This is a genomic window from Bradyrhizobium sp. BLXBL-01 (assembly GCF_051853025.1).
Classification (GTDB): domain Bacteria; phylum Pseudomonadota; class Alphaproteobacteria; order Rhizobiales; family Xanthobacteraceae; genus Bradyrhizobium.
This window is the reverse complement of the sequence record NZ_CP182471.1, coordinates 4,358,001-4,801,177: the sequence shown is the minus strand read 5'-3', so window position 1 is coordinate 4,801,177 and position 443,177 is coordinate 4,358,001. Positions and strand designations below refer to the sequence as shown.

The window sequence follows — 443,177 nt, the reverse complement described above, 5'->3', positions numbered from 1 at the left end:
CCGGCGTAGACATTCACGCGGCGGTTTGCCTCACCTGACATTCGCATATCCAAGTCGGATCGCGGCACGCTCCATCGTCCTTGGGCTGGACAACCCAAGGAGATCCGCAAAATGCCCTATGTCGATGGTTTCATTCTCGCCGTGCCGAAGGACAACATCGAGGCCTACAAGGCGCTGGCGACGACCGCCTGCGCGATCTGGATGGAGCACGGCGCGCTCGACTATGTCGAATGTATCGGTCACGACGTTCCCTATGGCGAGCTCACCTCGTTTCCGCGCGCGGTGATGGCGAAGGAGGACGAGATCGTGGTGTTCGCCTGGATCGTTTATCGGGACCGGGAGAGCCGCGATGCCGTCAACAAGAAGGTGATGGCGGATCCGCGGCTGAAAATGGAAGGCATGCCCTTTGACGGCAAGCGCATGATCTATGGCGGCTTCACGACGCTGCTGCGGGCGGGCGACATCGCGACGTGAGGTGCGCCCGCTACTTGATCTTGTCGTAGGCGGCCGCGAAATCGCCGAGCGGCATCGGGATCGCGATCGTCTCCTTGGCCATGTTCTGGAACGAGACCTTCAGCTGCTTGCCCGAGCGAAAGGCGGCGAGCAGGTCCGGTGCCATCGGCGTCGAGGCGTAGCAGCCGCGGTTCTCGCAGGTCTGGATCTGGAGGTCGAACATCTTGCCTTCGTCGACCTGGAGCTTGGCCCCGACGGGAAGGTTGAGGCCGAGCGGCAATTGCAATAGCGCGATCGGCGTGCGGGTGTCGGGCGCAATGCGGATGTTGATCAGGACGACGGTCTGGCCGGTCTTGGTCAGCACCGCGTTCTGCTCCATCGCACATTCGAGCGCCGCGTCACGACTTGCGCTGGTGCAGCGGACGATCCAACCGGGCTGTCCGGAAGACCCGTCAGCCTGCGCCTGCGTCGGGGCGGGCGCGGGCTGCGCGGCCGGGGCGGGCGCGGCGTTCTTCTTGGCGCCCTGCTGGGCATGTGCGACGCCGGCGGACAACAGGACCACAGCGGCAAGGGCGACAAGTCTGGATTGCATAGGCATGGGAAACCGCATTTGCGAACAGGGGTCTCGCTGTAGCGTCGCGGCAGGCGCGGCGCAAGCTTACTCGGCGGCTTCCTTGACGCTGCCGTGCTCGGGCGCCTCCTGGCCCTCGTCGCCCGAGCGGCCCCAGGTCGAGAACCAGTTGTTGAGCTTGTCGAGATAGAGATAGACGACCGGCGTGGTGAACAGCGTCAGTGCCTGGCTGACGATCAGGCCGCCGACCATGGCGTAGCCGAGCGGCTGGCGGATTTCGGCGCCGGTGCCGTGGCCGAGCATGAGGGGCACGCCGCCGAGCAGGGCCGCCATCGTCGTCATCATGATCGGGCGGAAGCGCAGCAGCGCGGCCTGGCGGATCGATTCCTCCGGCGTCTTGTGCTCGTCGCGCTCGGCGGCAATCGCGAAGTCGACCATCATGATGCCGTTCTTCTTCACGATGCCGATCAGGAGGATGATGCCGATCAGCGCGATCAGGCTGAAGTCGAAGCCGGCCGCCATCAGGATCGCGAGCGCGCCGACGCCGGCCGAAGGCAGCGTCGACAGGATCGTGATCGGATGGATGTAGCTCTCGTAGAGAATGCCGAGGATCAGATAGACCACGACAAGGGCTGCGAGGATCAGAAGCGGCACTGTGCCGAGCGACTGCTGGAAGGCCTGCGCGGTGCCCTGGAAGCTCGAATTCAGCGTCGCCGGCGCGCCGAGCTCGGCCATCGCCCGCTGCACCGCCTCGGTGGCCTGGCCGAGCGCAATGCCTTGCCCGAGATTGAAGCTGATCGTAATCGACGGGAACTGGCCCTGATGGCTGATCGAGAGCGGGCGGACCGGATCAGTGGTCCAGCTCGCGAAGGTCGACAGCGGCACCTGGTCGCCGGTCAGCGGCGATCTCAGATACAATTTGTTCAGCGTCTCGAGATCGCCCTGCATTTCCGGCAGGACTTCCAGGATTACCTTGTAGGTATTGAGCTGCGTGAAATATTGCGTGACCTGCCGCTGTCCGAACGCATCATACAGCGTGTCGTCGATCAGCTGGGGTTGGATGCCGTAGCGGGCAGCGGTGTCGCGGTTGATCTTGAGCTGGACCGTCGTGCCCTGCGTCTGCTGGTCGGTCGCGACGTCGCGCAGCTCCGGCAGCGTCTGCATCTTGGCGAGGATCTTCGGCGCCCATTCGTTGAGCTCGGCGAGATCGGCGTCCTGCAGGGTGAACTCGAACTGCGTGCGCGTCGGCCGGCCGCCGAGCCGGACGTCCTGGGCCGCCTGCATATAGAGGCGCGCGCCCGGCACTTTCTCGAGCTTAGGTCGCAGCCGCGCGATGATCTGCTGAGCGGACGCCTCCCGCTCGTTGCGCGGCTTGAGCGTGATGAACATGTTGCCGTTGTTGCCGGCACGGCCGCTGCCGCCGATGTTCATGGCGATCGTGGCGACGTCGGGGTCGTCCATCACGATCTTGCCGAGCTCGACCTGGCGGCGCTGCATCTCCTTGAACGAAATGTCCTGCGAGGCTTCAGACGTGGCCGTGATCAGGCCGACGTCCTGCTGCGGGAAGAAGCCCTTGGGGATCAGCACGAACAGGTAGACCGACAGGCCGAGCGTGACGAAGAAAATCGCGAGCGTGGTGCGCCGCCAGGCCAGGGCGTGGTCGAGCACGTATTCGTAGCCGCGCAGCATGCCGTCGAAGGCGCGCTCGCTCCACTGATAGAGCTTGCCGTGGGTGACCTCGCCATGGGCGCGCAGGAAGCGCGAGGCCATCATCGGCGTCAGCGTCAGCGACACGAACATCGAGACGAAGATCGTCATCGCCAGCACGACGGCGAATTCGCGGAACAGGCGCCCGATGATGCCGCCCATCAACAGCAGGGGGATCAGCACCGCGACCAGCGAGATGCTGATGGAGACGATGGTGAAGCCGATTTCCTTGGAGCCTTTGAAGGCGGCCTCCATCGGCGAGTCGCCTTCCTCGATGTAGCGCGTGATGTTCTCGAGCATCACGATCGCGTCGTCGACGACGAAGCCGACCGCGATGGTGAGCGCCATCAGCGACAGATTGTCGAGCGAATAGCCGGCCACCCACATCAAGGCGCAGGCACCCAGCAGCGCCAATGGCACCGTGACCGTCGGTATGACCGTCGCCCAGAAGCTTCGCAGGAACATGAAGATGACCATGACCACGAGGGCGATGGTCAGCAGCAGCGTGAACTGGACGTCCTCGACCGCGGCGCGGATGGTGGTGGTTCGGTCGCTGATGAGCTCGATCTTGATCGCGGGCGGGATCGCCGCCACGAGGCGGGGCAGGGTTGCCTTGATCCGGTCCACGGTCTCGATGACGTTGGCGCCCGGCTGCTTGAAGATCACCAGGAACACGCCGCGCTTGCCGTTCGCCCAGGCCGCCTGCTTGGCGTCTTCGGCGGCGCTGACCGCCTGGCCGATGTCGCGAATCCGCAGCGGAGCGCCGTTGCGATAGGCGATGATGACGTCGTTCCAGTCCTTCGCGTGCGTGAGCTGGTCGTTGGCGTAGATCGTATAGGCGCGCTTCTCGCCGTCGATATTGCCCTTGGGGCTGTCGACCGTGGTGATCGCGATCTGGCTGCGGATGTCCTCCATCGACAGGCCCTTGGCGACCAGCTTTGCGGGATCGACCTGGATGCGGATGGAAGGTTTCTGCTGCCCGCCGATGAAGACCTGGGCGACCCCTGAGAGCTGGCTGATCTGCTGGGCGAGCTGGGCGTCGACCGAGTCGCTGACGGTCGTCAGCGGTAGCGTCTCCGATGTCGCCGACAGCAGCAGGATCGGCGCGTCGGCGGGGTTTACCTTGCGGTAGGTCGGGGGCGACGGCAGGTTTTTCGGCAACTGGCCGCTGGCCGCGTTGATGGCGCCCTGTACGTCGTTGGCGGCGCCGTCAATGTTGCGGTTGAGATCGAACTGGATGGTGATCGACGCCGTGCCCAGATAGCTCGTCGAGGTCATCTGCGCGATGCCCGGGATCTGGGCGAATTGCCGCTCGAGCGGCTGTGCCACGGACGAAGCCATCGTCTCAGGGCTGCCGCCGGGCAGGTTGGCGGTGATCTGGATGGTCGGAAAGTCCACCTGCGGCAGCGGCGCGACCGGAAGCAGGGGATAGGCGACCAGGCCGACGAAGAGAATGCCGGCCATCAGCAGCGAGGTGCCGATGGGATATCGGATGAACGGTGCCGAAATCCCGCCCTCGGTCATTGCTGTCGTACCTTGTTCTGGGCCGGATCCGAGCTTGCCACCGCAGTCGACACCAGGCTTCCGGGCTGGACCTTGAACTGACCGCCGACGATCACCTGTTGGCCGGGGCTCAAGCCTTCCTCGATGACCGAACGCCCGTCGATGCCATAGCTGACCTTGACCTTGTGCACCTCGGCCTTGTTGTCCTGATTGACCGTGTAGGCGTAGAGCCCGTTGGTGGAGTGCTGGACCGCGTCATCCGGAACGACGGTCGCATCCTTCAGCGTTCGCACCAGGAGCCGCGTCGAGACCGATTGGCCCGGCCACAGCGTGTTTTCCTTGTTGTCGAACACCGCCTTGAGCCGGATCGTGCCGCTGCTCGTGTCGACCTGGTTGTTGATCACAGCGAGCTTGCCCTCGGCCAGCGTCTTCTTGCCGTCGGTGGTGAGGGCGATCACCTTGAGCGCGCCGGCCTTCTGGCCCTCGCTGATATAGGGGAGCTGGTCTTCCGGCGCGGTGAAGATCACCGCGATCGGCTCGACCTGCGAGATCGTGACGATGGCGGTCTGCGAGGAGGCGTTGACGATGTTGCCGATGTCGACCTGACGCAGGCCGGCAACGCCGGTGATCGGTGCCTTGATCTGGGTGTAATCGAGCTGGGTCTGGGCGTTGGAGATCGCGGCATCATCGGCGGCGATCTGCGCGGTGAGCTGAGCCACGGTGGTGCGCTGGGTGTCGACGCGCTGGGCGGTGGCAAATTCGCCGAGCTTCGTGGCGCGCTGGAGCTCGAGATTGGCGTTGGCGAGACTGGCCTCGTCCTGCGCCTTCTTGGCCTTGGCCTGGTCAAGCGTGGCTTGATAGGGGCGGGGATCGATCGAGACCAGGAGATCGCCCTGCTTGACGATCTGGCCTTCCCTGAATTCGAGCTTGTCGATCTGGCCATCCACGCGGGTTCGGACCTGGACCGTGTTGAAGCCCTGAACCGTGCCGAGACCGGTCAAATAGACCGGAAAGTCGGTCTTCTGGACCGGTGCAACGCTGACGGGGACGGCGGAGGGGCGAGGCGGGCCTTTTTGAGCGGTTTGTGCGGTCTGGACTTTTCCAGCCTCGGACGAGCCGAATTTCTGCCAACTATAATAGCCCGCGGAGGCCACGGCCGCGATGATCAGAAGCCAAAGGATCGGCCGGGACTTTTTCATGTCGTCTCGTATCGGCTCGCATGCCCTCGGCTACGAATATCGGGGCAATCGTACGGTTCCATATGATGTATAATACACGCCAACTTCCAGTGTAAACAGCACTATCAGTTGAGAATCCTAAACAATTGGAAAGCTTTGCACCGTGTAGGCAGCTCGCTGGCGCGCCGGTGTGCAGGGCTGCATTTTCGCGCCGCGAGCGTTCGGCGTGCCATTCTTGCGCAGCACGCGCAGCGGTGTGCTCAGGGCCGATCGGCTTCGCGCCGGGCCGTGGTTCGGATCAACCGCAAGAACGGTTCTAAGTTGCGTCGTGGCCGTTTCGGTTGTCAGGGATTTCGGCATCGTCCATATCGGCGCCGCATCAACGGAGCGAAGCATGGACGAGCTGAACGGCAAGCTGATCGCGTGCCAGATTCTGATCACGGGATTGATCGCGCGTGTCGCCAACGAGCAGCGCGATCCCTTGCGCTTCCTCACCGACTTTCGCGACGAGATCAAAGCCGTCGTCAGCGGCGTCAACATCGCCGGCATGGACAGCACCGATCGCGTGCGCGCCGTTGCGCAGAAGACTGTCGACGAATTGTTCTCGCTGATGAAGCCGCCGAGCAGCGACTGAGAGCGATGCGCGATCGCCGCTGTTTAGAACGAGTCCAGTCTCGTCTTAGAACGATTTCAAACTGCAGTTTAGAATCGTTTTGATCTGGACCAATTCAAAGGTTCTCGCGAACGGCTCGCATTGACCCGCTATTTTGCGGCCGATACCAACAGCCCATCGCTCGTTCGAAGTGAATGAGCGAACAGGAAGATGGGGCGTTTGGTAATGGGGCAGGTGGTCGCACCGAAGTCGTTGCGTTCGGTCGTAGCGTTCGATCCGATGGATGAGAGGTCCGCGGGCGTTTCCGGCAAAAAAGTTTCAGCGGTCGCGAGCTTGATCGCGGTGGCGTCGGTGTCGAGCGGCGCGCAGGCGCAGCAGTCGAATCTGCCGCCGGTGACGGTCGATGCTCCGGTCGAGCGTCCGCGTCCGACGGCCTCGAAGCCTTCGCCCGAGCAGGTCCGTGCCCGCAACGCGCTTCGCCGTGCCGCGCAGCGCCAGCCGGTGCAGCAGGCGGCGCCCGCCACGCCGTCCGGCGCTCCCGACAGCAATCCGTACGCGGATCCGGCTGCGCCGTACAAGGTCGATCACGTCCAGGCTTCGGGCAAGTTTCCCGAGAAGATGCTGAACACGCCGAAGACCATTACCGTGCTCAGCAAGGAGGTGCTCGAGGACAAGAACGCCACGACGCTGAAGGAGATCGGGCGCTCGACCGCAGGCGTGACGCTCGGCACGGGCGAGGGCGGCAACGCGTTCGGCGACCGTTTCTTCATCCGCGGCTTCGACGCGCGCAACGACGTCTTCATCGACGGCATCCGCGATCCCGCCGTTTCCATCCGCGAGAACTTCTTCACCGAGCAGATCGAGATTCTGCGCGGACCGGCATCCTCCTATGCCGGCCGCGGCACTGCCGGCGGCGCCATCAACATCGTCACCAAGCAGGCCGGCGACGTCAACTTCAAGCGCATCGACAGCGAGTTTGGCACCGACATGACCAAGCGCGTCACGCTCGACGTCAACCAGGTCATTGATCCCACCTTCTCGGTGCGCGCCGGCGGCCTGTTCCAGGACGCCAACGTCGCCGGGCGCAACTACGTGACCGACAATCGCTGGGGCAGCTTCATCTCGACCAAGTACACCCCGACCAACGACATCAAGATCACGACGAACTACGTCCATACCGACCTCAGCGGCTATCCCGATTTCGGCGTGCCCTATTACAAGCAGGGCAACGTGCCGGTGACGTCGGCGGGCATTCCGCGTGGCAATTGGTACGGCTTCCTCAACCGCGACTTCCAGACCGCGCGGCAGGATTTCGGCACCGGTACCATCGAGTACAAGGTCAACGAGGCGATCACGCTGACCAGCAAGGTGCGCGGCGAGCACTCGCTGCTCAACTACATCGGCACGCTGCCGCAGAACCCGAATACGACAAGCCCCAACCCGCTGCTCTGGACCACGACGGCGAGCGCGCAGAGCCGTTACCAGAACGTCGACGTATGGGCCAACCAGAACGAGGCCACGTTCAAGCTCGACACCGGCGGGGTCAAGCACACGGCGGTGTTCGGCGTCGAATATTCGAACGAGAACATCTCGATCGATCGTTATGCCGGTCTCGCGTCCGAACTGGCCGGTTCGCCCTTCACCAGCACGGGCGCGGTGACGGGTGTCAATCTCTACTCCCCGCAATACACCAACATTCCCTTCGGCATTCCGTCACTCGTCGGCAATCCGACCCGCTACGGCGTCAACACCAGCAGCGTGTATGTTATGGACACCGCGAACTGGCAGGACACGATCATCGTCAACGGCGGTGTGCGCTACGACGGCTACAGCCAGAGCGCATCCAACAATTCGAGCTATGTGAAGCAGAACGCCGATCTGGTGAACTACAATGTCGGTGTGGTCTACAAGCCGATGTCGATCGGCAGCGTCTATGCAGCCTATGCGACTTCGGCCAATCCGTTCGGGTCGGAGCTGGACGCGACCGGCACCGACTACGGCGGTGTTCCTCCCAACTCGACCTTGTTGCTCGGGCCCGAGCGCAACAAGGCGATCGAGGTCGGCACCAAATGGGAGCTTGCGGATCGCCACCTGCTGGTGACCGGCGCGCTGTTCCAGACCACCAAGGACAACGCGCGCGAGACTGTCAACAACCTGCTCACATCGGGTGCAGCCTACAGGATCCAAGGCATCGACATCGAAGCGGAGGGCAGGATCACCGACCGCTGGAGCATCTTCGGCGGCCTGGTGCTGATGCAGTCGAAGGTCACGCAGAGCGGCGTTGCTTCGAATCTCGGGCTGCAACTCGCCAACATCGCGCACCAGTCGTTCAGCATGCTCACCAAGTACAAGTTCGACGGCGGTTGGGAGCTTGGCGGCCAGGCAGTGTATCGCTCCAAGGTCTATGGCGGCACGTTCGCGGCCAACACCAACGAGCTGCCGAGCTATTGGCGTTTCGACGCGTTCGTCGAGAAGAAGATCGACCAGAACTGGAGCATGAAGTTCTACGCGCAGAACCTGACCAACAAGCTCTATTACGACTCGTTCTATCGCAGCAACGTGCCGTTCGTTGCGGTCGCGCCGGGACGGGCGTTCTACGTCGTGACCACAGCGAAGTTCTGATCATGTTGACGTGCTTGCCTGGCGTTCTCAGCAAGGATGATGTGGCGGATTTCCGCCGCATCATGGACGCCAGCGAATGGGAGGACGGCCGCTCCACCGCCGGCGCGCAATCGGCGATGGTCAAGCGCAACGAACAGCTGCCACCGGACGGCGAGGTCGCGCGAAAACTCGGCAACCGCATCATCTCGGCGCTGACGTCCAATCCGCGCTTCATTGCGGCGGCGATCCCGCTGCAGATCTTCCCGCCGCTGTTCAACCGCTATGCGGCCGACAGCGGCCACCATTTCGGCCTGCACGTCGACAATGCGATCCGCGGCGACCGCCTGACCGGCCTTCGCATCCGCACGGACCTGTCGGTCACGCTGTTCCTCGCCGAGCCGGAGGATTACGACGGTGGCGAACTTGTGATCGAGGACACCTACGGCTCCCATGAAGTCAAGTTGCCAGCCGGGGACTGCGTGCTCTATCCCTCGACCAGCCTCCACCTCGTCACGCCGGTGACCAGGGGAACGCGGGTTGCGTCTTTCTTCTGGCTTCAGAGCATGATACGGGACGATCAAGCCCGGAGCATGATCTTTGACCTCGACACCGCGATACAGGCGCTGGTGGAACGGCTCGGGCGTGACGATCCCGAAACGGTCAAATTGACGGGTATCTATCACAACCTCATTCGCTACTGGGCCGAAGTATGAAGACCATGTCCTTCCAAGCAAGCCTTGCCGCAGCCTTGATGCTGGCGGCCGCCTGGTTCGCGTCCCCCGTTTCTGCCCAGACACAAAGCCCGCCGGCAACGGCCCAATCGGCGGCTCAGCCGTCCACGGCCGGAACCGTTCCGCCGGCAGCCGCGCCGGCTGCGCCTGCGGCCTCGACGGCTCCCGCCGTTGCCGGCGCCGCCCCCGTGGCCGGCAATCCCGCGAGTGCGAAGCCCGAGGCGGCGGCCATCGCGCCGGCCATGAAGGAATTGTCGCCCTGGGTGATGTTCATGTCGGCGGACGTCATCGTGAAGGCGGTGATGATCGGGCTCGCCTTCGCCTCGCTGATGACCTGGACCGTCTTCATCGCCAAGTCGATCGAGCTGTCGGTCGCCTCCGGCAAGCTGCGTTCGGCGTTGAAGAAGATCGCGGAGGCGCGCTCGCTCGCTGAAGCGCAGATGGCGCTCGGCACCAAGGAGGGCATCCTGCCGTCGTTCCTGGCGGCGGCGCTGCGCGAGGCGCGGATGTCGGCCGGCCTGTCCAGCGATACCGGCATCAAGGAGCGCGCCGCCTCCAGCTTTGCCGAGATCGTGCGGGCGGAGCAGCGGCGCATCCGGATCGGCATGGGCGTGCTCGCCACGATCGGCTCGACCTCGCCCTTCGTCGGCCTGTTCGGCACGGTCTGGGGCATCATGAACAGCTTCATCGGCATTTCGAAGTCGCAGACCACGAACCTTGCCGTGGTCGCGCCCGGTATCGCCGAGGCGCTGCTCGCCACCGCGATCGGCCTCGTGGCCGCCATTCCCGCCGTCATCATCTACAACCACTTCTCGCGCGTGACGAAGGGCTATCTCGAGCTCGTCAGCCGCGCCTCGGGCGCGGCAGGGCGGCTGCTCTCGCGCGATCTCGACCGCAGCCACGGCAGCGTGCATTCGCGCGCGGCGGAGTAGACCATGGCCGTTTCGCTCGCAGACAACGACGACGACGACGATTTCTCGGAAACGCATGACATCAACGTCACGCCGTTCATCGACGTCATCCTGGTGCTGCTGATCATCTTCATGGTCGCCGCGCCGCTGTCCACCGTCGACCTGCCGATCGATCTGCCGACGTCGAGTGCGACGCCGCAGAAGAAGCCGGACAAGCCGACCTATCTCAGCATCAAGCCCGACCTGACGCTCGCGATCGGAGAGAACGCTGTTCACCGGGCCGAGTTGATCGGGACCCTCGACGGCCTTTCCGACATGAGCAAGGACAAGTATGTTTTCCTGCGCGCCGATCGCTCGGTGCCATATGGCGAGTTGATGGGTGTGATGGAGCTGTTGCGCTCGGGCGGCTATACGCGGGTGAAGCTGGTCGCGCTGGAAGGCGCGCCGGGGGCGCCTGCGGCAGGCGTCGCTCAGCCTTAAGGGCCAGCCATGTCGGACGAACCGAGACCATCCCGAAAGCTCTGGATCGTGGCGGCGGTCGCCGCGCTCGCGCTCCATCTCGGTGGTGCTGCGCTCGCGCTGGCGCATTTGCGCGCCGACGACGACGGCGATGGCCTTGGTGCGGCCGGTGCGGAGTTCGCGGTCGAGATGGCTTCGCCCAAGGTGCCCGATACCGATCTGCCGCCTGGGCCTGACAGCGAAGCGATGCAGGAGCAGCAGGCGCTTCCCGAGCAGAAGGCCGAGACCAAGGAGACGGAGCTTCCGAAGGACCAGTCGCAGGAGGTCGAGGATCCTGATCGCGTCGTGACCGAGAACAACACGAAGAAGCCAACGGAAGACGATCCCAAGATTCAGGCGGTCGAAACGCCCGCGGCCGAGGCATCGCCGAAGTCGGTAGCAAGTGCGCGGCAGACGCTCGACGAGGACGCGCGCGAAGCCGAGAAGGCCCTGGCGCCGGTCCTGGGGCTTGGCAAGGACATCCTGAAGATCACGGCCGACTGGAACCGCAAGATCAGCGCGCATCTCGCGGCTCACAAGGTTAATCCGGAGGGCAAGCAGCCCAATAACCAGAAGGTCAAGGTGAGCTTTGCGATCAACCGAAAAGGCAACGTGCTGTCGGTCGAAGTCGCGGAATCGTCGGGAGATGCAGCCTACGATGCTGCGGCGCTGTCAATTGTCCGCAAGTCCGATCCGATCCCGCAGCCGCCTGCCGGACTGACCGACGACCGGTTCGAACGGACCGTGGACATCATCTTCACGCCGCCGGATGCGAAGAAGAAAAAGACGGCTCAGCGCCAGTAGAGCCGGATCCCGACATAGACCACGACCAGGCATGCGAAGATCAGCGCCACGGGGAGGGGCCGTTTCTGGGCCCCGCTGGCCGCGCCTGCCGCGAAGAAGCCAGCGCTCTTCGGCTTCGGCGCCGGGCGCCGGAAGGCGGTAACATTGTCCGCTGCCGGCTTGGCCTGGCGGGGACGGACGTCGGGCGGGGTTCCAGCACCGCCCATCTCGACGTAATAGGCCTTGTAGATCGCACCGATGGTGGCCTCGGTCGCTTCGCCCTCGCTCATCTGCGCCAGCAGGTTTTGATAGCTCGCCAGGAACTCCTGGGCCTCCGGAGGCAGCGCGGACGCCCCGTTGAGCTTGGCCATCATCTTCCAGGTGGCGAAATCGGCGCGGGCGCGGGTGTCGGCGCGTCGCGCGATCAGCATATCGGCAGCTTTGACCAAGTCGGCCTCTGGCCCTTCGGCATGGGTTCGGATCTCAGGTTCAACTACGCGTTGCCGGTCAGGAAGAGAACAGCCTTAATCACATAACCGGTCAACGTTCCCAGTATTGCTGAAATAACATCAAGATTTAGACCGAACTGCGAGCCCGCGAGCGGCAGCAGGATCAAGAGCCCGATCAGGATCAGCATACCGAACGGCTCGAGCCGGGCCAACGGCAAGGCGAGGGCCCGCGGCAGCAGGCCGACTGCAACGCGGCCGCCGTCGAGCGGCGGGATCGGCATCATGTTGAAGACCGCCAGGATCGCGTTGATGATGAGCGCATTCTTGAGATTGTCGGCAACCCACTTTGCCGAGCTTGCGGGCACCAGGGGCAGGGCATGGAAGGCGACGGCCGCGGCGAGCGCCAGCAGGATGTTTGTGACGGGCCCGGCCAGCGCCACCCAGACCATGTCGAGCCTGGGGTTGTTCAGCTTGCGGAAGTTCACCGGTACCGGCTTGGCATAGCCGAACAGGAACGGCGAATGCGCGAACAGCAGCATCGCCGGCAGGATCAGGGTGCCGAACGGGTCGATATGCCTCAGCGGGTTGAAGCTGACGCGGCCGAGCTGCGAGGCCGTGTTGTCCCCGAGCCGGTCCGCGACGAAGGCGTGCGCAGCCTCGTGGAAGGTGATGGCGAACACCAGGGGCAGCACCCAGACGGAGAGGTCATAAATGTTCAAAGCGCGTCCGCTCCGTCAGTCTTGTTCTTAGCCGAAATAGTGCGCCGGCGATGATCTGCCAAGAGCGCCGGACGCGAGTTGCGGAGCAGAAGAAAGGCGCAAACGGTGGTCGGGCAATGCCTCGACGCCGCGTTCACGTCTTCCTGCGGTAGAGAATGAAGCTGGCTGATTCTTCGGTGCGTTCAAACTCTGACGATAGGATTTGCTCCGTTATCGTCTTGAGCCAGTCATACTCGTATGTTGCGCCGCGCTCCAAAATGAAGTGATCGGACCCGGCAAAGCTGCGAGTGACATGTTCGGGGCTGAACGTATCCCGGAACGGAAGAAAGTAGCTCTTGGGCGCTCTGCCGGCGGTTGCGAGAACGAGCCAATCACGGTCTGACAGCAACAACAGGCGACCGTGGGGCGGCACGGCCTTGTTGATCAAGTCGATGTCGCTGCGATCGAGGTGCAAGTTGACCTTTCCCGCTCCGCGTCCCAACTTCAGGCTGGCGATGCTCGGATACTGCAGATAGGACGGCAGCCCGATCGTCACGTTCTGTTGACGATCCCTCGCATTGAAGAGCACGGCGAACGAGAGCAGGGCCGTTGCCGCCAGCGAAACGGCAGGGATGGTTTGCGACGTCTGGCGGCCGAGGACTGCGCGGAATGCCGCCCGGCACCACCACGCGCCAATGGCAAGAAAGGCAAAGGCGTTTTGCTGCCACACCGCGTCAAGCGACCGATTCATCCATTTGGCCATGAAGACCAGCGCAACGATCGAGAGGACGAGAAGATAGGCCCGTTCGATCGAGCGAGATCCTGCCCACGTTGCGGCAACGCTGATAGCCGTGCCGATAGCCATCGCCGGAAAGATCAACTGATAGAATGTCCCGAAGCCGGGCTCCCAGTTCATCGGCACGCCGACCCAGTTCGAGACGCTGTGCAGGGCGATCGGCGCAAGCAGGACGCGCAGGAAGTCCATCGTGAGAACGGCGGGACCGTAGGCCGCGCCGAACAACGCGAGCAACATTGCGGCAGACAGCCCGGTGAATGCCGCGACCTCCCAGGGCCAGCGTCTTTCGAGGATCCGCGCCGACAACACCGCGCACCCCACGACCCAGGTATAGATCCCGGTCTCGGTGTTCCAGAATATCGAGATCGCGCAGACGGCGGATAGCGCCGCCACCGACCAACCCGAAGGCTGGACCATGATGTGCGCGAGGATGCCCGTGGCGATGAACACGAACATGTACCTGATGGCCAGAGCGGATGGTCCGGAGAATCCTTCGGCCTCGCCGAACTGGCAGAGTGCAAGAAATACGGCCGTCAGCACGAAGGGCAGCGCCCTGCTCTGGAAGAAGTCGCGCAGCACCCAATAGGCCGACAGGTGATAGATTGCGATGCAGGCGGCAACGAAACCGACGTAACGCAAATATAGAACGTTTGGGTCGGGGGGCAGGAGCATTCCGAACAAATGGGACGGTCCGTATCCATAGAAGGACAGGAAGTCCCGGCCCGGCACCAGGCCATCGCTAAATTGATAGAGGGCCGGGCCGACGAGGAACGATACGGCATGAGGATTGGTTGCAGCCTGGCCGGCCAACCGTTGTACGCTCAAGGGCAGTGTCAGGGCCAGCAGTGCCGCGATCAGCGCAGCGTCGATCCGCTCAAATTCAAAAAAGGTGATCGGCCTGAGTTCTGGCGCACCCTCGATGCTTCCGTGGGGCCGGATTTGCTTCACGAAGGGTACGAAGATCGCGAGGACCGCGACGGCCAACGCCACAATGTGAAGTTCTTGCTGGAACGCGTCCCGGAGGAATGTCTCCAGGGACAGGACCATCGTCAGCATCGAAACGTAAAACAGAACGAGCGACCGCCCTTCGAACGGTCTCCGGAGCCTGAGTGCAGCGAAGGCCAAGACAGCGCCGAACACGTAGAACAGCAGATAGAAGATCTTCTCGGCACGCTTGATTGCCGCATCGCCCGTGACATGTGCCTCGATGACGGGAAAGTCCTGCGCGAGATTTACGCCCAGGCGCAACTTGGTGGCGTTCAAGATGAGATAGGCAACGATACCGGCCGCAACAGCGCCGATGCATGCCCCCCACATCGCCAAACTCTGAAACCGCCAAAGTCCAAGTTCTGATTCTGTTATCGGCTTAATGAGACGCAACAGCATTCCCCGCAGGCTATCCGGAAGGAACGTAAGGCAAACGAAATCTGCTGGCTAGCCGCGGAAGACGGAAAACCGGTCATCCCTAGATCGAGGCTTCACGCGACGACGCAACAGATCTGTCCTAGCAGCCGGCGCTTCTCGGAGTAGCTGGGGCATTGGCAGGATAGAGATTGCGATGACGAGGGGGTCTGCAGGTTCGGCCCCGAGCGCCTGACCTCACGCCGGAATCGTCGTCTCGTATTGAGTCAAGCCGTCGTCGAGCTTCACCCAGGCGAGCTTCTCGCTGACCCAGATGTGCTCGGTCGGGGCGAAGGCATTGCGATCGTCGAAAGTGGCCAGCGCCACGCCCGCCAGCGTGCCGTTGCGGCGCCAGGCAAACAGCCGCGTGCCGCACTGCTTGCAGAACACGCGGTCGATGCTTGCGGACGAGGCGTAGCGTGCGGTCTCGCCCTCGACGCTGAGCGCACGCTGGTCGAACTGCGCGCGCGCGAAGTAGGGCGAGCCCATCGCCTTCTGGCAGATGCGGCAATGGCAGATGCGGACGTTGAGCGGCTCGCCCTCCGCCTTGAACCGCACCGCGCCGCACAGGCATCCACCTTCCCGGATCATGATGTCCTCAATAGGTTGCGCGCCCGCCCGAGATGTCGAACACAGCGCCGGTCGAGAAGGCGCAATCCTCGGATGCGAGCCAGGCCACCATCGCGGCGAGTTCTTCCACGAGGACGAAGCGTGCCTTCGGGATCTTTGACAGCATGAAGTCGATATGCTGCTGCGTCATCTGGTCGAAGATCGCGGTCTTCGCCGCGGCCGGTGTCACCGCGTTGACGAGGATGTCGTGGGCGGCGAGCTCCTTGCCGAGCGACTTCGTCAGCGCGATCAGGCCGGCCTTGGAGGCCGAATAATGCGCGGCGTTCGGATTGCCTTCCTTGCCGGCGATCGAGGCGATGTTCACGATCCGCCCGTATTTCTGCTTGAGCATTTCGGGCACGATCGCCTTGCTGACGATGAAGGGGCCGTCGAGGTTGATGCGCAGCACCTTGCGCCATTCATCGAGGTCGGTCTCCCAGACCGGCTTATTGACCCCGGCGATGCCGGCATTGTTGACGAGGATGTCGATCTTGCCAAAGGCCTTGAGCGTCGCATCGCGTGCCTGCTCGACGGCGGCCGTGTCGGTGACGTCGACCTTGAAGACTTTTGTCTCGCCGCCGATCCCCTTTGCGGTCTTCTCCGCCAGCGCGGCGTCGAAGTCCCAGATCGCGACTTTGGCGCCGGAGGCGACGAAGCGCTCGGCAATGGCGCGGCCAAAGCCCTGCGCTCCGCCGGTGACGATGGCGATGCGGCCGTTGAGATCGATCTTGTTCATGCCGGCGGCCTTCTCGCGTCAGAGCATGTAGCCGCCGTCGACGACGAGGTCGACGCCGGTGGTGAAGGCGCTCTCGTCGCTGCCGAGATAGATCGCCATCGCCGCGATCTCCTCGGCGGTGCCGAGCCGGCCCATCTTCTGGCGGGAGATGAACATCTCCTTGCCCTGCGGTCCTTGCGCGGCGGCGCGGTCGAGCATCGAGGGCGTCTCGACGGTGCCGGGGCAGATCGAGTTGCAACGGATGCCCTTGGTGATGAAGTCGAGCGCGACCGCGCGGGACAGCAGCGACACTGCCGCCTTCGACGAGCTGTAGACGTAGCGGTTCGCCGGCGGCCGCAAGGCCGCGCAGGACGAGATGTTGACGATGCTGCCGCCGCCGCCCGCGATCATGTCGGGCAGGAAGGCCTTGATGGTCCGGTGCATCGACTTGACGTTTAGGTCGAACGAGAAATCGAAATCCTCCTCCGAGCAGTCCAGGATGGTGCCGTGATGCACGAAGCCGGCGGCGTTGAGCAGGATGTCGATCTTGCCGATGCGCTTGGCAAAGGCGTTGACGTCGGCGGTGTTGCGGACGTCGAGTTTTGCGACTTCGGCGATGCCTTCCTTGGTTAGGCTAGCGATGCCGGCCTCGTTGATGTCGGTGGCGATGACGGTTGCGCCTTCACGCGCGAATGCGATGGCGCAGGCGCGCCCGATGCCAGCGGCTGCAGCCGTGACGACGGCGCGCTTTCCTTTGAGGCGGTCTGCCATGTTGTTGTTCTCCTCACCAAGATCTGTTTGTTAGTTCGTCATTGCGAGGAGCTCTTGCGACGAAGCAATCCAGGGGCTCTCCGCGGAGGCAGACTGGATGCTTCGCTTCGCTCGCAATGACGGTGTGGCTGTCAGTGATTGTCCCGCGCCACACCGAACGTGCCGGCGACGTTCTGATAACGCGTCGCGAGCTCCATGCAGGCGCCGGTCGATTGCTGGCCGACGGTGTTGCGGTAGATCTCCTGCCACGGCGTCTGGTTCGGCGGATGCTTGAAGCCGCCGCTGGCCTTGAGCTCGGCGTGGCGCTTCTTCAGCTCCTCATCCGAGATCAGGATGTTGGCGCTGCCCTTGTTGAGGTCGATGCGCACCTTGTCGCCGGTCTTGAGGACGGCAAGCCCGCCATTGGCGGCGGCTTCCGGCGAGGCGTTGAGTATCGAGGGCGAGCCCGAGGTGCCGGACTGGCGGCCATCGCCGATGCAGGGCAGGGACAGGATGCCGCGTTTGATCAGCGCCGCCGGCGGCTGCATGTTCACGACCTCGGCGCCACCGGGGTAGCCGATCGGGCCGGTGCCGCGGATGAACAGCACGCAGCGCTCGTCGATGTCGAGCGAGGGATCGTCGATCCGCTCGTGGTAATCTTCCGGGCCTTCGAACACGATGGCGCGGCCCTCGAAAGCATTGAGGTCCTTCGGATTGCTGAGGTAGCGGTCGCGGAATTCCTTGGAGATCACGCTGGTCTTCATGATCGCGGAGTCGAACAGATTGCCCTTCAGCACCAGGAAGCCGGCGTCCTTCACCAGCGGCTTGTCGTAAGCCCAGATCACGTCGTTGTCGGGTGCGGGCGCGTTCTTGCAGTTCTCGCCGATGCCGCGGCCGTTGACAGTGATCGCGTCCTCATGGATGCGCTTGTGCTTCATCAGTTCGCGCACCACGGCAGGCACGCCGCCGGCGCGGTGGAATTCCTCGCCGAGATAGAAGCCGGCCGGCTGCATGTTGACCAGGAGCGGCACGTCGTGGCCGAACTTCTGCCAGTCGTCGATCGACAGCTCGACGCCGATATGGCGGGCGAGGGCGTTGATGTGGATCGGCGCGTTGGTCGAGCCGCCGATCGCCGAATTGATCACGATGCAATTCTCGAACGCCTTGCGGGTCAGGATGTCCGAGGGCTTCAGGTCCTCCCAGACCATCTCGACGATGCGTTTTCCGGTCTCGTAGGCGATCTGGCCGCGCTCGCGATAGGGGGCCGGGATCGCCGCGCAGCCCGGCAGCGAGAAGCCGAGCGCTTCGGCAAGCCCATTCATGGTCGAGGCCGTGCCCATGGTGTTGCAATGGCCGACCGAGGGCGCCGAGGAGGCCACGATCTCCATGAATTCTTCATAGTCGATCTCGCCGGCGGCGAGCCGCTCGCGCGATTTCCAGACGATGGTGCCGGAGCCGGTGCGCTCGCCATTGTGCCAGCCGTTCAGCATCGGGCCGCCCGACAGCACGATCGCGGGCAGGTTGACCGTCGCCGCCGCCATCATGCAGGCCGGCGTGGTCTTGTCGCAGCCGGTGGTCAGCACCACGCCGTCGAGTGGATAGCCGTAGAGGATCTCGACCAGGCCGAGATAAGCGAGGTTGCGGTCGAGCGCCGCAGTCGGGCGCTTGCCGGTCTCCTGGATCGGATGGGTGGGGAATTCCATCGCAATGCCGCCGGCCTCGCGGATGCCTTCGCGAACGCGGTGCGCGAGCTCGAGATGATGGCGGTTGCAGGGAGACAGGTCGTTGCCGGTCTGGGCGATGCCGATGATCGGCTTGCCGGATTGCAGCTCGGCGCGGGTGAGGCCGAAGTTCAAATAGCGCTCCATATAGAGCGCGGTCATGCCCGGATTGTGCGGGTTGTTGAACCATTCCTGCGAGCGAAGATGGCGGCGGGTACCGTTACTGCCGGCGGCGTGCCCGTTGGTTGGCTTCTTTGTCATTGGTTTCTCCTGCACTGCAAACGCACTGGCGTCCGTCTCATGGTGGCCGCATGTGCGGTGCCCAACGGCGCGCGCGATGGATCTGCCTTCCCGCTGGCGGGTCGTTTCCTCACGATTCCGATACTAGTCGTGGCTGCTTGGTAACGCTACCATTATGTTCGCCGCAGCCCCGCCTGATACGGGTGGCCTGCTGTCCGAACGCCGGGCCGACGAGCTTTGCCGCTCGATCACCTTGAAGCCGAGATCGAGCACCGGCTGCTCCGGGCGCCGGCCCTCGATCGCGTTGATCAGCATGGTGGCGGCCGTCTTCCCCATCTCGTAGCGATTGGTGCGGACGCTGGTGAGGGTGGGGACGGCGGAGGCCATGAACTCGAGGTCGTTGAAGCCGACGATGGCGATCTGCCCGGGCACTGCGATCTCCCGGCGCCGGCATTCGAACAGCACGCCGAGCGCGAGGTCGTCATTGGCGCAGAACACCGCGTCGATGTCGGGCTCGCGCGCCAGCAGATCGGTGAACAGGGCGCCGCCGAGCGTCACCGAGGTCGGTGTCGCCGTCGTGACCACCAGGCGCTGGTCGAACAATCCGGCGTCCTTCATGGCCGAGACATATCCGTCCAGCCGCCGCTGCACCCTGGGATCCATCCGCGCGCCGACGAAGCCGACCTTGCGGTGACCTTGCTCGAACAGGTGGGCGATCGCCGCGCGGGCCGCATCATAGTGTGAAAAGCCGATCATCATGTCGACGGGGTTCGGGCCGATCTCCATGATCTGCACGATCGGGCAGTCCGCGGCTTGAAGCATCGCGCGGGACTCCGTCGTCTGATCGATGCCGGTGACGATCAGCCCGGCCGGCTTCTGCGCCAGGAACAGACGCAGCAACTTCTCTTCCTGGAGAATGCTGTAGCGCGTGTTGGACAATTGGATCGAGTAGCGGCTGCCTTCGGAGGAGTCGTAGATGCCGCGCAGCACGTCCGAGAACACGTTATTGGTGAGCGATGGGATCAAGACACCGATGACCTCGGTGCGTTGCGAGGCGAGGGCGCGTGCGGCAAGATTGGGCACATAGCCGAGCTCCTTGGCGGCGCTCTCGACCCGTGTCCGCTTGGCGACCGACAGGGCCTCCGGATTGCGGAAAAAGCGCGACGCGGTAATCGGGCTGACGCCGGCGAGCTCGGCCACTTCGGCCAGCCGGATTTTGCCTGACTTGGTGCGTTTTCGACCCATTTGCTGCTCTTAACACAGTCAGTCCCGCAAACAAAGGAACGTTGACAGCGCTACCAGCAACGACTAACCAAAGACAAATTGCCAAAACCGCACAAACTACCGACAATGTCGCCCGCTAAGCTCGGGCTTCGTTCGGTGAAGTCCGAAAAACAAGACGGTCGCGGCGCGAGAGGCGCCGTGGACTTTCGAGGAGGGAGCTAGATGTCGTCTGTGCAAATCCGCGACGTGCGGAAATCGTTCGGCAATTTTGAAGTCCTGCACGGCGTCACGATCCCGATCGAGGACGGTCAGTTCGTCGTCCTGGTCGGCCCCTCCGGCTGCGGCAAGTCGACGCTTCTGCGCATGCTCGCAGGCCTCGAGAACATCACCTCCGGCACGATCTCGATCGGCGACCGCGTCGTCAACAATGTCCAGCCCAAGGAGCGGGACATTGCGATGGTCTTCCAGAACTACGCGCTCTATCCGCACATGACGGTCGCCGACAACATGGGCTTCTCGCTCAAGCTGCGGAATGCCGGCTCGGACGAGATCAACAAGCGCGTCAAGCGCGCCGCCGAGATCCTCGCACTGTCGCCGCTGCTCGACCGCTACCCGCGCCAGCTCTCCGGCGGCCAGCGCCAGCGCGTCGCCATGGGCCGCGCCATCGTGCGCGATCCGCAGGTCTTCCTGTTCGACGAGCCGTTGTCGAACCTGGACGCCAAGCTGCGCGTCGCCATGCGCACCGAAATCAAGGAGCTGCATCAGCGCCTGAAGACGACGACCGTCTATGTCACCCACGACCAGATCGAGGCCATGACCATGGCCGACAAGATCGTCGTCATGCATGACGGCATCGTCGAGCAGATGGGCACGCCGCTCGAGCTCTACGACAAGCCCGACAACCAGTTCGTCGCCGGCTTCATCGGCTCGCCCGCGATGAACTTCCTGAAAGGCCATGTGCGCGTCAACGGCGTTGCGACCTTCGAAGGGCCGAACGGCGTCAAGCTCCCGCTCAAGAGCGCGCCGGCCGGCTCCGACGGTCGTCCTGCGGTCTACGGCGTGCGGCCGGAGCACTTCACCATCGCCGATGACGGTGCCGAAGCCGAGATCATCGTCGTCGAGCCGACCGGCTCGGAAACGCAGGTGTTCGCCAAGGTCGGCGGCGAGCAGGTCGTCGCGGTCTTCCGCGAGCGTCACCAGTTCAATCCGGGCGACAAGGTGCGGCTGAAGCCCGATCCGTCGCTGGTCCATCTGTTCGACGATGCGACGGGCAAGCGCATGAACGCCTAGCGCATCAGACCACAAGGCATAAGACAACAAAAAGCATCACAGGGAGGACAACATGCAAGACTTTACCCGCCGGTCTCTGCTCCAAGGCGGCACCGCTCTGGCCGCAACCGGCATGCTGACGGGGCCGGCACTGTTCGACTTCGCCAGGGCCTGGGCGCAGAGCGCGCCCTGGAAGGCCGAGCCCGGCGCTAAGCTGACCGTGATGCGCTGGAAGCGCTTCGTGCCGGCGGAGGACGACGCGTTCAACGCGATGGTGGCGGCATTCAAGGCCGCGACCGGCACCGAGATGAACGTATTCAGCGAGTCCTTCGAGGACGTGCAGCCGAAGGCATCCGTTGCAGCCAACACGGGCTCCGGCCTCGACGTCGCCTGGGGTCTGCACACATTGCCGCAGCTGTTCCCGACCAAAGTCCTGAAAATGAACGATGTCGCCGACTATCTCGGCAAGAAATATGGCGGCTGGACGGACGCTGCAGCAAAGACCTGCAAGCTTGGCGAAGACTGGCTGGGCATCCCTGTCGCGACCAACGGCGGCTATATGACCTACCGGAAGTCGGCGACGGACAAAGCGGGCTTCAAGGAGTTCCCGAAAGATTTCCCAAGCTTCCTGGAGATGTGCAAAGCGCTCAAGGCGAACAACACTCCGGCCGGCTTTGCCCTCGGACATGCGAGCGGCGATGCCAACGGCTGGCTGCACTGGATCCTCTGGGGCCACAATGCGTGGACTGTCAATGAGAAGGATCAGGTCAGCATCAATTCGCCCGAGACCGCAAAGGCGCTAGAGTATTGCAAAGCGCTTTACGAGACTTTCATCCCAGGCACGCCTTCCTGGAACGACTCATCCAATAATAAGGCGTACCTGGCCGGTGAACTCTATTGCACCCTCAACGGCATTTCGATCTATGTTGCCGCCAAGACCGATCCTACCAAGAAGGAACTGGCGGAAGATACCTATCACGCGCTGCACCCGGTCGGACCGATCGGCAAGCCGACCGAGCTGCAGCTTACGCTGCCGATCCTCGCCTTCAACTTCACCAAATATCCGAACGCGGCGAAGGCCTTCGTCGCCTTCATGCTGGAGAAGGAGAACTACGAGAAGTGGCTGGATGGCGCGCAAGGCTATCTGCAGCAGACCTTGAACGCCTATGAATCGGCGTCGGTCTGGACGGCCGATCCCAAGAACGCCGTGTACTCGCAGGCCTCCAAGCGCACGCTGCCGGCGTCCGGCATCGGCACCGTCGGCGAGAAGGCGGCGACCGCGATCGCCGATTTCATCGTCGTCGACATGTTCGCCAATTACTGCACCGGCGCCAAGGATGCGAAGGGCGCGATGGCCGAAGCCGAGCGCCAGCTGAAGCGCATCTATCGCTGAACGGTCACGGGGCGGGCGGCTCTTGGGCCGCCCGCTCGTCAACATTTCGATCAGGGATATCGGGCATGGCTGATGTCGCAATTCCCCGGGCCAAGCCTCAGTTGAGCGAGGACAGCGCCTGGGTCCAGCTCAAACACAATCGCAACTGGCTCGGCTTCTGGTTCATGGTGCCGGCCATGGCCTTCCTGATCTTCTTCCTGGCCTATCCGCTCGGGCTCGGCATCTGGCTGTCCTTCACGGACACGCGTATCGGCAGGGTCGGGCACTTCGTGGCCACCGAGAACTATGAGTGGTTGTGGGACGATTCCATCTTCTGGCTGTCGGTGTTCAACACGCTGCTCTACACCTTCGTCGCCAGCGCCCTCAAATTCGCGATCGGCCTCTACCTCGCGCTGCTGCTGAACGAGAACATGCCGTTCAAGGCGATGCTGCGCGCGATGGTGCTGATTCCGTTCATCGTGCCGACGGTGCTCTCGGCGCTGGCGTTCTGGTGGATCTTCGACTCGCAATTCTCCATCATCTCCTGGTCGCTGAAGCATCTCGGCTTAATCAACCAGAACATCAACTTCCTCGGCGACACGACCTGGGCACGCATTTGCGTGATCTTCGCCAATATCTGGCGCGGCGTGCCCTTCGTGGCGATCACGCTGCTCGCGGGACTGCAGACCGTCTCGCCCTCGCTCTATGAAGCGGCGACGCTCGACGGCGCCACGCGCTGGCAGAATTTCCGCTTCATCACCTATCCGCTGCTGACGCCGATCATCGCTGTGGTGATGACCTTCTCCGTGCTCTTCACCTTCACCGATTTCCAGCTGATCTGGGCGATGACGCGTGGCGGCCCGGTCAACGCCACTCACCTGATGGCGACCCTGTCCTATCAGCGCGCGATCATCGCCGGGCAGCTCGGCGAGGGCGCCGCGATCTCCAGCGCGATGATTCCGTTCCTGCTCGCCGCCATCATGGTCTCGTGGTTCGGATTGCAGCGCCGGAAGTGGCAGCAGGGAGAGAGCAATGACTGACCTGCCCACCAGATCCATCGATCTCAAGAATGTGCTGTCGGGCTCGGCGCCTACGGCCGATCACAGCGAGGGCATGAGCTATCTGCAGTCGGTGCCGCGCAGGCTCGTGACGCTGTATCTGCCGCTCACGATCATCGTCGTCGTTCTGCTGTTCCCGTTCTACTGGATGGCGCTGACCTCGGTGAAGCCCGACGAGCAGCTGCTCGATCTCGACAAGTACAACCCGTTCTGGACCTGGAGCCCGACGTTCAAGCATTTCTACAAGCTGCTGTTCGAGAGCTATTATCCGCACTGGCTCTGGAACACGATGTACGTCGCGGTTTGCGCCACGATCCTGTCGATCATCGCATCGGTGCTCGCGGCCTACGCCATCGTGCGCTTGCGTTACAAGGGCGCCAATCTCGTCGGCGGGCTGATCTTCCTCGCCTATCTGGTGCCGCCGTCGATCCTGTTCATTCCGCTCGCCACCGTCGTTTTCCAGTACGGTCTGTTCGATTCGCCGCTGGCGCTGATCCTGACCTATCCGACCATCCTGATCCCGTTCTCGACCTGGCTGCTGATGGGCTATTTCAAGACCATCCCGTTCGAGCTCGAGGAATGCGCGCTGATCGACGGGGCGAGCCGCTGGCAGATCCTGATCAAGATCGTGCTGCCGCTCGCAATTCCCGGCCTGATCTCGGCCTTCATCTTCTGCTTCACGCTGTGCTGGAACGAGTTCATCTACGCCCTGACGTTCCTGCAATCGACCAGCAACAAGACCGTGCCGGTCGCGATCGTGAACGAGTTCGTGGACGGTGACATCTACCGCTGGGGCTCGCTGATGGCGGGCGCGCTGGCCGGCTCGCTGCCGCTCGTGATCCTTTACGCCTTCTTCGTGGAGCATTATGTGTCGGCGATGACCGGCGCCGTGAAGGAATGATCGCGGGGCCTGCCGGGGGCGCGCCAATGGTTTCAAGAGCGGCGCGCTCCGGCCAATAAGAAGGAGTTGAGCTCTTGCACATTCTGGTTCTCGGCGCCGCCGGCATGGTCGGCCGCAAACTCTGTGATCGGCTGCTGCGCGACGGCCGGCTCGGCAAGAGCGACATCACGAAATTGACCATGCACGACGTGGTCGAGCCGAAGAAGCCGGAGAAGGCCGGTTTCCCGGTCGAGACCGTGTCGGGCGATTTCGCCGTCCCGGGCGCCGCCGAGAAGCTGATCGCAGGCCGCCCCGACGTGATCTTCCATCTCGCCGCGATCGTCTCCGGCGAGGCCGAGCTCGATTTCGACAAGGGCTATCGCATCAATCTCGACGGCACGCGGATGCTGCTCGATGCGATCCGCCTAGCGGGCGGCGGCTACAAGCCGCGCGTGGTGTTCACGTCTTCGATCGCGGTGTTCGGCGCGCCGTTTCCCGATGCGATCGGCGACGAGTTCTTCCATACCCCGCTGCTCAGCTACGGCACCCAGAAGGCGATCGGAGAGTTGCTGCTCGCCGACTATTCCCGCCGCGGCTTCCTCGACGGCATCGGCATCCGCCTGCCGACCATCTGCATCCGGCCCGGCCTGCCCAACAAGGCGGCATCGGGCTTCTTCTCCAACATCCTGCGCGAGCCGCTGGCCGGCAAGGAAGCGGTCCTTCCCGTATCCGAGGACGTCCGCCACTGGCACGCCACGCCGCGCTCGGCCGTCGGCTTCCTGCTCCACGCCGGCACCATGGATCTCGCCACCGTCGGCCCGCGCCGCAACCTGACCATGCCCGGCCTGTCGGCGACGGTCGGCGAGCAGATCGCCGCCTTGAAGCGGGTTGCGGGCGAGAAAGTCGCCGCGCGCATCAGGCGAGAGCCCGATCCCTTCATCGTCGGCATCGTCGGCGGCTGGCCGCGCAATTTCGACGCCAGGCGGTCGCGCGAGCTCGGCTTCACCACCGCCGAGAAGACGTTCGACGATATCATCCGCATTCACATCGAAGACGAGCTCGGCGGCAATTTCGTCGCCTGATCTCCGACTGAGCGGGTCCTGATGATGGCGAGCGTTGCTTGCATCGGTGAATGCATGGTCGAGCTCCGGCAGGCCCAAGGCGGCGCGTCTGCCGGGCAGGGCGGCGGTCTCTACTCACGCGGCTTCGGCGGCGACACCCTCAACACGGCCGTGTATCTGGCCCGGCTGGACGTCAAGGTCGACTATCTCACCGCGCTTGGCGACGATGCCCTGAGCGATGAGATGGTCGCGGCCTGGAATGCGGAAGGCGTCGGCACGCGGCGTGTCGTGCGGCTCGCGGGCAAGCTGCCCGGCCTCTATATGATCCAGACGGATGGCAGGGGCGAGCGCCAGTTCTTCCACTGGCGCGACAGCGCGGCGGCGCGGCAGCTGATGAGCCTGCCGGAGACCGACGAGCTGCTCAACTCGCTGATGAGCTACGACATCGTCTATCTCTCCGCCATCACGCTCTCGATCTACGACGCGGCCGGGCGCGATCGCCTGTTCGGCGCGATCAAGCGCGCGCGCCTGCTCGGCACCCGCTTCGTGTTCGACACCAATTTCCGCGCGCGCGGCTGGCCGGACCGCGATATCGCGCGGGAGGTGTTTGCGACCGCCTTCGCGGCCGCCGACATCGTGCTGACCTCGACCGAGGACCTGCTCGCGCTGCACCCCGGAGAAAGTCAGGACCAGCTGATGGCGCGCATCCCGACCCCGGAGCTGGTGTTCCGTCTGCCCGAGCCGGTGAGCCTGTTGCGCTACCCCGGCGGCGCCAGCGAGGTCCGCGCCGAGCCGATGACCAAGCCCGTGGTCGATACCACCGCCGCCGGCGACAGCTTCGCCGCCGCCTATATCGCGGCCCGGCTCGCCGGCGCCGAGCCGGTCGAGGCGGCCGAGGCCGGACATCGCCTCGCCAGCCTCGTGATCTGCTATCCCGGCGCCATCATTCCGGGCTATGCCATGCCGCCGAAGAAGCGGCACCGGCCGGCGGCCTCCCGCCAGGCCAGCAAGTAAACAGCGACCAAATGAGTCGAGAGCTATGACCACGGCTGCCCAACAGAACCATCTCGTCGCGCTGTTCAAGGCTGCGACAGTCATTCCCGTCCTCACCATCGAGCGCATCCAGGACGCCGTGCCGCTGGCGCGCGCGCTGGTTGCCGGCGGTGTCCGCACGCTGGAGGTGACCTTGCGCACGCCCGTTGCGATCGAGGCGGCGCGCGCGGTGATGAACGAGGTCCCTGAGGCGGTCGTCGGCATCGGCACCATTCTCAATCCGGCCGACTTCAGCCGGGTCGAGAAGCTCGGCGTCGCATTCGGCATCAGCCCGGGCCTGACCCCCGATCTGCTCAAGGCCGCGACCGACAGCTCCTTGCCGTTCGCGCCGGGCATTGCAACGGCGTCCGAGCTGATGATGGCGCTGTCCTACGGTTTCGACGTCGCGAAGTTCTTCCCGGCGGAGCAGGCCGGCGGCATCAAGGGCCTGCGCTCCCTCGGTGGGCCGTTCCCGAACGTGCGGTTTTGCCCGACCGGCGGGGTGGGCGAGGCCAATGCCGCGACCTGGCTGGCCGAATCCAATGTCGTTGCGGTCGGCGGGTCCTGGCTGTGCCCGACAGGGGAGATCCGGGCCGGGAACTGGGCCGGCATAACTGCCATCTGCGAGCGGACCCTCAAGGCGCTGAAAGCCGCGTGAAGTCTTGTCATCCCTGGGCTAAGACTTAGCTCAGGACAAGACCTGCAGGGAGAGACGACCATGACCGCCAGCATCGTCGGATGGGCGCATACGCCGTTCGGCAAGTTCGACACTGAAACCGTCGAAAGCCTCGTCACCCGCGTCGCCAATGAGGCGCTCGCCGATGCCGGCATTTCGGCCTCCGACGTCGACGAGATCGTGCTCGGCCACTTCAACGCCGGCTTCTCGCCCCAGGATTTCACCGCCTCGCTGGTGCTGCAGGCCGACCCCAAGCTGCGCTTCAAGCCGGCGACCCGCGTCGAGAACGCCTGCGCCACGGGATCTGCCGCCGTGCACCAGGGCCTGCGCGCGATTGCCGCAGGGGCTGCCAAGATCGTGTTGGTCGTCGGCGTCGAGCAGATGACGCGCACGCCGGGCCCGGAGATCGGCAAGAACCTGCTCAAGGCGTCCTACCTGCCCGAAGACGGCGACACGGTCGGCGGCTTCGCCGGCGTGTTCGGCAAGATCGCCAGCTCCTATTTCCAGAAATATGGCGACCAGTCCGATGCGCTGGCGCTGATCGCGGCCAAGAACCACAAGAACGGCGTCGCCAATCCCTTCGCCCAGATGCGCAAGGACTTTGGCTTCGACTTCTGCCGCGCCGAGAGCGAGAAGAACCCTTACGTCGCCGGCCCCCTGAAGCGCACCGACTGCTCGCTGGTCTCCGACGGAGCCGCCGCCCTGGTGCTGGCCGATGCCGAGACAGCCAAGGGCATGACCAAGTCGATCGGCTTCCGCGCCACCGCGCATGCCCAGGACTTCCTGCCGATGTCCAAGCGCGACATCCTGCAGTTCGAGGGCTGCACGGTCGCCTGGCAGCGCGCGCTGGAGAAGGCCGGTGTCACGCTGTCCGATCTCTCTTTCGTCGAGACCCATGACTGCTTCACGGTTGCCGAGCTGATCGAGTACGAAGCCATGGGCCTGACGCCGAAGGGGCAGGGTGCCCGTGCCATCAAGGAAGGCTGGACGCTGAAGGACGGCAAGCTGCCGGTCAATCCGTCCGGCGGCCTGAAGGCCAAGGGCCATCCGATCGGCGCCACCGGCGTCTCCATGCATGTGATGACCGCGATGCAGCTCGCAGGCCAGGCGCCCGAGGGCATGCAGCTCAAGAACGCCAAGCTCGGCGGCATCTTCAACATGGGCGGGGCGGCCGTCGCCAACTACGTTTCGGTGCTCGAGCCGCTCAAGTAGGCTCTCGTAGGGTGGGCAAGGGCGCGAAAGCGCCATGCCCACCTTTTTCCTTGCGCTAGATCATGGTGGGCACGCTGCGCTTTGCCCACCCTACGGCTCCTGATTGAAAGACGAGACGCGCATCATGAGCAATGCCTACGAAGACTCTCTCTCCCTCGAAGCACTCAACGATCGTATCGCGATCCTCGAGGACAATATCCGCCAGCTCATCGAGCAGGCCGCTGCCGCTTCCGGCGAGCAGAACGAGTCGCGCATCGCCGACCGCATCAACCAGCAGAACGACGAGCTCGAGCGGCTCCTGAAGATCCGGGAATCCCGTCAGAAGAAATAGCGGCCGATGTCGCTCCGCGGCGCATGCCGCCATACGCCGGCCGCCCTTGCGCGCGCGACGCCACTGCCGTTAGCTGGACCGAAATCGCCGGGCATTTGAGCCCCGCGCAATCGGGAGCGAACGATGGGGCCGCTGAAGGGCGTCAAGGTCATCGACATGACCACCGTGCTGATGGGGCCTTATGCGACCCAGATGCTCGGTGATTACGGTGCCGACGTCATCAAGGTGGAGTCGCTGGATGGCGACGTCACCCGCCTGATCGGCCCGATGCGTCACGCCGGCATGGGTCCGGTGTTCCTCAACACCAACCGCAGCAAGCGCTCGATCTGCCTCGATCTGAAGAAGCCTGCGGGGCGCGAAGCCGTGCTGCGGCTTCTGAAGGACGCCGACGTCTTGGTCTACAACGTCCGCCCGCAGGCCATGGCGCGGCTGCAGCTCGGCTACGACGTCGTCTCCGCCATCAACCCGCGCCTCGTCTATGCCGGCGTGTTCGGCTTCGGCCAGGACGGCCCTTATGCTGCAAAACCCGCTTACGACGACCTGATCCAGGGCGCCACCGCGTTGCCGGCGCTGATGGCGCAGACCGGGGACGGCGTGCCGCGCTATGTGCCGAACGCGCTTGTGGACCGCATCGTTGGCATCACCGCGGTCGGCGCGATCTGCGCCAGCCTCGTGCACCGCGACCGCACCGGCCGCGGCCAGCGCGTCGACATTCCGATGTTCGAGACCATGGCCGGCTTCGTCATGGGCGATCACATGGGCGGGCTGACCTATGAGCCGCCGCTCGACAAGGGCGGCTATGCCCGCCATCTCTCGCGCGACCGCAGGCCGTACAAGACCTCTGACGGCTATCTCAGCGTCATCGTCTACAACGACAAGCAATGGGAGAATTTCTTCAAGGCCACAGGACGCGACGACCTGCGCGCCGATCCCAAATTTGCAACCTTTGCCGGCCGCGCCGCCAATATCGACATCGTCTATGCCGAGCTCGCCCGCATCTTCGAGACGCGTGCCACGGCGGAGTGGATCGATCTGCTGACGAAGGCCGACGTGCCCGTCATGCCGATGCACGATCTCGCCTCTATCCTGCACGACGAGCATCTGGAGGCCACCGGCTTCTTCCCGGTGGTCACTCATCCGACCGAAGGCCCGATCCGCAGCATGAAGGTGACGGCGACCTGGTCGGAGACAGAGGCAGAGCCGGTACGCCTGGCGCCGCGGCTCAACGAGCACGGCGCCGAGATCTTGCGCGAGATCGGATACTCGGCCGACGAGATCGCCGCCATGGTGCGCGACGGCGTTACGCGCGGAGCGCCGGAGTAGGGGGAAGGTATGGCGCGCAATCTCTCATCCGTCATTCCGGGGCGCGACGAAGTCGCGAGCTCTGGTGCGCAGTTGCGCACCTGAGAATCCATAACCACGATCGGGAGTATGGATTCTCAGGTGCGCAACTGGGCACCAGAGCTCGCGCCAAGGGGCGCGCCCCGGAATGACAGAGGAGAAAGCCCGCCATGAGCTTCATCACCGGCGTCGGCCTCACATCTTTCGGTAAGCACGAGGGCTCCTCCTCGCTGGACCTGATGAGCAAGGCCGCCCAACTTGCGCTCGACGATGCCGGCCTCAAGCGTACCGACATCGACGGCATCCTCTGCGGCTATTCCACCGTCTCTCCGCACATCATGCTCGCCACCGTCTTCGCCGAGCATTTTGGCATCCGCCCGTCCTACGCCCACGCCGTGCAGGTCGGTGGCGCCACCGGCCTCGCCATGACCATGCTCGCCCATCATCTCGTGGAAGCAGGCGTCGCAAAACACGTGCTCGTCGTCGCCGGCGAGAACCGGCTCACCGGGCAGAGCCGCGATGCCTCGATCCAGGCGCTGGCGCAGGTTGGTCATCCCGACTACGAGGTGCCGCTGGGACCGACCATCCCGGCCTATTACGGCCTGGTCGCCACGCGCTACATGCACGAATACGGCGTGACCGAAGAAGACCTCGCGGAGTTCGCGGTGCTGATGCGCGGGCACGCCTGCAGCCATCCCGGCGCGCAATTCCACGATCCCATCACGGTCGCCGACGTCATGGCCTCGAAACCGGTGGCGCTGCCGCTCAAGCTGCTCGATTGCTGCCCGGTCTCCGACGGCGGCGCGGCCTTCGTCGTCAGCCGCGAGCGGACGGGGGAAGCGGGCGTGCACATCCGCGGCTGCGCCCAGGCGCACACGCATCAGCATGTCACGGCAGCGCCCGTCCTCAGCGAGCTCGGCGCCGAGATCTCCATCGCCCGCGCGAAGCAGGCCACGGGTCTGGCGATTTCCGACGTGCGCTATGCCGCGATCTACGACAGCTTTACGATCACGCTCGCGATGCTGCTGGAAGACCTCGGGCTCGCCGGCCGCGGCGAGGCGGCCGCGCGCGTGCGCGCCGGCCATTTCGGCCGCGACGGCGCGATGCCGCTGAACACCCATGGCGGCCTGCTCAGTTACGGCCATTGTGGCGTCGGCGGCGCCATGGCGCACCTGGTCGAGGCGCATTTGCAGATGACGGGGCGGGCGGCGACCCGCCAGGTGCGCGATGCCTCGATCGCGCTGCTGCATGGCGACGGCGGCGTGCTGTCGTCTCACGTGAGCATGTTCCTGGAGCGGGTGCGATGAGCGAGCGTCTGGCGGACTGGACCACGGGCGAAGAGGCCATCACCTACCAGACCTGTAGCTCATGCGGGCATGTACAGTATTTCCACCGCGCCTTCTGCGCGGCTTGTGGCGAATCGGACCCGCGCGAGGCGCGCGCCAGCGGCAAGGGCAGGGTGTACGCGACCTCGCTGGTCTGCCGCGCGGCAACGCCGGAAATGCGCGCGCACGTGCCTTACAATATCCTGTTGGTCGATTGCGCCGAGGGTTTTCGCATGATGGCCCATGGCGAGAACGACCTCGCCATCGGCGATTCGGTCGTTGCGTGCTTCAAGCCCTTTGCCGGCAGGCTGGTGCCGTTCTTCGCCAAACAAAAATAGTGGGATTCGTCATTCGAGGGCGGTCATACGACCGAGCCTGGAACGGGTATTCTGGGCTTGGCTTGCTAGGGCCGCGCGTTGCGCGGTCCCGGGAGAGCCACCCCGGAATGACGAAAACTCTTAAAACGCGAACTAACGCCCGTAGAACAAGATGCTGGCGATGACGAGCATCGCCGTCACCGCCAGCATATGCGCGAGCGCTCCCGAGGCCGCCCCCTTGGTGGCTTCCTTCATGCCGTTTTCTCCCTAGACTTGGGCGTGACTCATCGTTGCGCGGTTAGCGCACACGACGGCCAATTGTTTTTACTCGGAACACCCCTTGCGAGTATCCGCCGCGATTTGTCCCCACGCGGCGAATATCGACTGTGTCAGGGTCGATCAGCAATGCGGCGGCAATTTGACTCGATGATGTTGCTCCTGCGTCCACCCGCGAATAGAGTCTGCGGAAACCTGCGCCGGTGGCGACAAGAAGCATCAAAAGATCAGGGAAAACTTCAGGAAAATCATGGCCCGCATTCAGTACAGCGACCCGTCCAAGGCATCCGACCGCACCCGCGAAATCCTCGACAAGAACCGTCATGCCAACATCTTCCGGATGATGGCGCATTCGCCGAGCTACTTTGAGCAATATTGCCGCCTCGGCGGCGCCATCCGCCACAAGGGCGAGCTCGATCCGATCGTGCGCGAGCTTGCGATCACCCGCACCGGCATCCTGTGCGAGGCACCCTATGAGATCGTCGCGCACAAGCGCATCGGCAAGAATGTCGGCGTCACCGACGAGCAGAACGAGGCGCTCGAGAACTGGCAGGCAGCATCCTGCTTCAACGAGGTGCAGCGCGCCGCGCTCGCCTTCACCGACGAGATCGTGAATCTGAAGAAACCGACGGATGCGACCTTCAGGGCGATCGCATCGAAGCTGACGCCAGCCGCGCTGGTCGAGCTCCAGCTCTCGGTCGGCTTCTACATCATGACGTCAAAGTTCCTGGAGACCTTCGAGATCGATCTTCAGCCCGTCACCGAAGTGGTGGGCTGAATCGACGCAAGCGGCGGGGAATGCCGATGACGATCGATGAATATGCGGCCTGGGCCGCAACCATTGCCAAAGTCGAAGAGCATCCGTCCAACGAGCGGCTGTCCTACCTCGGCCTCGGCCTTGCCGGTGAGGCGGGCGAAGTCGCCGAGCACATCAAGAAGCTCTTGCGTGACGATTGGCTCGACAAGGCGGGTCTCGTCGAAGAGCTCGGCGATGTCGTCTACTATTGGGCCTGCCTGTGCGCCGCCACCGGCCAGCAGCCATCGGCGCTGCTCGATGCCAGTGCCGCCAAGATCAAGCGACGTATCAGCGAAGCCGCGAGCCGGTAAGCGTGAGCTGGGAACTCCGGCGTCATGGCCGGGCTTGTCCCGGCCATCCACGTCTTGCCAAGCGGTACGAAGAACGTGGATGCCCGGGACAAGCCCGGGCATGACGACTTCTTGGGGAGCAACGTCGGCGTTCATTACGTCGAGGTCAGAATATCCACCTTGGCGTTGGCGACGATCAGGCGGTCGGCCAGGAGCTGGGCCAGGTTGCGCATGATACATTCGCTGGCGCGGGGGTGCTGCTTGCGGAAGCGCTCGAAATCCTTCAGCGGCACCTCGCATGCCGTCGCGGCCATGTCGGCGAACACGTCGGCGGAGCGGGTCTGCTCCAGCAGCGCCATCTCGCCGAACGCCATGCCGGCGGTGAGCGTCGCCAGCCTGACGCCGTCGGGCAGCGTGACATGCACGGCGCCGCTGCGCAGGAAGTAAAGGGCGTCGGCGGGTTCGCCGGCCGTGAGAATCTTCGCGCCGGATTGATAGGTCCTGATGGTGCAGAGCGAGGCGAGATCGGTCAGCTCTTCCTCGCTCAGCCCGCTCAACAGGGGCTGCTCGGCAAGCTCGGTGGTCTCGTGAAAATCGATCGAGCCGCCGTAGCGATAGACGATCTGGTCTTCGGCCCATTCGATCGCCGTGTCGAGCAAATAGAAGTCGCGGACGTTCTTCAGTTCGGCGGTCCATTCCCGCAAGCTGTTCCATTCCTTGGAGGCGCGCCGGACGCCTGACAGCACGACGGTCACGTTCAGTGCGGCAAGCTCCTCGAACGCTTCGGCCACCAGCCGTGCGCCGGCGCGTGTAGTTGAGGTCACGCGGTGAAGATCGAAGATCACGAATTGCGGCCGCGGTCGTCCGGCAAGCCGGCGCGAGACGTAATCGACCGCCGACAGCGACAGCGTGCCGACCAGCTCGATGATCCGGACCTCCTGCTCGTGGGCCGCCAGGATCTCGCGCTCCTGCGGGCGGCGCACGCGGCGAGAGGGGCTCCTGCCGATATCGTAGTCCGCGATGACGGCGTTGCGCGCGTCGTCGCTGCGGTTGAGCATGTGCAGGTCGTAATGCGAGGACAGCGCCTCGCAGACCTTGATGCCGCGCACGCTGTTGCCGTGCTTGTCGAGCTTTGGTGAATAGCTGCCGAGGCCGAGGCGGGCAGGGAGCGCAGCCAGGATGCCGCCGCCGACGCCGCTCTTGGCGGGGATGCCGATGCGGTAGATCCATTCGCCGGCATAGTCGTACATGCCCGAGGACGTCATCACGGAAAGGGTACGCGAGATCGCGTAAGCGCTCAGCACCTGCTCGCCGGTGACGGGATTGATGCCGCGATTGGCGAGCGTCGCCGCCATCACCGCGATGTCGCGCGCGGTCACCAGCACGGCGCATTGGCGGAAATAGACGTCGAGCACGCCCGCGACATTGTCCGAGATCACCGCGTTGGTCTTGAGCAGATAGCCGATGGCGCGGTTACGGTCGCCGGTCTGGCTTTCGGAAGCATAGACCGCTTCGTCGACAGAGAGATCGCGTCCCGCAAAACGGCTGAGCGCAAGGCGGATCTGCTCGAAAGCGTCGGTACCCTTGCTGTCGTAGATCAGCCCGGTGCAGGCGATCGCGCCGGCATTGACCATCGGATTGAACGGATGGTTCTCGGAATTCAGCCGGATCGAGTTGAAGGGATCGCCGGAGGGCTCGACGCCGATCGCGCCTTCGACCTTGCCGGCGCCGAGCAGGTCCAGCGCCAGCGCGAACACGAAGGGCTTCGACATCGACTGGATGGTGAAGGGCACCCGGCTGTCGCCGACTTCATAGACATGGCCGTCCAGCGTCGCCAGGCTGATGCCGAAATAGGCAGGATCGGCCTTGCTCAGTTGGGGGATGTAGTCGGCCACATGGCCTGACGTTTCAGCCGAAAATTCATTGAGGCATGTGTTCAGAAACCGCAGCAAAGGCGGTTTCGAGCGGGTCCAGGCGGAGGCTAGAGGCGATGTCATCGCCCCTCTTGTGCAACGCAATCAAGGTGCGCGCAACCCGTCCGGCACCATGGCCTGCCGGCGAACTAGCAGCAGGGCGACCAAAACCGTGGGCACGAGGATGGCAAGGCCGAGCAGCGTCACTTGCATCTGCGACAACGGCATGATGCCGCCGCCGGGGGTGGCGACCACGAAGCCGCCGATCACCAGCAGCACGCGGATCGGCCATTCCAGCATCCCGGCGCGGCGCAAGTCGCCGACGAAGGACTGGTAGCCTTGGATGCCGCCGCAGATGAAGAGGATGCCGAAACAGGCAAGTCCCGTGAGTCCAAGCGCCTCCAGATAAGGATTGCTGCCCTGGAGCAGCAGCGCCGGGTTGAGCACGAAGAAGAACGGGATGAAGTAGATGATGCTGCCCACCCACATGCTCTCCCAGCCCGTCTTCATCGCCGGCGCACCGGCGATGCCGGCCGCGGCGAAAGAGGCGATCGCCACCGGCGGGGTGATCGAGGACAGCATGCCCCAGTAGAAGATGAACATGTGCACCGCCATCTTGTTCAGCCCGAGCTTCTCCAGTGCGGGCGCGACCAGGATGGCGAGGAAGATGTAGCAGGAGGTCGTGGTCAGCCCGAGCCCGAGGATCAGGCTGGTGATTGCGCACATGATCAGCAGCAGGAAGGCATCGCCGCCCGCGATGCTGAGCAAATCGTTGGCAAGGCTCGAGATCACACCGGTCAGCGAGAAGGCGCCGATCAACAGGCCGCAGCCGGCGAGGATCGCGATCAGCTCGACGAACGTCTTGCCGTTGAGCTCGAGGAATTGCAACCAGCGCGCGCCGCCCCAATTCTTGCCGGGGAAGAATTCGTTCAGCGCCGCCAGCAGGCACATGCCCCACAGCGCAGCGTTGAGCACGCCATACCAGAACATTGCGGCCGTCGCCGCGATCGAGCCGGCGAGGACGAGCGTGTTTCCGAGCTTCCAGCGCGCCGGACCCGACCATTGGTGCAGGATCACCAGCAGCACGGAGGCATAGAACGGCGCATGGCTCTCGCGCTTGAAGTAGAGCAGCATCACCACGAGCACGACGATCACGAAGAGATAGTACCAGCCCTCCTTGAACGCATCCCAGAACCGCGGCAGCTCGGCGCGCGGCAGGCCCTTCAGCTTGTGGCGGGCGGCATAGGCGTCGACCTGCGCGAACAGGCCGACATAATAGAGGATCGAGGGAATGGTCGCGGCGAGCGCGACGTCGGCATAGCCTGTGTTCATGAACTGCGCCATGACGAAAGCCGTGGCGCCCAGCACCGGTGGCGCCAGCACCGCGCCGGTCGAGGCACAGGCCTCGATCGCGCCGGAATAGGACGGCGTGAAGCCGGTCTTCTTCATCGCGGGGATCGTCATCGTGCCGGCGGTCAGCACGTTGGAGACGATGCTGCCGCCGACGGTGCCGAGCAGGCCGGATGCGAACACACAGACCTTTGCCGCGCCGCCGCGGAAGGTGCCGCACATCGCGAACGCGATATTGATGAAGAATTTTCCGGCGCCCGTCATCATCAGCGCGGTGCCGAACACCAAAAAGCCGATCACGGTGTCGGCGAAGGCCTGAATGGGAATGCCGAGCAGGCTCTCGCCGGAGAGCATGTGATAGGAGGTCGTCTGCTGCAGCGTCGATTGCGTGCCGCGGAACGGCCCGAGCCAGCTCGAATCCGCAAACAGCGGATAGAGCGTGAAGGGCAGCACGCTGAGCAGCAGGCTCCAGCCGCCGGTGCGCCGCAGCGCCTCCATCAGCACGAACCACATCACGAGCCCGGCCGCGATGACGTTGGTGGGCGCGCCGTCGAACTCCCAGCCGAGCTGCGCCGCCTTGCGGATATTGAGCATCAGCCAGATCGCCGAGCCGAAGGTCGCCGCGAACAGCGCAAGGTCATGCCAGGGGATGCGGTCGAGCGGCGCCTTGTCCGACCCCGGAAAGATCAGGAAGGTGAACGGCAGCATCAACGCGATCAACAGATAGAAATATTCGGTGTTGAGCTGGGTGTAGTCGATGAAGAACCGCAGCGAGAATTGCTGGTTCACACACAACAGAATGGTGGCCGCCGTGGCCGCCATCAGCACCCAGCGCCACGCGCCCTTCAGGGTGCGCACGCGCGTGACCTCCGCCTCCTGCAAGTCAGCGGCGGCGCCGAGATGCGGATCTGCGAATTCGACGCGCCTGGCTTCGTCCTGGGGGCCACTGGAGATTGAAGCAGACATGATCGATCCCGGACGTGGGCTGCAAAGTCGCGACTAGGCGAACGATTGTTGGTTGAAGCGGTCGCGCCGCAGGCTCCTCAACCTCTCCCGCGTGCGGGAGAGGTTGGCGCGCAGCGCCGGGTGAGGGCTTTCTCCTCTGGAGGAATCCCACCGTGGAGACACCCTTTCCCCAACCCTCTCTCGCACGCGGGAGAAGGAGCGCACTTCTCGCGGGGCAGCGATCAAGCCCGACAGCATCTCGCTCTATTCCTCGAACCCATTCGGCATGCCGGCTTTCGCCAGCGCCGCGGCGCGGGCCTTCATCCAGCCGTCGAGGAACGCCTTGTCGTCCGACGGCGGATTGGACTTGCCGTATTCGGTCCAGGCTGCGCCGAGCACTTCCTGGCGCTTGATCAGCTGGTTGTTGTGCGCCTCCTGCGCATCGCTCCATTGTCCGGCTTCCTTCAGCGCTTTCACCGCACCGGGATGCACCGGCACCACCCAGTTCTTGGTCTGGCGGTCGGCCGCGAGCCCGCCGGCGCCGGGCGCGGAATCCTTGTAGGCGTCGTAGTTGACGATCATCGCCTTGGTGATGGCGTAGACCTGGTCGGCCGATTGCGAGGCATAGGCGACGAAGATCGGGTAGGGATAATTGCCAAGCTCGACCGGCTTCTCCGGCGAGATGCCGGCGCCGCAGGTGGCAAGCTGCGGGAAGAAGAACGAGCCGACCTTCTGCATCCGCGCCCAGCCTTCCTTGTCCTTGGCGGGCAGCGGCGGCCAGATCAGCCCGCGCGGCGAGGTCTCGGCCTCCTTGGCCGGACCGGTGATGGTGGTGCCGAAGGCGGCATCGACGTCGTTGTTGATCAGGCCCTTCCACATCGCCCCGTAGCTCGCGAACTCGACGGCCTTGACGTCGTTCTTGGTCAGCCCGGCGAAGGCGAGCACCGCGAGCGAGTTCTGGTTCAGCGCAGGCGAGCCGACCACGAAGCCGACGCGCTTGCCCTTGAGGTCCTTCAGCTCCTTCACGCCGGTGTCGGCGGCGACCGCGAGCGAGCCGCAATTGCAGTCGACGGACGAGAGCAGGATCTGCAGCGGCTGCGGCCCCCATTCCTTCGAGCCGAACTCGAACACGCCTTCCTGCGCGAAATAGGTGCCCGATCCCATCGCCGCGGAAGCCGCGCGCTTGGCGCGCAGCGGCGCGAGGCGAGCAACGTCGTTGCCTGCGGGCAGCACACGCACGTCGGTGCCGTATTTGTCCTTCATCATCTTGCCGACGCCGACCGCGATGTTGAAGCCGGCGGTGCCGGTGTCATAGGCGGTGAACGTCAATGTCGCCGGCAGCTTGGTGTCTTCGGCAAACGAATAGCGTGTAGACGCAAAAGAAATGCCCGCCACCAAGGCAGGTGCGAGCACGAGCAGCCCACGAAGCATGTTTCCCTCCAATGATCCTCGCTTTGGCGCGAGGATTTTCGTTCTTTGTTTGAAACAACGTTTTGTTTGAAACCGATCATGTCACCGCGATCAAGCGATGGCAACGCCGCACCGCGCACGCAGGAATGCGACTGACAGATTGTCGCGGAAACGAACGGACAACGTGTTTAACTCGCGACGATCGCGATCGCCTGTCCCTCGGCAACGACGTCGTCGACCTTGACCAGAAGCGATGTGATCGTTCCGTTCGCGGGCGAGGGCACCGGGATCTCCATCTTCATCGCTTCGACCACCACAACGTCATCGCCATCCGCGACGGTTCCTCCAACTTGCACGGGAGTTGCGCAGATGCGTCCCGCGACCTCCGTGACGATCTTAATTTCTGGCATGCCATCGCCTTTTTGTTGTCGTCGCAAAATGCCTGAGGTAGCGTCGTCTGCAAGTGGAATTTAATTCCGCAGAGCGGAACATAACGGTAGGGATCATGGGACGACGTTCGGAGCGGTTGAGCAGGCAAGGTGCGCTCGCTGGTGAAGCCGGTGAGGGTGATGTGATCCAGGTGGTGTCGCGCGCGTTCGACGTGTTGCGATGCTTCGAGGGCCACGAGGCGCGACTCGGCAATCTCGAGATTTCAAATCGCTGCGGTCTGCCGCGCTCGACGGTATCGCGGCTCACGCACACGCTGACCCGCATGGGTCAGCTCGTGTATCTCCCGCGCGATCAGAAGTATCGCATCGGCCCGAGCGCGGTGGCGATGAGCGCATCGATGATGAAGGGCGCGCAGCTGCGCAGCATGATTCGCCAGCGGCTGCAGGAAGTCGCCGAGCAGTTGCCGGGCACGGTCGGATTCGTCGTCCCCGACCGCTTCCATCTCGTCTATCTCCAATTCGCGCGTTCGCCGACCGCGCTCGGCTTGCACGAGGGTACCGGCAGCCGCATCTCGATGGCCTCGACCGCCGCAGGCGCGGCCTACACCGCGGCCCTGGCGCCGGAAGTCGGCGATGCCTTCGTCGCAGACATGGAGCGCGAAGCCCCCGAGGCTGCCAAGATTCTCAAGCCCCGCATCGAGGCCAACCGGCAGATGCTGCGCGAGCGCGGCTATGTCGTGGCCTGCGGCCTCTGGAGCCCGCACATCAACGGCCTCGCGGTGCCGATCTGGTCGCCGCAATACCAGACCTTCGTCGTCATCACGATCGGCCTTCTGTCGGCGATGTATGACGAGCAGCGTCTGCACGACGAAGTCGCGCCGCTGATGCTCCAGCTTGGCCGCTCGCTCGGCAGCCTGATGGAAGGGGCGGAAGGCGACGCCTTCAACAACCGTATCTCGCGTAAGCCGGTCGCCATGGCCGTGCACAACAATAACAAGCCGATCCATTCGGAGGGAGTGAATGAACTGGAAGCCGGAACTCGACGAGCTCGCCCGGCGCGAAGCCTTCGCGCGGGAGATGGGCGGCGTTGACAAGGTCAAGCGACAGCATGACCAGGGCCGGCTGACTGTTCGGGAGCGTATCGACAAGCTGATCGACAAAGGCAGCTTTCACGAGATCGGTGCCGTCTCCGGCATCGGCGAGTACGATTCCAGCGGCGATCTGAAGAAGCTCACGCCGGCCAATTGCGTGTTCGGCCGCGCGCGCGTCGACGGCCGCACGTTGGTCGTGGTCGGTGACGATTTCACCGTGCGCGGCGGCTCGGCGGATGCGTCGATCTCGGCCAAGCCGCTCATGGCGGAGGAGATGGCGCACGATTTCCGCCTGCCCATCGTCCGCATCATCGAGGGCTCCGGCGGCGGCGGCTCGGTCAAGACCATCGAGACCAAGGGCGCGGCCAATCTGCCTGGCGGCATTGGCGGCACGCGCTGGTATCGCTTCACGACGGAGAACCTCTCGCGCGTGCCGGTGGTCGCGCTCGGCCTCGGCTCGGTGGCGGGCTTGGGGGCCGCGCGTCTTGCCGCCAGCCACTATTCCATCATGACCCGGAAGTCCGCGATGTTCGTCGCAGGCCCGCCGGTGGTGAAGGCGCTGGGGCAGGATCTTACCAAGGAGGAGCTCGGCGGCGCCGACATCCAGACCCGCGCCGGCGCGGTCGATCACGCCGTCGACACGGAAGAAGAAGCGTTCGCCTGCGCGCGGCGCTTTCTTTCCTACCTGCCGTCTTCCGTCTACGAGCTGCCGCCGACCTTGCCCTGCACCGACAACCCCGAGCGTGGCAACGAAGCGCTGATGAACGCGGTGCCGCGCAATCGCAAGCAGGTCTACAAGATGCGGCCCATCATCGAGTCCGTCGTCGACAAGGGCTCGTTCTTCGAGGTCGCGAAGAATTTCGGCAAGCCAATCATCGTCGGTCTCGCGCGGCTCGAGGGCCGGGCGGTGCTGCTGCTCGCCAGCGACAGCTTTCACTATGGCGGCTCCTGGACCGCGGATGCCTGCCAGAAGGTGGTGCGCTGGGTCGACTTCGCCGAGACCTTCCACCTGCCGGTGGTCTATCTCATGGACTGCCCGGGCTTCATGATCGGTCTCGATGCCGAGAAGGCGGCCACCATCCGCCACGGCGTGCGCGCCATGGCGGCGGTGAACCAGACCACCGTGCCCTGGTGCACCGTGATCCTGCGCAACGCCTTCGGTGTCGCCGGTGTCGTGCATCAGCCGGCCGACCGCTTCTCGATCCGCTACGCCTGGCCGTCGGCCTATTGGGGCTCGCTCCCGCTCGAAGGCGGCATCGAAGCCGCCTACCGCGCCGACATCGACGCCGCCGAGGACAAGTCGGCCAAGCTGAAGGAGATCGAGGAGCGCCTCAACAAGCTCCGCTCGCCGTTCCGCTCGGCCGAAAAATTCTGGGTCGAGGAGATCATTGATCCCAGGAAGACGCGCTCGCTGTTGTGCGAGTTCGCCCGCCTCGCCGAGCCGCTACGCAAAGTGGGGCCGCCGGAGAACATGACGATCCGGCCGTAGCATTGATCCGAATTGGTTGCGTGCCGCGAGCTTGACGCGCCGATCGAGCATTCGTGCGCTGCGAGTTAATCATCTCCAGCGCTACGTGTAGGCTATGAAATCTTGCAGTTGTTGCGCGCAAGCGCAACCACTTTCAGCCGCTGTTTAGGCCCATTTCAGCCAAACTGTTATTGGTTTCTCGTTGCCCGGGGCAGGGTCTCTCATTTGGAGTCCTGCAATGTTCAAGCGAGTATTTTCTGCGTGCGTCTTCGTTGCCTTGGGTTCTGTCGCTTCGGAAGCGCGCCCTTACCGAACTCATCAAGCTCCTGAATGCAACGTCACCATGCCCTGCGACTTCTCGTTTTCGCAGACGCGACGCGAGCGGGCTTCCAGGCCCTCACTAGCTTCCAGATCTTCGCCGGTTTCCAGCCCCACGCTGCAAGCGTACCGCTCCGCACAACTGACAGTGACTGATGCTGGGGGCACGACCACGCCGGCGACGGTCTCCGGTGCTCACGGCGCTCGCGTCGTCGGCGGCCGTCCGGCCGGTTGCCCTTCCTCGTTCTGCGGCTGCGGCGCGGCTCTGCGCGTGTTCGGCCGCATCGTGCCGGAATTGAATCTTGCGTCCAACTGGCTCCGCTTTCCCAGGACATCACCCGCACCGGGAATGGTTGCTGCGCGACGAGGACACGTTTTCGTCCTTGAGCAGCACCTCGGAGGCGACGTCTGGATGGCCTATGACGCCAACTCGGGCGGGCGCACGACGCGAATCCACGCGCGCTCATTGCGAGGGTATACGGTTGTCAATCCGCGCGGCGGCTCGGTGGCTTGAGGACAGCGGATAGCATTCCAGGAATCGCGGGCGGGTCGCAACATCTTTGCGACCCGCCAACGCTGAACAAATTGTTGGCGCCGGGCTCGCAGTCGATCACAGCCGGAGCACCTTGCCGGGATTCATGATGTTCTCAGGATCGAGCGCGCGTTTGATGGTGCGCATGATGTCGAGCTCGGTCTTGGAGCGGTAGTGGCTGAGCTCGTCGAGCTTGTCGATCCCGATGCCGTGCTCCGCCGAGATCGAGCCGCCCATGGAGGTGACGAGATCGTTCACGGCCCGCGTGATGGCGGCCGTGTATTGGTTCAGCGTCTGCTGGTCCATGCCCTTCGGCCCCATGAACGAAAAGTGCAAATTGCCGTCGCCGATGTGCCCGAGCGGATAGGGCCGGATGGTCGGGAGAATGTCGAGCACGGCCCTGAGGCCCTTGTCGATGAACTCCGGAATCCTGGAGATCGCAACCGACACGTCGAAACTGATCCCCGGTCCTTCGGCGCGGGAGGCCTCCGCCATGGCTTCTCGGATGCGCCACATGTTGCGCGATTGAGCGAATGTGTGCGCGATCGTCGCATCCAGCACGCGGCCGGCTTCGAGTTGATCGGCGAGAAACTGCTCCATCTTGCCGGACATGCCCTCGGTTCCGTCCTGGCGCGGGCGCGCCGACGACCATTCCAGCAGCAGATACCAGGGCGTGTCCGCCTTCAGCGGATCCTGCGTGCCGGGAATGTGGCGCAGGGAAAGGTCAATGGCGGCCCGGCTGAGCAGCTCGCAGGAGCCGACATTGTCCTCGGATGCCGCGTGCGCCTCGGACAGGATTTCCAGCGCCGCGCGGGGATCGCGGACCGCCAGCCACGCCGTGCAGACGTCCTTGGGCGCCGGCCACAGCTTGAGCACGGCCTTGGTGATGACGCCCAGCGTTCCCTCGGCGCCCATGAACAGGTGCTTGAGGTCGTAGCCGGTGTTGTCCTTCTTGAGCGCGCGCAATCCGTCCCAGACCTCGCCGCTCGGCAGAACGACCTCGAGCCCCAGCACGAGATTGCGGGCATTGCCGTAGCGCAGCACCTGCACGCCGCCGGCGTTGGTGGAGAGATTGCCGCCGATCATGCAGGAGCCCTGAGCACCGAGGCTGAGCGGCAGGAAGCGGTCGTGCTGGCTTGCGGTCTCCTGAAGCGTCTGCAACACGCAACCGGCCTCGACCGTCATCGAATAGCCGACGGGATCGACCTCCAGCACGCGGTTCATGCGGCCGAGCGACAGCACGATGCCGGTGTGCGCAGGCCAGGGCGTCGCCCCGCCCATCAGGCCGGTGTTGCCGCCCTGCGGCACGATCGCGACGCCGTGCTCATGGCAGAGCCGGACCACTTTCGAGACCTCCTCGGTGCTCCCGGGACGAACGACGGCGTCGGCGCTGCCGACCAGCAATCCCCGCCAATCCGTCACGAACGGGTGCTTGCCGTGCTCGTCCTCGATCAGGCCCTTCTCGCCGACGATCGCGCGCACCGCATCGCGCATCTCGGCGGTCAAGGGGGCGGTTGGGATGGCGGGTGGGGACGACGGGAAGGCAGCCGGCATTTGTTTCCTCTGGCGCATCTTGGTGTGCACTGCGCACGGTGACGTGCAGAGGGCATTGTCCACGTTTGGCGCGAGGAGTCTAACGGGAATGTGGCCGAGCGCGTCTTGCGGATGGTGACGCCGCCGGGTCCGGCGTCACCATCACGATCGGGTCGTCAGCCGGCTTCAGGCCGTCGCCGGCTGCAGTTTCGGCTGCCGCGACAGCGCCAGCACGATCAAAGCCGCGAACACGCAGAGCGCACCGGCGATGAAGAAGGCGGGCAGGTAGCTCTGGTAGACCGTGCGCGAGAAGCCTGCGCCGAACGCCGCGGTGCCGGCGCCGAGCTGATGGCCGGCGAAGATCCAGCCGAACACCAGATTGGCGCGCTCGGGCCCGAACTTTTGCGCAGTGAGCCGCACCGTCGGCGGCACCGTTGCGATCCAGTCGAGACCATAGAACATTGCGAAGACCGAGAGGCCGTAGAACGAGAAATCGCTGAACGGCAGGAAGATCAGCGAGAGCCCGCGCAGGCCGTAGTACCAGAACAGGAGCCAGCGGTTGTCGTAACGGTCCGACAGCCAGCCCGACATGATCGTGCCGAAGAAATCGAAGATGCCCATCGCGGCGAGCAGGCTCGCCGCCTGCACCTGCGGGATGCCGAAATCGAGGCACATCGGGATCAGGTGCACTTGCACGAGGCCGTTGGTGGAGGCGCCGCAGACGAAGAAGGTCGCGAACAGGATCCAGAACGCCGTCGATGTCGAGGCGTCGCGCAACGTGCCGAGCGCAACGCCCGTAATCGAGCCGTGGCTGACCGGCGGCGCGGGCAGCGGCTCGGTGCCTTCGTCGCCGAACGGCCGCAGCCCGACGTCGCTGGGGCGGTCGCGCATCGCGAGCAGCACCGCCAGGGCGGAAACGCCGAGCATGATGCAGACGAAGCCGAGCGCGAGCCGCCAGCCGAAACGTTCGGTGAGGCTTGCGAGCAGCGGCAGGAACACGAGCTGGCCGGTCGCGACGCTCGCGGTCATGATGCCGACGACGAGGCCGCGCCTTGCCGCGAACCAGCGCGTGGCGATGGTCGCGCCGAGCACCAAGGCCGTCATGCCGGTGCCGATCCCGATCACCACGCCCCAGAGAGCAATGAGCTGCCAGACCTCGGTCATGCCGAGCGAGAGCACGAGCGCCGAGACCACGATCAGCTGGGCGGCCAGCGTGACGTTGCGCAGGCCATAGCGGTTGAGCAGGGCGGCCGCGAACGGCGCCATCAGCCCGAACAGGATGAAGCGGATCGACAACGCGGAGGAAATCTCCGCCGTGCTCCAGCCGAACTCCTTCTGCAGGGGCACGATGAACACGCCGGGCGCGCCCACCGTGCCGGCGCTGATCAGCGCGGCGAGAAATGTCACGCCGACCATCACCCAACCGTAATGGATGTTGCGGCGGGACAGTGCTGCCGCGAGCCAGTTCGAGATCATTGGGCCTCAATTTGGTTGGCGGGCCCCAGAGAGACCCGCATCATCGTTGCAATCTGGCACAGACAAGGAAAGTCTAAAATGCCAGACTTCCCTCAATTTCGGACATTGGCGGTCAGCGGGCCGAGCGTTCCACCGCAATGGCGGTCGCTTCGCCGCCGCCGATGCACAGTGCCGCAATGCCGCGCTTGAGGTTGTTGGCCTCGAGCGCATGCAGCAGCGTCACGATCAGCCGCGCCCCTGTGGCGCCGATCGGGTGGCCCAGCGCGCAGGCGCCGCCGTTGATGTTGAGCTTCTCGCGGGGAATGCCGAGATCGCGCTGCGCCGCCATCGCCACCACGGCGAAGGCCTCGTTGATCTCGAACAGGTCGACATCGGACGCAGCCCAGCCGACCTTGTCGAGCAGCTTGCGAATCGCCGGGATCGGCGCCGTGGTGAACCATTGCGGCTCCTGGCTGTGGGTGGCGTGGCCCTTGATTTCGGCGAGAACGGGCAGGCCGCCCCGATCGGCAAGCGAGCGCTTGGTCAGAACCAGCGCGGCGGCGCCGTCGGCATTGGCGGAGGAGGCGGCCGGCGTGATCGTGCCGTTGGCGCGGAATGCCGGTTTCAATCCGGGGATCTTGGCGGGGTCGACCTTCAGCGGATGCTCGTCGTTGGCGATCACGCGCGGTCCGGCCTTTTCGGTCAGCGTGATCGGCGCGATCTCGGCCTTGAATGCGCCGCCCTCGACGGCCTTGCGGGCGCGGCTCAGCGTCTCCATCGCATAGGCGTCCTGGTCCTTGCGAGTGAACTGGTAAGCCTCCGCCGTGGCCTCGCCGAAATCGCCCATGGACCGGCCGGTCTCGTAGGCGTCCTCCAGGCCGTCCATCATCATGTGGTCGATGATGCGGTCATGGCCGACGCGATAGCCGCCGCGCGCCTTGGCCAGCAGGTAGGGCGCATTGCTCATGCTCTCCATGCCGCCGGAGACGACGATGTCGGCCGAGCCGGCGCGGATGATGTCGTGCGCCAGCATCGTCGCTTTCATGCCGGAACCGCAGACCTTGTTGACGGTGGTGGCACCGGTGGCGTCCGGTAGTCCGGCGCTCCGTGCCGCCTGCCGCGCCGGCGCCTGGCCCTGACCGGCCGGCAGCACGCAGCCCATGAAGACCTCGTCGACCTTCTCGGGCGCAAGCCTGACGCGTTCCAGCGCCGCACCGATCACGTGTGAGCCGAGCTTGTGCGCGGGGAGCGGCGACAATTCGCCCATGAAGCGGCCGAGCGGGGTACGTGCGGCGGAGACGATGACGACGGGATCGGCGGCTTCGGCCATGATGGAGCTCCCTGGCAATATAGGTAAGATGACGGTCATCATATGATGCGGCGCAAAAATTGCAACCGCGGCAGGGATGAGAAAATGTCGTGGGCGGATGAGATTTGATCGTTCGATCGGGGAGGTACCAATCGACCGTACACTGTCATCACCCGCGAAGGCGGGTGATCCAGTATTCCAGAGACGACGCGGTTAGAACCGAGAAGGCGCGGCGTACTGGATGCCCCGCCTTCGCGGGGCATGACACCGGTATCGAAGCGTTTACCGCTTCCGGTTCACAAACGCGCCCATCAACCGCGTTGGCTCATCCGTCAGGAACGACTCGCCGAACACTTTCACGCTCAAATTCACCGACTCGGTCAGCGGCAGCTCTTCCCACTGCCGCAGCAGCGCCTTCTGCGACCGCAGCGCCTCGGGGCCGCATTCGAGCAAGGCCTTCACCAGGTGCTCGATCTCCGCATCCAGCCCGCCCTCCGGCGCGACCTTGTCGATCAGCCCCCAGGCGAGCGCAGTGGCTGCATCTATGTTCTCCGCCGTCATCACCAGCCAGCGCGCGCGGGCCCAGCCGATCAGGCGCGGCAACAGCGCGGCGTGAATCACCGAGGGGATGCCGACGCGCACCTCGGGCATGCCGAAATGGGCGTCGTGCGCGGCGATGCGGAAGTCGCAGGCCGCTGCCACTTCGAGCCCGCCGCCCAGGCACCACCCCGGCATGCGTGCGATGACCGGAGCCGGGAACTGGCGCACCGCCTCGCAGAGATCGCGCAGGCGGCTGATGAAGGCTTCCGCGGATCTCTGGTCGAGCCCGGCCATCTCCTTGATGTCGGCCCCCCCGATCAGGCTCTTCTCGCTCTGGCCGCGCAGCACCACGACGCGGATGCTGCGGTCGGAGCTTAGCTGCTGCAGGCCCTCGCGCACGGCGTCGGTCACCGGCGAGCCGAGAATGTTGAGCGGGCCGGCGTTGCAGATGGCGACGTGAACGACGCCGCGCGCATCGCGCGTCACGCCGCAGTGGTTGTTGAGCATTTCCATCGTGGAGTCTCGAGGTTTCGTGGACATGCGCAAGGTGCGCCGGTCGGGATCACTTCCGGGCCGAAACCCCCGGCTTGTCAAGCGGGCAGGGCAGCGGAGTTGCCAGCGTGAAGTCCGTGGCATAGTATGATGAATATCATCTAAAGAGGCTGTCATGACCGGTAATGATCGACTCGACCTGTTTTCGCCGGAGCAGCGGCGCGAACGCGTGGTGGACTGGCAGGTGCCTGCGCCGGTCGCCACGGTGGCCATGGGTCTGTCGGGCATGGAAGCCATGCTGGGCATCCGTGACGGCCGGCTGCCGCCGCCGCCCTTCGCAAAGCTGATCGGGTTTATCATGGCCGTGGTCGAGCCGGGCCGGATCGTCATGGAACTGGAGCCGCGGGAGGATCTGGAAAACACCATCGGTCTTCTGCATGGTGCGACCGCCGCGGCGCTGCTCGATACGGCCATGGGATGTGCCATCTCGACCCGACTCGAGGCCGGACAAAGCTCGGTGACCCTCGATCTGAAGCTGACCTATCTGCGCCCGCTGTCGGTTCGCTCGGGGCTGATCTCGGCCGAGGGCAAGATCATCAAGCTCGGGCGCCAGACCAGCTATACCGAAGGCTTCGTCCGGGACGGCAAGGGGGCCCTCGCGGTGCACGCAACTGCAACGTTCTCCATGATCGGAAGCAACTTAACATGAATTAATGCACCCATTTCGTCATTTGCATGTTATGAGATGATCTCCGACATCCAATGAGCTCCGCATGCGCTATTCCCGGGAACACAAGCAGGAAACCCACGACCGCATCGTGAAGAAGGCCTCGGTGCGGCTGCGGGAGAAGGGTGCCCATGGCATCGGCGTCGCCGACCTCATGAAGGAGGCGGGCCTGACCCACGGCGGCTTTTACGCGCATTTCGACTCCCGTGAGGCGCTGGTGATCGAAGCCTTTGCCTACGCCATGGACCGTTCGATGGAACACTGGCGCAAGCTCACCGGCGAGGCCTCGCCGGAGAAGCGGCTGGCGCTGATCGCCGAGGCCTATCTCTCGGCGCTGCACCGCGACAATCCCGGCCACGGCTGTTCGATCCCTTCGCTCGGCGCCGAGATCGCTCGTGAGAGCCCGAAGACCAGAAAGGCCTTCGCCGGCAAGCTCGACGAGATGATCGAGCTGATGACCGACTACATTCCGAACGCGCCGCGCAAGGCAGCCCGCAAGCAGGCGATCGCGACGCTGGCGACGATGGCCGGTACCATGCTGCTGGCGCGCATTGCCGGCTCGAGCGAATTGTCCGACGAGGTGCTGAAGGCGGGTCGGGACCACGCGCTCGAGGGAGCGAAGCGTGAGCCGAAGGGGGCGGCGGCGAAGAAGGCGAAGCAGAACTAGGCGAGGTGCCGTAGGGTGGGTTAGCCATGCGATTGCGCGAAGCGCATTCGCTTGGCGTAACCCACCACTGTGTCTGTCCGCGGAGACAGAAGAGGTGGGTCACGCCTTCGGCTAAACCCACCCTACGGCAGCGGTGCTACCGCCCTGCAAACAACGCCCGCTCGCGCTCGACAATCTCCGAAATGTAATCCGCCACGGCCCTGATCCGCGCCAGGTCCTTGCTGTCGGCGTGCATCAGCATCCAGAATGTCCGCGTGATCGAAATCTCCTCCGGCAGCACGGCCACCAACTGCGGATAATCGCTCGCCATGAAGTGGGGCAGGACGGCGATGCCGAAGCCTGAGAGCGTGGCGTTGAGCTGCGCGATCAGATTGGCGCTGCGAAAGCGCGCCGAGATCCGCGGCGACACCTGCGGCAGATAATCGAGCTCCGGCGTGAACAAGAGTTCCTCGATATAGCCGACGAAGCGGTGCTGCGTCAGGTCCTGCCGCGAGGCGATTTTTGGGAAGCGGTCGAGATAGGCGGGGGCCGCATAGAGTCCAAGGCGATAGTCGAGCAGCTTGCGCCCGACGATGCGACCTTCCTTCGGCATGGTCAGGCTGATGGCGATATCGGCCTCGCGCTTGGAGAGGCTGAACAGCCGCGCGGTTGCCACAAGTTGCAGATCCAGATCGGGATAGCGGTCCGCGAACGGCGCCAGCCGCGGCGCCAGGAAGGCGGTGCCGAACCCGTCGGGTGCGCCGATCCGCACCGTTCCGGTCAGCCGCGCGACCGAGCCACCGACCTGCTCCTGGTTGGCGACGATGGTGGATTCCATGGCTTCGGCGCTGTCGGCGACGCGTTGGCCGGCCTCGGTGAGGAGGTAGCCGGTCTTGCGCCGGTCAAACAGCTTGGCCGAGAGGTGCTTCTCCAGCCGGTCGACGCGGCGGATCACCGTGGCATGGTCGACCCCCAGCTGTTTTGCCGCAGCCGACACCGAGCCGCCCCGCACGATGGCCAGCACGAAGCGAAAGTCGTCCCAGTCGATGGTACCTTGATCCAGCATTTTCGCACATCTATGGTGCATTATCTCAGACTTGAATCCCAATAAATGCAGGTCGATAGGATTTGTCAAAGCGTTCAAGCTCGACCTCAAGGAGATCATTCCATGCGTTCAGTCGGACATTTCATCGGTGGCAAGGAAGTTAAGGGCACCTCGGGTCGCACTGCCGACGTCTTCGAGCCGATGACCGGCGACGTACAGGCCAAGGTCGCGCTGGCGTCCAAGGCCGAGGTTCGCGCCGCCGTCGAGAACGCGCGCGCCGCGCAGCCGGAATGGGCCGCGACCAACCCGCAGCGCCGCGCCCGCGTCATGTCGAAGTTCGTCGAGCTGGTGCAGCGCGACTACGACAAGCTCGCCGAGCTGCTGGCGCGTGAGCATGGCAAGACCGTGCCGGACGCCAAGGGCGACATTCAGCGCGGCCTCGAAGTCGCGGAATTCGCCTGCGGCATTCCGCATCTGATGAAGGGCGAATACACCGAAGGCGCCGGTCCCGGCATCGACATCTATTCGATGCGCCAGCCGCTCGGCGTCGTTGCCGGCATCACGCCGTTCAACTTCCCGGCGATGATCCCGATGTGGAAGTTCGCCCCCGCCATTGCGTGCGGCAACGCCTTCATCCTCAAGCCGTCCGAGCGCGACCCCGGCGTGCCGATGCTGCTGGCTGAACTCATGATGGAAGCGGGCCTGCCGGCCGGCATCCTCAACGTCGTCAATGGTGACAAGGAAGCGGTCGACGCCATCCTCGACGATCCCGATATCAAGGCCGTCGGCTTCGTCGGCTCGACCCCGATCGCGCAATACATCTATGAGCGCGCAGCCCAGACCGGCAAGCGCTGCCAGTGCTTCGGCGGCGCCAAGAACCACGCCATCGTCATGCCCGACGCCGACATGGATCAGGCCGTCGACGCGCTGATCGGCGCCGGCTACGGCTCGGCCGGCGAGCGCTGCATGGCCGTCTCCGTCGCCGTCCCCGTCGGCAAGTCCACCGCCGACCGGCTGATGGAAAAGTTGATCCCGCGCGTCGAGTCCTTGAAGATCGGCACCTCGATCGATCCGTCGGCCGATTACGGCCCACTCGTCACGCGCGAGGCGGTCGAGAAGGTCAAGAGCTATATCGACATCGGCATCAAGGAAGGCGCGACGCTGGCGGTCGACGGCCGCGGCTTCAAGATGCAGGGCTACGAGAACGGCTTCTATCTCGGCGGTTCGCTGTTCGACAACGTCACCAAGGACATGCGGATCTACAAGGAAGAGATCTTCGGCCCGGTGCTCTCGGTCGTGCGCGCGCATGACTACAAGGAAGCGCTGGCGCTGCCGTCCGACCACGACTACGGCAACGGCGTTGCCATCTTCACCCGCGACGGCGATGCCGCGCGCGACTTCGCGGCCAAGGTCAATGTCGGCATGGTCGGCATCAACGTGCCGATCCCGGTGCCGATCGCCTATTACACCTTCGGCGGCTGGAAGAAGTCGGGCTTCGGTGATCTCAACCAGCACGGTCCGGATTCGGTCCGCTTCTACACCAAGACCAAGACGGTGACCTCGCGCTGGCCGTCCGGCGTCAAGGAGGGTGCGGAGTTCTCGATCCCGCTGATGAAGTAAGGCTGTAGCCCAGCCCGTCATTGCGAGCGCAGCGAAGCAATCCAGAATCTTTCCGCAGAGACAGTCTGGATTGCTTCGTCGCTCTGCTCCTCGCAATGACGAGGAAGGTGAGGAGCCCAGCATGCAATTCGCTCTGAACGAGGATCAGGTCGTCCTTCGCGACATGGCGCTGGCGTTTGCGGCGGAGAAGATCGCGCCGCATGCGCTGCGCTGGGACGAGGAAAAGCATTTCCCCGTCGACGTGATGCGCGAGGCGGCTACGCTCGGCATGGGCGGCATCTACATCCGCGAGGATGTCGGCGGCTCCGCCATGACGCGGTTCGATGCGGCGCTGATCTTCGAGGCGCTGGCGACGGGCTGCCCGACCACCTCGGCCTTCATCTCCATCCACAACATGGCGAGCTGGATGATCGATGCCTTCGGCAGCGACGCCCAGCGCCATCAATGGCTGCCGAAGCTCTGCACCATGGAGCTGATCGCAAGCTACTGCCTGACCGAGCCGGGCGCCGGCTCGGACGCGGCAGCGCTGCGCACCCGCGCGGTACGCGAGGGCGATCATTACGTCCTCAACGGCCAGAAGCAGTTCATCTCCGGCGCCGGCCGTACCGACGTTCTGGTCGCGATGGTCAGGACCGGCGGCGATGGTCCCGGCGGCATCTCGACCCTCGTCATCGACGGCAAGACACCCGGCGTCTCCTTCGGCGCCAATGAGCGCAAGATGGGCTGGAACGCGCAGCCGACCCGCGCGGTGATATTCGAGAACGCCCGCGTACCTGTGGCCAATCGCCTGAGCGAGGAGGGCACAGGCTTCAAGATCGCGATGGCCGGCCTTGACGGCGGCCGTCTCAACATTACGGCGTGCTCGCTCGGCGGCGCGCAAGCGGCGCTCGACAAGGCGCGCGCCTACATGAAGGAGCGCAAGGCGTTCGGAAAACGGCTCGACGAATTCCAGGCATTGCAATTCCGTCTTGCCGACATGGCGATCGAGCTCGAGGCCGCGCGCACCTTCCTGTGGCGTGCTGCGGCGGCGCTCGATCGCAAGGACCCCGATGCCACCATGCTCTGCGCCATGGCGAAACGCTTCGGCACCGATGTCGGGTTCGAGGTCGCCAACCATGCGCTGCAGCTTCACGGCGGCTACGGTTACCTCAGCGAATACGGCATCGAGAAGATCGTGCGCGACTTACGCGTGCACCAGATCCTCGAAGGCACCAATGAAATCATGCGGCTCATCGTGGCGCGCAAATTGATCGAGGGCGCGCGATGACGGCAGCGGAAGAGGGCGATCTCGTCGCCCGCGTTGAGGGCGCCGCCGGCATCATCAGGCTCAACCGCCCCAAGGCGATCAACGCCGTCACGCTGGAGATGTTTCGCGACATCGACAAGGCGCTCGACCGCTTCGAGGCTGATCCTGCCGTTGCCGTGATCCTGCTTGAAGGCGCCGGCGAGCGCGGCCTCTGCGCCGGCGGCGACATCCGCACGCTCTGGGAAAGCTCCAAGGCTGGTGGCGATCTCGGCAAGATCCTGTGGCGGGAGGAGTACATCCTCAATGCCCGAATCAAGAAGTTTCCAAAACCCTATGTCGCCTTCATGGACGGCATTGTCATGGGCGGCGGCGTCGGGCTTTCCGCGCATGCCAGCCACCGCGTCGTCACCGATCGCACCAAGCTCGCGATGCCCGAAGTCGGCCTCGGCTTCTTCCCCGATGTCGGCGGCACCTATCTGCTGTCGCATGCGCCGGGCGAGATCGGCACCTATTTCGGGCTGACCGGCCAGACCATGAACGGGCCAGACGCGATCCATGCGAAGTTTGCCGATTGGGTCGTGCCGGTGGCGAGATTGCCGGAGCTGCGCGAGGCGCTGACCAAGCTGCGCCTTGGTGCGACCGCTGACGATGTCGGCAAGCTCATCAGCGGCTTTGCGACGGGCGAGACTGCGGGGCCGGTCGCCGCCAGGGAGCCGATCATCGATGCGTTGTTCGGCTTCGACCGCATGGAGGACATTTTCGCTGCGCTGAAGCGCGATGGTTCCGAGTTCGCGCTGGCCACGCTGAAGACGCTGAGCGAAAAATCGCCGCGCGGCATGGTGGTGACGCTCAAACTGCTGCGGCTTGCGCGCGGATCGAGCCTGGAAGAGTGCCTGGTGCGCGAATACCGCGCCGCACTGGAAGTATTTCGGAGCGATGATTTTCGCGAAGGCGTGCGCGCCGCCGTGATCGACAAGGATCGCAACCCGACCTGGTCGCCGCGAGCAATCGAGGATGTGAGGCCGGAGATGCTGGCGCCCTATCTCGCCGAAATCGGCGCCGACGAATTGAAGTTCAATTAACAACGCGACAGCGGAGGAAACGACAATGGCCACGATCGCATTCATCGGTCTCGGCAACATGGGCGGCCCGATGGCGGCCAACCTCGTCAAGGCCGGCCACAAGGTGGTGGCGTTCGACCTGGTCGAAGCCTCGCGCAATCAGGCCAGGGCCGATGGCGCCAGCATTGCCGACAGCGCGCCCGCCGCGGTGAAGGGCGCCGATGTCGTGGTCACCATGCTCCCCGCAGGCAAGCACGTGCTCGGCGTCTGGAACGAGGTCGTGCCTGTCATGATCAAGGGGACGCTGATCATCGACAGCTCCACCATCGACGTCGAGAGCGCGCGGGCCGCGCATGCGCTCGCCGCCAAGCACGGCGTGCTCTCGGTCGATGCGCCGGTCTCCGGCGGCACCGGCGGCGCCAAGGGCGCAACGCTCACCTTCATGTGCGGCGGCGAGGAGAAGGCATTTGCCGCGGCAAAGCCCGTGCTCGAGAACATGGGCAAGAAGATCGTGCATTGCGGCGGGGCCGGTGCGGGCCAGGCCGCGAAAATCTGCAACAACATGATCCTCGGCATTTCCATGATCGCGGTGAGCGAGGCCTTTGCGCTCGGTGAGAAGCTCGGGCTCTCGCATCAGGCGCTGTTCGACGTCGCCTCGACCTCGTCCGGCCAGTGCTGGTCGCTGACGACCTATTGCCCGGTGCCCGGCCCGGTGCCGACCTCGCCGGCCAACAACGATTACAAGCCGGGCTTTGCCTCGGCGCTGATGGTGAAGGACCTCACCCTGGCGCAGGATGCGGCGAAAGCTGCGGGCGCGGCCACGCCGCTCGGCAAGCATGCGCAGGAGATCTATCAGTCTTTCGACGCAGCCGGCCAGGGCGGGGTGGATTTTTCCGGAATTATCAAGCACGTTAGGAGTTTGGCCGGGAAAGCTTGATGACCACATTCCAGGAAGCACGCGCGTTCCTTCTGCAACACCGCACGGATTACGAGGCGGCGGTTAAAGGTTTCCGCTGGCCCGATCCGGTTCCTTTCAACTGGGCGCTCGACTGGTTCGACGCTGAGCTCGCGGCCAATGCGGACAGCAAGGATCGGCCTGCGCTCTGGATCGTCGACGCCGCCCAGGACAAGCAGACGAAGCTGTCTTTCGCGGCGCTGTCGCGTCGCTCCAACCAGGTCGCGAACTTCCTTCGCGCGCAGGGTTTGAAGCGCGGCGATCATCTCCTGCTGCTGCTCGGCAATGTGGTACCGCTGTGGGAGACGATGCTCGCCGCGATGAAGCTCGGCGTGGTCGTCATTCCCGCCACGACGCTGCTGACCGCCGACGAGCTGCGCGACCGGCTCGATCGCGGCAAGGCGAGGGCGGTGATCGCGGCGCAGGACCAGGTCGCAAAATTCGCGAGCTTGGGCGCCGAGAATGTTGTCCGCATCGTCGTCGGCGCGGCCTCCGACGGTTGGCTTGCATTTGACGAGGCGGCCAAGGCTTCCGAAAGTTTTGCGCCTGATGGTCCGACCCATGCCGACGACCCGATGCTGCTCTATTTCACCTCGGGCACGACAGCAAAACCAAAGCTCGTCCGGCACAGCCAGCGCAGCTATCCCGTCGGCCATCTCTCGACGATGTACTGGATCGGGCTGAAGCCCGGCGACGTCCATCTCAACATCTCTTCGCCCGGCTGGGCCAAGCATGCCTGGAGCTGCTTCTTCGCGCCGTGGAATGCCGGTGCGACCGTGTTCGTGGTCAACCAGCCGCGCTTCGACGCCAAAGCGCTGCTCGCCACCATCGGCCGCTGCGGCGTCACCACGCTGTGCGCGCCGCCGACGGTGTGGCGGCTGTTCATCCAGGAGAACCTGGCTTCCTTCAAGGTGGCTCTTCGCGAAGTCTGCGGCGCCGGCGAGCCGCTCAACCCTGAAGTGATCGACCAGGTGCAGGCCGCTTGGGGCCTCACCATCCGCGACGGCTACGGCCAGACCGAGACCACGGCGCTCGCCGGCAACTCGCCGGGGCAGCCCATCAAGATCGGCTCGATGGGCCGGCCGCTGCCGGGCTATCGCGTGCAGATCAGCGATGCCGACGGCAATCCCGCAAGGGAGGGCGAGGTGACGTTGGTGCTGGACGCTGACCGCCCCGCGGGCCTGATGCAGGGCTATCAGGGTGACGACGGCAAATTGTCGGGGGCCGAAGGCGCGCTCTATCGCAGCGGCGACGTGGTGTTTGCGGATGAGGACGGCTATCTCACCTTCGTCGGCCGCTCCGACGACGTGTTCAAATCCTCGGACTACCGCATCAGCCCGTTCGAGCTGGAGAGCGTGCTGCTCGAGCACGAACTCGTCGCGGAAGCTGCGGTGGTGCCGAGCCCGGACCCGATCCGGCTTGCGATCCCCAAGGCCTTCGTGCTGCTGACCTCGGGCGCGGAGCGGACGCCGGAAACCGCGCTCTCCATCTTCAAGCACCTGCACGCGCGTCTGGCGCCGTTCAAGCGCATCCGCCGCCTCGAAATCGTCACCGAGCTCCCGAAGACGATCTCTGGAAAGATCCGCCGCGTCCAGCTACGACGGCTCGAACGCGACGATGATCGGAGCGATCCCTTGCGCGGCCGGGAATTCCGTGAGGAGGATTTTCCGGAGCTGGCGAAGACACGGAGTGAGACCTAAGTGAACGAAGTCTGGAAGAAGCCGCCTGTAACGCTCGAAGCCTATCAGGCCATGGTCGGCAAGGAGATCGGCGTGTCGTCATGGCATCTGATCGATCAGCCCCGCATCGACACCTATGCCGACGTGATCGAGGATCGCCAGTTCATCCACGTCGATCCGGAACGCGCGAAGAAGGAGACCGCCTTCGGCACCACCATCGCGCACGGCTTTCTCACGATGTCGCTGCTGTCGATCATGTCCTACGAGGTAATGCCTGTCATCGCCGGCACCACGATGGGCGTGAATTACGGCTTCGACAAGCTGCGCTTCATCTCGCCGGTGCGGTCAGGCAAGCGCGTGCGCGGCCGCTTCGTGCTGGCGGAAGCCAAGCTCCGCAAGCCGAACGAATTGCAGTCCCGCACCAACGTCACGGTGGAGATCGAGGGCGAGGACAAGCCGGCACTGGTCGCCGAGTGGCTCGGCCTGATCTATTTCGAATAGGCCCGTGCCGCCGTTGCCGGCCTTGACCCGGCAACCCATCGCTGCTCAAAAGCTGCATAATTCACGCTCGGTGCACCCTCTCCCCCTGCGGGAGAGGGTGGCTTCGCGGAACGCGAAGCCGGGTGAGGGGTATCTCTCCACGAACTCGGCTGCCGAGAGATACCCCTCATCCGGCGCGCGTTGCGCGCCACCTTCTCCCGCAAGGGGAGAAGGAAGAAAGGAAACGCACTCATGGCAATCAGGTTCGACGGACGCGTCGCCATCGTCACCGGCGCGGGCAATGGTCTCGGACGCGCGCATGCGCTGGGGCTGGCGAGCCGCGGCGCCAAGGTCGTCGTCAACGATTTCGGCGCCGCGCGCGACGGCACCGGCGGCTCGCTGTCGCCGGCCGAAGCGGTGGTCGAGGAGATCCGCAAAGCCGGCGGCACCGCGATGGCCGACGGCGCCGACGTCTCCAATTTCGAGCAGGTCACCGCCATGGTCGAGCGCGCCACCAAGGAGTGGGGCAGCGTCGATCTTCTGTGCGCCAATGCCGGCATCCTGCGCGACAAGTCGTTCGGCAAGATGGAGGTCGCCGATTTCCAGAAGGTGCTCGACGTGCATCTCGTCGGCACCTTCTATTGCTGCAAGGCGGCCTGGGCCGGCATGCGTGACCGCAATTACGGTCGCATCGTGCTGACGACGTCATCCTCCGGCCTCTACGGCAATTTCGGCCAGGCCAATTACGGCGCCGCCAAAACCGGCATGGTTGGCCTTATGAACGTGCTCGCCGAGGAAGGTCGCAAGAACGACATCCGCGTCAACATCGTCTCGCCGACGGCGGCGACCCGCATGACCGAAGAGCTGCTGCCGCCGCAGGCGCTGCAGCTGATGAAGCCGAACGCGATCACGCCCGCGGTCGAGTACATGCTGAGCGAGGATGCCCCGACCCGCACCATCATGGGCGCCGGTGCCGGCTCGTTTGCGGTGATCAAGATTTTGGAGAGCGAAGGCATCAACCTGCCGGAGAGCGAGTGGACGCCCGATGCGATTGCCGCGCATTTCGCCGAGATCAGCGACATGTCGAAGGCCAGAGCGCTGCAGGGCGCGTTCGAGCAGACGCAGAAATACGTCGCGCAGGCCGCGGCGCGGGCGGGGATCAAGCTCTGACGGCCGTCGCCGTCATCGGCGCAGGTCCCGCCGGCCTGATGGCGGCGGAGGTGCTGGCGTCAGGAGGCGCGCGCGTCACGGTCTACGACGCGATGCCGTCTGCGGGGCGCAAGTTCCTGATGGCGGGCCGCGGTGGGCTCAATCTCACCCACAGCGAACCGCTGCCGCAGTTCACGGCGCGCTACCGCGAGGCCGCACCGAAGCTGCAAGCGGCGATCGACGCGTTTTCACCCGATGCGCTCCGGGCCTGGTGCGGAGCGCTGGGCGAGCCGACCTTCGTCGGCAGCAGCGGACGCGTGTTTCCCAAGGCCTTCAAGGCTTCGCCCTTGCTGCGCGCCTGGCTGCGGCGGCTCGATGGCGGCGGTGTCGGCTTTGCTTTTCGCCATCGCTGGATCGGCTGGGACGGCGAGGGACGGCTGATCTTTCAGACGCCGAAAGGTGTCTCCGCCATCGAAGCGAACGCCACGCTGCTCGCCCTTGGCGGCGCAAGCTGGCCGCGGCTCGGATCGGATGGAAGCTGGGTCGACATCCTCGCCGCAAGAGGCGTTGCCGTCTCGAAGTTGCGGCCCGCCAATTCCGGCTTCACGGTCGCCTGGTCCGAAGTGTTCCGCGACCGTTTCGAGGGCCAGCCGCTCAAGGGCGTGGCGCTGACGATCGGCGCACACACGGTGCGCGGAGAAGCCATGATCACCCGCAGCGGAATCGAAGGCGGCGCGATCTATGCGCTCTCGTCAGAGCTGCGCGAGGCGGTGCTGAGTCTCGGGCAGGCGACGCTGATGATCGCGTTGCGGCCCGACCTCGACGCCGCGGCGCTGACCACGCGGCTGTCGGGCGTGCGCGGCAAGCAATCGCTGGCGAACTTCCTGCGCAAGGCCGCGCAATTGTCGCCGGCCGGCATCGGCCTGATGCAGGAAGCGGCCATCGCCTCTGGCCGGCCGCTGGCCGCGTTCTCGCCGGCCGAGCTGGCGCAGCTGGTCAACGCCATTGCGCTTCAGCTCACCGGCGTGGCTCCGATCGATCGGGCGATCTCGACGGCGGGCGGGATCACCTTCGACGAGCTCGACGCACACTTCATGCTGCGTAAGCTGCCCGGAGTGTTCGCCGCCGGCGAGATGCTCGATTGGGAAGCACCGACCGGCGGGTATCTGCTGCAGGCTTCGTTTGCGACCGGGGCCGCAGCGGGCAGGGGTGTGCTGGAGTGGCTCAGTCGCTAACCGCCGTCATTGCGAGCGCAGCGAAGCAATCCAGAATCCCTCCTCGGGCGTAGTCTGGATTGCTTCGTCGCAAGAGCTCCTCGCAATGACGGCCGTGGGAACGGCGCGAACCCTACCGCAGCTTCCCCCGCGCCGCGACCGGCAGCGTGCCGATGATCTCCTCGCCGCGGACCATTACGACCTCGTCCATCATGTTGACGACGACGCAGACGTGGTTCGGTACGATGCGGACGACGTCGCCGACATTCGGCCTTGTGTTGCTGCGGGAGAGATCGAGGAAGCCGTGCTCCTCGGCGAACTTGGCGATCTTCGCCTCGGGATGCTCCAGGATCAGGCCGTGACCGTCGAGCCCGCCGGTATCCGTGGTCAGCGTCTTCGAGCCGGCGTCCAAAATACCGCGCTCGGGCGCGGCGCGGCTCACCACCGTCGAATAGATGTGCAGCGCGCAATCGTCCCACGTGGCCGAGCCGGCCGCGACCTGCATGCGGTCGTTATAGATGTAGGTGCCGAAGCGATGCTCGGTGCCGCCTTTGAGCTTGCCAATGTTGACGAGGTTCGGCGTGCCGCCGGTCGAGACGATTTTTGCATCGAGCCCGTGCGCGCGCACGCCGGCCAGCGCCTCGTCGTAGAATTTCTGCGCGTCAGCCCAGCCGGTCTCGGTCGGGTAGAGCATGAAGCCGGCAAACTCCAATCCCTTGGACGCGGCGATCTCGCGCGCCAGCGCGATCGCCTCCGCGGGCGTCTCGACGCCCGCGCGCTTGCGCCCCGTGTCGCATTCGACCACGACCGAGAGCGGACGGCCCGAGGCCGCGGCGGCCTTCGGCAAGCCCGCGACGACTGTCGAGTTATCGGCCGCCACCGTCATCTTGGTCTTGGCATTTAGCGCGCCGAGCCGCGCCATCTTCTCTTCGCCCAAGAGATTGTAGCTGATCAGGATGTCGTCGATGCCGGCATTGGCCATGATCTCGGCCTCGCCGATCTTCTGGCAGGTGATGCCTTTCGCTCCAGCCGCGACCTGCATCTTGGCGATGGTCGGGTTCTTGTGCGTCTTGATGTGCGGACGATTGGCGATGCCGGCATCGTCGCAGGCTTTCTGGATCCGCGCGATATTGCGCTCGACCCTGTCCATGTCGATGACGGCGCAGGGCGTGCCGTATTCGCGGGCGATTTTGGCGGCGAGAGTTGTTGTCATAAGTTATGCCTGTTCAATCTCTTCACGGAGCATTTCGAGTTCGAGCCAGCGCTCTTCAGCGGCCGACAGTTCTTCATGCGCCTTGGCGATGGCGGCCGAGGTGTCGTCGAATTTTTTGCGATCCTTCGCATAGAGATTGGGATCGTCCAGCACGCGCTGCAATTTTGCAATATCGGCGTGCAACGTTTCCATCTTCTTCGGCAGCGTTTCCAGCGCGTGCTTCTCGTTGAAGCTCAGCTTCCGCTTGGGCGCCGACGCGGCCGGAGCAGCGGCGCGCTCCTCTTTCTTCTCCACTGGCGCTTGCGCCTTCGCCGTCTCGCGTTTGAGGTCTGCGCCGCGCTGCGCCAGCATGTCGCTGTAGCCGCCGGCATATTCGATCCATTTGCCGTTACCCTCGGGCGCGATCACGGAGGTGACGACGCGGTCGAGGAAGTCGCGGTCGTGGCTGATCAGGATGACAGTGCCCTCGTAGTCGCCCAGCATCTCCTCGAGCACGTCGAGCGTTTCGAGATCGAGATCGTTGGTCGGCTCGTCCAGCACCAAGAGGTTTGACGGCTTTGCCAGCGCGCGCGCCAGCATCAGGCGGCCACGCTCGCCGCCGGAGAGTACTTCCACGGGCGTGCCACGCTGCTCCTGGCCGAACAGGAAGTCCTTCATGTAGCCGACGACGTGCTTCGGCTTGCCGCCGACCATGATCTGATCGCCGCGGCCGCCGGTGAGGGCTTCTGCCAGCGTCGATTTGGGATCGAGGCTTTCGCGGTGCTGATCGAGCGTGGCCGTTTCCAGATTGGCACCCAGCCGTACGATGCCGGAATCGGGTTGCCCGCCGCCCGTGAGCAGATTGACCAGGGTGGTCTTGCCGGCGCCGTTCGGCCCGATGATGCCGAGCCGGTCGCCGCGCTGGATCCGGGTCGAGAAATTTTCGACGATCTTGCGCTCGCCGTAAGCTTTGGAGATGCCCTTGGCTTCGATCACCAGCTTGCCGGACTGCTCGGCCTCGCTAGCTGCGAGATTGGCGTTTCCAGCGGTGCCGCGGTAGTTGCGGCGCTGGGCTCGCAACGCATGCAGATTGGCAAGGCGTTTGACGTTGCGCTTGCGGCGGCCGGAGACGCCGTGGCGCAGCCAGTGCTCCTCGTCGACGATCTTGCGGTCGAGCTTGTGCTGGTCGCGTTCTTCCTCCGCCAGTACCTCGTCGCGCCAGCTCTCGAACGAGGCAAAGCCGCGGTCGATCTGCTTGATCTTGCCGCGGTCGAGCCAGGCGGTGGAGCGCGACAGATTGGTGAGGAAGCGGCGGTCATGGCTGATGATGACGAGCGCACTGCGGCGGCTGTCGAGCTCCTGTTCCAGCCATTCGATGGTGGCGAGATCGAGATGGTTGGTCGGCTCGTCCAGCAGCAGAATGTCGGGCGAGGGCGCCAGCACAAAGGCGAGCGCCGCGCGGCGCGCCTCGCCGCCGGAGAGGTTGTGCGGGTTCTCCTCGCCGGTGAGGCCGAGCTGCTCCAGGAGATAACGCGCCTGGTGCTGGTCGTCGCCGGGCGCGAGCCCGGATTCGACATAGGCGAGCGTGGTCTTGTGCGCGCCGAAGTCAGGCTCCTGCGGCAGGTAGCGCACCGTTGCGCCCGGCTGCACGAAGCGCGTGCCGGAGTCGGGCTCGACCAGGCCGGCCGCGATCTTCAGCAGCGTCGACTTGCCGGAGCCGTTGCGGCCGATCAGGCAGACCCGTTCGGATGGCGCGACATTGAGCTCGACCCCTGACAGCAGCGGCGTGCCGCCGAAGGTCAGCCGGATGTCTTTGAGTTGGATCAGCGGCGGCGCCATCGTCAGCCCTGACTCGTTGCGGCCGCATCAGTGCGACGCCGCGCGATCCGCCGCAGCGTCTGGTCGAGCGCGGACAGGAAGGCCGAGCGGTCGCGCGGCGCGAACGAGCGCGGGCCGCCGGTGACTTCGCCGGCCGAGCGCAGATCCGTCATCAGATTGCGCACCGCCAGCGTCATCCCGATCGACTCTTCGGTGAACGGCTTTCCGTTTGGTGCGATTACGTCGGCGCCCGCCTTCACACAGCGGCTCGCCAGCGGGATGTCCGAGGTCACGACCACATCGCCAGGCCTGGCGCGCTCGGCGATCCAGTCGTCGGCCGCATCCATGCCGCTACCTGCGGCAATGCGCTCGATCAGGGGATCCTGCGGCACGCGGATGAAATTGCCCGCGACCACGCTCACGGGCACGCCATGCCGGATCGCGACGCGGTAGATCTCGTCCTTCACAGGGCAGGCGTCGGCGTCGACATAGATGCGGGTGGGGGTGTCGGTCATTCCGCGCGTGGTACCCCATTCGGGCCGCAAAGGCGAGGGGATTGACCCTGGTTCCTCAGGCCCTACCATCGCTCCTGAAACAATAAGAATATGGGAAAGCCAAGCCATGCCGAACCGGCTCGAAACCTACCGCGTCGAGGCCTACAACACCGCCAAGCAATCCGAAAACAAGATGCACGACGACAATAACGCGCGCCGCTTCGGCTTTTCCGGCGGGCTGGTCCCGGGCGTCGACGTCTTCGCTTACATGATGCACGTGCCGATCGCGCGCTGGGGCCGCGATTTCCTTTCCCGTGGGCTGGTCGAGGCGCGCTTCATCAAGCCGGTCTATGACGGCGAGACTGCCGACGTCGACGCGACCGAGCACAACGGCCTGCTGACCATCGAGGTGTTCAGCCGCACCGAGCTGTGCGCCACGGGGACGGCGTCGCTGCCGGCGGAGGCGCCCGCGGTGTCGCTGAGCGACTATGTTGAAGTCCCCGCTGTCGCCGAGCGCAAGCCGGTCAGTCCTGCGACGTTCGAGCTGGGCAAGTGGCTGGGCACGACGCCGCGCCGCTGGGCCGGGCAGGACGCGGCCGACTATCTCACGGATGTCAGGGAGAAGGATCCGATCTTCGCGCGCGAGAGCCTCGGCCATCCCGGCCTGATCCAGCGGGTCATGAACCGCGTCCTCGTCGACAACACCATTCTGGGCCCCTGGATCCACGTCGGCAGCCGCATGCAGCTGCTGTCCGCCGCGCGCGCCGGTGAAGAGATCACGGCGCGGGCCAAGGTCACCGCGAACTACGAGAAGAAGGGCCACCGCTTCGTCGAGCTCGACGCGCTGGTCGTCGCCAACGGCACGATGCCGCTCGCCCACTGCCTGCACACCGCAATCTACCAGCCGCGCGAGCAGGCGGCGGCGTAGCGGAGGCAAGCCTGTCACCACAAACGCGGTGTCATGCCCCGGCTTGACCGGGGCATCCAGTACGCCGCGGCCCATCCGTGAATCACGATTGCCTCGGAGTACTGGATCGCCCGATCAAGTCGGGCGATGACAGCTGTGCGTGTGGACGCGGCGAATGACCTTCCGCGATAGAGCCTCTTACGCCGCCTTGGCCTTCGCCTCCTGGATCGCGCGCCACACCCGCTCCGGGGTCAGCGGCATGTCGATGTGCTTGATGCCGTAATCCGACAGCGCATCGAGCACCGCGTTCACCACCGTCGAGAGACTGCCGGCGCAGCCTGCTTCGCCGCAGCCCTTGCTGCCGAGCGGATTGGTGGTGGCGGGCACCGGATGATCGCCGACCGTCATGTTGGGGACGTCCTCGGCACGCGGCAGGGCGTAGTCCATCAGCGAGCCCGTGATCGGCTGGCCGCTCTCGTCGTAGCGGATGTGCTCCATCAGCGCCTGGCCGATGCCCTGGACCACGCCGCCATGGAGCTGGCCCGCGACCAGCATCGGGTTGATCACCGTGCCGAAATCGTTGACCGCGCTGTAGCGCACGATCTGCACCACGCCGGTGTCCGGGTCGATCTCGACCTCGGCGACGTGGCAGCCGTTCGGGAACGCCGAGGCGACCGGTTCGCTGGTGTGATCGACGTCGAGCGTATCAGGCACGCCCTCCGGCACCTTGCCGTCGTGCAGCTTCTTCGCGAGCTCCATGATGTCGATGCTGCGATCGGTGCCGGCGATCGTAAAGCTGCCGTCGGCGAACTCGATATCGGCCTCGGACGCTTCCAGCATATGCGCGGCGGCGCGCTTGCCCTTCTCGATGACGAGCTTTGCGGCCCCCACGATGGCTTGGCCGGTCGCAGTGATCGAGCGCGAGCCGCCGGTGCCGTTGCCGGTGTGGACGATGTCGCTGTCGCCCTGCACGAGCTTCACGCTCTCGAAGGGGACGCCGAGCTGCTCGGACAGCACCTGCGCGAACGGCGTGGCATGGCCCTGGCCGTAATCGAGCGTGCCGGTGATGAGCTGCACGGTGCCGTCAGCATCGAACACGATCTTGCCGAGCTCGGGGCTCGGCGGCGCCGTGACCTCGAGATAGGAGCCGACCGCGATGCCGCGCAGCTTGCCGGCCTTCTTGCTCTCCTTCTTGCGCTTGGCGAAGTTCTCGTGGTCGGAGATTTCGAGCGCCTTGTTGAACACGGCCTGGAAGTCGCCGCTGTCATAGGTGACGCCGGAGGAGGCCGCGAACGGGATCTGGTTCGGCTTGATGAAGTTGCGCTTGCGCAAGGTCAGCCGGTTGATGCCCATCTCGTCGGCGGCGCGGTCGATCAACCGCTCCATGTAATAGTTCGCCTCGGGCCGGCCGGCACCGCGATAGGCGCCCATCAGCGTGGTGTTGGTGAGCACCGTCTTGATGTCGACCGCCATCAACGGCGTGCGATAGACGCTGGAGAAGTTCTTGCCGGTGTTGAGCGAAAGCGGGCCCGGCGCGACGCCGGTGATGTAGGCGCCGAGATTGCCGTAGCCGGACAGCTTTGCCGCGAGGAAGTGGCCCTCTGCATCGAGCGCGAGCTCGGCATGGATCTTCTGCGCGCGGCCATGGCTGTCGGAGAGGAAGCTGGTGGAGCGCTCGTCCAGCCACTTCACCGGCCGCCCCAGTGCCTTCGCCGCGTACAGGATGCACATGTACTCGGGATAGTTGATGTTCTTCATGCCGAAGGAGCCGCCGACATTGGCGGTGAGAATGCGCACCTTCTCGTTCGGCACCTTCAGGTTCTTGGCGAGGTTGGCGCGGTTGCCGGCAACGCCCTGGGTCGGCACCTGAAGCGTGTAACGCTCGGTCTTCTTGTCGTAGGAGGCAAGCCCCACGCGCGGCTCCATCGAGACCACGGCGACGCGGGTGTTCTCGATGTCGAGCCTGGTCACATGAGCGGCGCTGGCGAAGGCCGCGTTGACCTTGTCCATGTCGCCATAGTGGTAGTCGAGCGCGACGTTGTTCGGGATGTGGTCATAGAGCTGCGGCGCGCCGGGCTTGGCGGCTTCCTCGGGATCCGTCACCGCCGGCAGCGGCTCGATGTCGAGCTCGACCGCCTCGGCCGCGTCGCGCGCCTGGGCCAGCGTCTCCGCCACCACGAAGGCGACGGGGTCGCCGACGAAGCGGACCTTGTCGGTCGCCAGCGGCTGGCGGTTGGTCTGGAGCAGGGGCGAGCCGTCACGGCTCTTCAGCGGCAGGCCGCAGGTGAAGGGGCCATAGCCGGCGGCATCGAGGTCCTTGCCGGTCCACACCCCCAGCACGCCCGGCATCGCCTTGGCGGCATCGAGGCCAATGCCACGGATCATGCCATGGGCATGGGTGGAACGGACGACCACGGCATAGGCCTGGCCGGGCAGGTTGAAATCGTCGGTGTAGCGGCCCTTGCCGCGCACCAGGGTGTCGTCCTCCTTGCGGCGGACCGGTTGCCCGACGCCATATTTTTGCAGTGCAATAGCGTTCTCGAGCGTGGACGATTTGGTGTGTTCTTGCATGGAATTGACCTGAAAAGCCGGCATTTGCGCATTTTCGCGGCAGCGGAGCACCGGACTCCCTTGAGATAACCCACCACCCCCGTTCACGACAACGCACGATTGGGCATGGTCCCATGTGATGCGTTGTTGCGCAGGCCTGCCGCGCTGCTAATGTTTCAGGCGAATAATCAATTCCAGACCGGCCCGACCGGCCGCGGAAAGACAGTTTGTATGAATGACCACACGCGGCTCCGCGACGGCCATGTTAGCCAACATGGGCCGCACGGTGAGCTGAATGGGTCGATGGCGGCGGTGGCGTTGGCCACCGATCCGGCCGTCGGCGCGCAAGCGCCGGGAACCGGCGTCTATGCGGCGCTGGACCTCGGCACCAACAATTGCAGGCTGCTGATCGCCTGTCCGACCCAGGACGGCTTTCGCGTGGTCGATTCCTTCTCGCGCATCATCCGGCTCGGGGAGGGCGTCTCGGCGACAGGTTGCATCAGCGACGCCGCGATCGAGCGTGCCATCGCCGCGCTCAGCATCTGCCGGGACAAGATCAACTTACGGAAGGCGCGGCGGCTGCGGCTGATCGCGACCGAAGCCTGCCGCGCGGCTTCGAACGCGGAAGGTTTTCGCAGCCGCGTTGCGGCCGAGACCGGCATCGAGCTCGAGGTGATCGACCGCGAGACCGAGGCCACGCTCGCCGTGCTCGGCTGCTCGCCGCTGGTCGACCCCAGGGGGCGCGGCGCGATCCTGTTCGACATCGGCGGCGGCTCGACCGAGCTGGTGCGGATCGAGCGCGACCCGGAAAACCCGGAGCCGCGCATAAAAGCCTGGATGTCGATCCCCTATGGCGTGGTCACGCTCGCCGAGCAGTTCGGCGGACGCGACGTCACGCCGGAGATCTACGCCGCGATGGAGCAGGAGGTCGCAAGCCACGTCGCGCCGTTTGCGGAAGAGCACGGCCGCGATCTCGCCGACATGCATCTGCTCGGCACGTCGGGCACGGTGACGACGCTGGCCGGGATCCATCTCAATCTGGCGCGCTATGACCGACGCCGCATCGATAGCATCTGGATGAACGATGCCGATATCACCGCGACCATCAACAAGCTGCTCGGCATGAGCTACGAGGAGCGCGCGAACAACAGCTGCATCAGCGTCGAGCGTGCCGATCTCGTGCTCGCCGGCTGTGCCATTCTCGATGCTATCCGCCGCGCCTTTCCGCTGCCGCGCCTGCGCGTCGCCGACCGGGGCCTGCGCGAAGGCATGCTGGTCGAGATGATGCGCGAGGACGGTGCGCTCAGGAGCTGGTGAGTATGGCCAAGGACACGACCGGCCGCTTGCACGTCCAGGTCAAGACCGGCGGCAAGCGCAAATTGTCGTCGAAGCTGTGGCTGGAGCGGCAGCTCAACGATCCCTATGTCGCGAAAGCCAAGGCTGCGGGCTATCGCTCGCGTGCCGCGTTCAAGCTCTTGGAGATGGACGACAAGTTCCGGCTCTTGAAGCCGGGCATGGCCGTGGTCGATCTCGGCGCGGCACCCGGTGGCTGGAGCCAGATCGCGGCCAAGCGCGTCGGCTCGACGGAAGGCAAGGGCAAGGTCGTCGCCATCGATCTGTTGGAGATGCCGGAGATTCCCGGCGTCGATTTCGCGCAGCTCGACTTCATGGACAACGACGCGCCCGAGAAGCTCACCGCGATGCTCGGCGGCAAGGCCGACGTTGTGATGTCCGACATGGCCGCCAACACCACCGGCCACCGCAAGACCGACCAGCTGCGCATCGTCGGCCTGGTCGAGACCGCCGCGGCGTTTGCCTGCGACGTGCTCAAACCCGGCGGCGCGTTTCTGGCCAAGACGTTCCAGAGCGGCGCCGATGCCGATCTGCTCGCCCAGCTCAAGCGCGACTTTGCCACCGTGCGTCACGTCAAGCCCGCCGCGAGCCGGCAGGATTCCTCGGAGCGCTACGTGCTCGCGACGGGATTTCGGGGCGGGGGAACGGCGTAGCCTCGCACCCCGTCATTGCGAGGAGCTCTTGCGACGAAGCAATCCAGGCTGTCTCCGCAGAGGCATTCTGGATTGCTTCGCTGCGCTCGCAATGACGAAAGACTACCCCAGCCGCTGATCCCGCACGTCCTGCGTATCCTCGGACGCTGCCTTGACCGCCGCCTTCTCCGCACCCTTGCCCGCGCCCTTGCGGCTCGCGATCTCCACCGCCTTGCGGCCGGAAATTTCGTGGCCGGCATCCGCGGGCATCTGCCAGAAGAACCAGCTCGAGGCCGCCGAGGTCAGCGCCACCACCACGAAGGCGGGCGCGAACACCGTGGCGTCGATCTCGCTGATATGGTGGAACCACATCGTCGTTTCCACGCAGGCCGCGCCGACGGCGACGCCGGCGGAGACCGCGAGCTGCTGGTTGACGCTGACGAGGGTGGTGGCGCGGCTCATTTGCGCGGTCTCGACGTCGGCATAGGCGACCGTGTTGATCGCGGTGAACTCCAGCGAGCGGAAGAAGCCGCCGACCACCAGGATGACCATGATGATGAGCAGCGGCGTCGTCACCGTGAACAGCGCGCAGACGGCGAGAAAGAACGCGCTGATGATCGCGTTCACCGTCATCAGGTTGCGGAAGCCGAAGGTGCGGATGATGCGCGCGGCCAGCGTCTTCATGCCCATGGCCCCGAGCGAGGAAGCAAAGGTGACGAGGCCGGAATGGAACGGCGACAGGCCGAAGCCGATCTGCATCAGGAGCGGCAGCAGGAACGGCAGCGCGCCGATGCCAAGCCGGAACAGGAAGCCGCCGAACACGGCTGCGCGCAGTGTCGGCAGCCTCAGGAGCGAGAAGTCCAGCACCGGCGATCCGGTCCGCCGCGCGTGGATGACGTAGAGGGTCATCGAGATCGCACCGCCCACGACCAGCGCGGCCACCGTGCTCCATGGCAGCAGGTTGAGCCCGGCGACTGAAAGGCCAAAGGCGATCCCGGCAAGGCCGATGCCGGCGAGCACCATGCCGTAGAGATCGAACGGCTCCTGCGCCTCGCTCTTGATGGGATCGATGAAGCGCAGCGCCATGAAGATGCCGAGCAGGCCGATCGGGATGTTGATCAGGAAGATCCAGTGCCAGGACGCGTACGTCGTGATGAAGCCGCCGAGCGGCGGGCCGATCACGGGGCCGATCAGGGCAGGGACCGTCACCCAGGCCATGGCGTTGACCAGCGCGCTCTTGTCGACCGAGCGCAGCAGCACGAGGCGTCCGACCGGCGTCATCATCGCACCGCCCATGCCTTGCAGGATGCGCGCGAATACGAAATCGGTGACCGAGGTCGAGAGCGCGCAGCCGACCGAGCCGACCATGAACACGCCGACCGCGATCGCGAATACCATCCGCGCGCCGAACCGGTCGGCGGTCCAGCCGCTCGCCGGGATGAACACCGCGAGCGACAGCAGGTAAGATGTGATCGCGAGCTTCAGCGTCAGCGGGCTGGTGCCGATGTCCGCCGCGATCGCCGGCAGCGAGGTGGCGATCACGGTCGAATCCATGTTCTCCATGAACAGAGCCGTGGCCACGATCAGCGGAATGACGCGTTGCTTGTCGACCATGAAATTCATGAAAGCTGAAGGAGGGGCGGAGTTGCGGCTTATCACCGCTGCCGGGCGGGGACCATTGCGGATCCACGCATGGCACCTAAGTCCCGCGTAACAACGGTGTGACCCTCTCTGTCATTCCGGGGCGCGCCCCTTGGCGCGAGCCCGGAATCTATTGGGCCACAGCGTTGCTGCGCGATGGATTCCGGGTTCGCGACTTCGTCGCGCCCCGGAATGACGCCGGAGGGGACGGCGGACGGAGCCGACCCCGCTGAATCGGCCCAAAAAAGCCTGTGCATGGCTGGCCAGCGGCCCGAATTGCTTTGATTCGTCACGCGACCGTGCTATCGACCCGCGTCAACCCCACCGATGGGCTCCGATTCTCAAGGCGTTGCCGCAAGGGACGCCGAGGGCGGCGCTCATCCATGAGCATTTGCGGCAAGGCCGCAGGAAGGAGTTGGCAGATGGCCACGGTGCAACTTCAGGGCATCCGCGAAGCCTTTACGTTTGACGACGTGCTGTTGAAGCCGGGCCTGTCGGACGTCATGCCGGGCGAGGTCGACATCCGCTCCCGCGTCACCCGCGCCATCCCGCTCAACATCCCGATCATGGCCTCGGCCATGGACACCGTCACCGAGGCCCGCATGGCGATCGCCATGGCGCAGGCCGGCGGCCTCGGCGTCATCCACCGCAATTTCGATCCCGAAGGGCAGGCCGCCCAGGTGCGGCAGGTCAAGCGCTACGAGTCCGGCATGGTGGTGAACCCGCTCACCATCAGCCCCGACGCCACGCTCGACGATGCGCTCAAGCTGATGAGCGATCACGGCATCTCCGGCATTCCCGTCGTCACCGGCGCCGGCAAGAACACGCCCGGCAAGCTGGTCGGTATCCTCACCAACCGCGACGTGCGCTTTGCCACCGACCGCCGGCAAAAAGTCTCCGAGCTGATGACGCATGAAGGGCTCGTCACGGTCCGTGAGAATGTCAGCCAGGACGAGGCGCGGCGGATGCTGCACCAGCACCGCATCGAGAAGCTGCTGGTGGTCGACGATCAATATCGCTGCGTCGGTCTCATCACCGTGAAGGACATGGAGAAGGCGGTCGCCCATCCGCTCGCCTGCAAGGATGGGCAGGGCCGCCTTCGCGTCGCTGCCGCCACCACGGTCGGCGACACCGGCTTCGAGCGCACCGAGCGGCTGATCGATGCCGGCGTCGACCTCGTCGTCGTCGACACCGCGCACGGTCATTCCCGTCACGTGCTGCAGGCGGTGAACCGCATCAAGCGCCTGTCCAATTCGGTGCAGGTCGTCGCCGGCAACGTCGCCACCACGGAAGGCGCGCAGGCGCTGATCGACGCGGGCGCGGATTGCATCAAGGTCGGCATCGGCCCGGGCTCGATCTGCACCACGCGCATCGTCGCCGGCGTCGGCGTGCCCCAGCTCACCGCGATCATGGATGCGGTCGACGCGGCGAAGAAGGCCGACGTCCCCGTCATCGCCGACGGCGGCATCAAATATTCCGGCGACCTTGCGAAAGCACTCGCGGCCGGCGCCGACATCGCCATGGTCGGCTCGCTGCTGGCCGGCACCGACGAGACGCCCGGCGAAGTGTTCCTGTGGCAGGGCCGCTCCTACAAGGCCTATCGCGGCATGGGCTCGGTCGGCGCGATGGCGCGGGGATCGGCCGACCGCTACTTCCAGCAGGACATCAAGGATACGCTCAAGCTCGTGCCTGAAGGCATCGAGGGCCAGGTGCCCTACAAGGGCCCGGTCGGCAACGTCATGCACCAGCTCGCCGGCGGCTTGCGCGCCGCGATGGGCTATGTCGGCGCGCGCGACATGAAGGAGCTGCACGACAAGGCCCAGTTCGTCCGCATCACCGGCGCGGGCCTGCGCGAAAGCCACGTCCACGACGTCACCATCACGCGCGAGAGCCCGAATTATCCGGGCGGGGGTTAGTCACTCGCTCGTGCCAAATGACGGTGTCATGCCCCGCGAAGGCGGGGCATCCAGTACGCCGCGGCCCTTCCACTCAATCACAACCGCCTTGGAGTACTGGATCGTCCGCCTTCGCGGACGATGACAGCGAGTGTGTGGTTGGCACCTGCCACAAGCTCGTCATTGCGAGCCAACGGGTCCGCGCGAAGCGCGGCCCGATGACAGGCTCCGCGAAGCAATCCAGTCCTTTTGTGTTGACGCGGCTGGATTGCTTCGCTTCGCTTGCAATGACAGAAAAGTGGAGGAAGCCATGGCCCAAGCCAAACGCATCGTTCTCGCCGCGCGTCCCGTCGGCGAACCCAAGCCGTCTGATTTTCACCTGGAGGAATTCGCCGTGCCGACGCCAGGGCAGGGAGAAGTCCTGCTGCGCACGATCTGGCTGTCGCTCGATCCCTATATGCGCGGGCGCATGAGCGAGGGGCCGTCCTACGCAGCTCCGGTGCCGGTCGGCGGCGTGATGGAAGGCGAGGCGGTCAGCGAGGTCGCGGCTTCCAACAATCCCGATTTCACGGTCGGCGAGATCGTGCGGGCCCGCACCGGCTGGCAGTCGCACGCGATCTCGAACGGCAAGGGCCTGATCAAGGTCGATCCCAAGCTCGGTCCGATCTCGACCTCGATCGGCGTGCTCGGCATGCCCGGCATGACCGCCTATACGGGCCTGCTCGACATCGGCAAGCCGCAGCCGGGCGAGACCGTCGTCGTTGCTGGTGCGTCCGGCGCGGTCGGCTCGGCGGTGGGGCAGATCGCGAAGCTCAAGGGCGCCCGTGCGGTCGGCATCGCTGGCGGCAAGGACAAGTGCGACTACGTGGTGAAGGAGCTCGGCTTCGATGCCTGCATCGATCACCGCGACCCCGATCTCGCCGCCAGGCTGAAGGACGCCTGCCCTGGGGGTATCGACGTCTATTTCGAAAATGTCGGCGGTGCCGTGTTCGAGGCGGTGTTCCCGCTGCTCAATCCGTTCGCGCGCGTTCCGGTCTGCGGCCTGATCGCCCATTACAACGACACCGAGGCCAAGCCGCCGAAATGGGCCGCGTCCCTGATGCGCGCAACCCTCACCAAGCGGCTGACCTTCCGCGGCTTCATCGTGTCAGACTTCGCCGCCCGCCATGGCGACTTCCTGCGCGACATGTCCGCCTGGGTTCGCGACGGCAAGGTCAAGTACAAGGAGTTCGTCACCGAGGGCCTGGAGAGTGCCCCCGGCGCCTTCATGGGCCTGCTGAAGGGGGCCAATTTCGGCAAGCAGCTGGTCCGGGTCGGGCCGGACAAGGCCTAGCGCGACAGGGAATGGGACTCACGTGGCCCCGCGGCCACACCCCGCGTGGGGATAGTTAAGAAAGAGTCACCAAATGGTCACACCTGCCCGCAAAAGCCGCAGGTGTGACCGCCTGTTCATTGACGGCCGGAGGAAGGCATTGAATCATCGCGCATATTTTAGGTGCTGCGATGTTAGAGATTGGTATTTTCTGCGTAATCCTCCTGGCCGCCGGCTATTGGGCGACCATGTTCATCATGGGCCGTCGCGACGACGTCATCCATGGCAAGTTCGTTCACGCCGAGGATGAGGGCGATTTCATGCCGGCCGCAAGGCCTGCTCCACCGCCATTCCCGAAGCGCCCGGTGAAAGCTGCGCAGCCCGCCTCTGTTCAGCCGGTCGGCACCGCGGCCAAGCCGGTGAACAGCGCCGCGCTGCAATCGCTGCTCGCTGCCATCCAGCAGGATCTCAAGAGCGTCGCGTAAGCCGCAACGCTCAGACGCTGCCGCGCTCGACCAGGAACAGATCGACCGCGAGCCGCTGCTCGGCGCGCGGCGTGCCTGAGAGCCGCGCCAAAAGCAGTTCGCCCGCGAGACGTCCCACGGCCGCCGCATCGAACGAGATGGTCGTGAGGCCGGGCGTGATCTGATCGGCGACGTCGTTGTCACCAAAGCCGAGCACGGCCAGATCGCGCGGCACCGACAGGCCGCGGGCGCGAGCCTCGATCAGCGCACCGGTCGCGAGCAGGTCGTTGGCGCAGAACACGGTGTCGACGTCGCCGCTGCGCTCGAGCAGGGCGGTGAAGGCGGCACGGCCGTCGACCAGCCCCGTCACCTCTCCAACGAGGATTTCGTGAACGATCGTGAGGCCGAGCTGTGCGGCGGCGGCGCGAAAGCCGTCGCGGCGGAGCGCGCCACGGCCGCTGCTGCGGCCGATGAAGGCGACGCGGCGATGTCCTGCCTGCGCCAGCCGGCGCGCCGCCATGGCGCCGGCATCCGCATTGGGCAGGCCGACCAGCATGTCGATGGGATCGCGCGGAAACGCCCAGGTCTCGATCACGGGAATGCCGAGCTCGGCCAGCGCCGTGCGGTTCTCCTCGAGCTCGATGACGCCGGTGAACATCACCGCCGCGGGGCGGATGCCGCGTAGCGACTGGACCATCGCGACCTCCTTGGCATAGGAGTAGGAGGTCTGGCCGACCAGCACCTCAAAACCCTCCGGCTCGAGCGTCGCGGCAAAGCTGCGCACCGCAAGGCCGAACTGCTGGCTGAGGATGTTGGAGACGAAGGCGACGACCACGTTCGAGCGGCCCGAGCGCAGCGCGCGGGCATGCGGGTTGGAAGCATAGCCCGTCGCCTCGATCACCTCGAGGATTCGCTCGCGGGTCTTGCGATTGACTTTCTCGGGGTGGCGCAGCACCCGCGACACCGTGATCGGCGCGACGCCGGCGCGCTCGGCGACTTCCTCGATGCGCGGCGGCCGTCCGGTCGCATTGCTGCGGCCGGGCGGCGCCGGAATGCGCACGACGTCGTCATAGCTCGGCTTGGCCGGATCGGTCATCGAATCCCTGAAGAGACGTCAGGTTAGAGCATCATGAGATCAGATCGTACTGCAACCGCATTGGCACTGCGCTCCCTCCCCCGCTTGCGGGGGAGGGTTGGGGAGAGGGTGTCTCCACGTCGGGATCGTCCAAGGTTACGGACGAAATCCCCAAGAGGAGAAAGCTCTCACCCGGATCGCTTTCGCGATCCGACCTCTCCCGCAAGCGGGAGAGGTGCAATGAGCATGCGGCCGAAGCTCACCGTCCCAAAACTTCCTCACACTTCAAGGCGCGGCCGACCTGCACCAGGCAGTCGCCGCTCTGGCTGTCGGTGTGCAGGCGCTGCGAGATCACGATGCCGTCGGCGGGGAAGCGCAGCACCTCTTCGGCAAGCTCGGGGCGCTCGAAGTCGTGATACCAGCCAGCGATGTCGCCCGCCTTCACGCGCGCACCGACGGTGACAGCGGGCTCGAACCAGCCACGGCGCGTCGCGAACACGGCCTGGGCATGGCTCTGCAGGGCCAGCAGTTCGGTCGCGCGCTCGACCGGCGCATGCGGCCCGAGCACGGGCGCCTGGACGAGGCCGAGCGCGAGCAGCAGCCGGTCGACCGCGCGCGCGGTGAACGCCATGGTCTGCGGCGTGACAGTGCCGCCGCCGCCGAATTCACCGGAGAGCCCGATCGCGCCGGCGCGCGCGGCCGCCGCCATCGAGGTCGGCGCCGTGGCGCCGTTCTCGGCGACAAAGGCGAAGGGCATCCCGAGCCCTTTCATCAGGCGCAGCGCGTGGCCGAACATTTCTGGCGGTCCCTGCCGCTCGATCAGCGCGCAGGGCACGTGCGCCATCGACGTGCCGCCGGAGTGGATGTCGAAGACGACGTCGTGGCGCGGAAACAGCTCGTGCTCGAGGAAATGCGCCAGGCGGAAGGTCGGCGTGCCCGCGGCATCGCCCGGGAAGGCGCGGTTGAGATTGCCCTCGTCGAGCGGCGAGCGGCGCCGTGCCGCCATCACGGCGGGCCAATTGGCGAAGGGCAGGATGGTGATCTCGCCCTTGATGGCGCGCGCATCGAGCCGGCGATACAGCCGCGTCAGCGTGATCTCGCCCTCATATTCGTCGCCGTGATTGCCGGCCATCAGGAGCAGCTTCGGTCCGGCGCCGTTCTTGATCCGGAAGATCGGGATCTTGAGCTGATAGTAAGGGGAGCGATCGATCGAGAAGGGAATGCCGAGATGGCCGGACCATTTCTGGTCCTTCTCGAAATCGATCTCGTGAAACAGTCCGGTATGCATGGCTTGCCTCGAGGCCGCGTCGCGCCGACGCCGGCCGAAGTTTGAAGAAGAGCGGCTTCGTTACAGCAACGCCACCGCGGTCATCTCGACGCGCAGATCGGGATCGGCGAGACGGGCTTCGACGCAGGCGCGCGCCGGCGGATTGGCCGGATCGATCCAGGAATCATAAACCGAGTTCATGGTGTCGAAGTCGGTGATATGCGGCAGGAAGACGTTGACCGCGATCAGCTTGGAGCGGTCGGAGCCGGCCTCCTTGAGCAGCGCGTCGATCTTGGCGAGCACCTGCTCCGTCTGCGACACGATGCCGGCCTTGCGGTCATCCGCAACCTGGCCTGCGATGTGCACCATGCCGCCGGCGGCGACGGCCTGGCTCATGCGCGATCCCACGACGTAACGTTTGATCATCTCAATTCTCCTCGTAAAGGTGGGCTCTCACATAATGCGAGAGCCCGTCCAAAACTCACAGCGTCGGCAACGACTGCTCTTCCTTGAACCATTTCAGCTGAAGTGCGCCGAGCTTGCCGTTGAGCTTGTTGAAGAAGATGTCGGTGTTGATCCAGTTGAGCAGGTTCTGCTCGCCCTGGCGGACGCCGACATGGGCCGGCGACTGGCGGATCAGGAATTTCAGCTCGACCTCCTTGGTCGGGTTCTGGTCCTGCACCTTCAGTGCGATGGCGCTGTTCTCCGCGAACGTGTCGGCCTGTCCGGCGAGATAGGCCGCAATCGCAGCCGGAGTGTCCTCGAAGCGCACCAGCTTCACCTTCGGCGCGTTGTCGGTGAGCCAGACGTCGAGCGTCGTACCTTTGGCGACGGCTACCGTGCGGCCCTCCAGATTGTCGGGCTTCTTGCCGGTGGCGGAGGGGAGCGACTTGGCGCCATAAACGCCGAGATTCACCACCGCATAGGGCTGCGAGAACATCACCTGCTGGGCGCGCTCCGGCGTGGCGCCGAGACCGGCGATCAAAATGTCGAGCTTGTCCGAGAGCAGGCTCGGGATGCGCGCGGCACCCGTCACCGGCACCAGTTCGAGCTTCACGCCCATGTCGGCGGCGATCAGTTTTGCAAGATCGGCATCGAGGCCGGCGATCTCGCCCTTGTCGTCCTTGAAGCCCCACGGCGCGGCATCAGTGAGAATGCCGACGCGAATCTTGCCGGCGCCGAGCACGTCCTGGAGCTTGTCGGCCTTGGCAAGGCCGGGTGCGGCGAGGACGGCGAGGGCCGCCGCTGCAATGGTGAAGAGGGACTTCAACTTTCTCATGACTCTCTCCTTGAAGGGGACGGTTTTCACTTGGCAGATGCGATGAAGCTTGCGAGCTCGGGTGTCTCAGGACTGGCGAACAGTTTTGCCGGTGGGCCCTGTTCCCAGACGCGGCCCTGATGCATGAAGACGATGCGGTCGGCGACGTTGCGGGCAAAGCCCATCTCGTGGGTGACCAGGATCATGGTCATGCCCTGTTCCGCCATCGCTTCCATGACCTTCAGGACTTCGCCGACGAGCTCGGGGTCGAGCGCCGAGGTCACTTCGTCGAACAGCATGAGGTGGGGCGCCATGGCGAGACAGCGGGCGATGGCGACGCGCTGCTGCTGGCCGCCGGAGAGTTGCTCGGGCCAGGCGTCGATCTTGTCGGCGAGCCCGACGCGGGTCAGCACGTCCTCGGCCAAGGCCCGCGCTTTCGTCCTCTCGATGCGGCCGGTGAGCAGCGGAGCGAGCGTGATGTTGCGCTCGACCTTCAGATGCGGAAACAAATTGAAGGCTTGGAACACGATGCCGACGCGCTGACGGAATTTCTTCAGGTCTGGCATTTTGGCGTGAACCTTCTGGCCCTCGACCCGGATCTCGCCGGAATCGACGCTCTCCAGCGCGTTGATGCAGCGGAGCAGCGTCGACTTGCCCGAGCCGGAGCGGCCGATGATGGTGACGATCTCGCCTTCCTCGACCTCGAGCGAGACGCCCTTGAGCACCTCGACCTTGCCGAATGTCTTGCGCACGTCGCGGATTTCAACGAGAGCCATCGAGGCGGGCCTCCAGGGAGCGGGACCAGAGCGTGAGCGGCAGGCACAGCGCGAAATAGATCGCGGCGACCGGGGCGTAGGTGAGCAGCGGCTGGAACGTCGCCGCGCTCACCACCTGTCCGGCGCGGGCGAGCTCGACGAAGCCGAGGATCGAGGCGAGCGAGGTGCCCTTGATGAGCTGCACCAGGAAGCCGACGGTCGGCGGCAGCGACAGCCGCAGCGCCTGCGGCGCGATGATGTGGCGGAATTGCTGCCAGGCGGAGAGGCCGAGACAGGCGCCGGCCTCCCATTGCGCCTGCTTTACGGCCTCCAGGCCACCGCGCCAGATCTCGCCGAGGAAGGCGGCGGTGTAGAGCGTGTAGGCGACGGTCACGGCGATGAGCGCCGGCACCTGGATGCCGAGGAAGACCGGCATGCCGAAATAGAAGAAGAACAACAGTCCGAGCAGCGGCACGCTCTGGATCACCTGGATGCACGCCGCCATCGCCCAGCGCAGCCCTGCGAACCGGCTGATGCGGCCGAGCGCAAGCCCGAGCGCCAGTGGCGCACCGAAGAGAAGCGCGAGCACGACGAGGGTGACGGTCCAGCGCAGCGCCGCGAACAGCGAGACGAAATCGATGAGGGAGAAGGATCGCATCGCTTCGCCCCTCAGCGCCGCCGCGGCCAGCGGAAGGCCGCCAGGCCGATCACGGCGAACAGCGCCTTGAACGCCATCGCCATCGCGAAATAGGCCGCGCAGATCACGGCATAGACCTCGAAGCTGCGATAGGTACGGCTCTCGATGAAGCCGGCGACGTGGAACAGCTCATCCGTGGCGACCTGCGAAGCGAGCGAGGTGCCGAGCAGCAAAAGCACGAACTGGCTGGTCACGGCGGGATAAGCATTGCGCAGCGCCGGCGGCAGGATGATGTGGCGAAACACCTGCCAGCCCGACAACCCCAAGCACTGGCCGGCCTCGACCTGGCTGCGCGGAATGGAATCGAGACCGGCGCGGATGATCTCGACGGAATAAGCGCCGAAATAGAGTGACAGCGCGACGGCCGCGGCCTCGAAGGCGGGCAGCTTCAGGCCGAAGTTCGGCAGCACGAAGAACACGATGAAGATCTGGATCAGCGACGGCGTGTTGCGGAACAGCTCGATGTAACCGCGCACCAGCCAGCGCAGCGACGTGATCCGCCCCTTCAGCGCGACCGCGCCGGCGATGCCGATCACGAGCCCGGCGAGCGCCGAGATCACCGTCAGCTCCAGCGTGACGATGGCGCCGTCGATGAGCTGGTTCTGATAGCGCCAGAGCGGCAGGAAGTTCATCGCGCCGCTCTCAGCCGAACTGGGTGGGGAGGGCGCGCGCCACGACGCCGTCGGCATCGAGGCCGAAGATCACGCGCCAGCGGTCGAGGCAGGTGCAGGGATGCGAGATGCCGAAGGCGATGATGTCGCCGACCGCAAGCGCAGCTTCGGATGCGACCGAGAGGAACGCGTGCTGGTCGTTGAGGCGGGTCACCGCGAGCGCCGCGGCAAGGCCTTGCTGCTCGACTCCGTCCCGGAACACGCGCAACGGCACGGGCAGTCCCTGGTCGAAGGAGGCATCGCGCATGCCGAAGCCGGCGATCGCAAGTCCGTCTTCGGGCCGCGACAGCACCTCGGCCCAGAGCGTCAGCGTGGGCCGAAAGCTCTCCACGGCCGAGTGGTGCAGGCCTTCGATGAGGAGGCCGCCGCGCCGGTCGACTTCCGCGAAAGCGCGCGCATAGATGCCGTGATCGGCGAAGAACAGTGCGCCCGAGCGCAGGATCACACTGGCGTTGCCGTCGGCCTGAGCCGCGGGCGCAAGCGTCCGCGCGACGACATCGAAATAGGCCGAGCCGCCGGCACTCAGGATCAACGGCCGCTTCGGGGCGGCCGCGCGCACCAACGCAAATGTCTCGATGGTGCGCTCCAGCAGCACCGCGATGGCGCGCATCGTCTCGTCGGTATCGGACGTTGCAGCGGCGCCTTCGTAAGTGGCGACGCCGCCGAGCACGAGCCGGTCGGCGGCGAGCACGGCTGCGATCGTTGCCTCGACCGCGGCGCGGTCGCGCGCGCCGGTGCGGCCGGCGCCGAGTTCGACCAGCACCGATAATTCACTGCGTCCCGCGATCCGCGCGGCCCCGGCGAGAGCTGCCACCGCAGCCGGTGAATCCGCAAAAGCGTGAAATTCGACGTCGGGATAGGCGCTGAGCAGCGTGCCAAGGCGGCGGCCGGCGGCAAGCCCGCCGATCTCGTTGGCCAGCAGCAGGCGTCGCTCGCCGCTCGCGAGCAGCACGGCGGCCTGCTGGACGTTGGCAACCGTCGTGCCCCAGGCGCCGGCGGCGCGCAGCGAGCGGGCGAGCTCCGGCGACATCGGCGTCTTGGCGTGGGGCGCGACGGCAACGCCTGAACTCGCGCACCATTTCAGGAAGAGATCGCGGTTGGCCGCGAAGGCGGCTTCATCCAGGGTGAGGACGGGCAGGGCGAGATCGCCGTGCGCAGGCGACCAGCCCTGGTTGCCGATGTCCGCAGTGGCAACGCCATCGACCATGGGAATGCCCCGCACGGTCGCCGAAAGGCGTTGGTTCTCCCACCGGGACAAGAACTGCATCATCGCTCCCTCAGCGGCCCTCGACCGCTGCCAGGAAACGATACGGCCATATGACAACGTTGTCATTAGAGGATTTTAGCCAATCTGAGGCCAAATTCGATGCAATGAGGTATCAAGGTAAGGTACGCTGCCCCTGGAGTAGGCTAATGCTCGCCGCCCATCTGGATGAGCAGCTCCTCGATGTCGACATCGACCTGGCCGGCGGCCCTAACGTGACGGACCTCCAGACTGTCGGGCTGGAAGCGGTATTCGACGAGGCCGACTTCCTTGATCGCGATCCGGTCCTGGCGCTGATCGTTGATGACGAAACCCGCTGAAGGCGCCCAGACGTGGCGTGTATGGCGAAAGGTGAAGTCGCGGCGCTGGTGCACGTGGCCGCTGGCGACAAGACGCAGGTCGACATTGCCGAACAACTCGATCAGCCGCGCCCGCGCTGGCTGCGGCACGTAGCGGATCGACGTCTCCGGCGTCTCGGCATCGTCGGGCAGGTTGAGAAACAGCGGCTTGTGCAGGAACAGCGCGACCGGCCTGCCGTTCGTGCGCGAGATTTCCTGAGACAGCCAGTCGAACTGCTCGGCCTCGAAGGCGAGGCCCGAATTCATCACCAGCGAATTGAGGCCGATGAAGCGCCAGCCCGCGGCTTCGAACGACCAATGGTCTTCGCCGATGATGTCGCAGAACTGCCGGCGCTGCGTCTCGCTGACCGGCGGCTTCGGCGCCGGCCCGATCGCGGTCGGATTGTCGCCGATGTCGTGATTGCCGGGGAGATAGCGGCAGGTGACGGGCAGCGCGTCGTGCAGGCCTTTGGCGAATTCGACGTCGTCGCGGCTCGTCGGCCCGTCGAACGAGACGTCGCCGGTGTTGACGACGAGATCCGGCCTGCCGGCGTCGATGTGCTCGCTGATGCGATGGAAGTTGGCGATCAGGCCGGGGAAGCGCCGGCCGAGATGGGTGTCGGAAATCTGCGTGAGACGAAATTCGGACATGCGATCATCTTACCGGTCGCCGCGCGTAGGAACGATGACAGGCCGGGCATGGATCGCACCGAACAAAGTTTAAAGCACGCGGTAGCGGATGGTGTAGCCGTCCTGCGGGGCGACGGCACCGGCGAGCGGGGAGGCGATGCGGTCGGCGAGGTGCCAGGGGCCGAACTCGACGGAACGATGCGGCTCGGCCGGCAGGCGGAGGCGGAACTCGAAGATGCCCTTGCCGGACAAGTTCACGACCAGAACACGATCGGCCGTGCGGTGGTTGAGCACCACTGCGCCGCGCAGCACCGCCCGGCCGTCCGCGAGATCGCGCACGCCGTCGACCAGCGCCAGCGTCTGATTGCGATCGGTGTGCAGCTCGATCTGGCTGTCGCTCACCGCCGTCAGCATCTCCCGGGGCATGCGGATCTCGAACTCGACGGCAGGCTTGGAGGGATTGAGGCCGAGATAGGCAAGCGCAGCGTGGCGCATGTCGTAGGCGGCGAAGGCGAACAGGGCGACCGCGGCCAAGGCAGCCAGCCCATGCCGGGCGACGTCGCGCCAGGTCCGATAACTCAGGCGGAAGTAGACCGTCATGGCCAGTGCGACCGCGAGCGCTGCCGCCATCCCTGATAGGGCCGACATCAGGATGCCGAGCTGGCCATCGGCGGATTCGGTGAAGAAGCTGGACAAGGAATTCATGGCGCTATCTCGCCTGGGGGCCCACGGGCCCGAAATCGCTTTAACAATCTGTGGTTGGTCGCAAGAGCGGGAACGCCGGTTCAACTCGCTGATTGTCAGCGTGAGAAGCCGCGGCTAATGACGTCTGCGGCGTTCCGCCTCCCGGGAAAGTTCCGATGTCCGTTCAAATGGTCTTGCTGCCGGTCTTCGTGCAGGTCGCTCTCACCTTCGCGCTGCTGATCGGCATGGTCCTGGCGCGCCGCAAGGCCCTGGTCGCCGGCGAGACCAAGATCCGCGACATTGCCCTGGGCGAGCCGAACTGGCCGAAGGGCGCCACACAAATCGCCAATTGCTACCGCAACCAGTTCGAGCTGCCGGTGCTGTTCTACGTCCTGATCGCGCTTGCATTGCCCTTGCGCCGGGCCGACATCTTCATCGTGCTGCTGTCCTGGGTGTTCGTGGTGACGCGCTTTGCCCATGCCGGCGTGTTCGTCTCCTCCAACGATCTCGGCCGCCGCTCCACGGTCTGGCTCGCCGGCGTGCTGGTGTTGCTCGCGATGTGGATCTACTTCGCGCTGAAGCTCTTGTTGCTGATCTGAGCCTGACGCGCCGGATCCCATCTGAAAGATTTGAAATGACCCCCGCTGCCCGGCTGTCCGCAGCCATCGAAGTCATCGACACCATCGAAAGGGACCGCGTGCCCGCGGCGAAGGCGCTGAAGGAGTGGGGCACCGCGCACCGCTTCGCCGGCTCGGGCGACCGCGCCGCCATCGCCGGCCTCGTCTGGGACGTGCTGCGCCGCTACGCCTCGAGCGCCTGGCTGATGGATTCCGATACCGCGCGGGCCCGGCTGATCGGCATGCTCCGCCTCGAGCGCAACATGGACATGGCAACCATGGGCGCCTTGTTCGACGGCAGCCGCTTTGCGCCGGCGCCGCTGACCGAGGCCGAGCAGGCCGCACTCGCCTCGCGGTCCCTCGCGGACGCACCTGCCGCGATCGCCGGCGACTACCCGGAATGGCTCGACCCGTACCTTGCCAAGGTGTTCGGGGAGACCCGCCCGGCGGAAGCCGCGGCGATGGCGAGCCGGGCGCCGCTGGACTTGCGCGTCAACACGCTAAAATCCAATCGCGACAAGGTGCTGAAGGCGCTTTCTCATCTTCATGCAAAACCAACGCCCTGGTCCGCAACCGGCCTGCGCATCGAGCTTTCCGCCGATGCGCGCAACCCCGGCATCCAGGCGGAAGAGGATTTCATCAAGGGCGCCATTGAAGTGCAGGATGAGGGATCGCAGCTTGCGGCCCAGCTCACCGCGGCAAAACCCGGCGAGCAGGTGATCGATCTCTGCGCCGGCGCCGGCGGCAAGACGCTGGCGCTCGCCGCCCTGATGCAGGGCAAGGGCCGGCTGATCGCGACCGACCGCGACAAGCGCCAGCTCGCCCCGATCCATGAGCGACTGTCACGCGCCGGCGTCCACAATGCCGATGTCCGCACGCCCAAGGGCGAGGCCGATCCGCTTGCCGACATCCGCAGCACCGCCGACCTCGTCGTGATCGACGCGCCCTGCACGGGAACCGGCACCTGGCGCCGCAACCCCGACGCCAAATGGCGCATGCGCCCCGGCGCGCTCGAGATCCGCCTGCGCGACCAGGCCGAGGTGCTGGAGCGTGCGGTTCCGCTGGTCAAGCCGGGTGGCCGCATCGCCTACATCACCTGCTCGGTGCTGGCGGAAGAGAACGGCGAGCAGGTGAGGGCCTTCATCGGCCGTCATGGCGAGTTCACGGTCGTCCCGCCCGAGCAGACCGCGAGCGTGCTCTGGGACAAGGCGGACGCTTTTGGCGAGGCCGCGCTGCAGTCCGCCGAGGGCTGGCTGATGACGCCGCGGCGCACCGGGACGGATGGTTTTTTCGTTTCGGTGCTGAGGAAATCGGGCTGATCTCTCTCCGCCGTCATTCCGGGGCGCCCGCAGGGCGAGCCCGGAATCCATCGGGCGGCAGGGTGTGCGGCACAATGGATTCCGGGCTCTCGCTTCGCGAGCCCCGGAATGACCGGGGCAAGCAAAAGCCCCGCAGACCGAACCCGGTCGCGGGGCTTTCGAGTTCCAACGTTCTGCCGGTACGTCCGCGGTCAGAACGGTGCGCCGGCGTTAGCCGACGCGGAGATTGTCAGCCGACGACTTGCCGCTGCGGCGGTCGGCGACGATGTCGAACGAGACCTTCTGACCCTCGTTGAGGGAGGAGAGGCCGGCGCGCTCGACGGCGCTGATGTGAACGAACACGTCCTTCTGGCCGTCATCCGGCTGGATGAAACCATAACCCTTTTGGGTGTTGAACCACTTCACGGTGCCCATAGCCATGGGAATTTCCTTGTTTAGTTAGAGAGGTACGCACGCAGACCGGTACGCAGCATTGCGCCCATGGTCCCTGATGAGTCGATGTTTGGAGAATTCATCTGAAGCGTGCGCGCCCGTCAGCAACGAAGCGAAGCGGCCCAGTCGTTCGGCCAAGTATCGATGATCACAATATAGCGAGAATTTGGGGCCACTTCAAGGCACCACCCGCGGCTCGGCACCTCGCGTGACTTTGCTATTTTGCGGTGCAAATTAACCACGCGCTCGCGTCTCAGTCGACGATGAAAAGCGTCGCCCCCACGGCCGTCGAGGACCGGTGCGCGGAGTCGCCGAAATCCGACACCTGGTAGCTCATGCCCGTGGTGAGCTTGAATTTGCGCCCGTCGCGCAGCTCGCTATCGAGCTCGCCCTTCAGCACGTAGAGCACGTGGCCGCGATCGCACCAATGATCGGCCAGATAGCCCGGCGAGTACTCCACCATCCGAACCCGGAGATCGCCGATGTTGAGCGTGCGCCACTTGGCCTCTCCGCTCTCGCCGGGATGCGTGGTCGGCTCGACCTTGCTCCAGTCGGTGACGGTGAAGGGGGAGGTGGGAAGTTTCATGGGGAATCCTGTCTCTGAGCCGGCGGGCGCAGTGTTAGCGCACAGGCGTGCCGCAGTCTCCGTCATTGCGAGCGAAGCGAAGCAATCCAGTGATGCATCCGCGGCGGCAGTCTGGATTGCTTCGTCGCACCAGCGCAAAATTGCTTTGCAATTTTGTCGCGGGCTCCTCGCAATGACGGGGGATAGTCAATGCGCCAAATGGTTCGCCGAGCCCTGCACGATCAGCCCCGCCTCATTCACCCGCAGATATTCGCAGATTTTCTTGCCCCGCTCGTTCTCGTAGAACACCACGAGGCTGTCAGGGCTGACGAACAGATCGATCAGCGAGAAATGCAGGTTGGGCACCAGGGGAAGCGCCTTGCCCCAATAGGCGCGAAGGGCATCCTTGCCGCGCACCGTGCCGCTGGGGTCGAACCCCAGCATGGGAATGCGGTCCGAGGTCATCACGGCTGCCTCGTCGTAGAGCATGAGCACGCGCTCGAGATCGCGCGCATTCCAGGCCTCGACCCAGGTCCGGCCGAGCGCGGCAAGCGTTGATGGCTGATGGTGCTGTGACATGGCATTCTCCCTGATCGGCCCCTTTCTGAATGGGGTGCAATAGGTCAATAATACTTACCTATATCCTTTTGTCCATGCCCAAAGAAGCATGTGGGCGCACTGCTGCCGTGGTTGCGGCCCGCGCGCCGCCAGCGTATTGGCTGGCCATGACAGCAGCACAGAACGACCGCTCCGCGTCGACGCCCTCGGTGGCCTCGGCGCACGACAAGATTCTCATCGTCGACTTCGGCAGCCAGGTGACGCAGCTGATCGCGCGTCGCGTGCGCGAGGACGGCGTCTATTGCGAGATCGTCCCGTTCAACAAGGCCGAAGAGGCCTTCGAGGAGATGAAGCCGAAAGCGGTGATCCTCTCCGGCGGCCCCGAGTCGGTGCATGAAGCCGGCTCGCCCCGCGCCCCGCAGCTGATCTTCGCCTCCGGCGTGCCGGTGATGGGCATCTGCTACGGCCAGATGACCATGGCGGCCCAGCTCGGCGGTGAGGTCGAGGGCGGCCATCACCGCGAGTTCGGCCGCGCCGATGTCGAGGTCAAGGCCGACAGCCAGCTGTTCGCGGACGTCTGGTCGTCAGGCAGCAAGAACCAGGTGTGGATGAGCCATGGCGACCGCATCACCAAGATGCCGCCGGGCTTCTCCGTCGCCGGCACCTCGCCGAACGCGCCGTTCGCGATCATCCAGGACGAGAAACGCAAATATTACGGCCTGATGTTCCACCCAGAAGTGGTGCACACGCCCGACGGCGCAAAGCTCATCCGCAACTTCGTGCGCAAGATCGCCGGCCTCACCGGGGACTGGACCATGCGCGCCTTCCGCGAGGAGGAGATCGCAAAAATCCGCGCGCAGGTCGGCAAGGGCAGGGTGATCTGCGGCCTCTCCGGCGGCGTCGATTCGGCCGTGGCGGCCGTGCTGATCCACGAAGCCATCGGCGACCAGCTCACCTGCGTCTTCGTCGATCACGGATTGATGCGCCTCAACGAGGCCGAGCAGGTCGTCGACCTGTTCCGCCACCACTACAACATCCCGCTCGTGCACGTGGATGCCTCCAAGCAATTCCTCGGCGAGCTCAAAGGCGTCACCGACCCCGAAACCAAGCGCAAGACCATCGGCCGCCTCTTCATCGAGGTGTTTGAAGCTGAAGCCAAGAAGATCGGCGGCGCCGACTTCCTCGCGCAGGGCACGCTCTATCCTGACGTGATCGAGAGCGTCTCCTTCACCGGCGGCCCCTCGGTGACGATCAAGTCGCACCACAATGTCGGCGGCCTGCCCGAGCGCATGAACATGAAGCTCGTCGAGCCCTTGCGCGAGCTGTTCAAGGACGAGGTGCGCAAGCTCGGCCGTGAGCTCGGCCTGCCCGAAATCTTCGTCGGCCGCCACCCGTTCCCGGGCCCGGGCCTCGCCATCCGCTGCCCCGGCGAGATCACCAAGGACAAGCTCGACATCCTGCGGAAGGCGGACGCGGTCTACATCGACCAGATCCGCAAGCACGGCCTCTACGACGAGATCTGGCAGGCCTTCGCCGTGCTGCTCCCGGTGAAGACGGTCGGCGTCATGGGCGACGGCCGCACGTATGACTATGTGGTTGGCCTCCGCGCCGTCACCTCAACCGACGGCATGACCGCGGACTTCTACCAATTCGACATGAAGTTCTTGGGCGAGACCGCCACGCGCATCATCAACGAGGTGAAGGGCGTGAACCGGGTGGTGTACGACGTGACGAGCAAGCCGCCGGGGACGATTGAGTGGGAGTAGGGTGTCGCTTATCTGAGACATTGACTAGCCTTGCGCGTCGAGGGCGACTTCTATTAAAGCGCAGTTGGTAGGATGGGTAGAGCGCAGCGAAACCCATCGCGTTTGCAAAACGAACTTGATGGGTATCGCTTCGCTCCACCCCTCCTACGATCTACTTGTTTAATATCTTCGCTTCGTCAGGGATCGTTCACTGAGGCAACGAAGCGGGCGCCGGGCTGGAAAGCACTCTGAGGCGGGTACGGCCAAGCCGTCTTGAAAATCGGGCAGTTTACCTATATGACTACTGTAGTCATATAGGTGTCCCATGCGCGAAATTCAGCTTCGTGATGCGAAGGCCAACCTGTCCGCAGTCGTCGATGAGGCGGTCGACGGCAAGCCTGCGGTGATCACGCGTCACGGCAAGAAGCAGGCAGTGGTCTTGGGCTACGAGGAGTGGCAACGGCTGTCGAAGGTCCCAAGCTTCGGGCGGCTCCTGATGGCGGCCCCCACGAGTGCGGGCGATTTGCCGGCCCGGAATCGATCTAAGCTGCGCAAGACCGATTTTTGAGACGTGTACCTCGTTGACACAAACATTATATCTGCGGTGTCGCCGAACCGGCCAGTACCTGCGGCGCTGGTCGAATGGATGGATGCGCAATCCGGCATCCTCTATTTGTCGGTGGTGACGATTGCAGAAGTCGAGGATGGAATAGCAAAGCTGCGGCGCGAAAAGGCTACACGCAAGAGTAAGGACTTGGCGCAATGGCTTGACGCCGTGCTGCACCTCTACGGCGATCGTATCCTGCCGTTCGACATGCCGACCGCGCGGCTCGCGGGGCAGCTGTCGGATCGGGCTCGCGGGCTGGGGCATGCGCCTGGATTTGCCGACATCATCATTGCTGCGACGGCGCGCCAGCACGCGCTGATGATCCTGTCCCGCAACGTCAGGCATTTCGAGCCACTCGGCGTGCCCGTACTCGACCCCTTCACTAAATTGCCGCTCTCCTGATTGTTGCGCAGGTGATGCGCGCTTGCGTCGGGTGTGCGCTGTGGTGGTCCATGATACGACATCTGCATCACCTTTCCGGAGCCAAGCTTGATGTCGATTGCGCCCGCCGCCACTCAGCCTGCCACCACCACCGACCCCGAGCCCCTCGGCTGGATGCGCGGCTTCCCGCCTTCGCCCGACCGCACCATCGCCTTCCATGACGGCTCGTTCCGTAGCTTCCCAGAACTGCGCTGGGCCTGGAGCAACATCCGCCAGCTGGTGCCGACGGTGAATGTCTGGCGCGGGGCAGGGCCTAAATCGGTGCTGCCGCGCGCGGATCACGACATCGGCCCGGTCGCCTCGACCACGATGGACGGGCGGCCCATGACGTTCGACAAGATGCTGGAGGAGACCTACACCGACGGCATCGCGGTGCTGCATCGGGGCAGGCTGATCTATGAGCGCTATTTCGGCGCGTTGAAGCCGCACAAGCCGCATATCGCGATGTCAGTGACGAAGTCGTTCACCGGCGTGCTCGCAGGGATTCTGGCCGCCGAGGGCAGGATCGATCCGCAGGCGCCGGTGACGGACTATGTGCCGGAGCTGAAGCCAAGCGCGTTCGGCGATGCGCGCGTGCGCGAGGTCATGGATATGACCACGGGGCTGCTCTACACCGAGGTCTATACCGACAAGAATTCGGACGTGTGGGGCCTGCGGCGCGCCAACGGCATGGCGCCGATCCCTCAGGGCTATGACGGCCCGACCACCATCTTCGATTTCCTCGTCGCGCAGAAGAAGCAGGGCGAGCACGGCAAGGCCTTTGCCTACAAGACCGTCAACACCGACGTGCTCGCGTGGATCATCAGGCGCGCCAGCGGCATGACGCTGTCCGATCTCTTGTCCGAGCGGATCTGGCAGCCGATGGGTGCGGAGGAGGACGCGCATTATCACGTCGACCGCATCGGCACCGAAAGCGGCGGCGGCGGCCTCTCCACGACGTTGCGCGATCTCGCCCGCTTCGGCGAGACCATGCGCAATCACGGCCGCTTCAACGGCCGCCAGATCGTGCCGTCGTCCGTGGTCGAGGACATCGCGCGCGGCGGCGATCCCGAAAAATTCAAGCCCGCCGGCTACACCACGCTGCCGGGCGCGTCCTACCGCAATCAATGGTGGGTCACGCACAATGAGCACGGCGCCTACATGGCGCGCGGCGTCCACGGCCAGGGTATCTACATCGATCCCAAGGCCGAGATGGTGATCGCCCGCTACGCCTCGCACCCGATGGCGGGCAACGCCGCCAACGATCCCGTGACGCTGCCGGCGTACAAGGCGCTGGCCAAGGCGCTGATGGTCGGTGCGTAGGGTGGATTAGCCTGCGGCTGCGCAAAGCGCAGTCCGCTGGCGTAATCCACCATCTCTCGCCGCGCCGTGTTGCCAGATGGCGGATTACGCCTTCGGCTAATCCGCCCTACGAGCTGGCGAAGGCGCTGATGGCGGGCGGGTAGGGCATCGCGAGCTCGCGCCTCACTCGCGCGCCTCCTGCCAATGCGGATAGGTGACATAGGCGGTGAGGGCGCCTTGCTCGTGCGAGCGGATCGTGACCGTCTCGCCCTTCGGCATGTAGACGATCTCGCCGGGACCGGCGGTGACGGTGCTGCCGTCGCTGGTGACCGAGAGCTTTCCTTCCAGGACGAGCATGACGTCGTCGACTGCAAGCGTCTCGTTCAGGCTCTGGTTCGGCGCGTAGCGGCCGAAGCCGATGGTGATCGGTCCGCCGTGACGCTGGTCGATCACATTGCCGGCGAAGATATCGCCGTCCTGTCCCGGCGAGCGTTCGAGCGAAGCATCGGCGATGGCGAATTTGCGAACTTTCATGAGTTCCTTCCGTTTGGGCGGGGCTTGGTGGGAACAGGGCACCGATAGACGCCTGGGCAGGTGTTTGGTTCGCGTCGGCGCGCGAGGCGGTTTGACGCAGCAGCGTCGCTGAATATAAGGATTGACTTATATTAGTGGTGGTCGATATTCATGACCTCACACGAAAGCGACAGGGAGAAGCGCCAATGGAATTCGACGTCGCCAGGGTCCTCGGGCTCGTCACACGTTCGGTGAGGAATTTCGCCAAGGATGGGAAACCGGCGAGCGTCGTGACCCTCACGCGGCTCTACGACACCGGCGTCGACGATCTCTGGGACGCCGTGACCAGCAGGGAGCGGATCCCGCGCTGGTTTGCGCCGGTCGAGGGCGACCTCCGGCTCGGGGGACGCTACCAGGTCAAGGGCAATGCGGGCGGCACCATCACGGCCTGTACGCCGCCGACCCATTTCGCCGCAACCTGGGAATTCGGCGGCTCGATGAGCTGGATCGACGTCAGCCTGACAGCCGAGCGAAGCCAGGCGCGCTTGACGCTTGAGCACACAGCGATCATCGAGGATCATTGGAATCAGTTCGGCCCGGGTGCGGTCGGTATCGGTTGGGACCTCGCGCTTGCGGGACTGGAGCGACATCTTGCGACCGGGGCATCGGTCGATCATGAGACGGCGGAGGCCTGGATGGTCTCGCCCGAGGGCAAGGACTTCATGACGACGAGCGGCGAACATTGGCGTGCGGCGCATGTCGCAAGCGGGGTCGATCCAGCCACGGCGAAGGAGCGCTCGGACCGAACCATCGCGTTCTACCGCGGCGAGATGCCGCCCGACATCGTTCATCCCGGCACCGGAAGCTGATGCACGCCTTCGAAGTCCTCGCCGATCCCGTGCGCCGCCGCATCCTCGAGCTGCTGGCGCCCGGTGAGTTGGCATCCGGCGAGGTCGTCGAAATCATCGGGGCCGAGTTCGGCATCACCCAGGCGGCCGTCTCGCAGCACCTCAAGGTGCTGCGCGAGAGCGGCTTTGCGAGCGTCCGGGCCGAGGCGCAAAGGCGGCTCTATTCGGTCGACGCGGCCGGGCTGCAAGCGGTCGATGCCTGGGTCGGCCAGTTCAGGAATTTCTGGGAGCCGAAGCTGGACGCGCTGGCAACCGAGATCGCGCGCGGCAAACGCGAACGCCGCAACGCGCCGATCACCAAGCGCGGCGGGAAGAGGGCGTGAGGAGAGAGAACGCGTAGGGTGGATTAGCAGACCGCTGCGCAGAGCGCGGCGGGCGGCGTAATCCACCATCTCCCTCGTTGCGTCATGTTCAGATTGGTGGATTACGCTTCGCTAATCCACCCTACGAATTCCGCGCCATCTTCTCGAACCGCTTGACCAGCCGCTCCCGCTTCAGCCGCGACAATCGCTGGATCCAGAACACGCCGTCGAGCTGGTCGATCTCGTGCTGGTGGCACACCGCGCGCAAGCCATCCGATTCCTCGGTGTGCATGTTGCCGTCGAGATCAGAATAGCTGATCCGGACCCGCGCATGGCGCTGCACCTCGTCGTTGACCCCTGGCATCGAGACGCTGCCTTCGCGATGCATGATCATCTCGGACGAGGCCCATGTGATCTCCGGATTGACGTAGGTCTGCGGGCCGTCCTTCGCGTCGAGCTCCAGCACCACGACGCGCAGGGGCACGCCGATATGCGGCGCAGTGATGCCGATGCCGGGCGCGGCGCGCATCGTGTCGAGCAGATCCTGCGCGAGCTCGCGCAAGGCATCGTCGAACACAGTGACGGGGCGGGCCGGCAGCGCAAGCCGGCGGTCGGGATAGCGCACGATCGGGCGAATGGTCATGCAGGCTCCTACCACTCGCTCACGGATCATTGAAGCATGTCTGCTTGACTGTCTACCTACTGGAAGGTAGCTAAGCGCCATGAGCACCGTTTCCTCGACTGCCGACGACATTCTTGCCTGCGCCCGCACGCTGATCATCGCCGGCGGCTACAACGGCTTCAGTTACGCCGACATCGCCGATGTCGTCGGCATCCGCAAGCCGAGCATCCACCACCATTTCGCCAGCAAGGTCGACCTGGTCCGCACCCTCGTGGCGCGCTATCGCGAGGAGGCCCAGGCGGGACTGTCGGCGCTCGAACGCAATGTCGCCGACCCCCCCGAGCAGCTCAAAAGCTACGTCGCCTATTGGGAGGCGTGCATCAAGGACGCGACGGCTCCGTTCTGCGTCTGCGCGCTCCTTGCCAGCGAACTTCCGATCCTGCCCGAGGAGGTGGCGCTCGAAGTCCGCGCGCATTTCCGCACCCTCTCGTCCTGGCTGGCTGCGGTGATGGAGCGCGGCAAGCGGCAAGGCCGGCTCCATCTCTCCGGCACGGCGCGGGTCGAGGCGGAGGGATTCATGGCAACCGTTCACGGCGCGATGCTGTCGGCGCGGGCCTATGGCGATCCAAAAATCTTCGCGACCATCACCCGGCCGCTGCTGGAGCGGCTTTCCACCAGGCACTGACGTGATCGGCACAGGCCGGGGCGGTTCGAACCCTTCTGGCGGCCAGTCGGCCCTGGCGGGCGGTTTCTTCATCTTCCAGGCCACAATGCCGGCGGTGCCGTCGATTGCGAATGTCGCAGGCTATGCTGCGGTCGGCGCGATCTATTTCCTGGTCTCGGCGGTCTGGCTCACCGTCGGCAGCTGGCGCCGCAGTGCGGCCGTGTGAGCTGCCATCTCACTTACGGATAAGGCGTGCCGTCCTTGTGCAGGAAGCGGCCGTCGGATGCCGGGCTCATCATGTCGATGTCGGAGCAGGTGATGAGGTCGGCTTGCGAGCGCGAACCGACCTCGAGATAGACCGCCGTCACGTTCGATCTGTTGATCATGTGATGGCCGTTGCCGCTGGCCTTGGGGAAGGCGGCGCAATCGCCGGCGCGCAGCACGGTTTCGCCGCCATCCTCGATCAGCGTCACTTCGCCTTCGAGAATGTAGACGAACTCGTCCTCGTGCGAATGCCAATGCCGCTGGCTCGACCAGCCGCCCGGCGGCAGACGCATCAGGTTGACGCCGAAATCCGACAGGCCGCCGGCATCGCCGAGCCGTTTGCGAATGCGCTCGGCGCAAGGCGCGTTGAAGGGCGCCGGATAGCCGGAGCCCTTGCGGGCCGGCACTTTGGCGACGTCGATCTTTGGCATGAGGGGACTCCAATCGTCGGTTACCGAGGTCGGCGCATTCGCGAGCATCTTGCGATGTGTTACATAAGGGCGTATGTAAGTCAGCATCATGGCCCATATCAGCATCCGCGATCTACAGAAGATTTCAGGTGAAGCCATTGGTGCATTGCCCGGCCCGACGGCAGTGAAATCGGGGGAGCGAACGGTCGGGCTGCTCATACCGCTCAAGGCGACCGATCCGGAGCGCTTGGCTGCCGTGCTGGCGCGCGCGGAGCGGCTGGCCAAAGGGCGCGACGCGGCGGCGGACGATGCCGCGCTGGCCGAGTTCGGCGAGGTCGATCCGGTCGATTGGTCGATTGCTGCGGTGAAAGCCCTGACGCGCAAGCGGAAGACGTGAGACCACCGTCGGCAACAATCGTCATCGATGCGGCCATTCTGGTCGCCGCTGTTCGCGGTCGAAGTTCCGGGGCGCTTTTGGCCGCCGCGGAGAAGGTGGTCTTCGTGACGACGGACCGTGTCGTCCAGGAGGCACGCCGGCGCATCGCGCTCGGCATGCAGCGCCCCGAACTGCTCGATGTGCTCGATGAGCTCGCCGAGCTGTTGACGATCGTTCCCGTTGCGTCGCTGGAGCCGATCATCGCCCGGTGCGAGGAGACCCTTCGCGATGCCGTGCCGAGCCGCAATGGATCGGTGCGCGATGCCCACGTGCTCGCGCTCGCGTGGAGCGTCGATGGCGATGTTTGGACCACCGATCGCGACTTCGCAGGAATCGGCGTGGCAACGTGGTCGACGCCCAATCTCGTGCGTGGTCTTGGCGAGATCTGAGCATTGAACCGCACAGGATGGTGGCCCAGCGATGCTCTCGAATGGGGGGATGATGCCGTTATGCCGGTGTTTTGCCCGACGGGTCAACCCGCGCCTCGATCTTGCAAATGGCCGTCCTCGTAAGTCATTGATCCCGCTGGCGCCGGCTACTGTGCATGGGGTTGTTTTTCGAGTTTTGTTGGCAGGTCACGAAAGCGTGCGGCAAATGCGACGTCGCCCTGTCGGCCGGCGCAGTTCCCATTCGTCTTCCACGCGAGACAGAGCTGACGGGAGACTGAAATGACTGCTTCCAACTATCGCTGGGTGATCGTCGCCGCCGGCGGCGTGCTTGGCTGCGTTGCGATCGGCGGCATGTTTTCGCTGCCGGTGTTCCTGCAGCCGATCACCAAGGACACCGGCTGGTCGGTGACCGGCATCTCCAGCGCGATGACGATCGGCTTTCTGGCGATGGCCTTCACCAGCATGGCCTGGGGCACGCTGACGGACCGGTTCGGGCCGCTGCCGGTGGTGCTGACCGGATCGACCGTGCTGGCGCTCAGCCTGTTCGCGGCGAGCCTCGCCACCTCGCTGATCGTGTTCCAGATCGTGTTCGGCCTGTTGGTCGGCGCCGCCTGCGCGGCGATCTTCGCGCCGATGATGGCGACCGTCACCGGCTGGTTCGATACCAATCGCGGCCTTGCGGTGTCGCTGGTCTCGGCCGGCATGGGCATGGCGCCGATGACGATGTCGCCGCTGGCGGCCTGGCTCGTCTCCGGCCACGACTGGCGCACCTCGATGCAGATCATTGCGCTCGTGGTCGGCGCCATCATGATCCCGGTCTCGTTCCTGGTGCGCCGTCCGCCGGCGCTCGCGCAAGGCCCGGCGGCGCCCGTCGGCGAAGCCGCCGCCGGACAAAACGAGATGTCGATGGGTGAGGCGCTGCGTTCGCCGCAATTCCTGATCCTGCTCGCCACCAACTTCTTCTGCTGCGCGACGCATTCCGGCCCGATCATCCACACCGTCAGCTATGCCGTGAGCTGCGGCATCCCGCTGGTCGCGGCGGTGACGATCTACAGCATCGAGGGGTTTGCCGGCCTCGGCGGGCGCATCGCCTTCGGCCTGATGGGCGACCGCTTCGGCGCCAAGCGCGTGCTGGTCTCGGGCCTGCTGCTGCAGGCCTTCGGTGCGCTCGCCTATGTCTTCGCGCAACAGCTCACGACGTTCTATGCGGTCGGCGCCATCTTCGGCTTCATCTATGCCGGCACCATGCCGCTCTACGCCGTGCTCATCCGCGAGAACTTCCCGCTCAAGATGATGGGCACGGTGATCGGGGGCACGGCGATGGCCGGCAGCCTCGGCATGGCGACCGGCCCGCTCGCCGGTGGCCTGATCTACGATGCCTTCTCCAGCTATGCCTGGCTCTACATCGCCTCCTGGGCGATGGGCCTAGGGGCCTTCCTGATGGCGATGACGTTCCGCCCGTTCGCAAAGCCGCAAGGCGAGGTGGCGCCGGCGGCGGCATGAATTCGCGATCGAGGCGCGGCGTCAGAGCTGCGCCTCGATCGCGGCCTTGTCGATGACCGACCAGACCCGCCGGATCTTTCCGTCGCGAAATTCGTAGAACACGTTTTCGCAGAACGACACGCGCCGCCCGTTGACGGCAAGACCGAGGAATGTCCCGACTGGTGTGCAGTCAAACTTCAATCGGGCGGCGATGCGGGGAGGATCGGAGATCAGCATCTCGATGTGGAACTGCAGGTCGGGTATCTGCCGAACATCCCGTTCCAGCATCGCGCGATAGCCCTCAAGCCCAAGGGGCCGCGCGTTGTGAGCGACCTCATCATGCACGAATTGTCCGAGTGCCGGCCAATCCCGCCGATTGAGGCAGGTGATGTAGGCGCGGTAGATGTCGGCGAGGTCGTCTCTCGTCATATCGAAGCTCCCACTTCGACCTAACGCGCGAGGATCGCGAACCGGTCCGGTATCAGAGCCGTTTCTCGAAGAACAGGTCCGGGTAAGGATCGTCATTGAAGCGGGGAATCTCGCGCCAGCCGCTGGTGCGGTAGAGCTGGGCGGCCTCGGGCAGCGCGCTGTTGGTGTCGAGCCGCAGCAGCGTGATGGCGAGCTCGCGTGCTGCGGCCTCGGTCGCGTCCATCAGGCGCCGGCCGAGCCGCAGCCCGCGCGCGGCCGGGGCGACCCAGAGCCGCTTGATCTCGGCGTAGCCGTGATCGGTTCCCTTCAAGCCCACGCAGCCGATCGGCAGCGTGTCCGACATCGCGACGATGAAGGTGCCGCGCGGTCGGCGCATGTCCTTGGCGTCGGGATCGCGCGACAGCGAGACGTCAAAGCCTTGTTTGAAGCGGCGGCCGAGTTCGGCATAGTACTCGCCGAGGCAATAGCGTGCCGGTTCGGACCGAGGGTCGATCTCATCCAGCGAAACGCGCTCTCGCGTCAATGCGGATGCGATCAGGTCCATCGCCGCGAGCAAGGCCTCGGCTTGCGAATTCTGAGCGAGGAAGCCTTCGGCCTGCGCGTTCGAGAGCGCCTCGTAGGCTGCGAACTCGCGCCGGCCCGTGCGCGTCAGCCGCGCCACGCGGCGGCGGGCGTCGTCCGCATGCGCGGTGGTCTCGACCAATCCTTCGTCCTCGAGGCTGCGGAGCAGCCGGCTCATCAGCCCGGAATCGAGCCCGAGATAGTCGCGGATCTCGGCGACGTCCGAACGCCCGTGCCCGATCGCATTGAGCACGCGCGCCGCGCCGAGCGGCCGACCGCGCCCGAGAAACGACGTATCGAGTGCTCCGACGGCCGAGGTGACGGCGCGGTTGAAGCGGCGAACGCGGGAGACGGGGTCGAGCATGATGTCTGACTTTAGTCAGATATCATGCGCAGGTCAATCGGGGGAGCGCCGGCGTCACTTCGCCGGCGTCAGCAGCGGCCTGTCCTTGGCGACGATATAGGTGGCAAGTTCGCTGGCGGTCTCACCGCCGACGTTCTTCGCCGCATGCACCGTGCCGGCAGGGATGAACAGCACGTCGCCGGCTCTCAGCGTGACCGGCGGCTTGCCCTCGACGTCGTATTCGATGGCGCCCGCAAGCACGTAGATGATCTCTTCGCCCGGATGGGTGTGCCGGCCGAACGCCACGCCCGGAGCAAGGTCGACGCGTACTTGCACGGCCTCGCGCCCGGGCGTGCTGAGATCGTGGCGCTGGAGGTCGGTGCGCGTCACGCCGGCCTGCGCCGCCGCGGCTGGCAGTGTGAACAGGTTTGCCGCGAGCAGCACCGCGCTCGTGAGCACGCGGAGGGTTCGCAGATGACGATGGCTCATGGTCGGCTCCTTGTGGTCACGAGATTGTCCGCGCCGCGCGGGCCCGGCCGATGCCGGCCGGTCCGCGTCGTGGCGCTTCAGACGAGGGTGGTGGTCACCTCGATGTTGCCGTGCACCGCCTTGGAGTAGGGGCAGATGCCGTGTGCGGCCTCGATCAGTTCCTGCGCCACCGCGCGATCGACGCCGGGAACGCTGACGTCGAGACGGGCACGCAGGAAGAAGGCGTCGCCGGCGTTGTTCAGGTCGATCGCGGTGTCGACCGACGGCTCGCTCGGCAGCTTGACCTTGCGCTGGGCAGCGGCGAGCCCGAGCGCGCCGAGATAGCAGGCCGACCAGGCGGCGGCGAACAGGTTTTCGGCCGCCGGGTGCGGCTGGGCCAGCTTGACGTTCAGGAATCCGTCACTGGAGTGCGCGGTGCCGTCGGCGCCCGAGGTGACGTGGGTCTTGCCGGTGAAGAGAGCCTTTGCAGCGGAGGTCATGGTCGTATCCTTCGGTTGAATTATTAATCGTATCCGATCTAATCGGATGCGCATGGAAATATACTCGCCGCACCCACCGGTCAAGCTCTTCCGATTTCATCGGATACGATTTATATTGGTCGGCAGATCACGAATTGCGGAGGTTCCCGTGGCCCGTTCCCCCAAATCAGCCGGCAAAGACCGGAAATTGTCGAATTTCCTCTGCTTTGCGATCTATTCGGCCAATCTCGCTTTCGGCCGGGCCTATAAGCCCCTGCTGGACAAGGTCGGCCTGACCTATACCCAGTACATCGCCCTGGTGGCGCTGTCGGACGAGGATGAGCAGACCGTCAGCACACTGGGCGAGAAGCTGTTCCTGGAATCCAACACACTGACTCCGATCCTGAAGAAGCTCGAGCAGATGGGGCTGATCAAGCGCCACCGCGATCCTGCCGACGAGCGGCAGGTGCGCCTGAGCCTGACGCCCGCGGGGCGCAAGCTGATCGAGCAGGATCTCGGCGGGGCGCTGATTGAGGCGACAGGTCTTGGCGACGATTTTCCGGTGGTGCAGAAGACGGTGAGCAGATTGCGCGACAATCTGCTGCGTGCGACCAAGGCCGATGACTAGCACATCGAGACAGGACAGATCGGGAGTCCCCGCCGCGGCACGCCCGTCGCCGAGGCCGGGCCCCATTACGGGAGGACATCGTGAGCAACGCGAGTGAAGCGGCGGACCGGTTGATCGCAGCCCGAAGCAAAGGCGGATCGGTCGGCTGGCGTGACATCCTTCCTTCGGATCGTGCGGGCGCCTACGCCATCCAGGATGCCACGCTTGCCCGGCTCGGTCCGCTCGGCGGCTGGAAGGTCGGGGCGTCGGGCCCGGATGCCGAGCCCGTCTGCGCGCCGCTGCCGGCATCCGGCCTGCTTGCCTCCGGCGCGCGGCTCGGTCCTGAATTCCGCCTGCGGGGTGTCGAGGTGGAGGTTGCGCTCCGGGTCGGGCGCGCGCTCACCGCTGAAGACGCCGCATTGCCCGATCGCGAGCTGGCACGCGCGCTCGACGCCGTCTATCCCGCCATCGAGGTGGTCGAGACGCGCCTCGAGGATTGGACGAACAGCGTGGCCCTGGCCCAGCTCGCGGATTTGCAGAGCCACGGCGCGTTGCTGATCGGAGCAGCCTCGACAGTCAGCCCTGCTGCCATCGATCTGAGGGCGGTCGAGGCGGATCTCTCGATCGGTGAAGACATTAGGCGTCGAACCACTGGCAGCAATCCGGCAGGAGACGTCTGGCGTCTGCTGCGCTGGCTCGTCCGTCATTGTGCGGACCGGGGTCTGCCTCTCTTGCCGGGCCAGATCGTCACGACCGGTTCGTGCACCGGCATGGTCTTCGCAGAAGCGGGGACCAGCGCCCGTGCACGCCTTGCGAGTTTCGGCGAAGTTACTGTCGATTTCTGAGCAACGAGGCTTGCTTCGCTTCGGCGAGCCGCGACGCGCTTTCCGCATCACGCTCAGCTTTGGGGGCGGATCAACTTGATGTCCTGATCGGCTGCCCACGCGGCGACGTCCTCGCGCTTCAGCGCGGTCGCCATCAGATCCGGAAACTGATCCGGCGTGCAGGCGAAGACGGGGATGCCGAGACTTGCGACCTTTGCCGACAACGCAGGATCATAGGAGGGATGCCCTGTGTCGGTCAGTGCCAGCAGCACGATCACATTGACTCCGCGCGTTGCGAGCCGCGCCAGCCGGTCGACCAGCTCATTTGCATTGCCGCCCTCATAGAGGTCGGTGATCAGGACCAGATGCGCTTTCGACGGCCGTTCGATGCGCTTCTCGCAATAGGCGACGGCGCGGTTGATGTCGGTGCCACCGCCTAGCTGGACGCCGAACAGCACCTCGACGGGATCGGCGAGCTCCTCCGTCAGGTCGACGATCGCCGTGTCGAAACAGACGAGCTTGGTCGCGACCACCGGAAGGGAAGCCATCACCGCCGCGAAGATCGAGGCATAGACGACGGAGGTTGCCATCGACCCCGATTGGTCGACGCACAGGATGACCTCTTCGAGATCGACGATGCGGCGCTGCTGGCGCAGGAAACCGATCAGCCGTTCGGGCACGATCGTGCGATGCTCCGCCTGATAGTGGCGCAGATTGGCCTTGATGGTGCGCGGCCAGTCGATGTCGGCAAAACGCGGGCGGTTGGTGCGCAGCGAGCGGTTCAGGGCGCCGCGGATCGCATCAGCCGTGCGCCGCTCCAGCCGCTCCATCAGCTCGGCCACCACCTTGGCGATCACAGTGCGGGCGGTGTCCTTGGTCTTCTCAGGCATCACGCCGCGCAGCGCGACCAGATCGGCGATGAGGCTGACATCGGCCTCGACGGTCGCGAGGAATTCGGGCTCGACCAGCATCTGGCGCAGGCCCTTGCGCTCGAAGGCATCCTTTTGGATCACCTGGACCACCGGTGCGGGGAAGAACTCCCTGATGTCCCCGAGCCATTTTGCGACGCGCGGTGCCGAGCCGCCGAGCCCGCCGCGGCCTTTCTTCGGGGCTTCGTCGCCGTCGCCGTAGAGCGCCGTCAACGCCTCGGACATGCGGCGATCGCTGGCGGACAGAGCAGGGCCTTTCTCGGCGCCTTCGGGGTCGACGCCGAGGGCGAGCGTCCAGCGGCGGCTGCGTTCATCGGCCTCGCTCATCGCGCCGCTCCCGCCTTGACAAGTTCGAGTACGCGGACCTGATGCGCCGGCCAGATCTCGTTTGCGCCGGCGATCAGCCGATAGCCTTTGGCGGCACCAGTGCTTCGCGCGAAGAGCGCGTCCATCAGCCGCCGGCGCTCGGTTCGGTCCAGGCCCGAGAAGACGCGGCGGAACAAGGGCAGGCTGGCGGTGAAGGCCTCCTCGTCCAGCATCATCAACCAGGCATCGACCGCGCCCCGTAGCGCCGCATCGTGGATCAGCCGTTGGCCGGCGCCCTCGAAGAAGCCTTCGAAGAATCCCGCCGCTTCCGCGACCGGCGTTCCGGGCGAGAGCATTCGGGTCAGCAGGTCCGCGGCATGATCGGCTGTCAGCAGCTCGGCCTCGTAGAGCAGCCGCGCGGCGGTGCCGGCGATCAGGCGGGTCGCGTGATCGTCATTCATCAGTGCCCGCAGCGCATCGCGCCAGCCGGCCACGATGTCGGCCTCGATCTGGGCGAGCTGGATCGCGGCGTCGGCCGCAAGGAGCGCGCCGCGCAGCTTGGCTGCCGCCGGCGCATCGAGATTGCGCGCAGCATAGGGCAAGGCAAGTGCCGCCTGCACCACGATACGCGGCATCAGCGCCGTCAGATGCTCGACCGTGCCGGTGCGCGCCTCGCCATAGCGCAGGATATCGGCCATCGGGGGAAGTGCGGCAAGGAGCGACGGGCCGTCGCTCGTCAGCGCCGCCTTCGTCTCCAGCGCGGCGATGCCGAACTCGGTGGCGCGCGCCAGGTCGGCGATCATGGCATTGCGCACCAGGCTCGCCAGCGGGCCAAGCTCGGCTTCCTTGCCCATCGCTTCCATCAGGCGCCCGCCCGCGGCTTCCGCGATGGTCGAACCGTAGAGCAGATTTTCCACCAGCCTGACCGCGAATTCCGGCTCCCAGCGCAATTGCCAGTTCTCGCGGAACGTCCCGCGGCTGCGCCCCACATCCGTCAGCCGTCCCCAGGGCACGTCGAGCGCGTTCAGCCGGTGCAGCAGCGTGGAACGCATCAAGCCGCTTTCGCTGCGCAGATCGATTGTGAGCGCCCGCTCCAGCGCCTCCGGCTTGAGGCGCGTCGCTTTCTGCTGACGCTGGAGATCTTCGAGCAGCGGCGCGAGCGGTGTCGATGCTGGGATTGCACCGACGCCCGCGCCGATCAGGAGTTCGGCCGAAATGTCGTCCCACATGGCGCGCTCGCCGTTGCAGAGGCAGGCGATCGCCGCCTCGCGCAGCTCTGCAAAGCCCGGCGCGGGCCGGTCGCGCAGCGCCGCGAGTGCCGTTCCTAGCCGCTGCGCCTCGATCACCGAGGCGGTGGATACGAAATGGCCGCGATCGCGCAGCACGCGCGTCACCTTGGCAAGCCACTCGGCAGCGCGATCGCGGTCGCGCGTGTCCCAGACATGTGCGCACCATCCCGGCGCCACGACGCCCGCGCCATAGCCGCTGGCGCGCGCCAGCCGCGGCGCGGTCCATGGCGCCCAGGTCGCCTTGACCTTGGTCCTGGGCCGGCCCTTGAGCAATTCGCGATCCGCAGCAAGGCTGCGGCGCTCGGCTAGCGCCGGCACGTGCCAGGCGCCGCAGACGACCGCAACGGCGCCGTCGCATTCTTTGGCCGCCTTCGCGATCTCGATCCGCATATGGGCTTCGCGCGCGGCCTCGCGCGCCGACAGTGATTTTTCGTCCGCGCGTAGCGCGGTCATCGCATCGGCAACGGCCGTGAAGATCCGGCCCGTTGCGGGATTCTCCTCGATGACGTCGGACCACCAGGATTCGCCATCGTCATAGCCTGCGGCAGTTGCGAGCGCGCCGATCGGATCGTGGCTGACCGGGTCGGCCTCGGCCCTTGCTGCGATCTCCTCCGCGATATCGCCATCGCTGGCACCCAGCCGGTCCGATGCCGGCAGGTCGATGAAGCGCAAGGTCGCGCCGTGACGCACCGCCCAGCGTGCGGCCTGGTATTCCGGCGAATAATCGGCAAAGGGAAAGAAGCTGGCATTCGCCGGATTGTCCTCGGCATAGGTGAGGAGGGCCACCGGCGTTACCATGTCGGGATCGGCGAGCATCGGCAGCAGCTCGGATGCATCCGCCGGGCCTTCGATCAGCACCGCCACCGGTTTCAGCGCGTCGAGCGCTTCCACCAGCCGCCGCGCAGAGCCGGGGCCGTGATGCCGGATGCCGAAGAGAGAGACCTGGCCCGCCATCGCTCGCGCCGCTCCGTCAGATCAAGTCGGTCAGCGACGCGTAATAGCCTTCGAAGCCGCGTCGCTTCTTCAGCACGGTCTCGAGATATTCGCCGAGCACGGCCGTGTCCTGCACCGGGTCCTTGACCACCGCGCCGATCATGTTGCTGGCGAGCGTTTCGGGCGTCAGCTTGCCGTCATTGAAGAAGGTCGCCTGGCTGATCCCGCCGATCATCACCGCGATCGCCTCGGCCGTCGACAAGCCGCCCGAGGGCGACTTCAGCGCGACCTTGCCGTCCTCGGTCGAACCCGAGCGCAGCTCGCGGAAGATCGAGACCACCCGCGCCACCTCGTCGGCGACGTTCTTCGGCGCCGGCAGGTCGAGAGTCTGCGCCATCTCGCCGACGCGCTTGACGATGATCGCCACTTCCTCCTCGGCGCTGTCTGGCAAGGGCAGCACGACGACGTTGAAGCGGCGCTTGAGCGCCGAGGACAGTTCATTGACGCCCTTGTCGCGGTTGTTCGCGGTCGCGATGATGTTGAAGCCGCGCTGGGCGTACACGGCGGTGTTGAGCTCGGGGATTGGCATCATCTTTTCCGACAGCACGGTGATCAGCGTGTCCTGCACGTCGCTGCCCATTCGCGTCAGCTCTTCGAAACGGCAAAGCTTGCCGCTCTCCATCGCGCGCATCAGCGGAGTAGGCACCAGGGCTTCGCGGCGCGGACCGTGTGCGAGCAATTGAGCGTAGTTCCAGCCGTAGCGGATCTGGTTCTCGTCGGTGCCAGCCGTGCACTGGATCACCAGGGTGGAGTCGCCGGTGATGCCCGCGGCGAGGTGCTCGGAGACCCATGACTTCGCCGTGCCCGGTACGCCCAGCAGCAACAGCGCGCGATCGGTCGCGAGCGTCGCAACGGCGGTCTCGATCAGACGCCGGTCTCCGACATACTTGGGCGTGATCACAGTGCCATCAACCGCCTTGCCGCCCATCAGATAGGTTACGACCTGCCGCGGTGCGAGTGCCCAGCCCGGTGGGCGATGCTGATCGCCCGTCGCAAGCGCCTTCAGCTCCGCCGCATAGCTCTCCTCGGCGGGCAGGCGCAGTTTCTCGCTCATGGTTTTGCTCCCTTGTCGTCCAACGCGGCGTTGAGCCGCAGCATGTCGAGGCGCGGGTCGCCTTGCAGCAGGCCTGCACCGGCTAGACCATTCAGCGCGCCTCGCGCGCCCTCGCGTGAGGCAATCAGGCCGAGCGCATGAAATTCCTCAGCGTCGTCGGAGGGCCTCGCATCGTCCCGCTGGAGCGCCGCAAGCAGCGTCTTGCCCGCAGGTGCGGACAGTGGATCTCGGAGCCGCGCAGCCGTTCCCGCGATCAGTTGCGCCAGCTCGAAACGGATGCCGCGCGCGTTCAAGGCCGCCTCGGCGTGCCTTGCGCGCTCGGCGGGCGCAAGCCGGGCAGCCAGCGATATGATGAGGCCAGTCGCATCGTGTTCGCTGACGGCGTCGGCCGCTTGCGAGACTTGCGCATCGGCTCCCGTGGCCACGATCAGATCGACCAGCGCCGCATCGGCGGTCTGGTCTGTGTTCCAGTCCCAGGCCGCGATCAGCTCCTGCGGTGCAAGGCCCAGCGCGTCGGCGAACGATGTCAGGTCGGCGCCATCGAACAGCGCCTTTCGGCGCAGCGATTGTGCCGCCGTCTTGAGTGGCTCGGCCTGGACCACGCGCGAGCGGCGCAACAGGCCCTTGGTCTTTACCGCGAAGAATCCGGCGAGCTCCGCCGTGTCCTCGCCCGCAGCAGGGCCGCGGCCAAGGCGTGCGAGCAGCGAGGTCGCAAGCGCCTTGACCTTGGGGCCACGATCGTTCGCTGCGACGCCTTCGAGAAAGGCGAGATCCTCATCGGACAGCCGTTCCGACAGCAAAGACAACAGGCGCCAGCGCGTGTCGGCCGTCTCACCGGCAAGCTTTGCCTCCAGCACTGCGCGCGCCGCAGAGGGATCGCGCCTCCTGAGCTCGGCCAAGGCGACCTTGCGCGCTGCCGGCCAGAAATCGTCCCAATTCTCGGCGCTGAGTCGGTCGTCCGTCTGCCGCCGTGTGGCGCTATCGGACGCTGCAATCGCCGCCCAGTCGCGCCACCCGGCATAGAGATCGGGCGCATCGTCATCATCGGCTTGGGGCATCCAGTCGGCAGGATGCATCGTCCAGCCGCGCGCCGCGAGGAAGTGGACGAGGTCGGTCTTGACCTTGCCCTGCTTCTTCGTGGTCAGGATCCGGCGCACCAGCGGACGCAAGGTCTCGGGCACAGTCGGCAATGCAAGCGCGGGAATGTCGGGCAGAATGCGAAGCGATGAGGAGGGCTCCATCGTCAACGCGGTGCCGAGAAACTGACCCGAAAGTGCAAGCAGCCGCAACTCGGCCTCGACCGCATCGTCGCCGAGCTCGGCACGCCAGAACGAGGCTGCTGGCGCGGCTGGTGATCCCATGGTCCAGCGCGTGAGCACCGCACCCATCGCGTCGTAGATCGTCTCGGCCTTGATGACATCACTCATCACTGCCGATCCGTCCCCAGGAGGTCTGTGCGGCCAGGATCGTGAGCCGGTTGCCCGACCAGATCGCGGCTGTGCGCATCAGCTCTGTTCCGACCAGCAGGCCCTCCGTGTTGCCGGCGACGGGCAGCGTGGCGGTGCCGTCGGCGGCGCGCCACCAGGCACCCCCTGTCTCGTCGCGCGCGATCCGCCCCTGCGGCAGCAGCAGCGGCATTTCGATCACCCACGGCTCTGCGAGCAGGGGGCGTGTCAAGGCGTCGCCGAGCGCGGTGTCTGCAGCCGGCCATTCCAAGGCAGGTGTCTCTTCGCTCGCATCGCGCCGCACGAGCAGGGCGCGCAGCGGCTGCTGCGACGGATAGAAGACGAGCTCAGCCTGGAATCGGTCGCCGGGTGTGAAGACCGAGCCGCGTCGTCCGGCACTCGCCGGGAAGAAGTCGAGCAGTATCGCAAAGCGCGGACCGTTCGGAGCCAGATTGAGCAGCCAGGTCGTTTGCGACACCAATCCGTCGCGGCGCGTCTGCACCTGCTCGGCCAGGACCTCCCAGCGCGCATCGACCCGCAGCGCTTGCGGATCGCTCAGCACGGTCTCGCGCGTTTCCGATGCGGCGACGGCGCGCCTGATCTCGGCATCGCGCGGCGCGGCACGGAAGGCGCGCGCGAGCAGGACCAGCTTGCCGAGCTCGACCACGGCGGCACGTGGCCGGTCGCCTGCGGCAAGTGCGAGCAGGCGGGACGGCAGTTCGTCGATCCGGCCGGCGAGCACCGCGGCCTTGCCGTCGACCAGCCGTGCCGCGATCCGCCGGCATCGCGAGGTGGCATCGTCGATGAAGCCCGACAATCCCAGCCGCAATTGATCGCCGATCCATTGCTCGAGCGCATCCAGCGCGTCGAGAATGGCCCGCTCGGTCTCCTCGCTGCGTCTGGCGGCTTGGGCCTCGCGCCGCGCTATATCCTTTGGATCCTCGGCCACTTCGGGCTCGGCCGCGCGCGCGGCGCGCAAATCCTTGTCGCCGGCGGGCGGCGCATTGCTCCCGGGCTTTGCCGCGGACGTGCCGCGCCGGCGGCCCAGCCAATCGCTGACCCAGGCCGGTGTTTCCGCGGGCACGAACGGCACGATCGCTTCTGCATTCAGCCACAACAGGCCGAGCACGTGCTTGCAGGGGAATTTGCGCGAAGGGCAGGTGCACTTGTTGCCGAGATCGCGCAAGTCGGCCATCACGCGGTACGGATTGGCGCCGGAGCCCGCGCATTCGCCCCAGATCAGCGCGCCATCCTGGCTTGCGCCGACGCCGGACCATTTGGCGGGCTTGGCGAGGCCAGCCGCCGCCTTGAGCGAGGATTGATCGGTAGCGAGTTGCTCGACCGCTTTCAGATCAATCGCCACGCCGCTGTCCGAAATCGAATCCAGGAGCGGCAGTATATCGGTACAGGATGAAAGCTCAATGTCGCCGCGAGCGATCCAGGTGCTGCACGCGGGGATGGTCGTGTCGCTCCTCCGCCAAGTCGAGCTCAAGCTCATGGCAGACCTTCCGCGAGAGCTTTGCCGCGATCAGCGCATGCGCCTGCATGAGTTAGGTCGTGAGCTCGGCGTCCGGCAGGGTGCTGTTGCTCGCATGGCAACAGCGAAGTTGATGTGCTGCCGCTCTTTGTGAGTTGTGCCGGAGCCGCGGACCGCTACCATGCGCCGGCTCTACTGGAACTCGAGAGCCAAGCACAACGAGCGGAGGCGACATGAGCGGCCAGCAACGCAAAGCGAAGGGATCGGACCTGTTCGTCGCGGCACTGGAGAATGAAGGTGTCGACCGCATCTTCGGCATTCCCGGCGAAGAGAATCTCGATCTGGTCGAATCGCTGCGCGCCTCCAGGATCGAGCTGGTCCTGACCCGCCACGAGCAGGCCGCTGCCTTCATGGCCGCCACGCATGGGCGGCTGACCGGCAAGCCCGGCGTTTGTCTGTCGACGCTCGGCCCCGGTGCACTCAACCTGTCCACGGGCGCCGCCTATGCGCATCTCGGTGCCATGCCGATGATCCTGATCACCGGCCAGAAGCCGATCATGAGCAGCCGGCAGGCGCGCTTCCAGATCGTGGACGTGGTCGCGACCATGAAGCCGCTCACGAAACTGTCGCGGCAGATCGTCAGCGCCTCGAGCATCCCGACCGTGGTGCGCGATGCGTTCCGCGCGGCGATGGAGGAGCGTCCGGGTCCGGTGCATCTCGAGCTGCCCGAGGACATCGCCGGCGACGAGGTGCCCGATGTCCCGGTGATCCCCGTTCACCCGATTGAAATCCCGGTCGCCCATCGCGCCGCGCTCGACCGCGCCGCCGAGATGATCATGGCCGCAAGGCGCCCGCTGGTGATGATGGGCGCTGCGACCAGCCGGCCGCGGTCGACGCATGGCATCGCAAGCTTCGTGCGGCGGACCGGCATTCCGTTCTTCACCACGCAGATGGGGAAGGGGACCGTGCCCGGCGGCACCAATCTCTACATGGGCACTGCGGCGCTGTCGGAACGCGATTACGTTCACGACGCGATCGATGCCGCCGACTTGATTGTCGCGATCGGTCACGACCCGGTCGAGAAGCCGCCTTTCATCATGGGGCCTTCAGGGCCAAAGGTGATTCACGTCAGCTACACGCCGGCGAGCGTCGAGCAGGTCTATTTCCCCGATGCCGAGGTCGTCGGCGACGTCGGCCCGAGCCTGGAACTGCTGGCGGACCGGCTCGAAGGCAAGCTGCCGCAGGCCGCGGCGCTGCTCCCGCTGCGCGAAGAGATCCTGAAGCACATCGCCGACCGCGCCACCGAGGCGCGCTGGCCGTCGACGCCGCAGCGCATCGTGCACGACATCCGCCAGGTGATTCCCGAGAACGGCATCGTCGCGCTCGACAACGGCATGTACAAGATCTGGTTCGCGCGCAATTATCGCACCCGCGTCGCCAACACGCTGCTGCTCGACAATGCACTGGCGACCATGGGCGCCGGCCTGCCGTCGGCGATGATGGCCGCGATGCTCTATCCCGACCGCCGCGTGCTTGCGGTTGCCGGCGACGGCGGCTTCATGATGAACAGCCAGGAGATGGAGACGGCGGTCCGCCTCAAGCTCAACCTGGTCGTGCTGGTGCTGGAGGACAACGCCTACGGCATGATCCGCTGGAAGCAGGCGGTGGATCACTTTCCCGATTACGGCATGACTTTTGGCAATCCCGACTTCGTCCTCTATGCGAAGGCCTATGGCGCCAAGGGTCATCGCATCGAGACGATCGACAGCTTCGGCCCGACGCTCGACGCCGCCTTCAGGGAAGGCGGCGTGCATCTGGTCTCGATCCCGGTCGACTATTCGGAGAACGTGCGGGTGCTCGTCGACGAGCTGCGGGCGCATGAGAAGGCGAAGGGGTGATTGATGAGGACAAAACTGTTTCCACATCGTCATTGCGAGCGCAGCGAAGCAATCCAGACTGTCTCCGCGGAAAGATTCTGGATTGCTTCGCTGCGCTCGCAATGACGGGCGCTATCGGCGGTATCTCCAGCCAACTGAGATCCGCACTTGTACTGCGGATACCGATCCCCGACACTCAATCATTCACCAACCACAGGACTATGAAATGACCCGCATTCGTTGTGTCACCGAGATGGGCATGGGCGTCGACGTCCACGGCCGGGACGCCACCAAGGCGGCGAAGCGGGCGGTGTCGGACGCCATCAGGCATTCCAGCCTCGGCTTCTTCCGGATGATCGGCAAGACCGCGAACGACATGTTCGTGGACGTCACGATCGGGGTTCCAAATCCCGAAGCCGTCGACAAGGAGGCTGTCGCCAAGGAGCTGCCTTACGGCACGGTGACCGTGACCGCGGTCAAGGGCGGGCTGGAGATTCCATCGGCCACGGAAGTGGCCAACGACCCCATCCTCATTGCCAACGCCGCCGTCATCGTCAGCTTCGACGGGGACTAGACCGATGTCGGCGAGCAATGAGGCGCTGCTGGATCGCCCGATCTGGAGCGCGTTGACGACGAGCCACAAGCATCTGGCGGAGGGCGGCCCGCAGGCTCTGCGCTATCCCGTGGACATGACGCCGTTTGCCGATATGCCAGACATGTCCGCCGCAAGCTTTGCGGCGCTCGGCGAACTCATGTCGGGCTCGCAAGTCGCGGTGCTGTTCACGCCCGAGCCGGTCGAAATTCCCGCCGGCTTCAAGGTGCTGCTCGCCGAGACCGGCGAGCAGATGATCGGCTCGCCCGCCGACACGTCGCTGCGTGATGCGGAGATCGTCCGCCTGGGCGCGGCCGACGTTCCCGCCATGATGGCGCTGACCGAGCTGACCAAGCCCGGGCCGTTCGCGGCGCGGACACACGAGCTCGGCACCTTCCTCGGCATCCGCGCGCACGGCGAGCTGGTCGCCATGACCGGGGAGCGGATGAAGCCGGGCAATTTCACCGAGATGACGGCGGTCTGCGTGCATCCCGATCATCGCGGTCGCGGCTACGCGCAGGCATTGCTCGCCGCCGTCGCGCGCCAGATCGAGGCGCGCGGGGAAATTCCGTTCCTGCACGTGTTCTCGAACAATACGTCGGCCATTGCGCTGTACCAGCGGCAGGGCATGCGGATTCGGCGGCGCCTGCGCGTCACCGTGCTGATGAAGCAGGTTTGAGCTGCGCGGTGGGCTTCATATCCCGGCAAGTCGCGCTATATCGATTCCAACCACAATTGGGGGGAGCACATGGACGCCAGAACGCCTGATTTTTCCGCCGTACGGACGGCGATGCAACGCTACGTCGATCAGGAGATCATCCCGGGCGTATCCTGGGCCGTGCTGCGCGGCCGCGAGGTGGTCGATCAGCAATGCGTCGGTTTTGCCGACCGCGAGGCCAACACTGCGCTGCGGCCCGACCACATCTTCCGCGCGTTCTCCAACACCAAGATCTTCGTCACCTGCGCGATCATGCTGCTGGTGGAGCAAGGCCGCATCGGGCTCGATGACCCAGTCGAAAAATTCCTGCCGCAGCTCGGCAATCGCAAGGTGCTGAAGCAGGGCGCTTCGAGCCTCGCCGATGTCGAGCCGGCAAAGAGCCCGATCACGATCCGCCAGCTCCTGACCCACACCTCGGGTCTCAGCTACGGCATCTTCGATCCCGGCACGGTGCTGTTCAAAGGCTACAACGAGGCGCGGGTGCTCAATCCGCTGACGCCGCTCAGCGACATGATCGACAAGCTCGCCGACCTGCCGCTGTCTTATCACCCCGGCACGGCCTGGGAATATTCGGTGGCGACCGACGTGCTCGGCCGGATCGTCGAGGTTGTCTCCGGCCAGCCGCTCGATGCCTTCCTGAAGGCCCGCATCTTCGATTCCCTCGGCATGACCGACACGGGCTTTTATGTCCCCGAGGCCCGGCGGGGCAGGCTGGTCGCGCTCTACAACGGCGCCGATGTGCTCGATCCCATGAAGCCCGGCCTGACGCGCGCGGACAATCTGCCGTTTCCGCAAGCCTATCGACGGCCGTTCCCGCGGCTCTCGGGCGGCGGTGGTCTGGTCTCGACCCTGCCGGACATGCTCGCGCTGGTCCGAGCATTGTTGCCCGGGTCTGACGCGCTGCTCAAGCCGGGGACGCTGCGGCAGATGATGACCAACCAGCTTCCGGCAGGGCAAACCATCCGCTTCGCCAATCTCGGCCCGATCCCCGGCAAGGGCTTCGGCCTCGGCGGCGCCGTCACCTTCGCGCCGACGCCGTTCGATCCGCCGAGCTCGACCGGCGAATTTCAATGGGGCGGCTTGGCCGGCACCCATTGGTGGATCTGCCCGGAGGCCAATACGGCCGGCGTGCTGATGGCCCAGCGCTACATGGGCTTCTGGAATCCGTTCTTCTTCGAATTCAAGCGCCTGGCCTATCAGGCTGTCGGAAGCTGATCGCAAAGAATCTTCCGTCAGCGCGAATCCTTTTTGGTCGTCGCGTCCTCTTGATGGTCGAGGCAATCGGTCTCGGCCCATGTCGGAGGATGTGATGGGATTCTATCGAAAGAACATCGGCGGACTGCATCAGGCGGTGCGGGTCGTCCTGGGTATCGCGGTCGCGGTTGCGGCGTTCGTTTATCTTGCCGGTGCGGCGGCATGGCTGGTCGCGCTCGGTGGCGCCGGCTTCGCGCTGACCGGTCTCGTCGGTTATTGCCCGATGTGCGCGATGGCGGGCATCGGCAAGGGAGGGATGTCGTGAGTGCGGCGGCGATCTCGCCAAGTCTGTTCGAGGCCGCACGGCTCGGCGATATCAGGGCGATCGCGCGCCTGCTCGAGACGGCACAGCCGGACATCCGCCGCTACGCGCGCGCGACCTGCCGCAGCTCGGCGGACGCCGAGGATGCGACGCAGGAGGCGTTGTGGATTCTGTTCCGTCACGTCGGCACGATTCGTTCGCTGCTGGCATTGTCGGCCTGGTTGTTCAGCGTTGTCCGGCGCGAATGCCTGCGGCTTGCGCGTCGGGCCGGCCTTATGCCGGCTGTCGATGAGGGCGAGGCGGAGGCCGCACTGCTGTTGCGCCCTGAGGCCGACCTGCGGCTCGACGTCGCCGCGGCGTTCGAGGCGCTGCCGCCGCACTATCGGGATGTCGCGCTGATGCGCGACGTCAAGGAGATGACGATCGATGAGATTGCCGCCGCGCTGGGCGCGACCAGGCAGACCGTGAAGGCGCGGCTGCATCGCGCCCGCGCGTTGATGCGCGAATATCTGACGAGATGAGAGACGATCGAATTCAGAAAAATATGAAGTGACGTGGGCGGGAGACATCGCCTCCCGCCCAGGGTTTCGCTTCATTCCTTCCACGGATCGAACTCGCCTTCGCCGGCCATGGCGACGGCGAACGGCCGCAGCGTGTGCAGCACCCGCACGGTGCCGGCATGCTGCGCGAGCACGTCCGGCAGGCGGCGATAGGCCATCGGGCTCTCGTCGAGGTCGGCACCAATCAAGGTGACGCCGCGCTCGTTCAGCCAACGGTCCATCTCCTCGCGCGAGAAGCGCCGCTTCGCCTCACGTCGTCCGAACAGGCGGCCGGCGCCGTGCACGGTCGAGTAGAGCGAAGCCTTGGCTTCCGGGCTGTCGACGCCTTCGAGGATGACGGCGTCGTCGCCCATGGAGCCGCCGACGAATCCCTTCTGGCCGGGAAACGCCGGGGTCGCGCCCTTGCGCACCACCCACAAGTCCTTGCCGCCGTGGGTCTCACGCCAGGCGTAATTTTGGTGATTGTGCACGCTCTCGGTGACGTTGCCGCCGATGATCCGGCGGACGCGCTCGACGACCCACTCGCGGCCCGCATAGGCGTAACGCCCGGCGAGATGCATCGCCGCGATATAGCGGCGGCCGAGCTCGCTGTCCTCGTCGACCACGGCGGGCGGGACGTTCATGCCGTCCTTGCCGCCGGCGGCCTTGAGGTAGCGCGTCGCGGAGGTGTGCCCGAGACCGCGGCTGCCGAAATGGACGCCGATCCAGACGAAGCCTTCTTCGTCGCGCATGAGGTCGACATAGTGGTTGCCCGATCCGACCGTGCCGAGCTGCTTCACCGCCTTCTGACGGTAGTCCTCCATGTCGCTTTCGCGCCAGGCATCGCCGTCGTCGAACAGGTCGTGCTCGGCCCGTTCCGCGTTGGCACGTCCGACGCCGAACGAGATCACCTTGGCGACGTCGCGGATGATCGTGGGAGCGATCTCCGCAATGTCGTCGAAGCGGGTGTCGAGCCGGGCCGCCATGTTGCCGCAGCCGATGTCGAAGCCGACGCCGGAGATGCTGATCTGCTTCTCGTAGGCGATGACCCCGCCGACTGGCTGGGCGTAGCCGAGATGGCCGTCGGCGCAGATCACGCCGGAGACGACGTTGCCGATCGCCATGCAGTTGCGCATCTGCGCGATCGTCGCATCCTCGTGCGGGCCGAACACCTTCAGGGGCGCGTTCTGGAAGCGGGCGTCCTGCGTCCGGAACTCGGCGATCGAGCTCGCGGTCGCATTGGCCTCGCGGGCAAGATGCTCCTTGCGCGCGGCGTCCTTGTACAGGCACCAGGCCGGCTGGCCGCGTCCTTCGCCGACGCGCGAGTCGGGATCGACACCGGCGGCGAGGCAGAGCTCGCGGGCGCGTTCCATGTAGGGATCGGGTCGTCGCATGGTCCTAGGTCCTTGTCATTCCGCGCGCGCCATAACGGGGCGGGCGGATCATTTCAGAGATTTGCTGGCCCCGGGCGCGGCTCGCGTCCGGGGCCATTGTCGTTGCGCTCAGTTCAACGCCGTCTCCGACGCCGCGATCCACGCGACCACGGCCTCAGAGAAGCCGTTGACGCGGGTCCAGGCGCCGTGGCCGACACCGTGCAGATACGAGGCCACGTTCACCATCGTGCCGCGCGCTTTGGGCTCGGGCACCTGGTCATGGCTCTGCTCGTCGGTGAAGACGATCAGGCGATCGCCCTTGCGGTCGATCTCCGCCACCGCCTTGCCGAGCCAGGTTCCGCTATGCGGCTGCGAGTCGATGATCGCATCTCGAAGCGCGAAGCCGCGGCGGGGAGGGACCTTCACCACCCTGTCGGAGAAGGTGAAGATCTCGACCTCGTCGCAGATCTCGCGCGCGAGGATGGCAAGGCCACACGCCGCCTCCGCGCGCGTCATTTCCGACTGAGCGGAGAGCGTCGCGAACATCGAGCCCGACACGTCGATCAGGAGCCGGGTACGGCCCGGAAGCCGCACATGGTCCTTGACCGACTTGAGCATCGCTGCCTCGAGCTCGGGCTCGAAGTCCGGCGCATAGCGTGCCGCCGTGATGAAGCGATAGGGAAGGATACGATCCGTCCGCATCGCCTCGATCGCGCCTGCGATGGTCTCGCGCGGGACCTGCGCAGTCTGCATCAGGCGCAGATTGCGCAGCAGCGCCAGGCCGCCGAGCTTGCGCTCGGCGATCAGCCGCTCGAAGGTCTCGCGCTTGTCCTTGCCGGCCGAGAGCGAAACCTCCCAGGTGTCGGGGGAGGCGAGCTCGCCGTCGACGAGCTGCTTCCACACCTTTGCCTGTTCGGCATCCCTGGGCTTGGCGTGCACGAGAAACAAGACGTCCCTGATCCGCACCGCACCGTCGCGGTCCCACTTGGCGAGCTGGTAGGCGTCGAACTTGGTCAGCGCCCGGGCAAGACCCTTCTTCACCTGCGCCGACACCGGCTGCCGCTTGCGCTGCTGCATTGGCCCCAGCGCATCCGCCCAGTAGATCGCGAGCAGCTCCGTCATCTCGTCGGGACGCTGGATCACCTGAGCGAGCGTGTCCGCGACGAGGCCGCGGTGCTTCTCGTTCCGCGCCATCTCGCGGATGACGAGCAGCGGTGCGTGCCGCAGCTTCATCACCTCGCGGGCCTCGATCGCAAGCTGCGCGACGCGCTCCGGCGCGACCTTGGGCACGAGGGCCTTGATGCGGTCGGCGATCGCAACGCCGTCCTCATAGAACTGGTCCTCCCACAGGAGGCAGTTCATCAGTGCCCGCTTCAGCTCCATCTCGGGCGTGAAGCGCCTTGCACGCGCGCCCTCCCGCGTGAAGGCGCGAACGATCTTGTTGAGCCTGACCATGACGGCCTCCTCTTGGGTTGACGGGGACATGAAACGGTGCCGGGGAACAGGCGAGGCTGTCCTGCCCACGAGGGGCTCCACATGCTCTACCGCTGAGCTACGGACTTTCGTCCGGAAGGAGTCGAACCTTCGACAGTGTGATCACGAAGTAACAGCACTCTTCACCACCGGCGGTGGCTAAGGACACGATCCGGGAACAGGCGATTGCTGTACCCAGCGAGCCGAAGCTCGCCGGAAAGCGCTCTATCCTCTGAGCTACCGGTGCATGGGACACCGGGCGGGATTCGAACCCGCGACCTCTCGCGTTGCAGGCGAAGTAACAGAAATCTTCACCACGGACCGTGATGGGGTTGGCGGGGAACGATCGATGCTGTTGCTGCCCTTGCGGGCGATCCGCCTTTCGGCGCGCAGGGTTCGAACCTGCTCGGCGCTTTCGCGCCTTCACCACGAAGTAACAGACATCTTCACCACCGCCAGGCCGACGCCTTCGCATCGGCCGTTGATGGGTACGCTGGGGAACGGGGCGATATCGCCTTGTTGGGATGGCAACCAAGTGTCCTCCACCTGTGACAATAGCGCAGAGCGCGTAAGTCAGAGGCGAAGTTCGAGCCCGCTCTTCCATCGTGTGAAGTATTCGATATCCTCACCACCAGCGTCGGTTGAGCCGCGACCACTCGCGGCAAACCGAGTTACAAAAATTCGATCGCGGCGCTGTCGACGCGCCGCACTTTGCGAACCCTGAAGGGTTCGCTCTGCCATCGGTGTCCGGCTCATCGCCTCGTTCCCTCCGGCAGGCCCCGCGCACTTGGACACGCGCCTTCTCAGCGCGAGCCCGGGATCCGGGTCTCCCGTTCCGGCCATCGCCGGTTGTTCGGTTGGGCCGCGCGGCGGGCAACAAAAAACCCTCCGGAGCGGCAGGCTCGGGAGGGTCCGTGAGAAGCGGACTGTCGATCTTGCGGTCAGGCAAGATCGCTCCCATGAGCCGGGCATGCGCAATCGAATAGCTTGTGGCTATTCGGCGTGCGGACAATTCTTTCGTAGCGGTACGACATCGCTCGGTTCATGGTGTCTGTCGCAAAACGGAAGTGCTTGCGAGGGCGCGGGACATACGCCCGCAACTTGCGGATGTCAAGCGAGGCGGGGCGCGGAAATTGAATTGACGGACGCATGACTCGCCAGAACTATTTGGGGCTCGACGGATTTCGTTTCGGCTGGGTCGCAGCGTGGATCGACGAGCGCGGCGATCACGGCTTCGATTATTCGACTAGCCTGACGCGTCTGCTCGCATTGCCGCACGCCCGCGCGATGATCGACATGCCGATCGGACTGGACGTGAGCGGCTATCGTGCCTGCGATTTGCGCGCACGGGAGCTGATCGGCCCTGCCGTGTTTCTGGGCGCGCGCCGCGACCTCTGGACCTTTCCGGACCTGGCGGCGGCCAATCGCCATTACTGGAAGCACGAAGGCGAGGGCAGGGGCGTGTCGGCGCAGCTCTGGAATATCAGGGACAAGATCAGGGAAGTCGATGAGGCCATGACGCCGGCGCGGCAGGCGACGATCGGCGAAGCGCATCCGGAATTGATCTTCTGGAATCTGGCAGGGCGCGTGCGGCTCGAACCGAAGACCTCGCCGCGGGGGCGAGAGCAGCGTATCGCGTTGCTGGGAGACCGCGGCTTCACTGAGGTCGAGAGATGGCTCACGCTTCGCCACGGCACCGGGATCGGTCGCGACGACCTCATCGACGCCTGTGCCTGCGCCGTCGCAGCGCGCGACAGCGCGCAATCCGTTGGCGACGGCAGGACCGATCCGCGCGGATTGCGGATGGAGATCAACTTCTGACGGCGATCAGCCCTCGACTTCGCCTTCGAGCTGACCGCGGCTGTCGGGGTCTGGATATGAGCCGCCCTCGTCGTCCAGTCTCGTTGCTCGCGATTCGTACTCGTCGGCCATCGTCCGCAACCGTTGCGCGGCTTTGCTGTGCTCGAGATCGTTCGCGACGCGGCGACAGCGTTCAGCGTGGTCGAGCAGGGCGCGTTTCTCGATGTTCATCGAGCGACAACGCGCGAGGGGGCCATTGGTCCCTACGCAAGCCGCCGGAACAGCACGATCGCTTCGCAGCGAGATCGGGAAAAAATAGCAATATTTAGTGCCGCCTGGAACGTGACGCCTGAGCCGACGTTCTACGCCAGAGGCTGTCGAGGGACATAATACCATGTACGACGTGTGCCAATTGGCGACCGCGATGCTCGCGATCGCCTTTACGGCCCTGCTGTTGATCACGGGTCAACGGTTCATCGAATCTCGGCTGCAGCGTGAAGCAAAGCCCCCGATCGTAGCGATGGCGACGCTGCCGCCCTAAGCACAGCCGGAAGTCACTTGCGCACTGCGGTATCTTGCCTAGATTGAGCACGCCTCAGTCCATGCAAAGGTCCCGATGTCCGATCTGTCCGTCTTCCCCATCACCAAGCGTTGGCCAGCCAAGCATCCCGAACGACTCCAGCTCTATTCGTTGCCGACGCCGAACGGCGTCAAGGTCTCGATCATGCTGGAGGAGATCGGGCTTCCTTACGAAGTCCACCTCGTCGATTTCGGCAAGGACGATCAGAAGACGGCCGAATTCCTCTCGCTCAATCCGAACGGCAAGATCCCGGCGATCCTCGATCCGAACGGCCCCGGCGGCAGGCCGCTGCCGCTGTTCGAATCCGGGGCGATCCTGCAATACCTCGCCGAAAAGACCGGAAAGCTGCTGCCGCAGGATGCCGCGCGGCGTTACCAGACGCTTCAGTGGCTGCACTTCCAGATGGGCGGCGTCGGGCCGATGTTCGGCCAGGTCGGCTTCTTCCACAAATTCGCCGGCAAGGATTACGAGGACAAACGGCCCCGCGACCGCTACGTCGCCGAAGCCAAGCGCCTGCTCGGCGTGATGGATGTGCATCTCGCCGGCCGGCAATGGTTCATGGACGATGACTACACCATCGCCGACATCTCCATGCTCGGCTGGGTGCGCAATCTCATCGGCTTTTATGGCGCCGGCGATCTCGTCGAGTTCACCCAGTTCAGGGCGGTCGGTGACTGGCTCGAGCGCGGGCTTGCGCGTCCGGCGGTGCAACGCGGATTGAACATTCCGCAGCGGCCGTAGGCCATCCCTAGAACAGCCGCCCGCCGTTCGGCACCGGCTTGCTCGGCTGCACCAGCACGACCTTGCCGTTGGCATCGGGGAAGCCGAGCGTCAGCACCTCGGAGACGACCGGGCCGATCTGGCGCGGCGGGAAATTGACGACGGCCGCGACCTGTTGCCCCACGAGGGTTTCGAGCGGGTGGTTTTCAGTGATCTGGGCCGAGCTCTTGCGCACGCCGATGGCGGGGCCGAAATCGATCCACAGCCGCCACGCCGGCTTGCGCGCTTCCGGAAACGGTTTTGCGTCGACGATGGTGCCGACACGGACGTCGACCGCGAGAAAAGTGTCGAAATCGATGGTCGGTGCGGCGGCTGCGGCGGGATCGTGGGTGACGTGCATGGTGATGTCCGTTTAAAGAGTTGGCGCGTGCCGCAATATTGTCGCGCGACGCGGAGTTTCGTACAACGCCACGCACATCACCGATACGCCATGCGCGAGGACTGTCTTGCCCACCATCATCTACGGCATCAAGAACTGCGACACCATGAAGAAGGCCCGCGCCTGGCTCGATGCCCATGGCGTGGCGTACGCGTTTCACGACTACAAGGCCGCGGGTGTGGAGAAGGACAGGCTCGAGCAGTGGACCGACAAGGTCGGTTGGGAGACCCTGCTCAATCGCGCCGGGACGACCTTCAAGAAGCTCCCCGATTCCGACAAGGAAGCCCTCACCGAGAAGAAGGCGCTGGCATTGATGCTAGCGCAACCATCGATGATCAAGCGGCCGGTGCTCGAAATCGGCAGCAAGCTGCTGGTCGGCTTCAAGCCGGATATCTATGCCAAGGAGGTCGGTGGCAAGGCGCGCTGACGGCTAGTTCAGCTCGATGATCTCGTTGGAAATAGCGGGGCCCGGCTGGTCCGCGAACTCGACCGTCTCGGCGGGTGCGATGCGGCCGGGGGCGCGATGAAACAGCTCGCGGTCGATCACGGCCCGCAGCTTCGGGCGCGGCAGCGCGTCATTTCCGCGCATCAGATTCTTGATCTCGAAGCCGCCGTCCTCGCAGAAGGTCTTCACTGACGCGATGACGTGGCTGACTCTGCCGTCGGTCAGGAACGGCAGCAGCAGCCGCTCATACGCGACGATGCGGCCATAGGTGTCGTCGACCTCGGCAACGCTGTAGACCGGAAGGCCGCGCGCGACGCATTCGAGATAGACCGGCACCACGTAGGGTGCGAGCCGAGGTCCGACATAGTCATCGAGCGAAACGCCCTTGCCGGTATGCCCATAGGCACGCGAGATGCGCGTGCCTTCGCTCTGGATGACGAGACGCGGCGTCGGCGTCGAAAGCTCCACCGTATAGTAGATCAGATCCGACAGCTCCTCCTCGAGCCGTGCGGGCTGATACTCCCAGATCGCCGGAACGATCTGCTGACGCGCATAAAGTCGCAGCCACGTGTTCAGGAGATCGCGCTGCCGGATCGACTTGACGACGGAGGGAGCCGCGCTTGCAAAATCCAAAGCAATATTCTCCGCACGTGAAAACCCGCGCATGATCGGGCTTGCGGGGAAATTATTGATGAAGGCTGGCGCGGGAGACGAAAGACCGTTAACGACGGCTTGATGGCCGGTGCCTTGCGAACCGGGAAGGCCGGGCAGGCACGACATCGACCTCTGCGACTAAGGGAGCATTTGTATCCCAGCCGAAGGCCTGACCTGCTCAGCTTTCCGCCTTGCCTAACCCCCGTCACCTCCGGCATATTCCGCGCCCGGAGGCGGCGCCCCGGTGGGCTGCAAGTCCTCCGGACAGCCGAAGCAACAAGGACAGCCACGCGCCGCGCGGGCAGGGGGAAAACTGTTTGGCCGATGAGTTCATTCTCGAAACGGAAGGCTTGACCAAGGAGTTCGCGGGCTTCTTCGCCGTCCGCGACGTTGCGCTCAAGGTTCGCCGTGGGAGCATTCATGCGTTGATCGGCCCGAACGGGGCCGGCAAGACGACCTGCTTCAATCTCTTGACCAAGTTCCTCAAGCCGTCGGCCGGGAAAATCCTGTACAAGGGGCAGGACATCACCGCGATGGCGCCGGCGGATGTGGCCCGCATGGGGCTGGTCCGTTCGTTCCAGATTTCGGCGGTGTTTCCCCATCTCACCGCGCTGGAGAACGTCCGCGTCGCGCTGCAGCGCCAGCATGGCTCCTCGTTCGACTTCTGGCGCTCCAAGTCGGTGCTCAACCGCTTCAATGATCGCGCGCGCGAGCTTTTGAGCGACGTCGGCCTCAGCGAGTTTGCCAATACGCCCGCGGTCGAGATGCCCTATGGGCGCAAGCGGGCGCTCGAGATCGCAACCACGCTCGCGCTCGACCCGGAAATGATGCTGCTCGACGAGCCGATGGCCGGCATGGGCCACGAGGACATCGACAAGATCGCGGCGCTGATCAAGCGCATCTCCGCGAAATACACCATCCTGATGGTCGAGCATAACTTGAGCGTCGTGGCCAACCTCTCCGACATCATCACCGTGCTGACGCGCGGGCAGGTGCTCGCGCAGGGCCATTACTCCGAGCTCACCAAGGACGAGCGCGTCAAGGAAGCTTACTTGGGAGCCGGTCATGCCTGACACTGCGATCGCCGAGGCTCCGGCCAAGGCTGCGACCGGCGGGAACATCCTGCAAGTCCGCAACCTCGAAGCCTGGTACGGCGAGTCCCACATCCTGCACGGGATCAACTTCGACGTGAATGCGGGCGAGGTCGTCACCCTGCTCGGGCGTAACGGCGCCGGCAAGACCACGACGCTGAAGTCGATCATGGGCATCATCGGCAAGCGTGCCGGTTCGGTGAAGTTCAACAACCAGGAGATCATCCGCGCGACCTCCGACAGGATCGCGCGCATGGGCATCGCCTTCTGCCCGGAAGAGCGGGGCATATTCTCCAGTCTCGACGTCCGCGAGAACTTGATGCTGCCGCCGGTGATCCGTGAAGGCGGATTGTCGCTCGAGCAGATCTTCGAGTTGTTCCCGAACCTGAAGGAGCGGCTGAACAGCCAGGGCACCAAGCTCTCGGGCGGCGAGCAGCAGATGCTCGCGATCGCGCGCATCCTGCGCACCGGCGCGAGCTTCCTGATGCTGGACGAGCCGACCGAGGGCCTCGCGCCCGTCATCATCCAGCAGATCGGCCACACCATTGCGCGGCTCAAGAAGGAGGGCTTCACGATCCTTCTGGTCGAGCAGAATTTCCGCTTCGCCTCCACCGTCGCCGACCGCTATTACGTGGTCGAGCACGGCAAGATCATTGACGGATTTTCCAATTCCGAGCTTGCCGCCAACATGGACAAGCTCCACACCTATCTCGGTGTGTAGCCGAGCAGGGCGGACGATCGAGAGTAACTATCAAAGGAATATTGGGAGGCTGATTATGAAGCACGGCATTTCGGCAATGTTGCTCGGGACGGCCCTGGCGCTCGGCGCGGCAGGTGGCGCAGTCGCGCAGGACAAGAACATCAAGATCGGCGTGCTGACCGACAATTCGGGACTCTATGCCGATCTCGGTGGCTCTGGCTCGACCGTCGCCGCACAGATGGCGATCGAGGATTCCGGGCTCGCTGCCAAGGGCTGGAAGCTCGACCTGATCTCCGCCGACCATCAGAACAAGCCCGACATCGGCTCCACGATTGCCCGGCAATGGATCGACGTCGAGAAGGTCGACATCTTCATGGATGTGCTGAACTCCGGCGTTGCGCTGGCGGTGAACAACATCGTCAAAGAGAAGAATTCCATCCTGATCAACACAGGTGCGGCGACGTCGGATCTCACCAACGCGCAATGCTCGCCGAACACGGTCCACTGGGTCTATGATACCTATATGCTGGCCAACAGCACCGGGCAGGCGCTGGTGAAGGCGGGCGGCGACACCTGGTATTTCCTCACCGCGGACTACGCCTTTGGCCATGCCCTCGAGCGCGACACCGCCGCGGTCGTGGTGAAGTCGGGCGGCAAGGTGATCGGCAATGTCAAGCATCCGCTGAATACTGCCGACTTCTCGTCGTTCCTGCTTCAGGCGCAGGCCTCCAAAGCCAAGATCATCGGCATGGCGAATGCCGGCGGCGACACCACCAACACCATCAAGCAGGCAGCGGAGTTCGGCATCGTCTCCGGCGGCCAGAAGCTTGCGGGCCTGCTGCTCTTCATCACCGACGTGCACTCGCTCGGTCTGAAGGTGGCGCAGGGCCTGAACTTCACCGAGACCTTCTATTGGGACATGAACGACGGTACGCGCGCGTTCTCCAAGCGCTTCTCCGAGCGCATGAAGAACAAGGCGATGCCCTCGATGGTGCAGGCCGGCGTCTACTCGGGTCTGCTGCATTATTTCAAGGCGCTGGAGGCGATGGGCGGCAACCCGCATGACGGGGCCAAGGTGGTCGCCAAGATGAAGGAGATGCCGACGGAGGATCCGCTGTTCGGCAAGGGAACGATCCGTGCGGACGGCCGCAAGCTACATCCCGCCTATCTGTTCGAGGTCAAAAAGCCCGAGGAATCCAAGGCGCCCTGGGACTATTACAAGCTGATCGGCACGACCCCCGGCGACCAGGCCTTCCGGCCGCTGTCGGAAAGCGCCTGTCCTCTGGTGAAGAAGTAACGGTGAACGATGCAGGCCGGTGCGCAACGGCGCCGGCCTGTTGTTGAGGAATAAAAGGGACCGGGTGCGGGATCGATGCAGGCTCTTTACGCTCAGCTACTGGTGGGACTGATCAACGGCTCGTTCTACGCGCTGCTCAGCCTCGGGCTTGCCGTCATCTTCGGCATGCTCAACATCATCAATTTCGCCCACGGTGCGCTCTACATGATGGGCGCCTTCGTCGCCTATTTCCTGTTGAACCTCGGCGGCATCAATTATTGGTGGGCGCTGTTGCTGGCGCCGATCATCGTCGGCATCTTCGGCATGATCCTGGAACGGACCATGCTGCAATGGCTGACCGGGCTCGATCATCTCTACGGCCTGCTCCTGACCTTCGGCATCGCGCTGATCGTGCAGGGCGTGTTCCAGAACTATTTCGGCTCCTCGGGTCTGCCTTACGCCATTCCCGACCAGCTCAGGGGCGGCATGAATCTCGGCTTCATGTTCCTGCCGATCTACCGCGGCTGGGTCGTCGTGTTCTCGCTGGCGGTGTGCCTCGCGACCTGGTTCCTGATCGAGAAGACGCAGCTCGGCGCTTACTTGCGCGCCGCCACCGAAAATCCGACGCTGGTGCGCGCCTTTGGCATCAACGTGCCGCGCATGATCACGCTCACCTACGGTCTCGGCGTCGGTCTTGCCGCGCTCGCCGGCGTGCTCTCGGCACCGATCAACCAGGTGCGGCCGCTGATGGGCGCCGACCTCATCATCGTCGTGTTCGCGGTGGTCGTGATCGGCGGCATGGGTTCGATCATGGGCTCCATCATCACCGGCTTCGCGCTCGGTGTGATCGAGGGCCTGACCAAGTATTTCTACCCCGAGGCCTCCAACACCGTCGTGTTCGTGCTGATGGTGCTGGTGCTCCTGGTGAAGCCAACGGGATTGACGGGAAGGGCGGCCTGAGATGACAACCCTGACGGACGACACGCTGCCGACGACCCCGCGCGCGATGCGCGACGAGATGACCGTGTTCGTGGCGATGGCGCTGCTGCTGGCAGCGGTGCCGTTCACGGGCCTCTACCCGTTCTTCGTGATGCAGGCGCTGTGCTTTGCGCTGCTCGCCTGCGCGTTCAACCTGCTGGTCGGCTATGGCGGCCTGCTGTCGTTCGGCCACGCCATGTTCTTGGGGACAGCCGGCTATTGCAGCGCGCATGCGCTGAAAGTGTGGGCGCTGCCGCCGGAGCTCGGCATTCTCGTCGGCGTGGCCGCGGCGTTCGTGCTCTCGATCATCACGGGCTACATCTCAATCCGCCGCCAGGGCATCTATTTCTCGATGATCACGCTGGCGCTGTCGCAGCTGTTGTACTTCATCTATCTCCAGGCCCCGTTCACCCATGGTGAGGACGGCATCCAGGGCATCCCGCAAGGACGCATGTTCGGCCTGCTCGATCTCTCCAAGCCGACGGTGCTGTACTATGTCGTGCTGGTTGGCTTCCTCGCCGGCTTCCTCCTGATCTTCCGCATCATCAACTCGCCGTTCGGCGAGGTGCTGAAGTCGATCCGCGAGAACGAGCAGCGCGCGATCTCGCTCGGCTACCGCACCGACCAGTACAAGTTCCTGGCCTTCGTCCTGTCGGGGACGCTCGCCGGCTTCGCCGGCGCGCTGAAGGTGTTCGTGGCGCAGAACGCCTCGCTCACCGACGTGCACTGGTCGATGTCGGGCGAGGTCGTGCTGATGACCCTGGTCGGGGGGCTCGGCACCATTTTCGGCCCCGTGGTCGGCGCCTTCGTGATCATCGCCATGCAGCAATATCTGGCGGGTTTCGGCCAGTGGGTGACAGTGATCCAGGGCGCGATCTTCGTGGTCTGCGTGCTCACCTTCCGCCGCGGCGTCATCGGCGAAATCGCGCATTACTTCCGGCGGTCGCTCTAAGTGGCTGATATTACATCAATTTCATTGGTGCAGGAAAGCGGTGGATGATCCGGCTCCGCGGGCGTGAGATGACGCGCGCGGATCGAAAATGGTCTATGACAGTTTTATGACAGCCCCTCGCGGGCCTGACCATTTTCAACCGGTAGCCTATCCCCATGATGCGATGGTTTCGTGCGTTCCTGCCCAAGGAAGAACGGTTCTTCGACCTGTTCGACCGACATGCCCAGACCGTGATCCAGGGCGCAATCGCCCTGCAGGGCATGCTCAATGGGGGTGAGGAGACGCCGGTCTATTGCCAGCGCGTCAACCAGTTCGAGAACGACGCGGATAACATCACCCGCGAGGTGCTGATGGCGGTGCGCCGCACCTTCATCACCCCGTTCGACCGCGGCGACATCAAGAACCTGATCACCTCTCTGGACGATGCCATCGACCAAATGCAGCAGACAGCCAAGGCCGTGATGCTGTTCGAGGTGCGCGCCTTCGAGCCGCCGATGCGCGAGATCGGCGGACTCCTGATCGAATGCGCCAATCTGGTGGGACGCGCGCTGCCTTTGATGCAGTCGATCGGCCCGAACGTCGCGATGCTGACCGCGATCACGGAAGAGCTCGGCAAGCTGGAGGGGCGGGTCGACGATCTCCACGATATCGGGCTGAAGGAGCTGTTCCTCAAGCATCGCGACGGCAATGCGATGGATTTCATCGTCGGGGTCGAGATCTACGACCATCTCGAGAAGGTGGCGGACCGCTTCGATGACGTTGCGAACGAAATCAACAGCATCGTCATCGAGCAGGTATAGGGCCTCGCCGTGGATGCCGCGTTGGGTCTTCCCGTCCTGGTCGGCTTGATCGCCGTCGCGCTGCTGTTCGACTTCCTGAACGGCCTGCACGACGCCGCCAATTCGATCGCGACCATCGTCTCGACCCGCGTTCTGCGGCCGCAATTCGCGGTGTTCTGGGCCGCCTTCTTCAATTTCATCGCCTTCCTGGTGTTCGGGCTGCACGTCGCCCAGACCATCGGCACCGGCATCATCGATCCCGCGGTCGTCGACGCCCAGGTGATCTTCGCGGCGCTCGTCGGCGCCATCGTCTGGAATCTCGTGACCTGGGCGCTCGGCATTCCGTCCTCGTCCTCGCACGCACTGATCGGCGGGCTGGTCGGCGGCGGCACGGCCAAGGCCGGCATCTCGGCCGCGGTGTGGAGCGGCCTGTCCAAGACCGTGCTTGCGATCGTGCTGTCGCCGCTGGTCGGCTTCCTGCTCGCGATGTTGCTGGTGGCGATCGTGTCCTGGGCCTCGGTGCGCTCGACGCCGTTCGCGGTCGACCGCGCCTTCCGCATCCTGCAATTCGCCTCCGCCTCGCTCTATTCGCTCGGCCATGGCGGCAACGACGCGCAGAAGACCATGGGCATCATCGCGGTGCTGCTCTATTCGCAGGGCCATCTCGGCAGCGACTTCTCGGTGCCGTTCTGGGTGGTGCTGTCCTGCCAGGCGGCGATGGCGCTGGGCACGCTGATGGGCGGCTGGCGCATCGTCCGCACCATGGGCCTGCGCATCACCAAGCTGACGCCGATGCAGGGCTTTTGCGCCGAGACCGGGGGCGCGGCGACGCTGTTCATGGCGACCTATCTCGGGGTTCCCGTCTCGACCACCCACACCATCACAGGCGCCATCGTCGGCGTCGGCGCCGCCCGCCGCGTCTCGGCGGTGCGCTGGAACGTCGCCAGCTCGATCGTCTACGCCTGGGTGATCACGATCCCGGCCTCGGCCATCGTGGCCGCGCTGACCTGGTGGGTGGTCCAGCTCGTCAGGTAACGAGCTTCAGTCCGATGATGCCGGCGACGATCAGGCCGATGCTGGCGAGGCGGAAGGCCGTGGCCGGCTCGCCGAACAGGACAATGCCGAGCGTCGCCGTGCCGACCGCGCCGATGCCGGTCCAGACCGCATAGGCGGTTCCGACGGGCAACGATTTGAGCGCAATTCCGAGCAGGATGACGCTGCCGGCCATGGCCGCCAGCGTGACCGCGGACGGAACAAGCTTGCTGAAACCTTCGGTGTATTTCAGGCCGATCGCCCAGGTGATCTCGAGAAGACCGGCGACGAACAGGATGCTCCAGGCCATGACGACCCTCCATCAAGGCAGGGTCGTCCCCGCGGCTGAGGTGCTGATGGGCGGGGAAGGCCGTCCTCCCCCAAGACTGATATACCCAAGCGTCGATATGGGGCTGGCCGGAAGTCCCCGCAATCACCAAATGAGGCTTGATCAGGCCCGTTTTCCCTGCCACACGCTCCCGCCATGTCCGACATCGCCACCACCACAGCCGAATCGCCGGCCCGTTCCCCGCTTGCCGCTGAGGTGGCGCGGCGGCGGACCTTTGCGATCATCTCCCACCCCGACGCCGGCAAGACCACGCTGACCGAGAAGCTGCTGCTGTTCGGCGGCGCCATCAACCTCGCCGGCCAGGTCAAGGCCAAGGGCGAGCGGCGCAACACGCGTTCGGACTGGATGAAGATCGAGCGCGAGCGCGGCATCTCGGTCGTGACCTCGGTGATGACCTTCGAGTTCGAGGGCCTCGTGTTCAACCTGCTGGACACGCCGGGCCACGAGGACTTTTCGGAAGACACCTATCGCACGCTGACGGCGGTCGATTCCGCCGTGATGGTGATCGACGCCGCCAAGGGCATCGAGGCGCGCACCCGAAAACTGTTCGAGGTGTGCCGGCTGCGCGACATCCCGATCATCACCTTCATCAACAAGATGGACCGCGAGAGCCGCGACGTGTTCGAGCTGCTCGACGAGATCGAGAAGACGCTGGCGCTCGACACCACGCCGATGACCTGGCCGGTCGGCCGTGGCCGCGACTTCCTCGGCACCTATGACGTCGTCAATGGCGGCGTGCGCCTGCTCGAAGGCGGCGGCGCCAAGACCGGCGCGGCGCAGCAGATCGCGATCGAGGAATTGGCCAAGCTCAACGCCAATCTCGACGTCTCCGCCGTGAAGGACGAGCTCGAGCTCGTCACCGCGGCGTCGAAGCCGTTCGAGCTGGAAGCGTTCCGCGAGGGCCATCTGACGCCGGTCTATTTCGGCAGTGCGCTGCGCAATTTCGGCGTCGGCGACCTCCTGGAAGGCCTCGGCAAGTTCGCGCCCGAGCCGCGCGCGCAGGACAGCGACCAGCGCAAGGTCGAGGCCACCGATCCCCGCATGAGCGCCTTCGTGTTCAAGATCCAGGCCAACATGGATCCCAACCACCGCGACCGCATCGCGTTTGCGCGCCTCTGCTCGGGCAAGCTCAGCCGCGGCATGAAGGCGAAGCTGGTGCGCACCGGCAAGAGCATGCCGCTGTCGAGCCCGCAATTCTTCTTCGCGCAGGATCGCTCGGTCGCGGACGAGGCCTTCGCCGGCGACGTCGTCGGCATTCCCAACCACGGCACGCTGCGCATCGGCGACACGCTGACGGAAGGCGAGGAATTCAACTTCGTCGGCGTGCCGAGCTTTGCGCCGGAAATCGTCCGCCGCGTCCGTCTCACCGACGCGATGAAGGCGAAGAAGCTGAAGGAAGCGCTGCAGCAGATGTCGGAAGAGGGCGTGGTGCAGGTGTTCCGCCCCCGCGATGGCGCCCCGGCGCTGGTCGGCGTGGTCGGCGCGCTGCAGCTCGACGTGCTCAAGGCGCGGCTCGAGGCGGAATATTCGCTGCCGGTCGAGTTCGAGGTCAGCGAGTTCCAGCTGGCGCGCTGGGTCTCTTCGGAGGACCGCAAGAAGCTCGACACCTTCATCGCCGCCAACACCTCGAGCATCGCCGACGACGTCGACGGCGATCCCGTCTATCTCGCCCGCAACGAGTTCTATCTCGGCTACACCCGGGAGCGGGCCGAGGGCATCGAGTTCAGCAATGTCAAGGACGTCAAGAAGAAGGGGTAGGGCGGCGCGCCCTCCACTGGGCGGCCACATACCCGCTGCGCAAGCACACCCTCCGCTGTCACGCAAGCACACCTTCCGCTGTCATGCCCCGGCTTGACCAGGGCATCCAGTACGCCGCGGCCTGTCGATTCAGCCACTACCGTCTCGGAGTACTGGGTCGCCCGGTCAAGCCGGGCGACGACAGCGTGCCTGAACGCGAGCATGTGAACGCGCGCGGACTTGACGCGTTCATGGACAGCGCCACTTTTCTCGTGACCTTGCGAGCTCACTCCATGTGGCGCGGCATTCTCGTTCTGACCCTGCTGACGATCTCAACGATCGTCGTCGACGCACGGCCGCGCCAGATCAATCCGATCCCGTTCGCGCACGAGCCTTGCAGCGTGCTCGACGGCGAGCCCTGCACGCCGTCCTATTGCAGCCCGCTCGAACCCGGGCCATGCATTCCCGAGATCGATTACCCTTACGGCCAGAACCTCCAACTCACCGTCGAAAGCGTGCCGGCGGAAGCTGATCGCGCCAAATATCAAAAGCCCGATCACGACCTCGATACGATCGGCGACCTCTTCGCCGCGCTGCGCAGCTGCTGGTCGCCGCCATCGGACCGTGCGCGCACGGGCATGCAGATGTCGGTGCGTTTCAGCTTCAACAAGGCCGGCGGCCTGATCGGCCCGCCGCGCCTCACATACGCGACTGCGGGTGTGCCGGCGGATATCCGAACCACCTATCTCAACGCGATCAATTCATCGCTGAAGGCCTGCCTGCCGCTGAAGTTCACGAGCGGTCTTGGCGGGGCGTTGGCCGGGCGACCCATCGCCATCCGTTATGTCGACAATCGGGAGCTCGGCAAGTAGCGCGCGAGTTGCGACCATCGGCCAATCGATGATACCTCAGAGGCGGGGGCTGCTTTGCGGGGAGGATGTCGTGGGTCTGTTGGTCATGATCCTGGGGCTGGTGCTGTTTTTTGCATCCCATGTTTTCACAACCAAACGAGAGGCACGCGCGCAGGCGATCGCGAGGCTGGGCGAGGGGACCTACAAGCTGCTCTATTCGGCGGTCTCGCTGGCTGGGCTGGCGCTGATCATCTGGGGCTATGCCCACTACCGCAGCTCCGGCTGGATCGACGTCTGGTATCCGCCGAAGGCGATGAAGCACATCACGCTGGCCTTGATGCTGCCTGCAGTCATCCTCGTGGTGGCGTCCTACATGCGTGGCCGCATCTACGCGACGCTGAAGCATCCAATGCTGGCCGGCATCAAGCTGTGGGCCGCGGCGCATCTTTTGGCCAATGGCGATCTCGGCTCCATCATCCTGTTCGGCTCGTTCCTGGGCTGGGCGGTCTATGACCGCATCTCGCTTAAAGCTCGCACCGACGCCGGCGGCCCGCCGATTCCGGTCGGCGGCGTCACCAACGATCTGATCGCGGTCGCGGTCGGCGTGGTCGCCTATCTGGCCCTGGCCTTCGCGTTCCATCCGGTCGTGATCGGTGTGCCCGTGATCGGGGTTTAGCGCATGATCCGGAAAAGTGTGCAGCGGTTTTCCGATAAGATCATGCGCAAGAATTATGTCAGCCGGTCAGCACAAGACGAAACCCGGATGTCCATGCGCGGAAGATAAGAAGATAACAAGAGCAACAAGCCGAGGGCATCCCGATGGACTGGTCGCAATCTCAGATCCCGCCGATGCGGCTCGTGGCGCGCTTTGGCGATCGAGTAGTGCCGTCGTTTTGCGATCGGCCATCGAGCCTCTGGGCGATGATCGCGGACGCCTGCGCCCGCAATGCCGAGGGCGAAGCGTTGATCTGCGGCAATGTCCGCCTGAGCTGGGGCCACGCGGTGGAGCAGGCCGCGCGGATCGCTGCGGGATTTCGCAAGCTTGGATTGCAGCGCGGCGATCGTGTTGCGATCCTGCTCGGCAATCGCATCGAATTTCCGCTGCTGCTGTTTGCCGCCGCGCATGAGGGGCTGGTCACCGTGCTGCTCAGCACGCGCCAGCAGAAGCCGGAGATCGCCTATGTGCTCGCCGATTGCGGTGCCAAGATCCTGATCCACGAAGCCGCGCTCGCCGAGCGGCTGCCCGATGCGCATGATGTGCCCGATGTGATCCATCGCATCGCCGTCGCCGATGATCCGGCTCTGTCGCGTTTCGCAGGGCTCGCCGACAACCCGCCGGCCGTGGCACCGATCGAGGTGGGCGAGGAGGACACCGCGATGATCCTCTACACCTCCGGCACCACGGGCAAGCCGAAGGGCGCGATGCTGGCCCATTGCAACATCGTCCATTCCTCCATGGTGTTCGTGTCCTGCCTGCAATTGACGGAGGCCGATCGCTCGATCGCAGCGGTGCCGCTCGGCCATGTCACGGGCGTCGTCGCCAACATCACCACCATGATCCGCTGCGGCGGGACGCTGATCATCATGCCCGAGTTCAAGGCCGCCGATTACCTCAAGCTCGCCGCGCGCGAGCGCGTGACCTACACGGTGATGGTGCCGGCGATGTACAATCTCTGCCTGCTCCAGCCCGATTTCGACGGCTACGATCTGTCGAGCTGGCGCATCGGCGGCTTCGGCGGCGCACCGATGCCGGTCGCCACCATCAAGAAGCTCAAGTCGAACATTCCCGGCCTGAAGCTGATGAACTGCTACGGCGCGACCGAGACGACCTCGCCCTCGACGATCATGCCGGGCGAGCTGACCGAGAGCCACATCGACAGCGTCGGCCTGCCGTGCCCCGGCGCGCGCATCGTGGTGATGGGCCCGGACGGACGCGAGCTGCCTCCCGGCGAGATCGGCGAGCTCTGGATCCAGAGCGCCTCCGTCATCAAGGGCTACTGGAATAATCCGAAGGCCACCGCCGAAAGCTTCACGGGCGGATTCTGGCATTCGGGCGACCTCGGCTCGGTCGATGCGGAAGGGTTCGTTCGCGTGTTCGACCGGCAGAAGGACATGATCAATCGCGGCGGCCTGAAGATCTATTCGGCCGAGGTCGAATCCGTGCTGGCCGGCCATCCCGCCGTGGTCGAGAGTGCGATCGTCGCCAAGGCCTGCCCGGTGCTGGGCGAGCGCGTCCACGCCGTGGTGGTGACGCGACAGCCGGTGGCCGATACGGACCTGCGCGCCTGGTGCGCCGAGCGCCTGTCCGACTACAAGGTTCCCGAAACCATCGCGATCACGGCAGACCCGCTGCCGCGCAACGCCAACGGCAAGGTGCTGAAGCGGCAGCTGCGGGAGCTGCTGGGAGCTTGAGCCGGGCAGCGGCATCCGGGCTGTCCCGGGTGGTTAACGCCTTGATCGGGCTCGCTTTGCCTTGCCACCGCCATATCGTTAGGCTACCTCGCCGCCACGCGGGGACGGGATTCCTGACGCGAACGCCTTGGCGCGCGCACCCGGACGGGCATGGGATTAGCATAAGTGTCTGAATTCTTTAACGAAGTCGACGAGGAAGTACGTCGCGAACAGCTCAAAAAGCTGTGGGACAGGTATTCGATCTACTTCATCGCCCTGATGGTGCTGGTCGTGGCCGCCGTCGGCGGTTGGCGCGCCTATCAATATTTCGAGGCCAGGAAGGCCGCCGAGGCCGGCGCCGTCTTCGAGAAGGCCGTCGAGCTGTCCGAGCAGGGCAAGCACGAGGACGCCGAGAAGGCGTTCACCGAGCTCGCTGCCAAGGCACCGTCCGGCTATCGCACCCTGGCGCGGCTGCGCGCTGCGGCCGAGGCCGCGAGCCGCGATCCCAAGGCGGGCGCGAAGATGTATGACGACATTGCCGCCGACCGCAGCATTGGCGGTGAGTGGCAGGATCTGGCCAAGATCCGCTCCGCCGGCCTCGTGCTCGACAGCGCCAGCTACGCCGACATGCAGCAGCGGCTGGAAGCTTCCGCCGCGCCCAAATCGACCTTCCGCCACAGCGCCCGCGAGATGCTGGCGCTGTCGGCCTGGCGCAACAACGACATGACCGCAGCCCGCAAATGGCTCGAGGCGATTGACGGAGACGGCGAAACGCCGCCCGGCCTGCGCTCGCGCGCCGAGGCGCTCCAGGCTTTGTTGCCACCCGTCGCCAAAAGCTGACGACGGTTCTCTGACGTAACGAGACACCAAGATGCGCCGCACGCCCCGCTTGATCGCAGCCGCCGTCCTGATCGCCTTCACCGGCGCCCTGGGCGGCTGCTCCAGCTTCGATCCGAGCGACCTGCTCGACTTCCTCGATACCAAGAAGAAGCTGCCGGGCGACCGCAAGCCGGTCTTCCCCGAAGGCGTGCCGGGGCTCGAGCAGGGCGTGCCGAGGGATCTGTACAAGGGCGCGCAGCAGCAGCAACCCGACCCGAACGCACCTGCCGTGGCGGCATTGCCCGCGGAGCCGGAGCCGGCCAAGCCGGCGAAGGGGGCCAAGGCAAAGCATACCAAGCAGCCCGCCGCGGCGGCCGCGCCAGCCGCAGCACCCGCCGGCGAGGTCGATGGCGAGGCCCAGCCGGAGGCCGCGCCAGCGACGTCCGCTCCGCCGCCCAAGCACAAGATCGTCCGCAGGCGCACCACCGCGCCGGATCAGCCGGCGCAGCCGACGCAACCCGCCCCGGCCACGCAGCAGCAATCGCAGAGCGCCTTCCCGGCGCCGCTGCCGAGCGGCAGCTTCTCGCGCTGATATTTTCCCGTTGCATTGACAGGCGCAGCCCCGGCAGCGCACGAATGACCGATGTCCTTCACGATCGCCATCATCGGCCGGCCCAATGTCGGCAAATCGACGCTGTTCAACCGCCTGGTTGGGCAGAAGCTCGCGCTCGTCGATGATCTGCCCGGCGTCACCCGCGACCGCCGCGAAGGCGAGGCCAGGCTCGGCGACCTCCGCTTCACCATCATCGATACCGCCGGCCTCGACGAGGGCGCCAAGGGCTCGCTGACCGCGCGCATGCAGGAGCAGACCGAGACCGCGATCGCGCAGGCGGACGCGCTGTTCTTCGTCGTCGACGCCCGCATCGGCCTGACGCCGACCGATCGCGCCTTCGCCGATTTCGCCCGCAAGGCCAACAAGCCGGTGCTGCTCGTCGCCAACAAGAGCGAGGGCAAGCACGGTGATGCCGGTGCGATGGAAGCGTTCGCGCTCGGCCTCGGCGATCCCATCCAGATCTCGGCCGAGCACGGCGAGGGCATGGGCGAGCTCTACGATGCGCTCGCCGGGCTGATGCCGGAGCCCGTCGAGGAAGACGAGGATGAGGACGACGCGCCGCTCACCGAGGAAGAGGCGGCGACGCGCCCGATCCGGGTCGCCATCGTCGGCCGGCCCAATGCCGGCAAGTCGACGCTGATCAACCATCTGCTCGGCGAGGAGCGCCTGCTGACCAGCCCGGAGGCCGGCACGACGCGCGACTCCATCGCCGTCGAGATCAACTGGAAGGGCCGCGACTTTCGCGTGTTCGACACCGCGGGCCTGCGCCGGCGCTCGCGCATCGAGGAGAAGCTCGAAAAGCTTTCGGTTGCGGACGCACTGCGCGCGGTGCGCTTTGCCGAAGTCGTCGTGCTGATGATGGATTCGCAGAACCGCTTCGAGGAGCAGGACCTGCGCATCGCCGACCTGATCGAGCGCGAGGGACGGGCGGTCGTGCTGGCCGTCAACAAATGGGATCTGATGGAGACCAAGGGCGGCGGCGCGATCTCGGGTCTGCGCCGCGATGCCGATCATTGGCTGCCGCAGCTCAAGGGCGTGCCCATCGTCGCCGTCTCGGGCTTGATGGGCGAGGGCATCGACCGCCTGATGCAGGCGATCCAGGACGCCTATGCGATCTGGAACCGGCGCGTGCCGACCTCAGCACTCAATCGCTGGTTCGAGCAGGCGATCCAGGCCAACCCGCCGCCCGCGGTCTCCGGCCGCAGGCTGAAGCTGAACTACATCACCCAGACCAAGGCGCGCCCGCCGAGCTTCGTGCTGTTCTGCTCGCGCGCGGACGCCGTGCCGCAATCCTACTTGCGCTATCTCACCAATTCGATGCGCGAGACCTTCGAGCTGCCGGGCACGCCGGTGCGCATCACGCTGCGCGAGAAGGTCAATCCCTTCGCGCACAAGCGCAAGCGGCCGTCGTGAGCGACGGCGCGGGCGAAGTGGTGGTGCACGGCGCAGCGCCGGCCAGGGGCGGCGCCGTCGCCTTCATCTTCGTCACCATCCTCCTCGACATGCTCGCGCTCGGCGTGATCATGCCGATCCTGCCGAAGCTGATCGAAAGTTTCGTCGACAACGACACCGCACATGCCGCGCGCATATTCGGCGTGTTCGGCACCGCCTGGGCCTTGATGCAGTTCGTGTTCTCGCCGGTGCTCGGGGCGCTGTCGGATCGTTTCGGACGGCGGCCGGTGGTGCTGCTGTCGAATTTCGGGCTCGCGGCCGATTACGTCTTGATGGCGCTGGCGCCGTCGCTTGCGTGGCTGTTCGTCGGCCGCGTCATCTCCGGCATCACCTCGGCGAGCATCTCGACCGCCTTCGCCTATATCGCCGACATCACGCCGCCGGAACGGCGTGCGGCGGTCTTCGGCCGGATTGGGGCGGCCTTCGGCGCCGGCTTCATCTTAGGGCCGGCGCTCGGCGGCCTGCTCGGCGATATCGATCCGCGCCTGCCGTTCTGGGCCTCGGCGGCCCTGAGCTTCGCCAACGCGCTCTATGGCCTGTTCGTGCTGCCGGAGTCGCTTGCGCCCGACAAGCGCGCGCCGTTCCACTGGCGCAGCGCCAATCCGCTCGGGGCGCTGCAGCTGCTGCGCTCCAACGCGGCGCTGGCCGCCTTGTCGATCGTCAACTTCATCGCGCAGGTCGCCCACGTCGTGCTGCCTTCGACCTTCGTGCTCTATGCGACCTATCGCTACGGCTGGGATTCCAAGACGGTGGGCTTGACGCTCGCCATGGTCGGCATCTGCGCCATGGTGGTGCAGGGGTTTGCGATCGGCCCCATCGTGCGCGCGCTCGGCGAGCGGAACGCGCTGCTGCTCGGCCTCTGCTGTGGCGCGGTCGGCTTCGTGGTCCTCGGCGCTGCGCCGACCGGACCGCTGTCATGGCTCGGGATTCCCGTTCTGGCGCTGTGGGGCATCTCCGGTGCCGCCTCGCAAGCGCTGATGACGCGGCTCGTCGCGCCGGAGCAGCAGGGCCAGCTGCAGGGCGCGACCGCGAGCGTGCAGAGCGTGTCGCAGCTCGTCGGCCCGTTCCTGTTCACGCTGACGTTTTCCTACTTCATCGGCGCCAGCGCGCCGCTGCATCTGCCCGGCGCGCCGTTCCTGCTCGCAGCGGTGCTGATGGTGGTGTGCGTTGCGATCGCGGTGCGCTCGCTGGGCGTTACGAAGACGGTCTCGTAGGGTGGGCAAAGGCGCGTAAGCGCCGTGCCCACGATCTGTTCATGCTACGAAACAGTGGTGGGCACGCTTCGCTGTGCCCACCCCACGGCAGTGTCGCATGTCGCGCGAGATCCCGGGTCTGGTGCTGCGGGCCGCGCTTCGCGGTCCCGTGCGCACCATCCCGGGATGACCGCTACACGGTCACTTCTTCACCAGCGGGCAGTCGCTGTCCTTGAGCGGCTTGGCCGCATCCTCCGGCGCGATGGTGGCGACCAGCTTGTAATAGTCCCACGGTCCCTTCGACTCCTCGGGCTTCTTCACCTCGAACAGATAGGCGGGGATGAGGCGGCGTCCGTCCTGGCGCAGCGGGCCCTTGCCGAACAGCGGATCGTCGGTCGGCAGCTCCTTCATCTTGGCGACGACCTTGGCGCCGTCATGCGGATTGCTGCCGAGCGCTTCCATTGCCTTCAGGTAATGCAGGATCTCGGCGTAGAGCCCCGCAACCGTCATCGACGGCATCGAGCCCTTGGGCGAGACCTTCTGGAAGCGCTTCGACCATTCGCGGGTCTGGTCGTTGAGGTCCCAGTAGAAGGACTCAGTGAAGGTCAGGCCCTGCGCGGTCTTCAGGCCGAGCGAGTGCACGTCGTTGATGAACAGCAGCAGCGCGGCGAGCTTCTGGCCGCCTTGGACGATGCCGAATTCGGCGGCCTGCTTGATCGCGTTGGTGGTGTCGCCGCCCGCGTTGGCAAGGCCGATGATCTTGGCCTTGGAGGACTGCGCCTGCAGCAGGAAGGAGGAGAAGTCCGCCGTGTTCAGCGGGTGCTTGACGCCGCCGAGCACCTTGCCGCCGGTCGCCGTGACGACCGCGCCGGTGTCACGCTCCAGCGCATGGCCGAACGCGTAATCCGCGGTGAGGAAGAACCAGCTGTCGCCGCCCGCCTTGGTCAGCGCCTTGCCGGTGCCGTTGGCGAGCATGTAGGTGTCGTAGGTGAAGGACACGGTGTTGGGCGTGCAGGCCTTGCCGGTGAGGTCCGCGGTGGCCGCACCTGAATTGAGCAGCACCGCGTTCTTTTCCTTGACGAGATTGCTCACCGCGAGCGCCACGCCGGAGCTCGGCGTGTCGGCGATGGCGTCGACCTTGTCGGCGTCGATCCATTGCCGGGCGATGTTGACGCCGATGTCGGGCTTGTTCTGGTGATCGCCGGAGAGCACCTCGATGGTCCAGCCCTTCGCCTTCAGGCCGGAATCCTCGACCGCCATCTTCACTGCCGCGACCGAGTTCGGGCCGCCGATGTCGGCATAGAGGCTCGACATGTCGTTGAGCACGCCGATCTTGATGGTCTTGTCCTGCGCGAAGGCGGATGTGGCAAAGCCGAAAGCGGCACAGGCCAGAAGGGCCGCGGTGCGGCGTGCGGGCATCGTCATAAAAGGCTTCCTCCATTGTCAAATATGCGAACGGCTCTCTTTGGGAGCCTTGTTCCAAGTGATCGCTCTACCGTGTCCCACGGCCGACGGCAATGCACCTAAAGCCGGATGACGCTGCGTCCTAGCGTCATCCTTCGGTTAACTTTTGGGCAAAATGCGTTGAGACGCTATTTCAGCGCGTGCGATGTCAGCGTGAATTTCTGATTGCGCTTTCCGGCACCGACTTCGGCGGTATGGCCATGCCCCGGGCATGGCGTCCGAAGGCAATCAGGCCGGAGCGCGGAAGCTCATCAGGGTGCGGGTCTTGTAGTCGTAGAACTTGCCGGTCTCGGTCCAGTCGGGCGCGCACAGCGGCACGATGAATTCGGCAACCTGCTCGGGCGTGTCGAGCGTCGCCGGATCCTCGCCGGGCATCAGCGTTGCGCGCATGCGGGTGCGCACCGGGCCGGGATTGAACAGATTGACACGCAGCTTCGTGTTTGCGGTTTCCTGTGCCCAGGCGCGTGCCAGCGTCTCCAGTGCGGCCTTGGACGCCGCGTAGGGGCTGACGTAAGCGGTGGCCTTGTTGGCGGCACCCGAGGTGATGAACACGGCGCGGCCGGCATCGGACTGCTTCAGCAGCGGCTCCATGCAGCGGATCAGCTGGAAATTCGCGGAGACGTTCACCGCCATCACCTCGTTGAAGGTCTTCAGCTCGATATGGCCGATCGGCGAGGAAGGGCCGAGCACGCCGGCATTGCCGACGAGGATGTCGAGCTTGCCGTAGCGATCGTGCAGGCCGGCGCCGAGACGCGCGATGCCGTCGGAATCGGTGAGGTTGAGCGGCACCAGGGTGGCACTGCCACCCTCTTTCCGGATCTCGTCGTCGAGCTCTTCGAGCCCGCCTTGCGTACGCGCGGTGGCAACGATATGCGCCCCGGCTTTGGCCAGTGCGATAGCGGTGGCATAGCCGATGCCGCGCGAGGCGCCGGTGACGAGAGCGATACGGTCAGCGAAGGGCTTTGTCATGGCGGGGTTTTACAGCCGTGGACGGCCGGGACAAGCCCCCGCATGGTCGTCATTCCGGGGCGATGCGAAGCATCGAACCTGGAATCCAGAGGTTTGAGGCAACATGTCGAGATCCTCAGGTGCGCAATTGCGCACCATAGTTCGGTCCTTACGGACTGCCCCGCGATGACGCGTTCGCCGTCAGCTCGCCTCCGCCAGCAGCGACAGCTGCCGCGGCTGCGGCTCGGTCTGGGTCTGGTCGGTAAGATGGGTCGGATAGACGCCGGTGAAGCAGTGATCCGCGAACTTTGGATTGGCGGGATCGCGGCCGGGCTCGCCCATGGCGCGGTACATGCCGTCGATCGACAGGAAGGCGAGTGAGTCCGCACCGATGAGCTCGCGCATCTCCTCCAGCGAATGCGTCGCTGCCAGCAGGCCGCCGCGGTCGGGCAGGTCGATGCCGTAATAGTCAGGGTAGAGGATCGGTGGCGAGGCGAGACGGAAATGCACCTCCTTGGCGCCGGCATCGCGCATCATGCGCACGATCTTCTTCGAGGTGGTGCCGCGCACCAGGGAGTCGTCGATCAGGATGATGCGCTTGCCTTCGATCGCGGCGCGGTTGGCCGAGTGCTTCATGCGCACGCCGGATTCGCGGATCGCCTGCGTCGGCTGGATGAAGGTGCGGCCGACATAATGGTTGCGGATGATGCCGAGCTCGAACGGCACGCCCGAATGCTGGCTGTAGCCGACCGCCGCGGGCACGCCGGAATCCGGCACCGGCACAACGACGTCGACAGGCACATGGCTCTCGCGTGCGAGCTGCGCGCCGAAATTCTTGCGCACCTCGTAGACCGAGCGGCCGTGGACGATGGAATCCGGCCGCGAGAAGTAGATGTATTCGAAGATGCAGGGGCGCGGCGCCATCGGCGGGAACGGCTTGTGGATGTCCTGGCCGTTCTCGTCGAACACGATGACCTCGCCGGGCTCGATGTCGCGCACGAAGCGGGCGCCGATGATGTCGAGCGCGCAGGTCTCAGACGTCAGGATCGGGCAGCCGTCGAGCTCGCCGAGCACCAGCGGGCGGATGCCGCGTGGATCGCGCGCGCCGACCAGCTTCTTGTTGGTCAGCGAGACCAGTGCATAGGCGCCTTCGATCTCGCGCAGCGCGTCGATATAGCGCTCGATGAAGCGGCTGCGCCTCGAGCGCGCCACCAGATGCAGGATCACCTCGGTGTCGGAGGTCGACTGCATCATCGCGCCGTTCTTGACGAGTTCGCGGCGCAGCGTCAGGCCGTTGGAGAGGTTGCCGTTGTGGGCGACCGCAAGGCCACCGGCATTGAGCTCGGCGAACAGCGGCTGCACGTTGCGCAGGATGGTGGCGCCGGTCGTGGCGTAGCGGACATGGCCGACCGCGACACTGCCGGGCAGGCGGTCGATCACCTCGCGGCGGGAGAAGGTGTCGCCGACGAGGCCGAGGCGGCGTTCTGAATGAAAGCGGCTGCCGTCGTAGGAGACGATGCCGGCGGCCTCCTGGCCGCGGTGCTGCAGGGCGTGAAGGCCCAGCGCGGTGATGGCCGCCGCATCAGGGTGACCGTAGATGCCGAAGACGCCGCATTCCTCGCGCAGCGTATCGCCTTCCAGATCGTCCTGAAGCTCGAGTGCGGCCGGGCCTGGACCGGCGTTTCGATCGAGATCAAGCAGGGCGTCCTGGTCAGGGTGTCGCATCTCGTTCTCGCCTCTCTCTAGGGCTCTTTCAACGCGCCGCAGGTTTCTCGATCAGCTTTTTCATGCCGTCACGAGCCGATTTACTGTACCCGTCGCCACTGCCCGAAGGCTGCTGCTCGGATTCAGCTTGATCATCATCTGGTTTGTTTTTCTTGAATCTCTTCAAGATGGTGTTCTCGGGGTCGTCAGGCAAGAGGGCCATCAGCCAATCGCCGGTTCCCTGGAGCACGACGCGGGACTTGGCCCCGGTGACCCAGTCCGGCCGCTGCTTGTCCGGCACCAGCCAGGTGAAGAACAGGAAGGCAACCACCACGATCAAAAGCCCGCGAGCCAGCCCAAACAGGAAGCCGAGGGTGCGATCCAGCGCGCCGATCCGCGAATCCAGGATCATGTCGGAGATCCGGACCGTGATGACGGAGACCACGACCAGGGTGCCGACGAACACGCCCGCGACCACGACCACGCTCGCGACCGTGTCGTTGTTGAAATAGCTCTTGGCGGTCGGCAGCAGCTTCGAGAAGGAATACAGCGTCACGATCGCCGCCGCACCCCAGGCCGCGATCGACAGGATTTCGCGCATGAAGCCGCGGACCATGGCGAGCAGGCCCGAGATCAGCATCACACCGAGCAGGATCAGGTCGAGGAGTGTTACTGGCATCGGCTGGTCTGGTCCGCTCGTACTTCAAAGGTGCTCTAGCGAATCGGTGTTTGGCCGCTGCCCTAAAAGAAGGGCAGACGGCGTTCCCGGCAAGGCCGCAACCACGCAATCCCATGCTGCTTTTGTGACGGCTGTATAGCGGCGAGGGCCTCCGGCGTCACCTCCACCTAACCCTCTCCGCGGCGGAATCTTGCCGGTGTGGCATTTTTCTCTGGCTGCGCGCTGGATTCGCCCCGGCGGGAGCCCCGGGCTGCGATCTCGGCGACCAGTGTCGTCAGGCTGTTCACCGTGTTCAGGGACAGGCCGGCGTCGCCGCCCGCATCGCCCCGTGCCGATTCGGGCAGCACCGCGCGCTGAAAGCCGAGCTTTGCCGCCTCCTTCAGCCGGGCCGGGGTCTGCGCCACCGGGCGCACCACGCCCGACAGCGAGATTTCGCCGAAATAGACGGCATCGGTGGGTAACTGCGCATTAACCAGCGACGACACCAGGGCCGCGGCGGCGGCGAGATCGGCCGCGGGCTCGTGGATGCGCAGGCCGCCGGCAACGTTAAGATAGACGTCGTGGCCGGACAGCTTGACCCCGCAATGGGCCTCCAGCACGGCCAGCACCATCGAGAGCCGGCTCGGATCCCAGCCGACCACGGCCCGGCGCGGGGTGCCGAGCGAGGTTGGGGCCACCAGTGCCTGCAATTCGACCAGAACGGGCCTCGTGCCCTCGATGCCGGCGAAGACCGCCGTGCCGGGCGTGCCGAGATCGCGCTCGGACAGGAACAGCTCCGACGGGTTGGTGACCTCGCGCAGGCCAAGGCCGGTCATCTCGAACACGCCGATCTCGTCGGTCGGACCGAAGCGGTTCTTCACCGCGCGCAGGATGCGGAATTGCTGCGAGCCTTCGCCCTCGAACGACATCACCGCATCGACCATATGCTCGACCACGCGGGGGCCAGCGATCTGGCCGTCCTTGGTGACATGGCCGACCAGGATGATGGCGGCTCCGGTCTTCTTGGCGAAGCGGATCAGCGCCTGCGCCGAAGCGCGCACCTGCGTCACCGTGCCGGGCGCCGATTCCACCGTGTCGGTCCACATGGTCTGGATCGAGTCGATCACGATCAGCCGGGGCACTGCGCCCTCCGACAGCGTCGAGACGATGTCCTCGACCGAGGTCTCGGCCGCGAGCTGCACCGGCGCGTCCGACAGCCCGAGCCGCTCGGCACGCAGGCGCACCTGGGCGACTGCCTCTTCGCCGGAGATGTAGACGACGCGGTGGCCGGCACGCGCCAGGAGACTGGTCGCCTGCGTCAGCAGCGTCGACTTGCCGATGCCGGGATCGCCGCCGACCAGCAGCACCGAGCCGCGCACGAAGCCGCCGCCGGTGACACGGTCGAGCTCGGTCATCCCCGAGGACAGGCGCGGCGCGTCCGGGCTCTTGCCGGCAAGGCTCTCCAGCGCAAACGTTCGGCCCTTGCGTTTGGAGCGGATCGACACCGGCACGCTGCCGCTGGTGTCTTCTTCCGCGAGCGTATTCCACTCGCCGCAGGACTCGCACTTGCCCTGCCAGCGGTTATAGGCCGCGCCGCAGTTCTGGCAGACGAAGGACAGCGTGGATTTGGCCATGGGGACAGCGAGTCGCGGGTTCCGGATGTGCTGATAGCACGGAATGGCGGGCCGATCGCCGGAGCTTCGAATATCTCAATTTGGCACCGGAGATATACCCTTCGTTAGCTCTGTGCCGCCGTGCCCGGCTGGATTTTGCCAATTCTTAGCGGACGGGGGTCCAATCTCGGAACCAACGGGGGCGGCGAAGATGACGAGATTTCTGCGAATATTGCTCGCGGCGGGCGTGGCCTGCGGCGTTTTCGGGTCCGCTGGCCGCAGCCTTGCCAAGCCCCTCAACATCGTCTTCGTCAATCCCGGCAAGTCCGGCGAGGTCTATTGGGACATGGTCGCGCAGACCATGCAGGCCGCCGGCCGCAAGCTCGACGCGCATGTCGAGGTGCTGACCAGCGAGCGGAACTACCGCACCATGCAGGAGCTCGGCTTCGGCGTGGTGGCCCGTGCCGACAAGCCGGACTTCCTCATCCTGTCGAACGAGGAATCCGCCGCCGTTCCCATCCTGGAGGCCGCCGAAGCCGCGGGCGTCAAGACGCTGCTGCTTTCGAACACGCTGATCGGCGAGGACGCGGTGCGTCTTGGACCGCCGAGGCAAAAGCTCAAGACCTGGCTCGGCGACATCACGACCGATCTTCAGACCGCGGGCGCGCGGATGGCCGACGCGCTGATCACGGCCGCGCGTGCCGAGAAATGGCAGAGCGCGGACGGCAAGATCCACATTCTCGGCATCGGAGGCGACGAGACCACGCCCGCCTCGATCGCCCGCAACGCCGGTCTCAAGCTCGCGGTGGATACTGCGTCCGACGTCGTGGTGGACCGCATGTTGTTCGCCAACTGGACGCAGTCCGAGGCCGAGCGGGTTACGGCAAACTATCTGAGCTGGGCCGCACGCAAGGAAATCCGGCCTGCCGGGATCTGGGCTGGAAACGATCCGATGGCGCTCGGCGCGCTACGTGCGGCAATCGCCGCGGGCCTCGTGCCCGGCCAGAACATCCAGGTGGTCGGCCTCAACTGGTCGGAGGATGCGATGCGCGAGATCAAGGCCGGCCGCATGCTCCTGACCGATGGCGGGCATTTCCTGCTCGGCGGCTGGTCCGTCGTTCTGCTGCGCGATTATGCCGACGGCTGCGATTTCGCCGCCGTTTCGCCCCGCGTCGAGGTCAAGACGTCGGCAATCACCCGCGACAATCTCGCGTCTGTCGGCGACCTCATCAGGACCCGGGCGTTCGACCGGATCGACTTCACGCGGTTCCGGGTGCAGGCCGGGCGCTGCGGCCAATATGACTTCTCCGTCGGTGCGCTCATCTCGTCGCTGCCGCTTGCCGAAGGCGTTGCGGATTGATGCGCAAGGATGAGGCGATGACCGATTCGGATCGCAACCAGCAGGAAGAGCCACCGCGCTTGCGCTCGGTCGTCCACGCGATGATTTGGGCCACCGTGCCCGTTCTGCTGCTGGTGCAATTGCTCGCCTCCGCCGGCGTCGAGGCATCGAGCTTCTGGTCGCAGCTCAGGCAGCTCGACGCCCGCATCGCCCGCGTCGCCGAGAGCCGCGCCGAGCTGATCGCCGAGCCGCTCTGGAAGATGCGCTACGACCAGGTCACGGGCGTGCTCAACGAGATCATGCACGACGAGACCATCGCGGCGGCGGCCGTCTATGACGATACAGGCGCCGCGATAGCCCGTGTGGTCGCGCGCTCGGAAGGCCAGTCGGTTGCTGAGGTCTCGCACTCGATCCGCTACAGCAACGGCAATATGGCCGTTCAGGCCGGCCGCATCGCCATCGCCTATTCGCGTACGGCGCTCTACGCGGATGCGGGCAGCCGCCTGATGCTGCTGCTCGTCGTCGGGCTGCTCGCAACCTTCGCGACCCTGATCGCCATGCGGATCTCCGCCAACATCTTCATCGGCAGGCCGCTCGCGGCCATGATGTCGGCGATCCAGCGCAGCAAGCAGGACGGCCGCGCCTATCCGGCTGATGTCACGTCCTCGAACGAATTCGGCCAGCTCGCGCGCGCCTTCAACGCCATGCAGCACACGACGTCAGGCGCGCTGGACCGGCTCGGGCACATGGCGACGCACGATCCGCTGACCGGGCTGCCGAACCGGCGCTCCCTGACCGAGCGCCTCGCCGTGACGAGCCAGAATGGAGGCGCGGCGGATACGCTGGTCGCGTTCTGCTTCATCGATCTCGACGACTTCAAGGGCATCAACGATACCTTCGGACACGAGGCCGGCGATGCGTTCCTGGTCCAGATCTCGCAGCGCCTTCGTCGCGCGGTCGAAGCCGAGGACTGGGTTGCCCGGCTCGGCGGCGACGAGTTCGTCGTCATTCGTCCCGAGGTGAGCGACGAACAGGCCGCGCACGCATTCGCTCAACGCGTGCTCGATGCCATTTCCGAGCCGATCCGCCTCCACGACAAGCAAGTGGTGCCGCGCGCCAGCATCGGACTTGCCGTGCGCCACGCCGACGATCCGGAGCTGTCGCATCTGCCGACGCTCGCCGACATCGCGCTCTATCATGCCAAGAGCAAGGCGCCCGGCACGGTCGCCGTGCTGGACGAAGCGCTCCAGCGCGATTATCGCCGCCGCAGGGATCTCGAGCTCGCCATTCCCACCGGCTTTGCCGAAGGCCAGTTCGAGGTCTGGTACCAGAGCCAGGTCGATCTCGGCAGCCATGAGGTGGTCGGCCTGGAAGCGCTGATCCGCTGGCGCCATCCCGAGCACGGCGTGATCGGCCCCGGCGAATTCTTGCCGCTGATCGAGCGCAGCGGCAACAATGCGCGGCTGACCCGGTACGTGCTGACCGATGCCTGCCAGGCCTTGCAGCAATTGGCGGCTGCGGGCAGGCCGCAGATCCGGATCGCGATCAATCTGCCGCCGTCCGAGCTTGCCGACCATTCGCTCGCCGCCGAGCTGCGCGCGACCTGCGCGCGCTTCGGTGTCGCGGCATCGATGCTCGAGCTCGAGATCACCGAGGGATCGCTGATCAACAACATCGCCAGCGCCTCCGAAACGCTGCATCGCCTGCGGCGCCTGGGCGCCACGATCGCGCTCGACGATTTCGGCACCGGCTACTCTTCGCTCGCCCATCTGCGCCGGTTTCCGCTCGACAAGGTGAAGATCGACAAGGCATTCATCAGCGAAATTCCCGGCAGCGCGGAGGACAAGGCGATCGTCGGCGTCATCGCATCGCTCGCCGCCACGTTGGGGCTGACATTGGTCGCCGAAGGCATCGAGCGCGCCGAGCAGGCCGCGGCCATGCGCGAGATGGGCGTGCGGCTCGGACAGGGATTCCTCTACCAGCGGCCGCAGCCGCTCGAGGCCGTGCTGCAATGGCTCGATGGCCAGCCGGCGGCGGCGAGCCGCGTCATGGCTGACAGCCCATCGATCACCCCGGAATTCGCCGCCTGAGCCGTGGCCGGGTTACGGCTGCGCTGCGCTCCAGAGCATCGAGAGCCCGGCCGCGATCATGATCGCGTCCATCACCAGGCGGAACACGTCCGGCTTCAGGTGCAGCACGAAGCGCTTGGCGATGAAGGCGCCCGACATCAGCGAGGAGCCCGCGATCAGGCCCTTGATGAAGACCTCGCCGGTCAGCGCGCCGAAACGCTCGAAGGTCACCGACTTCGCGAAATAGAGGCCGAGCGAGGAGGCCGCCTCCGTGGCGAGAAAGGCGCCCTTGGACAGGCCGTAGAACAGGAACAGCGGCACGCTGAGCGGCCCGGTCGAGACCACGATGCCGGTGAGATAGCCGATCACCGCGCCGCCGATCGCAAGATGCCAGAGATTGGCCTTGAGGTCGTGCCGCGCCAGCCAGTGCCGCACCGGCACCATCGCGATCAGGAAGAGGCCGATGGCGAGATCGACGGCATGCGCGGGCAGTGCCAGCAACGTCCGCGCGCCGAGCGCCGCCGCCGGAATGCCCGTGACCGAATAGGCCGCACAGGCCCGCCAATCGACCTCGCGCCACCACGCCAGGATCCGGGAGAAGTTCGCCATCACAGAGGCCACCGCCATGATCGGCACGGCCTCCTTCGGCCCGTAGGCATAGACCAGCACCGGCATCAGCATGATCGACGAGCCGGTGCCGACGATGCCTGAGATGGTGCCGGCGGCGAGACCGACGGTGAGGACGAAGAGAAAGGCCAAGAGGAGCGCTCCGGGAATCGGAGCAGTGTAGCCGGAGGGACCGGAGAGGGCGAACATTGTCTCGAGTGCTGCCTCGTTCTCCTCGTTCCTGAATTGCGCGCGCCATCTTTCGGGGACGGCAACGTTCTGCTGCTCCGGCAGAAACAGCGCGATTGGGGCGGACCTTGCGGCACCCGTTCCGAGTTGGCATCATTCGTGCGAACCGCGATCATGGTGCCGTGACCATAACGTCTCTCCGAAGCAAGGTCCGCCGCCTTTACGAGGGCGCAACGCCGGACGGCGTGCGCTTCCGCTATGCGCTGCTCGTCTTCGATATCGTGACGGTGCTGTTCATCATTGCAACCTCGTTCCTGCAGCCCAGTGGCATCGTCGAGACGCTCGATGTTCTGTTCGGCGCCATACTGCTTCTCGACTTCTCGGCTCGGCTCCTGGTCGATCGGCATCCGCTTCGGAAGTTCACCCAGCTCGCGACCTGGGCAGACATGGTCGCGATCGTGTCCTTCCTGGCGCCGCTTGCCGGCGAAGCGGGCGGCTTTCTCCGGATCCTGCGGACGTTGGGGCTGCTTCGCGACTACCAGATGCTGGTGAGGCTCCGCCTCGATTCTCCATTCTTTCGTCGCAATGAAGACGTCATCTTCGCCGTCACGAATCTGGCGGTCTTCATCTTCGTCATGACCGGCGTCGTCTACGAGACCCAGAAGTTTCGGAACGATGAGATCCGGAACTATGCCGATGCCCTGTATTTCACCGTCACGGCACTGACGACGACCGGCTTCGGCGACATTACCCTGCCGGGCACGGTCGGCCGCTTGATCACCGTCGTGATCATGATTTTCGGCGTCACGCTGTTCTTCAATCTCGCCCGCGCACTGCTCAGTCCGCACAAGGTGCGATTTCCGTGCCCGACTTGCGGACTCCAGAGGCATGATGCCGACGCCGTCCATTGTAAGGCCTGCGGCAATGTTCTCAATATTCCCGATGAGGGGGCCACCTGAAGAGCCTCTCACGCCGGCGCGGTGCGCTGTGTGACCGGACTGAGGTCTCCTACTATGCATGGGGTTGTTTTCACCTTTTTGTTTTGACCGTGCCGCTGCTGACAGCATGTTGGCAGCAGCGGCCGGCTACGACCGCGCTCCTGACAAAACGGGAGCGGATCATGCCGATCGAGGCAAGCTGTCATTGCGGTGAGACAGTGTTCGAGGTGACGGAGGCGCCTTCGAGCGTGACGCGCTGCACCTGCACGCTCTGCGCCAAGCGCGGCGCGCTGTGGGCCTATTACAAGCCTGCGCAATTCCGATTGCTGTCGCCGCCGGAGAACGTGGCGACCTATCTCTGGGGCAGCCGCACCGTCAAACACCATTTTTGCGCGACGTGCGGCTGCGGCACCTATTCGGAGTCGCCGGACTGGTCGACCGGCAAGCCCGATTTCGACAATCCCAAGGTTGCCGTCAACGCGCGCCTGTTCGACGATTTCGATCTGGAGGCCGTGCCGGTGAACGTAATCGACGGCAGGAATTTGTGGTGAGGGTCACCGCAACACCACCCACGCCGGCGCGTGGTCGCTCGCGCCATCCTCGCCGCGGATCTTCTTGTCGACGCCGGCTTTGGCGAGACGCGGGGCGAGGGCCGGGCTGAGCAGGAGATGGTCGAGCCGCAGGCCCGCATCGCGCGGCCAGCGGTTCCGCATGTAGTCCCAGAACGTGTAGATGCGCTTGTCAGGATGCAATTCGCGGATCGCGTCGTACCACCCTTGCTCGACCAGCGCGGCAAAGGCCGCGCGGCTCTTCGGCTGGATCAGCGCATCCTTGTCCCATGAGCGCGTCGGATAGATGTCGATCTCCGTGGGCGCGACGTTGTAGTCGCCGGCGAGCACCACTGGCAGGTCCTGCTTGATGAAGGTCTTGGCGTGGCGCCGCAGCCGCGCGAACCAGTCGAGCTTGTAGTCGAATTTCGGCCCCGGCTGCGGATTGCCGTTGGGCAGGTAGATGCTGGTGACGATGACGCCGCGCACGGCGGCCTCGATGTAGCGCGCTTCGAGATCGGCGGGCTTTCCCGGCAACCGGTCGCGCGTCAGCACAGGCTCGGCGTTGCGGGCGAGGATGGCAACGCCGTTCCATGTCTTTTGTCCACGCCACACCGCGCCATAGCCGGCCTTTTCGATGGCGGCCGCCGGAAATTCGCCATCACTTGCCTTCAACTCCTGAAGCGCGACGACATCGGGCTTCGCCGCGCGCAGCCATGCCAACAGATTGGGCAGGCGGCGGTTGATGTTGTTGATGTTGAATGTCGCGATCTTCATGTAGAGCTACCGGCTCCTGCCTTCCGTCCTCGGAGATACAATGTTCAAATTGAGCTTTGCCGCTACTGCCTTCGTCGTCGCGTTCTCCGGGGCCACGGCACAGTCAGCCGAAACGCGCGGCGCGTGCAAGGCGGACTATGACAAATTCTGCGCCGGCATCGCGCCGGGCGGCGGCATCGTCGCCTGTCTCAACGCCAAGCGCGACCAGCTCAGCGCCACCTGCAAGACAGCGCTGGACAGCAGAAAGAAGAAGTAGCCCTCGTGTCCCGGACGCGCGGAGCGCGAGCCGGGATCCAGAAGGCGACACGGCACACTGTCGAGAGATGGGCCCCGGCTCTGCAGCGGAGCGCTGAAGGAGCGCTGCACTGCGTCCGGGGCACGAGAGCGTCGCTTAACTTGGCAGCGGCGGCAACGCCGGCGGCTGCTCGATTGGCGGGGCGGGCGGCTGCCCGGCGTTCGACGCGGGCTCCGGCTTCGTCAGCGGCTCCTCGACATTGCCGCCCTTGTAGACGCGGGCATAGCGGTGGCCGAGGCTGGTCAGCACCTCATAGCCGATCGTGCCGAAATGGTGCGCGAGCTCGTCGACGGTGATGCCTTCGCCGAGCAGCGTCACCATGTGGCCGCGCCGCACCGCGTTCGGCGCCAGATCGGTGATGTCGATCGCGATCAGGTCCATGGAGATGCGGCCCGCGATAGGGCAGCGCTTGCCGGCCACGATGACATCGGCGCCGCGGGTGCCGTCATTGGAGCTCGCAGCACGGAAATAGCCGTCGGCGTAACCGACCGCGATGATCGCGAGTTTCGTCGGACGCCGCGCGGTCCAGGTGCCGCCATAGCCGACGGTCTCGCCGCGATCGATGGTGCGGATCTGCACGATGCGCGCCTTGAGGTCGACCACCTGCTGCATGGGATTGTCGGCCTCCGGCGTCGGATTGACGCCGTAGAGCGCAGCTCCCGGCCGCACCAGGTCGAACTGGAACGGCGCGCCGAGGAAGATGCCGGAGGAGTTGGCGAGCGCCGCCGGCACGCCTGTGAACTCACTGGCGATGCTGCGGAAGGCCGCGAGCTGTCTGGCATTGATCGGGCTGTTGAGCTGCTCGGCCGAGACCAGATGGCTCATCACCAGCGTGATGCCGTGATCGCCGGCATTGATGCGGGGGATGATGGCCTGCGCTTCCGACAGCGTCAGCCCGAGCCGGTTCATGCCGGTGTCGATGTGAATAGCAGCGCCCCCGTTCCAGCCGGTGCGGCGGCAGAACACGTCCCATTCGGCGAGCTCGTTGAGATCGCCGATCACCGGACGGCAATTGATCTTGGCGTAGTGCTCGCCGGTGTTCTGGAAGTAGCCGCCGAGCACGTAGATCGTGGGCTCGGGAACGGCGGCGCGCACCTTGCGCGCTTCCTCGATGGTGGCGACGAAGAAGGTCTTGCAGCCGGCTTTGCTGAGGGCTCGCGACACCTGCTCGGCGCCGCAGCCATAGGCATCGGCCTTGATCACCGCCGAACATTCGGCCGGCACCGCCGTCTTCTCGAGCTTGCGCCAATTGGCGATGATCGCGTCGAGATCGACGGTCAGCACGCCGCCATAGGCCGCGAGCACGGCGGCCTGGTTGGCCTCCGCGGAGAGTGGGCCGGATTGCGGGATCGATTTCGGGGCGGACGCCATTGTCATGGCGCCGTTTTACGCAAGAGGTAGGTCCGGTTCAAGGAACTCAGTAGTCGTTGTCGCTGCGAGCCGGCAGCTGACTGTCGGGTGCCAGGTCGCCGAACCGCGTGACCGAGGCTTCGAACGCCAAATCGACGGTGCCGGTCGGGCCGTGGCGCTGCTTGCCGATGATGACCTCGGCCTTTCCGTGCGCAAGACTCATGTCGAGCTGCCACTTCTCGTGTTCAGGCGTGCCTGGGCGGGGTTCCTTCATGGCGAGGTAATATTCCTCGCGGTAAACGAACAGCACAACGTCGGCGTCCTGCTCGATTGATCCGGATTCACGCAAGTCTGAGAGCTGCGGCCGTTTGTCGTCGCGGGACTCGACTTGGCGCGATAGCTGGGACAGCGCGATCACGGGAACGTTGAGCTCCTTGGCGAGCGCCTTAAGGCTGGTCGTGATCTCCGTGATTTCCTGCACGCGGCTGTCGCTGGCGCGCTTGCTCGAACCCGAGAGCAGCTGGATGTAGTCGATCACCAGGAGATCGAGACCCTTCTGGCGCTTCAGCCGGCGCGCGCGCGCCATCAGCTGCGCGATCGACAGGCCGCCGGTGGCGTCGACATAGAACGGCAGCGATTGCAGCTCGATCGAGACCTCCCGGATCTTCTCGAAATCGGCTTCCGAGATGCCGCCGCGGCGGATGTGGGAGGAGGGAACACCGGTGCGCTCGGCCACGATACGCGTGGCGAGCTGGTCGGCCGACATTTCGCAGGAGAAAAAGCCGATCACGCCGCCATTGGCGGCCTTCGTGGTGCCGTCGGCCTGGAGTTCCGGAACGTAGGCTCGGGCGACATTGTAGGCGATGTTGGTCGCGAGCGAGGTCTTGCCCATGCCGGGACGGCCCGCGACGATGATGAGGTCGGAGTGCTGCAGGCCGCCCATCTTGGTGTCGAGGTCGCGCATGCCCGTCGAGATGCCGGACAGTTTTCCGTCGCGCTGGAACGCCTTGGCCGCGAGATCGACCGCGACCGCCAGCGCCTGCGAGAACTTCTGGAAGCCGCCGTCATAGCGGCCGGATTCGGCTAGTTCGTACAGCTTTCGCTCGGCGTCCTCGATCTGTGCCCGCGGCTGGAAGTCGACCGGCGCGTCATAGGCGACGTTGACCATGTCCTCGCCGATGCCGATCAGGTCGCGGCGCAAGGACAGATCGTAGATGGTGCGGCCATAATCCTGGGCGTTGATGATGGTGGTCGCTTCGGCCGCAAGCCGCGCCAGATATTGGCCGATGGTCATGCCGCCGACGTCGGTATCGGCCGGCAGGAACGTCTTCAGCGTGACCGGGGTGGCGATCTTGCCCATCCGGATCAGGCTGCTGGCGGTCTCGAAGATGGTCTGGTGCAGCGGCTCGAAGAAGTGCTTCGCCTCCAGGAAGTCGGAGACGCGGTAGAAGGCGTCGTTGTTGACCAGGATCGCGCCCAGAAGGCTCTGTTCCGCCTCGATATTGTGCGGCGCGCTCCGATAGGCGGGAGTTCCGGCATCGGGCGCGAGTTTGAGAACGTTCGAATCAGTCAGTGCCATGGTCGGACGTGCTTAGCAATTTTCTTGGGCGGATGCGGGGCCGGGATAAAGCGCCGCCTCGGTGCAAAGCGGAAGCGAAAGCTGACCGCTATCAACCGCTCAGTTAAAATGGTGGATGATTAGCAGCCGCAGCATGCGCCGCGCTTGACTGGATTTTGGCGGAGCTCGCTCGTCCGAAAGGGGCCGCGGTCGCGCCTTGGAAAAATCCTGAAACCCATGAACCCTGTCGGCTGGCGCGCAGACCTATGGGGAGGCGCGCGAAATGACGCAGCGCAGCCGCATTCGGCTCGGCTTTAGACCAGCAGGAGGTAGACCAGCGCAACCAGGGCCGCCCCGACGCCGGTGACGATCAGGGCGTAATCGGTGCGGAGGTCGTCCTGCACGTCGAATGAGGTTTGGGTCTCTTTGCTCATGGCGACGGTCTAAGCCAGGCCCGACCAGACTTATGTGAAACAGATCACATCTCCCCGGATTCTTTCGGGGTCATGCCGGAACAGGCGGAGGGGCAGGGGATTATCTCTTTTCCCGCCGACAGGGATACGAGGCGAGCGATGCAGCCAGAACGGCAGCACCAGAACTGGCGAAGCGAGGCAGGCAGCCGGCTTTGGCTGTCCGGGTTGGTCGCCGCCATGAAGCATGCGGAGCGGCCCGAGGTGCGTCGCCAGCCGGTCGCCCCCGAAATCCTGCTGGAATTGCGGGCGCAATTGGCGTTAACGGCGTCTTTCCGGACATCCGGGACTTCGACGCTTCGTCACTAGGATCCGGACCTATTCGCCAGCCAGCTTGAGCCTTGGCGTGGCCGCGCCCTCCCGCGCCCGCAGCCGGGCTTCCTCCCGCGGGACGTAGTCGCGGGTCATCGGCACCACGCCCTGGCGACGGGTGATCTGGATCTGGAAGTTCATCATGGCTTGCTTGCGGAACGTCATCTCGCAGGCCGCCAGGTAGAATTCCCACATCAGGGCGAAGCGCTCGTCGTAGAGCTGCACGGCTTCCTCGCGCCGCGCCATGAAGCGCTCGCGCCAAGCCCTCAGCGTCTCGGCATAGTGCAGGCGCAGAATCTCGATGTCGCAGACAAGGAGGCCCGCACGCTCGATCGCCGGCAGCACCTCCGACAGCGCGGGGATGTAGCCGCCGGGGAAGATGTATTTGGCGATCCAGGGATTGGTCGAATCCGGGCCCTGCGAACGGCCGATCGAATGCAGCAGCATGACGCCGTCTTCCTTCAGCAGCTCGGCGCAGCGCTGGAAGTAGGCGTCGTAAAACCTTGCCCCGACATGCTCGAACATACCGACGGAGACGATGCGGTCGAACGTACCGTCGACGTCGCGATAATCCTGGAGCAGGAATCTGGCCGAGCCCGCCACGCCCTTTTCGGCGGCGCGCGCATTGGCGACCTGCAGCTGTTCGGTCGACAGCGTCACGCCGGTGACGTCGGCGCCTGCAATCTCGGCGAAATAGAGCCCGAGGCCGCCCCAGCCGGAGCCGATGTCGAGCACGCGCTGGCCGTCCCTGACGAGAAGCTTCGCGGCGATGTGCCTTTTTTTGGCAAGCTGCGCGTCGTCCAGCGACATCTCGGGCGTCTCGAAATAGGCACAGCTATATTGCTTGTCGGCGTCGAGAAAGAGCGAATAGAGCCGGCCGTCGAGATCGTAGTGATGCGCGACGTTTTGACGGGAGCGGGGGCGGGGATTGAACTGCTTGAGGTGCCGCGTCAGGTAACGCAGGTGCCACCACGGCTTTGCCCACTGCGGCAATAGGTCGGGTTGATCGAGCAGGATCGCGAGGGCATCAGCTATGCTGCCACGCTCGACCACGAACTCGCCGTTCATGTAGGCCTCGCCAAGCCCCAGCTCGGGATTAATGAGGACCCTCCGCTCGGCGTCCGCGGTGACGAAGCGGACCGCGACCGGCTCGCCGGAGCCGTCGCCGACGGTGAACTTCGATCCGCTGGCGCCGGTCACCGTCAGCGAGCCGCGGCGGATGAATTGAGACAGGAATCGACGCAACAGACGGTCCATCGGCACTCCTCTCGAGCGAACCCGAAAGATGCGACTAACCCGGCCTTCATATCTGACGCCCAGGCGCCGCAGCGGTTCCTATGCGTTTGCATCTAAATCTAGCGAGCCGGTTCCGGCCGCGCTATTGCACTGTATTCAAAGTAGATATTCGAAAACCGCTTAACCACATCCTTGCGCGTGGACCTGCTTCCATTCGCGGCTCAATCGGTTAAAAGGTGACCGCCGCCGCACCGGATGCCGGCTGCTTCGCAGTAAAATTCAACGGAGATCATGGGAATGTCGAGCCGAGCGCTCAGCCTCGCGACGGTGATGCTTCTGATTGGCTTCGGTGCGGCCGATTCCGTCCTTGCGCAGGCGACGAACCTCGAGGCCGGCAAGTCCCCGTCCCAGCTGTTCGCGCAAACCTGCAATGCCTGCCACAAGAGCCCGCGTGGACTGCTGAAGTCCGTGTCGCCCGGCTCGCTGCCCGGTTTCCTGCGCCAGCACTACACCACGAGCTCGGACATGGCGGGCGTCCTCTCCGCCTATCTGGTCTCCAATGGGGCCACCGACACCCGCTACCAGGCCAAGGACGGCAAGAAGGACGGCGCTTCGCCGGAGCAGCAGGGCCGACGCCCGCGCGCGCAGGAGGCCGCCAGGCCCGAGGGCGAGGGCGCCACTCCGGCCGCCGAGGGCACGCGCCAGAAGCGTGCCGCACGGCCGGCCGATGACGGCGCGAAGCCCGAGGGACAGGCTGCGCCCGAGGGACGCAAGGGCAAGCGCCGCGCCAAGCCCGGGACCGAGGAAGCCCCGAAGGTCGATGCGGCCGCACCGGCGGTTGACGACAAGAAGAGCGAGCCGAAGCCGGAGGCCGTCAAGCCTGACAGTGCCAAGGCCGAGCCAGACAGCGGCAAGGCATCGGAGAAGCCGGTCGAGGCCAAGCCTGATACTGCGAAGGTCGAGCCGCGCGGCGACGCTCCGGCCTCGCGACCCGACCCCGTCCCGCAGGTGACGCCGGCTGCACCTGCCGCCGCGAAGCCTGCCGAGCCGGCGGCGCCAAAGCCGGCCGAAGAGGCTGCTTCCAGGCCGGCCGCCCCCGCAGCCAGCTCCGAGCCGGCGGCCAGGCCGCAGCCGGCCCCGCCCGCGGCGCCGGCCGAGTCCTCCGGTCCGCCGGCACCGCCGATCTCGCGGTAAGTCCTTTACAGTCCTTAGACAGACGAGCGGAGGCCGCCTTCATGGCGGCCTCCGCTCCGTATTGACCAGTTCTAGAGCGTTGCTCTAGAGTAATACTCCAGGAGGCGCGATGGCAGCGAGCGTGCGAGACGATCTGTTGGCGGCCGGGCTGATGGTGTTCGACCGCGTCGGCTTCGAGGCCGCGACGGTGGCCGCGATCCGCAGCCGGGCGCGCGCTTCCAATGGCAGCTTCTTCCACGTCTTCGGCTCGAAGAAGGAGCTCGCCGGTGCGTTGTTTCTGGAAGTTCTGCGGCAATATCATTCTGCGGTGCTGGCCGCGCTCGATCCCGTGCCCGATGCCGAGCACGGCATCGATCGCCTGATCCGGGCGCATCTCGACTGGGTCGTCACCAGCCGGCGCGAGGCGCGCTACCTCTTCGAGATCTCGCGCAGCGAATGGGGCGAGGACGTGCGCGACGCCCAGCGGGCGCAGAATGCGCGGCTTGCCGAAGGCATCGAGCGCTGGCGCGCGCCGCTGGTCGCAAGCGGCGAGCTTCTGCCGATGACGCCGGCAATGTTCATAAGCCAGCTGATCGGTCCGGCGCAGATCTTCTGCCGCGCCTTCCTGTCGGGGCGCGACCGCACCGATCCGCGCATCGAGGCGGACACGCTGATCGCCTGCGCCAAGCGCGCGCTGAGGCCGTTCGATCGCATCAACAAGCAATAAGGGGAGACCGCATGCGGGCCGAAGCTGATCCGGAATTTGCGCCGATTGCCGAGCGCATCCACGCCAATGTCGGCCGACAGGGTTTCATGAACCTGGTCGGCGCCGAGCTCTCCGAATTGTCGCGCGGCACCTGCACCATCGCCGTGCAGCGACGGCCGGAGCTCTTGCAGCAGCACGGCTTCTTCCACGGCGGCGTCACCGCCTTCCTGGTCGACAACGCCACGACGATTGCGGCCGCCACCTCGCGCGGCCAGCCGGCGCTGACGGCGGAATACAAGCTCAATCTGTTGTCACCCGCGGTCGGCGAGAAGCTGATCTGCCGTGCCAGGGTCATCAAGCCCGGCCGCCAGGTCGCGGTGGTCGCGGCTGACGTGTTCTGCGTCAGCGACGGCGTCGAGAAGCATACGGCCACCGCGCTGGCATCGATCGCGATGCTGAGCGAGGACGTCGCTGCAAAAACGAAAAGCCCGGCCGCGTGACGCGACCGGGCTGATCCATATCTCGAGCTTCCGGGTCTGGTCCTTCGGACCATCCCGGAATGACGAGATCGGAGTTACTTCTCTTCCGCGGCCGGGGCCGGCGCGACGTCGTCGTGCTGGGCTTCCGGATCGAAGAACTCGCCGGCGGCGGCGATCGCTTCGGCGGCCGCATCGCGATCCTCGTTGCGGGTCGAGATGTCCTCGCCGCGGTTAATGCGCTCGGCCTCGTCCTGGCTGCGCGCGACCGTCACGGTGATCTCGACCTCGACCTCGGGATGAACGGCAACGGTGATCGAGTGCTTGCCGATGGTCTTGATCGGCGCGTCGAGCTGGATCTGCGGACGGGCGAGCGAAACGCCGTCGGCTTCGAACGCGATCACGATGTCACGCACGTTGACCGAGCCGAACAGCTGGCCGGCTTCCGACGCCTGACGGATCACGATGATGTTCTTGCCCTCGATCTTCTCGGCGACCTTGGACGCCTCGGCCTTCGAGGCGAGGTTGCGCGCTTCGAGCTCGGCCTTCATGCCGTCATACTTGGCCCGGTTGTCGGCGGTGGCGCGCAGCGCCTTGCCGCGCTTGAGCAGGAAATTGCGAGCATAGCCGTCGCGAACTTTCACGACTTCGCCCATCTGGCCGAGCTTGTTGACGCGTTCCAGCAAAATGACTTCCATATTCGTTCTCCTTTTGAAGTGCTCTGTAGGGTTTCAGTTTCGGGGTTGAACTCAGGGGGTAGGCAGTGGTGGCGGCTGCCGGCTGCGCAGGAAGCGCTCGCGGAAGCCGAACACGGCGTCCGCAAGGCCGAGGATCACCATCGCGATCACGGGCCACCCGAACACGACGACGGCGGCGTAGGTCGAGCCGAGCCAGAACGTGCGGCCGTTCAGCGCGAGCGTCAGCGTATGCAGCACGGCGAAACCCGCCAGCGCATAGCTCATCATCAGCGCAGCGGTGGCGATCTGCGCCACGATGGCCAGCAGCCCACCGGTGAAGCAGAAGGCAAGCGAGATGCACAGCACAACCAGCGTCATCTGCGGCAGCTCGGTGGCCTTGAGATCCGGCCAGGGACGGCGCAGCCGGCCCGATGTCGCGGTCACCTTGGCGCTGAGCCAGAGGTTGAGAGTTAGCGTCATCGTCGCAGCGATGGTGGCGGCGGCCGGTGCGATGCGCACCAAGGCGTCGACGAACTGACTGGCTTCACCCGAAGTTTGCGGGTCGGTGGCGCGCAGGAGGCGCATCAGGCCACGGCGCAACGTGCCGGTGATGGTCTCCGCGTCGGTCCCAAGCGTGAGCAGAGCGGCCATCGTGGTCAGCGTGGCGAAGCCTGCAATCCAGAGCAGGATGCGGCCGACCGGGTACCACTCGATGTCCGGCTCCGCGGCGGGCGCCGTGCCGGTCGCAGGCGCTGTGCTTCCCACCTGACGCCCGAGCAGGACCAGATGGCCGAGCCACCACGCCGGCAACGCGACGGTGACGGCGAAGGCGATGCAGTAGGGCAGGCCGAACAGGGCGCCAAGGCCGATCGCGGCAGCGATGCCGCCGAGGCTCGCGCAAAGCGGGCCCCAGCCGATCGCGGCGACCATCAGAGGGAGCGGAGCGAGATAGAACAGGACGAGCGAGATCAGCGCGCCCGAAATGATCGAGGCGAACATCAGGGCCGACGCAGCGCCGGCGATCAGGGCTATCAGTCCAAAGGCCATCATCAGCTGTCCCGCTCCCTTCGAGCGGTTAGAGGCATCGTTTGCCCCAACCATCGGCGACCGGACGACCCGGAAGCCTTATGAGTTCGAAGTCGCGACCGGCGGCTGAGCGGCCGCCGGTCGAATTGGTCGTGTCAGCGAATGACGTAGGGCAAGAGGCCCAGGAAGCGCGCGCGCTTGATGGCGCGGGCGAGCTCACGCTGCTTCTTCGCGGACACCGCGGTGATGCGGCTCGGCACGATCTTGCCGCGCTCGGAGACGTAACGCATCAAGAGCTTGGAGTCCTTGTAGTCGATCTTCGGAGCATTGGCGCCCGTGAACGGGCAGCTCTTGCGACGACGGAAAAACGGGCGGCGTGCACCAGCTTCAGCCATGATTCTTACTCCCCATCCGTGGTTTCAGCTTCGTCACGCGGGCGGCGCGGCCCGCGATCGCCGCGGAAACCGCCCTCGCGGTCGCCACGGAAGCCGCCTTCGCGCTCACCGCGGAAGCCACCGCCACGGTCGTCACGCTCGCGGTCGCGATCGGCCTTGCGCATCATCGCGGACGGGCCTTCCTCGAGCTCCTCGACGCGGACGCTGAGATAGCGGATCACGTCCTCGCTGATGCGCTCCTGGCGCTCGATCTCGGCGATCGCCGCGGACGGCGCGTCGATGTTGAGCAGCACGAAGTGCGCCTTGCGGTTCTTGTTCATGCGGTAGGTGAGGGACCGCACGCCCCAATTCTCGGTCTTGGTGATCTTGCCGCCGAGACCCTCGACGATACCGGTCATCTGCGCAGTCAGCTCTTCGACCTGCTGCGGGCTCGCGTCCTGACGCGCGAGAAAAACATGCTCGTAAAGAGGCATGGTCGTCCTTTCCTCATGTTGGCGCATCGCCCGGCGTCAAACCCTTAAGAGGCCTTCGGAAAGGACTCTGGGATCAAGCTCAGAAGGCGGAAACACGGGACGACGGGCCGACTGGCCCTGCCACACCAAAATCACGAATGATTTGCTGAGACCGTCCGTTCAGCTCCCGGCCGGGGTCTGCGGATGGGCGCCTTATACGGATTTTGGCCGGCTTTGCAAGGTTGGAGGGGCCATTTCGAGCCGTGTTCTTCCTTCCCAGACCGGCAGGACCCCCATCCTCCAATACCAAGATTCGCTTGATCTATTTGTTTGTATGACATACAAATAAGCCAGCGGAGAGGATCCCATGGCGGAAACGTCGGCCGATGCGCCGCTCGAGGCGGCAGGCGCCCCCAAGCACGCCGCGCGCGCGACGCGCTCGGCCGGCCGCAAGATGCGGTCGCTGCTTCTGGATGCTGCGAGCCCGCTGTTTCGGGAGCGCGGGCTGTCCGGCACGGCGATCACCGACATTGCGGCCGCCGCGGACGCATTTCCGAGCCAGATCACCTATTACTTCCGCACCAAGGAGGCGCTGTTCGTCGAATGCGCCTGCCGCGATCTCCTGTACCTGGCGCGGGCCACCGAGCAGGCGGCGCTGAAGGCGAAGACGCCCCGGGAATACACCCGCGCACTGGCCGAGACCGTGACGGCGAGCGATTCGGTCGCCTTCTTTGCCGAAGCGCTGACGCTGACGCGGCGGCGCCAGGATCTCGCGCCATTGGTCGAGCGGACCATCGAGCGCCTGCACAGCGAGGGTGCGCGCGCTTATGCGGGACAGGTCGAGCGGCACGGCTGGCGCTCGCTGCGCGCGCCCGACGAAAGCTCGCGGCGCTTCTGGGCCGTCGCCATCGGCGTCATTCTCGAAGGCTATGCGATGGGCCGTTCGCCCGAGGCGCTCTGCGCCGAGATGCTGCGCGTGCTGGGCGAGCAGGCGAAATCCACTGAAGACACCGGGCGCCTGCGTCTCGTCGAGGCGCGTGAAGCATCCGACAATTCGAACGGAGAGGGCTAGGCCATGACCGCGCTTCGCATGCGTGCCCGCGATTTCCTGACCGATGATCAATTGGCCGAGGTGCGTCAGCGCGCGACGTGGAAAGGCGCTGCGCTGATCGCGCACGCCTGGGCCCTGATCATTGGAGCCATCGCGCTGGTGGCGTGGTGGCCCAATCCGCTCACCTATATCTTTGCCGTCGCCATCATCGGCTCACGCCAGCTCGGCCTTGCGATCCTGATGCATGACGGTGCGCATGGCTGCCTGTCCGCCGACGAGAAAACCAATCTGGCGCTGAGCCAGTGGTTCTGCGCCTATCCGCTGTTTGCGGAGACACGCAGCTACCGGCGCTACCACTTGCAGCACCACGCGCGCACGCAGCAGGAGGATGATCCCGATCTCGTGCTGTCGGCGCCGTTTCCGATCACGGGGCTGAGCTACCGCCGCAAGTTCATCCGCGACATCACCGGGCAGACCGGCTATCAGCAGCGCAAGGCGCAGCTGCTCAACGCGCTCGGGCCAAGGGACTGGTCATGGCGGCAGCGTGCGGCGCATTTCTGGGAGATGCTCGGCCCGCAATGTGTGGTCAACGGGATCATGTTGGCCGCGCTCGCGGCGGCCGGCGTGTGGTGGGCCTATCCGCTGCTCTGGCTGGTGCCGCTATTGACCTGGATGATGGTCATCACCCGCATCCGCAACATCGCTGAGCACGCCGTCGTCCCCGATAGCAGCGACCCCTTGCGCAACACGCGCACGACGCATGCCAATTGTCTCGAGCGCCTGTTCATCGCGCCGTATTATGTGAACTATCACCTCGAGCATCATCTCTTGTTCTACGTGCCTTGCTATAATTTACCGAAGGTACACCGCCTGCTGAGTGCCAGCCGCTACGCCGGCCGCATGGAGGTGCAGCCGAACTACGCTTCGGTGCTGCGGCTCGCCACCGCAAAGCCGAATCGCGAGGATCGGCCGGGGCAACTCGTCAACAGTGCGCGCCGCGCGCGGGCCGGGGCGGACGTCGATGCCAACCAGACCGCCGGCGGGTTTTGAGGGAGTTCATTCCCCGGCGAATGCTGCTCCAGGTTCCCGTCTCGGCTTGACAGTGCGACCCCGGACGGTGTCTACGGCCCCCTTTGGAGCATGATCCGGAACCATGGCCCAAGGAACCATGGCCAAGGAACCACGGACCAAGGCCGCGCGTAATCGGCTGCCGGTTCTCGAAAGGGATCATGCCTGACAAGCAGGGAGCGCCCATGACGGCTGCATTCACATTTCCTGGGCAGGGTTCCCAGGCGGTCGGCATGGGCAAAGCCCTGGCCGAGGCCTTTCCGGTGGCGCGCGCCGTGTTCGACGAGGTCGATGCCGCGCTCGGCGAGAAGCTGACGGCCATCATCTGGGAAGGTCCGGCCGAAACCCTCCAGCTCACCGAGAACGCCCAGCCGGCGCTGATGGCGGTATCTGTCGCGACTTTGCGCGTGCTCGAGGCTGAGGCTGGTTTTTCCGTGGGACGAGACGCGGCCTTCGTCGCCGGCCACTCGCTCGGTGAATATTCGGCGCTGGCAGCGGCCGGCAGCCTGACGGTGTCGGATACTGCGCGTCTGCTTCGCACCCGCGGTCTCGCAATGCAAAAGGCGGTCCCGGTCGGCGCCGGCGCGATGGCCGCGCTGCTCGGTCTCGACTACGAGGCCGCCATGGAGGTCGCCGGCGAGGCGGCGCAGGGGCAGGTCTGCCAGGCCGCCAACGACAATGGCGGCGGCCAGGTCGTCGTCTCCGGCGACAAGGCCGCGGTCGATCGCGCCGTCGAGATCGCCAAGGCCAAGGGCGCCAAGCGTGCGATGCTGCTGCCGGTGTCCGCCCCGTTCCATTGCAAGCTGATGCAGCCGGCTGCGGATGCCATGGCGGAGGCGCTCTCGAAGGTCACGATCAAGGCGCCGGCGGCACCGCTGGTCTCGAACGTGCTGGCGAGCGCCATCACCGATCCCGACGAGATCCGCCGCCGCCTGGTCGAGCAGGTCACCGGCACGGTGCGCTGGCGCGAGTCGGTGGCCTATATGGCCGGGCAGGGCGTCACCCGCTTCTTCGAGATCGGTGCCGGCAAGGTGCTGACCGGTCTCGTCAAGCGCATCGCGGACGGCGCGGTCGGCATTGCGGTCGGCGGCCCGAACGACATTGCCGCCGCCAAGGATGCATTGGCCGCTGCGAAGCAGGCTTAAGGGAGTCATCAATGTTCGATCTGACTGGCCGAAAGGCGCTCGTCACCGGCGCGACCGGCGGCATCGGCGGCGCGATCGCGCAGGCGTTGCACGCGCAGGGCGCCACCGTCGCCATATCAGGGACGCGCAAGGAGGTGCTGGACGAGCTGGCCGGCAAGCTCGGCGAGCGCGCCCATGTGCTGCCCTGCAATCTCTCCAAGGCCGATGAGGTCGAGGCGCTGGTGCCGGCTGCGGAAGCGGCGATGGGCCAGGTCGACATTCTCGTCGCCAATGCCGGCATCACGCGCGACAATCTCTTCGTGCAGCTTCGCGACGAGGACTGGGACGAGGTCATCAACGTCAATCTGACCGCGACCTTCCGCCTGGCGCGCGCCGCGACCAAGCTGATGATGCGCAAGCGCTTCGGCCGCATCGTCGCCATCACCTCGGTGGTCGGCGTCACCGGCAATCCCGGGCAGGGCAATTATACGGCGTCGAAGGCCGGCCTGATCGGCATGATCAAGACGTTGGGGGCCGAATACGCCAAGCGCGGCGTGACCGCGAACTGCATCGCGCCCGGCTTCATCAAGACGCCGATGACCGATGCGCTCAACGACAAGCAGCGCGAAACGATTCTGACCAAGGTTCCGGCCGCCCGCCTGGGAACGCCCGAGGACATCGCGGCGGCCGCCGTCTATCTGAGCTCGAACGAAGCAGCCTATGTCACCGGGCAGACCATCCACGTCAACGGCGGCATGGCCATGATCTGATGTCTCGTGCCGCAGCGCCCGTCAGGGCGGTGCGGCATGCGGCAAACGGCCGTTTCCGGAGCGAAATGAGGCTTGTAGTCAAGGCAATTGAAGTATGATAACCGGACCTTCAACGGATGGGCAAAGAACGCCATTGCAGGTTTTTGAAACCCTGTATATTGGCGATGCGGAGCCTTTGGCCGTCGTTCGCCGGGGCCTCCATCGGTTAGGATGGGCCAAATCAAGTTCGTAAGCGAAGGCAGTCAAACGACCACGACGGCTCGTATCGTCCCGGGGGGTCGGGTCTACAGGGAACAACACGAGGTTAAGCAATGAGTGACATTGGCGAGCGGGTTAAGAAGATCGTGGTCGAACACCTTGGTGTTGAACCCGAGAAGGTTGTCGACAACGCGAGCTTCATCGACGACCTCGGCGCCGACAGTCTGGATACCGTCGAGCTGGTGATGGCGTTCGAAGAGGAATTCGGTTGCGAGATTCCGGACGACGCTGCGGAAACGATTCTCACCGTCGGCGACGCCACGAAGTTTCTCGAGAAGAACGCGAAGAGCTAAGGCTCTTCATTTCGCGGGGACAAGCATTGAAACCGGACGGGCCGCTTCGCAGCGGCCAGCCGGTTTCTTGTTATTGGCCGTGAATCTTTCGATGCGGAGTTTTCGGATATGAGGCGGGTTGTCGTCACGGGTCTCGGCATGGTCTCGCCACTCGGCTGTGGCGTCGAGCCGACCTGGAAGCGCATCCTCAACGGCGAAAGCGGTGCGCGCAGGATCGAGAGCTTCGATGTCTCCGATCTGCAGACCAAGATCGCCTGCACGGTCGTGCGCGGCGACGGGTCGAACGACAGCTTCAATCCGGACAAATGGATGGAGCCGAAGGACCAGCGCAAGGTCGACGACTTCATCATCTTCGGCATGGCCGCGGCCGGTCAGGCGCTCGACGACGCCAACTGGCATCCCGAGACCGAAGAGGACAAGTGTGCGACCGGCACCATGATCGGCTCCGGCATCGGCGGCCTCAACGGCATTGCCGACACCGCGATCCTGCTGAAGGAGCGCGGACCGCGCCGGGTGTCGCCGTTCTTCATTCCGGGCCGCCTGATCAATCTCGCCTCCGGCTACGTCTCGATCGCGCACGGGCTCAAGGGACCGAACCATTCGGTGGTCACCGCCTGCTCGACCGGCGCGCATGCGGTCGGCGATGCCGCCCGCCTGATCGCGCTCGGCGATGCCGACGTGATGGTCGCGGGCGGCGCCGAGTCGCCGATCAGCCGCATCGGCATTGCCGGCTTCAACGCCGCGCGCGCGCTTTCGACCGGTTTCAATGAGACGCCCGAGAAGGCCTCGCGTCCCTACGACAAGGACCGTGACGGCTTCGTGATGGGCGAGGGCGCCGGCGTCCTCGTGCTGGAAGAGCTGGAGCACGCCAGGCGCCGCGGCGCGAAGATCTATGCCGAGGTGATCGGCTACGGTCTTTCCGGCGATGCCTATCACATCACGTCGCCGTCGCCCGATGGCGATGGCGGCTTCCGCAGCATGTCGGCCGCGCTCAAGCGCGCCGGGCTGACGCCGTCCGATCTCGACTATATCAACGCGCACGGGACCTCGACGCCGCTCGGCGACGAGATCGAGCTCGGCGCGGTCGAGCGTCTGCTCGGCAACGCCGCCTCCAAGGTCGCGATGTCCTCGACCAAGTCGTCGACCGGCCATCTGCTCGGTGCGGCCGGTGCCATCGAAGCGATCTTCGCGATTCTGGCGATTCGCGATAATGTCGTGCCGCCGACGATCAATCTCGACGCTCCGTCGGTCGAGACTGCAATCGATCTCGTGCCGCATAAGGCAAAGCAGCGTGAGGTCAACGTCGCGTTGTCGAACTCTTTTGGTTTTGGCGGTACCAATGCGTCGGTGATCGTCCGGCGCCTTGTTAGTTAGTTTGTGTTTGAGACGAATCCACCGTTTTGCCGTATTCGGCGATAGTCATGGACGTGGGCGCGTGCGTTTTTGGCAGGGCAAGCGATTGTCGGGCCGCGATTGAACCGGCAGGATTCAGGTTGTTTCGATGAGTGAAAGGCCGCCCATTTCACCCCGGAGTCCGCGGGCCGCGCTCGAGCCCGAGCAACTTCCGCCGCCGCCCAAGCGGTCGGACCGTGCGCGCAATCCGTTCGTCATCGTCGGCAACGCCATCATCACCCTTCTGCTGATCGCCATGCTCGGCGCCGGCGGCGTCTATTATTACGGCCGCCAGGTGCTCGAGGCGCCCGGACCGCTGAAGGAGGACAAGATCGTCAACATCCCGCAGCGTGCGGGCAAGCGCGACATCGCCGAGACGCTGAACCGGGAAGGCGTGACAGACGTCAATCCCTGGGTGTTCATCGCCAGCGTCGCCGCGTTGAAGGCGAGCTCGGACCTCAAGCCAGGTGAGTATTCGTTCCAGAAGAACGCCTCGCTGCGCGACGTCATCGGCACCATCGTCGAGGGCAAGGTGGTGCAGCACGCGGTCACGATACCGGAAGGGTTGACCTCCGAGCAGATCGTGGCGCGGCTGTCCGACAACGACATCTTCACCGGCAGCGTGCGCGAGCTGCCGCGCGAAGGCACGCTGCTTCCGGAGACCTACAAATTCCCGCGCGGCACGCCGCGCGAGCAGGTGGTCCAGCGCATGCAGCAGGCGCACAAGCGCGTGCTGACGGAGATCTGGGAACGCCGCAATCCCGACATTCCGGTCAAGACGCCGGAGCAGCTCGTCACGCTGGCGTCCATCATCGAGAAGGAAACCGGCAAGCCCGACGAGCGCAGCCGCGTCGCTGCGGTGTTCGTCAACCGGCTGAAGCAGCGGATCAAGCTGCAGTCCGATCCGACCATCATCTACGGCCTCGTCGGCGGCAAGGGCACGCTGGGCCGGCCGATCAAGCGCAGCGAGATCACACAGCCCTCGCCCTACAACACCTATGTGATCGAGGGCCTGCCGCCGGGCCCGATCGCCAACCCCGGCCGCGCCTCGCTGGAAGCCGCCGCCAATCCGGCCCGCACCCGCGACCTGTTCTTCGTCGCCGACGGCACCGGCGGGCATGCCTTCACCGAGACCTACGACGCGCACCAGAAGAACGTCGCCAAGCTGCGCGCGATGGAGAAGCAGATCCAGAACGACACGGTCGAGCCGGCCGAGGACGCGCAGCCGCCGGCGGCTGCCGGGTCCGGCGCTGCCGACGCGCCGACCGCGACCACGCCGGCGCGGCCCAATCAGCAGAAGAAGCCGCCGGCGGCACGCCCGGCTGGCCCAGCCAATCCCGCACCGGCCCGACAGGGCGCAGTGCAGGGCTCGCCGCCGGTGGTCCAGCGCTAAAGCCCGCGCGCAGACCAGCTGCCGGGCATTGCTGATTCCACTTTCCGGCAAAATAGTCTTAAGATTCGCGTGGCTTGATGGCCTCGCGAATCCCGTGTTCCTGGAGAATCTGAACTGATGGCGCTGTCGTCCATGACCGGCTTTGCGAGATGCCACGGCGCGAGCGGGCCGTATACGTTCGAATGGGAGTTGAAGTCGGTCAACGCCAAGGGCTTCGACTTGCGCGTGCGGCTGCCGCAGGGCTTTGACGAGCTCGAGGCCCATGCCAAGAAGCGCGCCGGCGAGCTGCTCTCGCGCGGCACCGTCTACGCCAATCTCAACGTCAAGCGCACCAACGCCGCCGCCACGGTGCGCGTCAACGAGGACGTGCTCAACGCCGTGCTGAAGGCCGCCGCGCTGATCTCGGGGAAGGTCGACGCGGTGGCGCCGAGCATCGATGGCCTGCTCGCCATCAAGGGCGTCGTCGAGGTCGCCGAGCCCGAGGGCGACGAGGAGGAGGACAAGGCCGCGCGCGCCGCGGCCGCCGAGGCCTTCGACAAGGCGCTCGACGAGCTCGTCGCGATGCGCAAGCGCGAGGGTACCTCGCTCGGCCAGATCCTGACCCAGCGCGTCGACGAGATCGAGCAGCTGGCGAGAAGAGCGGAAGCTGCGCCCGGCCGCAAGCCGGAGGCGATCAAGGCGAAGCTGGCTGAACAGATTGCAGCGCTGCTCGACACCTCCGACCGTTTCGATTCCGACCGCCTGATGCAGGAGGCGATCCTGATCGCGACCAAGGCCGACATCCGCGAGGAGCTCGACCGCATCGCCTCGCACATCGCGCAGGCGCGCGAGCTGATCGGCAAGGGCGGCCCGATCGGCCGCAAGCTCGACTTCCTGGCGCAGGAGTTTCACCGCGAGGTCAACACCTGCTGCTCGAAGTCGAACGACATCGAGCTGACCAATACGGGCCTCGCCATGAAGAACGTGGTCGAGCAGTTCCGCGAGCAGGTCCAGAATCTGGAGTGATCGATGACGACGGGCGGTCACGGAACTGACGGTGTCGAACGGCGCGGGTTGATGTTCGTGCTGTCCTCGCCATCAGGCGCGGGCAAGACGACGCTGTCGCGGATGTTGCTTGAGCGGGAGCCCGGCCTGAAGATGTCAGTGTCGGCGACTACCCGCCAGAAGCGCCCTGGAGAGGTCGAGGGGCGCGATTATTTTTTCGTCGACAAGGGCGAGTTCGAGAGGATGGTGGAGCAGGGTGAACTGCTCGAATGGGCCACCGTGTTCGATAATCTCTACGGGACGCCGCGCGCTCCGGTGGAGGCGGCACTGTCGGCCGGGCAGGACGTGCTTTTCGACATCGACTGGCAGGGCACGCAGCAACTGCACCAGAAAGCCAGCGTCGATGTCGTTCGCGTCTTCATCCTGCCGCCGTCGGCGGCCGATCTCGAGAAGCGCCTGCACTCGCGCGCGCAGGATTCCGACGAGGTGATCCGCAAGCGGATGAGCCGCGCCAGCCACGAGATGAGTCACTGGGCCGAGTACGACTACATCGTGATCAACCACGCGGTCGACGAGGCCTTCGCCGAGGTGCAGTCGATCCTGAAGGCCGAGCGCCTCAAGCGCGAGCGGCGGATCGGCCTCGTAGGCTTCGTTCGAAGTTTGCAAGGTCAGCTTCAAGGTTAGGCCGCGACAGGCGCGGCCCTTGCTTGGCCAGCTGTTCCAGCATCGTCGTGATGCCGTCGACGTCGACGGCATCGGCGTCACGACCTGCCGACGCGTCATCGTGAGCCTTGCCGATCTCGCCAGCGGCGAGCTTGGGCGCTGCGGCGACGGGCCGGAATATCTTCTCGACCGTCTCGTTCCCGACCTTGTTGCTTCTGGTCTCGACGGGTTCTGCGGCCGGAGCGGCGGCACGTTGTCTGCGCGCGTCGATCAGCTCGATCTCGCGGCCGATCGCGGCAAGCTTCGTCGCTTGTCTTGTCGGTTGCGGACGTGCCGCATCGAAGTCGATCGGGCGCGGCGGCTGGGCGGCGGCCGGCTGTGAATCGCGCCAGGGCGCGCGGCTTCCCTCCTGGTTCTGCGCCTGCCAATCGTCCCAACGCCCGTGACGGTCCGCCGACCGGAGCCGGACGCGCGCGCCGGCGAAGCGGTAGATGAGGCTGGCCAGGATTCCAGCGAGCGCGAGCGCGCCGCCGATCACGAGCAGCAGCATCTGCAGCGAGCCGGTCGGCTTCTCAGTCGTGCTGTTGTCTGCCGCAGCGAGCGCCACGGGCGAGGAGGATTTCGACGCCTTTGCGCCCGGCTGCGCGGCTGCCGCGACAGCGGTCGGTGCCGGCGACGACGCGGGGGGAGCGGATGCAGTGGAGACATCGGGCCAGGGTGCGGCGCCAGCGGGTTGCTGCGCGTTGCCGTCAGAGGCCTGGTCCGCGGATTGTTGCACCGGCGCGGCAGCGGCGGCTTGCATCGGAACGTTCGCCGTCTTGGCAGCAGCAGTTCCGCGCGGCGTCTGATATTCCGCGCGCGCGTCCTGCACCGGGTTCTGCTGCGGCGCCGGCGCGTCCGCGGTCGGTGGATCGCTCACGGCCGGGGCGGCCTGCGCGGTCCTCGCGCTCTCCTTCTCACCGGCGGCGCGCAGATACCAGCATTTCCGCTTCGTCGTGCGATCCAGGCGATAGTACCAGTGCTGGCCCTGCGGCGCGGCATCCTTCGGCGAAGCCAGGCAGTCGGGGGCCGCGTTGGCGGTGCTCGATGGTGCAGGCGCGTTCTGCGACACGGCGGCTAGTGGCGCGCCGGCAAGGATGCTGCCAACCAGCGCGGATACGAACTTTGCGGTGCGGTTGCCCATCCTGGTCTCCCGGTTACGCATGACGCAACTCTTAACCACCCCTTTGTCATCAAAGACTTGGGTGGCAATGAGCCGCAAATCCGGAGAGGATGTGGCTTGAATCGGGCCTGCGCGGCGTTCGTTCCGCCGCCGGATGAGGCTCTTCAACACCAGGATCAGAGTTCCACGCCGCGACCTCAGCCGGTTGACATGATAATTAGTTTCTACTAATCATTAGTCACAGCTTATTATAGCTCGAACAGGCACGGCATCGGGCGGCGAGTTTCTATGGCTAAAGACAGCGCACAACTGGCTGCTCTCGGCGATCCGACCCGCAGGCGGATATTCGAGCTTGTCGGTGCACGGCCACGCACCGTCGCTGAGATCACGCGACAGCTGACAGTGTCCCAGTCGGCCGTCTCACAACATCTCAAGGTGCTGCGCGAATCTCGCTTGGTTCGTGCGGAGCCGAAGGGCGCCAGCAACGTCTATCACGTCGATCCAGCGGGGCTCGGCCAGATGCGCGCGTGGCTCGACCGGTTCTGGAGCGACACGCTGGCAGCCTACAAATTAGCCGTCGAAAAACCATCGGAGGGATCCAAATGAACACACGTGTATCGGCTGCGCCCGTAAAACATTCCATCGTCGTCGAGGCGCCGATCGAGCGCGCGTTCAAGGTCTTCACCGAAGACTTCGGCAGCTTCAAGCCGCGCGAGCACACTCTACTCGCCGTTCCCATTGCGGAAACTGTATTCGAGCCTCGCGTGGGCGGAAGCATCTATGATCGGGGGATCGACGGCAGCGAATGCCGCTGGGCACGCGTGTTGGCGTTTGAACCACCCAACCGAGTCCTCTTGAGCTGGGACATCAGCCCGCGCTGGCAAATCGAAACAGATCTCGCCAAGACGAGTGAATGGGAGGTCCGGTTCATTGCGGAGACACCAAGCCGGACCCGCTTGGAGCTGGAGCACCGTCACCTCGATCGGCATGGCGAGGGCTGGGAAGGCGTCCGCAGCGGCGTTGACAGTGATCAGGGTTGGCCGCTCTATCTGCGGCAGTTTGCCGAGCTGATTGCCGGCAAGGGTTGACGCGCCTTTCCAACGCCGCGTCATGATGAGCTGGAGAGGCCCTATCGAGCCTTGCCCCCGATTGGGCCTGGAAACTTCTCACCTCCGCAGCCGTTATGTCGCGGCTGAGGAGACGTCATGCCGGTCAAGGATCAGATCAAGAATTTCGCCAAGAAGCTGGTGGAGGAGCAGCCCGATGCGGCGACCCTGCGGGCGCTGGTGCGGGCCCGCAAGCCGACCGCCATGCACTTTCGCGATGACGGCATCGTGCCGAACAATCCGCGCTTCCCGGCGCTGCTCTATCGCCGGGCGGTGAAGCTGAACGGCCGGCGCTTTCCGCCCGAGGTCGTCATCGACACGCTGTTCGACACGAACGGCTGGGGCCGGTCGTGGCGCGACACCGTGTACGACTTCGCCCACTATCATTCGCAGATCCATGAAGTGATGGGGGTGGCGCGCGGTGCGGCGCGGATCGAGTGCGGCGGGATCAAGGGCCGCATCCTGAATGTGAAAGCCGGCGACGTTCTGGTGCTGCCCGCGGGCACCGGCCACCGGCTGATCGAGTCCAGCCGGGACTTTCTGGTCGTCGGAGCCTACCCGCAGGACGGCACCTATGACGAGTGCACCGACACGCGCCAGCGTCCTGACGCGGTCAAGCGCATCGCCAAGGTCCGCAAGCCGAAGACGGATCCCGTGCTGGGGAGCGACGGGCCGCTGCTCGCCGCGTGGCGGAGCGCTCAGCTCAGATAGTCCGGCGTGAAATCCGCCAGTCTGCGCAACTCGTCGGGCTGCAGCAGCTCGATCTCGCTGCCTTCCCAGGCGATGAACCCGCGATGCCTCAGCTCCTGGATGGTGCGATTGACGTGGACGATCGACAGTCCGCAGGCGTCCGCGACGTGCCGTTGCGTCATCGGCATCTGGAAACCGTTCCCTTTGACGAGGCCGACGACCGCCAGCCTTGCGGCCAGCTCGCAGATGAGGTGCGCGACCTTGGGCAACGCCGCCTGCGCGCCGAGGCGGGCGATCCATTGCCGGGAGATCGCCGCGTCGACCAGCGTCTCGCGCCAGAAGGCGCGGGTCAGGTGGATCGAGCTGTCGAGCAGCTGGCGGAGCTGGCTGTGGGCGACGGTGCCGACGATGGTCGGGCCGAGCCCCACGAGGTCCGCGTCCGTCGGCGAGACCAGCAGCGTGTGCAGGCACGGCATGTCGCCGGGAACATGGAAGGCGAGGGTCTGGCTGCGATCGCCGACGATGCGCGACTGGTACAGGAAGCCGCTGACGACGAAGACGCAGCGGGTCGCGGCCTCGCCCTGGCGCAGCACGATCTCGCCATCCGAGACCTGGCGCAGCGTGGACGGCAAGCCCGCGATCTGTCGGCGCTCGTCCTCGGACAGGCCTTCGATCGCTTGCAGACGGGCGATGAACTTCGGATGCGGCATGGGCCTCGCGTGCCGCTTCAGCCGTCCCGCGGCCCCGGCGCCTCGGCCAAGCGACGCGACAGTTTCGCAAGTGTCCCGTCGGAAACCGGCGCGGATCGGAACTCGAGGATGGCGCGGGCGAGCTCCTGATCCGACATCGGCCGGACCGGCTCCTTCAGCCTTCCCTTCAGCAAGGCATCGTTGATGCTGTCCAGATGCTCGCCCGCCTCGGATGCGAACAGGCGGCGGATGCGCTCCAGCAGAGTGGTACTTTTCATGAGAAGGCCGGCTCGTCCGAAATCGGGGGGATTGGTGTGGCTGCGATCGGGGCGTCGCAAGCCGGTTAGCAACCTGTGCTTCCGATCTGCGTTCTAGTCCGCTGAACGCAAGCCGGACGTATCATTTGATAGAACCGGCGCGATTATTGGCGGCCCCATGGAAAAAGCTCACGACGTGCTGATACGGAACCTCGGCGAGCACACCGCGCTCGCAGATGAGGATATGGCCGAGATTCGCGCGCTGACCTTGTTGCTGCGCGATTTCGCGCCCAACGAGGATTTCATCCGCCAAGGCGACGAACCCGAGCATTCCGCTTTGGTCGTCTCCGGCATGGTCGCCCGCTACCACCTGCTCGGCAGCGGGCGGCGGCAATATCTGGCGTTCCATCTCACCGGCGATCTCCCGGACGCGCAGGGGCTGTTCATCGACCAGATGGATCACGGGCTCAGTGCGCTCGGGCCGGCGTCGGTCGCGTTCATCCCGCACCGCGAATTGTTCATCGCGTTCCGGCGGCGGCCGACCTTCAGCCTCGCCGTCTGGCGCGAGACTCTGCGCGATGCCGCGATCTTTCGCGAGGCCATCACCAACAACAGCGCCCGGCCGATGCAGGCGCGCATGGCGCACCTGTTTTGCGAGCTGTTCTACCGCGCCCGCGCAGCGCAGCTGGTGCGCGGCAATCGTTGCCGCGTGCCGATCAGCCTCGCGCAACTCGGCGAGACGCTCGGCATGGCGATCGCGACGGTGAACCGGACCCTCGGCGATCTCAGGCGCAGCGGAGCGATGGATCTTCGTGACGGCGAACTGGTCGTGCTGAAATGGCGCGAGCTGCAGCGGCTCGGCGATTTCAGTCCGGCCTATCTGCATCTGAAGCGGCAGTCGCCGCCGCTTGGGTGAGTCGGAGGCGTCAACCCTCCGCGGTTGCCGCTCCACCACGCACCTCGTCAAAATGCTTCTTCACCCAATCGTTGCAGCAGCAGGCCCTTGCTTCGAGCGCTGCTGCATCGAGGATCAGGATGGCGCCGCGGCGGGTCGCGAGGATGCGCCGCGCCTTGAACATCTGGATGACGCGGCTGGCATAGCTGCGGGAGACGCCCAGCATGCCGGCGAGCTGCTCGTGCGTGAGGGGAAGCTCGGCTCCGCCGATATGTTCATGCGCGGAGATGATCCACTTGGCGGCACGCTGCTCGATCGAATGCGCGGCGTTGCAGGCCGCGGTCTGCAGCAGCTGCGCGAACTGGCAGTCGGCATAGCGCGCGAAGGCCTCCTGGAGTGTCGCCGACCTCTGCTGCGCCTGCTCGAGCGCGCGCAGCGGCAGCCGCACCAGGGTGCCGCCGAGCTTCACGATCATGCGCGAATAGGCGAGCGAAGGGCTGCGGCCGGCGGCGATGCCCACCGCGCCCTCGCGCCCGACCAGCAGGCTTTCCACCTCGCGATCGTCCTCGACCGGTACGGCGAACGACACCAGCGCGGGCCCGCATGGAAAATGGACCGCGGCGACATCGTCGCCGGCGTGATGCAGGACGTGGCTCGCCTCGAGTTCGACCGGCTGGAGGTGAGGCGCGAGCAGCTCGAAATCCGGATCATTGAGCTGCCGGAGCAGATCGTTCTGGGGCCGACCGGTCACATCGTGTTCTCTTGGGCGGGCCGGGAATCGGCGCCAGCGGCAAACCTACGTTTCCGCGGCGGAACCGACGGTTCCAAAGTGCACACAACGGGCGGTCGGACGTTGAAAACTACAGCACGACGTCGTGTGCTTCAGCTGGCTGGACGGCAGCGAGGATCGTCAGCCGCAGCGGACTTCGCGATCCCCCGCCAGTCGGCCTTGTGCCGCAGCCGCGCGGTAAGCGTCGATCGCCTTGTTGGCGAGCATCAATTGCCGGCGCTCACCGGTTCGAAGCTGGGCCTCGATGGCGTCGAGCAGGAAGTTCGCGCTCGCGTCCGGCGGCCCGAGCTCGCCGCTCTTCTCCAGGCAGCTCCAGGCGATGAAGAACGCGCTTTCGACGGTGCAACGGATCGACATGCGCAGCCAACGCGGCGCGGCCGCAGGCGTTCCGTGCGACGGGCGAGACTTGCGTCGGACCCGCCGCGCTGTTGTCAGTTCTTCAGCACGATGCGGCCGACGACCTTGCCGGCGCGCAATTCGTCGATCCATTTCTGCACGTCGCCCATCGGCTCCTCGCGCATCGGCGTCGGCTTGATCTTGCCGGCGCGGGCGAGCGCCATCAGCTCGTGGGCTTCGGCGAGCGTGCCGACCATGAAACCTTCGATGGTCATGCGCTTGTACACCCATTGCACCATCGGCAGCGTGAACTGGCCGCCCATCAGGCCGGACACCACGATCTTGCCGCCACGCGCGGCAACCGCGACGGCAAAGGCCATCGACTTCTCGTTGCCGGCGAAATCGACGATCTCGTCGAAGCCGCCCTCGGTCTCCTTCAGGATGCGCTTGATGACGTCGGGCTCGGCCGGATCGTAGGCCACCGCGGCACCGTTCTTGAGTGCGGTCTCGCGCGCGGCCGGCGAGAGTTCGGCGACCGTGATCGGCTGCTTGAACATCGCCTGCGCGAACGACAGGCCCATCATGCCGACGCCGCCGAGGCCGATCAGCAGCAAATTGCGTTGGCGTGGCCGGTCGACCAGGCGCTTGAGCGCGCCATAGGCGGTGACGCCGGAGCACATCAAGGTCGCGGCCTGGTTGACGGGCAGGGGATCGTAGTCGAGCAGGTACTTTGCGTCGGGGACCAGAACGTGGGTGGCGAAGCCGCCGTCGATGGAGACGCCGAGGAAGCGCTGCTTGACGCAGAGGTTCTCGTCGCCATTGGCGCAATCGCGGCACTGACCGCAGCCGATCCACGGAAACACCGCCTTCTTGGCGCCGACGAGGCTGGAGGGAACATCGGGGCCGACCTCGTCCACGACGCCGGCGATCTCGTGGCCGAGCGTGAAGGGCAGCGTCATGCCGCGCGTGGTGTCGAGCTTCCTGCCGCCGCCGAGATCGGCATAGCCGTCCTGGATGTGGAGATCGGAGTGGCAGAGGCCGCAGCGCTCGATGCGGACCAGAACCTCGGCGCCTTTCGGCTTCGGCGTGTCGACGATGGTCTCGCACAAGGGCGCATCGAACTTGACCAGGGACTGCCGACGCATCAACGCCATTTTCTTTCCTCCGGAATTCTTGGTTACTCGGCTTCGCTGCGTATATCCGCCAATTCACGGGCCATGGCAACAAAGCCGGAGATGGGAATGGTCTCGGCGCGCCGCGTCGCATCGACGCCGGCGGCTTGTGCTAGCCGCGCCGGATCGACACCGAGCGATTTGAGGCTTTGCCGCAGCATCTTCCGGCGCTGGCCGAACGCGGCGGCGGCGACCTGCTCGAGCAGCCTGCGATCACACGGCAGCGGCTCCGGCCGCGGCTTGAGGCGCACGACGGAGGACGTGACCTTCGGCGGCGGCACGAAGGCCGACGGCGCAATGTCGAACAGGATCTTGGTCTCGCAGCGCCAATTGGCGAGCACGCCGAGCCGGCCATAGGCCTCCTCGTCCTCGCGCGCGACGATGCGCTCGCCGACCTCGCGCTGGAACATCAGCACCATCATCTCGTACCAGGGCGGCCAGGGCTCGGTAATGAGCCAGTTGATCAGAAGCTGTGTCGCGATGTTGTAGGGCAGGTTGGCGACGATTTTTGCTCTTTCACCATTGAGCAGCGGGCGCGGATCGAAGGTCATGGCATCGCCATGCACGATCTCGAGCCTGTCAGGATAGCGCGCGGCAATATCCTGCAAGGCCGGGATCGCGCGCTCGTCGTGCTCGATGGCGATGACGCGTCTCGCGCCGAGCGCGAGCAGCGCGCGCGTCAGGCCGCCGGGACCAGGGCCGATCTCGACGATCGTGGAATCTTCCAGCGGTGCCGCCGCGCGCGCGATGCGGGCGGTGAGATTGAGGTCGAGCAGAAAATTCTGGCCGAGCGATTTGCGCGCCGACAGTGCGTGCTGGCGAATGACCTCGCGCAGCGGCGGGAGGTCGTCGATCGCGCTCATCAGCTTTGCGACGCCGCCATGCGGCTCGCAAGCTTGAGCGCGGCGATCAGGCTCGCCGGATTGGCCTTGCCGGTGCCGGCGATGTCGAAGGCGGTGCCGTGATCGGGCGAGGTGCGGATGAAGGGTAGTCCGAGCGTGACGTTGACGGCGTCGTCGAAGGCGACGGTCTTGATCGGGATCAGCGCCTGGTCGTGATACATGCAGACCGCGCAATCATAGGTTCGTCGCGCCGCCTCGTGGAACATGGTGTCGGCGGGCAGCGGACCCCTGGCCTCGATGCCGTCGTTGCGCAGCACTTTCAGCGCCGGGGCGATGACGGTCTGCTCCTCGTGGCCGAGCGACCCGTCCTCGCCGGCATGGGGATTGAGGCCGGAGATCGCGATGCGCGGCGTTGCGATGCCGAAGCGGGATTTCACCTCGGCGGCGACGATGCGGACGGTCGAGACGATCAGCTCGCTGGTGAGCTCTCCCAGCGCATCGCGCAGCGAGACGTGGATGGTCACCGGCACGACGGCGAGCTGCGGCGACCACAGCATCATCACCGGCTGCGGCACGCGGCCGCTCTCCGCGGCGAGCTCGGCGAGGAATTCGGTGTGGCCGGGATGACGGAAGCCGGCGCGGTAGAGCACGCTCTTGGCGATCGGGTTGGTGACGACGGCGCCGGCACGGCCTGCGCGCACGTCGATGACCGCCTGCCGGATCGAAGCGAGTGCGGCCGGCGCGCTGGATGAATCGGGCTTGCCGGGCTCGGCTGTGGCGCGCTCGCCGGTCGCGACCACGGGCAGGGCATCCTTGAAGGCGGACGTCGCCTCTCCGGGGCTCACCGCGGCAATCCTGATGTCGGTGCCGAGCGCCTTGGCGCGGCGCGCGATCAGCGCCTCGTCGCCGAGCAGATAGAAGGCGGGCAGGTTGAGCTCGGCCCGGCTGCGCCAGGCTGCGATCGTGATGTCGGGACCGATGCCGGCGGGCTCTCCCAGGGTGAGGGCAAGGGGCTTGGCTGCGGACCTGGTGGAGGGCTCTGGGTGGGGCTTGGCCATCAGCGGTTGCGATATTCGATCATCGCCGCCTTGCGGAGCTCGTCGAGATAGGCCTTCTGCGTCTTCTCGTACTTCTCCTGATACATCTTCTCGCGGACCTCACGCTTCTTCGGCGTGTCGATCATGGTCGGCTTGCGCGAGCACAGCACCACCATCTCGATGCCGTTCTTGGTCATCTCGGGCGCGGTCAGATGGCCGATCGCGGTGTCGTCGAGCACCTTGCGCAGCGGCTCGGGCAGCTCGGCGGTGGTCTTGGTGACGGCGTCGCGGATGGTGGCGTTCGGGGTCGAGCGGAACAGCGAATTGGCCTCCTCGCAGCTCCCGACGCGGGCGCGATAGGACTCGGCTTCTTTCTTCCGGGTTTCCAGGAACGCCGCCGACGAGCCGCGCGGCACGATCAGCACGATCGGCTGCATCTTGTACTCGATGCCCTCGACCTGCAGCTTATCGCCGGTCTGCGCCTGCACGGCCTGCGCGACGTCGCGCTCGCCGACCAGCAGCTTCTCCTTGAAGCGGCCGCGCACGAGGCTGCCCCAGACCATCTCGGCCCTCATGCGGCTCTTCAGCGTCTCCGAGCGGACACCCTTGGTTTCGAGCGTCTTGGTGAGCTGGTCCGGTGTGATGCGCATGCGCTGCGCCATGCCGTCATAGGACTGGTTGATGTCGGACACGCCGGGATCTACGCCGTACTTCTTGCCTTCCTTGATCTTCACCTTGTCGTCTATCAGCTCGTTGATGACCTCCTGCCGGCTCGGGGTCTTCTGCGTCGTCAGCTGGTCGAGCTTGGTGCGCTGCTCGATGTCGAAATCGGTGATGGGATCGCCGTTGACCATCACGACGATGTTTTGCGCGCGCGACGGTGAGGGCAGGGCGGCCAACATCAGTCCGGCACCGATGGCGAGAAGGAGGCGGAAGATAGGCAATGGCGTCGTCATGATGTCGCTCGCATGTCGACCGCGTTGAGATAGGGCAAACGCGGCCGACACTTTAAACTGTTCACTGGAGGCCGGCGGAACTGCTGCTCGTCGACGAGTTCGCCAGCGTGCGCAGGCCGATTTGGAACATGAACGCGTGGCTCAGCGTGGGCGGTGCGGTGCCCGCGGAATAGCTATACGAAGTTACGTAATTCGCCGCCAGCACGAAGCAATCGTCGACATAGCCGGCACCGAGCACATATTGGTTGATCTTGTTGGCCTCGAGGTCCCAGCGCGCCGAGCCCGACACCACCCAGTTGGTCGCGACCTTCAGCGAGCCCGTCGTCAGGATGCCCTCGCGGCGGGTCAGATAGCCCAATTCCGGCTGGGCTGCGTAATTGCCGTACAGCACGCTGACCGACCAGCGATTGAAGTTGGCGCGGCCTTCCGCCTCGAAGCGCTGCACGTTCCAGGTCTGCTCGTCCATGCGGGAGCGGACGCTGAACGTGTAGGTGCTGTTCGGCGAGTAGCTGGCGCTGGTGACGTAATCGGACCGCGGCTTGTCGAGGCCGGAGTTCAGGCCGGTGTTGATGGCATCCTGGACCGCGAAGGAGTTCAGGCCGAACAGGTGGTAGGACTGGCCGAACAGCACCTTGACGGCGCCGCCCCTGTCGAACTGCGTGGTGGACTGCACGCCGACATTGGCGCGCCCGCCGCCCTCGACACGGTCGTAGCCGGAGAACTTGTCGACGTTGAACAGGTTCGCGGCGTCGAACACCAGGCTCTGGGCGTCCTCGTTCGGTAGCCTGCCGGCATAGGTCTCGTTCGGGCGGATGATGATCTGCGCGATCGGCTCGAGCGTGGTCGAGCCCCAGGGCTGAACGTTGATGAACGGATAGCGGTACTCGAGGCCCACGGTCGGCATCAGGCGGAACGCCTCGGTGTCGCCGACGGGCAGGTAGTTCGACACGCCGGGCTGGTTGGAGACCGAGGATTTGATCGCGTCGGCGCGCAGGCTCGCGAACGGCGTCCAGATCTGGCCGAACGGGTCGGTGAAGGACTTGCGCCACTGCGCTTCCGCCGAGAGGCGGGTGTAGGTGCCGGGGAAGCCGCGCAACAGGCACTGCGCGGGCATCCGCGCCAGCGGATCGGCCGATGCCGTGGTGCACAGGCCGTTGGTGTTGGCGAGCGTCGTGATCGGGTCGAACACCGCATCGTCGCGCGACAGGTTCACGAAATTGGTCTTGTAGCTGAACTCGCCGCCGAAGACGGGATAGTTGAGCACGTTGGAGTAGTCGATCACCGGGTAGACGATCGGCACCTGGCTCTGGTTGCCCGAATAGCTCAGCCAGTACATCGTGCGCGCATCGAAGAAGCTGCGGTTGCCGACGCCGGTCAGATAGAGCTGCGACAGCGCTTCCGTCGGCAGCAACAGGAACGAGCCGAGCGGATCGCGGTATTGATAGAGCCGATAGTCCGAGAAGAAATAATAGTCGGACATCAGGACGCCGTCCCAGCCCCAGACCCATTTGTCGTTCAGCGCGAACTGACCCTTGGTGTCGATGGCGCCGCGGAACTCGCGGTCGCCGGGCTGCCCGGCGAATGCTCCGGGATCGAGCTGGTAGATGCCGTAGGCGCGGATCTGGTAGGCGCCGTCGATCAGGCGCTGGCGGAATTCGCCCTGCAGCAGCGCGCCTTGCCGCGACAAGAAGCGCGGGGTGATGGTTGCGTCCATGTCGGGCGCGATCGCCCAGTAATAGGGAACCTCGACGCCATAGCCCGTGTTCGTCGTGCCGGAAATATAACCCGGCATCAGGAAGCCGGATTTACGCTTCACGGTGGGGTCGGGGGTCGAGAAATAGGGCATGTAGGCGAGCGGCACGCCGAAGAATTCGAGCTGCGCCGTCTCGAAATACAGCATCTTCTCCTGCTGATCGTGGATGATGCGGGCACCCTTGACCTGCCACAGCGGCGGCTTCTTCGGATCCTCCTTACACGGCGCGCAGGCCGTGTAGACGCCGTTCTCGAACACCGTGTAATTGCCGCTGGAGCGGTCGGCGCGGCTCGCGGCCATACGGGTTTGATCGGCCGTGTCCACGCGCAGCGAATCGACGAAACCGTCGCGGTAATCGTCGGAGAGATCCATGATCTCGGCATAGGTGATCTTGCCGTCGGCATCCGTCATGCGGATGTTGCCTTCGGCATGCAGCCGCTTGGTCTTCTGGTCGTAGATGACCCGGTCGGCCTCGACGCTCGTGCCGTTGTAGAACAGCTGCACGTTACCGACGGCGGAGACGCGCGAATTGTTGTAGTCGTAGTCGACCTCGGTGGCCTGAACCAGCATCTGGTTGTCGTTGGGGGCCCTCGGCGGCTTCGGACGCGGCGGCAGCGGATTGTAGGTGAAGCTCTGGGCCTTAGCCGGCGCCACGGCAGCGTCGATCAAGCCGCCCAGCGAGGCAGCCGCGACGACGGCAAGCAGGAGCCTGCGGACGGACAAGCCGCACCCGTTCGCGCGCACCAATGTGCGCCGCGTCAAACGAGACACGAGCCCTCGGCGGACGGCAGTCACTATCCGTCCTCCTGATAGAGCAAGGCCAAAAAGCCGGTGAGGCCGCCCACCACAACGGGCAACCACGCCGCAGCGATCGGATGCATCAACTCAGCCTTGCTCAAGTCCTCAGTTACTTTCGACAGAACGTAGAGCAGAAAGCCTGCGCCCACGCCACTCAAAACCATCTTCTGCACGCCGCCCATCCGGAAGAAGCGCAACGACACGGAGGCCGCGAGCATCACCATGGCTGCGAGCAAAAACGGCTGTGCCAGAAGCTTCTGATACTGGAGTCGGTATCCGGCTGTCGCGAAGCCCGAGCTCTCGGAGGAGCGGATGTAGCTCGGTAGTTGCCAAAAGGACACAGTCTCGGGGGTGGAAAAGCTGTTGCGGACCTGCGCCTCGGTCAGCGTAGTCGGTATCTCAAGAACGGGCTGGTCGATCGGCGGTCCGTCCAGCGAGAAGCGGCGGACGCTCTTGAACAGCCAGCGGCCCGACTCCAGCGTCGCCTCGCGCGCCTCGACCCGCTCCTTGAAGTGCTGGTCCTGGTCGAACCGGAACAGCGTCAGCCCGGTGAGCCGGATGCCCTGCTGCTCGCTGCGCGCCGCATTGATGATGGTCTGGCCGTCGTTGGTGAGCTGGTTGAGCCAGAAGCCGGAGGCGTCCTGAATGCCGCCGCCGGGCGCCGAGCCGAACAGCTCGGCCTCCATGCGCTTGGACCGCTCGCGCAAATTGGCCGACATCGGATTGTAGGCGACGGTGGCGATCACCCCGATCAGCAGCGCACTGCCGAGCGCCGGCGAGATGAACTGCCAGGCGGAAATGCCCGCCGCGCGCGCCACCACGAGCTCGAGCCGGCGGGAGAGGGCGAGATAGCAGGTCATGGCGCCGATCAGCATGCAGAACGGCGTCAGCTTCTCTAGCAGTTGTGGCACCCGGAACAGCGAGGTCTCGGCCACCATGATCGCGGAGGCGGAGGCGAGCCCTGAGGTCTTGCGTACCATCTCGATGTAATCGACCAGCACCAGCAGCAGGAAAATGCCGCCGAAGACGCCGAGCGCGGCGACCACGAAGCGGCCGGCGAAATAGCGCCCGAGTGTGTTGGTGAGCATGCTCATGCGGTGGCCGGACGTCCGAACAGCCGCGCGATCCGTGCGTTCGACCTGTTGATAGCCTCCATCAGGCCGGGAGGCGCTTCGACCACGACGCCGCCGATGATCATCCACAGCCCAGCGCCGATCGCGCCGAAGACCATCGCATATTGGACCAGCACCGGGCTCGGCGACTTCACCGCCATCACCGAGCAGGCAAAGCCGGCCATGCGCAGGCCGAACACCGCGACGATCGACGAGGCGATCGAGAAGTTGCGGCTCTGGCGGGTGGTGCGCGGCGCTCCGAGGAAGGCAAAGGTCAGCACCGCAAAGGCGAAGGGATAGACCGGCGCGAGCAGGCTGTCGTGCAGGGCCGCGCGGAACTGCCCGGGAATCTCCTTGTAGACGGGATCGGTCTCGGATGGCCAGAGCAGCTCCCAGAGATAGCGCTCGCGGATGCCGAGGGTGACGTCGCGGCCCTTCGAGAATTTCGACATGTCGAAGCCGTAGCGGCCGAAGGCCACCAGCGCCGGATCGCGCTTGCCCGCCTCGAAGCGCTGGAGATTGCCGGTCTCCAGCACCAGGAACGAGCCGGTCTCGTTCTTCACGACCTCGCCGCGCTCGGCGACGATCGAGACGCGCTCGTTCCGATCGCGCCGGTCGTCGATGAAGATGCCGGCAAGGATGCCGCCCGGCTGGCGTTCGCGAATCCGGATCGTGAGGTTCTCGTCGAGCCGGGCGAAGCGGCCGGGCTGCAGGATGTTGGTGAGCACGTCGGCGGTGATCTCGGCATCCCACTGCTTGATCCGCCGCATGCCGTCCGGGGCGAGATAGGCCGCGATGAAGGCGACCAGCAGGGCCACCACGCAGGTGGCGTAGAAGAACGGATAGAACAGCCGGAACGGCGAGAAGCCGGCGGCATTCATCACGATGATCTCGGAATCGGTCGCGAGCTTGTTCAGCGTGTGCGAGATCGCGATCATCAGCGCGATCGGCGAGATGATCAGGACCAGGGCCGGGATCACGAGGCTGGTGATGCCGAGGAAGGTGAGAATGGTCTGACCCTGGCTCGTCATCAGGTCGATGCCGCGCAACGCCTGCGTAATCCAGATCACGCCGGTGAGGCTGACCAGGACCAGCGCAAACGACGCCAGCGTCGTGCGGAAGATATACCTATCGATCGACCCCATGCGCTACCGCACGAACCCACCCAAGTCCCCAATGTCGACCAGAATTCCGGCGGTCCAACCAATCCCCGTCAGGGGATCCCCAAGGTCGGCCGACAGCTCTTCCGGCGGTTCATTCTCTCACTACCATCCCTTTGATCCGTCAACAAAATGGCTGCCCCGTGGCACCCTCATTATATGGTTAATATTTCGGGCGTTGTGGCCCCGCGGCCACGGCGGCGCTTGGCATCGGGCTGGCCGCTGGCCCATAGTGGGGGAAGCCTCAGTGAATCGCCGTTCAGCTCCGGCTTGTGCTCGGACCCCCGAACGACGAAAAACCCCATGTTTTGGAGGAGTTATCCATGTCCGATGCCATCAAGGTCGGCTTTGTCCCGTTGTCTGCCGCCCCCCGTGGCATCCTGGTCGTGTTTTGCGACGACGGCCTGAAGCTCGGCCCGGCGACGGCCAAGGCGCTGGGTGGCGCTGCCGACATCGTGAAGCGCGCGGCGGCCGCGGCCGCCTTCAAGGGCAAAAGCGGGGCCGCGTTGGACATTCTGGCACCGGAGGGGGTGAAGGCGACCCGGCTGATCGTGATCGGCGCCGGCAAGGCGACCGGCCTCAAGGCGAATGATTTCCTCAAGTTCGGCGGGGTGGCCGCCAGCAAGCTGCCCGTCGGCACCAGCGCCATGACCGTCCTCGCGGAACTGCCGGGTGGCGCCATGACGAGCGAGCAGGCGGTTGCGATCGCCTCGGGCCTGCGCTTACGCGCCTACAAGTTCGATCGCTACAAGACCAGGAAGAAGGACGGCGAGGAGGGCGGCGCGCGCGCCGACGTTTCGCTTGCGGTCGGCGATGCCGGTGCGGCGAAAAAGGCGTTCGCTGCGGCCGGCCACGTCGTCGACGGCGTGATCATCGCTCGCGACCTCGTCAACGAGCCGCCGAACGTGCTTTTCCCGGAGGAATTCGCCCGCAGAGCCGGTCAGCTGCGCAAGCTCGGGGTCAAGGTCGAGGTGCTCGACGTCAAGGCGATGCAGAAGCTCGGCATGGGCGCGCTGCTCGGCGTCGGCCAGGGCTCGGCGCGGCCGAGCCGCACCGTGGTCATGCGCTGGGACGGAGCCAAGAAGGGCGAGGCCCCGGTCGCCTTCGTCGGCAAGGGCGTCTGCTTCGACACCGGCGGCATCTCGATCAAGCCGGCCGGCAGCATGGAGGACATGAAGGGCGACATGGGCGGGGCGGCCTGCGTCGTCGGCCTGATGCATGCGCTCGCGGCGCGCAAGGCGAAGGTCAACGCGGTCGGCGCCATCGGCCTGGTCGAGAACATGCCCGACGGCAACGCGCAGCGGCCGGGCGACATCGTCACCTCGATGTCCGGCCAGACCATCGAGATCATCAACACCGATGCGGAGGGCCGCCTCGTGCTCGCCGACGTGCTCTGGTACGTCGCCAAGAAGGTGAAGCCTAAATTCATGGTGGATCTGGCGACGCTCACCGGCGCGATCATGGTGGCGCTCGGCACCGAGCATGCCGGCATGTTCTCCAACAACGACGAACTGGCCGACCGGCTGCTCACGGCCGGCATCGAGAGCGGGGAGAAGGTCTGGCGCATGCCGCTCGGCCCCGAATACGACAAGCTGATCGATTCCCAGTTTGCCGACATGAAGAACACCGGCGGCCGCCATGGCGGCTCGATAACCGCCGCGCAATTTCTGCAGCGCTTCGTCGACGGTGTGCCCTGGGCCCATCTCGACATCGCCGGCACCGCGATGGGCGCTCCGAAGACCGACATCAACCAGAGCTGGGGAAGCGGCTACGGCGTCCGCCTGCTCGACCGCCTGGTCGCCGACCATTACGAGCGCAAATGATCCGACATGACTGAAGTGCTGTTCTACCATCTGCAAAACATGACGGTGGAGAATGTGTTGCCGCCGTTGCTCGAGAAGTCGCTCGAGCGCGGCTGGCGCGTCGTGGTGCAGTCGACCTCGGAGGAGCGCGCCGACGCGCTCGACTCGCATTTGTGGACCTATCGCGACGATGCATTCCTGCCGCACGCGACATGGCGGGTGAACGATGTTGCCGACCAGCCGATCGTGCTGGCGATCGAGGGCGGCAATCCCAATGGGGCCAATGTCCGCTTCCTGGTCGACAACGCCGCGCTGCCGGAGGACGCACAGGGCTACGAGCGCATGGTCCTGCTGTTCAACGGCGACGATCCCGACGCGCTTGCGCTCGCTCGCACGGCCTGGACGGATTGCAAGGCGCGGGGATTTGATGTCACCTATTGGCAGGCCGACGACCGGGGCCGGTGGCAGAAACGCAATTAGCCGCAATTAATGATAATTTGCACTTTTCGGGCGATGCTGGCTTCGGCCACCTTCGTGCCGCAAAGGGATGTTGGGACAAACGCTTAGGGCTGGTCCTTCACGCGGGGAATTAGTTTATCGTGCGACATCAAAAGCTTCCCGGCTCGCTCATGATTGCGCTCGTTGCCGTAGCACCGCTGGTCGCGGGCTGCTCGGGCGGCACCGACCTGCTGTCGAAGGACGCCGAATGGTTCCAGAAGCCCGGCCGTCTCTTCATCAAGAACATCTCGATCGAATCGCCGCCGCTGACCCCGGACAAGCCGGTCGGAGCTGAGGATCTCGTCAGCGCCGACGGCGCCTGTCCCGGCATGGCGCCGCCGCCCGGACCCGCCGATGCCAATGCCTCGACGACCGCGCCGATGGGCGGCACGGTCGCGCTCGGCCACACCGAATGCGACGTGGTGCGCGGCATCGGCGCGCCCTCGAGCATCAATCTCTCCAACGATGCCGCCGGCCGCCGCGTCGCCGTGGTCACGTGGACGACTGGTCCGCGCGCGGGCGTCTACACGTTCACCGCTGGACGTCTGTCCTCGATCGAAGGCAATCCGGACCCGCAGCCGATGCCGAGGGCGGCCAAGCCGAAGAAGAAGCACGCGTAGTCGGGGATCGCCTGCGCCGCAGTGAAACGGAAGAGTCTCCGATCCAGGAGGTGAGCGGGGCGGACCCGATGCAAAGCCGGCTTGGCGGCGCGCTCAGAGGATCGGCTTGGTGTTGAAGCGATCGGGCTGGCGAGCGCGGAAACGGCCCTTCATCTTGAAGCCGTCGCGCATGTTGAGGCCGAGAAGGGCGATGTTCATCGCGCCGGCAAACAATTCGAGAGTCTGCACCGCGTAGAACGTGGTGTCGAACTCCGCGGCCTTCGCCTTGGAGGCAAGAAACAACGCGGCGGGAATCAGAACCAGGATGCCGTTGCCGGCGATGAACGGCATGCGCTTGATCTTCGCACCGATCAGGCCGGCGCGCCGCTGCTGTGCCAAGACGAATCCCGAACCTCCCGTCGCCGCGAGCATCGGAATGAGCAACAGGAAGCCCCACGGTATGGCGGTCTTCACCATGGCGATGGTCTGGTGTGACGCAAATAGCTCGGTGAGAGCCGTGGAAAGCCAGAAGGTCGCAATGGTCGTCAGTGCGACCGCTCCCGCGATTGGGTGGATGATCCTGGTCATCGGGTCTGCCGTTCTCGAAGCGGGCTACGCGACGCAAATGCCGGGCACCGCGACCTTCTCGAACAGGTGCGGGGAGGCGACGGCGGATGCGGGGTAGGCCGAGATCTTCGACCTGAACTCGGGGTGCGTGAACGCAGCCCGGAAGTCGGCGGTCGTCTGCCAAACCGCATAGTTCAGATACGTGGGGCTTTCGCCAATTGCTCGGTGAAGCTGGGTGGAGATGAAGCCCGGCTGCCGCTTCATGAAGGCGGCATCGTCTTGCCAGATTTGGAGAAAGCTTTGTTCATCGGCCTTGTCGAGCGTGAACAGATTCACCAGCACCACGGGGCCGGTGTCGATGCCGAGCTGGCGCTCGATGGGACAGTCAGGATCCAGTGGGCGTAGGCGCGCCATGACGAACTCCGTCGAGATGGTTTTATGATGTCAATGTGGTACTATGGATAATCTAGTAATTTGACATCATGATGTCAATAACTGTCTATGGTGACGGATGCGAAAATTCCAACGAACGCCGGCCGGCGATGCCCTGACCGACCTCATGCTTGACTTGTTCCGGCTGAACAGCCTGCTTTTGACCGCTGGCGACCGCTTGGTGGCCCGGCTCGGGCTCACCAGCGCCCGCTGGCAGATTCTCGGCGCCATCGTGCAGGCGGAGCGGCCCCAGCCGGTGGCCTGGCTCGCCCGCGATCTGGGCGGCAATCGTCAAAACGTGCAGCGGATCGTCAACGACCTCCATGCGGAAGGCCTCGTTGCTTTCGAGGCCAATCCGCACCACCGCCGAGCGCAGCTCGTCGTCCTGACCGACAAGGGGCGCCGTGCTTTCGATGCCGCCATGGCCCTGCAGATGCCGTGGGTCAACAGCCTTTCCGAAGGGCTGTCGGTCAAGGATCTGCAAACGGTTCATCGCGTCGTCGCGGCACTACGGGCGAAGCTCGAGAGCGAAGCCGAGGCGCAGACGTAGCGCTGGGCAAGCGCCAAGGTCACGCGCGGTCACACCGAAATGCGATGTGATCGGCATCGGTGTGCCCTCGACCGCTGCAATGTTCCTGCTGACGTCGCTATGGCCGCGCGCGCCTGAATGCGCTTTGATGGCGCAAACAACAATCCGGAGGAAACTATGCGGTACATTGCCCTCGTATCGGCGCTGCTTCTGCCGCTCAGTGCGGCATTCGCCCAGGACTATCCGACCAGGCCCATCACCATGCTGGTGCCATTCGCCGCGGGCGGGCCGACCGACACCATCGCCCGGCTGACCGCGGCGGGCATGGCGAAATCCCTGGGACAGCAGGTCATCGTCGAGAACGCGACCGGCGCCGGCGGCACCATCGGCACGACCCGGGCCGCGCGCGCCCAGCCGGACGGCTACACGCTGCTGATCCATCACGTCGGCATCTCGACCGCCGCGACGCTCTACCGCAATCTCAGCTACGACACCAAGACGGCCTTTGCGCCGATCGGGCTCGTCACCAACGCGCCGATGACCATCATCGCGCGCCCCGACTTCCCGGCCGATACGCTCAAGGACCTGGTCGCCTACGCCCAGCAGCAGGGCGACAAGCTGACCTATGCCAATGCCGGCTTGGGTGCGGCCTCGCATCTCTGCGGCATGCTGTTCATGACCGCGATCCAGAAGCAGCTCACCACGGTGCCTTACAAGGGTAACGGCCCGATCATGAACGATCTGCTCGGCAAGCAGATCGATCTCACCTGCGATCAGGCGACCAACACCACGGGGCCGATCACGGCCAAGCAGGTCAAGGCCTACGCGATCACCACCAAGGAACGGCTGAAGAGCCTGCCGGATCTGCCGACCGCCGACGAGGCCGGCCTCAAGGGTTTCGAGCTTGGTGTCTGGCACGGCATCTATGCGCCCAAGGGCACGCCGCCGGCGATCGTTCAGAAGCTGACCGCGGCGCTGCAGACCGCGCTTAAGGATCCCGCGCTGATCGCCCGGTTCAACGACATCAACACCGAGCCGGTGCCGCAGGACAAGGCGACGCCGGAGGCGTTAGGTGCGATGCTGACGAGTGAGATCGACCGCTGGGCCCCGATCATCAAGGCGGCCGGGCAATACGCCGATTGAGCTTTTGCGACCCGCGAGGCTTGCCGGGCCGAGCGGGTAAAAAGCAGCTTGTTCAAAGGCTAGTTCGCCGGTGCCATAATGCCGGTACTGTGCATGGGGTTGTTTTGCACGTTTGGTTGGCGCGCGGTGGAGGCGCTAACCCGCCGCCTCGTCGAATTGCGCGCTCGCCTCCAGCCATTGCTCCTCGGCGCGCGCCAGCGCGTCGGCCGCGTTCGCGCGCGCCTTCGACAGCTGCGCGGCCTGCTTGGGATCACGCGTGAAGATGTCGGGCAGGGCCAGCGCCGTGTCGATCTTGGCGATGATCTCGCTGACGCGCGCGATCTCGGCCTCGGCTTCGGCGATGCGCTTCTTCAGCGAGCCGCGATTGTCCACTCTTGGACGCAGCGGCTTCTCAGGCGGCGCGCTGCGCTCGCGCGGGGCTTCGGCGTTGCGCGTCGACAGCACCAGGCGGCGATATTCGTCGAGGTCGCCGTCGTAATTGGTGACGGTGCGATCGGCGACGATCCAGAGCCGATCGGCGCAGGCCTCGATCAGATAGCGGTCGTGCGAGACCATGATCACCGCGCCGGGAAACTCGTTGATCGCTTCCGCAAGCGCCCCGCGGCTGTCGATGTCGAGATGGTTGGTCGGCTCGTCCAGGATGATCATGTTGGGGCCAAAGAAGGTCGCAAGGCCCAGGAGGAGGCGCGCCTTCTCGCCGCCTGACAATTTGCCAGCCTTGGTGTCGGCGGCCTTGCCGGAGAAGCCGATCGCGCCGGCGCGGGCGCGCACCTTGGCCTCGGGCGCATCACCCATCAGCTTGCGGACGTGGTCGTAGGCGGAAGCGTCTTCATTGAGCTCATCGAGCTGATGCTGCGCGAAATAGGCGATCGACAGCTTGTCGGCGCGCGTCACCTTGCCCGAGAACGGCGCAAGACGTCCGGCGAGCAGTTTCACCAGCGTCGACTTGCCGTTGCCGTTGGCGCCCAGCAGCGCGATGCGGTCGTCATTGTCGATGCGCAAGGTGACGCGGCCCAGCACCGGGCTCGCCGGGTCGTAGCCGACCGAGGCGTTGTCGACGGCAATGATCGGCGGCGACAAGATCTTCTCCGGCGCCGGGAAGCTGATCTCCCGCACGTCCTCGGTGACCAGCGCCGTGATCGGCTTCAGCCGCTCCAGCATTTTCACGCGAGACTGTGCCTGCCGGGCTTTCGATGCCTTGGCCTTGAAGCGGTCGACAAAGGCCTGCAGGCGGGCGCGCTCGGCCTCCTGGCGCTTGACCGCCTTGGCATCGAGCAGCTCGCGCGCGGCGCGCTGCTCCTCGAACGAGGAATAAGACCCCTTGTAGAGCGTGAGCTTGCCGCGCTCCAGATGCAGGATCTGGTCGACCGAGCTTTCCAGGAGGTCGCGGTCGTGGCTGATCACGATCACCGTGCGCGGATAATGCGCGAGGTGATCCTCCAGCCACAGCGTGCCTTCGAGGTCGAGATAGTTGGTGGGCTCGTCGAGCAGCAGAAGGTCAGGCGCCGCGAACAGCGTTGCGGCGAGCGCGACGCGCATGCGCCAGCCGCCGGAGAATTCGGCACAGGGGCGGAGCTGATCGGCGGCGGAGAAGCCGAGGCCGGAGAGAATCGCGGCCGCGCGGCTCGGCGCCGAGTGGGCGTCGATGTCGACGAGGCGGGTCTGGATCTCGGCGATGCGGTGCGGATCGGTCGCGTGCTCGGCCTCGGTGAGCAGCGCGTCGCGTTCGAGGTCGGCCTTGAGCACGACCGAGATCAGGCTTTCGGGGCCGTTCGGCGCTTCCTGCGCCAAGCTGCCGATGCGCCAGCGCGGCGGCAGGGTCACCGAGCCGTGCTCGGCCGCAAGTTCGCCGCGGATCACCTTGAACAACGTCGACTTGCCGGTGCCGTTGCGTCCGACCAGGCCGACGCGCGATCCGGGCGTGATCTGCACGGAACTCTGGTCGATCAAAAGGCGTCCGGCGAGGCGGATGGAGAGGTCGTTGATGGCGAGCATGCGGCCTTGTCACCGCAAGGCGCGTCGAACGCAACCCGTTTTTCCGTCAGTGCGTCTCGCGTTCACGCCGCCGCAGCTCGTTCAGGAGCTGCTCGAGATGGGTCGGCAGGCGCGGCTCGGGCCGGAGGCTCTGCTGCAGCCGTTCGCCCACGGCATCGCAAATCGAGCGGCTGGTGCGCCGGTCGATCTGTTCGCTGTCACTGGCAAAAGGCCCAGCCATCGCAAGGTTCCGTGTTCTCGAAGTAAAGACACGGTACCAAGTCATTGCCGGCGAAATGGTTTCGCCGGCTGCAGGGAATGCCGGACATTCTCGTAAAAATTGTATGAGCTGCGCCTTGTCCGCTCAAGGCAAAGCCCCGGCGAGGGGGGCGCCGGGGCTTCTCTTGGCAGGTACCTTGGGGGGCTTAGGTACCCTTCGAAAGGTGCTGACGGGTTCAGTAGCAGCGGTTGATCAGCCGCCAGCGGGGTCCCCAGGGGGTCGGGACCAGCCGGCGCACATAGCAGCCCCCATAACCGTAGGAGACGGGAGCATAGTAGCGCGGACCGCCCCAGCGGTAGCCGCCGTGCCAGCCGCCACCGCCATGCCAGCCCGGGCCGCCGCCATGCCAATGAGCGGAGGCCGAGGTCGGCGCCAGCGCGGCACCGAGCGCAACCGCGGCGACAGCGGCAAGCGAAAGTTTCCTCAACATGGTGATCTCCTCAAAACTGCCCGGCGCGGGGGAATCCGCGTCGATGGAAAGGCCTCCGAAACGGTCCGCCTGACGATCAGGCTTCGGTTTCGATGGAGCCACCTTACGCTGGCGAAGCTGAACCGGACCCTCACGGCGGTTTCAGATTGGGTTCATCTGGGTGAAATTGTTGTCATCCAAGCCGAAATCGGACGCCGGCCGCCTGCGGCGAAGCGCCTGTGAGGCCGTTTCGGCGGTCGCTTGCCGTCCGGCAAAGGCGCCGATATAAGCCCCGCAACTCGACAACCACCCGCCTTCTTCCCCAAGGACAATATTATGGCCATCGAACGCACGTTCTCGATCATCAAGCCCGACGCGACCGAGCGTAACCTGACCGGCGCGGTCAATGCCGTGATCGAGAAGGCAGGCCTGCGCATCGTGGCGCAGAAGCGCATCCGCATGACCAAGGAGCAGGCCGAGACCTTCTACGCCGTCCACAAGGCGCGCCCCTTCTTCGGCGAGCTCGTGGCGTTCATGACCTCCGGCCCGGTCGTGGTTCAGGTCCTGGAAGGCGAAGGCGCGATCGCCAAGTACCGCGAGGTGATGGGCGCGACCGATCCGTCCAAGGCCGCCGAGGGCACCGTGCGCAAGCTCTACGCCAAGTCGATCGGCGAGAACTCGGTGCACGGTTCGGATGCGCCGGAGACCGCCGCGATCGAGATCGCGCAGTTCTTCTCGGGCAACGAGATCGTCGGCTGATCCAGCCGGCAGGTTAGAAACAACGGGCGAAAGGACTCATTGTGGACTGGCTCTGGCAGATCTTCGATCCCGCTACGATCGGGGCATTCTTCACCCAGTTCCGCAACGAGATGGCTGCGCCGACCTTCTGGATCGCGGTCGGCAAGATCATCTGGATCAACATCCTGCTCTCCGGCGACAATGCGCTGGTGATCGCGCTCGCGTGCCGCGGCCTCTCGCCGCGGCATCGGCTGTGGGGCATGATCTTCGGTGCCGGCGCAGCGGTGATGCTGCGGATCATCTTCACCGGTATCGTCGCCACACTGATGGAGTTGCCGTATCTCAAGCTGGTCGGCGGCCTTGCGCTGATCGTGATCGCGGCCAAGCTCCTGGTGCCGGAACACGATGACGATGACGACGTCGACGCTGCCGCGCATCTGTGGCAGGCGATCCAGATCGTCGTGGTCGCCGACATCGTCATGAGTCTCGACAACGTCATTGCGGTCGCCGCCGCGGCCAATGGCAGCGTGCCTCTGCTGATCCTCGGCCTTGCCATCAGCGTGCCGCTGATCGTGGCCGGCGCGGCGCTGATCATGGCGCTGCTGGAAAAGCTGCCGGTCCTGGTCTGGGCTGGCGCGGCATTGCTCGGCTGGATCTCGGGCGAGGTGATCGCGACCGATCCCGGCGTCGCGCCGCGACTGCACGCGCTGTTCGAGGGCCCGTTCGGCGCCTCGCTCGACGCCATGCTGGGGGTATTCCGCATCCCGCCGCAATTCGGCCATGGCGGGGCCGGCCCCGAATTTCTCTGCGCCGCACTCGGCGTCCTCGTCGTGCTGGTGGTCGGCACCATCTGGCGCCGGCGCAGGCTGACCGCCGTCGCGCTGGCATCCTCCGAGCAGCACGCCAAGGCTTCGGCGGAATAGAGTTTTCCGAGGATTGCTGTTCAGCTCTCCCGCAGGGAGAGGCGAGCACTCGCCGCCATTGTCAGCGCCGCACGATCGATCCCGAGCGGCCGATCAGGCGGGCGAGCTGACGGAAGCGGCTGCCGACGCGATCGGCGACGAGGTCGCCGAGCCGGTGCTCGAACACCAGCATCAATTTGCGGCCCTGGCTGCGGAAATGCGTGGCGGGCAGCACGCCGGGACGTGCAGCCGAGATCAGATGCGCGACGCGGAATGCAGCGCCCAGGAGGCGCGCGCGTTCGAGTTGCGCCGGCGTCAGCAGCTCCTGCATGGTGGCCGGCGGCTGGTTCTCCTCGCTGAGGCCGGCATAGCGATAGAACACCGACAGGCCGACGAAGGCGCGTTCGGTGTGGGTGATCGCGCCGAAATTGCCGTTGACGACGAGGCTGAGCGTCTGTTCGCCGCGATGATCGGGATGCACGCGCCAGCCGATGTCGGAGAGCAGGCAAGCGGTGTGGCGGAGGCGACGGTCCTCTTCCGTCTCGCGCAGCTTGACGACGCGCACCAGGCGGTCGGTCCAGGCGATCAGCTCCCGCGCGTGTTTGGCTGAACGCGACAGCAGCTGGTTCAGCTCCTCGGCCGCGCAGATCAGCCCGTCCTTGGTCCGTTCGGTCTCCGACAGCTTCTCGTGCAGCAGACCCTCGCGCACGCCGAAGGTCGAGAACACGATCGTCTTGGGTTTTGCGACTCGGATGATGTGCTCGAGCACCAGCGCCGCATAGGTGAGGAGAGGGCGCCGCGCATCGGCGACGATCTCGATGTCGGCAAGCATGTTGGCGGCGGCGAGGCGCCGCAGGCGGCGCGAGAAGTCGAGCGCTTCAGCAGCCGGGATGGAATAGCCGTGCATCACCTGGAGCGGATAGCCGCTCTGGATGATGTGGATGCGCGCGAGCGCGCGCCAGGTGCCGCCGACGGCGTAGAAGGTGCGGCCGCGGCCTGCAGTCAGCTGCGGCACCTCGTCGATCTCCTCGCGCACGATGCGATCGGCACGCTTGAGCGATTTGTGCGCGAGATCCTGGAGCGCGAGACCGCCGAGCGGCAACGTCACGCCGCTGCGCACCGCGTTCCTGCGCACGTCGATCAGCTCGAGCGAGCCGCCGCCGAGGTCGCCGACGATGCCGTCGGGGAGGTGGATGCCGGAGATCACGCCGAGCGCCGAGAGCCGCGCCTCCCGCGGGCCCGACAAGATCTCGATCTTCACCGCGCAGATGCGCTCGGCCTTGGCGATGAAATCGGGACCGTTGGAGGCGTCGCGGCACGCCGCGGTCGCGATCGCGAACACGCGTCCGACCTGCATCACCCGGCACAGCGCGCGAAACCGTTTCAGCGAGGTCAGCGCCTTGTCGACGGCGTCGGGCGCAAGCAGGCCCGTGCTCTGCACCTCGCGTCCGAGGCCGCACAGCGTCTTCTCGTTGAAGATCGGGATGAGGCTGCGCGCCAGCGCCTCGTAGACGACGAGGCGGACCGAGTTGGAGCCGATGTCGATAACCGCGACGCTCGAGCCGCGCTTGCGCGGCCGCTTCACGTCGCAAATCCCCGATCAGGATTGATGGCGTTCGTTCCGGCGCGTGAGACGACGCGGCGAGGATTCCTTGAGCGACTTTCCACGGCCAGACAGACTCGGATTCGTCATGAAGTAGTTGTGGACGTTGAAAGGCTCCTCGCCCTTCGCGGTCTTCATACGCGTTGAAGACCCATCCGGCAACAACTGCCAGCTCTGCTCATTGTCCTTCAGGTTCGCGACCATGATCTGTTCGAGAACCTGCTGATGCACCGTCGGATTTTGCAGCGGACACAGCACCTCGACGCGGCGGTCGAGGTTTCGCGGCATCATGTCGGCAGAGGAGATATACACAGCCGCTTTCGCGCTCGGCAGGCCCTGGCCCATGCCGAAGCAGTAGATTCGGCCATGTTCCAGGAAGCGGCCGATGATCGACTTGACGCGGATGTTCTCCGACAGGCCGGGAATGCCGGGCCTGAGGCAGCAGATGCCGCGCACCACGAGCTCGACCTGGACGCCGGCCTGGGACGCCTCGTAGAGCGCATCGATGATGTCGGGGTCGACCAGCGCATTCATCTTCATCCAGACCGCGCCCGGACGGCCGTGCCGCGCATGCGCGGTCTCGCCCTGGATGTGCTCGATGATGCGCTTGCGCAAGGTCAGCGGCGACACGGCCATCTTTTCCAGATCGCTCGGCGCGGCATAGCCGGTGATGAAATTGAACACGCGCGCGGCATCGCGGCCGATGGTCGGGTCCGAGGTGAAGTAGGAAAGGTCGGTGTAGATGCGCGCGGTGACCGGGTGATAGTTGCCGGTGCCGGTGTGGACGTAGGTCGTCAGGCTGCCGCCCTCGCGGCGCACCACCATCGAGAGCTTTGCGTGCGTCTTCAGTTCGAGGAAGCCGTAGACGACCTGCACGCCGGCGCGTTCGAGATCGCGCGCCCAGCGGATGTTGGCTTCCTCGTCGAACCGCGCTTTCAGCTCGATCAGTGCAGTGACGGATTTGCCGGCTTCGGCCGCTTCGGCGAGCGCGCGCACGATCGGTGAGTTGTTGGAGGTGCGGTAGAGGGTCTGCTTGATCGCGACGACATCAGGGTCGCGCGTGGCCTGCTGCAGGAACTGCACGACGACGTCGAACGACTCGTAGGGATGATGGACGATCAGGTCCTTCTGCCGGATCGCGGCAAAGATGTCGCCGCCATGCTCGCGCACGCGTTCGGGATGGCGCGGCACGTAAGGGGTGAATTCGAGGTCGGGCCGGTCGAGCCGGGTCAGCTGCGAGAGCTCGTTCATCGCCTGCACGCCGTCGACCAGGAACACCTCGTCGTCGGCGGCCGAGAGCGCGTGCTGCACGAAGCTGCGCAGCTCCTCCGGCATCTTGGCGTCGATCTCGAGCCGGATCACCGATCCGCGGCGGCGGCGCTTCAGCGCGGTCTCGAACAGGCGGACGAGGTCTTCGGCCTCTTCCTCGATTTCGAGCTCGGAGTCGCGAATGATCCGGAAGGCGCCATGGCCGTGCAGATTGTAGCCGGGGAACAGGCGGTTGATGAACAGGGCAGTGGCCTGTTCCAGCGAGATCAGGCGCACCGTGCCCTCCGCCGGCAGGCGGATGAAGCGGTCGATCTTGCCGGGCATGCGGATCAGCGCGTTCATCTGCTTGCCGTCGGCGGCGCGCGTGAGGTGCAGCGCGATGGTGAAGCCGAGGCTCGGAATGAACGGGAAGGGGTGGGCCGGATCGATCGCCAGCGGCGTCAGCAGCGGGAACACGTTGTTGAGGAAGTAGTCCTCGATCCAGGTCCGTTCCGCCTTGGTGACGTCCTTGCCGTCAACCAGCACGATGCCGACATCGGCCAGCGTGCCGCGCAGGTCGCGCCAGATCGCCTGCTGGTCGGAGGCGAGCTGGGAGACGGTGCGGTTGATCAGCGCGAGCTGCTCGGACGGCGTCAGGCCGTCGGGGCTGCGTTCGGCAATGCCCTCGCGCACCTGGGCCTTGATGCCGGCAACGCGGACCATGAAGAACTCGTCGAGGTTATTCGCGGAAATCGACAGGAATCGCACCCGCTCCAGCACGGGGTGGCTGGGGTTGACCGATTCCTCCAGGACGCGGCGGTTGAAATGCAGCCAGGACAGCTCGCGGTTGATGAACCGCTCGGGGCTGGACGCGATTGCCGGGAGGCCCTCGGTTTCTGGGGCTTTCTCTTTGGTTTCAAGAGCTTGCGCAGAGTCCATTAGAAGTCGGTCCATCCAGTTCACCCAATTGCGACTTAAGCGCAAAATCGGCGGGAGCATGTGTTAGAGCGATGACGTTTCGATGACATTGATGTTCCGCCGCCGCCCCGCGTCAAGCCGGCTTCAGGGAGGCCTGCGAGCCGGTCAGGCGTCCCGGAGCAGCTCGGCGGCCAGCGCCCGGGTGACGGGACGGCCGAGCCGCAGGGCTTCGCTGTCGAGCAGCTCGATGGCACGGCGGGCGGCGGCCGAGGACCGTTCCAGGCGGGTGGCGAGATAGCCGACCACGCTCTCGTCCACATTGAGCTGGCGGTCGGCGCAGAACTTGACGATGAGGCCGCGGAACAGCTGGTCGTCGGGCGGCAGCAGCGTGACCACCGGAACGGCGCGCAGGCGCGAGCGCAGGTCGCGCAGCTCGATCTGAAGCGCGGCCGGTGCCTCGCGCCCGGTGAAGAGGACGTAGGCGCCGTCCTCGCGGGCGAGATTCATCAGGTGAAACAGGGCGCGCTCGTCGAAGTCCCCAGCCTTGAGATCCTCGACCACCAGCGCGCCGGTGGCGAGCGCGCCGGGCACGGCCGCCGCGGTCAGCGCATTGGCGGTGGTCGAACGGGCGCCAGCGTCCTCGGCCCAGATCGCGGCGAGATGGCTCTTGCCGCTGCCCTCCGGGCCCGCCAGCCACATGATCCGGTTCGGCCATTCCGGCCAGCTGTCGATCAGGCCGAGACCGGCCGCGTTGGCGGGGCCTTCGAGGAAGTTGTCCCGGCTGAGGCTCTCCGCATGCGGAAGTGCAAACGCCAATTGTCGGGGATGAACGCGGCCTGCCACGCTTGCTTTGCTCCATGCCGGCGCGCCGGCCGGTTCGAAGAGAATTCGATTCGATCGAGCGGAGATGGCCTTTACGAGGCCGCTTCCACTTTCATTTGGCCTCGATCGTGCTCATGTGCCGCAGCCACTCGACGAGATAGAGCGACACGGAGGAGAGCGTGAGGACCGTGACGAGACTCATCAGGATGATATCATAGGGCGCGGGCTTGAAGCCGAAGGCAAGCGCCGCCAGCACCAGGGCTGCGAACGCCACTTGCGCGACCGTGTTGAGCTTGGACACTTTCGACGGCTTCATCTCGACCGGCCGGTCGAACAGCCAGGACACGATCACGGCGGCGACGATCATGATGTCGCGCGAGACCACCAGGATCACGATCCAGCGCGGGATCGCGCCCCAGATGCCGAGCGCCATGTAGATCGAGACCAGCAGCGCCTTGTCGGCGAGCGGATCGAGCAGGGCGCCCAGCTCGCTCGTCATGTTGAAGCGCTTGGCCAAGAACCCGTCCACGGCATCGCTGATGCCGGCGATGAGGAAGACGGCGAACGCGACCTCCATTTGGCTCGATACGATGGCCCAGACGATGATCGGGACCAGCATGATGCGGCCCAGGGTAATGATGTTTGGAATACTCACGCAGCGCTTCCCGGCACCGGTTCTGACCTCAAATCCGGCCCGTTGCAGGCTGAACCGGTTGATATGTCTACATAGTATAGCGGGGAGCGCCATGCGAGCCATTGCGCGTCCCCGGAATTCGACGTAACCAGCCGCAAACCCACTGGAAATCGGGCATGACCGACCGCAAAAACGGCCTCACTTACGCCGATTCAGGCGTCGATATCGACGCGGGCAACCGCCTGGTCGACCTGATCAAGCCGATGGTGCGCGCCACCGCACGGCCGGGCGCCGATGCCGAGATCGGCGGCTTCGGCGGCCTGTTCGACCTCAAGGCGGCCGGCTTCAAGGATCCGGTCCTCGTGGCCGCGACCGACGGTGTCGGCACCAAGGTCAAGATCGCGATCGAGACCGGGCTGCATGGCGGCATCGGCATCGACCTCGTCGCCATGAGCGTCAACGACCTCGTGGTGCAGGGCGCCGAGCCGCTGTTTTTCCTGGACTATTTCGCCTGCGGCAAGCTCGACCCCGAGGCCACTGCGGCGATCGTCGCAGGCGTTGCAGAAGGATGCCGCGAATCCGGCTGCGCGCTGATCGGCGGGGAAACCGCCGAGATGCCCGGCCTCTACAAGGACGGCGACTACGACCTCGGCGGCTTTGCCGTCGGCGCCGCCGAGCGCGGTACGTTGTTGCCGCGAAAGGACATCGCCGCGGGCGATGCCGTGATCGGTCTCGCTTCGTCCGGCGTGCATTCCAACGGCTTCTCGCTGGTCCGCAAGATCGTCGAGCAGTCGGGCCTCAGCTTCGAGGCGCAGGCGCCGTTCGCGCCGGTGATGACGCTCGGCGGCGCGCTGCTGACGCCGACCAGGCTGTACGTCAAATCCTGCCTGCGCGCGATCCGGGAGACCGGCGCGGTGAAGGGGCTCGCCCACATCACCGGCGGCGGCTTCACCGACAACATCCCGCGCGTGCTGCCCAAGCACCTCGGCGTCGGCATCGATCTGGCACGCCTGCCGGTGCTGCCGGTGTTCAAATGGCTGGCCGCGCAGGCCGGCATCGCCGAGCTGGAAATGCTGCGCACCTTCAATTGCGGCATCGGCATGATCGCGATCGTCGAGCCCGACAAGGTCGACAAGGTGATCGAGGTCTTCACCGACGCCGGCGAGACCGTGGCGCAGCTCGGCACCGTGATTCCGGCCGAGGGCGAGCACCGCGTCGTCTATAACGGCCATCTCGACATGGCGCTGTGATGAAGCGCCGCGTCGCCATCCTGATTTCCGGGCGCGGCTCCAACATGGCCGCCTTGATCAGGGCAGCCGCTGCCGCCGATTTTCCGGCGGAGATATCGCTCGTCATCTCCAACAAGGCCGATGCGCTCGGCCTCGAACGTGCCCGGGCGGGCGGCGTGACCACGGAGGTGATCGAGAGCAAGCCGTTCGGCAAGGACCGCGCCGGCTTCGAGAAGGCGCTGCAGGCGGCGCTCGACAAGCACGGCATCGAGCTGATTTGTCTGGGCGGCTTCATGCGCCTGTTCACGGCCGAGTTCACCAAGGCCTGGTACGGGCGGATGCTCAACATCCATCCCTCGCTGCTGCCGTCGTTCCCCGGCCTCGACCCGCACGGCCAGGCCCTGCGCGCGGGCGTCAAGCTGTCCGGCGCGACGGTGCACTTCGTCATCCCCGAGACCGATGCCGGCCCGATCGTGATGCAGGGCGCGGTTCCCGTCAGCGACCACGACACTGCGGAAACGCTGTCCGAACGCATCCTCGAAGTCGAGCACCGCATCTATCCCGAGGCGCTGCGGCTGCTCGCGACCGGCAAGGTCCGGATCGAGGGCGATGTCTGCAAGACGGCGGGAAGCGCGGCGTCGGAGAATTTCTTGGTTGCGCCGGTGGTGTGCTGAAGAGCCGCCCCGTCCCGTCATTGCGAGGAGCTCTTGCGACGAAGCAATCCAGAATCGCTCCGCGGAAAGATTCTGGATTGCTTCGCTTCGCTCGCAATGACGGAATATGTGGCGCGTGCGAGCCGAACCATGAACCTACGCGCAACGGGCGAGCCCCAAACAAGATCCCCCGGCAGAGCCGGGGGCAACGTCATGATCGCTCGCTTGCCGCGAGAGACATCAGGAAACCTTGAGGTTTTCCGCGGACGACTTGCCGCGGTTCTCCACGAGGTCGAATTCAACCACCTGGTTCTCGTTGAGGGTGGAGAGTCCGGCACGCTCGACCGCGGAGATGTGGACGAACACGTCCTTGTCGCCGCCGTTCGGCTTGATGAACCCATAGCCCTTGGTCGGGTTGAACCATTTGACGGTGCCCTTTTGCGGCATCGCTCGTCTCCTCCACTAGATATAAAAAAGACGCGGCCGCTTTTCGCGTACCACGCCACAAACGGTCTTCCGGAAGTCTGTTCGAGTCTTGAGGCGCAATGTCGCGAAACGCACAGCCACGCGGCCAATTCCGATTGTGACCGATATTGCAACATGAAAATCGTCGCCTAGCAAGCCGCGCGAGGATTTCAAGACCAGGCCAGCTGCCTTCAAGCGCAATTTGCGACCTGTGGCAGCAGAACCACAATCAGTGCAATAGCCTTGGCCGTCATGCGCCGACCGGTTGACCCCTCGTGGCAGTTCGGCACAAATCGCCGCTAGCGCCGCAGACCGTGTTGCATTTTTGCGCGCCGCCACTTCGCTACGGGATTCATGGTCATGCGCTGCGCCGCGCAGCTCTCCGGGACACGGCAGACGATCGGGCTGGACCGCGTCCGCCGGATCGCCGCTGCGCTTGCGATGGCGTTTGCGCTGGTCGTGACCATGGCGGCGGTGAGCCCGAGCTTTGCGCAAAGCCCGACGCCGACACCCACCCCGACGCCCACGCCGTCGCCGACGCCGATTCCGTCGCCGACCTCGACCAATCAGGATCAGTCAGCCGGCAACAGCGCGCTCAATCTCGGCTCGGGCTTCCTGGAACGGCTCGGCAACCAGGCATCCGGCGGCGTCAACCGGGCGTTCCGCACCAATCCGGGCGGCGGCGGTGCCTCGGCGGGCACGGAAGATCCCCGCTACCGCACCTGGTTCGAGGGCTACGGCCTCTCGGTCCGGACCGATGCGCAAGGCGATTTCGTCGGCGACAAGCGCAAGACCTTTGGCGGCGTCGCCGGTTTCGGCGCGCGGCTCGCACCCGGCGTCAACATCGGATTCTCGGTCGACCACAGCCACACCGACATCGACGTGCCGCTGGCACTGCAATCCGCAACGCTCGAACTGACCCAGCTCGGCTTCAGCGGCTCGGTCGACAAGGGCCCGTGGACCTGGGCCTTTGCGGTGGTGCACGGCTTCGGCAAGGTCCATTCCAGCCGCGACACCGGCCTTGGCCTTGCGACCGCGGGCTATCGCGCCGCCGTCGACGGCGCGCTGACCGAGATCAGCTATTACTGGACCAAGGACCAGATGCGCATCGTGCCGAAGGGCGCGCTGGAATATGTGCGCGCCACCAGCGCCGCGTTCAGTGAGTCCGGCGGGCTCGACCCGCTCAACGTCGGCGCGACGGCGCTCTCGCGCGCGCGCATCATGATCGGGGCGGAGATCGGCCGCTACTTCATTATCGACCAGAAGATCCTGGACCTCTCGGCCTACGGCAAGTTCGTCGACAATTTCCACCAGGACCTGGGATCCATCCAGGTCAGCCTGGGCGCCCAGAACATCATCGTTCCCGGCATCGGCGAGAGCCGTTACGGCGCGGATGCCGGTGCCTCGGCTTCGCTCAGCCTGACCAACGTGGCTCGGCTCTACGTCAATTACGACGGCAAGTTCCGCAACGAGCTCACCTCGCACCAGGGCACAATCGGCTTCGAATACAAATGGTGAGCTGACGCTCGCCTGCGTTCAGGTCGGCGCCGTCGCCACATATCCGGTCAAGCCAAAGCCCTCGCGCGCCGCCGTCATCATCGGCACCAGCGCGTTCGGATGGATGAACTCGTCGCGGAAGCAGGGATAGGTCCTGGGATCGAAAATCTTCTTCAGCCAGTCGACCACGATCTTGTGGCGCTCGGAGGTGCGAAACTCCTTGTGATAGGTGAGCCAGAGATCGGCGTGGTGGCTGACGCCGAGGTCGACGGCAACGAGCGGCGCGCCGAGCGCAGTCGACACCGTCGGCAGGAAGCCGATGCCGGCGCCGCGCTCCACCGCATAGAGCACGCCCACCGACGAATTGGTCTTGATCCCGACGATGCCCTCGAGCGACTTCAGCCCGAGCACGCGGGCATAGGCGCCGTCGTCGACCTGCGGCGCGCTCTGCTTGATGATGCGGTGGTTGTTCAATTCGGCGAGCGTTGCCGGCACGCCGTAGAGGCTTTCATATTCCTTGGAGACGAAGGGATAGATGTGGAGACGGCCGAGCTTGGCGACGATCAGATCCGGATTGGTCGGCGGCTCGAGCTGGATTGCGATGTCGGATTCGAGCCGCGCGACGTCGGCCTGCTCCATTGCGCAGCGCAGATCGACGGTGATCTTGCGGTAGGTCTTCTGGAAATCGATCAGCCGCGGCAGGATCCAGAAATTGCCGGGGCCTTCCGTCACGGCGACGCGCACGGTGCCCGAGGTGTCGTTCGATGTCCGGGCGGCGCGGCGGAAGACGTTGAAGGCGTGACGCTCCATATGCGTGACGTCGGCGATCATCGCGTTGCCTTCATCGCTGAGCGTAAGCCCGCTCTGGTCGCGCAGGAACAGCTTGCAGCCGATGCTCTCCTCGAGCCGGTCGACGCGGCGCATCAGCGTTGTGGAGGTGAGGCCGAGCTCTTCGGCGGCATTCCGAAAACTTTTATATTTTGCGCACGCTAAAAACAGCTTCAAATCATCCCAGGACGTGCCCAGGGCTTCTTCACGGTGCTGCATCATCGCAGCACCCCGGTGCAATAACTGCTGCATACTCCTGATCCCCAACCGCTAAGCTCGTCGTCATAGCGGGGCATGAAAGCCTTGAACGATAGAGGCGTGATATGAGTATGGAAAGGGGCTCGTTTGCCGCAAGACACGATTTCGATGCCCTGCCTCTGAGCTCGGACATCGACGTCCGCTGTGCGCAATTTTCCGAAATTGGGGCGCTTTCGGAGATGGCGCACCGGCTGGTGCCGGGCGTGCAGATCGGGACGGCGGAGCTTGCCAAATATTACCTTTTCGATCCCCAGAGCATCCTGACATTCAGCCGCAAAGGCAAGCTCGTCGGCGGCATGGCGTTCCTGTTCCTCAATGATCGCGGACACGACGCGCTGCTGCTCGACGAGATTTGCCTCACTGCGCCCGAGACGCGCTATCTCGCATCGGCGGACGACGACGTCGCCGCCATCTACATCTGGGCGATCGCGGCGACGGGCCGCGGCATCGCCGGTCTCGGCAAGGCCGCGGCGCATCTGCGGCAGATAAGGTTTCGCAGTGCGGACTGCTATGCGCAGCCGTCAACGGTGGCTGGACGCGACATCATGAAGGCGACAGGCTTTGCACCTGTTCCGAGCTTTCAACCCGACCTTTGGTGCTACGAGCGGCCCTGGCATCGACGGCCGCTGCGCATGCCGGGTGCGATCATCCAATCAAGGAGCTTTGCAGATGCACGGTACTAGGATTCCTGTCGCCACGCCCTGTTCCCGCGCCATCACCATCCGCCTCGCGCGCGACCCAAGCGATCTCATGCTGGTGACCGCCATCCGCTCGGCGGTCTATCTCGCCGAGCAGGATTGTCCGTTCGAGGAGGAGTTCGACGGCAACGACATGGTCGCCGCGCATTTCATCGGCTTCGTCGGCAACGAGCCTGCGGGCTGCCTGCGGGTGCGCTTCTTCGGCGATTTCGCCAAGGTGGAGCGGCTTGCGGTGCGTCACCAATATCGGCGCTCCCGCGTCTCCTTCAAGCTGGTGCAGGCCAGCGTCGATTATGTGAAGCGCAAGGGCTTTCGCAAGATCTACGGCCAGGCGCAGGACCGGCTGGTCGATTTCTGGGCCCATTTCGGCGCCAAGCCGCTCGGTCACAACCGCAAGATCACCTTCTCGGATTTCTCCTACACGGAGATGCTGCTGGAGGTCGAGCCGGGCCCGGACGCCATCACGCTCGACAGCGATCCCTATGTGATCATCCGTCCCGAGGGCGATTGGGACCGGCCTGGCGTGCTCGATGCGTCGGCCGGGCGGGCAGTGACCTCACCGCTGCGGGACCTCGCTCTCGCCGACCGCTGAAATAGGTGCAGCTGCGCGCAACACGATGCTGGTTTCCATGCACGATGATCCGCCGATCCTGGTCTGTGCGGATCTTCAGGTCGAGTACCTGACCCCCGGCCGCCGCCACGTCATCCGTGACGGCGATGCGACGATGGCGCGCTGCCTGGAACTTCTGACGCTGTGGCGCAGCAATCTGTGGCCGGTGATGCATCTGAAGCGCATCGCGCAGGCGGCCTGGTTCAATCCGTCATCCAGGCTGACCGATTGGATCGCAGAGGCCAGGCCACGGCCGGGCGAGATGACGTTCGAGCACCCGCTGCCGTCCGCCTACAGCTCGTCGCGGTTTGTCGGCCACATGTCCGCTATCGGCGCCATGCGCTGCATTCTGGTCGGCTTTTCCCTGGACGAGACCATCCTGGCCACCGCCGTCGAGGGGTTTCACCGCAGCCATCGCTACCATGTGATCGATGACGCCGTGGCTTGCCGGCAGCCGGGCACGGACGATGCCGCCGCCTACCGGCATGCGGTGGTGAATGTCATCGCGAATTTTGCTACAATCCAGTCCAGCGCCGAACTGATCAGAACCAGCGGCGCCGTCGCGGTGTAGGCGTCCGCGGCCGGTCGATGGGGTTGAGAATTGTCGCGGGGAGACGAGCTCAAGGAGCTGGTGAGCGATCTGTCGCATGCCGCCGAGAAGGCGCGCAGGCTGGGGCTGCCCACGACGGTCTACTTGCTCTCGATGGCGCTGGTGGAGGTGAGGGAAGCCGTTGCCGCCAGCGACGAAGGGGACGACGGCGGCGCGGCGTGAAAGCTGCCCGGCCCGGCTTCTGCGATCCGTGGTGCCGTCATGTGCGGCTTTGTGCATCCCTGCTGAGCGCTTGCCGCCGACGAATTGGCGTTGCAAGTTTCGCGTCGTGGCAATAGCCACGTACTTAAGACAAGCACTTGCCATCGAGTGATGACGCCGGCCGAGCCGGCGGCGTGACGCTTTCAAGGATCTTCGCAAATGTCCATGCTGCCCAATTCGCAAGAGGCCCGGGATGTAGCCTATCAGCTCCATCCCTACACCAATGCGCGCACCCATCAGCAGGCCGGTCCCCTGGTGATCGAGCGCGGCGAGGGGCCCTATGTCTTCGACGCGTCGGGCAAGCGCTATTTCGAAGCGATGGCGGGCCTGTGGAGCGTCGGGCTCGGCTTCAACGAGAAGCGGCTGGTCGAGGCGGCGTACAAGCAGATGCAGGCGCTGCCGTTCTACCACACCTTCTCCGCTAAATCGCACGGTCCCTCGATCGACCTCGCCGAGAAGCTGGTCGCGCTCGCGCCTGTACCGATGAGCAAGGTGTTCTTCACCAATTCCGGCTCGGAAGCGAACGACACGGTGTTGAAGCTGATCGCCTATCGCTCCAATGCGCTTGGCCAGCCCCAGCGCAAGAAGGTGATCAGCCGCCTGCGTGCCTATCACGGCGTCACCATCGCATCCGCCAGCCTGACGGGCCTGCCGAACAACCACCGCTCCTTCGACCTGCCGCTGCCGAACATCCTGCATACGGGCTCGCCGCATTTTTATAAGGACGGTGCCCCCGGCGAGAGCGAGGAAGCCTTCGCCACGCGCCGGGCCGAGGAGCTCGACGCGCTGATCCAGAAGGAGGGGCCGGATACGATCGCGGCCTTCTTCGGCGAGCCGGTGATGGGGGCGGGCGGCGTCGTCGTGCCGCCGGCGACCTACTGGGACAAGATCCAGAAGGTGCTGAAGAAGTACGACATTCTCCTGGTCGCCGACGAGGTAATCTGCGGCTTCGGCCGTACCGGCAAGATGTTCGGCTGCGAGACTTACGGCATCGAGCCGGACGCGATGGTGGTCTCCAAGCAGATCACCTCGAGCTATTTCCCGCTGTCGGCGATCATCCTGAACGACCGCATGTTCGAGCCGATCGCGGACGAGAGCAACAAGATCGGCGTGCTCGGCCACGGCTTCACCGCCGGCGGCCATCCGGTCGGCTCGGCGATTGCGCTGGAAAACCTCAAGATCATCGAGGAGCGCGGCCTTGTCGCGCACGCGGCCGAGCTCGGCGCCTATATGCAGGGCCGCTTGCGTGAGCTTACGAGCCACCCGCTGGTCGGCGAGGTCCGCGGCGTCGGCATGATCGCCGCGCTTGAGCTCGTGCTCGACAAGGGGCGCAAGACCGCCGCCAGCACGCCGGGCGCCGTCGGCGGCATCGCCAGCCGCATGCTCCAGGAGCGCGGCGTGATCTCGCGCAACATGCTCGATGCCATCGCCATCTGCCCGCCGCTGATCACGACCAAGGCTCAGATCGATGAGCTGGTCACCGCGATCTCAGGCGTGCTGAACGACATGAAGAGCGAAGTGGCGAAGCTGACGCCGGCGTAGGGGCTCTCTCCCCGTCATTGCGAGGAGCCCTTGCGACGAAGCAATCCAGACTGCCACTGCGGAAAGATTCTGGATTGCTTCGCTGCGCTCGCAATGACGCTGTGGAAACAGCGGCCGCCTACGCCCGCTGCACCCCGATCACGCGGCCCTTCTCGATCGCCAGCGCCAGCTCGCCGCGCTTGAGCTTCAAGGCGGCGTCGCCGAACAGCTCGCGGCGCCAGCCGCGCAAGGCGGGGACGTCGGCCTCATCGTCCGCCGCGATCTCTTCGAGATCGTCGACGGTCGCGATCACCTTGCTTGCGACTGCGTGGCGTTCGGCGGTCATCCGCAAGAGCACCTTCAAAAGCTCGACGATGGCCGCGCCGTTGGAATTGTTGCGCGGTTTCTCCAGCTTGGGCAGCTTCGTGAAGTCCCGCGCGAGCCCACGCTCGACCGCGGCGATGATGTCCGCGCCCCATTTGGACTTCTCGAACCCCTTCGGCACCGAGCGCAGATGCGCGAGCTTCTCCAGCGTGGTCGGCGCGTGGGTCGCGATGTCGGTGACGGCTTCGTCGCGCAGCACGCGGCCGCGCGGCACGTCGCGGCTCTGCGCCTCCTGCTCGCGCCACGCCGCGACCTCCATCAGCACCGCGAGGTCCTTGGGCTTGCGGACCCGCGTCTTCAGCCGTTCCCAGGCGCGCTCGGGGTGGAAGTCATAGGTGCGGGGCGAGGTCAGGACCTCCATCTCGATGGAGACCCATTCGCTGCGGCGGCGTTTCTTCAGGTCGGCGTCGAGCGCGGCGAAGACGTCGCGCAAATGGGTGACGTCGGACACCGCGTAATGCATCTGCTCCTTGGTCAGCGGCCGGCGCGACCAGTCGGTGAAGCGGTGGGTCTTGTCCGGGCGGTGGCCGGTGACCTTCTCGACCAGCGCGTCATAGGCGATGCTGTCGCCGTAGCCGAGCACCATCGCAGCGACCTGGGTGTCGAACACCGGGTGCGGGATGATGCCCGCCTGGTGCCAGATGATCTCGATGTCCTGGCGGGCGGCGTGAAACACCTTCAGCACGCCCTCGTTGCCCATCAGCTCGAAGAACGGCTTGAGATCGATCCCCTCGGCCAGGGCGTCGATAACCACGGCTTCCTCGGCGCTGGCCATCTGCACCACGCACAGCAGCGGGTAATAAGTGGTCTCGCGCAGGAACTCGGTATCGACTGTGATGACGGAGTGCTTGGCCAGCCGGCTGCAGGCAGCCGCGAGGTCAGCGGTGGTGGTAATCAAATCCATGAACGGCCCATGACACTGAATACAGCCGTTCTGCCGAAAGTGCTGTGATGTCAAGGGGCTCTAAGCGAATTCGAGCCTTGCATCGGGCCGGAATCGTCCCTTTCCGACCAAATTCCTATTCGTAACGGACCCGCTGCGAGGGTTTTCGCGCGCAGGGCAGCGCCACCACGATCACGCACATGGCGACCAGCGCCAGTCCCAGGAACTCGAAAACCAACAGATCCACGGCGAAATCTCCAGAAACATGGATAGATTTGTCGGGGCTGCGTTGAGGGTCTGTTAATTCTCGTGGTTACCGGCGGCAGGCCGGGCCGGATGGTGGATGGAGGGTTAATGGCGGCGCGCCGCAGCCATGGTCATGCCATCAGCTTCGGCAGGCCGGCCGCGAGCATGTCCACGGCCGCGCGCACCTTCGGCGGCAGCCGGGGCGAGCGCGGCCAGAGCGCGTGGCACTCGTAGAGGAATTGCGGCTGACTGCTGAAGAGACTGACGAGCGCACCAGTATCGAGGCGCTCGCGGACCAGCCAATAGGGTAGCCACGCGAGGCCCATGCCTTGCGCCGCGGCATCGGCAATCGCCTCCAGATCGTCGAACCTCAGCCGGCCCGATGGCATGATCTCGCGCGGAATGCCGCCCTCCTGCGCAAACAGCCACGGCCGGACACGCCCCGAGCCGCGATAGATGATCGCTTGATGGTTGGCGAGATCGTCGAGCGATTTCGGCTTGCCGCTCGTGCGCAAATACGACCGCGCACCACACACCACCATGCGCTGGCTTGCGATGCGCCGCGCGATCAGACCGGACTGGTCGTCGAGATCGCCGGTCCGGATTGCCAGATCGTAGCCGGCCTCGACAATGTCGGCGATCGGATCGCCGAACGAGAGGTCGAGCTCGAGATGCGAATGTTTCCGCGCCAGCCTCATCAACAAGGGCGCGATGCAGTGCCGTCCCAGCAGGGCCGGCATGGTCACACGCAGTCGGCCGCGCGGCTCGGACAACTGGTCGGCAACGACGCTATCTGCGGCTTCGGCCTCGCTCAGCACCGCGCGGCAGCGTTCGTAATAGGCCTGGCCGGCGTCGGTCAGGCTCTGGCGCCGCGTGGTGCGGTTGAGGAGCCGTGCACCGAGGCGTTCTTCGAGGAAACGGACGTGCTTGCCCACCATCGGCCCCGACATCTCCAGGGCGTCGGCCGCGGCCGCGAAAGAGCCGAGGTCGACGGCCCTGACGAACACGGCCATGCTGGTCAGGCGGTCCATGATTGAAAACTCCTGGTTTCGACTGTTCAGTTGTTTGAGCGATTTATTCCTTTCGCGCGGACCGGCATAGCTCCATTCGGTTCAACTGTTTTGGAGTGCATCCATGGCCCGCGCCGTTCGCTTTCATCACCATGGTGGTCCCGACGTGTTGCGCATCGAGACCGTCGATGTCCCGCCGCCGGCATCGGGCGAGGTGCAGATTAGGGTCAGGGCACTCGGCCTAAACCGCGCCGAGGCCCTGTTGCGAAGGGGGACCTATATCGAGCGCGCGACTTTTCCGTCGGGGCTGGGCCTGGAGGCGACAGGCATCGTCGAAGCGGTCGGGGATGATGTGACCAGCTTTGTGCCAGGAGATGTCGTGAGCATCGTGCCGCCTCTGTCGATGGTGCGATGGCCGGCCTATGCCGAGCTCGCGACGTTTCCGGCCGAACTCGTCGTGAAACATCCGCCGGCGCTCGGCTTCGAAACGGCGGCTGCCGTGTGGATGCAGTATCTGACGGCCTACGGCGCTTTGGTTGAAATCGCCCGACTTGGCCGAGGCGACGTCGTTGCCATCACCGCGGCATCCAGCAGCGTCGGAATCGCGGCCATTCAGATTGCGAACCGGGTCGGCGCGACGGCGGTCGCGCTGACACGGACCTCGGCCAAGAGTGGGCCTTTGCGCGATGCCGGCGCTGCCCATGTCGTCGCCTCGGACGAAGACGATATTCGGGCGCGGCTGGAGGCGATCGCCGGATCAAACGGGGTCCGCGTCGTCTTCGACGCCGTCGGCGGTCCCGCGTTCGAGCCGCTGACCGCGGCCATGTCGCCGGGCGGAATCCTGATCGAATACGGCGGATTGAGTCCCGAGCCGACGCCGTTTCCGCTTCTCAACGTGTTGACCAAGAGCCTGGTGTTGCGCGGCTACCTCGTACACGAGATCATCCGCGATCCCGTGCGCCTTGCGCAGGCAAAGGCGTTCATTCTCGACGGGCTGTCCGATCGCACGTTGCAGCCGGTCATCGCCAGGACGTTCCGGTTCGAGGACATCGTCGAAGCGCATCGCTTCCTGGAGTCGAACGATCAGTTCGGCAAGATCGTGGTGACGATCTGATGAGGGGACCGTAGGGTGGATTAGCCGAAGGCGTAATCCACCGCTGTCCATATCCGCAGACGCGGAAGAGGTGGGTTACGCTGCGCGAACTGCGCTTCGCGCTTTCGCGCAGCTAACCCACCCTACGACGATCAGGGCAGCTTCAGCGACGTCTCCGCGTTGTACGGCTTCAGCGTCTCGTCGGCGGCCTTCTGGGCGGCGGCGAGGGCTTCCTTCGGCTGCTTCTTGCCGTTGAGGACCAGCATCACTTCATCCTCGAGGGTTTTGCGGACCGGGACGGTCTTGTAGGTCGCAAACCACGGCTTTGCGACGTCGAGCTGCTCGACGGCGGTCTTGGCGTCCGGGTTCTTGCCCAGGAATTCGACCATCTCGGGCGTCTTGTAGGCGGCCATGTTCGGCGCGAAATAGCCGGTGGCGCGGCTCCACCAGCCGCTCTTCTCCGGCGAGGTCATCCACTTGATCAGCGTCCAGGCGGCCTTCTGCTTGTCGGCCTCGAGGCCGGCCGGCATGATCAGTGAGGCGCCGCCGATCGGCACCGCGTTGCGGACGTTGCGCGGAATGAAGGCGACCTTGTAGGCGAACTTGGCGTTGTCGCGCACGTAGGTGAGCGAGCCCGTCGACAGCATCATCATCGCGGCATTGCCCGAGATGAAGGAGGTGCTGACGGCAGGGCCGGGCGTGGCGCCGGGCGTATGCACCTTGTGCTTATAGATCAGGTCGTTCCACCAGGAGAGCGCGCCCAGCATCGAGGGCGTGTCGTAATAGACCTCGCCGCCGAACTCCTCGTTGTAGTAGCGCCCGCCATTGCTCATGGTGAGCGTTTCCATCATCCAGCCGCAATAGTCGTAGGCGCAGGGGATCGCGATGCCCCATTGGGTCACCTTGTCGCCCTCGCGCTTGGTCAGCTTCTTGGCCCAGTCGGTGAGCTCGGCCCAGGTCTGCGGCAGCTTGCTCGGATCAAGGCCGGCTTCCTTGGCCTTGTCGGCGTTGATGTAGAGCAGCGGCGTCGAATTGTGGAAGGGCACGCCGTAGACCGAGCGGTTGATCACCGCGTTGCCCTGCAGCGCCGGGAAGAACTGGCCGAGGAACTGCTCCTTGGTGATGCCGTCCGCCTTGATCAGCGCATCGAGGTTGGTGAGCTCGTTCTCGATCTGCATGTCGAGCAGGAAGTTCGCCGACATGATCACGGCTGCCGGCGGCTTGCCGGCCTTGATCGCGGCGCGCGTCTTGATCAGCGTGTCGTCGTAGGAGCCGGTGTAGACCGCGGTCGCCTTGACGTCGGGATGGGTCTCGTTGAACTCCTTGATCAAGGTGCCCATGTCGCGGGCGAGCTTGCCGTCGACGGGGACGGGGAAGAACAGGTCGACCTCGGTCGGACCTTCGCCGGCGAGAGCCGGAAAGGCGAGGGCGCCTGCCATTGAGCCGGCCATGGCGAGGCCAAGCACGATCCTGCGGGAGAACAGCATCGGAAAATCTCCTATTTGATGCCTGAGGTGACGAAAGAGCTGATGAAGCGTTTCTGGAAGATCAGGAAGGCGACGAGCAGCGGCGCGATCACCATCAGCGTGCCCGCGGCGATGGTGCCCCAGGCCTGCGTGCCTTCGGCGGTCTTGGTGAAGACGGAGAGGCCGACCGTGAGCGGCCGCTTGTCCGGCGAATTGATCACCATCAGCGGCCACAGGAAGTCGTTCCAGTGGCTGGTCACGGAGATGATGGCGAAGGCCGAGAAGCTCGGCATCGACAGCGGCACGTAGATGTGGCGGATGCGCTGGAACAGGCCGGCACCGTCGATCAGGGCGGCGTCTTCCAGCTCGGTCGGAATGGCTTCGAACGCCTGGCGCATCAGGAAAGTGCCGAAGGCCGAGGCGAAGAACGGCATCATCACGCCGGTGAGCGTGTCATAGAGCCCGAGCTGCGCCACCAGCGACAGGTTCGGCACGATCAGCAGCACCGGCACCAGCATCAGCTGCATCAGGAACAAATAGAAGATCAGCGTCTTGCCGGCGAATTCCAGGCGCGCGAAGGCAAAGCCGGCCAGCGTGATCGTGACGAACTGCACCAAGAGGATGCCGGTGCAGATGATCGTGGTGTTGATCGTGTAGCGCGGGAAATCGCCGATCTCCCAGGCATCCCTGATATTGTCGAGCGTCGGCTTCAGGCTCGGCATCAGCTCGGCCATCGTGTTGATGCCGTCGGAGGCCGGGCGCAGCGTCGCAACGCCCATCCACAGGAACGGGATGAGCCAGACCATCGCGAGCAGCACTGTCAGCGCAAAGCCGAGCTTGGGCGTGATCTCGCCGCGGGTGGCGAGCGGAGCGTCCTTCCACAGCGTATCGATCAGCTTCATGGCCCGCCCTCGCGGTTGGCCATCGTGCGGAAGGACAGCGCGGTGAGGCCCATCAGCGCGGCGAGCGTCAGCAGCGTCGCCGCCGAGGCCTTGCCGATGTCGTAATGCTCGACCGCCTGCTGGTAGATGTAGAACAGCACGAGGTTGGTCGCGTTGGACGGCCCGCCCTGGGTCATAACGAAGACGTGGTCGACCTGCGTCACCGCGTTCAGCGTGGCGATGACGGTGACGAACAGGAAGGTGGGCTTGAGCTCCGGCAGGATGATGTGGCGCAGGCGCATGTAAGGCCCGGCGCCATCGAGATGCGCCGCCTCCATCACATCCTCGGGCACGGCCTGGAGGCCGGCGAGGAAGAACAGCATGTAATAGCCGGCATTCTTCCAGATCGTGATGACCATGATGGCGTAGAGCGCGATGTCGGGGTCGCCGAGCCAGTTCGGCAGCACCGGAAGCAGCCGGCCGATGTAATAATCGAGCAGGCCGACATTCGGCAGGAAGATGAACAGGAACAGCGCGGAGGCTGCGACCATCGGGATCAGCACCGGCAGGAACAGCGCGGCGCGCAGCGCGCTGTTCACGGCGTGGGTGCGTGACAGCGCCAGCGCGAACAACAGCGCAAGTCCGATGCTCGGCACCGCCGTGCCGACGGCGTAGATCAAATTGTTGACGACGGCGCCGGTGAAGGCGGGGTCGGCGAGCACGGCGCTGATATTGTCGAGGCCGACGAAACGCACCGGAGCCTTGGGCGTGGCGCGCTGATAGAGCGCGTCGATGAGGACGCGTCCCATCGCGCCATAGGTGAACAGCGCGAGGAAGACCAGCGAGGGCAACAGCAGCAGATAGGCCGGCAGCGAGGTCTTGAAGCGCTCCATGAACCGCTTCAGGACGTTGAGACGCGGTGCCGCCGACGTCGCGACCGGGAGAGCCGCGGGTTCAGCGAGGCTCATCTCATCGCGCCGGGAAATTGAGTGCATAGTCGCGGCCGTCCACTCCTGCCGGTGGTTCGAAGGGGAAGCGCAGACTTTCGTCGAGGAAATCGTGGCTGTGCACGACGAGGTTCTCGTCGTCGATCAGCACGACGCCATAGGCCGGCGGCTCGTGGCTGGCGAGATGCTCGCTGGCCGCAACGTCGAGCTCGAACCAGACCTGGTGGTTGGTGCCGCGCAACGTCGAGAACGGGATCTTGCCGTAGCTGCCGAAGATCGGCCGGTGCACATGGCCGAAGAACAGGTGGCGGATGCGCGCGCGATAGGGCGCTATCACCTCGGCGAATTCGGCGCTCTGCTTCAGCGCGATTTCGTCCATGGCGTGGACGCCGACCGGGAAGGGCGGATGGTGCATGAACACGACGAATTCTTGCTCGGCGGGGGCGGCCGCGAGCGTATTCGCCAGCCAGCCGAGGCGCTTTGCGCACATCTCGCCGGCATGGCTGGTCTCGTCCAGCGTGTCCAGGAAGACGAACAGGCCATGTTCGGTGGTGCGCGTGCCCTGCACGAAGCCGTTGGCATCGCGCGGCGCGGCCTTCAGCGCGTCGAGGCAGATGACGCGCTTGTCGTGATTGCCGACCATCGCGATGTAGGGAATCTTCAGCGCCGCCATCGCCTCGGCGAAGTTGGCGTAGGACTGAGCCTCGCCCCAATGGGTGAGGTCGCCGGTCACGACGGCGAACGCAGCGTCGGACTGGTGCTTGTTGATGTCGGCAATCGCCGCATCCAGCCGGGCGCGCGGATCGAGCCCGTAGAGCGTCAAGCCGGGGTTCGCGAGGTGCGTGTCGGTGAGGTGGATGAACTTGAAGGGCATGGCGCGCCTGAGTCGGGACGGTTGGAGGATCGGCGCCTCCGGCAAGACGGCGCTGTCAGCCCGTTAGAGCGCGTGTGTTTCAGTTTGATGACAGCGGTTCCCGTGTCCACAAGCGCCCGTGTCGTAGGGTGGATTGGCCGAAGGCGTAATCCACCACTGTGAGCCAACCTCAAGTTGTGCTATCGATGGTTGATGCCTGACTATCGCCGCGCATTCATCCCCGGAGGACGCTGGTTCTTCACCGTGAACTTGCTGGATCGGCGGAAATCTCTTTTGACCGAGGAGATCGAGAGCTTGCGGGACGCAGTCGCCGCAACCCGCCGGAGCTATCCTTTCGAGATCGATGCTTTCGTGGTCCTGCCGGATCATCTCCACGCGATCTGGAAGCTGCCGCCGGGCGATGCCAATTTTTCTGTGCGTTGGCGATTGATCAAGGCACGGTTCGTCAAAGCACTCCCGGCGACCGAGCGTCGGAGCGCAGTCCGTGCCGCGCGCAACGAACGCGGTATCTGGCAACGCCGGTTCTGGGAGCATGTCATTCGCGATGAGGCCGACTTCGCTCGCCATGTCGAGTATTGCTACTACAATCCCGTCAAGCACGGGCACGTGTCGAAGGTTTGCGACTGGCCGTACTCGTCGTTTCATCGCGACGTGCGGGCGGGATTGTTTCCGGAGGATTGGGGCGGGGACGTCAGGATCGCAGGCGAGTTCGGTGAGAGGGCATGATCAGCGTCAGTCTGTAGGGTGGTTTAGTGAAGCGTAATCCACCTCTTCACTTTCTGCTCGGTGGGAATGTGGTGGATTACGCCTTCGGCTAATCCACCCTACGCACCGAGTTTGTCGCTACGTCCCGCAGAACGTCTGCAGCACCCGCTGGTCCGGCAGCGGCGGATCGGCGTAGGCCGCATACTCTGGCTGATCCTCGTAGGGTCTCGCCAGCACCTTCACCAACTCCTCGAACGGCGCGTAATCGTCGTCGTTCACGGCGGCCTGGATCACGGCCTCGACGCGGTGGTTGCGCGGGATGAACATGGGATTGACCGCGTGCATGGCCGCTTGCCGCTCGGCGGCGCCTTGCTGTTCTAGCGCGATGCGCGCGCGCCAGCGGCCGGCCCATTCGTCGAAGGCTCCGGGCTCCATGAACTGCGCGCGCACGTCCGCAGCCTCATCACCGGCGGCATCACCCAGCTTGCGGAAGGTGAGGGTGAAGTCGGCCTGGTTCTTGGCCATGGCATCCAGCAGGTCCTGGATCAGCGCTTCGTCGCCGTCACGCTCGGTGAACAGGCCGACCTTTTTGCGCAGGCCGGCCTGATAGGCGGCGCTGAACTGATCGGAGAACGCGCCGAGAATATCCTGCGCCTCGGCGACCGCCTTCTCCTGCTCGTCCGAAAACAGCGGCAGCAGGCATTCGGCGAGCCGGGTCAGATTCCACAGGCCGATGCGCGGCTGGTTGGCATAGGCGTAGCGGCCCATCTCGTCGATCGAGGAAAAGACCTGCGCCGGGTTGTAGGCGTCCATGAAAGCGCAAGGGCCGTAGTCGATGGTCTCGCCCGAGATCGAGCTGTTGTCGGTGTTCATCACGCCATGGATGAAGCCGACCAGCAGCCAGCGCGCGATGAGCTCGGCCTGGCGCGCGACGACTGCGGCGAGCAGGTCGTGATAGGGCCGCTCCGCATGCAGCAGGTCCGGGTAGTGTCGCGCGATGACGTGATCGGCGAGCCGGCGGATCGCCTCGGTGTCGCGGCGGACGGCGAAGAACTGGAAAGTGCCGACGCGGATGTGGCTGGCGGCGACGCGGGTCAGCACAGCGCCGGGCAGCGCGGTCTCGCGGATGACGTGCTCGCCGGTGACCACCGCGGCAAGTGAGCGCGTGGTGGGGATGCCCAGCGCATACATGGCTTCGCTGACGATGTATTCGCGTAACACCGGCCCGAGCGCCGCCCGGCCATCGCCGCGGCGGGAGAACGGGGTGGGGCCCGAGCCCTTGAGCTGGATGTCGCGGCGGACGCCGTCCTTGTCGATGACCTCGCCGAGCAGGATGGCGCGGCCGTCGCCGAGCTGCGGCACGAAATGCCCGAACTGGTGCCCGGCATAGGCCATGGCAATGGGATCCGCTCCGGCGGGAACCGTCTTTCCGGCCAGGATCTCGGCACCATCAGGGGTCTCCAGCAGATCGGGATCAAGACCGAGCTGGACCGCCAGCGGCCGGTTCAGCTTGATCAGCCGGGGCGCGGCAACGGGGGTCGGCGCGACCCGGGCGAAGAAGCTGTCCGGCAGCGCCGAATAGGAGTTCTGGAAGGGGAAATGGACGGTCATGGGCTCAAGATAGGGCTGGAACGGGCATCGGCAAAGGCTCCGGGCCCGATTAGCCAAAAATGGGCACCTTCAGCTCAAAACGGGCCGTTCCCTTGGTTGCCGCCCCCGGCCTCGTCGGCTAAACCCTGCGCCTTCAACTAGGTCATTTTGGCCTAGTTCGATTCGGCTTCCTTCAGACATCGATTTTGGGACGACCATGCATCGCTACCGGTCACATACATGCGGCGCGCTCCGCGAGAGCAACATCGGCGAGACCATCCGCCTCTCGGGCTGGGTCCATCGCGTCCGCGACCATGGCGGCGTGCTGTTCATCGATTTGCGCGACCATTACGGCCTGACCCAGTGCGTGGCCGATCCGGACTCGCCGGCGTTCTCGCTGGCGGAAAAGCTGCGCTCGGAATTCGTGGTCAAGATGGACGGCAAGGTCCGCCGCCGCCCCGAAGGCACCGACAATGACGATCTGCCGACCGGCAAGGTCGAGGTCTACATCAGCGAGATCGAGGTGCTGGGCCCGGCCGGCGACCTGCCGCTGCCGGTGTTCGGCGACCAGGAATATCCCGAAGACATCCGCCTGAAGTATCGCTTCCTCGATCTGCGCCGCGAGAAGCTGCACCAGAACATCATGACGCGCGTCGAGATCATCAAGTCGATGCGCCGGCGCATGGAGGGGCAGGGCTTCTTCGAGTTCAACACCCCGATCCTGACCGCGTCCTCGCCGGAGGGCGCGCGCGACTTCCTCGTCCCGTCGCGCATCCATCCCGGCAAGTTCTACGCGCTGCCGCAAGCGCCGCAGCAGTACAAGCAGCTCTTGATGATGAGCGGCTTCGACCGCTACTTCCAGATCGCCCCCTGCTTCCGCGACGAGGACCCGCGCGCCGACCGTCTGCCCGGCGAGTTCTACCAACTCGACGTCGAGATGAGCTTTGTCACGCAGGAAGACGTCTTTGCGGCGATGGAGCCGGTGATCACGGGCGTCTTTGAAGAGTTTGCCAAGGGCAAGCCCGTCACCAAGGGCTGGCGCCGCATTCCGTTCGCCGAGGCGCTGCGCAAATACGGCAGCGACAAGCCGGACCTGCGCAACCCGATCGAGATGCAGGACGTCTCCGAGCATTTCCGCGGCTCCGGCTTCAAGGTCTTCGCGCGCATGCTCGAAGACCCCAGGAACCAGGTCTGGGCGATCCCGGCACCGGGCGGCGGCAGCCGCGCCTTCTGCGACCGCATGAACTCGTGGGCGCAAGGCGAGGGCCAGCCCGGCCTCGGCTACATCATGTGGCGCGAAGGCGGCGAGGGCGCCGGCCCGCTCGCGAACAATATCGGGCCCGAGCGCACCGCCGCGATCCGCGCGCAGCTCGGCGTCAAGGAAGGCGATGCCGCCTTCTTCGTCGCCGGCGATCCCGACAAGTTCTGGAAGTTCTCAGGGCTTGCCCGCAACAAGGTCGGCGAGGAATTGAACCTCACCGACAAGGAGCGGTTCGAGCTTGCCTGGATCGTCGACTTCCCGATGTACGAGTACAATGAGGACGACAAGAAGGTCGACTTCTCGCACAACCCGTTCTCGATGCCGCAGGGCGGCCTGGAGGCGCTGAAGTCGCAGGATCCGCTGACCATCAAGGCGTTCCAGTACGACATCACCTGCAATGGCTACGAGATCGCCTCGGGCGGAATCCGCAACCATGTGCCCGAAGCCATGGTGAAGGCGTTCGAGATCGCAGGTTACGGCGAGCAGGAAGTGGTCGAGCGTTTCGGCGGCATGTACCGCGCCTTCCAGTACGGCGCGCCGCCACATGGCGGCATGGCCGCGGGCGTCGACCGCATCGTGATGCTGCTCTGCGGCACCACCAATCTGCGCGAGATCTCGCTGTTCCCGATGAACCAGCAGGCCATGGACCTCTTGATGGGCGCACCGTCGGAAGCGACGACGAAGCAGCTCCGCGAGCTGCACATCCGGGTGAACCTGCCGCAGAAGTGAAGCTCTTACCTCTCCCTGCTTGTCCCGCCGAAGCTTCAGCGAAGGCGGATGCAGGGAGAGGCCACGCCCTCTCCACATCGTCATTGCGAGCGCAGCGAAGCAATCCAGAATCTTTCCGCGGAGGGACTCTGGATTGCTTCGCTGCGCTCGCAATGACGGGGAGAGAGCTGCGCTTCTCTCCTACAGCCCCGTCGAGGCCTCGATCCTGAACTGCGCCAGCGCGATGATCGGTTCGTGGTCGAGGACATCGACCAGCTGAAGCACCGGTAGCGTGCCGAGCGGTGTCAGCCTGATGCTCAGTGTTTGCCCCGAGGTCTCGACGAAACCGGCGAGTGCATCGACCGCGACCTTGGCATCGAGATTGGAGGCCGCGATCTTCTCGCCCTGGGCCCGGATCATCGCGACGATGGCGCTGCGCGCGGCGTCGCGGCTGACATTCTGCATGCGCGCGAACTGGGCCACGACCAGATCGACCACGCCGCGGTCGCGCAAGGAGAGCTCGATGGCGCCGGTCTCGACCTGCGCCAACTGCTCCATAGCCTCGGACGGGTCCGTCGTGGTGAAGAGGTCGCGCGGCACCTTGGCAAGGGCCACGCTCAGCTGCGCCCTGGCGAGGTTGCCGAGATCGAGCGTGGCGGGGGCGAGCGCGAACGCGCCCGACGATTCCGTCCAGGCTGCGCCGAGATCGAGGTCGATCGCGAGCTTGTCCACGCCTGCCACGATCAGCGGCTGCAGCGCCGGATTGGCGGGATCGGTCGGCGTGACCATTTTCACGACCAGGCTGGCCCTGCTCGGGATCGATCCGACCAGCTGGCCCCAGTTCATGCTGATCGTGTCGATGGTGATGGGCTGTCGTGCGTTGTTATGGGGCGCCACCACGCCCTTGATCTCGGCGCCTTCGAGCACCCGGAACAGGCCCAGCATCTGATCGGGCGAGGGCGGCTGACCGTGCTTGCTGAGGCCGGCCGCCCAGCGCATCAGGTTTGCCGCGCTGAACGATTTCAGCGCGAAGCGCTCCATCTTGAACTGCCCTTGCGGAGACGGCGTGTCGACGCCTTCGACTGCGAATTCGCCGTCGTTATATCTGACCGCCTTGATCCTGGCCGTTCCCTGTGGAAGGCCCACCGACGTCGCGCCGATTTCGATCCGACCAATGCGAAGACCCTCATAGAATCCGGCGAGCTTCTCCATCATCTCGCGCGATTGCGCGGCGGTCGCGACGACCGACCGGTCCGTCGGCACGAGCGCAACGATCTCGGCCGGCCGAAATTTGGAGGGCTGCACCGCGATGTCCTCGAAACTGATCCCGTCGATCTCCATCCGCAGGCCCTGGGTCGATTTGAGCACATAGCGGCCGGCCGAAATCTGCCGGTAGATGCGGTGATGGCTGTCGTCGCCGGCTTTCTGCGGGTCGAGCGCGGCGGCGACCGCGGTCGCGTCGAAATCGTTGATGATGATGCTGGAGAGGTCGCCGGTCAGCTTGTCCTGCTTGCCCGGCTGCGGCACGTCGATAAGACGGCGCGATCGGCCTTCATCGCCTCGACCTTGCCGCGCTTGAGAGTCTGGACCGCCAGCCCGGAATAGGTGATTTCGCCGCTTCCAGCGGCGCTGCCGCTCGCGTCGAAGGTCATCGTCAGCGTCGGAGCCGTGACGGACGATGCCGTGATGCTCGAATATTGTTCGAGCACATAGCGATAAATGTCGATCAGGGAGCCGTCCGTTGGCGGATTGCCGCCGCGAATGGGGCCGGCATAGTCCCGCAGAGTGAGCTGCGGGATCTTGTAGGATGCCTTCAGCTTCGCGGCGCCGACCTGGTCCAGGGCGACTTCGAAACCGCCGACCTCGATGATGTCGGCCGAGAAGCTGGTATCGTCGATCAGGCGAACGCCGGTACCCTTGATGCCAGTAATCTTGATCTGCGCTTGCGGCTGGCCGGCGGGAGTGATGGCGATGTCCTCGATCGTCAGCGTCCGGGTCGCGAGCTCGAAGGTGATCTTGCCATGGCTGGCCTTGCCGCCGCCCGAGCGGATCTGCTCGAACGCCGCCTCGACCTCGCTGGTTGCCCGATGTTGGACATAGAGGTTGAAGCCAAACCATCCGCCCGCGCCGAGCACGGCTGCCACGATCAGGCCGATCAGGATTCGCTTCATTCCCAGCTCCAGTTGCTCATTTTGCACCGCGCAACCTGCCATATTCAGAAAAAGTCGCGCGGTCCAGGGAAAGCTATGCTTTTCAAATATTTGACGGCGCGCCCTGTTGATGGGGGCGCAATCGGATGTTGCCACCGAGGCGCCCGGCGTGCTTCATCGCCCTTCCATGACCCGGAAATACGGTTCGCTTGGACAGCAGCCCCGGATCATGCATTTTGAGGCCGGTAACGCGAGGCGAGACACCGCATGTCGTCCTATTCTGATGATCTCCACCAGGCGGCGCTCGCCTACCATCGTCTGCCGCGCCCTGGAAAGCTTGAGATCCAGGCAAGCAAGCCGCTTGCCAATCAGCGCGACCTCGCGCTGGCCTATTCGCCGGGCGTCGCCGCGGCCTGCACCGAGATCGCCAAGAACCCGGCTGAAGCCGCGACGCTGACCACCCGCGCCAACCTTGTTGCCGTGGTTTCCAACGGCACCGCGGTGCTCGGCCTCGGCAATATCGGCCCGCTGGCCTCCAAGCCGGTGATGGAAGGCAAGGCGGTCCTGTTCAAGAAATTCGCCGGCATCGACGTGTTCGACATCGAGATCGCCGCCGACACCATCGACCGCGTGGTCGAGACCGTGGCCGCGCTCGAACCGACCTTCGGCGGCATCAATCTGGAGGACATCCGCGGACCGGAATGCTTCGAGATCGAAGCGCGCCTGAAGGAGCGCATGAAGATCCCGGTCTTCCACGACGACCAGCACGGCACGGCCATCATCGTCGCCGCCGCCATCACCAACGGTCTCCGCCTGAACGGCAAGAAGCTGTCCGACGTCAAGATCGTGGCCTCGGGGGCAGGGGCGGCCGCGATCGCGACGTTGAACCTGCTGGTCTCGATGGGCGCGCAGCGCAAGAACATCTGGGTCTGCGACATCGACGGCCTCGTGCATGAAGGGCGCAACACCTCGATGGACCGCTGGAAGGCGGTCTATGCGCAGAAGACAGACAAGCGCACGCTCGCCGACGTCATCGGCGGCGCCGACATCTTCATCGGGCTCTCGGCACCCGGCGTGCTCAAGCCGGAGATGGCCAAGGCGATGGGCGACAAGCCGCTGATCATGGCGCTCGCCAATCCGACACCGGAGATCATGCCGGAAGAGGCGCGCAAGGCGCGGCCCGACGCCATGATCTGCACCGGACGCTCGGACTACCCGAACCAGGTCAACAACGTCCTCTGCTTTCCTTTCATCTTCCGCGGGGCGCTCGACGTCGGCGCCACCGCGATCAACGAGGAGATGAAGCACGCCGCCGTCGAGGCCATCGCGCAGCTCGCGCGCGAGGCGCCGTCGGATGCCGTCGCGCAGGGCTTCGACACCGGCGAGACGCAGGGCTTCGGTCCGGGCTCGCTGATTCCGAGCCCGTTTGACCCGCGCCTGATCCTGCGCATCGCGCCGGCCGTGGCGAAGGCGGCGATGGAATCGGGTGTCGCGACGCGGCCCATCACCAATTTCGACGAGTACAGGGCGCTGCTCGAGCGCTTCGCCTTCCGCTCCGGCCTCGTCATGAAGCCGATGTTCGCCAAGGCCAAGACCCAGCCGGTGCGCGTGATCTATGCCGAAGGCGAGGACGAGCGCGTGCTGCGCGCCACGCAAGTCGTGCTGGAGGAGAAGCTGGCGCGGCCGATCCTGGTCGGCCGTCCTTCGGTCGTGGAGGCGCGCCTCAAGCGCTTCGGCCTCTCGATCAGAGCGGGCAAGGATTTCGACCTGGTCAATCCCGAGGACGATCCGCGCTACCGGTCCTACGTGCAATCCTATGTCGAGGTCGCCGGCCGCCGTGGCGTGACGCCGGATGCGGCGCGCACGGTGGTCCGCACCAACAATACGGTCATCGCGGCGCTTGCGGTGACGCGCGGCGAGGCGGACGCGATGCTCTGCGGCGTCGAGGGCCGCTATATGAGCCATCTGCGCCACGTCCGCGAGATCGTCGGCTTCTCGCCGGGGATCAGCGACTACGCGGCGCTGGCGCTGCTGATCACCAGTAAGGGCGCCTTCTTCATCGCCGACACGCAGGTTCGCCCCAACCCGAGCGCAGAGGAGCTCGCCGAGATCGCCTCGCTCGCCGCGGTCCACGTGCAGCGCTTCACCATCAAGCCCAAGATCGCCTTCGTCTCGCATTCGGATTTCGGCAGCTACGACACCGAATCCTCGCGCAAGATGCGGCGGGCGACGCAGCTCTTGAGAGGGAAGCATCCGGAGATCGAAGCCGACGGCGAGATGCAGGGCGACACCGCGCTCTCCGCCACTGCGCGACGAATGGTGCTGCCGCACTCCAAGCTCGAGGGTGAGGCCAACATCCTGATCATGCCGACCCTGGATACCGCCAACGTCGCCTATCAGATGATCAAGTCGCTGGCGGACGCGCTGCCCGTCGGCCCGATCCTGGTCGGCCCGGCGCGCCCCGCGCACATCCTCACCCCCTCGGTAACGGCGCGCGGCATCCTCAACATGACCGCAGTTGCCGTGGTGGAAGCGCAGGAACGCGCCTCGCGGCAGCAGCCCACGTTGTTCACGTAAGGGCCGGGCTCTCACGGCGCTGGAGGTGCAATCCCTTCTCCCCTTGCGGGAGAAGGTGGCGTAGGCGGCCTTCGGCCGCCGTTCTCAAGAACGCCGAAGCGAAGCTTCGGCTATGGCGCCGGATGAGGGGTTGTTTCCGCGAGTCCGGATCTCGCGAGTTTCCCCATGCTGATAGATACCCCTCATCCGTCTCGCCGCTTCGCGGCGAGCCACCTTCTCCCGCAAGGGGAGAAGGGAAGAAACCGCCACCTTTGAATTCCTTTCAGCTCGCCATTTCCCCGTTTGAAAAGCCCAAACGGACTCTTCATAATCGACTTAAGCGTTCCGTGCGGTAGCGCTTTGCCAAGAGGCCGATCATGCCAGCGTTCGTGACTTTCGGGCGAATCCTGTTCGCCGTGCTGTTCATCTACACGGGCGCGACCAAGCTCTTTGCCATGCAGGCGACCGCCGACGTCATCGCCGCCAAGCTCGTTGTGCCCGACATCATCGCGCCTTACGCCAAGCAGATCGAGACGGCGACCGCCATGACGACGCCGCAGCTTTTGGCGATCGCGATCGGCGGGCTCGAGATCATCGCAGGGCTGATGATCGCGCTGAATTTCGGCGCGCGTTTCTTCGCCATGCTGCTGATCGTCTACGTCGCCGTCGCGACCGTCCTGTTCTACGATTTCTGGAACATGGCGGCTCCCGACAACGCCAAGATGCTGGTCGACGCGCTCAAGAACCTGTCGATCATCGGCGCGCTCTGCATGATCATCGGCTACGGCCGCACCACGCGTCCGGCCGAAGCGGCCTACGGCGACGTCTAGCGGTCAAATCCGCTCTCGGCGGCGCGCGGCGCGGGTGTGGCGCTGCAGGCGGTCTCGATATGGTGGGGGGGGGCGGCGGCTCGGCTGATTCCGCACAAGAAAGCAGCAAGGTACGCAATGGTATTCTAATGCCGGTACTGTGCATGGGGTTGTTTTGCCAGTTTGAATCGGAGCCTTCGGTGTGAGCGACGTCGGGTAATCCCGAGAGGCTAACCCGGCCGCCACGGAGTCACGGTCACCTCATGCGCCGCGTCGAGAAGGTACGGCGCGCCCGGCTTCATCCCGTGCGCAGCCAGTACGTCATGCGGCGTCCGCTGGGGCACGCCGACGAAGCAACCTTCGCCGCCGGGCAGCCGCACATGCGGCGCCTCCGATAGCCAGAACGTGTCGTAGCGCTCCATGAACATGTCGAACACGACCGGGCCGCCGATGATGGCGACCATGCCGGAGGCGACGTCGGCGAAGGCGCAGGCCTGTTCGAAGCTCGCATGCGCCGGATTCCACAGCGTCGCGTTCGGCATCTCCGGATCGACGGTGAGGTCCCTGATCTTGCGGGTCAGGATCAGCCGCTTGCGCTTGGCCGAATTCGGCTGCTGCTCGTGCGAGTTGCGGCCGTGCACGATCAGCGCGGCGCGATCCAGCGCCTGCTCGAAGAACAGCTTGTCGCCTTCGAACTTCAGGCTGTCGGGCATGACGCGACCGGCGTCGGCAAGCATGCCGTCCGCCGAGACGATGACGTAGCCTTCGAAGCGGAAAGACAATGGCCTTCTATTCGGAAACGGTCGTCACCACGGAATTGACCGGCCGCTGGCTCACCGTCGGCAGCTTGATGTCCTTGAGCAGCTCCTGGTCGTATTCCGGCAGCGTCGAGACCGGGAACTTGGCGCGCATCGCCACCACCTTGTAACCGCCGGCCTTCAGCCGCTTGAGCAGCTCGGGCAGCGCCTCCGCGGTGTGCTTCTGGAAATCGTGCATCAGCACGATGCCCTTGCCCCTGGTCTCGAGCTTCTTCATCACGGTTTCGACCACCTTCTCGGGCTTGGAGGCCTTGAAGTCGAACGAGTCGATGTCACAGGAGAAGATGCCGACATTGCGGTTGCCGAGATAGGTGACCATCTCCGGCGGATGCTGCAGCGCCGGGAAGCGGAAGAACGGCGCAGGCGAGATGCCGCCGAGCGCCCACTTCACCGCCGCAAAGCCCTTCTCGATCTCGTCCTTGCGCTGCGCGTCGTTGAGCTTCTTGTTGTTGAGGTTGGCGTGCGACCAGGTGTGGGCGCCGACGGTGTGACCGGCCGCGTAGACCTGCTTCAGGATCTCCGGCTCATAGGTCGCGTGCTTGCCGATAGTGAAGAAGATTCCGGTGGTGCATTCGTCCGCGAGTGCCTTCAGCACGGCGGGCGTGTTCTTCGGCCAGGGGCCGTCGTCGAAGGTCAGCACCACCTCCTTGTCGCGCAGGAAGTCGAGCTCCTTGAAATGCTCGAAGCCGAAGCCGGGACCACCCGTGGTGTCGATCTCGACGGTGCGGGCGACGCCGAGCGCGCCCGGTGTGTTGCAGGCCGCGCGGGCCGGCTGCGGCGCCTGTTTCGGCGGGGGCGGATTGACGAAGCCCGCTGGCGCCGCAGCCGCTGCTGCGGGCGCTGGAGCTGCAGGGGAAGTTGCAGCTGGTGTTGCCGCCGGCGCGGCTTGCGCTGCGGCTGCGGGCTTCGCGGCCGGCGTCTGCGACAATGCGGCGCCGGTCATCGCCACCGACATCGCACCTGCTAAAATCAGTCCTGCCGCCACACGCATGGTGTTGTCCTCGAGATTGATCCCGTTGTTCCGCCGCGGCTTTTCGCCTGCGGCCAAAACCGTCCTGCCCCAAACTCATCCTAGCCTAGATGGTGGGCCATCGCCATTGCAACGGCTGTTTGATGTCCCACCGCAATTGTGCCCAACCGGATGGCGTGCACCTGCGTCACGTGTCGGCCAGGGTTCTGGCAATGGCAGTCTTGATCCGCGTGTCGGCCGGCTCGACGGCGGATGGAAACACCTCGGCGATATAGCCGTCACGGCCAATCAGATACTTGTGGAAGTTCCAGCGCGGAACTTCCTTTGGTCGAGCCTCGGCGGCCCATTTGTAAAAGGGATGCGCCCTCGCACCGACCACTGCCGCCTTGGCCGTGATCGGGAAGGTAACGCCATATTGGTGGTGCGCGGTCTGCGTGATCTCGCTGGTACCGCCGGGCTCCTGGCCACCGAAATCGTTGGAGGGCACGCCGATCACGGTCAGCCCCCGCCCGCGAAACTCGTTCCAGATCTCCTGCAAACCGGCATATTGCGGTGTGTAGCCACAGAGCGAGGCCGTGTTCACCACCAGCAGCGGTTTGCCGGTGAACGCTGCGAGGCGGATGTCGTCGCCTGACAAAGCGGGGAAGGAGAACGCGTAGGCCGAGACCCGGCTCATCCCGCCATCAGCGAGGGCGCGCGTGACAGGCGCGAATGCGCCTGCAAGCGTGACGCTCAGCACGGTCCTGCGATTCATCATGACGGCGTCCCCCGAGACGATCCGAGGGCAGATTACTCCGCCACTGCGACCTCACGCGTCAACACCGCGTTATCGAGCGCTGCGTGCGGGCTAGTACAGGCGGACGATGAAGTCGGTGCCTTCGCCGGTCTCGCCCTGGTTGATGCCCTGGTCGGAAACGATGATTGAGCCGCCTGACGTCAGCATCTCGTTGATCTTCGCCATCGTCTCGGTGGGGACCGAGATGCGGTCGAGGGCTTCAGCCGGGCTGTCCGGCGTCACCGCCGGTTTTGCGGCAACGGGGATCACGGCTGCGCCGCGCTGGCGGCGCGCTAAGCGGCTGTCGTCCTCGCGCGCCGCGGAACGGGCGGAGACGGGCAGTGACACCACCGACCAGCGCAGCGCGTTGGCATCGGCCTTGTCGAGTTCGGCGGTGAACACATGCGTGCCGAGCGGCCGGTCGCTCGCGGCAATCGTGACGGGCACCTCGAACAGCGGCGCAAAATTCTGCCGCACATAGAGCTTGGAATCCTTGCGGCTGATGAAGACGGCAATCTGGCCGGCCCGCTTGGGCGCGTCCGTCTTCGCCGCCGCCGCAGGATCGGCAACGCGGCCCTCGTCCTTCTTCGCATCGGGTGCGGCGGCGAGCGCCGGTGCATTGGCCTGATTGGGCGTCTTCGCGGAGTCCACCGCCTCGGTCTTGGCCGGCTCGGTCTTGACGGTCTCGACCTTGTCGGCGGACTTGTCGTTGCTCGCCGGCTTGGCCGCTTCTTCCGATTGGGGCTTGGCCGCTTCGGATGCTTCGGCCGTCTTGACCTCGGCGGCCGGTGCGGCGGCTTGCTCGTGCGCAGCCGCATTGCCGGTGGTCACGTCCGACAACACGGCGTGGCCGACGGAGGTGCGCAGCTCGAGCACGCTCTCGGCGCTGGCCGTCTTGGTCTCGACCGGCTCGGCTTCGGCCGTGCCTTTATCGGCCTTGTCGGCGACATTGGTCTGCGGCGCGAGGCTCGCGGCGGGCTGCGGCGGCACGCGCATGGAGGCGAGCAGGGGATGGGAGAAGCTTTGCGGCGACATCTGGCCGGGCGCCACGATCACGCGCGCGCCCATCCTGGTCCAGTTCCACATCTTCATCGCGAACGCCATGGGCATGCGGATGCAGCCATGCGAGGCCGGATAGCCCGGCAGCACGCCGGCATGCATCGCGACGCCGGACCAGGTGATCCGCTGCATGTACGGCATCGGCGCGCCGCTATAGATGTTGGAATGATGGAATTTGTGCTTCTGGATGACGCTGAACACGCCCATCGGCGTCGAGTGGCCCTTCATGCCCGTCGACACCGGTGATTCCGCGAACACGCCGGTCTTGTCGTAGACCGTCACCTTCTGCCGCTCGATCGAGACGACGATGACGAGCGGGCCTTGCGGCTTGGTGCCGGCTTCCTTCTCGACGACTTCCTTCTTGCTTGCGGCGCCGCGCTTTTGCGGCTTCTGGCGCGGTATTTCGGGAAGTCGCTCCTGCCGGGCGTAGTAGGACCCGTCGGAATAGTCGGTCCAATAATAAAATGCTGCGTCTGCCTGGCTGGTCGCGCCGATCGCGCCCGCCGCCGTCAAAATGGCGACCTGCCACAGCCGTACCGGCTTGGCAGAAGAACCCGACCCGTTCACGCTGTTCATCCTCGAATCCATAATCCAAATCAGACGTTAGTCTTCGCAAAGGGGATACGCGTTCACCAGCAGCGCGGTTCTGCCATCAGCTACTTTTGTTCAAGGCGTAGCAAAAAAGCCTCACGGAGCGGTAAACGGCGGCCGCGTCCCCCCTCCGCCGCCTTCCTGACCGCCGTTTGCGTTCCTACATTGCGGGGACTTGTTACCGGAGACCTTCATGTCATCTCGTTTCCCCGGTCTTTCCAGCATCCGCTTGAAAGCCCTCGCTTTATTCCTCCTGGCTTTGATCGCGCCAACGGCGTCGGCATCCGCGGCCGATGAGCCCGATCTGATCTTCCGCCGCTCCACCGTGTTCAAATGGGTGAGCCCGAATGACAAGCTCGCGACCTATGGTCTCGACGATCCTGAGGTCGAGGGCGTCGCCTGTCATTTCACGGTGCCGGAGAAGGGCGGCTTCAAGGGCTGGCTCGGGCTCGCCGAGGAGGTCTCGGACATCTCGCTGGCCTGTCGCCAAGTCGGTCCGATCAAGTTCAAGCACAAGATGGAGCAGGGCGACGACATGTTCCGCCAGCGCCGGTCGCTGTTCTTCAAGAAGATGCAGATCGTGCGCGGCTGCGACACCAAACGCAACGTGCTGGTCTACATGGTCTATTCGGACAAGCTGATCGAAGGCTCCCCCAAGAACTCGACCTCGACCGTGCCGATCATGCCTTGGGGACCGGCGGACGCAAACGTCCAGAAGTGCGGCGAGTTCTTCACGCAGTGACGCGCGTCGTTCACTCCCGTGACGCGGTCGCGTTCACCCGGTGGCGATCGCGCGGCGCAGCAAGCCGCGACCCGGTCAGCCGCACAAATGTCTGCGGCGCCGCCTCGAAGCCCCGGCTCGATTGCAGCGCCATTGCGCCGGCGCTGCCGCGAATGATTGGTTGATCTCCGCGATCCGTCGGTGGATTTTCATCGCGCGGCGTTGCGCGATTTCCCGCCATCATGGCCATCCCTCACGTGAATGCGCCCGATGATCCGGGCGTCTCGGTTTCGATGGCTTGGGTCGTCGTTGAACCAACCCCGGTTCAAGAGGATCCAGCCTTCTTTTGCCCGTCCTTTCACCAGAAAAACGTAAAATGCGTGTGAAGCGCGCGGTGCGGCGGCATGACGACAGCTGCGCGGGGCGCATATCCGTACCGGCACCGGAACTTAGCGGGCGACTTTGACCTGCCGTGAGACCTGTCTGAAATAACTGGCATTTTCCGAGATTTGTTTCGTCGCCGCGCCCGGGACGAAACAATTCTCACGAAGACGAAACCATTTTCAGCTTTTCGCGCATCACGCGCGAAACCGCCCATGGTTATCAGGCTCATAACGACGACGGCGCACCGCCGGCCACCGAATTGGAACACACATCATGCGCGCGCTCAGCTTCATCCTTGCTTTCGGTCTCGTTCTCGCCGGCCCCTCATTGGCGGGTGCGCCCGATGGCAATCTCCCCGGTGTCGGCACCTTCCAGTACAGCGGCTCGCCCGTTGCGGTTCCGGCCGCTCAGCCGATCATGATCGCTGCGCGCTTCTGACTGCACACAACAACAGCCGGCATAGCCCATCATGTTGCTTCGTCTCTGCGCCGCAGCGTTCGTGTCCCTTCTGACGATCAGCTCCGTTCAGGCGCAGGTCCGCTCACCTTCCAGGCTACCCGATCCGCGCGGCGAATTCGTTCGCCAGTGCGCGCCGCGCATGCTCGGCCGCTGGGAGCATCCGGAGGAGGTCTGTGGCTGCCTGCACGATCACGCCGCCGCGGCCGTCGAGGATCGCGATCTGCGCGAAGCGCTGCTGCGGGGCATCAGCGAGACCGGCGTGCCCACCATCGAGACCGATTGGGTGCCGGCCTCCAAGCAGAGCGAGATCGGCCCGACCTTCACCAAGATCGCCAAACCGACGCTACAGTGCATGTTCGATCCGGCGAAATAGCTTTCCGGATCCTCACTTCGTTTTCGGTCCGTGCCGCGGCACGCAGGAGCTCGTGCGCGAGACTCCCTTATCGGACATCTTCGCGCCGCGGACTTCCCTGACCTGGCCGGCGGGGCAGGTTCCGTCATCCACGAGCACACGCTGGCCGAGCTTGAGATCGCCGATGTCCTGCTCGCGTCCGATGGTGGCGGCGCTTGCGGTCGAGGCAAGCGCGATGGCGATCAGCAACGAAAGGCAGGTCGCGTGGCGCAGGGGCATGATGTGAGGTCCCGGATCAATGCCGCAATCTAGGGAGCGGCGGGCGATTCTGATAGTGAAGCTTCGTCACGCGCGGCGAGCCGATTTTCCCCTTGCGCCCAATGCCGCGCGCGATTCCCTTGCGAGATGTTCGGCGGAGGCCACGAGCTGTGGCATGGGATGTCCGGAAAATCCCAGCACGAAGCCGGGGAGGGGACGCCCGCGCGAATAGGTGTCGGCCAATAGCCAGCCTTCGGCGCCGGCCGCCTGCTTGGCATGCGCAGCCACCGCCGGATCGACGGCAGGATCGAACCGGGCGACAAGATGCAGGCCCTGTGAGGGCACCGGCACCGAAAGCGCGCCGTCGGATGCGACTTCCAGCGTCTCGGCGAGCACGTCGCGCGCCTCGCGATACAGTTTTCGCACGCGTTTCAGGTTCGCGGCGAAGGCGCCGGAATTGAGCATGTCCGCCACCGCGCCCTCCATCAGTGTGCCGGGAAATCGGTCAAGCGCCGCGCGCGCTGCCGTCACGTCTGCGATCAGACGTTCGGGCAGGGCGCAATAGCCGATGCGCAGGCCCGGAAACAGCGTCTTGGCAAATGTGCCGAGATAGATCACGCGCTGGAGGCGATCGATGCCGGCGAGCGACATCAGCGGCGCGCCGTCATAGCGGAACTCGCTGTCGTAATCGTCCTCGAGCACGAATGCGCTGGCCTGCTTCGCCCAGTCCAGAAGCTCGAGCCGCCGCGGCATCGACATCTGCACGCCAAGCGGAAACTGGTGCGATGGCGTGACGTAGGCCGCGCGTGCGGACGGCGCCGCGATCCGGCCTTTGGCGACGCGCATCCCGTGCTCGTCCACGGGGACAGGCACGGTGCGATAGCCGCAATGGGCGATGGTTTTTCGGGCGGCGGGATAGCCCGGGTCCTCGCACCAGACCTGGTCGCTGGATTTCAGGATCGCGCTCAGCACGATGCGCAGCGCGTGGAGCGTGCCAGAGGTCAACATGATCTGGTCGGGATCGCAACGCAATCCGCGCGCGGACAACAGATGGTCGGCGATCGCCACACGCAGCTCGCGGCTGCCGCGAGGGTCGCCATAATGCAGGTGCTCCGATCCGAATGCGCGCATGCGGCGGCCGACGAAAGCGCGAAAGCGCTGCACGGCGCGTTCGTCGATATGGGTACAGCCGAGCGCAAACGCGCCCTGCTTTGGCGCTTCGAGAACCACCTTCGGCTTGTTGGGCTCGGCCGCGCGCTTGGGGATACGGGCCGCGACGAACGTTCCGGAGCCGACCGTTGCGTCGGCAAAGCCGTCGGCGATCAGGCGCTCATAGGCGGTGACGACGGCGTTGCGGCGGAAGCCGGTCTGCCTGGCCAGCGTCCGCGACGGCGGCAGCGGCTCGCCCGGCTTGACCAGACCGGAGACGATCATCTCGCACAGCGCCTGATAGAGCCGGTGCGCGGCGGATGCGCCGGCCGTGACGTGAGGGCCGGCGAGGTCGAGCGGAAGCTCGGGCTTGGCTCGGGAGGATGAATTGGTCGGAATTTTTTGCATGGAATTGGAACTATCGCAGACCAAATGCGCCGCTACAACTGCTCCGGATTTTCTTCCATCCGAGCAGGAGCGGCCGTGAGCCAGACCGAGACCTCGACTTCCTATCCGACATCGGCACGCAACCAGGTGAAGCGCCGGCACGACCGCGGCTTCTATGATCACGACACGGTTCATCGCATCCTGGATTCCTCGATGCTGTGCCACGTCTCCTACGCGATCGACGGCCAGCCCTATTGCACGCCGACTTTCTTCTGGCGGCAGGGCACCAAGCTCTACTGGCACGGATCGAGCGCCAGCCGCATGCTGCGCAACCAGAGCAGGGGCGAGCGCGTCTGCCTGACGGTCGCCCATCTCGACAGCCTCGTGCTGGCGCGCTGCGGCTTCAACCATTCCGCCGACTACCGCGCCGTCATGGCGTTCGGCACGGCCTATCTCGTCACCGACCCCGATGAGAAGGAGCGGGCGGTGATCGCGATGGTCGATCGCTTCTTCCCGGATCGCACCGCCGGCCTGCGACAGAGCACCACACAGGAAATCAAGGCAACGTCGTTCATCGCAATGGAAATCGAGGAAGCTTCGGCCAAGATCCGGAGCAAGGGTGTCGCCGACGACGATGAGGACTATGCGTTGCCGATCTATGCGGAGCGCATTCCGGTCCGCACCGTGCTCGGCGCCCCGGAACCGTGTCCGCGCCTGCTCGATGGTGTGAGCCGGCCTGCGACGCTGAACGGCTATTCCGAAGGCCGGCTGCTCGAAGATGCATTGCGGGATGCATATTTTCTGGAGTACCCGAACGGCTGAAATCGGCTAGTTTGCGCGCTCCTTGGGACCATTGGAATGTCTGGAGTCGCCCGAATGAATGCCGAAACGCAGCAGAGGATTCTTGACGCCGTCGACAACGGCTTCGAAGCTCAGCTTGCAACTACAAGCGATTTCGTCGCGATCCCTTCGACCCGCGGGGCGGAGGGACCCTGCCAGGACATGATCGGCGATCTCCTGCGCGAACGCGGCTACGAGGTCGACGACTGGCATATCGATGTCGAGGATTTGAAAGATCTGCGCGGCTTCGGCCCGATCGAGCACGACTTTTCGAAGGCGCGATCCGTGGTGGGCACTTACCGCCCGCGAACCAATGGCGGCAAGTCGCTGATCCTGCAAGGGCACTGCGACGTGGTGCCGGCGGGTCCGCTCGAATTGTGGGATACGCCGCCATTCTCGCCGGTCATCAAGGACGGCAAGATGTTCGGCCGCGGTGCCTGCGACATGAAGTCCGGGACGATCGGTGCGCTCTATGCGCTGGACGCGATCAAGGCGGCTGGCTTCAGGCCGACGGCGCGGATCCATTTTCAATCGGTGATCGAGGAGGAGAGCACCGGCGTCGGCGCACTGTCCACCCTGCAGCGCGGCTATCGCGCGGACGCCTGCTTCATTCCGGAGCCGACCGGCGGCAAGATGGTGCGATCGCAGGTTGGCGTGATCTGGTTTCGCCTCCGCGTGAAGGGACACCCGACCCACGTTGCCTTCGCAGGCTCCGGCGCGAATGCCATCATGGCGGCGTATCACCTGATCCAGGCGCTGCAGAAGCTCGAGATCGCATGGAACGAGCGCGCCAAGGCCGACCGTCACTTCAAGACGATCGACCATCCCGTCAACTTCAACGCCGGCGTCATCAAGGGCGGCGACTGGGCCTCCAGCGTGCCGGCCTGGTGCGATGTCGACTGCCGGATTGCGGTGTTGCCGGGCTGGTCGATCGCCGATCACCAGAAGGAGATCATGGCCTGCGTCGCCGCCGCTTCGCGCAACCACCGCTTTCTCGCCAACAATCCGCCGCAGGTCGAGTGGTCCGGCTTCCTCTCGGAAGGCTATGAGCTGACCAACGCTAGGGAGCCTGAGGCTGCGTTCGGCAAGGCCTTCAACGGGGTCTATGGCGGCACGCCAGAGGATCTCGTCTTCACGGCACTGACCGACACGCGCTTCTACGGCCTCAACCACGGCATCCCGAGCCTCTGCTTTGGCGCCAGCGGAGGCGAGATGCACGGCTTCAACGAGTTCGTCGATCTGGATTCATTGAAGAAGGCGACCAAGGCGATGGCGCTGTTCATCGCGGAATGGTGCGGGCTGGAGAAGGCGTAGGCCTCTCCGCCGTCATTGCGAGCGCAGCGAAGCAATCCAGCATCTCTCGGCGGCGGCAGCCTGGATTGCTTCGTCGCTGCGCTCCTCGCAATGACGGAACGGCGGTTAGGTCCTCATCCTGAGGAGCTTGCGGAGCAAGCGTCTCGAAGGGTGAAGGCACGGCCGGTGGCCTCGCCCTTCGAGACGCCGCTTCGCGGCTCCTCAGGTGAGGAGAAACATCTTGCCGCCCTGTGCCCGAAACACGGGCTTCGCCAACTCCTTTAAGCTTAAAAGAAAGACTAGGATAGCGGGCGTCCCGGTGGCAGACTGGCGTCCGGTTCGTCGGACGAGTCCTCGGGAGCAACGATGCGCGATTGGGATGACGCTTACGCCAATTCGGCCCATATCCCGGGCTCGGACAAGATGCAGGCGCTGTGGGCGGAGCGGGCGGCGGCCTACCGCGCCGGGCTGAAGGAATTTCGTCCCGACATCGCCTACGGCGCCGGCGAGCGCCAGAAGCTCGACCTGATCCTGCCTGACGGCGACAGCAAGGGCCTCGTCGTCTTCGTCCATGGCGGCTACTGGATGCGCTTCGACAAGTCGGCCTGGACCGACCTCGCCGAAGGTGCGCGCCATCATGGCTGGACGGTGGCGCTGCCGAGCTACACGCTGGCGCCGGCTGCACGCATCTCCGATATCACCGCGGAAATCACCGCCGCGATCGCCAAAGCCGCATCGCTGGTCTCAGGGCCGATCCGGCTCGCCGGCCATTCCGCCGGCGGCCATCTCGTCACGCGCATGCTGTGCGACGACAGCCGGCTCGAGTCTGCTGTCTTCAACCGTATCGCCGGCACGCTCTCGATCAGCGGTCTGCATGATCTGCGTCCGCTGCTCAAGACGAAGATGAACGACACGCTGCGCATGACCATGGAGGAGGCGAGCCTCGAAAGCGCGGCGCTGCATCTGCCGCGGGGGCATTCGCCCGTAACGGCCTGGGTAGGCGGCAGCGAGCGTCCCGAATTCATCCGCCAGTCCGATCTGATGGCCAATATCTGGACCGGCTTCGACGTGCCGACGCACCTCGTCATCGATCCCGGTCTCAACCATTTTACCGTGATTGACGGGCTGAAGGAGCCGTCCTCGCCGATCACTGCCCGCCTGATCGGCCTCGACTGAGCAAAGCCGGGAAGATCGATCGAAAGGACCCGCCATGACGTCCCGCGATTACGATCCTGCAAGCGAAGGCGCCGAGACCGATTTCGCCCGGCGCATGTCCTATGGCGACTACCTTGCGCTGGATGCGATTCTTGGCGCGCAGCACCCGCTGTCGGAGGCGCATGACGAGATGCTGTTCATCATCCAGCATCAGACCACGGAGTTGTGGATGCGGCTCGCCATCCACGAGCTCAGCGCTGCGCGCCGCGCGATCGCCAAAGACGAGGTTGCCCCCGCGATGAAGATGCTGGCGCGGATGTCGCGCATCTTCGAGCAGCTCAACAACGCCTGGGACGTACTCCGGACCATGACGCCCAGCGAGTATACCCGCTTCCGCTCGCAGCTCGGTCAATCCTCGGGGTTCCAGTCACGCCAGTACCGGCTGATCGAATTCCTGCTCGGCAACCGCAACCACGCCATGCTGAAGCCGCACGCGCACGATGCCGAGACGGTCAAGCTGCTCGAAGCCGAGCTCGCGACGCCAAGCCTCTATGACGAGGTGCTGCGGCTCGCCGACCGCAACGGGCTCAAGATGCCTGCGGCGGTGCTGGCGCGCGACGTTCGCGAGACGCACAGCTTCAACGAAGGCGTGCTGCAGGCCTGGCGTATCGTCTACGAGGCGCCGGAGACGCACTGGATGCTCTACGAGCTGGCCGAGAAGCTGGTCGATTTCGAGGACTATTTCCGGCGCTGGCGCTTCAACCACGTCACCACGGTCGAGCGGGTCATCGGCTTCAAGCGCGGCACCGGCGGCACCGGCGGCGTGAGCTATCTGAAGCGCATGCTCGAGGTCGAGCTGTTTCCCGAGCTCTGGCGCGTGCGTACAATTCTGTAGGGATGTCCATGACCAGGCTTCGCGTCTACGACGACACCAAAGCGTTGTTCCATCTGCCTGACGGCCTGATCTATCTCGACGGCAATTCGCTCGGTGCGCTGCCGCTGGGCGTTGCCGAGCGCGTCAACCGCGTGATCACCGAGGAGTGGGGCAACGAGCTGATCCGCGCCTGGAACACCGCAGGCTGGTATGTCCAGCCGCGCCATGTCGGCGATCGCATCGCGCGGTTGATCGGTGCGGAGGCCGGCTCGGTGATGGTCGGAGACACGCTGTCCCTGAAGGTCTATCAGGCTCTCGCCGCCGCGCTCGACATGACCCCGTCCCGCAAGATCGTCCTGTCGGACACCGGCAACTTCCCGACCGACCTCTACATGGCCGAGGGCCTGATCGCGACGCTTGGGCGCGGCCATCAATTGCGTCTGGTGGCACCTGAGGAGATCGAGGGTGCGTTGTCCGACGAGATCGCCGTTCTGTACATCACCGAGGTCGACTACCGCACCGGCCGTCGCCACGACATGGCAAAGCTCACCGCGAGAGCGCACGCGCTTGGCATCGTCACCCTCTGGGATCTCGCCCATTCCGCCGGCGCGCTGCCGGTCGATCTCGCCGGGAGCGGCGCCGATTTCGCCGCGGGGTGTACCTACAAATATCTCAACGCGGGCCCCGGTGCGCCGGCCTTCCTCTATGTCGCGCCGCGTCATGCCGACAGCGCGCGCGCCGCTCTGTCGGGCTGGATGGGCCACGCAAAACCGTTTGCGTTCGAGCTTGCCTATGCGGCCGCGGGCGGCGTCGAACGCATGCGCGTCGGCACCCCTCCGGTGCTCGCCATGGCGGCGTTGGAGGCCTCGCTCGATATCTGGGACAAAGTCGATATCGCGGAGGTTCGTGCGCGTTCGCTGGCGCTGGGTGATCTCCTGATCAGTGAAGTCGAGCGCCATTGTCCGCAGCTCAAGCTCGTCACCCCGCGCGATCATGAGCGCCGCGGCTCGCAAGTCTCGTTCGCCTTCGACGGCGGCTACGCCGCGATGCAGGCCCTGATCGCCCGTGGTGTCATCGGCGATTTCCGCGCGCCTGACATCATGCGGTTCGGCCTGACGCCGCTCTATGTCGGAGAGAATGAGATCATCCGGGCGGCGGAGATCATCGAAGAGGTGATTTCAGGGGAAGTGTGGCGACGGCCGGAGTACCAGGTGGTGAACGCGGTGACGTGAGGCGGTCTCGTGCCCCGGACGCAGCGCAGCAACGCTTCGCGTTGCTGCGCGTCCGGGACACGAGAGTATGGCATTGCGTGAGGACGTCAGCACCGCCATTACCTCGGACGTCATTGCTTCGCCGCGCGGGGCAATTCACGCTGAACCAACAACCAATTGGGAGCAGTTCCGATGACGCCGCTCGAGAAACTTAAAGCGATGAAGATGCCGTTCGCCGAGCTCAAGGGCGTCGAGTTTGTCGAGGCGGAGAAGGACCGCGTAGTGGCGCGGATGACCGTCCGGGCCGATCTCTGCACGCTGCACCACACCATCCACGGCGGGGCCGTGATGGCGCTGGCCGATTCCGTCGGCGCGGCGGCGACCGTGATCAATCTGCCCGAGGACGCCAAGGGGACGACCACGCTGGAGAGCAAAACTAATTTCATCGGCGGGGCAAAGGAGGGGGCCACAATCATCGCTACTGCCACCCCGGTGCACCGGGGCCGGCGGACCCAGGTCTGGACCACCCGGCTGGAAACCGAGGACGGCAAGCTGGTTGCGGTGGTGACCCAGACGCAGCTGGTGCTGTGACTACAGCATTTTGATTCTATTAACGAATTAGTCGCGTTGGTGCCCGAATCTTGGGCAGGTTCCCGTCTTGAAAATCATGGTGCGATGCACAATATTGGGGGCCTAGGGATTCGAACGCCTCCTCGAGGGACACCAAGAGGAGTTTCTGACGTGGTACTTGAAGACACCGTCCGTACCGTTCCCGGCTATGTACGGACCTTGATCCAGCAGGAAGAATTGCCGCTCCTGCGCGATCACCTGCTGAGGCTCGATGCCGCCAGCCGGCACGACCGTTTCAACGGCTTTCTCGACGACAGCTTCATCGAGCGCTACGCCGCCCGCTGCGCCGAGGACGGCACCGTGATCGTTGCCTATATGGTCGACGGCGTGGTGCGCGGTGCGGCTGAGCTGCATCCCCCGGAGGACGATTCCTTGCCGGAGGTCGCTTTCAGCGTGGAAGCCTCCGCGCGCCGCCAGGGCGTCGGCACCGTGCTGTTCCGCCGCCTGATCGCGGAGGCGCGCTGGAAGGGCTACAAGCGGCTGCGCATCACGACGGGTGCCGAGAATCACGCGATGCGGGCGCTCGCCAGGAAGTTCGGGGCCCATCTGGCTTTCCGCCACGGCGAATCGACCGGCACGATCGACCTCGCCAAGACGCCCGAGGCCGAGCTTGCCGATCTGGCGGCCTCGCCGTTCACGGCCGGACGCGCTCTTCTCAGCTTCAACAGCACGTGCTGGAAGCTGATCTCGAGCATGTACGGCAATCGGGCTGCATAGCCCGGAAATTGCGCACAGGAATCACAAAGCGGACCGGCCAGGCCGGTCCGCTTTCGTGTTCCGTGCGATGAGATGAAATGGATGCTCAGCTGCGTGTGGCGGCGCCGAAGCGGCGGACAACGCGGCGTTCGACCACCACGGAGCGCTGCGCGCCCTGTTCGCCGGCGATCACGCGCGTCGCCGTGATGCGGCTGTTGGCGCGGGCCTGCTTCTTCACCTCGGCCTGGACGACGTCGAGCGGCATCCCCATCAAGGCTGCGGCGATCTCGGCCTGCTGCGCCTGGTCGTCGGTGATGCCGATCGCAGCGAAGATCGCCTCGTCGAGGGTCGGAGGATCGTGGCGCACGCGCCGTGTGCCATATTTGGTATTCCAGTCTGCGCTCATAACGGCCTCATTTCGATGCCGGATACCTAGTGCCGCCAATGTTGCATTGCAATATGGAATCGGTGTGGCATCTCAGCTATGCACCGGTCTGGTGTCACAGCGGTGACGCAGCACCTGCGCCGACCTCCACCCGTTGCTGGGGCCAACGCTTCAGGGCGGCGTGTCCGGCTTCGGTGAGCCGGTAGATTCCCCGCTCAGCGCGTTCGAACCAGCCATACACATTGTTAAGCAAGATCTTGCCGGCATCGGGGCAGCGTTCGCGCAGCGCGCGCACCTGTTTCGGCCCCTCGGCAAGCGCCGCCGCGCAGGCCAGCGCCTGCTGGCGATAGGCCGTCATGATCGGTGCGCGGGTGCTGCCGCCAAGCACGGGATCGCCCTGGCGGCGCTGATGCTCGGCAACCAGACGCGAGCGCACCTTCGGCTCGCGGCGCGGCGCCGCGGTCGGCGGCTTCACTAGCACTTCGACCTGGCCGCGATCGGTCACGCCAAGCATGCCGAAGCCGAGGCGGCGGCAGAGATTGCGATAGCGCGCATCGCTCTCGCGCCCCTTGCCGCGCGCGGACATCTTCGCTGCGATCCAGACCTCGTCGCCGGCCGGCGCGCGATCGACCGCCTGCAGGATCAGCTCGAGATTGAAGGCAAGCTTGAGCTCGCCGATCACCACGACGGGTGGATCGCCGGCGCTGAGGCCGACGAGATCGCAGCCGCCGATCTCGCCCTTGACCGTGAAGCCGAGCTCTTCGAGGAAGCGTTTGACGGGGAGGTAAAGCGCGGTTTCCAAGGGACGTCCGATCGGAGAATCAGTTGCAGACAGTCTAGAGCCTTCTCGGCCCCTATTGAATCGGAGCCGATGTCTCTAACTGTCGGATCGGAACGCGATTAGACCCGGCCGCCGACCGGGACCAGCGCGCCGGTGACGCCGCTGGCGGCATCGCTGGCGAGGAACAGGATAACTTCGGCGAGTTCCTGTGGCGTCACCCATTTGGAAAAGTCCGCCTTCGGCATGTCGGCGCGGTTGGCCGCGGTATCGATGATCGAGGGCAGGACGGCATTGACGGTAACCTTGCCCTTCCACTCGTTGGCGAGCGCCTCGGTCAGGCGATGCACGCCGGCTTTCGACGCAGCATAGGGGCCCATGCCGCTGCCGGCCTGCAGTGCGCCCATGGCGCCGATATTGACGATGCGGCCGGCCGGGGACTTGGCAAGGTGCGGCAGCGCCGCGCGCGAGGCGTTGAGCGCCGTCAGGACGTTCAGCGCGTGCATGCGCTGCCACGTCGCGATGTCGCCGTCGCCGACGGTCTCGAAGGCGAAGCCGCCGGCGATGTTGATCAGCGCGTCGAGCCGGCCGAAATGCTTCGCCGCCGCATCGACGGCATTCTTCGCTTGCCCCGCGTCGGACAGGTCGACACCGCCCATCACGATGCGTTGGGGCGTCTCTGATAATTGCGAGGGCGCATGATCGATCCCGGCAATCCGCGCGCCGCGGGACCGTGCCATCTCCGCGACGACTCTGCCGAGTGCGCCGAGCGCGCCAGTCACGACAACTACTTTCCCCTGCACGATTGCTCTCCATCGTTATCCTTCACTGACTATTGCGCGGGGTGGATTGCGCTTGCAATGGCGGCAACATCAAGACTGGGCTACAAATGCAACTTTAGATCGTTGAGGAGGTCATTGCATGTCTGACAATTTGCCAACCGTCGAATTTCCCGCTGCGATCGTCGACCTGACATATCCGCTGATGCGGCTCCGACAGGCGTTGGGAGACAAGGGACCAGTGCGCATCGTCGCCATGGGCTCGTCGTCAACAGCCGGACGAGCCGACGTCGTCCCGTATCCCTATAGGCTGGAGATGTATTTGCGGCAGTATTTCAAGGATGTGGTGCCGCGGCCGGACATCCGGATTGACGTCCTGAACCGGGGCAAGGGCGGCGAAGAGGCAACCGAAGAGCTTGGACGCTTCGATGTCGATATTTTTCGTGATGATCCGGCATTGGTCATCTGGCAGGTCGGAACCAACGCGGTCTTTCATAACGACAAGTATGACTTGGATATCGTTGCTGGGGACATCAGGAAGGGTCTGGCGCAATTACGCGCTCGCGGCTTCGAGGTTCTGGTGATCGATCCGCAATACGTGACGAAGATGCTTTGGGATGACCGCGCCGAGCTCGCTGACAAGATGGTCCGGCTGATCCGCGAAGCTGCCAATGAGGCAAGTGTGAATTTGTTTCGGCGTTGGTCGCTGATGCGGCACTGGCACGTGCAGAACAATGTCTCGTTCGATCAATTGATCGACACGAGTGATCCCGACAAGCTGCACCAGAACGATTGGAGCACCCAACAACTTTCCTTGGCGCTCAAGAATGCCATCATCAAAGCCCTCGGGCCGATGGCCTGAGGCTACCGCCGCGGGTCACGCCTGCAGATAACGCTCCTTCAGTGCGGTGCGCTCAGCCGTGCCGAGCTTGAGCCCGTCGCGCAAATAGGTTTCGAGATCGCCATATTCGCTGCCGACCGCTTCGAAAGCGGCCGCCAGGTAAGAGGCCTCGACGCTGCCGATCGCGTCGAGGACATCGGCGGGCAGATCGGAGGCGTTCGACGGGTCGCGCTTGTAGTGCCGGTTGGTCAAGAGGTAGTCCTCCGCAATGACATCGTCCGCCACGCCCAGCGCGTGCAGGATCAGCGCGCTGGCAAAACCGGTGCGGTCCTTGCCGGCGGTGCAGTGGATCACGAGCGGCGCGCGGTCTTCCAGCAGATGGCCGAACAGCGCGCGGTAGCTGTGGGTGTTGTGGCGGACATAGTTGCGGTAGGACTCGCGCATGAGCTCGAGCGCCACGGCCGCGATCAGCGTGCCCTTCGCGAGCTCGGCGCGCAGCGCGGCCACGACGGTCGGCTCGATCGGCAGCGAATGCACCGTGATCTCGTTCACGACGCAGATGCCGGCCGCGCGCTCCTCGACACCGCGGAAATCGAAGGCGCTGCGCACGCCGAGCGCGCGGACGATCTCGACGTCGGCCGCGGTGAGCTGGCCGAGATGGTTGGAGCGGAAAATGTGCCGCCAGCGCGTGGTGCGGCCATCGGCGGTCGGGTAGCCACCGAGGTCGCGGAAATTGCTGGCACCCTGGAGGGCGAGATGACGGGCAGGGGAGTCCTTGAGGGAGGAGTCTTGCATGGGATCAGCTTGGGTTATGGTTCCACCGGATGCACGTTCGGCATCTTGCGGTCTATTACAGGGGGCGATCATGGGCCGGCACAAGGCCATTGTTTTGACGGTCAGCATGCTGGCGGGCGGAATGCTCGGTGGGCGGCAGGCCGATGCGCAGACCTTCCAAACCTATCGCTGCGCCGATGGTACGCAGTTCATCGTCGGGTTTTATGACGGCGACAAGCGCGCCTTTCTCCAAATCGACGGCGAGCCGGTCGCGCTCGCCAAGCGGCTGGCGGTTTCGGGGGCGCGCTATTCGGGGGCGGGAGTTGCGCTGAGGATTCCCAAGACCGGCCCCGCTACGGTCAAGCATCTGAAACGGCCGGTTACCGCCTGCGCGGTGGTCGAAAAGTCCGGGATCTAGCCCGGGGGCGCCTGGAATCGAAAAGGGCCGAAACGCCGTTGTTTCGACCCTTGTTCAAACTGTCGCCGGCCGCTTGCGAGAGCCTGGCACTGTCGGACCAGCAGCTGGCATCAGCGTTCCCATTTGGGCTTGGCTTCGTCCACCGCGTCCTGGTGGTACCAGCTATCGCTGCAGATCGAGACGTTCGCTGGCAGCGAAGCCTGATCGGCGGGAAAGCGGGTCTCGCCATAGCGGCGTCCCGCGAGGGCCGCACGGCCGCCGACGGGGAATTGATAGATCTTTGCAGATCCGTGACTCAGACCATTGTTCATCATTGCGATTCTCCTTGGTCGAAGCGCCTTGGCCTCCATGGTGCGCCCGACTCGTTCGATTGTGGTTACTGGAATCCCCATATCGGCCCCTCGTCCCGGATTGGAAAGTGCTGAAAAGGAAATCAGTTTCCGCCCAATTTGTAGGCAGGCAGCCTTCTGCATCCTCCAAGGCACGCTGCCGCTGACCAACGCGTGGGCCATTCCGAAGGTTGCTGGGGAGGGGTGGGGGAGTTTGCGAAAGTTACCGGACGTTGATGCGCGTTTCATCGGCAGCGCGCGGGGCGGTGTCAGCTGCTTCTGAATCGGGCGTTTTCCGCGGGATTTTTGCAGTGCAGCTTCACGTCAAGGTGCGCGGCTATGACGCACGGTGCCGTGGAGGCCTCGCCCGCGGCGAGGAGGAGCCGGAAGCAGTGGAAAACAGCCCGTTCTGCGGCCTTTTGGCACGCTAAATGCTTGGGAAGGGCCGGCCGATGATGGCCGGGTACAAAACGTGCGGGGGCCGCCAGGCCCCCAACCTTTCGCATCATCTACAGAGAGGCTCAATGACCAAGTACAAGCTCGAGTACATCTGGCTCGACGGATATACGCCGACTCCGAATTTGCGCGGCAAAACTCAGATCAAGGAATTCGCGTCGTTCCCGACGCTCGAGCAGCTTCCGCTCTGGGGCTTCGACGGCTCCTCGACCCAGCAGGCCGAAGGCCACAGCTCCGATTGCGTGCTGAAGCCGGTCGCCGTGTTCCCGGACGGTGCGCGCACCAACGGCGTGCTGGTGATGTGCGAAGTCATGATGCCCGATGGCAAGACCCCGCACGCCTCCAACAAGCGCGCCACCATCCTCGACGACGCCGGCGCCTGGTTCGGCTTCGAGCAGGAATACTTCTTCTACAAGGACGGCCGTCCGCTCGGCTTCCCGACATCGGGCTATCCCGCGCCGCAGGGCCCGTACTACACCGGCGTCGGCTTCTCGAATGTGGGCGACGTCGCCCGCAAGATCGTCGAAGAGCATCTCGACCTCTGCTTGGCCGCCGGCATCAACCATGAAGGCATCAACGCGGAAGTCGCCAAGGGCCAGTGGGAATTCCAGATCTTCGGCAAGGGCTCCAAGACCGCTGCCGACCAGATGTGGATGGCCCGCTACCTGATGCTGCGCCTGACCGAGAAGTACGGCATCGACATCGAATTCCACTGCAAGCCGCTCGGCGATACCGACTGGAACGGCTCGGGCATGCACGCCAACTTCTCGACCGCCTATATGCGCGAAGTCGGCGGCAAGGAGTATTTCGAGGCGCTGATGGCCGCCTTCGAGAAGAACCTGATGGACCACATCGCCGTTTACGGCCCGGACAACGACAAGCGTCTGACCGGCAAGCACGAGACCGCGCCGTGGAACAAGTTCAGCTACGGCGTTGCCGATCGTGGCGCTTCGATCCGCGTTCCGCACTCCTTCGTCAACAACGGCTACAAGGGCTATCTGGAAGACCGCCGTCCGAACTCGCAAGGCGACCCCTACCAGATCGCTTCGCAGATCCTGAAGACGATCTCGTCCGTGCCGACCGACAAGAAGGCCGCGGCCTAAGATCCTCCCGGCCCGGGCTGGGGGGCTGGCCCGGGTTGGCATTCAATCCGCCGGAGCGACAAGCTCCGGCGGATTTTTGCATTGTGATGACAGCTGTTCCTCTGCGTGTCGGCCCCGGCGCCGCGAAACTTGTCCATCGCCGCCGAAAGCGGGATAGAGTGCGTCCGGATGCGCGCAGAGCCGGGGACACGGCTGGTGTTTGAAGGCTTCTACAAGGTGAAATTTCAGCTCGGCGATTCCATCGGCCGCAGCGTAATGCATGCCGGCAATGGCAAGATGCTCGGCGGCAATTCGGCTTTCGCCCATATCGGCAGCTACGAGAAGACCGACAGCGGCGTCGACGTCGTCATCAAGACCGTCCGCCACAATCCCGATCCGAGCTACCGCGCCATGGCCGGCACCGACGATGCGACCCTGATCGCGAAGGGCTGGGCCGACGGCGATCTCTATCGCTTCAAGGGCGAGCTCAAGGAGCTGCCGGGCGTGCCGTTCCAGTCGCTGATGACGCCGATCACCGAGGAGGAGGTGCCGATCGCGGGCGGCGTCGGCGAAGCCGGCATCAGCGACGGTCTTTACTCCATCCACCTGCGCATGCTCGACGGCCTCGACGGCGGGCTCACCGGGGTGATGCTGCTCAACCAGGGCCGCATCCTCGGCGGCGATGCGGCTTTCTACTATCTCGGCAGCTACACCGCCGCGAAGGGCCGCTGGAAGGGCCAGATCCTCAACCAGGAGCACACGCCGGCCAAGGACGATCCGATCTTCGGCGGCCACGAGGTCGGCATCGGCTTCTCCGGCAGCTACGACGCGGAGCAGGCGGTGCTGGAGGCAGCGGCGCTGGCCGGCAAGCGATCCTTGCGCCTGACCGCTGCGCTCAAGCTGATGCATCGCGCCTGATTGCGTCGGGAGCTATCAATGGAAAATGTCCGCATGCTCTCGACGCTCGGCCTGATGGGCGCGATGCGGAGCCTGTCCACCGCCTTCGAGGCCATCAGCGGCATCCATGTCGATGCCGATTTCGCGCCGACGCTGGCGCTGCTCAAGCGGTTGCGCGCGGGCGAGGCCGCCGACCTCGTCATCCTCACCCGCGAAGGCCTCGACGAGATGATCGGCGAAGGCCAAGTGGTCGCCGCGAGCGCAGCGGATCTGGCGCGCTCCTTCGTCGGCATCGCCGTGCGGGCAGGGCAAGCGCACCCCGACGTCGCCAGCGAAGCCGCGCTACGCCAGGCGCTGCTCGCCGCGCGGTCCGTCGCCTATTCGCGGCTCGGCGCAAGCGGCGTGTACTTCGCCCAGCTGATCGAGCGGATGGGCATCGCGGCAGAGATCAACGCCAAGGCCAGCATCGTCGAGCAGGGATTTACCGCCGAGCGGCTCGTGACCCGTGAGGCTGACCTTGCCGTGCAGCAGATCAGCGAGCTGAAGCAGGTCGGCGGCATCGAGGTGGTCGGCCCGATCCCGCGCGAGCTGCAGACGCCGGCCGTGTTCTCCGCCGGCCGCATGGCGAATGCGAAACATGCCGGCGCCGCGGACCGCTTGCTGCGCTATCTGGCATCGCCCGAGGTCGCCCCCGTCCTGCGCCAGTCCGGACTGGAGCCTTGAATTTGCCGAGCCACAGACGCAACGTGACGATCATGCGGATTTTCCTCCTTGCCATGCTGCTGGCATTCGCCGCGCCCCAGACGGCGCAGGCGCAATCGGCCGATCTCGTGTTGTGCGACCGCCTCGCCGCCGATCCCAGCGATCCCGACAAGCCGGCCGACGTGAAGGGCGTCGCGGAGATCGCGTCCGCCGACATCGCAACCGCGGTCAAGTTCTGCAGGCAGGCGGCCAACGCCTCGCGCCGCGCGATGTTCGCGCTGGGGCGCGCCTATGCGGCCAACCGGCAGACAGCGGAGGCGATCGCGGCCTGGCGCAAGGCGGCCGACAAGGGATCCAGTGCGGCCATGGTCGAGCTCGGCGTGCTCTACGGCACCGGCGCCGGTGTCGCCAAGGACGAGGCGCAGGCGCGAAAGCTGTTCGAGAAGGCGGCGCAGGCCGGCAACCCGCGCGGCGTCAGCAACCTTGCCGCGCTCGGCAGTGCAGGCGGCGCCGCGCCGGCCGACCCCGCCCAGGCCCGCGCGCTGCTCGGCAAGGCCGCCGAGACCAATGCGGAGGCGCAGTACCAGCTCGGCCTGATGCTGTCTGAAGGCGATGGCGGGGCAAAGGACGACGTCGCGGCGCGCGCGCTGTTCGAGAAGGCGGCGGCGCAAAACCATCCCGGCGCGCTGGAGCGGATGGGGGCCTTCGCGCAGGAAGGCCGCGGCGGTCCGAAGGACAAGGACGCCGCCAAGGCCTATTACGAGCGCGCCGCCGCGCTCGGCGACGAGGACGCCAAGAAGGCGCTGGAGCGCATTCGCTGTCCCTATGCGATCAAGGACAAGCAGGGCAAGCTCGTCACCACGCTGTGCTTCTGATTGATCGCGCTCCCTTCAAGAGCGGCCAGTCGCGATGGGCGCGCATCGGGCAGGTGAACATCGGCCCTCATCCGGGCCGCTAAAAACAAAACCCGAAAACAACCCCATGCACAGTAGGGCCCCCGCTGAAATCACAGCGAAATTCGCGCTTGCGGATTTTACGAAGTTCGTTTGACCCGTCGGGCAAAACAGGGGTATAGTGGTATCATGGACACCGACGTTTTCGAGCAGGGCCCCTGCGAGGAAAGGCCGGATGGAATCGGTGCGGCAGCGGTGCTAGGTAGCCCTCGATTCCATATTGATTTTGCGGGCGAATTGCATTGCTGGACGGGCTCTACAAGGTTGAATACGGCGTCAACGATGCGTTCGGCTGCAGCATCATGTGCTTGCATGACGGCAAGATGCTGGGCGGCAATTCTGGCTTTGCGCATCTCGGCACCTATGTCGAGCGCGACGGCGAGATCATCGCCCAGGTCATCACCGAGCGGCACAACCTGGACCCCAGCTACAAGCCGCTGATGGGTGCCGACGTCGCCTCGATCCGGGCGCGCGGCCGGCTCTACGGCAACCAGATCCGTCTCGAGGGCGGCGCGGACACCATGCCTGGTGCCAGGTTCTGGGCCAATCTCACGCGCCTCGACGACGAGGGCTTGCCGCCGAGCGGTGCGGTCGGACCGGGCGGCATCGCCAACGGGCTCTATGGCATGAAGCTGAGCGCGCTCGACGGCGTCGATGCCGGATTGTCCGGCGTGATGCTGCTGATCGACGGACGCATCCTCGGGGGCGATGCGTTCTTCTACTATCTCGGCTCCTATTCCTCGGCGGACGGCCGCTGGAAGGGCGAGATGCTGAACCAGGAGCACACGCCGGCGAAAGGCGAGAACCCCGTGTTCGGCGGCCTCGAGGTCGGCATCGGATTCTCCGGGACCTGCACGGAAGACAGCGGCGAGCTCGAAGGCATCGCGCTCGCGGGAAAGCGAAGCTTGCGACTTGCGGCGTCGCTCAAGCTGATGCGAAGGGCGTAGGGCGCACACTCATTGGCATCGGATGTCCGCTTCGTGAGCTGCATGCCTCGGGTTGGCTAGGTCCGGGTAGACCCATTCCTTCCGCCCGTATCGCAGCAAGCTGTCGGTATGCCTTGCCTGGCGTCCCAGATCAGCTGCTAGATCAGCTTTCAGAACGGCGTCGTTCTCAACGGCAGCAAGCCGATCGAAGGCAACTGCTCTTTCAAGGTAGTAGAATCAGGGCTCCAGCGCAGTGGCAATTCCTTGCTCGACTGGCGATTAACCTGCATCAGCAACTCTTCAAGAATGGAAGGAAAGCAGCAGTTCGCAAGGAACGGCTCGGAATAAGCCTTGTTGCCCGACATCGATGACACATGTCCCTCCCTCGACTAACCCGGCCAGCACTGCTGACCGGGTTTTTCCTGCATGGAGAGACCACCGACCCCTGCGGCTCTGCTGTCGCGCGGACTTTCTCGGTTAAGGGCGCGCTTGGTATCACCATCCCGCCGTCCGTCCTTGTGAGCGCCGAAGCCATCAACTGACGTCTCCCCTTCGCTGGTGGCTGACCTCCGCTCTGCTCGTCGCATTGTCCGCTTCCGAGGTGAGCAGTGGCGTCATGCACACCGCGAGGCATCCTTTGTCGTCGCCTCTCTGTCCAGCACGTCGTTTTTCGGGCTGCTCGTTGGTTTAATTCTCGCCCCAAAAGCACTTCACGGGAAGAATTAATTATCCTAGATTTAATACACGTTAATTATTGGAAATATTAAATACGGTAAATCACGAGCATACCCGAGGAACTTTTGGCCAGGGCGTTGCGCATGCAAGTGCCCTAGGGCCCAAACTCGTTCTATCCGTACGGAGCTGGCTGGCATGGATCGAGAATACCTTGACGCGTTGTCCATGGATGAATTGTGGGCGCTGCACACGCAGGTCGATCAGATCCTCGCGGCGAGACTCGTTGCAGAAAAGCGCGAGCTCGAACGGCGGCTCGATCAGCTCGGCCAAGGAGCAAACTCGAACGAGCCGGCGAAGAACTCCCCGGCGAAGCACTAGGACGCGAAGCCGGTTTTTAGCGGGACTCGGGGTTTGTTATATTTAGTGATTGAACTCGATTAACTTTATTTAATTTACTCAGATTGGCGGACGTGTTTAATTGCAAGAGTCATGAGGAGGCGCGATGTCCTCATACGAACACGACGACCGGCGCGAGTTTTTGAAGACCTGCGGAAAATTCGCCGCCGTAACTCCTCCTGCCGTGACCATGCTGATGTCGACATCAACTCGGCCGCGGCGTCTAGCGGGGAGGGCGCGGGGTCCCACGAACACCATCATCACAAACACGGTGAGATTAGCTGAGGGTCGCTCCGGGGCGCGGCTTGCCGCTCCATCTCTTCTCGCGACGAAATCAGTGGGGAACGTGCTCAGGGTCGAACCCTAGGTACGTCGCCACGCGGAGGACCCGGCCATGGGTGGTCTCCACCATATCCAGACTTCCTCGTCGGCCCCGCGGGCCGATCTCTTCAAATCGGCCAAGGTGCCTGCGGGCAATCCTTGGGCGGATGCTGCTGCCGCTGCTGCTCTTCTTCGTCACCGTTTCGAAGCGCTCGCTTCTCAGCTCGCCGAACTGGAAGCGCTTCGCGTACGAGTGCTTGAGGCTGAGCAGAAGCACGACCCGAAATTGATCTGATGAAAGGCTGGGCCGGGCATCAGTAAGCGCCGTTTAGCGCATAATGAACTCGGCCACTTTCAGCTTCTGGCGACCTATTGGCCTCTGAAGAGTGTTGCCGCGCCAAAGAGTAGGGCGCATTGGAGGCAGATATGCTCAGGTCGGTGATCAAGTCTACGGTCATAGCAACGTTGTTGATCACCCTGATTGGCCCGCCGGTCATCACCCAGGCCTTTGGCCACGGGAGCGGTGGTGGTGGTGGCGGCGGTGGTGCCGGGGGCGCCGGCGGTGGTGCTGGTGGCGCTGGAGCTGGCGGTGGTGCCGGTGGGGCTGGTGGCGCTGGTGGTGCTGGAGCTGGTGGCAGTGGTGGCGGTGGCGCTGGTGGTGCTGGAGCTGGGGGCAGTGGTGCCGGCGGCGCTGGGGGTGCTGGAGCTGGTGGCAGTGGTGCCGGCGGCGCTGGTGGTGCTGGAGCTGGCGGCGGTGGTGCCGGCGGCGCTGGTGGTGCTGGAGCTGGCGGCGGTAGTGCCGGTGGTGCTGGTGGCAGTTATGGCGGGGGCCATCATGATGCTGGTGCATCCAGCTTGCCCTATTCCAGCCGGCTCGGCACGAACATGCAGCTGATTCAAAGGAGCAAGGCCCGGTCTGGTGGTGGCTGGATTCGTGAGGATACTTTTTATCCGTTCCGCGGACCCGCGCCCCGGCTGCGGTGGGATATGTGGAGGCACGCGGCGCCCGTGTCTGACCTCCACAGGCTTCACAAGGCTCAGCGAACAAGGGTCGGGCCGCACGACATGCGGAAGATTCTGTCGGGCCAGAAATCTGTGCAATCGTTCGGGACGCGAACCTCATTGGACGCGCGTCGCGGGGAGGGCGATGCGACGGCTGCCCGCCGACCGGTAAATCGTTCACGAGTCGAAGTACAGGTAGCGCCGCCATCCTTGATCGAGCGTAAGGAAGAGCAAACGACTGGCGCGGCGCCGGTAGATGCGTCGGCGGATGTGGTCAAGATCACCCCGCCAGCCGCGATCGAGCGCGAAAGCGAGCAAACGATCGGCGCGGCATTCGTAGATGCCTCGGCGGATGTCGCTCAAGTCAACCCGCCCTCCGTTATTGAACAGTACGACGCGTCGACAACGCTGTCACTCGACGCCCTGGTAGCGATGATGATGGCACTCGTCGCACTTGGTATCCCATTGCTCCTTCACCATAAGGATGCCCGACGCGTGTTGGCCTATGCTGCGACGCGTCGCTCCGCAGCACGGCTCGACGATGCTCGCCCCGTCTACTTACTGTGTCCACCGCGGATCGAAGCCGATCCCGATCTTGAATCTAATTGGGAAGCGTCCGTGAGAAACGTTCTCAACACAATAAAAGAGGCTGAGGTCGAGATGGCTTCCTCACGACAGCTCCGAAAACCCGTTTTGGGAGACCTACCCGTCGCCTAAACAGGTGCGTCGATGCCGGATTGTCCGGCGTGATGCTGCTGATCGACGGGCGCATCCTGGGAGGCGATGCGTTTTTCCACTACCTCGGCTCCTATTCCTCGGCGGATGGCCGCTGGAAGGGCGAGATGCTGAACCTGGAGCACACGCCGGCGAAAGGCGAGAACCCCGTGTTCGGCGGCCTCGAGGTCGGCATCGGAGTCTCCAGGAGCTGCACGGAAGACAGCGGCGAGCTCGAAGGCATCGCGCTCGCAGGGAAGCGAAGCTTGCGGCTGGCAGCCTCGCTCAAGCTGATGCGACGGGCGTAGGGCAAGTGCTCACGAACGTCGGATGCCGGCGTCGTGAGGTGAAGCAGGCCTGATGGGTCGCCCTGGCCAATGTCAGCAAGCGGTCCGATGCCAAGTTCGGCCTAATTGAGAGATCGACTGAGCTTAGGAGAGAAGGATGCTATTGAAAGCGAAAGTGGCCGCCCGCCTTCCAGCCAAGGATCTGGATCGGGCTCGGGCGTTCTATTCCGAAAAACTCGGCCTTGAACCGATCGAACAGCGCGAAGGCGGATTGCGCTATGTCTGCGCAAATGGCGAGTTTGCGATATTCGTCTCAGCTGGCACGCAATCCGGCACGCATACGCAAATGGGCTGGGAAGTCGAGGATATCGAAGCAACAGTGCGCGAGCTTCGCGTGCGGGGAGTCAAATTCGAGGAATATGATCTGCCTGGTCTGAAGACGGTCGAGGGGATTGCCCAAATAACCGGGAACTACCCCAGCAAGGGCACCGGTGAGCGAGGTGCGTGGTTCCGCGACAGCGAAGGCAATCTTCTTGGGATCGGTCAGCCAATACGTTCCTGACGGGCGGCTGGGGCGTCGCTGGCGCTCGAGGCGATCGGCAACGCGAGCGCTGCCTTCAACTTAACCAGTGTTTCTGACCGCCTCAGCCAGAACGGCGTAAAGCTGCTGCCTGCTGAATTCCTTTGTCTGCTTCCTCTCTGCTGTATTCGATGACACCTTCTGCGCGATTGGACGGGCGCAGGCTGCCGACGACGGCCTCAGCTTCGGGGCCGGCCTTATCTGGGGCCGTGCTGTGGGCGGCTTGTGACCGCGCTTCAGGCCCAGACGATTCAGCATACCGCAAACCGCGTTACGACTGCAGCCGAGATGGCGCGCAATCTGCGCCGCGCTCTGTCCTGCGGACCAGAGCCTTTTCAGAAGCGCTATGTCTTTCGCATCCCATCCCATGAAACATATTATAACACCGACTGCCGGACCCGGGCCAGTCTAGTCTTCTTCCGGCTCGCGCACGACCGCCGGTCCATCATCATCGTCTTCGTCCTCGTCGTCCTCGTCTTCATCGTCTTCATCGGGATCCCGGGGCGGCATCACGATGTGCATCAGCGTGAATAGTGTCCAGCCGATCGCTCTGGTGGAAACTGCTTCGGAGGTGAGTTGCTTCATGCCTTTGTGCTCCTCGACAAATACGTGCGCTCGCAAATTCTTGGGCGGCTCATGCAGGTGGCAGGGGCGCGATGCAGATCAGGTTGATTGCACCATCAGCGGGCGTCAGGCTAACCGGCAGCGTTTTCGGCTACTTGATGCCCGAGGACCCATTGGGCTCTATGTTCACCAAAACCTCGCCGGCAGAGATTTCGGGAACTCCAAGATCGAGGTCGGGTAGACTGGCTTGAACAAATGCCAGTATCTTGGCGTTCGCTGCGTTGGCGCTTTCGCGGTCGTCAAATATCATGACGGCGATGCCGACACCGTCGCCCGCATCCAGCACATGGTAAGATCTGAATCCCGGCGATTGCCTCAGGATCTCACCAACGCCGCTCTTTGCGCGACGAGCGGCGTCCGCTACCGAACGAACCTTGCTGTACTTGCGAATGACCATGTACATGGGGCACCACGTGCCATACGCCCAATCGCATCAAAGCATTTCGGTCGCGCTCGGACTAGTGCCAACTTCCGCGATGGACCTCGCGTCCGGCCGGGCGGACCGCGCAACGCGCCTTGCCAATGAGCCATCCTCGGTGCTGAGGCTCAGGAGCCCTCGAACTTGAACGATACGTTGAGCTTGGCGCGATAGGCCTCGACCTTTCCCTTGTCATCCAGTTGCATATCGAGCTTGATGACCTCTGCAACGCGAAGATCCCGGAGAGATTTAGCAGCTTGCTCGACCGCATTGGCGGCCGCCTTCTCCCATGAGTCGGTGCTGGTACCGATCAGTTCAATGACCTTGTAGATGCTATCGGGCATGTTCGTCCTCCTAATCGGCAGGAGCAGGAAGTGTAGCATCAGGAAATCGACGCTGATACGCCCAAGGGATGCTGCGGAAAAGGTCCGACTGTCTGTCACTTTCCTGTTCGACCCAAGGAAGAACTCGGATTGTCCTGTCGGGGATTGCGTTCGCATTTCAGCTCGAAGGATGGGGTGAGCCCTTGCGAAACCCATCATGCTTCGTCGCATATGGTGGGAGCGATGGGTTTCGCCGGCGCTCCACCATCCTACGCGCCGGCCAGACCGGCAGTCAGCGGAGACCGCCGTTCATCCGCAAGGATCGCACGAAATCGATCACTGCCAGCGCCATGACGCTGACAACAATGATGATGAGCGGGATGGCCTTGATCCAGGCCACCAGGATTCCAAGAAACGCCAGGACCAGCGCAAGGCCGATGATCCCGGTGATCACATTGGTCATCGCATCTTCCTTTTCGCCGCACCGGGAGCCGATTTCGCCCCGGCGCTCGGGACTTTGCACCGAGTGCCACTAGCCCTGACAAGCCAGTGCGCCGTGCGCAAGAGGCGGGCATCGTTTCCGCGGCGGCCGACAAGCTGAACGCCCAGCGGAAGGCCGGTTTCGGAGCTCATCAACGGCAGGCTGATGGCGGGCACGCCGAGATAGGTCCAGAGCGTGCAGAAAATCGGGTTGCCGGTCGTCTCAATTCCGGGCGCCGCGCCGGGGGCTGCGGGCGTCAGGATGGCGTCGTATTCGTCAAAGATATGGTCCAGCGCCTGATTGAGCGGCGCAATCCCGGACAGTGCGTTGCAATAATCCGCCGCGAGATGCGTGCGACCGCGCTCGATCGCCTGGCGCAGCCGGGTGCTCAGTCTGTCGCCGCCCCGTTCGTAGTCGCGCCGCAGATTGTGCGCCATGTCGACTTCCATGATGATGCCATGCATATCGACGGCCTTGGCGAAGCGAGGGCCAAGCTCGACTTCGCTCGACGCGTCACCCAAAATCTCGATGAGCTCGGCAAAGGCATCCCGCGTCACCGGCTCGGCCTGATCCCAGACCGGAGAGTGAACGAAGGCAAATCGCGGCGGTAACGGCGGCTCGCTCGCCGCTACGGCGGTGAATGGCGGACACGCAACGGGCCGGGTGTCCGGATCCTCCTGGTCGAAGCCGACCAGGACCTCGGCGAGCAGGGCCACGTCCTCGACGCTGCGCCCAAACACGCCGACATGATCGAGCGTGCGCGACAATTCGAGCGCGCCGCTGCGCGGAATCAGGCCATGCGTGGGCTTGAAGCCGACCACGCCACAGAAGGCGGCAGGACGGATCACGGAGCCGTTGGTCTGCGAGCCGATGGCACCTGATGCCATCAGCGCCGCAACGGCCGCGGCGGAGCCCGAGGACGATCCGCCGGGCGTGTGAGCCGTATTGTGCGGATTTCGCGTCTTGCCGGGATTGTAGTACGCGTATTCGGTGGTCACCGTCTTGCCGAGGATCACGGCTCCTGCCGCCCGCAGACGCGCCACGGCCGCCGCATCGCGACGCGGCGTGCGTCCGGCCCACAGGTCCGATCCGAATTCCGTCGGCATGTCGCCAGTGTCGAAGATATCCTTGATGCCCAAGGGCACGCCATGCAGCGGGCCTACGGCCTTGCCGTGCTTGCGATGATCGTCGGCTGCTTCGGCCTGCCGCATCGCGTGGTCGCGATCGAGGAACGCCCACGCATGGATGTCGTGATCAACCTCATCGATGCGCTTGAGGCAGTCGCCGACAAGTTCCACCGAGCTGAACCGGCCGTCGCGGATGCCGGCCGCAGCTTCGGTGAGACGCAGTGCGCAGAGACTCATCTCGCCTCGTCCTCAATTCTGCGAAAGCTCGTTCTCATAGCCGGGACCAGTAGTTCGGCAGCCAAAGCGCCATGCCCGGAAAGATATACATGAGCACCATGAACGCCACGACGATCCAGATGTAGGGCATCACGCCCGAGAAGATCTGGTTGATCGTCACATGCGATGGCGCGACACCCTTCAGGTAGAACGGTGCCATTGCCACCGGCGGCGACAGGAACGAAGTCTGCAGGTTCAACGCGACCATGACGCCGAAGAACAGCGGATCGATGCCGAACTGCTTCAGGAGCGGCAGGAAGATCGGCAAGAAGATGATGATGATCTCCGTCCATTCCAGTGGCCAGCCAAGCAAGAAGATGATCAGCTGGGCCACCAGCATGAACTGCCACGCCGAAAGGCCGAGGCCGACGACAAATTGCTCGATATAGGCCTGCCCTCCCAGCAACGCGAATGCCGAGGAGAAGATCGCCGAGCCGACGAACAGCCAGCAGACCATTGCCGTGGTGCGGGCGGTGAGGAAAACCGACTCCCGCAGTTTATCCATGGTAAACGCATTGTTCGGAAGCAGCGCGCACATGACGAGGATCGTCAGGGCCGCGGCGGCGATAGGGACTGCGTTCAAGCGCGGCAGGCCGAAGTAGCGAACGCCGATCAGCCAGACGACAACGGCCGTCATGATCACGGCGTAGCTGCGCAGGATGAGCAGGTTGTGGCGCTTGGAATAGTCCGCGCCATAGCCGATCGCGAGCAGCAGCGCGCCGAAGGCGCCGATCGCCGCCGATTCGGTAGGAGTGGCCAGTCCTGCAAAGATCACCGCGAGCACGACGAAAGTCAGGATCGTCAGCGGCATGAACGATACCAGCACTTCGTAAAGCACGGTGCCAAGCGGCGCGCTACGCTCCTCCTTCGGCAATTTCGGCGCGAGCTCCGGTTTCCACGTCGCAAGTGCCATGATGTAGACGAGGTAGGCGGCGGTCAGGCCGAAGCCGGGAATGAAGGCGGCAAGATAGAGCTTGATGGGAGAAATGCCTGCGGTTGCGGCATACAGGATCAGCATCACGCTCGGCGGAATCAGGATGCCCAGGGTGCCGCCGGCGCAGATGACGCCCGACGCCAGCTTGTTGTCATAGCCTGCGCGCAGCATTGCCGGCATCGCCAGCAGGCCCATCAACACGACCACCGCACCGACGATTCCGGAGGCAATGCCCCATAGGGCGCATACCACCATGGTCGCAAGGGCAAGCGAGCCGGGCAGACCGCCGATCGCAAGCTGGAGGGCGCGGAACATGCGATCGAGAATATTCGCCCGGTCAATGATGTAGCCCATGAAGGTAAAGACCGGGACCGAGATCAGGACGTCGTTCGACGAAACCTCGAAGGCCTTCTGCACCAGCAGCGTAAATACGCGATTGGACGTGAGCTCCTGGCCTGGCACGTAGTAGGCGTAGAAACCGAAGCTGACGCCCATCGCCATCAGCGTAAAGGCGATCGGGAATCCGAGCACGATCAGAAAGATGAAGATGATCAGCATCGAAATGCCGAGTTGGGGATCGGTCATGCCGAGCCCCCTGTGCGGACGGACGGAGCCTGCCGGTCATGCTCGGCCAGATATTGCTGTTGGTGCAGGATGACCGTTTCCATTTCCTCGACGTCATGCAGTCGCTGAGGCCATTGGCCGTCGCGGATACAAAGGATGCATCGGATGATCTCGGCGACGCCCTGGATCAGGAGCAGCGTGCCGGCGAGGGGGATCAGTGCCTTGAGCGGAAAGACCGGGATGCCAGCCGGACTGAAGACGCTCACTTCGCGAAAGCGTACCGACATCGAGGCGTAGTTGAAGCCAGCATAGACCAGAGCGAGAACGCCCGGAAGAAAGAACAGGACGAAAAGAACGAGATCGATCGTCGCCTGGGTGCGTGGCGCCCAAGTCCTGTAGATGAAATCGCAGCGCACGTGATTGTTGCGCGCCAGCGCATAGGCACCCGACATCAGGAAGAGACCGCCATAGGTGATGTAGCTGAAATCGAAAGCCCATGTGGTGGGTGCGTTCAAGGCATAGCGGACGAAGACCTCGTAGGTTACCGACATGCTGAGAATGAGGATCAGCCAGGCGAATGCCTTGCCGACCCAGGTGCTGAGTTCGTCGATGAAGAAGAGGAAATTTCTCATGCGAGCTTGGCCCGCGGCGAGTAGCACATCCGGATGTCCCCCAACCAATTTGGTGCCCGGGCGGCGCTTGCACAGCGCCACCCGTCATCATGCAGCGTCAGTGCTGCGCCGCCGAGGTCGTCACGCCTTGAGGACCCCCGGGAAGTGATGCTCGAAGGCGCCGCGGTAGTCCGTCGCGTTGTTCATGTTGTAGTAGACCACGCGGCGCACCCATTCCTTCTGCGAGTCCATGACCTTCTTCATGAACGGATCCGAGCCGAGCTGGGCGATCAGACCGTCCCACGCCTTGATCTGGGCGTCGAACACCGACTTCGGCGTCCGCTGGACGTTGACCTTGTCTTTGTTGATCAGCTCCTGCAGGTCCTTCGAATAGTAATCCATGGCTTTCCATTCGTTCGCGGAGGACACGGCTTCGGCGGCGTATTGCAGGATCGCCTGCTGTTCCTTCGGCAGCGCGTTGAATTTCGTCCGGTTGAACATGATCTCGAAATATTCGGTCGCCTGATGATGGCTGCCCATCATGTAGTTCTTGGCGACATCCTGCGCGCCGAAGCGCCGGTCCGAGGTCGGATTGTTGAACTCGAACCCGTCGATCACGCCGCGCTCCATCGCGGGCACGATCTCGCCACCGGGCAGCTGCGCGACGGATGCACCCATCGCCTGGAAGAGGTCGGCGGCCAGGCCCACCGTGCGATACTTCAAACCCTTGAGGTCATCGGCGCTGGTGATGGGCTTCTTGAACCAGCCGAGCGGCTGGGTCGGCATCGGCATGGCGAAGAAGCTCTTGATGTTGACGTTCATGATCTTGGTCTGGAGCTCCTCGAACAGCTCCTTACCTCCGCCGTTGTGGATCCAGCCGAGGCCTTCGTTGGCGTTGAAGCCGAACACCGGGCCGGTACCGAACAGCGAGGCGGCCTTGTGCTTGCCGTACCAGTAGACAGTGACCGTGTGTGCAGCGTCGAGCTGGCCGCCATGAACGCCATCGAAGACCTGGAACGGGTGCACGACCGAACCGCCGACGAGATAGTCGATGCGCAGCCGACCTCCGGCCATCTCGTTGACGCGCTTCACATAATCCTCGGCCATCTCGTTGAAGACATCGGCCTTGCCCCACGAGCCCTGCATCTTCAGGGCCACCGTTTGCGCCCGACTGACTTGCGGCATGGCAATGGTGGCGGCGCCGGCCGCGCCGGCCGTCAGCAAGAATTTGCGACGAGTGGTTCTGGTCTTCTCAGCCTTTGAGCTCATGGACGTCCCTCCCTGGCGGCCTGGTTGTTCGAACGCGCTTCAGTGCGCTTGTCGTTGTTAACCGCTGGAGGTATGCCGCATTCCAGCGACTTTGATCACAGTTTGGACGCATGGCCGGCGTCCGACAAGCGCACCGGTGTCGCACAATTGGTCTTAGGCGACTCCATTTGATCTGTTGGCAGCCGATATCCTCGCGCTTGTCGCAGCGCAGCAAAGATGCAGCCGGACGTCCGCCATTGGCGCGACCGGCGAAAGGCGAGAACCCCCGCGTTCGGCGGCCTCGAGGTCGGCATCGGATTTTCAGGAACCTGCAATGAAGACAGCGGCGAGCTCGACGGCATCGCGCTCGCGGGGAAGCGAGGCTTGCGCCTGACAGCCTCGCTCACGGCAAATCAGGTCCAGCACGCGCTGGGCACGCTGGGCGCATTAAAGGCCGAAAGTCGATAGGCGACTTTCGGAGGCGCAAGGCTGAAGAAGCAGTACTTCTTTGCGCTAGCCGTTTTTCAGCGCACGAGACCGCGGCGCTAAATTCGTCTGCCGCCTTTGAGCGAAGACCGCTCGATCAAGAAGTCGTCTAGTTTCCGGCCGCATCGAAGCTGCGGTTGCAGCCAGCGAGGTGGCCTACCGCGACCCGACCACGTTTCTGCGGGGTTGTTCGGATTACGATATTTGGGCCGGACCGGCGGGTAGGGACGACGCTTACGATCGAACCGTATGGCCTCGTTGGCGAGTCCAATCTTGTGGAGCCGTTCCTCCAATCGTGCTTTTTGCACCAGGATTTTCTCAGTAAGGCTGGCCGTAACCTGCTGGTGAACTATCCAGAGCTCGTCAAGCGAGAGCGAGTTGAATTGCGCGGCATTCATGGCACAGATCCGGTTCTGGTGAGAAGGCCAGTCACACAAGCCGTAAAATGAAGGGACAGACAACCCGACATTTAAAAATTAGCCGTACAATCCACATTAAAGTGCGAGGTAGCAGGGAGAAAGGCGCGACGGCGGTTATATCGTGGCGGAACATTTAATTGGGTGAGGACAAGGACGCGGGCGACGCTCGGCGCTCGCGGGTGGCTCGATTTCGTCGCTTTTGCAGCCTGCTAGAGCTGGACCGACCTATTAATTTGGATAGCCGAGGGCAAAATTAATCATCGCATCGCCCAATTTAAGCCGCATGAGAGCCCATCTTGCCGCGAAGGCTTGTGCCGGATGGGGGCAACACCGGGAGTTTTCGATGTCCGGTCATTTGCGATTCTGCTTCGCCAGTTTGGTTCTTGTTGGAGCTGTTTCGGCGGCACCTGCGTCCGCCAATCCCATCACCGACCTGTTCAATACTGGTCCTCGCGAGCCCGCTGCAACGTCGCCGGTGCAACCAGAATGCTTGCTGCGGCCCGGCAACTCGTCTGGCCCACGCCAGCGCTGGGTGTATCGGCGGGACGGCCATCGCAAGTGCTGGTTCCTGGCCGAGGGCATCGCAGTCGTGCGAAAGTCGGTTCGTGATCGCGCGGCGAAAGGCGGCGCCAGTCCCGACAGGAATGAGGCTGGGCGGCACAGGCAAGGCCCGGCGATTGATGCGCGCGCGGAGTTACTGAGGTCGGCACCGGCCGAGGGGACTTCGGCGACGCCGCCGGCGCTCGAACTCAAAGTAGCTGATGCCGCTTCGGAGCTCAGTACGCGCGCCGCCCCGACGTGGGCGGCTTCCATCGCGGAGCTCGCTGCGCCCGAACATTCAGTGCCTGGCCAAGCCGATGTAAAGCAGCCTCTCGCGGCAGGGCCCATCGCTGACGCAGGGCCTTCGTCGGATCCGCCGGCTATCGCGATCAGCGTGGTCGAGGAGGAGCGGAGCTCGGCGCTGCCCTGGTTAGGCGTGCTGCTGATGGCGCTGGGGGGCCTGTCAATCTTAAGCTCGAGCCGCATACTTCGGGACGCGGTGCGATTGCGCCCACCGAGAGTGCGATACGCCGGGCACGTTACCTGACGCGCCGCCACGAGATCCATGAATTCAGGAGTTCGAAGTCGAACGGGAATCCGTACGACCGCTCTATCCTGAATAGACGGCGGATCTCGCCGCCGAGTTAGCTTGCGGCCCTTGCTCCGCGACCTAGTCCGACACGCCGCCTTCTGAGTGTTCTGGCCTCTACGCGTCGGAGCTTGCTTCGAAGCTTTTCAACCTCTCTAAGCTCCGCCACGAGTGCGTGGAGTCGCTCGCTCAAAACAGCACAAGTATAAACTTGACGCATACTGGACATGGCACGCCTCGAGGCAGTTCATAAAAAGAGAAAAGACAAAATTCAGTGGCCGAAGTTCAGTGAGTCAGAGCAGTGGCCGCCAAATGTTCCCAATACTCCGCCTCTGCGAGCAGCTTCCAGCTTCTCTCGGGATAGCGCGCGGCACTCTGTCGGCAAAGCAACGCCATTGCGCGAAACCGGCGGGCAACTTCCATTCCAACCTCCCATTATATTTGTTTTCAACATATTGTTTAATGTTGTGCTGGAGTCATCATCATTATCGGTCATAATCAAAATTATCGTTTAAGGGCAGTCAACTAGGGTTCTTCAGGCGAATTAACGGGCATTTGTTTCGGTTCGGAGTTCAGATCGGTTTCGAATGCGACGTGCTGCGTTCGCGTTGCGAGTTGAAGCGCCTCGCCACGCGATTGTGCGCTCTTCAAGAGCCTGTGGCGCAACAACACAATTGTGTTGATCAGACTATCGGTCGGGCCTGCGCGAGTTCTCAGACAGCGGCGCGGCGAGGAGAGTGGGACCTCAGGTCGGGCACCGGAACAAAGTACTCCAAATTAGCCGACCCTCGTCAGCTCAATGCCACGCCGCCAGAGCGGCCCTGGCCAGAAGCCTCTCGAAAATCCCTAGTCCGAAGGTTTGCGGAAGCGTTCCACTGCTCCATGGCCTGAAACCATTTGGACAGCGAAATCGGAGACTTTGACACGCGCGAGCCGTTTGACTTGGACCTGCGAGGGATCCAATCGCAAGCCCAACCTCACGAACGCATGGCGTCGATCGCATGGGCGATTAGGACCGCTGCACTGACGCCGATGAGAACGACGAGCAAAAGAGTGAATAACACGTTCGCCTCCAATGTCTGGAATTGAACGCGCTCATTCGTGCACAGTCAAAATCAACCGGCCGAGATTATTAATTTCGGCTTTGGGCTGAGGATTCACGGTAACGCTTGCGTCCGTTGTCGGCCCTATCGATGGAATGCCATGAACAGAAGAACCCCGACAACGCACGCCGCGAGTGAGAGCAAGTAAATACCCACGGCAATCCCCGACTCATCACAAATCAGCATTTAGATTGGAACTCGCATCATTGCGCGGGTCAAGTGCGAGCGGCTCAACAAATTATTTAATCAATTAAATAATGCCGAAGTCAGCCGGATGTGATTTAATTGCAGGGCCCGACGTCGCGCGAGAAAGCGCATTTTAGGTTGGCTTCTTCATTCGGAGTCTCGCCATGATCGAACGTCGTGCAATGAAGCGGATAGCGATCAACCGGGCGGCGCGGCTGTCATTCGGTGAAATCATTGGGACTCATCCCTGCATGGTGCGGGACATCAGCGCCTTGGGAGCCTGCATCTCCACGCCGTACTACATATTCGCAAACGAATTTGCGCTGTCGTTCGACAGTCACTCCGGGATATTCGTCTGTCGCGTTGTGTGGAGGAAGGAGACGCTTTGCGGGGTCCGCTTTCTTCTGCGACACTGCTCGCCGAACTTAGAGAATGATTCCAGCATCACTGCACTCGCAGCGCGACTTGGCCCCCGGATGGTGTGCGGCAATGGGCCCGTTTCCGCTCACCTTTAGCGTTGCGCTGCACAGCACGCCTCTTTCGGACTTGAGAAGGCTTAGTCTCGATCAATCGTCGCAAGGCGCCGCTCGTGACCACGGCGGATATTCGGCTCCGAAAAAAACCGGCCAGCAGTGCTGACCGGGTAAGTCAACTTGGGAGGAGAGCAAGGATCGCCATCGATCTCCGACAATGAGGCGTATTCCTCGTCGTTCCTGTACGGTTGCGGGGTTTCCACCGCCCGTGAAGACTCCCTCATGCAGGTTAAGCTCTCCTCGGCCCCAGTCGGAAGACACACTTCTGCGACTCTGTATCGCCGATTTCGACCCGAAGCAGACGAAGGCGTGGAAAGGTACCCGAGGGCCGAGCCCATCGAGGGGGGCCTTCGAATTGACGGGAGCGCAAGGACGTTCGTGGTGAGCTCTTAGCCAGTGTTTCTGACCGCCTCAGCCAGAATGGAGTAGAGCTGCTGCCTGAAGCGACGGCACCGCGCAAGCATCGGCAGTCGCGCTCAAACATTGGGTGCCGGTAGCGGACACCATTGGGTTATTTGGAAGCCGAAGACCTCGTTTCGTGCTCGACGTCACTTTCGATTTCCAGCCACGGCTAGTCCAGGGAAGCGGCTGTTCGACGCTGTAAATGCGTTTGACGGCGATAAGAAGAGGGGCTGCTGTTCATAGAGTAACATCCGCCTGCATGTCGCCTCGTGGTCCATGCCTGACCTCCGCCGGATCGACGAAATGACTAGGCCCCGGTGCGAGCGCTCGCTTAGTCGATGCTTGTCGAAGAAGGTTCATCTGAGGATAGAAAAATTTCGCAGCTCCTCAACGCGGGCGTGTGGTCATAGGATTGGATCACCCGGGCGACGAGGCCCGAGCTCCAACGGCATCCTTTTTGGTTTCGGACGCGGCGCCGGTCGCCGATCCGCGCGTCAAGGTTTGCCTTTACCAACAAAAGCACAGAGGGGGGACCATCATGCCTGCGTTGTCACGCCGCGATTTCCTGGCACTCTCGACATCAGCCGCAGCCGTAGGGCTCGCCGCGCCCGCGCGCGGGACGATGGGGCCGAACGACAAGTACGACCTAGTGATCCGCGGCGGCGAGGTGCTCGACCCGAGCCAGTCGCTGCGCACCAGGCGCGATATCGGCATCCGCTGGGGCGTGATCGAGGCCGTCCAGGAGACGATCCCCGCCGAGCGCGCGTTGAAGAGCATCGACGCCTCGGGCAAGCTCGTGATGCCCGGCCTGATCGATCTGCATTGTCACGTCTATCCCTACGGCTCGGCCATCGGCATTCCCGCCGACGAGCTGGTCCAGTTCCAGGGCACGACGACCGTCGTGTCGGCGGGCGATGCCGGCGTCAACAATCTGGCGGCGTTGCGCCGTTTCATCGTGGCCCAGACGCGGGCTCGGATGTACGCCTTCGTCCACATCGCCAATAACGGCCTGTCCGCTTTTCCCGTCGCCGAACTCTACAACATCGACACCGCGCAGACCGAAGCCTGCGCCATGGCGCTGGCCGAGAATTCGGACTTCCTCCTCGGGGTCAAAGTGCGCATGTCGGAAAACGTGATCTTTAAGCACGGGCTCGAGCCGCTCAAGCGCGGCATCCAGGCCTGCGAGATGTGCGGCTGGCCGGCGAAGATGATGGTGCATATCGGCGGCGTCGAGTCCAAGGAGCTGATGTCGCAGATCCTCGACCTGATGCGCCCGGGCGACGTGCTGACGCATGCCTATTCGGGTGCCCCGAACATGTCGAGCGTCTTCACGAATATCGTCCAGGACGGCAAGCTGCTGCCTGCGGCCCTGGCAGCCAAGCAGCGTGGCGTGCTGTTCGACGTCGGACATGGCGGCGGCAGCTTCGATTTCACCGTGGCGGAAGTGGCGATCCCCGGCGGATGCGCTCCTGATACCATCTCGTCCGATATCCACGTCTTCTCCGGCAATTCGCCGGGCATTCCCTTCCTGCCCAACGTGATGAGCAAGTTCATGCTGCTTGGCTTCACGCTGGAGCAGGTCGTCGCAATGGCGACGACGGCGCCGGCGAAGATCATCAATCGCGCGCCGAAGATCGGAACGCTGCAGGTCGGTGCGCCCGCCGACGTCGCGATCATGGAGCTGGTGGAGGGACCGGTCAGCTTCGTCGACACGCGCAACAACAGGAGGGAAGGGAAAGCCCAGCTCAAGCCGATCCAGACCGTCATCAACGGCGTGCCCTTCGGGCGGCCTTATCAGGCGCCGTTCTCGGTGAGATAGAGTCGGCGCCGGTCTCGAGCCGCTTCGGGAAATGTCTGCACGTCGAGAACGGCAAGCCGCCGCTCAGCGCGGCGCACTGTTCGCCGTCGGGCACGGCGGCGGCAGTGTCGATTTCGCCGGGGCGGAACTGCTGAGGCGGCCTTGAGCGATAGCCGACTTTGGCGTTGAGCCGATTTGTTCCGGGTGCTATGTTCGAGCGACATCATTGCCCTTAGGGCTGATGGGACGGGCGGGTTATCAGGCTTACGGACTGCCGCCTGCCAATTTGGAAACTGCAATATTCTGGCCATAGGCCCCGCCTCCGGACGCATTTCAAAGTCGGCCGGAGAATGTTGATTGACGTCATTTTCCTCCGTTCTTCCCATTGACTCGGAGGCGGGCTTTTTTGTCCAACTAGAAAAAGCCATCGCCATGTCTACTTTCAGAAGCCGAGCCCGGTGCGCGGCAGGTAGTGGCCGTTCAAGCGCAAGGCGAGTTTGCAGCTACTTTTTGGCGTGCATACTCCAAGCCGCCTGCGTCGTTCCTTTCGCGAGTACCGCGTCCGCGCAATGCGCAGCCCGCGATGTCTTGCAGAACCGGCTGAAGCCCAAGACGCACTCGGCCCCAGCGTCCGAACAGCCTATCAGGTCCGCTCGTGACGTTGCGACCTGGAAGACGATCACGATAGGTACCTTCGCCAACTCACTTACCTTGCGCAACGAGCTCGCTAGCAAGGGCTGCAGTGTCGGTGGTCAGGCTGCAGAAATCCTTGCTCGGCCGGCGTTCACCGTTAGCTCTCAGAAGACAAATGTCGAGCTCGTCCATTTATCACCTGCGCAGCTTGGGTTTACCTTCGACACCGTGACCCTGGCTAACGTATACGCACGCGCCCAGCAGGTCGGCCTTAAGCTTGCTGCGGCCGAAGTCGGCCCGCAATTGCGCATCCAATATTTCGACCAACCTGTCGGCGAATTTCTCATCATCGGAATGGAGCCGATCAAGACATGGAGCGGCGAGCCGATTATTCTGAATGTGGCAAATGGCGGCGCCGGATTGATCCTAATCGGCCAGGATGGTCGAGCCGAAGCGGATATACCCGTGACCTCTCGTTTCATTTTCGTCCGATCCCATCAACCGGCAGCTAGCAGCGAAGTCGTCGGATCAGTCGCAGCATTTTTGCCGCCGTGAACGGATTGAGGCCGCCTTAGTGTCGAATGACGGCTTATGATCCGTTGGCGAGTTTCGATGCTCCTAAAAATGGCCAGCTTGTTAGGCATCATGGGATCTCTGCCTCCTAGAGCCCAGGCGTCACCCCGAAGCGGCCAAGCCCAGGCAGCTTGAGCGCCGGGCGTCGGATATCGAGACCGAGCACGGCGCCGAAGAAATTGATCTCCAAGCCTTCGACCCAGCCGACGGAAAAGCCAACATATCCGGCAAGCGAAGCATAGATACCCGTGCCGGACGCCGTCAGGCCGACCCACTTACCCGTGTACGGGAAGTCCTTGCCGATCGCGGTCGGCGGCAGCACGGCTCGGAGCTCGGGGACGGCATCGAGGGCCGCCTGCACGAAGGTGTTCGAGTTGGGACCGGGCCAGACGCTATAATCTCCATAGTACCGAAACTGGTAGTTTTCGATCACGTATCGGATTTTGGGGATCAGCACCTCGGCGCGCTCTCCGTTGACGGCCACAATGGTTTCTGGCGCAGCGCCAAACCACCGCCCGTCCGGAGCGAAGCCGTTGGTGCGGATCGGTTCGCCCCACGCCGTGTAGTCATAGCGGGTGTAGGTCGGGGCATTTTTCTCCTTGACGACGATCCAGGTGTGAACCGCGAAGATGCTGCGCCACCGCACCGTTCGCGCCCCGAACACCCGTATGACGGCTTCGGGATGATCGGCAGCGGGAAGCAGAAGACCTGCGCTCGACCGATCGGCGGTTTGCCAATTCTGGCGGCCATCGCCCAGCCAGAAATATCTCACCGCCGACGCGGCCAGCGGTGCCAAGACAAGGAACAGAAAGATCAGCAAGGGCTTCTTCAAGGGAGTGATGCGGCAGACGTTTGACAAACCATATAGTTCGCATGAATGCCGCCGCCAGAGCCGAAGGCGCTGAGATCAGGTGGTTGTTCCGCAACCGCAGCAGGATTGGAGCACGCGCATGGACATGAAGGAAGCTGCGGCGATGACGGAAGCCTCCGGCTTGGCAGCCAATCAGGACGGCTTGGAGCAGACCTCACGCCCGCGGTCAGGTTCCGGAGAGCAAAGAGGACCGGCCAAGCCGCAGCCCGGATCGCCTTCGCTGGATTCCGCCAGCCGATGGGCTGACCGGTTGCGCGAGGTCACGATGAAAGCGCCTCTACGGTCGCTGTTTGTCGCCTTCCTGGCCGGAGTGTGGATCGCTCGCCGGCGGTAGGAGCTGTGAGCTTGCGCATTTCGTGACAAGGAGACTGCGGCGATTTATGACTTGCTGGTAAGCGGCGAGATGATCGCGAGGATGGCGGCGCTGGGAGGGCCGCCTTCCAGAATGCCGGAGACTCCGGTCAAGGGACCGCTCACGGATTGCCCGAGAGCGGCCTTTTCGTAAGGCGGATCAAGCAGCCTTTTCTTTGAGTTCAAAATCCATGGTCCAAGTCGAATTTCCTGGCTGCTTGCGGAATATCCAGATGGTCAATGTCGAACCCGGTGGGATGACGATACTGTCACCTTCGTGCACCGTGAACTGCCGAATGTTGCTTTCGGTCGCCCAAATCGAATGAGAGTAAACGTCCTTGTCGCTGGACTTGGTGCAGACCAGAACTCCACCGTTCAAAACGGCGCGGGTGACAGTCTGGCTTACGGACGAGTCCATGTGGATGGTAGTCATCGCGGCAATCTCCAAATGATGAAAAAACGCCAGATGCTCCCTTAGGTTGTCGTGGCATGTCAAGTGTGACCGGCCCAAGTCCGCTCCTCTCAGGGAGCTGGACGCCAACCCGGAAAATTGATGGACCACCCCTTGCTGCACAGCATCAGGATGTTCGGGTTTTCCGCTCCGTTGCCGGATCCGATATAGATCTTGTGCAGGGGGCTCCCAGATCCAGATCACTCTCGGCGCATAGTCGTCTGGACGGTCTTTTTCGTAAAGCACGTCCAATCGCTTAGCTGCAAAGACCGCAACTAGAGAAAGACGATGTTCATGCCATCTCGATCATCGCAATGATCATTGGCGTAGAGCTTCGCTGTCGTCGTTATTATGCTCAGCTCGTAGGGTGGGTAGAGCGCGGGGCTGCTCGTCGTAACTCCGTTGTCATCGAGTTGGCGATCGTGATGCACGGGTGCATCGCCGGCCCTGCATCATGAGCCGCAACTCATATCCGCAGGGCCGACAGACGTGCTGCGAGGAAGTCCATCGTGGCGCGGATGCGCCGCGGCAACGCGCCGGCGCTCGAAGGTCTCGGCTGCGATGGATACTCAATCGCTGATCGGCTATGTGTTGCCAAATGGGTGGAGGAAGACGGAATGCGAGCCGAGGCGTGGACTGACATCGTTCAAGCGAATGCGTCGAGCTACGGGGGCATCGTCGTAGGCATTGATCCATATCTGCCAGATGTTCCCGCGGCTTTCGAGAGCGAGGGCGGGCGCCTCGATTGGCTGCCCCGATACCTTGATTTCGTCCTGGACCGGACCATTGGTCGGGTCGGCTTCGTGAAATTCCAATCTGCCTACTTCGAGGCATATGGCCTTGCAGGGCTCAATGCCTTGTCGTTGGCAATGAAGCGGGCTCGGAGTGCGGGTATGGGCGTGATTCTTGATGCGAAGCGCGGTGATATCGGATCGACCGCCGCGGCGTATGGGCGAGCCTACCTCACGCCTGGGACTGCTGGTGGCAGCGGCGACTTTGAGGCGGATTGCCTAACCGTTAATCCGATGATGGGACCAGACACTTTGGAGCCATTCCTCGATTGTGTTCGCAGGTATGGCAAGGGCTTGTTCATCTTATGCCGTACCTCGAATCCCGGTGCAGGCTGGTTACAAGACCGGATGACGGGAAACCGTTTTATTTCCGATCGGCTCGCTGACTTGATCGCGACTGTCGGCAAGGATTGCAATCAGGGGGCGCGCCTCAATCCGGTTGGGGCCGTGATAGGCGCGACAGTTCCACAAGAAGGAAAGCGGCTTCGTAGCCTGCTGCCGAACGCCATCATTCTAGCTCCAGGGCTCGGGCCGCAGGGAGGAGATGTGACAGCATTGAATGCATTGCGGGGCTCTCATCCGGGAGATCTTCTAGTACCGGTCTCTCGTGGTCTGCTTCGGGTGGACGATCGGTCTATTGCGCTGGACGAATACGAACAACTCATCAAAGAACGTCTTGAGCTGTTCAAGGCCGTGATCGCGGCTCCATCGAAGCTTAGTGCAACGGGTTGAAGCCCACGGGAGGAGGTCCGCACGCGGTTCCTCACGCCGGCAGCGCACGCCCCACCTGCCATCCAGGCCTCCACCAGCGCGCCGGCCGGCTCTTGCCCATAGCGAGTGGGTGGCCGAAGCCGGTCGCCGATCCGTACCCCGCCGGGCTTCCCCTCACGCCCCGCATGCCCTATGACGCTGCAACGCAAAAATCCCCCCAAAGACACTCATGATCCGCCTCGACAACGTCAGCAAGCAAGCCGGCCACCAAATCCTGTTCATCGAAGCCTCCGCGGCCCTCAACAAGGGCGAGAAGATCGGTCTCGTCGGACCGAACGGCGCCGGCAAGAGCACGCTGTTCCGGATGATCGCCGGCGAGGAACTGCCCGACGAGGGGCAGGTCTCGACCGATCGCGGCATCACCATCGGCTATTTCAACCAGGACGTCGGCGAGATGTCCGGCCGCAGCGCGGTGGCCGAGGTGATGAACGGAGCTGGTCCCGTCAGCGAGGTCGCGGCCGAGCTGCGCGCGCTCGAGGCCGATATGGCCGACCCCGACAAGGCCGACCAGATGGACGAGATCATCGCCCGCTATGGCGAGGTGCAGCACCGGTTCGAGGAGCTGGACGGCTATGCGCTCGACGGCCGCGCGCGCGAGGCGCTCTCCGGCCTCGGCTTCAGCCAGGAGATGATGGACGGGGACGTCGGCAAACTCTCCGGCGGCTGGAAGATGCGCGTGGCGCTGGCGCGCATTCTCCTGATGCGGCCCGACGTCATGCTGCTCGACGAGCCGAGCAACCATCTCGACCTCGAAAGCCTGATCTGGCTGGAAAAATTCCTGCACGATTACGAAGGCACGCTGCTGATGACCTCGCACGACCGCGAGTTCATCAACCGCGTGATCTCCAAGGTGATCGAGATCGACAGCGGCTCGCTCACCACCTACACCGGCGATTACGAATTCTACGAGCAGCAGCGGGCGCAGAACGAGAAGCAGCAGCAGGCGCAGTTCGAGCGCCAGCAGGCCATGCTCGCCAAGGAGATCAAGTTCATCGAGCGCTTCAAGGCGCGCGCCTCGCATGCGGCGCAGGTGCAGAGCCGGGTCAAGAAGCTCGACAAGATCGAGCGCGTCGAGCCGCCGCGGCGCCGCCAGAGCGTTGCGTTCGACTTCCTGCCGGCGCCGCGCTCCGGCGAGGACGTCGTGGCGCTCAAGAACGTGCACAAGGGCTATGGCTCAAAGCGCATCTATGACGGGCTCGACTTCATGATCCGCCGTCGGGAGCGCTGGTGCGTGATGGGCGTCAACGGCGCCGGCAAGTCGACGCTGCTCAAGCTGGTGGCCGGCGCGAGCGAGCCGGACCAGGGCACGGTGGCGCTCGGAGGCAGCGTCAAGATGGGCTATTTCGCCCAGCATGCGATGGATCTGCTCGACGGCGAGCGCACCGTGTTCCAGTCGCTGGAGGACGCGTTTCCGACCGCGGGGCAGGGCTCCTTGCGTGCGCTCGCCGGCTGCTTCGGCTTCTCCGGCGACGATGTCGAGAAGCGCTGCCGCGTGCTCTCGGGCGGCGAGAAGGCGCGCCTCGTCATGGCCAAGATGCTGTTCGATCCGCCGAACTTTCTGGTGCTGGACGAGCCCACCAACCATCTCGACCTCGCCACCAAGGAAATGCTGATCAACGCGCTGTCGGATTTCGAGGGCACCATGCTGTTCGTCTCGCACGACCGGCATTTTTTGGCGACGCTGTCGAACCGCGTGCTGGAGCTGACGCCTGATGGCATCCACCAATATGGCGGCGGCTATACCGAATATGTCGCGCGCACCGGGCAGGAGGCACCGGGGTTGCGGAGCTAGTGAGGGGGCCGCGGACCTTGCAATGACGGAGCTCTGGTAGGGTGGGCAAAGGCGCAATTCGCGCCGTGCCCACCATCTCGTTCTGAGCTGCGGCAGATCGTGGGCACGCTTCGCTTTGCCCACCCTACGAGATCCGACCGCGTAGCCCGAATTTCGCGCGATCGCCTACCGCAAGATCTCGCGCAGCACTTCGCCATCGACGCCGTGCGGTCTGTGATGACCGCTGCTTCAAGCGGGACTAGCCGAGGTTCTAATAGGCGTAGAACATCCGCTGAATGTCCTTGGTGTCGGTCGTCTTGGTCAACGCCAGCATCAGCAAGATGCGCGCTTTCTGGGGATTGAGCGTATCCGAGACGACGAAGTCGTGTTCATCGTCCTTGGCCTCGCCATTGCGCGCGACGATGCCGTTGCCGACACGGCTGCTGCGAACGATCACCACGCCCTTCTTGCGGGCTTCGTCCAGCGCCGGCTCGACCGCCGGGCGGGCCAGGCTGCCGTCACCCACGCCGGCATGCACGACCCCCTTGGCGCCGGCGGCGACAAAGGCGTCGATCGCAACCCGGTTCATGTTGGCGTAGCCGTAGACGATGTCGACCTGAGGCAGGACATCGAGGTTGGACACGTCAAATTCGGAATCCGCCGTGTGCCGGCGGGTCGATTGCCGATAGAAATACGGCTTGTTGCCCTGCATGTAGCCGAGAAAGCCGAGTTCAGGCGTGCGAAAGGTGTCTGCCGTGGACGTGTTGTTCTTGGTGACGTCGCGCGCGGCGTTGATCTGATCGTTGAGGGCGACGAGCACGCCCTTGCCGACGGCTTCTTCACTGCCTGCGAGGATCACCGCATTGAAGAGGTTGATCGGGCCGTCCGCGCTGATCGCTGTCGACGGCCGCATCGCGCCGACGACGACCACAGGCTTCTTGCTCTTGACGACCAGATTCAGGAAATAGCTGGTTTCCTCGATCGTATCGGTCCCGTGCGTGATCACGATCCCGTCCACGTCGTCCTGCGCGAGGAGCGTATTGACGCGCTTGGCGAGCTTCAGCCAATAATCATTGTTCATGTTCTCGCTGGCGATCTGGAAGACCTGCTCGCCCTTGACGTTGGCCACCGTTTTCAACTCGGGGACGGCGTTCAAGAGGGTCTCGATGCCCACCGTGGCTGCGGTATACCCGACGACGGTGGTGCTGCTCGCCCCGCTGCCGGCGATCGTGCCGCCGGTTGCGAGAACCATGACGTTGGGCAGGCCAGGGCCTCTGGCGTTGGCAACGTCAACAATCATGAGCAGCGCAAAGAGCACGCTCATTGTCGCCATGATGTGATCACGCACGCGGAACTGCAACATCTCGCCCATCCTTTGCTGGAAGCCTCGTCGATGCGCCCCGGTTCGCTCAGCGTTGCATCATCCGTCAGCCGCTGCGTTCTGTCTAGGGTCGCGAGGAGTTTGCTTTACGCGCACGGCGCGTGCCGGAAAACTGGCGGCGGGGAAGGCACAAGAAGCAAATGGCCGGGAGGTCTAAAGCGCGATGCGATCGGGATGAATCGTCATCGCGCTTTAGCTTATTGTTTGAGCATGATCTTTTCGGAAAACCGCTTCGCACTTTTTCGGATCATGCTCTCGCGCGAAGACGCGCTTCTGCCCGGCCATGACGGCATTTCGTTTGTGATGGCTCGCTGAAAAAGCCGGGAACGGACTGCGCGCTTACGCGCTGGTCTCGCACTTCTTCATGAAGCTGTTCTTGGCGGCGCCGGCGAGCGGCTTGCCGTCGGAGCCGACGGCCTTGGGGGCGCAGGCATCTTCCTTGCACTTCTTCAGGAACGAGGTCTTGGCGGCGCCGGCCAGCGGCTTGCCGTCCTTGCCGACAGCCTTGCTTTCGCAGGTTTCTTGCGCAAGGGCCGAGCCCGCTGCAAAGCTGGCAACGATCGCAGCGAGGAAAATCCGCTTCATCATGGGGGTCTCCTAAGCCAGAAATGGCCGGGAGATTGGAGCCGCAAATCGTGGCGCAATCAAGCAGGATGAGCACCGGCCGCCCGCTCGCCCCGCTGATTTTTGCGCTTCGAGCGCGGAAGATGTCGCCTCTGTTGCACTGCTCGCTGACCTCATCGGGCGATCCTGCTAGCGTCGGTCCCTCGAGATGGAGAGGAAGCATCGTGATGGACGCCGCGATCCCGCACGACCAGGGCGCCGCTGAGCGGCATTCCCACCTGGTTCGCCCCCAGGACATGGATTGGCAGAAGACGCGCTTTCCGGGCTGCGAGGCCAAGACGCTGCTGTTTGATCGCGGCACGGGGCTGATGACCGCCTTGATGCGCTTTGCGCCGGGATCGGTGCTGCCCGATCACGAGCATGTCGGCATCGAGCAGAGCTGGGTCATCGAAGGTGCGCTCGTCGACAAGGAGGGCCCGGCCAAGGGCATTGCCTGCAAGGCCGGCGAATTCATCTGGCGCGAGGCGGGCAGCCGGCACGCCGCCTGGTGCCCGGAGGGCGCGTTGATCCTGGCGATCTTCCAGGTGCCGAACAAGTTCTTCGAGGCCGACGGCCGCGTGGTCGATGCCGCCGGCCAGGATTGGGACGAGGTTTGGGGGCACACCGCGGCGCAACGGGCGCAGAGCGCCTGATCGCCTTCACACCCCGCGCACGAGCAGCGCCTTGAAGTCGGCCCGCGCGCGCTGGGCTTCGGCGCGCGCGGCGTCGGAGGCGTCGCCCATGCCGAAATAGCCGTGGATCAGGCCGGGGCCCTCATGATGCTTGACGCGGATGCCGGCCGCTTCCAGCGCCCGCGCATAGGCCGCGCCTTCGTCGCGCAGGGGATCGAACCAGGCGGTGGTCACGACCGCCGGCGCGACGCCGGCCAGCGATGCGGCCCGCAGCGGCGAGACGCGCCAGTCGCCGGCGTGCGCGGGATCGGCGAGATAGTGGCCGCAGAACCATTCCATGGTCGCGCGCGTGAGGAAGTAGCCCTCGGCATTCTCCGCCCGCGAGGGATAGCGCGCGTTCTCGCGCGCATCGGCATAAGCGCCGACGACGTCGGTGACCGGATAGACCAGGAGCTGCGCGGCGAGCTTGATGCCGGCATCGCGGCAGGCGATCGCGGTCGTCGCAGCGAGATTGCCGCCGGCGCTGTCGCCGGCAACGCCGAAGCGCTTTGCGTCACCGCCAAATTCCGCGATGCGGCCAAACACGTCGCTCACCGCGGCGAAGGCATCCTCGAAGGCGCCGGGAAAGCGCGTCTCGGGCGGACGTCGATAGTCGACGGAGACGACGACCGCGCCGGTCTCGATCGCAAGGTTGCGCGCCTGCCGGTCGTGGGTTTCGAGATCGCCCGCAACCCAGCCGCCGCCATGGAAGAACACGACCGTCGGTGCCGGCGTGGCGCCGACCCGATAGACCCGCGCAGGAAGCGGACCGGCGCCGCCTATCACCTTGATATCCTCGACGCTATCGACGGGCGGCGGCGGAATGGCGGCACGCGAGGCGGCGAGTGCGCGCAAGGAATCGCGGGCACTCTGTGGCGTCATGACCGTGGGATCGCGCATCGGCATGAGCGGAATGATCTGGGCGATGACGGGATCGAGCGGTGCGGCCATGGGCTTTCCTCACAGGGTTCTTGGTCTTGCTTGGTCATTAGCATAGGTTTTGCGCGCCGCATCGGCAACCGGTGGTCTGTCGCAACGCCGGACGAGCGGGCAGGGAGGTTCACGAGAATTCGAGACGCTATCCAGTCGCGCCGCAGCGTGCGTGGCTTCAAAAACACGCCGGTGCCGCGCGCGGTGATCGCAACCGGCAGGTCGACATCGCCATGCGCTCCGACATTGTGCGCGAGGTCGCCAAGATTCCGGAGGACGAGGTCATCATGAGCGTCGCGATGGGCTATCCCGACGACAGCTTTGCCGCGAACGCAGTTCGCTCGGACCGCGAGCACAACCACGAGTTCGTGCGTCACGTGGGTTTTGCCGATTAGCGCGAGCAAGAGGAGATTATTCTCTGGCGGAAATTTTTTTGGTGCGGCGTCGCGAGTGGCCTCTTGCAATCTCGAAGTTGCGGGAGGAACAATATGCGGACTGAGAGGTTTGTTGCTGGCGCGAGGGAATTGACATGCGGCGGCTGGCTAGCCTGGTTCGGCGGTTCTTCGGTCCGCGATTGCGGCACAAGATCGATGATGATCCAAGTCTTCCTTTCACACCCGAAGAGTTCGGCCGACTGATTCGCAGCGGCCGGCACGAGGACATGAAGCTGCTGGCCGACGGGCTGGCCTGCCGCTCCATCCCGCGCCGCGCCAGCTATCGTGCGACGCATTAAGGCGGCGTTCGAGACGGGGTACAGCGCTCACCGTGTGAGCGCGACCTGCTTGAACGAGCGGACCAGCGCCTTTTCCAGCTTGCCATTCATCCCGCACAGAACGTCGTAGGCCTCCGCGCGCGGCATGGTCGGCTTGTAGTGCCGGTGCTCGATCAGCGCTGCGAAGATGTCCGAGATCGTTAGAATCCTGACGATATCGCCAATGCTCTCGCCGCAGAGCGCATCGGGATAGCCGCTCCCGTCCAGATACTCGTGATGGTGGCGAACGGCATCGAGGATCTCCCGCGAGATTCCGTCATGGTCCTTGAGAAAGTCGTAGCCGGCGGCCGGATGCGTTTCGATCAGCGCGCGTTCCGTGGCATCGAGGCGACCAGGCTTGTCGAGCACCGCGAGCGGAATCTGCGCCTTGCCGATGTCATGGAACATGGCCGCCGAGTAGAGACGTTCCAGGTCGGCCCTGCCGACGCCAAGGCTCAGTCCGAAGTCGATGGCGAGACCGGTCACCAGTAGGCAGTGCTGATAGGTTCCTTCGTGGTGGCGCCGCACCGTCATGAGCCACTCGGTCAGGCCCTGCCGGGTGATGCGCTCGGCGATCTGGCGACCGGCCTCCTTGGCACCATCGACATCGAGCGGCTGGCCCAAGGTGACAGCCGCGAACATCGATGCGATCGCGGTCGCTGCGGTCTCGACGGCGTTGTCGGATTGCAGCGTATCGCCTGACGAAGCGGACGGCCCGTCGGCCGGATCGGCCAGTGCCGCCAGCAGCTTGGTCCGGCCGACCGTGCTGGGAAGGACCAGCGTCGCCCCGAGAGCATAGGCCTGGGAAATGCAGACGTGGGAGGTGTGCTCGAGCAGGAAGATGCGCTTCCCGACCTTCGCCAACTTGGCAGCCCGCTGCTTGATGGCGGCGATATTGTCGACGTCGCGCAGCTCCGCGCGAATGACGATGGCGACCGGTGTCTGCGACAGCCTGGAATCGGCATCGAGCCGCTCGCCTGCAATGGCGAACCTCTCCTGGAGGATCGAGCAGATGCCCGAGAGCTTGTCGGACGTGTCGGCCAGCACGTGCAGGAGGGGACGAGCCGTTGCCGTCGTTCGGATGCCGGCGTCACCATTGACGGAGCCGGATCTGGTTCGCGCGTCTTGCACGGTCTGACCTGGATTGCGACTATCTGGATGTGAAAACTGCGGGTGGAACCTTCGAATTCTATTTGCCTCTATTTGACCTGGACCGCGTTCTGCCCGGGCGCTGGTGCGCCGGCAGATTTCTTCTTGCCGTCAACGGTAATGAAATGGACGCCGGCGGTGGTGCCGTCGATCCAGACCAGCTCGCAGCGCCGGTAGGCGAGGCCTGTCGACGACAGCACCATGAAGAATTCCTTGGCCTTGAGCACGTCGAGCGTGCCCTCGACCTCGACCTTCGCGCCCGTCTGCGATACGTCGAGCAGGACGCAGCTGCGCCGCCAGGTGCCGTCGGACCCCATGAGATTGACCGGCTGCCTGTGGTCCAGCTTCACGCGGGCGGCTTTTCGACCGTCGAACTTCATCAGCTAACCCCCATGTTCTTTGCGTCCCGATGACCCCGACCGCTCTCCTTGGCGTTTGCAGCAATTTCGCCCCAACGCACCGTCCACTGGCTGGTCGACAGCAGCAACGTCTCGAAAATGTGCTGTGCGCGTCCGCGCTCGGCGAAGGAAAGCCGCGTGCCGCAGCGGTTGCTCAGGATGGCGAGCGTGGTCTGCCAGTTCAGCCGCGAGGCGCGGCAGGCCATGACGAGACCCTCGCAATCCTCGTCGGTGATGACATGCTCGACGATCTCGATGGGAGTCCCCGACAGCACCGACAGCGCCGTAACGAGGTTGGCAGTCTCGCCGCGAATGGCGAAGCGGTTTACCGTGGAATCGTTGAGCTTGCCGGTGCGGTTGAGCGCGACGATTTCCGGCCGCGCGCGTGCATAAGCGGCGGCGCAGGGCAGCCTGGCGACGTTCGGCGCGGCCGTTGCGGTCTGATGCGAGCCGATGGCCTTCGGCCCTGTGCCAGATTGCGGCGCTGGCAAGGCCGACAGCAACTCCCGCATGACCCTATCGGGCGTGTCCGGCCTGAGCGCCAGAGCTTTGGTCAGTTCGTCATCCGACAGGCACTTCTCAATCAACGCAACGTAGGCGGCATCGGAGAATCTTGCCTCCCTGTTGCCGATCAGTGCGAGACAAGCACTGGGGGCGCCACACTTGATCAGCGTCTCGATCACCAGTGGATCGATCGGCGCGCGGCCGGCGATCGCACATTGTTGTCGTTCGCCGCTCGCGGCTGCGACCGACTTGAGATCGGCCGTGGACAGTGATTGCGAGCGGAGCAAGACAGGGCAGGCGACTTCCGGATCGTGGTGTGAGGCGAGACGTCGCACGGTCTTCGGCGGAGCCACCTTGAGCTCTGCGAGCGCCGCGCTGACATCAATCAGCGTGCTGGCCTCAACCCGCTCGACCAGCCGCAGCAGGACGCCGTCGGCCATGTCAGCGAGTAATTCCTGAGATCGGTCGCGGCTGCTTGTGAGCAGTTGCAATATGCCTGAGAGGATGCGAGCACACCGGTCCAGCGGACATGTTGCAACCGCGTTCTCCAGATCGACCAGACTATCAGCAGGCGAATTTGCCATCATGGCAGGAGCCTGAAATTAAATAAATTGAACGATCAAACGACGGTCATTCCGCCTCAAAGGCGTTAATTTGAATTTTAATCGTCGCAGGCTGGGGTATTGGCGCACCGGCTGCCTTGTAGGAAACGTTATCGAAATTCGGCGAGGCAGGGTTGTCCCGGATTGTTCTTTCAACCGACCTCTCTCCATTTAATCAGGACATAGTTAGGATCGATTCTGACGAAATAATCTAAGGAGGAAGCGAACCGGCACCCCGCGGCCGGACGCACATCCAGAGCGGCGCGGCATTTTTTCTTGTTCCATGAACAGCATTGACGATGTGCCGAGGTCGGCACTCAAAACATTTCGCTTTTCAGACGTCGACGAATTTCGAAACGCCATACGCGGGCTGAACTTCGAATTCACCCCTTTTGTGCGGAAGATTTCGGCTGAGCAGACAATCCTCGCCTTGCCCGGCTGCGACGTGAATTTGACGCGCGCGTTTCCGCGGGTGGTTGACGCACAACTCGTGGAGAATTGCACTGCGATCGGCTTCACGATGGACGATCTCAACGTGCCGATTCGCTTCAACGGCTCGCAACGTGCGCGACCGGTCGTGGTCATAGGCAACCGCGGAGCGGCCTACACCACCATCGAGGAGGTCCAGCGGCAAATCGCCTCGGTGATTTTCCGGCCCGAGGTGAGGGATCGTGGTTGGCCGCTCACGCTCTCGAGCTTCAAGATTTTTGAAATCTCCACGGTCGGCTTGCAGCGGTTGCGCGGCGTGGTTCGCGAAGTGCTGGCCGAGGCGTCCGGCCCGGTCGAGGCGCAGGAGCTCTTGTTGAAGGGCGCGGCGATGAAGGAGTCCCTGCTCGGAGCCGTCGACGAGGCCTTTGCAACGATCGTTTCGGCCCGCTGGACCCTGGGTCCCAACGACGGACGGAATTTCAAGATGTTCCAGGACATCCGCGCGCTGCTGTCTGAGGACCTGTCGGAGCCGATTTATAGCGATGAGATCGCGCGCAAGCTCGGGCTGTCCGTTCGCACCATGCACGACGTCGTTCGCCGCTATCGCGGCATGAGCCTGCACCGCTACTTGCGTCTGCACCGGCTGTGGCTGGTTCGCCGGCGCCTTATAGCCGGGGCCGACAGCGTCAAGGCGGTGGCGCTGGCGTATGGCTTCTGGCATCTCAGCGATTTCTCCAGAAGCTACCGCGACCAGTTCGGCGAGACGCCGTCGCAAACGCTGGACCGCGGTCGCAGAAGGTAGCGCGACAAATCGGGTAGGGCTGGGCGCCGGTTTCGTGCTACCGTTCGGCCATGAGCAATCGCATTCTCGTTCTCTACGGTTCCTACCGTTCCGACCGCATGGGCATCCGCCTTGCGAATTTCGTCATCAACCGGCTGCGCGGCCGCGGCGAGGACGTCGAGTTCATCGACGCCAAGGCGATCGGGCTGCCGATGCTGGACCGCATGTACAAGGAACATCCCAAGGGCTCGGCGCCGGAGGCGCTGGAGAAGCTGGCCGGGCAGATCCGCGACGCCGACGGATTCGTCTTCGTCACCGGCGAGTACAATTGGGGCATCCAGCCCGGCCTGAAGAACCTCACCGACCACTTCCTGGAGGAATGGTTCTGGCGCCCGGCCGCGATCGTGAGCTATTCGGCCGGCCGGCTGTCCGGCGCCCGCGCGGCGACGGCCTGGCACGGCACGCTCTCGGAGATGGGCATGGTGGTGGTGTCGAGCACCATCGGCGTCGGCCCGATCGCGCAGACGCTGTCGGAAGCCGGCGAGCCGATCGGCGACGGCGGCAAGGCCCTGGAGCGCGCGTTCCCGCGCTTCGCCGACGATCTGGCCTGGTGGATCGAGGCGGCGAAAGCACAACGGGCGCGCAAGGCACCGCCGTATTGACGTCGCGCTACGCCGCCCGGACCTCGCCGAGGAAACGCTCGAATTGGCCGGCGAGATCGCGCGACTGGGTCGAGAGCTGCTCGGCTGCGCCCAGCACCTCTCTTGCCGCGGCGCCGGTGTCGTCGGCGGCGCGCTGCACGCCGGAAATGTTGCTGTTGACCTCCTGCGTGCCGCGGGCGGCCTCCTGAACGCTGCGGGCGATCTCCTTGGTGGCCGAGCCCTGCTCCTCGATCGCCGCCGCGATCGCGGTGCCGATCTGGTCGATCTCGGCGATGACGTCGGCGACGTTGCGGATTGCCGCCACCGTCTCGTCGCTCGCGGACTGGATCGCGGTGATCTGCTCGGAGATCTCGGTCGTGGCCTTGGCGGTTTGGCCGGCCAGCGACTTGACTTCGGAGGCGACCACGGCAAAGCCGCGGCCGGCTTCGCCGGCACGGGCAGCCTCGATGGTCGCGTTCAGCGCAAGCAGGTTGGTCTGCTCGGCGATGCTCTGGATCAGCGTCACGACGTCGCCGATCTTCTGGGCGCCCTCGGCGAGCGTGCGCGCGGTGTCGCCGGTGCGGCGGGCATTGTCGACGGCACGGGCCGCGATCTCGGTGCTTTGCGCGACCTGACGCCCGATCTCCGCGATCGAGGAGGTCAGCTCTTCGGTGGCGCTCGCGACGGTCTGCACGTTGGTCGAGGTCTGCTCGGAGGCGGCGGCGACCACGGCGGCCTGGCTGTTGGTCTGCGCCGCCGTCGAGGTCATCGACTGCGCGGTGCTTTCCATCGCCGCCGAGGCTCGCGAGAGGCCGCCGACTAGCTCGGTGACCTTGGCCTCGAAGGCGCGGGTGAGATCGTCGAGCGCCTGGGCGCGGCGCATCTTGCCGTCGTTCTCGGCCTGCTTCTCGGCCGCGAGCCGGTCGGCCCGGATCATGTTGTCCTTGAACACCTGAACGGCCGCGGCCATCGCGCCAATCTCGTCGGAGCGCTCGGCGCCGGGAATCTCTTCCGCAACCTCACCGTCGGCGAGCCGCGACATCCGCGTCGTCAGGCCGACGATCGGCGCGCAGACGCGGCGGCGAACCGTCACGATGAGCCCGGCGCTGGCCATCAGCACGGCGACAAGGCCGACGAGGGCGATCGTGAAGCTGGTGCGCGCGGCGGAGGAAGCCCCGGCGAGGATCTGCTCCGCGTTGTCGTAGAAGGCATCGCGGACCTCGATGACGGTGGACAGGCCGCGCTGCGTGGCGGCGTAGTAGGTATCCACGTCGTGCTCGTACTTGCCGGTGACGGCGCCGTCCTTCGCCAGCTTGAGCTCGCGGCCGAACTCCTCGACATAGACCGAATTGAACTTCTCCAGCGCCGCGGCGACGTTGGCGGGCGTTGCCGGATTGCCGCGCAATTCCAGCAGCGCCATCACGAGCTGGTCGTTGCGGCCCTGCGAGCGGCTGATGTCGGCCTTCTCGGCATCGGTCGCCGGCTTCTTCCCACCAACGAGATTCTTGTGCAGGCTCGAGTTGAAGCCGCCGACGTCGCGCAGCGTCATCGCCATATTGGCGTAGCTGGCCTGCCGGTAAGCGTCACCGTTCAGGATCGCCATGCGGCGGACCTGCTCGTTGAGCAGCGCGGTCACGCCGCCGTTGAGCACGGCATTGTCTGCGACGATCTTCTTGGCCGCGTCCTTGCGCGCATCGGCGGGACCTGCCAGCGCCTTGTCGATGGCCTCGCGCAACGCGATGAACTTCGCGTTGATGCCGTCGATGTTGCTGCCGATCGTGGTGCCGTCGTCGAACGGGCCGGGCAGCTCCTTGCGCAGCGCGTTCATCTTGTCGCGGGCGCTGTCGGTCTGCTTGCGCAGCTTGTCCTGCTCGGCCAGCAGCGCGGGGTCGATGGCCGCAGGCCCGTACAGGATGTTGGTGGAATAGCCGCGCTCCGGATTGAGATAGCGCGGGATGTCGCTGACCGCACGGACGATCGCGAGCCGCCCCTGCGCCTCGGTGATCCGCTCCATCGTCTGGTATTTCGTCACGGCAACGTAGACGGCGAGGCCGCCCCCGACGGTCGAGAGCGAGACGATGGCGCTGGTCAGGAGCGTACCGATTTTCATGGTCAGTCCGGCAAATAACGGAGAATTATTTTGCCCGGACGATAGGGCGGCCATGTTAATCTGCGGTTTACGCTACCTGGCCGGCTCAGCCGGATGTCCGCTCGAGCCTGGCAAGGATCTCCAGCGTGGCGCCGTCGCGCTCGCCTGCGAAATATCGGGCGAGCGCCTGATCGAAGACGGGCTCGTCGGATACCGCGCCGAACAGCGTCATCGACGAGCGGAATTTGGCGTCATCCGGCGCGCCGAGGATCGCGTTGATGGTCCGGCCCTCGACCGCGAGCACCAGCCTGGTGCATTCGATCAGCCGCCCGCCCAGGTTGGGGTGGGTGAGATAGGCCTCGGCTTCAGTGCGGGAGCCGATGGCGTAGCGCTGCGACATGGCGCTGACGCCGAGACCTGCGATCTGGGGGAAGATGAACCACATCCAGTGAGTCTGCTTCCGGCCCCGGGCTAGCTCGCCCTGGACGTCGCGAAAAACCGGGTTTTGGGCGTGGACGAACCGTTCTAGGTCGAAAGTATCGGTCATCGGATACCCCCGAAGGTGTCCTACCGGCCCCGATTATGCCTAACTTTTGGCTCCCAATGTGGTAGCTGGTATAGAGTCTCCGGGTGGGGTGGGTAAGCCCCCGGGGTCGATTTGGGGATCTGATGGTTTCCGACGCAGCACACGCCGAAAGGCTGTTGTCGCGCCGCCGTGTCGGGCGGGCTGAAAGGATTCTGCTGTCTCTGGCAGGGATCGCGCTGGCGCTTGGCGCCGCCGCGTGGGTCGCCGACATCAGCGATTCGACCCCGCTTGTCTCCGCCGCGTTGCCGCCGGCTAGTGCCCCCTCATTCGAGGACCGTTTCGCTTCGGCCTCCGCCGGCCCGTCGCCGCGCGAGCTCGGCCTGCGGGTGTTGGAGCGCTCGGCGGTGAATGCGGTCCAGCTCAAGCTGCGGGACGCCAAGGCGATGCTCGCCCAGAAGCTCCAGGGCGACGACTGGCGCTCGATGCTGACCGAGGACGACCGGTCCGCGGCCGAGGAGGCGAGGTCCTCGCAGCGCGCCGACGCCATCCCGATGCCGCGCGCGCGCCCGGTCCAGGCGGACTTCTCCGCCCAGATCGCCTCCAGCCAAGCCTATGCGGACACCAACCTCAGGGTCGACAACCGCAATTTCTTCGAAAAATTCACCGACAAGATCAAGCTGGCCTCGCTGACGCCCGGCGACGGCCTGTTCAGCAAGGCGCCGGATCTCGCCGCTCTCGGCTACGATTCGCGCACGGCGGTCTACGATATCTCGGCCAAGGCGGTTTACCTGCCGAGCGGCGTGGCGCTGGAAGCCCATTCCGGCCTGGGCGCGCTGATGGACGACCCTGAACATGTCGACCGGCGGATGGTCGGCGCGACGCCGCCGGCGACCTACGACCTCAAGCCGCGCGAAAAGCCATTCCACGGCGTCCGTGCGCTGCGCATGACCCCGGTCGAAGGTACCAGCGCGCTCGGCCGCGTCGGGCTGCTCACCCACAACTACTTGCTCGGGCCGCGCGGCGATTCCAACGGCTGCGTCTCGATCAAGGACTATGATCGGTTCATCAAGGCCTACGACAATGGCGAGTTCAACCGCCTGGTCGTGGTGCCAAACCTGCGCGGAGCGGCGACCGCCTCGCAGCGCGCGAGCACCGATTCCTGAAATTCGCCTGCGACGGCGGGGCTGCCGTTTCCCCTTCGTTAAGCCGTCCTCGTCCAGAAGCAGCCCATGAGTGATCCATCCAATTCCGAAACCCCGCTGCGCACGACGTTCAAGATCAAGCTGAACGGCGACACGTTGGCGATCGCGACCGTCGGCCAGGCCTATCAATTCCTCACCAACTTCAAGTCGGTCGAGTGGATGGAATTTCGCTCGCTGCACGAGGATGCCGTCGCGGCCCTGGAAGGCGCCGCCGGTAACGCCATGCTGGCGGTGCAGGCAACCAACGCCGTGCGCGCGCTGTTCGTCAGCGCCAAGCTGCTTTGAAGCGAGCTACAGGCCGTTCTGTCGCATCTTGAACTCCGCTTTGGGAACGGGCAAACGGTCCGCGAAGACCGTTGCCGCGCAGCCGCATGTTTGAAAATTACTTCAAGGGAGAGTCCTCATCATGAAACGCCGTACATTCTTGAAAGGCGGCGCGGTTGCCGGCGCGACGACGCTGGTTGCTGCACCTGCGATCGCGCAGAGCGCGCCCGAGATCAAATGGCGCCTTACCTCGAGCTTTCCGAAGTCGCTCGACACCATCTACGGCACGGCACAGACCTTTGCGAAATATGTTGCCGAGGCCACCGACAACAAATTCCAGATCCAGACTTTTGCCGCCGGCGAGATCGTCCCCGGCCTGCAGGCGCTGGATGCGGTCAGCACCGCCTCGGTGGAGTTGGCGCAGACGCCGCTCTATTTCTACATCGGCAAGGAGCCCGCGCTGGCCTATGCCACCGGTGCGCCGTTCGGCATGAACCATCGCCATCAGGAATCGTGGTGGCATTTCGGCGGCGGCGCCGATCTCACCAACGAGGCGCTCAAGCCGTTCAAGGCGCACGCCATCCTCTGCGGCAATTCCGGCACCCAGATGGGCGGCTGGTTCCGCAAGGAGATCAAGACCGTCGACGACCTCAAGGGTCTCAAATTCCGCATCGCAGGCTTGGGCGGCCACGTGCTGGCAAGGCTCGGCGTCGTGCCGCAGCAGATCGCCGGTGGCGACGTGTATTCGGCCCTCGAGAAGGGCACGATCGATGCCGCCGAATTCGTCGGTCCCTATGACGACGAGAAGCTCGGTTTCCACAAGGTCGCCAAGTACTATTACTTTCCCGGCTGGTGGGAAGGCGGTGCCATGCTGCACATGGTGGTCAACGACGAGAAGTGGGCCTCGCTGCCCAAGCACTATCAGGCGATCGTCAACCAGGCGGGCGCGGCGGCCGGGGCCTGGATGCTCGAAAAATACGACAGTGTGAATCCGGCGGCGCTCAAGCGCCTGCTCGCAGGCGGCGCGGAGCTGAAGGCGTTCCCGCAACCCGTGCTGGAGGCCTGCTACAACGCGACGCAGGACCATCTGAACGAGCTCGCCGCCAAGAGCGACCTGTTCAAGCGGACCAAGGAGAGCCACGACGCGTATATGAAGGAGCTGTTGTTCTACACGCAGATCGCGGAGAATTTTTACGACAATTATCTGCTGAGCAAGATGCGCAACAAGAGCTGAGCGTATAGCTCTCGTAGGGTGGGCAAAGGCGCACTTGCGCCGTGCCCACCATCTTTCCGGGAATCGGATAGAGGTGGTGGGCACGCTTCGCTTTGCCCACCCTACGGGACTACGAGATCTGAGCGAGCGGCCTACGCCGCCCCCAGTCCCAGCTTCGCATAGATCCGCCGTGCATAGGCGCCGAACGCGTCCGTGGTCTTCAGCGGAAGGTCGCGCGGGAAGGGCAGGTCGATCGCGAAATAGTCGGCCATCTTCGCCGGGCCCGAGGTCAGCACGGCGCAATGCGACGACAGGAACACCGCCTCCTGGATCGAATGCGTGACGAAGATGATGGTCTTGCCGCTCTCGCGCCAGATCCGCAGCATCTCCAGATTCATCTGCTCGCGCGTCAGCGCGTCCAGGGCGCCGAACGGCTCGTCCATCAGGATCAGTTTTGGATCGTGAATGAAGGCACGCGCGATCGCGGTGCGCTGCTGCATGCCGCCGGACAGCTGCTGCGGATATTTCTGCTCGGAGCCGGCGAGCCCGACCAAGTTGAGCAGATCGCGCGCCCGCTCGCGCGCGGCCTTCATCGGCAGGCCGACGATCTCGGCCGGCAGCAGCACGTTGTCCAGGATCGTCCGCCACTTCAGCAGCAGCGCCTGTTGGAACACCATGCCGATGTCACGCGTCGGATCGAACGGGCTGTTGGCATTGCCTATCCTGACGCTGCCGCCGTCGGCGCCATGCAGGCCGGCCAGGATCTTCATCACCGTGGTCTTGCCGCAGCCGGACGGGCCGACCAACGAGACGAGTTCACCCTCAGCCACGTCCATGGTGACGTCGGATACGGCGAGAAATTCGGCGCCGCCGCTCCGATAGACCTTGCGGACGCCTTGCAGGCTGATGAACGGGTCTGAGCTCATGCCAGCCATTTGTTCAAGTTGGCGGCGACGAACTGATCATCGCTGAGGTCGGCGTGCTCGCGCGTGACGCGGTCGATCTCCTCCTTCTGGCCTGGGCTGAGGCCCTCGTTCGGATCGAGGCACCACAGGCTCCGCATCAGGCCCTGGCGCCGCAAGACTTCGTGGCAGCCGGCGATGCAGCCGTGAAAATTGTTGGCTACATCGAAGAAGGCGCTGTTGCAATCGGTGACGCGGGCATCGAGCGCGAGCAGGTCGGCGGGTACGCTGTCCTTGTGCCGCGCCGCCTTGCAGCGCTCGAACTGCTTGATCGCTTCGGCCGTCCATACCGACCAATGGCCGAGCAGGCCGCCTTTGAAATAGGTGCGGGTGGTCACGCCTTTGTCGCGAAGATCGAACGGCAGCACCAGGTCGAGCAGGATGTGATCGTCATTGCCGGTGTAGAGCGCGACGCGGTCGAGCGCGCTCGCCGCCGCGACGCCGCGCAGGACATCGAGCGTGCGGTAGCGGTTGAACGGCGCGACCTTGATGGCAATGACATTGTCGATCGAAGCAAAGCGTTGCCAGAACCGGCTGGACAGGATGACGCCGCCCACCGCCGGCTGGAGGTAGAAGCCGACCAGCGGGATTTCTGCGGCAACGGCCGTGCAATGCGCGATGATCTCGTCCTCGGAGGCGCTCTTCATCGCGGCGAGGCTGAGCAGGCCGGCGTGGTAACCGATATCGCGCGCGGTGCGGGCCTCGCTGACCGCTTGCTTTGTCGGACCCGCGAGGCCGGCGACCATCGCCAGCGGCCGCGTGGTCCAGTTCGCGGCGGTCTCGGCGGCGAGCTCGAGCACGGGACGGTAGAGGCCGACATCGCGGATCGCGAATTGCGTGGTGTGCACGCCGACCGCAAGGCCACCGGAGCCGGCGTCGATGTAATAGCGCGTCAGCGCGCGCTGGTGCGTCTTGTCGAGCTGGCGCTCGGCGGTCAGCGCGAGGGGATGTGCCGGCAGCACGGTGCCTTCGGCGATCAGCTTGCGGATTTCGCCATTGATCTGGCTGTGGTGCATGATGTCCTATCCGAATTCGGGGCCGGCGACGGCGAACGGCGTTTCGTCCGCAGCGATGGTAGTGGGGCCGAACCGCATGCGCTGAAACGGGCGCTCGATGGTCCAGCCGGAGGCGGTCAAGCCGTCCAGCAACGCGGTTTGCGAGGCGACCGCATCGAGCAGCAGCGGGCCGGTCTCGGTGCGCATGATCGCCTCGACCAGAGCCAGAGCTGCTGCGGCATCGTCGGCCAATAGCGGGCCGATATGGCGGGCGGTGCGGCCGTCGCGGACCAGCGCAATGGCGCCATTCGCGGCGAGGATGCGCGAGCCAGGACGCTGGGCGAAGGCAGAAAGAAGGGCGGTTCGGTCGAAGCCGGTGGCCCGCCGGTCGCGCGCACAAAGCGCATCGAGTGTTGCGGATGACGATGGCGCCGCTTCGGCACGTCCGGGCCTCGCCAGCTTCAGGCGGCGCAATTGCAGCGTCGGCGTAAACCCGAGCGGTCCATAGACGGCGGCGCCGTCGGGCGTGGCATCGAGCCAGCTCGTCAGGCCGTTCTTGCGCGCGGTTTCCAGGCAGGCATCGACCAGGCGCGTTGCAAGGCCGCGGCGGCGGTGCGTGCCTGATACCAGCACCATGCTGACCCAGGCGTTGTTGCCGGAATAGGGCAGCAGTGCTGCGGTGGCGACCAATCGCGCGCCGTCGCGGATGCCGAACACGACACCATCACGCAGGAAGATGCGCCAGTCCTCTTCGGTCTGGTTCCACTGCGCTTCCGTCGAGAGCGCCAGAGCGGCGATCGCATCCTGGACGCCGAGCTTGAGGATGGGTGGAGCGTCAGTAGCGTCCATCGCGCACCTCGTATTTGGTGGGCTTGCCGAGGCTCGGCATGGCACGAGAGACCCAATCCGCGGTCCAGGCGATCAACTGCTCGGTATCGACGACGGGCAGGCCGAACAGCTCGACCGCCTTTGACGTGTCGGTCAGCCACGCCGTCGGCTCTTCCTTGCCCGTCAGCACCGGCGCGCAGCCGAACCTTGCCCCGAATTTCTCGGCGAGATCGCGTACCGCCAGGATCTCGTGACCGCTGACATTGATCGGCGAGGTCGGCGTCGTGCAATAAGCGAGACAGCGCAGCGCCTGTGAGGACGCATCGCCCTGCCAGATGAAGTTGACGTGGCCCAGGCTGACATCGATCGGCGTGCCGGTCAGCACTCTTGTGGCGATATCGTGCAGCACGCCGTAGCGCATGTCGATCGCGTAATTGAGGCGGAACAGGCGGCCCGGCGTGCCGAATTTGCGGGAGAAATGTTCGAACATGCGCTCGCGGCCGACGCAGGACTGGGCGTATTCGCCGGGCGGGTTCGGCGCCATGTCCTCGGTCGAGCCCTGGCCGTCGACGGGAACGAACGGATAGATGCAGCCGGTCGAGAACGCGACGATGCGCGAGGACGGGAACGCCTGCGCGACCAGCGCCGGCACATGCGCGTTCATCGCCCAGGTCAGCGACAGATCGCCCTCGGCGCCGAACTTGCGGCCTGCCATGAAGACGATGTTCGGCGCTTTCGGCAGCGCCGCGATCGCCTTCTCGTCCATCAGGTCGCAATTGATGGTTTCGACCCCGCGCGCCTGCAGCCAATCCTTGACGCTCGCGTCGCTAAAGCGGGCGACGCCGATGATGCGGCGATCCGGCACGGCGGCTTTCGCGAGCCCCGCCAGCGTCGGACCCATCTTGCCGGCGACGCCGAGGATCATGATGTCGCCCTCGACCTTGGCGAGGTCGTCGATCAGCGCCTGGCTCGGCCGGCACAGGAGATCGTCGAGGGCTGCGACGTCGGGGATGGTTTTCGGCAACGTCTGGCGGGTCAGGAGCATGGATTCGTCCTTGGTCTTCAGGTCTGTCTCGCATCGCCGACCACGAACATGCGTTCGAGGGCGAGCACGAGGCCGTAGAGAGCGACGCCGAGCAGCGTCAGCAGCACGACCGCCATCACCATCGCGGGCGTGTCGAGCGAGGACTGCACCTGGATCATGAGGTAGCCGAGCCCGCGCTCGGAGGCGATGAACTCGCCGACGATGGCGCCTGCGACCGCCAGGATGGCGCCGACCTTCATGCCGGAGAACACGTAAGGCAGCGATCCCGGCAGCTGGATCTTGCGGAACAGCGTCCAGCGCGAGCCGCGCAGCGATTTGACGAGGTCGAGCAGGTCAGGCTCGACCTCGCGCAGGCCGCGCGCGGTGGTGAGCAGGATCGGGAAAAAGCAGATGCTGAAGGCGATCAGGATGTTCGGCACAATGCCGTAGGAGAACCAGACGATGAAGAGCGGGCCGAGCGCGACCTTCGGAATCATGTTCAGCGTCACGAACAGCGGCAGCAGCACGAGGCTCAGCAACGGCGCCCAGCTGAAGATCACCGCGAGCGCCACGCCGACGAATGCACCCAGTGCGAAGCCGCCGAGGATCTCGATCGCCGTCACCAGCGTGTTGGCGCCCCAGGCATAGCCTGTGGTTCCCAATGTTTGGATCGTCGCGAGCGGGGAGGGCAGGATGAATTTGGGCACGTGGAAGGCGTCGACCGCGACCTGCCACAGCACGAGCACGGCGAGGTGCACGATCAGGATGATCGCAAAGCTGCGCGAGGCGCGTGCGCTGTCTCCTGCCACCGACTGCTCCCGTTGTCGGCAGTCACCCTGCCGCCGGCTGCAAGCCTAGCCGTCCTCCAGGGAAGTTTCAACCAGGCGGTTGATTATGGCCGGAGCGACTGCAGCACGAGATCCGCGACATGCCGTCGCCGGGCGCGCCGTGCGCTGCGGCTCGACAGGTCCTTGCCGAAGATCGCCGACAGCGTCGGCGTGTTGGAGAAGAAGAAATAGCTGAGGCCCGCTATCGAGATATAGAGCTGGATGGGGTCGATCCCCTTGCGGAACACGCCCACGCGGACCCCTTCGTGGAGGATGTGCGAAACACTCTTCACGAGCGGTGAGTGCATCGCCTCCAGCCGGGTCGAGCCGCGGACGTGGCGGGCGCCGCCGCGGTTCTCGTCGTTCAAAAGCACGATGAAATCAGGGTTCGCCGCCAGGTGATCGAACGAAGCTTCGATCAGCTTGCGGATCGCCTTCTCCGGCGCCAGACCCTCGAGATTGAGTCTGCGCTCCTGCGCGCGGATGTCCTCATAGACCCATTCGAGCACAGCGAGGTACAGAGCGTCCTTGTCGCCGAAATAATGATAGACGAGCTGCTTGTTGACGCCGGCGCGCTCGGCGATCTCGTCGACGCGGGCGCCCGCAAATCCGTGCCGGGCGAATTCCTGGCGCGCCGCGGTCAGCAGCTTCCTGCGGGTGGCGACGGGGTCGCGGCGCTGCGGCACGGTGTCGCCAGATCGTTTTGCGGGCATTTCCAACCAAACAGTTGACAAGTGAAGGGCGGGCTTGTTGCATTGGTATCCTCACAAGGGGAGAGCGACAAGCCGGGTCGCGGCAACGAGGAGAGATGCGATGAAGCGTTTGCAGGCGGCGGGCTCTGCCCTGATCTTGGCCTTGGGGCTCGGTGTGTCGGTCGCGCCCGCGCATGCGGGAGAAGCCGTCAATCTGATCCTGAACTGGACGCCGACGGCCGACCACTCGCCCTATTATTTTGCCAAGGCGCAGGGCTGGTACGAGAAGGCCGGCATCGACCTCACCATCGAGACCGGCAAGGGCTCCGGCGTCTCCGCCGCCAAGGTCGGTTCGGGCGGCTCGCCGTTCGGCGTCGCCGATCTCGCCACTATGCTGGTGGCCAAGAGCAAGGGCGCCGACGCCGTTGCGGTGATGAGCGTCTATGCCAATACCGGCCAGACCTTCTATTGGCTGAAGAGCTACGGCGTGAACGGCGTGAAGGATTTTGCCGGGCACAAGATCGGCAATCCGCCGGGCGATGCCTCGCGCGTGATGTGGCCGGCCTTCGCCAAGGCCGCAGGGCTTGCGCCTGATTCCGTCGGCTTCGTCAATGTCGGACCGACCGCGAAGATCGCAGCGCTGAAGAGCCACACCGTGGACATCATCAGCGACTTCTACAACGAGCACGACCTCAAGGTCATCGAGTTCGGCCAGGACCTCGGCTACGTCAACTGGAAGGACATCGGGCTCAACCCTTATGGCAATTCGCTGATCGTCAACGGCGCTTACTTGCAGAAGAACCCGAAGGTCGTCGAAGACTTCGTGCGCGTTACGCAGAAGGCCTTTGCAGCCTGTGTCGCCGACGTCGCGCCATGCCTGAAGGCGCTGCTCGATCAGGTCTCCGGTCTCGACAAGGAGAATCAGGAGCGCCAGTGGGAGCGCATCAAGTTCCTGATGACCGACGAGTTCACCACGAGCAAGGGGCTCGGCTGGATCGACGGCGAGCGGATGAAGAAGGACTATGAGCTGGTCCAGACCTATCTCGGCATGGAGAAGCCGTTCGACGTGACGACGGCGTTCACGACCAGGATGCTGGACCAGAGCATCAAGATGGACGCGAGCAAGGTGAAGAAGTAGGGGGCAGTAGTCACCCCATACTCCGTCACGGCGAGCGCAGCGAAGCAATCCAGAGTCTTTCCGCGAAGGCAGTCTGGATTGCTTCGCTGCGCTCGCAACGACGGTGTGGAGAGAGTGTGCCTCGCCCTCCGCTCTGCCCCGGACGCAGCGTAGCGTCCCTTCGACGGCGCGCTGCAGAGCCGGGGCCCATTTCGCCGAGAGCGTAACCCGGGGCGGTTGGGTGCCGGCTCTGCGCAGCAGCGTTGCACGCTGCAGCGCGTCCGGGACACGAGACCGGCGCCAACCGATCTCCGGCTCACCCCCGTCCACATAACCCCACGGGACATTAACCAGCCGTTAACCATATCCGCCGCATCGTTAACCATTCAATAATAGGGAACGAGTCGGCCGCCATGGAGGCTGCAGCAAAAGTCCAACGCCAAATGGTGCGCCTGCGCGGGCGGTCCTATGTGGCTTTCGTGTTCACACCGACGGTTCCGGTCCAGGACTGGCTTCACGAGATCGATGCCACGATTGCGCGCTCGCCGGGCTTCTTCGCCGGCCGGCCCGTGGTGATCGACCTGTCCTCGGTCGATCTCAGCCAAGCCGGCATCGGCCATCTGCTCACCAGTCTGCAGGACCGCAACATCCGCGTGCTCGGCATCGAGGGCGTAGAGGAGGCGAGGCTGACCCCGACGATGCCGCCGCTGCTGTCGGGCGGACGTAGCTGCGTGGTCGAGCCGAGCGCGCCGAAGAAGGCCGACGTGAAGGCCGAGACCAAGCCGACCTCCCTGCTGCTCGATAGCCCCGTGCGCTCGGGCCAGACCGTGATCTTCCCGGACGGCGACGTCACCATCCTCGGCTCGGTCGGCTCCGGTGCCGAGGTCGTCGCCGGCGGCTCCATCCACGTCTACGGCGCGCTGCGCGGCCGCGCCATGGCCGGCGTCAACGGACACACCAGCGCGCGCATCTACTGCCAGAAGATCGAGGCCGAACTGCTTGCAATCGACGGGTTTTACCAGACTGCGGACGACATCGACGCCGCCTTGCGCGGCAAGCCGGCGCAGGCCTGGCTGCAGGGGAATACCATGCGAATTACAGCACTGAACTGACCAGCAAAGGAGACATTTCAGATGAGTAAGGTACTGGTCGTGACATCAGGCAAGGGCGGGGTCGGCAAGACCACGACGACCGCCGCGCTGGGAGCTGCCTTGGCGCAGCGCGGCGACAAGGTGGTCGTCGTCGATTTCGACGTCGGCCTGCGCAACCTCGATCTCGTGATGGGGGCCGAACGCCGCGTCGTGTTCGATCTCATCAACGTCGTGCAGGGCGTCGCCAAACTCCCGCAGGCGCTGATCAAGGACAAGCGGCTGGAGAATTTATGGCTGCTGCCGGCTTCCCAAACCCGCGATAAGGACGCGCTGACGGAAGAGGGCGTCGGCAAGGTCATCGCCGAGTTGCGCAGCCGGTTCGACTGGGTGATCTGCGACAGCCCGGCCGGCATCGAGCGCGGCGCCTCCATGGCGATGCGCTTTGCCGACGAGGCCGTGATCGTCACCAATCCGGAAGTCTCCTCGGTGCGCGATTCCGACCGCATCATCGGCATGCTCGATTCCAAGACGGTGCGGGCCGAGAAGGGCGAGCGCGTCGAGAAGCACATCCTGATCACCCGCTACGATCCCTCGCGCGCCGCGCGCGGCGAGATGCTGACCATCGATGACATCCTGGAGATCCTTGCCACGCCCTTGCTCGGCATCATCCCCGAGAGCCAGGACGTGTTGAAGGCCTCCAACGTCGGCACGCCCGTGACTCTGTCGAATGCCGATGGAGCGCCGGCACGAGCCTATATGGACGCGGCCAAGCGCCTCTGCGGCGAGAACGTGACGATGCACGTTCCTGCCGAGCGCAGAGGATTTATGGACCGCCTGCTGCGACGGAGGGCTGCATGAGCATGGGTCTGCTTCGACTTCTCCGCGGCAAGAAGGCCTCGGCACCCGTCGCGCGCGAACGCCTGCAGATCCTGCTTGCCCATGAACGCGGAATGCGCGGCCAGCCCGATCTGCTCGGTGTGCTGCGTGAGGAAATTCTCGCCGTCGTGTCCAAGCATGTGACGCTGGACCCGACCAAGGTCATCGTCCGGCTCGAGCGCGGCGACGAGGTCTCGACCCTCGAGGTCGATATTGAGGTGCCCAACGACATCGAGCGGAAAAAGGTGGCGGTCGCGTAGGGACGCGGCCGCAGCCTCCCGTCTTGGGGTGGGTGAGAAGGCGGTCCGCCGGGCATGGCGGGCCGCCTTTGTCTTGCCGCTCACATCGATGGGACGGAACGCGCCCCGCGCCTCGACCGTTGTATCAACCCGCGGCAGCGTTGCACCGCGGCCGGTCAGAACGGGAGAGCGCCCATGATGTCCGAGGTCCAGGTCCATACCGTTGCCAGGCAGATGCTCGAAAAGCACGGCTTTGCTGCGATCGCGAAGGCCGCGGAGCAGGCCCAGGCCTGCGAGGGCCGCGGCGAGGCCGACGAGGCGAGGGAATGGCGTCACATCGTGGACGCCATAAAGATCATGCGCGGCCCGCATCAGAGCTGACATTCGCACGCGCGAACGTCTTCAACGCTCCTCGCGATCGGCGCCTTGCTGCGACGTGCGATTTTGTGTCTGTGGCTGCGCGCGCTCGCCCGATTCCCTGCAGGGCAGCGGTTCCCACGTGCCGTCCGGCGCCTGCTGATAGGCACTGCAGGACGGCGAGGTGGACTTTTCCGCGGCCCTCTGGGCGTCGGAATTCCTCGCCAGGGCGGGCGCAGTCAGCACCGCGGCGGCTGCAATCGCGCCGGCGAAAACGAAATGGATATTCCGCATGAGGACCTCCTGTTCGAATTCGGAAAGAGGCCGCATGCTTTCGAGCATTGTGACGTTTTTGGGCCGCGGCAGAGGTTCCGTCGCGGCGTGCTTAACGCGGCAACGCCGGGGCGCTAGCCGCCCTTGCTCCGGATCAGGCCGGCGAGATTGGTCTTCTGGGCTTCGCACCAGCCGGACATGCCGAGGCGGCGCTGGTCCATGTCGGTCGCCTGGGTCGCAACCGCGACTTCCGCCATCAGATCGTCGTCCTGCTTCTCGCCCATCTTGCCGCCGGTGTGCATCCAGGCGATCGCCTTGCGCACTTTCTCGGTGGTGCCGTCGGGCAGTTGCATCTGCTGCGCCCTCTGCACGAGGTCCTGATAGACGAGATCGGTGTTGGGGCACTCGACCTTGGCGGCGAAGGCCTGCAACACCATCGTCACATAGGTCGCCCGCGGCGGCGCCTCGCCCGCGAGGGCCGGCGCGGCCAACAGCAACAGGGCCGTCATCAGAAAACCGGTGCGCATCCTTGGGACCTCCTCCGTTTTCCCGAGAGGCTAGCGTCCGGCGCGCCGCTCCGCAATGGTGCGCGGTGCGATTGTCGTCCGTCGGGGCGGTGGGCTAACCTGCTGCTTCCCAGCATCGGAGCGCGACATGAGCCTGTTCAGCACGCCGTTCGATCCCGCACGCGACACCGCGCTCGTCACCGGCGCGGGCAATGGCATCGGCCGCGCGATCGCGCTCGGCCTGGTCGGCGAGGGCGTCCGCACCGTGTTCGCGGATGTGAGCGCGGAGCGGGTGCGCGCCGCGATCGGCGCGAGCGAGAGGCCTGGTCTCGCCGTGCCCTGGGTCGGCGATCTCGCCAGCCTCGAGGCCTGCGATGAGCTGCTGACGGCCGCACACGCCGCGCTCGGCGAGGTCACGCATTTCGTCCACAGCGCCTCGCCGCCGCGACGCGAGGCCGATCATGCGCTCGCGGTCGATCGCAAGACCTGGCAGGAGATGCATGCCGTCAATCTCGATGCCGGCTTTCACCTCGCTCGCGCGCTGGCAAAGCGGCTGATCGCGGCGAAGCGGCCGGGTTCGTTCCTGTTTCTGACGTCGCTGCATGCGGGCACGCCGCGCAACCTGCCGCATTATTCGACGGCAAAGGCCGCCATGGCGATGCTGGCGAAGGAGCTGGCCAAGACGCTCGGACGTTACGACATCCGCGTCAACGCACTGGTGCCCGGCGCGATCGCAGCCGGCGGGTTCGTCGCCGATCCCGCGCTGGCGCGGCACATTCCGCTCGGGCGGCTCGGCGAGGCCAATGACCTCGCACCGATGGCGCTCACGGTGCTGTCGAACAAGCTGTCCGCTTACGTCACCGGCGCAGCCTTCGTCGTCGACGGTGGATTGTCGCTGACGAACTGGTTCGAGGCGCCGGCGCTGGATTAGCCTAGCGCTGCCAAGCCGGCACCGGATCGAGCGGCGTGCGATACAGCTCGTTGTGATCGCGATCGGTGACGCGCACCGCGCAGCCCTTCTGCTGCAGCTCCGGCTTCACCTGCGACAGCTCGCAAGCCAATTGATCGGCGCGATCGGAGGCAACCTCGATGTCTTCGAGGATGATTCCACCCTGGTTCTTGAACTCTTCACCAACCACGAGATCGAAATAGTAGTAGGGCATCCGAATTCCCCGGTGTGACGATCTGAGCTTCAGTGCAAGTCTCAACGCATATCGGATGATACCACTGAGTCGATATCTATCGAACGAACAGAGCGCGCAATCTCTGAGCTTATGGCGCAGAAATGATGTGCAGTGTGCGGGGTCGTTAGGAATTTATTAAATATGCCTGCGCAATCATTAAGGCATGGAATTGCAGCAGAACCGGGCTCCGGGAACCGGGAGCTGCAAGAGAAGGCCGCCGGCATAGATCCCGACGGCCTTTTCTCTTGAGCGTGAGATCGCTTCCCGTAATTCCCCGGAGTTAACGCATCGCATCGACTCGGACAGCGTACGCGAGCGCACGACAGCGAGGCCGCGGCGTTGCTCTAAAGCGCGATGCGATGAATCGTCATCGCGCTTCAGGTTAGTGTTTGAGCATGATCTCTTCGGAAAACCGCTACGCGCTTTGCGCTAACGCGGCCCTTCGGGTCCGGATCATGCTCTAACGCAGCGGCATCGGCGGGCGCACGATCGGTCCGTCGTCATCGGCAACGGCTTGCGTCGTCGGCGCAGCTGACGGCGGCGCGGCAGCGGCCTGCGATGGCGGCGGCGGAGGTGCGAGCGGCGAGGGCGAAGAGGCCGGCATGTAGGTCCGCGTCACAGGCGGCTTGGGCTTGCGAACCGGCGGCGCGACAGGCTGCGGCGCGACAGGCTGCGGCGGGAGCGCGGCGGCGCGTGCGCGCGGATCGACCGGCGGCCGCGCTTCGGTGACCGGCTTCGGTGCAGGAGGCCTAGCCATCTCACGCGCCATCTGCTCCTGTCCGGCCTTCAACTCGGCGATGTTGGCCTTGAGCTGATCGATCTGCTGCGCCATCGCGGCGAGATCGCGTGTCATCGATTGCACCTGCGCTGCATCGACAGGCTGTGTCGCTGCAGGCGCGGCCGCAGCAAGCTGAGCCGCGGGCGGGGTCGCAGCTTGATCCGCCGTTTGGTTGGGTGTGGCTTCGGCTGCGGGCGGCGCAGCCTCGGCGGCGGCGACCGGCGCGCTTTGCTGCGGTGTCGCAGACAGCAACGAGGTCGTCGGGAGCAGCGAGGTCAGCGCCGGCGTCCATTCGGCCAGCAACTGCTTTGCCGTGTCGCCGTGCTTCTCCCAGGCGAGGCTGGCGGCCACGCTGGCGCCGGCAAGCAGGAACGTGACGAACGCGCCGCGCAGCCATTTGCGGACCGAGGATCGCTTCTTCATCACGGGACCATCGCTGGAGGTGACGCGGACAGCTGTATCGATCGAAGGGGCCGCGGCGGATTTTCCGTAGACGACGTTGATGGTGGGCTCGGGCGCGCGCGCGGGCTCCAGCGTGAATTTCGGCATGAGCTTGGGCTCCGGGGCAAACTTGGGCTCCGGACGCCGCGCGATCTCCGGCGCCAGCGCAGGCGATGCGCTGGTGGGACGCGAGGCCAGCACGATCTCGGGCGAGATCTGGACCGCGTCGTGCGGATCGTTGTCCTTGACCGTGTCCTTCACGATCTCATCAACGATTTGCTTGGCGTTCAGCGTCGCGAGCATCGCAGCTCCTTTGAAGCGCAGTGTTCGAGGTTTAAGTCATCCGCATTGGCGCGGGGCTGATCCGAGGTGAGCCCATGCCGGTCCCCATGACGCACGAGTCCAGCCGGGTTTGACCAAAGCAAGGCGAGGGGATGGAGATGATGCGACAGTCTTCCGCCCTTTGTGGTGATGGAACCCAATTTGCCGAACACGCGCATGTGTTCCCGCACCGCCTTGTTTTCAGCATGATTTTGGCAATATCTGGCGCTGCTGGGGGCGCTGTTGTTCCGCTATTGGGGGGCCGGCGGTGCCAAGATCTCTACTCGTTTTGTTCGTCGCAGCCCTGTTGCCGCTGGGCGGCTGCATGCAGACGACACTTTCGCCATCGACGGATGCGAGCATGACGCCGCGCGACCGTCAGTTGCTCGCGCACGCGCCTTACGCGAAGGCGAACGTGCCCGAGCAATATCTGCGTCACATCGTCGATTACCACCGCAAGGAGCAGCCGGGCACGATCCTGGTCGATACCGACGCGCGCTATCTCTATTACGTGCTGCCCGAGGGCAAGGCGATCCGCTACGGCGTTGCCGTCGGCGAGGAAGCCATGGCGTTCTCCGGCGTGGCGCGGGTCGGTCGCCTCGCGGAATGGCCTGACTGGGTTCCGACCGCGGATATCCAGGCGCGACTCGGCCCGTATCCGGCGCGCGTTCCCGGCGGTCCCGCCAATCCGCTGGGCGCGCGGGGCATCTATCTCTTTGTCGGCAACAAGGACACGCTCTATCGCATCCACGGCACCAACCAGCCCGAATATATCGGGCAGGCGATCTCGTCCGGCTGCATCCGGATGCGCAATGAGGACGTCATCGATCTCTACGACCGGGTGAAGCTCAATTCGATGGTCGTGGTGCTGCCGCCGGGGCAGAGCGCGCAGGCCGAGGCGGGCGGACGCTGGCGGGGGTAAGGCCGCGCGACCCGCTGCTCGCGTTCTCGGGGATTGTTTGTGCGCGGCTACTCAGGCCGGGCGACCCGCCATTGCAGCGTCGTGGCATTGCCGTTGGCGTCGCCCGGCGCCTTGTCGGCGGGCGAAGTATAGAGCGGGCGATAGCGATACGCCCACATCTTGCTGCCGTCGTTGCGGCTGATCACGGTGAAATCGCCGACGGCCTTGGCGTCTGCGGTCGCTGGCAGCGGGACCCAGCTCTCGGTGCACTTGCCGTTGCAGTTCGACGTCTTTCCGGTGGTGTCGTGCTCGTAATAGTAGAGCGTCATACCCTTGAGATTGACGAGCTTGGGACCTTGCTTGGTCAGGACCACCTTCGCCGGCGCAGTCGTCGCCTCGGGCTTCGGTGGCGGGGCATCGCCGCCGCCATGGCCGTTGGCGAGCGCGTGACCGGTCGAGAGCGCGATGGCCGCGGCTACAACGAGGAACCTGAACATCCGAAACTCCGCCCCGCAAAGTTAATCGCGCGTTAAGCGCCCAATGCGCGCCGACGTTAGCAGCCGAAGGTTAGTTCCTGGTTTCGTGCGCTGCGACAATTACGGACATGGTCCGAGATCAGAGCTGCGCATCGCGCAGCGGCGCGCGGCTGAGCTCGTTGCCGGCGGCGATGGCCTTGCGCAGCAGCCGCATCAGCTCCTCGCCCTCTTTCGCGCTGAGGCCTCGCAGCATGATACGCTGCGCAGATTCAACGGCCGGGGTGATCTTGCGCAGCGTGCGCCGGCCCTCGTCGGTGATCTCGAGCTCGCGCGCGCGGCGGTCGCGGCTGGACGGACGACGCTCCACGAGGCCCTTCTGGACGAGGCGATCGATCACGCCGGTGATGGTGGTGCGATCGTAGGCGATCAATCCGGCGAGCGTCACCTGGTCGAGCCCCGGATTGGCCTTGATGGTCGCAAGCGCAGCGTACTGCACCGGCGTAAGATCGAATCCGGCGTCCCCGACCTCGGCCAGGAACACCGCGACCGCGATCTGCTGAAAGCGGCGCGCCAGATGGCCGGGCATGTCGTTGTTGTCTTTCACCGAAATCTCCTCTGCGGGCAGGGGCGCCGCGGGTCGTTGACAAGCATACTGATAGTCAGCATACTGAGCAATATTCAAGCAGAAACTGGCGGGAGAGGTGCTCATGCAATTCCATCTCAATGGATTTCAGCCGGGCGACCCTGAAATCGCCGATCCTGCCGCGCGCGTTCAGGCATCGGGGGCGGCGGGCGCCGTGCCTGGCGAGGTCGATGTCCTCATCGTCGGCTGCGGGCCGGCGGGCCTGACGCTCGCCGCCCAGCTCGCGCAATTCGCTGACGTCAAGACCTGCATCGTCGAGCAGAAGCCGGACCGCCTGCTGGTCGGCCAGGCCGACGGCATTGCCTGCCGCACCATGGAGATGTTCCACGCCTATGGCTTCGGCGAGCGCGTGCTGAAGGAGGCCTATTGGGTCAACGAGACGACGTTCTGGAAGCCCGATGAAGGGACGCCGGAGAACATCGTCCGCAGCGGCCGGGTGCAGGACGTCGAGGACGGGCTGTCGGAATTCCCGCACCTCATCCTGAACCAGGCGCGCGTTCATGACTGCTTTCTCGACGTCATGCGCAAATCGCCGGGCAAGCTCGCGCCGTATTACAGCCGACGTGTGCTTGATCTGAATGTCGATCCGGCCGCCGCTGCCGACGATCATGCCGTGACCGTGCGCCTCGAACGCGTCGATGCCGCAAACGAGGGCAATGTCGAGACGATCAAGGCCCGCTACGTCGTCGGCTGCGACGGCGCCCGCAGCACGGTGCGCAAATCGATCGGTCGCGAGCTGCACGGGGATTCCGCCAACCACGCCTGGGGCGTGATGGACGTGCTGGCCGTGACCGATTTTCCGGACATCCGCTTCAAGTCGCTGATCCAGTCGGCGAAGGACGGCAGCCTGCTGATCATTCCGCGCGAAGGCGGCTACATGGTCCGCATCTATGTCGAGCTCGCCAAGCTCGATGCCGGCGAACGCGTTGCCAATCGCAACATCACGGCCGACGACGTGATCGCGAAAGCGCAGCGGATCCTGAAGCCGCATCGGCTCGAGGTGAAGGAAATCGCCTGGTGGTCGGTCTACGAGATCGGCCAGCGCCTCACCGACAAGTTCGACGACGTACCGGAAGGCGAGGTCGCTGCGCGCCTGCCGCGCATCTTCATCGCCGGCGATGCCTGCCACACCCACAGCCCGAAGGCGGGGCAGGGCATGAACGTCTCGATGCAGGATGCCTTCAATCTCGGCTGGAAGCTCGCGGCCGTACTGCGGAGACAGTGTGCGCCGAGCCTCTTGCATTCCTACTCGGCCGAGCGCCAGGCGGTCGCGAAAGAGCTGATCGATTTCGATCGCGAGTGGGCGGGGATCCTCGCCTCCGCCGCCAAGGCCGGCGGCGCCGATGCCGCCAAGACGCAGGACTATTTCGTCCGGCACGGACGCTACACGGCGGGTACGGCAACGCATTACAGGCCCTCGGTGCTGACAGGCGCGGCCACGCATCAGCATCTCGCGCAGGGCTTTATCGTCGGCAAGCGCTTCCATTCCGCGCCGGTGATCCGGCTGGCGGACGCCAAGCCGGTGCATCTCGGCCACGCGGCGCAGGCCGACGGACGCTTCCGCATCTACGCATTCTCGCCCGCTGAGAACCCGGTTGCGTCGGGCTCGGCCACTCGCGCCTTGTGCAATTTCCTCGCGGAGTCCCGGAAATCACCGATCCGTCGGTATACTCCTGTTGGAGCCGACATCGACAGCGTGATCGATTTGCGCTCGGTGTTTCAGCAGGACCATCGCGAGCTTGCCATCGAGGCGATGCCGGCGATGTTGCTCCCGAGCAAAGGCCGTTACGGCTTGCACGATTACGAGAAGATGTTCTGCCCTGACCTCAAGAGCGGCCACGACGTTTTCACGATGCGCGGCATCGATCGGACGGCCGGCTGCATGGTCGTGGTGCGGCCCGACCAGTATGTCGCAACCGTGCTGCGGCTCGACGATTTTGCCGGGCTCGCTTCCTTCTTCGACGCCTTCATGCTGCCGGTGGAGTGACGCCGAAAGCGCCGTGCCGATGAACGATGGATGAATATTGAACTTCGCGCGTTCGCGCGTTCTCAATCTTTCTGCTGATGCGATGATGACGGGCGGAACGCTCGTTCCGCCTGCGCGTTCCGTCGAAAGAGGAGGAACACGCCATGAAATTCAGAAGCGTTCTGGTTGCCGCATTGCTACTCGTCCCGACAGCCGCGCTGGCCGCGCCGGGCATAGTGACCATCTCGACCGGCTTGCGGGCCGGGCCGGGCACGGGCTTTCCCCTGGTCGATCGCATCCCCGGAGGCGCCCGCGTCAACATCCATGGCTGCCTGCGCGGCAAGGCCTGGTGCGACGTCAGCTTCTCCGACGATCGCGGCTGGGTGTCGTCGCAATATCTCGAATATCTCTACCGCAATCGCTACGTCTATCTCCCCGACTATGTCGACGAGATCGACGTGCCCGTCGTGCCGTTCGTGCTGACCTCGTACTGGTCGAGCTACTATGCGGGACGGCCCTGGTACCGCCGCCACGCTTATTGGAATAATTACTGGAGCTCGCACGAGCGCTTTGCGACGCGGCTGACGCTCGATCCGCGCGCAGCCCGCATCGGTCGCGCGGCGACGCGCGATGCGGCGGTCGCACTCGAGCGCAGCGGCGTGCGCGGCAAGGGCGAGGCCGCCATCTCCGGACGTGACGCCGTCACCGCGCGGCCGGACGCTGCGATCGCAAAACGCGATGCTGCGATCGGAAAGCGCGACGGCGCGATCGCAAGGCGCGACGCTGCGATCGGAAAGCCCGACGCTGCGATCGCGAAGCGCGACGCTGCGATCGCCAAGCGCGACGCTGCGATCGCCAAGCGCGACGCTGGAGTAGCAACCGACCGGACGCGCGCCGGCAGCAGCGAGCGCATCGCGCACGAGCGGGTCAATGCGCAGAGCCGCAATCCGCGCGATGCACAGGCGCGCATGATGCACGAGCAGGCTGCAGGCCGTGCTGCCGTCCGCACCCAGCCGATGCCGCGCGCGCATGAAGCACCGCGCGTGTCGGCCGCGCCGGCCGCGCGGCCCTCGATGCCGCATGCGGCGCAGCCGAGCGTCAGCCATGGTTCGCCGATGAACGCGCATGCGCAGACGCCGGCGCCGCGTGCCGCTGCGCCTGCCATGCCGCACGGCGGTGGCGGCGCTCCGCGCGTCAATGCCGCGCCGCATGGCGGCGGTGCACCGGCGGGCGGGCCCGGCGCGCACCAGAAGCGCTAGCTCCCACGAAAGCCCGGCCCTCGTGCCGGGCTCTCCGCTTGCGCGCCCTCCGGTTCCGTGCGCGTACAATTTAAGAAAGTTCTTCGCGGGCAGATTTCATCGATCGTAAGATGTCTATCCAAAGCTGTAAGCATCCACTCGGGGCAGCGGGGCACCGGAGGATGACGATGAGACAGAACCAAGCGGAGACGCGCCGTCAGCAAAATGTCGCGAAGCGGTCGATGACCAAGGAGGCCAAGCAGCTGGCCGGCTTGATTGCCGGACTGCGCGAATCCCTCGAGGAGATCCACAAGGAGCGGGCGGGTGCCAAGCTCTCGGGCGCAGAAATGGGACTACTCGATGAGCGTCGCAACAATCTGCTGCTCACCATCGCAGCCCTCAATGACCGCCTCTCGGCGGTGCAGGGCCTGATCAATCTCGGCCGCCCTCATATTATCCGCGTGCACTAGCGCCGATCCGAGGTCACGAGATCGGCTCTGTTGCGACGGCACGGGGCCGGCCACAGGCCTCGTGGACGGCACCAAATTGCCACGCTCCCGGCGAATTGCCGCCAAAGCCCGCTGCCACGAGAAGGCCGGGTGCAGGGCGACGCAAGGGGATGCGAATTGGCCTACAAGATGGTCGCAGAACGCGACAACGAGAAGTACAGTTTCGCCCGCGAAAGCCGGTTGCTCATCGTGGCGAAGGCGAAAGTGTGGGCGAGCGAAGGATGGCGGGTGGTCATCACCGACCAGGATGGCAAGGCCTACGCGCCGCCCGAATTCGATCAGCTGTCCGCAGCGTGATGGTGAGGCGGGGCCTGACTGCGCCTCTGCTCATTCTAACGGCCGCCATGCTGCCGGCGACGGCCGCCGTCGCGCAAAATCTGGATGCCGGCAAGTCGCCCGCGAAGCTGTTCGCCGAAGGCTGCGCGACCTGCCACCGCAGCCCGCGCGGCCTGGCCAAGGGACGCTTCAGCCTGACGCTGTCCTGGTTTCTGAGGGATCATTACGTGACCAGCTCCGATTCGGCGAAAGCGCTCGCCGCTTACCTGGCATCGGTTGATGAGCCGCCGCCCCGGGGGGCGGCCAAGCCCGGTGCCAAGGCGCCCCGGTCCGCCCCGCGTCCGCCCACGCCCGCTCAGAGCCGGTAACCGCGCGCGTCAACGCAACGTGGTCTCCGAGAACAGGTTGATGATCACGACTCCTGAGACGATCAGCGCAATGCCGACGAAGGCTGCGGCGTCCAGGATCTGACGGAACAGCACGAAGGAAACGGTGGCGGTCAGGATGATGCCGACCCCGCCCCAGATCGCATAGGCGATGCTCAACGGGATCACCCGGATCGCCACCGAGAGCGCGTAGAACGAGGCGACGTAGAACAGCACCATCGCCAGCGTGGGCCAGGGACGGGTGAACTGGGCGGATTGCTGCAGGAACGCCGACGCGGTGACCTCGAACACGATGGCGAGGGCGAGAGCCGTATAGGCGTTGAAGGCGGAGGTCATGAGCCTCTCGGCGTGAGGAAGATACCGCGCGGCTGTCGCGAATATCACGTGGGAATGACGAACCTGCGACATGGCCGACGGGCTGACGGGAGGCCGCCGCGCGACGATCGTGCGGCGGCTCGAGATGGCTCGATTCTTCGACCCGGCCCTAACTGATCCGCACCGAGAGCTCGACGTCTTCGGCAAAGGGAGTGGACATATAGCCGCTGCCGGGCGCGCGCACCCGTGCCAGATAGTCAGGGCTGTCGTCGGCATTGTCGGCGACGATGATCGCCCCCGGCCGCAGACGCCCTTCGACCAGATCCAGGATCTCGGGGTAGAGCGCCTTGGCACCGTCGAGCAGTACGAGATCGATCGTTTCGGGCAGGCCGGTGCTGAGCGTCTTCAGCGCGTCGCCTTCGCGGATGTCGACGAGATCGATCAAGCCGCCGGCCGAGAGGTTGTCTCGCGCCCGGGCAACCTTGGACGGCTCGAACTCGCTGGTGATGAGGCGCCCCCCGCCATTGTCGCGCAGGCCTGCGGCAAGGTGCAGTGTCGAGATGCCGAACGAGGTGCCGAACTCGACGATGGACCGGGCGCGGGAGCCGCGTGTCAGGATGTAGAGCAGCGCTCCGGTCTCGCGCGAGACCGGAAGCGGTGCGTCCTTCAGGCGTCCATAGAGATTGCGATATTCGGTTTTGCTCCGCATCATCCGCTCCCGCTCTGCGTCGGACAGGTCTGCGACTGCGGCTTCCGTTGCCTCGCTTGCTGCCTCGGCTTCGCCGAACAGGCGATCCAGCAGCGGCGCAAGCGAAGCGATGGTCGGGATGGTCATCGAAGTCTCCAGAGTTTGGCGAAAGAAGCGCGTGCTTGCGCGCCGATTGAAATACGACTAATTCGTCGCGTTTCCTATTCGCATTGCCCGAGCGAGCCATGGCCGACCGTCGAAGCCGTTCAATTTCTTCACGAAAACAGCCGCAGCAAGCTCGCTCGACGGAGCTGGTGGCGGCCATTCTGGATGCGGCTGTTCAGGTTCTCGCGAAGGAGGGCGCGCAGCGTTTCACCACGGCGCGGGTGGCGGAGCGGGCCGGGGTGAGCGTCGGGTCGCTCTATCAATATTTTCCAAACAAGGCCGCGATCCTGTTTCGTCTCCAGAGCGACGAGTGGCGGCATACGAGCGAGCTGCTGCGCGGTATCCTCGCGGATCGCGCCAAGCCGCCACCGGCGCGGTTGCGCGCGCTGGTCCATGCCTTCATCCGCTCCGAGTGCGAGGAGGCTGCGATGCGCACGGCCCTCAACGACGCCGCGCCGCTCTATCGTGACGCGCCCGAAGCGCGCGAGGCCCGGGCGGCCAGCAGGGGCATCGTCGATGTCTTCATGCGAGAGGCGCTGCCCAAAGCTTCCAATGCGACGCGCGGCCTCGCCGGCGAGCTGATCACGACCACGCTCAGCGAGGCCGGCAAGCGATTTTCGGAGACCCGGCGCAGCGAGGCCGAGATTGCGCGTCATGCCGACGGGCTGGCCGACATGTTCTGCGCCTATCTCGGGGAATTGGCCCGACGCTGAAGCGCGAGATCCGGGCGACACTTGCATCGCCCCGCGTTTGTCCGTACGGACCTCCTTCATGCTCGTCATCTCGATCCAGAGCCAGGTGGTCCACGGCCATGTCGGCAACAGCGCGGCCGCGTATGCCATGCAGGCGGAGGGCGTGAACGTTGCGGCGGTGCCGACGACGCTGCTGTCCAACCATCCGCGCTATCCGAGCCTGCGCGGACGGGTGCTGGAGACCGAGCTGGTCGCCGATCTCCTGAAAGGTGTCGAGGAGCGCGGCCTGGTCGACGAGGCCGCGGTGCTCGTCACCGGCTATCTCGGCTCGCCCGGCAATGCCAGCGTGATCGCCGATTTCGTCGAGCGGGCGCACACGCGGAATGCGAAGCTGGTCTATCTCTGCGACCCCGTGATCGGTGACGACGGCCGCGTCTATGTCGCGGACGGCATTTTGGACGTGGTCCGGCACCGGCTGCTGCCGGCGGCGAACCTGACGACGCCGAACCAGTTCGAGCTCGAGCTGCTCTCTGGAGCGACGATTGCAGATGCCGAGGGCCTGAGTGCGGCGTGTGCGATGCTGGCAGGGACGGGCCGCACCGACGTCGTCGCCACCGGCTGCACCCTCGCTGACACGGCGGCCGGGCAGGTGGAGACGATCCTGTGCAGCGACGGGCGATTGTCGCGCTTTGCGACGCCGCGCCTGCCGATCCGCCCCTACGGCACCGGCGATCTCCTCACAGGGCTGATCGCGGCGCATCTGGCCAAGGGCGAAGCGATGGGCTCGGCCGTGCGGCGCGCGGTCGACACGGTCTTTGCGGTGCTGGTGCGCACGCAGGACGCCGGCTCGGCCGAGATGCGGCTGGTGCCGCTGCCGACGGCGGAGCGCAAGCCGTAAACCGTCAGGTCGCGCGCTTGACGGCCGATTGCGCCGATTTCTGCGGCTTGGCCGGGCTCTTCTGCTCGCGCGCGGCGTGGGCCTTCGGCGGCTTGGCGTTGGCGATGGCGCGCGGCTTCTTCGGCTTGGCGCTGGCAACGTCCTTGCGATCGGAGGTGCCGCGCTTCGAGATATATTCCTTGCCGTCGATCGGGCCGACATGCGGCGGATCGCGGCCGAGATAGGGCCTGCCGATGCCGAACGCCTTGCCGTTGGCATCGACCCACTTCCACAGAATTTCGGTCGAGACCCAGCGCTGCGCCCGGTTATTGCCTTGCGTGCTGACGATGTCGGCGGCCATGCCGTGGCCATACCCGCCGCGCGTGCTGCCGCCGTGATAGGAGCGGTTGGACGCGGCCTTCAGGCCGCTTGCGATCGACTGGCGATAATCGTCGCGGAACGCGCTGGTGATGCCCGGCGACAGGCCGGCGGCTTCGGCCGCGAGCATCATGCGGAACAGCTTCTGCTTGAAGCTCTTGTCCATGCCGCCGATGACGTAGTCCATCATCGACATGCCGGCGCGATCGGCCGCGTTCGGATCCTTCCAGGTGAAGTCCTGATCGACCAGCTTGGTGAAGCTGCGCATCACCGTGACGGTCTTGCCCTTGCGCTTGATGGTGACCGCGCGCCGCTCCTGAACCTTGATCGTGTCTTCCTTGGCGGTGCGCTGATAGAGCGCCCAGAGATAGCGGTCGATGCAGGTATCCATGACGAAGCATTCGTCGAGCACGGCGACGGTGTCGGCGGGCGGAGACGCCTTGCTCGCAGGCGCGACAGGACCGCTCGCGATCGCCGCGGGCGACAATGCGTCCGTCGTCACGATCTCGGTGGGATCGGCGGATGCGAGCTTGACGGGGTCGGGCAGAGGGGCGGGGGCAATCTCGCTGACGATCGGCTCCGGTTCGGGGGAGATCTGCGGCGCGGGAGCAGGTTCCGCCGGCAGGATCAGCACCGGGTCGGCCGAGGCAAGCTTGACGGTGGAGGCGGGCTGCTCGGGCGTCACCTCTGCTGGCGCGGCAGGGGCCGCAGCGACGGCGGCAGCGATGTCGGCGGTCAAGACGAGGCCATCCTCGATGGTCGCAGCGCGCGGCACGTCGGCGAGGTCGATGCGGCCGAGATCCTTGGCGTGATCCTTGGCGCGCGAGATGGCGGCTGCATTGGCACCGCTGTTCTCGATCAGCGCAGGCGCATAGGCCGAGAGAGACAATGCGAGCCAGCCGGCGAGAACGGCCGAGGGACACGACACCGCCACCAGAAGAGACCGCCGATCGTTCATGATCCCTGCCTCCAAACGGTCTGTTCGAAGCATCTGGCTCGAACAGTGGTGATGCAAACAGTCTGACGAAACAGTCTTGCACGGAAAGGCACGCAGCACGCCCATTGTTCGGGCCACGTTGTGGCGGCGCAATGGCGCAAATCGGCGGTTGCGGGCTTTTCGAGGCAGGTGTTGCCGAGGTGCAACGCCCGGTTCCATGCGGCATTGCCGCAACTTTGTTGCTGCTGGTGCGTTGGAGGCGCCATGACGCATCCCTCGCTTCGTCCCATGGACGCCTTCGACCCCACCGAGCCCGCCATCCTGCACGATCGTCTCTCCGACACGATCATTACCTGGACCGCCGATCAGGCCGACGACTACCGCAGCGCCAGCCGGCCCGGCGCGGATGGGACTGTGGCCTGGAAGACCTATCTGTTCGATGGCTGGGGCAACGTGCTCGGTGGCTGAGCGCCGCCCTGGAGCGCGAGCTACGCCTTCCTCACGAACTCCGACTTCAGATTCATCGCGCCGATGCCGTCGATCTTGCAGGCGATGTTGTGGCCGTCGCTGGCGTCCTGCAGGCGGATGTTGCGCACCTCGGTGCCGCCCTTGACGACCGAGGACGAGCCCTTGATCTTGAGATCCTTGATCACGATGACGCTGTCGCCGTCGGCGAGCACATTGCCGTTGGCATCGCGCACGCCCGCATCCTGCGCCGTGTCTGCAGCCGCTTCCGCTGCGCCGCTCCATTCATGGCCGCATTCCGGGCAGACCCAGAGATCGCGGTCCTGATAGGCGTGCTCGGAATTGCAGGTCGGGCATTTCATCGTGTCGGTCATGACGGGTCTTGTCTCGCGGGTTCGTTCGCGGCGCGACCGTAGAGGCGGGAACCGGGAAAGCAAGGAAAAGCTGCCAACGGCGTGGGCCGAGCGTTACCTGCCGGTGCGATATCACCGAGAAACGCGCGACGAACATGGCGAGTGAGGGCGCGGCCAAGCAAGAAGTTTTTCGAAAAACAACCCCATGCACAGTAGACATGCCTTTGGAATCCTGGGGCTTTGTTTATATTCGGTAATCCCGAACGAACATTTGACCCGTCGGGCAAAACAATGGCATGATGCCATGGTGGCGTTCGTCCGTTGCGGGGGGATTCATCACGGCCGTCGGGTGCGGCACCATCCCGGATTACGCTTGCGCTCCATCCGGGCTAGGCTCGCTTCGCAATCTGCGACGAGCCCCTCATGAGCTTCCTTCTCAACATCGATGTTCCCGACGTGGCGAAAGCCACGACGTTCTACACCGAAGCCTTTGGCCTCACGGTCGGCCGCCGCTTCGGCGCCGACTTCGTCGAGCTCAACGGCTGGCCGGCGCCGGTGTATCTCCTGACCAAGCAGGCCGGCACGGTCGGCGCCGGCGGCGATCGTCGCCGCTATGAGCGGCACTGGACGCCGGTGCATATCGACGTCGTCGTCGACGATGTCGACGCAGCCGTCGCGCGTGCGCTCGCTGCGGGTGCGATCCTCGAGGTGGGCGCGCGCGATGCGCCCTATGGGCGGATCGCGATGCTGGCCGATCCGTTCGGGCACGGCTTCTGTCTGCTGGCGTTCAGCGCGCAAGGCTATGATGCGCTGCTTGGAAGCTCGTAGTGCGGGCTACATCGCTGGCGAGCGGCGAGCTACGATCGGGGCGAGATGGCAAAACAGCTGAAAAGAAAACTGAAGACCTACCAGACCTCGCTCGGCTTCTACGATCAGGCGATCGCCGCGCCCTCGATGAAGGCGGCGCTTGCCGCCTGGGGCGCCAGCTCCAATCTGTTCCATCAGGGCGTTGCGAAGGAGACGGACGACCCCGACATCGTCGCCGCGACCATGGCAAAGCCGGGTGTCGTGCTCAGGCGCCCGGTCGGCTCGGATGGCCCGTTCACCGAGAGCGCGGAGCTGCCGACCGATCTCGGCGAGGGCGAGACGAGGCCCAGGAGAAAGTCGAAGATCAAATCGGGATCGCAGAAGGGTCCTGCCAAGGCGGCCCGGACAGCATCGCGCGCGATCGATGATGCGGCGGCCCGCAAGGCCGCGGCGGCGTTCGAGAAGGAGGAGCGACGGCGCGAGGCAGAGCGTGCCAAGGAAGAGGCCGCCCGCGCCAGGGAGCGCGCACGCCGCGACAAGGCGGTTACTGCTGCGGAAGCCGCGCTCGACAAGGCAAGGCGCGAGCATGACGTTAAGGCCGAGGCGATCGAAGCCGAGCGCGCCGCGCTCGATGCGCGCGCCGAGGCCGAGCAGGAGCGCTGGGACAAGCAGAGGAAGAAGCTGGGAGAGGCCCTGCGACGCGCGCGCGAGTGACTTTCGCAGGTGGGGAGGAATTTCTTTACCATGCCGTCCGGTCCCCGCCGTTTCGCCCGACGTTTAGGAGTTGAGCCAAAATTCCGCGCTATCTTCGCCCCGATAAGAATTGCGCTTCGGGAGCCGTCATGAGCGATCATCGCGCCGCAGTCAGGCATCACACGCTGAGGACCGGTATCGTCGAATTCGACAATGGCAGCGGCAGCACCGTCACCGTGCCCTGCACGATCCGCGACGTCTCCGGCACGGGCGCGCGGCTGGAGCTCAACGCGTCGCTGTGGGTCGCCGAGCAGTTCACGCTGATCTTCAGGAGCGGCCTGCGCAAGGGCTGCCGCGTCGCCTGGCGCAAGGGCCGGCTGATCGGCAGCGCGTTCGCGGACGGCTATGCGAGCGCGGACGAGCAGGCGGTGATGATGACGACGGACGAGCAGGCCCGGCACCGCCGCGGCATCGGCGCGCGCGTCAAGGCTACGCGCGAGGCCCGCGGCTACACCACGGCCCAGCTCGCCGAACACCTCAGTGTCACGCCGGCCTTCGTGGCGTCGGCCGAGCAGGGCGAGGCGGACATTCCGCTGTATCAGCTGATGCACATCGCCGATCTCTTGATGGTCGGCCTCGACCGGCTGGTGGCGGGGGCGGCGGAGGAGATGGATGCGGCGTAGGGTTTCGTAGCGGCATCGGTCGCCGTCTGCACTACGCTCGCCGCTCTATCCCCGTCATTGCGAGCGAAGCGAAGCAATCCAGACTGTCTCCGCGGAGGGACTCTGGATTGCTTCGCTGCGCTCGCAATGACGGGGAGAGGTCGGAGCGCCAAAGCCGACAGCCATGATGTCCGCACCTCGCGCGAAATTTGCTTGCCTTGCGTGGCATCCTTTTGCACTCTTTGAGCGAAGGAGACCAACGCATGACAAAGATGACCGCCGCCTTTGCGCTCGGAACGGCGCTCGTGCTGAGCAGCCTTGCAACATCGGGTGCGGAAGCGAGGGCGCGGAAAGCCGTCGTCGTTCGCGCCCCACAAGAGCGGCTCATCGTCACGGCGCCCGTGCTGAGGCCGACGCCGTGGGATTACAACATCGTCCCGCGCTATCGCTATCGCCCCGAGGACGACAAGGTCGATCCCTACGGCCCGCCCTTCGTGCCGTCCTACGTGCGCTATGAGGGATGGCGCTGGCCGTATTGGTGGTAGGCGACAATTCGCAGGGTGGGCAAAGCGACTTGTCCGCCGTAGCTCGAAGAGCGAAGGCGGAAGCGTGCCACGCGTCTGGGGCCGGATCGGAAGATCGTGGGCTCGGCGCGAGGGCGCCTTTGCCCACCCTTACGGCACAACGTCATTTGGTACACGGGAAAATTGAAGTTTGATGCCTGCCCATCTCTGCGTGCAGAGTTTGCGATTGGGCAAAAATGGCAAAGTGGAGACTGTCAAGAATACATAGAGGTAGAACGGCACTTATCCCCGTAATAAACCCAATGCTGCTTGGGGTTCTGGGCGCGTATTGGGAGAACAGTCATGGCAAGTGTCGAACAATTGCACAGACGGGACGGAGTGAACTTGGTCCAACTCGAAGCCGATATCAGTTCGATCCGGTCGGGAAGCTCCATTACTTCAATTAATCTGCCTGATTACGTTGAGCACACCGCGGGCGTGTCGCGCGTCGGTGCGCTCAGTGCCGAAGCGGTCATTCGCGACTATGAGTCCGCTGCGAAAGAGATCGAGGCCATGGGCACCGAGTTGATCGACGCCGCGCAAAAGTGCGAGGCGCTGACGGCCCAGGTTCATGATGCGATCGCCTTCATGCGGGAAACGGCGGCAGGCTATCGGGAAGAAGGACGGAAGATCTTCAAGCGTATCGAAGAATGCGCGCTGTTCACCGAAGACGTTCGCAAGACCTGCGAACAGGTCAAACGCAGAATGACTGACGTCTCGTTCGGCCCATCTTCCGATGAGGAGCTGGCGCCGCAAGAGCCCGAGCTGACGGGGATCGCGGCCAAGGTGACGATGAGCGAAGTCCGGTGAGGGGAGCGTAGGTCCGTAAGGGTGGGTTAGCCCTGTGATTGCGCGAAGCGCAATCACAGGGCCTAACCCACCACATCTGCCTCCGCGGAAATCAAAGAGGCGGGTTACGCCAGCGGACTGCGCTTCGCGCCGCCGCAGGCTAACCACCCTACGGCACTTCAAATCCAATCGCGCCCTTCGCGAAACGGGCTCACCAATCCGGATCGCCGTAATAGGGGCCGGCCATATAGGGCGGCGGCATCCAGGGGCCTCGCGGCGGTCTGGCGCGCCGTGGCGCGGCGTCCGGTACGTGCGCCCGGGCACGCGCATCGTTGTTCACGACGCTGCGCACGACGGGCTTGGCGGCCGCAGAGGCGGATGAGGCCGATGTTGCGCTCAGTTGCGTTTGCAGCGCCTGGACCTGGGCGGCGAGGCGCGCATTGTCCGCCGCATCCTTCTCCTGCGCGCCCCTGAGCTGCTCGATGGTGGCGGCTTGGTCGCGCAGGGTCTGCTCGCTGTGGCTCTTCAGCTGCTCGAGCTTGCCGCTGATGTTCGCAAGCTCGCTCGTGATGATCTTGAGCGATTGCGCGAGCTCGGACGATGATGGCTCGGCCGGCGCGGCGGCAGGCCTGGAAGCGCTTTCCGCGTCCTTGGGCCCCGGCGGCGCAGGCACCGGGCTCGGCTCATCCGCGGCTGCCAGCAGCACCGTCGCCGGCTGCGCCGGACTGTCCGCCGCGGACGCCTGCGGGGGTGTGCTCGCCGCCGGCGGAGACCATCGCGCCATGATCGACTTGCCGATCGATGTCGCCTCGTCGCTGTATTGCGAGGCGACGGCGGCACCGAGCAGGCCGATCGCCAGCACGAGAATGACCAAAGCGCGCATCATGGCCTTGTCTCCCCTCAGGCCCTGATCGCGAGGCTTGGTGCTTAGAGGCTTGGTGTTGAGAGGCTTGGCATCAGGCGCCGCCGCCTTGTTTGCGGAAGTGGCGGCTGCCGTGGCGGCGGCGCTTGCGTGCGAGGTCCGCGGAGCTTCGCTGCTGCGTTCCATTCCGGAAACCAGCCGGTCCAGCCGCGCAAGGTCTTCTTCTGCGCTCTTGATCCGGTCGTAGGCCCAAGTCAGCCCGCTGTCGGCACGTGTCTCGTCCGGTTTGGCGGTATCAGGCTTGGCGACATCGGGCTTGGCGTCATCGGCCTTGCCGGTCTCAGGTTTGGGGTCGTTCGTGTCAGGCATCGATGCGCTCTCCATCCGGTCGGGCGTCAATGGGAGGCAGTCCGATCAAGGATAGGTCTCGCCGCTGTCCGACACAACGCGTGTGCAAAGGAGAAATTATGGCGGGCCCGGCACATGATGCGCGACAGGGCGCTGTCGTGTGATCGCTTTGCTGGTCTCACCATGAGCCTTCGCTGAGAGGAACGGGCGCTGGTCCATTCCGTTTTCTTTGAGGGGGCCTGTTCGAGGAGGACAACATGAAAGCAATGATCATCGCGCTTTCGGCTGCCGTTGTCATGGCTACAGCCCCAGCCGTCTTTGCTCAGGGTGTATCGAGCAAGACGCCAGGTCAGGAGATGCAGCAAATGGGTTCCCAGAAGGGCGAGCCGGGCGCTTCCAGCTACGCTCCTGGGCATAAGAAGAAGCATCAGGCGAAGGCCTCGAAGAGCACCAAACCCGGCGCGTCGAGCTACGCGCCAGGACAAACCACAGGTCAAACCACCGGCGCGAGCACGAGGCCGACGACCGGCACGAAGTCAGGGTACTGAACTCCCGCCGGTCCTCAAGCGGGTAGGGTGGGTTAGCTCCGCGACGGCGCAAAGCGCAGTCGCGTAGCGTAACCCACCTCATTCATCTCGGCGCGCGGAGAGCCGGAGGGTTACGCCGGCGCCGCAATACGCAGCTACCGTTAGTGGCGTAGCGCGCGGATTTCGAGCGTCGTCTGGGTGAGCTTGGCCACGAACCCCTCAAGATGCATGACCCTTTGTCTGGTCAATTGTTCATGCAACTCGGTGATCTTCTGGGATTCGGCGACAAACGAGTCGCACGCCTGTTTCGCGTACGCCATCTGAATCTCAAACGCCTCGACGGGTGAGCGCGCCGTCGCGAGCTTTCCCAGGAAGCTCCAGGCTTGCTCGAGTGACGTCCTGATGTAGTCGCTATAGGCGTCGGCAATCGCCTGCGTGCTGGCCTCCAAGGGTTCGACCGGTGCGACGGGCGGGCTTGCAGCGATCTCCATCCCGGAAACCTCGTCCGGCAAGGCTACAGCCGACGGTATCTCCGCACTGATCTGTCGGCTCGGCTCTTGCTCGGTCTTTTGCTCGATCTTTTGCTCGGTCTCTTGCCTGTTCTCCGCCGAGGCTTCCGGCAATTGATGCGCTGCACTTGCGCGTTGCTCGCCGGCCCCGGTCCGATGTCCCGACTTCTTCTTGCCGCCGCGCCGGCCGGATTTTCCGGTTGGCTTGTTTCCCACCGCACTCAACATTGCAAATGGCTCCCGAATATCGATGAAGCCGCGAGCCTCCGTCGCGTTTGCGCTGAAATCGCGATTGCGGGCTGTCGCCCGCGTGGCGGCCATGTGGTGAGATTTTGCCGCTGCATCTTCGGTGTATCCGGCAAAGAGTCGCCGATCGCGATACCTGCGGATGGCCGCCTTTGTTGCCACATCCCACGAGCTCTTTTGCCGAACGCGTAATCCACCATTCTTGCTTCTGCGGAGGCGGGCTACGCCGAGCAGACGCGCTTCGCGCGTCTGCATGGCGAAATCCAACCTGCGCGCTCAGATGAGGAAGTCGGTCGCGTGCAGGCTCGCAGCGTGGACGCCGTCGAGGGTGATGGTGTCGTTCGCCGAGAGGTGAACCACGGCATCGCCGGCGGCATTGTCCTTGATCTGGCTCGACAGCGCCGTCCAGTCAGCAAAGCCGTAATCGTGCACGTCGATCAAATCGTGCTCGGTCGCGGTGCTGCCCATCGCCTTGTTGCCTTGGTCGAAGTCGTTGAGCGTGTCGTTGCCGGAACCTTTGTTGAAGACGAAGATGTCGCCGTTTCCTCCGCCCCAAAGCTGGTCGTCGCCGGCGCCGCCGTTCAGCGTATCGTTGCCGCCGGTGATCGAGCCTGGTGATGCAGGCGTGTAGATCCGCGCATCGCCATACATGAAGTCCCGGCCGGCGCTGCCGTTGAGAATATCGTTGCCGCCGTGGGCGTGACCCGCCATGATCGGCGCGTCGCCGAACACCGACGAGCTCGCATCCGCGTACTGGCCGGCCATCTTGACGGTCAAGATATCGTCGCCGCCTTGGGTCAGATCCATCAGTGAGGTCGACGAATCCCCCGATAGGCTGGCGCCGGATATCGGGCTGTCGCCGTCCAGGGTGGCGGTCAGATTGTCGTTGCCGCCTTGCGCAAGGCCGCGCATGGCGCCGATCGCGTCGCCGCTGACGGTTGCTCCGCCATCGATGGTGAGAACGCTGACATCGATCGTGTCATTGCCGCCGTGCGAGGTGTCGATCATGGAACCGCCGGCATCGCCCGCGAACAAATTGGCGCCGCCACGCCACCCGATCGAGCCGGTGATGTCGTCATTGCCGCCCCGCGCGTTGCCCGACATGTCGCCCGCGACGTCGCCGAAGGCCGAAACGGTGGTGTAGACGGTGCCATAGGCATCCGCGACGATGGTGTCGTGGCCGCCTTTGGCGTCGTCGATCATCGATTGGGTGTCGCCCACCACGAGCGCGGTGTTCCAGCCACCGCCGATGTCGGCAATGAGCGTGTCGTTTCCGCCTTGCGAGTGACCAAGCAGCGTCGTGTGGTCGTCGCCGAAAACAGTGAGTTGCGTATTGCGCTCGGTGACGGTGGCCGTCACGGTGTCGTTGCCGCCGACGACGTCCGTGCTTGAAGGAAAGCCGGGGTCTCCGTACACGGTCGCGATTTGACCAAACTGGTCGAGGGTGACGTCGAAGGTGTCGTTCGGCAGATGCTGCATGGCGTAACTCCCAGTTCCATTGTCGGAAGCGGGCCCGCGTGCAGATTTTCTTGCAAGTCGCGTTGTTGACCACGCTTCACCGGCAGCATTCTACCTTTGGTCGATGGCAGAGATTTGTAGGAATTCGGGAGAGAGTTTGATCGTGAGGCTGGAACTGCGGGCGCGAGCGTGGAGATGGTGCGTAGGGTGGGTTAGCCCCGCGACTGCGCGAAGCGCAGTTCGCGCGGCGTAACCCACCGCTTCTGTCTCTGCGGATACGAACAGAGGTGGGTTACGCTGCGCTAACCCACCCTACAAGCTACGAGCTATCACCAGAGATTCTGGCGACGACAATCAATAACGCCCGCCGCTGCTCTTCTGCTGCGTGATCCAGTCCGACAATGATTTCGGTGTCGATTTCGCCGTCCGGTCCGCTGATGCCTTCGGATTGTCGCGAGCGCCTTTCGCCGAACGGCTGCGCGGCGCTTGCGTTGCGCCGACGCCCTTCAAGGCAGCCATCGAAGCCTCGGCGGCTTCCTTCTCCAGGCGCAGCTGCTTCAATCGCGCCATCTTGATGCGCTCTGCCTCGACTTCGGGGCGTTCGGCTAGCTGCGGCTTGTGTTGAGCAAGCTCGGCCGGGACCAGGACGCCGAGAATGGTCGTCTCGCCGAGCGCCTTGCAGGCCTCTAACCGATGCAGCCCCTCGACCAGAACCAGGCGGTCTCCGTCGCGCCAAACGGAAATGGGGGCCTGTTGTCCGATCTCCAGAATACTTTCCGCAATCTCTCCGACGATCTCGGGCTTGATGGCTTTCCTCTGCTTGGTGGGAACGAAGATCTTCTCGATCGGGAAGCTTTCCGGTTTGGGCATGACTTCTACTCCGATTCTACCGGGGCCGTCGGAACCATGCCGGTGGGGGCGGAAGTTTAGGAGGGAAGCGGTCGACCGCAAAGGCAATTCGGGGGAATGCGGTGCACTTTATCAGGGGCGCATGCGAAAGTTAGCCTAAGTAACCGATCCGGCGATAGCGAACGAATTTAGTGCACTGTCACCGTAAGCCCATCGATGCGACGCCTAAATTGTTACAGCCTACATCGATGCGCAATTCCTAAAGGCGGCGACGGCAGTCCGTCGGACGAAAGATGATGTAAATTCATTGGCGCTTCAGAGGATAGACGGTAGGGGAGTGCGAATTGGCGTTCTCGATGACAGTAAATTCATCTCCCTCGTCGCTCAGAATCATGAACGTCTTCAGTTCACCTGCGCCCTCTAGGAGTGAAGCGCCGTCACGTTCACGCTTGCAGTCCCCGACTACGGCAAATCCTCTAATTTGACCTGAAATTTTGATGCTATACTTGAATTTAGCTTTTTGCTGGCTCGCTCCGGCTATGCCGCCGGCATCCCCTATTGATGATGTCAATGCGGAGAGGAGGCCGCCAACCGGCGTTTCGTATTGCCCCACTAACGAGAGTTGATCCCCTTGACGAGATAGTTTGAATGTACACTGCGGCCCTAGCCAGTCCTCCGCTATATGCGCTGGTGTTTCTAGTGTCGCAGCTCGGCCCACCTCGCGTAGGTGCGTTAATCGACTTTCAACTGCCGCTAGAATTTCCTTTTGGCGAAGTTGCTCGTCCGCTTCAACAGAGCTCAAAGAGGCAAACGAATGTCCAACATTCTCGTGTGGTTTAGGCTCAGCAAGTGCCTTAATGCATTGTTCGCGGGCTAGCTCTAAGAAACCACTCTTAATCAGCTTGTTCGCCAAATTGCTCATCGCCAACGTGTTTCCCATGGTCGCGGCCTTCTTGTAGAATTCGACCGACTTCACTGGTAGACCCAAGTCGTCGGCCGCCACCGCCATATTATTCCACGTCCCAGAATCACGGTCGCCCCTGGGTATTTTGCCGTAGTGGTGCAAGGCTATGTCCTCATTGCCCGATTCGCTTTGCTTGTGGGCCAGCTTGAACCGCAGTTCGTGATCGTCCGGTGTCAACTCCATCTGCCGTTCCATTACGGCGATGGTGAAAGGAGATAGTTCGCTCGCATCAAGCAAATTCTTGATTGTCTCGGTGAGTGTTAGTTCTAGGGTTGGTTCTTCGGCCGCCAGCTTCCGGAGCGTATTCAGGGCCGCGTTCATGTGGTATTCGTCTTTTGCTTTGCTGAACTCTTCAACGGCCAACGAAGCAAACTTGGCCTTGCGCTCTAAGATCTTTGACGCTGTCATTGCGGCATCAAACGTGTTTGCCGCGAGCGTGTGCTGATCAAATCGTGCGTAGGCTCGCGCCAGATAAGATAGAGTCTCCGCGCTCGAAGGGTTAGCCTCAGCGAGTGTCTTCAACCGCTTAAGTTGGCCACCTTTGCCGACGACTATGCGTGCCCATTCACTGAATGCGTCCCATGTGGCGCTATTATCATCTAACGTGCACTGTTGTGTCTTTCGATATGCTTGGTCGAGGGCTTCTATCCTTTCTTTATTCTGTGAGTGAATAGCTTGGAACATCGCCCGTTGATAGTCGTCGCGATCCCAGCTCTCGTTGGGGACGGAGGTTAGTTGATCGGTGCGCTCCGCTTCATCCGAAGAGTTGGCAACTGATGTGGTTGTGCCGCGCTCGGTCGTCTCTCGTGTATCCTTGAGTTTGAGGGACCTGACCTCAGAAAGAAGTGCAGCGCTAACGACCTGTCGGAGACTCTCGAGCGAGTCAAAAGAGCCAGTAAGAGCTCTTTGGTTGGTCGAATCTTTGAATGCTTTGAGCCGACGGTACTGCTTAGCGTCGATGGCGTTGGGGTCGATTGGCCTATTTGAATAGTACAATATAGCGGGCTTTCCGGCACTCACGAACCTGTCGATTTCCTCTACGGTGCCCGACTCCGCGACGCCCGTAAATGTGCCCAGCCTGGTCCAAAACATCCCGATCAGCATTTCGCATTTGTCGCCTAATTGCTCGTTTATTGCTTGCTGCGGTCTTATATTTGAGCGCGGAGTAGCATGCGTTTCCCACGCTACTGGCAGGAGAACGACGGCCTCCGCTTCGGAATGTTGGACATTCCATTCATAGGTTGTTTCAATCGCGACCTTGCGTTCTTCCGCGAGATCAGACGGGGACGCTATCAGAACGCGGATTACTTTGGCGGAATAGGGCACTGGCGCCTTTCTAATTTGCAGAGGCGATCATGGTTGGTAGATGCCGGTGAAAGTGCACTTGGTCGCGCTCGTTCACCAAACGAACCGCGGCCGTAGCTCCTAGTGAAGAGTTCAATGCGCTATGGCTGCAATTCTTAGCTCGTTCGGCTGGGCCTCTTGGCGCGGGCCCAATCATTTCCGGCACGATGAAGGCCGACGCCAGATAGACGGTTTCGACACTCTTCAAGTCAGGCCTCGTCCATCTCGAGCGCTTGAGAGCGCCACTCCAAAAACTGGTACGGGCGCCGAGAATCTCACAACGCTTCCTCTTAGGGTTGATTCATGTTTCGTTCGATTTGCCATTTCGCGACGGAGCTGAAGCTCCGCCGCGAAATTTTGACCTTTGGATATCCAGCTACTTGGCTAGCAATGGAATAGTTCCCTATCGCCAAGTTCAATCGATACCGAAAACCTCACGAACACCCCGTCGTGCTCCCGCACGTATCGCACTTCATACACGTCCCATTCCGCACCAGCGTGAAGTTGCCGCACTCCGAGCACATCTCGCCCTCGTAGCCCTTGGCCTTGGCTTCCGCGCGGCGCTCGGCCTTGCTGGGCGCGGCAACGGCGGCGGTGCCGGCCTTGCTCCATTGCAGCTGCTCGAGCTTTTCGGTCGGCGACAGATCGTGCTGGGCTTCCTGCTTCAGGGCGACGGCGCCTTCGATGGTGTCACTGAGGCGGGACGAGGTGCCGTGGGCGGCCAGCGCCGTGACCCGGCTGCCGCCTGACGGCGCGCTGTCGTTGCCTTGGCTGACCGCGGCCGAGCCGCCGCGCATCACGACGAGGTTGTCCGTGCGCGAGCGGGTGAGGCCGCGCGACACGAGCTTGGTCGCGTGGTGGCCGCCGTCCTCGTCCGGCTCCTTGCCTTCCTCGACGCCCTTGCCGAGCGCGTCAAAACCCGTCTCGTTGGGATCGACATGGGCGAGGTCGAAGCGCGAGAGATAGCTCACCGCGAGCTCGCGGAAGACGTAGTCGAGGATCGAGGTCGCGTACTTGATGCTGTCGTTGCCCTGCACGGGGCCCGCCGGCTCGAAGCGGGTGAAGGTGAAGGCGTCGACATATTCGTCCAGCGGCACGCCGTATTGCAGGCCGAGCGACACCGCGATGGCGAAGTTGTTGATGAAGGAGCGGAGCGCCGCGCCTTCCTTGTGCATGTCGATGAAGATCTCGCCGAGACGGCCGTCATCGTATTCGCCGGTGCGCAGGTACACCTTGTGGCCGCCGACCACCGCCTTCTGGGTATAGCCCTTGCGGCGATCCGGCATCTTCTCGCGCTCGCGCATCACGACGATGCGCTCGACCAGCTTCTCGACGACCTTTTCGGCCACGTGGGTGGCGCGCGCCGCCATGGGTTTTTCAAAAAGATTGGGCTTCTCGTGCAGCAACTCGACCGCATCGTCCTCGTCCTCATCGTCGCTGATGAGCTGCGAGTTGAGCGGCTGGCTGAGCTTGGAGCCATCGCGATAGAGCGCGTTGGCCTTCAACGCCAGCTTCCACGACAGCATGTAGGCGGACTTGCAGTCCTCCACCGTGGCGTCGTTCGGCATGTTGATGGTCTTGGAGATCGCACCCGAGATGAAGGGCTGGGCCGCCGCCATCATGCGGATGTGGCTCTCGACCGACAGATAGCGCTTGCCGATCTTGCCGCACGGGTTGGCGCAGTCGAACACCGGATAATGCTCGGCCTTGAGATGCGGGGCACCCTCCACCGTCATCGCGCCGCAGATGTGGACGTTGGCCGCCTCGATCTCGCGCTTGGTGAAGCCGACGGCCTGGAGCAGGTCGAAGCCGGGGGCTGCGATCGCCTCGGCGCCGATGCCGAGCTGGTCGCGGATGAAGTCTTCGCCAAAGGTCCACTTGTTGAAGGCGAACTTGATGTCGAAGGCGGTCGGCAGGGCCTTCTCGACCTTGGCGATGGCTTCATCGGTGAAGCCCTTTGCCTTGAGGGTCGAGGCGTTGATGCCGGGGGCGTTGGAGAGCGAGCCGTGGCCGACGGCATAGGCTTCGATCTCCGCGATCTCGCTCTCGCGATAGCCGAGCGCGCGCAGCGCGGCCGGCACCGCGCGGTTGATGATCTTGAAGTAGCCTCCGCCGGCGAGCTTCTTGAACTTGACCAGGGCGAAGTCCGGCTCGATGCCGGTGGTGTCGCAATCCATGACGAGGCCGATCGTGCCGGTCGGCGCGATCACCGTGGTCTGGGCGTTGCGATAGCCGTGCTTCTCGCCGAGCTCGAGCGCCGCATCCCAGGCCGCCTGGGCATGGCTGACGAGGTCGGCTTGCGGGCAGGAGACGAGGTCGAGCGGCACCGGGTTGACGCTGAGCGCCTCATAGCCGGAGGCCTCGCCGTGCGCGGCGCGGCGGTGGTTGCGGATCACGCGCAGCATGTGCGCGGCGTTCTTCTTGTAGCCGGGGAAGGTGCCGAGCTCGGCGGCGATCTCGGCCGAGGTCTTGTAGGTGATGCCGGTCATCACAGCGGTCAGCGCGCCGCAGAGCGCGCGGCCTTCCTTGCTGTCATAGGGCAGGCCCATGGTCATCAGGAGGCCGCCGATATTGGCGTAGCCGAGGCCGAGCGTGCGGAACTCGTAGGAGAGCTCGGCGATCGCCTTCGACGGGAACTGCGCCATCATGACGGAGATTTCCAGCACGATGGTCCAGAGCCGGCAGAGGTGCTCATAGCCCTCGACGTCGAAGTGCTTGGTGTCGGTGTTGTAGAACGTCAGCAGGTTGGCCGAGGCGAGGTTGCAGGCCGTGTCGTCCAGGAACATGTATTCCGAGCACGGATTGGACGCGCGGATGTCACCGGACGCCTTGCAGGTGTGCCAGTCGTTCATCGTGGTGTTGAAGTGCAGGCCCGGATCGGCCGAGGCCCAGGCGGCGTAGCCGATCTTCTCCCAGAGGTCGCGCGCCTTCAGCGTCTTCGTCACCTTCTTCGAAGTGCGGGCGTTCAGATTCCAGTCGCCGTCGGTTTCCACCGCGCGCAGGAAGTCGTCCTTGAGCGAGACCGAGTTGTTGGAGTTCTGGCCTGAGACCGTGAGATAGGCTTCGCTGTCCCAGTCGGTGTCGTAGGTGTCGAACTGGATGTCCTTGTAGCCTTGCTTGGCGAACTGGATGACGCGCTTGATGTAATTGTCGGGCACGAGGCTGCGGCGCGCGAGCTTGATTTCCCGGCGCAGGGCAGGGTTCTTCTCGGGGTCGAAGCAATCGTCGCCCGAGCCTTCGCAGTTGACGCAGGCCTTCAGCACCGCCTTGAGGTGCTTCTGGTTGATCTTGGAGCCCGTGACGAGGGCGGCGACCTTCTGCTCCTCCTTCACCTTCCAGTCGATATAAGTCTCGATATCGGGGTGATCGACGTCGACGACGACCATCTTGGCGGCGCGGCGCGTGGTGCCGCCCGACTTGATCGCGCCCGCAGCGCGGTCGCCGATCTTGAGGAAGCTCATCAGGCCCGACGAGCGGCCGCCGCCGGAGAGCTTTTCGCCTTCGCCGCGCAGGCGCGAGAAGTTGGAGCCGGTGCCGGAGCCGTACTTGAACAGGCGCGCCTCGCGGACCCAGAGGTCCATGATGCCGCCTTCGTTGACGAGGTCGTCACCGACGCCCTGGATGAAGCAGGCGTGCGGCTGCGGATGCTCGTAGGCCGACTTGGACTTGGTCAGCTTGCCGGTGAAGGGGTCGACGTAATAATGGCCCTGGCCGGGGCCGTCGATGCCATAGGCCCAATGGAGACCGGTGTTGAACCATTGCGGCGAGTTCGGCGCGACCATCTGCATGGCGAGCATGTAGCGGAGCTCGTCATAGAAGGCCTGGGCGTCGTCGTCGCTCGTGAAATAGCCGCCCTTCCAGCCCCAATAGGTCCAGCAGCCGGCGAGGCGGTCGAACACCTGCTTGGCCGAGAGCTCGCTGACATAGCGCTCCTTCTCAGGCAGCGCATTGAGCGCGTCGGTGTCGGGTACGGAGCGCCACAGGAAGGAGGGGACGGATTCCTCCTCGACCTTCTTCAGGCGCGCGGCAACGCCGGCTTTGCGGAAATATTTCTGGGCCAGCACGTCGGAGGCGACCTGCGACCACTCGCTCGGCACCTCGACATTGTCGAGCTTGAACACGACCGAGCCGTCGGGATTGCGAATCTCCGACGTGGTCAGGCGGAAATCGATTCCCGCATAAGGTGACTGTCCTTGGGTGGTGTGGCGCCGCTCAATCCGCATTGTCTTGCCCCGTCCTTTTCTTTGACCGGTCCCGCCCCTCGTTGTGGGCGTGCCGGGTCGTCATTGCATCTCGCGGGCGCCTTCAGCCGTTCGGCCTTGGGGCACCGCAGTTCAGCCGGTGGATCCGGCCCTGTTTTTTCCCGGCACGACCCCGATGCGTCGCATCGATCATCCCGCCGGCATGTCCACACCCATCCGCCCCCAAGGGGATGCGTGCGACATGCGTTCAACGCCCCACAACGTCACTTCGTCTTCGATGCCATCCGAGCCTGTTGCCGGCCCGTTCTGGCGCCCGAAGAGCCTGCATTCCGAGGGCAGACAAGCCCTCATCCGCAGCCTTTGGCCGGCTGGCGGAGCGGAGATTTGCGAGACCCTTTGGGGGAGTGCCGGCGGGACGCAAACTCACTCGCGCCGAACGGACCGAAAGCTAGGACTCTCCGTTGCGCCCGTCAAGAACTAGTGCGAGTTCCTGAATCAAATACTAAATATGGTGGATTGTGGGGGATAACAGGGGTCTTCGCCGGGCCTGTTGTGGACCCAAGTATCAGTGAGTCCTCAGGGATTCCCAACCGAAAAAATTTGCATCCCGTGATGATGCGGAAGCTTCATCCCGCTGTTCACAGGGCAGCTATATTTTTGAGCAATGGGATTGCGTCAGCAGGACTCACGTAGCCCTACGGAAGGTGAGGGCAGGCATGCCCGCCGAAGTGGTGGTGGGACCTGCGAATCCGGGCCAAGCTGACCGTCGATTTTGCCGGACTACCTGACATGCTTGATTCGACGACGCCGGGCGTGCGGCCGCGCATCGCCCCGGCCGGCCTGATGTTCCTTGCGATCACCTCGGTCGGCTGGGGCTTCAACTGGCCGGTGACGAAATTCCTGCTCGCCGAGCTGCCGCCTTTGACGCTGCGCGGGGTCACCGGCGTGCTCGGCGCGCTGCTGCTGGCACTGCTTGCGGTGATCCGCCGGCAAAGCCTGCAGGTGGAGGGCGCGATCTGGCCGCGCCTCCTCACCTCGGCCGTGCTCAACGTCACCGGCTGGATGGTGCTGATGGGGCTGGCGCTGCTCTGGCTGCCGGCGAGCGAGGCGGCGCTGATCGCCTACACCATGCCGGTCTGGGCTTCGGTCATCGCCTGGCCGGTGCTCGGCGAGCAGCCGACGCTGTTGCGCACGCTGGGGCTGCTGCTGGCCTTCGCCGGCCTTGCCACGATCATGGGCGGCAACGGCTTTGCCGCCAGCGTCGAGAAGCTGCCGGGCATCGTCATGGCGCTCGTCGGCGCATTCGGCTTTGCCGTCGGCACGGTGTTCTCGAAGAAGTACCCGATCCGCCTGCCGCCGCTCACGGCTGCGGCCTGGCAGATCGGGATCGGCTGCCTGCCGGTCTCGATCGTTGGCCTCCTGGTCGAGACCACGCATCTGTCGCAGGTGACGCCGCTCGGCTGGTGGCTCCTGGTCTATTCGGTCGTCGGGCAGTTCTGCATCGCCTATGTCAGCTGGTTCGCTGCGCTCGCGCGCCTGCCGGCCTCGGTCGCGGCGATCGGCACCATGGCGGTGCCGGTGATCGGCGTCGTGACGTCGGCGGTGGCGCTGGGCGAGCCGCTCGGGGCAGGGCAGATCGCCGCGCTGCTGCTCACGCTGGCCGCCGTGGTGATGGCGACGCGTTAGCCTTCCGGACGCTGGGGTATCAGTGGTCCTGAAGCTCTTTCTCTCGCCGGCGTTGCGCCGAGCCCGGCGGTTTTAACGGCAGGTCAGCAGGTGCGACAGCAAAGACTTCGAGAGCCTGGTCGTAGCCTTTGATGCTCCGCTGTCCGAGCGAGGCCAACGGAACGCTGTCACTTACCCTTCCGGCGATCGTGGGATCGGCCAGGATCTGCGCGTCCTTCGCGAGATTGCAGAGCCGCGACGCCAGATTCACCACGGCTCCCATCGCCGTGTAGTCCAGCCGACCGTTATAGCCAACCGTTCCTACCGTTGCCGGACCCATGGCAACGCCCACACCAAAGCCGATCGCGTGGCCGGCGTCACACCATTTGCCGGCAAGGGACTGCACCGTCATTTGCAGGTCGATCGCGAGCCGGACCGCTTGCGTTGCCGGCTGTTCGCATGCAATCGGGGCATTGACCAGGAGCATGACTCCGTCGCCATCAAAGCCGATGAGCGTTGCCTCGTGACGAGTCGTCACGGCGCCGACGGCCTCGTAGTACTCTCGCATGACGGCCATGATGACATCGGGTTCATTGCGCGTGGAGAACGCCGTGAAGCCGCGCAAGTCGCCAAAAATGACAGCGACTTCACGTCGCTGCCCTTCGAGCAGTTCATGAGAATGCTCGACCAATTCGGCGACCTGTGACGGCAGGAACTGCTTCAGCCGTTCGATCCGCGCAGATTTCTGCTGCGAGATCGCCAGTTCAGAAGCCATTTCGTTGAAGCGCAACGCCAGTTGCTGCAACTCGTCACCGCTGAAGATCTTGATGCGATGCTCGAATTGTCCGGTTCTGATCCGCTCCACGCCCTCCTCCAGTTGCTTGATCGGACCGGACATTCTGTGCGCGCGCCAATAGGCGAGCGCCAGCGCGATAAGAACACCAAAGGCAATGAGAATTGACGAGCGCCACAACGCCGCGCGAATTGATGCAAAGGCTTCCGAGGTCGGCTGCATCGCGATCACCGTCCATCCCACATCGGCGGCCTGAACGGATAGCGCCACCACCGGGTTGCCTCGCTCCCCGGTTATCACCGCCGCTCCGCTCGTCGCGCCAACGAGATGCTTGATCGGGCCAAAACTGCCGGAGCTGGCGCGGCCGCGCAGAACCCGACTGATATCGGGATGTGCGATCAGATGACCGGAATCATCGACAACTATGGCGTAGCCGGTCTCGCCAATTCTAATGGCTGCGATGACATCCCAGATCAGCTTCAGATTGACCTCGGCGATCGCAACCCCCGCGGCCGGCAGGCTCCCGGCAACCGCGATCCTCATATAGGGCTCTGAATCTCGCCGGTACTGAACCGGTCCGTACCAGACTTCGTTGGCGCGTGCGCCCAGAACAGCGGGATCCGTCGACATATCAATGCCGCGCCCGGTCCTGTTCAGAAGCAGCCTGGAAACAAAGACCCGTTCGGTGCCGGTCTCATCAAGAAGCGAAACCGAGACGATTGCAGGGACCTGCTGCAGGAGGCGCAAGGCATCGATCTTATGTTGCGCATCGCCTCCGGCAGACCAGGGAAGCTGCACCACCCAACCCAGCTGATCTCGGATGCCGTCGGTGAACGCCTCGATCCTGTCGGACGCAGCGCGAGCATCGGCCTGCAGCACCGCGCTGATCTGGCGGCGCTGGTCCCGGTACCCGAAAGAAGCCTCGACGGCCGCGCCGAGTATCAGAGGCACGACCGCAGCGACAAACAACGTCGCGAAGTACTTGCAGAACAGCGAGCGACGCGGAGGCATCGTGCACGAAGAGGACTGCGCAGCACCGTCCGTCATGACTACTCTCAGGAGATCACCTTGCTGGCGCGAAACAGGATCGACGACACATCCAGCTCGATACCCAGAAGCCTGGCTGTCTTCAGATTGACTGCAAGTTCAAACTTGTCGGGACGCATGACCGGAAGATCCGACGGATCTTCACCGCGCAGGATGCGATCGGCATAAGTGGCAAGCCGAAAATAGGTCGTGCGCTGGTTTGCGCCGTAGCTCAAGAGGCCTCCAGCGTCACAATATTCAGACCAGCCAAACATCGAAGGCAGCCGGTGCGCGATTGCAAGCTCCGCAATCTTCGCACGATGCACCAGCGTCACTGCGTCGGGAAACACGAGGAGAGCATCCGCGTCCACCTTGCCGGCAGCCATCAACCCATTCTCGATTTCGCGAGCGCCGGAGAACGGAACGTAGGCTGCCTCAATGCCAAGATTTCGGCACGACTCCAAAGTCGCGCGCCATTCCAGTGGCTCTCCCGGGTGATCCGTGTTCGAGAACACCGCCAGTTTTCGCAGCTTTGGATAAATGTCCTTGAGCAGCTCAACGCGCTTTCCTGCCAGCTCGAGCGACAGGAATGTGCTGCCGGTGAAATTGGTGCCGGGGTGAGCAAGGCTCTTCACCACACCCAAAGCGACGGGGTCACCGCTCAATGCAAACAGCACGGGGACTTCGGTCACCGCAGTCATGACGCGCGTCGCCGGACCGCTCGAGACCACAAGGTCGACATCCCCTCGTTGCAACTCGGAGACGATCTTGCGCAGTGCCTGCGGGTTTTCAGGGGCATAATGCGTCTCGATTGTTACGGTCCTGCCCTCGACGTATCCCAGCGCGCGCATTCCCTCGCGAAAGCCGTCCAGGAAGGGATCCGGTCCGGACTGAGTCGAGACCCAGAAGATGCGATGCAGCTTGGCTCCGCCCTGCGCCCGTGCGATCGCAGGCCAGGCCAGCCCCCCGCCAATCAACAAGATGAACTCTCGTCTTTTCATGCGAGCACCTGTCGAAGCTGCGCCGTCAATTCGGGCCGCAGACCAAGATCCTAGCTGTGCATCTGATGACTGCGCTCGGTACTGCGCTCCGCAAGCGGACTGTCGCGACACCGGCTCCTACATTTGTCGCCGAGAGCATGCTCAGAGACTGGTCTGGCGAGACGATTTGTCCTTGAGGTGCGCTTGATTTTTGCTTGAGACCGACCCGATGACGATCAAAACGGCCTTACGCGGTGCATAGCGCGGTGTCGAAATACCTCCGGCGCGCGGATCCGGGCGAGCTACGGCGTCTCAGAGGACAATTGGAACTCACTCCTGGGGGCAGTGCCCTTGGCCTCATATATGGTGTGACTGCAGCGCGCCTTCGGCAGTTCACGCGCTAGCTCGCCGCCATGCCGCCGCCGTTCAGCGCCTTGCGGATCATCTCCGCGAGTTGGTTTCTCCGGTAGGGCTTGGTCAGCAGCAGCACGCCGTCATCCAGCTTGCCGTGATGGACGATGGCGTTGTCGGTGTAGCCGGAGGTGTAGAGCACCTTCACGCCCGGCCGACGCCTCGCCACCTCCTCGGCGAGCTCGCGGCCGCTCATGCCGCCGGGGATGACGACGTCGGTGAACAGCAGGTCGAAGCTCTGGCCGGCCTCGATCAAGTCGAGCGCAGCCTTGCCGTCGGACGCGGCCACCGTCTTGTAGCCGAGGCTCTGCAGCTGCGCGGTGACGAAGTTGCGCACCAGCGGATCGTCCTCGACCACGAAAATGGTCTCGGCGCCGCCTTCGGCCTGCGGCGTGACGCCAGCTGCGACGTCCGCGCCGCCTTCGCCCGGCGGCAGATAGAGCTTGATCGTGGTGCCGTGGCCTTCCTCGCTGTAGATCTTGATGTGGCCGCCCGACTGCTTGACGAAGCCGTAGACCATGGAGAGGCCGAGGCCGGATCCCTTGCCGACCTCCTTGGTGGTGAAGAAGGGCTCGAACGCCTTCTGCTGGATCTCCACGGACATGCCGGTGCCGGTGTCGCTGACCGCGAGCATGACATAGGGTCCGGGTGTCACGTCGGCATTGGCCTGCGCGTAGGCCTCGTCGAGCGCGACGCGGTGGGTCTCCAGCAGCAGCTTGCCGCCGTTCGGCATGGCGTCGCGGGCGTTGATCGCCATGTTGAGCACGGCGTTGGTGAGCCTAGACGGATCGATATGCGTCGTCATCGGCCCCTGTTCCAGCACGGTCTCGATCTGGATCTGCTCGCCGAGGGTGGGGCGCAGAAGCTTTGCGATGTCGGAGATCGCGGCGTTGATGTCGACGTTGCGCGGCTCGAGCGGCTGCCGGCGCGCGAACGCCAGCAGATGCTGGATCAGCTCGGCGCAGCGCTCGGCGGCATCGTCGATCAGCCGCGCCGTGCGCTGCAGCTCGGGCTGGTCCTTCAGGCTCTCGACCAGCGTCTCGGTGTTGCCGGAGATGACGGTGAGCATGTTGTTGAAGTCGTGCGCGACGCCGCCGGTCAGCTTGCCGATCGCATCCAGCTTCTGTGACTGGTGCAGCTGCCGCTCGGTTTCGCGCGAGGTCGTCGCATCGTGATAGACCAGGACCGCCCCGGAGACGTTGCCTTGCCCGTCCCGCATCGGCCGGCCGCTGACCATGAGTTGGCGTGGCGGGTTGCCGCTGTGCGGGCGGACGATCATCTCCAGCTCTTCGAACTGCTCGCCGCGCAGCACGCGCGTCGACGGCAGCTCGTCGGCCAGAAGCGGCGTGACGCCGTCGCCGTGAAACACGTCCGACAGCGCGCGCAGATTGCCGACGTTCATGCCGGTGCGATGCAGCAGCATGCGCTCGGCGGCCGGATTGGACAGCAGCACCATGCCCTCGGCGTCGATGACCAGCACCGCCTCCGCCATGCTGCGGAACGTGCTCTGGAGCACGTTGACCGACAGGCGCAGCTCGTCATGGGCGGCGACGAGGTGCTCGGTGCGCTCGGCCACCGCCGCCTCGAGAGCGGTCTTGGCGGCCTGGGTCTGCTCGAGCGAGCTCTGGAGCTCACCCGTCGTGCGGCGACTTTCGCGCATCACCAACGCGACCAGGAGCAGGATCAGCACGGCGCCAGCGACGTCGATGCCGAGCAGCACGATTCCGGTGCGGCGCGAATCCTGGGAGCGGGCGGCGAGCAGGCGTTCTTCCTCCGCGCTCAGACGGTCGAGATTGCCCATGACCGTGTCCATCAGCCCTCGGCCCTCGGCCTTGCTGTTGAGCGCGGCAATGCCGGCCTGGTCGTTGGCGGCGCGCAGGCGCATCGCGGTGGCGGCGATCTCGATCCGGCGCAGCGCCAGCGGCTCGGTGCCCTCCAGCAGCGCGACCTGATCGGGACTGTCGTGCACGTCGCGCTTGAGCTCGGCGAGGGCCGGCGCGATCTTGGCGTGCACCGCCTGGAATTCGTCGCTGAAGCCCTGGCTGCGATAGAGCTCGTAGCCGCGCGCGGCGCTCTCGGCCCGGCGCAGCAGCACGCGCAGATCGGAGATCTTCCTTTGCACCTGGACGGTGTGGTTTAGCCGCGCCGCGTCGGACCGCGACTTGACGTCGAGGGCGATCGAAGCCGCGGTGATGATCAGGAGGATGGCGAGTCCAACACCGAGAATGACGCGTTGCGTTGGAATCAAGGGGCTTCTTTCTGGTCCTTCGGCGGCGCGCTCGCGCCGGCGAGGCATTCCCGGATCGTGGTCAGCAGCGCTTCGGGCGTGAACGGCTTGCGCAGGCAGCGCGTTGCGCCGAGTTCCAGCGCCATGCGGAGAAAATCGGGAGAGGGCGAGGCAGACGAGGCGAAGGCGTAGCCCGACATCGCGATCAGCGGCGTGGCCGGGGCGCGCTCGTGAAAGATGCGGATGGATTCGAAGCCGCGCATATGCGGCATGAAGATGTCGACCAGCATCACGTCGAAGGCGTGCGATTCCAGCGCAGCCAGTCCTGTTTCGCCGCCGTCGGTGAGCGTGACGTCGAAGCCCTGACGTTGGAGGAGGACCTCGATGGTCGCGCCGACCATCGGATCGTCATCAACCACGAGAATACGCGGCATGACACTTCCCAGTAGATCGAAGTCCCCACTGTGGTTTGTGATATCCGCGAATCGTGGGTCGGGTCAATTTGGGATTGGATCGCGAAGGATATGCACGGTTCGGTGCATAAAGGTCCATTTGCATCGATTTGTATTTATCCTTGCACGTGCGAGCCGGTGAGGAAGACGCCGCTTGCGAAAAAGGCGCCGCATCGCTGCGACGCCTTCTGCCTCACGCTTAGGCGATCCGCTTACGGGCAGGGATGCCGCAGGCCGTCGTAGCCGAGATAAGTGCCCGAGGCCGGGTCGTACGATTTGTAGCGCTGCGCGCAATAGGCAGCGGAGTCGCCGCCGCTATCGGGCACCACCGCAACCGTCGGCTCGTCATAATAGCTGTCGTAGTAGTAGGGATCGTCATAGTAGCCGTACCCGCCGCCATAGTAGGCGTAGGAGCCGAGGCCACCGATCGCGGCGCCGGCCGCAAAGCCCGGCCAGAAACCGCCGCCGCGACGATGGTGATGGTGGCGCCAGCCGCCGCTCCAGGTGCCGCCGCTGCCGCTCCACGTGCCCGGCGAGGCGGTCGCGACGCTGCGCGTGCCGCTGAAGGTGGGCGAGATGCCGGGGCGGGCCGCCACGCCGCCTACAAAGCTGCCGCCGCTCGGACGGACCGCAGGGGCGGCCGCGAAACTGCCTCCGCTCGGACGCATCGCGGCGCCGCCTCCGAAACTGCCGCCGCTTGGGCGCATAGCGCCGCCGCCCGCCGCGAAATTGCCGCCGCCGCCATGGAAGGCCGCGCCGCCGCCGCCCATGCGCGCGCCGCCACCGAAGCCGCCGCCGCCGATGTGAGCACCGCCGCCACCGCCGCCGACATGGGCGCCACCGCCTGCTCCGACCGCGGCGGCACGACTCTGTGCAAAGCTCGGGCTCGCCAAGGGAAGAACCAACGCCGCTGCTGCGGCAGCACTCAACAATTTCAGACTGTTCATGGTCAAACTCCTTTCCCGGAAAGCAAACCCTATGAATGCATTGGGGTTCCTGGGATCACGCCGGTTTGCGCGCGAATGGAGCCTCAGGCCCTGCTGCTGTACGGGGCATGAATGAATCGCGTCCGCTTTGCGGCAGGGGCGCGCGCGGTAGGCGGATTTGGAGGGCGCCGACACGCCCGCCGAACTGGACATTTCGCCCCCCGGATGGCATCAGGACCCGACGAAGCAGGGCCCTTGCCGCATGAAACAATTCTTCCTCAAGTTCTTCACCTGGTGGAGTGGCCAGACGTTTGGCACCCAGCTCTGGACCAAGCGGTATGGCGAGCTGGTCGGGGAGGACGAGCAGGGCAACCGTTACTACCGCACGCGGGGCGGGGCGATCGATCCGACGCTCGGCTTCGAGCGGCGCTGGGTGATCTATAATGGCTACGCCGAAGCGAGCCGGATTCCGCCGGAATGGCACGGCTGGATCCACCACGTCGTCGACAAGCCGCCGACCGAGGTCAACTACCAGCCGCGCGAGTGGGAAAAGCCGCACCAGCCGAATCTCACCGGCACGGCCAAGGCCTATCGTCCCTCCGGCTCGACGCTCGCCAGCGGCAGGCGTCCCAAGGCGACCGGCGACTATCAGCCCTGGACGCCCGGCTAGCCTTTTCGGCGCACCCACGAACCACCATCGTCCAAAGCGGATGCACCTGCATCCGCGCCGCGCCGCTGTGGACAACGGGAACAGCGGGGACGCTGCTTGCGCAGGCGTTGCCTCGAGGCGGGCGATGCGGCTCAATGATCCCATCTTACGGAGATGGGAGACCATCGCGTTCGGTTCGGGCAACAGTTCGCGACTGTCCCGAGATGCAGCGGCCGCCGAGGAAGGACTCGATCGGGAGATAGGCCCCCGGTCTGGAAGCTCCGACATCGCCCGATGTGAATGTGCAGCCACCGTGAGACAGGAAAGGCCGCTCGGGAAACCGAGCGGCCTTTTTCTGTTGGGGCCCTCGTGAGTCTCGTGCCCCGGACGCTGCGCAGCGCGAAGTGGTGCGCAGCTGAGCCGGGGCCCATTCTGCTGCGTGCTGTGTGGCTCCCTGGGTCCCGGCTCTGCGCCGCATCGCTGCGCGCCGCAGCGCGTCCGGGACACGTGAGCGGAGTCTAGTTCACCCGCTCAGCCGCGCGCTGCACCGCTTCGAGACGCCGCGCCTGGTTCTGCGCGCCGCGCTCCCTCAGCAGCGCCAGCACCTCGGCGGGCGCGGTATCGGGCGAGCCCGCATTGAACGGCGGGGCTGGATTGTATTCCATCTGGAGCTGGATCGCTTCGGCCGTGGTGCGATTGACCATGATCGAGACCAGCGTCAGCGCGAAATCGATCCCGGCGGTGACACCGCCGCCGGTGATGCGGTTGCGATCGACGCAGACGCGTGTCTTCGTCGGTGTCGCGCCGAACTGTGCGAGCATCTCCATTGCGCTCCAATGGGTGGCCGCGCGGTAGCCCTTCAGGAGGCCGGCGGCGCCGAGGGCCAGCGATCCCGTGCACACCGAGGTGACGTACTTGGCGCCTGCCGCCTGCTTGCGCAGGAATTCCAGTACGTCCTCGTCGTTGAGAAGGTCGTTGGTGCCCTGGCCGCCGGGCACGCAGATGACATCGAGCTGGGGGCAATCCGCGAACGTCGTGGTCGGCGTCAGCGTCAGCACGGAATCGCTCGGCACCGGCTCGATCCGCTTCCAGATCAGGTGCAGTTTTGCGTCCGGGACCATGGCGAAGACCTGCAAGGGGCCGGTGAAATCGAGCTGGGTGACGCGTGGAAACACCAGGATTCCGATCTGGAGCGGTGACGACATGGGAGCCTCCGACAATGCGCTTGACGGCGGCAGAATGGCATGGTGCCCTGCTGTCAGAAATGGCATAATTCCCTCGCTTTCGGACATACCTGCGGCCTGGCCCATGATCGGCATCCTGATCTTCCCGGACTTCCAGCTGCTCGATGCGGCAGGCCCGATCTCGGCATTCGAGATCGCAGCGCGCTGCATCGGCAAGGCGCCGGCCATCCGCGTGCTGGCGGCCAAGCCGGGGCTGGTGCGCAGCTCGTCGGGCGTCGAGATGATGGCGCGTGACTTCAAGACGGCGAACGCGATCACGACGCTGCTCGTGGCCGGCGGCAGCGGCGTCGCGGAGGCCGCGCGCTGCGAGATCACGCGGGCCTTCGTGCAGCGGCTGGCAAGGCGCGGCGTGCGGGTCGCGAGCGTCTGCTCGGGCGCCTTCGTGCTCGCCGAGGCGGGACTTCTCGACGGCCGCCGGGCCACCACGCATTGGGGGCGGACGCGCGAGTTCGTCGCATGCTTTCCCAAGGTCAAGTTCGAGCCGGACCAGATCTTCACCCGCGACGGCAATGTCTGGACTTCGGCCGGAATCTCCGCCGGCATCGACCTCGCGCTCGCGATGGTCACCGAGGACCATGGCGAGGAGATCGCGCAGGCGACCGCGCGCCAGCTCGTGCTCTATCACCGCCGCAGCGGCGGGCAGTCGCAATTCTCGTCGCTGTTGGAGCTGAAGGCGCCGAACGGGCGCTTCGGCGCACTGTTATCCTGGGCGCGCGAAAATCTCGACGCGCCGCTGACGGTGGAGGATCTCGCCGACCGCGCCGGCATGAGCGCCCGGCATTTTGCCCGCGCGTTTGCCGCCGAGACCGGCACGACGCCCTCCAAGGCGATCGAGCGGCTCAGGCTCGAAGTCGCGCGCGAGCGCGTGCAGTCCTCGCGCGAGGCGATCGAGCGCGTGGCGGAGGTGACTGGCTTCCGCGATCCCGAGCGCATGCGGCGCGCCTTCATCCGCGCGTATGGCCAGCCCCCGCAGGCGCTGCGGCGGGCGGCGCGGGCGGGGTAGGGCGCCCGGCACAAGCCTCCACTTGAAGGGGCTCTGCCGGGCTTTCGGTGTGAACGTCAGCTCGCGCGATCAGCCGAATTCCTTGCCGACCTCTCGTCCGACGGAGGCAATCACCTCGTTTTGCCCGCTCATGTCGACAGAGGCGCCCGTGAGATAGACTGCGACGATGAGCGCCGAGCGCTGAGGTGGCCATACGATCGCAACGTCGTTGTTGGTGCCGCGGCCGCCCGCTCCAGTCTTGTCGCCCACGCGCCAGCCCTGCGGCAGACCGGCGCGCAATCGGCTGTCGCCTGTCTTGTTTGCGATCATCCATTTGGACAGCTGCTCCCGACCTGCCGGCGGAAGCACGTTGCCCAGCACCAGACGCCTGTAATTCTCAGCCATCGCGTTCGGGCTTGTCGTGTCGCGAGGATCGCCTGGCGCAGCTTCGTTCAACTCGGTCTCGATGCGGTCCAATCGGGTCACGTCATCACCGAGGCTGCGGGCGAAGGCGGTCAGGCCGGCAGGGCCTCCTATTTCCCTGAGAAGCAGGTTGCCGGCCGCGTTGTCGCTCCTCGTAACGGCGGCCTCGCAGAGTTCCCGCAGCGACATGCCGTCCGGTCCCACATGCTCACGGGTGACCGGCGAATATTCGACGATGTCGGATTGATCGATGCGAACGCGTCGATCGAGGCCGTCCAGCTTCTCTCCTACCTGTTTCAATATTGCTGCGGACGCGAGCACCTTGAAGGTGCTGCACATCGGAAATCGTTCGTCTCCCCTATGTTGAATCGACGCTCCGGTTTGCGTGTCGAGCACGGTGACGCCGAGCCGACCGCCGCTTTTGCTTTCAAGCTGCCTGATGGCCTCCAACAGCCGTGTTGTTTCAAGTGTCGAAGCACCCGAGACTTTCGAGAGGAAGAGCTGTGCTGAAAGGACAAGTGTGGATGATCCGAACTGACGTCGCGTTAGCATCGTGAACTCCGATTGAACGTGTGCTTTTTTGCTGCGTGCTGCCGCGATTGACAAATGATGCTTCGTGAGGCCATCCATAAGTAAAACTTGGATCAGACGTGGCCCGCCGACCTCCCAACGTTTCCGGTCTTCCGCTGAACGCGCTCCGCGCGTTCGAGGCGGCGGCGCGTCACCTCAGCTTCACCAAGGCCGGTCTGGAACTCCGAGTGTCGCAGGCTGCCGTGAGCCAGCAGGTGCGAACTCTGGAGCGAAGCCTGCGTGTGGAGTTGTTCAGGCGGCTCACGCGCGGGCTTGCCCTGACAGAAGAAGGCGAGGCGCTGTTGCCTGCTATTTCGGATGCTTTCGGTCGGATCAACCAGGTGCTGGACCGTTTCGAAAACGGCCGCATGCGGGAGACGCTGATGATCGGCGTCGTCGGAACGTTCGCGGCAGGCTGGCTCGTTCCTCGCCTCAAGAGTTTCACCTCGATCCACCCGCAGGTCGATATCAAGATTTTTGCCAACAACAATCGTGTCGACCTCGGCGCCGAGGGCTTGGACTACGCCATTCGATTCGGCGACGGCGCCTGGCACGGTACCAACGCAGAGCGTTTGGTCGATGCTTTCTTCACCCCGATGTCCACGCCGACGATAGCGAAGCGTCTCAAAGACCCGATAGATCTCCATCAACAGGTGCTGCTGCGTTCCTACCGATCCGGCGAGTGGACACAGTGGTTCGAGGCGGCGAAATGCCGGCAGCCTCGCATGACGGGCCCGACGTTTGATTCATCGGTCTCCTTGGCGCACGCTGCAGCTCAAGGAGGCGGGGTCGCACTTTTGCCGGTCGTCTTGTTCTCGGAGGATGTAGCCCGGAAACGCCTGGCCTGTCCTTACGACACCCGCGTCCATCTTGGATCGTACTGGCTCACGTCCCTGAAATCAAAGCGGCACACGCACGCGATGCAGGCATTCCGGCAGTGGATATTGGCTGAATGCAAGAAGATGAAAGTTGAATGAGCATGGCGCATCGAGATGGCCTTGCTCAAAGGCATCGCAGCGCGGCGAGGGCCGGCTAGGTGATGTGGCCCGTGGCTGCCCCGCCTGACGTATCGGCGCGCACTCTCAGCCGCCGCGCGATCGGCATCAGCATGTACGGCGCGAGGTGAATCGGAAACTGCGTCAGCGCGAAATAGAGCCAGGTGGTGGGCGGCAATGCGCCGGCGGTGGCCGCCAGCATCAGGCCCAGATTGCGCTGTGACACCATCAGGCCGATCGCAAAGGCGCGCTCGCTGCCGGCGCGGCGAAAGATGAATGTCGTGACGGCGAGCAGGGCGAAATAAACCGCGAAGGCAAGCAGTGCGACGCCGGTCGCAAACAGCGGATCGGCGAGGAGATCGTGCACCACGTCGCCCATGACGGCGGATGCGAACACCAGCAGGATGAGGATGTTGAAGCCGTCGATCGGCCGCTTGTGGCGCTGGATCGCGTCGGTGCCGAACAGGCGACGGATGACGGTCGCGGCCAGCAGCGATGCGGCGAGGATGCCGAGCAGCTTCAGGCCGAGCGCGAGCGGCGAGATGCTGAGCATGCCGCCGAGAAAGAGGCTCGCGAACAGCGAGGCTGTGAAGGGCACGAGCGCAGTCGCGGTGACCAGCGTGACCAGCGGCAGCGTGGCGTCGAGGCCGATCAGCGCGGCGAGCGCGGGTGCTGCCATCATCGGCGAAGCCATGCCCTGGAGCATCAGCGCAAGGAAGAGACCGGGTGAGCTTCTGTCGAGCCCGCTTCCATGGGCGATGAGGCCGACGATCAGCGGCACACCGATCGTGGTCCAGGCCGTGGCGGCCCCGACCAGCGCCGGCCGGCGCAGATGTCCGTACAGCGCGACGAGATCGACGCGCATGAAGGAGATGCAGAGCAGAAGGAAGATCGCTTCGGTAACATAGGGGCGCAGCAGCGCGCCGAGCGGCGGCACCGCGACCGCGATGAAGGCGATCGCCGCCACGGCGCGCGTGCCCTGGCCGCCGAGCCAGCTCAGGGCGCGCAGGGGAAGGGCGAGGGCGGCTTCGAGGAGGAAGGGCATCTCTGTCGGGATTGTCGGTTCGGGGGCATTCCCGCTTTCGGCCCCGGGGAGGGGCTCACGACTATCCCATCCGGGAGCTGGCCTGGCCAGACCGCGCCGGGAACGGCTGGGTTGCCGCCCTTCCCCCGCCGTATTCGGCGTGTTAACCGGAGGGCCTGCGAGCGGCGGTATCCCCTGTAGAATGTCCAACGAGCCCGATTCGCTGTTGAAGCCGCGCGAAATGTTCAAAATCTTTTCCCTGACCGGTCTTGCGGCGCTTTTGGCCGCCACCGCACTGACGGCTGCGACGCCGGCAAGTGCGCAGATCGGCACGATCTTCTCCGATCCGCCGCCGCTGCGGCCGCCCGGCAACATTCCGCGCGGCCAGCCCCAGCCGCAGCCGATGCCCGAGGACGACGAAGAGGTGCCGGAGCTGCCGCCGCAGGGCCGGGTGCTGCCGTCGCGCCCGATGCCGCCGCCGGGCCGGCAGGGCAACGTGATGCCGGGGCCGGTCGAGACTCAGCCTCTGGCGCCGCCGCCGGGCTCGACCCTCGCGCCGCCAAACCAGCCGCCCTCCGCCGCGATCGCTCCGCCGGGGCCGCAAGGCGCGCCGGGTGCGCCCGGTCAGCGCCAGCCCCAGCAGAAGGGCGGGCCGGGCGGCGCCGTGCCACAGACCCCGGCCAGCCTGCAGCCGGGCGACGAGGTCGTGACCGAGCCGCCGGCCCAGAAGATCGTGAACAAGAAGGCGACCTTCTCCGGCCTCGACAAGATCACCGGGCGCATCATCAATTTCGACGAGGAGATCGGCGAGACCGTCCAGTTCGGTGCGCTCCGCGTCAAAACCAACGCCTGCTACACGCGTCCGGCGACTGAAGCGGCCAACACCGACGCCTTCGTCGAGGTCGACGAGATCACCTTGCAGGGCGAGGTGAAGCGGATCTTCTCGGGCTGGATGTACGCGGCAAGCCCTGGCCTGCACGGCGTCGAGCATCCGATCTACGATATCTGGCTGACCGACTGCAAAGAGCCGCAGCAGACCGTCGCCACGGCGGCACCGGATCCGGCCGCGGCAAAGCCGCCGCCACCGCCGCCTGCACAGAAAAAGGCCGCCCCCAAGCAGGTGCAGCAGCGCCCGCCGCAGCCGCTGCCGCCGATCCAGCAGCAGCAGCAGCAGCAACAGCCGGCACCGCCACCGCCGCCCCCACCGGAGCAGCGCCCAGGCCTGTTCGGCATTCCCGGATTCGGCCGCTAACGAGCTGTTCGTTATTGCCGCGAAGCGATGATCTCCAGGGCGCGTGCGCCCGGGATCGCTTCGCCGGCGGAGAGCTTCAGGAAATCGCCGGCATCGCCCGCCAGCGCCTTGTCAAGCAGCGCGGTGTAGCGTCGCCGCGAGATCTCGACTGCGCCGAAGCTCTTCAGGTGCTCGGTGACATATTGGGTGTCGAGCAGCTCGAAGCCGCCGTGAATGAGCCGCGCGACCAGATGCACCAGCGCGACCTTCGAGGCATCGCGCACATTGTGGAACATGCTCTCGCCGAAGAAGGCCCGCCCCAGGCTGACGCCGTAGAGACCGCCGACGAGATCGTCGCCCTGCCAGGCTTCGACGCTGTGGCAATGGCCGAGCTCGAAGAGCCCGCCATAGAGGTCGCGGATGCGCTTGTTGATCCAGGTGTCCTCGCGTCCCACTTGCGGCGCAGCGCAGCCGGCGATCGTCGCCTTGAACGCGGTGTTGACGGTGACGCGAAACTGATCCGAGCGCACCGTGCGCGCGAGGCGCGAGGCGACGCGGAAGCCGTCGAGCGGGATGACGCCGCGCAGCTCCGGCTCGACCCAGAACAAGGTCGGATCGTCGGCGCTTTCCGCCATCGGAAAGATGCCGCAGGCATAGGCGCGCAGCAACACGGCCGGCGTGATTTCAGACGGGGCGGAGTCGCGCGAAGTCATGGCTTGCCATCATAGCAGGATCGCAACGCAGTTGCGATGGGTGGCGGCCGGACCGCTCAGCTCGCCGCAGCGGTGCTGGTCTTGGCGACGCTTGCGGGCAGACGGCCGAACTTCAGCACGACCCGGGTTCCGGAATGCGTGGGATCACGCTCCACCGTGGCGTCGAGCTTGGTGGCCATGGCTGCGACGATGCGCTGGCCCATGCCGGTGGAGCGCGGATCGGCCTTGACGTTGTCGCCGACGCCGTCGTCGGTGATCGAGAGCAGGAGATCGTCGCCTTGCGAGATCAGCTCGACATGGATCGGGCCGGCGCCGTCCGGATAGGCGTATTTCACCGCGTTCATCACAGCTCGTTGACGATGATGCCGACGGCGACCGCACGGTCCGGATCGATCTCGATCGGCTCGGCCTTCAGCGTCAGGCGCGACATCCGGTTGCCTTCGGCGGACCGCCTGAGATCCTCGAGCAGCGAGTCCAGATACTGATTGAGGACCACGCTCTTGAGGTCCTGCGAGGTGTAGAGGCGGCGGTGCACCTGCGCCACCGCGGCGACGCGGCCCATCGCATTGGTCAGCGCCGCCTTGACCTCGTCCTGCGCTGCGGAGCTCGCCTGCAGGTGCAGCAGCGAGGCGATGATCTGGAGCGAGTTGCCGACGCGGTGGTTGACCTCGCGCAGCAGGAGCTCGCGTTCGGCGGCGAGCGCCGCGTAGCGGTCGCGCGAAGCGTGGATCTCGGCCTCGGCTTCCTCGCGCGCCCGCTGCAGCTCGGCCTGGCGCAGCGCGCCCTCGGCGGCGACGTGGAGGAGCGGGATGAAGTCGCCCTGGACGTCCTTGACCAGATAGTCGGCCGCTCCCGCCTTGAGCGCGGTCACCGCGATGCTGGAATCCTGCGAGGCGGTGACGAACACGACCGGCGGCGCGTCCGGGATCGCCATGATCTGCTCGAGCGTCTCGAGCCCGTCGAGGCCCGGCATGTACTGATCGAGCGCGACGACGTCGATGCCGCCTTCGGCGCTGTTCAGGGCGGCGGCGCGGCGGATGCGCTCGAGGCCTTCCTCGCCGCTTGCGGCATGGACGACCCGGAAGCCGCGCCGCGTCAGGCCGCGATCGACCAGGCGCGCCAGCGCCTCGTCGTCGTCGATGTAGAGCAGTGTCGGCGTGCGCTGGTTCATGTGGCGGCGGGCGGGACCTGGATGACCGAGAAGAACAGCCCGAGCTGCCGGATGGCGTTGGCGAAATTCTCGTAGTTGACGGGCTTGGTGATGTAGACGTTGCAGCCGAGCTCGTAGCAGCGCTTGATCTCCTGGGAATCGTCGGTGGTGGTCAGCACCACCACGGGCGAGGCCTTAAGATACTTGTTCTCCTTGATCTGCCTCAGGATGTCGATCCCGGTCATGTCGGGCAGGTTGAGGTCGAGCAGGATCAGGAGCGCGTTGCCCTTCTGCACGAGCCCGGAGCCGTCGGCGCCGAACAGGTGCCGCATGGCCTCGGTGCCGGTGGCGAAGGAGACGATCTCGTTGTTGACGCCCGAGCGGCGGATGTTGCGCTCGATCAGGCGGGCATGGCCCTCGTCGTCCTCGATCATGATGATGGTGACAGGCTGGGTCATCGATCTCGGTTCCGGTTGCTCACGTTCCAGGCGATCGGCAGCGTGATCGTGAAGGTGCTGCCCGCATTAAGTTCCGATGATACCGACATGGTGCCGCCGAGGCGACGCACAAGTGCACGCACATGCGCAAGGCCGATACCCTGGCCAGGCTTATCCTGGGTTCCCGCGCGGCGGAACAGGTCGAATATCCGCTGGTGGTCCTTCGGATCGATGCCGCGGCCGTTGTCGCTGACCTCGAAGATAGCGTAGCCGAGCTTGGTCCGCCCGCGGATTCTGATCTCGCCGGGCACGCCGGGCTTGAGATATTTGATCGCGTTGTCGATCAGGTTGGAGAAGATCTGCTCGAGGGCGAGGCGGTCGCTCACGAGGTCCGGCAGGGGCTCGAGATGGATCTCGGCCTGCGCCTCGGCCGCCTGGTGCGCCAGCGTCGTCGCGATGGCCTCGATCAGCTCGCGCGTGTCAACCTTCACCGGCTGGAATTCACGCCGGCCCTCGCGGGTGAGGTTGAGGATGGCCGAGATCAGCCGGTCCATCTTGGCGATCGACGATTTGATGAAGCCGAGCGCTTCGGAGAAATCCTCCGAGAGCTGCTTGTCGGCGCCTTCGAGCGCGATCTCGCCCGGCGCGGCAGGCGCGAGCGGCGCTGCCCCCGCGGGGACATGCGCGAGGCTGCCGATGCGGCGGAAGATGTCGCCGCCGAGCTCTTCGAGCTCGCTCGTGAAGCCCATGATGTTGACGAGCGGCGAGCGCAGATCGTGGCTGACGATATAGGCAAAGCGCTGGATTTCGTCGTTGGCTTCGCGCAGATCCGCCGTGCGTTCGTCGACGACGGCTTCCAGATTGAGGTTGGCATCGCGCAGGCGCGCCTCGGCCTCGTCGCGCACGCGTGCCGAGCGCCGCACCAGCCAGATCGAGATCAGCGCCAGCACCACCACGAGGCCGGAGCCGATACCAGTCATCGAGGCGGCCAGGGTCTGGCTGTGGTCGGAGTTGGTCGTGCGGAGGCGGAACAGGCGCTCCTCCTCCTGGATCATCGCGTTCGCGACGCTGGTGATCCTGGTTGTGGTGTCCTGCGCCGCGGCCTCGCGAACCAACGCGGTGGCCCTGTCCGGCTGGCCCTGCTGCATAAAGATCATTTCCTGCGCAAACTGACCGAGACGGATTTCGATCGCCGCGCTCAGCTTCTCGACATTCGCGCGTTGCTGCGGATTGTCGGCGCTGAAGCGCGTGAGCTTGTCGAGGGCCGGAATGATCGCCGAAACGGCCTTTTCATGGTCGACCCTGAAGTTGTCCCCCTGGGTCAGCAGAAAGCCTCGGGCGCCGCTCTCGGCGCGCCGGATCTCCAGCAGCAGGGCATTGATCTGGTTCTCCACCTCGATGGTGTGAAGCACCCATTTGCTGTCCTCGCGCGCCTTGTTGACGAGGTAGACGGAGCCGGCGCTGATCACGGTCAGCACCAAAATGCCCGCCGCGAACAGCAGGACCTGCCAGAATGCCCGCCGTCGCTGGCCTTCAGCCGTCACGACGGTTCACCTGTCTGCGTGCGATGGAGTTCAAAACGCCCCCTTGGAATTGGCCCCAACCCTCCAGAACGCGATCGGGGCCAAAGGGTTCCAAGGGGACGAGGTTATCGCGGGGCGGGTTCCGCCTTGCCGGCCAGGTACTGCTCCAGCCAGTGGATGTGGTAGTCGCCATTGATGATGTCGGCCTCGCGCACCAGCGCACGGAACAGCGGCAGCGTGGTCTCGATGCCCTCGACCACCATCTCGTCCAGCGCCCGCCGCAGCCGCATCAGGCATTCGGCCCGGGTCTTGCCGTGCACGATCAGCTTGCCGACGAGGGAGTCGTAATAGGGCGGGATCGTATAGCCTTGGTAGACGGCGGAATCGATCCGCACCCCAAGGCCGCCGGGCGGATGATATTGCAGGATCCGGCCCGGCGAGGGGCGGAAGGTCTGCGGATTCTCGGCGTTGATGCGGCACTCGATCGCGTGGCCGATGACCTGGACCTCGTCCTGCCTGGCCGGCAGGTCGCCGCCGGCGGCGATGCGGATCTGCTCCAGCACGAGGTCGATGTCGGTGATGCTTTCGGTGACGGGATGCTCCACCTGGATGCGGGTGTTCATCTCGATGAAGTAGAACTCGCCGTCCTCGAACAGGAACTCGATGGTGCCGACGCCGAGATATTTCATCTCGCGCATGGCTTTGGCGCAGGTCTCGCCGATCTTGGCCCGTGCGGCGGCAGCGAGGACGGGCGAGGGGCCTTCCTCCCAGACCTTCTGGTGGCGGCGCTGCAGCGAGCAGTCGCGCTCGCCGAGATGGATCGCGCCGCCGCGGCCGTCGCCGAGGATCTGGATCTCGATGTGGCGCGGCTTCTGCAGATATTTTTCCAGATAGACGGAGGCATCGCCGAAGGCGGATTTGGCCTCGTTCGCTGCCGTCGACAGCGCCACCTGCAGGTCCGCCTCGCTGTGCGCGACCTTCATGCCGCGGCCGCCGCCGCCGGCCGCCGCCTTGACCAGCACCGGGAAGCCGATCTTCCTGGCGATCGCCAATGCATCGTCGTCAGGACCGACGGCGCCGTCCGAGCCGGGCACCACGGGGATGCCGAGCCGCTTGGCGGTCTTCTTGGCCTCGATCTTGTCGCCCATCAGGCGGATGTGCTCGGCCTTCGGACCGATGAAGTGCAGATTGTGCTCGGCGAGGATTTCCGCAAAGCGCGCGTTCTCGGAGAGGAAGCCGTAACCGGGATGCACGGCATCGGCGCCGGTGATCTCGCAGGCCGCGAGCAGGGCGGGCACGTTGAGATAGCTGTCCTTGGACGCCGGCGGTCCGATGCAGACGCTCTCGTCCGACAGCCGCACATGCATGGCATCGGCGTCCGCGGTGGAGTGCACGGCGACGGTCGCGATCCCGAGCTCCTTGCAGGCCCTGAGGATGCGAAGGGCGATCTCGCCGCGATTGGCTATGAGGATCTTGTCGAACATGTTGTCCTGCAGCGAATGGCGAAGTGGCGAATGGCGAGTAGGGAAGGCTGACGCCATTCGCTATTCGCTATTTCCCCATTCGCGTCACTCAATGATCACCAGCGGCTCGCCGTACTCGACCGGCTGGCCGTCCTCGACCAGGATCTGTGTCACCGTGCCGGCGCGCGGCGAGGGGATCTGGTTCATCGTCTTCATGGCTTCGATGATCAGCAGCGTCTGGCCGACCGAGACCTTGGTGCCGACATCGATGAACGGCTTTGCGCCCGGCTCCGGCGCCCAATAGGCGGTGCCGACCATCGGCGAGGTCACGGCGCCGGGATGCTTCGACAGATCGGGCGCGGCAGGGGTTGCGGGGCTTGCCGCCAGCGGCAGGGCGGCGGGAGGAGCCGTCACCTGCATCGGCATGGTCGCGGCAACGCTGATGTTGCGGGCGACGCGCAGGCGCAGGCCCGCCCGCTCGATCTCGATCTCGGTGAGGCTGGTCTCATCGAGCAGAAGTGCCAGCTCGCGGACGAGCGCGGAATCCTCGCTGGAAAACTTTGCGGCTGCTTTGTCGTCTGGCTGGCGCGCCATGTTGTTTGATCCGAATGTTCTGATTGAAGGGGGCGTCAGGCGTTGGGCTTGATGCCGAGCTTGGCGGCAAGGCCCTGGATGGCGAGGCGGTAGCCCTCGATGCCGAAACCGCAGAGCGAGGCGAAGGCCGCGCGTGCGGTGTAGGAATGGTGACGAAAACTCTCGCGGGCGTGGATGTTGGTCACATGCACCTCGACCGTCGGAATCTGCACGGCGAGCAGCGCATCGTGCAGTGCGATCGAGGTGTGGGAATAGCCGCCGGCATTGATGATGATGCCCTTCATCTTGCGCCGATGCGCCTCGTGGATGAAGTCGATCAGCTCGCCTTCGCGGTTGGACTGCCGGCAGTCCGCCTTCAGGCCGAACGTCGCGGCCGTCTCCCGGCACAGCGCCTCGACGTCGGCCAGCGTCGCCTGGCCGTACTTGTCGGGCTCGCGGGTCCCCAGCATGTTGAGGTTCGGCCCGTTCAGGACGAGGATCGTGTCGGTTGCAGGTTCGGCCATTCCAATCCCGGGAGAGGTGTTTCGGCGTGGCGGGGGTTATAGGTAACAAAGCGCTTGAGGGGAAGCCTTGAAGGGCCTCGAGGGCAGCTTCAAGCACCTCATCCAGTGCGCAAAAACCTGTGCGGAAAGTACGGAAATTGCTTGTTAACCAGGCCGAAGCATGGCTGCCGGGCGCATGCAAAGGGGCGGGCATCGCTGCCCGCCCCCGATTGCCGTGGTTCTGCGTCAGACGTTCAGGACGGCCACGATCTCGTAGGTGTCCGGATTGATGATGACGATCTCATCGCGGACCAGTACGTACTTGTAGGTCCGCCACTCCGGATAGATGGTCACGACCCGGGACGGCAGGGCGTGCAGGGTAATGCCCTCGCGCGGGATGCGGGTGCCGACCGAGATCGAGAAGTTCACGTTCGTCACGGGGGCGACGCGCTCCTCGCGGATCACGGACGTGATCTGTGTCCGCTGCTCGGTCGAAAGCTTGGCAGCGGCGCCGGCCTGGCCAACCGTGGTCGAGCTCTGGCCCTGCACGTTCTGGGTCGAGCTGGTGCCGGTCTGACCCTGCGCGTTCTGGTTCGTGGTGCCAGTCTGGCCCTGAGCATTCTGGTTGGTGCTGGTGCCGGTGCCCTTCTGGGTCTCGGCGTTGTTGGTCGAGGTGCCGCTCTTGCTGCCCTCAGCCTTCATGTCCTTCTGGTCCTTGCTGCCGGACTTGCTGGTGTCCTGGCTCATGCTCTTGGACTTGTCCTGCTGGGACTTGTCCATCTGACCCTGCGCGCGCTCGTCGGTGCGCTGGCCCTTGGTGGCGCCGGCCTTGTCTTCGGCCGCGTTCTTGTGCATCGCGCCGCCCGAGCGGTCGTCCTTCATCGCGCCGGACTTGTCTTCGGACTTGGTCGCGCTGGAGCCGCCGGCCTGGCCGACAGTGCCCTTATCGTGGCTCATGGAATCGCGACCCATCGCGCCGCCGCGCTCGGCGCCGCCGCCGGAGGGCTGGGAATGCTGCATCTGCTGCGAGCCAGCGCCAGTGTCGCGGCCCTTGTCTTGTGCGTTCGCCAGACCGGTGCCCGCGACGAGTGCGACTGCGGCAACCGAAATCATAAAGCGGTTCAACATCGAAATTCTCCTCACGTGTTCATTCGCGTCATTGCCCGCGCCGACAACGAAAGGAGATTTGAGTTGTTCCGGAACTTCGACTGTTCCACGGCATTTGTTTGTTGAATGCCAGATGAATGACTTGGCACGAAGGCGCCAACGTTCCGCGCAACAAAAAAGGCCGGCAGATCCGCCGGCCTTTGCTGTTCTCGCTAGCGTCAACGTGTGATCAGCAAGTCGCCTTGCCGCAACGGGCAATGCCGATCTTTTCCTTCAGGCTTTCGACGCCGACGGCGCCGATCACGATCTGCTTGCCGATCACATAGCTCGGCGTGCCGTTCATGCCCATCGCTTCGGCGAGCTTGAAATTCTCCTCGATGGTGGCGCGCACCTCGGGGCTGGCGATGTCCTTCTCGATGCGAGCCGTGTCGAGACCGGCTTCCTTGGCGGCCTGCATCGCGCGGGCCTTGTCGGCGGCGCCGCGACCGCCGAGCAGCTTCTGGTGGAAGTCGAGATATTTCTTGCCGGAGGGATCCTGCATGCGCACGGCGACCGCGACCTGCGCCGCTTCGACCGAGCCCTGGCTCAGCACCGGAAACTCCTTCAGCACGACCTTCAGCTTCGGATCGCCCTTCATGATGGTCAGCATGTCGTCCATCGCGCGTTTGCAATAGCCGCAATTGTAGTCGAAGAACTCGACGAAGGTGACGTCGCCGTCCCGGTTGCCGAGCACGACCTGGCGCGGCGAGTTGAAGATCGCCTCGGCGTTCTGCGCGATACTGGCTTCGTGCTTCTGCGTTTCGGCCGCGGCCTGCCGCTTGCTGAGCTCGGCCATGGCCTCCTCGAGCACCTCGGGATGGCTGACGAGATAGTTCTTGATGATCTTCTCGATGTCGGTGCGCTGGCTGTCGGAGAAACTGTCGGCGGAGGCGGGCACGGCCGCGCCGAACATGGCGAGCGCGAACAATGCGGGAGCGAGCAGGCGCAGCGAAGGCATAGTCAAATCCTCTTATCCAAAGCAGGTTTCGAGAAACGTCCCGGCGGATTCAAGCCCGGTGTCGTGACGTCGTGGTCGGCCGTCGTTCGAGTTGCGTCAATTGCGCGGCGGCTTCGCCGCAACGATGTCGTCGGCCTTGACCCATCCGGGCGTGCCGACAGCGAAACGGGTTTTCGCGCGCGTCGCAAGCTCGCGGGCGGTCTTGTTGTCGCCGCGCAAATAGGCGGCCTGGGCCGAGGCGAGATCTGCCTCCGCATAATCTCCCTTCCGGCCATAGGCCATCGCGAGCTGGGTGTAGCCGAGCGCCGCCTCGGGCTCCCGGGCCACCGCGGCGCGGAGAATCCGAACGGCCTCGTCGGTGTAGGCCTTATTATCGGTTCCGACCAGAGCCTGCCCAAGTAACATCTCGATGAGGGGGGCGTTGTTGGAGAGGGCGACGGCCTTGCGCAAGGGAGCGATCGCTTCGGCCGCCTTGCCGCTTTCCAGGAGCGCCTGGCCGCGCACCTCGTAGAAATACGGGTTGTTCGGCTGCACCTGGATCAGCGCGTCGATCTGGGCGAGCGCGCTGCGTAGATCGCCGTGGAGGTAGGTGCTGATGGCGCGGGCATAGCGCGCCGGCAGGCTGTCGTTGGTCTGGGGATAGCGGCGGTACACCGTCTCCGGCCGCTCCATGAAGGCGGAGATCTTGGCACGGACCATGTCGTGCCGAAGCTGGAGCGCGGGATCGTCTTTCTTGTTCCAGTACGGGCTGGAGCCTGCGAACTCCTGCAGCGCGGCGACGCGCTCGGCCGGCATCGGATGCGACTGCAGGTAGGGATCGGCACCGCGCGCGGCGAACAGGCTCTCGCTGGTGAAGCGCTTGAACGTCTCGTACATGCCCTTTGGCGATTGTTGGGTCTCCGTCAGGAATTTCACGCCGGCACGGTCGGCGTTCTCCTCCTGCTGGCGCTGATAGGACAGTAGCGTCCGGCGGATCACCTCCTGCGGCGCGGCAATCGCGGCGGCGCCGGCATTGGCGAGCCCGTTGTTGCCTGCGCTGCTGCGCTGGGTGCTGCCGGCCGCAATCGCGCCGGCGCCGAGCAGCATCGCGATGATCATCTGGGTCTGGGCGGCGGCGAGCTGCTCGCGCAGCTTGGACAGATGGCCGCCGGCCAGATGTCCGGTCTCGTGCGCGAGCACGCCGATGATCTGGTTCGGCGTCTCCGATTGCAGGATGGCGCCCCAATTGACGAAGATGCGGCGGCCGTCCGCGACGAAGGCGTTGAACGAGCCGTCGTTGATGATCACCATCTGGATGTTCTGCTTCTCCAGACCGGCAACGCGCAGGATCGGGCGCGTGTATTCGCGCAGCAGTTGCTCGGTCTCGGTGTCGCGCAGGACCGGCGGCCCCTTGGCCTGCGCGTGCGCGGCCGAGAACGGCGTCAGCGCGATCGCCGTGGCCGTGACGAGGGCGGTGAGGGCGGAGGCCTTCTTGCGCAATGCGATCTGGAGCGACATCAAGCGGTCTTGGTCAAACGGGCTCGGTCAAGTGTTCTTGGTCAAGCAGTTTCGTGATTGGTTTTGGTGATTGGCGGCGGACCGGATACGCGATATGCCCTTGTGAGCGTTGCCCTTATTGAGCCGTACAATGCGGCCAGTCTGGGGCGCAAGCGCCTCGTTTTCGGACCGGACGGACCGGTTCGCCAGCCAATAGCAGAAATCGATGCACGATGCGACATTGAGGAACCGGTTGGGGCAGTGGCTCGAGCCCTCCCGCCGCAGCGATGTTCCCCCGTTCATGGTGATGGACGTCATGGCCGCGGCGGCCCGAATCGAGGCCGCCGGTGGTCATGTCATCCACATGGAGGTCGGCCAGCCCGCGGCCGGCGCGCCCAGGACCGCGATCGCGGCCGCCCATGCGGCGCTCGAGGCTGGACGGATCGACTATACCTCGGCGCTCGGCATCCCCTCCTTGCGCGCGCGCATTGCGCGCCATTATCGCGACACCTATGGCAGCGACGTGAGCCCCGATCGGATCGTCGTGACGACGGGCTCGTCGGGCGGCTTCATCTTGGCGTTCCTGTCGATGTTCGAGCCCGGTGATCGCGTCGCCGTGACGGTGCCGGGCTATCCGCCGTATCGACACATCCTGACCGCGCTCGGCTGCGAGCCTGTGCTGATCGAGACCACGAACGAGACTCGGCACGCGCTGACCGGCGAGGCGCTGCTCGCGGCCCATCGCAAGGCGCCGCTGAAGGGCGTTCTGGTCGGCAGCCCCGCCAATCCGACGGGCACGATGATGTCCCGCGACGCGCTCGCCGGCCTGATCGCGGCGGCGGAAGACGCCGGCATCCGCTTCATCTCGGATGAGATCTATCACGGGCTCGATTACGCGTTTCCAGCCGTGACGGCGGCGGCGCTGTCCGAGCATGCGCTCGTGATCAACTCGTTCTCGAAGTATTTTTGCATGACGGGCTGGCGCGTCGGCTGGATGGTGGTGCCCGAGATCTTGGTGCGGCCGATCGAGCGGCTGCAGCAGAACCTCTCGATCTCGGTGCCCTCGCTGTCGCAGATCGCGGCGGAGGCTGCATTCGACGGCACGGCCGAGATGGAGGCGATCAAGCACGGCTATCAGGAAAACCGGCGTGTCCTGATCGATGGTTTGCCCAAGGCCGGATTGACGAGATTCCTGCCGGCTGACGGCGCCTTCTATCTCTATGCCGATGTCTCGGACTTCACCTCGGACAGTTTCGAGTTCGCCAAGCAGATGCTGGAGCAGGCGGGCGTGGCGGCAACGCCCGGCCTCGATTTCGATCCCATCCATGGCCGTTGCTTCATCCGCTTTTCCTATGCCCGCTCGCTCGATGAGATGCCGGAGGCAGTTGACCGGATCGCTCACTGGCTTAAATAGCCGCCAGTTTTAGACAGCCTTCCGGAGTTCGACGTGCCTGACCGTTCCGCCCCGTCCGCCGCTACGCCACATTCTTCTCTCGCCGCATTGATGTGGCCGACCCGACCGGGCGAAGCCGTCGGCACGCTGCGGGCCGTCGTGCTGATTGCGCTCGGCACCGCGTTGATGGCGCTGTCAGCCAAGGTGAATCTGCCGCTGCCCTACGTGCCGATGACGCTGCAGACGCTGGTGGTGCTGATGATCGGCGCCGCCTATGGCTGGCGCCTTGGCAGCGCAACCATGATCGCTTACCTCGCCGAGGGCGCGATCGGGCTGCCGGTGTTCGCCGGTCCCGTGGGTGGCATCGCACCGCTCGTCGGCCCGACCGCGGGCTATCTGTTCGGCTTCGTATTGGCTGCGTTCGTGACCGGCTGGCTCGCCGAGCGCGGCTGGGATCGCAGCGTGACGCTGCTGTTTGCGGCGATGGCTGCGGGCCACATCGTCATTCTCGCGACCGGGTTCGGCTGGTTGGCATTCGGCCTTGGTCTCGGCGCCGCCAAGGCCTGGCAGGTCGGCATCGTGCCGTTCATCGCGGCCTCACTGGTCAAGAATGCGCTCGGCGCGACCCTGATGCCGGCGGCGCGCCGGCTCGTCGAGCGCCGCGGGTAAAACGCGCCAACACGAGCAGTTCCAATTGACAGGGCCGGCCAAGTTGATCTTGGCTGGCCCAATGTTGTGAGGGGAGTGAAACTGATGACGACGACAACGATGGCGGGGGCGCCGGTCGCGCCGCCCGTTGCCAAGCCGTGGTACAAAGTCCTCTACGTCCAGGTGCTGATCGCCATCGTGCTCGGCGCCATCGTCGGATGGCTGTGGCCGACCGTCGCCACCAACGAATGGATCAAGGCGCTCGGCGACGGCTTCATCAAGCTGATCAAGATGGTGATCGCCCCGATCATCTTCTGCACCGTGGTCTCCGGCATCGCCCACATCCAGGACGCCAAGAAGGTCGGTCGTATCGGCGTCAAGGCGCTGGTCTATTTCGAGGTCGTCTCGACCTTCGCGCTGGTGATCGGTCTCGTTGTCGGTAATCTCGTCAAGCCGGGCTCCGGCTTCGGCAATGCGGCGGCAAACGAGGCAGCCGTTGCCAACTACGCCAAGCAGGCGGCCGGCCAGAAGTCCGTCGACTTCGTGCTGCACATCATTCCGGACACCGTGGTCGGCGCCTTCGCGCAAGGCGAGATTCTCCAGGTGCTGCTGTTCGCAGTGTTGTTCGGCTTCGCCTTGATGAGCCTCGGCGAGCGCGGCCACACCATCCGCAGCTTCATCGACGATGCCGCGCACGCGGTGTTCGGCGTCATCTCGATCGTGATGCGCGCGGCGCCGATCGGCGCGTTCGGTGCGATGGCCTATACGATCGGCAAGTTCGGCACCGGCGCGATCCTGAATCTGGTCGGCTTGATCGCGACGTTCTACGTCACGGCTGCGCTGTTCGTGTTCGTCGTGCTCGGCCTCATCGCGCGCATGGCGGGGTTCTCGATCTTCAGGTTCCTCGGCTACATCAAGGACGAGCTGCTGATCGTGCTCGGCACCTCGTCCTCGGAAAGCGCGCTGCCGTCCTTGATGGAGAAGCTGGAGCGGCTCGGCTGCTCCAAGTCGGTGGTCGGCCTCGTCGTGCCCACCGGTTACTCGTTCAACCTCGACGGCACCAACATCTACATGACGCTGGCGACGCTGTTCATCGCGCAGGCGCTCGGCGTCGAGCTCTCCTTCGGCCAGCAGATCACCATCCTCGTCGTGGCGATGCTGACCTCGAAGGGCGCCTCCGGCATCACCGGCGCGGGTTTCATCACACTGGCGGCGACGCTCGCCGTGGTCGATCCGCGGCTCGTGCCGGGCATGGCAATCGTGCTCGGCATCGACAAGTTCATGAGCGAGTGCCGCGCGCTGACCAATCTGTGCGGCAACGGCGTCGCCTGCGTGATCGTCGCCTGGTGGGAAGGCGAGCTCGACCGCGACAAGCTCAAAGCCAACCTCGCCAAGGAGATCGATCCGACCGACATGGAGACGGCGATCACGACGGACTGATCCTTGCAGCGCGAGCTGCGCTGTCAGAGCTCGAAGTAATAGGGCTGGTCGAGATCCTCGATCAGCCCTTTTTCCTTGAGGCTAGAACCGCTCCGGCCGATACGGCGTAGGATCGACCGCCGGAGTTTCGCCGCTCATCATCTCCGCGAGCAGGCGTCCGGTCGCCGGTCCCAGCGTGAAGCCCTGATGGCCGTGGCCGAAATTCATCCAGAGGCCGGGGTGGCGCGGGGCGGGGCCGAGCACCGGCAGCATGTCGGGCGTGCAAGGCCGCGTGCCGAACCACGGATCCGGCTCGGCCCGCTTGCCGAGGTCGATCAGCTCGCGCGCGGAGGCTTCGGCGCTGGCCAGCTGCACCGGCGTTGCCAATGCGTCCGCGCCCGTCAATTCCGCGCCGGTGGTGATGCGGATGCCCTTGGCCATCGGCCCCATGGCGTAGCCGCCGCTTTTGTCGATGAGGGGCAGGTCGAGCGAAGCGCCGCCGCTGTAATGCATGTGGTAGCCGCGCTTGCGCACCAGCGGGATGCGATAGCCGAACTTGTACAACAAATCGGGCGACCACGGCCCGAGCGTCACGACGGCGTGGGCCGCGTCGATGCGCCCCTCGTCGGTGTCGACCGACCAGCCGGTCGCGGTCTGCCGCAAGCTCTGCGCGTCACCGAGCACGATCCTGCCGCCGAGGCGCGCGAACAGCTCGGCATAGGCCGTGACCAGCGCGCCGGGGTCGGACACGGTCCAGGTGTCGAGCCAGTGGATCGCGCCCGGAAGATCGTCGCGCAAGATCGGCTCGGCCCTGGCAAGCTCGCTGCCCGACAGCACGCGATAGTTCACGCCGAATTCGCGCTGATCTTCCTCGGCGGCCTTGATCGACAGATCCAACGAAGCGCGATCGCGAAACAGCGCTCGGTAGCCGGCGCGGCGGATGAGATTGTCGGCATGCGCCTCGCGGATCAGGATGTCGTGCTCGGAAGTTGCGTAGGCGATCAGCCGTGCCCACGCCTCGATCGCCTCGCGATGCCGCTTCGGCGCCGAATGCCACCAATAGCGGAGCAGGGGCTCGATGTGCAGATGAAGCGAGGAGAGGCTGTAGCGCACGTCGTTGGTGCGGCCGGTCGCGATCTTCAGGAGCGAGGCGAGGTCGCGCGGCATCGGATAGGGGCGCACCGCTTCGGCCTGGATCATCCCGGCATTGCCGTAGCTGGTCTCGCGGCCCGGCTCGCGGCGATCGACCAGCGTCACCGACCAGCCGCGCTGCTGCAGATGCAGCGCGGCGCCCACGCCCACCATGCCGCCGCCGAGAATGATCGCGCTTTGCATTGCTGCTGACCTCATCAAAATCAAAACCGCCCGGTTTGGCCGGGCGGTTTCAACTCTTTTGTCCCTTTACTCGCCGCCGCCGAAACGGCGTGACCACCAGCCAGCCCGGCGCGGAGCGGTCGGGCTTTCGCTTGCCGCCTCCGGTGCGGGCTCAGCTGCCGGCGCGGGCGCAGCGACCGGCTCGGTCGCCTCCGCTGCCGGCGTTGCGGGCTCCGGCTGGCTGTTCAGCAGGAAGCTGACCTTTTCGCGCACGGTGGAGCGGCGCCGCGCGGCCCTGTCGCCGGCAGGCTCTTCGTCCGGCGTTGCGGCCGTCGTGGCGGGAGCCGGCTCCGGCTGCTGGGCCGGCGCCTCGGTCTGCATCTCCGCGCGCGGCTCGGGCTGCGCAACTTGCGGCTCGGTGCTGGGCTCGGCTTGCGCGATCGAGGGCGAAGCCTGGCCGCCGAAACCGTCGAAATCGGCGACTGCGTCGACAGCTTCCGGCGGCTGGCCGGTGCCGAGCTCGTCGCTGATGGAGCCGGCAAGACCTTCCTCGCCGCCACCGCGACGGCGGCGTCCGCCGCGGCGACCACGCCGGCGCCGGCGATCACTGCTGCCCTGCTGTTCGCCGCGGGCCGCCTGTTCCTCGCCTTCCTCACCGTCCTGCTCGGACTCGGTCTCGTCCTCGCCTTCGGCGGCGACCATCGCGGGCTCGGGCAGGGTCGGCGCCGTATCCTCGCGCAACTCACCCTCGCGCTGGCCACCGCGACCACGCCGACGGCGACGGCGCTTGCGGCGCTGGCCGTCCTGCTCGGAGGCTGCCTCACCGCCGGCTTGCTCGTCAGCAAGACCTTCGGTCTCGTCGGTCTCGACCTCGGATTCAGTCTCCAGGTCGAAGCCGTCCTCGTCGTCGTAGACTTCTTCGGCCAGCGGCGGCGGGCTCGCCGCGGCTTGGGCTGCAAGCAGCGCCTTGGCGGCTTCGAGCGTATGCACCTGCTCGCCGCGGTCGATCACATAGGCCTGCGGGCCGCTGACGCTAGCGTCGGCGATCACCGACAGCGTGACCTTGAAGCCGTTCTCGAGGTCGCGCAGATGGCCGCGCTTGTGGTTCAGCACATAGAGCGCGACGTCGGTGCGGGTGCGGACCACGAGATTGTGGGTCGCGCCCTTCATCAGGATCTCTTCGAGGCCGCGCAAGAGCTGCAGCGCCACCGAAGACACCGAGCGGACATGGCCGGTACCGCCGCAATGCGGGCACGGATCGGTCGAGCTCTCGAGCACGCTGGCGCGGATGCGCTGGCGCGACATCTCGAGCAGGCCGAAATGCGAGATGCGGCCGACCTGGATGCGCGCGCGATCCTGCCTGAGGCAGTCGGACAGCTTACGCTCGACCGCGCGGTTGTTGCGCTTCTCGTCCATGTCGATGAAATCGATGACGATCAGGCCGGCGAGGTCGCGCAGGCGAAGCTGGCGGGCGACCTCTTCGGCCGCTTCCAGATTGGTCTTGAGCGCGGTGTCCTCGATATGGTGCTCGCGGGTCGAGCGGCCGGAGTTGACGTCGATCGAGACCAGCGCCTCGGTCTGGTTGATCACGATATAGCCGCCGGAGCGCAGCTGCACGGTCGGCGAGAACATCGCGTCGAGCTGGCTCTCGACGCCCATGCGCGAGAACAGCGGCTGGCCGTCGCGATACTGCTTCACCGCGCTGACATTGGCGGGCATCAGCATCTTCATGAAGTCGCGGGCTTCGCGGTAGCCGGCTTCGCCGGCGACCTGGATCTCGTCGATCTCCTTGTTGTAGAGGTCGCGCAGCGAGCGCTTGATCAGCGAGCCTTCCTCGTAGACGAGGGTCGGGGCCTGCGACTTCAGCGTCAGGTCACGCACCGTCTCCCACATCCGGATCAGATATTCGAAGTCGCGCTTGATCTCGGGTTTGGTGCGGGAGGCGCCTGCGGTGCGCAGGATGATGCCCATGCCCTCGGGCACGTCGAGATCCTGCACCACTTCCTTCAAACGAGAACGGTCCTGCGCGCTGGTGATCTTGCGGCTGATGCCGCCGCCGCGTGCGGTGTTCGGCATCAGCACGGCATAGCGGCCGGCGAGCGAGAGGTAGGTCGTCAGCGCCGCGCCCTTGTTGCCGCGCTCTTCCTTGACCACCTGCACCAGCATTACCTGGCGGCGCTTGATGACTTCCTGGATCTTGTACTGGCGGCGCGGACGGAAGGTGCGCTCCGGCACTTCCTCCAGCACGTCGTCGCCGCCGACGGATTCGACGACTTCCTCTTCGGCATCCTCGCCGTCTTCCTCATCCTCGTCGTCGTCCTCACCGGCTTGTTCTTCACCGGCTTGGGTGGCCTCGGCATGCGGCGCTTCAGTGCTTTCGCCGGCGGCGTAAACGGCATCGGCCGGCTCGGCGGCCGACGTCACGGCTTCGGCCAGAGGCTCTGCCTGCGCTTCGGCGGCTGGAGCTTCGGAAGCGGGAACGTCGAAGGTCGGGGCCGGCTGCGGCTCGGCAATTGTCTCGACCGCGGGCTCGGCGCCGACCGCCGCGACAGGCGCGGGCGTCTCGCCGGCGCGATCATGGTCATGATGATCGCGCGCGTCCTCATGGCCGTGGGCGTCATCGTGAGCGTGATGGTGCTCGTGATCATGATGATGATCGTCATGATCATGGTCATGGTCGCCGTGATCGTGATCGTGGCCCTCGTGCTCGCCGTGATGCTCCGTAGCGGCGTGCAGATGCTCGCCCTCGGCATGCTCCGGCAGTGCGGCACCTTCGACCGGCTGGGCGGCGGGATCGGCGCCGGCCTCGAGGCCCTCGACGATGTCGCTGCGCACGCGCTCGCCATGACCGCGTCGGCGGGCGTTGCGGTGGCGCGAGCGGCGGCGCCCGTGCGAGCGATTCTCGCTCTCTTCCTCGGCCTCGCGATGGGCCTGTTCCTCGGCTTCGATCAGCGCCTGCCGGTCGGCGACCGGGATCTGGTAGTAATCGGGATGGATTTCGCTAAAGGCGAGGAAGCCGTGGCGGTTGCCGCCATATTCGACGAAGGCGGCCTGGAGCGAGGGTTCGACCCTTGTGACCTTGGCGAGGTAGATATTCCCGCGCAGTTGCTTGCGTTGCGCGGTCTCGAAATCAAACTCTTCGACGCGATTGCCGCGGACCACGACGACCCGGGTCTCTTCCGGGTGGGTGGCATCGATCAACATCTTGTTGGGCATGTCTTAACTCTTGGCGGCGGCGGGCGCGATAAGCCGTGGGCGCGTATCGCGCCGCCGGGTGACGCGACGGTCCACCTGATTCGGGGGTGAGGGGAAGGCCGAAACGCCGTCTCTCGCGCCTTGCCGAACCGGAAGCTTCAGGACCATTGCGACGCGCGGGATTGTCACTCCGCAGCGTCGCGAATGCTCCTTCAGATTTCGTCGGCACAGTCTGGCGCATCAAGCGTCGGCCCGTATGAAACACTGGGCGGCGAGGCCGCCCTTCAATCAGTTGCTGCTGGCCAGGCACGGCGCGAGCGCGCTCGCCTTGGGGATCACGAACCGCCCCCTTGGGATCAAGGGACCGGGTAATGGGTTACGCCGCTGTCAGAACCGTCCCGGTAACATGAGTGGTAACCCGAGACCGTCCGCCGCCGGGGCTTGACCCGCTCCACCTCGCTGCCGCGCACCGCGCTGGTCTTAGAGGGAAACGGAAAACGCTGGAATTCCCAAACCTTGAGATTTCCGGCGCTGCACCGGGAGGCTGAATGCGACACAACCGGAAATATCGGCCGTCAGCATTCCGTACATACGAGGAATGAGCCATCGGTGCAAGGGAGCGTCGCACGGCGGTCACAGTCGGAGAGTTTCGCGTTTCCGTCATTAAGGATCGATTAACCCTGTGGTTTTATTGCGTTAAGAGAGCTGCTCGGAGGCACGGAATTGGTGGCGAGCCGCACAAATCGACGGATTCTGCTGGGGGGCGTGTTGCTGTGCATCGCGGCATTGCCGTGTGCCGATTCCTCGCGCCTGATCGCCGCCGAAAGCCGGCCGCAACCCGCTGCCGTCGCAGCGAATTTTCCGGTCGCCTCGGCCGCTCGGCTGGCCGGCGACGGCAAGCAGACCCGCTTCATCCTCGACCTCGACCAGACCGTTACCTTCCGCGCCGTCACGCTGGCCGACCCCTATCGCGTGGTGGTGGACGTGCCGCAGATGAATTTTCAGCTGCCCGCCGGGATCGGAAGCGGGGGGCGGGGGCTGGTCAAGGCCTTCCGCTACGGGCTCGTCATGCCCGGCGGCTCGCGAATCGTATTCGACCTGACCGGGCCGGCGAAGATCGCCAATTCCTACGTGCTGGAGGCGGCCAACGGCCAACCGGCTCGGCTCGTGCTCGAGCTGGAGGAGGTCGACCGCACCGCCTTCGTGTCGTCGCTGCCGGTCGAAAACCGTCCCGAGCTGCGGCCCGCGATCGCCGAAGCGCCGCCTGCCACGGTTCCGAGCGCGCCGGCCCCGGATGGCACGCAGCAGAAGCCCGACGGGCGCCCGGTGGTGGTGATCGATCCCGGCCATGGCGGCATCGACAACGGGACGCAATCGAGCGGCGAGAGCGAAAAGAACCTGGTGCTGGCCTTTGGCCTCGCGCTCCGCGACAAGCTGGAGAAGGCCGGCAAGTACCGCGTGGTGATGACGCGGGACGACGACACCTTCATTCCGCTCAATGACCGCACCAAGATCGCCCGCAATCTCAAGGCGGCCTTGTTCGTTTCGATCCACGCCGATGCGCTGCCGCGGGCCGAGGGCGATGCGCAGGGCGCGACCATCTATACGCTCTCCGACAAGGCGTCCGATGCCGAGGCCCAACGGCTGGCCGATGCGGAGAACCGCGCCGATGCGATCGCCGGCTTCAACCTCGCGGAGGAGCCGACCGATGTCGCCGACATCCTGATCGACCTCACGCAGCGCGAAACCCGCACCTTTTCAAACCGTTTTGCCCGCCTTTTGATGAGCGAAATGAAGCAGACGGTGCGGATGCACAAGCATCCCCTGAAGTCTGCCGGCTTCCGGGTCCTGAAGGCGCCCGACGTGCCCTCGGTGCTGGTCGAGATCGGCTACGTCTCCAACAAGGCGGATCTCGGGCACCTTGTCTCCGAGGGCTGGCGGTCTCGTGCCGTGGGCTCGATGGCCCAGGCGATCGACGGATTTTTGACCAAGCGGATGGCCACGGCCGGATCGTCAAATTGACGACCGCCGGATCGTCAAATTGACGACCGGGGGGACGTCGAACTGAGCCGGCTTGTTCCTCCTGAGCCAAAGGCCCTAGTTTGGCCACAGCGGACGCTTTATAGAAAACCCGTAGAGGGTTCCGGAATCGGCGAGAATCCTGTTCGGCAAGCGTCTTAAGTCCGGCCTTGATGTGATTGCGTAAGCCGGTGAATTCGCGATGTGAGGTTGGCGCCAGTTTTGGGGTGCCAGTTTTTAGGTCCCATGGGCTGAATACTGGGCTGATCCAGAGTTTGAACGGATAAACAGATAATGCGCTTGCTGGTGCGGTTCATGGGCTTCCTGTTCGCCGCGGGAACAGTGGTGTTCCTTGTCGGTGTCGGGGCCGTGGCAGGCCTGATCTGGCATTTCTCCAAGGACTTGCCGGACTACTCTCAGCTTCAGGATTACGAGCCGCCGGTGATGACGCGCGTGCACGCGGTCGACGGTTCGCTGGTCGGCGAATACGCCAAGGAGCGACGGCTGTATCTACCGATCCAGGCAGTGCCAAAGCTCGTCATCAACGCGTTCCTCGCGGCCGAGGACAAGAATTTCTACGAGCATGGCGGCATCGACTACACCGGCATGGCACGCGCAGGCCTGCTCTATCTCCAGAATTACGGCTCCAACCGGCGTCCGCAGGGTGCGTCCACGATCACCCAGCAGGTCGCCAAGAACTTCCTGCTCACCAACGAGGTCTCCTTCGCCCGCAAGATCAAGGAAGCCTTGCTGGCGATGCGCATCGAGAAGACCTATTCGAAGGACAAGATCCTCGAATTGTATCTCAACGAGATCTATCTCGGCCTCGGCGCCTACGGCATCGCGGCGGCCTCGCTGGTCTATTTCGACAAGTCGGTGAACGAGCTGACGGTGGCGGAAGCGTCCTATCTGGCGGCGCTGCCGAAGATGCCGGCGACGCTGCATCCGGTCCGCAACCGCGACCGCGCCATCGAGCGCCGCAATTACGTGATCGACCGTCTGGTGGAGAACGGCTGGATCAAGCAGGCCGACGCCGACAAGGCGCGCAAGGAGCCGCTCGCCGTCACCAGCCGCTCCAACGGCGCCCACACCTTCGCCGGCGAATATTTCGCCGAGGAAGTCCGCCGCGACATTTTCGAGCGCTACGGCGAGAAGAAGCTCTACGAGGGCGGCCTGTCGGTTCGCACCACGCTCAATCCGAAGATCCAGGTCATGGCGCGCAAGGCCATGGTCACCGGTCTCGTCAACTATGACGAGCAGCAGGGTTATCGCGGCGCCATCAGCAAGCTCGATATTTCGGGCGACTGGGGCGTGAAGCTCGCCGAGATCAAGTCGCTGTCCGACATCTCACCGTGGCGCATGGCGGTGGTGCTGGAGACCAGCGACCAGTCGGCGCGCATCGGCTTCCAGCCGAGCCGGGAGCTTGGCGGCGCCGTCAGCAAGCAGCGCGAGACCGGCATCGTCACGCTCGACGGCGTGCGTTGGGCGAGGGCCGCGCAAGGCAACGCCAAGGGCAAGACGCCGACCTCGGTCGCGCAGGTGCTTGCGCCCGGCGACGTGATCTATGCCGATCCGCTCTATTCCAAGGAGGGGCAGCCGGTCGAGGGCCAGTACCGTCTTCGCCAGATCCCGGAAGTCTCGGGCGCGATGGTGGTGATGGATCCCTGGACCGGCCGCGTGCTCGCGATGGTCGGCGGTTTCTCGTTCGACCAGAGCCAGTTCAATCGCGCCACGCAGGCCTACCGGCAGCCGGGTTCGTCGTTCAAGCCCATCGTCTATTCGGCCGCGCTCGACAACGGCTATACGCCCTCGACCGTCGTGCTCGACGCACCGATCGAAATCGACCAGGGCCAGGGTGCCGGCGTGTGGCGGCCTGAAAACTTCTCCTCCGGCAAATTCCAGGGACCGGTGACGCTGCGCAATGCGCTGCGGCAGTCGCTCAACACGGTGACGGTGCGCCTCGCGCAGGACATCGGCATGCCGCTGATCGGCGAATATGCCCGCCGCTTCGGCGTCTATGACGAGCTGCCGAACTATCTCTCCTACGCGCTCGGCGCCGGCGAGACGACGGCGATGCGCATGGTCACGGCGTACTCGATGCTCGCCAATGGCGGCCGTCGCGTGAAGCCGACGCTGATCGACCGTATCCAGGACCGCTACGGGCGCACCATCTTCAAGCACGACCAGCGCGAATGCCGCGGCTGCGACGCGCCCGGCGGCTGGAAGAACCAGTCCGAGCCGCAGCTGATCGACCGCCGCGAGCAGGTGCTGGATTCCATGACCGCCTATCAGATCACCGAGCTGATGGAAGGCGTGGTCCAGGCCGGCACCGCGACCGTGATCAAGGAAGTCGGCAAGCCCGTCGCCGGCAAGACCGGCACCACCAACGAAGCCAAGGACGCCTGGTTCGTCGGCTTCTCGCCCGACGTCGCGGTCGCCATCTACATGGGCTACGACAAGCCGCGTCCGCTCGGCAAAGGCAACGCCGCAACCGGTGGCCATCTGGCCGCTCCGATCGCGCGCGATTTCCTCAAGCTCGCGCTCGCCGACAAGCCCGCCGTTCCGTTCAAGGTGCCGGCCGGCATCAAGCTCGTCCGCGTCGTCGCCAAGACCGGCATGCGTGCCGGCCCCGGCGAGACCGGCGGAATCATCCTCGAAGCCTTCAAGCCGGGCACGGCGCCGCCGGATAATTACTCCGTCATCGGCGTTGCCGATGCCGACGGGCGCGGCGGCATGCCGGCCTCGCAACAGCAGCCGGATTCCGGTTTCCTCATGCGGCCGGGCACCGGCGGGCTGTGGTAGCGGATAACGCCGGATACGGACGAGGGGGGCGGTTGCGCTTTCGCGCCGCCGCCGTTACATCCCCAGCGCGGTGAGATGAACTGCATCGCGTCAGATTTTTGTTTGCGCATGATGCTTTCGGGAAAGCGCTGCACACTTTCCCGGATCATGCGCTAGACCAGAGAACAACATGCGCGCCGAAATCGAACGGTTGGTAGAAGAGATCAAGCAGTCAGTCGGGCTGCTGAGGAGGCATCTTTGACGTCGAGAAATCGACGGCGCGCCTCGCCGAGCTGAACAAGCTCGCAGAAGATCCCAATCTCTGGAACGACCCGCAGAAAGCCCAGAAGCTGATGCAGGAGCGCACCTCGCTGGAGGATGCGCTGTCGGGCATCGGCAAGGTCGAGCAGGAGCTCGAAGACGACATCGGCATGATCGAGCTCGGCGAGGCCGAGGGCGATGACGGTGTCGTTGCCGAAGCTGAAGCTGCGCTGAAGAACCTCAAGAAGGAAGTGGCGCGGCGCGAGCTCGAGGCGCTGCTGTCGGGCGAAGCCGACCGCTTCGATTCCTATCTCGAAGTCCATGCCGGCGCCGGCGGCACCGAGAGCCAGGACTGGGCGCAGATGCTCCTGCGCATGTACACGCGCTGGGCCGAAACGCATGGCTTCAAGGTCGAGTACCTCGAAGAGTCCGAAGGCGAAGAGGCCGGCATCAAGTCGGCGACCATCCAGGTTTCCGGACACAACGCCTATGGCTGGCTGAAGACCGAAGCCGGCGTGCATCGCCTGGTGCGCATCTCGCCGTTCGATTCCAACGCACGGCGACACACCTCGTTCTCGAGCGTGCAGGTGTTCCCCGTCATCGACGACAGCATCAAGATCGACATCAAGGAATCCGACGTCCGCGTCGACACCATGCGCTCGGGCGGTGCCGGCGGCCAGCACGTCAACAAGACCGAATCCGCGGTGCGCCTGACGCATATCCCGACCGGCGTCGCCGTGGTCTGCCAGGCCGGCCGCTCCCAGCACAAGAACCGGGCGCAGGCCTGGGACATGCTGCGCGCGCGTCTCTACGAGATCGAGCTGAAAAAGCGCGAGGAGAAGGCTGCCGCCGACCAGGCCGCCAAGACCGATATCGGCTGGGGCCACCAGATCCGCTCCTACGTGCTGCAGCCCTATCAGATGGTGAAGGATCTGCGCACGGGCGTGCAGACCTCCGACACTTCGGGCGTGCTCAACGGCGAGCTCGACGAGTTCATGGCCGCGACGCTGGCGCAGCGCGCCTTCGGCACCACGAGTGGCGACATCGAGGACGTGGACTAGCCATGCCGCGCGTCGCCTTCATCGGGCTTGGGCGGATGGGCCACGGCATGGCCGGCCGCTATCTCGATGCCGGCTTCACGGTGACGGTCTGGAATCGCAGCAAGACAAAGGCCGCGGACCTGATCGCGCGCGGCGCGATTTGGGCGACCTCGCCGGAGGACGCCGCGATCGATGCCGACGCGGTCGTGACCATGGTCGCCGACGACGAGGCTTCGCGCGCGGTCTGGCTCGGGCCGCAAGGAGCGGCCAAGACGGCGAAGGCCGGCACCATCGCGATCGAATGCTCCACCGTCTCCTATGACCATGCCCGCGAGATGGGCCGCGAGCTCAACGCGCGCGGGCTGATCTATATCGATTGCCCCGTGACCGGATTGCCGGACGCGGCGGCGGCCGGAAAGCTGACGCTTCTGGTCGGCGCCGATGCGGCCGATCTCGAGCGCGCGCAGCCCTATCTCGAACCGATCGGCTCGACCATCCGCCATTTCGGCGCGGTCGGCTCCGGCACGGTCTACAAGCTCATCAACAATCTCATGGGCGCGATCCAGATCGCCGGCCTCGCCGAGGGCCTTGCGATGGCCGAGCAGGCCGGGCTCGACATGAACCTGGTGCTGGAGTCGATCCAGGCCGGCGTCGCCGCAAGCCCGCAGGTGCAGCGTCACTCCAAGCGCATGGTCGCCCGCGATTTCAGCGGCGCGACCTTCACCGCAGCGCTGCGGCACAAGGATGCCGCCTACGCGGTCAAGCTCGCGGAGAGCTTGCTCGCGGGCAAGCCGCTGGTCGCGCGCGCTGCGGTCGAGGCCTACGCGCAGGCGAAGGCGGTGATGCCGGATGAGGATGAAGGCAAGATGATCGAACTGGTGTCGCGGCCGAAGCAGCGGTAGGACGTGTACTCACAAACTTCTGCTTAGCGATGCAAAGCGGAAGTCTCCGACCATGAAAGCTGTTTGGCTTCTGGACCCGAAGCGGACTATTGCTCGACCGCTTGTCCCGCCGTGAGCCGACGATCAGGGCACTAGCGGTGCGACAATCCCGCGTCAGACCGATCTGTGTACCAAGTCCTTGACAAACAATGGACGTAGACGGGAGTGTTAAGGACCATTGACCTGCGCAATCAGGGGTCTGCAATGCCCGAATCGGTCGAGACCATTGTTATTGGTGGTGGCCAAGCCGGTCTTGCTGTCAGCCATCATCTTGCCCAACGCGGGCGCGAGCACATCATCTTTGAGCGTGGCCGGGTCGCCGAGCGTTGGCGCAGCGAGCGCTGGGATTCGCTGTACTTTCAGTTCCCCAACGGGATGATGCGGCTTCCGGGGCACGCTTATGCAGGAGATGACCCTGACGGCTTTAGCCGGCGTGATGACGTCGTTCGCTTCATCGCAGATTACGGTGCGCGGATCGCGGCGCCGGTGCGATGCGGCGTCAACGTCACCGGTGTACGTCAAACCGAAGATGGGCGCTTGCTGGTGCAGGCGGGGACCACTTCAATCGCGGCTCGCAATGTGGTCGTCGCAACCGGACCATACCAAGTTCCGACCGTGCCGCAGTGCGCCGCTCATTTGCCCGCCGGAATTTGTCAGGTTACAGCGAGCCGCTACACACGCCCATCCGAGCTTCCTCCTGGCGGCGTGCTGGTCGTCGGCTCCGGTGCGTCCGGCTGTCAGATCGTCGAAGATCTGCTGCTCGAAGGCAGAAATGTGTACTACGCCCTGCGTGGCCATCGGCGTCAACCGCGACGCTACCGCGGACGCGATTCAGGCTGGTGGAACGAAGACACCGGCGCCACCAATCGAACGACGGACATGATACCTCCCGGTTTTCGCGGCCCGTTGGTCACCGGTTACAAGGGTGGAAAAACCGTTGATCTGTACGAGTTGGCGCAACGTGGCGCGAGGCTGCTCGGCAGCCTCAAAGACATCCGCGAAAATCAAATTTTGCTCGCGACGGACCTTAACGCCAACCTTGAGGTCGGAGATGAAACCTTTCGGCAATGGCTCTCCACCATTGACGCCTACATAGCCGCCAAGGGTATTGATGCTCCCCCTGGTGGGGAGTACGACGAAATTCTTAGCGCAAGGCGGGCGCGTCTCGCCGAAATTGAATCGCTCGATCTGCGTGATGCTAATATCAGTACGGTGATCTGGGCGTTGGGCTACGGCTACGATTTCAGTTGGATCGATTGCGATGTACTCGACGCGCGTGGTGCTCCACGTCAACAACGTGGTGTCACGAGCGTGCCTGGACTTTACTTTCTCGGCCTGCATCGCATGCACAAGATAAAATCGGGATTTCTTTGGGGGGTCGGCGAAGACGCCGAGTTTCTCGCAGATCATATTGAGGAACGCAGGCGATCCCCCGCGAGCGGTATAAGAGCCGACGTGCAATGACCGCTTCTGGCCCTTCTCGGACCTCACGAGACGTCAGCTTCCACGCCGCTCATGGGAGATAAGCGGACGTAGTGGATCTTGTAAGTACATTCGCTAACCATCGTTTGACGCGTCGGGCAAAACACCGGCAGAATGGTATCATCTGGCGCTAGGCGATCACGTCTTCCTTTTCAGCCCCTCGCGCCACGATTTTCAATATGTTGTCTCCAAGCGGCCGCTGCAACGCCTTAGCTTCATCCCAAGGGGCCCGCAGCCAGACGTCCCATTCCTCCGCGGTCGTCAGGATCACTGGCATAGCCTTGGGATGGATCGGTTCAACAACCGCGTTCGGGCTCGTCGTGAGAAACCCATAGACCTGATGCGGCCCCGGAACGGGTTTGGACTTCGTGCCGCGCTCGCCGTTGAACGTGGTCCAGATGCCGGCGAACGCGTAAAGTGGGCGCGCCTCCGCAAGCGCGAACCAAACAACATCCTTCTTTTTCGTCTCCGGGTTCGGCTCGGGCGCATACTCGGCAAAGCTATTGGACGGTACGAGGCAGCGGTGCTCGGGCTTGAGCCAGGCGCGCCAATGCGGCGACGAGGTGTTGCGGATGTTCGTGACGGGCGGCCCGCCGGTGCGGGGAGGAGGCGGCATGCCCCAGCGCATCATCACCAGCTCGCGCTCGCCGCCGGCATCGCGAATGACCGGGGCGGGGTAGTCCGGAAAGACGCCGGGCATCGGCGGCAAGTTGCCCTCGTAGCGGCGGACGATGCGGAAGAGGTCGGCGATGGCCGCCTGATTGGTGGTGATCGAATACAGATTGCACATGAGTGGGATCGTCTCTCATCGCTCGCCCGGCCACCAGGTCGTAGGCGGTTGGCTGGCTGAAATCTTTGTTGGCCGCAGTGCCACGAGCTCGCTGCGCTTGTAGGGACGGCCCCGCACTTGCGAACAGTCCTTGCAGCGCATGTAGCGTTCGAGTTCGTGGATCGGAGTCGTTTTTGGCCGCCGAATGATCTCGAGCGCTATGGTCTGATTGGTATCGCAGCCATGACAGCGGACCTCGAGATATGGGTACCCTCCATTGATTGCATCGCCGATGGTCGGCGAGGGCTGCGCGGGTCCCTTGTAACCGAGCATGCGGCTGTTCCACGCCACGCAGGCGAGCTTGTCAGCTTCCTTGCGCGCCTCCCTGGCGCGCTCGGCTGCCATCTTGATCCGAGTGCCGAAGAGATATTGGCGCGACTTCGTGGACATCCGGTCATCAAAGGCATGAGCCGGCAGGGTTTGGCAAATTATCGATTCCTAGTAGGCGAGGGTGCCGGCGAGCTACTGCTTCTCGTGGCTGTGGACAACAAGGCTGTCAGATGCTCACCAACTGTCGGCCGGTGCCTTTATGGACATTCGGTTGCCGGCTAGCCTCAGCCCGTCCAATCCACTGGTAGAGCAAGAAGTCGCTTGCAGGAGCCGATTGGCATTGACCCGTCGGGCAAAACACTGGCAGAATAGCATCATCGAGACGAGTTTGTTTTGCGCCCGCGCCGGTTCTTCCGCCGCGGGTTTTTTGCGTCTCGATCCAAGATTAACCGGAGTGAGTTTTCAGACGGATTTTCCAAATGACCGAAGCAGCGAAATACAGTCTTCTTTCCCAGAATGCTCTCGCGAGGGCGGCGGCTCGCCGCGCTCTGAAGCAGCGCACGCTAACCGAGATCAAATCCTTGGCGCGGACGCACACGAATGTCGCCATCAAGACCCTCGTGCAGATCGTGCGCAACAAGGACGCTCCCGCCCATGCCCGTGTGATGGCCGCCAACGCCATTCTCGATCGGGGATGGGGCAAGCCCTTGCAGCCGATTGCGAGCGAAGACGAGAACCCCATAAGGTTCGTGCACCGCATCGAACGGGTGATCGTGCATCCCGGCGACGACGTGACGATGGAGGCACATATCGAGGAGAGCGTGCGAGCACCGATCAGTGTCCTTGGCAGCCTCGGCGGGGTGCGCGATGAGGATGCCGATTATGAAGAGCTTTGGCTGGAGTCGCAGGAGCAGGCATGAGCGATATACTTCAGCAGTTGCTTCAAACGCGGGTTGAGCCAGGGCCGAAACCCGAATGGCCGCGATGGATCGCCGACGCACTTGCTTGCAAGCCTGAGAGTCCGGCGCTGGTGGACGCCTCGCCAACCAAGCCGGTCTCACCGGAGGCCGAGGATCAGCGCAATATTCGGCGATTGACCCGCGTATCGAACTCTTGAAGCTCAAGCCCGCGGGATGCCGCGGGCTTTTGACAGCCAATGTCGGCTGCTGGGGGCCGAGTGGACATGTTCTAAGGGCCAGAGCATTTCGCCTTCTGACCCGTAGCGGACTTGAAAGACCCCAATACGCCGCAGTCACGAACCGCTGCGGTAGGGCTCGACGGCGTGCAATCGAAGACTATCGCATCAAGTGGAAATCATGACGGACTGGCGCCAACGGCGGCCTCAGAAGTGCGCGAACGATGAGCGGGATACCAACTGCCAAAGGTATCAACCAGTACATGAAATGAGGCAGCTCCTTCCAAAGCGGCAACTGCTTTCCATTGTCGACGTAAAAGGCAACCAGCATTAGGACATACGACAGGCCCATCCCCGCGATATGAAGCCTGACCCAGTTCCGCCATCGATGCCGGAGCGCTGAGCGCCCGAGCCAGGCGCAAGCGAACGACAACGCCCCGAGAATGAACAAGTGATAGTTTTCGTCCCAGCGCATAAGCGACAGGAACGTCGCGGAAGCGCTGAGCCCCAGCAGGCACCAGAAATAGTTCGTTCCGAACTTCGAATGGCGTCCGCGACGCTTCTCGCTCAGCATTGCGATCGCTCCGATCGCAACACAGGCGATACCCAATGGGATATGCACTCCGAGAACCACCGCGAGAAACACGGGATCGGTCGATGGAATTTCAATGCCCGCCACAATGGTCGTTTCACCGCCGGTCATGGCGCCAGTTCCAGCTTGCAATTGACCATCGACTTCGCTGACGAGGACGGGCGTTTGACGGCAGATGCTGCGGCGGCGCACACGACGCAAAGCACACAGCAGCCAGCGAGGACGGCGGCATAGCTCCCCGTCCAATCGACGCTTGCCGCGAACGGCAGCGGCCCGAATGCGGCGCCGGAAATGCCGAAGACGAACGACACTCCCCTGATCGCGCCAAGATGGTCGCGCCCGAAATACTGCGCGTAGCCGGCGGCGTTGATAGCTTGCTGCGAGCCGTACGCTCCGCCCAGACTCAGCGCATACAGCACGCTGACGGCGATTCCACTTCCAAACGCCGGGAGAGCTGACGCCAGCGCAAGCATGAACATCGCAAGCGGGACCAGGTGCCGGGGTTCATACCGATCCACTAGAAATCCGGTGCCGAGCGTAGCAACGGCCTGAACGCCGGCAAGCAGCGATAGCAACAGCAATGCGTCGCCGTATGCGATCCCGGCCGTCTCCATGATTGAAAAGTGATTGAGCAAGAGCGCGGTGCCGATGGCGTTGGTCAGAAAGCCTGTAGCGCAGAGCAGCCAGAAGACGCCGGTACGTAGCGCTTGCTCGCGTGTAAACGATGGCTCCTCCCGTAGCTCTTTTGCGGCAGGCGCCAACCCGGCGTCCGTGCTGAGGCCGAACTTTTCCGGCCGATCACGAAACAGCGCGGCAGCGACCGGCAGAATGGTGAGGGCGACGAGACCGGCAACGGCAAGATAGGCGCCCCGCCAGCCGTAGTGCGAGATGAATCCATCGAACAGCTTCGGGAAGATCAAAGAACCGGCCGCGAGCCCGAGACTTGCCGCCGCAGCGGCAATCCCCCGCCGACGCACAAACCACAGATTGACGACCTGCTGGCTGACAAGGCTAAGGCCGCCGATCGCGGTGCCACGCAACAGCGCGAAGCCCACGAGCAGCATCATTGCGGATTGAACGGTCGCCATGAAAACGCAGGCCAGGGCGAGGCCACCGGCGATTATGGTCGCCGTCAGGCGAGGCCCACGCCGGTCGATCCAGCGGCCGATCACGGGTGCCGGCAGGATTCCCGCGAGCGTTCCAACCGCATAAGCAATCGAGGCCGATGTGCGTGAGATGCCAAGATCGGCAGTGATGGGGTCGAAGAAAACTGAAACGCCTGCCGTCTGGCCGGGCAGCGTCATGAACGAGCCGAAGGTGCCGGCCCCCAATACGACCCAGCCATAATGGAAAGCCGACGTTCGGGGACCCACCATTCGCAAGTGATCAACTCGCCCGGCGCGTGGCGGCTGCCGCCAAATCACCCTCAAATCCCTCGCAGCAATGTTCGCGCAAGAACTCGATGACTCCGTCCATACGATCGTATTGAGCGCGGCAGATAACCGTGCGCCCATTTCTTTCCTGGGCAACCAGGCCCGCGCCGACCAGCCCGCGTAGATGGAAGGCAAGCGTGGAGGCCGGTACGTCGAGACGGGTCTGGATATCGGTGATGTTAAGGCCGGGCGGCCCGGCCCGAACCAGCAGCCGATAAATGTCCAGGCGGGTCAAGTTGCCCAATTCGGCCAAGCAGCGCGCAGCGATCTTGCGGTTCATGCTTCCACATACCGCAACCTCAAAAACATTACAACTATAATCCTAGTTTTATGGTTTTCTGAGTCTCATCGAGTATTCAAGGGTAACAACCACCACTTCCCCGGCGATGGCAGTTAAGAGCAAATAGATGTCGGCTGTTGGCCCATGGCTGCCGCGTCCCGCGGCCGAGGATATGTCGGCTATCAGGGGCAGACCCGACTATCTCAAACGTCATCACCGGAGAGGTCGGCCACCAGCGGAGTCAGTAAACAACCGGCCGCGCGGACCTAGCCCGCGCTGAGCCGCACGCCGGCGCGCAGGAATTTCTGCGGATCGACCGCTTCGCCTTCGATGCGGGTCTCATAGTGCAGGTGCGGACCGGTGGAGCGGCCGGTCGAACCGACGAGACCGATGACCTGGCCGATCTTCACGACCTCGCCGACCTTGACGTTGATCTCGGAGAGATGGCCGTAGCGGGTCGAAAGCCCGTTGCCGTGATCGACCTCCACCATGCGGCCATAGCCGCCGGACCAGCCGGCGGAAACCACCTTGCCGTAGGCCGTGACGCGGACGGGGTCGCCGCTGGCGGCGCGGAAATCGAGGCCGGTGTGCATCGCGGGCCGACCCAGGAAAGGATCGCTGCGCACGCCGAAGCCCGAGGTGAACTCGACCTCGCCGATGACGGGCTTGCGGTAGGGCACCAGCGCCAGCGTGCGGTTGAGACGGTCCATCTCGGCGCGCGTGGTGTGGATGCGATAGAGCTGCTTCTCGAACGGTCCGGCATTCGCCGTCAACTTGACGGGGACGAACGGTCCGCCCATCGCACTGCGCGGCACGGCGGCTTCGAGATGGGAAAGGTTCAGGCCGAGATCGCTGACCACGCTGCGCATCCGGCGCATGCGCGAATCCATGCTCTCTTCGACAGCGCTGAGCGTCGCCATCTGGCGCCGCTCGACCTGATCAAGCGAGGTCGTGAGCCGGACCAGCACGTTGTCGAAACCCTGATTCTTGGCGAATTGGCTGGTCGGCGCTGCCACGACGCTCGGCGCGCGCGATTCCAGGCGCGCTTCGCGATCCGGCGGCGCCACGAAGATCACGGTGTCGCTGATCGGCGACGGTTTGGGCGTGCTCGGGCTTGAATCGCTCCGCTGCGGGGCGGCGCGGGGTATAGAGCCGGTCACGTCGGGCATGGCGCCGAGCGCCGTGGCCCGGGACTCCAGCGCCGTCTGGCGCTTCATGATCTGGTCGAGCTTCTGGTCGAACTGTTCCTGGTCGAGCAACTGGCGGCTGGTGGTGCGGTCGACCTTGGCGCGCAGCTCGGCGATGCGGTCCTCATAGGCGTATTGCATCTCGGCCTGGCGGGCGATCAGCCTCGTGAGGACGTCGTCACGGAACGCGAAATAGGTGGCAGTGGCAGCCGACCACAGCCCGAGCAGCACCACGGTGCCGACCACGATCCAGAACACCACGGGCCCGAAGCGGACCTGCTTGCCGGCATGAACGATGGTGTAGGCATCGTCGGGGGCGGGCAGGGGAATCGCGGTTGCCGGCGCCGGGACACCCAGGCGACGCTGGAAGGCCCGTCCGTGGTCGTGGGGATGATGTTGGGGGTACTGCGAGTATTGGGCAGAACTTTTCGACATCGGCACTCCCGCGCCGGTCGGATGGGTTCCTTGCGGCTCAATTGCCGCAGCAATCTGGGCCGGTCATGGTTAATTTTCCGCAAATGGGAACGCGCGAATTTAAAGGATTGGTTAAAGGCTCCTTGCCGCCTCCAGCACCTGGTCGGCATGGCCGTCGACCCGGACGTTGCGCCAGATCCGCGCGACCTTGCCGTCGGTCCCGACCAGGATCGTGGTGCGAAGAATCCCAAGGAAGCTCTTGCCATACATGGACTTTTCGCCCCAGGCGCCAAAGGCCTCCAGCGTTTCGTGCGTCTCGTCCGAGATGAGGGGAATGCCGAGCTTGTGCTTGTCGCGGAACTTCTCCTGGGCCTTTAACGGATCGGCGGAGATGCCGAGCACCGCGGTGCCGGCGGCGGCGAAGGCGTCGGCCAGGCGGGTGAAGTCGATCGCCTCTCTGGTGCAGCCGGGCGTGTCGGCCCGCGGGTAGAAGAACAGGACCAGCTTCTGCCCGGCATAATCCGCCAGCGTGACCACGTCGCCGCCATCGCGCGGCAGGCGGAAGGCGGGGGCCTTCTGGCCCTCGGCCAAGCCGGACTTCAAGCCGGACTTCAAGCCGGACTTGGCCGCAGCCGGAGAGGAGGCCGATTTGGAGGATTTTAACTGTTTCGATGCGGCCTTATGTGATGCTGCTTTTGCTATGGTCGCGGCTGATTTGCGTGCCGGTGTCCGCTGCGTTTTCGCGGACCTTGTTTGAAGAGATGCCCGCGTTTTTGCGGTCTTCTTTTTGGCGGCCGGACTGCCGGAGGGCGTTTTGGACGATTTCTTTCGGGATTTCTTGGACATACGCCTTCCTTTCGACGCTTTCGGCAGGTCAACCGAAGCGGTATTGCAGCTCTTGTCTGGCGAGCCGGAATCGCGCCCTTGGCTGGGCAAGTCTGACGACGCCGGAGTATGGTTACAAGGAATTCCACGCACCACCCCACTGCTCGTTGAACGCGCTCCCGGGGCGAAATGACGAACAGCAGGAATATTCGAGGTATGGCGGCAGTGCCGGCGCAGGGAGCGTCACTTCCCGCGAACGGCTGCGGTCCCGGCGGCGCTCAATCCTATGACGGGCGCCTGTATCGAGAAGCAATGGCAAGGAATACGTCGCCCCAGGACTACAACCGGGATCTTGATCGGCGCGGCGGCCAAGTTGAGCCGCAGGAATGGGACGACGCCGACTGGGATCCGGATCAGGAAGCGGCGGCGGGCCATCGCGCACGCCGGCTGCTGGCGCGTTCCGGTTCGGGCTTCCTCCGCATCGGTGACGGATTCGGCGCGTTGCGCCGCCGGGCGGGTGGGGGGCGCTGGCTGAAGCGCACGGCCGTGGTCATCGCCACCATCATCGTCATTTTCGTCGGCTGTTTCGGTGCGCTGTGGTGGCGGCTCGGCGCCGGTCCCATCAACCTGGACATCGCAACGCCCTGGCTCGCAGCCGCGATCGAGGACAATATCGGCCATGGCAACACGGTCGAGGTCGGCGGCACGCAGATCGAGCGTGCCGGGCGGGTCCGCATCGCCGTGCGCATCCGAGACATCATCGTTCGCGACCGCGATCATGCCGTCGTCGCCAGCGCGCCGAAGGCCGAGGTGAAGCTGTCGGGTGCGGCCCTCCTGATGGGGCACCTGCGGGCCGAGAGCCTCAACCTGGTCGATGCCGAGCTCGCCATCCGCATTGCGCCAGACGGCACCGTCACCGTGTCCGCCGGCGACACCGCAAAGCCGCTGGCGACCGGTGTCGCGTCCAAGAAGGACGCGGGCCTGCCGCCGACATTCCCGCGCAGCGGCGTCCCTCCGCCGCCATTCGCGACCGCGCCTGCGAACCCGGACGCCTCGCAGGCCGCACCGCAGGCGACCGCGCAGAGCGGCATCCTTCAGGGCCTCGACTGGCTCGACAGCCTGAGCATGACGGGCCTCGACGGCCAGAACCTCAACGAGATCGGTCTGAAGAACGGCGTCCTGGTCGTCGACGATCAGCAGCGCGGCAGCAAATGGTCGTTCGAGAACATCACGCTCAGCCTGCGCCGGCCGAGCCGCGGCGGCGTCGCGCTCAGCCTCGGCGAGGAGGGCGCGCGCCCGTGGATGCTGCGCGCCACGATCGGCCCGGCCGAGAACGGCGTGCGCTCGGTCGACATCAAGGCCGACAAGGTCTCGACCTCCAACATCCTGCTGGCGCTGCGGGTGAAGGATCTCACCTATACCGCCGACCTGCCGCTGACGGGCGAGCTCAAGGGCGAGCTCGGCCGCGACGGCGTGCCGACCTTCTTCCGCGGCAAGATCGCGGTCGGCGCCGGCAACATCATCGACACCGACACGCCCGACTACCCGATGGCGATCGACTCGGCCGAGATCAATGTCGAGTGGGATGCGAACCGGCGGGTGCTGGTCGCGCCGTTCAAGATTCTCTCCGGCGCGAACCGCCTGACGCTGCTGGCGCACCTGGAGCCGCCCAACGGCACCACCAATGACTGGCAGCTCGGCTTCAGCGGCGGTTCGATCCTGCTCGGCGGCATCGACAACGAGCCGCCACTCGTCTTCAACCGCATTGCGATCGGCTTCCGCTTCGACACCGACCACAAGCGCATCCTGCTGACGCAGGCCGACGTCTCCAACGGCGAGATCGGCGTCGCCGGCACCGGCGCGCTCGATTATTCGGGCGAGCCGCGGCTGACCCTCGGTTTTGCGGGCACGCCGATGTCGGCCTCCGCCCTGAAGCGGATGTGGCCGACGCTGATCGTCCCCGAATTGCGTGAATGGGTGATCGAGAGGATCGAGCGCGGAACGCTTCAGCGCATCGAGATCGGCGTCAACTCGCCGACCAGGAACCTGCCGCGCAAGGGCCCACCCATTCCGGACGACGGCCTGTCGGTCAATATCGTGGCGAGCGGCGTTGCGGTCCGGCCCGTGGATGGCATGCCGGTGGTGCGCGATGCGGATCTGAAGGCGCGTGTGACCGGGCGCACCGCGACCGTCAACATCGGGCAGGGCATTGCCGATACGCCCGCGGGCCGCAAGGTCACCATCTCCGACTTCGTGTTCGAAGTGCCCGACATGGCGCCCAAGCCGTCGCCGTCGCGGAGCAGATTCCGTGTCGAGGGCCCGGTGCCTGCGGCCGCTGAAATGCTCGCCAATGATCGGCTGAGCGACCTGTCGGCGACCGTCGTCGATCCCAACACCAGCAAGGGAACATTCGCGGCGAACATCCAGCTCGGCATGCCGGTCAAGGGCGAATTGACCAAGGCCGACACCACCTATGCGGTCACCGCCGATCTCAACGGCTTTGCCGCCGACAAGCTGGTGATGAACCAGAAGCTGGAAGCCAACAACCTCAAGATATCGGCCAACAACCAGGGCTACCAGGTCAAGGGCGACGTCAAGATCAACGGTCAGGCGGCCTCGCTCGATTATCGCAAGCCGGCCGAGGGCGACGCGGACGTCAGGTTGCAGGCGACGCTGGACGATGCCAGCCGCTCGCGGCTCGGCTTCGATCTCAGCCCCGCCGTCAGCGGATCGTTGCCGATCAAGCTGTCGGGCAAGATCGCGAGCGGTGCGGATCAGACGACGAAGCTCGGCGTCGAGGCCGACCTGACCTCGGTCAGGCTCGACAACATCCTGCCCGGCTGGGTCAAGCTGCCGGGCAAGTCCGGCAAGGCCAGCTTCAAGGTGGTGCCGACGGCGCAATCGACGCGTTTCGAGGACATCGTCATCGACGGTGGCGGCGCTTCGATCAAGGGCTCGCTCGAGCTCGACGCGAACGGCGATCTCGTAAACGCGAACTTTCCGACCTACGCGCCGTCCGACGGCGACAAGGCCTCGCTCAGAGTGGAGCGCAGCCAGGACGGTGTGGTGCGCGGCACCATGCGCGGCGACGTGTTCGACGGCCGCGGCTTTTTGAAGTCGGCGATCTCGGGCAATTCCAAGGACGACAAGAACAAGTTGAAGAACCTCGATTTCGACATCGACGTGAAGCTCGGTGCCGTCGCGGGCTTCAACGGCGAGGCCATGCGCAGCGTCGACGCCAAGATGTCGAAGCGCAACGGGGCCATCAAGGCGCTCACGCTGAGCGGCAAGATCGGCCGTGACACGCCTGTCGCGGCAGATCTGCGCGGCGGCCGCGCCCAGGGCAACCGCGAGGTGATCTACCTGCAGACCAATGACGCGGGCGCGCTGCTGCGCTTCACCGACACCTACACCAAAGCGGTCGGCGGCCAGATGGTGGTGGCGATGGAGCCGCCGTCTTCCGAGCCGAACACGGCGCGCGAGGGACTCATCAACGTGCGCGACTTCACCGTGAAGGGCGAGGCGCAGCTCGAGCGCGTGGCCGCCGGCGCCCCCAACGGCACCGGGAATGGCGTCTCCTTCAGCGCGCTGCGCGCCGAGTTCACCCGGCAGAACGGCGCGCTCACGATCCGCGACGGTGTGGTCAAGGGGCCGATGATCGGCGCCACCATCGAGGGCTCGATCGACTATCCCGGCAACCAGGTGTGCATGAGCGGCACCTTCGTGCCGATGTATGGCGTCAACAACATCTTCGGCCAGATCCCGCTGTTCGGCATCTTTCTCGGCGGCGGCAACAATGAGGGGCTGATCGGCGTGACCTACGAGGTCGTCGGTACGCCGGCCGCGCCCGTGATGCGCGTCAATCCGATCTCGGCGATGGCGCCGGGCCTGTTCCGCAAGATCTTCGAGTTCAACACCGGCAAGCAGAACTCGCCGTTCGAGGAATTCCCGTCGCAGTCAAACGACGGCTCGACCGGATCGACGCGCCAGCTGTCGAGCGGGTGCACCGTCGCGCGGCGGTAGTAGCGAATATCAATCAGGCCGTCATGCCCGGGCTTGTCCAGGCTTGTCCCGGGCATCCACGTTCTTCGTGCCGCGTGGCCAACACGTGGATGGCCGGGACGAGCCCGGCCATGACGAATGTCGCGACGCTTTTGCGCCGAACGTCTCGACTCTCAAGCGGCGTGTTACGCCGCGCGCACGCCCTTCAGGAACGTTCCGACTTCGCCGGAGAGCTGCTCGGCCTGCTTGGACAGGTTGCTGGCTGCCGTGAGCACCATGCCGGCGGCGTTGCCGGTCTCGTTCGCCGCCGTGCTGACACCGCCGATATTGGTGGTGACCTCCTTGGTCGCCTCCGCGGTCTGCGAGACGCTGCGGGCGATCTCGGCGGTGGCGGCGCCTTGCTCCTCGATCGCTGCGCCGATCGAGGTGGCGATGCGGCTGACCTCCTCGATGGTGGCGGTGATGCCGCCGATCGCATCGACCGCTTCCTTGGTCGCGCCCTGGATCTGGGCGATCTTGTCGCCGATCTCGCGGGTGGCTTCCGCAGTCTGGCTCGCCAGCGACTTCACCTCGGAGGCGACGACGGCAAAGCCGCGGCCGGCTTCGCCGGCACGGGCCGCCTCGATGGTGGCGTTGAGCGCGAGCAGGTTGGTTTGCGCCGCGATGTTGGAGATCAGCTCGGCGACGTGCTCGATCTGCTGGGCGCCGTCCGACAGCGCGCGCACGATGGTGTCGGTGCGGCGGGCGCTGTCCACCGCGCGGCCGGTGACCTCGGCGGATTGCGCGACCTGCCGGCTGATCTCGGTGATCGAGGAGGAGAGCTCCTCGGCGGCGGAGGCGACGGTCTGGACGCGCTGGCTGGCCTCATTGGCGGCCGAGCCGACCAATGCGGCGCGGCGGTTGGTGCCTTCGGCGGTGGACGACATCGACTTGGCGGTGGTCTCCAATTCACCGGAGCCGGAGGCCATCAGGCCGACGAGCTGGCCGACGGAGGCATCGAAGCGGTCGGCAAGCGCGATCAGGGCCTCGCGCTTCTCCTGCTCGCTGCGAGCCTTGGCCGCGACCTGCTCGGCCTCGAGCGTGCGGGCCGTGAGCGCGGTCTGCCTGAGGACTTCGAGCGTCTCGGCCATGCGGCCGATCTCGTCGCCGCGGTCGGTTTCCTCGACCGGCTTGTCGATGGCGCCTTCGGAAATCGCCTGCATGCGGTTCTTCTGACGATCGAGCGCGCCGAGCACGTCGCGCGCGATCAGCCAGGACAGCGCCGCCATCAGCAGCATCAGGCCGACGCCGACCGCAGCGAGCTCCAGCGTCAAGGCGCGCACGTCGGCGTCGATGTCGTCGACATAGAGGCCGTAGCTGATGGTCACGTTCCAGGGCGCGAATTTGCGCGCGAACACGGTTTTGCGGAGCGGCTCGGTCTGGCCCGGACGGGGATAGAGATAGGAGGTGACGCCGCCCTGGGCGGTCTCGTTGCCGGCCTTGATGATGGCGTCGGCGATCAGAACGCCGTTGGAATCCTTGGCGCCGGTGATCTTGCCTTCGAGCTGCTGATTGGCGCCGTTCATTACGAGCGAGCCGTCCTGGTTGTAGACCACCGGATAGCCCTGGTTGCCGTTGAAGTTCATGCGGCGGCCGCGCTGGTGGAACAGGCTCTTGGCCTCGGTCGCCGTCAGCTTGCCGGCGGTCACCTCGTCCTGAAGCGCTTGGGCGTAGTTGTAGAGGAGCTCGACGGCGGTCCGCATCTGCTGGACGCGGTCCTCCATCATGCGGCTCTTGCTGAGCACGGCCGATACGCCGATGATGGCTGTGACGGTGAGCGCCGCAAGGCAGACCATGCTGGCAAGCTTGGTGCGGATCTTCAGATGACTGAGCAGCTTCATCACAGCCCCTACGGAATGGTTGTTATTGCTCGCACCGGTAGCATGAAGTTCTTACCAATCATGAATGGAGGCATGCGACGGCCTGCCGCGCGGACAGCGTTCGCAGGCGCGTGCGCAATGGTGCAGGCAAATTGCTCTGCCAGCGGGCTCCAGCCCATCTGAGGAAGGGAATCGATCTTGGATTTTGGTGGCTATGGAGTGGAGCCGAACGCGCAATGAATCGATTCGTTCATCGCATCATCATGTCCGTGCTGCTCGTCGCGGCCCTGGTTCTCATGTGGAACGTGCTGGGGACGCGTTGAAACGGCACCGGCGGGCCCGCCGGTGCCGTCCTGCTTGCGAAGTGATCTGGAGGCGCCTCAGCGCCGCGCGAACGCGCCGCCGGCTGCGCCGCTCTCCTTGCCCATCGCGGCATCGACGCTGATCGGCCCGCCACCGGCTGCCGACAGGTAGAGGCAGGCGAAGCAGAACAGGATCGCTGCGGTACCGCCATTGAGCAGCGGCAGGAACACCGGCGCATCGCCCCTGAACATGTGCCCCATGAAGTAGGCGAAGGCCATTTCACCCGAGAGGATGAAAGCGGAGAGGCGCGTGAACAGGCCGATCATCAACAGCCCGCCAACCACCAGTTCGATCGTGCCGGCCGCGCCGTAGAGCGACATCAGTTCGACCTTCGCGAACATCGGCACAGCCGGGAACTTGAACAGCTTGGCAATGCCGTACTGGAACAGCAAGAGGCCGGTGATGAAGCGAAACAGGCTCAGCAGAACCGGTTGAAAGCGAGAGAGAAAAGAAAAGTCCATTTTGGTTTGCCCTCCATCCAATGCAGCGACTTGGACCGCATTCGGTTCCTCCTCGCAAGCCACCCAAGATTGATTCTGCGCTGACATTTTCGTCATGTCGGACATAACACCGCAGGCCGGGGTTTCGGCCGCGTGTGATCCGCATTTTTTGCGCGTATTCGTGCCGGTCCCACCCGTAATTTTCCGGTGACACGAATGCGATCAGGTTACCCCTGAGATACCTAGCGCCGCAAGGCGGGCACGATTAGGAATGGAATCATTCCGAGGATCACGCTCGCAAGTGCGAAGGCGAGCAGGGCGTTGTAGCCGTGCGTCGCGTCATGGATCAGGCCGCCGCTCCAGGAGCCGAACGCCGAGCCGAGGCCGCTGCCGATCGAGATCGTGCCGTAGATGGTGCCCACGCGCTTGCCCTGGAAGATCCGCATCGCGGTCGCGCTGATCAGCGGGCCGCGCGAGCCCATCATGCTGCCGAAGCAGACGATGAAACCGGTGAGCAGCAGCATGTTCGGGGAATATTGCAGCAGCCAGAGCAGGGCGATGCCGAGGATCGAGATCGCGTAGCTCAAGAGCACGGACGGCCTTCGCCCGATCAGGCCGTCGAGCGCAGACACACCGAGCATGCCGAACACCAGCACGACGCCGGAAAAACCCCAGGCGGTCGCGGCCTGGAGCGGGGGGAAGCCGGCATCGATCAGATACGCCACGATCTGCGCGGCGATCGCGTACATGCCGACGGCGGTGAAGAAGAACGTCGAGAACAGCGCCCAGAAGGCGTGGTGACGCATCGCGCGGAGCAGCGTCCAGCCGTTGTCGACGAAATCAGGATCGGTCTTCTTCACGACATGCGGCGAGCCCGCGGCGAACAGCCGCCACGGCAGCAGCAGTAGCGGGACCAGGAGGCCCAAGGCGGCGAAGCCGAACAGCTGGTAGGTGCCGCGCCAGCCGATGTGATCGATCAGCAGCTGCGAGGCCGGCAGCAGCACCAGCACGCCGCCGCCCATCGCCGAATACACCACCGACATCGCGGTCGGCAGGCGCGGCCCGAACCAGCGGCCGAGCAGGATCGAGTTCGGCACGATGCCGATGAAGGCGATACCGACGCCGACGCAGAGGCCGATCGAGAGCTGGAACTGCCACAGGCGCTGCGCGTGCGCCGCGATCAGGAAGGCGGCGCCGAGCAGCAAAAGGCCGAGCGCATAGACAATGCGCGGTCCGGAATGATCGAACAGGCGTCCGACGAAGGGGGCGGTAAGGCCGCTCGCAAGCCAGGTGAGTGAATAGACCGAGACGATCTGCGCGCGGTCCCAGCCAAAGCTTTCCGAGATCGGCTTCAGGAATACCGTAAAACTGTCGCCGAGCCCGCGGCCCAGCACGGCCAGCGTGAAGCAGAGTGCGAGCACGGTGAGCGCGACGCCTTGCGGTGTCGCCGCGACGCCGTCACGGTGCGTATCCTTGCTCGCTTCCCTGGGCGTGTATTGTTTCATTGCCGTCAGGGAGCGCGCATCTGTGCGCCCTGACAAGCAGTGAAAAGCTCATACGCCTATGCAGGCTTGATGAGCACGTGCTTCTTCTTGCCGAAGGACAGCTTGATCACGCCTTCCGGCGTCAGATTGCCTGCCGACAGCGCCATCTTCTCGTCGGTGACGGGCGCATCATTGACGCGCAGGCCGCCGCCTTTGATCTGGCGCCGCGCTTCGCCGTTGGAGCCGACGAGGCCTGCCTTGACGAAGGCGTTGAGCACGCCCAGGCCGGCGTCGAGCTCGCCGCGCGGAATTTCCACGGTCGGCAGGCTTTCGGCGAGCGCACCTTCCTCGAAGGTGCGGCGCGCGGTCTCCGCGGCTTCGCGCGCGGCGTCGCGGCCGTGCAGCAGCGCGGTCGCTTCTGTCGCGAGCACCTTCTTCGCCTCGTTGATCTCCGAGCCGCCAAGCGCCTCGAGCTTCTTGATCTCGGCCATCGGCAGCGTCGTGAACAGTTTCAGGAACTTGCCGACGTCGGCGTCCTCGGTGTTGCGCCAGTACTGCCAGAAGTCGTACGGGCTGAACTGGTCGGCGTTGAGCCACACCGCGCCTTGCGCGGTCTTGCCCATCTTCGCGCCCGAGGCGGTCGTCAGCAGCGGCGTCGTCAGCGCGAACAGCTGGTGCGTGCCCATGCGGCGGCCGAGATCGACGCCCATGATGATGTTGCCCCATTGGTCCGAGCCGCCCATCTGGAGGCGGCAGCCGGTGCGCTTGGCCAGCTCGACGAAGTCGTAGGCCTGGCAGACCATGTAGTTGAACTCGATGAAGCTCATCTCCTGCTCGCGCTCGAGGCGCAGCCGCACGGAATCCATGGTCAGCATGCGGTTGACCGAGAAGTGCCGGCCGACGTCGCGCAGCATCTCGATCCAGTTCAGCTTGGTCAGCCATTCCGCATTGTCGAGCATGACGGCGTCGCTCTTGCCCTCGCCGTAGCGCAGCACTTTGGCGAACACGCCGCGGATCGATTCCTTGTTGGCCTCGATGTCGGCAATGGTGCGGATCGCGCGCGTCTCGTCCTTGCCGGAGGGATCGCCCACCATGGTGGTGCCGCCGCCCATCAGCGTGATCGGCTTGTTGCCGGACTGCTGCAGCCAGTAGAGCATCATCATGGTCAGATAGTTGCCGATGTGCAGCGAGCGGGCGGTGCAATCGTAGCCGACATAGGCCGTGGCCTCGCCCTTGGCGGCGAGCGCGTCCAGCCCCTCGAAATCGGAGCACTGGTGGATGAATCCACGTTCCTGCAGGGTGTTGAGGAAATCCGATTTAAATGCAGTCATCTGTCGGCGTACCTGACAATTCTTGGTTTACCGTTTTGGGGGCAATTTATGGGTCTTCCGCGGGAACCCGATTGGCCGCCCGCCACTTGGCGCGTTGGCATTATAAGATGTGTCCCTCTGGCACAAGATCGGCATGCCAGGGCGGGTTTCTTGAGGACGCTGGTCCATGATGTTGACGGCACTCGGTTTGATGAGCGGCACCTCGCTGGACGGGGTGGATGTCGCGCTGATCGAAACCGACGGAAAGCAGGTGAAGGCATTCGGGCCATCCGGTTACCGGCCCTACGGCCCGGCCGAGCGCAACCTGCTGCGCCAGGCGCTGAGCGAGGCCGTGCATCTTCAGCAACGCGACGCCCGCCCGGGCATTCTGGGCGATGCCGAGCGTGCGGTAACGCAGGCCCATGCCGAGGTGGTTGCGGCCTTCCTCGCCCAGAACCGGATGAGGGCGGAGGACATCGACATTGTCGGCTTTCACGGCCAGACCGTGCTGCATCGGCCCGAAAGACGGCTGACCGTGCAGATTGGCGACGCGCCGGCGCTGGCAAGGGCCATCCACATTCCCGTGATGCACGACTTCCGCGCCGCCGACGTCGAGGCGGGCGGGCAGGGCGCGCCGCTCGTGCCGGTCTACCACCGCGCGCTCGCCCATTCGCTGGAGCGCGAAGGGCCGATCGTCGTGGTCAATGTCGGCGGCGTCTCCAACATCACCTATATCGACGGCAACGATACGCTGATCGCCTGCGACACCGGCCCCGGGAACGCGTTGCTGGACGATTTCATGTACCGCACCATGAACCAGGCGTTCGATGCGGAAGGAAAGTTCGCCGCGCTCGGCAAGGTGGATGAAGCCTGGATCGCGCGGGCGCTGGAGCTGCCGTTCTTCGCAAGCCCCCCGCCGAAATCGCTCGACCGCAACGATTTTGCGGTCCTGCGGCTCGGCGAGGTGGCGCCGGCCGACGGCGCGGCGACGCTGACCGCCTTTACCGCCGCCGCGATCGCCCGTGTCATTCCGCTGTTGCCGCGCCGGCCGCGGAGCTGGATCGTCTGCGGCGGCGGCGCCCGCAACCTCACCATGCTGCGGATGCTGCGGGAGCGGGTGGGCTCGGCGACGGTCGAGGCGGCCGAAACGCTCGGCTGGGCGTCGGACGCCATCGAAGCGCAGGCCTTCGGCTTTCTCGCCGTCCGCGGCATGAAAGGCCTGCCACTGTCCTATCCCGCAACCACGGGCGTGCCGATGCCGATGACGGGCGGGGTGATTGCCAGGCCCTGAAGATTACTGCCTGACGATCACGCCCGGTTGATGCAAATGCATTGACCTTGACGGGTAGATGCAGCTGCATTTATATTTGATGCAGTTGCATCTAACCGCCGGGATCGTTGCCATGACCGCTTCACTGAAACTGATCAGCCACAAGCTTTGTCCCTATGTGCAGCGCGCGGTGATCGCGCTGAAGGAGAAGGGCGTGCCGTTCGAGCGGATCGACATCGATCTCGCCAACAAGCCGGACTGGTTCTTGAAGCTATCGCCGCTCGGCAAGGTGCCGGTGCTGGTGGTGACGACCGAGAGGGGCGAGGTCGCGCTGTTCGAAAGCAACGTGATCTGCGAGTACATCGAGGAGACGCAAGCAGGCAGCAGGCTGCATCCGGCGGATCCGTTGCAGCGGGCCGAGCACCGTGCCTGGATGGAGTTCGGCTCGGCGATCCTCGGCGACCTCTGGGGCCTGGAAACGACGACCGACGCGGCGACGTTCGAAAGCAAGCGCCAGGCGCTGGTCGCAAAGTTCGCGCGTGTCGAGGCCGCGCTCGGCGCGGGGCCGTTCTTTGCCGGTGACGCCTTTAGTCTCGTCGATGCCGTGATCGCGCCGGTCTTCCGCTATTTCGATCTGTTCGACGAATTGACCGAGCACGGCATCTTCCGCGATGTGCCGAAGGTGCGCGCCTGGCGCGCCGAGCTCGCAAAGCGTCCGAGCGTGCGCAGCGCGGTTGGCGCGGACTATCCGCAACTCTTGCGCGCCTTCCTCGTTCGCCACGACGCGCATCTGCTCAAGCTCGCGGCCTGAGCGCATGTCGCAATCCCTGGCCTGGCTGTTGCTGGTGATCGCCGGCGCGCTCGATGTCGGCTGGGCGATCTCGATGAAGTACGCGGAAGGCTACACGCGGACAGGCTGGAGCGTTGTTTCGCTCGTGCTGCTCGCTGCTTTCGTATTCCTGCTCGGACGCGCCTTGAAGGTGCTCGAGGTCGGCGTCGCCTATTCGGTTTGGACCGGCATCGGTGCGGCCGGCACCTTCATCATGGGCGTCGTATTGTTCGGCGAGACCTTGAGCGCGATGAAGCTTGCCGGCATCGCGCTCGTCTTGATGGGGATCGTCGCGCTCAAGCTCGCTTGAGCCGCAGCCTTCACCGCACGTTGGCGAGGCGCATGTCGAGATAGGCCGTGATGGTTTCCATCAGCGGCTCGAGCTTGGAGTCGAAGAAGTGGTTGGCGCCGGGGATGATCTGCTGGTCGATCACGATGCCCTTCTGCGTCTTCAGCTTCTCGACCAGCGTGTTGACGTCCTTGGGCGGCACCACCGCGTCCTTCTCGCCGTGAACGATCAGGCCTGAGGACGGGCAAGGCGCGAGGAACGAGAAGTCGTAGAGGTTGGCCGGCGGCGCGATCGAGATGAAGCCCTCGACCTCGGGGCGGCGCATCAGGAGCTGCATGCCGATCCAGGCGCCGAAGGAGAAGCCGGCGACCCAGCAGGCGCGCGCCTCGGGATTGATGGTCTGCGCCCAGTCGAGCGCGGCGGCTGCATCCGACAATTCGCCGGTGCCATGGTCGAACGAGCCCTGGCTGCGGCCGACGCCGCGGAAATTGAAGCGCAGCACCGAGAATCCGCGATGCGCGAAGGCGTAGTAGCACTGGTACACGATCTGATGGTTCATCGTGCCGTGGAACTGCGGATGCGGATGCAGGATCATCGCGATCGGCGCGTTCTTCTGCTTGGCCGGGTGATAGCGGCCCTCGAGGCGGCCGGCAGGGCCGGTGAAAATGACTTCAGGCATCGATGATCTCTGATTTAAGTCCCTTGGAGGTGATCCCTGCGCAATCGTCCGATTGTGGCTGTCGCAGCGTTGCCGCCGACGAGAGCACGGATGAAAGGTGGAGAGGCGCGCCCTCGGATGATGCGCGAGTGGCGCGCGGGTGAACTGACGCGCGCTTCTAACACGAGGCCAGGGTCAAAAAGCAAGCTTCTTCGACATCTCTCAATCAGCTCAACAGCTTAGCCGGTCATTGTGCTGTCATCTCCGGCCCGCCTCCCAGGATCAGGGACCTGCCTGAATCAACCGGAGCCGGCAGGGGTTGCCCGCTGCGCCGGAGGGCAGCGCTCAACCGATTGGAATCACGATTGTTTATTGATCGCCGGTGGCGCTTCCCGCCGGGGCGGTTCGGCTTCCGAGCGCGGCGACGGTCGACCGGTAACGCCGGCTGCCGCCGAGGGTCTGGCCGTTGTCGAAGGCAAGCTCGAAATCTCCTGACGGCTTGAGGTCCACGCCGCGCACCCGGTCGAGATTGGCAAGCTTGGTCCGATGAACGCGAACGATGGAAAAGCGCGCCAGCTCGCTTTCCGCCGCCGCCAGCGTGCCCCGGATGAGATGCTGGGTGCCGTCGGCGAGGCTGTATTCGATGTAGTTGCCGGCGGACGCCACCCAGAGGATGTCGCGCGGCACCACGCGAATGCGGCTGGTGCCGTCACGCAGCCAGATCAGATCGGGAGACGGGGGCTGCGGGGCGGGCGGCGCTGACGAAGCGATCGCGGCCCTCTTCAGCTCACGCCGGCTTTCGAGCAGCCAGATCGTGGCGCCGATCAGGACAACGGCCACGGCGTCTTTCCGGAATTCGTACAGGACCGTCGCGAGCGAGAAACGGAAATCGTAGGCGCCGCCGGCGAGCCATAGCGCGAGCTTTCGCACCCAGACCATGCCGGTGATGTGGAGGGTGGAGAAGCCGAGCAGGGCGATCGCCCCGATTGCCGCCTGTGCAGCGAGGCCCGGTGTCCGGCGCATGCGGCGGACCGCCAAGATCAGGATCGGCAGCAACAGCAGGATGACGGCGATGCTCGACATCTCCCAGAACAGCCGACGGCCGATGTCGTAGCTGTCGCCACGCCAGGCCGCGTCCTGCGCGCCGGAAAACGCATTGACGATTCCGATCGCGAGCGCGACGGCCGCAATCGCTGCGAACATCATCCGGTCGCCGCCGCTGATCCCAAAAGACCCGCGACTCGTCCCAGCTGCCGGCGGCTCATCCCCTCGCGTCCGATTCTGATCCCAAACCGGCTCGACGCGCGCCGCAGGCGGAGCATTTTCGGTGTCAGCCATTTTCGATGTCAGCCCTGGCCCCAAAACCGCGTTCGTCGTCCCGTCAAGGAGCAGAAAACCATGACAACACCACAGCAATTCCAAAGCTCGGAAAGACGTATCGACCTGGACTGGGTGCGGATTTTAGCCTTCGGGCTCTTGATCTTCTACCACGTCGGCATGCTCTACGTGTCCTGGGGATTCCACATCAAGAGCGCGCACCGGCTAACCTGGCTGGAACCGGTGATGCTATTCCTCAACCCCTGGCGGCTGTCGCTGCTGTTCCTGGTGTCCGGGGTTGCCACCCGCTTCATGCTCGGCAAGTCCAGCCTGGCCTCGCTCGCGGCTGCGCGATCGGCGCGGCTCCTGATCCCGCTGATCTTCGGGATGCTCGTGATCGTGCCGCCGCAGGCCTATCTCCAGATCGTCGAAAGCCTCGGCTATCCCGCCGGCTTCCTCGATTTCTACACCAGGCACTACTTTGCCTTCGGCCCGCAGTTCTGTCCGAACCCGTGCATCGTGTTGCCGACCTGGAACCATCTCTGGTTCGTGGTTTATCTCTGGGTCTACACGATGGCCTTGATCGGCGTGCTCGCGCTGTGGCCGGCGGGAGCTGACTGGATTGGCCGTAAGCTTGCTGGCATGCTCGCCGGGCCATGGCTGCTGATCGGGCCCTGCCTGCTGTTTGCGGCCTGGCGCCTGGTGCTGTTCCCGGCTTTCCCGTCGACGCACGCGCTGTTCGGCGACTGGTATAACCACGCGGATCACGCGACGGCCTTCCTGATCGGTTTCCTGCTGGCCCGGCAGGAGGGAATCTGGCGCGAACTGGAGCGTCAGCGCTTCGTGGCCCTGCTGGCGGCCGTCGCCTGCTTCTCTGCCTTCATCCTGGTACGCGCGGGCCTGTTTGCGCCGTCGCCTGCGCTGAAGTGGGCCGCGGCCTCGGCCTATGGTTGCTATCAATGGCTCGCGATCGCCGCCGTTCTGGGGGTTGCGCGGCGCCATCTCACCGCCGACAGCCCGGCGCGGCGCTATCTCACCGACGCGATCTTCCCGTACTACATCGTGCACCAGACCGCGATCATCGTGATCGCTCATCAATTGCGCGACAGCGGTCTGCCGGCCGGGACCGAAGCGCTGATTGTCATCGCTGGGACCGCGCTCACATGTGTGGCGACCTATGAAATTGTCCGGCGCGTTGCCTGGCTGCGGCCGCTGTTCGGATTGCGGGCGATGCCGCGAACGGTGCGAAGGGTGGAACAGCAGCCGGCCTGACGAGTGCCCACGCTCCGATTGGCCGGACGACAAAAGGTGCTAAGAGGGCGAGATGCCGAACCGTGTCTATCTCGACTGGAATGCGACCACGCCGCTGCGCGCCGAGGCGCGGGCGGCGATGGTTGCGGCCTTCGACCTGGTCGGCAATCCCTCCTCGGTCCATGCCGAGGGGCGGGAGGCGCGGCGGCTGGTCGAAGAAGCTCGCGCGACGCTTGCGGCCGCGGTGGGGGCGCAGCCGCGCAACGTCGTCTTCACCTCAGCTGGAACCGAGGCCAATGCGCTGGCGCTCTCGCCGGGCTTGCGGGGTCCGCCCGGCGGACCTGTCGCGCGGCTGCTGGTCTCGGCGGTTGAGCACGCCTCGGTGCTGGCCGGCGGCCGGTTCCCGGCGGACAAGATCGGCCTGATCCAGGTCAGGCGCTCCGGCGTGGTCGACCTCGATCAGTTGAAGCGGCAGCTGAAGGACGGCCCGCCAGCCCTGGTCTCGATCATGGCCGCCAACAACGAGACGGGCGCCGTTCAGCCCGTCACGGAGGCTGCGAGCATCGTCCACGAGGCCGGCGGCCTCCTGCATGTCGACGCGATCCAGGCACTGGGCAAAATACCGTTCGATATCAACTCGGTAGGCGCAGACCTTGCCACCTTTTCTGCGCACAAGATCGGCGGTCCCAAGGGGGTCGGCGCCCTGGCGCTGACCGAGGGGATAAGCGGCCTCGAGCCGGTGCTGCGGGGCGGCGGGCAGGAGCTCAACCGTCGGGCCGGAACCGAGAATATTGCCGGGATCGCCGGCTTCGGGGCCGCGGTAAAGGCTGCGCTTCAGGCTCTGCCGGAGGATGTGAAGCGCATGGCAAGCCTCAGAGATCGTTTGGAAAATGGCCTTGGTGACGTACCCGGGACGACAGTCTTTGCGACAGAGGTGGCGCGGTTGCCAAATACCGTCCTTTTCACCGCGCCGGGCTTGAAGGCCGAAACCGCCGTGATCGGCTTCGATCTGGAGGGAATCGCGATGTCCTCCGGCTCCGCCTGCTCCTCCGGAAAGGTCCAGCCGTCTCACGTCCTGTCGGCGATGGGCTATGATCCCGCGGTGGCCCAGGGAGCGGTGCGTCTCAGTCTGGGCTGGTCCACGGAACCGGAGGACATCAATCGGGCGTTAGAGGCTTGGCGAAAGCTTGGTAATACCCTACTTAAGAGATGAGCGACGAAACACGGCTTGAACGGTTCTAAGCCCGTGCTTTGCGCGGAGAAATATCGTAATACTCGTCCGAGTTTGATCCACCGCGGTCCTTGAAACCGCGAGCGGAGGATGGAATGCCAGCCGTACAAGAGACGGTCGAGCGCGTGAAGCGCATCGACGTCGACCAGTATCGTTATGGGTTTGAGACCCTGATCGACACCGAGAAGGCCCCGAAGGGGCTATCGGAAGAGATCGTAAAATTCATCTCGCAGAAAAAGAACGAACCCGCCTGGATGCTGCAGTGGCGGCTGGAGGCCTATCGGCGCTGGCTGACCATGACCGAGCCGACCTGGGCCCGCGTCGACTATCCCAAGATCGACTTCCAGGACCTCTATTACTACGCGGCGCCGAAGCCGAAGAAGACGGTCTCGTCACTGGACGAGATCGATCCGGAGATCCTGAAGACCTACGAGAAGCTCGGCATCCCCTTGCGGGAAGTCGCCATGCTCGAAGGCGTCGAACCCAAGCCCGGTGAAGAGGATCCCGCCCGCCGCAAGATCGCGGTCGACGCGGTGTTCGACTCGGTCTCGGTTGCGACCACGTTCAAGGCCGAGCTGAAGAAGGCCGGCGTGATCTTCATGCCGATCTCCGAGGCGATCCGCGAGCATCCTGAGCTGGTGCAGAAATATCTGGGTTCGGTGGTTCCGACCTCGGACAATTTCTATGCGACGCTGAACTCGGCGGTGTTCTCCGACGGCTCGTTCGTCTACGTGCCGCCGGGCGTGCGCTGCCCGATGGAGCTGTCGACCTATTTCCGCATCAACGAGCGCAACACCGGCCAGTTCGAGCGCACGCTGATCATCGCCGACAAGGGCTCCTACGTCTCCTATCTCGAAGGCTGCACCGCGCCGCAGCGCGACGAGAACCAGCTGCATGCCGCCGTGGTCGAGCTCGTCGCGCTCGACGATGCCGAGATCAAATATTCGACGGTGCAGAACTGGTATCCCGGCAATTCGGAAGGCAAGGGCGGCATCTACAATTTCGTCACCAAGCGTGGCGACTGCCGCGGCGCCAATTCCAAGATTTCCTGGACCCAGGTCGAGACCGGATCTGCGATCACCTGGAAATATCCGAGCTGCATCTTGCGCGGCGATAACTCCCGCGGCGAGTTCTACTCGATCGCGATCTCGAACGGCTTCCAGCAGGTCGACTCGGGCACCAAGATGATCCATCTCGGCAAGAACACGTCGAGCCGCATCATCTCCAAGGGCATCGCCGCCGGCAAGTCGCAGAACACCTATCGCGGTCTCGTCACGGCGCATCGGAAAGCGACCGGGGCGCGCAACTTCACCGCCTGCGATTCGCTGCTGATCGGCGACAAATGCGGCGCGCACACCGTGCCGTACATCGAGGCCAAGAACTCCTCGGCAACGTTCGAGCACGAGGCGACGACCTCGAAGATCTCCGAGGACGTGCTGTTCTACTGCATCCAGCGCGGGCTCAGCCAGGAAGAAGCGGTCGGCCTCGTCGTCAACGGCTTCGTCAAGGACGTGCTGCAGCAGCTGCCGATGGAATTCGCGGTGGAAGCGCAGAAGCTGATCTCGATCTCGCTCGAAGGGTCGGTCGGCTAATTGCCGACCCTCGCGGCGCGCGCCTCGCGCACCAACATCAATTGAATTGAATAGACTGGATACCAAGATGGCTTTGCTTGAAGTGAAAGACCTCAAGGTTCGTGTCGAGGAGCGTGAGATCCTCCACGGCCTGACGCTGACCGTGAACGAGGGCGAGGTGCACGCGATCATGGGGCCGAACGGCTCCGGTAAGTCGACGCTTTCGCACGTCATCGCCGGCAAGCCCGGCTACGAGGTCACCGACGGCCAGATCCTGTTCAGGGGCGAGGACCTCTTGGAGATGGACCCGGACGAGCGCGCCGCCAAGGGCGTGTTCCTGGCGTTCCAATATCCGGTCGAGATTCCCGGCGTCACCACCATGAATTTCCTGCGCACTGCGCTCAATGCGCAGCGCAAGGCGCGCGGCGAGAGCGAGCTGATGGTGCCGGACTTCCTGAAGAAGGTCCGCGAAGTCTCGAAGTCGCTGAACATTCCGCAGGACATGCTCAAGCGCGGCGTGAACGTCGGCTTCTCCGGCGGCGAGAAGAAGCGCAACGAGGTGCTGCAGATGGCGCTGTTCGAGCCGAGCCTGTGCATCCTCGACGAGATGGATTCCGGTCTCGACATCGATGCGCTGCGGATCGCGGCCGACGGCGTCAATGCGCTGCGCTCGCCGGGGCGTGCGATGGTCGTCATCACCCACTATCAGCGGCTGCTCAACTACATCGTGCCTGATTTCGTGCACGTGATGTCGAGGGGCCGCGTCGTGAAGAGCGGCGGCAAGGATCTGGCGCTGGAGCTGGAAGCCTCCGGCTACGCCCAGTTCGAGGATGCCGCGTAAGGAATTTTTAAGATGAACGTTGCTGTGGCAAAGACCGGGGGCGGCCGCGCGGTGAGCGATCTCTTCGCCAGCGCCGAGGGCCGCTTGCCGGGTTCGCCTGATGTGGCAGCAGTGCGCCGCGAGGCGTTCGAGACCTATGAGCGTCTCGGCCTGCCGCACCGCCGGATCGAGGAATGGAAATACACCGACCTGCGCGCGCTGGTCGGCGAGATGCTGCCGCTGGCAGCCGCGCCCGATTCCGCCGCGCTGAAGCGCGCCGCGGACGCGGTCAAGGCGCATGCCATCGCGGGCGCCCGCAAGCTGGTGCTGGTCGACGGCGTGTTCGCAGTCGAGCTTTCCGACGTGAAGGCGATCGCGTCCGAAGTGAGCTTCGAGACGCTGCGCGAGACGCTGGACAACGATGCCGGTCTCCTCAAGACCGCGTCCAGCGATGCCGTGATCGCGCTGAACGCAGCAATGGCGACCGACGGCGTCGTGTTGTCGATTGCGGATGGCGCGCAGCTGTCCGCGCCGATCCAGATCATCCACATCGCGACCGCCGCGTCGACCTCGGCGTTCACCCGCTCACAGATCGCGGTCGGGAAGGGCGTTCGCGTCACCATCGTCGAGACTTTTGTTGCGGCGGAAGCCAAGGCCTACCAGGTCAACGACGCCGTCATCGTCTCGGTCGGCGACAACGCCGACGTCGCACATATCCGCCTGATGGACGACGCGCCCGACGCTGTGAACGTCACCTCGCAGTTCGTCACCATCGGCGCCAATGTGAAGTTCAATTTCTTCAACATGACCACGGGCGCCGCGGTGAGCCGTCTTCAGGGCTTCATCACGCTGGCCGGCGAGGGCAGTGAGCTCTCGGCCAACGGTGTCAACTTGTTGAAGAAAACCGAGCATGGTGACACCACGCTGGTGGTCGACCACGCCGTGCCGAACTGCGTCAGCCGCGAGATATTCCGGGCCGTGATCGACGACCGCGCCCATTCGGTGTTCCAGGGCCGCATCATCGTCCGCCCCGACGCGCAGAAGACGGACGGCAAGATGATGACCCGGGCGCTGCTGCTGTCGGACGAGGCCGAAGCGGACAACAAGCCCGAGCTGGAAATCTTTGCCGACGACGTCTCGTGTGGCCACGGCGCGACCGCCGGCGCGCTGGACGAGAGCCTGCTGTTCTATCTGAAGGCCCGCGGCCTGCCGGAGAAGCAGGCCCAGGCGCTGCTGATCCAGGCCTTCGTCGGCGAGGCAATCGAGCAGATCGCCGATGATACCTTGCGCGAGCACGTGATCGGCATCGCCGAGCGCTGGCTGGAGCGGCGGTCATGAGCACGCATCCGGCGGTCAAGAACGGAGCCTATGACGTTGCGCGCGTGCGCCAGGATTTTCCGGCGCTCGCGATGCATGTCTACGGCAAACCGCTCGTCTATCTCGACAACGCCGCCTCGGCGCAGAAGCCGAGCGCCGTGCTGGACCGCATGACGCAGGCCTATACGTCCGAATACGCCAATGTGCATCGCGGCCTGCACTACCTCGCCAATGCCGCGACCGAAGCCTATGAGGGCGGCCGCGCCAAGGTGGCGCAGTTCATCAACGCTGCGCGCACCGAGGAAGTGATCTTCACCCGCAATGCGACCGAGGCGATCAACCTGGTCGCGTCCTCCTGGGGTGCCCCCAATATCGGGGAAGGCGACGAGATCGTCATTTCCATCATGGAGCACCACTCCAACATCGTACCCTGGCACTTCCTGAGGGAGCGCCAGGGCGCGGTGATCAAGTGGGCGCCGGTCGACGACGAGGGCAATTTCCTCATCGACGAGTTCGAGAAGCTCTTGAGCCCGAAGACCAAGCTGGTCGCGATCACGCAGATGTCGAACGCGCTCGGCACCATCGTGCCGGTCAAGGACGTCGTCAGGATCGCCCACGCCCGCGGCATTCCGGTGCTGGTCGACGGCAGCCAGGGCGCGGTGCATCTGCCCGTCGACGTCCAGGACATCGGCTGCGACTTCTACGTCTTCACCGGCCACAAGGTCTATGGCCCGACCGGCATCGGCGTGCTCTGGGCCAAGTACGACCACCTCGTCGCGATGCGCCCCTTCAATGGCGGCGGCGAGATGATCCGCGAGGTCTCACGCGCGGTCGTCACCTATGGCGATCCCCCGCACAAGTTCGAGGCCGGCACGCCGGCGATCGTCGAGGCCGTCGGCCTTGGCGCCGCCATCGACTACGTCAATTCGATCGGCAAGGAGCGCATCGCCGCCCACGAGGCCGATCTCACCGCCTACGCCCAGGAGAAGCTGCGCGAGATCAACTCGCTGCGGCTGATCGGCACGGCGCGGGGCAAGGGCCCGGTGATCTCCTTCGAGCTCAAGGGCGCGCATGCCCACGACGTCGCCACCGTGATCGACCGCCAGGGCATCGCGGTGCGCGCCGGCACCCATTGCGTCATGCCGCTTTTAGAGCGGTTCAACGTCACGGCCACCTGCCGGGCCTCGTTCGGCATGTATAATACGCGGGAAGAAGTCGATCATCTGGCACAGGCGCTGCTGAAGGCGCGGGATTTGTTCGCATGAGTGACACGGCCGAAATCAAAGCCAATCCGATGGAGACTCATTCGGCGCTGCCGCCGGAGGAGACCGAGCGTCTCACCACCGAGATCATCGCCGGGCTCAAGACCGTGTTCGATCCGGAAATTCCGGCCGACATTTACGAGCTCGGCCTGATCTACAAGGTCGAGATCAAGGACGACCGCTCGGTCGACGTCCAGATGACGCTGACGACGCCGAACTGCCCGGCCGCCGGCGAGCTGCCGACCATGGTCGAGAACGCGGTCGCCAGCGTCCCCGGCGTCGGCGTGGTCGATGTCAAGGTCGTCTGGGAGCCGCCGTGGTCGCCCGAGCGCATGAGCGACGAGGCGCGCCTCGTGCTGAACATGTGGTGACGGCCTCGGCCCGCATTGAATTCGCTCCGCAACGGGACCACATAGACAACATGACCCAGGCGACACCAGCATCCTCCACTCCGAAGCCGCGGCGGCCACGCCCGCAGGTGATGCGGCTGACGGACGCTGCTGCCCAGCGCATCACCGAGCTGACCCAGCGCGCCGATTCCGAGATCGTGGGCCTGCGCGTCGGCGTCAAGAACGGCGGCTGCGCCGGCCAGTCCTACACGGTCGAATACGCCCACGAGATCCGCCCGACCGACGAGGTCGTCGAGGACAAGGGGGTCAAGATCCTGGTCGATCCCAAGGCCGTGCTGTTCCTGCTCGGCACCGAGATGGACTACAAGGCCGACAAGATGCAGGCCCAGTTCGTCTTCAACAATCCCAACCAGATCTCCGCCTGCGGCTGCGGCGAATCGGTCGAGCTGCGGCCGGCCAAGATCGACGGGTAATCTCTCCACCGTCATTGCGAGGAGCCCGCGACAAAATTGCGAAGCAATTTTGCGCTGGCGACGAAGCAATCCAGACTGCCTCCGCGGCGGAAGTCTGGATTGCTTCGCTTCGCTCGCAATGACGGAAATGCTATGAAGGCTCACTTGCTTGCGCAGGGTAGCCTCCGATGGACCGCGAATTCCTGATCGACCTGTTCGCCGATTTCGGCCCGGTCACCATCCGAAAAATGTTCTCGGGCTTCGGCATCTCCGCCGACGGCGTCAATTTCGCGCTGTCACTGCGCGCCGGCCTGTTCTTCCGCGCCGACGAGACGACCATTCCCGATTTCGAAGCCGAAGGCTCGAAGCCGTTCCAGTATTCGACCCGCGCCAAGACCGTGGTGGTGAATTCCTACTGGGAGCTGCCGGCGCGCCTGTTCGATGATTCCGCAGAGCTGGCGCAATGGGCGAGGGCGGCGCTCGCCGCGGCGCAGCGCGCCAAGGTGAAGAAACGACCGAAGGCGAAGAAGCCGGCGGCGAAGAAGGTTGCGCCGAAGAAGGGTGTGCCGAAGAAGGTTGCCAAGAAGACGGTGCGTAGGGTGGGTTAGCGCAGCGTAACCCACCACTTCATCCATCTTGATAGACAAGAGGTGGGTTACGCTGCGCTAACCCACCCTACAAATGCGAGGATGAACGTCACGCCACCCGGCTGTGGCTCTCGATCGCGAATTCCGGATCGGCTTCGCAGATCACGCGGTTGCGGCCGTTGCGCTTGGCGGCGTAGAGGCAGGCGTCCGCACGCTCGATCAGCGCGTCGGTGTCGTCACCCTCCCTCAGCATGGAAACGCCGACGGAGATGGTGACGCGGCCGAGGATCTCGCCGGTCGATTTCTTCTTCAATTCCTTTGCCATCACGGCGCGGCGGATGTGATCGGCCACCGTGAGCGCCTGGCGCATCGCGGTGTTGGGCAGCACCACCGCAAATTCCTCGCCGCCGTAGCGCGCGGTGATGTCCTGGCCCTTGATGGTCTGCTTGAGCGAAAGGCCGACGAGCCGCAGCACCTGGTCGCCGGTGAGATGGCCGTAGGAATCGTTGAACGACTTGAAGTGATCGATGTCGAACAGCAGCAGCGACAGCGGCTCGCCCGAGGCGAGCGCGCTCTGCACAGCCATGCCGATCATGCGGTCGAAATATTTGCGATTTCCCAGGCCCGTGAGCGGATCGGTCAGGCTCTCGGCGCGGATCGCCTCCAGGCTCTGCTGGAGATTGCTGATCTCGTTCTTCGACAGCGTGAGACGGTCTTCCAGCGCCTTGTTGGCCTCGCGCATCTCGCTGGTCGAGCGCAGCAGGGTCTCGACGATCGCCTTGATCTGGTCGCGGCTCTCGGCCGACGACAGTTTCTCGGTCGCACCCGAGAGGCTGGTATCGTAGGCCCCGGTCATGCCGAGCGCCTCGCCGAGCACCTTCACCACGTCGTCGATCTCGCCGACGACGCGCGCGCCGACCTTGTCGATGCGGTCGGTGGTCTTGATGTGGGAGAGATAGGTCTCGTAGATCTGCTCGAGATCGGCTTCGGTCAGCTTGCCGCTGCGCGCCAGCGTCTCATTGATGATCTTGTTGAGCGGTGCGTTGTAGCCGGTCGCGTAGACGTACCAGATCTCGTAATTGCGGGGAATTGCGGTCTGTCGCAGCGATCGGATCTGGCCGAGCGCCACCTCGGCGAACGCCATCGTGCGTTCGTGTTCGTCGAGCACCTTGATCACGGAACATCCCCACAGCGGCCGACGCGCCATCGACCGCAGCAATGCTTAAATTATGTTCGTAGGCTAACGGACGATTGTGAACACCCCGTAAATATACGTTCACGGGCGCATCCAAATAATTGCAAAGCGAGGATTTTCAACCGAAATCAGGTGGTGCCGGCGCGCGTCAGGCGCCGGCGGGGGAGCGGACCGGCCGTAGCAGAAAAGCCGGCAGATGCGAGTGATCGCCCGGCTCGGTATCGACCTCGCGCTGGCGGCGCGGCTCGGGACGGCCGATCGAGGGCACATGCGACGAATTCGCTTGCGGGCGCGCACCATTGCGCGGCTCGGATGGTTGCCTGGCTTCGCGCGAAGGCCGTGCCTCGCGTGCGGGCCTCGCCTCGGGAGCCGGCCGGGCCTCGCCACGTGCCTCGCGCGGCTCGTGGCCTCGTTCGCGGTCATGACCGCGCCGCTCGCCGCGCTGTGGCTTGCCGCGTCCGCCGCGTGAACGCTCGCGGCCGCGCTGTTCGCGCGGACGCTCGCCTTGTTCGCCCGCTTCGGCGAGGACGTCATAGTCGCCTTCGGCGCGCGGAATGCTCTGGCCGATCAGCTTCTCGATCGCCGCCATCGATTTCTGGTCGAGCGGTGTCACGATCGAGATCGCGGTGCCGGTTCGGCCGGCGCGGCCGGTGCGGCCGATGCGGTGGACGTAGTCGTCGGCGTGGTGGGGAACGTCGAAATTGAAGACATGGCTGACCTCGGGAATATCGAGGCCGCGGGCGGCGACGTCGGAGGCGACGAGGAGGGGCAGCTCACCCTTGCGGAACTGGTCGAGTGCCGCCATGCGGGCCGGCTGGTCCATGTCGCCGTGCAGGGCGCCGACGCTGAAGCCGTGCTTCTGCAGCGATTTGTGAACGATCGCGACCTCGCGCTTGCGATTGCAGAAGATGATCGCGTTCTTGAGGTCTTTCGCCTCGCGCAGCAGGCGGCGGAGCAATTCGCGCTTCTCGTGCGCCTCGCGGCCGACGGGCACTTGGGCCTGCGTCACGGTGACGGCGGTCGTGGCGGGCCTGGAGACCTCGACCTTCTGCGGATTGTGCAGGAAGGCCTCGGTGATGCGCCGGATTTCCGGCGGCATGGTCGCGGTGAAGAACAGGGTCTGCCGGGTGAAGGGGACGAGCTTGCAGATGCGCTCAATGTCGGGGATGAAGCCCATGTCCAGCATGCGGTCGGCTTCGTCGATGACGAGCAGCTCGACGCCGGTGAGCAGGAGGCCGCCGCGCTCGGTATGGTCGAGCAGGCGGCCCGGGGTGGCGATCAGCACGTCGACGCCGCGCATCAGCTTGGCATCCTGGTCGCCGAACGAGACGCCGCCGATCAGGAGGGCGACGTTGAGTTTCTGGCCGGCGCCGTAGCGGTCGAAGTTTTCCTTCACTTGGGCCGCCAGCTCGCGGGTCGGCTCGAGGATCAGCGTGCGCGGCATGCGCGCCCGGGCGCGGCCCTTTTCGAGGATGGTGAGCATCGGCAGCACGAAGGCCGCGGTCTTGCCGGTGCCGGTCTGGGCGATGCCGAGCACGTCCTTGCGTGCGAGGACGTGGGGGATCGCCTGTTCCTGAATGGGGGTGGGGGTGGTGTAACCGGTGGCCGCCACTGCGGCGAGGACTTTTTCGGACAGTCCGAGATCTGAAAAGGACATTGAGCCTCTGGTCGAAACCGCCGTTCGGAATCGAGGGTAATAAGGCTGTCGCGTTCCACCCCGAAACGGCGCGCTCTCAAAGAAGCTGGGGGTGCTGACTCACGCGAACAAAGCGCAAGGCTCAGGAATCGCTCTTCGATCTGAGCCGCGTCGACCCGGAACATAGGCGGGAATTGGCCAAAGTCAATGGAGCGGGCGCGGGAAGAGCCTAAAAAACCTGAGGTTTTTGCCCAAATCACGGGCGCGGCTCGGGTTTTCCCCCGAGGACCTCAGCCCGCCCGCCCGCGCCCAGGACGGCAGCTAACGCCCGTCCAGTCCCTTGGCCCGGAAGTCGCCGGGAGCCATGCCATAGGCGGCGTTGAACACCCGGTAATAGGTTGCGAGGCTCTCGAAGCCGCATGAGGCCGCGATATCAGCGATCAGCCGCTCCGGCGCCTCGCGCAGGAGGCGGCGGCTCTGATTCAGGCGCTCGTCGGTCACCGTCTGGGAAAAGCTCTTCTCCGCCATCTCGAACAGCATGTGCAGATGACGCACGGAGACGCCGAGGAGGTCGGCCACCATGGCCGGCGCCAGATTGGGGTCCTCAAGGTGGCGCACGATCAGCCGCCGGGCTTGCGAGAGGCGGGCGGTCCGCAGTGCCTGCTGTCCCCGACGGCTGCCGGGCCGCACGACGCCGCGCTCGATCAGCGCCAGATGGGCCAAAGCCTGGACCAAGGAGGTCTGGACCGCAGCTGCCGCATTGTCCGCGGCGATCTCGCCGAGATCGGCAAAGCAGGCCGCGAGCAGGGATGCCAGGGCCGGATCGTTGAAGGTCCTGGGCGCAAGCTCGCGCATGCGCTTGTCCTGCACCGGGATGCTGCTCACGGGGATCTTGAGGATCCGCAGGTGGAACCCCCCGGTGCCCAGCGGCGCGGTGCGGTAGGGCAGGTCGGTATGGCTGGTGGCGAAGCTGCCATTGGCGATCGCAAAGTCGCTCGTGCGCATGCCGCCGAACCAGCCACCGCTGCCGAGCTGCTGGTAGACGCAGATCGCCTCACCCGGAGCGTAGGCGATGTCCGCCGCGCTGCGCTCGACCGCGTAGGGCGAGGCCTTCAGCTCGACGAGGCCGGCGCCGCCCAGCTGACGCAGCGAGAATTCGCCGAAAAAGTCTGCGCGTCGCTCGCGCGCGAGCTCGGCGGTGACGCCGAACAACCCCCTGGCGCGCACCTCGCGCCAATAATCGAACCGATCCTTCGGGTCGACCTCGTCCGTACACCAGTGCAACACGGCAGCCCCTCGCTTGCGGGGAAATTGTCCAAAAGGAAGCAGATTCCAGCGGAATCGGCCATAGTCGGATCGTACAATCGGAGCCCCGGGGTCCTTGAACCGTGGTCTGGTCTGGGCCGACTATCACACAGCGGCAGGGGGTTCCATGAACTGCCGTTCGAAGATCGGCGGCAGGGCCGGTTCTGCAACGGGAAATTTTGCGATGACGCGTCGGCTTTTCAGAATTCTGGCGGCCCTTGGCCTCGCAGCAAGCCTGGGCGGCTTCGCCGCGCCCGCCTGTGCCGAGAAGCGTGTCGCGCTCGTCGTCGGCAACAACGACTACAAGAACGTGCCGAAGCTGCTCAAGGCCGTCAACGACGCCCGCACCATGGGCGACACGCTGAAGCAGCTCGGCTTCTCGGTGATGGTCGCCGAGAACCAGAGCCGGCAGCAATTCTCCGAGACGCTGCTCGCCTTCGACAAGGCGATCGAGCCTGGCGACACCGCGTTCTTCTTCTATGCCGGCCACGGCTTCGAGATCGCCGGCCAGAACTATCTGCTGCCGACCGACGTGCCGGCGGCGACCGAAGGGCAGGAAGAGCTGGTGCGTGACGCCTCGATCCTGGCCGACCGCATCGTCGAGCGGCTTCAGAACAAGAAGGCACGGACCTCGATCCTGGTGTTCGATGCCTGCCGCAACAATCCGTTCGAGCGCAAGGGCACCCGCGCGGTCGCCGGCGGCGGCGGGCTCGCGCCGATGACGCAGCTGCCCGAGGGCGTGTTCTCGGTGTTCTCCGCGGGTCCCCGCCAGACCGCGCTCGATCGGCTCTCCAATGACGACGCCAATCCGAATTCGGTGTTCACGCGCACTTTCGCCAAGGAGTTGCTCAAGCCCGGCGAGAACCTGGTGCAGGTGGCGCAGCGGACCCGCCGTGCCGTCAGCGAGATGGCCGATACCGTGAAGCACAGGCAGGTGCCTGTTTATTTCGACCAGATGGTCGACGATGTCTTCCTCAGCGGCCTCGCCAAGGACGCCGTCGCGCGTTCGGACGATCCGCCGCCGCAGAAGCTTGCGGCGCTGCCGCCGGTGTCGGTGCCGCAGATGCCCAAGGAGGAGAGCCTCAACGCGCCGATCGCGAGCTTCTCGCGGCACAATGGCGGCTGGAGCGTGACGTTCTCCTTCGCCGATCCGACGCTCGGCATTTCCTGGCGCATGGCCGGCGCGGGCGATTTCCGCGAGACCGGCTTCATCGACACGCTCGATCCGCGCACGCGCAAGCGGATGCCGAACCCGTCGATCGAGCTGCCGCCGGATGCGCAGGCCGGCACCATCGAGGTTCGCTACGTCGACCAGTCCGGCGACATGCAGGGCCCATTCCCGATCAGGTTCGATCCCGAGGCCGCGCTGATCCGCGACCAGCGCAAGATCCTCGACATGACCTCGACGAGCTGGTTGTCGTTCCGCGAGTTCAACGGGCTGCTCGTCTATTACACCCACCTCGTCTCCTATCGCTGCGCCATCCGCGAGGTGCGCATCGGCATCGACACCGCCGTGCCCAACCAGGTGCTGAAGATGCCGCCCTGCGACATGCGCGACCCCAGCGCGGTCAGCGCCGGCATGCCGCTCTACATGAAGCTCGCGCCAAGCACGAAATCCGTCTCGGTCGAGCTGACCTATCGCGACGGCAGCGTCTCGGAGATCAAGAGCTTCAGGAGCGCGAACCGGAGCAACAATTGAGCGGCTGTTCGGCCGGCGGATTGTGACAGGATCACCTTACGGCGTGAACGAAGTTAAATCGGACAGGTCAAGGTGAAAGTGCTAGAGCCGGGGATGACAAAATTCATCATCGCAGCGTTCCTTACGACGCTTCCGGTTCTGGCCCAAACGACTGCGGCCCCCGGCGCGCCGCCACTCACCGACCGCGAACGCGTCCAAGCGGATCGTGCGAAAGCCGCTGAAGAAGAGAGGGTCGCTCCGATCACCCGACCCTGGGATCGCGACGCTGACGGCAAGCGCCCGTGGGAACGGAAGTCGCAAAAGCCCTGAGGCAAGCGAACGTCGAGTCTCCCGGAAGGAACTACTCCTGCTGACTCGGATTGTCTGCCAAACCAGGGAGACGATCCATGATCCGCAAATCCATTCTCGTGATGATCGCTTGTGCTGCAGTCTCGACGACCGCCCTTGCTCAAGGCGGAGGTGGCGGCGGCGGTGGTGCGGGCGGTGCCAGTGGTGCCAGCGCGGGATCTGCGGCAAGCTCAGGTGCCGGAACGGGCACGTCGTCCAGCAGCGCCAATTCGGGACCGTCGGCTCCGTCCGGAATGGGGACCCAGGGAACCACCACCGGAGCGAACGTCAAGACCAACAACAGCCCGAACAATCCGAATGTTCAGCCACCGACCGCGAACGGTAAGTCGCCTGCTGCCGCCCAGGCCGAGCGAAACTCCGGCGTCGGTCATGCGCCCAATGGCATGCCGATCGGCAGTCCGGGGTCCGGGACCAGCAACGAAGACCAGAAATAGTCATCCCCGCATCAAGCAAAGGCCCGCGCTCCTGCGGGCCTTTGTATGCTGCGAACGACCCGCGCGGGCTGTCGCTGCAAATTGAGGCCGTCTCGCCGTGAATCGCGCTAGTATCGTCAGGTATTTCTTGATCGATAGTAGATCGCGGCGGCAATGACATCCGATCAACAAGCGAAGCGGACCATGAAAGTCCGCTGCTGCATCGTCGGCGGCGGACCTGCCGGCATGATGCTCGGCTATCTCCTGGGCCGTGCCGGCATCGACGTCGTGGTGCTGGAGAAGCATGCGGATTTCTTCCGCGACTTCCGCGGCGACACCGTGCATCCCTCGACGCTTCAGGTGATGGACGAACTCGGCCTGATCGACGACTTCCTGAAGCTGCCGCACCAGCGCCTGCAGAAGATGGACGGCCTGTTCGGCGGCACGCCGGTGCGCATTGCCGATCTCAGCCGGCTCAATACCAAATACCCCTTCATCGCCTTCATGCCGCAATGGGACTTCTTGAATTTTCTGCGCGAGGCCGGCCGGCGCTTTGCTTCCCTCGAGGTGATGATGAGCACGGAGGCGATCGATCTGATCCGCCGTGGCGAGACGATCGCCGGCGTGCGGGCGAAGACGCCCGACGGCATCATCGACATCGAAGCCGATCTCACCATCGCCTGCGACGGCCGGCATTCGACGGTGCGTGAGCGCGCTGGGCTTGAGATCGAGGAGATCGGCGCGCCGATGGATGTGCTCTGGTTCCGGGCCGGCCGCAGGCCCGACGAGACCGAGAACGTGTTCGCGCGGGTCGAGCCCGGCAAGATGATGATCACCTTCGACCGCGGCGATTACTGGCAATGCGCCTATGTCATCGCCAAGGGGCAGTACGAGGCGGTGAAGGCGAGGGGGCTGCCGGCGCTGCTCGACGACGTCGTGCGGATGGCGCCGATCCTCCGCTCCGGCATCGCCGAGGTGAAGAGATTCGACGACGTCAAGCTGCTCACCGTCGCGATCAACCGTCTGGCGCGTTGGACGCAGCCTGGCCTTTTGTGCATTGGCGACGCCGCGCATGCGATGTCGCCAGTCGGCGGCGTCGGCGTCAATCTGGCCGTGCAGGATGCGGTTGCGACCGCGAACATCCTGGCGGACAAGCTGCAGCATGGCTGCCCGTCCGAGCACGAGCTCGATGCCATCAGGCGCCGTCGCGAGTTCCCGGTGAAGATGACGCAGCGCATGCAGGTGGTCGTGCAGAACAACATCATCAGCGGCGCGTTGCAGGGCGGCGGCGGCCCGCTGAAGGTGCCGCTGGTCGTGCGCCTCATCACCGCGCTGCCATGGCTGCAGGGCATTCCGGCGCGCCTGATCGCGCTCGGCGTGCGGCCGGAGCACGTGCAATCGCGGGCCGCACCGGTATTTTAGCGTAGGACTTCGGTAGGGATAACGTTGCGTGAAATCGCGCGCGGCGCGTTGCGCGCCTGCAACAGCGCTACCGGATTGACGCCACGGTGCACGTTCAACCGCCACGTTAACCGTGTTGATTTCAATTTTAGTAAGGGCCGTCTGTGACCGTGCGCCCATCAAGGACACGGGGTGTACCATGCGTAATAAATTGATTGCCGCCTTCGCCTGCACGACCGCTCTGGTTTCGACGGGTGCTGCTTCCGCCGCCGATCTCGGTGCGCGCTACACGAAGGCGCCCGCTTACGTCGAGCCGCTGTTCAACTGGACCGGCTTCTATGTCGGCGGCCACATCGGTGGCGCATGGACCAACGAACAGTTCATCAACAGCGGCAACACGACGGCGTTCGGCGATCTCGCTCCGGGCCAGGGCTATCGGCAGCGTGGTTCTGGCCTCATGGGCGGCGCCCAGATCGGCTACAACTGGCAGGCCAACAACTATGTGTTCGGCGTGGAAGGCACGATCTCCGGCCTCGACAACAAGGGCTCGTTCACGAACACCGCGTTTGGTGCCGGGGATGACGTGTTCTCCTGGCGCGCCAACGTGCTCGCGACCGTCGTGGGCCGTGCGGGCTTCGCCGTGCAGAACAACCTCTTCTACATCAAGGGCGGCTATGCCGGTGTGAACAACCGCCTCTCGGTCGCCGACACGGTCGCTCCGGCGACGGGCTCCGGCGGTCAGACCCACTGGGCCAACGGCTGGACCGTCGGCGCTGGATGGGAATACGGCGTCACCCGCAACTGGATCGTCGGCCTCGAATACAATTACGCGGCCTTCGGCAGCCAGACCTATCAGCTCGGCGGCACCGGCGGCAGCTACACCTTCGATGCCAAGCCGCGGGACATTCAGTGGGCCGTCGTGCGCGCGAGCTACAAGTTCGATGCCCCCACCATCGCCCGCTACTGAGCACGTCGACGCAACGCGACCAACGATCAAGAAAAGCACTGCCTCAATTAAAAGCCCCGGCCTTGTCCGGGGCTTCTTTTTTTGCGCTCTCGGCGGGCGGGCGGGCGGGCCTCAGGCCATCACCGAAAATCCGCCGTCGACCGGGATCGCCGTGCCCGTGACGAAATTCGACGCGGGCGATGCCAGGAACACGGCGATGCCGGCGAAGTCGTCGATGTCGCCCCAGCGGCCCGCGGGCGTGCGCGCCAGCACGCGCTCGTGCAGCCCCGAGACCTGCTGCCGTGCGCCGCGGGTGAGATCGGTGTCGATCCAGCCCGGCAGGATGGCGTTGACCTGGATGTTGTCGGGCGCCCAGGCATTGGCGCAGGCGCGGGTGTACTGCACGATGCCGCCCTTGCTGGCCGCATAGGCGGTCGCGAAGCTCGCGCCGAAGATAGACATCATCGAGCCGATGTTGATCACCTTGCCGTTGCCGGACGCCTTCAGCGCGGGATAGGCCAGCTTCGAGCACACGAAGGCGCTGGTGAGGTTGGTGTCGATCACCTTGTTCCACTCGTCGAGCTCGAGCTCGTGCGGCGGTTTGCGGATGCTCATGCCCGCATTGTTGACGAGGACGTCGATGCGGCCGAGCTCCTTGACGACGCGCTCGATCATGGAGGCGACCGCCGCCTTGTCGGTGACGTCGGTGGCGACGGCGATCGCCTTCACGCCGCGCTGCCTGAGATCGGCCACGGCGGCCGCGGACTTGGTCTCGTTGCGTCCGACCACGGCGATATCGGCGCCGGCATCGGCAAGGCCCCGCGCCATGCCGAGCCCGATGCCGCCATTGCCTCCCGTGACGATCGCGACCTTGCCGCGGAGATCGAACCGGCTGGATGTCATGCTTGTATTCCCTGGTTTCTTTATTGGTTGCTCTGCCAGATCAGCACCAGACCGAACCCGGCCATGGCTGCGCCATAGCCGGCCCATTGCAGCTGGTCGACCATGAAGCTCGATCGGGGCCACGGAACCGTGCCGGTGCCCTGTCCGATCCAGAGCAGCCCGAGAGCGGTGGCAAACAGGCCTGCCACCAGCAGAAATCTGCGCATGCCTTCCTCCCATCGGTCCGCTTCTGTCGCGGTCCACGGCATTCAATGAATGCCGCAGCCACGAAAACTTGGCGCCAGACTAGCCGTAGCTCTGGTGCGGATACAATGGGCGGTGGCCGCAAGGCCGCGCGGAGGACGCATGTCGATGCGCAAGATCGTCCAGGGGGCGCCCGGCTCGCCGGCGCATATGAAGCGCTCAACAGTGTCGGACGATAGAACCTCAAACGAAAAAGCCCCGGCGATGCCGGGGCTTTGACGCTTGATCGTGAGATCAGATCAGTACTTCGCGACGACCGGACCGGTCCAGTTGAAGCGGTAGACCAGCGAGGTCGAGATCGTCTGGTTCCAGCTGTTGGCGCGGATGCTGTTGCCGACCGGAAGGTTGCTGACGTCGAACAGTTCGTCCTGAGTCTTGGCATTGTAGAAGGCCGAACGATACTCGGTCTTCATGAACCAGCCGGGCGACGTGATGCCGAAGATGTTCAGGCTGTTCTCGACGCCGCCACCCACGAACCAGCCATGCCGATCGTAGCTGCTGAGATGGACGCCCACGGGAGTGCCGCCCAGCGTCGTGAAGTTGGTCTGGCCGAAATGAGCGCCGGAGTAACCGCCGTTGACGTAGGACAAAACGTTCGGGGCGACCAGCCAACCGAGGCGAACACCCGCAGCCCAGGAGGTTTCCAGCTTCTGGTTGCCAGTGATGCCGAGGGTCGGATCCTGGATGGTGGCGCGGATGCTGCCGAACTGACCGTCGGCGAACACACCAGCGACCCAAGTGCCGCTGAACTGCCAGTCGTAGCCGGCGCCAACCGTGCCGAACCAGCCCGAGCCGCCCTGGCGCTGAGTGATCGTCAGCGGGGTACCCGTGCCGGTATCGACAACGCTCTGGTCAGCATTCGAGAGACCGCCGCCGCCGCCGCCGAAGACGTAGAAGCCGGTCCAGTTGGCGACGGGCGCCGGCATCGGGGCCTTCGCGTAGGGACGGGCAGCCAAGTCGGCAGCCGAGGCCGAACCGGTCATCGCCGCGACCGCGGTCAGAGCGAGCAAAATCTTCTTCATGTTAAAATCCCCAAACCTTGTCGGCGCGAGCGCACTGAAGTCCGTGTCATCTGATGCCCGAACTATAGACGGTTCTCGCCGAAATGCTGTTGCAGGGCAGGCACAGTCGCCGGAAAACGCCGGTGCGGAGGTATTTGCGGCGTTGTCGCGGGAATCTGTAATATCGATTGCATTTCAATAACTTGAGCGAATTCCGGCGTTTCGATTTTGCTAACGTCTCGTTAGCAAATTCGGCTTTGTCCGAAATGGAGGCAAACATGCCTCGGTCGCGGCATCCGTTGAGTCGCTGGCCGAGTCGCCTTGAGACGATCCGGGAATCAACGAAATACCGGCAGTCCACCCGGAAAGCCGGCCGGATCGGGCACCCGCTCCTCAAACGACACAGCCCCGGCTTAGGACCGGGGCTGTGATTGGCGTATGGCCGGTTGGGTTGCCGCCTCAGACGTCCAGCAGCTCGTCGCTGGCAAACTCGGCCTTGTCCGAGATGAAGGCAAAGCGCGCCTCGGCCTTGGTGCCCATCAGCCGCTCGACCGAATCCGCCGTGGTGTCGCGGTCGTCGGCCAGCAGCACCACCTTGAGCAGCGTCCGCTTGGCCGGGTCCATGGTGGTCTCCTTGAGCTGCGCCGGCATCATCTCGCCGAGACCTTTGAAGCGGTTCACCTCGACCTTGGCGTTGGCGTTGAACGCGCTCTTGAGCAGCGCCTCCTTGTGGGCGTCGTCGCGAGCGTAGACCGACTTGGAGCCGTGGGTCAGCTTGTAGAGCGGCGGCACTGCGAGGAAGAGGTGGCCTTCGTCGATCAGGCGCGGCATCTGGCGGTAGAAGAAGGTGATCAGGAGCGAGGCGATGTGGGCGCCGTCGACGTCGGCGTCGGTCATGATGATGATGCGCTGATAGCGCAGATCCTCTTCGCGATATTGCGCGAGCGTACCGCAGCCGATCGCCTGCACGAGATCCGAGAGCTGCGCGTTCGCCGTCAGCTTGTCCTTGCCGGCGGAAGCGACGTTGAGGATCTTGCCGCGCAGCGGCAGCACTGCTTGCGTCTTGCGGTCGCGCGCCTGCTTGGCGCTGCCGCCTGCCGAGTCGCCCTCGACGATGAAGAGCTCGGAGCCGTCGGTGCCGGCATCGGTGCAGTCGGCGAGCTTCCCGGGCAGGCGCAGCTTCTTGCCGGCGGTTTTCCGCGCGGTCTCTTTCTCCTGCCGCCGCCGCAGGCGCTCCTCGGCGCGGTCGATGACGAAATCGAGCAGCCGGTTGGCCATGTTTGGATTGCCCGACAGCCAATGGTCGAACGGATCCTTCATCGCCTGCTCGACGATGCGCTGTGCTTCGGCGGTGGCGAGGCGATCCTTGGTCTGGCCCTGGAATTCCGGCTCGCGCACGAACACCGAGAGCATCACGGCGGCGCCCACCATCACGTCTTCCGAGGTGACGGAGGCCGCGCGCTTGCCCTGGCCGACGCGCTCGGCGTGATCCTTCAGGCCGCGCAGCAGCGCGCTGCGCAGGCCGGATTCGTGCGTGCCGCCGTCGGGCGTCGGCACGGTGTTGGTGTAGGACGAGAGGAAGCCGTCGGCATCAGCGGTCCAGGCCACCGCCCATTCGCAGGCGCCGTGCGCGCCGTTGCGCCCCGACTTGCCGGAGAAGATGTCGGGATGCACCAGCGTGTCGGCGTGGATCGCGGCCGCGAGATAATCCTTGAGGCCGCCGGGGAAGTGGAAGGTCGCCTCCGCCGGCACGTCCTCGACGCCCTTGAGCAGCTCCGGCGCGCAGTTCCAGCGAATCTCGACGCCGCCGAACAGATAGGCCTTCGAGCGCGTCATCTTGAACAGCCGCTGCGGCTTGAACGCGGCCTTGGCACCGAAGATGTCGGTGTCGGGCTTGAAGCGCACGCGCGTGCCGCGGCGGTTGTTGATCTTGCCGAGATCCTCGAGCTTGCCCTTGGGGTGACCGCGCTCGAACGTCATGCGGTAGAGCTTCTGGCTGCGCGCGACCTCGACCTCGAGACGGGAGGAGAGGGCGTTCACCACCGAGATGCCGACGCCGTGCAGGCCGCCCGAGGTCTCGTAGACCTTGCTGTCGAACTTGCCGCCCGAATGCAGCGTGCACATGATGACTTCGAGCGCCGACTTCTTTGGGAATTTCGGATGCGGGTCGACCGGGATGCCGCGGCCGTTGTCGGTCACGGTCAGGAACCCGTCTGCGCTGAGCTCGACTCCGATGAAGGTCGCGTGTCCGGCCAGCGCCTCGTCCATCGAGTTGTCGATGACCTCGGCGAACAAATGATGCAGCGCCTTCTCGTCGGTGCCGCCGATATACATGCCGGGCCGGCGCCGCACCGGTTCCAGCCCTTCGAGCACTTCGATGTCGGCGGCCGTGTAATCGGCTTCCCCGCCGCTTCCGCGCGGCGCCGCCTTGGTGGCGCGGGGCTTCGGCTCGTCACCGCCGAAAAAGTCGTCTTTTGCTTTGGGCTTCAATTGCTTGGACATGTATCTTGATACGTTTTGAGGGCCGCGGCAGCCGCGAATCGGTTAGGCCGACTATGCCACTTCTCACCTGGAAAGGTTACCGGAGGGCGGGCCGCGCGCTGTGGGTTGGGAGCCAATCCCGGCGATTTTACGCCGCAGGCCCGCCATTTCCCGGCAATTTGACGTTCCCGCCTTAGTCATGTCGGGTTTTGTGACTTGATGTCACACAAGTCCTTGGCTTACCAGTCCTTTTCATCGAGCAGCACCTTGAGACGGGGCGGGAAGGCTTTTTTGGATGGAGCAGTTTGCGCACGCCCTGGCTGACTTCGTGCGCGTTCACCAGGCCTGGGCGGCGCCAATCGTGTTCGTGCTGGCGTTCGGCGAGTCGCTCGCGTTCATCTCGCTTCTGGTCCCGGCCTGGGGTGCGCTGGTGGCCATCGGCGCACTGATCGGGGCGAGCGGCATCAGCTTCTACCCGGTCTGGATCGCCGGTGGCCTCGGCGCGGCGCTGGGCGACTGGGTCTCCTACTGGTTCGGCTACCGCTACAAGGAGAGGGTTGCCCAGATGTGGCCGCTCTCGCGCTATCCGGAACTCCTGCCCCGAGGTGAGGCCTTCGTGCGCAGCTGGGGCATCCCCAGCATCTTCATCGGCCGCTTCTTCGGCCCCTTGCGCGCCTCCGTGCCGCTCGCGGCCGGCATTTTCGAGATGCCCTATTGGAGCTTTCAGGCCGCCAATTTCGTCTCGGCCCTGATCTGGTCGGCCGTGCTGCTGCTGTTCGGCGACGTGCTCGCCAAGATCATGGAATGGATCTGGCGGGTGATCTGACCGGGCAACCGGGCCGCCCGGTCAGGGCGTCAGGCCAAGCCTACAGCGTTGCGTTCCAGATCGCGGGGATCCAGCGATAACCGGAGCCGTCCTTTTCCTTCTCGACCCGGACGAGACCGGGGAAGGCGGCGTGGAAGGCCTGGATCGGCATCTTCTCGGCAATCGCCATGTCGTAGAGCTTGCGCCGCGTCTGCTGTGCCAGCGGTTTGTCGACATCGGATGCGATGTTCCATTCGGGATGCTTCACGAACAGGAACGCTGCGCCCGCGGTGATATCCACCTGTACAAGCACCTTCTCGGCGCCGGAGGCGACGACAAAGGAATTGTGGCCCGGCGTGTGGCCGGGGCTAGCCACCGAGGTGATACCGGGCGCGACCTCCTTACCGGCCTCGTATTGCGTCACCTTGCGACCGAGCGCATCGAACACGCGGCGGATGTTCTTGAAATTGTTCTCGAGGATCGGATTGCCCATTCCCTTGCTCATCTCGCCGTCGTCCATCCAGAACTTCCATTCCGCCGCCGGCACCATGATCTCGGCATTGGGGAAGGCGGGCTTGTTCTCGGCTGCCAGCAGGCCGTTGATGTGGTCGCCATGGAAGTGGGAGATGATGACGGTGTCGATCGCCGCGCGGTCGATGCTTGCGGCTGCCAGGTTGTTGTGGAACTGGCCGACCTTGCCCTTGGTCTGCGCGAACTGGTCGGGCCCAAGACCCGTGTCGATGACGACGAGCTTCGGTCCGGTGTTGACGACCACGGGGTTGAATGTGTGGGTGACCTTGTCGGTCGGCAGGTGATGTTCGGCGAAGACCTTGTTGATGTCGTCCTTGCTGGCACCGGCCGCGTAATTGTCGGTCAAATTGACGGTGGCAACGCCGTCGCAGACCACCGTGACCTGATGGGTGCCGACATTGTAGCGATAAAAGCTCGCATTCTGCTTTTCGGCCGGGGGCGCGGCGGCGCTCGCGGGAGAGGTCTTCACGAAGGGCAGGAGCGCCGAGGCGGCGGCACCGGCCAGCGTAGCGCGACGTGTGATCTCGGTCATGACGATGTCCTGAGGCTGGGTTGCGAAAGGGAGGACCCGGCGAGGTTGTGGCCCGCCGGTCATTCTCGGGAACACCCACGCTTAAGGGAAATTCCGCTGCAAGCCGATGACATCCGTGCGGCAACGTGCCGTCCCGTCACCAGTGCGGCAACGTGCCGTCACCAGTGCGGCATTGTGGCGGTCGACCCCGGCATCCCGCGAGCCGATTTGGACTTGACCCTGGAACCCGCAGGCCTTATAGCCGCGCGCCATGATCAACGCCGCGACCATCATGTTCGCTCGCCGCCGCCGCCGCAGCTTAGCGGTTTGGGCGGTCGATCGCGTTTGAGATCATCGTCTTTGCCGCTGGACCCGATCCGCGGCATCCTCTCTCCTGTCAGCGCGATCTGATCCGGCGGCTCCCCCGAGGAGGCCCAGCAGGAGACCACGATGTACACGCCACCCTTTTTCAAGCAGGACCGCGCCGCGAGTTTGAAATTCGCCGAGGAGCGCGGCTTCGGCACCATGTGCGCGTTCGACGGCAGGAAGCCGATCGCCTCGCCATTGCCGTTCTATTTGACCTATGCCGCAGACGGCACGCCGCAGGCCGCGTTTCATCTCGCCCGTCACAATCCGCTGCTAAAGCAGGCGGGCGGCGATGCGTCGTGGCTGCTCGCGGTCAACGGCCCCGATGCCTATGTATCGCCGGACTGGTACGTCTCGCCGGATCAGGTTCCGACCTGGCTCTACCAATCGGTGCATCTGAGCGGTCCAGTACGGCCGTTGTCGGATGAGGAGCTCGCGGTGCAGGTCGACACGCTCAGCGACAAGTTCGAGAATTGGCTGCTGCCGAAGAAGCCATGGACCTCGGACAAGATGACGGCGGGCCGGCTGGAAGCGATGAAGAAGGGAATCGTGGGTCTGGTCATGACGGTTGAAGAGGTCGAGGGCAGCTTCAAGCTCAACCAGCACAAGTCCGACGCCGACTATACGGCGATCGCCAATGCGCTCGGCGCGCAGCCCGCGGCCGACGCCAGGAAAATCGCGCAACTGATGCAGGACGTGAGGCCGGAAGCCTTTGCGGCCGAGACCAACAAGCTCGAAAGGAGCGTTCCATGAGCCTCACCGAAACCACGAAAGCCCCGATCACCGGCGCGGCCAAGAAGCCCGCCACCGTCTTCGTCGACGGCGGCTCCGGCACCACCGGGCTCGGCATCAACGAGCGGTTGAAGCTCCAGAGCGACGTTGCGGTCAAGACCATCGCCGACGACAAGCGCAAGGATCCGGCCGCCAAGAAGGCACTGATGGAGGAGGTGGATCTCGTCATCCTCTGCCTGCCCGACGCCGCCGCCAAGGAAACCGTTGCCCTGGTCGACAGCATGGGCAATCAAGGGCCGAAGGTGCTGGATGCCTCGACCGCCTACCGGGTCGCGCCGGACTGGGCTTACGGCTTTCCGGAGCTGACGCCGGACCAGGCCGGCAAGATCAAGGCCGCGAAGAAGGTCTCCAATCCCGGCTGCTATCCGACCGGCGCGATCGCGCTGTTGCGGCCGATCGTCGATGCTGGCCTGCTGCCATCGGATTATCCCGTCACCGTCAACGCGGTGAGCGGCTATTCCGGCGGCGGCAAGTCGATGATCGCAAGCTTCGAGGATGGCAGCGCGCCGTCCTTCGAGCTCTACGGCCTCGGCTTCGAGCACAAGCATCTGCCGGAGATGCAGCTCTATTCGAACCTGACGCGGCGGCCGATCTTCATCCCCTCGGTCGGCAACTATCGACAGGGCATGCTGGTTTCGGTGCCGCTCCAGCTCGACACGCTGCCGGGCAAGCCTGGCGGCGCCGACCTGCAGGCGGCGATGGCGAAGCGTTACGCCGGCTCGAAATACGTCAAGGTGATGCCGCTGCAGAGCGAGGCGAGCAAGGGCGGCCGGCTCGAGCCGGAGGCGCTCAACGAGACCAACATGCTCGAGCTCTACGTCTTCGCCAGCGACAAATATCACCAGGCGCTACTGGTCGCCCGGCTCGACAATCTCGGCAAGGGCGCATCCGGTGCAGCCGTGCAGAACATGCGGCTGATGCTGGGACTGCCGGAGGAGTAGGGCAGTCTCGTGTCCCGGACGCGGTGCAGCTCTTAGCGCTGCTCCGCAGAGCCGGGACCCATAACACGACAGGCGAAAGCAAGACCATGGGCCCCGGCTCTGCAGCGCACCGCCAAGAGGCGTTGCACTGCGTCCGGGGCACAAGCTCAGTACTTCGCGACGAGCGGCCCGCCGAACCGGTAGTTGATGCGGGCGGTGATCAGATCGACGTCCTGACCGATCCGATCGGTGCGCGAGAACGTGCCGGCAGGCGCCAGCGCGCCGGTGGAGGTCAGCGTGACGTCGCGCCGGCCCATGAACAGATGGTCGTACTCGAGGCCGACCGACCAGTTCGGGGCAAAGCCGTACTCGAAGCCGACGCCGACCGCGGCGCCCCAACGAGTCTCGTTGGCACGGTCGAACTCGGCTCCGGCCAGACCGCCCGTGCCGGCGCCCCGGTAGCGATCGCTGGTGACGGCGGCGCCGCCCTTCACATAGAGCAGCGCGCTGTTCCAGGCGTAGCCGACCTGGCCGGTGAACAGGCCGAAAGCCTCGATCCGGGTGCGGTTCTCGACTCCGAGAATGGCGCTGGCATTCCGGCCATAGAGATCGGCCCAGTCGCCCTGCGCTTCGAGACCAAACACGAAGGCACTGCTCTGCCAGCGATAGCCCACCTGGCCGCCGGCCACCGCGCCGGTCGCGTCATGGCACCCTTCGGCAACGCCGGGGCCGAAGCCGGCGATCTGGTCCCAGCACTTGCGCGACGTACCGTATCCGCCATTGGCGCCGATGTAGAAGCCGCTCCAGTCATAGATCGCGGCGATCATCGGCGGCGCCTTGGTGTAGGGGCGGGCGGCGAGATCGGCGGCACTGGCCTGCGTCGTGATGGCTGCGAGCGAGAGCGCGCCGAGCGCGGATGCAATCTTCCAATTCATGTCTGCCCCGAATCAATCAATTGCGATGGGTAAATATAGCTGTGGAGGAACGAGCCAGCGCGTTGGCAGAGCGGGCCGTTGCCGATTCTTCCGGACTGTCATCCTTCGGCAACAGTCTATCGGTCATCCAACCGCTGGTTGCGGCTGCGAAAGCGTGACTTCGGCGCAAGCCTGCCGCTTCAAACCAATCCGAAGATCGCCAGCGCCAGCACGGCCTGGGCGAGGAAGCCGACGGTGAAGGCGAGGGTACGGAACACCGGAATTCCGAGCGCATAGACGATGGTGTGCGCGACTCGCGACCAGAAATAGACGGCGCAGGCGAGCACCGTCCATTTCGTGGAATAGTCGATCGCGTTCAGGATCAGCACCAGCGGGGCGAAGATAATGAGGTTCTCGACCGCGTTGTCATGCGCGAACATCAGCCGGTTCGCCCATTCCGCCTGCGGCTTGTCGCCCCGCGAGGGGTTGGCCATGGCACCGCTCAACCCGCGAACCTGGCAGCGGTTGATGATGTAGGGAATCCACAAAACCCCCGTCAGGATCACCGTCAGTGTCAGCCAGAACAATTCGCGTGTCATAGTGCCGGTCCCCTGTGTCGTCGCTGGATTGAGGCGAGTCTATACGAAAGCGCGCCGGATTCCGCTACGCGCGAACTCTGACATAGCTGCCGGGCGCGTCCTCGATCGGCGGGAAAGCTTCGCTGCCGACCGCGCGCGCCGGGACTTCCTCGGGATCGAGCTCGCCCAGCCATTGGCGCCAGTCCGGCCACCACGAGCCCTTGTGCTCCACGGCGCCCTTCATCCACTGCGCGACGTTGACGTTCTTGATGTTGTCGTTGGTCCAATATTGGTACTTGTTCGCGGCAGGCGGATTGACCACGCCCGCGATGTGGCCCGAGCCGGACAGCACGTATTTCACGGGGCCGCCGAAGAACTGCGAGCCGTACAGCACCGATTCAGCGGGCGCGATGTGGTCCTCGCGGGTGGCGAGGTTGTAGACGGGCACCTTGACCTTGGAGAGATCGAGCAGGGTGTTCTCGAGCACCATCGTGCCGGTGGAGAGCCGGTTCTCGAGATAGCAATTGCGCAGGTAATAGGAATGGTTGGCCTGGGTCATCCGTGTCGCATCGGAGTTCCAGTGCAACAGGTCGAACGCGCTCGGCTGCTGGCCCTTCAGATAATTGCTGACCACATAGGACCAGATCAGGTCGTTGGAGCGCAGCATGTTGAAGGCCATCGCCATCTTCGAGCCTTCGAGCACGCCGGCCGTCTTCATGTCGTGCTCGAGCGCTGCGATCTGCTCCTCGTCGACGAACACGAGGAGGTCACCCGCATGGGTGAAGTCGACTTGCGCCGCGAAGAACGTCGCCGAACTCACGCGCTGGCGGCGCTTCTCGGCAAGCCAGGCCAGCGTGGTCGCGAGCATCGTACCGCCGACGCAATAGCCGGCGGTGTGCACCTTCATCTCGCCGGTGACCTTCTCGATCACGTCCATCGCCGTGAGCGGGCCTTCCTTCATGTAGTCTTCCCAGCCCTTGGTACCGAGCCGCTTGTCGGGATTGACCCATGAGACCACGAACACGGTGATGCCCTGGTCGACGCACCACTTGATGTAGGATTTCTCCGGCTTGAGATCGAGGATGTAGAACTTGTTGATCCAGGGCGGCACGATCAGGAGCGGGGTGCGCAGCACCTTCTCCGTCGTCGGCGAATACTGGATCAGCTGCATCATCTCGTTCTGGTAGATCACCTTGCCCGGCGTCGTCGCCATGTTGACGCCGACGACGAGATTGTCCGGGTTGGACTGGCGGATCTTCAGCATGCCCTTGCCGGCGGCGATGTCCTCGGCCAGCATCTTCAGGCCGCGCGCGAGGTTCTCGCCGCTGGACGCCACCGTCTCGCGCAGCACCTCGGGATTGGTCAGCACGAAGTTCGATGGCGAGAGCGCGTTGGTGACCTGCTGGACGTAGAAGTCGGCCTTGCGGCGCGTGTTCGGATCGAGCCCTTCGGCGTCGCGCACCAGCTCCTGCGCCCATTTGGTCGTGAGCAGATAGAGCTGCATGACGAAGTCGAAGAACTGGTTCGACTTCCACTCCGGATCGGCGAAGCGCTTGTCGCGCGGCGAGGGCGCGATCGCCGGCTCGGCGTTCTGACCGGCCATGCGGCGCGCCGCCGAGCCCCAGAGGTCGAGATAGTCCTTGGCGAGCTTGGTCTGCAGATCGGACGAGCGCGAGGAGTCCGACAGCCAGTATTCGGCGACCGCGGTGAAGGTCTTGACCATCTCCGTGAGCTCGGGCGGCGGGCGGTCCCGCACCTCGCCGCTCTCGCGCGGCTTGAGGTAGGCGGCGAGCGCCTTGCCGCCGCTCTCCATCGCCCGCGCGACGTTCATCGCGAAGGCTTCGGCATCGAACTTCGTCTCGGGTTTCGGCGTATCGGTCGTGGCCATACTCATGAGCAGAACAGTAACGATTCATTCCGTATTCGTCACCGCGAAGCTCGCATGTTTGACGTTAAACACTCTCGAAGATGTGTTGCACTGCGACAAATCTTCTTGGTTCCGTCACAATCGGGCCGCACGTCTCGGTTTGTTGGGCATCGGCAGTTTTCTCGCTCCTACCATTTTGGGCAGCAATGGTTTGAGCTTGGGCGCGGTCTTGGGTAAGCTTGCCCGGGGCCGTGCTTTGGGACGAGTAGGGGATTTCCCAAGTGTTGGCGGTATGGGACCTGCAAAAGACGCTGCCGATTTGCGGCGCGGTGCTGATCGCGGCGCTCGCCTTGGGCGGGTGTTCGAGCCAGTTCGCGGATCTGGCGCCTGCGGATGCGCCGCCGCGTGCCAGGGAGCCCGGCACCTATCTGCCGGTGCACGATCTGCCGCCGGATCGCGATCAGGCGATCATCCCGCTGGAGCAGCGCGCCAAGATCGAAGCCGAGCTCGCCGCCGCGCGCGACCGCCAGGCCGCTGCCGCGAAGGACGGCAAATAGGTTTGTGCCCGCGAGACCGGCAAGGTAATCGCTGGCGCGTCCGTGTTGCCGTGCTAAAAGACCTCGGTTCAGCCAAGAGTCAGGGCGAACGACTTCAGTCTTCGTCGCCGACGATTGCTCTAAGTATTTGATTTTGAGTAATTTTCGCGATGAGACCTGAGGGCTTTTGGAATGGCCCTCGCGGCCTGTCGATTCTGTCCTGACCGGTTGCCCGGAGCCCAGAGAGCCATGGAAGAATTTTACCGCATTCGCCGCCTTCCGCCGTACGTGTTCGAGCAGGTCAACCGGGCCAAGGCGGCTGCGCGGAATGCCGGCGCCGACATCATCGACCTCGGCATGGGCAATCCGGACCTGCCGGCGCCGGCGCATGTGCTGGAGAAGTTGAAGGAGACGCTGGGCAAGCCGCGCACCGACCGCTACTCCGCCTCGCGCGGCATCCCCGGACTGCGCCGGGCCCAGGCCGCCTATTACGCCCGCCGCTTCGGCGTGAAGCTGAACCCCGACACCCAGGTGGTGGCGACGCTGGGTTCGAAGGAAGGTTTTGCCAACGTGGCGCAGGCGATCACCGCGCCCGGCGACGTCATTCTGTGTCCGAACCCGAGCTACCCGATTCACGCCTTCGGCTTCTTGATGGCGGGCGGCGTGATCCGCTCGGTGCCGTCAGAGCCGACGCCGCAATTCTTCGAGGCGGCGGAGCGCGCGATCGTGCATTCGATCCCCAAGCCGCTCGCGCTCGTCGTCTGCTATCCCTCGAACCCGACCGCCTATGTCGCGAGCCTGGACTTCTACAAGGACCTCGTCGCCTTCGCCAAGAAGCACGAGATCCTGATCCTGTCCGATCTCGCTTATGCCGAGGTCTATTTCGACGAGAGCAACCCGCCGCCCTCGGTGCTGCAGGTGCCGGGCGCGATGGACTGCACCGTCGAGTTCACCTCGATGTCGAAGACCTACTCGATGGCCGGCTGGCGCATGGGCTTTGCGGTCGGCAATGAACGCGTGATCGCTGCGCTCGCCCGCGTCAAATCCTACCTCGATTACGGCGCGTTCACGCCGGTGCAGGTCGCGGCGACCGCGGCGCTGAACGGCCCGGACGATTGCATCAAGGAGATGCGCGACACCTACCGCAAGCGTCGCGACGCGCTGGTGGAATCGTTCGGCCGTGCCGGCTGGGACATCCCGCCGCCGGAAGCCTCGATGTTCGCCTGGGTGCCGCTGCCGGAAGCCTTCCGCAGCATCGGCAGCATGCAGTTCGCCACCCTGATGGTGGAGAAATCCGGAGTCGCGGTGTCGCCCGGCGTCGGCTTCGGCGAGCATGGTGAAGGATATGTCCGCATCGCCATGGTGGAAAACGAGCAACGGATCAGGCAGGCCGCGCGCGGCGTGCGCCGCTTCCTTGAAAGCGGGATCGAAACGTTGCACAACGTCGTTCCGCTCGCCAATCGGCGTTAATTCTCTTCTGCAGGTTTTCTGAAGTATCATGGTCGCACCCCTGAAAGTGGGCATAGCGGGGCTCGGCACCGTGGGTGCCGAAGTTGTCCGCTTGATCGAAACGCAAGCGCGCGTGCTGGCGGGCCGCAGCGGCCGCGGCATCCGCGTCGTTGCCGTCACCGCGCGTTCGAAGGCGAAGAAGCGCGGCATCGACCTGCGCGGCGTCGACTGGGCCAAGGATCCGATGGCGCTCGCCACGCATCCGGAGGTCGATTGCTTCGTCGAGCTGATGGGCGGCGCCGGCGATCCCGCGCTGTCGGCGGTGGACGCTGCGCTCAGTGCCGGCAAGTCGGTCGTCACAGCGAACAAGGCGCTGCTCGCCAAGCACGGGCTCAAGCTCGCCAAGGCGGCTGAAAAGCACGGCGGTGCGCTGAATTTCGAGGCAGCCGTCGGCGCCGCAATCCCCGTCATCAAGACGTTGCGCGAAGGTCTTGCCGGAACCGGCGTCAACCGCGTCTACGGCATCCTCAACGGCACCTGCAATTACATCCTGACCCGGATGGAGCAGGAGGGCCTGTCCTTCGCCGAATGCCTCAAGGACGCGCAGCGGCTCGGCTATGCCGAGGCCAACCCGTCCTTCGACGTCGACGGCCACGATACCGCGCAGAAGCTCGCCATTCTCGCCAGCCTCGCTTTCGGCACGAAAGTTGCTCAAAGCGCCGTGTATGTCGAAGGCATCTCATCCATCGCGCCGGAAGATCTTCGCGCCGCCGCCGATCTCGGTTACCGCGTCAAGCTGCTCGGCGTTGCCGTTCGCACCGCCAAGGGCATCGAGCAGCGCGTGCATCCGACCATGGTGCCGAAATCCTCCTCGATCGCGCAGGTGATGGGTGTCACCAATGCGGTCACGATCGATGGCGAGGGCATTCCGCCGATCACGCTGGTCGGCCCCGGCGCCGGCGGTGCCGCGACCGCATCTGCCGTCGTCGCCGACATCGCCGACGTCGCGCGCGGCATCCGCGCCAATCCGTTCGGTCGGCCGATCGCGCAGCTGCGCGACACCAAGAAGGCGCCGATGGAGCGCCACGAGGGCGGCTATTACATCCGCCTGCTCGCGCGCGATTTCCCCGGCACTGCGGCCGCGATCGCGACGCGGCTTGCGGAGCAGAAGATTTCGATCGAGTCGATCGTGCAGCGTCATCCCAATGGCGGCGCAGCACCCGCTGACGGCAAGGCGGTCCCCGTGCCCGTCATCCTGATCACTTATGCGACGCATGAGGACGCCGTGCGCCGTGCGCTCGCTGCCGTGCAGAAGGACAAGGTGATCAGCGGACGTCCGCAGGTCATCAGGATTGAGAAGAACTGAGCATGCTCCGGAAAAGTGTGACGCGGTTTTCCGGCAAGAGCATGCTCAAACCATAGAGCACGGTTCGAACGAACTGTGGGTGTTGCGAGTTGATGCGGACGGAGATTTCCGTCCCAAACGTTTCGAAGGAGTGAGCCGATGTCGACCCATATTGAAGTCCCCCCGCACGCCTTGCTCGAGCGCATTCTGACGCTGGAGATCGTGCGGGTGACGGAGCGGGCGGCGGTGTCGTCGGCGCGGTTGCGCGGCCACGGCAACGAGAAAGCGGCCGACCAGGCCGCGGTCGACGCGATGCGGCGCGAGCTCAACAAGCTGCCGATCCAGGGCACCATCGTGATCGGCGAGGGCGAGCGCGACGAGGCGCCGATGCTGTACATCGGCGAGCAGGTCGGCCTCAAGGCAGGTCCCGAGGTCGATATCGCGGTCGACCCGCTCGAAGGCACCACGCTGTGCGCCAAGAACATGCCGGGCTCGATCGCCACCATGGCGATGGCCGACGGCGGCACGCTGCTGCACGCGCCCGACGTCTACATGCAGAAGCTCGCGATCGGCCCCGGTTACGACAAGGGCGTCGTCGATCTCGATGCCTCGCCGGCCGACAACGTCCGCCGCCTCGCCAAGGCCAAGGGCGTCAAGCCGGAAGGCATCACGGTCCTGGTGCTCGACCGTCCGCGCCACGCCGACATCATTTCGAGCGTGCGCTCGACCGGCGCTGCCGTGCGCCTGATCACCGACGGCGACGTCGCCGGCGTCATCCACTGCGCCGACCCCGACAACACCGGCGTCGACATGTATCTCGGCACCGGCGGTGCACCGGAAGGCGTGCTCGCCGCCGTGGCGCTGCGCTGCATCGGCGGCCAGATGCAGTGCCGCCTGATCCTCGACTCCGACGAGAAGCGCGAGCGCGCCGCCAAGATGGGCGTCAACGATCCCAAGATGATCTACGGCATCGAGGACATGGCACGCGGCGACTGCCTGTTCGCCGCCACCGGCGTCACCACGGGCTCGCTGCTGTCAGGCGTCAAATTCCGCAAGGACGGCGTGATCGAGACCGAGACGGTCGTGATGCGCTCCGTCACCGGCACGGTGCGCTACATCAAGGCCGAGCATCGCGAGCTGGCCAAGTTCCATCTGGACTGATCCAGGCAACACCAACTGCCGTCATTCCGGGGCTCGCGAAGCGAGAGCCCGGAATCCATCGGGCGGCAAACTCCGACGCGAAATGGATTCCGGGCTCGATGCTGCGCATCGCCCCGGAATGACAACAAAAACAATCGGAGGAAGCGCCATGTCCGATCTCTCCGCCGTCAAAGCCCTCGTCTTCGACGTCTTCGGCACAGTGGTCGACTGGCGCACCAGCCTGATCACCGACTTCATGTGGTGGGGCAAGCAGCGCGGCATCAGCGCCGATTGGACCGCGCTCGTCGACGGCTGGCGCGGCATGTACATGGCCTCGATGGACGACGTGCGCAAACATCCCGAGCGCGGCTATGTCATGCTCGATGATCTTCACCGCCGCTCGCTGGAGCAGCTCGTCGAGAAATTCGCGATCAAGGGCCTCACCGAGGCCGATCTCGATTACCTCACCAAGGGCTGGCATCGGCTCCATCCCTGGCCCGACAGCGTCGCCGGCCTGACGCGGCTGAAATCAAAATTCGTGATCTCGCCGCTGTCGAACGGCAACGTCGCGCTGCTCACCAACATGGCGAAGTTCGCCGGCCTGCCGTGGGACCTCATCCTGTCGGCCGAGCTGTTCGAGCATTATAAGCCCGATCCGGAAACCTATCTCGGCGCCGCGCGCCTGCTCTGCCTCAAGCCGGAAGAGGTGATGATGGTCGCCGCCCACAATGGCGATCTCGCGGCCGCGCAGAAGAACGGATTGAAGACCGCCTTCGTCGCGCGACCGACGGAGTACGGGCCGCTCCAGAAGGTCGATTTCGAAGCAACCGGCAATTGGGACATCGTCGCGAAGGATTTTGGCGGCATCGCCGACAAGCTCGGCTGCTAGGATGGGCAAGCAGATCCCCGAACGATATCGAGATCTGCGAACCTTCGCGTTCGGCGACAGCCCTGCGCTGGCGGACGAATTGGTCGAGCTCGTCGTCAACGGCATCAAGACCGCGACGTGCAGCACCGAGGACGAGCCGAACACCTCTACGCCCGGTGAGCGCTGGGTCGTGCTCGACGGGCGCGGAGAGCCGCGCTGCGTCATCGAAACCATCGAGGTGACATACCGGCGCTTCAATGAGGTCGATGCAGCCTTTGCACATGACGAGGGAGAGGGCGACCGGAGCCTGGCTGATTGGCGCCGTGCCCATCAATCCTATTTCGGCAGGCTCGGTCGCTACAGCGACGACATGATGCTGATGTGCGAGCGATTTCGCCTGGTCGAGGTCTTCGGCGATGCCGGTATGGATCCATAGGGGACGAGGAGATCCTAACTCTGGATCGCTCGTACGAGACCGGCTTGTGGGGCGCCTCGCGCCGCGAGGAACAGTCCGGGCGGCCCGCGCCGCCCGGACCTGAACTGATAGCTACAACGTCATCTTCATCGGCTCCGGATAGTAGCGGAAGCTATCTCCCGCCTTGGCGACGTGGCCATAGCCAGGCCAGGCGAAGTGATAGGACATCACCGGGATCTTGTTCGCCGCCAGCATCGTCAGCAGCTTGACGCGCGACTCGGCCGCCTGCTTCGGGTCGGAGTCGTAGGAGAACTCCATCCGTGGTTTCTCCAGCAGCAGCACCGAATGGTGCGAGAGATCGCCGAGGAAGGCGAATGACTTGCCTGCCGACGAGACCATGAAGATGGTGTGGCCGACGGTGTGGCCGGGCGCCGCGATCGCCTGCACGCCGGGCAGGAATTCCTCGCCATCCCTGAAGAACTTGATCCGATCCCGGACCGGCAGCAGGTTCTTGCGGGCGTGGACGACGAAGTCCTTTGCCGCGCTGCCGAGCTTGCCTTCGTCGGTCCAGAAGTCGAAATCGCTCTGGGCAATGTAGACTTGCGCGTTGGGGAACAGCGGCTTGCCGCCCTCGTCGACGATGCCACCGATATGATCGATATGGGCATGCGAGCACACGACGGCATCGATGTCCTCCGGCTTGATGCCGGCCTCCGTCATGCTCTTCTGCTGACGTCCGGTGCTGGCGCCGAACATCTTCGATGAGCCCATGCCGGTGTCGAACAGGATGAGCTTGTCGCCGGTGTTGACGATCGGAGAATTCTGTTCGAGCACGACATTGTCCGGCGACAGGAAATTGTCGGCCAGCATCTTCTTGACCTCTTCCTTGGGAACGCCGGTGAAGGTCCCGGAGGGATCGCCGAGCGGAAGCGGTCCGTCGGATACGACGGTCACCTCGGCATCGCCGAGAACGAAGCGGTGCCAGTAGGGCGTCTGGGTGCCGAGCTTGGGCGCCCGCGCCATCGCGCTGCTGCCGAGCATGGCGCTGGCGCCGAGGCCGGCTCCGAGTGCGAGTAGGGATCGACGCGAGACGTCAAGTGTCATTCGTATCCTCCATTTTCTGTTTTGATCCGCGCGATTGTTCGCGCGTGATGTGCGGCTTTGGGCCGGCAGCGGGATGCTGCGCCGGTTCAGACAGGCTCGCAAGAGGAAACGGATTGATGATCGCGTGGCGCGCAAGCATCAATCAATGATTGTGTCGCGATTGTGTTCGCTGGATCGTCGCTGCAGAAATCTCACGCGATACGGAGCGAGGGCTCACTTGCATCCGTTTCGGCAAAGCCCGCCTGCAGCACCTCTTCGCGCTTGTGACGAAGATGCGCCCGCAGGATGTGGGCGAGGCCGACTCCGTCGCGGCGCTGAAGTGCGTTGAGGATCGCCTCGTGCTCCTTCACGGCGAGCGCCCAGCGCTGCGGCGTCATCGGCGTGACGTAGCGCGCGCGCCGGATGCGCGCGGTCACCGAGGCGTAAAGCCCTGCGAGCACGGGATTTCCTGCTGCGGTCACGATGCCTTCGTGGATGGCGCGGTTGCCGCGATAGTACTGGATCAAATCGCGGTCGCGATAATGCTGCACCATCTCGTCATGCGCGGCGGCGATCGCGTCGATCTCGGCATCGCCAATGCGCTCGCAGGCGAGTTCGCCGGCGAGGGCCTCCAAGCCCTGGCAGACCTCGAACAGGTCGCGCATGTCCTTGTCGGTCAGTTTTGCTGCGCGCGAGCCGCGATGCGGCAGCAGCTGCACGAGCCCTTCCGCGGCCAGCACCTTGAGCGCCTCGCGCAGCGGCGTGCGCGAGATTTCGAGCCGCTCGCACAGCTCGCGCTCGGGAATCCGCGCGCCCGGCGGGATTTCGCCGTCGAGCAGGATGGCGCGGATGCGGCCGACAACCTCCTCGTGAAGCATGGAAGCGCTCCGTTTTGAATGCAAAAGCGGGATTATATGGCGATATTCGGAAGTTCCCGCTTGCTAATCGCAAATTTTGCATTCAAAAATGTAAAAAACAAGAGGACATGAGGAAATGGACCTTGCTACGGAGGCGGACGACCTCGTTTTTGAATGCAACGATGGCATCGGGCGGATCACCTTCAACCGGCCGCAAGCCCGCAATGCCTTTACCTTCGCCATGTACGAGCGGCTCGCCGCGATCTGCGAGCAGGCCAACCGCGACCCTGCGATCAAGGTGCTTGTACTGCGCGGTGCCGGCGACAAGGCCTTCGCGTCGGGCACCGACATCAACCAGTTCCGCGAATTCAGAACGCCGCAGGACGCCATCGACTACGAGAACCGCATCGATCGCGTGCTGACCACGCTGGAGCAGTGCCGGGTGCCGACGATCGCGGCGATCAACGGGTTCTGCACCGGCGGCGGCGCCGGCATTGCCGCGGCCTGCGATCTCCGCATCGGCACGAAAAGCGCAAAGATCGGATTTCCCATCGCCAGGACGCTCGGCAATTGCCTGTCGATGTCCAATGTCGGCCGTCTCACCGCCCTGATCGGCGCGGCGCGCGTCAAGGATCTCATCTTCACCGCGCGCCTCGTCGATGCCGCGGAGGCCGCAAGCGTCGGACTGCTCGGCGAGGTCGTCGAGGATCTTGCCGCCCTTGAAGGACGCGCGGACGAGGTCGCCCGGCTCGTTGCGAGCCGTGCGCCGCTGACGCTGAATGCGACCAAGCAGGCTGTCGGCCGCCTGCAACGGCGGCTGACGCAGGACGAGGGCGAAGACCTCATCCTGATGTGCTACACGAGCCAGGACTTTCGCGAAGGGCTCGATGCTTTCCTCAACAAGCGCGCGCCGCAATGGCGCGGCCAATAGGACGAGCCGATGCAAAGTTCACAATCCACCTCTCGCCGTTCGGGGCCGCTGGCCGGCCTCAAGGTCATTGACCTTACCCACGTCATGGCCGGACCGACCTGCACCTTGATGCTCGCCGACATGGGCGCCGACGTCATCAAGATCGAGAAATGGCCGAACGGCGACGACACCCGCCATTCGGTGCCGCCGAAGATCGGCGACGAGGCGGCGTCCTTCCTGATGATGAACCGCAACAAGCGCGGCATCGTGCTGGATCTCAAGACCGACGGCGGCAAGGAGGTGCTGCGCCGGTTGATCGCGGATGCCGACGTGCTGGTCGAGAACTTTGCGCCTGGCGCGATGGAGCGCCTCGGCTTCGGCTATGAGGCGCTGCACGCGGAATTCCCGGCACTGATCTATTGCTCCCTGTCGGGCTTCGGCCGTACCGGCCCCTACAAGCATCGCAGGGGATTCGACCTCGTCGCGCAGGCCATGAGCGGCATCATGAGCTTTACCGGCGAGCGGCCCGACGGTCCTCCGGTCAAGTGCGGGCCGCCGCTGTCCGACATCACGGCCGGCCTGCTCGCGAGCATGGGCATCCTTGCGGCCTACACCCATCGCCTCAAGACGGGCGAGGGGCAGTGGGTCGAGACCTCGCTGTATGAAGCCGCCTTGGTGCAGACCTATTGGCAGTCGACCATCGCGCTCGCCGCGGGCACCGCGCCGCGCGCGATGGGCTCGGCGCATCCGCTCAACGCGCCGTATCAGGCCTTCGAAGCCTCGGACGGCTGGCTCGTGGTCGGCGGCGCCAACAAGAAGCACTGGCTGTTGATGCTGGAAGCGCTCGGCGCAAGCGAGCTCGCCGACGATCCGCGCTTCGTCACCGGCGCCGATCGCATGGCCAATCTGAAGAAGCTCGAAGCCGTCCTCAGCGAGCGCTTCCGCACCCAAACGCGGGCGCATTGGCTCGCGGCGCTGGACGAGAAGGGCGTGCCGTGCGGCCCCGTGCACGACATGCTGGAGGCGCTGAGCGATCCGCAGACGCTGGCGCGGGAGATGGTTGTCGAGGTCGAGCACTCCACGCTCGGTCCCGTCAAGACGATCGGGCTTCCCATCAAGTTTTCGGAGACCCCGGGCAAAGTGCGATCAGGCGCACCGGTCTATGGTGAACACACGCGAGAGGTTCTGGCCGAGCACGGGTTCGACCAGTCACGAATCGAAGCGCTCGAAAAAGAAGGCGCAATCGTTTCCGCCCAGGAAAAGCGCGAGGAACGCGTCGCCTGAACGGACGTCGATACGACAACAATAAAAGACAAAAAAATCAGCTGGAGGAAATCATGGGTCGGACGTCAACATTTCTGCTCTCCGCAGCCGCAGTCGTGCTCGCCGGCACCATGCCGGCGCTCGCCGCCTGGCAGCCGCAAAAGCCGATCGAGTTCATTGCCACCGCCGGCCCCGGCGGCGGCACCGACAATCTCGCGCGCGCGGTGCAGAACATCATCACCAAGCACAAGCTGACGGACCAGCCGATCGTCGTCGTCAACAAGGGCGGCGGCAGCGGCGCCGAGGGCTATGTCTACGGCAAGGCCTCCGCGGGCGATCCCTACAAGGTGATCTTCGGCACCTCGAACGCCTGGCAGCAGCCGCTCGTCTCCAAGGTCGCCTTCAACTACACCGATCTCACGCCGATCGCGGCGATGGCGCAGGACGAGTTCCTGCTCTGGGTCAAGCAGGACGCGCCCTACAAGACTGCGGGCGACTATCTGAAGGCGGCCGCATCGGGCGAATTCAAGATGGGCGGCGCGCAGTCCAAGGACACCGACGAGGTGCTGACCCGCATGATCGAGAAGGTCGGGAAGGTCAAGCTGACCTACATCCCCTTCAAGAGTGGCGCCGAGACCGCCGTGCAGCTCGCCGGCGGCCATCTCGATTCCCACGTCAACAACCCCAGCGAAAGCCTCGGGCAATGGCGCGGCGCCACGCAGCGCCCGCTTTGCGTGTTCAGCCCGAAGCGGCTGCCGCAGGGCCCGAAGGTCACCGCGACCGAAGGCTGGGGCGACGTTCCGACATGCGTCGAGCAGGGCCTCGACATCAAGCAATACGAGCAGCCCCGCACCGTGTGGCTGCCCGGCAAGGTCACGCCGGAGCAGGCCGCGTTCTATGTCGACCTCATGAAGAAGGTGCAGGCAACGCCGGAGTGGAAGGACTACATCGAGAAGACCTCCCAGGTCGACACGTTCCTGACCGGTGCCGAGCTCGACAAGTTCATCAAGGAGGACCTCGAGCACGTCAAGCAGGTCGCGGGCGAGCAGGGCTGGCTGGTCAAGTGAGGCCGAGGATGGCCTTCGATCGCGCAGCCGACTACAGCCCTGGTCCTCATCCTGAGGAGCCCGCCGGAGGCGGGCGTCTCGAAGGATGGCCGTGGATGCGATCTCGCCTGGAGCCGTCCTTCGAGACGCGCGCCAAAGCGCGCTCCTCAGGACGAGGACTGTTTCGCCGGAGCTGCCCATGATCTCACGCCGCACGCTTGAGCTTGCGACCGCCGTGCTCACCGGCAGCTTCGGCGTGGCTGTCGTCGTCTCCAGCCTCGACAACGGCATTGGCTGGTCGAGCGCAGGCGTCGATGCCGGCACGTTCCCGTTCCTGACCGGGATCATCGTCGTGCTCGGCAGCCTCTACAATCTGGGACGAGGCCTGCTGCCGGCCGCGACGCTCGCAAACGTACCGATCGCGATCACGTCCATCGAGCTGCGGCGGCTCGCGGGCCTGTTCGTGCCGGCTGCGATCTTCGTCGCCGCGATCCCGCTCGCCGGGATGTACGTCGCCTCGGCTCTTTACGTCTTCGCGGTGCTCGCGATCCCGCGGCACCAATCCGTGCCGCGCGCGCTCGCCATGGCAGGAGCCACGGCGCTCGCGCTCTATCTCGTGTTCGAGCGCATGTTCCAGGTCAGCCTGCCGCACGGCGCGCTCGCCGCCGCCTTCGGGTTCTGACGGAGGGCCCGATGGACAATCTCGCAGAGCTCCTGCACGGCTTCACCATCGCGGTCACGGCGCCGCATCTGGTTCTGATGGTGGTCGGCGTGCTGCTCGGCATTCTCGTCGGCGTGCTGCCGGGGCTGGGCGCGCCGAACGGGGTGTCGCTGCTCCTGCCGCTCACCTTCGGCATGCAGCCGGTCTCGGCGATCATCCTGCTCTCCAGCATGTATTGGGGCGCACTGTTCGGGGGATCAGTGACCTCCATCCTGTTCAACATTCCGGGCGAGCCGTCGTCGGTGGCGACCACCTTCGACGGCTATCCCATGGCGCGCGACGGCCGCCCGACCACGGCGCTCGCGACCGCCTTCGGCTCGGCGGCGTTCGGTGCGCTGATCGGCGTCATTCTGATCACGTTCCTCGCCTCCTGGGTGGCGCAGGTCGCGCTCGCCTTCGGACCGGCCGAGTATTTTGCCGTGTATTTCCTGGCCTTCGCCAGCTTCGTCGGCATGGGTGGCGCGGCACCGATCAAGACCGTCGTGGCACTCGCAATCGGCTTTGCCATCGCCGCCATCGGCATCGACACGGTGTCCGGCAGCGTGCGTCTCACCATGGGAGTTGACGAGCTCGTCAAGGGTGTGAGCTTTGTCGTCGCGGTGATGGGCCTGTTCGGCATTGGCGAGCTGCTGGTCGCCGTCGAGGAGGAGTTTCACGCCCGCGCGGTTTCCTCGAAGATCGATTGGCGCGAGGTGTTCCGCGCCGTCGGCCGCCTGCCGCGGCACGGCGTGGCATTGCTGCGCAGCGCCGCGATCGGCTGCTGGATGGGCATCACGCCGGGCGGCCCGACCGCGGCCTCCTTCATGAGCTACGGGATTGCGCGCCGCTTCTCGCGCCGCGGCCGATATTTCGGCACCGGCGAGGTCGAAGGCATCATCTCTCCGGAGACGGCCGATCATGCCGCCGGGACCAGTGCGCTGCTGCCGATGCTCTCGCTCGGCATTCCCGGCTCGGCGACCGCGGCCGTGATGATGGGCGGGCTGATGATCTGGGGCCTCAATCCCGGGCCGATGCTGTTCGTCGACAGCAAGGATTTCGTCTGGGGCCTGATCGCCTCGATGTATGTCGGCAACATCGTTGCCGTGGTGCTGGTGCTGCTGACGGTTCCGGTGTTCGCCGCTTTGATGCGGATACCCTTCGTGGTGATCGCGCCGCTGATCGTGATCATCTGCGTCGTCGGCGCCTATTCGGTGTCGAACTCCTATCTCGACGTCGTCATGATGCTCGGCTTCGGGGTCGTCGGCTATCTCTTCAAGAAGCTGTTCTATCCCTTAGCGCCACTCGTGCTCGCAATCGTCATCGGCGACAAGGCCGAGGACGCGTTCCGGCAGTCGATGCTGATCTCCAAGGGCTCGCTGGGCATCTTTTTCGCGAACAAGCTGGTGACGTGCCTGATCGTGGGCGGCATCGCGCTGCTGCTGCTTCCGCTTGTGCTGCAGCTGGCGCGGCTCTGGCGCAAACCCTCTTCGCCCGCGACCGATACGCCAGTCCAGGAAAAGGTGATCATATGACCGCAAAGCCGCTGATTGCGCTGGCCATGGGCGATCCCGCCGGCATCAGCCCGGAGCTGACGGCGAAGCTGGTGGCGCAGGACGACATTCGCGCGAGCTGCCGGCTCGTCGTCATCGGCGATCGCCGCATCTTCGACGAGGGGGCGCGCGTCGCTGGCGTCCGGCCGGACTTGTCCACGGTGGAGCAGGGGACCGAGCTTCGCGCGGCGGGGGAGGATGCACTGTTCATCGATCTCCGCCACCTCGACCCCAGGGCGGTCGAGCCGAAGACGGCGACCCTTGCCGGCGGAAAATTCGCGCTGGCCAATTACAGACATGCGCTCGAGCTCGGCCGCGACGGCCATGTCGACGCGGTCTGTTTCACCCCCTTCAACAAGCAGGCGATGCGTCTTGCCCGTGCCGAGTACGACGACGAGATCGCGTTCTCGGCCGAGGTCGTCGGTCTCAAAACGCCGGCAAGCGAATTCAACGTGCTCGACCGGCTCTGGAACGCACGGGTCACTTCCCACATCCCGCTCAAGGACGTCGCTGCGAAGCTGTCCGGCGAACGCATCCATCGCGCGCTCAAGCTGACCGATTCCTGCATGCGCAACGCCGGCTTTGCGCGGCCGCGGATCGCGGTCGCAGGCCTCAATCCCCATGCCGGCGACGGTGGCAATTTCGGCCGCGAGGAGATCGATGTGATTGCGCCGGTGGTCGCAGCAAGCCAGCGCGAGGGCATTGCTGCGGAGGGACCGTTTCCCGCCGACACCGTGTTCCTGCGCGCCAAGGCCGGCGCCTTCGATGCCGTGCTGACGATGTATCACGACCAGGGCCAGATCGCGATGAAGCTGATGGGTTTCGATCGCGGCGTGACCTTGCTCGGCGGCTTCCCGTTCCCGATCTGCACGCCCGCGCACGGCACCGCCTACGACATTGCGGGGCAAGGCATCGCCTCGATTGGCGCCAGCCGCGCGGCACTGCTGCTCGCAGCGGAGATGGCTCGGCGCACCCGCTAATGAATCAGGGATATTCAGGCCGTCGCGAGCCACTTGGCGAGCGGCGTCGTCCCGAGCCGCGCCTCGCCGAGCGGGTTCAGCGATTGGTCGTCGATGAGAGCGCCGTAATAGGGCGCCTTCGGATCTCCGACCACAGGCCGGGCGTCGCCGGATGCCCTCAGACGCCGCGCGATGAATTCGTTGAAGGGCGCCTTCTCGGGTCCGGCGATATCGATCGTCCCGTTGAGCGGCTGCTCCGTTGCGACTTCGGCGAGGCGGTCGGCGACGTCGGCTGCCGCGATCGGCTGAAACAATGCGGAGGGAACGACGATCTTCCCCTCGCGCACGCTGGTCTCGGCGATGGCGCCGAGGAACTCGAAGAACTGGGTGGCGCGCACGATCGAGTAGGGGACCGAGCCGGACTTGATGACGGTTTCCTGCGCCAGCTTGGCACGGAAATAGGCGTTGTCGGGCGAGCGGTCGGTGCCGACGATCGAGAGCGCCACGTGATGTCTCACGCCTGCTGCGGCCTCGGCCGCGACGAGATTCTCGCTCGATCGCTGGAAGAACGCGAGCACCGCGGCCGGCTCCCAGGACGGCGCGTTGGCGACGTCGACGACCACATCCGCGCCCGAAAGCGCTGCGGTAAGGCCTTCCCCGGTGACGGCGTTCACGCCGGATTTCGGCGAGGCAGCCACCGCATCGTGGCCGTGCTGCTTGAGCTTCGCCACGAGCCTGGACCCAATCAATCCGGTTCCGCCGATCACGACGATCCTCATGGCATGTCTCCTTGCGATTGCGGAGCGCGAGATGATCGAAGCCAATCGAAAGTCGCGCCTCCCACGTCACCCATATGGTGCGAAGTGACTCTAGCCGATCCACGGCGCAGGCTCTTGCCTGTAACAGGCATACCTTGGCGGAAAATGCTGCCCGCATTTTGCCCGACGTTTCAAAACGTCCTGATGAACGCAAGGTGGCGCAGGCCCCTAAAAAAGGCCAATGAAAACAACCCTCAGGCTACTGTGCATGGGGTTGTTTTCGCAGTTTGGGATTGGACGGGCGACCGCGTCCGATTTCGGGAAGGCGGCCCCTGGTCGCGTCACGCCCCGCAGACAATCACGCCGTACCAGCCGAGCCCGCGATAGGTCTCGTAACCCGGGGTGGCATGGAACGCGACCAGCGTGCCGGTGCGGTCGTGGTAGAAGCCGGAGCGCTGGCCGTTCAGCGACAGCGAGATGCGTTCGCTGAGGATGCCCTGGCCGTCGGAGGCCGCGATCACGCGGAAATTCGAATCGACCAGCAGCACGCGGGCCTTGTCGCTGTCGCCGACGCGCACGCCCTGTACGATGGCGCGGGCCTGCGGCTCCCAGTCGAAATGGATGGCGAGCACTCCGATCGGCGCGCCGTTGGCCTGGCCGCCGGCGCGGACGCTGGCGCAATAGGTCGCGACCTGGGCATTGCCGAGCAGCGGCTGGTTCTCGACGTCGCCGGCGACATAATCGTCGCCGGAGCGCAAGGACCGCGCGTCGCGAAACCATTTGGTATGGGCGACGTTCTGGCCGACGACGCGGAAGCGGTCGGCGCGGCCGTTGGCGATGACGTTGCCGTCGAGGTCGCAGAGCCAGAGATCGAGATAGACGGTGTAGGCCCCGAGGATCACGCCGAGGCGCTGCGAGGCATGGGAGACGGCCGCAGCACTGGGCGAGGCCGCGCAATCGACCACGGCGGAATCGGTCGCCCACCAGCGCACGTCGCAGGTGCGTTCATAGAGATTGCGGTCGATCAGCTCGATCGCGTTGAGCGACAGGTCGACCATCCGCTCGCCGCGGGAGCGCTGGCTCATGCGGTCGATCGAGGCGACGAGATCGCCGGTGCGTTTGGTTAGCTGGGTCTCGAGCTCGCGGGCGATGGTCTCGACCTGCTGGCCGACGCCGCGCACCTCCTGAGCCACGACCGCAAAGCCCGCGCCTTGCGCGCCGGCGCGCGAGCTTTCGATCAGCGCGTTCAGCGCCAGCATCTTCATCTGGTTGGTGATCTGCTGGATCGACTTGGTCTTGTCGACCGCGATCTGGTTGACCTCCGCGGTGAGGCGGTTGATCAGCGCGGAGATGTCGGAATCATCGTCCGCAGCCTCGGTGGCGATCGGCTTGGCTTTCAGACCCAGCGCAGCTGACATCGGGAACTTCCCTTGGCAATGAGGTCTGATCTGCAATGAACCCGGAACAACAACTTACAGATCGAATACGATTCTTTTTCGAGGATTCCGCCTAACGCCTGCTTAATTTGCTGTTTGCCGGAATGCCTAAATGATAGTCACTCCGGCCCGCCGACCTGCCATCCACCGCTTTGTGCGCCCCAGCCGTTGCAAATCGCCGGGGTTTCCCAGCCAATCCTTTCAAGCCAGTCCCGGCCGCGAGCGTGATCGCCCGGACCCGAGTTCCCAATCGATAGCCCTCGCCATGACGCCTCCCGCATCCGCACTGCCCGTCGAAGCGCCCCAGGCGTTCCTGGGCGTGGCACGCTCGCTCACCGACAAGCTGTGGCGCGACCGGCTCGATGCCCGCGGCGCGGCCCAGGCGCTCGCCATGGTGCAGCGGCACCAATTGCCGGAGCTGCTGGCGCGGGCGCTGGCGGGGCGCGGGGTCGATATCGACGCCGTCACCGATTTCCTCGATCCGACCATCCGTAAGCTGCTGCCGGACCCCTTCACGGTGACGGAAATGGAGGCCGCCTCCAAGCGCGTCGCGGATGCCGCGACCAATGGCGAGAAGGTCGCGATCTTCGGCGACTACGACGTCGACGGCGCCACCTCGGCGGCGCTGCTGGCCTGGCACCTGCGCCATTGCGGGCTCGATCCGCTGATCCACATTCCCGACCGGATTTTCGAGGGCTACGGCCCGAACGTCGAAGCCGTGCGCGGGCTCGCCGCAAAGGGCGCGACGCTGCTCGTCACCGTCGATTGCGGCACCACCAGCATCGAGCCGCTCGCCGAGGCCAAACGCCTCGGCATGTCCGTGGTGGTGATCGACCACCACCAATGCGGCCTCGATCTCCCCGAGGTCGATGCGCTGGTCAATCCGAACCGTTCCGATGATCTCTCGGGCCTTGGCCATCTCGCCGCCGTCGGCCTCGTGCTGGTGACGCTGGTCGCGGTCAATCGCGAGCTGCGCCAGCGCGGTTTCTGGACGAGCGAGATGCCGGAGCCCGATCTCCTGGGCATGCTGCACCACGTCGCGCTCGGTACCGTCGCCGACGTCGCGCCGCTGATCGGGCTCAACCGCGCCTTCGTGGCGAAGGGGCTGATCGCGATGCGTCGGCGCGACCATGTCGGCCACACTGCGCTGATGGACGTGGCACGGCTCAACGGCCCGCCGGAAGCCTGGCATCTCGGTTTCATGCTGGGGCCGCGCGTCAATGCCGGCGGCCGTATCGGCCGCGCCGATCTCGGCGTGCGGCTGCTGCTCGAAGGCGACAGCATCGAGGCGGCGCGGATCGCGGCCGAGCTCGACCGTCTCAACAGCGAACGCCGCGTCATCGAGCAGGCGGCGGAAGCCCAGGCCGAAGCCGAGGCGCTGGCCTCGATCGGGTTGGAGGACAAGCTCGCCGTGATCGTCACGGCCTCGGAAGGCTGGCATCCGGGCGTGGTCGGCCTCGTCGCCTCGCGCCTGAAGGAAAAGTTTTCGCGGCCTGCCTTTGCCATTGCGCTGGAGCCCGGCGGCATCGGCACCGGCTCGGGCCGCTCGATCGCGGGCGTGGATCTCGGCAAGGCGGTACGGCAGGCGGTCGCCGACGGCATTCTGCTCAAGGGGGGCGGCCACGCCATGGCCGCGGGCGTGACGCTGCGCAAGGAGAAGCTCGCCGAATTCCGCGCCTATCTCGAGAACGCGCTGGCGCGCGACGTCGCCGAGGCGCGCCACGTCAACGAGCTCTATATCGACGGCGCGGTCTCGGCGCGCGCGGTGACGCCGGAGCTAGCGACGACGCTCAACCGCGCCGGTCCCTTCGGCAGCGGCAATCCGGAGCCGGTGCTGGCACTACCGGCGCATCAACTCGTCTTCGCCGACGAGGTCGGGCAGGCACATCTGCGCCTGCGCTTCAAGGCGGGTGATGGCGCCATCGTCAACGGCATCGCGTTCCGTTCGATCGGCCAGAAGCTCGGCAATGCGCTGCTCGCCAATCGCGGCCAGCAGATGCATGTCGCGGGCTCGTTGTCGGTGGACCGCTACCAGGGCGCGGAGCGCGTGCAATTCCGCGTCGTCGACGTCGCGCTACCGGACCAGGGGCCATCCGTGATTAGATGACGCATGATCGACGAGATCATGCGTCAGAAGCAGGTTGCTCAAACAACAAAAAAGGGAGTGAACATGGCAGGGCAGGTTGAGGGCAAGGTCGCGCTGGTGACGGGCGGCGCCTCCGGCATTGGCGAGGCTATCGTCGAGCTGTTCGCGCGCGAAGGCGCGACCGTTATCATCACCGACATCGACGAGCTGCGCGGGCCCGACCTCGCCAAGCGCGTGACGAATGCCGGCGGCAAGGCGATCTTCCTGGAGCAGGACGTCACCAGCGAGGAGCGCTGGATCGAGATCGTCGCCGAGATCGCAAGGCGCTTCGGCCGGCTCGACGTGCTCGTCTCCAATGCCGGCATCGGAATTTCCGTGCCATCGATCGTCGACATGACTCTCGCTGACTGGCGCAAGCAGAATGCGATCAATCTCGATGGCGTGTTTCTGTCGGTCAAGCATTGCCTTCCCCTGATGCGTAAGACCGGCGGCGGCTCGATCGTCATGATGTCCTCGCTGGCCGGCCTGCGCGGCTCGCCTGGATTGTCGGCCTATTCAGCGACAAAGGGCGGCGTGCGGCTGTTCGCCAAGTCGATCGCGATGGAGTGCGCGGCGGCAGGCGACGGCATCCGCGTCAACTCGGTTCATCCCGGCATCATCGATACCCCGATCTGGGGCAAGATCCCGACGGGGGCGGCCGGCTCTGGCCAGAACGCCCCGATCGATCCGGAGGAGCGCGCCCGTGTCGTCACGCCGCTTGGCCGTGCCGGCCAGGCCGCGGAGATCGCCTCGGGCGTGCTGTATCTCGCCTCCGATGCCTCGCGCTATGTCACCGGCAGCGAGCTCGTCATCGATGGCGGCATGAACGCCGGCGGGGTGCCGCGGCGCGCTTGATCGACGCAGGGCAGGGTGGCGACCGCAGGGGCTGACGCGAAGGCGCCAGCCCTGTACAACACGGGCCAGCTCCCCAACCGACAGAGGTGTCCTTCGCCATGGCGCACAGCCTTCACGCGTCCTCACCCGCGCCCGCGACCTTCCGCTCCAATCGGCCGGATCTCGCCACCGACGCGATCCGCACCGCACGCGAGGATCTCGCCGCCTGCTTCCGCATGGCCGCGCGCAACGGCTTTGAGGAGGGCATCTGCAATCACTTCTCGGCGGTCGTGCCGGGCCATGACGACCTCTTCCTCGTCAACCCCTACGGCTACGCCTTCCGCGAACTGACGGCGTCAAAGCTCCTGATCTGCGATTTCCACGGCAACGTGCTCGACGGCGAGGGCGTGCCCGAGGCGACCGCCTTCTACATCCATGCCGAGATGCACAGGCTGCTGCCGCGCGCCAAGGTCGCCTTCCATACGCACATGCCCTATGCCACGGCGCTGTCGATGACCGAGGGCGAGCCCCTGATCTGGGCCGGCCAGACCGCGCTGAAATTCTACGGCCGCACCGCGGTCGACCGCGACTATAACGGCCTCGCGCTCGACAACCGCGAAGGCGCGCGTATCGCCTCCGCCGTTGGCGATGCCGACATCGTCTTCATGAAGCATCACGGCGTGATGGTGCTGGCGCCGACCATCGCGGAGGCCTGGGACGATCTCTATTATCTCGAGCGCGCCGCCGAGGTGCAGGTGCTGGCGATGTCGACCGGACGGAAGGTGCTGCCGGTCGATCCCGCGATTGCGGCCGAGACCTACAGGCAGATGCGCGAGGGCGATTCCGAATCCGCCCGGCTGCATCTCGCTGCGATCCGCAGACAGCTCGATGCGGAAGAGCCGCAATACAGGCACTGAGAAAGGGAGCACCAGCCACGGTGTCATTCCGGGGCGCGCCACTTGGCGCGAACCCGGAATCCATTTTTCCGCGCGCTTGCTGCCCGATGGATTCCGGGCTCGCGCTTCGCGCGCCCCGGAATGACGAGCGCGACTATCCACCCTGCCGCAGCTTGGCCAGCACCTTCAGTCCACCATAGCCGTCCGCCGGCGTGATGCCGGCGCGCTGCTGGAAATCCTTGACCGCCTTCATGGTGTCGTTGCCGACGCGGCCGTCGGTGCCGCCGGTGTCGAAGCCGGCCTTGGTGAGGCGCGTTTGCATCTCCTGCACCTCGGCGAGCGTCAATGCACGCTCGGAGCCCGGGAAAGGCTGGATGAAGGGCGGAGCTCCCAGGCAGCGATCCCCGAGATGGCAGATCGCCAGCGCGTAGTTCATGGAAGGGTTATAGCTCTTCACCGAATAGAAGTTCGGTCCGAGCAGGAAGGTCGGCCCGCCCGCAACCGGCGTCCACATCTGTGCGGATGCGTTGGGCTGCGGAAACGGTTGGCCGTCGGCGCGGCTGACGCCGGCCGCCTGCCAGGCTGCATAAGTACGGTTGCCGCTCATGTTGCCGGACGCGCGCACCTCGTAGCCCCAATGCTCGCCGCGATGCCACTTGCCGCGATTGACAAGGTATTTTGCAGTCGAGCCCAGCGCGTCGTCGGGCTTGCCGAACGGCGAGACCTTGCCGTCGCCGTCATAGTCGATGCCGACATTGAGCCAGACTTCCGGCATCCATTGCGAATGCCCCATCGCGCCGGCCCAGGAGCCCTTCATCTCCTCGGGCGTGGACCAGCCCTTGTCGACGATGCGCAGTGCGTTGATCAGCTCGGTCTCCCAATAGGCCTTGCGGCGCGGCTCGTTCCAGGCGAGCGCGGCGAGCGAGGGAAACACCGGCCTCATGTGGTTCTGCTGCACCAGGGGATCGCCATAGGCGGACTCGACGCCCCACAGCGCCAGCAGCGTGCCGCGCTCGACCCCGAAATCGCGCTCGACGCGGGCGAGCAGCGCCTCGTTGTTCTTCAGCGCGACCTTGCCGTTGATGATGCGCCAGTCCGAGACGCGACGGTTGATGTACTGCCAGACCTGCTCGTGGAATTCGGGCTGGTTGCGCATCTGCGCGAACACGCTCATGTCCGGTTCGACCCGTCCCATAGCGCGCTGCCATGTCGCGGCGGAAATACCATTTGCCATCGCGCGTGCGCGAAAGCTCTCACGCCATTCGTCGAAGCCGGGAGGCGCGGCGAGAGCGCGGGTGGGAAGCGCGAGCAAAGCGGCTGCACCAAGCGTCGACTGGAGCAGGGCGCGGCGGGTGTGACGGGGCGAGGAATCAGCGTGCTTCATGGGCACATTCTAGCCGGAAACATGGCCCGTGTGAGTCGGTTCCAGAAACGGCAGCGTGCTGAAGTCCTGCCTGGGCGGGTCAGCTGTTCCCACCGGAACAAGTGTCGCTCTTCCCGCATTCCCTCCACACCCGGAAGGAGGAGAAGACGGGGCCGTGGGCCTGCCTTCCGTATGTCTGTTCATCGAAACATCGGGGTCCAATGAAGATACGCACGCATGCGGAAAGCCATGTCGTCGAGCTCGACGACGGATCGCAATGGAAGATCTTTCCCGGCGACCTCGCGACGACGCTGAGCTGGAAGCCCGAAACCGATTTGCGTCTCGAGCCGAGCGGTGAGCGGGTGAATTCGCACGTGCTGGTCAATACCGCCGACCAGACCCGCGTGCGGGTGATCGCGGCGGACGAGACCTGGCCCGACGGCGCAGTCAAGAACGCCTTGAAAGGCGGGTAGAACTGCGGCCGCGACAGCTGCGATGCCGGTCGCCTAGTCCTCCTGCAGGTCAGCCGCAATTCCGGCAAGCCAGCGCCGGATCGTGGTTTCCGCCTTTGAATCCAGATTTCGAGCGAGGCGCTTCTCCAATTCGAGCACACGCTGCCGGCACGTCTTCAAAAGTGTCGCGCCGCGCGGCGTCAGCGTCCATTGCTGGATGCGGCCGTGGACGGGATGAGGCGTCATGACAATGGCACCGTCGCGTTCGAGGTTGCGAATGATGACGCCGACGGTCTGGGGGGTCAGGAAGGTGAGGCGGGCGACATCGGCCCCCGACAAGCCCGGATAGGCGTTGAGCATCGTCAGCACCGCGAATTGCGGCGACGTCACGCCGAGATCGGCCAGGGTGCGCTCCATCGTCAGACGAACCGCGGCGTGGGCCTGGCGCAGCAGATAGCCGAGGTAGCCCTGCTCGCCGCGCTTGCCTTCGCCCGGCGCGGGAACATGCACGGCGCCGCCTTCAACTGCCTTTCGTCCCGATTGCGATCTCGTGACGTCATTGGTCTTGCGTGGCATATAAGAGCTCTTATAAGATATCCGAGCTCTTATAATAGGCCGAGGTGAATGGCAATGTCACACGCCCGCAGCGAATATGAAGATTTCAAACGGATCGCGCCCGATGCGTATGATCTGGTGCTGGCGCTGGGCCAGCTTGCGGCCAAGGCCGGCCTCGACAAGCAACTGCTCGAACTGGTCAAGCTGCGCGCCTCGCAAATCAACGGCTGCGCCTTCTGCGTGCAGCACCACGTCCTGCTGTCGGAACGGATCGGCGTTCCCGTCGACAAGCTCCATCTGGTCGCGGTCTGGCGCGAGGCGCCGATCTTTTCGCCGCGCGAGCGGGCTGCGCTCGCCTGGGCCGAGGCGCTGACCTGTCTGCCCGACGGCGTCGGCGACGAGGTCTATGCGGAAGCGTCCGGCGAATTCTCCGAGACTGAATTGACGTACCTGACCTCGGCCGTCGCCTCGATCAACGTCTGGAACCGCTTCGGCGCGGCGTTTCGCTGGACGCCTGCAAAGCGGCCGGTCGCAACGGCCGCCGCTGCGTCCTGACGGAGGCAAGGGGAGATCACGATGACAGCCATGAGCTTTTCTGCCGTGCAGTGGCCGGCGCCGTCGCGTTCGACGACGCTCGCCGTCGTCGCAGGGGTCGCCTGCGCGCTCGCGATCGGCAAGACGCTGCCGGTGACGATGGACACCGTCGCAGGCGTACTGACCCCGCTCTGCGCCACGGCCGCGGAGGGCTCGCCGCTCGACAAGGTCGAGCCGATCGGCTCCTACGCGCTGCCGAACGTCCCGGGCAAGCGCGTCACCATCGTGCGCGTGTTCTATGGTCCGGGCGGGTTTTCGCGGCCGCATCGCCACGCGGGATCCGTTACCGCCTACATCACCAAGGGCGAGATCCGCTCGCAACTCGGCGGCGGCCCGGTCGAGACGTTCGGCGTCGGCCAGTCCTTCTTCGAACCACCGGGCTCGACGCACCTGGTCTCGGCCAATGCCAGTATGACGGAGCCGGCGGAGTTGATTGCGGTGTTCGTGGCCGATGAAGGCGCGCAGCTGACGACTTTCCTGGAGTAGCCTACACGGGGCATTCGCGACGGCCGTGCTCAGGCCGATCGCGATCGCCTCAGCCGTTTCCATGCCGGTGCGAGTCCGTATTCGACGACCGGAATGGCAACCGCGCCGATGAGCAGTCCAAGCGCGCCCGAGATGGCTGCCTCGACCGACCATTCGACGATGCCGGCAACGGATGGAAGGAGATGTGCGGCAGCCTCGGTTGCGGCATGGACCGTGTCACCAATTGCGGGCGGGCCGTACTTTTCGATGCCGTGCAGGATGATGCCGCCGCCGACCCAGATCATGGCGGCGGTGCCGATCGCGCTCAGCACCGCCAGGAAGGCGGGCATGCCGCGGACGAGCGCGCGTCCAAGCAAGCGGATCGCGCGACCAACGAGTGAAGTGCCGCCGTAGCGCGCAAGGGCGATGCCGACATCGTCCGCCTTCACGATCAAGGCGACCACGCCATAGACCCCAACGGTGATAAAGACGCCGACCAGCGCCAGCACCAGCGCCTGCGTCCAGATGCTGCCCGCAGGGATAGCCGCCAGCGTGATCGCCATGATCTCAGCCGACAGGATGAAATCCGTCTTGATGGCGCTTGCGACCTTCTCGTCCTCGACCGATCGCGTATTCAACGCAATCGGCTGCAGCTGAGCTTCGTGCTGGTGCGCATGATGCGGCAGCACGGCTTCGAGCACCTTTTCGGCGCCCTCATAGCAGAGAAAGGCGCCGCCCAGCATCAGCAGCGGCGTGACCGCGGCGGGAAGGAAATAGCCGAGCAACAGGGCAACGGGCAGCAGAATCAGCAGCTTGTTGCGCAGCGATCCGATCGCGATCTTCCCGACGATCGGCAGTTCGCGTTTCGATGCAAAACCGATGACGTAGTTCGGCGTGACCGCCGCATCATCGATGACCACGCCGGCCGCCTTTGTGCCCGCCTTGGCAGCCTGGGCCGCGACATCGTCAAGCGAGGCTGCAGCCACCTTTGCGATCCCCGCGATGTCGTCGAGAAGACCGATCAGTCCGACACTCATCAACCTGTCCTTCTTCGTTCGAGCCGGCGAGATGCGCGACCAGATGCACGCTCCGGCAACGAACGAGTACGCTCTCAGTTCTCCTCGCCGCCCGCCCCCTCGCGCAAGTCGGGCTTGAGCACGTCCTGCGGCAGCGCATGGGCCACCGGTTGCGACGTGATTGCGATCTCCGGGCCGATCTCGCGGCCGCGCGCGCGGATCAGCCGCTCATAGGCCGAGACCAGCGTGACGTAGGGATTGACCCAGATCCAGCCGTCGCGGGTGAATACCTGGACGTCGAAATGCAGGTGCAGCGACGTTCCGGCGGGACGGTCGAGATAGTTCGAGACCACGCCGATCTTCTCGCCTTCGCTGACGAGGCGGCCGTTGACGAGGCCGTCGGCGTTCATCGCGTGCGGATTCATGTGCATGTAGCGGAAACGGATGTGCTCGGTGCGGCTATTGACCTGAAGCGTCGCCGCCTGGTCCTTGACACCGCGGATGACGATTGCATCACGCACGGCGACGACGCCGCGCTGCTTGGGATCGCAGGGCTCGCGGCCTTCGCCGGGCGGCGGACAGTCGGCGGCGCGGATGTCCTCGCCCTGATGGCCGTAGCCTCCGCCGCATTGCCACACTTCGAAACTGCGCGACTCGCAGAAATTGTCGCGCCAGGGAAAGGCGGTCGGGCCTTCGCTCTTGTCACGTTTGCCGTAGGATTGCGAGCGCACGAAGGCGGGCGCCTTCTCCAGCGGAAAGCGGATCTGGGCGTAGGCCATAGCGTCGGGATGGCCGCCCTGCTTGCGGTAGCCGGTGTTCGGGATGATGTCGCCGCTCGGCCGGTAGCTGAAATCCGGTGAACGCACCGCGGGGCGCGCGATGATGTTGGAGGCAACGTCCGTCAGTGGCCGCATGCGCTGGCCGCCAGCGATGCGCAGCGCCTTCAGGAAACGCTCGGCGACCGGATAGGCCTCCTTGCAGGCGAGCCGCCGCGGCCTCGCGACGCTGTCGAGGCACTGGATCGACACCACATAGGCGGCGCCGAAGCGGGTGAAGGCGTAGCGCACATAGCCTTCCCGGATGAACCTGCGCAGATCCGGATAGGCTACTGCGAGCGGCTTGACTGGCTCGCCCTTGCCCCCGGCGGGATCGGCGATGTCGTAGACGAGCGCCGAGCCCGTGATCTGCACCTCGACAGGCCTTGCGTACACCCGGCTTGGCATGCCCTCACCGGCGCCTGGATCGAGCGAGAAGGTCGCGCTGTAGCCGGCGGGCCCGGCATCGAACATGTCGACAGGATTGAAATCGGCCTGGTAGCGCGACAGCGCGAGCGTAGCCGGCGCGCCGCTGCGCTGCGCATCGAGATACGCGGCGGCGTCGAACGGCAGCAGCACGGGGACGGGACTTCGGGTAATGCCGGTGAAGAAGCGCGAGGAGATCGCGTTGAGCTGCACCAGTGCGGGCATCGCGCGCGGGTCGTAGCGCGGCACTGTACGGCGGGGTGCGAAGATGAAGTCGCCCGCAATCTGGGGACGGCTGTTGATCTCGCTGCGAAGCTGGTCGAGCGCCGCGCGCCAGTCGACGCGCAGGGCCGTCAGCGAGGGGCTGCGGAATTCATCCGCAGCGAGGGGAGTGGCAAGGAGGAGCGAAAGCAGCGCCAGATGCAGCGAGACGAAGCGGAAACCCTTCCCGACCACTGCCTCGCCCCCCGGCGGTACCTGTTGCGATCGCTCGGTTCCCCGTCAGTCCTTGGCGCGCTCGGAGTAGGAGCCGTCTTCGGTCATCACCACGATACGGGTGCCGACCGAGATGTGCGGCGGCACGGTGGTGCGCACGCCGTTGGAGAGCACCGCCGGCTTGTAGGACGAGGAGGCGGTCTGCCCCTTGGTCACGGGCTCGGTTTCGACCACTTCGAGCGTCACGCGCTGCGGCAGCGCCATCGACACCACATTGACGTCGTGGGTCGACAGCTTGACGGTCATGTCTGGCTGAAGATAGGCGGCCGCGTCGCC

General features: G+C 64.8%; 443 protein-coding genes and 2 pseudogenes (1 of these 445 only partly in view). 234 read left to right on the top strand and 211 right to left on the bottom strand.

The window, feature by feature from the left end; all coding sequences use genetic code 11:
- Positions 1-111: 111 nt before the first annotated feature.
- Positions 112-474, top strand: a complete 363-nt coding sequence (locus tag ACNJYA_RS22495; RefSeq protein ID WP_439400757.1) for a DUF1428 domain-containing protein — start codon at positions 112-114, stop codon at positions 472-474.
- A 10-nt stretch (positions 475-484) separates the two neighbouring features.
- Here the strand turns inward: ACNJYA_RS22495 and ACNJYA_RS22490 are convergent, their stop codons facing one another.
- The 4 genes from ACNJYA_RS22490 to ACNJYA_RS22475 form a co-directional block, all read right to left on the bottom strand.
- Entirely contained in the window at positions 485-1,051 is a 567-nt protein-coding gene (locus tag ACNJYA_RS22490; protein ID WP_172786308.1) for an invasion associated locus B family protein, read from the bottom strand.
- A 60-nt stretch (positions 1,052-1,111) separates the two neighbouring features.
- Positions 1,112-4,255 (bottom strand): multidrug efflux RND transporter permease subunit, encoded by a 3,144-nt coding sequence (locus tag ACNJYA_RS22485; protein WP_212257434.1) that lies wholly within the window; start codon positions 4,253-4,255, stop codon positions 1,112-1,114.
- A complete protein-coding gene (locus tag ACNJYA_RS22480; RefSeq protein WP_212257435.1) occupies positions 4,252-5,433 on the bottom strand; it encodes an efflux RND transporter periplasmic adaptor subunit in 1,182 nt (393 codons plus the stop codon). Before ACNJYA_RS22480 ends, ACNJYA_RS22485 begins: the two co-directional genes overlap by 4 nt.
- A gap of 117 nt (positions 5,434-5,550) precedes the next feature.
- Positions 5,551-5,772 (bottom strand): hypothetical protein, encoded by a 222-nt coding sequence (locus ACNJYA_RS22475; RefSeq protein ID WP_212257436.1) that lies wholly within the window; start codon positions 5,770-5,772, stop codon positions 5,551-5,553.
- Positions 5,773-5,806: 34 nt separating this feature from the next.
- On the opposite strand from ACNJYA_RS22475, the gene ACNJYA_RS22470 reads away from it, so the two are divergent.
- The 6 genes from ACNJYA_RS22470 to ACNJYA_RS22445 all read left to right on the top strand — a co-directional run bounded on the left by ACNJYA_RS22470 (position 5,807) and on the right by ACNJYA_RS22445 (position 11,570).
- Positions 5,807-6,046 carry a hypothetical protein gene (locus ACNJYA_RS22470; protein ID WP_128916226.1) on the top strand — a complete coding sequence of 80 codons (240 nt, stop codon included), beginning with the start codon at positions 5,807-5,809 and terminating at the stop codon, positions 6,044-6,046.
- Positions 6,047-6,250: 204 nt separating this feature from the next.
- Positions 6,251-8,647 carry a TonB-dependent receptor gene (locus tag ACNJYA_RS22465; RefSeq protein WP_212257613.1) on the top strand — a complete coding sequence of 799 codons (2,397 nt, stop codon included), beginning with the start codon at positions 6,251-6,253 and terminating at the stop codon, positions 8,645-8,647.
- Between the two features lie 2 nt (positions 8,648-8,649).
- Positions 8,650-9,339, top strand: a complete 690-nt coding sequence (locus ACNJYA_RS22460; protein WP_172786312.1) for a Fe2+-dependent dioxygenase — start codon at positions 8,650-8,652, stop codon at positions 9,337-9,339.
- A complete protein-coding gene (gene exbB / locus ACNJYA_RS22455) occupies positions 9,336-10,289 on the top strand; it encodes a tonB-system energizer ExbB (RefSeq protein WP_212257437.1) in 954 nt (317 codons plus the stop codon). Before ACNJYA_RS22460 ends, exbB begins: the two co-directional genes overlap by 4 nt.
- 3 nt (positions 10,290-10,292) lie before the next feature.
- Complete coding sequence (exbD, locus tag ACNJYA_RS22450; protein WP_212257438.1) at positions 10,293-10,748, top strand: TonB system transport protein ExbD; 456 nt, start codon at positions 10,293-10,295, stop codon at positions 10,746-10,748.
- A gap of 9 nt (positions 10,749-10,757) precedes the next feature.
- On the top strand, positions 10,758-11,570 hold the full coding sequence (locus tag ACNJYA_RS22445; protein ID WP_172786314.1) for an energy transducer TonB family protein: 813 nt from the start codon (positions 10,758-10,760) through the stop codon (positions 11,568-11,570).
- Here the strand turns inward: ACNJYA_RS22445 and ACNJYA_RS22440 are convergent.
- The 8 genes from ACNJYA_RS22440 to ACNJYA_RS22405 all read right to left on the bottom strand — a co-directional run bounded on the left by ACNJYA_RS22440 (position 11,558) and on the right by ACNJYA_RS22405 (position 20,173).
- Positions 11,558-11,980 carry a hypothetical protein gene (locus ACNJYA_RS22440; protein WP_172786508.1) on the bottom strand — a complete coding sequence of 141 codons (423 nt, stop codon included), beginning with the start codon at positions 11,978-11,980 and terminating at the stop codon, positions 11,558-11,560. The genes ACNJYA_RS22445 and ACNJYA_RS22440 overlap by 13 nt on opposite strands.
- A gap of 62 nt (positions 11,981-12,042) precedes the next feature.
- Complete coding sequence (locus ACNJYA_RS22435) at positions 12,043-12,717, bottom strand: site-2 protease family protein (protein WP_212257439.1); 675 nt, start codon at positions 12,715-12,717, stop codon at positions 12,043-12,045.
- A gap of 133 nt (positions 12,718-12,850) precedes the next feature.
- Positions 12,851-14,878: a hypothetical protein gene (locus tag ACNJYA_RS22430; protein ID WP_439363334.1), complete on the bottom strand. Its 2,028-nt coding sequence runs from the start codon at positions 14,876-14,878 to the stop codon at positions 12,851-12,853.
- Between the two features lie 213 nt (positions 14,879-15,091).
- Positions 15,092-15,484 (bottom strand): GFA family protein, encoded by a 393-nt coding sequence (locus tag ACNJYA_RS22425; RefSeq protein ID WP_439363333.1) that lies wholly within the window; start codon positions 15,482-15,484, stop codon positions 15,092-15,094.
- Between the two features lie 7 nt (positions 15,485-15,491).
- Positions 15,492-16,238, bottom strand: coding sequence for an SDR family NAD(P)-dependent oxidoreductase (locus tag ACNJYA_RS22420; RefSeq protein ID WP_439363332.1), 747 nt, complete (start codon positions 16,236-16,238; stop codon positions 15,492-15,494).
- An 18-nt stretch (positions 16,239-16,256) separates the two neighbouring features.
- Entirely contained in the window at positions 16,257-16,988 is a 732-nt protein-coding gene (locus tag ACNJYA_RS22415; RefSeq protein WP_260383318.1) for an SDR family oxidoreductase, read from the bottom strand.
- Positions 16,989-17,119: 131 nt separating this feature from the next.
- Positions 17,120-18,949, bottom strand: a complete 1,830-nt coding sequence (locus tag ACNJYA_RS22410) for an IlvD/Edd family dehydratase (protein WP_172786320.1) — start codon at positions 18,947-18,949, stop codon at positions 17,120-17,122.
- A gap of 123 nt (positions 18,950-19,072) precedes the next feature.
- Positions 19,073-20,173, bottom strand: a complete 1,101-nt coding sequence (locus ACNJYA_RS22405) for a LacI family DNA-binding transcriptional regulator (RefSeq protein ID WP_439363331.1) — start codon at positions 20,171-20,173, stop codon at positions 19,073-19,075.
- A gap of 201 nt (positions 20,174-20,374) precedes the next feature.
- On the opposite strand from ACNJYA_RS22405, the gene ACNJYA_RS22400 reads away from it, so the two are divergent.
- From ACNJYA_RS22400 to ACNJYA_RS22335, 14 genes are all read left to right on the top strand, one after another.
- Positions 20,375-21,442: an ABC transporter ATP-binding protein gene (locus ACNJYA_RS22400; protein WP_145658713.1), complete on the top strand. Its 1,068-nt coding sequence runs from the start codon at positions 20,375-20,377 to the stop codon at positions 21,440-21,442.
- 52 nt (positions 21,443-21,494) lie between these two features.
- Positions 21,495-22,814, top strand: a complete 1,320-nt coding sequence (locus ACNJYA_RS22395; RefSeq protein ID WP_172786322.1) for an ABC transporter substrate-binding protein — start codon at positions 21,495-21,497, stop codon at positions 22,812-22,814.
- Between the two features lie 65 nt (positions 22,815-22,879).
- The gene (locus ACNJYA_RS22390; RefSeq protein ID WP_439363329.1) at positions 22,880-23,833 is read left to right on the top strand and encodes a carbohydrate ABC transporter permease; all 954 of its coding nucleotides are present in this window, start codon (positions 22,880-22,882) and stop codon (positions 23,831-23,833) included.
- Entirely contained in the window at positions 23,826-24,752 is a 927-nt protein-coding gene (locus ACNJYA_RS22385; RefSeq protein WP_172786324.1) for a carbohydrate ABC transporter permease, read from the top strand. Before ACNJYA_RS22390 ends, ACNJYA_RS22385 begins: the two co-directional genes overlap by 8 nt.
- 74 nt (positions 24,753-24,826) lie before the next feature.
- On the top strand, positions 24,827-25,813 hold the full coding sequence (denD, locus tag ACNJYA_RS22380; RefSeq protein ID WP_439363328.1) for a D-erythronate dehydrogenase: 987 nt from the start codon (positions 24,827-24,829) through the stop codon (positions 25,811-25,813).
- 24 nt (positions 25,814-25,837) lie between these two features.
- A complete protein-coding gene (locus ACNJYA_RS22375) occupies positions 25,838-26,806 on the top strand; it encodes a sugar kinase (RefSeq protein ID WP_439363327.1) in 969 nt (322 codons plus the stop codon).
- A 25-nt stretch (positions 26,807-26,831) separates the two neighbouring features.
- Positions 26,832-27,482, top strand: a complete 651-nt coding sequence (gene eda, locus ACNJYA_RS22370; RefSeq protein WP_260383323.1) for a bifunctional 4-hydroxy-2-oxoglutarate aldolase/2-dehydro-3-deoxy-phosphogluconate aldolase — start codon at positions 26,832-26,834, stop codon at positions 27,480-27,482.
- A 60-nt stretch (positions 27,483-27,542) separates the two neighbouring features.
- The gene (locus tag ACNJYA_RS22365) at positions 27,543-28,712 is read left to right on the top strand and encodes an acetyl-CoA acetyltransferase (RefSeq protein WP_172786327.1); all 1,170 of its coding nucleotides are present in this window, start codon (positions 27,543-27,545) and stop codon (positions 28,710-28,712) included.
- Between the two features lie 124 nt (positions 28,713-28,836).
- A complete protein-coding gene (locus ACNJYA_RS22360; RefSeq protein WP_018645722.1) occupies positions 28,837-29,043 on the top strand; it encodes a hypothetical protein in 207 nt (68 codons plus the stop codon).
- A 123-nt stretch (positions 29,044-29,166) separates the two neighbouring features.
- Positions 29,167-30,366, top strand: coding sequence for a CaiB/BaiF CoA transferase family protein (locus ACNJYA_RS22355; RefSeq protein ID WP_439363326.1), 1,200 nt, complete (start codon positions 29,167-29,169; stop codon positions 30,364-30,366).
- A 188-nt stretch (positions 30,367-30,554) separates the two neighbouring features.
- Positions 30,555-31,691 (top strand): thiolase family protein, encoded by a 1,137-nt coding sequence (locus ACNJYA_RS22350; protein ID WP_439363325.1) that lies wholly within the window; start codon positions 30,555-30,557, stop codon positions 31,689-31,691.
- A complete protein-coding gene (locus ACNJYA_RS22345) occupies positions 31,688-32,047 on the top strand; it encodes a Zn-ribbon domain-containing OB-fold protein (protein ID WP_439363324.1) in 360 nt (119 codons plus the stop codon). The genes ACNJYA_RS22350 and ACNJYA_RS22345 overlap by 4 nt, the downstream gene beginning before the upstream one ends.
- 505 nt (positions 32,048-32,552) lie before the next feature.
- Positions 32,553-33,080 (top strand): carboxymuconolactone decarboxylase family protein, encoded by a 528-nt coding sequence (locus ACNJYA_RS22340; protein ID WP_172786332.1) that lies wholly within the window; start codon positions 32,553-32,555, stop codon positions 33,078-33,080.
- A 26-nt stretch (positions 33,081-33,106) separates the two neighbouring features.
- Positions 33,107-33,409, top strand: coding sequence for a nucleoside triphosphate pyrophosphohydrolase family protein (locus tag ACNJYA_RS22335; RefSeq protein WP_172786333.1), 303 nt, complete (start codon positions 33,107-33,109; stop codon positions 33,407-33,409).
- 134 nt (positions 33,410-33,543) lie between these two features.
- On the opposite strand, the gene glsA is transcribed toward ACNJYA_RS22335, so the two are convergent.
- The 4 genes from glsA to ACNJYA_RS22315 all read right to left on the bottom strand — a co-directional run bounded on the left by glsA (position 33,544) and on the right by ACNJYA_RS22315 (position 39,416).
- Complete coding sequence (glsA, locus tag ACNJYA_RS22330; RefSeq protein ID WP_439363323.1) at positions 33,544-35,385, bottom strand: glutaminase A; 1,842 nt, start codon at positions 35,383-35,385, stop codon at positions 33,544-33,546.
- Between the two features lie 21 nt (positions 35,386-35,406).
- A complete protein-coding gene (locus tag ACNJYA_RS22325; protein WP_439363322.1) occupies positions 35,407-37,617 on the bottom strand; it encodes a TRAP transporter permease in 2,211 nt (736 codons plus the stop codon).
- Between the two features lie 243 nt (positions 37,618-37,860).
- Positions 37,861-39,027 carry a TAXI family TRAP transporter solute-binding subunit gene (locus ACNJYA_RS22320; RefSeq protein WP_212257450.1) on the bottom strand — a complete coding sequence of 389 codons (1,167 nt, stop codon included), beginning with the start codon at positions 39,025-39,027 and terminating at the stop codon, positions 37,861-37,863.
- A gap of 167 nt (positions 39,028-39,194) precedes the next feature.
- Complete coding sequence (locus tag ACNJYA_RS22315; protein ID WP_036001120.1) at positions 39,195-39,416, bottom strand: biotin/lipoyl-containing protein; 222 nt, start codon at positions 39,414-39,416, stop codon at positions 39,195-39,197.
- Between the two features lie 95 nt (positions 39,417-39,511).
- Between ACNJYA_RS22315 and ACNJYA_RS22310 the strand changes: the two genes are divergently transcribed.
- Together ACNJYA_RS22310 and ACNJYA_RS22305 are read left to right on the top strand one after the other, a co-directional pair.
- Entirely contained in the window at positions 39,512-40,486 is a 975-nt protein-coding gene (locus ACNJYA_RS22310) for an IclR family transcriptional regulator (protein ID WP_172786337.1), read from the top strand.
- A complete protein-coding gene (locus tag ACNJYA_RS22305) occupies positions 40,416-41,975 on the top strand; it encodes an acyl-CoA carboxylase subunit beta (RefSeq protein ID WP_212257451.1) in 1,560 nt (519 codons plus the stop codon). The genes ACNJYA_RS22310 and ACNJYA_RS22305 overlap by 71 nt, the downstream gene beginning before the upstream one ends.
- 907 nt (positions 41,976-42,882) lie before the next feature.
- Here ACNJYA_RS22305 and ACNJYA_RS22300 read toward each other — a convergent pair.
- The 4 genes from ACNJYA_RS22300 to ACNJYA_RS22285 all read right to left on the bottom strand — a co-directional run bounded on the left by ACNJYA_RS22300 (position 42,883) and on the right by ACNJYA_RS22285 (position 48,154).
- Positions 42,883-44,358: an FAD-binding oxidoreductase gene (locus ACNJYA_RS22300; RefSeq protein ID WP_439400756.1), complete on the bottom strand. Its 1,476-nt coding sequence runs from the start codon at positions 44,356-44,358 to the stop codon at positions 42,883-42,885.
- 165 nt (positions 44,359-44,523) lie between these two features.
- Complete coding sequence (locus ACNJYA_RS22295) at positions 44,524-45,813, bottom strand: MFS transporter (RefSeq protein WP_212257453.1); 1,290 nt, start codon at positions 45,811-45,813, stop codon at positions 44,524-44,526.
- A 112-nt stretch (positions 45,814-45,925) separates the two neighbouring features.
- A complete protein-coding gene (locus tag ACNJYA_RS22290) occupies positions 45,926-47,122 on the bottom strand; it encodes an acetyl-CoA C-acyltransferase (RefSeq protein ID WP_212257454.1) in 1,197 nt (398 codons plus the stop codon).
- A 261-nt stretch (positions 47,123-47,383) separates the two neighbouring features.
- Positions 47,384-48,154, bottom strand: a complete 771-nt coding sequence (locus ACNJYA_RS22285; RefSeq protein WP_212257455.1) for an enoyl-CoA hydratase — start codon at positions 48,152-48,154, stop codon at positions 47,384-47,386.
- A 154-nt stretch (positions 48,155-48,308) separates the two neighbouring features.
- Here ACNJYA_RS22285 and ACNJYA_RS22280 point away from each other — a divergent pair, with 154 nt between their 5' ends.
- On the top strand, positions 48,309-48,842 hold the full coding sequence (locus ACNJYA_RS22280; RefSeq protein WP_439400755.1) for a PaaI family thioesterase: 534 nt from the start codon (positions 48,309-48,311) through the stop codon (positions 48,840-48,842).
- A 64-nt stretch (positions 48,843-48,906) separates the two neighbouring features.
- Positions 48,907-49,527, top strand: coding sequence for a TetR/AcrR family transcriptional regulator (locus ACNJYA_RS22275; RefSeq protein WP_172786345.1), 621 nt, complete (start codon positions 48,907-48,909; stop codon positions 49,525-49,527).
- Positions 49,528-49,663: 136 nt separating this feature from the next.
- Here the strand turns inward: ACNJYA_RS22275 and ACNJYA_RS22270 are convergent, their stop codons facing one another.
- Entirely contained in the window at positions 49,664-50,572 is a 909-nt protein-coding gene (locus ACNJYA_RS22270; RefSeq protein ID WP_172786346.1) for a LysR family transcriptional regulator, read from the bottom strand.
- 102 nt (positions 50,573-50,674) lie between these two features.
- Here ACNJYA_RS22270 and ACNJYA_RS22265 point away from each other — a divergent pair, with 102 nt between their 5' ends.
- The 8 genes from ACNJYA_RS22265 to ACNJYA_RS22230 all read left to right on the top strand — a co-directional run bounded on the left by ACNJYA_RS22265 (position 50,675) and on the right by ACNJYA_RS22230 (position 59,976).
- The gene (locus tag ACNJYA_RS22265) at positions 50,675-52,171 is read left to right on the top strand and encodes a CoA-acylating methylmalonate-semialdehyde dehydrogenase (RefSeq protein WP_439400754.1); all 1,497 of its coding nucleotides are present in this window, start codon (positions 50,675-50,677) and stop codon (positions 52,169-52,171) included.
- A 121-nt stretch (positions 52,172-52,292) separates the two neighbouring features.
- Positions 52,293-53,438: an isobutyryl-CoA dehydrogenase gene (locus ACNJYA_RS22260; RefSeq protein ID WP_439400753.1), complete on the top strand. Its 1,146-nt coding sequence runs from the start codon at positions 52,293-52,295 to the stop codon at positions 53,436-53,438.
- Positions 53,435-54,499, top strand: a complete 1,065-nt coding sequence (locus ACNJYA_RS22255; protein ID WP_439400752.1) for an enoyl-CoA hydratase/isomerase family protein — start codon at positions 53,435-53,437, stop codon at positions 54,497-54,499. The genes ACNJYA_RS22260 and ACNJYA_RS22255 overlap by 4 nt, the downstream gene beginning before the upstream one ends.
- Before the next feature lie 25 nt (positions 54,500-54,524).
- A complete protein-coding gene (mmsB, locus tag ACNJYA_RS22250) occupies positions 54,525-55,415 on the top strand; it encodes a 3-hydroxyisobutyrate dehydrogenase (RefSeq protein ID WP_439400751.1) in 891 nt (296 codons plus the stop codon).
- Positions 55,415-57,133: an AMP-binding protein gene (locus ACNJYA_RS22245; RefSeq protein ID WP_439363318.1), complete on the top strand. Its 1,719-nt coding sequence runs from the start codon at positions 55,415-55,417 to the stop codon at positions 57,131-57,133. The genes mmsB and ACNJYA_RS22245 overlap by 1 nt, the downstream gene beginning before the upstream one ends.
- Complete coding sequence (locus ACNJYA_RS22240; protein WP_172786352.1) at positions 57,134-57,613, top strand: MaoC family dehydratase; 480 nt, start codon at positions 57,134-57,136, stop codon at positions 57,611-57,613.
- A 231-nt stretch (positions 57,614-57,844) separates the two neighbouring features.
- Positions 57,845-58,762 (top strand): SDR family NAD(P)-dependent oxidoreductase, encoded by a 918-nt coding sequence (locus ACNJYA_RS22235; RefSeq protein WP_439363317.1) that lies wholly within the window; start codon positions 57,845-57,847, stop codon positions 58,760-58,762.
- A gap of 38 nt (positions 58,763-58,800) precedes the next feature.
- Positions 58,801-59,976: an NAD(P)/FAD-dependent oxidoreductase gene (locus ACNJYA_RS22230; protein ID WP_439363316.1), complete on the top strand. Its 1,176-nt coding sequence runs from the start codon at positions 58,801-58,803 to the stop codon at positions 59,974-59,976.
- Positions 59,977-60,088: 112 nt separating this feature from the next.
- Here the strand turns inward: ACNJYA_RS22230 and ACNJYA_RS22225 are convergent, their stop codons facing one another.
- The 3 genes from ACNJYA_RS22225 to ACNJYA_RS22215 are packed head-to-tail and all read right to left on the bottom strand — an operon-like array spanning position 60,089 to position 63,480.
- Positions 60,089-61,168, bottom strand: coding sequence for a D-TA family PLP-dependent enzyme (locus tag ACNJYA_RS22225; protein WP_439363315.1), 1,080 nt, complete (start codon positions 61,166-61,168; stop codon positions 60,089-60,091).
- Between the two features lie 3 nt (positions 61,169-61,171).
- Positions 61,172-62,986 carry an ABC-F family ATP-binding cassette domain-containing protein gene (locus ACNJYA_RS22220; RefSeq protein WP_439363314.1) on the bottom strand — a complete coding sequence of 605 codons (1,815 nt, stop codon included), beginning with the start codon at positions 62,984-62,986 and terminating at the stop codon, positions 61,172-61,174.
- A gap of 2 nt (positions 62,987-62,988) precedes the next feature.
- Positions 62,989-63,480, bottom strand: coding sequence for a YaiI/YqxD family protein (locus ACNJYA_RS22215; RefSeq protein ID WP_172786356.1), 492 nt, complete (start codon positions 63,478-63,480; stop codon positions 62,989-62,991).
- 106 nt (positions 63,481-63,586) lie between these two features.
- On the opposite strand from ACNJYA_RS22215, the gene ACNJYA_RS22210 reads away from it, so the two are divergent.
- Positions 63,587-64,387 (top strand): hypothetical protein, encoded by an 801-nt coding sequence (locus ACNJYA_RS22210; RefSeq protein WP_439363313.1) that lies wholly within the window; start codon positions 63,587-63,589, stop codon positions 64,385-64,387.
- Positions 64,388-64,564: 177 nt separating this feature from the next.
- Here ACNJYA_RS22210 and ACNJYA_RS22205 read toward each other — a convergent pair whose 3' ends face one another.
- Entirely contained in the window at positions 64,565-66,937 is a 2,373-nt protein-coding gene (locus ACNJYA_RS22205; protein WP_212257468.1) for a xanthine dehydrogenase family protein molybdopterin-binding subunit, read from the bottom strand.
- A gap of 210 nt (positions 66,938-67,147) precedes the next feature.
- Between ACNJYA_RS22205 and ACNJYA_RS22200 the strand changes: the two genes are divergently transcribed.
- Both ACNJYA_RS22200 and ACNJYA_RS22195 read left to right on the top strand, forming a co-directional pair.
- The gene (locus tag ACNJYA_RS22200; protein WP_172786359.1) at positions 67,148-68,233 is read left to right on the top strand and encodes a Ppx/GppA phosphatase family protein; all 1,086 of its coding nucleotides are present in this window, start codon (positions 67,148-67,150) and stop codon (positions 68,231-68,233) included.
- Between the two features lie 2 nt (positions 68,234-68,235).
- Positions 68,236-68,922, top strand: a complete 687-nt coding sequence (locus tag ACNJYA_RS22195; protein ID WP_172786360.1) for an RlmE family RNA methyltransferase — start codon at positions 68,236-68,238, stop codon at positions 68,920-68,922.
- A gap of 102 nt (positions 68,923-69,024) precedes the next feature.
- Here the strand turns inward: ACNJYA_RS22195 and ACNJYA_RS22190 are convergent, their stop codons facing one another.
- Complete coding sequence (locus tag ACNJYA_RS22190) at positions 69,025-70,515, bottom strand: DHA2 family efflux MFS transporter permease subunit (protein ID WP_212257616.1); 1,491 nt, start codon at positions 70,513-70,515, stop codon at positions 69,025-69,027.
- Between the two features lie 449 nt (positions 70,516-70,964).
- Between ACNJYA_RS22190 and guaB the strand changes: the two genes are divergently transcribed.
- The 3 genes from guaB (at position 70,965) to ACNJYA_RS22175 (ending at position 74,234) form a co-directional block, all read left to right on the top strand.
- Complete coding sequence (gene guaB, locus ACNJYA_RS22185; protein ID WP_172786362.1) at positions 70,965-72,458, top strand: IMP dehydrogenase; 1,494 nt, start codon at positions 70,965-70,967, stop codon at positions 72,456-72,458.
- A gap of 289 nt (positions 72,459-72,747) precedes the next feature.
- Positions 72,748-73,770 (top strand): NADP-dependent oxidoreductase, encoded by a 1,023-nt coding sequence (locus tag ACNJYA_RS22180; protein ID WP_212257469.1) that lies wholly within the window; start codon positions 72,748-72,750, stop codon positions 73,768-73,770.
- Positions 73,771-73,940: 170 nt separating this feature from the next.
- On the top strand, positions 73,941-74,234 hold the full coding sequence (locus ACNJYA_RS22175) for a hypothetical protein (protein ID WP_212257470.1): 294 nt from the start codon (positions 73,941-73,943) through the stop codon (positions 74,232-74,234).
- A gap of 10 nt (positions 74,235-74,244) precedes the next feature.
- On the opposite strand, the gene ACNJYA_RS22170 is transcribed toward ACNJYA_RS22175, so the two are convergent.
- The 10 genes from ACNJYA_RS22170 to ACNJYA_RS22125 all read right to left on the bottom strand — a co-directional run bounded on the left by ACNJYA_RS22170 (position 74,245) and on the right by ACNJYA_RS22125 (position 82,873).
- Positions 74,245-75,309: a LacI family DNA-binding transcriptional regulator gene (locus ACNJYA_RS22170; RefSeq protein ID WP_212257471.1), complete on the bottom strand. Its 1,065-nt coding sequence runs from the start codon at positions 75,307-75,309 to the stop codon at positions 74,245-74,247.
- Between the two features lie 238 nt (positions 75,310-75,547).
- Positions 75,548-76,576, bottom strand: a complete 1,029-nt coding sequence (locus ACNJYA_RS22165; protein WP_212257472.1) for a succinylglutamate desuccinylase/aspartoacylase family protein — start codon at positions 76,574-76,576, stop codon at positions 75,548-75,550.
- Between the two features lie 60 nt (positions 76,577-76,636).
- The gene (locus tag ACNJYA_RS22160; protein WP_212257473.1) at positions 76,637-76,981 is read right to left on the bottom strand and encodes a RidA family protein; all 345 of its coding nucleotides are present in this window, start codon (positions 76,979-76,981) and stop codon (positions 76,637-76,639) included.
- A 55-nt stretch (positions 76,982-77,036) separates the two neighbouring features.
- The gene (locus tag ACNJYA_RS22155; protein WP_212257474.1) at positions 77,037-77,834 is read right to left on the bottom strand and encodes a transporter substrate-binding domain-containing protein; all 798 of its coding nucleotides are present in this window, start codon (positions 77,832-77,834) and stop codon (positions 77,037-77,039) included.
- 26 nt (positions 77,835-77,860) lie between these two features.
- The gene (locus ACNJYA_RS22150; RefSeq protein ID WP_212257475.1) at positions 77,861-78,589 is read right to left on the bottom strand and encodes an amino acid ABC transporter ATP-binding protein; all 729 of its coding nucleotides are present in this window, start codon (positions 78,587-78,589) and stop codon (positions 77,861-77,863) included.
- Positions 78,576-79,226, bottom strand: a complete 651-nt coding sequence (locus ACNJYA_RS22145; protein ID WP_439400750.1) for an amino acid ABC transporter permease — start codon at positions 79,224-79,226, stop codon at positions 78,576-78,578. The genes ACNJYA_RS22150 and ACNJYA_RS22145 overlap by 14 nt, the downstream gene beginning before the upstream one ends.
- Before the next feature lie 11 nt (positions 79,227-79,237).
- A complete protein-coding gene (locus ACNJYA_RS22140) occupies positions 79,238-79,897 on the bottom strand; it encodes an amino acid ABC transporter permease (protein WP_212257477.1) in 660 nt (219 codons plus the stop codon).
- Between the two features lie 10 nt (positions 79,898-79,907).
- Complete coding sequence (locus ACNJYA_RS22135) at positions 79,908-81,203, bottom strand: alanine racemase (RefSeq protein WP_439363312.1); 1,296 nt, start codon at positions 81,201-81,203, stop codon at positions 79,908-79,910.
- 143 nt (positions 81,204-81,346) lie between these two features.
- A complete protein-coding gene (locus tag ACNJYA_RS22130) occupies positions 81,347-82,189 on the bottom strand; it encodes a metallophosphoesterase family protein (RefSeq protein WP_172786373.1) in 843 nt (280 codons plus the stop codon).
- A 69-nt stretch (positions 82,190-82,258) separates the two neighbouring features.
- Complete coding sequence (locus ACNJYA_RS22125; protein ID WP_439363311.1) at positions 82,259-82,873, bottom strand: acriflavin resistance protein; 615 nt, start codon at positions 82,871-82,873, stop codon at positions 82,259-82,261.
- Between the two features lie 155 nt (positions 82,874-83,028).
- On the opposite strand from ACNJYA_RS22125, the gene ACNJYA_RS22120 reads away from it, so the two are divergent.
- Positions 83,029-83,451 carry an MAPEG family protein gene (locus ACNJYA_RS22120; RefSeq protein ID WP_439363310.1) on the top strand — a complete coding sequence of 141 codons (423 nt, stop codon included), beginning with the start codon at positions 83,029-83,031 and terminating at the stop codon, positions 83,449-83,451.
- A 35-nt stretch (positions 83,452-83,486) separates the two neighbouring features.
- Positions 83,487-84,788, top strand: coding sequence for an RsmB/NOP family class I SAM-dependent RNA methyltransferase (locus tag ACNJYA_RS22115; RefSeq protein WP_439363309.1), 1,302 nt, complete (start codon positions 83,487-83,489; stop codon positions 84,786-84,788).
- A 210-nt stretch (positions 84,789-84,998) separates the two neighbouring features.
- On the opposite strand, the gene ACNJYA_RS22110 is transcribed toward ACNJYA_RS22115, so the two are convergent.
- The 3 genes from ACNJYA_RS22110 to ACNJYA_RS22100 all read right to left on the bottom strand — a co-directional run bounded on the left by ACNJYA_RS22110 (position 84,999) and on the right by ACNJYA_RS22100 (position 86,364).
- The gene (locus ACNJYA_RS22110) at positions 84,999-85,208 is read right to left on the bottom strand and encodes a cold-shock protein (RefSeq protein WP_008141931.1); all 210 of its coding nucleotides are present in this window, start codon (positions 85,206-85,208) and stop codon (positions 84,999-85,001) included.
- Positions 85,209-85,473: 265 nt separating this feature from the next.
- Positions 85,474-85,806, bottom strand: a complete 333-nt coding sequence (locus ACNJYA_RS22105; protein ID WP_439400749.1) for a DHCW motif cupin fold protein — start codon at positions 85,804-85,806, stop codon at positions 85,474-85,476.
- Between the two features lie 186 nt (positions 85,807-85,992).
- A complete protein-coding gene (locus ACNJYA_RS22100; protein ID WP_212257484.1) occupies positions 85,993-86,364 on the bottom strand; it encodes a nuclear transport factor 2 family protein in 372 nt (123 codons plus the stop codon).
- A 146-nt stretch (positions 86,365-86,510) separates the two neighbouring features.
- On the opposite strand from ACNJYA_RS22100, the gene guaA reads away from it, so the two are divergent.
- The 4 genes from guaA to ACNJYA_RS22080 all read left to right on the top strand — a co-directional run bounded on the left by guaA (position 86,511) and on the right by ACNJYA_RS22080 (position 90,438).
- Positions 86,511-88,109, top strand: coding sequence for a glutamine-hydrolyzing GMP synthase (guaA, locus tag ACNJYA_RS22095; RefSeq protein WP_439400748.1), 1,599 nt, complete (start codon positions 86,511-86,513; stop codon positions 88,107-88,109).
- A gap of 304 nt (positions 88,110-88,413) precedes the next feature.
- On the top strand, positions 88,414-88,656 hold the full coding sequence (locus ACNJYA_RS22090; protein WP_172786382.1) for a type II toxin-antitoxin system Phd/YefM family antitoxin: 243 nt from the start codon (positions 88,414-88,416) through the stop codon (positions 88,654-88,656).
- Between the two features lie 3 nt (positions 88,657-88,659).
- Positions 88,660-89,097 (top strand): type II toxin-antitoxin system VapC family toxin, encoded by a 438-nt coding sequence (locus tag ACNJYA_RS22085; RefSeq protein ID WP_172786383.1) that lies wholly within the window; start codon positions 88,660-88,662, stop codon positions 89,095-89,097.
- Between the two features lie 90 nt (positions 89,098-89,187).
- Positions 89,188-90,438 carry a serine hydrolase domain-containing protein gene (locus ACNJYA_RS22080; protein ID WP_439400747.1) on the top strand — a complete coding sequence of 417 codons (1,251 nt, stop codon included), beginning with the start codon at positions 89,188-89,190 and terminating at the stop codon, positions 90,436-90,438.
- Positions 90,439-90,600: 162 nt separating this feature from the next.
- Here the strand turns inward: ACNJYA_RS22080 and ACNJYA_RS22075 are convergent, their stop codons facing one another.
- On the bottom strand, positions 90,601-90,951 hold the full coding sequence (locus tag ACNJYA_RS22075; protein WP_439400746.1) for a cupin domain-containing protein: 351 nt from the start codon (positions 90,949-90,951) through the stop codon (positions 90,601-90,603).
- Positions 90,952-91,136: 185 nt separating this feature from the next.
- On the opposite strand from ACNJYA_RS22075, the gene ACNJYA_RS22070 reads away from it, so the two are divergent.
- Both ACNJYA_RS22070 and ACNJYA_RS22065 read left to right on the top strand, forming a co-directional pair.
- Positions 91,137-91,799 (top strand): SRPBCC family protein, encoded by a 663-nt coding sequence (locus tag ACNJYA_RS22070; RefSeq protein ID WP_439400745.1) that lies wholly within the window; start codon positions 91,137-91,139, stop codon positions 91,797-91,799.
- A complete protein-coding gene (locus ACNJYA_RS22065) occupies positions 91,799-92,161 on the top strand; it encodes an ArsR/SmtB family transcription factor (RefSeq protein ID WP_172786386.1) in 363 nt (120 codons plus the stop codon). Before ACNJYA_RS22070 ends, ACNJYA_RS22065 begins: the two co-directional genes overlap by 1 nt.
- A gap of 121 nt (positions 92,162-92,282) precedes the next feature.
- Here the strand turns inward: ACNJYA_RS22065 and ACNJYA_RS22060 are convergent, their stop codons facing one another.
- Positions 92,283-92,783, bottom strand: a complete 501-nt coding sequence (locus tag ACNJYA_RS22060) for a peptide deformylase (RefSeq protein ID WP_439400744.1) — start codon at positions 92,781-92,783, stop codon at positions 92,283-92,285.
- A gap of 79 nt (positions 92,784-92,862) precedes the next feature.
- Between ACNJYA_RS22060 and ACNJYA_RS22055 the strand changes: the two genes are divergently transcribed.
- On the top strand, positions 92,863-93,447 hold the full coding sequence (locus tag ACNJYA_RS22055; RefSeq protein ID WP_212257492.1) for a TetR/AcrR family transcriptional regulator: 585 nt from the start codon (positions 92,863-92,865) through the stop codon (positions 93,445-93,447).
- Between the two features lie 34 nt (positions 93,448-93,481).
- Positions 93,482-93,652 (top strand): annotated as a pseudogene (locus ACNJYA_RS22050) (DUF308 domain-containing protein); the annotation flags it as partial.
- Between the two features lie 13 nt (positions 93,653-93,665).
- Here the strand turns inward: ACNJYA_RS22050 and ACNJYA_RS22045 are convergent.
- Positions 93,666-94,121 carry a cupin domain-containing protein gene (locus ACNJYA_RS22045; RefSeq protein WP_212257494.1) on the bottom strand — a complete coding sequence of 152 codons (456 nt, stop codon included), beginning with the start codon at positions 94,119-94,121 and terminating at the stop codon, positions 93,666-93,668.
- A gap of 88 nt (positions 94,122-94,209) precedes the next feature.
- Here ACNJYA_RS22045 and ACNJYA_RS22040 point away from each other — a divergent pair, with 88 nt between their 5' ends.
- From ACNJYA_RS22040 to ACNJYA_RS22030, 3 genes are all read left to right on the top strand, one after another.
- Entirely contained in the window at positions 94,210-94,497 is a 288-nt protein-coding gene (locus ACNJYA_RS22040) for a hypothetical protein (protein ID WP_172786391.1), read from the top strand.
- 77 nt (positions 94,498-94,574) lie between these two features.
- The gene (locus ACNJYA_RS22035) at positions 94,575-94,925 is read left to right on the top strand and encodes a PIN domain-containing protein (protein WP_439400743.1); all 351 of its coding nucleotides are present in this window, start codon (positions 94,575-94,577) and stop codon (positions 94,923-94,925) included.
- Positions 94,926-95,204: 279 nt separating this feature from the next.
- The gene (locus ACNJYA_RS22030) at positions 95,205-96,428 is read left to right on the top strand and encodes an MFS transporter (RefSeq protein WP_172786393.1); all 1,224 of its coding nucleotides are present in this window, start codon (positions 95,205-95,207) and stop codon (positions 96,426-96,428) included.
- A gap of 21 nt (positions 96,429-96,449) precedes the next feature.
- On the opposite strand, the gene ACNJYA_RS22025 is transcribed toward ACNJYA_RS22030, so the two are convergent.
- From ACNJYA_RS22025 to ACNJYA_RS22010, 4 genes are all read right to left on the bottom strand, one after another.
- Positions 96,450-96,836 carry an ester cyclase gene (locus ACNJYA_RS22025; protein ID WP_439400742.1) on the bottom strand — a complete coding sequence of 129 codons (387 nt, stop codon included), beginning with the start codon at positions 96,834-96,836 and terminating at the stop codon, positions 96,450-96,452.
- A gap of 52 nt (positions 96,837-96,888) precedes the next feature.
- Positions 96,889-97,761 carry a bifunctional helix-turn-helix transcriptional regulator/GNAT family N-acetyltransferase gene (locus tag ACNJYA_RS22020; protein WP_439400741.1) on the bottom strand — a complete coding sequence of 291 codons (873 nt, stop codon included), beginning with the start codon at positions 97,759-97,761 and terminating at the stop codon, positions 96,889-96,891.
- A gap of 54 nt (positions 97,762-97,815) precedes the next feature.
- Complete coding sequence (locus tag ACNJYA_RS22015; protein WP_439400740.1) at positions 97,816-98,229, bottom strand: cupin domain-containing protein; 414 nt, start codon at positions 98,227-98,229, stop codon at positions 97,816-97,818.
- A gap of 77 nt (positions 98,230-98,306) precedes the next feature.
- The gene (locus ACNJYA_RS22010) at positions 98,307-98,708 is read right to left on the bottom strand and encodes an Ohr family peroxiredoxin (protein WP_439400739.1); all 402 of its coding nucleotides are present in this window, start codon (positions 98,706-98,708) and stop codon (positions 98,307-98,309) included.
- A 148-nt stretch (positions 98,709-98,856) separates the two neighbouring features.
- On the opposite strand from ACNJYA_RS22010, the gene ACNJYA_RS22005 reads away from it, so the two are divergent.
- The gene (locus tag ACNJYA_RS22005) at positions 98,857-99,315 is read left to right on the top strand and encodes a MarR family winged helix-turn-helix transcriptional regulator (RefSeq protein ID WP_212257500.1); all 459 of its coding nucleotides are present in this window, start codon (positions 98,857-98,859) and stop codon (positions 99,313-99,315) included.
- Positions 99,316-99,395: 80 nt separating this feature from the next.
- Entirely contained in the window at positions 99,396-100,139 is a 744-nt protein-coding gene (locus ACNJYA_RS22000) for a 2-keto-4-pentenoate hydratase (RefSeq protein ID WP_439400738.1), read from the top strand.
- A 53-nt stretch (positions 100,140-100,192) separates the two neighbouring features.
- On the opposite strand, the gene ACNJYA_RS21995 is transcribed toward ACNJYA_RS22000, so the two are convergent.
- From ACNJYA_RS21995 to ACNJYA_RS21975, 5 genes are read right to left on the bottom strand one after another with little or no spacing between them, the layout of a single operon-like run.
- On the bottom strand, positions 100,193-101,374 hold the full coding sequence (locus tag ACNJYA_RS21995) for a VWA domain-containing protein (protein ID WP_439400737.1): 1,182 nt from the start codon (positions 101,372-101,374) through the stop codon (positions 100,193-100,195).
- Positions 101,371-103,596 (bottom strand): DUF5682 family protein, encoded by a 2,226-nt coding sequence (locus tag ACNJYA_RS21990; RefSeq protein ID WP_439400736.1) that lies wholly within the window; start codon positions 103,594-103,596, stop codon positions 101,371-101,373. The genes ACNJYA_RS21995 and ACNJYA_RS21990 overlap by 4 nt, the downstream gene beginning before the upstream one ends.
- Before the next feature lie 16 nt (positions 103,597-103,612).
- Complete coding sequence (locus ACNJYA_RS21985; protein WP_172786400.1) at positions 103,613-104,689, bottom strand: ATP-binding protein; 1,077 nt, start codon at positions 104,687-104,689, stop codon at positions 103,613-103,615.
- Positions 104,686-106,116 carry a DUF5691 domain-containing protein gene (locus ACNJYA_RS21980; RefSeq protein WP_439400735.1) on the bottom strand — a complete coding sequence of 477 codons (1,431 nt, stop codon included), beginning with the start codon at positions 106,114-106,116 and terminating at the stop codon, positions 104,686-104,688. The genes ACNJYA_RS21985 and ACNJYA_RS21980 overlap by 4 nt, the downstream gene beginning before the upstream one ends.
- Positions 106,109-107,497 (bottom strand): SWIM zinc finger family protein, encoded by a 1,389-nt coding sequence (locus ACNJYA_RS21975; RefSeq protein ID WP_439400734.1) that lies wholly within the window; start codon positions 107,495-107,497, stop codon positions 106,109-106,111. Before ACNJYA_RS21975 ends, ACNJYA_RS21980 begins: the two co-directional genes overlap by 8 nt.
- A 347-nt stretch (positions 107,498-107,844) precedes the next feature.
- On the opposite strand from ACNJYA_RS21975, the gene ACNJYA_RS21970 reads away from it, so the two are divergent.
- From ACNJYA_RS21970 to ACNJYA_RS21945, 6 genes are all read left to right on the top strand, one after another.
- Positions 107,845-109,509: an acetolactate synthase large subunit gene (locus ACNJYA_RS21970; RefSeq protein WP_439400733.1), complete on the top strand. Its 1,665-nt coding sequence runs from the start codon at positions 107,845-107,847 to the stop codon at positions 109,507-109,509.
- Between the two features lie 205 nt (positions 109,510-109,714).
- Complete coding sequence (locus ACNJYA_RS21965; RefSeq protein WP_439400732.1) at positions 109,715-110,062, top strand: Lin0512 family protein; 348 nt, start codon at positions 109,715-109,717, stop codon at positions 110,060-110,062.
- 4 nt (positions 110,063-110,066) lie between these two features.
- Positions 110,067-110,759, top strand: coding sequence for a GNAT family N-acetyltransferase (locus ACNJYA_RS21960; protein ID WP_271508361.1), 693 nt, complete (start codon positions 110,067-110,069; stop codon positions 110,757-110,759).
- Between the two features lie 69 nt (positions 110,760-110,828).
- Positions 110,829-112,013 carry a serine hydrolase domain-containing protein gene (locus ACNJYA_RS21955; RefSeq protein ID WP_439400731.1) on the top strand — a complete coding sequence of 395 codons (1,185 nt, stop codon included), beginning with the start codon at positions 110,829-110,831 and terminating at the stop codon, positions 112,011-112,013.
- A 94-nt stretch (positions 112,014-112,107) separates the two neighbouring features.
- Entirely contained in the window at positions 112,108-112,317 is a 210-nt protein-coding gene (locus tag ACNJYA_RS21950) for a YgaP family membrane protein (protein WP_172786408.1), read from the top strand.
- Entirely contained in the window at positions 112,314-112,835 is a 522-nt protein-coding gene (locus ACNJYA_RS21945) for an RNA polymerase sigma factor (protein WP_172786409.1), read from the top strand. Before ACNJYA_RS21950 ends, ACNJYA_RS21945 begins: the two co-directional genes overlap by 4 nt.
- Positions 112,836-112,906: 71 nt before the next feature.
- Here the strand turns inward: ACNJYA_RS21945 and ACNJYA_RS21940 are convergent, their stop codons facing one another.
- Together ACNJYA_RS21940 and ACNJYA_RS21935 are read right to left on the bottom strand one after the other, a co-directional pair.
- Complete coding sequence (locus ACNJYA_RS21940) at positions 112,907-114,247, bottom strand: RtcB family protein (RefSeq protein WP_439400730.1); 1,341 nt, start codon at positions 114,245-114,247, stop codon at positions 112,907-112,909.
- Positions 114,248-114,355: 108 nt separating this feature from the next.
- Entirely contained in the window at positions 114,356-115,681 is a 1,326-nt protein-coding gene (locus ACNJYA_RS21935) for a TROVE domain-containing protein (protein WP_439400729.1), read from the bottom strand.
- A gap of 1,167 nt (positions 115,682-116,848) precedes the next feature.
- Between ACNJYA_RS21935 and ACNJYA_RS21930 the strand changes: the two genes are divergently transcribed.
- Positions 116,849-117,520, top strand: a complete 672-nt coding sequence (locus ACNJYA_RS21930) for a DUF429 domain-containing protein (RefSeq protein ID WP_439400728.1) — start codon at positions 116,849-116,851, stop codon at positions 117,518-117,520.
- Between the two features lie 6 nt (positions 117,521-117,526).
- Here the strand turns inward: ACNJYA_RS21930 and ACNJYA_RS21925 are convergent, their stop codons facing one another.
- Positions 117,527-117,730, bottom strand: coding sequence for a hypothetical protein (locus ACNJYA_RS21925; RefSeq protein WP_172786412.1), 204 nt, complete (start codon positions 117,728-117,730; stop codon positions 117,527-117,529).
- A gap of 163 nt (positions 117,731-117,893) precedes the next feature.
- On the opposite strand from ACNJYA_RS21925, the gene ACNJYA_RS21920 reads away from it, so the two are divergent.
- Both ACNJYA_RS21920 and ACNJYA_RS21915 read left to right on the top strand, forming a co-directional pair.
- Entirely contained in the window at positions 117,894-118,040 is a 147-nt protein-coding gene (locus ACNJYA_RS21920; protein ID WP_175424029.1) for a hypothetical protein, read from the top strand.
- Positions 118,041-118,115: 75 nt separating this feature from the next.
- Positions 118,116-118,820: a glutathione S-transferase family protein gene (locus tag ACNJYA_RS21915; protein WP_212257514.1), complete on the top strand. Its 705-nt coding sequence runs from the start codon at positions 118,116-118,118 to the stop codon at positions 118,818-118,820.
- Positions 118,821-118,827: 7 nt separating this feature from the next.
- On the opposite strand, the gene ACNJYA_RS21910 is transcribed toward ACNJYA_RS21915, so the two are convergent.
- Positions 118,828-119,199, bottom strand: coding sequence for a tRNA-binding protein (locus tag ACNJYA_RS21910; RefSeq protein ID WP_172786414.1), 372 nt, complete (start codon positions 119,197-119,199; stop codon positions 118,828-118,830).
- Positions 119,200-119,305: 106 nt separating this feature from the next.
- Between ACNJYA_RS21910 and ACNJYA_RS21905 the strand changes: the two genes are divergently transcribed.
- A complete protein-coding gene (locus ACNJYA_RS21905) occupies positions 119,306-119,665 on the top strand; it encodes an ArsC family reductase (protein WP_212257515.1) in 360 nt (119 codons plus the stop codon).
- Between the two features lie 3 nt (positions 119,666-119,668).
- On the opposite strand, the gene ACNJYA_RS21900 is transcribed toward ACNJYA_RS21905, so the two are convergent.
- Positions 119,669-120,349 (bottom strand): hypothetical protein, encoded by a 681-nt coding sequence (locus ACNJYA_RS21900; RefSeq protein ID WP_439400727.1) that lies wholly within the window; start codon positions 120,347-120,349, stop codon positions 119,669-119,671.
- A gap of 305 nt (positions 120,350-120,654) precedes the next feature.
- Here ACNJYA_RS21900 and ACNJYA_RS21895 point away from each other — a divergent pair, with 305 nt between their 5' ends.
- The 7 genes from ACNJYA_RS21895 (at position 120,655) to ACNJYA_RS21865 (ending at position 127,148) form a co-directional block, all read left to right on the top strand.
- Positions 120,655-121,410: an ABC transporter ATP-binding protein gene (locus ACNJYA_RS21895; protein ID WP_172786417.1), complete on the top strand. Its 756-nt coding sequence runs from the start codon at positions 120,655-120,657 to the stop codon at positions 121,408-121,410.
- Positions 121,403-122,149: an ABC transporter ATP-binding protein gene (locus ACNJYA_RS21890; RefSeq protein ID WP_212257518.1), complete on the top strand. Its 747-nt coding sequence runs from the start codon at positions 121,403-121,405 to the stop codon at positions 122,147-122,149. The genes ACNJYA_RS21895 and ACNJYA_RS21890 overlap by 8 nt, the downstream gene beginning before the upstream one ends.
- A gap of 55 nt (positions 122,150-122,204) precedes the next feature.
- Positions 122,205-123,425 (top strand): ABC transporter substrate-binding protein, encoded by a 1,221-nt coding sequence (locus tag ACNJYA_RS21885; protein ID WP_439363278.1) that lies wholly within the window; start codon positions 122,205-122,207, stop codon positions 123,423-123,425.
- Between the two features lie 75 nt (positions 123,426-123,500).
- Positions 123,501-124,364, top strand: coding sequence for a branched-chain amino acid ABC transporter permease (locus ACNJYA_RS21880; protein ID WP_036000843.1), 864 nt, complete (start codon positions 123,501-123,503; stop codon positions 124,362-124,364).
- A 1-nt stretch (position 124,365) separates the two neighbouring features.
- The gene (locus ACNJYA_RS21875; RefSeq protein WP_172786420.1) at positions 124,366-125,334 is read left to right on the top strand and encodes a branched-chain amino acid ABC transporter permease; all 969 of its coding nucleotides are present in this window, start codon (positions 124,366-124,368) and stop codon (positions 125,332-125,334) included.
- Between the two features lie 155 nt (positions 125,335-125,489).
- Positions 125,490-126,134 (top strand): DUF47 domain-containing protein, encoded by a 645-nt coding sequence (locus ACNJYA_RS21870; RefSeq protein ID WP_439400726.1) that lies wholly within the window; start codon positions 125,490-125,492, stop codon positions 126,132-126,134.
- A gap of 9 nt (positions 126,135-126,143) precedes the next feature.
- Positions 126,144-127,148 (top strand): inorganic phosphate transporter, encoded by a 1,005-nt coding sequence (locus ACNJYA_RS21865; RefSeq protein ID WP_439400725.1) that lies wholly within the window; start codon positions 126,144-126,146, stop codon positions 127,146-127,148.
- Here the strand turns inward: ACNJYA_RS21865 and sugE are convergent.
- Complete coding sequence (sugE, locus tag ACNJYA_RS21860; RefSeq protein WP_439400724.1) at positions 127,141-127,455, bottom strand: quaternary ammonium compound efflux SMR transporter SugE; 315 nt, start codon at positions 127,453-127,455, stop codon at positions 127,141-127,143. The two genes, ACNJYA_RS21865 and sugE, sit on opposite strands and share 8 nt — an antisense overlap.
- Positions 127,456-127,629: 174 nt before the next feature.
- Between sugE and ACNJYA_RS21855 the strand changes: the two genes are divergently transcribed.
- The 8 genes from ACNJYA_RS21855 to ACNJYA_RS21820 all read left to right on the top strand — a co-directional run bounded on the left by ACNJYA_RS21855 (position 127,630) and on the right by ACNJYA_RS21820 (position 136,571).
- Complete coding sequence (locus ACNJYA_RS21855; protein ID WP_172786423.1) at positions 127,630-129,252, top strand: peptide chain release factor 3; 1,623 nt, start codon at positions 127,630-127,632, stop codon at positions 129,250-129,252.
- Positions 129,253-129,524: 272 nt separating this feature from the next.
- Complete coding sequence (locus ACNJYA_RS21850) at positions 129,525-130,103, top strand: hypothetical protein (protein WP_172786512.1); 579 nt, start codon at positions 129,525-129,527, stop codon at positions 130,101-130,103.
- 70 nt (positions 130,104-130,173) lie between these two features.
- Positions 130,174-130,758 (top strand): NnrU family protein, encoded by a 585-nt coding sequence (locus tag ACNJYA_RS21845; protein WP_212257520.1) that lies wholly within the window; start codon positions 130,174-130,176, stop codon positions 130,756-130,758.
- Between the two features lie 143 nt (positions 130,759-130,901).
- On the top strand, positions 130,902-132,494 hold the full coding sequence (locus ACNJYA_RS21840; protein WP_439400723.1) for a class I adenylate-forming enzyme family protein: 1,593 nt from the start codon (positions 130,902-130,904) through the stop codon (positions 132,492-132,494).
- Positions 132,495-132,659: 165 nt separating this feature from the next.
- A complete protein-coding gene (locus ACNJYA_RS21835) occupies positions 132,660-133,313 on the top strand; it encodes a tetratricopeptide repeat protein (protein ID WP_439400722.1) in 654 nt (217 codons plus the stop codon).
- Positions 133,314-133,344: 31 nt separating this feature from the next.
- Positions 133,345-133,884 (top strand): hypothetical protein, encoded by a 540-nt coding sequence (locus ACNJYA_RS21830; protein WP_439400721.1) that lies wholly within the window; start codon positions 133,345-133,347, stop codon positions 133,882-133,884.
- A gap of 51 nt (positions 133,885-133,935) precedes the next feature.
- Positions 133,936-135,318, top strand: coding sequence for a ribosome biogenesis GTPase Der (der, locus tag ACNJYA_RS21825; RefSeq protein WP_439400720.1), 1,383 nt, complete (start codon positions 133,936-133,938; stop codon positions 135,316-135,318).
- Positions 135,315-136,571: a TCR/Tet family MFS transporter gene (locus ACNJYA_RS21820; RefSeq protein ID WP_439400719.1), complete on the top strand. Its 1,257-nt coding sequence runs from the start codon at positions 135,315-135,317 to the stop codon at positions 136,569-136,571. Before der ends, ACNJYA_RS21820 begins: the two co-directional genes overlap by 4 nt.
- A gap of 180 nt (positions 136,572-136,751) precedes the next feature.
- Here ACNJYA_RS21820 and ACNJYA_RS21815 read toward each other — a convergent pair whose 3' ends face one another.
- From ACNJYA_RS21815 to radA, 5 genes are all read right to left on the bottom strand, one after another.
- Complete coding sequence (locus ACNJYA_RS21815; protein WP_172786430.1) at positions 136,752-137,975, bottom strand: ABC transporter substrate-binding protein; 1,224 nt, start codon at positions 137,973-137,975, stop codon at positions 136,752-136,754.
- Positions 137,976-138,242: 267 nt separating this feature from the next.
- On the bottom strand, positions 138,243-138,983 hold the full coding sequence (locus ACNJYA_RS21810; protein ID WP_439363272.1) for an SDR family NAD(P)-dependent oxidoreductase: 741 nt from the start codon (positions 138,981-138,983) through the stop codon (positions 138,243-138,245).
- A gap of 180 nt (positions 138,984-139,163) precedes the next feature.
- On the bottom strand, positions 139,164-140,687 hold the full coding sequence (gene purF / locus ACNJYA_RS21805; RefSeq protein ID WP_439363271.1) for an amidophosphoribosyltransferase: 1,524 nt from the start codon (positions 140,685-140,687) through the stop codon (positions 139,164-139,166).
- 28 nt (positions 140,688-140,715) lie between these two features.
- Entirely contained in the window at positions 140,716-141,345 is a 630-nt protein-coding gene (locus tag ACNJYA_RS21800; RefSeq protein ID WP_172786433.1) for a CvpA family protein, read from the bottom strand.
- Between the two features lie 167 nt (positions 141,346-141,512).
- Positions 141,513-142,958: a DNA repair protein RadA gene (radA, locus tag ACNJYA_RS21795; protein ID WP_172786434.1), complete on the bottom strand. Its 1,446-nt coding sequence runs from the start codon at positions 142,956-142,958 to the stop codon at positions 141,513-141,515.
- Positions 142,959-143,148: 190 nt separating this feature from the next.
- On the opposite strand from radA, the gene ACNJYA_RS21790 reads away from it, so the two are divergent.
- Together ACNJYA_RS21790 and ACNJYA_RS21785 are read left to right on the top strand one after the other, a co-directional pair.
- Positions 143,149-144,297: an ABC transporter substrate-binding protein gene (locus ACNJYA_RS21790; protein ID WP_439400718.1), complete on the top strand. Its 1,149-nt coding sequence runs from the start codon at positions 143,149-143,151 to the stop codon at positions 144,295-144,297.
- Entirely contained in the window at positions 144,297-146,366 is a 2,070-nt protein-coding gene (locus tag ACNJYA_RS21785; protein ID WP_439403461.1) for a putative bifunctional diguanylate cyclase/phosphodiesterase, read from the top strand. The genes ACNJYA_RS21790 and ACNJYA_RS21785 overlap by 1 nt, the downstream gene beginning before the upstream one ends.
- A gap of 12 nt (positions 146,367-146,378) precedes the next feature.
- Here the strand turns inward: ACNJYA_RS21785 and ACNJYA_RS21780 are convergent, their stop codons facing one another.
- Positions 146,379-147,104 carry a sulfite exporter TauE/SafE family protein gene (locus tag ACNJYA_RS21780; protein WP_439400717.1) on the bottom strand — a complete coding sequence of 242 codons (726 nt, stop codon included), beginning with the start codon at positions 147,102-147,104 and terminating at the stop codon, positions 146,379-146,381.
- Between the two features lie 218 nt (positions 147,105-147,322).
- Here ACNJYA_RS21780 and ACNJYA_RS21775 point away from each other — a divergent pair, with 218 nt between their 5' ends.
- Both ACNJYA_RS21775 and ACNJYA_RS21770 read left to right on the top strand, forming a co-directional pair.
- Positions 147,323-148,099, top strand: coding sequence for a potassium channel family protein (locus tag ACNJYA_RS21775; RefSeq protein ID WP_439400716.1), 777 nt, complete (start codon positions 147,323-147,325; stop codon positions 148,097-148,099).
- A 161-nt stretch (positions 148,100-148,260) separates the two neighbouring features.
- On the top strand, positions 148,261-148,629 hold the full coding sequence (locus ACNJYA_RS21770) for a GFA family protein (RefSeq protein WP_439400715.1): 369 nt from the start codon (positions 148,261-148,263) through the stop codon (positions 148,627-148,629).
- 3 nt (positions 148,630-148,632) lie between these two features.
- Here ACNJYA_RS21770 and ACNJYA_RS21765 read toward each other — a convergent pair whose 3' ends face one another.
- Positions 148,633-149,403, bottom strand: a complete 771-nt coding sequence (locus ACNJYA_RS21765) for an exodeoxyribonuclease III (protein WP_439400714.1) — start codon at positions 149,401-149,403, stop codon at positions 148,633-148,635.
- Positions 149,404-149,443: 40 nt separating this feature from the next.
- Here ACNJYA_RS21765 and ACNJYA_RS21760 point away from each other — a divergent pair, with 40 nt between their 5' ends.
- Positions 149,444-149,659 carry a hypothetical protein gene (locus ACNJYA_RS21760; protein WP_172786439.1) on the top strand — a complete coding sequence of 72 codons (216 nt, stop codon included), beginning with the start codon at positions 149,444-149,446 and terminating at the stop codon, positions 149,657-149,659.
- A gap of 135 nt (positions 149,660-149,794) precedes the next feature.
- On the opposite strand, the gene alr is transcribed toward ACNJYA_RS21760, so the two are convergent.
- Positions 149,795-151,069, bottom strand: a complete 1,275-nt coding sequence (alr, locus tag ACNJYA_RS21755; RefSeq protein ID WP_439403460.1) for an alanine racemase — start codon at positions 151,067-151,069, stop codon at positions 149,795-149,797.
- Positions 151,070-151,115: 46 nt separating this feature from the next.
- On the bottom strand, positions 151,116-152,627 hold the full coding sequence (locus tag ACNJYA_RS21750) for a replicative DNA helicase (RefSeq protein ID WP_439400712.1): 1,512 nt from the start codon (positions 152,625-152,627) through the stop codon (positions 151,116-151,118).
- A 485-nt stretch (positions 152,628-153,112) separates the two neighbouring features.
- On the opposite strand from ACNJYA_RS21750, the gene ACNJYA_RS21745 reads away from it, so the two are divergent.
- The gene (locus ACNJYA_RS21745; protein ID WP_246571336.1) at positions 153,113-153,385 is read left to right on the top strand and encodes a transcriptional regulator; all 273 of its coding nucleotides are present in this window, start codon (positions 153,113-153,115) and stop codon (positions 153,383-153,385) included.
- 9 nt (positions 153,386-153,394) lie between these two features.
- On the opposite strand, the gene ACNJYA_RS21740 is transcribed toward ACNJYA_RS21745, so the two are convergent.
- On the bottom strand, positions 153,395-154,645 hold the full coding sequence (locus ACNJYA_RS21740; protein WP_172786440.1) for an SAM-dependent methyltransferase: 1,251 nt from the start codon (positions 154,643-154,645) through the stop codon (positions 153,395-153,397).
- 276 nt (positions 154,646-154,921) lie between these two features.
- Here ACNJYA_RS21740 and ACNJYA_RS21735 point away from each other — a divergent pair, with 276 nt between their 5' ends.
- The 3 genes from ACNJYA_RS21735 to ACNJYA_RS21725 all read left to right on the top strand — a co-directional run bounded on the left by ACNJYA_RS21735 (position 154,922) and on the right by ACNJYA_RS21725 (position 157,003).
- Positions 154,922-155,818, top strand: coding sequence for a hypothetical protein (locus ACNJYA_RS21735; RefSeq protein WP_439400711.1), 897 nt, complete (start codon positions 154,922-154,924; stop codon positions 155,816-155,818).
- 109 nt (positions 155,819-155,927) lie between these two features.
- Complete coding sequence (locus tag ACNJYA_RS21730) at positions 155,928-156,524, top strand: TetR/AcrR family transcriptional regulator (protein WP_439400710.1); 597 nt, start codon at positions 155,928-155,930, stop codon at positions 156,522-156,524.
- Between the two features lie 11 nt (positions 156,525-156,535).
- Positions 156,536-157,003 carry a PaaI family thioesterase gene (locus ACNJYA_RS21725; RefSeq protein WP_212257535.1) on the top strand — a complete coding sequence of 156 codons (468 nt, stop codon included), beginning with the start codon at positions 156,536-156,538 and terminating at the stop codon, positions 157,001-157,003.
- A 74-nt stretch (positions 157,004-157,077) separates the two neighbouring features.
- Here the strand turns inward: ACNJYA_RS21725 and rplI are convergent, their stop codons facing one another.
- The 4 genes from rplI to rpsF form a co-directional block, all read right to left on the bottom strand.
- Positions 157,078-157,677 carry a 50S ribosomal protein L9 gene (rplI, locus tag ACNJYA_RS21720; RefSeq protein WP_172786444.1) on the bottom strand — a complete coding sequence of 200 codons (600 nt, stop codon included), beginning with the start codon at positions 157,675-157,677 and terminating at the stop codon, positions 157,078-157,080.
- Between the two features lie 51 nt (positions 157,678-157,728).
- Complete coding sequence (locus ACNJYA_RS21715; protein WP_172786445.1) at positions 157,729-158,706, bottom strand: DUF2232 domain-containing protein; 978 nt, start codon at positions 158,704-158,706, stop codon at positions 157,729-157,731.
- Positions 158,707-158,837: 131 nt separating this feature from the next.
- On the bottom strand, positions 158,838-159,077 hold the full coding sequence (gene rpsR, locus ACNJYA_RS21710) for a 30S ribosomal protein S18 (RefSeq protein WP_007592020.1): 240 nt from the start codon (positions 159,075-159,077) through the stop codon (positions 158,838-158,840).
- Positions 159,078-159,082: 5 nt separating this feature from the next.
- Positions 159,083-159,550 (bottom strand): 30S ribosomal protein S6, encoded by a 468-nt coding sequence (gene rpsF / locus ACNJYA_RS21705; RefSeq protein WP_025035823.1) that lies wholly within the window; start codon positions 159,548-159,550, stop codon positions 159,083-159,085.
- A gap of 346 nt (positions 159,551-159,896) precedes the next feature.
- On the opposite strand from rpsF, the gene ACNJYA_RS21700 reads away from it, so the two are divergent.
- From ACNJYA_RS21700 to gmk, 9 genes are all read left to right on the top strand, one after another.
- On the top strand, positions 159,897-160,601 hold the full coding sequence (locus ACNJYA_RS21700; protein ID WP_439363264.1) for a TetR/AcrR family transcriptional regulator C-terminal domain-containing protein: 705 nt from the start codon (positions 159,897-159,899) through the stop codon (positions 160,599-160,601).
- Between the two features lie 3 nt (positions 160,602-160,604).
- A complete protein-coding gene (locus ACNJYA_RS21695; RefSeq protein ID WP_439363263.1) occupies positions 160,605-161,630 on the top strand; it encodes a fatty acid desaturase family protein in 1,026 nt (341 codons plus the stop codon).
- A gap of 203 nt (positions 161,631-161,833) precedes the next feature.
- Positions 161,834-162,793, top strand: a complete 960-nt coding sequence (fabD, locus tag ACNJYA_RS21690; protein ID WP_172786448.1) for an ACP S-malonyltransferase — start codon at positions 161,834-161,836, stop codon at positions 162,791-162,793.
- An 11-nt stretch (positions 162,794-162,804) separates the two neighbouring features.
- Positions 162,805-163,542, top strand: coding sequence for a 3-oxoacyl-[acyl-carrier-protein] reductase (fabG, locus tag ACNJYA_RS21685; RefSeq protein WP_172786449.1), 738 nt, complete (start codon positions 162,805-162,807; stop codon positions 163,540-163,542).
- A 311-nt stretch (positions 163,543-163,853) separates the two neighbouring features.
- Positions 163,854-164,093: an acyl carrier protein gene (locus ACNJYA_RS21680; RefSeq protein WP_008551805.1), complete on the top strand. Its 240-nt coding sequence runs from the start codon at positions 163,854-163,856 to the stop codon at positions 164,091-164,093.
- A 108-nt stretch (positions 164,094-164,201) separates the two neighbouring features.
- Positions 164,202-165,467: a beta-ketoacyl-ACP synthase II gene (gene fabF / locus ACNJYA_RS21675; protein WP_212257540.1), complete on the top strand. Its 1,266-nt coding sequence runs from the start codon at positions 164,202-164,204 to the stop codon at positions 165,465-165,467.
- A 127-nt stretch (positions 165,468-165,594) separates the two neighbouring features.
- Positions 165,595-166,878 carry an endolytic transglycosylase MltG gene (gene mltG / locus ACNJYA_RS21670; RefSeq protein ID WP_172786451.1) on the top strand — a complete coding sequence of 428 codons (1,284 nt, stop codon included), beginning with the start codon at positions 165,595-165,597 and terminating at the stop codon, positions 166,876-166,878.
- Between the two features lie 117 nt (positions 166,879-166,995).
- On the top strand, positions 166,996-167,883 hold the full coding sequence (locus ACNJYA_RS21665) for a YicC/YloC family endoribonuclease (protein ID WP_439400709.1): 888 nt from the start codon (positions 166,996-166,998) through the stop codon (positions 167,881-167,883).
- 3 nt (positions 167,884-167,886) lie between these two features.
- Complete coding sequence (gmk, locus tag ACNJYA_RS21660; RefSeq protein ID WP_439400708.1) at positions 167,887-168,546, top strand: guanylate kinase; 660 nt, start codon at positions 167,887-167,889, stop codon at positions 168,544-168,546.
- Here the strand turns inward: gmk and ACNJYA_RS21655 are convergent.
- Entirely contained in the window at positions 168,479-169,708 is a 1,230-nt protein-coding gene (locus ACNJYA_RS21655) for a hypothetical protein (protein ID WP_439400707.1), read from the bottom strand. The two genes, gmk and ACNJYA_RS21655, sit on opposite strands and share 68 nt — an antisense overlap.
- Positions 169,709-169,975: 267 nt before the next feature.
- Between ACNJYA_RS21655 and ACNJYA_RS21650 the strand changes: the two genes are divergently transcribed.
- The 3 genes from ACNJYA_RS21650 to ACNJYA_RS21640 all read left to right on the top strand — a co-directional run bounded on the left by ACNJYA_RS21650 (position 169,976) and on the right by ACNJYA_RS21640 (position 171,504).
- Positions 169,976-170,293: an ArsR/SmtB family transcription factor gene (locus ACNJYA_RS21650; protein WP_172786455.1), complete on the top strand. Its 318-nt coding sequence runs from the start codon at positions 169,976-169,978 to the stop codon at positions 170,291-170,293.
- On the top strand, positions 170,290-170,775 hold the full coding sequence (locus ACNJYA_RS21645; protein ID WP_439400706.1) for an SRPBCC family protein: 486 nt from the start codon (positions 170,290-170,292) through the stop codon (positions 170,773-170,775). Before ACNJYA_RS21650 ends, ACNJYA_RS21645 begins: the two co-directional genes overlap by 4 nt.
- Positions 170,776-170,892: 117 nt before the next feature.
- Positions 170,893-171,504: a cupin gene (locus tag ACNJYA_RS21640; protein WP_439400705.1), complete on the top strand. Its 612-nt coding sequence runs from the start codon at positions 170,893-170,895 to the stop codon at positions 171,502-171,504.
- Here the strand turns inward: ACNJYA_RS21640 and ACNJYA_RS21635 are convergent.
- Both ACNJYA_RS21635 and ACNJYA_RS21630 read right to left on the bottom strand, forming a co-directional pair.
- Entirely contained in the window at positions 171,492-172,193 is a 702-nt protein-coding gene (locus ACNJYA_RS21635) for a Crp/Fnr family transcriptional regulator (protein ID WP_172786458.1), read from the bottom strand. The two genes, ACNJYA_RS21640 and ACNJYA_RS21635, sit on opposite strands and share 13 nt — an antisense overlap.
- 17 nt (positions 172,194-172,210) lie before the next feature.
- On the bottom strand, positions 172,211-172,450 hold the full coding sequence (locus tag ACNJYA_RS21630) for a hypothetical protein (RefSeq protein ID WP_172786459.1): 240 nt from the start codon (positions 172,448-172,450) through the stop codon (positions 172,211-172,213).
- Positions 172,451-172,607: 157 nt separating this feature from the next.
- Between ACNJYA_RS21630 and ACNJYA_RS21625 the strand changes: the two genes are divergently transcribed.
- Positions 172,608-173,345, top strand: coding sequence for a Crp/Fnr family transcriptional regulator (locus tag ACNJYA_RS21625; protein WP_172786460.1), 738 nt, complete (start codon positions 172,608-172,610; stop codon positions 173,343-173,345).
- A 10-nt stretch (positions 173,346-173,355) separates the two neighbouring features.
- On the opposite strand, the gene ACNJYA_RS21620 is transcribed toward ACNJYA_RS21625, so the two are convergent.
- The 9 genes from ACNJYA_RS21620 to lptF form a co-directional block, all read right to left on the bottom strand.
- The gene (locus ACNJYA_RS21620) at positions 173,356-174,075 is read right to left on the bottom strand and encodes a Crp/Fnr family transcriptional regulator (RefSeq protein WP_439400704.1); all 720 of its coding nucleotides are present in this window, start codon (positions 174,073-174,075) and stop codon (positions 173,356-173,358) included.
- A gap of 159 nt (positions 174,076-174,234) precedes the next feature.
- On the bottom strand, positions 174,235-174,471 hold the full coding sequence (locus ACNJYA_RS21615) for a hypothetical protein (protein WP_172786462.1): 237 nt from the start codon (positions 174,469-174,471) through the stop codon (positions 174,235-174,237).
- 74 nt (positions 174,472-174,545) lie between these two features.
- Entirely contained in the window at positions 174,546-175,604 is a 1,059-nt protein-coding gene (locus ACNJYA_RS21610; protein ID WP_439400703.1) for an alcohol dehydrogenase, read from the bottom strand.
- Positions 175,605-175,627: 23 nt separating this feature from the next.
- Positions 175,628-176,485 carry a 16S rRNA (adenine(1518)-N(6)/adenine(1519)-N(6))-dimethyltransferase RsmA gene (gene rsmA / locus ACNJYA_RS21605; RefSeq protein WP_439400702.1) on the bottom strand — a complete coding sequence of 286 codons (858 nt, stop codon included), beginning with the start codon at positions 176,483-176,485 and terminating at the stop codon, positions 175,628-175,630.
- Positions 176,485-177,522, bottom strand: coding sequence for a 4-hydroxythreonine-4-phosphate dehydrogenase PdxA (pdxA, locus tag ACNJYA_RS21600; RefSeq protein WP_439400701.1), 1,038 nt, complete (start codon positions 177,520-177,522; stop codon positions 176,485-176,487). Before pdxA ends, rsmA begins: the two co-directional genes overlap by 1 nt.
- Positions 177,522-178,457, bottom strand: coding sequence for a peptidylprolyl isomerase (locus ACNJYA_RS21595; protein WP_172786466.1), 936 nt, complete (start codon positions 178,455-178,457; stop codon positions 177,522-177,524). Before ACNJYA_RS21595 ends, pdxA begins: the two co-directional genes overlap by 1 nt.
- A gap of 61 nt (positions 178,458-178,518) precedes the next feature.
- Entirely contained in the window at positions 178,519-181,005 is a 2,487-nt protein-coding gene (locus tag ACNJYA_RS21590; protein ID WP_439400700.1) for an LPS-assembly protein LptD, read from the bottom strand.
- Entirely contained in the window at positions 181,005-182,102 is a 1,098-nt protein-coding gene (gene lptG, locus ACNJYA_RS21585; protein ID WP_439363257.1) for an LPS export ABC transporter permease LptG, read from the bottom strand. The genes ACNJYA_RS21590 and lptG overlap by 1 nt, the downstream gene beginning before the upstream one ends.
- On the bottom strand, positions 182,099-183,265 hold the full coding sequence (gene lptF, locus ACNJYA_RS21580; RefSeq protein ID WP_439363256.1) for an LPS export ABC transporter permease LptF: 1,167 nt from the start codon (positions 183,263-183,265) through the stop codon (positions 182,099-182,101). Before lptF ends, lptG begins: the two co-directional genes overlap by 4 nt.
- Positions 183,266-183,603: 338 nt before the next feature.
- On the opposite strand from lptF, the gene ACNJYA_RS21575 reads away from it, so the two are divergent.
- From ACNJYA_RS21575 to ACNJYA_RS21565, 3 genes are all read left to right on the top strand, one after another.
- Entirely contained in the window at positions 183,604-185,103 is a 1,500-nt protein-coding gene (locus ACNJYA_RS21575; protein WP_439363255.1) for a leucyl aminopeptidase, read from the top strand.
- Between the two features lie 6 nt (positions 185,104-185,109).
- Positions 185,110-185,562, top strand: coding sequence for a DNA polymerase III subunit chi (locus ACNJYA_RS21570; protein WP_439363254.1), 453 nt, complete (start codon positions 185,110-185,112; stop codon positions 185,560-185,562).
- 149 nt (positions 185,563-185,711) lie between these two features.
- Positions 185,712-186,200 (top strand): hypothetical protein, encoded by a 489-nt coding sequence (locus ACNJYA_RS21565; RefSeq protein ID WP_212257555.1) that lies wholly within the window; start codon positions 185,712-185,714, stop codon positions 186,198-186,200.
- A gap of 93 nt (positions 186,201-186,293) precedes the next feature.
- Here the strand turns inward: ACNJYA_RS21565 and ACNJYA_RS21560 are convergent, their stop codons facing one another.
- The gene (locus ACNJYA_RS21560) at positions 186,294-186,767 is read right to left on the bottom strand and encodes a hypothetical protein (protein ID WP_439363253.1); all 474 of its coding nucleotides are present in this window, start codon (positions 186,765-186,767) and stop codon (positions 186,294-186,296) included.
- A gap of 24 nt (positions 186,768-186,791) precedes the next feature.
- Positions 186,792-187,160 (bottom strand): antibiotic biosynthesis monooxygenase family protein, encoded by a 369-nt coding sequence (locus ACNJYA_RS21555; RefSeq protein ID WP_212257557.1) that lies wholly within the window; start codon positions 187,158-187,160, stop codon positions 186,792-186,794.
- Between the two features lie 97 nt (positions 187,161-187,257).
- Here ACNJYA_RS21555 and ACNJYA_RS21550 point away from each other — a divergent pair, with 97 nt between their 5' ends.
- Together ACNJYA_RS21550 and ACNJYA_RS21545 are read left to right on the top strand one after the other, a co-directional pair.
- Entirely contained in the window at positions 187,258-187,728 is a 471-nt protein-coding gene (locus ACNJYA_RS21550) for a MarR family winged helix-turn-helix transcriptional regulator (protein ID WP_439363252.1), read from the top strand.
- 156 nt (positions 187,729-187,884) lie between these two features.
- On the top strand, positions 187,885-188,850 hold the full coding sequence (locus tag ACNJYA_RS21545; protein ID WP_439363251.1) for a tripartite tricarboxylate transporter substrate-binding protein: 966 nt from the start codon (positions 187,885-187,887) through the stop codon (positions 188,848-188,850).
- A gap of 135 nt (positions 188,851-188,985) precedes the next feature.
- Here the strand turns inward: ACNJYA_RS21545 and ACNJYA_RS21540 are convergent, their stop codons facing one another.
- From ACNJYA_RS21540 to ACNJYA_RS21530, 3 genes are all read right to left on the bottom strand, one after another.
- A complete protein-coding gene (locus tag ACNJYA_RS21540) occupies positions 188,986-190,845 on the bottom strand; it encodes an ABC-F family ATP-binding cassette domain-containing protein (protein WP_439363250.1) in 1,860 nt (619 codons plus the stop codon).
- A 46-nt stretch (positions 190,846-190,891) separates the two neighbouring features.
- The gene (locus tag ACNJYA_RS21535; protein WP_172786477.1) at positions 190,892-191,065 is read right to left on the bottom strand and encodes a hypothetical protein; all 174 of its coding nucleotides are present in this window, start codon (positions 191,063-191,065) and stop codon (positions 190,892-190,894) included.
- A gap of 214 nt (positions 191,066-191,279) precedes the next feature.
- Positions 191,280-191,534 (bottom strand): sulfur globule protein precursor, encoded by a 255-nt coding sequence (locus tag ACNJYA_RS21530; protein WP_172786478.1) that lies wholly within the window; start codon positions 191,532-191,534, stop codon positions 191,280-191,282.
- 315 nt (positions 191,535-191,849) lie between these two features.
- Here ACNJYA_RS21530 and ndk point away from each other — a divergent pair, with 315 nt between their 5' ends.
- On the top strand, positions 191,850-192,272 hold the full coding sequence (gene ndk, locus ACNJYA_RS21525; protein ID WP_025035862.1) for a nucleoside-diphosphate kinase: 423 nt from the start codon (positions 191,850-191,852) through the stop codon (positions 192,270-192,272).
- A 41-nt stretch (positions 192,273-192,313) separates the two neighbouring features.
- Positions 192,314-193,174, top strand: a complete 861-nt coding sequence (locus ACNJYA_RS21520; protein ID WP_172786479.1) for a TerC family protein — start codon at positions 192,314-192,316, stop codon at positions 193,172-193,174.
- 61 nt (positions 193,175-193,235) lie between these two features.
- On the opposite strand, the gene ppx is transcribed toward ACNJYA_RS21520, so the two are convergent.
- The 4 genes from ppx to ACNJYA_RS21500 form a co-directional block, all read right to left on the bottom strand.
- Positions 193,236-194,738, bottom strand: coding sequence for an exopolyphosphatase (gene ppx / locus ACNJYA_RS21515; protein WP_439400699.1), 1,503 nt, complete (start codon positions 194,736-194,738; stop codon positions 193,236-193,238).
- Between the two features lie 15 nt (positions 194,739-194,753).
- Entirely contained in the window at positions 194,754-196,943 is a 2,190-nt protein-coding gene (locus ACNJYA_RS21510) for an RNA degradosome polyphosphate kinase (RefSeq protein ID WP_172786517.1), read from the bottom strand.
- A 144-nt stretch (positions 196,944-197,087) separates the two neighbouring features.
- Positions 197,088-197,765: a chromosomal replication initiator DnaA gene (locus ACNJYA_RS21505; RefSeq protein WP_439400698.1), complete on the bottom strand. Its 678-nt coding sequence runs from the start codon at positions 197,763-197,765 to the stop codon at positions 197,088-197,090.
- 91 nt (positions 197,766-197,856) lie between these two features.
- Positions 197,857-198,399, bottom strand: a complete 543-nt coding sequence (locus ACNJYA_RS21500) for a CDP-alcohol phosphatidyltransferase family protein (protein WP_439400697.1) — start codon at positions 198,397-198,399, stop codon at positions 197,857-197,859.
- 155 nt (positions 198,400-198,554) lie between these two features.
- Between ACNJYA_RS21500 and purM the strand changes: the two genes are divergently transcribed.
- Both purM and purN read left to right on the top strand, forming a co-directional pair.
- Positions 198,555-199,628: a phosphoribosylformylglycinamidine cyclo-ligase gene (purM, locus tag ACNJYA_RS21495; RefSeq protein WP_439400696.1), complete on the top strand. Its 1,074-nt coding sequence runs from the start codon at positions 198,555-198,557 to the stop codon at positions 199,626-199,628.
- Entirely contained in the window at positions 199,628-200,281 is a 654-nt protein-coding gene (gene purN, locus ACNJYA_RS21490; protein WP_439400695.1) for a phosphoribosylglycinamide formyltransferase, read from the top strand. Before purM ends, purN begins: the two co-directional genes overlap by 1 nt.
- A 219-nt stretch (positions 200,282-200,500) precedes the next feature.
- Here the strand turns inward: purN and ACNJYA_RS21485 are convergent, their stop codons facing one another.
- Entirely contained in the window at positions 200,501-200,707 is a 207-nt protein-coding gene (locus ACNJYA_RS21485) for a cold-shock protein (RefSeq protein WP_024338088.1), read from the bottom strand.
- A 378-nt stretch (positions 200,708-201,085) separates the two neighbouring features.
- Here ACNJYA_RS21485 and ACNJYA_RS21480 point away from each other — a divergent pair, with 378 nt between their 5' ends.
- Complete coding sequence (locus ACNJYA_RS21480) at positions 201,086-202,243, top strand: autotransporter outer membrane beta-barrel domain-containing protein (protein ID WP_439400694.1); 1,158 nt, start codon at positions 201,086-201,088, stop codon at positions 202,241-202,243.
- 18 nt (positions 202,244-202,261) lie between these two features.
- On the opposite strand, the gene ACNJYA_RS21475 is transcribed toward ACNJYA_RS21480, so the two are convergent.
- Entirely contained in the window at positions 202,262-203,302 is a 1,041-nt protein-coding gene (locus tag ACNJYA_RS21475) for a LysR family transcriptional regulator (protein WP_212257564.1), read from the bottom strand.
- 71 nt (positions 203,303-203,373) lie between these two features.
- On the opposite strand from ACNJYA_RS21475, the gene ACNJYA_RS21470 reads away from it, so the two are divergent.
- The 5 genes from ACNJYA_RS21470 (at position 203,374) to ACNJYA_RS21450 (ending at position 206,969) form a co-directional block, all read left to right on the top strand.
- The gene (locus ACNJYA_RS21470) at positions 203,374-203,991 is read left to right on the top strand and encodes a hypothetical protein (protein WP_439400693.1); all 618 of its coding nucleotides are present in this window, start codon (positions 203,374-203,376) and stop codon (positions 203,989-203,991) included.
- Positions 203,978-204,598 carry a GNAT family N-acetyltransferase gene (locus ACNJYA_RS21465; protein WP_172786488.1) on the top strand — a complete coding sequence of 207 codons (621 nt, stop codon included), beginning with the start codon at positions 203,978-203,980 and terminating at the stop codon, positions 204,596-204,598. Before ACNJYA_RS21470 ends, ACNJYA_RS21465 begins: the two co-directional genes overlap by 14 nt.
- Positions 204,599-204,623: 25 nt before the next feature.
- Positions 204,624-205,187: an isochorismatase family protein gene (locus ACNJYA_RS21460; RefSeq protein ID WP_172786489.1), complete on the top strand. Its 564-nt coding sequence runs from the start codon at positions 204,624-204,626 to the stop codon at positions 205,185-205,187.
- A 30-nt stretch (positions 205,188-205,217) separates the two neighbouring features.
- Entirely contained in the window at positions 205,218-205,388 is a 171-nt protein-coding gene (locus ACNJYA_RS21455; protein ID WP_212257567.1) for a hypothetical protein, read from the top strand.
- Positions 205,389-205,586: 198 nt separating this feature from the next.
- Positions 205,587-206,969, top strand: a complete 1,383-nt coding sequence (locus ACNJYA_RS21450; RefSeq protein ID WP_172786491.1) for an aspartate aminotransferase family protein — start codon at positions 205,587-205,589, stop codon at positions 206,967-206,969.
- 118 nt (positions 206,970-207,087) lie between these two features.
- Here the strand turns inward: ACNJYA_RS21450 and rnd are convergent, their stop codons facing one another.
- Both rnd and ACNJYA_RS21440 read right to left on the bottom strand, forming a co-directional pair.
- Positions 207,088-208,236, bottom strand: a complete 1,149-nt coding sequence (gene rnd, locus ACNJYA_RS21445) for a ribonuclease D (protein ID WP_439363244.1) — start codon at positions 208,234-208,236, stop codon at positions 207,088-207,090.
- A 356-nt stretch (positions 208,237-208,592) separates the two neighbouring features.
- On the bottom strand, positions 208,593-209,492 hold the full coding sequence (locus ACNJYA_RS21440) for a LysR family transcriptional regulator (protein ID WP_439363243.1): 900 nt from the start codon (positions 209,490-209,492) through the stop codon (positions 208,593-208,595).
- A gap of 103 nt (positions 209,493-209,595) precedes the next feature.
- Between ACNJYA_RS21440 and ACNJYA_RS21435 the strand changes: the two genes are divergently transcribed.
- Complete coding sequence (locus tag ACNJYA_RS21435; RefSeq protein ID WP_439363242.1) at positions 209,596-210,585, top strand: zinc-dependent alcohol dehydrogenase family protein; 990 nt, start codon at positions 209,596-209,598, stop codon at positions 210,583-210,585.
- Positions 210,586-210,716: 131 nt separating this feature from the next.
- On the opposite strand, the gene ACNJYA_RS21430 is transcribed toward ACNJYA_RS21435, so the two are convergent.
- From ACNJYA_RS21430 to ACNJYA_RS21415, 4 genes are read right to left on the bottom strand one after another with little or no spacing between them, the layout of a single operon-like run.
- Positions 210,717-212,051 (bottom strand): ABC transporter substrate-binding protein, encoded by a 1,335-nt coding sequence (locus tag ACNJYA_RS21430; RefSeq protein ID WP_439400692.1) that lies wholly within the window; start codon positions 212,049-212,051, stop codon positions 210,717-210,719.
- A gap of 11 nt (positions 212,052-212,062) precedes the next feature.
- Positions 212,063-212,932 (bottom strand): carbohydrate ABC transporter permease, encoded by an 870-nt coding sequence (locus ACNJYA_RS21425; protein WP_172786496.1) that lies wholly within the window; start codon positions 212,930-212,932, stop codon positions 212,063-212,065.
- Complete coding sequence (locus ACNJYA_RS21420) at positions 212,929-213,879, bottom strand: carbohydrate ABC transporter permease (RefSeq protein ID WP_260383441.1); 951 nt, start codon at positions 213,877-213,879, stop codon at positions 212,929-212,931. Before ACNJYA_RS21420 ends, ACNJYA_RS21425 begins: the two co-directional genes overlap by 4 nt.
- A 1-nt stretch (position 213,880) precedes the next feature.
- Complete coding sequence (locus tag ACNJYA_RS21415) at positions 213,881-214,732, bottom strand: phosphodiesterase (protein ID WP_439400691.1); 852 nt, start codon at positions 214,730-214,732, stop codon at positions 213,881-213,883.
- 192 nt (positions 214,733-214,924) lie between these two features.
- Between ACNJYA_RS21415 and ACNJYA_RS21410 the strand changes: the two genes are divergently transcribed.
- A complete protein-coding gene (locus tag ACNJYA_RS21410; protein WP_439363239.1) occupies positions 214,925-215,458 on the top strand; it encodes an REP-associated tyrosine transposase in 534 nt (177 codons plus the stop codon).
- A gap of 117 nt (positions 215,459-215,575) precedes the next feature.
- Here the strand turns inward: ACNJYA_RS21410 and ACNJYA_RS21405 are convergent, their stop codons facing one another.
- Entirely contained in the window at positions 215,576-217,048 is a 1,473-nt protein-coding gene (locus ACNJYA_RS21405; RefSeq protein ID WP_439400690.1) for a protein adenylyltransferase SelO, read from the bottom strand.
- A 196-nt stretch (positions 217,049-217,244) separates the two neighbouring features.
- Between ACNJYA_RS21405 and aspS the strand changes: the two genes are divergently transcribed.
- A complete protein-coding gene (aspS, locus tag ACNJYA_RS21400; protein WP_439400689.1) occupies positions 217,245-219,017 on the top strand; it encodes an aspartate--tRNA ligase in 1,773 nt (590 codons plus the stop codon).
- 180 nt (positions 219,018-219,197) lie between these two features.
- On the opposite strand, the gene ACNJYA_RS21395 is transcribed toward aspS, so the two are convergent.
- Positions 219,198-220,523, bottom strand: coding sequence for a hypothetical protein (locus tag ACNJYA_RS21395; protein ID WP_439400688.1), 1,326 nt, complete (start codon positions 220,521-220,523; stop codon positions 219,198-219,200).
- Complete coding sequence (locus ACNJYA_RS21390; RefSeq protein ID WP_439400687.1) at positions 220,493-221,167, bottom strand: hypothetical protein; 675 nt, start codon at positions 221,165-221,167, stop codon at positions 220,493-220,495. The genes ACNJYA_RS21395 and ACNJYA_RS21390 overlap by 31 nt, the downstream gene beginning before the upstream one ends.
- A 246-nt stretch (positions 221,168-221,413) precedes the next feature.
- Here ACNJYA_RS21390 and ACNJYA_RS21385 point away from each other — a divergent pair, with 246 nt between their 5' ends.
- Together ACNJYA_RS21385 and ACNJYA_RS21380 are read left to right on the top strand one after the other, a co-directional pair.
- The gene (locus ACNJYA_RS21385) at positions 221,414-223,723 is read left to right on the top strand and encodes an NADP-dependent malic enzyme (protein ID WP_439400686.1); all 2,310 of its coding nucleotides are present in this window, start codon (positions 221,414-221,416) and stop codon (positions 223,721-223,723) included.
- Positions 223,724-224,079: 356 nt separating this feature from the next.
- Positions 224,080-224,532, top strand: a complete 453-nt coding sequence (locus ACNJYA_RS21380) for a DoxX family membrane protein (RefSeq protein ID WP_212257578.1) — start codon at positions 224,080-224,082, stop codon at positions 224,530-224,532.
- Positions 224,533-224,741: 209 nt separating this feature from the next.
- On the opposite strand, the gene ACNJYA_RS21375 is transcribed toward ACNJYA_RS21380, so the two are convergent.
- From ACNJYA_RS21375 to ACNJYA_RS21360, 4 genes are all read right to left on the bottom strand, one after another.
- On the bottom strand, positions 224,742-225,293 hold the full coding sequence (locus tag ACNJYA_RS21375) for a dihydrofolate reductase (RefSeq protein WP_439400685.1): 552 nt from the start codon (positions 225,291-225,293) through the stop codon (positions 224,742-224,744).
- A gap of 7 nt (positions 225,294-225,300) precedes the next feature.
- Entirely contained in the window at positions 225,301-226,320 is a 1,020-nt protein-coding gene (locus tag ACNJYA_RS21370) for a polysaccharide deacetylase family protein (RefSeq protein ID WP_439400684.1), read from the bottom strand.
- Positions 226,321-226,486: 166 nt separating this feature from the next.
- The gene (locus tag ACNJYA_RS21365) at positions 226,487-227,056 is read right to left on the bottom strand and encodes a glutathione peroxidase (protein ID WP_439400683.1); all 570 of its coding nucleotides are present in this window, start codon (positions 227,054-227,056) and stop codon (positions 226,487-226,489) included.
- Positions 227,057-227,146: 90 nt separating this feature from the next.
- On the bottom strand, positions 227,147-228,709 hold the full coding sequence (locus ACNJYA_RS21360) for a L,D-transpeptidase (RefSeq protein WP_439363233.1): 1,563 nt from the start codon (positions 228,707-228,709) through the stop codon (positions 227,147-227,149).
- 208 nt (positions 228,710-228,917) lie between these two features.
- Between ACNJYA_RS21360 and ACNJYA_RS21355 the strand changes: the two genes are divergently transcribed.
- The 3 genes from ACNJYA_RS21355 to ACNJYA_RS21345 all read left to right on the top strand — a co-directional run bounded on the left by ACNJYA_RS21355 (position 228,918) and on the right by ACNJYA_RS21345 (position 230,661).
- Complete coding sequence (locus ACNJYA_RS21355) at positions 228,918-229,466, top strand: CreA family protein (protein WP_172788483.1); 549 nt, start codon at positions 228,918-228,920, stop codon at positions 229,464-229,466.
- 636 nt (positions 229,467-230,102) lie between these two features.
- A complete protein-coding gene (locus ACNJYA_RS21350) occupies positions 230,103-230,267 on the top strand; it encodes a hypothetical protein (protein ID WP_172788485.1) in 165 nt (54 codons plus the stop codon).
- Positions 230,268-230,298: 31 nt separating this feature from the next.
- Positions 230,299-230,661, top strand: a complete 363-nt coding sequence (locus ACNJYA_RS21345) for a hypothetical protein (protein ID WP_025035902.1) — start codon at positions 230,299-230,301, stop codon at positions 230,659-230,661.
- 12 nt (positions 230,662-230,673) lie between these two features.
- Here ACNJYA_RS21345 and ACNJYA_RS21340 read toward each other — a convergent pair whose 3' ends face one another.
- Both ACNJYA_RS21340 and ACNJYA_RS21335 read right to left on the bottom strand, forming a co-directional pair.
- Entirely contained in the window at positions 230,674-230,919 is a 246-nt protein-coding gene (locus ACNJYA_RS21340; protein ID WP_439400682.1) for a DUF6719 family protein, read from the bottom strand.
- A gap of 66 nt (positions 230,920-230,985) precedes the next feature.
- On the bottom strand, positions 230,986-232,455 hold the full coding sequence (locus ACNJYA_RS21335) for a PLP-dependent aminotransferase family protein (protein WP_439400681.1): 1,470 nt from the start codon (positions 232,453-232,455) through the stop codon (positions 230,986-230,988).
- 75 nt (positions 232,456-232,530) lie between these two features.
- On the opposite strand from ACNJYA_RS21335, the gene ACNJYA_RS21330 reads away from it, so the two are divergent.
- The 7 genes from ACNJYA_RS21330 to ACNJYA_RS21300 all read left to right on the top strand — a co-directional run bounded on the left by ACNJYA_RS21330 (position 232,531) and on the right by ACNJYA_RS21300 (position 239,154).
- Positions 232,531-233,256, top strand: a complete 726-nt coding sequence (locus ACNJYA_RS21330; protein ID WP_212257584.1) for a pyridoxamine 5'-phosphate oxidase family protein — start codon at positions 232,531-232,533, stop codon at positions 233,254-233,256.
- Positions 233,257-233,310: 54 nt separating this feature from the next.
- Positions 233,311-234,588 (top strand): ArgE/DapE family deacylase, encoded by a 1,278-nt coding sequence (locus ACNJYA_RS21325; protein WP_212257585.1) that lies wholly within the window; start codon positions 233,311-233,313, stop codon positions 234,586-234,588.
- 345 nt (positions 234,589-234,933) lie between these two features.
- Positions 234,934-235,743: an alpha/beta hydrolase gene (locus tag ACNJYA_RS21320; protein WP_212257586.1), complete on the top strand. Its 810-nt coding sequence runs from the start codon at positions 234,934-234,936 to the stop codon at positions 235,741-235,743.
- A 34-nt stretch (positions 235,744-235,777) separates the two neighbouring features.
- Complete coding sequence (kynA, locus tag ACNJYA_RS21315; protein WP_172788491.1) at positions 235,778-236,617, top strand: tryptophan 2,3-dioxygenase; 840 nt, start codon at positions 235,778-235,780, stop codon at positions 236,615-236,617.
- 8 nt (positions 236,618-236,625) lie between these two features.
- A complete protein-coding gene (gene kynU, locus ACNJYA_RS21310; protein ID WP_212257587.1) occupies positions 236,626-237,828 on the top strand; it encodes a kynureninase in 1,203 nt (400 codons plus the stop codon).
- Between the two features lie 171 nt (positions 237,829-237,999).
- Positions 238,000-238,398, top strand: a complete 399-nt coding sequence (locus ACNJYA_RS21305) for a PaaI family thioesterase (protein WP_212257588.1) — start codon at positions 238,000-238,002, stop codon at positions 238,396-238,398.
- Positions 238,399-238,548: 150 nt separating this feature from the next.
- A complete protein-coding gene (locus tag ACNJYA_RS21300; RefSeq protein ID WP_172788494.1) occupies positions 238,549-239,154 on the top strand; it encodes a GNAT family N-acetyltransferase in 606 nt (201 codons plus the stop codon).
- An 85-nt stretch (positions 239,155-239,239) separates the two neighbouring features.
- On the opposite strand, the gene ACNJYA_RS21295 is transcribed toward ACNJYA_RS21300, so the two are convergent.
- From ACNJYA_RS21295 to ACNJYA_RS21285, 3 genes are all read right to left on the bottom strand, one after another.
- On the bottom strand, positions 239,240-239,539 hold the full coding sequence (locus ACNJYA_RS21295; RefSeq protein WP_172788495.1) for a hypothetical protein: 300 nt from the start codon (positions 239,537-239,539) through the stop codon (positions 239,240-239,242).
- A 94-nt stretch (positions 239,540-239,633) separates the two neighbouring features.
- Entirely contained in the window at positions 239,634-240,320 is a 687-nt protein-coding gene (locus ACNJYA_RS21290; protein WP_172788496.1) for a DUF2161 domain-containing phosphodiesterase, read from the bottom strand.
- A 98-nt stretch (positions 240,321-240,418) separates the two neighbouring features.
- Complete coding sequence (locus ACNJYA_RS21285; RefSeq protein ID WP_260383456.1) at positions 240,419-241,099, bottom strand: SDR family oxidoreductase; 681 nt, start codon at positions 241,097-241,099, stop codon at positions 240,419-240,421.
- Positions 241,100-241,217: 118 nt separating this feature from the next.
- Here ACNJYA_RS21285 and ACNJYA_RS21280 point away from each other — a divergent pair, with 118 nt between their 5' ends.
- Positions 241,218-241,937 carry an SGNH/GDSL hydrolase family protein gene (locus ACNJYA_RS21280; RefSeq protein WP_439363230.1) on the top strand — a complete coding sequence of 240 codons (720 nt, stop codon included), beginning with the start codon at positions 241,218-241,220 and terminating at the stop codon, positions 241,935-241,937.
- A 15-nt stretch (positions 241,938-241,952) separates the two neighbouring features.
- Here ACNJYA_RS21280 and ACNJYA_RS21275 read toward each other — a convergent pair whose 3' ends face one another.
- Positions 241,953-242,711 (bottom strand): tyrosine-protein phosphatase, encoded by a 759-nt coding sequence (locus ACNJYA_RS21275; RefSeq protein WP_439363229.1) that lies wholly within the window; start codon positions 242,709-242,711, stop codon positions 241,953-241,955.
- Between the two features lie 70 nt (positions 242,712-242,781).
- Here ACNJYA_RS21275 and ACNJYA_RS21270 point away from each other — a divergent pair, with 70 nt between their 5' ends.
- A complete protein-coding gene (locus ACNJYA_RS21270) occupies positions 242,782-243,108 on the top strand; it encodes an MliC family protein (protein WP_439363228.1) in 327 nt (108 codons plus the stop codon).
- 110 nt (positions 243,109-243,218) lie between these two features.
- Here ACNJYA_RS21270 and ACNJYA_RS21265 read toward each other — a convergent pair whose 3' ends face one another.
- On the bottom strand, positions 243,219-243,422 hold the full coding sequence (locus tag ACNJYA_RS21265; protein WP_172788500.1) for a DUF2735 domain-containing protein: 204 nt from the start codon (positions 243,420-243,422) through the stop codon (positions 243,219-243,221).
- A gap of 539 nt (positions 243,423-243,961) precedes the next feature.
- On the opposite strand from ACNJYA_RS21265, the gene ACNJYA_RS21260 reads away from it, so the two are divergent.
- From ACNJYA_RS21260 to ACNJYA_RS21240, 5 genes are all read left to right on the top strand, one after another.
- Positions 243,962-244,996, top strand: coding sequence for a glutamine synthetase beta-grasp domain-containing protein (locus ACNJYA_RS21260; RefSeq protein ID WP_172788501.1), 1,035 nt, complete (start codon positions 243,962-243,964; stop codon positions 244,994-244,996).
- A gap of 195 nt (positions 244,997-245,191) precedes the next feature.
- Positions 245,192-245,893 carry a GrlR family regulatory protein gene (locus tag ACNJYA_RS21255; RefSeq protein WP_439367499.1) on the top strand — a complete coding sequence of 234 codons (702 nt, stop codon included), beginning with the start codon at positions 245,192-245,194 and terminating at the stop codon, positions 245,891-245,893.
- 18 nt (positions 245,894-245,911) lie between these two features.
- On the top strand, positions 245,912-246,595 hold the full coding sequence (locus ACNJYA_RS21250) for a substrate-binding domain-containing protein (RefSeq protein WP_439400680.1): 684 nt from the start codon (positions 245,912-245,914) through the stop codon (positions 246,593-246,595).
- 32 nt (positions 246,596-246,627) lie between these two features.
- Positions 246,628-247,449, top strand: a complete 822-nt coding sequence (locus ACNJYA_RS21245; RefSeq protein ID WP_439400679.1) for a tetratricopeptide repeat protein — start codon at positions 246,628-246,630, stop codon at positions 247,447-247,449.
- Positions 247,450-247,769: 320 nt separating this feature from the next.
- Positions 247,770-248,474, top strand: a complete 705-nt coding sequence (locus ACNJYA_RS21240) for a GrlR family regulatory protein (RefSeq protein ID WP_212257593.1) — start codon at positions 247,770-247,772, stop codon at positions 248,472-248,474.
- Positions 248,475-248,623: 149 nt separating this feature from the next.
- On the opposite strand, the gene ACNJYA_RS21235 is transcribed toward ACNJYA_RS21240, so the two are convergent.
- The gene (locus tag ACNJYA_RS21235) at positions 248,624-248,818 is read right to left on the bottom strand and encodes a hypothetical protein (protein WP_439400678.1); all 195 of its coding nucleotides are present in this window, start codon (positions 248,816-248,818) and stop codon (positions 248,624-248,626) included.
- 505 nt (positions 248,819-249,323) lie between these two features.
- On the opposite strand from ACNJYA_RS21235, the gene ACNJYA_RS21230 reads away from it, so the two are divergent.
- From ACNJYA_RS21230 to ACNJYA_RS21205, 6 genes are all read left to right on the top strand, one after another.
- Complete coding sequence (locus tag ACNJYA_RS21230) at positions 249,324-249,506, top strand: hypothetical protein (RefSeq protein WP_172788470.1); 183 nt, start codon at positions 249,324-249,326, stop codon at positions 249,504-249,506.
- A 412-nt stretch (positions 249,507-249,918) separates the two neighbouring features.
- Positions 249,919-250,140: a hypothetical protein gene (locus ACNJYA_RS21225; RefSeq protein ID WP_172788506.1), complete on the top strand. Its 222-nt coding sequence runs from the start codon at positions 249,919-249,921 to the stop codon at positions 250,138-250,140.
- A gap of 231 nt (positions 250,141-250,371) precedes the next feature.
- Entirely contained in the window at positions 250,372-250,740 is a 369-nt protein-coding gene (locus ACNJYA_RS21220; RefSeq protein WP_439400677.1) for a hypothetical protein, read from the top strand.
- 317 nt (positions 250,741-251,057) lie between these two features.
- Positions 251,058-251,564 (top strand): hypothetical protein, encoded by a 507-nt coding sequence (locus tag ACNJYA_RS21215; protein ID WP_439400676.1) that lies wholly within the window; start codon positions 251,058-251,060, stop codon positions 251,562-251,564.
- Between the two features lie 29 nt (positions 251,565-251,593).
- Complete coding sequence (locus ACNJYA_RS21210; RefSeq protein WP_439403459.1) at positions 251,594-251,869, top strand: hypothetical protein; 276 nt, start codon at positions 251,594-251,596, stop codon at positions 251,867-251,869.
- Between the two features lie 136 nt (positions 251,870-252,005).
- Positions 252,006-252,410: a VOC family protein gene (locus ACNJYA_RS21205; protein ID WP_439400675.1), complete on the top strand. Its 405-nt coding sequence runs from the start codon at positions 252,006-252,008 to the stop codon at positions 252,408-252,410.
- Between the two features lie 60 nt (positions 252,411-252,470).
- Here the strand turns inward: ACNJYA_RS21205 and ACNJYA_RS21200 are convergent, their stop codons facing one another.
- The 9 genes from ACNJYA_RS21200 to ACNJYA_RS21160 form a co-directional block, all read right to left on the bottom strand.
- A complete protein-coding gene (locus ACNJYA_RS21200; RefSeq protein ID WP_172788508.1) occupies positions 252,471-252,797 on the bottom strand; it encodes a GcrA family cell cycle regulator in 327 nt (108 codons plus the stop codon).
- A 39-nt stretch (positions 252,798-252,836) separates the two neighbouring features.
- Entirely contained in the window at positions 252,837-253,013 is a 177-nt protein-coding gene (locus ACNJYA_RS21195; RefSeq protein WP_439400674.1) for a hypothetical protein, read from the bottom strand.
- A 130-nt stretch (positions 253,014-253,143) separates the two neighbouring features.
- Positions 253,144-253,455 carry a hypothetical protein gene (locus tag ACNJYA_RS21190; RefSeq protein WP_172788510.1) on the bottom strand — a complete coding sequence of 104 codons (312 nt, stop codon included), beginning with the start codon at positions 253,453-253,455 and terminating at the stop codon, positions 253,144-253,146.
- A 143-nt stretch (positions 253,456-253,598) separates the two neighbouring features.
- Positions 253,599-253,814, bottom strand: a complete 216-nt coding sequence (locus ACNJYA_RS21185) for a dodecin family protein (RefSeq protein ID WP_172788511.1) — start codon at positions 253,812-253,814, stop codon at positions 253,599-253,601.
- Between the two features lie 271 nt (positions 253,815-254,085).
- On the bottom strand, positions 254,086-254,256 hold the full coding sequence (locus tag ACNJYA_RS21180) for a hypothetical protein (RefSeq protein ID WP_172788512.1): 171 nt from the start codon (positions 254,254-254,256) through the stop codon (positions 254,086-254,088).
- Entirely contained in the window at positions 254,253-255,638 is a 1,386-nt protein-coding gene (locus ACNJYA_RS21175; protein ID WP_439400673.1) for an amidase, read from the bottom strand. The genes ACNJYA_RS21180 and ACNJYA_RS21175 overlap by 4 nt, the downstream gene beginning before the upstream one ends.
- A 34-nt stretch (positions 255,639-255,672) precedes the next feature.
- Positions 255,673-257,196, bottom strand: coding sequence for a TRAP transporter large permease (locus ACNJYA_RS21170; protein WP_172788514.1), 1,524 nt, complete (start codon positions 257,194-257,196; stop codon positions 255,673-255,675).
- The gene (locus tag ACNJYA_RS21165) at positions 257,193-257,888 is read right to left on the bottom strand and encodes a TRAP transporter small permease subunit (RefSeq protein WP_306557873.1); all 696 of its coding nucleotides are present in this window, start codon (positions 257,886-257,888) and stop codon (positions 257,193-257,195) included. The genes ACNJYA_RS21170 and ACNJYA_RS21165 overlap by 4 nt, the downstream gene beginning before the upstream one ends.
- Before the next feature lie 39 nt (positions 257,889-257,927).
- Positions 257,928-259,055, bottom strand: coding sequence for a TRAP transporter substrate-binding protein (locus ACNJYA_RS21160; protein ID WP_212257601.1), 1,128 nt, complete (start codon positions 259,053-259,055; stop codon positions 257,928-257,930).
- Between the two features lie 216 nt (positions 259,056-259,271).
- Between ACNJYA_RS21160 and ACNJYA_RS21155 the strand changes: the two genes are divergently transcribed.
- Complete coding sequence (locus tag ACNJYA_RS21155) at positions 259,272-259,502, top strand: hypothetical protein (RefSeq protein WP_439400672.1); 231 nt, start codon at positions 259,272-259,274, stop codon at positions 259,500-259,502.
- 77 nt (positions 259,503-259,579) lie between these two features.
- Here the strand turns inward: ACNJYA_RS21155 and ACNJYA_RS21150 are convergent, their stop codons facing one another.
- On the bottom strand, positions 259,580-259,918 hold the full coding sequence (locus ACNJYA_RS21150; RefSeq protein ID WP_439363214.1) for an H-NS histone family protein: 339 nt from the start codon (positions 259,916-259,918) through the stop codon (positions 259,580-259,582).
- Positions 259,919-262,521: 2,603 nt separating this feature from the next.
- Between ACNJYA_RS21150 and ACNJYA_RS21145 the strand changes: the two genes are divergently transcribed.
- The 3 genes from ACNJYA_RS21145 to ACNJYA_RS21135 all read left to right on the top strand — a co-directional run bounded on the left by ACNJYA_RS21145 (position 262,522) and on the right by ACNJYA_RS21135 (position 266,278).
- A complete protein-coding gene (locus tag ACNJYA_RS21145) occupies positions 262,522-262,872 on the top strand; it encodes a PilZ domain-containing protein (protein WP_172788517.1) in 351 nt (116 codons plus the stop codon).
- A gap of 958 nt (positions 262,873-263,830) precedes the next feature.
- Positions 263,831-265,111, top strand: coding sequence for an amidohydrolase family protein (locus tag ACNJYA_RS21140; RefSeq protein ID WP_439400671.1), 1,281 nt, complete (start codon positions 263,831-263,833; stop codon positions 265,109-265,111).
- 567 nt (positions 265,112-265,678) lie between these two features.
- The gene (locus tag ACNJYA_RS21135) at positions 265,679-266,278 is read left to right on the top strand and encodes a hypothetical protein (protein ID WP_439400670.1); all 600 of its coding nucleotides are present in this window, start codon (positions 265,679-265,681) and stop codon (positions 266,276-266,278) included.
- A 106-nt stretch (positions 266,279-266,384) separates the two neighbouring features.
- On the opposite strand, the gene ACNJYA_RS21130 is transcribed toward ACNJYA_RS21135, so the two are convergent.
- A complete protein-coding gene (locus tag ACNJYA_RS21130) occupies positions 266,385-267,116 on the bottom strand; it encodes a DUF3750 domain-containing protein (RefSeq protein WP_439400669.1) in 732 nt (243 codons plus the stop codon).
- Positions 267,117-267,246: 130 nt separating this feature from the next.
- On the opposite strand from ACNJYA_RS21130, the gene ACNJYA_RS21125 reads away from it, so the two are divergent.
- Positions 267,247-267,501: a hypothetical protein gene (locus ACNJYA_RS21125; protein ID WP_439400668.1), complete on the top strand. Its 255-nt coding sequence runs from the start codon at positions 267,247-267,249 to the stop codon at positions 267,499-267,501.
- A gap of 177 nt (positions 267,502-267,678) precedes the next feature.
- Here ACNJYA_RS21125 and ACNJYA_RS21120 read toward each other — a convergent pair whose 3' ends face one another.
- Positions 267,679-267,951, bottom strand: a complete 273-nt coding sequence (locus ACNJYA_RS21120; RefSeq protein ID WP_439400667.1) for a hypothetical protein — start codon at positions 267,949-267,951, stop codon at positions 267,679-267,681.
- Between the two features lie 536 nt (positions 267,952-268,487).
- On the opposite strand from ACNJYA_RS21120, the gene pyrF reads away from it, so the two are divergent.
- Together pyrF and ACNJYA_RS21110 are read left to right on the top strand one after the other, a co-directional pair.
- A complete protein-coding gene (gene pyrF / locus ACNJYA_RS21115) occupies positions 268,488-269,492 on the top strand; it encodes an orotidine-5'-phosphate decarboxylase (RefSeq protein WP_246571662.1) in 1,005 nt (334 codons plus the stop codon).
- Between the two features lie 208 nt (positions 269,493-269,700).
- Positions 269,701-271,323 carry an ABC-F family ATP-binding cassette domain-containing protein gene (locus tag ACNJYA_RS21110; RefSeq protein ID WP_212258432.1) on the top strand — a complete coding sequence of 541 codons (1,623 nt, stop codon included), beginning with the start codon at positions 269,701-269,703 and terminating at the stop codon, positions 271,321-271,323.
- A gap of 250 nt (positions 271,324-271,573) precedes the next feature.
- On the opposite strand, the gene ACNJYA_RS21105 is transcribed toward ACNJYA_RS21110, so the two are convergent.
- Together ACNJYA_RS21105 and ACNJYA_RS21100 are read right to left on the bottom strand one after the other, a co-directional pair.
- Positions 271,574-272,665, bottom strand: a complete 1,092-nt coding sequence (locus ACNJYA_RS21105; protein ID WP_311739272.1) for a type II asparaginase — start codon at positions 272,663-272,665, stop codon at positions 271,574-271,576.
- A 357-nt stretch (positions 272,666-273,022) separates the two neighbouring features.
- Positions 273,023-273,271, bottom strand: a complete 249-nt coding sequence (locus ACNJYA_RS21100; protein ID WP_172788524.1) for a hypothetical protein — start codon at positions 273,269-273,271, stop codon at positions 273,023-273,025.
- Between the two features lie 203 nt (positions 273,272-273,474).
- On the opposite strand from ACNJYA_RS21100, the gene ACNJYA_RS21095 reads away from it, so the two are divergent.
- Entirely contained in the window at positions 273,475-273,939 is a 465-nt protein-coding gene (locus tag ACNJYA_RS21095) for a cupin domain-containing protein (protein ID WP_212258436.1), read from the top strand.
- 6 nt (positions 273,940-273,945) lie between these two features.
- Here ACNJYA_RS21095 and ACNJYA_RS21090 read toward each other — a convergent pair whose 3' ends face one another.
- Positions 273,946-274,908 carry an alpha/beta hydrolase gene (locus ACNJYA_RS21090; RefSeq protein WP_439400666.1) on the bottom strand — a complete coding sequence of 321 codons (963 nt, stop codon included), beginning with the start codon at positions 274,906-274,908 and terminating at the stop codon, positions 273,946-273,948.
- A 212-nt stretch (positions 274,909-275,120) separates the two neighbouring features.
- Between ACNJYA_RS21090 and ACNJYA_RS21085 the strand changes: the two genes are divergently transcribed.
- Complete coding sequence (locus ACNJYA_RS21085; RefSeq protein WP_439400665.1) at positions 275,121-275,282, top strand: hypothetical protein; 162 nt, start codon at positions 275,121-275,123, stop codon at positions 275,280-275,282.
- A gap of 134 nt (positions 275,283-275,416) precedes the next feature.
- A complete protein-coding gene (locus ACNJYA_RS21080) occupies positions 275,417-275,620 on the top strand; it encodes a hypothetical protein (protein WP_175422601.1) in 204 nt (67 codons plus the stop codon).
- Between the two features lie 27 nt (positions 275,621-275,647).
- Here ACNJYA_RS21080 and ACNJYA_RS21075 read toward each other — a convergent pair whose 3' ends face one another.
- The 3 genes from ACNJYA_RS21075 to ACNJYA_RS21065 all read right to left on the bottom strand — a co-directional run bounded on the left by ACNJYA_RS21075 (position 275,648) and on the right by ACNJYA_RS21065 (position 278,276).
- Positions 275,648-276,769 carry an HD-GYP domain-containing protein gene (locus ACNJYA_RS21075; protein ID WP_212258440.1) on the bottom strand — a complete coding sequence of 374 codons (1,122 nt, stop codon included), beginning with the start codon at positions 276,767-276,769 and terminating at the stop codon, positions 275,648-275,650.
- Between the two features lie 68 nt (positions 276,770-276,837).
- Positions 276,838-277,167 (bottom strand): PilZ domain-containing protein, encoded by a 330-nt coding sequence (locus ACNJYA_RS21070; protein WP_172788528.1) that lies wholly within the window; start codon positions 277,165-277,167, stop codon positions 276,838-276,840.
- The gene (locus ACNJYA_RS21065; RefSeq protein WP_212258442.1) at positions 277,167-278,276 is read right to left on the bottom strand and encodes a DUF2336 domain-containing protein; all 1,110 of its coding nucleotides are present in this window, start codon (positions 278,274-278,276) and stop codon (positions 277,167-277,169) included. The genes ACNJYA_RS21070 and ACNJYA_RS21065 overlap by 1 nt, the downstream gene beginning before the upstream one ends.
- Before the next feature lie 298 nt (positions 278,277-278,574).
- Between ACNJYA_RS21065 and ACNJYA_RS21060 the strand changes: the two genes are divergently transcribed.
- Both ACNJYA_RS21060 and ACNJYA_RS21055 read left to right on the top strand, forming a co-directional pair.
- Complete coding sequence (locus ACNJYA_RS21060) at positions 278,575-279,522, top strand: helix-turn-helix domain-containing protein (RefSeq protein WP_439363205.1); 948 nt, start codon at positions 278,575-278,577, stop codon at positions 279,520-279,522.
- Positions 279,523-279,572: 50 nt separating this feature from the next.
- A complete protein-coding gene (locus ACNJYA_RS21055; RefSeq protein ID WP_212258446.1) occupies positions 279,573-280,163 on the top strand; it encodes an NADPH-dependent FMN reductase in 591 nt (196 codons plus the stop codon).
- A gap of 7 nt (positions 280,164-280,170) precedes the next feature.
- On the opposite strand, the gene ACNJYA_RS21050 is transcribed toward ACNJYA_RS21055, so the two are convergent.
- Together ACNJYA_RS21050 and ACNJYA_RS21045 are read right to left on the bottom strand one after the other, a co-directional pair.
- Complete coding sequence (locus ACNJYA_RS21050; protein ID WP_212258448.1) at positions 280,171-282,252, bottom strand: methyl-accepting chemotaxis protein; 2,082 nt, start codon at positions 282,250-282,252, stop codon at positions 280,171-280,173.
- 85 nt (positions 282,253-282,337) lie between these two features.
- Positions 282,338-282,778, bottom strand: coding sequence for a DUF1810 domain-containing protein (locus ACNJYA_RS21045; RefSeq protein WP_439400664.1), 441 nt, complete (start codon positions 282,776-282,778; stop codon positions 282,338-282,340).
- A gap of 191 nt (positions 282,779-282,969) precedes the next feature.
- Here ACNJYA_RS21045 and ACNJYA_RS21040 point away from each other — a divergent pair, with 191 nt between their 5' ends.
- The 3 genes from ACNJYA_RS21040 to ACNJYA_RS21030 all read left to right on the top strand — a co-directional run bounded on the left by ACNJYA_RS21040 (position 282,970) and on the right by ACNJYA_RS21030 (position 285,457).
- On the top strand, positions 282,970-283,920 hold the full coding sequence (locus ACNJYA_RS21040; protein ID WP_246571668.1) for a DUF2778 domain-containing protein: 951 nt from the start codon (positions 282,970-282,972) through the stop codon (positions 283,918-283,920).
- Positions 283,921-283,986: 66 nt separating this feature from the next.
- Positions 283,987-284,244, top strand: a complete 258-nt coding sequence (locus tag ACNJYA_RS21035) for a hypothetical protein (RefSeq protein WP_036000273.1) — start codon at positions 283,987-283,989, stop codon at positions 284,242-284,244.
- 121 nt (positions 284,245-284,365) lie between these two features.
- Positions 284,366-285,457 (top strand): TRAP transporter substrate-binding protein, encoded by a 1,092-nt coding sequence (locus ACNJYA_RS21030; RefSeq protein ID WP_212258454.1) that lies wholly within the window; start codon positions 284,366-284,368, stop codon positions 285,455-285,457.
- A gap of 131 nt (positions 285,458-285,588) precedes the next feature.
- On the opposite strand, the gene ACNJYA_RS21025 is transcribed toward ACNJYA_RS21030, so the two are convergent.
- The 6 genes from ACNJYA_RS21025 to ACNJYA_RS21000 all read right to left on the bottom strand — a co-directional run bounded on the left by ACNJYA_RS21025 (position 285,589) and on the right by ACNJYA_RS21000 (position 290,785).
- Positions 285,589-286,371: an ABC transporter ATP-binding protein gene (locus tag ACNJYA_RS21025; RefSeq protein ID WP_212258456.1), complete on the bottom strand. Its 783-nt coding sequence runs from the start codon at positions 286,369-286,371 to the stop codon at positions 285,589-285,591.
- Positions 286,359-287,414, bottom strand: a complete 1,056-nt coding sequence (locus ACNJYA_RS21020; RefSeq protein WP_172788538.1) for a dihydrodipicolinate synthase family protein — start codon at positions 287,412-287,414, stop codon at positions 286,359-286,361. Before ACNJYA_RS21020 ends, ACNJYA_RS21025 begins: the two co-directional genes overlap by 13 nt.
- Positions 287,415-287,420: 6 nt before the next feature.
- Positions 287,421-288,242 (bottom strand): GNAT family N-acetyltransferase, encoded by an 822-nt coding sequence (locus tag ACNJYA_RS21015; protein ID WP_172788539.1) that lies wholly within the window; start codon positions 288,240-288,242, stop codon positions 287,421-287,423.
- A complete protein-coding gene (locus ACNJYA_RS21010) occupies positions 288,229-289,266 on the bottom strand; it encodes an NAD-dependent epimerase/dehydratase family protein (RefSeq protein WP_172788540.1) in 1,038 nt (345 codons plus the stop codon). Before ACNJYA_RS21010 ends, ACNJYA_RS21015 begins: the two co-directional genes overlap by 14 nt.
- Positions 289,267-289,283: 17 nt before the next feature.
- Positions 289,284-290,054: an ABC transporter permease gene (locus ACNJYA_RS21005; RefSeq protein WP_439363204.1), complete on the bottom strand. Its 771-nt coding sequence runs from the start codon at positions 290,052-290,054 to the stop codon at positions 289,284-289,286.
- 83 nt (positions 290,055-290,137) lie between these two features.
- Complete coding sequence (locus ACNJYA_RS21000) at positions 290,138-290,785, bottom strand: TetR/AcrR family transcriptional regulator (RefSeq protein WP_172788542.1); 648 nt, start codon at positions 290,783-290,785, stop codon at positions 290,138-290,140.
- A gap of 100 nt (positions 290,786-290,885) precedes the next feature.
- Between ACNJYA_RS21000 and ACNJYA_RS20995 the strand changes: the two genes are divergently transcribed.
- The 5 genes from ACNJYA_RS20995 to ACNJYA_RS20975 all read left to right on the top strand — a co-directional run bounded on the left by ACNJYA_RS20995 (position 290,886) and on the right by ACNJYA_RS20975 (position 294,468).
- A complete protein-coding gene (locus ACNJYA_RS20995; protein WP_439363203.1) occupies positions 290,886-291,902 on the top strand; it encodes an ABC transporter substrate-binding protein in 1,017 nt (338 codons plus the stop codon).
- A gap of 392 nt (positions 291,903-292,294) precedes the next feature.
- Complete coding sequence (minC, locus tag ACNJYA_RS20990; RefSeq protein ID WP_439363202.1) at positions 292,295-292,993, top strand: septum site-determining protein MinC; 699 nt, start codon at positions 292,295-292,297, stop codon at positions 292,991-292,993.
- A gap of 21 nt (positions 292,994-293,014) precedes the next feature.
- On the top strand, positions 293,015-293,830 hold the full coding sequence (gene minD / locus ACNJYA_RS20985) for a septum site-determining protein MinD (RefSeq protein WP_036022837.1): 816 nt from the start codon (positions 293,015-293,017) through the stop codon (positions 293,828-293,830).
- On the top strand, positions 293,827-294,108 hold the full coding sequence (gene minE / locus ACNJYA_RS20980; protein ID WP_172788545.1) for a cell division topological specificity factor MinE: 282 nt from the start codon (positions 293,827-293,829) through the stop codon (positions 294,106-294,108). The genes minD and minE overlap by 4 nt, the downstream gene beginning before the upstream one ends.
- 174 nt (positions 294,109-294,282) lie before the next feature.
- Positions 294,283-294,468, top strand: coding sequence for a hypothetical protein (locus ACNJYA_RS20975; RefSeq protein WP_212258464.1), 186 nt, complete (start codon positions 294,283-294,285; stop codon positions 294,466-294,468).
- A 21-nt stretch (positions 294,469-294,489) separates the two neighbouring features.
- Here the strand turns inward: ACNJYA_RS20975 and ACNJYA_RS20970 are convergent, their stop codons facing one another.
- Both ACNJYA_RS20970 and ACNJYA_RS20965 read right to left on the bottom strand, forming a co-directional pair.
- Positions 294,490-294,738, bottom strand: coding sequence for a hypothetical protein (locus tag ACNJYA_RS20970; RefSeq protein WP_212258781.1), 249 nt, complete (start codon positions 294,736-294,738; stop codon positions 294,490-294,492).
- 113 nt (positions 294,739-294,851) lie between these two features.
- Positions 294,852-295,244, bottom strand: a complete 393-nt coding sequence (locus ACNJYA_RS20965; RefSeq protein ID WP_212258465.1) for a hypothetical protein — start codon at positions 295,242-295,244, stop codon at positions 294,852-294,854.
- Between the two features lie 127 nt (positions 295,245-295,371).
- Between ACNJYA_RS20965 and ACNJYA_RS20960 the strand changes: the two genes are divergently transcribed.
- A complete protein-coding gene (locus ACNJYA_RS20960; RefSeq protein WP_172788548.1) occupies positions 295,372-296,154 on the top strand; it encodes an SDR family NAD(P)-dependent oxidoreductase in 783 nt (260 codons plus the stop codon).
- Position 296,155: 1 nt separating this feature from the next.
- Here the strand turns inward: ACNJYA_RS20960 and ACNJYA_RS20955 are convergent, their stop codons facing one another.
- Together ACNJYA_RS20955 and ACNJYA_RS20950 are read right to left on the bottom strand one after the other, a co-directional pair.
- Positions 296,156-296,386: a DUF6894 family protein gene (locus ACNJYA_RS20955; protein ID WP_025035960.1), complete on the bottom strand. Its 231-nt coding sequence runs from the start codon at positions 296,384-296,386 to the stop codon at positions 296,156-296,158.
- Between the two features lie 481 nt (positions 296,387-296,867).
- The gene (locus ACNJYA_RS20950) at positions 296,868-297,929 is read right to left on the bottom strand and encodes a hypothetical protein (RefSeq protein ID WP_212258466.1); all 1,062 of its coding nucleotides are present in this window, start codon (positions 297,927-297,929) and stop codon (positions 296,868-296,870) included.
- 343 nt (positions 297,930-298,272) lie between these two features.
- Between ACNJYA_RS20950 and ACNJYA_RS20945 the strand changes: the two genes are divergently transcribed.
- Complete coding sequence (locus ACNJYA_RS20945) at positions 298,273-298,869, top strand: L,D-transpeptidase (RefSeq protein WP_172788550.1); 597 nt, start codon at positions 298,273-298,275, stop codon at positions 298,867-298,869.
- A 47-nt stretch (positions 298,870-298,916) separates the two neighbouring features.
- Here the strand turns inward: ACNJYA_RS20945 and ACNJYA_RS20940 are convergent, their stop codons facing one another.
- Together ACNJYA_RS20940 and ACNJYA_RS20935 are read right to left on the bottom strand one after the other, a co-directional pair.
- The gene (locus ACNJYA_RS20940) at positions 298,917-299,345 is read right to left on the bottom strand and encodes a COG4315 family predicted lipoprotein (RefSeq protein ID WP_212258467.1); all 429 of its coding nucleotides are present in this window, start codon (positions 299,343-299,345) and stop codon (positions 298,917-298,919) included.
- Between the two features lie 118 nt (positions 299,346-299,463).
- Positions 299,464-299,928, bottom strand: a complete 465-nt coding sequence (locus ACNJYA_RS20935) for a MarR family winged helix-turn-helix transcriptional regulator (protein ID WP_172788552.1) — start codon at positions 299,926-299,928, stop codon at positions 299,464-299,466.
- 103 nt (positions 299,929-300,031) lie between these two features.
- Here ACNJYA_RS20935 and ACNJYA_RS20930 point away from each other — a divergent pair, with 103 nt between their 5' ends.
- The 5 genes from ACNJYA_RS20930 (at position 300,032) to ACNJYA_RS20910 (ending at position 304,324) form a co-directional block, all read left to right on the top strand.
- A complete protein-coding gene (locus ACNJYA_RS20930; protein ID WP_439363201.1) occupies positions 300,032-301,954 on the top strand; it encodes an FAD-binding monooxygenase in 1,923 nt (640 codons plus the stop codon).
- A 143-nt stretch (positions 301,955-302,097) separates the two neighbouring features.
- Entirely contained in the window at positions 302,098-303,192 is a 1,095-nt protein-coding gene (locus tag ACNJYA_RS20925) for an SH3 domain-containing protein (RefSeq protein WP_212258469.1), read from the top strand.
- Between the two features lie 167 nt (positions 303,193-303,359).
- Positions 303,360-303,641, top strand: coding sequence for a hypothetical protein (locus ACNJYA_RS20920; protein WP_172788569.1), 282 nt, complete (start codon positions 303,360-303,362; stop codon positions 303,639-303,641).
- Positions 303,642-303,770: 129 nt separating this feature from the next.
- Entirely contained in the window at positions 303,771-303,977 is a 207-nt protein-coding gene (locus ACNJYA_RS20915; RefSeq protein ID WP_018322958.1) for a hypothetical protein, read from the top strand.
- A 47-nt stretch (positions 303,978-304,024) separates the two neighbouring features.
- Positions 304,025-304,324 carry a hypothetical protein gene (locus ACNJYA_RS20910; protein WP_246571638.1) on the top strand — a complete coding sequence of 100 codons (300 nt, stop codon included), beginning with the start codon at positions 304,025-304,027 and terminating at the stop codon, positions 304,322-304,324.
- A gap of 9 nt (positions 304,325-304,333) precedes the next feature.
- Here ACNJYA_RS20910 and ACNJYA_RS20905 read toward each other — a convergent pair whose 3' ends face one another.
- Positions 304,334-304,678: a DMT family transporter gene (locus ACNJYA_RS20905; RefSeq protein WP_212258471.1), complete on the bottom strand. Its 345-nt coding sequence runs from the start codon at positions 304,676-304,678 to the stop codon at positions 304,334-304,336.
- A 148-nt stretch (positions 304,679-304,826) separates the two neighbouring features.
- Positions 304,827-305,492, bottom strand: coding sequence for an O-methyltransferase (locus ACNJYA_RS20900; protein WP_439363199.1), 666 nt, complete (start codon positions 305,490-305,492; stop codon positions 304,827-304,829).
- Between the two features lie 98 nt (positions 305,493-305,590).
- On the opposite strand from ACNJYA_RS20900, the gene ACNJYA_RS20895 reads away from it, so the two are divergent.
- Both ACNJYA_RS20895 and pdxY read left to right on the top strand, forming a co-directional pair.
- Positions 305,591-306,223 carry a TetR family transcriptional regulator gene (locus ACNJYA_RS20895; RefSeq protein ID WP_172788556.1) on the top strand — a complete coding sequence of 211 codons (633 nt, stop codon included), beginning with the start codon at positions 305,591-305,593 and terminating at the stop codon, positions 306,221-306,223.
- A 58-nt stretch (positions 306,224-306,281) separates the two neighbouring features.
- The gene (gene pdxY, locus ACNJYA_RS20890) at positions 306,282-307,100 is read left to right on the top strand and encodes a pyridoxal kinase (RefSeq protein WP_439363198.1); all 819 of its coding nucleotides are present in this window, start codon (positions 306,282-306,284) and stop codon (positions 307,098-307,100) included.
- 4 nt (positions 307,101-307,104) lie between these two features.
- Here pdxY and ACNJYA_RS20885 read toward each other — a convergent pair whose 3' ends face one another.
- Positions 307,105-308,415, bottom strand: coding sequence for a hypothetical protein (locus tag ACNJYA_RS20885; RefSeq protein WP_439400663.1), 1,311 nt, complete (start codon positions 308,413-308,415; stop codon positions 307,105-307,107).
- 243 nt (positions 308,416-308,658) lie between these two features.
- On the opposite strand from ACNJYA_RS20885, the gene ACNJYA_RS20880 reads away from it, so the two are divergent.
- The gene (locus ACNJYA_RS20880) at positions 308,659-308,862 is read left to right on the top strand and encodes a hypothetical protein (RefSeq protein WP_439363196.1); all 204 of its coding nucleotides are present in this window, start codon (positions 308,659-308,661) and stop codon (positions 308,860-308,862) included.
- A 20-nt stretch (positions 308,863-308,882) separates the two neighbouring features.
- Here ACNJYA_RS20880 and ACNJYA_RS20875 read toward each other — a convergent pair whose 3' ends face one another.
- Positions 308,883-309,233, bottom strand: a complete 351-nt coding sequence (locus ACNJYA_RS20875) for a zinc ribbon domain-containing protein YjdM (RefSeq protein WP_439400662.1) — start codon at positions 309,231-309,233, stop codon at positions 308,883-308,885.
- Positions 309,234-309,635: 402 nt separating this feature from the next.
- On the opposite strand from ACNJYA_RS20875, the gene ACNJYA_RS20870 reads away from it, so the two are divergent.
- From ACNJYA_RS20870 to ACNJYA_RS20850, 5 genes are all read left to right on the top strand, one after another.
- Positions 309,636-310,040, top strand: coding sequence for a VOC family protein (locus ACNJYA_RS20870; protein ID WP_212258483.1), 405 nt, complete (start codon positions 309,636-309,638; stop codon positions 310,038-310,040).
- A gap of 45 nt (positions 310,041-310,085) precedes the next feature.
- Positions 310,086-310,733: a cell envelope biogenesis protein TolA gene (locus tag ACNJYA_RS20865; protein ID WP_439363195.1), complete on the top strand. Its 648-nt coding sequence runs from the start codon at positions 310,086-310,088 to the stop codon at positions 310,731-310,733.
- A gap of 128 nt (positions 310,734-310,861) precedes the next feature.
- A complete protein-coding gene (locus ACNJYA_RS20860) occupies positions 310,862-311,395 on the top strand; it encodes a helix-turn-helix domain-containing protein (protein ID WP_439363194.1) in 534 nt (177 codons plus the stop codon).
- A gap of 242 nt (positions 311,396-311,637) precedes the next feature.
- Positions 311,638-311,919: a hypothetical protein gene (locus ACNJYA_RS20855; protein ID WP_172788634.1), complete on the top strand. Its 282-nt coding sequence runs from the start codon at positions 311,638-311,640 to the stop codon at positions 311,917-311,919.
- 321 nt (positions 311,920-312,240) lie between these two features.
- Positions 312,241-312,747, top strand: a complete 507-nt coding sequence (locus ACNJYA_RS20850) for a hypothetical protein (RefSeq protein WP_172788635.1) — start codon at positions 312,241-312,243, stop codon at positions 312,745-312,747.
- A 190-nt stretch (positions 312,748-312,937) separates the two neighbouring features.
- Here ACNJYA_RS20850 and ACNJYA_RS20845 read toward each other — a convergent pair whose 3' ends face one another.
- Entirely contained in the window at positions 312,938-313,957 is a 1,020-nt protein-coding gene (locus ACNJYA_RS20845) for a hypothetical protein (protein ID WP_439400661.1), read from the bottom strand.
- Between the two features lie 236 nt (positions 313,958-314,193).
- Between ACNJYA_RS20845 and ACNJYA_RS20840 the strand changes: the two genes are divergently transcribed.
- Entirely contained in the window at positions 314,194-314,484 is a 291-nt protein-coding gene (locus ACNJYA_RS20840) for a hypothetical protein (RefSeq protein ID WP_212258490.1), read from the top strand.
- 140 nt (positions 314,485-314,624) lie between these two features.
- Here ACNJYA_RS20840 and ACNJYA_RS20835 read toward each other — a convergent pair whose 3' ends face one another.
- The 5 genes from ACNJYA_RS20835 to ACNJYA_RS20815 all read right to left on the bottom strand — a co-directional run bounded on the left by ACNJYA_RS20835 (position 314,625) and on the right by ACNJYA_RS20815 (position 324,056).
- On the bottom strand, positions 314,625-315,473 hold the full coding sequence (locus ACNJYA_RS20835) for a phasin family protein (RefSeq protein ID WP_439400660.1): 849 nt from the start codon (positions 315,471-315,473) through the stop codon (positions 314,625-314,627).
- A gap of 21 nt (positions 315,474-315,494) precedes the next feature.
- Entirely contained in the window at positions 315,495-316,697 is a 1,203-nt protein-coding gene (locus ACNJYA_RS20830) for a calcium-binding protein (protein ID WP_439400659.1), read from the bottom strand.
- Between the two features lie 333 nt (positions 316,698-317,030).
- Entirely contained in the window at positions 317,031-317,546 is a 516-nt protein-coding gene (locus tag ACNJYA_RS20825; RefSeq protein ID WP_439400658.1) for a ParB N-terminal domain-containing protein, read from the bottom strand.
- Positions 317,547-317,829: 283 nt separating this feature from the next.
- The gene (locus ACNJYA_RS20820) at positions 317,830-319,815 is read right to left on the bottom strand and encodes a hypothetical protein (protein ID WP_439400657.1); all 1,986 of its coding nucleotides are present in this window, start codon (positions 319,813-319,815) and stop codon (positions 317,830-317,832) included.
- Positions 319,816-320,267: 452 nt separating this feature from the next.
- Complete coding sequence (locus ACNJYA_RS20815) at positions 320,268-324,056, bottom strand: vitamin B12-dependent ribonucleotide reductase (protein ID WP_439400656.1); 3,789 nt, start codon at positions 324,054-324,056, stop codon at positions 320,268-320,270.
- A 768-nt stretch (positions 324,057-324,824) separates the two neighbouring features.
- On the opposite strand from ACNJYA_RS20815, the gene ACNJYA_RS20810 reads away from it, so the two are divergent.
- Positions 324,825-325,721 carry a DMT family transporter gene (locus ACNJYA_RS20810; protein WP_260383506.1) on the top strand — a complete coding sequence of 299 codons (897 nt, stop codon included), beginning with the start codon at positions 324,825-324,827 and terminating at the stop codon, positions 325,719-325,721.
- Between the two features lie 19 nt (positions 325,722-325,740).
- On the opposite strand, the gene ACNJYA_RS20805 is transcribed toward ACNJYA_RS20810, so the two are convergent.
- The 5 genes from ACNJYA_RS20805 to ACNJYA_RS20785 all read right to left on the bottom strand — a co-directional run bounded on the left by ACNJYA_RS20805 (position 325,741) and on the right by ACNJYA_RS20785 (position 332,536).
- The gene (locus ACNJYA_RS20805; protein WP_439400655.1) at positions 325,741-327,540 is read right to left on the bottom strand and encodes an adenylate/guanylate cyclase domain-containing protein; all 1,800 of its coding nucleotides are present in this window, start codon (positions 327,538-327,540) and stop codon (positions 325,741-325,743) included.
- An 8-nt stretch (positions 327,541-327,548) separates the two neighbouring features.
- Positions 327,549-328,520, bottom strand: coding sequence for an ABC transporter substrate-binding protein (locus ACNJYA_RS20800; RefSeq protein WP_212258512.1), 972 nt, complete (start codon positions 328,518-328,520; stop codon positions 327,549-327,551).
- A gap of 379 nt (positions 328,521-328,899) precedes the next feature.
- On the bottom strand, positions 328,900-331,158 hold the full coding sequence (locus ACNJYA_RS20795; protein WP_439400654.1) for a CHASE3 domain-containing protein: 2,259 nt from the start codon (positions 331,156-331,158) through the stop codon (positions 328,900-328,902).
- Positions 331,155-331,571: a response regulator gene (locus ACNJYA_RS20790; RefSeq protein ID WP_172788646.1), complete on the bottom strand. Its 417-nt coding sequence runs from the start codon at positions 331,569-331,571 to the stop codon at positions 331,155-331,157. Before ACNJYA_RS20790 ends, ACNJYA_RS20795 begins: the two co-directional genes overlap by 4 nt.
- Before the next feature lie 230 nt (positions 331,572-331,801).
- A complete protein-coding gene (locus ACNJYA_RS20785) occupies positions 331,802-332,536 on the bottom strand; it encodes a BA14K family protein (RefSeq protein WP_172788647.1) in 735 nt (244 codons plus the stop codon).
- Between the two features lie 241 nt (positions 332,537-332,777).
- Here ACNJYA_RS20785 and ACNJYA_RS20780 point away from each other — a divergent pair, with 241 nt between their 5' ends.
- Entirely contained in the window at positions 332,778-333,185 is a 408-nt protein-coding gene (locus tag ACNJYA_RS20780) for an NADH:ubiquinone oxidoreductase subunit NDUFA12 (protein ID WP_172788648.1), read from the top strand.
- Between the two features lie 497 nt (positions 333,186-333,682).
- On the opposite strand, the gene ACNJYA_RS20775 is transcribed toward ACNJYA_RS20780, so the two are convergent.
- Complete coding sequence (locus ACNJYA_RS20775) at positions 333,683-334,369, bottom strand: DJ-1/PfpI family protein (RefSeq protein WP_172788649.1); 687 nt, start codon at positions 334,367-334,369, stop codon at positions 333,683-333,685.
- Between the two features lie 103 nt (positions 334,370-334,472).
- Between ACNJYA_RS20775 and ACNJYA_RS20770 the strand changes: the two genes are divergently transcribed.
- The gene (locus ACNJYA_RS20770) at positions 334,473-335,411 is read left to right on the top strand and encodes a GlxA family transcriptional regulator (protein ID WP_439400653.1); all 939 of its coding nucleotides are present in this window, start codon (positions 334,473-334,475) and stop codon (positions 335,409-335,411) included.
- A 69-nt stretch (positions 335,412-335,480) separates the two neighbouring features.
- Here ACNJYA_RS20770 and bla read toward each other — a convergent pair whose 3' ends face one another.
- Positions 335,481-336,365, bottom strand: coding sequence for a class A beta-lactamase (bla, locus tag ACNJYA_RS20765; RefSeq protein ID WP_439403458.1), 885 nt, complete (start codon positions 336,363-336,365; stop codon positions 335,481-335,483).
- Positions 336,366-336,463: 98 nt separating this feature from the next.
- On the opposite strand from bla, the gene ACNJYA_RS20760 reads away from it, so the two are divergent.
- A complete protein-coding gene (locus ACNJYA_RS20760) occupies positions 336,464-337,360 on the top strand; it encodes a LysR family transcriptional regulator (protein WP_439400652.1) in 897 nt (298 codons plus the stop codon).
- Positions 337,361-337,415: 55 nt separating this feature from the next.
- Here the strand turns inward: ACNJYA_RS20760 and ACNJYA_RS20755 are convergent, their stop codons facing one another.
- Positions 337,416-338,423: a Na+-dependent transporter gene (locus tag ACNJYA_RS20755; RefSeq protein ID WP_439400651.1), complete on the bottom strand. Its 1,008-nt coding sequence runs from the start codon at positions 338,421-338,423 to the stop codon at positions 337,416-337,418.
- A gap of 181 nt (positions 338,424-338,604) precedes the next feature.
- Between ACNJYA_RS20755 and ACNJYA_RS20750 the strand changes: the two genes are divergently transcribed.
- Positions 338,605-339,654, top strand: a complete 1,050-nt coding sequence (locus tag ACNJYA_RS20750; RefSeq protein WP_439400650.1) for a DUF2155 domain-containing protein — start codon at positions 338,605-338,607, stop codon at positions 339,652-339,654.
- 11 nt (positions 339,655-339,665) lie between these two features.
- Here the strand turns inward: ACNJYA_RS20750 and aat are convergent, their stop codons facing one another.
- The 10 genes and pseudogenes from aat to ACNJYA_RS20700 all read right to left on the bottom strand — a co-directional run bounded on the left by aat (position 339,666) and on the right by ACNJYA_RS20700 (position 349,596).
- Entirely contained in the window at positions 339,666-340,346 is a 681-nt protein-coding gene (gene aat / locus ACNJYA_RS20745) for a leucyl/phenylalanyl-tRNA--protein transferase (RefSeq protein WP_439363184.1), read from the bottom strand.
- Positions 340,347-340,402: 56 nt separating this feature from the next.
- Positions 340,403-341,517 (bottom strand): annotated as a pseudogene (locus ACNJYA_RS20740) (sensor histidine kinase).
- On the bottom strand, positions 341,514-341,954 hold the full coding sequence (locus ACNJYA_RS20735; RefSeq protein ID WP_172788656.1) for a response regulator: 441 nt from the start codon (positions 341,952-341,954) through the stop codon (positions 341,514-341,516). Before ACNJYA_RS20735 ends, ACNJYA_RS20740 begins: the two are co-directional and overlap by 4 nt.
- Positions 341,951-343,477 (bottom strand): sensor histidine kinase, encoded by a 1,527-nt coding sequence (locus tag ACNJYA_RS20730; RefSeq protein ID WP_172788657.1) that lies wholly within the window; start codon positions 343,475-343,477, stop codon positions 341,951-341,953. The genes ACNJYA_RS20735 and ACNJYA_RS20730 overlap by 4 nt, the downstream gene beginning before the upstream one ends.
- A gap of 104 nt (positions 343,478-343,581) precedes the next feature.
- Complete coding sequence (gene accC / locus ACNJYA_RS20725; RefSeq protein WP_172788658.1) at positions 343,582-344,940, bottom strand: acetyl-CoA carboxylase biotin carboxylase subunit; 1,359 nt, start codon at positions 344,938-344,940, stop codon at positions 343,582-343,584.
- Positions 344,941-345,024: 84 nt separating this feature from the next.
- Entirely contained in the window at positions 345,025-345,513 is a 489-nt protein-coding gene (gene accB, locus ACNJYA_RS20720) for an acetyl-CoA carboxylase biotin carboxyl carrier protein (protein WP_212258524.1), read from the bottom strand.
- Between the two features lie 35 nt (positions 345,514-345,548).
- A complete protein-coding gene (gene aroQ, locus ACNJYA_RS20715; protein WP_212258526.1) occupies positions 345,549-346,016 on the bottom strand; it encodes a type II 3-dehydroquinate dehydratase in 468 nt (155 codons plus the stop codon).
- A gap of 225 nt (positions 346,017-346,241) precedes the next feature.
- Complete coding sequence (locus tag ACNJYA_RS20710) at positions 346,242-347,123, bottom strand: DUF1236 domain-containing protein (RefSeq protein WP_172788660.1); 882 nt, start codon at positions 347,121-347,123, stop codon at positions 346,242-346,244.
- A 208-nt stretch (positions 347,124-347,331) separates the two neighbouring features.
- Entirely contained in the window at positions 347,332-348,099 is a 768-nt protein-coding gene (locus ACNJYA_RS20705) for a DsbA family protein (RefSeq protein ID WP_172788661.1), read from the bottom strand.
- A 96-nt stretch (positions 348,100-348,195) separates the two neighbouring features.
- On the bottom strand, positions 348,196-349,596 hold the full coding sequence (locus ACNJYA_RS20700) for a M48 family metalloprotease (RefSeq protein WP_212258531.1): 1,401 nt from the start codon (positions 349,594-349,596) through the stop codon (positions 348,196-348,198).
- Between the two features lie 205 nt (positions 349,597-349,801).
- On the opposite strand from ACNJYA_RS20700, the gene ACNJYA_RS20695 reads away from it, so the two are divergent.
- The 3 genes from ACNJYA_RS20695 (at position 349,802) to ACNJYA_RS20685 (ending at position 353,056) form a co-directional block, all read left to right on the top strand.
- A complete protein-coding gene (locus tag ACNJYA_RS20695) occupies positions 349,802-350,989 on the top strand; it encodes a pyridoxal phosphate-dependent aminotransferase (RefSeq protein WP_439400649.1) in 1,188 nt (395 codons plus the stop codon).
- Between the two features lie 90 nt (positions 350,990-351,079).
- Complete coding sequence (locus ACNJYA_RS20690) at positions 351,080-351,637, top strand: biotin transporter BioY (protein WP_172788700.1); 558 nt, start codon at positions 351,080-351,082, stop codon at positions 351,635-351,637.
- An 84-nt stretch (positions 351,638-351,721) separates the two neighbouring features.
- Positions 351,722-353,056, top strand: a complete 1,335-nt coding sequence (locus tag ACNJYA_RS20685) for a dicarboxylate/amino acid:cation symporter (RefSeq protein ID WP_172788664.1) — start codon at positions 351,722-351,724, stop codon at positions 353,054-353,056.
- Between the two features lie 81 nt (positions 353,057-353,137).
- Here ACNJYA_RS20685 and ACNJYA_RS20680 read toward each other — a convergent pair whose 3' ends face one another.
- Both ACNJYA_RS20680 and ACNJYA_RS20675 read right to left on the bottom strand, forming a co-directional pair.
- Positions 353,138-354,370, bottom strand: coding sequence for an NAD(P)/FAD-dependent oxidoreductase (locus ACNJYA_RS20680; RefSeq protein WP_212258535.1), 1,233 nt, complete (start codon positions 354,368-354,370; stop codon positions 353,138-353,140).
- A 66-nt stretch (positions 354,371-354,436) separates the two neighbouring features.
- A complete protein-coding gene (locus tag ACNJYA_RS20675; protein WP_439363181.1) occupies positions 354,437-356,773 on the bottom strand; it encodes an Rne/Rng family ribonuclease in 2,337 nt (778 codons plus the stop codon).
- On the opposite strand from ACNJYA_RS20675, the gene ACNJYA_RS20670 reads away from it, so the two are divergent.
- The 6 genes from ACNJYA_RS20670 (at position 356,708) to ACNJYA_RS20645 (ending at position 366,050) form a co-directional block, all read left to right on the top strand.
- The gene (locus tag ACNJYA_RS20670) at positions 356,708-357,655 is read left to right on the top strand and encodes a hypothetical protein (protein WP_349628430.1); all 948 of its coding nucleotides are present in this window, start codon (positions 356,708-356,710) and stop codon (positions 357,653-357,655) included. The two genes, ACNJYA_RS20675 and ACNJYA_RS20670, sit on opposite strands and share 66 nt — an antisense overlap.
- Positions 357,656-358,270: 615 nt before the next feature.
- On the top strand, positions 358,271-359,566 hold the full coding sequence (locus ACNJYA_RS20665; RefSeq protein WP_439363180.1) for an N-acetylmuramoyl-L-alanine amidase: 1,296 nt from the start codon (positions 358,271-358,273) through the stop codon (positions 359,564-359,566).
- A 291-nt stretch (positions 359,567-359,857) separates the two neighbouring features.
- A complete protein-coding gene (locus tag ACNJYA_RS20660; RefSeq protein ID WP_172788668.1) occupies positions 359,858-362,365 on the top strand; it encodes a penicillin-binding protein 1A in 2,508 nt (835 codons plus the stop codon).
- A 169-nt stretch (positions 362,366-362,534) separates the two neighbouring features.
- A protein-coding gene (gene prfB, locus ACNJYA_RS20655; RefSeq protein ID WP_260383522.1) for a peptide chain release factor 2 occupies positions 362,535-363,666 on the top strand; the annotation gives its coding sequence in 2 pieces (ribosomal slippage) (positions 362,535-362,603 and positions 362,605-363,666; 1,131 coding nt in all).
- Positions 363,667-363,668: 2 nt separating this feature from the next.
- Positions 363,669-364,547: an NAD(P)-dependent oxidoreductase gene (locus ACNJYA_RS20650; RefSeq protein WP_439400648.1), complete on the top strand. Its 879-nt coding sequence runs from the start codon at positions 363,669-363,671 to the stop codon at positions 364,545-364,547.
- Positions 364,548-364,790: 243 nt separating this feature from the next.
- A complete protein-coding gene (locus tag ACNJYA_RS20645; protein ID WP_439400647.1) occupies positions 364,791-366,050 on the top strand; it encodes a flavin-containing monooxygenase in 1,260 nt (419 codons plus the stop codon).
- A gap of 148 nt (positions 366,051-366,198) precedes the next feature.
- On the opposite strand, the gene ACNJYA_RS20640 is transcribed toward ACNJYA_RS20645, so the two are convergent.
- Together ACNJYA_RS20640 and ACNJYA_RS20635 are read right to left on the bottom strand one after the other, a co-directional pair.
- The gene (locus ACNJYA_RS20640; RefSeq protein ID WP_439400646.1) at positions 366,199-366,858 is read right to left on the bottom strand and encodes an SOS response-associated peptidase; all 660 of its coding nucleotides are present in this window, start codon (positions 366,856-366,858) and stop codon (positions 366,199-366,201) included.
- 15 nt (positions 366,859-366,873) lie between these two features.
- Entirely contained in the window at positions 366,874-367,287 is a 414-nt protein-coding gene (locus tag ACNJYA_RS20635) for a hypothetical protein (protein ID WP_439400645.1), read from the bottom strand.
- A gap of 359 nt (positions 367,288-367,646) precedes the next feature.
- Here ACNJYA_RS20635 and ACNJYA_RS20630 point away from each other — a divergent pair, with 359 nt between their 5' ends.
- On the top strand, positions 367,647-368,087 hold the full coding sequence (locus ACNJYA_RS20630; protein WP_439400644.1) for a hypothetical protein: 441 nt from the start codon (positions 367,647-367,649) through the stop codon (positions 368,085-368,087).
- Positions 368,088-368,462: 375 nt separating this feature from the next.
- Here the strand turns inward: ACNJYA_RS20630 and ACNJYA_RS20625 are convergent, their stop codons facing one another.
- The 5 genes from ACNJYA_RS20625 to ACNJYA_RS20605 form a co-directional block, all read right to left on the bottom strand.
- The gene (locus ACNJYA_RS20625; protein ID WP_439400643.1) at positions 368,463-369,005 is read right to left on the bottom strand and encodes a hypothetical protein; all 543 of its coding nucleotides are present in this window, start codon (positions 369,003-369,005) and stop codon (positions 368,463-368,465) included.
- Positions 369,002-370,198 (bottom strand): MFS transporter, encoded by a 1,197-nt coding sequence (locus ACNJYA_RS20620; RefSeq protein ID WP_439400642.1) that lies wholly within the window; start codon positions 370,196-370,198, stop codon positions 369,002-369,004. The genes ACNJYA_RS20625 and ACNJYA_RS20620 overlap by 4 nt, the downstream gene beginning before the upstream one ends.
- 82 nt (positions 370,199-370,280) lie before the next feature.
- On the bottom strand, positions 370,281-370,607 hold the full coding sequence (locus ACNJYA_RS20615; RefSeq protein ID WP_439400641.1) for an ArsR/SmtB family transcription factor: 327 nt from the start codon (positions 370,605-370,607) through the stop codon (positions 370,281-370,283).
- Between the two features lie 266 nt (positions 370,608-370,873).
- Positions 370,874-372,229, bottom strand: coding sequence for a peptidoglycan DD-metalloendopeptidase family protein (locus ACNJYA_RS20610; RefSeq protein WP_439400640.1), 1,356 nt, complete (start codon positions 372,227-372,229; stop codon positions 370,874-370,876).
- A gap of 111 nt (positions 372,230-372,340) precedes the next feature.
- Complete coding sequence (locus tag ACNJYA_RS20605; protein ID WP_439403457.1) at positions 372,341-373,054, bottom strand: peroxiredoxin; 714 nt, start codon at positions 373,052-373,054, stop codon at positions 372,341-372,343.
- Between the two features lie 195 nt (positions 373,055-373,249).
- On the opposite strand from ACNJYA_RS20605, the gene ACNJYA_RS20600 reads away from it, so the two are divergent.
- Positions 373,250-377,056 carry a YhdP family protein gene (locus ACNJYA_RS20600; protein ID WP_439400639.1) on the top strand — a complete coding sequence of 1,269 codons (3,807 nt, stop codon included), beginning with the start codon at positions 373,250-373,252 and terminating at the stop codon, positions 377,054-377,056.
- Positions 377,057-377,220: 164 nt separating this feature from the next.
- Here ACNJYA_RS20600 and ACNJYA_RS20595 read toward each other — a convergent pair whose 3' ends face one another.
- From ACNJYA_RS20595 to tyrS, 4 genes are all read right to left on the bottom strand, one after another.
- Complete coding sequence (locus ACNJYA_RS20595) at positions 377,221-378,915, bottom strand: methyl-accepting chemotaxis protein (protein ID WP_439400638.1); 1,695 nt, start codon at positions 378,913-378,915, stop codon at positions 377,221-377,223.
- A 359-nt stretch (positions 378,916-379,274) separates the two neighbouring features.
- Positions 379,275-379,718 carry a DoxX family protein gene (locus ACNJYA_RS20590; protein ID WP_172788704.1) on the bottom strand — a complete coding sequence of 148 codons (444 nt, stop codon included), beginning with the start codon at positions 379,716-379,718 and terminating at the stop codon, positions 379,275-379,277.
- A gap of 221 nt (positions 379,719-379,939) precedes the next feature.
- Positions 379,940-381,202, bottom strand: coding sequence for an MFS transporter (locus tag ACNJYA_RS20585; protein ID WP_439400637.1), 1,263 nt, complete (start codon positions 381,200-381,202; stop codon positions 379,940-379,942).
- A gap of 56 nt (positions 381,203-381,258) precedes the next feature.
- Positions 381,259-382,512: a tyrosine--tRNA ligase gene (gene tyrS, locus ACNJYA_RS20580; protein ID WP_439400636.1), complete on the bottom strand. Its 1,254-nt coding sequence runs from the start codon at positions 382,510-382,512 to the stop codon at positions 381,259-381,261.
- Positions 382,513-382,678: 166 nt separating this feature from the next.
- On the opposite strand from tyrS, the gene ACNJYA_RS20575 reads away from it, so the two are divergent.
- The 3 genes from ACNJYA_RS20575 (at position 382,679) to ACNJYA_RS20565 (ending at position 384,900) form a co-directional block, all read left to right on the top strand.
- Positions 382,679-383,782 carry an anhydro-N-acetylmuramic acid kinase gene (locus ACNJYA_RS20575; RefSeq protein WP_439400635.1) on the top strand — a complete coding sequence of 368 codons (1,104 nt, stop codon included), beginning with the start codon at positions 382,679-382,681 and terminating at the stop codon, positions 383,780-383,782.
- Positions 383,783-383,894: 112 nt separating this feature from the next.
- Complete coding sequence (locus ACNJYA_RS20570) at positions 383,895-384,572, top strand: glutathione S-transferase family protein (protein WP_439400634.1); 678 nt, start codon at positions 383,895-383,897, stop codon at positions 384,570-384,572.
- Between the two features lie 4 nt (positions 384,573-384,576).
- The gene (locus tag ACNJYA_RS20565; protein ID WP_172788686.1) at positions 384,577-384,900 is read left to right on the top strand and encodes a DMT family transporter; all 324 of its coding nucleotides are present in this window, start codon (positions 384,577-384,579) and stop codon (positions 384,898-384,900) included.
- Positions 384,901-384,910: 10 nt separating this feature from the next.
- On the opposite strand, the gene ACNJYA_RS20560 is transcribed toward ACNJYA_RS20565, so the two are convergent.
- Together ACNJYA_RS20560 and ACNJYA_RS20555 are read right to left on the bottom strand one after the other, a co-directional pair.
- On the bottom strand, positions 384,911-385,558 hold the full coding sequence (locus ACNJYA_RS20560; RefSeq protein ID WP_025036034.1) for an alpha/beta hydrolase: 648 nt from the start codon (positions 385,556-385,558) through the stop codon (positions 384,911-384,913).
- Between the two features lie 348 nt (positions 385,559-385,906).
- Positions 385,907-386,959, bottom strand: a complete 1,053-nt coding sequence (locus ACNJYA_RS20555; RefSeq protein WP_439400633.1) for a LytTR family DNA-binding domain-containing protein — start codon at positions 386,957-386,959, stop codon at positions 385,907-385,909.
- Between ACNJYA_RS20555 and ACNJYA_RS20550 the strand changes: the two genes are divergently transcribed.
- The 9 genes from ACNJYA_RS20550 to ACNJYA_RS20510 all read left to right on the top strand — a co-directional run bounded on the left by ACNJYA_RS20550 (position 386,936) and on the right by ACNJYA_RS20510 (position 395,716).
- Positions 386,936-388,126 (top strand): acyltransferase family protein, encoded by a 1,191-nt coding sequence (locus tag ACNJYA_RS20550; RefSeq protein ID WP_439400632.1) that lies wholly within the window; start codon positions 386,936-386,938, stop codon positions 388,124-388,126. The genes ACNJYA_RS20555 and ACNJYA_RS20550 overlap by 24 nt on opposite strands.
- 52 nt (positions 388,127-388,178) lie before the next feature.
- Positions 388,179-389,318 carry a cysteine desulfurase family protein gene (locus ACNJYA_RS20545; protein WP_439400631.1) on the top strand — a complete coding sequence of 380 codons (1,140 nt, stop codon included), beginning with the start codon at positions 388,179-388,181 and terminating at the stop codon, positions 389,316-389,318.
- 113 nt (positions 389,319-389,431) lie between these two features.
- Positions 389,432-390,928 (top strand): Fe-S cluster assembly protein SufB, encoded by a 1,497-nt coding sequence (sufB, locus tag ACNJYA_RS20540; RefSeq protein ID WP_172788690.1) that lies wholly within the window; start codon positions 389,432-389,434, stop codon positions 390,926-390,928.
- Between the two features lie 67 nt (positions 390,929-390,995).
- Positions 390,996-391,748 (top strand): Fe-S cluster assembly ATPase SufC, encoded by a 753-nt coding sequence (gene sufC / locus ACNJYA_RS20535; RefSeq protein WP_172788691.1) that lies wholly within the window; start codon positions 390,996-390,998, stop codon positions 391,746-391,748.
- Positions 391,749-391,760: 12 nt separating this feature from the next.
- Positions 391,761-393,065: a Fe-S cluster assembly protein SufD gene (sufD, locus tag ACNJYA_RS20530; protein WP_439400630.1), complete on the top strand. Its 1,305-nt coding sequence runs from the start codon at positions 391,761-391,763 to the stop codon at positions 393,063-393,065.
- A complete protein-coding gene (locus ACNJYA_RS20525; RefSeq protein WP_439400629.1) occupies positions 393,062-394,309 on the top strand; it encodes a cysteine desulfurase in 1,248 nt (415 codons plus the stop codon). Before sufD ends, ACNJYA_RS20525 begins: the two co-directional genes overlap by 4 nt.
- Complete coding sequence (locus tag ACNJYA_RS20520) at positions 394,306-394,677, top strand: SUF system Fe-S cluster assembly protein (RefSeq protein ID WP_063683732.1); 372 nt, start codon at positions 394,306-394,308, stop codon at positions 394,675-394,677. Before ACNJYA_RS20525 ends, ACNJYA_RS20520 begins: the two co-directional genes overlap by 4 nt.
- Positions 394,678-394,727: 50 nt before the next feature.
- The gene (locus tag ACNJYA_RS20515) at positions 394,728-395,129 is read left to right on the top strand and encodes a HesB/IscA family protein (protein ID WP_158671097.1); all 402 of its coding nucleotides are present in this window, start codon (positions 394,728-394,730) and stop codon (positions 395,127-395,129) included.
- Positions 395,130-395,296: 167 nt separating this feature from the next.
- Positions 395,297-395,716, top strand: a complete 420-nt coding sequence (locus tag ACNJYA_RS20510; protein ID WP_439400628.1) for a TfoX/Sxy family protein — start codon at positions 395,297-395,299, stop codon at positions 395,714-395,716.
- Positions 395,717-395,804: 88 nt separating this feature from the next.
- Here the strand turns inward: ACNJYA_RS20510 and ACNJYA_RS20505 are convergent, their stop codons facing one another.
- The 3 genes from ACNJYA_RS20505 to ACNJYA_RS20495 all read right to left on the bottom strand — a co-directional run bounded on the left by ACNJYA_RS20505 (position 395,805) and on the right by ACNJYA_RS20495 (position 399,813).
- Positions 395,805-396,872, bottom strand: a complete 1,068-nt coding sequence (locus ACNJYA_RS20505) for a GGDEF domain-containing protein (protein ID WP_172788695.1) — start codon at positions 396,870-396,872, stop codon at positions 395,805-395,807.
- Positions 396,873-397,038: 166 nt separating this feature from the next.
- Positions 397,039-398,547, bottom strand: a complete 1,509-nt coding sequence (locus tag ACNJYA_RS20500) for a DEAD/DEAH box helicase (RefSeq protein ID WP_439400627.1) — start codon at positions 398,545-398,547, stop codon at positions 397,039-397,041.
- 300 nt (positions 398,548-398,847) lie between these two features.
- A complete protein-coding gene (locus tag ACNJYA_RS20495) occupies positions 398,848-399,813 on the bottom strand; it encodes a helix-turn-helix transcriptional regulator (RefSeq protein WP_439400626.1) in 966 nt (321 codons plus the stop codon).
- Between the two features lie 202 nt (positions 399,814-400,015).
- Between ACNJYA_RS20495 and ACNJYA_RS20490 the strand changes: the two genes are divergently transcribed.
- The 5 genes from ACNJYA_RS20490 (at position 400,016) to ACNJYA_RS20470 (ending at position 404,659) form a co-directional block, all read left to right on the top strand.
- Positions 400,016-401,530 carry a caspase family protein gene (locus tag ACNJYA_RS20490; protein ID WP_439400625.1) on the top strand — a complete coding sequence of 505 codons (1,515 nt, stop codon included), beginning with the start codon at positions 400,016-400,018 and terminating at the stop codon, positions 401,528-401,530.
- 93 nt (positions 401,531-401,623) lie between these two features.
- On the top strand, positions 401,624-401,839 hold the full coding sequence (locus tag ACNJYA_RS20485; RefSeq protein WP_172789126.1) for a hypothetical protein: 216 nt from the start codon (positions 401,624-401,626) through the stop codon (positions 401,837-401,839).
- Positions 401,840-401,916: 77 nt separating this feature from the next.
- A complete protein-coding gene (locus tag ACNJYA_RS20480; protein WP_439400624.1) occupies positions 401,917-402,312 on the top strand; it encodes a hypothetical protein in 396 nt (131 codons plus the stop codon).
- Between the two features lie 153 nt (positions 402,313-402,465).
- Positions 402,466-403,713 (top strand): FAD-dependent oxidoreductase, encoded by a 1,248-nt coding sequence (locus tag ACNJYA_RS20475; RefSeq protein ID WP_439363154.1) that lies wholly within the window; start codon positions 402,466-402,468, stop codon positions 403,711-403,713.
- 178 nt (positions 403,714-403,891) lie between these two features.
- On the top strand, positions 403,892-404,659 hold the full coding sequence (locus tag ACNJYA_RS20470) for an outer membrane protein (protein WP_212258596.1): 768 nt from the start codon (positions 403,892-403,894) through the stop codon (positions 404,657-404,659).
- Positions 404,660-404,770: 111 nt separating this feature from the next.
- Here ACNJYA_RS20470 and ACNJYA_RS20465 read toward each other — a convergent pair whose 3' ends face one another.
- The 4 genes from ACNJYA_RS20465 to parE form a co-directional block, all read right to left on the bottom strand.
- A complete protein-coding gene (locus tag ACNJYA_RS20465) occupies positions 404,771-405,541 on the bottom strand; it encodes an SDR family NAD(P)-dependent oxidoreductase (RefSeq protein ID WP_212258597.1) in 771 nt (256 codons plus the stop codon).
- Between the two features lie 20 nt (positions 405,542-405,561).
- Complete coding sequence (locus ACNJYA_RS20460; RefSeq protein WP_172789131.1) at positions 405,562-405,747, bottom strand: hypothetical protein; 186 nt, start codon at positions 405,745-405,747, stop codon at positions 405,562-405,564.
- A 276-nt stretch (positions 405,748-406,023) separates the two neighbouring features.
- Positions 406,024-406,806, bottom strand: coding sequence for an outer membrane protein (locus tag ACNJYA_RS20455; protein WP_172789132.1), 783 nt, complete (start codon positions 406,804-406,806; stop codon positions 406,024-406,026).
- Positions 406,807-407,244: 438 nt separating this feature from the next.
- Positions 407,245-409,287 (bottom strand): DNA topoisomerase IV subunit B, encoded by a 2,043-nt coding sequence (gene parE / locus ACNJYA_RS20450; RefSeq protein ID WP_439400623.1) that lies wholly within the window; start codon positions 409,285-409,287, stop codon positions 407,245-407,247.
- Between the two features lie 274 nt (positions 409,288-409,561).
- Here parE and ACNJYA_RS20445 point away from each other — a divergent pair, with 274 nt between their 5' ends.
- Positions 409,562-410,092 (top strand): DedA family protein, encoded by a 531-nt coding sequence (locus tag ACNJYA_RS20445; protein WP_271498485.1) that lies wholly within the window; start codon positions 409,562-409,564, stop codon positions 410,090-410,092.
- A 40-nt stretch (positions 410,093-410,132) separates the two neighbouring features.
- Here the strand turns inward: ACNJYA_RS20445 and ACNJYA_RS20440 are convergent, their stop codons facing one another.
- Both ACNJYA_RS20440 and ACNJYA_RS20435 read right to left on the bottom strand, forming a co-directional pair.
- Positions 410,133-411,134, bottom strand: coding sequence for an MBL fold metallo-hydrolase (locus ACNJYA_RS20440; RefSeq protein WP_212258602.1), 1,002 nt, complete (start codon positions 411,132-411,134; stop codon positions 410,133-410,135).
- 81 nt (positions 411,135-411,215) lie between these two features.
- Positions 411,216-411,407 (bottom strand): hypothetical protein, encoded by a 192-nt coding sequence (locus tag ACNJYA_RS20435; protein WP_439400622.1) that lies wholly within the window; start codon positions 411,405-411,407, stop codon positions 411,216-411,218.
- A gap of 156 nt (positions 411,408-411,563) precedes the next feature.
- Here ACNJYA_RS20435 and ACNJYA_RS20430 point away from each other — a divergent pair, with 156 nt between their 5' ends.
- Together ACNJYA_RS20430 and argC are read left to right on the top strand one after the other, a co-directional pair.
- The gene (locus ACNJYA_RS20430) at positions 411,564-412,232 is read left to right on the top strand and encodes an FMN-binding negative transcriptional regulator (RefSeq protein ID WP_439400621.1); all 669 of its coding nucleotides are present in this window, start codon (positions 411,564-411,566) and stop codon (positions 412,230-412,232) included.
- Positions 412,229-413,212, top strand: coding sequence for an N-acetyl-gamma-glutamyl-phosphate reductase (argC, locus tag ACNJYA_RS20425; RefSeq protein WP_439400620.1), 984 nt, complete (start codon positions 412,229-412,231; stop codon positions 413,210-413,212). Before ACNJYA_RS20430 ends, argC begins: the two co-directional genes overlap by 4 nt.
- A gap of 146 nt (positions 413,213-413,358) precedes the next feature.
- On the opposite strand, the gene ACNJYA_RS20420 is transcribed toward argC, so the two are convergent.
- From ACNJYA_RS20420 to ACNJYA_RS20410, 3 genes are all read right to left on the bottom strand, one after another.
- A complete protein-coding gene (locus ACNJYA_RS20420) occupies positions 413,359-414,126 on the bottom strand; it encodes an outer membrane protein (protein ID WP_260383548.1) in 768 nt (255 codons plus the stop codon).
- Between the two features lie 179 nt (positions 414,127-414,305).
- Positions 414,306-414,704, bottom strand: a complete 399-nt coding sequence (locus ACNJYA_RS20415; protein WP_172789140.1) for an MAPEG family protein — start codon at positions 414,702-414,704, stop codon at positions 414,306-414,308.
- A 64-nt stretch (positions 414,705-414,768) separates the two neighbouring features.
- Positions 414,769-416,577, bottom strand: coding sequence for a PHA/PHB synthase family protein (locus ACNJYA_RS20410; protein ID WP_439400619.1), 1,809 nt, complete (start codon positions 416,575-416,577; stop codon positions 414,769-414,771).
- A 254-nt stretch (positions 416,578-416,831) separates the two neighbouring features.
- Between ACNJYA_RS20410 and ACNJYA_RS20405 the strand changes: the two genes are divergently transcribed.
- The 6 genes from ACNJYA_RS20405 to ACNJYA_RS20380 all read left to right on the top strand — a co-directional run bounded on the left by ACNJYA_RS20405 (position 416,832) and on the right by ACNJYA_RS20380 (position 422,324).
- Positions 416,832-417,107, top strand: coding sequence for a hypothetical protein (locus ACNJYA_RS20405; RefSeq protein WP_172789142.1), 276 nt, complete (start codon positions 416,832-416,834; stop codon positions 417,105-417,107).
- 228 nt (positions 417,108-417,335) lie between these two features.
- On the top strand, positions 417,336-418,556 hold the full coding sequence (locus ACNJYA_RS20400) for an LL-diaminopimelate aminotransferase (protein WP_172789143.1): 1,221 nt from the start codon (positions 417,336-417,338) through the stop codon (positions 418,554-418,556).
- Positions 418,557-418,584: 28 nt separating this feature from the next.
- Positions 418,585-419,901: a homoserine dehydrogenase gene (locus ACNJYA_RS20395; protein WP_172789144.1), complete on the top strand. Its 1,317-nt coding sequence runs from the start codon at positions 418,585-418,587 to the stop codon at positions 419,899-419,901.
- Positions 419,902-420,039: 138 nt separating this feature from the next.
- Positions 420,040-421,041, top strand: a complete 1,002-nt coding sequence (glpX, locus tag ACNJYA_RS20390) for a class II fructose-bisphosphatase (RefSeq protein ID WP_172789145.1) — start codon at positions 420,040-420,042, stop codon at positions 421,039-421,041.
- A gap of 148 nt (positions 421,042-421,189) precedes the next feature.
- A complete protein-coding gene (locus ACNJYA_RS20385; RefSeq protein WP_212258621.1) occupies positions 421,190-421,909 on the top strand; it encodes a haloacid dehalogenase type II in 720 nt (239 codons plus the stop codon).
- A 1-nt stretch (position 421,910) separates the two neighbouring features.
- Positions 421,911-422,324, top strand: a complete 414-nt coding sequence (locus tag ACNJYA_RS20380) for an ASCH domain-containing protein (RefSeq protein WP_439400618.1) — start codon at positions 421,911-421,913, stop codon at positions 422,322-422,324.
- A 111-nt stretch (positions 422,325-422,435) separates the two neighbouring features.
- Here ACNJYA_RS20380 and ACNJYA_RS20375 read toward each other — a convergent pair whose 3' ends face one another.
- Positions 422,436-423,407: an MBL fold metallo-hydrolase gene (locus ACNJYA_RS20375; protein WP_439400617.1), complete on the bottom strand. Its 972-nt coding sequence runs from the start codon at positions 423,405-423,407 to the stop codon at positions 422,436-422,438.
- A 191-nt stretch (positions 423,408-423,598) separates the two neighbouring features.
- Positions 423,599-424,264 (bottom strand): GntR family transcriptional regulator, encoded by a 666-nt coding sequence (locus tag ACNJYA_RS20370; RefSeq protein ID WP_172789150.1) that lies wholly within the window; start codon positions 424,262-424,264, stop codon positions 423,599-423,601.
- A gap of 115 nt (positions 424,265-424,379) precedes the next feature.
- Here ACNJYA_RS20370 and ACNJYA_RS20365 point away from each other — a divergent pair, with 115 nt between their 5' ends.
- The 6 genes from ACNJYA_RS20365 (at position 424,380) to ACNJYA_RS20340 (ending at position 430,692) form a co-directional block, all read left to right on the top strand.
- Complete coding sequence (locus ACNJYA_RS20365; RefSeq protein WP_439400616.1) at positions 424,380-425,174, top strand: enoyl-CoA hydratase/isomerase family protein; 795 nt, start codon at positions 424,380-424,382, stop codon at positions 425,172-425,174.
- Between the two features lie 9 nt (positions 425,175-425,183).
- Entirely contained in the window at positions 425,184-426,437 is a 1,254-nt protein-coding gene (locus ACNJYA_RS20360) for a CaiB/BaiF CoA transferase family protein (protein ID WP_439400615.1), read from the top strand.
- 53 nt (positions 426,438-426,490) lie between these two features.
- Positions 426,491-427,483 carry a Bug family tripartite tricarboxylate transporter substrate binding protein gene (locus tag ACNJYA_RS20355; RefSeq protein WP_439400614.1) on the top strand — a complete coding sequence of 331 codons (993 nt, stop codon included), beginning with the start codon at positions 426,491-426,493 and terminating at the stop codon, positions 427,481-427,483.
- A 178-nt stretch (positions 427,484-427,661) separates the two neighbouring features.
- Entirely contained in the window at positions 427,662-428,144 is a 483-nt protein-coding gene (locus ACNJYA_RS20350; protein ID WP_212258628.1) for a tripartite tricarboxylate transporter TctB family protein, read from the top strand.
- An 11-nt stretch (positions 428,145-428,155) separates the two neighbouring features.
- Positions 428,156-429,694, top strand: coding sequence for a tripartite tricarboxylate transporter permease (locus tag ACNJYA_RS20345; RefSeq protein ID WP_439400613.1), 1,539 nt, complete (start codon positions 428,156-428,158; stop codon positions 429,692-429,694).
- A complete protein-coding gene (locus ACNJYA_RS20340) occupies positions 429,691-430,692 on the top strand; it encodes a 4-hydroxythreonine-4-phosphate dehydrogenase PdxA (protein ID WP_439400612.1) in 1,002 nt (333 codons plus the stop codon). The genes ACNJYA_RS20345 and ACNJYA_RS20340 overlap by 4 nt, the downstream gene beginning before the upstream one ends.
- Before the next feature lie 14 nt (positions 430,693-430,706).
- Here the strand turns inward: ACNJYA_RS20340 and ACNJYA_RS20335 are convergent, their stop codons facing one another.
- Together ACNJYA_RS20335 and ACNJYA_RS20330 are read right to left on the bottom strand one after the other, a co-directional pair.
- Positions 430,707-431,450: an SDR family oxidoreductase gene (locus tag ACNJYA_RS20335; protein ID WP_439400611.1), complete on the bottom strand. Its 744-nt coding sequence runs from the start codon at positions 431,448-431,450 to the stop codon at positions 430,707-430,709.
- 320 nt (positions 431,451-431,770) lie between these two features.
- Entirely contained in the window at positions 431,771-432,847 is a 1,077-nt protein-coding gene (locus tag ACNJYA_RS20330; RefSeq protein ID WP_439363143.1) for a methyl-accepting chemotaxis protein, read from the bottom strand.
- Between the two features lie 283 nt (positions 432,848-433,130).
- Here ACNJYA_RS20330 and recJ point away from each other — a divergent pair, with 283 nt between their 5' ends.
- From recJ to ACNJYA_RS20315, 3 genes are all read left to right on the top strand, one after another.
- Positions 433,131-434,972, top strand: a complete 1,842-nt coding sequence (gene recJ / locus ACNJYA_RS20325; protein WP_439400610.1) for a single-stranded-DNA-specific exonuclease RecJ — start codon at positions 433,131-433,133, stop codon at positions 434,970-434,972.
- Between the two features lie 63 nt (positions 434,973-435,035).
- Positions 435,036-435,845: an SDR family NAD(P)-dependent oxidoreductase gene (locus ACNJYA_RS20320; RefSeq protein WP_439363141.1), complete on the top strand. Its 810-nt coding sequence runs from the start codon at positions 435,036-435,038 to the stop codon at positions 435,843-435,845.
- 98 nt (positions 435,846-435,943) lie between these two features.
- On the top strand, positions 435,944-436,741 hold the full coding sequence (locus tag ACNJYA_RS20315; protein ID WP_439363140.1) for an aldolase: 798 nt from the start codon (positions 435,944-435,946) through the stop codon (positions 436,739-436,741).
- Positions 436,742-436,874: 133 nt separating this feature from the next.
- Here ACNJYA_RS20315 and ACNJYA_RS20310 read toward each other — a convergent pair whose 3' ends face one another.
- Positions 436,875-438,104, bottom strand: coding sequence for a lytic murein transglycosylase (locus ACNJYA_RS20310; RefSeq protein ID WP_439363139.1), 1,230 nt, complete (start codon positions 438,102-438,104; stop codon positions 436,875-436,877).
- 200 nt (positions 438,105-438,304) lie between these two features.
- Between ACNJYA_RS20310 and ACNJYA_RS20305 the strand changes: the two genes are divergently transcribed.
- A complete protein-coding gene (locus tag ACNJYA_RS20305) occupies positions 438,305-438,556 on the top strand; it encodes a hypothetical protein (protein WP_172789163.1) in 252 nt (83 codons plus the stop codon).
- Between the two features lie 33 nt (positions 438,557-438,589).
- Here the strand turns inward: ACNJYA_RS20305 and ACNJYA_RS20300 are convergent, their stop codons facing one another.
- Complete coding sequence (locus ACNJYA_RS20300) at positions 438,590-439,111, bottom strand: MarR family winged helix-turn-helix transcriptional regulator (RefSeq protein WP_439363138.1); 522 nt, start codon at positions 439,109-439,111, stop codon at positions 438,590-438,592.
- Between the two features lie 54 nt (positions 439,112-439,165).
- Here ACNJYA_RS20300 and ACNJYA_RS20295 point away from each other — a divergent pair, with 54 nt between their 5' ends.
- Positions 439,166-439,645, top strand: coding sequence for a carboxymuconolactone decarboxylase family protein (locus tag ACNJYA_RS20295; protein ID WP_172789165.1), 480 nt, complete (start codon positions 439,166-439,168; stop codon positions 439,643-439,645).
- Between the two features lie 21 nt (positions 439,646-439,666).
- On the top strand, positions 439,667-440,170 hold the full coding sequence (locus ACNJYA_RS20290; RefSeq protein ID WP_439363137.1) for a cupin domain-containing protein: 504 nt from the start codon (positions 439,667-439,669) through the stop codon (positions 440,168-440,170).
- Positions 440,171-440,199: 29 nt separating this feature from the next.
- Here ACNJYA_RS20290 and ACNJYA_RS20285 read toward each other — a convergent pair whose 3' ends face one another.
- The 3 genes from ACNJYA_RS20285 to efp form a co-directional block, all read right to left on the bottom strand.
- Complete coding sequence (locus ACNJYA_RS20285) at positions 440,200-441,186, bottom strand: DUF808 domain-containing protein (protein ID WP_172789167.1); 987 nt, start codon at positions 441,184-441,186, stop codon at positions 440,200-440,202.
- A 74-nt stretch (positions 441,187-441,260) separates the two neighbouring features.
- Positions 441,261-442,862 (bottom strand): M23 family peptidase, encoded by a 1,602-nt coding sequence (locus ACNJYA_RS20280; RefSeq protein WP_439363136.1) that lies wholly within the window; start codon positions 442,860-442,862, stop codon positions 441,261-441,263.
- 45 nt (positions 442,863-442,907) lie between these two features.
- Positions 442,908-443,177: the final stretch of an elongation factor P gene (efp, locus tag ACNJYA_RS20275; RefSeq protein WP_260383560.1), read on the bottom strand. Its footprint extends 297 nt past the window's final position; 270 of the gene's 567 nt are visible here — the last part of the coding sequence; the start codon falls outside the window, past its right edge — the gene reads right to left on this strand; it ends in the stop codon at positions 442,908-442,910.

What these genes read in the sequence shown, in the direction of transcription:
- ACNJYA_RS22495 (WP_439400757.1), top strand. Translation starts at nt 112, where the DNA reads ATGCCCTATGTCGATGGTTTCATTCTCGCCGTGCCGAAGGACAACATC.
- ACNJYA_RS22490 (WP_172786308.1), bottom strand. Translation starts at nt 1,051, where the DNA reads ATGCCTATGCAATCCAGACTTGTCGCCCTTGCCGCTGTGGTCCTGTTG.
- ACNJYA_RS22485 (WP_212257434.1), bottom strand. Translation starts at nt 4,255, where the DNA reads ATGACCGAGGGCGGGATTTCGGCACCGTTCATCCGATATCCCATCGGC.
- ACNJYA_RS22480 (WP_212257435.1), bottom strand. Translation starts at nt 5,433, where the DNA reads ATGAAAAAGTCCCGGCCGATCCTTTGGCTTCTGATCATCGCGGCCGTG.
- ACNJYA_RS22475 (WP_212257436.1), bottom strand. Translation starts at nt 5,772, where the DNA reads ATGCCGAAATCCCTGACAACCGAAACGGCCACGACGCAACTTAGAACC.
- ACNJYA_RS22470 (WP_128916226.1), top strand. Translation starts at nt 5,807, where the DNA reads ATGGACGAGCTGAACGGCAAGCTGATCGCGTGCCAGATTCTGATCACG.
- ACNJYA_RS22465 (WP_212257613.1), top strand. Translation starts at nt 6,251, where the DNA reads ATGGGGCAGGTGGTCGCACCGAAGTCGTTGCGTTCGGTCGTAGCGTTC.
- ACNJYA_RS22460 (WP_172786312.1), top strand. Translation starts at nt 8,650, where the DNA reads ATGTTGACGTGCTTGCCTGGCGTTCTCAGCAAGGATGATGTGGCGGAT.
- exbB (WP_212257437.1), top strand. Translation starts at nt 9,336, where the DNA reads ATGAAGACCATGTCCTTCCAAGCAAGCCTTGCCGCAGCCTTGATGCTG.
- exbD (WP_212257438.1), top strand. Translation starts at nt 10,293, where the DNA reads ATGGCCGTTTCGCTCGCAGACAACGACGACGACGACGATTTCTCGGAA.
- ACNJYA_RS22445 (WP_172786314.1), top strand. Translation starts at nt 10,758, where the DNA reads ATGTCGGACGAACCGAGACCATCCCGAAAGCTCTGGATCGTGGCGGCG.
- ACNJYA_RS22440 (WP_172786508.1), bottom strand. Translation starts at nt 11,980, where the DNA reads ATGCTGATCGCGCGACGCGCCGACACCCGCGCCCGCGCCGATTTCGCC.
- ACNJYA_RS22430 (WP_439363334.1), bottom strand. Translation starts at nt 14,878, where the DNA reads ATGCTGTTGCGTCTCATTAAGCCGATAACAGAATCAGAACTTGGACTT.
- ACNJYA_RS22425 (WP_439363333.1), bottom strand. Translation starts at nt 15,484, where the DNA reads ATGATCCGGGAAGGTGGATGCCTGTGCGGCGCGGTGCGGTTCAAGGCG.
- ACNJYA_RS22420 (WP_439363332.1), bottom strand. Translation starts at nt 16,238, where the DNA reads ATGAACAAGATCGATCTCAACGGCCGCATCGCCATCGTCACCGGCGGA.
- ACNJYA_RS22415 (WP_260383318.1), bottom strand. Translation starts at nt 16,988, where the DNA reads ATGGCAGACCGCCTCAAAGGAAAGCGCGCCGTCGTCACGGCTGCAGCC.
- ACNJYA_RS22410 (WP_172786320.1), bottom strand. Translation starts at nt 18,949, where the DNA reads ATGACAAAGAAGCCAACCAACGGGCACGCCGCCGGCAGTAACGGTACC.
- ACNJYA_RS22405 (WP_439363331.1), bottom strand. Translation starts at nt 20,173, where the DNA reads ATGGGTCGAAAACGCACCAAGTCAGGCAAAATCCGGCTGGCCGAAGTG.
- ACNJYA_RS22400 (WP_145658713.1), top strand. Translation starts at nt 20,375, where the DNA reads ATGTCGTCTGTGCAAATCCGCGACGTGCGGAAATCGTTCGGCAATTTT.
- ACNJYA_RS22395 (WP_172786322.1), top strand. Translation starts at nt 21,495, where the DNA reads ATGCAAGACTTTACCCGCCGGTCTCTGCTCCAAGGCGGCACCGCTCTG.
- ACNJYA_RS22390 (WP_439363329.1), top strand. Translation starts at nt 22,880, where the DNA reads ATGGCTGATGTCGCAATTCCCCGGGCCAAGCCTCAGTTGAGCGAGGAC.
- ACNJYA_RS22385 (WP_172786324.1), top strand. Translation starts at nt 23,826, where the DNA reads ATGACTGACCTGCCCACCAGATCCATCGATCTCAAGAATGTGCTGTCG.
- ACNJYA_RS22375 (WP_439363327.1), top strand. Translation starts at nt 25,838, where the DNA reads ATGGCGAGCGTTGCTTGCATCGGTGAATGCATGGTCGAGCTCCGGCAG.
- eda (WP_260383323.1), top strand. Translation starts at nt 26,832, where the DNA reads ATGACCACGGCTGCCCAACAGAACCATCTCGTCGCGCTGTTCAAGGCT.
- ACNJYA_RS22365 (WP_172786327.1), top strand. Translation starts at nt 27,543, where the DNA reads ATGACCGCCAGCATCGTCGGATGGGCGCATACGCCGTTCGGCAAGTTC.
- ACNJYA_RS22360 (WP_018645722.1), top strand. Translation starts at nt 28,837, where the DNA reads ATGAGCAATGCCTACGAAGACTCTCTCTCCCTCGAAGCACTCAACGAT.
- ACNJYA_RS22355 (WP_439363326.1), top strand. Translation starts at nt 29,167, where the DNA reads ATGGGGCCGCTGAAGGGCGTCAAGGTCATCGACATGACCACCGTGCTG.
- ACNJYA_RS22350 (WP_439363325.1), top strand. Translation starts at nt 30,555, where the DNA reads ATGAGCTTCATCACCGGCGTCGGCCTCACATCTTTCGGTAAGCACGAG.
- ACNJYA_RS22345 (WP_439363324.1), top strand. Translation starts at nt 31,688, where the DNA reads ATGAGCGAGCGTCTGGCGGACTGGACCACGGGCGAAGAGGCCATCACC.
- ACNJYA_RS22340 (WP_172786332.1), top strand. Translation starts at nt 32,553, where the DNA reads ATGGCCCGCATTCAGTACAGCGACCCGTCCAAGGCATCCGACCGCACC.
- ACNJYA_RS22335 (WP_172786333.1), top strand. Translation starts at nt 33,107, where the DNA reads ATGACGATCGATGAATATGCGGCCTGGGCCGCAACCATTGCCAAAGTC.
- glsA (WP_439363323.1), bottom strand. Translation starts at nt 35,385, where the DNA reads ATGACATCGCCTCTAGCCTCCGCCTGGACCCGCTCGAAACCGCCTTTG.
- ACNJYA_RS22325 (WP_439363322.1), bottom strand. Translation starts at nt 37,617, where the DNA reads ATGTCTGCTTCAATCTCCAGTGGCCCCCAGGACGAAGCCAGGCGCGTC.
- ACNJYA_RS22320 (WP_212257450.1), bottom strand. Translation starts at nt 39,027, where the DNA reads ATGCTTCGTGGGCTGCTCGTGCTCGCACCTGCCTTGGTGGCGGGCATT.
- ACNJYA_RS22315 (WP_036001120.1), bottom strand. Translation starts at nt 39,416, where the DNA reads ATGCCAGAAATTAAGATCGTCACGGAGGTCGCGGGACGCATCTGCGCA.
- ACNJYA_RS22310 (WP_172786337.1), top strand. Translation starts at nt 39,512, where the DNA reads ATGGGACGACGTTCGGAGCGGTTGAGCAGGCAAGGTGCGCTCGCTGGT.
- ACNJYA_RS22305 (WP_212257451.1), top strand. Translation starts at nt 40,416, where the DNA reads ATGAACTGGAAGCCGGAACTCGACGAGCTCGCCCGGCGCGAAGCCTTC.
- ACNJYA_RS22300 (WP_439400756.1), bottom strand. Translation starts at nt 44,358, where the DNA reads ATGCCGGCTGCCTTCCCGTCGTCCCCACCCGCCATCCCAACCGCCCCC.
- ACNJYA_RS22295 (WP_212257453.1), bottom strand. Translation starts at nt 45,813, where the DNA reads ATGATCTCGAACTGGCTCGCGGCAGCACTGTCCCGCCGCAACATCCAT.
- ACNJYA_RS22290 (WP_212257454.1), bottom strand. Translation starts at nt 47,122, where the DNA reads ATGGCCGAAGCCGCCGATCCCGTCGTCATCGTCTCCGCCGCACGTACC.
- ACNJYA_RS22285 (WP_212257455.1), bottom strand. Translation starts at nt 48,154, where the DNA reads ATGGAAATGCTCAACAACCACTGCGGCGTGACGCGCGATGCGCGCGGC.
- ACNJYA_RS22280 (WP_439400755.1), top strand. Translation starts at nt 48,309, where the DNA reads ATGACCGGTAATGATCGACTCGACCTGTTTTCGCCGGAGCAGCGGCGC.
- ACNJYA_RS22275 (WP_172786345.1), top strand. Translation starts at nt 48,907, where the DNA reads ATGCGCTATTCCCGGGAACACAAGCAGGAAACCCACGACCGCATCGTG.
- ACNJYA_RS22270 (WP_172786346.1), bottom strand. Translation starts at nt 50,572, where the DNA reads ATGCTGGATCAAGGTACCATCGACTGGGACGACTTTCGCTTCGTGCTG.
- ACNJYA_RS22265 (WP_439400754.1), top strand. Translation starts at nt 50,675, where the DNA reads ATGCGTTCAGTCGGACATTTCATCGGTGGCAAGGAAGTTAAGGGCACC.
- ACNJYA_RS22260 (WP_439400753.1), top strand. Translation starts at nt 52,293, where the DNA reads ATGCAATTCGCTCTGAACGAGGATCAGGTCGTCCTTCGCGACATGGCG.
- ACNJYA_RS22255 (WP_439400752.1), top strand. Translation starts at nt 53,435, where the DNA reads ATGACGGCAGCGGAAGAGGGCGATCTCGTCGCCCGCGTTGAGGGCGCC.
- mmsB (WP_439400751.1), top strand. Translation starts at nt 54,525, where the DNA reads ATGGCCACGATCGCATTCATCGGTCTCGGCAACATGGGCGGCCCGATG.
- ACNJYA_RS22245 (WP_439363318.1), top strand. Translation starts at nt 55,415, where the DNA reads ATGACCACATTCCAGGAAGCACGCGCGTTCCTTCTGCAACACCGCACG.
- ACNJYA_RS22235 (WP_439363317.1), top strand. Translation starts at nt 57,845, where the DNA reads ATGGCAATCAGGTTCGACGGACGCGTCGCCATCGTCACCGGCGCGGGC.
- ACNJYA_RS22230 (WP_439363316.1), top strand. Translation starts at nt 58,801, where the DNA reads ATGGCGGCGGAGGTGCTGGCGTCAGGAGGCGCGCGCGTCACGGTCTAC.
- ACNJYA_RS22225 (WP_439363315.1), bottom strand. Translation starts at nt 61,168, where the DNA reads ATGACAACAACTCTCGCCGCCAAAATCGCCCGCGAATACGGCACGCCC.
- ACNJYA_RS22220 (WP_439363314.1), bottom strand. Translation starts at nt 62,986, where the DNA reads ATGGCGCCGCCGCTGATCCAACTCAAAGACATCCGGCTGACCTTCGGC.
- ACNJYA_RS22215 (WP_172786356.1), bottom strand. Translation starts at nt 63,480, where the DNA reads ATGACCGACACCCCCACCCGCATCTATGTCGACGCCGACGCCTGCCCT.
- ACNJYA_RS22210 (WP_439363313.1), top strand. Translation starts at nt 63,587, where the DNA reads ATGCCGAACCGGCTCGAAACCTACCGCGTCGAGGCCTACAACACCGCC.
- ACNJYA_RS22205 (WP_212257468.1), bottom strand. Translation starts at nt 66,937, where the DNA reads ATGCAAGAACACACCAAATCGTCCACGCTCGAGAACGCTATTGCACTG.
- ACNJYA_RS22200 (WP_172786359.1), top strand. Translation starts at nt 67,148, where the DNA reads ATGAATGACCACACGCGGCTCCGCGACGGCCATGTTAGCCAACATGGG.
- ACNJYA_RS22195 (WP_172786360.1), top strand. Translation starts at nt 68,236, where the DNA reads ATGGCCAAGGACACGACCGGCCGCTTGCACGTCCAGGTCAAGACCGGC.
- ACNJYA_RS22190 (WP_212257616.1), bottom strand. Translation starts at nt 70,515, where the DNA reads ATGGTCGACAAGCAACGCGTCATTCCGCTGATCGTGGCCACGGCTCTG.
- guaB (WP_172786362.1), top strand. Translation starts at nt 70,965, where the DNA reads ATGGCCACGGTGCAACTTCAGGGCATCCGCGAAGCCTTTACGTTTGAC.
- ACNJYA_RS22180 (WP_212257469.1), top strand. Translation starts at nt 72,748, where the DNA reads ATGGCCCAAGCCAAACGCATCGTTCTCGCCGCGCGTCCCGTCGGCGAA.
- ACNJYA_RS22175 (WP_212257470.1), top strand. Translation starts at nt 73,941, where the DNA reads ATGTTAGAGATTGGTATTTTCTGCGTAATCCTCCTGGCCGCCGGCTAT.
- ACNJYA_RS22170 (WP_212257471.1), bottom strand. Translation starts at nt 75,309, where the DNA reads ATGACCGATCCGGCCAAGCCGAGCTATGACGACGTCGTGCGCATTCCG.
- ACNJYA_RS22165 (WP_212257472.1), bottom strand. Translation starts at nt 76,576, where the DNA reads ATGCATACCGGACTGTTTCACGAGATCGATTTCGAGAAGGACCAGAAA.
- ACNJYA_RS22160 (WP_212257473.1), bottom strand. Translation starts at nt 76,981, where the DNA reads ATGATCAAACGTTACGTCGTGGGATCGCGCATGAGCCAGGCCGTCGCC.
- ACNJYA_RS22155 (WP_212257474.1), bottom strand. Translation starts at nt 77,834, where the DNA reads ATGAGAAAGTTGAAGTCCCTCTTCACCATTGCAGCGGCGGCCCTCGCC.
- ACNJYA_RS22150 (WP_212257475.1), bottom strand. Translation starts at nt 78,589, where the DNA reads ATGGCTCTCGTTGAAATCCGCGACGTGCGCAAGACATTCGGCAAGGTC.
- ACNJYA_RS22145 (WP_439400750.1), bottom strand. Translation starts at nt 79,226, where the DNA reads ATGCGATCCTTCTCCCTCATCGATTTCGTCTCGCTGTTCGCGGCGCTG.
- ACNJYA_RS22140 (WP_212257477.1), bottom strand. Translation starts at nt 79,897, where the DNA reads ATGAACTTCCTGCCGCTCTGGCGCTATCAGAACCAGCTCATCGACGGC.
- ACNJYA_RS22135 (WP_439363312.1), bottom strand. Translation starts at nt 81,203, where the DNA reads ATGCAGTTCTTGTCCCGGTGGGAGAACCAACGCCTTTCGGCGACCGTG.
- ACNJYA_RS22130 (WP_172786373.1), bottom strand. Translation starts at nt 82,189, where the DNA reads ATGTCCGAATTTCGTCTCACGCAGATTTCCGACACCCATCTCGGCCGG.
- ACNJYA_RS22125 (WP_439363311.1), bottom strand. Translation starts at nt 82,873, where the DNA reads ATGAATTCCTTGTCCAGCTTCTTCACCGAATCCGCCGATGGCCAGCTC.
- ACNJYA_RS22120 (WP_439363310.1), top strand. Translation starts at nt 83,029, where the DNA reads ATGTCCGTTCAAATGGTCTTGCTGCCGGTCTTCGTGCAGGTCGCTCTC.
- ACNJYA_RS22115 (WP_439363309.1), top strand. Translation starts at nt 83,487, where the DNA reads ATGACCCCCGCTGCCCGGCTGTCCGCAGCCATCGAAGTCATCGACACC.
- ACNJYA_RS22110 (WP_008141931.1), bottom strand. Translation starts at nt 85,208, where the DNA reads ATGGCTATGGGCACCGTGAAGTGGTTCAACACCCAAAAGGGTTATGGT.
- ACNJYA_RS22105 (WP_439400749.1), bottom strand. Translation starts at nt 85,806, where the DNA reads ATGAAACTTCCCACCTCCCCCTTCACCGTCACCGACTGGAGCAAGGTC.
- ACNJYA_RS22100 (WP_212257484.1), bottom strand. Translation starts at nt 86,364, where the DNA reads ATGTCACAGCACCATCAGCCATCAACGCTTGCCGCGCTCGGCCGGACC.
- guaA (WP_439400748.1), top strand. Translation starts at nt 86,511, where the DNA reads ATGACAGCAGCACAGAACGACCGCTCCGCGTCGACGCCCTCGGTGGCC.
- ACNJYA_RS22090 (WP_172786382.1), top strand. Translation starts at nt 88,414, where the DNA reads ATGCGCGAAATTCAGCTTCGTGATGCGAAGGCCAACCTGTCCGCAGTC.
- ACNJYA_RS22080 (WP_439400747.1), top strand. Translation starts at nt 89,188, where the DNA reads ATGTCGATTGCGCCCGCCGCCACTCAGCCTGCCACCACCACCGACCCC.
- ACNJYA_RS22075 (WP_439400746.1), bottom strand. Translation starts at nt 90,951, where the DNA reads ATGAAAGTTCGCAAATTCGCCATCGCCGATGCTTCGCTCGAACGCTCG.
- ACNJYA_RS22070 (WP_439400745.1), top strand. Translation starts at nt 91,137, where the DNA reads ATGGAATTCGACGTCGCCAGGGTCCTCGGGCTCGTCACACGTTCGGTG.
- ACNJYA_RS22065 (WP_172786386.1), top strand. Translation starts at nt 91,799, where the DNA reads ATGCACGCCTTCGAAGTCCTCGCCGATCCCGTGCGCCGCCGCATCCTC.
- ACNJYA_RS22060 (WP_439400744.1), bottom strand. Translation starts at nt 92,783, where the DNA reads ATGACCATTCGCCCGATCGTGCGCTATCCCGACCGCCGGCTTGCGCTG.
- ACNJYA_RS22055 (WP_212257492.1), top strand. Translation starts at nt 92,863, where the DNA reads ATGAGCACCGTTTCCTCGACTGCCGACGACATTCTTGCCTGCGCCCGC.
- ACNJYA_RS22045 (WP_212257494.1), bottom strand. Translation starts at nt 94,121, where the DNA reads ATGCCAAAGATCGACGTCGCCAAAGTGCCGGCCCGCAAGGGCTCCGGC.
- ACNJYA_RS22040 (WP_172786391.1), top strand. Translation starts at nt 94,210, where the DNA reads ATGGCCCATATCAGCATCCGCGATCTACAGAAGATTTCAGGTGAAGCC.
- ACNJYA_RS22030 (WP_172786393.1), top strand. Translation starts at nt 95,205, where the DNA reads ATGACTGCTTCCAACTATCGCTGGGTGATCGTCGCCGCCGGCGGCGTG.
- ACNJYA_RS22025 (WP_439400742.1), bottom strand. Translation starts at nt 96,836, where the DNA reads ATGACGAGAGACGACCTCGCCGACATCTACCGCGCCTACATCACCTGC.
- ACNJYA_RS22020 (WP_439400741.1), bottom strand. Translation starts at nt 97,761, where the DNA reads ATGCTCGACCCCGTCTCCCGCGTTCGCCGCTTCAACCGCGCCGTCACC.
- ACNJYA_RS22015 (WP_439400740.1), bottom strand. Translation starts at nt 98,229, where the DNA reads ATGAGCCATCGTCATCTGCGAACCCTCCGCGTGCTCACGAGCGCGGTG.
- ACNJYA_RS22010 (WP_439400739.1), bottom strand. Translation starts at nt 98,708, where the DNA reads ATGACCTCCGCTGCAAAGGCTCTCTTCACCGGCAAGACCCACGTCACC.
- ACNJYA_RS21995 (WP_439400737.1), bottom strand. Translation starts at nt 101,374, where the DNA reads ATGAGCGAGGCCGATGAACGCAGCCGCCGCTGGACGCTCGCCCTCGGC.
- ACNJYA_RS21990 (WP_439400736.1), bottom strand. Translation starts at nt 103,596, where the DNA reads ATGGCGGGCCAGGTCTCTCTCTTCGGCATCCGGCATCACGGCCCCGGC.
- ACNJYA_RS21985 (WP_172786400.1), bottom strand. Translation starts at nt 104,689, where the DNA reads ATGAGCGAGAAACTGCGCCTGCCCGCCGAGGAGAGCTATGCGGCGGAG.
- ACNJYA_RS21980 (WP_439400735.1), bottom strand. Translation starts at nt 106,116, where the DNA reads ATGAGTGATGTCATCAAGGCCGAGACGATCTACGACGCGATGGGTGCG.
- ACNJYA_RS21970 (WP_439400733.1), top strand. Translation starts at nt 107,845, where the DNA reads ATGAGCGGCCAGCAACGCAAAGCGAAGGGATCGGACCTGTTCGTCGCG.
- ACNJYA_RS21965 (WP_439400732.1), top strand. Translation starts at nt 109,715, where the DNA reads ATGACCCGCATTCGTTGTGTCACCGAGATGGGCATGGGCGTCGACGTC.
- ACNJYA_RS21960 (WP_271508361.1), top strand. Translation starts at nt 110,067, where the DNA reads ATGTCGGCGAGCAATGAGGCGCTGCTGGATCGCCCGATCTGGAGCGCG.
- ACNJYA_RS21955 (WP_439400731.1), top strand. Translation starts at nt 110,829, where the DNA reads ATGGACGCCAGAACGCCTGATTTTTCCGCCGTACGGACGGCGATGCAA.
- ACNJYA_RS21950 (WP_172786408.1), top strand. Translation starts at nt 112,108, where the DNA reads ATGGGATTCTATCGAAAGAACATCGGCGGACTGCATCAGGCGGTGCGG.
- ACNJYA_RS21940 (WP_439400730.1), bottom strand. Translation starts at nt 114,247, where the DNA reads ATGCGACGACCCGATCCCTACATGGAACGCGCCCGCGAGCTCTGCCTC.
- ACNJYA_RS21935 (WP_439400729.1), bottom strand. Translation starts at nt 115,681, where the DNA reads ATGGTCAGGCTCAACAAGATCGTTCGCGCCTTCACGCGGGAGGGCGCG.
- ACNJYA_RS21930 (WP_439400728.1), top strand. Translation starts at nt 116,849, where the DNA reads ATGACTCGCCAGAACTATTTGGGGCTCGACGGATTTCGTTTCGGCTGG.
- ACNJYA_RS21925 (WP_172786412.1), bottom strand. Translation starts at nt 117,730, where the DNA reads ATGAACATCGAGAAACGCGCCCTGCTCGACCACGCTGAACGCTGTCGC.
- ACNJYA_RS21920 (WP_175424029.1), top strand. Translation starts at nt 117,894, where the DNA reads ATGTACGACGTGTGCCAATTGGCGACCGCGATGCTCGCGATCGCCTTT.
- ACNJYA_RS21915 (WP_212257514.1), top strand. Translation starts at nt 118,116, where the DNA reads ATGTCCGATCTGTCCGTCTTCCCCATCACCAAGCGTTGGCCAGCCAAG.
- ACNJYA_RS21910 (WP_172786414.1), bottom strand. Translation starts at nt 119,199, where the DNA reads ATGCACGTCACCCACGATCCCGCCGCAGCCGCCGCACCGACCATCGAT.
- ACNJYA_RS21900 (WP_439400727.1), bottom strand. Translation starts at nt 120,349, where the DNA reads ATGCGCGGGTTTTCACGTGCGGAGAATATTGCTTTGGATTTTGCAAGC.
- ACNJYA_RS21890 (WP_212257518.1), top strand. Translation starts at nt 121,403, where the DNA reads ATGCCTGACACTGCGATCGCCGAGGCTCCGGCCAAGGCTGCGACCGGC.
- ACNJYA_RS21885 (WP_439363278.1), top strand. Translation starts at nt 122,205, where the DNA reads ATGAAGCACGGCATTTCGGCAATGTTGCTCGGGACGGCCCTGGCGCTC.
- ACNJYA_RS21880 (WP_036000843.1), top strand. Translation starts at nt 123,501, where the DNA reads ATGCAGGCTCTTTACGCTCAGCTACTGGTGGGACTGATCAACGGCTCG.
- ACNJYA_RS21875 (WP_172786420.1), top strand. Translation starts at nt 124,366, where the DNA reads ATGACAACCCTGACGGACGACACGCTGCCGACGACCCCGCGCGCGATG.
- ACNJYA_RS21870 (WP_439400726.1), top strand. Translation starts at nt 125,490, where the DNA reads ATGATGCGATGGTTTCGTGCGTTCCTGCCCAAGGAAGAACGGTTCTTC.
- sugE (WP_439400724.1), bottom strand. Translation starts at nt 127,455, where the DNA reads ATGGCCTGGAGCATCCTGTTCGTCGCCGGTCTTCTCGAGATCACCTGG.
- ACNJYA_RS21855 (WP_172786423.1), top strand. Translation starts at nt 127,630, where the DNA reads ATGTCCGACATCGCCACCACCACAGCCGAATCGCCGGCCCGTTCCCCG.
- ACNJYA_RS21850 (WP_172786512.1), top strand. Translation starts at nt 129,525, where the DNA reads ATGTGGCGCGGCATTCTCGTTCTGACCCTGCTGACGATCTCAACGATC.
- ACNJYA_RS21840 (WP_439400723.1), top strand. Translation starts at nt 130,902, where the DNA reads ATGGACTGGTCGCAATCTCAGATCCCGCCGATGCGGCTCGTGGCGCGC.
- ACNJYA_RS21830 (WP_439400721.1), top strand. Translation starts at nt 133,345, where the DNA reads ATGCGCCGCACGCCCCGCTTGATCGCAGCCGCCGTCCTGATCGCCTTC.
- der (WP_439400720.1), top strand. Translation starts at nt 133,936, where the DNA reads ATGTCCTTCACGATCGCCATCATCGGCCGGCCCAATGTCGGCAAATCG.
- ACNJYA_RS21815 (WP_172786430.1), bottom strand. Translation starts at nt 137,975, where the DNA reads ATGACGATGCCCGCACGCCGCACCGCGGCCCTTCTGGCCTGTGCCGCT.
- ACNJYA_RS21810 (WP_439363272.1), bottom strand. Translation starts at nt 138,983, where the DNA reads ATGACAAAGCCCTTCGCTGACCGTATCGCTCTCGTCACCGGCGCCTCG.
- purF (WP_439363271.1), bottom strand. Translation starts at nt 140,687, where the DNA reads ATGCGACACCCTGACCAGGACGCCCTGCTTGATCTCGATCGAAACGCC.
- ACNJYA_RS21800 (WP_172786433.1), bottom strand. Translation starts at nt 141,345, where the DNA reads ATGCCAGTAACACTCCTCGACCTGATCCTGCTCGGTGTGATGCTGATC.
- radA (WP_172786434.1), bottom strand. Translation starts at nt 142,958, where the DNA reads ATGGCCAAATCCACGCTGTCCTTCGTCTGCCAGAACTGCGGCGCGGCC.
- ACNJYA_RS21790 (WP_439400718.1), top strand. Translation starts at nt 143,149, where the DNA reads ATGACGAGATTTCTGCGAATATTGCTCGCGGCGGGCGTGGCCTGCGGC.
- ACNJYA_RS21785 (WP_439403461.1), top strand. Translation starts at nt 144,297, where the DNA reads ATGCGCAAGGATGAGGCGATGACCGATTCGGATCGCAACCAGCAGGAA.
- ACNJYA_RS21770 (WP_439400715.1), top strand. Translation starts at nt 148,261, where the DNA reads ATGCCGATCGAGGCAAGCTGTCATTGCGGTGAGACAGTGTTCGAGGTG.
- ACNJYA_RS21765 (WP_439400714.1), bottom strand. Translation starts at nt 149,403, where the DNA reads ATGAAGATCGCGACATTCAACATCAACAACATCAACCGCCGCCTGCCC.
- ACNJYA_RS21760 (WP_172786439.1), top strand. Translation starts at nt 149,444, where the DNA reads ATGTTCAAATTGAGCTTTGCCGCTACTGCCTTCGTCGTCGCGTTCTCC.
- alr (WP_439403460.1), bottom strand. Translation starts at nt 151,069, where the DNA reads ATGGCGTCCGCCCCGAAATCGATCCCGCAATCCGGCCCACTCTCCGCG.
- ACNJYA_RS21750 (WP_439400712.1), bottom strand. Translation starts at nt 152,627, where the DNA reads ATGGCACTGACTGATTCGAACGTTCTCAAACTCGCGCCCGATGCCGGA.
- ACNJYA_RS21745 (WP_246571336.1), top strand. Translation starts at nt 153,113, where the DNA reads ATGCCGGAACAGGCGGAGGGGCAGGGGATTATCTCTTTTCCCGCCGAC.
- ACNJYA_RS21740 (WP_172786440.1), bottom strand. Translation starts at nt 154,645, where the DNA reads ATGGACCGTCTGTTGCGTCGATTCCTGTCTCAATTCATCCGCCGCGGC.
- ACNJYA_RS21735 (WP_439400711.1), top strand. Translation starts at nt 154,922, where the DNA reads ATGTCGAGCCGAGCGCTCAGCCTCGCGACGGTGATGCTTCTGATTGGC.
- ACNJYA_RS21730 (WP_439400710.1), top strand. Translation starts at nt 155,928, where the DNA reads ATGGCAGCGAGCGTGCGAGACGATCTGTTGGCGGCCGGGCTGATGGTG.
- ACNJYA_RS21725 (WP_212257535.1), top strand. Translation starts at nt 156,536, where the DNA reads ATGCGGGCCGAAGCTGATCCGGAATTTGCGCCGATTGCCGAGCGCATC.
- rplI (WP_172786444.1), bottom strand. Translation starts at nt 157,677, where the DNA reads ATGGAAGTCATTTTGCTGGAACGCGTCAACAAGCTCGGCCAGATGGGC.
- ACNJYA_RS21715 (WP_172786445.1), bottom strand. Translation starts at nt 158,706, where the DNA reads ATGATGGCCTTTGGACTGATAGCCCTGATCGCCGGCGCTGCGTCGGCC.
- rpsR (WP_007592020.1), bottom strand. Translation starts at nt 159,077, where the DNA reads ATGGCTGAAGCTGGTGCACGCCGCCCGTTTTTCCGTCGTCGCAAGAGC.
- rpsF (WP_025035823.1), bottom strand. Translation starts at nt 159,550, where the DNA reads ATGCCTCTTTACGAGCATGTTTTTCTCGCGCGTCAGGACGCGAGCCCG.
- ACNJYA_RS21700 (WP_439363264.1), top strand. Translation starts at nt 159,897, where the DNA reads ATGGCGGAAACGTCGGCCGATGCGCCGCTCGAGGCGGCAGGCGCCCCC.
- ACNJYA_RS21695 (WP_439363263.1), top strand. Translation starts at nt 160,605, where the DNA reads ATGACCGCGCTTCGCATGCGTGCCCGCGATTTCCTGACCGATGATCAA.
- fabD (WP_172786448.1), top strand. Translation starts at nt 161,834, where the DNA reads ATGACGGCTGCATTCACATTTCCTGGGCAGGGTTCCCAGGCGGTCGGC.
- fabG (WP_172786449.1), top strand. Translation starts at nt 162,805, where the DNA reads ATGTTCGATCTGACTGGCCGAAAGGCGCTCGTCACCGGCGCGACCGGC.
- ACNJYA_RS21680 (WP_008551805.1), top strand. Translation starts at nt 163,854, where the DNA reads ATGAGTGACATTGGCGAGCGGGTTAAGAAGATCGTGGTCGAACACCTT.
- fabF (WP_212257540.1), top strand. Translation starts at nt 164,202, where the DNA reads ATGAGGCGGGTTGTCGTCACGGGTCTCGGCATGGTCTCGCCACTCGGC.
- mltG (WP_172786451.1), top strand. Translation starts at nt 165,595, where the DNA reads ATGAGTGAAAGGCCGCCCATTTCACCCCGGAGTCCGCGGGCCGCGCTC.
- ACNJYA_RS21665 (WP_439400709.1), top strand. Translation starts at nt 166,996, where the DNA reads ATGGCGCTGTCGTCCATGACCGGCTTTGCGAGATGCCACGGCGCGAGC.
- gmk (WP_439400708.1), top strand. Translation starts at nt 167,887, where the DNA reads ATGACGACGGGCGGTCACGGAACTGACGGTGTCGAACGGCGCGGGTTG.
- ACNJYA_RS21655 (WP_439400707.1), bottom strand. Translation starts at nt 169,708, where the DNA reads ATGGGCAACCGCACCGCAAAGTTCGTATCCGCGCTGGTTGGCAGCATC.
- ACNJYA_RS21650 (WP_172786455.1), top strand. Translation starts at nt 169,976, where the DNA reads ATGGCTAAAGACAGCGCACAACTGGCTGCTCTCGGCGATCCGACCCGC.
- ACNJYA_RS21645 (WP_439400706.1), top strand. Translation starts at nt 170,290, where the DNA reads ATGAACACACGTGTATCGGCTGCGCCCGTAAAACATTCCATCGTCGTC.
- ACNJYA_RS21640 (WP_439400705.1), top strand. Translation starts at nt 170,893, where the DNA reads ATGCCGGTCAAGGATCAGATCAAGAATTTCGCCAAGAAGCTGGTGGAG.
- ACNJYA_RS21635 (WP_172786458.1), bottom strand. Translation starts at nt 172,193, where the DNA reads ATGCCGCATCCGAAGTTCATCGCCCGTCTGCAAGCGATCGAAGGCCTG.
- ACNJYA_RS21630 (WP_172786459.1), bottom strand. Translation starts at nt 172,450, where the DNA reads ATGAAAAGTACCACTCTGCTGGAGCGCATCCGCCGCCTGTTCGCATCC.
- ACNJYA_RS21625 (WP_172786460.1), top strand. Translation starts at nt 172,608, where the DNA reads ATGGAAAAAGCTCACGACGTGCTGATACGGAACCTCGGCGAGCACACC.
- ACNJYA_RS21615 (WP_172786462.1), bottom strand. Translation starts at nt 174,471, where the DNA reads ATGTCGATCCGTTGCACCGTCGAAAGCGCGTTCTTCATCGCCTGGAGC.
- ACNJYA_RS21610 (WP_439400703.1), bottom strand. Translation starts at nt 175,604, where the DNA reads ATGGCGTTGATGCGTCGGCAGTCCCTGGTCAAGTTCGATGCGCCCTTG.
- rsmA (WP_439400702.1), bottom strand. Translation starts at nt 176,485, where the DNA reads ATGAGCGCGATCGACGACCTCCCGCCGCTGCGCGAGGTCATTCGCCAG.
- pdxA (WP_439400701.1), bottom strand. Translation starts at nt 177,522, where the DNA reads ATGGCCAAGCCCCACCCAGAGCCCTCCACCAGGTCCGCAGCCAAGCCC.
- ACNJYA_RS21595 (WP_172786466.1), bottom strand. Translation starts at nt 178,457, where the DNA reads ATGACGACGCCATTGCCTATCTTCCGCCTCCTTCTCGCCATCGGTGCC.
- lptG (WP_439363257.1), bottom strand. Translation starts at nt 182,102, where the DNA reads ATGAGCATGCTCACCAACACACTCGGGCGCTATTTCGCCGGCCGCTTC.
- lptF (WP_439363256.1), bottom strand. Translation starts at nt 183,265, where the DNA reads ATGGGGTCGATCGATAGGTATATCTTCCGCACGACGCTGGCGTCGTTT.
- ACNJYA_RS21575 (WP_439363255.1), top strand. Translation starts at nt 183,604, where the DNA reads ATGTCCGATGCCATCAAGGTCGGCTTTGTCCCGTTGTCTGCCGCCCCC.
- ACNJYA_RS21570 (WP_439363254.1), top strand. Translation starts at nt 185,110, where the DNA reads ATGACTGAAGTGCTGTTCTACCATCTGCAAAACATGACGGTGGAGAAT.
- ACNJYA_RS21565 (WP_212257555.1), top strand. Translation starts at nt 185,712, where the DNA reads ATGATTGCGCTCGTTGCCGTAGCACCGCTGGTCGCGGGCTGCTCGGGC.
- ACNJYA_RS21560 (WP_439363253.1), bottom strand. Translation starts at nt 186,767, where the DNA reads ATGACCAGGATCATCCACCCAATCGCGGGAGCGGTCGCACTGACGACC.
- ACNJYA_RS21555 (WP_212257557.1), bottom strand. Translation starts at nt 187,160, where the DNA reads ATGGCGCGCCTACGCCCACTGGATCCTGACTGTCCCATCGAGCGCCAG.
- ACNJYA_RS21550 (WP_439363252.1), top strand. Translation starts at nt 187,258, where the DNA reads ATGCGAAAATTCCAACGAACGCCGGCCGGCGATGCCCTGACCGACCTC.
- ACNJYA_RS21545 (WP_439363251.1), top strand. Translation starts at nt 187,885, where the DNA reads ATGCGGTACATTGCCCTCGTATCGGCGCTGCTTCTGCCGCTCAGTGCG.
- ACNJYA_RS21540 (WP_439363250.1), bottom strand. Translation starts at nt 190,845, where the DNA reads ATGCTCGCCATCAACGACCTCTCCATCCGCCTCGCCGGACGCCTTTTG.
- ACNJYA_RS21535 (WP_172786477.1), bottom strand. Translation starts at nt 191,065, where the DNA reads ATGGCTGGGCCTTTTGCCAGTGACAGCGAACAGATCGACCGGCGCACC.
- ACNJYA_RS21530 (WP_172786478.1), bottom strand. Translation starts at nt 191,534, where the DNA reads ATGTTGAGGAAACTTTCGCTTGCCGCTGTCGCCGCGGTTGCGCTCGGT.
- ndk (WP_025035862.1), top strand. Translation starts at nt 191,850, where the DNA reads ATGGCCATCGAACGCACGTTCTCGATCATCAAGCCCGACGCGACCGAG.
- ACNJYA_RS21510 (WP_172786517.1), bottom strand. Translation starts at nt 196,943, where the DNA reads ATGGACTCTGCGCAAGCTCTTGAAACCAAAGAGAAAGCCCCAGAAACC.
- purM (WP_439400696.1), top strand. Translation starts at nt 198,555, where the DNA reads ATGACCGACCGCAAAAACGGCCTCACTTACGCCGATTCAGGCGTCGAT.
- purN (WP_439400695.1), top strand. Translation starts at nt 199,628, where the DNA reads ATGAAGCGCCGCGTCGCCATCCTGATTTCCGGGCGCGGCTCCAACATG.
- ACNJYA_RS21485 (WP_024338088.1), bottom strand. Translation starts at nt 200,707, where the DNA reads ATGCCGCAAAAGGGCACCGTCAAATGGTTCAACCCGACCAAGGGCTAT.
- ACNJYA_RS21480 (WP_439400694.1), top strand. Translation starts at nt 201,086, where the DNA reads ATGCGCTGCGCCGCGCAGCTCTCCGGGACACGGCAGACGATCGGGCTG.
- ACNJYA_RS21475 (WP_212257564.1), bottom strand. Translation starts at nt 203,302, where the DNA reads ATGCAGCAGTTATTGCACCGGGGTGCTGCGATGATGCAGCACCGTGAA.
- ACNJYA_RS21470 (WP_439400693.1), top strand. Translation starts at nt 203,374, where the DNA reads ATGAGTATGGAAAGGGGCTCGTTTGCCGCAAGACACGATTTCGATGCC.
- ACNJYA_RS21465 (WP_172786488.1), top strand. Translation starts at nt 203,978, where the DNA reads ATGCACGGTACTAGGATTCCTGTCGCCACGCCCTGTTCCCGCGCCATC.
- ACNJYA_RS21460 (WP_172786489.1), top strand. Translation starts at nt 204,624, where the DNA reads ATGCTGGTTTCCATGCACGATGATCCGCCGATCCTGGTCTGTGCGGAT.
- ACNJYA_RS21450 (WP_172786491.1), top strand. Translation starts at nt 205,587, where the DNA reads ATGTCCATGCTGCCCAATTCGCAAGAGGCCCGGGATGTAGCCTATCAG.
- rnd (WP_439363244.1), bottom strand. Translation starts at nt 208,236, where the DNA reads ATGGATTTGATTACCACCACCGCTGACCTCGCGGCTGCCTGCAGCCGG.
- ACNJYA_RS21440 (WP_439363243.1), bottom strand. Translation starts at nt 209,492, where the DNA reads ATGGACCGCCTGACCAGCATGGCCGTGTTCGTCAGGGCCGTCGACCTC.
- ACNJYA_RS21435 (WP_439363242.1), top strand. Translation starts at nt 209,596, where the DNA reads ATGGCCCGCGCCGTTCGCTTTCATCACCATGGTGGTCCCGACGTGTTG.
- ACNJYA_RS21430 (WP_439400692.1), bottom strand. Translation starts at nt 212,051, where the DNA reads ATGCTGTTCTCCCGCAGGATCGTGCTTGGCCTCGCCATGGCCGGCTCA.
- ACNJYA_RS21425 (WP_172786496.1), bottom strand. Translation starts at nt 212,932, where the DNA reads ATGAAGCTGATCGATACGCTGTGGAAGGACGCTCCGCTCGCCACCCGC.
- ACNJYA_RS21420 (WP_260383441.1), bottom strand. Translation starts at nt 213,879, where the DNA reads ATGAGCCTCGCTGAACCCGCGGCTCTCCCGGTCGCGACGTCGGCGGCA.
- ACNJYA_RS21415 (WP_439400691.1), bottom strand. Translation starts at nt 214,732, where the DNA reads ATGCCCTTCAAGTTCATCCACCTCACCGACACGCACCTCGCGAACCCC.
- ACNJYA_RS21410 (WP_439363239.1), top strand. Translation starts at nt 214,925, where the DNA reads ATGCCTGACTATCGCCGCGCATTCATCCCCGGAGGACGCTGGTTCTTC.
- ACNJYA_RS21405 (WP_439400690.1), bottom strand. Translation starts at nt 217,048, where the DNA reads ATGACCGTCCATTTCCCCTTCCAGAACTCCTATTCGGCGCTGCCGGAC.
- aspS (WP_439400689.1), top strand. Translation starts at nt 217,245, where the DNA reads ATGCATCGCTACCGGTCACATACATGCGGCGCGCTCCGCGAGAGCAAC.
- ACNJYA_RS21390 (WP_439400687.1), bottom strand. Translation starts at nt 221,167, where the DNA reads ATGAAGCGAATCCTGATCGGCCTGATCGTGGCAGCCGTGCTCGGCGCG.
- ACNJYA_RS21385 (WP_439400686.1), top strand. Translation starts at nt 221,414, where the DNA reads ATGTCGTCCTATTCTGATGATCTCCACCAGGCGGCGCTCGCCTACCAT.
- ACNJYA_RS21380 (WP_212257578.1), top strand. Translation starts at nt 224,080, where the DNA reads ATGCCAGCGTTCGTGACTTTCGGGCGAATCCTGTTCGCCGTGCTGTTC.
- ACNJYA_RS21370 (WP_439400684.1), bottom strand. Translation starts at nt 226,320, where the DNA reads ATGCGTGTGGCGGCAGGACTGATTTTAGCAGGTGCGATGTCGGTGGCG.
- ACNJYA_RS21365 (WP_439400683.1), bottom strand. Translation starts at nt 227,056, where the DNA reads ATGATGAATCGCAGGACCGTGCTGAGCGTCACGCTTGCAGGCGCATTC.
- ACNJYA_RS21360 (WP_439363233.1), bottom strand. Translation starts at nt 228,709, where the DNA reads ATGAACAGCGTGAACGGGTCGGGTTCTTCTGCCAAGCCGGTACGGCTG.
- ACNJYA_RS21355 (WP_172788483.1), top strand. Translation starts at nt 228,918, where the DNA reads ATGTCATCTCGTTTCCCCGGTCTTTCCAGCATCCGCTTGAAAGCCCTC.
- ACNJYA_RS21350 (WP_172788485.1), top strand. Translation starts at nt 230,103, where the DNA reads ATGCGCGCGCTCAGCTTCATCCTTGCTTTCGGTCTCGTTCTCGCCGGC.
- ACNJYA_RS21345 (WP_025035902.1), top strand. Translation starts at nt 230,299, where the DNA reads ATGTTGCTTCGTCTCTGCGCCGCAGCGTTCGTGTCCCTTCTGACGATC.
- ACNJYA_RS21340 (WP_439400682.1), bottom strand. Translation starts at nt 230,919, where the DNA reads ATGCCCCTGCGCCACGCGACCTGCCTTTCGTTGCTGATCGCCATCGCG.
- ACNJYA_RS21335 (WP_439400681.1), bottom strand. Translation starts at nt 232,455, where the DNA reads ATGCAAAAAATTCCGACCAATTCATCCTCCCGAGCCAAGCCCGAGCTT.
- ACNJYA_RS21325 (WP_212257585.1), top strand. Translation starts at nt 233,311, where the DNA reads ATGAATGCCGAAACGCAGCAGAGGATTCTTGACGCCGTCGACAACGGC.
- ACNJYA_RS21320 (WP_212257586.1), top strand. Translation starts at nt 234,934, where the DNA reads ATGCGCGATTGGGATGACGCTTACGCCAATTCGGCCCATATCCCGGGC.
- kynA (WP_172788491.1), top strand. Translation starts at nt 235,778, where the DNA reads ATGACGTCCCGCGATTACGATCCTGCAAGCGAAGGCGCCGAGACCGAT.
- kynU (WP_212257587.1), top strand. Translation starts at nt 236,626, where the DNA reads ATGACCAGGCTTCGCGTCTACGACGACACCAAAGCGTTGTTCCATCTG.
- ACNJYA_RS21305 (WP_212257588.1), top strand. Translation starts at nt 238,000, where the DNA reads ATGACGCCGCTCGAGAAACTTAAAGCGATGAAGATGCCGTTCGCCGAG.
- ACNJYA_RS21295 (WP_172788495.1), bottom strand. Translation starts at nt 239,539, where the DNA reads ATGAGCGCAGACTGGAATACCAAATATGGCACACGGCGCGTGCGCCAC.
- ACNJYA_RS21280 (WP_439363230.1), top strand. Translation starts at nt 241,218, where the DNA reads ATGTCTGACAATTTGCCAACCGTCGAATTTCCCGCTGCGATCGTCGAC.
- ACNJYA_RS21275 (WP_439363229.1), bottom strand. Translation starts at nt 242,711, where the DNA reads ATGCAAGACTCCTCCCTCAAGGACTCCCCTGCCCGTCATCTCGCCCTC.
- ACNJYA_RS21270 (WP_439363228.1), top strand. Translation starts at nt 242,782, where the DNA reads ATGGGCCGGCACAAGGCCATTGTTTTGACGGTCAGCATGCTGGCGGGC.
- ACNJYA_RS21265 (WP_172788500.1), bottom strand. Translation starts at nt 243,422, where the DNA reads ATGATGAACAATGGTCTGAGTCACGGATCTGCAAAGATCTATCAATTC.
- ACNJYA_RS21260 (WP_172788501.1), top strand. Translation starts at nt 243,962, where the DNA reads ATGACCAAGTACAAGCTCGAGTACATCTGGCTCGACGGATATACGCCG.
- ACNJYA_RS21250 (WP_439400680.1), top strand. Translation starts at nt 245,912, where the DNA reads ATGGAAAATGTCCGCATGCTCTCGACGCTCGGCCTGATGGGCGCGATG.
- ACNJYA_RS21245 (WP_439400679.1), top strand. Translation starts at nt 246,628, where the DNA reads ATGCGGATTTTCCTCCTTGCCATGCTGCTGGCATTCGCCGCGCCCCAG.
- ACNJYA_RS21235 (WP_439400678.1), bottom strand. Translation starts at nt 248,818, where the DNA reads ATGTCGGGCAACAAGGCTTATTCCGAGCCGTTCCTTGCGAACTGCTGC.
- ACNJYA_RS21230 (WP_172788470.1), top strand. Translation starts at nt 249,324, where the DNA reads ATGGATCGAGAATACCTTGACGCGTTGTCCATGGATGAATTGTGGGCG.
- ACNJYA_RS21225 (WP_172788506.1), top strand. Translation starts at nt 249,919, where the DNA reads ATGGGTGGTCTCCACCATATCCAGACTTCCTCGTCGGCCCCGCGGGCC.
- ACNJYA_RS21205 (WP_439400675.1), top strand. Translation starts at nt 252,006, where the DNA reads ATGCTATTGAAAGCGAAAGTGGCCGCCCGCCTTCCAGCCAAGGATCTG.
- ACNJYA_RS21200 (WP_172788508.1), bottom strand. Translation starts at nt 252,797, where the DNA reads ATGGGATGGGATGCGAAAGACATAGCGCTTCTGAAAAGGCTCTGGTCC.
- ACNJYA_RS21195 (WP_439400674.1), bottom strand. Translation starts at nt 253,013, where the DNA reads ATGAAGCAACTCACCTCCGAAGCAGTTTCCACCAGAGCGATCGGCTGG.
- ACNJYA_RS21190 (WP_172788510.1), bottom strand. Translation starts at nt 253,455, where the DNA reads ATGTACATGGTCATTCGCAAGTACAGCAAGGTTCGTTCGGTAGCGGAC.
- ACNJYA_RS21185 (WP_172788511.1), bottom strand. Translation starts at nt 253,814, where the DNA reads ATGCCCGATAGCATCTACAAGGTCATTGAACTGATCGGTACCAGCACC.
- ACNJYA_RS21180 (WP_172788512.1), bottom strand. Translation starts at nt 254,256, where the DNA reads ATGACCAATGTGATCACCGGGATCATCGGCCTTGCGCTGGTCCTGGCG.
- ACNJYA_RS21175 (WP_439400673.1), bottom strand. Translation starts at nt 255,638, where the DNA reads ATGAGTCTCTGCGCACTGCGTCTCACCGAAGCTGCGGCCGGCATCCGC.
- ACNJYA_RS21170 (WP_172788514.1), bottom strand. Translation starts at nt 257,196, where the DNA reads ATGACCGATCCCCAACTCGGCATTTCGATGCTGATCATCTTCATCTTT.
- ACNJYA_RS21160 (WP_212257601.1), bottom strand. Translation starts at nt 259,055, where the DNA reads ATGAGCTCAAAGGCTGAGAAGACCAGAACCACTCGTCGCAAATTCTTG.
- ACNJYA_RS21155 (WP_439400672.1), top strand. Translation starts at nt 259,272, where the DNA reads ATGCAGCCGGACGTCCGCCATTGGCGCGACCGGCGAAAGGCGAGAACC.
- ACNJYA_RS21150 (WP_439363214.1), bottom strand. Translation starts at nt 259,918, where the DNA reads ATGAATGCCGCGCAATTCAACTCGCTCTCGCTTGACGAGCTCTGGATA.
- ACNJYA_RS21145 (WP_172788517.1), top strand. Translation starts at nt 262,522, where the DNA reads ATGATCGAACGTCGTGCAATGAAGCGGATAGCGATCAACCGGGCGGCG.
- ACNJYA_RS21140 (WP_439400671.1), top strand. Translation starts at nt 263,831, where the DNA reads ATGCCTGCGTTGTCACGCCGCGATTTCCTGGCACTCTCGACATCAGCC.
- ACNJYA_RS21125 (WP_439400668.1), top strand. Translation starts at nt 267,247, where the DNA reads ATGGACATGAAGGAAGCTGCGGCGATGACGGAAGCCTCCGGCTTGGCA.
- ACNJYA_RS21120 (WP_439400667.1), bottom strand. Translation starts at nt 267,951, where the DNA reads ATGACTACCATCCACATGGACTCGTCCGTAAGCCAGACTGTCACCCGC.
- pyrF (WP_246571662.1), top strand. Translation starts at nt 268,488, where the DNA reads ATGCGCCGCGGCAACGCGCCGGCGCTCGAAGGTCTCGGCTGCGATGGA.
- ACNJYA_RS21110 (WP_212258432.1), top strand. Translation starts at nt 269,701, where the DNA reads ATGATCCGCCTCGACAACGTCAGCAAGCAAGCCGGCCACCAAATCCTG.
- ACNJYA_RS21105 (WP_311739272.1), bottom strand. Translation starts at nt 272,665, where the DNA reads ATGTTGCAGTTCCGCGTGCGTGATCACATCATGGCGACAATGAGCGTG.
- ACNJYA_RS21100 (WP_172788524.1), bottom strand. Translation starts at nt 273,271, where the DNA reads ATGATGAAGCGGATTTTCCTCGCTGCGATCGTTGCCAGCTTTGCAGCG.
- ACNJYA_RS21095 (WP_212258436.1), top strand. Translation starts at nt 273,475, where the DNA reads ATGGACGCCGCGATCCCGCACGACCAGGGCGCCGCTGAGCGGCATTCC.
- ACNJYA_RS21090 (WP_439400666.1), bottom strand. Translation starts at nt 274,908, where the DNA reads ATGGCCGCACCGCTCGATCCCGTCATCGCCCAGATCATTCCGCTCATG.
- ACNJYA_RS21085 (WP_439400665.1), top strand. Translation starts at nt 275,121, where the DNA reads ATGCGCTCCGACATTGTGCGCGAGGTCGCCAAGATTCCGGAGGACGAG.
- ACNJYA_RS21080 (WP_175422601.1), top strand. Translation starts at nt 275,417, where the DNA reads ATGCGGCGGCTGGCTAGCCTGGTTCGGCGGTTCTTCGGTCCGCGATTG.
- ACNJYA_RS21070 (WP_172788528.1), bottom strand. Translation starts at nt 277,167, where the DNA reads ATGAAGTTCGACGGTCGAAAAGCCGCCCGCGTGAAGCTGGACCACAGG.
- ACNJYA_RS21065 (WP_212258442.1), bottom strand. Translation starts at nt 278,276, where the DNA reads ATGATGGCAAATTCGCCTGCTGATAGTCTGGTCGATCTGGAGAACGCG.
- ACNJYA_RS21060 (WP_439363205.1), top strand. Translation starts at nt 278,575, where the DNA reads ATGAACAGCATTGACGATGTGCCGAGGTCGGCACTCAAAACATTTCGC.
- ACNJYA_RS21055 (WP_212258446.1), top strand. Translation starts at nt 279,573, where the DNA reads ATGAGCAATCGCATTCTCGTTCTCTACGGTTCCTACCGTTCCGACCGC.
- ACNJYA_RS21050 (WP_212258448.1), bottom strand. Translation starts at nt 282,252, where the DNA reads ATGAAAATCGGTACGCTCCTGACCAGCGCCATCGTCTCGCTCTCGACC.
- ACNJYA_RS21045 (WP_439400664.1), bottom strand. Translation starts at nt 282,778, where the DNA reads ATGACCGATACTTTCGACCTAGAACGGTTCGTCCACGCCCAAAACCCG.
- ACNJYA_RS21035 (WP_036000273.1), top strand. Translation starts at nt 283,987, where the DNA reads ATGAGTGATCCATCCAATTCCGAAACCCCGCTGCGCACGACGTTCAAG.
- ACNJYA_RS21030 (WP_212258454.1), top strand. Translation starts at nt 284,366, where the DNA reads ATGAAACGCCGTACATTCTTGAAAGGCGGCGCGGTTGCCGGCGCGACG.
- ACNJYA_RS21025 (WP_212258456.1), bottom strand. Translation starts at nt 286,371, where the DNA reads ATGGCTGGCATGAGCTCAGACCCGTTCATCAGCCTGCAAGGCGTCCGC.
- ACNJYA_RS21020 (WP_172788538.1), bottom strand. Translation starts at nt 287,414, where the DNA reads ATGCACCACAGCCAGATCAATGGCGAAATCCGCAAGCTGATCGCCGAA.
- ACNJYA_RS21015 (WP_172788539.1), bottom strand. Translation starts at nt 288,242, where the DNA reads ATGGACGCTACTGACGCTCCACCCATCCTCAAGCTCGGCGTCCAGGAT.
- ACNJYA_RS21010 (WP_172788540.1), bottom strand. Translation starts at nt 289,266, where the DNA reads ATGCTCCTGACCCGCCAGACGTTGCCGAAAACCATCCCCGACGTCGCA.
- ACNJYA_RS21000 (WP_172788542.1), bottom strand. Translation starts at nt 290,785, where the DNA reads ATGCCCGCAAAACGATCTGGCGACACCGTGCCGCAGCGCCGCGACCCC.
- ACNJYA_RS20995 (WP_439363203.1), top strand. Translation starts at nt 290,886, where the DNA reads ATGAAGCGTTTGCAGGCGGCGGGCTCTGCCCTGATCTTGGCCTTGGGG.
- minC (WP_439363202.1), top strand. Translation starts at nt 292,295, where the DNA reads ATGGAGGCTGCAGCAAAAGTCCAACGCCAAATGGTGCGCCTGCGCGGG.
- minD (WP_036022837.1), top strand. Translation starts at nt 293,015, where the DNA reads ATGAGTAAGGTACTGGTCGTGACATCAGGCAAGGGCGGGGTCGGCAAG.
- minE (WP_172788545.1), top strand. Translation starts at nt 293,827, where the DNA reads ATGAGCATGGGTCTGCTTCGACTTCTCCGCGGCAAGAAGGCCTCGGCA.
- ACNJYA_RS20975 (WP_212258464.1), top strand. Translation starts at nt 294,283, where the DNA reads ATGATGTCCGAGGTCCAGGTCCATACCGTTGCCAGGCAGATGCTCGAA.
- ACNJYA_RS20970 (WP_212258781.1), bottom strand. Translation starts at nt 294,738, where the DNA reads ATGCGGAATATCCATTTCGTTTTCGCCGGCGCGATTGCAGCCGCCGCG.
- ACNJYA_RS20965 (WP_212258465.1), bottom strand. Translation starts at nt 295,244, where the DNA reads ATGCGCACCGGTTTTCTGATGACGGCCCTGTTGCTGTTGGCCGCGCCG.
- ACNJYA_RS20960 (WP_172788548.1), top strand. Translation starts at nt 295,372, where the DNA reads ATGAGCCTGTTCAGCACGCCGTTCGATCCCGCACGCGACACCGCGCTC.
- ACNJYA_RS20955 (WP_025035960.1), bottom strand. Translation starts at nt 296,386, where the DNA reads ATGCCCTACTACTATTTCGATCTCGTGGTTGGTGAAGAGTTCAAGAAC.
- ACNJYA_RS20950 (WP_212258466.1), bottom strand. Translation starts at nt 297,929, where the DNA reads ATGCTCGCGACGCTGAACGCCAAGCAAATCGTTGATGAGATCGTGAAG.
- ACNJYA_RS20945 (WP_172788550.1), top strand. Translation starts at nt 298,273, where the DNA reads ATGCAGACGACACTTTCGCCATCGACGGATGCGAGCATGACGCCGCGC.
- ACNJYA_RS20940 (WP_212258467.1), bottom strand. Translation starts at nt 299,345, where the DNA reads ATGTTCAGGTTCCTCGTTGTAGCCGCGGCCATCGCGCTCTCGACCGGT.
- ACNJYA_RS20930 (WP_439363201.1), top strand. Translation starts at nt 300,032, where the DNA reads ATGCAATTCCATCTCAATGGATTTCAGCCGGGCGACCCTGAAATCGCC.
- ACNJYA_RS20925 (WP_212258469.1), top strand. Translation starts at nt 302,098, where the DNA reads ATGAAATTCAGAAGCGTTCTGGTTGCCGCATTGCTACTCGTCCCGACA.
- ACNJYA_RS20920 (WP_172788569.1), top strand. Translation starts at nt 303,360, where the DNA reads ATGAGACAGAACCAAGCGGAGACGCGCCGTCAGCAAAATGTCGCGAAG.
- ACNJYA_RS20910 (WP_246571638.1), top strand. Translation starts at nt 304,025, where the DNA reads ATGCTGCCGGCGACGGCCGCCGTCGCGCAAAATCTGGATGCCGGCAAG.
- ACNJYA_RS20905 (WP_212258471.1), bottom strand. Translation starts at nt 304,678, where the DNA reads ATGACCTCCGCCTTCAACGCCTATACGGCTCTCGCCCTCGCCATCGTG.
- ACNJYA_RS20900 (WP_439363199.1), bottom strand. Translation starts at nt 305,492, where the DNA reads ATGACCATCCCGACCATCGCTTCGCTTGCGCCGCTGCTGGATCGCCTG.
- ACNJYA_RS20895 (WP_172788556.1), top strand. Translation starts at nt 305,591, where the DNA reads ATGGCCGACCGTCGAAGCCGTTCAATTTCTTCACGAAAACAGCCGCAG.
- pdxY (WP_439363198.1), top strand. Translation starts at nt 306,282, where the DNA reads ATGCTCGTCATCTCGATCCAGAGCCAGGTGGTCCACGGCCATGTCGGC.
- ACNJYA_RS20885 (WP_439400663.1), bottom strand. Translation starts at nt 308,415, where the DNA reads ATGAACGATCGGCGGTCTCTTCTGGTGGCGGTGTCGTGTCCCTCGGCC.
- ACNJYA_RS20880 (WP_439363196.1), top strand. Translation starts at nt 308,659, where the DNA reads ATGACGCATCCCTCGCTTCGTCCCATGGACGCCTTCGACCCCACCGAG.
- ACNJYA_RS20875 (WP_439400662.1), bottom strand. Translation starts at nt 309,233, where the DNA reads ATGACCGACACGATGAAATGCCCGACCTGCAATTCCGAGCACGCCTAT.
- ACNJYA_RS20870 (WP_212258483.1), top strand. Translation starts at nt 309,636, where the DNA reads ATGAGCTTCCTTCTCAACATCGATGTTCCCGACGTGGCGAAAGCCACG.
- ACNJYA_RS20865 (WP_439363195.1), top strand. Translation starts at nt 310,086, where the DNA reads ATGGCAAAACAGCTGAAAAGAAAACTGAAGACCTACCAGACCTCGCTC.
- ACNJYA_RS20860 (WP_439363194.1), top strand. Translation starts at nt 310,862, where the DNA reads ATGAGCGATCATCGCGCCGCAGTCAGGCATCACACGCTGAGGACCGGT.
- ACNJYA_RS20855 (WP_172788634.1), top strand. Translation starts at nt 311,638, where the DNA reads ATGACAAAGATGACCGCCGCCTTTGCGCTCGGAACGGCGCTCGTGCTG.
- ACNJYA_RS20850 (WP_172788635.1), top strand. Translation starts at nt 312,241, where the DNA reads ATGGCAAGTGTCGAACAATTGCACAGACGGGACGGAGTGAACTTGGTC.
- ACNJYA_RS20845 (WP_439400661.1), bottom strand. Translation starts at nt 313,957, where the DNA reads ATGCCTGACACGAACGACCCCAAACCTGAGACCGGCAAGGCCGATGAC.
- ACNJYA_RS20840 (WP_212258490.1), top strand. Translation starts at nt 314,194, where the DNA reads ATGAAAGCAATGATCATCGCGCTTTCGGCTGCCGTTGTCATGGCTACA.
- ACNJYA_RS20835 (WP_439400660.1), bottom strand. Translation starts at nt 315,473, where the DNA reads ATGCAGACGCGCGAAGCGCGTCTGCTCGGCGTAGCCCGCCTCCGCAGA.
- ACNJYA_RS20830 (WP_439400659.1), bottom strand. Translation starts at nt 316,697, where the DNA reads ATGCAGCATCTGCCGAACGACACCTTCGACGTCACCCTCGACCAGTTT.
- ACNJYA_RS20825 (WP_439400658.1), bottom strand. Translation starts at nt 317,546, where the DNA reads ATGCCCAAACCGGAAAGCTTCCCGATCGAGAAGATCTTCGTTCCCACC.
- ACNJYA_RS20815 (WP_439400656.1), bottom strand. Translation starts at nt 324,056, where the DNA reads ATGCGGATTGAGCGGCGCCACACCACCCAAGGACAGTCACCTTATGCG.
- ACNJYA_RS20810 (WP_260383506.1), top strand. Translation starts at nt 324,825, where the DNA reads ATGCTTGATTCGACGACGCCGGGCGTGCGGCCGCGCATCGCCCCGGCC.
- ACNJYA_RS20805 (WP_439400655.1), bottom strand. Translation starts at nt 327,540, where the DNA reads ATGACGGACGGTGCTGCGCAGTCCTCTTCGTGCACGATGCCTCCGCGT.
- ACNJYA_RS20800 (WP_212258512.1), bottom strand. Translation starts at nt 328,520, where the DNA reads ATGAAAAGACGAGAGTTCATCTTGTTGATTGGCGGGGGGCTGGCCTGG.
- ACNJYA_RS20790 (WP_172788646.1), bottom strand. Translation starts at nt 331,571, where the DNA reads ATGCCGCGTATTCTCGTGGTTGATGACGATCCGATGGTCGGCGCGACC.
- ACNJYA_RS20785 (WP_172788647.1), bottom strand. Translation starts at nt 332,536, where the DNA reads ATGAACAGTCTGAAATTGTTGAGTGCTGCCGCAGCAGCGGCGTTGGTT.
- ACNJYA_RS20780 (WP_172788648.1), top strand. Translation starts at nt 332,778, where the DNA reads ATGAAACAATTCTTCCTCAAGTTCTTCACCTGGTGGAGTGGCCAGACG.
- ACNJYA_RS20775 (WP_172788649.1), bottom strand. Translation starts at nt 334,369, where the DNA reads ATGTCGTCACCGCTCCAGATCGGAATCCTGGTGTTTCCACGCGTCACC.
- ACNJYA_RS20770 (WP_439400653.1), top strand. Translation starts at nt 334,473, where the DNA reads ATGATCGGCATCCTGATCTTCCCGGACTTCCAGCTGCTCGATGCGGCA.
- bla (WP_439403458.1), bottom strand. Translation starts at nt 336,365, where the DNA reads ATGCTAACGCGACGTCAGTTCGGATCATCCACACTTGTCCTTTCAGCA.
- ACNJYA_RS20755 (WP_439400651.1), bottom strand. Translation starts at nt 338,423, where the DNA reads ATGCCCTTCCTCCTCGAAGCCGCCCTCGCCCTTCCCCTGCGCGCCCTG.
- ACNJYA_RS20750 (WP_439400650.1), top strand. Translation starts at nt 338,605, where the DNA reads ATGTCCAACGAGCCCGATTCGCTGTTGAAGCCGCGCGAAATGTTCAAA.
- aat (WP_439363184.1), bottom strand. Translation starts at nt 340,346, where the DNA reads ATGACTTCGCGCGACTCCGCCCCGTCTGAAATCACGCCGGCCGTGTTG.
- ACNJYA_RS20735 (WP_172788656.1), bottom strand. Translation starts at nt 341,954, where the DNA reads ATGACCCAGCCTGTCACCATCATCATGATCGAGGACGACGAGGGCCAT.
- accC (WP_172788658.1), bottom strand. Translation starts at nt 344,940, where the DNA reads ATGTTCGACAAGATCCTCATAGCCAATCGCGGCGAGATCGCCCTTCGC.
- accB (WP_212258524.1), bottom strand. Translation starts at nt 345,513, where the DNA reads ATGGCGCGCCAGCCAGACGACAAAGCAGCCGCAAAGTTTTCCAGCGAG.
- aroQ (WP_212258526.1), bottom strand. Translation starts at nt 346,016, where the DNA reads ATGGCCGAACCTGCAACCGACACGATCCTCGTCCTGAACGGGCCGAAC.
- ACNJYA_RS20710 (WP_172788660.1), bottom strand. Translation starts at nt 347,123, where the DNA reads ATGTTGAACCGCTTTATGATTTCGGTTGCCGCAGTCGCACTCGTCGCG.
- ACNJYA_RS20705 (WP_172788661.1), bottom strand. Translation starts at nt 348,099, where the DNA reads ATGCCTTCGCTGCGCCTGCTCGCTCCCGCATTGTTCGCGCTCGCCATG.
- ACNJYA_RS20700 (WP_212258531.1), bottom strand. Translation starts at nt 349,596, where the DNA reads ATGTCGCTCCAGATCGCATTGCGCAAGAAGGCCTCCGCCCTCACCGCC.
- ACNJYA_RS20695 (WP_439400649.1), top strand. Translation starts at nt 349,802, where the DNA reads ATGCACGATGCGACATTGAGGAACCGGTTGGGGCAGTGGCTCGAGCCC.
- ACNJYA_RS20690 (WP_172788700.1), top strand. Translation starts at nt 351,080, where the DNA reads ATGTGGCCGACCCGACCGGGCGAAGCCGTCGGCACGCTGCGGGCCGTC.
- ACNJYA_RS20685 (WP_172788664.1), top strand. Translation starts at nt 351,722, where the DNA reads ATGACGACGACAACGATGGCGGGGGCGCCGGTCGCGCCGCCCGTTGCC.
- ACNJYA_RS20680 (WP_212258535.1), bottom strand. Translation starts at nt 354,370, where the DNA reads ATGCAAAGCGCGATCATTCTCGGCGGCGGCATGGTGGGCGTGGGCGCC.
- ACNJYA_RS20670 (WP_349628430.1), top strand. Translation starts at nt 356,708, where the DNA reads ATGCGGCGCTTCAGTGCTTTCGCCGGCGGCGTAAACGGCATCGGCCGG.
- ACNJYA_RS20660 (WP_172788668.1), top strand. Translation starts at nt 359,858, where the DNA reads ATGCGCTTGCTGGTGCGGTTCATGGGCTTCCTGTTCGCCGCGGGAACA.
- ACNJYA_RS20650 (WP_439400648.1), top strand. Translation starts at nt 363,669, where the DNA reads ATGCCGCGCGTCGCCTTCATCGGGCTTGGGCGGATGGGCCACGGCATG.
- ACNJYA_RS20645 (WP_439400647.1), top strand. Translation starts at nt 364,791, where the DNA reads ATGCCCGAATCGGTCGAGACCATTGTTATTGGTGGTGGCCAAGCCGGT.
- ACNJYA_RS20640 (WP_439400646.1), bottom strand. Translation starts at nt 366,858, where the DNA reads ATGTGCAATCTGTATTCGATCACCACCAATCAGGCGGCCATCGCCGAC.
- ACNJYA_RS20635 (WP_439400645.1), bottom strand. Translation starts at nt 367,287, where the DNA reads ATGTCCACGAAGTCGCGCCAATATCTCTTCGGCACTCGGATCAAGATG.
- ACNJYA_RS20630 (WP_439400644.1), top strand. Translation starts at nt 367,647, where the DNA reads ATGACCGAAGCAGCGAAATACAGTCTTCTTTCCCAGAATGCTCTCGCG.
- ACNJYA_RS20625 (WP_439400643.1), bottom strand. Translation starts at nt 369,005, where the DNA reads ATGACCGGCGGTGAAACGACCATTGTGGCGGGCATTGAAATTCCATCG.
- ACNJYA_RS20620 (WP_439400642.1), bottom strand. Translation starts at nt 370,198, where the DNA reads ATGACGCTGCCCGGCCAGACGGCAGGCGTTTCAGTTTTCTTCGACCCC.
- ACNJYA_RS20615 (WP_439400641.1), bottom strand. Translation starts at nt 370,607, where the DNA reads ATGAACCGCAAGATCGCTGCGCGCTGCTTGGCCGAATTGGGCAACTTG.
- ACNJYA_RS20610 (WP_439400640.1), bottom strand. Translation starts at nt 372,229, where the DNA reads ATGTCGAAAAGTTCTGCCCAATACTCGCAGTACCCCCAACATCATCCC.
- ACNJYA_RS20605 (WP_439403457.1), bottom strand. Translation starts at nt 373,054, where the DNA reads ATGTCCAAGAAATCCCGAAAGAAATCGTCCAAAACGCCCTCCGGCAGT.
- ACNJYA_RS20600 (WP_439400639.1), top strand. Translation starts at nt 373,250, where the DNA reads ATGGCGGCAGTGCCGGCGCAGGGAGCGTCACTTCCCGCGAACGGCTGC.
- ACNJYA_RS20595 (WP_439400638.1), bottom strand. Translation starts at nt 378,915, where the DNA reads ATGAAGCTGCTCAGTCATCTGAAGATCCGCACCAAGCTTGCCAGCATG.
- ACNJYA_RS20590 (WP_172788704.1), bottom strand. Translation starts at nt 379,718, where the DNA reads ATGGACTTTTCTTTTCTCTCTCGCTTTCAACCGGTTCTGCTGAGCCTG.
- ACNJYA_RS20585 (WP_439400637.1), bottom strand. Translation starts at nt 381,202, where the DNA reads ATGAAACAATACACGCCCAGGGAAGCGAGCAAGGATACGCACCGTGAC.
- tyrS (WP_439400636.1), bottom strand. Translation starts at nt 382,512, where the DNA reads ATGACTGCATTTAAATCGGATTTCCTCAACACCCTGCAGGAACGTGGA.
- ACNJYA_RS20575 (WP_439400635.1), top strand. Translation starts at nt 382,679, where the DNA reads ATGATGTTGACGGCACTCGGTTTGATGAGCGGCACCTCGCTGGACGGG.
- ACNJYA_RS20570 (WP_439400634.1), top strand. Translation starts at nt 383,895, where the DNA reads ATGACCGCTTCACTGAAACTGATCAGCCACAAGCTTTGTCCCTATGTG.
- ACNJYA_RS20565 (WP_172788686.1), top strand. Translation starts at nt 384,577, where the DNA reads ATGTCGCAATCCCTGGCCTGGCTGTTGCTGGTGATCGCCGGCGCGCTC.
- ACNJYA_RS20560 (WP_025036034.1), bottom strand. Translation starts at nt 385,558, where the DNA reads ATGCCTGAAGTCATTTTCACCGGCCCTGCCGGCCGCCTCGAGGGCCGC.
- ACNJYA_RS20550 (WP_439400632.1), top strand. Translation starts at nt 386,936, where the DNA reads ATGACAACACCACAGCAATTCCAAAGCTCGGAAAGACGTATCGACCTG.
- ACNJYA_RS20545 (WP_439400631.1), top strand. Translation starts at nt 388,179, where the DNA reads ATGCCGAACCGTGTCTATCTCGACTGGAATGCGACCACGCCGCTGCGC.
- sufB (WP_172788690.1), top strand. Translation starts at nt 389,432, where the DNA reads ATGCCAGCCGTACAAGAGACGGTCGAGCGCGTGAAGCGCATCGACGTC.
- sufC (WP_172788691.1), top strand. Translation starts at nt 390,996, where the DNA reads ATGGCTTTGCTTGAAGTGAAAGACCTCAAGGTTCGTGTCGAGGAGCGT.
- sufD (WP_439400630.1), top strand. Translation starts at nt 391,761, where the DNA reads ATGAACGTTGCTGTGGCAAAGACCGGGGGCGGCCGCGCGGTGAGCGAT.
- ACNJYA_RS20525 (WP_439400629.1), top strand. Translation starts at nt 393,062, where the DNA reads ATGAGCACGCATCCGGCGGTCAAGAACGGAGCCTATGACGTTGCGCGC.
- ACNJYA_RS20520 (WP_063683732.1), top strand. Translation starts at nt 394,306, where the DNA reads ATGAGTGACACGGCCGAAATCAAAGCCAATCCGATGGAGACTCATTCG.
- ACNJYA_RS20515 (WP_158671097.1), top strand. Translation starts at nt 394,728, where the DNA reads ATGACCCAGGCGACACCAGCATCCTCCACTCCGAAGCCGCGGCGGCCA.
- ACNJYA_RS20510 (WP_439400628.1), top strand. Translation starts at nt 395,297, where the DNA reads ATGGACCGCGAATTCCTGATCGACCTGTTCGCCGATTTCGGCCCGGTC.
- ACNJYA_RS20500 (WP_439400627.1), bottom strand. Translation starts at nt 398,547, where the DNA reads ATGTCCTTTTCAGATCTCGGACTGTCCGAAAAAGTCCTCGCCGCAGTG.
- ACNJYA_RS20490 (WP_439400625.1), top strand. Translation starts at nt 400,016, where the DNA reads ATGACGCGTCGGCTTTTCAGAATTCTGGCGGCCCTTGGCCTCGCAGCA.
- ACNJYA_RS20485 (WP_172789126.1), top strand. Translation starts at nt 401,624, where the DNA reads ATGACAAAATTCATCATCGCAGCGTTCCTTACGACGCTTCCGGTTCTG.
- ACNJYA_RS20480 (WP_439400624.1), top strand. Translation starts at nt 401,917, where the DNA reads ATGATCCGCAAATCCATTCTCGTGATGATCGCTTGTGCTGCAGTCTCG.
- ACNJYA_RS20475 (WP_439363154.1), top strand. Translation starts at nt 402,466, where the DNA reads ATGACATCCGATCAACAAGCGAAGCGGACCATGAAAGTCCGCTGCTGC.
- ACNJYA_RS20470 (WP_212258596.1), top strand. Translation starts at nt 403,892, where the DNA reads ATGCGTAATAAATTGATTGCCGCCTTCGCCTGCACGACCGCTCTGGTT.
- ACNJYA_RS20465 (WP_212258597.1), bottom strand. Translation starts at nt 405,541, where the DNA reads ATGACATCCAGCCGGTTCGATCTCCGCGGCAAGGTCGCGATCGTCACG.
- ACNJYA_RS20460 (WP_172789131.1), bottom strand. Translation starts at nt 405,747, where the DNA reads ATGCGCAGATTTCTGCTGGTGGCAGGCCTGTTTGCCACCGCTCTCGGG.
- ACNJYA_RS20455 (WP_172789132.1), bottom strand. Translation starts at nt 406,806, where the DNA reads ATGAAGAAGATTTTGCTCGCTCTGACCGCGGTCGCGGCGATGACCGGT.
- parE (WP_439400623.1), bottom strand. Translation starts at nt 409,287, where the DNA reads ATGTCCAAGCAATTGAAGCCCAAAGCAAAAGACGACTTTTTCGGCGGT.
- ACNJYA_RS20445 (WP_271498485.1), top strand. Translation starts at nt 409,562, where the DNA reads ATGGAGCAGTTTGCGCACGCCCTGGCTGACTTCGTGCGCGTTCACCAG.
- ACNJYA_RS20440 (WP_212258602.1), bottom strand. Translation starts at nt 411,134, where the DNA reads ATGACCGAGATCACACGTCGCGCTACGCTGGCCGGTGCCGCCGCCTCG.
- ACNJYA_RS20435 (WP_439400622.1), bottom strand. Translation starts at nt 411,407, where the DNA reads ATGATGGTCGCGGCGTTGATCATGGCGCGCGGCTATAAGGCCTGCGGG.
- ACNJYA_RS20430 (WP_439400621.1), top strand. Translation starts at nt 411,564, where the DNA reads ATGTACACGCCACCCTTTTTCAAGCAGGACCGCGCCGCGAGTTTGAAA.
- argC (WP_439400620.1), top strand. Translation starts at nt 412,229, where the DNA reads ATGAGCCTCACCGAAACCACGAAAGCCCCGATCACCGGCGCGGCCAAG.
- ACNJYA_RS20420 (WP_260383548.1), bottom strand. Translation starts at nt 414,126, where the DNA reads ATGAATTGGAAGATTGCATCCGCGCTCGGCGCGCTCTCGCTCGCAGCC.
- ACNJYA_RS20415 (WP_172789140.1), bottom strand. Translation starts at nt 414,704, where the DNA reads ATGACACGCGAATTGTTCTGGCTGACACTGACGGTGATCCTGACGGGG.
- ACNJYA_RS20410 (WP_439400619.1), bottom strand. Translation starts at nt 416,577, where the DNA reads ATGAGTATGGCCACGACCGATACGCCGAAACCCGAGACGAAGTTCGAT.
- ACNJYA_RS20400 (WP_172789143.1), top strand. Translation starts at nt 417,336, where the DNA reads ATGGAAGAATTTTACCGCATTCGCCGCCTTCCGCCGTACGTGTTCGAG.
- ACNJYA_RS20395 (WP_172789144.1), top strand. Translation starts at nt 418,585, where the DNA reads ATGGTCGCACCCCTGAAAGTGGGCATAGCGGGGCTCGGCACCGTGGGT.
- glpX (WP_172789145.1), top strand. Translation starts at nt 420,040, where the DNA reads ATGTCGACCCATATTGAAGTCCCCCCGCACGCCTTGCTCGAGCGCATT.
- ACNJYA_RS20385 (WP_212258621.1), top strand. Translation starts at nt 421,190, where the DNA reads ATGTCCGATCTCTCCGCCGTCAAAGCCCTCGTCTTCGACGTCTTCGGC.
- ACNJYA_RS20380 (WP_439400618.1), top strand. Translation starts at nt 421,911, where the DNA reads ATGGGCAAGCAGATCCCCGAACGATATCGAGATCTGCGAACCTTCGCG.
- ACNJYA_RS20375 (WP_439400617.1), bottom strand. Translation starts at nt 423,407, where the DNA reads ATGACACTTGACGTCTCGCGTCGATCCCTACTCGCACTCGGAGCCGGC.
- ACNJYA_RS20370 (WP_172789150.1), bottom strand. Translation starts at nt 424,264, where the DNA reads ATGCTTCACGAGGAGGTTGTCGGCCGCATCCGCGCCATCCTGCTCGAC.
- ACNJYA_RS20365 (WP_439400616.1), top strand. Translation starts at nt 424,380, where the DNA reads ATGGACCTTGCTACGGAGGCGGACGACCTCGTTTTTGAATGCAACGAT.
- ACNJYA_RS20360 (WP_439400615.1), top strand. Translation starts at nt 425,184, where the DNA reads ATGCAAAGTTCACAATCCACCTCTCGCCGTTCGGGGCCGCTGGCCGGC.
- ACNJYA_RS20355 (WP_439400614.1), top strand. Translation starts at nt 426,491, where the DNA reads ATGGGTCGGACGTCAACATTTCTGCTCTCCGCAGCCGCAGTCGTGCTC.
- ACNJYA_RS20350 (WP_212258628.1), top strand. Translation starts at nt 427,662, where the DNA reads ATGATCTCACGCCGCACGCTTGAGCTTGCGACCGCCGTGCTCACCGGC.
- ACNJYA_RS20345 (WP_439400613.1), top strand. Translation starts at nt 428,156, where the DNA reads ATGGACAATCTCGCAGAGCTCCTGCACGGCTTCACCATCGCGGTCACG.
- ACNJYA_RS20340 (WP_439400612.1), top strand. Translation starts at nt 429,691, where the DNA reads ATGACCGCAAAGCCGCTGATTGCGCTGGCCATGGGCGATCCCGCCGGC.
- ACNJYA_RS20335 (WP_439400611.1), bottom strand. Translation starts at nt 431,450, where the DNA reads ATGAGGATCGTCGTGATCGGCGGAACCGGATTGATTGGGTCCAGGCTC.
- ACNJYA_RS20330 (WP_439363143.1), bottom strand. Translation starts at nt 432,847, where the DNA reads ATGTCAGCTGCGCTGGGTCTGAAAGCCAAGCCGATCGCCACCGAGGCT.
- recJ (WP_439400610.1), top strand. Translation starts at nt 433,131, where the DNA reads ATGACGCCTCCCGCATCCGCACTGCCCGTCGAAGCGCCCCAGGCGTTC.
- ACNJYA_RS20320 (WP_439363141.1), top strand. Translation starts at nt 435,036, where the DNA reads ATGGCAGGGCAGGTTGAGGGCAAGGTCGCGCTGGTGACGGGCGGCGCC.
- ACNJYA_RS20315 (WP_439363140.1), top strand. Translation starts at nt 435,944, where the DNA reads ATGGCGCACAGCCTTCACGCGTCCTCACCCGCGCCCGCGACCTTCCGC.
- ACNJYA_RS20310 (WP_439363139.1), bottom strand. Translation starts at nt 438,104, where the DNA reads ATGAAGCACGCTGATTCCTCGCCCCGTCACACCCGCCGCGCCCTGCTC.
- ACNJYA_RS20305 (WP_172789163.1), top strand. Translation starts at nt 438,305, where the DNA reads ATGAAGATACGCACGCATGCGGAAAGCCATGTCGTCGAGCTCGACGAC.
- ACNJYA_RS20300 (WP_439363138.1), bottom strand. Translation starts at nt 439,111, where the DNA reads ATGCCACGCAAGACCAATGACGTCACGAGATCGCAATCGGGACGAAAG.
- ACNJYA_RS20295 (WP_172789165.1), top strand. Translation starts at nt 439,166, where the DNA reads ATGTCACACGCCCGCAGCGAATATGAAGATTTCAAACGGATCGCGCCC.
- ACNJYA_RS20290 (WP_439363137.1), top strand. Translation starts at nt 439,667, where the DNA reads ATGACAGCCATGAGCTTTTCTGCCGTGCAGTGGCCGGCGCCGTCGCGT.
- ACNJYA_RS20285 (WP_172789167.1), bottom strand. Translation starts at nt 441,186, where the DNA reads ATGAGTGTCGGACTGATCGGTCTTCTCGACGACATCGCGGGGATCGCA.